414 protein-coding genes, 2 tRNA genes and 9 pseudogenes (2 of these 425 only partly in view) are annotated in these 461373 nt (G+C 61.3%); 260 read left to right on the top strand and 165 right to left on the bottom strand.

Annotation, left to right across the window (positions count from 1 at the left end; all coding sequences use genetic code 11):
* The 4 genes in view from ACQY1K_RS15565 to ACQY1K_RS15550 are tightly spaced (at most 20 nt apart) and all read left to right on the top strand, a layout consistent with a single transcriptional unit that may run on beyond the window.
* Positions 1-832: the 3' portion of an NAD(P)H-dependent glycerol-3-phosphate dehydrogenase gene (locus tag ACQY1K_RS15565; protein WP_371816207.1), read on the top strand. 170 nt of this gene lie to the left of the window's left edge; 832 of the gene's 1002 nt are visible here — the last part of the coding sequence; its start codon lies beyond the left edge, outside the window; its stop codon occupies positions 830-832.
* Between the two features lie 20 nt (positions 833-852).
* Positions 853-1146 carry a YciI-like protein gene (locus ACQY1K_RS15560; protein ID WP_430257800.1) on the top strand — a complete coding sequence of 98 codons (294 nt, stop codon included), beginning with the start codon at positions 853-855 and terminating at the stop codon, positions 1144-1146.
* 7 nt (positions 1147-1153) lie between these two features.
* Positions 1154-1594, top strand: coding sequence for an EVE domain-containing protein (locus ACQY1K_RS15555; protein ID WP_062462467.1), 441 nt, complete (start codon positions 1154-1156; stop codon positions 1592-1594).
* Between the two features lie 7 nt (positions 1595-1601).
* Positions 1602-2246, top strand: coding sequence for a class I SAM-dependent methyltransferase (locus ACQY1K_RS15550; RefSeq protein ID WP_430257799.1), 645 nt, complete (start codon positions 1602-1604; stop codon positions 2244-2246).
* A gap of 5 nt (positions 2247-2251) precedes the next feature.
* Here ACQY1K_RS15550 and ACQY1K_RS15545 read toward each other — a convergent pair whose 3' ends face one another.
* Positions 2252-2746, bottom strand: coding sequence for a hypothetical protein (locus ACQY1K_RS15545; protein ID WP_430257798.1), 495 nt, complete (start codon positions 2744-2746; stop codon positions 2252-2254).
* 285 nt (positions 2747-3031) lie between these two features.
* Between ACQY1K_RS15545 and sdhC the strand changes: the two genes are divergently transcribed.
* The 13 genes from sdhC (at position 3032) to lpdA (ending at position 18110) form a co-directional block, all read left to right on the top strand.
* Entirely contained in the window at positions 3032-3424 is a 393-nt protein-coding gene (sdhC, locus tag ACQY1K_RS15540; protein ID WP_430257797.1) for a succinate dehydrogenase, cytochrome b556 subunit, read from the top strand.
* 12 nt (positions 3425-3436) lie between these two features.
* Positions 3437-3817, top strand: coding sequence for a succinate dehydrogenase, hydrophobic membrane anchor protein (gene sdhD, locus ACQY1K_RS15535; protein WP_062462477.1), 381 nt, complete (start codon positions 3437-3439; stop codon positions 3815-3817).
* 6 nt (positions 3818-3823) lie between these two features.
* Positions 3824-5677 carry a succinate dehydrogenase flavoprotein subunit gene (gene sdhA / locus ACQY1K_RS15530; protein ID WP_092659318.1) on the top strand — a complete coding sequence of 618 codons (1854 nt, stop codon included), beginning with the start codon at positions 3824-3826 and terminating at the stop codon, positions 5675-5677.
* Positions 5678-5694: 17 nt separating this feature from the next.
* Positions 5695-6474: a succinate dehydrogenase iron-sulfur subunit gene (locus tag ACQY1K_RS15525; protein ID WP_062462483.1), complete on the top strand. Its 780-nt coding sequence runs from the start codon at positions 5695-5697 to the stop codon at positions 6472-6474.
* Between the two features lie 201 nt (positions 6475-6675).
* On the top strand, positions 6676-7215 hold the full coding sequence (locus ACQY1K_RS15520) for a protease inhibitor Inh/omp19 family protein (protein WP_062462486.1): 540 nt from the start codon (positions 6676-6678) through the stop codon (positions 7213-7215).
* Between the two features lie 21 nt (positions 7216-7236).
* Entirely contained in the window at positions 7237-8400 is a 1164-nt protein-coding gene (gene zapE, locus ACQY1K_RS15515) for a cell division protein ZapE (RefSeq protein ID WP_430257796.1), read from the top strand.
* A 173-nt stretch (positions 8401-8573) separates the two neighbouring features.
* On the top strand, positions 8574-9536 hold the full coding sequence (gene mdh / locus ACQY1K_RS15510) for a malate dehydrogenase (RefSeq protein ID WP_062462492.1): 963 nt from the start codon (positions 8574-8576) through the stop codon (positions 9534-9536).
* A 34-nt stretch (positions 9537-9570) separates the two neighbouring features.
* Positions 9571-10764, top strand: a complete 1194-nt coding sequence (gene sucC, locus ACQY1K_RS15505) for an ADP-forming succinate--CoA ligase subunit beta (RefSeq protein ID WP_113111732.1) — start codon at positions 9571-9573, stop codon at positions 10762-10764.
* 15 nt (positions 10765-10779) lie between these two features.
* Positions 10780-11682: a succinate--CoA ligase subunit alpha gene (gene sucD / locus ACQY1K_RS15500; RefSeq protein ID WP_062581687.1), complete on the top strand. Its 903-nt coding sequence runs from the start codon at positions 10780-10782 to the stop codon at positions 11680-11682.
* A 243-nt stretch (positions 11683-11925) separates the two neighbouring features.
* On the top strand, positions 11926-14925 hold the full coding sequence (locus ACQY1K_RS15495) for a 2-oxoglutarate dehydrogenase E1 component (protein WP_062581691.1): 3000 nt from the start codon (positions 11926-11928) through the stop codon (positions 14923-14925).
* 61 nt (positions 14926-14986) lie between these two features.
* Positions 14987-16243, top strand: coding sequence for a 2-oxoglutarate dehydrogenase complex dihydrolipoyllysine-residue succinyltransferase (gene odhB, locus ACQY1K_RS15490; RefSeq protein WP_430257795.1), 1257 nt, complete (start codon positions 14987-14989; stop codon positions 16241-16243).
* A 15-nt stretch (positions 16244-16258) separates the two neighbouring features.
* Entirely contained in the window at positions 16259-16672 is a 414-nt protein-coding gene (locus ACQY1K_RS15485; protein WP_192077832.1) for an MAPEG family protein, read from the top strand.
* Positions 16673-16703: 31 nt separating this feature from the next.
* Positions 16704-18110: a dihydrolipoyl dehydrogenase gene (gene lpdA, locus ACQY1K_RS15480; RefSeq protein WP_430257794.1), complete on the top strand. Its 1407-nt coding sequence runs from the start codon at positions 16704-16706 to the stop codon at positions 18108-18110.
* Between the two features lie 90 nt (positions 18111-18200).
* Here lpdA and ACQY1K_RS15475 read toward each other — a convergent pair whose 3' ends face one another.
* Positions 18201-19271 carry a TraB/GumN family protein gene (locus ACQY1K_RS15475; RefSeq protein WP_430257793.1) on the bottom strand — a complete coding sequence of 357 codons (1071 nt, stop codon included), beginning with the start codon at positions 19269-19271 and terminating at the stop codon, positions 18201-18203.
* A gap of 78 nt (positions 19272-19349) precedes the next feature.
* Positions 19350-20285, bottom strand: coding sequence for a tyrosine recombinase XerC (locus ACQY1K_RS15470; protein ID WP_430257792.1), 936 nt, complete (start codon positions 20283-20285; stop codon positions 19350-19352).
* Positions 20286-20423: 138 nt separating this feature from the next.
* Between ACQY1K_RS15470 and ACQY1K_RS15465 the strand changes: the two genes are divergently transcribed.
* Positions 20424-21368, top strand: coding sequence for a GNAT family N-acetyltransferase (locus tag ACQY1K_RS15465; RefSeq protein ID WP_430257790.1), 945 nt, complete (start codon positions 20424-20426; stop codon positions 21366-21368).
* Here ACQY1K_RS15465 and ACQY1K_RS15460 read toward each other — a convergent pair.
* Positions 21324-22307, bottom strand: a complete 984-nt coding sequence (locus ACQY1K_RS15460; protein WP_430257789.1) for a hypothetical protein — start codon at positions 22305-22307, stop codon at positions 21324-21326. The two genes, ACQY1K_RS15465 and ACQY1K_RS15460, sit on opposite strands and share 45 nt — an antisense overlap.
* A gap of 163 nt (positions 22308-22470) precedes the next feature.
* Between ACQY1K_RS15460 and ACQY1K_RS15455 the strand changes: the two are divergent.
* From ACQY1K_RS15455 to ACQY1K_RS15425, 7 genes and pseudogenes are all read left to right on the top strand, one after another.
* Positions 22471-24689, top strand: a pseudogene (locus ACQY1K_RS15455) (primosomal protein N').
* 66 nt (positions 24690-24755) lie between these two features.
* Entirely contained in the window at positions 24756-25139 is a 384-nt protein-coding gene (locus tag ACQY1K_RS15450; RefSeq protein ID WP_062462528.1) for a hypothetical protein, read from the top strand.
* A 261-nt stretch (positions 25140-25400) separates the two neighbouring features.
* Positions 25401-25967: a F0F1 ATP synthase subunit delta gene (locus ACQY1K_RS15445; RefSeq protein WP_062581709.1), complete on the top strand. Its 567-nt coding sequence runs from the start codon at positions 25401-25403 to the stop codon at positions 25965-25967.
* A complete protein-coding gene (gene atpA / locus ACQY1K_RS15440) occupies positions 25967-27496 on the top strand; it encodes a F0F1 ATP synthase subunit alpha (protein WP_062581711.1) in 1530 nt (509 codons plus the stop codon). The genes ACQY1K_RS15445 and atpA overlap by 1 nt, the downstream gene beginning before the upstream one ends.
* 29 nt (positions 27497-27525) lie before the next feature.
* Positions 27526-28413 carry a F0F1 ATP synthase subunit gamma gene (locus tag ACQY1K_RS15435; protein ID WP_062581712.1) on the top strand — a complete coding sequence of 296 codons (888 nt, stop codon included), beginning with the start codon at positions 27526-27528 and terminating at the stop codon, positions 28411-28413.
* A gap of 23 nt (positions 28414-28436) precedes the next feature.
* Positions 28437-29867 carry a F0F1 ATP synthase subunit beta gene (gene atpD, locus ACQY1K_RS15430; RefSeq protein ID WP_062581713.1) on the top strand — a complete coding sequence of 477 codons (1431 nt, stop codon included), beginning with the start codon at positions 28437-28439 and terminating at the stop codon, positions 29865-29867.
* A gap of 74 nt (positions 29868-29941) precedes the next feature.
* Complete coding sequence (locus tag ACQY1K_RS15425) at positions 29942-30349, top strand: F0F1 ATP synthase subunit epsilon (protein ID WP_062462547.1); 408 nt, start codon at positions 29942-29944, stop codon at positions 30347-30349.
* Between the two features lie 73 nt (positions 30350-30422).
* On the opposite strand, the gene ACQY1K_RS15420 is transcribed toward ACQY1K_RS15425, so the two are convergent.
* The gene (locus ACQY1K_RS15420) at positions 30423-31319 is read right to left on the bottom strand and encodes a LysR substrate-binding domain-containing protein (RefSeq protein ID WP_430257788.1); all 897 of its coding nucleotides are present in this window, start codon (positions 31317-31319) and stop codon (positions 30423-30425) included.
* A 111-nt stretch (positions 31320-31430) separates the two neighbouring features.
* On the opposite strand from ACQY1K_RS15420, the gene ACQY1K_RS15415 reads away from it, so the two are divergent.
* The 5 genes from ACQY1K_RS15415 to fdhD all read left to right on the top strand — a co-directional run bounded on the left by ACQY1K_RS15415 (position 31431) and on the right by fdhD (position 37339).
* A complete protein-coding gene (locus tag ACQY1K_RS15415; protein WP_430257787.1) occupies positions 31431-32576 on the top strand; it encodes an iron-containing alcohol dehydrogenase in 1146 nt (381 codons plus the stop codon).
* Positions 32577-32592: 16 nt separating this feature from the next.
* Positions 32593-34092 (top strand): aldehyde dehydrogenase family protein, encoded by a 1500-nt coding sequence (locus tag ACQY1K_RS15410; RefSeq protein ID WP_430257786.1) that lies wholly within the window; start codon positions 32593-32595, stop codon positions 34090-34092.
* Positions 34093-34301: 209 nt separating this feature from the next.
* Positions 34302-35426 (top strand): mandelate racemase/muconate lactonizing enzyme family protein, encoded by a 1125-nt coding sequence (locus ACQY1K_RS15405; RefSeq protein ID WP_430257784.1) that lies wholly within the window; start codon positions 34302-34304, stop codon positions 35424-35426.
* Between the two features lie 195 nt (positions 35427-35621).
* The gene (locus tag ACQY1K_RS15400; protein ID WP_062462554.1) at positions 35622-36506 is read left to right on the top strand and encodes a LysR family transcriptional regulator; all 885 of its coding nucleotides are present in this window, start codon (positions 35622-35624) and stop codon (positions 36504-36506) included.
* A complete protein-coding gene (gene fdhD / locus ACQY1K_RS15395; protein WP_062581723.1) occupies positions 36506-37339 on the top strand; it encodes a formate dehydrogenase accessory sulfurtransferase FdhD in 834 nt (277 codons plus the stop codon). Before ACQY1K_RS15400 ends, fdhD begins: the two co-directional genes overlap by 1 nt.
* Positions 37340-37385: 46 nt before the next feature.
* Here fdhD and ACQY1K_RS15390 read toward each other — a convergent pair whose 3' ends face one another.
* The 5 genes from ACQY1K_RS15390 to ACQY1K_RS15370 form a co-directional block, all read right to left on the bottom strand.
* Positions 37386-39143, bottom strand: a complete 1758-nt coding sequence (locus ACQY1K_RS15390; RefSeq protein WP_430257783.1) for a methyl-accepting chemotaxis protein — start codon at positions 39141-39143, stop codon at positions 37386-37388.
* A 213-nt stretch (positions 39144-39356) separates the two neighbouring features.
* On the bottom strand, positions 39357-39836 hold the full coding sequence (locus tag ACQY1K_RS15385; protein WP_062462566.1) for a chemotaxis protein CheW: 480 nt from the start codon (positions 39834-39836) through the stop codon (positions 39357-39359).
* A gap of 295 nt (positions 39837-40131) precedes the next feature.
* Positions 40132-44622, bottom strand: coding sequence for a translocation/assembly module TamB domain-containing protein (locus ACQY1K_RS15380; RefSeq protein WP_192077820.1), 4491 nt, complete (start codon positions 44620-44622; stop codon positions 40132-40134).
* Between the two features lie 17 nt (positions 44623-44639).
* A complete protein-coding gene (locus tag ACQY1K_RS15375) occupies positions 44640-46565 on the bottom strand; it encodes an autotransporter assembly complex protein TamA (protein WP_092659354.1) in 1926 nt (641 codons plus the stop codon).
* 183 nt (positions 46566-46748) lie between these two features.
* Positions 46749-47012 carry a glycine zipper domain-containing protein gene (locus tag ACQY1K_RS15370; protein WP_062462576.1) on the bottom strand — a complete coding sequence of 88 codons (264 nt, stop codon included), beginning with the start codon at positions 47010-47012 and terminating at the stop codon, positions 46749-46751.
* Positions 47013-47478: 466 nt separating this feature from the next.
* Between ACQY1K_RS15370 and hemA the strand changes: the two genes are divergently transcribed.
* Positions 47479-48693: a 5-aminolevulinate synthase gene (gene hemA / locus ACQY1K_RS15365; RefSeq protein ID WP_062581729.1), complete on the top strand. Its 1215-nt coding sequence runs from the start codon at positions 47479-47481 to the stop codon at positions 48691-48693.
* A 129-nt stretch (positions 48694-48822) separates the two neighbouring features.
* Here the strand turns inward: hemA and dxr are convergent, their stop codons facing one another.
* Positions 48823-50007 carry a 1-deoxy-D-xylulose-5-phosphate reductoisomerase gene (gene dxr, locus ACQY1K_RS15360; protein WP_430257782.1) on the bottom strand — a complete coding sequence of 395 codons (1185 nt, stop codon included), beginning with the start codon at positions 50005-50007 and terminating at the stop codon, positions 48823-48825.
* A gap of 100 nt (positions 50008-50107) precedes the next feature.
* Here dxr and ACQY1K_RS15355 point away from each other — a divergent pair, with 100 nt between their 5' ends.
* The 3 genes from ACQY1K_RS15355 (at position 50108) to ACQY1K_RS15345 (ending at position 52795) form a co-directional block, all read left to right on the top strand.
* Positions 50108-51355 carry an FAD-dependent oxidoreductase gene (locus ACQY1K_RS15355; protein WP_430257781.1) on the top strand — a complete coding sequence of 416 codons (1248 nt, stop codon included), beginning with the start codon at positions 50108-50110 and terminating at the stop codon, positions 51353-51355.
* Positions 51356-51503: 148 nt separating this feature from the next.
* Positions 51504-52040 carry a DUF2937 family protein gene (locus ACQY1K_RS15350; RefSeq protein ID WP_062462586.1) on the top strand — a complete coding sequence of 179 codons (537 nt, stop codon included), beginning with the start codon at positions 51504-51506 and terminating at the stop codon, positions 52038-52040.
* 377 nt (positions 52041-52417) lie between these two features.
* The gene (locus tag ACQY1K_RS15345; protein ID WP_062461818.1) at positions 52418-52795 is read left to right on the top strand and encodes a DUF982 domain-containing protein; all 378 of its coding nucleotides are present in this window, start codon (positions 52418-52420) and stop codon (positions 52793-52795) included.
* Positions 52796-53136: 341 nt separating this feature from the next.
* On the opposite strand, the gene ACQY1K_RS15340 is transcribed toward ACQY1K_RS15345, so the two are convergent.
* Positions 53137-53213, bottom strand: a tRNA-Arg gene (locus tag ACQY1K_RS15340).
* 55 nt (positions 53214-53268) lie between these two features.
* Complete coding sequence (locus ACQY1K_RS15335; protein ID WP_430257780.1) at positions 53269-54459, bottom strand: M20 aminoacylase family protein; 1191 nt, start codon at positions 54457-54459, stop codon at positions 53269-53271.
* Between the two features lie 178 nt (positions 54460-54637).
* Between ACQY1K_RS15335 and ACQY1K_RS15330 the strand changes: the two genes are divergently transcribed.
* The gene (locus tag ACQY1K_RS15330; protein ID WP_244476246.1) at positions 54638-55723 is read left to right on the top strand and encodes a D-alanyl-D-alanine carboxypeptidase family protein; all 1086 of its coding nucleotides are present in this window, start codon (positions 54638-54640) and stop codon (positions 55721-55723) included.
* A gap of 30 nt (positions 55724-55753) precedes the next feature.
* Positions 55754-56923 carry a CobW family GTP-binding protein gene (locus ACQY1K_RS15325; protein ID WP_430257779.1) on the top strand — a complete coding sequence of 390 codons (1170 nt, stop codon included), beginning with the start codon at positions 55754-55756 and terminating at the stop codon, positions 56921-56923.
* Positions 56924-56968: 45 nt separating this feature from the next.
* Here the strand turns inward: ACQY1K_RS15325 and ACQY1K_RS15320 are convergent, their stop codons facing one another.
* From ACQY1K_RS15320 to ACQY1K_RS15300, 5 genes are all read right to left on the bottom strand, one after another.
* Positions 56969-57205: a sulfurtransferase TusA family protein gene (locus ACQY1K_RS15320; protein WP_062461809.1), complete on the bottom strand. Its 237-nt coding sequence runs from the start codon at positions 57203-57205 to the stop codon at positions 56969-56971.
* A 5-nt stretch (positions 57206-57210) separates the two neighbouring features.
* Positions 57211-58569 carry a L,D-transpeptidase family protein gene (locus ACQY1K_RS15315; RefSeq protein WP_062462017.1) on the bottom strand — a complete coding sequence of 453 codons (1359 nt, stop codon included), beginning with the start codon at positions 58567-58569 and terminating at the stop codon, positions 57211-57213.
* A gap of 204 nt (positions 58570-58773) precedes the next feature.
* Positions 58774-59727 carry an acetyl-CoA carboxylase carboxyltransferase subunit alpha gene (locus ACQY1K_RS15310; RefSeq protein WP_092659372.1) on the bottom strand — a complete coding sequence of 318 codons (954 nt, stop codon included), beginning with the start codon at positions 59725-59727 and terminating at the stop codon, positions 58774-58776.
* A 64-nt stretch (positions 59728-59791) separates the two neighbouring features.
* Positions 59792-60733, bottom strand: coding sequence for a site-specific tyrosine recombinase XerD (xerD, locus tag ACQY1K_RS15305; protein ID WP_430257778.1), 942 nt, complete (start codon positions 60731-60733; stop codon positions 59792-59794).
* Between the two features lie 26 nt (positions 60734-60759).
* Positions 60760-60918, bottom strand: coding sequence for a hypothetical protein (locus ACQY1K_RS15300; RefSeq protein ID WP_092660944.1), 159 nt, complete (start codon positions 60916-60918; stop codon positions 60760-60762).
* A gap of 145 nt (positions 60919-61063) precedes the next feature.
* Between ACQY1K_RS15300 and ACQY1K_RS15295 the strand changes: the two genes are divergently transcribed.
* The 3 genes and pseudogenes from ACQY1K_RS15295 to ACQY1K_RS15285 form a co-directional block, all read left to right on the top strand.
* Positions 61064-61669: a shikimate kinase gene (locus ACQY1K_RS15295; protein ID WP_430257777.1), complete on the top strand. Its 606-nt coding sequence runs from the start codon at positions 61064-61066 to the stop codon at positions 61667-61669.
* The gene (gene aroB, locus ACQY1K_RS15290) at positions 61666-62796 is read left to right on the top strand and encodes a 3-dehydroquinate synthase (RefSeq protein ID WP_113111773.1); all 1131 of its coding nucleotides are present in this window, start codon (positions 61666-61668) and stop codon (positions 62794-62796) included. The genes ACQY1K_RS15295 and aroB overlap by 4 nt, the downstream gene beginning before the upstream one ends.
* A gap of 20 nt (positions 62797-62816) precedes the next feature.
* A pseudogene (locus ACQY1K_RS15285) lies at positions 62817-63680 on the top strand (transporter associated domain-containing protein); the annotation flags it as partial.
* 7 nt (positions 63681-63687) lie between these two features.
* Here the strand turns inward: ACQY1K_RS15285 and ACQY1K_RS15280 are convergent.
* A complete protein-coding gene (locus tag ACQY1K_RS15280) occupies positions 63688-63969 on the bottom strand; it encodes a BolA family protein (protein ID WP_430257776.1) in 282 nt (93 codons plus the stop codon).
* 116 nt (positions 63970-64085) lie between these two features.
* Here ACQY1K_RS15280 and ACQY1K_RS15275 point away from each other — a divergent pair, with 116 nt between their 5' ends.
* The 4 genes from ACQY1K_RS15275 (at position 64086) to ACQY1K_RS15260 (ending at position 68761) form a co-directional block, all read left to right on the top strand.
* Complete coding sequence (locus tag ACQY1K_RS15275) at positions 64086-64733, top strand: J domain-containing protein (RefSeq protein WP_062461786.1); 648 nt, start codon at positions 64086-64088, stop codon at positions 64731-64733.
* A gap of 62 nt (positions 64734-64795) precedes the next feature.
* Complete coding sequence (gene cobS, locus ACQY1K_RS15270; RefSeq protein ID WP_092660946.1) at positions 64796-65788, top strand: cobaltochelatase subunit CobS; 993 nt, start codon at positions 64796-64798, stop codon at positions 65786-65788.
* A gap of 52 nt (positions 65789-65840) precedes the next feature.
* Positions 65841-67757: a cobaltochelatase subunit CobT gene (cobT, locus tag ACQY1K_RS15265; RefSeq protein WP_430257775.1), complete on the top strand. Its 1917-nt coding sequence runs from the start codon at positions 65841-65843 to the stop codon at positions 67755-67757.
* Between the two features lie 44 nt (positions 67758-67801).
* Positions 67802-68761 (top strand): esterase-like activity of phytase family protein, encoded by a 960-nt coding sequence (locus ACQY1K_RS15260; protein WP_430259037.1) that lies wholly within the window; start codon positions 67802-67804, stop codon positions 68759-68761.
* A 32-nt stretch (positions 68762-68793) separates the two neighbouring features.
* Here the strand turns inward: ACQY1K_RS15260 and ACQY1K_RS15255 are convergent, their stop codons facing one another.
* Positions 68794-69435, bottom strand: coding sequence for a queuosine precursor transporter (locus ACQY1K_RS15255; RefSeq protein ID WP_430257774.1), 642 nt, complete (start codon positions 69433-69435; stop codon positions 68794-68796).
* Between the two features lie 107 nt (positions 69436-69542).
* Positions 69543-69845 carry a 50S ribosomal protein L28 gene (gene rpmB / locus ACQY1K_RS15250; RefSeq protein ID WP_062461777.1) on the bottom strand — a complete coding sequence of 101 codons (303 nt, stop codon included), beginning with the start codon at positions 69843-69845 and terminating at the stop codon, positions 69543-69545.
* Positions 69846-70101: 256 nt separating this feature from the next.
* Here rpmB and ACQY1K_RS15245 point away from each other — a divergent pair, with 256 nt between their 5' ends.
* The 3 genes from ACQY1K_RS15245 to ACQY1K_RS15235 all read left to right on the top strand — a co-directional run bounded on the left by ACQY1K_RS15245 (position 70102) and on the right by ACQY1K_RS15235 (position 72147).
* The gene (locus tag ACQY1K_RS15245; RefSeq protein WP_430257773.1) at positions 70102-70878 is read left to right on the top strand and encodes a DUF3108 domain-containing protein; all 777 of its coding nucleotides are present in this window, start codon (positions 70102-70104) and stop codon (positions 70876-70878) included.
* Between the two features lie 28 nt (positions 70879-70906).
* Positions 70907-71794: an aromatic amino acid exporter YddG gene (yddG, locus tag ACQY1K_RS15240; protein WP_430257772.1), complete on the top strand. Its 888-nt coding sequence runs from the start codon at positions 70907-70909 to the stop codon at positions 71792-71794.
* Positions 71795-72021: 227 nt separating this feature from the next.
* On the top strand, positions 72022-72147 hold the full coding sequence (locus ACQY1K_RS15235; RefSeq protein ID WP_280141276.1) for a hypothetical protein: 126 nt from the start codon (positions 72022-72024) through the stop codon (positions 72145-72147).
* A gap of 21 nt (positions 72148-72168) precedes the next feature.
* Here the strand turns inward: ACQY1K_RS15235 and ACQY1K_RS15230 are convergent, their stop codons facing one another.
* The gene (locus ACQY1K_RS15230; RefSeq protein WP_430257771.1) at positions 72169-72585 is read right to left on the bottom strand and encodes a cupin domain-containing protein; all 417 of its coding nucleotides are present in this window, start codon (positions 72583-72585) and stop codon (positions 72169-72171) included.
* A 4-nt stretch (positions 72586-72589) separates the two neighbouring features.
* Entirely contained in the window at positions 72590-73360 is a 771-nt protein-coding gene (gloB, locus tag ACQY1K_RS15225) for a hydroxyacylglutathione hydrolase (RefSeq protein ID WP_430257770.1), read from the bottom strand.
* An 88-nt stretch (positions 73361-73448) separates the two neighbouring features.
* Here gloB and ACQY1K_RS15220 point away from each other — a divergent pair, with 88 nt between their 5' ends.
* The 3 genes and pseudogenes from ACQY1K_RS15220 to ACQY1K_RS15210 all read left to right on the top strand — a co-directional run.
* A complete protein-coding gene (locus ACQY1K_RS15220; protein WP_062461762.1) occupies positions 73449-74210 on the top strand; it encodes a class I SAM-dependent methyltransferase in 762 nt (253 codons plus the stop codon).
* A gap of 80 nt (positions 74211-74290) precedes the next feature.
* The gene (hisC, locus tag ACQY1K_RS15215) at positions 74291-75394 is read left to right on the top strand and encodes a histidinol-phosphate transaminase (RefSeq protein WP_062461759.1); all 1104 of its coding nucleotides are present in this window, start codon (positions 74291-74293) and stop codon (positions 75392-75394) included.
* Positions 75395-75413: 19 nt separating this feature from the next.
* Positions 75414-76340: pseudogene (locus ACQY1K_RS15210) on the top strand (prephenate/arogenate dehydrogenase family protein); the annotation flags it as partial.
* An 18-nt stretch (positions 76341-76358) separates the two neighbouring features.
* Here the strand turns inward: ACQY1K_RS15210 and ACQY1K_RS15205 are convergent.
* Positions 76359-77364 (bottom strand): annotated as a pseudogene (locus ACQY1K_RS15205) (DUF2125 domain-containing protein).
* A gap of 53 nt (positions 77365-77417) precedes the next feature.
* On the opposite strand from ACQY1K_RS15205, the gene ACQY1K_RS15200 reads away from it, so the two are divergent.
* Positions 77418-77936 carry a gamma-glutamylcyclotransferase gene (locus tag ACQY1K_RS15200; RefSeq protein ID WP_430257769.1) on the top strand — a complete coding sequence of 173 codons (519 nt, stop codon included), beginning with the start codon at positions 77418-77420 and terminating at the stop codon, positions 77934-77936.
* A 10-nt stretch (positions 77937-77946) separates the two neighbouring features.
* Here the strand turns inward: ACQY1K_RS15200 and ACQY1K_RS15195 are convergent, their stop codons facing one another.
* The 4 genes from ACQY1K_RS15195 to ftsE all read right to left on the bottom strand — a co-directional run bounded on the left by ACQY1K_RS15195 (position 77947) and on the right by ftsE (position 81372).
* Complete coding sequence (locus tag ACQY1K_RS15195; protein ID WP_184654565.1) at positions 77947-78753, bottom strand: lysophospholipid acyltransferase family protein; 807 nt, start codon at positions 78751-78753, stop codon at positions 77947-77949.
* Positions 78754-78835: 82 nt separating this feature from the next.
* Entirely contained in the window at positions 78836-79570 is a 735-nt protein-coding gene (locus tag ACQY1K_RS15190; protein ID WP_062581780.1) for a YdcF family protein, read from the bottom strand.
* Between the two features lie 73 nt (positions 79571-79643).
* Complete coding sequence (locus ACQY1K_RS15185) at positions 79644-80720, bottom strand: cell division protein FtsX (protein ID WP_430257767.1); 1077 nt, start codon at positions 80718-80720, stop codon at positions 79644-79646.
* Positions 80713-81372, bottom strand: coding sequence for a cell division ATP-binding protein FtsE (gene ftsE, locus ACQY1K_RS15180; RefSeq protein ID WP_062461741.1), 660 nt, complete (start codon positions 81370-81372; stop codon positions 80713-80715). Before ftsE ends, ACQY1K_RS15185 begins: the two co-directional genes overlap by 8 nt.
* Before the next feature lie 207 nt (positions 81373-81579).
* Here ftsE and ACQY1K_RS15175 point away from each other — a divergent pair, with 207 nt between their 5' ends.
* The 3 genes from ACQY1K_RS15175 to ACQY1K_RS15165 all read left to right on the top strand — a co-directional run bounded on the left by ACQY1K_RS15175 (position 81580) and on the right by ACQY1K_RS15165 (position 83398).
* Positions 81580-82281: a hypothetical protein gene (locus tag ACQY1K_RS15175; protein ID WP_430257766.1), complete on the top strand. Its 702-nt coding sequence runs from the start codon at positions 81580-81582 to the stop codon at positions 82279-82281.
* Between the two features lie 41 nt (positions 82282-82322).
* Positions 82323-82865 carry a hypoxanthine phosphoribosyltransferase gene (gene hpt / locus ACQY1K_RS15170; RefSeq protein ID WP_062461735.1) on the top strand — a complete coding sequence of 181 codons (543 nt, stop codon included), beginning with the start codon at positions 82323-82325 and terminating at the stop codon, positions 82863-82865.
* Positions 82866-83020: 155 nt separating this feature from the next.
* Complete coding sequence (locus ACQY1K_RS15165) at positions 83021-83398, top strand: response regulator (protein ID WP_062462002.1); 378 nt, start codon at positions 83021-83023, stop codon at positions 83396-83398.
* Positions 83399-83414: 16 nt separating this feature from the next.
* Here the strand turns inward: ACQY1K_RS15165 and ACQY1K_RS15160 are convergent, their stop codons facing one another.
* From ACQY1K_RS15160 to argH (ACQY1K_RS15145), 4 genes are all read right to left on the bottom strand, one after another.
* Positions 83415-86225 carry a TIGR02302 family protein gene (locus ACQY1K_RS15160; RefSeq protein WP_430257765.1) on the bottom strand — a complete coding sequence of 937 codons (2811 nt, stop codon included), beginning with the start codon at positions 86223-86225 and terminating at the stop codon, positions 83415-83417.
* Positions 86226-86361: 136 nt separating this feature from the next.
* Positions 86362-87630, bottom strand: coding sequence for a diaminopimelate decarboxylase (lysA, locus tag ACQY1K_RS15155; protein WP_430257764.1), 1269 nt, complete (start codon positions 87628-87630; stop codon positions 86362-86364).
* A 33-nt stretch (positions 87631-87663) separates the two neighbouring features.
* Entirely contained in the window at positions 87664-87870 is a 207-nt protein-coding gene (lptM, locus tag ACQY1K_RS15150) for an LPS translocon maturation chaperone LptM (protein ID WP_062581790.1), read from the bottom strand.
* Positions 87871-87962: 92 nt separating this feature from the next.
* Positions 87963-89363, bottom strand: a complete 1401-nt coding sequence (argH, locus tag ACQY1K_RS15145; RefSeq protein WP_430257763.1) for an argininosuccinate lyase — start codon at positions 89361-89363, stop codon at positions 87963-87965.
* 22 nt (positions 89364-89385) lie between these two features.
* Between argH (ACQY1K_RS15145) and tlpA the strand changes: the two genes are divergently transcribed.
* Complete coding sequence (tlpA, locus tag ACQY1K_RS15140) at positions 89386-90078, top strand: thiol:disulfide interchange protein TlpA (RefSeq protein WP_430257762.1); 693 nt, start codon at positions 89386-89388, stop codon at positions 90076-90078.
* Positions 90079-90171: 93 nt separating this feature from the next.
* Here tlpA and ACQY1K_RS15135 read toward each other — a convergent pair whose 3' ends face one another.
* The 7 genes from ACQY1K_RS15135 to ACQY1K_RS15105 all read right to left on the bottom strand — a co-directional run bounded on the left by ACQY1K_RS15135 (position 90172) and on the right by ACQY1K_RS15105 (position 95523).
* Positions 90172-91041, bottom strand: coding sequence for a 3-hydroxybutyryl-CoA dehydrogenase (locus tag ACQY1K_RS15135; protein WP_430257761.1), 870 nt, complete (start codon positions 91039-91041; stop codon positions 90172-90174).
* A 180-nt stretch (positions 91042-91221) separates the two neighbouring features.
* Positions 91222-92151, bottom strand: coding sequence for an electron transfer flavoprotein subunit alpha/FixB family protein (locus ACQY1K_RS15130; protein ID WP_430257760.1), 930 nt, complete (start codon positions 92149-92151; stop codon positions 91222-91224).
* An 18-nt stretch (positions 92152-92169) separates the two neighbouring features.
* Positions 92170-92916: an electron transfer flavoprotein subunit beta/FixA family protein gene (locus tag ACQY1K_RS15125; RefSeq protein ID WP_062461709.1), complete on the bottom strand. Its 747-nt coding sequence runs from the start codon at positions 92914-92916 to the stop codon at positions 92170-92172.
* A gap of 140 nt (positions 92917-93056) precedes the next feature.
* Positions 93057-93803: a rhomboid family intramembrane serine protease gene (locus ACQY1K_RS15120; protein ID WP_430257759.1), complete on the bottom strand. Its 747-nt coding sequence runs from the start codon at positions 93801-93803 to the stop codon at positions 93057-93059.
* Between the two features lie 48 nt (positions 93804-93851).
* The gene (locus ACQY1K_RS15115) at positions 93852-94424 is read right to left on the bottom strand and encodes a cob(I)yrinic acid a,c-diamide adenosyltransferase (RefSeq protein ID WP_062461703.1); all 573 of its coding nucleotides are present in this window, start codon (positions 94422-94424) and stop codon (positions 93852-93854) included.
* 33 nt (positions 94425-94457) lie between these two features.
* The gene (locus ACQY1K_RS15110) at positions 94458-94661 is read right to left on the bottom strand and encodes a twin transmembrane helix small protein (RefSeq protein WP_062461700.1); all 204 of its coding nucleotides are present in this window, start codon (positions 94659-94661) and stop codon (positions 94458-94460) included.
* A gap of 28 nt (positions 94662-94689) precedes the next feature.
* A complete protein-coding gene (locus tag ACQY1K_RS15105; protein WP_430257758.1) occupies positions 94690-95523 on the bottom strand; it encodes an SDR family oxidoreductase in 834 nt (277 codons plus the stop codon).
* 100 nt (positions 95524-95623) lie between these two features.
* On the opposite strand from ACQY1K_RS15105, the gene ACQY1K_RS15100 reads away from it, so the two are divergent.
* Positions 95624-96613, top strand: coding sequence for a YihY/virulence factor BrkB family protein (locus ACQY1K_RS15100; RefSeq protein WP_430257757.1), 990 nt, complete (start codon positions 95624-95626; stop codon positions 96611-96613).
* On the opposite strand, the gene gluQRS is transcribed toward ACQY1K_RS15100, so the two are convergent.
* Positions 96536-97450 (bottom strand): tRNA glutamyl-Q(34) synthetase GluQRS, encoded by a 915-nt coding sequence (gluQRS, locus tag ACQY1K_RS15095; protein WP_430257756.1) that lies wholly within the window; start codon positions 97448-97450, stop codon positions 96536-96538. The two genes, ACQY1K_RS15100 and gluQRS, sit on opposite strands and share 78 nt — an antisense overlap.
* 18 nt (positions 97451-97468) lie before the next feature.
* On the opposite strand from gluQRS, the gene ACQY1K_RS15090 reads away from it, so the two are divergent.
* Positions 97469-98122, top strand: coding sequence for a DNA-3-methyladenine glycosylase family protein (locus ACQY1K_RS15090; RefSeq protein WP_430257755.1), 654 nt, complete (start codon positions 97469-97471; stop codon positions 98120-98122).
* Positions 98123-98223: 101 nt separating this feature from the next.
* Positions 98224-98781, top strand: a complete 558-nt coding sequence (locus tag ACQY1K_RS15085) for an HNH endonuclease (protein ID WP_062461688.1) — start codon at positions 98224-98226, stop codon at positions 98779-98781.
* A gap of 10 nt (positions 98782-98791) precedes the next feature.
* On the opposite strand, the gene ACQY1K_RS15080 is transcribed toward ACQY1K_RS15085, so the two are convergent.
* A complete protein-coding gene (locus ACQY1K_RS15080; protein WP_430259035.1) occupies positions 98792-99301 on the bottom strand; it encodes a disulfide bond formation protein B in 510 nt (169 codons plus the stop codon).
* A 219-nt stretch (positions 99302-99520) separates the two neighbouring features.
* Between ACQY1K_RS15080 and ACQY1K_RS15075 the strand changes: the two genes are divergently transcribed.
* On the top strand, positions 99521-100270 hold the full coding sequence (locus ACQY1K_RS15075) for an SDR family oxidoreductase (RefSeq protein ID WP_430257754.1): 750 nt from the start codon (positions 99521-99523) through the stop codon (positions 100268-100270).
* Positions 100271-100309: 39 nt separating this feature from the next.
* On the opposite strand, the gene ACQY1K_RS15070 is transcribed toward ACQY1K_RS15075, so the two are convergent.
* A complete protein-coding gene (locus ACQY1K_RS15070; RefSeq protein WP_113111803.1) occupies positions 100310-100744 on the bottom strand; it encodes a winged helix-turn-helix transcriptional regulator in 435 nt (144 codons plus the stop codon).
* 153 nt (positions 100745-100897) lie between these two features.
* Between ACQY1K_RS15070 and ligD the strand changes: the two genes are divergently transcribed.
* Complete coding sequence (gene ligD, locus ACQY1K_RS15065) at positions 100898-103576, top strand: DNA ligase D (RefSeq protein WP_430257753.1); 2679 nt, start codon at positions 100898-100900, stop codon at positions 103574-103576.
* Positions 103577-103942: 366 nt separating this feature from the next.
* On the opposite strand, the gene ACQY1K_RS15060 is transcribed toward ligD, so the two are convergent.
* Together ACQY1K_RS15060 and ACQY1K_RS15055 are read right to left on the bottom strand one after the other, a co-directional pair.
* A complete protein-coding gene (locus tag ACQY1K_RS15060) occupies positions 103943-104749 on the bottom strand; it encodes a Ku protein (RefSeq protein ID WP_184654548.1) in 807 nt (268 codons plus the stop codon).
* 14 nt (positions 104750-104763) lie between these two features.
* Complete coding sequence (locus ACQY1K_RS15055) at positions 104764-105681, bottom strand: Ku protein (protein ID WP_430257752.1); 918 nt, start codon at positions 105679-105681, stop codon at positions 104764-104766.
* 218 nt (positions 105682-105899) lie between these two features.
* Here ACQY1K_RS15055 and coxB point away from each other — a divergent pair, with 218 nt between their 5' ends.
* The 5 genes from coxB to ACQY1K_RS15030 are packed head-to-tail and all read left to right on the top strand — an operon-like array spanning position 105900 to position 111547.
* Positions 105900-106967, top strand: a complete 1068-nt coding sequence (gene coxB / locus ACQY1K_RS15050) for a cytochrome c oxidase subunit II (RefSeq protein WP_209902199.1) — start codon at positions 105900-105902, stop codon at positions 106965-106967.
* Positions 106964-109480: a cytochrome c oxidase subunit I gene (gene ctaD, locus ACQY1K_RS15045; protein ID WP_430257751.1), complete on the top strand. Its 2517-nt coding sequence runs from the start codon at positions 106964-106966 to the stop codon at positions 109478-109480. The genes coxB and ctaD overlap by 4 nt, the downstream gene beginning before the upstream one ends.
* Positions 109477-109860, top strand: coding sequence for a hypothetical protein (locus tag ACQY1K_RS15040; RefSeq protein ID WP_062461668.1), 384 nt, complete (start codon positions 109477-109479; stop codon positions 109858-109860). Before ctaD ends, ACQY1K_RS15040 begins: the two co-directional genes overlap by 4 nt.
* Positions 109857-110498, top strand: a complete 642-nt coding sequence (locus ACQY1K_RS15035) for a cytochrome c oxidase assembly protein (RefSeq protein ID WP_430257750.1) — start codon at positions 109857-109859, stop codon at positions 110496-110498. Before ACQY1K_RS15040 ends, ACQY1K_RS15035 begins: the two co-directional genes overlap by 4 nt.
* Positions 110495-111547 (top strand): c-type cytochrome, encoded by a 1053-nt coding sequence (locus tag ACQY1K_RS15030; protein WP_430257749.1) that lies wholly within the window; start codon positions 110495-110497, stop codon positions 111545-111547. The genes ACQY1K_RS15035 and ACQY1K_RS15030 overlap by 4 nt, the downstream gene beginning before the upstream one ends.
* Before the next feature lie 55 nt (positions 111548-111602).
* Here ACQY1K_RS15030 and katG read toward each other — a convergent pair whose 3' ends face one another.
* Positions 111603-113807, bottom strand: a complete 2205-nt coding sequence (katG, locus tag ACQY1K_RS15025) for a catalase/peroxidase HPI (RefSeq protein WP_430257748.1) — start codon at positions 113805-113807, stop codon at positions 111603-111605.
* Between the two features lie 138 nt (positions 113808-113945).
* On the opposite strand from katG, the gene ACQY1K_RS15020 reads away from it, so the two are divergent.
* Positions 113946-114938, top strand: coding sequence for a hydrogen peroxide-inducible genes activator (locus tag ACQY1K_RS15020; RefSeq protein ID WP_209902189.1), 993 nt, complete (start codon positions 113946-113948; stop codon positions 114936-114938).
* Here the strand turns inward: ACQY1K_RS15020 and ACQY1K_RS15015 are convergent.
* On the bottom strand, positions 114869-116302 hold the full coding sequence (locus tag ACQY1K_RS15015) for a family 16 glycosylhydrolase (RefSeq protein ID WP_430257747.1): 1434 nt from the start codon (positions 116300-116302) through the stop codon (positions 114869-114871). The genes ACQY1K_RS15020 and ACQY1K_RS15015 overlap by 70 nt on opposite strands.
* 227 nt (positions 116303-116529) lie before the next feature.
* Entirely contained in the window at positions 116530-117441 is a 912-nt protein-coding gene (locus ACQY1K_RS15010) for a LysR substrate-binding domain-containing protein (protein WP_430257746.1), read from the bottom strand.
* Positions 117442-117600: 159 nt separating this feature from the next.
* Between ACQY1K_RS15010 and argH (ACQY1K_RS15005) the strand changes: the two genes are divergently transcribed.
* The 6 genes from argH (ACQY1K_RS15005) to speB all read left to right on the top strand — a co-directional run bounded on the left by argH (ACQY1K_RS15005) (position 117601) and on the right by speB (position 123691).
* A complete protein-coding gene (argH, locus tag ACQY1K_RS15005; RefSeq protein WP_430257745.1) occupies positions 117601-119061 on the top strand; it encodes an argininosuccinate lyase in 1461 nt (486 codons plus the stop codon).
* The gene (locus tag ACQY1K_RS15000) at positions 119058-119930 is read left to right on the top strand and encodes an amino acid ABC transporter permease (RefSeq protein ID WP_184654538.1); all 873 of its coding nucleotides are present in this window, start codon (positions 119058-119060) and stop codon (positions 119928-119930) included. Before argH (ACQY1K_RS15005) ends, ACQY1K_RS15000 begins: the two co-directional genes overlap by 4 nt.
* 8 nt (positions 119931-119938) lie before the next feature.
* Positions 119939-120709: an amino acid ABC transporter ATP-binding protein gene (locus tag ACQY1K_RS14995; protein WP_092659446.1), complete on the top strand. Its 771-nt coding sequence runs from the start codon at positions 119939-119941 to the stop codon at positions 120707-120709.
* Positions 120710-120759: 50 nt separating this feature from the next.
* Positions 120760-121593 (top strand): ABC transporter substrate-binding protein, encoded by an 834-nt coding sequence (locus ACQY1K_RS14990; RefSeq protein ID WP_430257744.1) that lies wholly within the window; start codon positions 120760-120762, stop codon positions 121591-121593.
* 145 nt (positions 121594-121738) lie between these two features.
* Entirely contained in the window at positions 121739-122617 is an 879-nt protein-coding gene (locus ACQY1K_RS14985) for a polysaccharide deacetylase family protein (protein ID WP_062581842.1), read from the top strand.
* A 21-nt stretch (positions 122618-122638) separates the two neighbouring features.
* Positions 122639-123691, top strand: a complete 1053-nt coding sequence (gene speB, locus ACQY1K_RS14980) for an agmatinase (protein WP_430257742.1) — start codon at positions 122639-122641, stop codon at positions 123689-123691.
* 4 nt (positions 123692-123695) lie between these two features.
* Here speB and tsaA read toward each other — a convergent pair whose 3' ends face one another.
* Positions 123696-124223, bottom strand: coding sequence for a tRNA (N6-threonylcarbamoyladenosine(37)-N6)-methyltransferase TrmO (gene tsaA / locus ACQY1K_RS14975; protein WP_430257741.1), 528 nt, complete (start codon positions 124221-124223; stop codon positions 123696-123698).
* A gap of 222 nt (positions 124224-124445) precedes the next feature.
* Between tsaA and ACQY1K_RS14970 the strand changes: the two genes are divergently transcribed.
* A complete protein-coding gene (locus tag ACQY1K_RS14970; protein WP_062581848.1) occupies positions 124446-125765 on the top strand; it encodes an Nramp family divalent metal transporter in 1320 nt (439 codons plus the stop codon).
* Here the strand turns inward: ACQY1K_RS14970 and ACQY1K_RS14965 are convergent.
* A complete protein-coding gene (locus ACQY1K_RS14965; RefSeq protein WP_430257740.1) occupies positions 125737-126951 on the bottom strand; it encodes a LysR family transcriptional regulator in 1215 nt (404 codons plus the stop codon). The genes ACQY1K_RS14970 and ACQY1K_RS14965 overlap by 29 nt on opposite strands.
* Positions 126952-127115: 164 nt before the next feature.
* Here ACQY1K_RS14965 and ACQY1K_RS14960 point away from each other — a divergent pair, with 164 nt between their 5' ends.
* The 7 genes and pseudogenes from ACQY1K_RS14960 (at position 127116) to minE (ending at position 134978) form a co-directional block, all read left to right on the top strand.
* Positions 127116-128492, top strand: coding sequence for a dihydroorotase (locus tag ACQY1K_RS14960; protein WP_430257739.1), 1377 nt, complete (start codon positions 127116-127118; stop codon positions 128490-128492).
* A 4-nt stretch (positions 128493-128496) separates the two neighbouring features.
* Complete coding sequence (locus tag ACQY1K_RS14955; RefSeq protein ID WP_430257738.1) at positions 128497-129735, top strand: Zn-dependent hydrolase; 1239 nt, start codon at positions 128497-128499, stop codon at positions 129733-129735.
* 10 nt (positions 129736-129745) lie between these two features.
* On the top strand, positions 129746-130834 hold the full coding sequence (locus ACQY1K_RS14950) for a DUF917 domain-containing protein (RefSeq protein ID WP_430257737.1): 1089 nt from the start codon (positions 129746-129748) through the stop codon (positions 130832-130834).
* A gap of 468 nt (positions 130835-131302) precedes the next feature.
* A complete protein-coding gene (locus ACQY1K_RS14945) occupies positions 131303-132955 on the top strand; it encodes a urocanate hydratase (protein WP_430257736.1) in 1653 nt (550 codons plus the stop codon).
* Positions 132956-133046: 91 nt separating this feature from the next.
* Positions 133047-133849 (top strand): annotated as a pseudogene (gene minC, locus ACQY1K_RS14940) (septum site-determining protein MinC).
* Positions 133850-133902: 53 nt separating this feature from the next.
* Positions 133903-134718 carry a septum site-determining protein MinD gene (gene minD, locus ACQY1K_RS14935; RefSeq protein WP_062581861.1) on the top strand — a complete coding sequence of 272 codons (816 nt, stop codon included), beginning with the start codon at positions 133903-133905 and terminating at the stop codon, positions 134716-134718.
* Positions 134715-134978: a cell division topological specificity factor MinE gene (gene minE / locus ACQY1K_RS14930; RefSeq protein WP_430257735.1), complete on the top strand. Its 264-nt coding sequence runs from the start codon at positions 134715-134717 to the stop codon at positions 134976-134978. The genes minD and minE overlap by 4 nt, the downstream gene beginning before the upstream one ends.
* A gap of 6 nt (positions 134979-134984) precedes the next feature.
* On the opposite strand, the gene ACQY1K_RS14925 is transcribed toward minE, so the two are convergent.
* Positions 134985-135635 (bottom strand): hypothetical protein, encoded by a 651-nt coding sequence (locus tag ACQY1K_RS14925; RefSeq protein WP_430257734.1) that lies wholly within the window; start codon positions 135633-135635, stop codon positions 134985-134987.
* 24 nt (positions 135636-135659) lie between these two features.
* Positions 135660-135878, bottom strand: coding sequence for a hypothetical protein (locus ACQY1K_RS14920; protein ID WP_062461605.1), 219 nt, complete (start codon positions 135876-135878; stop codon positions 135660-135662).
* A gap of 275 nt (positions 135879-136153) precedes the next feature.
* Here ACQY1K_RS14920 and ACQY1K_RS14915 point away from each other — a divergent pair, with 275 nt between their 5' ends.
* The 3 genes from ACQY1K_RS14915 to ACQY1K_RS14905 all read left to right on the top strand — a co-directional run bounded on the left by ACQY1K_RS14915 (position 136154) and on the right by ACQY1K_RS14905 (position 139194).
* On the top strand, positions 136154-138199 hold the full coding sequence (locus ACQY1K_RS14915; protein WP_430257733.1) for an NAD(+) synthase: 2046 nt from the start codon (positions 136154-136156) through the stop codon (positions 138197-138199).
* A 102-nt stretch (positions 138200-138301) separates the two neighbouring features.
* Positions 138302-138997 carry a superoxide dismutase gene (locus ACQY1K_RS14910; RefSeq protein WP_062581865.1) on the top strand — a complete coding sequence of 232 codons (696 nt, stop codon included), beginning with the start codon at positions 138302-138304 and terminating at the stop codon, positions 138995-138997.
* Between the two features lie 41 nt (positions 138998-139038).
* Complete coding sequence (locus tag ACQY1K_RS14905; RefSeq protein WP_092659468.1) at positions 139039-139194, top strand: hypothetical protein; 156 nt, start codon at positions 139039-139041, stop codon at positions 139192-139194.
* A gap of 33 nt (positions 139195-139227) precedes the next feature.
* On the opposite strand, the gene ACQY1K_RS14900 is transcribed toward ACQY1K_RS14905, so the two are convergent.
* The 4 genes from ACQY1K_RS14900 to ACQY1K_RS14885 all read right to left on the bottom strand — a co-directional run bounded on the left by ACQY1K_RS14900 (position 139228) and on the right by ACQY1K_RS14885 (position 143811).
* Positions 139228-140253 (bottom strand): acyltransferase family protein, encoded by a 1026-nt coding sequence (locus ACQY1K_RS14900; protein ID WP_430257732.1) that lies wholly within the window; start codon positions 140251-140253, stop codon positions 139228-139230.
* A gap of 34 nt (positions 140254-140287) precedes the next feature.
* Positions 140288-141601 carry an O-antigen ligase family protein gene (locus ACQY1K_RS14895; RefSeq protein WP_430257731.1) on the bottom strand — a complete coding sequence of 438 codons (1314 nt, stop codon included), beginning with the start codon at positions 141599-141601 and terminating at the stop codon, positions 140288-140290.
* Between the two features lie 10 nt (positions 141602-141611).
* Positions 141612-142979, bottom strand: coding sequence for a polysaccharide biosynthesis/export family protein (locus ACQY1K_RS14890; RefSeq protein ID WP_430257730.1), 1368 nt, complete (start codon positions 142977-142979; stop codon positions 141612-141614).
* A gap of 151 nt (positions 142980-143130) precedes the next feature.
* A complete protein-coding gene (locus tag ACQY1K_RS14885) occupies positions 143131-143811 on the bottom strand; it encodes a sugar transferase (protein WP_062461596.1) in 681 nt (226 codons plus the stop codon).
* A gap of 742 nt (positions 143812-144553) precedes the next feature.
* Between ACQY1K_RS14885 and ACQY1K_RS14880 the strand changes: the two genes are divergently transcribed.
* Together ACQY1K_RS14880 and ACQY1K_RS14875 are read left to right on the top strand one after the other, a co-directional pair.
* Positions 144554-144835: an exopolysaccharide production repressor protein gene (locus ACQY1K_RS14880; protein WP_082472025.1), complete on the top strand. Its 282-nt coding sequence runs from the start codon at positions 144554-144556 to the stop codon at positions 144833-144835.
* Positions 144836-144937: 102 nt separating this feature from the next.
* Positions 144938-145969, top strand: a complete 1032-nt coding sequence (locus tag ACQY1K_RS14875; RefSeq protein ID WP_430257729.1) for a glycosyltransferase family 2 protein — start codon at positions 144938-144940, stop codon at positions 145967-145969.
* On the opposite strand, the gene ACQY1K_RS14870 is transcribed toward ACQY1K_RS14875, so the two are convergent.
* Positions 145960-146919, bottom strand: a complete 960-nt coding sequence (locus tag ACQY1K_RS14870) for a polysaccharide pyruvyl transferase family protein (protein ID WP_430257728.1) — start codon at positions 146917-146919, stop codon at positions 145960-145962. The two genes, ACQY1K_RS14875 and ACQY1K_RS14870, sit on opposite strands and share 10 nt — an antisense overlap.
* Positions 146920-146964: 45 nt before the next feature.
* A complete protein-coding gene (locus ACQY1K_RS14865) occupies positions 146965-147948 on the bottom strand; it encodes a glycosyltransferase family 2 protein (protein ID WP_430257727.1) in 984 nt (327 codons plus the stop codon).
* 109 nt (positions 147949-148057) lie between these two features.
* Between ACQY1K_RS14865 and ACQY1K_RS14860 the strand changes: the two genes are divergently transcribed.
* From ACQY1K_RS14860 to ACQY1K_RS14805, 12 genes are all read left to right on the top strand, one after another.
* Complete coding sequence (locus tag ACQY1K_RS14860) at positions 148058-149542, top strand: lipopolysaccharide biosynthesis protein (RefSeq protein WP_184654520.1); 1485 nt, start codon at positions 148058-148060, stop codon at positions 149540-149542.
* A 389-nt stretch (positions 149543-149931) separates the two neighbouring features.
* Positions 149932-151086, top strand: a complete 1155-nt coding sequence (locus ACQY1K_RS14855; RefSeq protein WP_244476238.1) for an acyltransferase family protein — start codon at positions 149932-149934, stop codon at positions 151084-151086.
* Entirely contained in the window at positions 151083-151988 is a 906-nt protein-coding gene (locus ACQY1K_RS14850; RefSeq protein WP_430257726.1) for a family 16 glycosylhydrolase, read from the top strand. Before ACQY1K_RS14855 ends, ACQY1K_RS14850 begins: the two co-directional genes overlap by 4 nt.
* Before the next feature lie 23 nt (positions 151989-152011).
* A complete protein-coding gene (locus tag ACQY1K_RS14845; RefSeq protein ID WP_430257725.1) occupies positions 152012-153205 on the top strand; it encodes a glycosyltransferase in 1194 nt (397 codons plus the stop codon).
* 13 nt (positions 153206-153218) lie between these two features.
* Positions 153219-154238, top strand: a complete 1020-nt coding sequence (locus ACQY1K_RS14840; protein ID WP_430257724.1) for a glycosyltransferase family 2 protein — start codon at positions 153219-153221, stop codon at positions 154236-154238.
* A complete protein-coding gene (locus ACQY1K_RS14835) occupies positions 154235-155167 on the top strand; it encodes a glycosyltransferase family 2 protein (RefSeq protein WP_430257723.1) in 933 nt (310 codons plus the stop codon). Before ACQY1K_RS14840 ends, ACQY1K_RS14835 begins: the two co-directional genes overlap by 4 nt.
* Entirely contained in the window at positions 155164-156126 is a 963-nt protein-coding gene (locus ACQY1K_RS14830; RefSeq protein WP_430257722.1) for a glycosyltransferase family 2 protein, read from the top strand. The genes ACQY1K_RS14835 and ACQY1K_RS14830 overlap by 4 nt, the downstream gene beginning before the upstream one ends.
* Positions 156127-156173: 47 nt before the next feature.
* A complete protein-coding gene (locus ACQY1K_RS14825; RefSeq protein ID WP_430257721.1) occupies positions 156174-157076 on the top strand; it encodes a UTP--glucose-1-phosphate uridylyltransferase in 903 nt (300 codons plus the stop codon).
* 93 nt (positions 157077-157169) lie between these two features.
* Positions 157170-159509 carry a Wzz/FepE/Etk N-terminal domain-containing protein gene (locus tag ACQY1K_RS14820; protein WP_062581882.1) on the top strand — a complete coding sequence of 780 codons (2340 nt, stop codon included), beginning with the start codon at positions 157170-157172 and terminating at the stop codon, positions 159507-159509.
* 168 nt (positions 159510-159677) lie between these two features.
* Positions 159678-161480, top strand: a complete 1803-nt coding sequence (locus ACQY1K_RS14815) for an adenine deaminase (RefSeq protein ID WP_430257720.1) — start codon at positions 159678-159680, stop codon at positions 161478-161480.
* A 10-nt stretch (positions 161481-161490) separates the two neighbouring features.
* The gene (locus tag ACQY1K_RS14810) at positions 161491-162864 is read left to right on the top strand and encodes a M20/M25/M40 family metallo-hydrolase (protein WP_430257719.1); all 1374 of its coding nucleotides are present in this window, start codon (positions 161491-161493) and stop codon (positions 162862-162864) included.
* Between the two features lie 202 nt (positions 162865-163066).
* Positions 163067-163669 (top strand): DUF2026 family protein, encoded by a 603-nt coding sequence (locus ACQY1K_RS14805; RefSeq protein ID WP_430257718.1) that lies wholly within the window; start codon positions 163067-163069, stop codon positions 163667-163669.
* A gap of 41 nt (positions 163670-163710) precedes the next feature.
* Here the strand turns inward: ACQY1K_RS14805 and ACQY1K_RS14800 are convergent, their stop codons facing one another.
* The 3 genes from ACQY1K_RS14800 to ACQY1K_RS14790 form a co-directional block, all read right to left on the bottom strand.
* Entirely contained in the window at positions 163711-164634 is a 924-nt protein-coding gene (locus ACQY1K_RS14800; RefSeq protein ID WP_430257717.1) for a pseudouridine-5'-phosphate glycosidase, read from the bottom strand.
* Between the two features lie 93 nt (positions 164635-164727).
* A complete protein-coding gene (locus tag ACQY1K_RS14795) occupies positions 164728-165834 on the bottom strand; it encodes a carbohydrate kinase (RefSeq protein WP_430257716.1) in 1107 nt (368 codons plus the stop codon).
* 79 nt (positions 165835-165913) lie between these two features.
* Positions 165914-166501, bottom strand: a complete 588-nt coding sequence (locus ACQY1K_RS14790) for a TetR/AcrR family transcriptional regulator (RefSeq protein ID WP_430257715.1) — start codon at positions 166499-166501, stop codon at positions 165914-165916.
* A gap of 322 nt (positions 166502-166823) precedes the next feature.
* Between ACQY1K_RS14790 and ACQY1K_RS14785 the strand changes: the two genes are divergently transcribed.
* From ACQY1K_RS14785 to ACQY1K_RS14775, 3 genes are read left to right on the top strand one after another with little or no spacing between them, the layout of a single operon-like run.
* Entirely contained in the window at positions 166824-167327 is a 504-nt protein-coding gene (locus tag ACQY1K_RS14785; protein WP_430257714.1) for a (2Fe-2S)-binding protein, read from the top strand.
* The gene (locus ACQY1K_RS14780; RefSeq protein WP_430257713.1) at positions 167320-168318 is read left to right on the top strand and encodes an FAD binding domain-containing protein; all 999 of its coding nucleotides are present in this window, start codon (positions 167320-167322) and stop codon (positions 168316-168318) included. The genes ACQY1K_RS14785 and ACQY1K_RS14780 overlap by 8 nt, the downstream gene beginning before the upstream one ends.
* Complete coding sequence (locus ACQY1K_RS14775; RefSeq protein ID WP_430257712.1) at positions 168315-170606, top strand: xanthine dehydrogenase family protein molybdopterin-binding subunit; 2292 nt, start codon at positions 168315-168317, stop codon at positions 170604-170606. The genes ACQY1K_RS14780 and ACQY1K_RS14775 overlap by 4 nt, the downstream gene beginning before the upstream one ends.
* Before the next feature lie 181 nt (positions 170607-170787).
* On the opposite strand, the gene ACQY1K_RS14770 is transcribed toward ACQY1K_RS14775, so the two are convergent.
* Positions 170788-171447 carry a sulfite oxidase-like oxidoreductase gene (locus ACQY1K_RS14770; protein ID WP_092659511.1) on the bottom strand — a complete coding sequence of 220 codons (660 nt, stop codon included), beginning with the start codon at positions 171445-171447 and terminating at the stop codon, positions 170788-170790.
* A gap of 90 nt (positions 171448-171537) precedes the next feature.
* On the opposite strand from ACQY1K_RS14770, the gene ACQY1K_RS14765 reads away from it, so the two are divergent.
* The 3 genes from ACQY1K_RS14765 to alaE all read left to right on the top strand — a co-directional run bounded on the left by ACQY1K_RS14765 (position 171538) and on the right by alaE (position 174566).
* Positions 171538-172734, top strand: a complete 1197-nt coding sequence (locus ACQY1K_RS14765; RefSeq protein WP_430257711.1) for an aminotransferase — start codon at positions 171538-171540, stop codon at positions 172732-172734.
* 26 nt (positions 172735-172760) lie between these two features.
* Positions 172761-174017 carry a DUF763 domain-containing protein gene (locus ACQY1K_RS14760; protein ID WP_430257710.1) on the top strand — a complete coding sequence of 419 codons (1257 nt, stop codon included), beginning with the start codon at positions 172761-172763 and terminating at the stop codon, positions 174015-174017.
* A gap of 84 nt (positions 174018-174101) precedes the next feature.
* Complete coding sequence (alaE, locus tag ACQY1K_RS14755; protein ID WP_430257709.1) at positions 174102-174566, top strand: L-alanine exporter AlaE; 465 nt, start codon at positions 174102-174104, stop codon at positions 174564-174566.
* Positions 174567-174884: 318 nt separating this feature from the next.
* Here the strand turns inward: alaE and ACQY1K_RS14750 are convergent, their stop codons facing one another.
* Positions 174885-175946 carry an SDR family oxidoreductase gene (locus tag ACQY1K_RS14750; protein WP_062581917.1) on the bottom strand — a complete coding sequence of 354 codons (1062 nt, stop codon included), beginning with the start codon at positions 175944-175946 and terminating at the stop codon, positions 174885-174887.
* Positions 175947-176054: 108 nt separating this feature from the next.
* Here ACQY1K_RS14750 and ACQY1K_RS14745 point away from each other — a divergent pair, with 108 nt between their 5' ends.
* Entirely contained in the window at positions 176055-176432 is a 378-nt protein-coding gene (locus tag ACQY1K_RS14745; RefSeq protein ID WP_062581919.1) for a winged helix-turn-helix transcriptional regulator, read from the top strand.
* A gap of 79 nt (positions 176433-176511) precedes the next feature.
* Positions 176512-176817 carry a hypothetical protein gene (locus ACQY1K_RS14740; protein WP_430257708.1) on the top strand — a complete coding sequence of 102 codons (306 nt, stop codon included), beginning with the start codon at positions 176512-176514 and terminating at the stop codon, positions 176815-176817.
* Between the two features lie 32 nt (positions 176818-176849).
* Here ACQY1K_RS14740 and ACQY1K_RS14735 read toward each other — a convergent pair whose 3' ends face one another.
* Both ACQY1K_RS14735 and ACQY1K_RS14730 read right to left on the bottom strand, forming a co-directional pair.
* A complete protein-coding gene (locus ACQY1K_RS14735; protein WP_430257707.1) occupies positions 176850-178052 on the bottom strand; it encodes a pyridoxal phosphate-dependent aminotransferase in 1203 nt (400 codons plus the stop codon).
* An 89-nt stretch (positions 178053-178141) separates the two neighbouring features.
* Positions 178142-179506, bottom strand: a complete 1365-nt coding sequence (locus tag ACQY1K_RS14730; RefSeq protein ID WP_430257705.1) for an LLM class flavin-dependent oxidoreductase — start codon at positions 179504-179506, stop codon at positions 178142-178144.
* Positions 179507-179601: 95 nt separating this feature from the next.
* Here ACQY1K_RS14730 and ACQY1K_RS14725 point away from each other — a divergent pair, with 95 nt between their 5' ends.
* A complete protein-coding gene (locus ACQY1K_RS14725; protein ID WP_430257704.1) occupies positions 179602-180156 on the top strand; it encodes a helix-turn-helix domain-containing protein in 555 nt (184 codons plus the stop codon).
* 142 nt (positions 180157-180298) lie between these two features.
* Entirely contained in the window at positions 180299-181123 is an 825-nt protein-coding gene (locus ACQY1K_RS14720; RefSeq protein ID WP_430257703.1) for a phosphoribosyltransferase, read from the top strand.
* On the opposite strand, the gene ACQY1K_RS14715 is transcribed toward ACQY1K_RS14720, so the two are convergent.
* Complete coding sequence (locus ACQY1K_RS14715) at positions 181120-181893, bottom strand: endonuclease/exonuclease/phosphatase family protein (protein WP_430257702.1); 774 nt, start codon at positions 181891-181893, stop codon at positions 181120-181122. The genes ACQY1K_RS14720 and ACQY1K_RS14715 overlap by 4 nt on opposite strands.
* A 61-nt stretch (positions 181894-181954) precedes the next feature.
* Here ACQY1K_RS14715 and ACQY1K_RS14710 point away from each other — a divergent pair, with 61 nt between their 5' ends.
* Positions 181955-182905 carry a UPF0104 family protein gene (locus ACQY1K_RS14710; protein ID WP_430257701.1) on the top strand — a complete coding sequence of 317 codons (951 nt, stop codon included), beginning with the start codon at positions 181955-181957 and terminating at the stop codon, positions 182903-182905.
* Here ACQY1K_RS14710 and ACQY1K_RS14705 read toward each other — a convergent pair.
* Positions 182876-184414, bottom strand: coding sequence for a phospholipase D-like domain-containing protein (locus ACQY1K_RS14705; RefSeq protein WP_062583051.1), 1539 nt, complete (start codon positions 184412-184414; stop codon positions 182876-182878). The genes ACQY1K_RS14710 and ACQY1K_RS14705 overlap by 30 nt on opposite strands.
* Positions 184415-184567: 153 nt before the next feature.
* Between ACQY1K_RS14705 and ACQY1K_RS14700 the strand changes: the two genes are divergently transcribed.
* Positions 184568-185074, top strand: coding sequence for a ferritin-like domain-containing protein (locus tag ACQY1K_RS14700; RefSeq protein ID WP_062461507.1), 507 nt, complete (start codon positions 184568-184570; stop codon positions 185072-185074).
* 14 nt (positions 185075-185088) lie between these two features.
* On the opposite strand, the gene ACQY1K_RS14695 is transcribed toward ACQY1K_RS14700, so the two are convergent.
* The 3 genes from ACQY1K_RS14695 to ACQY1K_RS14685 form a co-directional block, all read right to left on the bottom strand.
* Positions 185089-185310: a hypothetical protein gene (locus ACQY1K_RS14695; protein WP_062461504.1), complete on the bottom strand. Its 222-nt coding sequence runs from the start codon at positions 185308-185310 to the stop codon at positions 185089-185091.
* A 209-nt stretch (positions 185311-185519) separates the two neighbouring features.
* The gene (locus tag ACQY1K_RS14690) at positions 185520-186899 is read right to left on the bottom strand and encodes an FAD-containing oxidoreductase (protein WP_430259033.1); all 1380 of its coding nucleotides are present in this window, start codon (positions 186897-186899) and stop codon (positions 185520-185522) included.
* Positions 186900-186912: 13 nt separating this feature from the next.
* Entirely contained in the window at positions 186913-187389 is a 477-nt protein-coding gene (locus ACQY1K_RS14685) for a DUF4126 family protein (RefSeq protein ID WP_062461499.1), read from the bottom strand.
* A gap of 129 nt (positions 187390-187518) precedes the next feature.
* On the opposite strand from ACQY1K_RS14685, the gene ACQY1K_RS14680 reads away from it, so the two are divergent.
* The 5 genes from ACQY1K_RS14680 (at position 187519) to ACQY1K_RS14660 (ending at position 194210) form a co-directional block, all read left to right on the top strand.
* Positions 187519-189360 (top strand): sensor histidine kinase, encoded by a 1842-nt coding sequence (locus ACQY1K_RS14680; RefSeq protein WP_430257700.1) that lies wholly within the window; start codon positions 187519-187521, stop codon positions 189358-189360.
* The gene (locus ACQY1K_RS14675; RefSeq protein ID WP_062581936.1) at positions 189357-190736 is read left to right on the top strand and encodes a sigma-54-dependent transcriptional regulator; all 1380 of its coding nucleotides are present in this window, start codon (positions 189357-189359) and stop codon (positions 190734-190736) included. The genes ACQY1K_RS14680 and ACQY1K_RS14675 overlap by 4 nt, the downstream gene beginning before the upstream one ends.
* A 237-nt stretch (positions 190737-190973) precedes the next feature.
* The gene (locus ACQY1K_RS14670; protein ID WP_062461492.1) at positions 190974-191957 is read left to right on the top strand and encodes a tripartite tricarboxylate transporter substrate-binding protein; all 984 of its coding nucleotides are present in this window, start codon (positions 190974-190976) and stop codon (positions 191955-191957) included.
* A 273-nt stretch (positions 191958-192230) separates the two neighbouring features.
* The gene (locus ACQY1K_RS14665; protein WP_062461489.1) at positions 192231-192692 is read left to right on the top strand and encodes a tripartite tricarboxylate transporter TctB family protein; all 462 of its coding nucleotides are present in this window, start codon (positions 192231-192233) and stop codon (positions 192690-192692) included.
* 12 nt (positions 192693-192704) lie between these two features.
* Positions 192705-194210, top strand: coding sequence for a tripartite tricarboxylate transporter permease (locus ACQY1K_RS14660; protein ID WP_062461487.1), 1506 nt, complete (start codon positions 192705-192707; stop codon positions 194208-194210).
* A gap of 192 nt (positions 194211-194402) precedes the next feature.
* Here the strand turns inward: ACQY1K_RS14660 and ACQY1K_RS14655 are convergent, their stop codons facing one another.
* Positions 194403-195491 carry a LacI family transcriptional regulator gene (locus ACQY1K_RS14655; protein ID WP_113111850.1) on the bottom strand — a complete coding sequence of 363 codons (1089 nt, stop codon included), beginning with the start codon at positions 195489-195491 and terminating at the stop codon, positions 194403-194405.
* Between the two features lie 248 nt (positions 195492-195739).
* Here ACQY1K_RS14655 and ACQY1K_RS14650 point away from each other — a divergent pair, with 248 nt between their 5' ends.
* The 7 genes from ACQY1K_RS14650 (at position 195740) to ACQY1K_RS14620 (ending at position 205117) form a co-directional block, all read left to right on the top strand.
* Complete coding sequence (locus ACQY1K_RS14650) at positions 195740-196996, top strand: ABC transporter substrate-binding protein (protein WP_062581941.1); 1257 nt, start codon at positions 195740-195742, stop codon at positions 196994-196996.
* A 192-nt stretch (positions 196997-197188) separates the two neighbouring features.
* Positions 197189-198115 (top strand): carbohydrate ABC transporter permease, encoded by a 927-nt coding sequence (locus ACQY1K_RS14645; RefSeq protein WP_430257699.1) that lies wholly within the window; start codon positions 197189-197191, stop codon positions 198113-198115.
* Positions 198112-198993: a carbohydrate ABC transporter permease gene (locus ACQY1K_RS14640; protein ID WP_062461481.1), complete on the top strand. Its 882-nt coding sequence runs from the start codon at positions 198112-198114 to the stop codon at positions 198991-198993. Before ACQY1K_RS14645 ends, ACQY1K_RS14640 begins: the two co-directional genes overlap by 4 nt.
* Positions 198994-198999: 6 nt before the next feature.
* Positions 199000-200091, top strand: a complete 1092-nt coding sequence (locus ACQY1K_RS14635; protein WP_184654496.1) for an ABC transporter ATP-binding protein — start codon at positions 199000-199002, stop codon at positions 200089-200091.
* 134 nt (positions 200092-200225) lie between these two features.
* Complete coding sequence (gene treZ / locus ACQY1K_RS14630; RefSeq protein ID WP_430257698.1) at positions 200226-202109, top strand: malto-oligosyltrehalose trehalohydrolase; 1884 nt, start codon at positions 200226-200228, stop codon at positions 202107-202109.
* Between the two features lie 175 nt (positions 202110-202284).
* Positions 202285-204006 carry an HWE histidine kinase domain-containing protein gene (locus tag ACQY1K_RS14625; protein WP_430257697.1) on the top strand — a complete coding sequence of 574 codons (1722 nt, stop codon included), beginning with the start codon at positions 202285-202287 and terminating at the stop codon, positions 204004-204006.
* A gap of 85 nt (positions 204007-204091) precedes the next feature.
* Positions 204092-205117, top strand: a complete 1026-nt coding sequence (locus ACQY1K_RS14620) for a DNA topoisomerase IB (RefSeq protein ID WP_062461960.1) — start codon at positions 204092-204094, stop codon at positions 205115-205117.
* A 110-nt stretch (positions 205118-205227) separates the two neighbouring features.
* Here ACQY1K_RS14620 and ACQY1K_RS14615 read toward each other — a convergent pair whose 3' ends face one another.
* Together ACQY1K_RS14615 and ACQY1K_RS14610 are read right to left on the bottom strand one after the other, a co-directional pair.
* Positions 205228-205788 (bottom strand): type 1 glutamine amidotransferase domain-containing protein, encoded by a 561-nt coding sequence (locus ACQY1K_RS14615; RefSeq protein WP_062461469.1) that lies wholly within the window; start codon positions 205786-205788, stop codon positions 205228-205230.
* Between the two features lie 664 nt (positions 205789-206452).
* Entirely contained in the window at positions 206453-206719 is a 267-nt protein-coding gene (locus ACQY1K_RS14610; RefSeq protein ID WP_430257696.1) for a hypothetical protein, read from the bottom strand.
* 188 nt (positions 206720-206907) lie between these two features.
* On the opposite strand from ACQY1K_RS14610, the gene glgX (ACQY1K_RS14605) reads away from it, so the two are divergent.
* Together glgX (ACQY1K_RS14605) and ACQY1K_RS14600 are read left to right on the top strand one after the other, a co-directional pair.
* Positions 206908-208983 carry a glycogen debranching protein GlgX gene (glgX, locus tag ACQY1K_RS14605; RefSeq protein WP_062461460.1) on the top strand — a complete coding sequence of 692 codons (2076 nt, stop codon included), beginning with the start codon at positions 206908-206910 and terminating at the stop codon, positions 208981-208983.
* Positions 208984-209157: 174 nt separating this feature from the next.
* Positions 209158-209862, top strand: coding sequence for an SDR family oxidoreductase (locus ACQY1K_RS14600; RefSeq protein ID WP_430257695.1), 705 nt, complete (start codon positions 209158-209160; stop codon positions 209860-209862).
* A 96-nt stretch (positions 209863-209958) separates the two neighbouring features.
* Here ACQY1K_RS14600 and glgA (ACQY1K_RS14595) read toward each other — a convergent pair whose 3' ends face one another.
* Together glgA (ACQY1K_RS14595) and ACQY1K_RS14590 are read right to left on the bottom strand one after the other, a co-directional pair.
* Complete coding sequence (glgA, locus tag ACQY1K_RS14595) at positions 209959-211434, bottom strand: glycogen synthase GlgA (protein WP_430257694.1); 1476 nt, start codon at positions 211432-211434, stop codon at positions 209959-209961.
* Positions 211435-211813: 379 nt separating this feature from the next.
* Positions 211814-212179, bottom strand: a complete 366-nt coding sequence (locus ACQY1K_RS14590; RefSeq protein ID WP_062461451.1) for a DUF2934 domain-containing protein — start codon at positions 212177-212179, stop codon at positions 211814-211816.
* 165 nt (positions 212180-212344) lie between these two features.
* On the opposite strand from ACQY1K_RS14590, the gene ACQY1K_RS14585 reads away from it, so the two are divergent.
* Positions 212345-212584, top strand: coding sequence for a hypothetical protein (locus ACQY1K_RS14585; RefSeq protein WP_139283771.1), 240 nt, complete (start codon positions 212345-212347; stop codon positions 212582-212584).
* Positions 212585-212799: 215 nt separating this feature from the next.
* Here ACQY1K_RS14585 and ACQY1K_RS14580 read toward each other — a convergent pair whose 3' ends face one another.
* From ACQY1K_RS14580 to ACQY1K_RS14570, 3 genes are all read right to left on the bottom strand, one after another.
* Positions 212800-213300, bottom strand: coding sequence for a ferritin-like domain-containing protein (locus tag ACQY1K_RS14580; RefSeq protein WP_062461448.1), 501 nt, complete (start codon positions 213298-213300; stop codon positions 212800-212802).
* 166 nt (positions 213301-213466) lie between these two features.
* A complete protein-coding gene (locus ACQY1K_RS14575) occupies positions 213467-213646 on the bottom strand; it encodes a hypothetical protein (protein WP_062461446.1) in 180 nt (59 codons plus the stop codon).
* 194 nt (positions 213647-213840) lie between these two features.
* Positions 213841-214062 carry a hypothetical protein gene (locus tag ACQY1K_RS14570; protein WP_062581961.1) on the bottom strand — a complete coding sequence of 74 codons (222 nt, stop codon included), beginning with the start codon at positions 214060-214062 and terminating at the stop codon, positions 213841-213843.
* Between the two features lie 246 nt (positions 214063-214308).
* Here ACQY1K_RS14570 and ACQY1K_RS14565 point away from each other — a divergent pair, with 246 nt between their 5' ends.
* Positions 214309-214773 (top strand): sigma-70 family RNA polymerase sigma factor, encoded by a 465-nt coding sequence (locus ACQY1K_RS14565; RefSeq protein WP_430251871.1) that lies wholly within the window; start codon positions 214309-214311, stop codon positions 214771-214773.
* Positions 214774-214933: 160 nt separating this feature from the next.
* Here the strand turns inward: ACQY1K_RS14565 and ACQY1K_RS14560 are convergent, their stop codons facing one another.
* Positions 214934-215662, bottom strand: coding sequence for a glutathione S-transferase (locus ACQY1K_RS14560; protein WP_430257693.1), 729 nt, complete (start codon positions 215660-215662; stop codon positions 214934-214936).
* 221 nt (positions 215663-215883) lie between these two features.
* On the opposite strand from ACQY1K_RS14560, the gene ACQY1K_RS14555 reads away from it, so the two are divergent.
* Complete coding sequence (locus ACQY1K_RS14555; protein WP_092659556.1) at positions 215884-218226, top strand: glucose/quinate/shikimate family membrane-bound PQQ-dependent dehydrogenase; 2343 nt, start codon at positions 215884-215886, stop codon at positions 218224-218226.
* Between the two features lie 91 nt (positions 218227-218317).
* Here the strand turns inward: ACQY1K_RS14555 and ACQY1K_RS14550 are convergent, their stop codons facing one another.
* Positions 218318-218602 (bottom strand): BON domain-containing protein, encoded by a 285-nt coding sequence (locus ACQY1K_RS14550; RefSeq protein WP_062461431.1) that lies wholly within the window; start codon positions 218600-218602, stop codon positions 218318-218320.
* A 109-nt stretch (positions 218603-218711) separates the two neighbouring features.
* Positions 218712-220670, bottom strand: a complete 1959-nt coding sequence (locus ACQY1K_RS14545) for a PAS domain S-box protein (protein WP_430257692.1) — start codon at positions 220668-220670, stop codon at positions 218712-218714.
* A gap of 167 nt (positions 220671-220837) precedes the next feature.
* Here ACQY1K_RS14545 and ACQY1K_RS14540 point away from each other — a divergent pair, with 167 nt between their 5' ends.
* From ACQY1K_RS14540 to ACQY1K_RS14500, 9 genes are all read left to right on the top strand, one after another.
* Entirely contained in the window at positions 220838-221440 is a 603-nt protein-coding gene (locus ACQY1K_RS14540) for a TetR/AcrR family transcriptional regulator (protein WP_113167110.1), read from the top strand.
* A gap of 49 nt (positions 221441-221489) precedes the next feature.
* On the top strand, positions 221490-222659 hold the full coding sequence (locus ACQY1K_RS14535) for an efflux RND transporter periplasmic adaptor subunit (RefSeq protein ID WP_430257691.1): 1170 nt from the start codon (positions 221490-221492) through the stop codon (positions 222657-222659).
* Between the two features lie 25 nt (positions 222660-222684).
* Complete coding sequence (locus tag ACQY1K_RS14530; RefSeq protein ID WP_430257690.1) at positions 222685-225864, top strand: efflux RND transporter permease subunit; 3180 nt, start codon at positions 222685-222687, stop codon at positions 225862-225864.
* A gap of 178 nt (positions 225865-226042) precedes the next feature.
* Entirely contained in the window at positions 226043-227128 is a 1086-nt protein-coding gene (locus ACQY1K_RS14525; RefSeq protein ID WP_430257689.1) for an enoyl-CoA hydratase/isomerase family protein, read from the top strand.
* Between the two features lie 555 nt (positions 227129-227683).
* Positions 227684-228667 carry a thiosulfate ABC transporter substrate-binding protein CysP gene (cysP, locus tag ACQY1K_RS14520; protein ID WP_430242198.1) on the top strand — a complete coding sequence of 328 codons (984 nt, stop codon included), beginning with the start codon at positions 227684-227686 and terminating at the stop codon, positions 228665-228667.
* Between the two features lie 261 nt (positions 228668-228928).
* The gene (gene cysT, locus ACQY1K_RS14515; RefSeq protein ID WP_174197031.1) at positions 228929-229753 is read left to right on the top strand and encodes a sulfate ABC transporter permease subunit CysT; all 825 of its coding nucleotides are present in this window, start codon (positions 228929-228931) and stop codon (positions 229751-229753) included.
* 4 nt (positions 229754-229757) lie between these two features.
* Complete coding sequence (cysW, locus tag ACQY1K_RS14510) at positions 229758-230636, top strand: sulfate ABC transporter permease subunit CysW (RefSeq protein ID WP_430257688.1); 879 nt, start codon at positions 229758-229760, stop codon at positions 230634-230636.
* Entirely contained in the window at positions 230633-231652 is a 1020-nt protein-coding gene (locus tag ACQY1K_RS14505; protein WP_430255055.1) for a sulfate/molybdate ABC transporter ATP-binding protein, read from the top strand. The genes cysW and ACQY1K_RS14505 overlap by 4 nt, the downstream gene beginning before the upstream one ends.
* Before the next feature lie 225 nt (positions 231653-231877).
* A complete protein-coding gene (locus ACQY1K_RS14500) occupies positions 231878-232354 on the top strand; it encodes a hypothetical protein (RefSeq protein WP_430257686.1) in 477 nt (158 codons plus the stop codon).
* Positions 232355-232366: 12 nt separating this feature from the next.
* Here the strand turns inward: ACQY1K_RS14500 and ACQY1K_RS14495 are convergent, their stop codons facing one another.
* Entirely contained in the window at positions 232367-232948 is a 582-nt protein-coding gene (locus ACQY1K_RS14495) for a DUF1349 domain-containing protein (RefSeq protein ID WP_430257685.1), read from the bottom strand.
* A gap of 422 nt (positions 232949-233370) precedes the next feature.
* Here ACQY1K_RS14495 and ACQY1K_RS14490 point away from each other — a divergent pair, with 422 nt between their 5' ends.
* Positions 233371-235392: a DEAD/DEAH box helicase gene (locus ACQY1K_RS14490; protein ID WP_430257684.1), complete on the top strand. Its 2022-nt coding sequence runs from the start codon at positions 233371-233373 to the stop codon at positions 235390-235392.
* Between the two features lie 69 nt (positions 235393-235461).
* Here ACQY1K_RS14490 and ACQY1K_RS14485 read toward each other — a convergent pair whose 3' ends face one another.
* Positions 235462-236196, bottom strand: a complete 735-nt coding sequence (locus tag ACQY1K_RS14485; RefSeq protein WP_062583069.1) for an SDR family oxidoreductase — start codon at positions 236194-236196, stop codon at positions 235462-235464.
* 187 nt (positions 236197-236383) lie between these two features.
* On the opposite strand from ACQY1K_RS14485, the gene ACQY1K_RS14480 reads away from it, so the two are divergent.
* Positions 236384-237283 carry an AraC family transcriptional regulator gene (locus tag ACQY1K_RS14480; RefSeq protein ID WP_430257683.1) on the top strand — a complete coding sequence of 300 codons (900 nt, stop codon included), beginning with the start codon at positions 236384-236386 and terminating at the stop codon, positions 237281-237283.
* 71 nt (positions 237284-237354) lie between these two features.
* Here the strand turns inward: ACQY1K_RS14480 and ACQY1K_RS14475 are convergent, their stop codons facing one another.
* On the bottom strand, positions 237355-237801 hold the full coding sequence (locus tag ACQY1K_RS14475; RefSeq protein WP_430257682.1) for a MarR family winged helix-turn-helix transcriptional regulator: 447 nt from the start codon (positions 237799-237801) through the stop codon (positions 237355-237357).
* Positions 237802-237873: 72 nt separating this feature from the next.
* On the opposite strand from ACQY1K_RS14475, the gene ACQY1K_RS14470 reads away from it, so the two are divergent.
* Together ACQY1K_RS14470 and ACQY1K_RS14465 are read left to right on the top strand one after the other, a co-directional pair.
* Positions 237874-238245: a VOC family protein gene (locus ACQY1K_RS14470; protein ID WP_430257681.1), complete on the top strand. Its 372-nt coding sequence runs from the start codon at positions 237874-237876 to the stop codon at positions 238243-238245.
* 344 nt (positions 238246-238589) lie between these two features.
* The gene (locus tag ACQY1K_RS14465) at positions 238590-239054 is read left to right on the top strand and encodes a hypothetical protein (protein ID WP_430257680.1); all 465 of its coding nucleotides are present in this window, start codon (positions 238590-238592) and stop codon (positions 239052-239054) included.
* 105 nt (positions 239055-239159) lie between these two features.
* Here ACQY1K_RS14465 and ACQY1K_RS14460 read toward each other — a convergent pair whose 3' ends face one another.
* From ACQY1K_RS14460 to ACQY1K_RS14450, 3 genes are all read right to left on the bottom strand, one after another.
* Complete coding sequence (locus ACQY1K_RS14460; protein ID WP_430257679.1) at positions 239160-240596, bottom strand: NAD-dependent succinate-semialdehyde dehydrogenase; 1437 nt, start codon at positions 240594-240596, stop codon at positions 239160-239162.
* Positions 240597-240792: 196 nt separating this feature from the next.
* The gene (locus ACQY1K_RS14455) at positions 240793-241389 is read right to left on the bottom strand and encodes a cupin domain-containing protein (RefSeq protein ID WP_430257678.1); all 597 of its coding nucleotides are present in this window, start codon (positions 241387-241389) and stop codon (positions 240793-240795) included.
* 496 nt (positions 241390-241885) lie between these two features.
* Positions 241886-242296, bottom strand: coding sequence for a jacalin-like lectin (locus ACQY1K_RS14450; RefSeq protein WP_430257677.1), 411 nt, complete (start codon positions 242294-242296; stop codon positions 241886-241888).
* A 314-nt stretch (positions 242297-242610) separates the two neighbouring features.
* Here ACQY1K_RS14450 and ACQY1K_RS14445 point away from each other — a divergent pair, with 314 nt between their 5' ends.
* Complete coding sequence (locus ACQY1K_RS14445; protein WP_430257676.1) at positions 242611-243639, top strand: AbiJ-NTD4 domain-containing protein; 1029 nt, start codon at positions 242611-242613, stop codon at positions 243637-243639.
* Positions 243640-244055: 416 nt separating this feature from the next.
* Here the strand turns inward: ACQY1K_RS14445 and ACQY1K_RS14440 are convergent, their stop codons facing one another.
* Positions 244056-245231: an acyl-CoA dehydrogenase gene (locus tag ACQY1K_RS14440; protein WP_062461376.1), complete on the bottom strand. Its 1176-nt coding sequence runs from the start codon at positions 245229-245231 to the stop codon at positions 244056-244058.
* 110 nt (positions 245232-245341) lie between these two features.
* Between ACQY1K_RS14440 and ACQY1K_RS14435 the strand changes: the two genes are divergently transcribed.
* Complete coding sequence (locus tag ACQY1K_RS14435) at positions 245342-246259, top strand: LysR family transcriptional regulator (RefSeq protein ID WP_430257675.1); 918 nt, start codon at positions 245342-245344, stop codon at positions 246257-246259.
* A 59-nt stretch (positions 246260-246318) separates the two neighbouring features.
* On the opposite strand, the gene ACQY1K_RS14430 is transcribed toward ACQY1K_RS14435, so the two are convergent.
* The gene (locus ACQY1K_RS14430) at positions 246319-247242 is read right to left on the bottom strand and encodes an NAD(P)/FAD-dependent oxidoreductase (RefSeq protein ID WP_430257674.1); all 924 of its coding nucleotides are present in this window, start codon (positions 247240-247242) and stop codon (positions 246319-246321) included.
* 129 nt (positions 247243-247371) lie between these two features.
* On the opposite strand from ACQY1K_RS14430, the gene ACQY1K_RS14425 reads away from it, so the two are divergent.
* The 21 genes from ACQY1K_RS14425 to ACQY1K_RS14325 all read left to right on the top strand — a co-directional run bounded on the left by ACQY1K_RS14425 (position 247372) and on the right by ACQY1K_RS14325 (position 269608).
* Entirely contained in the window at positions 247372-247821 is a 450-nt protein-coding gene (locus ACQY1K_RS14425) for an Rrf2 family transcriptional regulator (RefSeq protein ID WP_062461367.1), read from the top strand.
* A 212-nt stretch (positions 247822-248033) separates the two neighbouring features.
* Entirely contained in the window at positions 248034-249113 is a 1080-nt protein-coding gene (locus tag ACQY1K_RS14420; protein WP_430257673.1) for a LacI family DNA-binding transcriptional regulator, read from the top strand.
* Positions 249110-250132: an ABC transporter substrate-binding protein gene (locus ACQY1K_RS14415; protein ID WP_113112330.1), complete on the top strand. Its 1023-nt coding sequence runs from the start codon at positions 249110-249112 to the stop codon at positions 250130-250132. Before ACQY1K_RS14420 ends, ACQY1K_RS14415 begins: the two co-directional genes overlap by 4 nt.
* 131 nt (positions 250133-250263) lie before the next feature.
* Complete coding sequence (locus ACQY1K_RS14410; protein ID WP_430257672.1) at positions 250264-251109, top strand: ABC transporter permease; 846 nt, start codon at positions 250264-250266, stop codon at positions 251107-251109.
* Positions 251106-251888 (top strand): ABC transporter permease, encoded by a 783-nt coding sequence (locus ACQY1K_RS14405; RefSeq protein WP_092659627.1) that lies wholly within the window; start codon positions 251106-251108, stop codon positions 251886-251888. The genes ACQY1K_RS14410 and ACQY1K_RS14405 overlap by 4 nt, the downstream gene beginning before the upstream one ends.
* Positions 251881-252918: an ABC transporter ATP-binding protein gene (locus ACQY1K_RS14400; protein WP_430257671.1), complete on the top strand. Its 1038-nt coding sequence runs from the start codon at positions 251881-251883 to the stop codon at positions 252916-252918. The genes ACQY1K_RS14405 and ACQY1K_RS14400 overlap by 8 nt, the downstream gene beginning before the upstream one ends.
* A 12-nt stretch (positions 252919-252930) precedes the next feature.
* Entirely contained in the window at positions 252931-253860 is a 930-nt protein-coding gene (locus ACQY1K_RS14395; protein WP_430257670.1) for a nucleoside hydrolase, read from the top strand.
* The gene (locus tag ACQY1K_RS14390) at positions 253860-255659 is read left to right on the top strand and encodes an adenine deaminase (protein WP_430257669.1); all 1800 of its coding nucleotides are present in this window, start codon (positions 253860-253862) and stop codon (positions 255657-255659) included. The genes ACQY1K_RS14395 and ACQY1K_RS14390 overlap by 1 nt, the downstream gene beginning before the upstream one ends.
* Positions 255660-255668: 9 nt before the next feature.
* Positions 255669-256337 carry a phosphoribosyltransferase gene (locus ACQY1K_RS14385; RefSeq protein ID WP_430257668.1) on the top strand — a complete coding sequence of 223 codons (669 nt, stop codon included), beginning with the start codon at positions 255669-255671 and terminating at the stop codon, positions 256335-256337.
* 331 nt (positions 256338-256668) lie between these two features.
* The gene (locus ACQY1K_RS14380) at positions 256669-257718 is read left to right on the top strand and encodes a dipeptidase (protein WP_430257667.1); all 1050 of its coding nucleotides are present in this window, start codon (positions 256669-256671) and stop codon (positions 257716-257718) included.
* A gap of 67 nt (positions 257719-257785) precedes the next feature.
* Complete coding sequence (locus ACQY1K_RS14375) at positions 257786-259444, top strand: ABC transporter substrate-binding protein (RefSeq protein WP_430257666.1); 1659 nt, start codon at positions 257786-257788, stop codon at positions 259442-259444.
* A 43-nt stretch (positions 259445-259487) separates the two neighbouring features.
* The gene (locus tag ACQY1K_RS14370; RefSeq protein WP_430259030.1) at positions 259488-260528 is read left to right on the top strand and encodes an ABC transporter permease; all 1041 of its coding nucleotides are present in this window, start codon (positions 259488-259490) and stop codon (positions 260526-260528) included.
* A complete protein-coding gene (locus ACQY1K_RS14365; protein WP_062582012.1) occupies positions 260525-261454 on the top strand; it encodes an ABC transporter permease in 930 nt (309 codons plus the stop codon). The genes ACQY1K_RS14370 and ACQY1K_RS14365 overlap by 4 nt, the downstream gene beginning before the upstream one ends.
* Positions 261455-261473: 19 nt before the next feature.
* Complete coding sequence (locus ACQY1K_RS14360; RefSeq protein ID WP_430259028.1) at positions 261474-262343, top strand: ABC transporter ATP-binding protein; 870 nt, start codon at positions 261474-261476, stop codon at positions 262341-262343.
* Positions 262340-263089: an ABC transporter ATP-binding protein gene (locus ACQY1K_RS14355; protein WP_325263304.1), complete on the top strand. Its 750-nt coding sequence runs from the start codon at positions 262340-262342 to the stop codon at positions 263087-263089. Before ACQY1K_RS14360 ends, ACQY1K_RS14355 begins: the two co-directional genes overlap by 4 nt.
* Positions 263090-263179: 90 nt before the next feature.
* Positions 263180-264706: an ABC transporter substrate-binding protein gene (locus ACQY1K_RS14350; protein WP_430257665.1), complete on the top strand. Its 1527-nt coding sequence runs from the start codon at positions 263180-263182 to the stop codon at positions 264704-264706.
* A 647-nt stretch (positions 264707-265353) separates the two neighbouring features.
* On the top strand, positions 265354-266304 hold the full coding sequence (locus ACQY1K_RS14345; RefSeq protein ID WP_430257664.1) for an ABC transporter permease: 951 nt from the start codon (positions 265354-265356) through the stop codon (positions 266302-266304).
* A complete protein-coding gene (locus tag ACQY1K_RS14340) occupies positions 266301-267119 on the top strand; it encodes an ABC transporter permease (protein WP_430257663.1) in 819 nt (272 codons plus the stop codon). Before ACQY1K_RS14345 ends, ACQY1K_RS14340 begins: the two co-directional genes overlap by 4 nt.
* 32 nt (positions 267120-267151) lie before the next feature.
* Positions 267152-268549, top strand: a complete 1398-nt coding sequence (locus tag ACQY1K_RS14335; protein ID WP_430257662.1) for an amidase — start codon at positions 267152-267154, stop codon at positions 268547-268549.
* A gap of 256 nt (positions 268550-268805) precedes the next feature.
* Positions 268806-269156, top strand: a complete 351-nt coding sequence (locus ACQY1K_RS14330) for a DUF883 family protein (protein ID WP_062461311.1) — start codon at positions 268806-268808, stop codon at positions 269154-269156.
* Positions 269157-269158: 2 nt separating this feature from the next.
* Entirely contained in the window at positions 269159-269608 is a 450-nt protein-coding gene (locus tag ACQY1K_RS14325) for a hypothetical protein (protein WP_062461309.1), read from the top strand.
* 237 nt (positions 269609-269845) lie between these two features.
* On the opposite strand, the gene ACQY1K_RS14320 is transcribed toward ACQY1K_RS14325, so the two are convergent.
* Positions 269846-270412 (bottom strand): RNA polymerase sigma factor, encoded by a 567-nt coding sequence (locus ACQY1K_RS14320; RefSeq protein ID WP_062461307.1) that lies wholly within the window; start codon positions 270410-270412, stop codon positions 269846-269848.
* Entirely contained in the window at positions 270409-270591 is a 183-nt protein-coding gene (locus ACQY1K_RS14315) for a NepR family anti-sigma factor (RefSeq protein WP_062461941.1), read from the bottom strand. The genes ACQY1K_RS14320 and ACQY1K_RS14315 overlap by 4 nt, the downstream gene beginning before the upstream one ends.
* 168 nt (positions 270592-270759) lie before the next feature.
* Here ACQY1K_RS14315 and ACQY1K_RS14310 point away from each other — a divergent pair, with 168 nt between their 5' ends.
* Entirely contained in the window at positions 270760-271554 is a 795-nt protein-coding gene (locus tag ACQY1K_RS14310) for a response regulator (RefSeq protein WP_062461304.1), read from the top strand.
* A 381-nt stretch (positions 271555-271935) separates the two neighbouring features.
* Positions 271936-272877, top strand: coding sequence for an HWE histidine kinase domain-containing protein (locus ACQY1K_RS14305; protein WP_244474087.1), 942 nt, complete (start codon positions 271936-271938; stop codon positions 272875-272877).
* 414 nt (positions 272878-273291) lie between these two features.
* On the opposite strand, the gene ACQY1K_RS14300 is transcribed toward ACQY1K_RS14305, so the two are convergent.
* From ACQY1K_RS14300 to ACQY1K_RS14290, 3 genes are all read right to left on the bottom strand, one after another.
* Positions 273292-274218 (bottom strand): ABC transporter permease, encoded by a 927-nt coding sequence (locus ACQY1K_RS14300; RefSeq protein ID WP_430257661.1) that lies wholly within the window; start codon positions 274216-274218, stop codon positions 273292-273294.
* Positions 274211-275221 (bottom strand): ABC transporter permease, encoded by a 1011-nt coding sequence (locus tag ACQY1K_RS14295; RefSeq protein WP_430257660.1) that lies wholly within the window; start codon positions 275219-275221, stop codon positions 274211-274213. The genes ACQY1K_RS14300 and ACQY1K_RS14295 overlap by 8 nt, the downstream gene beginning before the upstream one ends.
* 170 nt (positions 275222-275391) lie before the next feature.
* Positions 275392-277101 (bottom strand): peptide ABC transporter substrate-binding protein, encoded by a 1710-nt coding sequence (locus ACQY1K_RS14290; protein WP_092660974.1) that lies wholly within the window; start codon positions 277099-277101, stop codon positions 275392-275394.
* A gap of 321 nt (positions 277102-277422) precedes the next feature.
* Between ACQY1K_RS14290 and ACQY1K_RS14285 the strand changes: the two genes are divergently transcribed.
* The 12 genes from ACQY1K_RS14285 to ACQY1K_RS14230 all read left to right on the top strand — a co-directional run bounded on the left by ACQY1K_RS14285 (position 277423) and on the right by ACQY1K_RS14230 (position 290746).
* A complete protein-coding gene (locus tag ACQY1K_RS14285; RefSeq protein WP_430251032.1) occupies positions 277423-278586 on the top strand; it encodes a M20 aminoacylase family protein in 1164 nt (387 codons plus the stop codon).
* A 76-nt stretch (positions 278587-278662) separates the two neighbouring features.
* Positions 278663-280510 (top strand): ABC transporter ATP-binding protein, encoded by a 1848-nt coding sequence (locus ACQY1K_RS14280; RefSeq protein ID WP_192077696.1) that lies wholly within the window; start codon positions 278663-278665, stop codon positions 280508-280510.
* 100 nt (positions 280511-280610) lie between these two features.
* Positions 280611-280829 (top strand): hypothetical protein, encoded by a 219-nt coding sequence (locus ACQY1K_RS14275; RefSeq protein WP_430251033.1) that lies wholly within the window; start codon positions 280611-280613, stop codon positions 280827-280829.
* Positions 280830-280841: 12 nt separating this feature from the next.
* The gene (locus ACQY1K_RS14270) at positions 280842-281417 is read left to right on the top strand and encodes a Fic/DOC family protein (protein ID WP_430257659.1); all 576 of its coding nucleotides are present in this window, start codon (positions 280842-280844) and stop codon (positions 281415-281417) included.
* Between the two features lie 77 nt (positions 281418-281494).
* A complete protein-coding gene (locus tag ACQY1K_RS14265) occupies positions 281495-282448 on the top strand; it encodes a sugar-binding transcriptional regulator (protein WP_113167285.1) in 954 nt (317 codons plus the stop codon).
* 153 nt (positions 282449-282601) lie between these two features.
* Complete coding sequence (locus ACQY1K_RS14260) at positions 282602-283918, top strand: ABC transporter substrate-binding protein (RefSeq protein ID WP_092659665.1); 1317 nt, start codon at positions 282602-282604, stop codon at positions 283916-283918.
* A 177-nt stretch (positions 283919-284095) separates the two neighbouring features.
* Positions 284096-284968 carry a carbohydrate ABC transporter permease gene (locus tag ACQY1K_RS14255; RefSeq protein WP_062461269.1) on the top strand — a complete coding sequence of 291 codons (873 nt, stop codon included), beginning with the start codon at positions 284096-284098 and terminating at the stop codon, positions 284966-284968.
* A gap of 11 nt (positions 284969-284979) precedes the next feature.
* Positions 284980-285804 carry a carbohydrate ABC transporter permease gene (locus tag ACQY1K_RS14250; RefSeq protein WP_062461266.1) on the top strand — a complete coding sequence of 275 codons (825 nt, stop codon included), beginning with the start codon at positions 284980-284982 and terminating at the stop codon, positions 285802-285804.
* 11 nt (positions 285805-285815) lie between these two features.
* Complete coding sequence (locus ACQY1K_RS14245) at positions 285816-286820, top strand: ABC transporter ATP-binding protein (protein ID WP_113111924.1); 1005 nt, start codon at positions 285816-285818, stop codon at positions 286818-286820.
* Between the two features lie 45 nt (positions 286821-286865).
* Positions 286866-288350, top strand: coding sequence for a mannitol dehydrogenase family protein (locus ACQY1K_RS14240; RefSeq protein ID WP_113111923.1), 1485 nt, complete (start codon positions 286866-286868; stop codon positions 288348-288350).
* A 10-nt stretch (positions 288351-288360) separates the two neighbouring features.
* Complete coding sequence (locus ACQY1K_RS14235; RefSeq protein WP_430257658.1) at positions 288361-289080, top strand: HAD family hydrolase; 720 nt, start codon at positions 288361-288363, stop codon at positions 289078-289080.
* A 73-nt stretch (positions 289081-289153) separates the two neighbouring features.
* Positions 289154-290746, top strand: coding sequence for an FGGY-family carbohydrate kinase (locus ACQY1K_RS14230; protein WP_430257657.1), 1593 nt, complete (start codon positions 289154-289156; stop codon positions 290744-290746).
* Positions 290747-290754: 8 nt separating this feature from the next.
* Here the strand turns inward: ACQY1K_RS14230 and ACQY1K_RS14225 are convergent, their stop codons facing one another.
* Entirely contained in the window at positions 290755-291405 is a 651-nt protein-coding gene (locus ACQY1K_RS14225) for an NAD(P)H-binding protein (protein WP_430257656.1), read from the bottom strand.
* Positions 291406-291546: 141 nt separating this feature from the next.
* Between ACQY1K_RS14225 and ACQY1K_RS14220 the strand changes: the two genes are divergently transcribed.
* Entirely contained in the window at positions 291547-292275 is a 729-nt protein-coding gene (locus ACQY1K_RS14220; protein ID WP_430257655.1) for a sulfate transporter family protein, read from the top strand.
* On the opposite strand, the gene nth is transcribed toward ACQY1K_RS14220, so the two are convergent.
* Positions 292257-293027, bottom strand: coding sequence for an endonuclease III (nth, locus tag ACQY1K_RS14215; protein WP_430257654.1), 771 nt, complete (start codon positions 293025-293027; stop codon positions 292257-292259). The genes ACQY1K_RS14220 and nth overlap by 19 nt on opposite strands.
* A 21-nt stretch (positions 293028-293048) precedes the next feature.
* Between nth and ACQY1K_RS14210 the strand changes: the two genes are divergently transcribed.
* The 4 genes from ACQY1K_RS14210 to ACQY1K_RS14195 all read left to right on the top strand — a co-directional run bounded on the left by ACQY1K_RS14210 (position 293049) and on the right by ACQY1K_RS14195 (position 295578).
* On the top strand, positions 293049-293546 hold the full coding sequence (locus ACQY1K_RS14210; RefSeq protein WP_062582056.1) for a DUF2244 domain-containing protein: 498 nt from the start codon (positions 293049-293051) through the stop codon (positions 293544-293546).
* Between the two features lie 66 nt (positions 293547-293612).
* A complete protein-coding gene (locus tag ACQY1K_RS14205; protein WP_430257653.1) occupies positions 293613-294509 on the top strand; it encodes a methylated-DNA--[protein]-cysteine S-methyltransferase in 897 nt (298 codons plus the stop codon).
* A 94-nt stretch (positions 294510-294603) separates the two neighbouring features.
* Entirely contained in the window at positions 294604-295212 is a 609-nt protein-coding gene (locus ACQY1K_RS14200; protein ID WP_430257652.1) for a dual specificity protein phosphatase family protein, read from the top strand.
* 90 nt (positions 295213-295302) lie between these two features.
* Positions 295303-295578 carry a ribbon-helix-helix domain-containing protein gene (locus ACQY1K_RS14195; RefSeq protein ID WP_430257651.1) on the top strand — a complete coding sequence of 92 codons (276 nt, stop codon included), beginning with the start codon at positions 295303-295305 and terminating at the stop codon, positions 295576-295578.
* Positions 295579-295956: 378 nt separating this feature from the next.
* Here ACQY1K_RS14195 and ACQY1K_RS14190 read toward each other — a convergent pair whose 3' ends face one another.
* A complete protein-coding gene (locus ACQY1K_RS14190; protein ID WP_092659685.1) occupies positions 295957-296940 on the bottom strand; it encodes a sugar-binding transcriptional regulator in 984 nt (327 codons plus the stop codon).
* Positions 296941-297113: 173 nt separating this feature from the next.
* On the opposite strand from ACQY1K_RS14190, the gene tal reads away from it, so the two are divergent.
* The 3 genes from tal to ACQY1K_RS14175 all read left to right on the top strand — a co-directional run bounded on the left by tal (position 297114) and on the right by ACQY1K_RS14175 (position 301635).
* Entirely contained in the window at positions 297114-298079 is a 966-nt protein-coding gene (gene tal, locus ACQY1K_RS14185) for a transaldolase (RefSeq protein ID WP_430254981.1), read from the top strand.
* Between the two features lie 152 nt (positions 298080-298231).
* Entirely contained in the window at positions 298232-299938 is a 1707-nt protein-coding gene (locus ACQY1K_RS14180; protein ID WP_430257650.1) for a methyl-accepting chemotaxis protein, read from the top strand.
* 248 nt (positions 299939-300186) lie between these two features.
* Entirely contained in the window at positions 300187-301635 is a 1449-nt protein-coding gene (locus ACQY1K_RS14175) for a hypothetical protein (RefSeq protein WP_430257649.1), read from the top strand.
* Between the two features lie 442 nt (positions 301636-302077).
* Here ACQY1K_RS14175 and lysS read toward each other — a convergent pair whose 3' ends face one another.
* The 3 genes from lysS to ACQY1K_RS14160 form a co-directional block, all read right to left on the bottom strand.
* The gene (gene lysS / locus ACQY1K_RS14170; protein WP_430257648.1) at positions 302078-303577 is read right to left on the bottom strand and encodes a lysine--tRNA ligase; all 1500 of its coding nucleotides are present in this window, start codon (positions 303575-303577) and stop codon (positions 302078-302080) included.
* Positions 303578-303752: 175 nt separating this feature from the next.
* A complete protein-coding gene (gltX, locus tag ACQY1K_RS14165; protein ID WP_113167020.1) occupies positions 303753-305210 on the bottom strand; it encodes a glutamate--tRNA ligase in 1458 nt (485 codons plus the stop codon).
* 177 nt (positions 305211-305387) lie between these two features.
* Positions 305388-307160 carry an SLC13 family permease gene (locus tag ACQY1K_RS14160; RefSeq protein ID WP_062461221.1) on the bottom strand — a complete coding sequence of 591 codons (1773 nt, stop codon included), beginning with the start codon at positions 307158-307160 and terminating at the stop codon, positions 305388-305390.
* Positions 307161-307400: 240 nt separating this feature from the next.
* Here ACQY1K_RS14160 and ACQY1K_RS14155 point away from each other — a divergent pair, with 240 nt between their 5' ends.
* Entirely contained in the window at positions 307401-307943 is a 543-nt protein-coding gene (locus tag ACQY1K_RS14155) for a glutathione peroxidase (protein ID WP_430242293.1), read from the top strand.
* Between the two features lie 82 nt (positions 307944-308025).
* On the opposite strand, the gene ACQY1K_RS14150 is transcribed toward ACQY1K_RS14155, so the two are convergent.
* Together ACQY1K_RS14150 and ACQY1K_RS14145 are read right to left on the bottom strand one after the other, a co-directional pair.
* Positions 308026-308787, bottom strand: a complete 762-nt coding sequence (locus ACQY1K_RS14150; RefSeq protein WP_062461215.1) for a TerC family protein — start codon at positions 308785-308787, stop codon at positions 308026-308028.
* 98 nt (positions 308788-308885) lie between these two features.
* Positions 308886-309590 (bottom strand): TetR/AcrR family transcriptional regulator, encoded by a 705-nt coding sequence (locus ACQY1K_RS14145; protein ID WP_062461212.1) that lies wholly within the window; start codon positions 309588-309590, stop codon positions 308886-308888.
* Between the two features lie 134 nt (positions 309591-309724).
* On the opposite strand from ACQY1K_RS14145, the gene ACQY1K_RS14140 reads away from it, so the two are divergent.
* The 22 genes from ACQY1K_RS14140 to ACQY1K_RS14035 all read left to right on the top strand — a co-directional run bounded on the left by ACQY1K_RS14140 (position 309725) and on the right by ACQY1K_RS14035 (position 334313).
* The gene (locus tag ACQY1K_RS14140; protein WP_062582076.1) at positions 309725-310924 is read left to right on the top strand and encodes an HlyD family secretion protein; all 1200 of its coding nucleotides are present in this window, start codon (positions 309725-309727) and stop codon (positions 310922-310924) included.
* 43 nt (positions 310925-310967) lie between these two features.
* A complete protein-coding gene (locus tag ACQY1K_RS14135; RefSeq protein WP_430257647.1) occupies positions 310968-312587 on the top strand; it encodes a DHA2 family efflux MFS transporter permease subunit in 1620 nt (539 codons plus the stop codon).
* 156 nt (positions 312588-312743) lie between these two features.
* A complete protein-coding gene (locus ACQY1K_RS14130; protein ID WP_430257646.1) occupies positions 312744-313769 on the top strand; it encodes a LacI family DNA-binding transcriptional regulator in 1026 nt (341 codons plus the stop codon).
* Positions 313770-313867: 98 nt separating this feature from the next.
* A complete protein-coding gene (gene xylB, locus ACQY1K_RS14125; protein ID WP_430259026.1) occupies positions 313868-315322 on the top strand; it encodes a xylulokinase in 1455 nt (484 codons plus the stop codon).
* A gap of 132 nt (positions 315323-315454) precedes the next feature.
* Complete coding sequence (gene xylA / locus ACQY1K_RS14120) at positions 315455-316765, top strand: xylose isomerase (RefSeq protein WP_184654438.1); 1311 nt, start codon at positions 315455-315457, stop codon at positions 316763-316765.
* A 216-nt stretch (positions 316766-316981) separates the two neighbouring features.
* Entirely contained in the window at positions 316982-317077 is a 96-nt protein-coding gene (gene pqqA, locus ACQY1K_RS14115) for a pyrroloquinoline quinone precursor peptide PqqA (RefSeq protein ID WP_062461193.1), read from the top strand.
* A gap of 20 nt (positions 317078-317097) precedes the next feature.
* Complete coding sequence (pqqB, locus tag ACQY1K_RS14110; protein ID WP_430257645.1) at positions 317098-318012, top strand: pyrroloquinoline quinone biosynthesis protein PqqB; 915 nt, start codon at positions 317098-317100, stop codon at positions 318010-318012.
* On the top strand, positions 317984-318808 hold the full coding sequence (pqqC, locus tag ACQY1K_RS14105) for a pyrroloquinoline-quinone synthase PqqC (RefSeq protein WP_430257644.1): 825 nt from the start codon (positions 317984-317986) through the stop codon (positions 318806-318808). The genes pqqB and pqqC overlap by 29 nt, the downstream gene beginning before the upstream one ends.
* Positions 318805-319104 (top strand): pyrroloquinoline quinone biosynthesis peptide chaperone PqqD, encoded by a 300-nt coding sequence (gene pqqD / locus ACQY1K_RS14100; RefSeq protein ID WP_113111905.1) that lies wholly within the window; start codon positions 318805-318807, stop codon positions 319102-319104. Before pqqC ends, pqqD begins: the two co-directional genes overlap by 4 nt.
* 74 nt (positions 319105-319178) lie before the next feature.
* A complete protein-coding gene (gene pqqE / locus ACQY1K_RS14095) occupies positions 319179-320270 on the top strand; it encodes a pyrroloquinoline quinone biosynthesis protein PqqE (protein ID WP_062461928.1) in 1092 nt (363 codons plus the stop codon).
* 191 nt (positions 320271-320461) lie between these two features.
* The gene (locus ACQY1K_RS14090; RefSeq protein ID WP_430257643.1) at positions 320462-321997 is read left to right on the top strand and encodes a sugar ABC transporter ATP-binding protein; all 1536 of its coding nucleotides are present in this window, start codon (positions 320462-320464) and stop codon (positions 321995-321997) included.
* A complete protein-coding gene (locus ACQY1K_RS14085; protein WP_062461179.1) occupies positions 321994-322992 on the top strand; it encodes an ABC transporter permease in 999 nt (332 codons plus the stop codon). Before ACQY1K_RS14090 ends, ACQY1K_RS14085 begins: the two co-directional genes overlap by 4 nt.
* Positions 322993-323225: 233 nt before the next feature.
* Complete coding sequence (locus tag ACQY1K_RS14080) at positions 323226-324191, top strand: substrate-binding domain-containing protein (protein WP_062582095.1); 966 nt, start codon at positions 323226-323228, stop codon at positions 324189-324191.
* Between the two features lie 229 nt (positions 324192-324420).
* Positions 324421-325476, top strand: coding sequence for a sugar phosphate isomerase/epimerase family protein (locus ACQY1K_RS14075; RefSeq protein ID WP_062461174.1), 1056 nt, complete (start codon positions 324421-324423; stop codon positions 325474-325476).
* A gap of 150 nt (positions 325477-325626) precedes the next feature.
* Complete coding sequence (locus ACQY1K_RS14070) at positions 325627-326814, top strand: Gfo/Idh/MocA family protein (RefSeq protein WP_430257642.1); 1188 nt, start codon at positions 325627-325629, stop codon at positions 326812-326814.
* Between the two features lie 290 nt (positions 326815-327104).
* Positions 327105-327356, top strand: coding sequence for a type II toxin-antitoxin system Phd/YefM family antitoxin (locus ACQY1K_RS14065; RefSeq protein ID WP_430257641.1), 252 nt, complete (start codon positions 327105-327107; stop codon positions 327354-327356).
* Between the two features lies 1 nt (position 327357).
* On the top strand, positions 327358-327630 hold the full coding sequence (locus tag ACQY1K_RS14060; protein WP_430257640.1) for a Txe/YoeB family addiction module toxin: 273 nt from the start codon (positions 327358-327360) through the stop codon (positions 327628-327630).
* Between the two features lie 159 nt (positions 327631-327789).
* Positions 327790-329166 (top strand): GH1 family beta-glucosidase, encoded by a 1377-nt coding sequence (locus ACQY1K_RS14055; RefSeq protein ID WP_430257639.1) that lies wholly within the window; start codon positions 327790-327792, stop codon positions 329164-329166.
* Between the two features lie 295 nt (positions 329167-329461).
* Complete coding sequence (locus ACQY1K_RS14050) at positions 329462-330496, top strand: methionine ABC transporter ATP-binding protein (protein ID WP_062583085.1); 1035 nt, start codon at positions 329462-329464, stop codon at positions 330494-330496.
* Positions 330486-331154, top strand: coding sequence for a methionine ABC transporter permease (locus ACQY1K_RS14045; RefSeq protein WP_062461169.1), 669 nt, complete (start codon positions 330486-330488; stop codon positions 331152-331154). Before ACQY1K_RS14050 ends, ACQY1K_RS14045 begins: the two co-directional genes overlap by 11 nt.
* A 43-nt stretch (positions 331155-331197) precedes the next feature.
* Positions 331198-331974 carry a MetQ/NlpA family ABC transporter substrate-binding protein gene (locus ACQY1K_RS14040; protein ID WP_062461166.1) on the top strand — a complete coding sequence of 259 codons (777 nt, stop codon included), beginning with the start codon at positions 331198-331200 and terminating at the stop codon, positions 331972-331974.
* Between the two features lie 203 nt (positions 331975-332177).
* Positions 332178-334313, top strand: coding sequence for a bifunctional diguanylate cyclase/phosphodiesterase (locus ACQY1K_RS14035; RefSeq protein ID WP_430259023.1), 2136 nt, complete (start codon positions 332178-332180; stop codon positions 334311-334313).
* Between the two features lie 12 nt (positions 334314-334325).
* Here ACQY1K_RS14035 and ACQY1K_RS14030 read toward each other — a convergent pair whose 3' ends face one another.
* Genes ACQY1K_RS14030 through ACQY1K_RS14015 form a run of 4 tightly spaced genes read right to left on the bottom strand, consistent with a single transcriptional unit; the run spans position 334326 to position 337052 of the window.
* Positions 334326-334646, bottom strand: coding sequence for a low molecular weight protein tyrosine phosphatase family protein (locus tag ACQY1K_RS14030; RefSeq protein ID WP_430259021.1), 321 nt, complete (start codon positions 334644-334646; stop codon positions 334326-334328).
* Positions 334647-334671: 25 nt separating this feature from the next.
* Positions 334672-335616 carry a rhodanese-related sulfurtransferase gene (locus ACQY1K_RS14025; protein WP_430251062.1) on the bottom strand — a complete coding sequence of 315 codons (945 nt, stop codon included), beginning with the start codon at positions 335614-335616 and terminating at the stop codon, positions 334672-334674.
* 55 nt (positions 335617-335671) lie between these two features.
* Complete coding sequence (locus ACQY1K_RS14020; RefSeq protein WP_430257638.1) at positions 335672-336580, bottom strand: CHAD domain-containing protein; 909 nt, start codon at positions 336578-336580, stop codon at positions 335672-335674.
* On the bottom strand, positions 336555-337052 hold the full coding sequence (locus ACQY1K_RS14015) for a CYTH domain-containing protein (RefSeq protein ID WP_430257637.1): 498 nt from the start codon (positions 337050-337052) through the stop codon (positions 336555-336557). The genes ACQY1K_RS14020 and ACQY1K_RS14015 overlap by 26 nt, the downstream gene beginning before the upstream one ends.
* 217 nt (positions 337053-337269) lie before the next feature.
* On the opposite strand from ACQY1K_RS14015, the gene ACQY1K_RS14010 reads away from it, so the two are divergent.
* From ACQY1K_RS14010 to ACQY1K_RS13985, 6 genes are all read left to right on the top strand, one after another.
* Complete coding sequence (locus ACQY1K_RS14010) at positions 337270-337932, top strand: 2-dehydro-3-deoxy-phosphogluconate aldolase (protein WP_430257636.1); 663 nt, start codon at positions 337270-337272, stop codon at positions 337930-337932.
* A 43-nt stretch (positions 337933-337975) separates the two neighbouring features.
* A complete protein-coding gene (locus tag ACQY1K_RS14005; protein WP_430257635.1) occupies positions 337976-338386 on the top strand; it encodes a GFA family protein in 411 nt (136 codons plus the stop codon).
* A gap of 113 nt (positions 338387-338499) precedes the next feature.
* The gene (locus ACQY1K_RS14000; protein WP_430257634.1) at positions 338500-339213 is read left to right on the top strand and encodes a tellurite resistance TerB family protein; all 714 of its coding nucleotides are present in this window, start codon (positions 338500-338502) and stop codon (positions 339211-339213) included.
* Positions 339214-339224: 11 nt separating this feature from the next.
* Entirely contained in the window at positions 339225-339608 is a 384-nt protein-coding gene (locus tag ACQY1K_RS13995) for an ester cyclase (protein WP_430257633.1), read from the top strand.
* A gap of 113 nt (positions 339609-339721) precedes the next feature.
* A complete protein-coding gene (locus ACQY1K_RS13990; RefSeq protein WP_430257632.1) occupies positions 339722-340417 on the top strand; it encodes a GNAT family N-acetyltransferase in 696 nt (231 codons plus the stop codon).
* Entirely contained in the window at positions 340414-340614 is a 201-nt protein-coding gene (locus tag ACQY1K_RS13985; protein ID WP_062461139.1) for a hypothetical protein, read from the top strand. The genes ACQY1K_RS13990 and ACQY1K_RS13985 overlap by 4 nt, the downstream gene beginning before the upstream one ends.
* Positions 340615-340702: 88 nt before the next feature.
* Here ACQY1K_RS13985 and ACQY1K_RS13980 read toward each other — a convergent pair whose 3' ends face one another.
* Positions 340703-341578 carry an aldo/keto reductase family oxidoreductase gene (locus ACQY1K_RS13980; protein WP_430257631.1) on the bottom strand — a complete coding sequence of 292 codons (876 nt, stop codon included), beginning with the start codon at positions 341576-341578 and terminating at the stop codon, positions 340703-340705.
* A 93-nt stretch (positions 341579-341671) separates the two neighbouring features.
* Between ACQY1K_RS13980 and ACQY1K_RS13975 the strand changes: the two genes are divergently transcribed.
* Positions 341672-342580, top strand: coding sequence for a LysR family transcriptional regulator (locus ACQY1K_RS13975; protein WP_430257630.1), 909 nt, complete (start codon positions 341672-341674; stop codon positions 342578-342580).
* A gap of 4 nt (positions 342581-342584) precedes the next feature.
* On the opposite strand, the gene ACQY1K_RS13970 is transcribed toward ACQY1K_RS13975, so the two are convergent.
* The 5 genes from ACQY1K_RS13970 to ACQY1K_RS13950 form a co-directional block, all read right to left on the bottom strand.
* Entirely contained in the window at positions 342585-343670 is a 1086-nt protein-coding gene (locus ACQY1K_RS13970) for a nickel/cobalt transporter (protein ID WP_430257629.1), read from the bottom strand.
* Positions 343664-344320 carry a DUF1007 family protein gene (locus tag ACQY1K_RS13965; RefSeq protein WP_430257628.1) on the bottom strand — a complete coding sequence of 219 codons (657 nt, stop codon included), beginning with the start codon at positions 344318-344320 and terminating at the stop codon, positions 343664-343666. Before ACQY1K_RS13965 ends, ACQY1K_RS13970 begins: the two co-directional genes overlap by 7 nt.
* 144 nt (positions 344321-344464) lie before the next feature.
* Positions 344465-345358 carry a LysR family transcriptional regulator gene (locus ACQY1K_RS13960; protein WP_062461123.1) on the bottom strand — a complete coding sequence of 298 codons (894 nt, stop codon included), beginning with the start codon at positions 345356-345358 and terminating at the stop codon, positions 344465-344467.
* Positions 345359-345384: 26 nt separating this feature from the next.
* Positions 345385-345717: a type II toxin-antitoxin system PemK/MazF family toxin gene (locus tag ACQY1K_RS13955; protein WP_192086006.1), complete on the bottom strand. Its 333-nt coding sequence runs from the start codon at positions 345715-345717 to the stop codon at positions 345385-345387.
* Positions 345714-345929 carry a hypothetical protein gene (locus ACQY1K_RS13950; protein ID WP_192086007.1) on the bottom strand — a complete coding sequence of 72 codons (216 nt, stop codon included), beginning with the start codon at positions 345927-345929 and terminating at the stop codon, positions 345714-345716. The genes ACQY1K_RS13955 and ACQY1K_RS13950 overlap by 4 nt, the downstream gene beginning before the upstream one ends.
* Positions 345930-346483: 554 nt before the next feature.
* Between ACQY1K_RS13950 and odc2 the strand changes: the two genes are divergently transcribed.
* From odc2 to ACQY1K_RS13935, 3 genes are all read left to right on the top strand, one after another.
* On the top strand, positions 346484-347617 hold the full coding sequence (gene odc2 / locus ACQY1K_RS13945) for an ornithine/lysine decarboxylase (protein WP_062461910.1): 1134 nt from the start codon (positions 346484-346486) through the stop codon (positions 347615-347617).
* A gap of 110 nt (positions 347618-347727) precedes the next feature.
* The gene (locus ACQY1K_RS13940) at positions 347728-348297 is read left to right on the top strand and encodes a GNAT family N-acetyltransferase (protein WP_062461118.1); all 570 of its coding nucleotides are present in this window, start codon (positions 347728-347730) and stop codon (positions 348295-348297) included.
* A gap of 172 nt (positions 348298-348469) precedes the next feature.
* A complete protein-coding gene (locus tag ACQY1K_RS13935) occupies positions 348470-349501 on the top strand; it encodes a serine hydrolase domain-containing protein (protein ID WP_430257627.1) in 1032 nt (343 codons plus the stop codon).
* An 80-nt stretch (positions 349502-349581) separates the two neighbouring features.
* On the opposite strand, the gene ACQY1K_RS13930 is transcribed toward ACQY1K_RS13935, so the two are convergent.
* The 5 genes from ACQY1K_RS13930 to ACQY1K_RS13910 all read right to left on the bottom strand — a co-directional run bounded on the left by ACQY1K_RS13930 (position 349582) and on the right by ACQY1K_RS13910 (position 353334).
* Entirely contained in the window at positions 349582-350568 is a 987-nt protein-coding gene (locus tag ACQY1K_RS13930; protein ID WP_430257626.1) for a WD40 repeat domain-containing protein, read from the bottom strand.
* Entirely contained in the window at positions 350568-351716 is a 1149-nt protein-coding gene (locus tag ACQY1K_RS13925) for a CobW family GTP-binding protein (protein WP_430257625.1), read from the bottom strand. The genes ACQY1K_RS13930 and ACQY1K_RS13925 overlap by 1 nt, the downstream gene beginning before the upstream one ends.
* Before the next feature lie 111 nt (positions 351717-351827).
* Positions 351828-352232, bottom strand: a complete 405-nt coding sequence (locus tag ACQY1K_RS13920) for a type II toxin-antitoxin system VapC family toxin (protein ID WP_430257624.1) — start codon at positions 352230-352232, stop codon at positions 351828-351830.
* 6 nt (positions 352233-352238) lie between these two features.
* The gene (locus ACQY1K_RS13915) at positions 352239-352484 is read right to left on the bottom strand and encodes a type II toxin-antitoxin system VapB family antitoxin (RefSeq protein ID WP_430257623.1); all 246 of its coding nucleotides are present in this window, start codon (positions 352482-352484) and stop codon (positions 352239-352241) included.
* A 49-nt stretch (positions 352485-352533) separates the two neighbouring features.
* Positions 352534-353334 (bottom strand): creatininase family protein, encoded by an 801-nt coding sequence (locus ACQY1K_RS13910; protein ID WP_430257622.1) that lies wholly within the window; start codon positions 353332-353334, stop codon positions 352534-352536.
* An 83-nt stretch (positions 353335-353417) separates the two neighbouring features.
* Between ACQY1K_RS13910 and ACQY1K_RS13905 the strand changes: the two genes are divergently transcribed.
* The 3 genes from ACQY1K_RS13905 (at position 353418) to ACQY1K_RS13895 (ending at position 356055) form a co-directional block, all read left to right on the top strand.
* Positions 353418-353915, top strand: coding sequence for a MarR family winged helix-turn-helix transcriptional regulator (locus ACQY1K_RS13905; protein WP_062461102.1), 498 nt, complete (start codon positions 353418-353420; stop codon positions 353913-353915).
* 132 nt (positions 353916-354047) lie between these two features.
* Positions 354048-355067, top strand: coding sequence for a LacI family DNA-binding transcriptional regulator (locus ACQY1K_RS13900; protein ID WP_062582147.1), 1020 nt, complete (start codon positions 354048-354050; stop codon positions 355065-355067).
* 25 nt (positions 355068-355092) lie between these two features.
* Complete coding sequence (locus ACQY1K_RS13895; protein ID WP_062461092.1) at positions 355093-356055, top strand: 2-hydroxyacid dehydrogenase; 963 nt, start codon at positions 355093-355095, stop codon at positions 356053-356055.
* Positions 356056-356082: 27 nt separating this feature from the next.
* Here ACQY1K_RS13895 and ACQY1K_RS13890 read toward each other — a convergent pair whose 3' ends face one another.
* Positions 356083-356883, bottom strand: a complete 801-nt coding sequence (locus ACQY1K_RS13890) for a gamma-glutamyl-gamma-aminobutyrate hydrolase family protein (RefSeq protein WP_430257621.1) — start codon at positions 356881-356883, stop codon at positions 356083-356085.
* 258 nt (positions 356884-357141) lie between these two features.
* Here ACQY1K_RS13890 and ACQY1K_RS13885 point away from each other — a divergent pair, with 258 nt between their 5' ends.
* Positions 357142-358260, top strand: coding sequence for a TRAP transporter substrate-binding protein (locus ACQY1K_RS13885; protein ID WP_062461086.1), 1119 nt, complete (start codon positions 357142-357144; stop codon positions 358258-358260).
* A 434-nt stretch (positions 358261-358694) separates the two neighbouring features.
* On the opposite strand, the gene ACQY1K_RS13880 is transcribed toward ACQY1K_RS13885, so the two are convergent.
* Positions 358695-360212 (bottom strand): TRAP transporter large permease, encoded by a 1518-nt coding sequence (locus ACQY1K_RS13880; RefSeq protein ID WP_430257620.1) that lies wholly within the window; start codon positions 360210-360212, stop codon positions 358695-358697.
* Positions 360213-360243: 31 nt separating this feature from the next.
* Entirely contained in the window at positions 360244-360783 is a 540-nt protein-coding gene (locus ACQY1K_RS13875; RefSeq protein WP_430257619.1) for a TRAP transporter small permease subunit, read from the bottom strand.
* A gap of 302 nt (positions 360784-361085) precedes the next feature.
* On the opposite strand from ACQY1K_RS13875, the gene ACQY1K_RS13870 reads away from it, so the two are divergent.
* The 4 genes from ACQY1K_RS13870 (at position 361086) to ACQY1K_RS13855 (ending at position 365975) form a co-directional block, all read left to right on the top strand.
* On the top strand, positions 361086-363410 hold the full coding sequence (locus ACQY1K_RS13870) for a putative bifunctional diguanylate cyclase/phosphodiesterase (RefSeq protein ID WP_430257618.1): 2325 nt from the start codon (positions 361086-361088) through the stop codon (positions 363408-363410).
* Positions 363411-363575: 165 nt separating this feature from the next.
* On the top strand, positions 363576-364334 hold the full coding sequence (locus ACQY1K_RS13865) for an N-acyl amino acid synthase FeeM domain-containing protein (RefSeq protein ID WP_180215465.1): 759 nt from the start codon (positions 363576-363578) through the stop codon (positions 364332-364334).
* Between the two features lie 171 nt (positions 364335-364505).
* Positions 364506-364730, top strand: coding sequence for an aa3-type cytochrome c oxidase subunit IV (locus ACQY1K_RS13860; RefSeq protein WP_062461074.1), 225 nt, complete (start codon positions 364506-364508; stop codon positions 364728-364730).
* A 222-nt stretch (positions 364731-364952) separates the two neighbouring features.
* Positions 364953-365975, top strand: a complete 1023-nt coding sequence (locus tag ACQY1K_RS13855) for an LLM class flavin-dependent oxidoreductase (RefSeq protein WP_113109729.1) — start codon at positions 364953-364955, stop codon at positions 365973-365975.
* Between the two features lie 6 nt (positions 365976-365981).
* On the opposite strand, the gene ACQY1K_RS13850 is transcribed toward ACQY1K_RS13855, so the two are convergent.
* From ACQY1K_RS13850 to rpsU, 3 genes are all read right to left on the bottom strand, one after another.
* Entirely contained in the window at positions 365982-367076 is a 1095-nt protein-coding gene (locus ACQY1K_RS13850) for an NAD(P)/FAD-dependent oxidoreductase (protein ID WP_430257617.1), read from the bottom strand.
* 14 nt (positions 367077-367090) lie between these two features.
* On the bottom strand, positions 367091-367987 hold the full coding sequence (locus tag ACQY1K_RS13845) for a tetratricopeptide repeat protein (RefSeq protein WP_430254921.1): 897 nt from the start codon (positions 367985-367987) through the stop codon (positions 367091-367093).
* A 127-nt stretch (positions 367988-368114) separates the two neighbouring features.
* Positions 368115-368363, bottom strand: a complete 249-nt coding sequence (rpsU, locus tag ACQY1K_RS13840) for a 30S ribosomal protein S21 (protein WP_062461068.1) — start codon at positions 368361-368363, stop codon at positions 368115-368117.
* 310 nt (positions 368364-368673) lie between these two features.
* On the opposite strand from rpsU, the gene ACQY1K_RS13835 reads away from it, so the two are divergent.
* From ACQY1K_RS13835 to ACQY1K_RS13810, 6 genes are all read left to right on the top strand, one after another.
* On the top strand, positions 368674-369648 hold the full coding sequence (locus ACQY1K_RS13835; protein ID WP_184654413.1) for a zinc-binding dehydrogenase: 975 nt from the start codon (positions 368674-368676) through the stop codon (positions 369646-369648).
* Between the two features lie 299 nt (positions 369649-369947).
* The gene (locus ACQY1K_RS13830) at positions 369948-371201 is read left to right on the top strand and encodes a sarcosine oxidase subunit beta family protein (RefSeq protein ID WP_430257616.1); all 1254 of its coding nucleotides are present in this window, start codon (positions 369948-369950) and stop codon (positions 371199-371201) included.
* A gap of 19 nt (positions 371202-371220) precedes the next feature.
* Complete coding sequence (locus ACQY1K_RS13825) at positions 371221-371577, top strand: sarcosine oxidase subunit delta (protein WP_062582165.1); 357 nt, start codon at positions 371221-371223, stop codon at positions 371575-371577.
* Positions 371574-374549 carry a sarcosine oxidase subunit alpha gene (locus ACQY1K_RS13820; RefSeq protein WP_430257615.1) on the top strand — a complete coding sequence of 992 codons (2976 nt, stop codon included), beginning with the start codon at positions 371574-371576 and terminating at the stop codon, positions 374547-374549. Before ACQY1K_RS13825 ends, ACQY1K_RS13820 begins: the two co-directional genes overlap by 4 nt.
* Positions 374542-375096 (top strand): sarcosine oxidase subunit gamma, encoded by a 555-nt coding sequence (locus ACQY1K_RS13815; protein ID WP_430257614.1) that lies wholly within the window; start codon positions 374542-374544, stop codon positions 375094-375096. Before ACQY1K_RS13820 ends, ACQY1K_RS13815 begins: the two co-directional genes overlap by 8 nt.
* Positions 375097-375171: 75 nt before the next feature.
* Positions 375172-375492, top strand: coding sequence for a hypothetical protein (locus ACQY1K_RS13810; protein ID WP_113109735.1), 321 nt, complete (start codon positions 375172-375174; stop codon positions 375490-375492).
* 27 nt (positions 375493-375519) lie between these two features.
* Here ACQY1K_RS13810 and ACQY1K_RS13805 read toward each other — a convergent pair whose 3' ends face one another.
* From ACQY1K_RS13805 to ACQY1K_RS13740, 14 genes are all read right to left on the bottom strand, one after another.
* A complete protein-coding gene (locus ACQY1K_RS13805; RefSeq protein ID WP_062461045.1) occupies positions 375520-376005 on the bottom strand; it encodes a MaoC family dehydratase in 486 nt (161 codons plus the stop codon).
* Positions 376006-376081: 76 nt separating this feature from the next.
* Complete coding sequence (gene glgX / locus ACQY1K_RS13800) at positions 376082-378025, bottom strand: glycogen debranching protein GlgX (RefSeq protein WP_430257613.1); 1944 nt, start codon at positions 378023-378025, stop codon at positions 376082-376084.
* A gap of 204 nt (positions 378026-378229) precedes the next feature.
* Positions 378230-379858: an alpha-D-glucose phosphate-specific phosphoglucomutase gene (locus ACQY1K_RS13795; protein ID WP_430257612.1), complete on the bottom strand. Its 1629-nt coding sequence runs from the start codon at positions 379856-379858 to the stop codon at positions 378230-378232.
* A 1-nt stretch (position 379859) separates the two neighbouring features.
* Positions 379860-381305: a glycogen synthase GlgA gene (gene glgA, locus ACQY1K_RS13790; protein ID WP_430257611.1), complete on the bottom strand. Its 1446-nt coding sequence runs from the start codon at positions 381303-381305 to the stop codon at positions 379860-379862.
* Positions 381306-381318: 13 nt separating this feature from the next.
* Positions 381319-382581 (bottom strand): glucose-1-phosphate adenylyltransferase, encoded by a 1263-nt coding sequence (gene glgC, locus ACQY1K_RS13785; RefSeq protein ID WP_430257610.1) that lies wholly within the window; start codon positions 382579-382581, stop codon positions 381319-381321.
* Between the two features lie 18 nt (positions 382582-382599).
* Positions 382600-384807, bottom strand: coding sequence for a 1,4-alpha-glucan branching protein GlgB (gene glgB, locus ACQY1K_RS13780; protein ID WP_113167161.1), 2208 nt, complete (start codon positions 384805-384807; stop codon positions 382600-382602).
* Positions 384807-387269, bottom strand: coding sequence for a glycogen/starch/alpha-glucan phosphorylase (locus ACQY1K_RS13775; RefSeq protein WP_062461031.1), 2463 nt, complete (start codon positions 387267-387269; stop codon positions 384807-384809). The genes glgB and ACQY1K_RS13775 overlap by 1 nt, the downstream gene beginning before the upstream one ends.
* Before the next feature lie 221 nt (positions 387270-387490).
* Complete coding sequence (locus tag ACQY1K_RS13770) at positions 387491-388711, bottom strand: vWA domain-containing protein (protein ID WP_062461028.1); 1221 nt, start codon at positions 388709-388711, stop codon at positions 387491-387493.
* 136 nt (positions 388712-388847) lie between these two features.
* On the bottom strand, positions 388848-389726 hold the full coding sequence (locus ACQY1K_RS13765; RefSeq protein ID WP_430257609.1) for a transglutaminase family protein: 879 nt from the start codon (positions 389724-389726) through the stop codon (positions 388848-388850).
* A 19-nt stretch (positions 389727-389745) separates the two neighbouring features.
* Positions 389746-392187: a circularly permuted type 2 ATP-grasp protein gene (locus tag ACQY1K_RS13760; RefSeq protein ID WP_430257608.1), complete on the bottom strand. Its 2442-nt coding sequence runs from the start codon at positions 392185-392187 to the stop codon at positions 389746-389748.
* A gap of 39 nt (positions 392188-392226) precedes the next feature.
* A complete protein-coding gene (locus ACQY1K_RS13755; protein ID WP_430257607.1) occupies positions 392227-395586 on the bottom strand; it encodes a DUF2126 domain-containing protein in 3360 nt (1119 codons plus the stop codon).
* 302 nt (positions 395587-395888) lie between these two features.
* Positions 395889-396680 (bottom strand): ATP-binding cassette domain-containing protein, encoded by a 792-nt coding sequence (locus ACQY1K_RS13750; RefSeq protein WP_062461891.1) that lies wholly within the window; start codon positions 396678-396680, stop codon positions 395889-395891.
* Entirely contained in the window at positions 396680-397759 is a 1080-nt protein-coding gene (locus tag ACQY1K_RS13745) for an ABC transporter permease (protein ID WP_113109742.1), read from the bottom strand. The genes ACQY1K_RS13750 and ACQY1K_RS13745 overlap by 1 nt, the downstream gene beginning before the upstream one ends.
* Positions 397760-397949: 190 nt before the next feature.
* Positions 397950-398975 carry a sugar ABC transporter substrate-binding protein gene (locus ACQY1K_RS13740; protein ID WP_062461015.1) on the bottom strand — a complete coding sequence of 342 codons (1026 nt, stop codon included), beginning with the start codon at positions 398973-398975 and terminating at the stop codon, positions 397950-397952.
* 244 nt (positions 398976-399219) lie between these two features.
* Between ACQY1K_RS13740 and ACQY1K_RS13735 the strand changes: the two genes are divergently transcribed.
* The 5 genes from ACQY1K_RS13735 (at position 399220) to ACQY1K_RS13715 (ending at position 403559) form a co-directional block, all read left to right on the top strand.
* Positions 399220-400443 (top strand): ROK family transcriptional regulator, encoded by a 1224-nt coding sequence (locus ACQY1K_RS13735; protein WP_430257606.1) that lies wholly within the window; start codon positions 399220-399222, stop codon positions 400441-400443.
* A 137-nt stretch (positions 400444-400580) separates the two neighbouring features.
* Positions 400581-402374: an ABC transporter ATP-binding protein/permease gene (locus ACQY1K_RS13730; RefSeq protein ID WP_430257605.1), complete on the top strand. Its 1794-nt coding sequence runs from the start codon at positions 400581-400583 to the stop codon at positions 402372-402374.
* Positions 402375-402378: 4 nt separating this feature from the next.
* On the top strand, positions 402379-403086 hold the full coding sequence (locus ACQY1K_RS13725; protein WP_092659788.1) for a DUF1003 domain-containing protein: 708 nt from the start codon (positions 402379-402381) through the stop codon (positions 403084-403086).
* A gap of 83 nt (positions 403087-403169) precedes the next feature.
* Complete coding sequence (locus ACQY1K_RS13720; RefSeq protein ID WP_430259019.1) at positions 403170-403424, top strand: type II toxin-antitoxin system ParD family antitoxin; 255 nt, start codon at positions 403170-403172, stop codon at positions 403422-403424.
* A 21-nt stretch (positions 403425-403445) separates the two neighbouring features.
* Positions 403446-403559 carry a type II toxin-antitoxin system RelE/ParE family toxin gene (locus ACQY1K_RS13715; protein ID WP_280136960.1) on the top strand — a complete coding sequence of 38 codons (114 nt, stop codon included), beginning with the start codon at positions 403446-403448 and terminating at the stop codon, positions 403557-403559.
* A gap of 7 nt (positions 403560-403566) precedes the next feature.
* Here ACQY1K_RS13715 and ACQY1K_RS13710 read toward each other — a convergent pair whose 3' ends face one another.
* From ACQY1K_RS13710 to ACQY1K_RS13700, 3 genes are all read right to left on the bottom strand, one after another.
* Positions 403567-404409: a DMT family transporter gene (locus ACQY1K_RS13710; RefSeq protein WP_062461885.1), complete on the bottom strand. Its 843-nt coding sequence runs from the start codon at positions 404407-404409 to the stop codon at positions 403567-403569.
* Between the two features lie 171 nt (positions 404410-404580).
* Positions 404581-405321 (bottom strand): pentapeptide repeat-containing protein, encoded by a 741-nt coding sequence (locus ACQY1K_RS13705; RefSeq protein ID WP_430257604.1) that lies wholly within the window; start codon positions 405319-405321, stop codon positions 404581-404583.
* A gap of 51 nt (positions 405322-405372) precedes the next feature.
* Positions 405373-407442, bottom strand: a complete 2070-nt coding sequence (locus ACQY1K_RS13700) for an ATP-dependent helicase (RefSeq protein WP_430257603.1) — start codon at positions 407440-407442, stop codon at positions 405373-405375.
* A 221-nt stretch (positions 407443-407663) separates the two neighbouring features.
* On the opposite strand from ACQY1K_RS13700, the gene ACQY1K_RS13695 reads away from it, so the two are divergent.
* From ACQY1K_RS13695 to ACQY1K_RS13680, 4 genes are all read left to right on the top strand, one after another.
* Positions 407664-408614, top strand: coding sequence for an iron ABC transporter substrate-binding protein (locus ACQY1K_RS13695; RefSeq protein ID WP_162238006.1), 951 nt, complete (start codon positions 407664-407666; stop codon positions 408612-408614).
* 72 nt (positions 408615-408686) lie between these two features.
* Positions 408687-410267, top strand: coding sequence for an ABC transporter permease (locus tag ACQY1K_RS13690; protein ID WP_430257602.1), 1581 nt, complete (start codon positions 408687-408689; stop codon positions 410265-410267).
* Entirely contained in the window at positions 410264-411325 is a 1062-nt protein-coding gene (locus tag ACQY1K_RS13685) for an ABC transporter ATP-binding protein (RefSeq protein ID WP_430257601.1), read from the top strand. The genes ACQY1K_RS13690 and ACQY1K_RS13685 overlap by 4 nt, the downstream gene beginning before the upstream one ends.
* Positions 411326-411425: 100 nt before the next feature.
* Positions 411426-411599, top strand: coding sequence for a DUF1328 domain-containing protein (locus ACQY1K_RS13680; protein ID WP_082471987.1), 174 nt, complete (start codon positions 411426-411428; stop codon positions 411597-411599).
* A gap of 314 nt (positions 411600-411913) precedes the next feature.
* Here the strand turns inward: ACQY1K_RS13680 and ACQY1K_RS13675 are convergent.
* Both ACQY1K_RS13675 and cpdR1 read right to left on the bottom strand, forming a co-directional pair.
* Positions 411914-411988, bottom strand: a tRNA-Val gene (locus ACQY1K_RS13675).
* Between the two features lie 97 nt (positions 411989-412085).
* Positions 412086-412448, bottom strand: a complete 363-nt coding sequence (gene cpdR1, locus ACQY1K_RS13670) for a response regulator CpdR1 (protein WP_062460988.1) — start codon at positions 412446-412448, stop codon at positions 412086-412088.
* Between the two features lie 180 nt (positions 412449-412628).
* Between cpdR1 and ACQY1K_RS13665 the strand changes: the two genes are divergently transcribed.
* Positions 412629-413516: an N-formylglutamate amidohydrolase gene (locus ACQY1K_RS13665; RefSeq protein WP_092659802.1), complete on the top strand. Its 888-nt coding sequence runs from the start codon at positions 412629-412631 to the stop codon at positions 413514-413516.
* 377 nt (positions 413517-413893) lie between these two features.
* Positions 413894-414670 (top strand): histidinol-phosphatase, encoded by a 777-nt coding sequence (gene hisN / locus ACQY1K_RS13660; RefSeq protein WP_430257600.1) that lies wholly within the window; start codon positions 413894-413896, stop codon positions 414668-414670.
* Positions 414671-414676: 6 nt separating this feature from the next.
* On the opposite strand, the gene ACQY1K_RS13655 is transcribed toward hisN, so the two are convergent.
* Positions 414677-415666, bottom strand: a complete 990-nt coding sequence (locus tag ACQY1K_RS13655) for an alpha/beta fold hydrolase (protein WP_430257599.1) — start codon at positions 415664-415666, stop codon at positions 414677-414679.
* A 291-nt stretch (positions 415667-415957) separates the two neighbouring features.
* Here ACQY1K_RS13655 and ACQY1K_RS13650 point away from each other — a divergent pair, with 291 nt between their 5' ends.
* From ACQY1K_RS13650 to mazF, 3 genes are all read left to right on the top strand, one after another.
* The gene (locus ACQY1K_RS13650; protein WP_062460976.1) at positions 415958-416440 is read left to right on the top strand and encodes an Hsp20 family protein; all 483 of its coding nucleotides are present in this window, start codon (positions 415958-415960) and stop codon (positions 416438-416440) included.
* 168 nt (positions 416441-416608) lie between these two features.
* Positions 416609-416851, top strand: coding sequence for an AbrB/MazE/SpoVT family DNA-binding domain-containing protein (locus ACQY1K_RS13645; RefSeq protein WP_113165485.1), 243 nt, complete (start codon positions 416609-416611; stop codon positions 416849-416851).
* The gene (gene mazF / locus ACQY1K_RS13640; protein ID WP_113165486.1) at positions 416848-417183 is read left to right on the top strand and encodes an endoribonuclease MazF; all 336 of its coding nucleotides are present in this window, start codon (positions 416848-416850) and stop codon (positions 417181-417183) included. The genes ACQY1K_RS13645 and mazF overlap by 4 nt, the downstream gene beginning before the upstream one ends.
* A gap of 16 nt (positions 417184-417199) precedes the next feature.
* On the opposite strand, the gene ACQY1K_RS13635 is transcribed toward mazF, so the two are convergent.
* Positions 417200-418201: a bile acid:sodium symporter family protein gene (locus ACQY1K_RS13635; RefSeq protein WP_062582327.1), complete on the bottom strand. Its 1002-nt coding sequence runs from the start codon at positions 418199-418201 to the stop codon at positions 417200-417202.
* Positions 418202-418298: 97 nt separating this feature from the next.
* Between ACQY1K_RS13635 and ACQY1K_RS13630 the strand changes: the two genes are divergently transcribed.
* Positions 418299-419156 carry a LysR family transcriptional regulator gene (locus ACQY1K_RS13630; protein WP_430257598.1) on the top strand — a complete coding sequence of 286 codons (858 nt, stop codon included), beginning with the start codon at positions 418299-418301 and terminating at the stop codon, positions 419154-419156.
* A gap of 3 nt (positions 419157-419159) precedes the next feature.
* On the opposite strand, the gene ACQY1K_RS13625 is transcribed toward ACQY1K_RS13630, so the two are convergent.
* Positions 419160-420212: a threonine aldolase family protein gene (locus ACQY1K_RS13625; RefSeq protein ID WP_430257597.1), complete on the bottom strand. Its 1053-nt coding sequence runs from the start codon at positions 420210-420212 to the stop codon at positions 419160-419162.
* Between the two features lie 477 nt (positions 420213-420689).
* Between ACQY1K_RS13625 and gltB the strand changes: the two genes are divergently transcribed.
* From gltB to ACQY1K_RS13605, 4 genes are read left to right on the top strand one after another with little or no spacing between them, the layout of a single operon-like run.
* Positions 420690-425426, top strand: a complete 4737-nt coding sequence (gene gltB / locus ACQY1K_RS13620; RefSeq protein ID WP_430257596.1) for a glutamate synthase large subunit — start codon at positions 420690-420692, stop codon at positions 425424-425426.
* A complete protein-coding gene (locus ACQY1K_RS13615; protein WP_207105886.1) occupies positions 425423-425593 on the top strand; it encodes a hypothetical protein in 171 nt (56 codons plus the stop codon). Before gltB ends, ACQY1K_RS13615 begins: the two co-directional genes overlap by 4 nt.
* A gap of 15 nt (positions 425594-425608) precedes the next feature.
* A complete protein-coding gene (locus ACQY1K_RS13610) occupies positions 425609-427063 on the top strand; it encodes a glutamate synthase subunit beta (protein ID WP_062582335.1) in 1455 nt (484 codons plus the stop codon).
* 52 nt (positions 427064-427115) lie between these two features.
* A complete protein-coding gene (locus tag ACQY1K_RS13605; RefSeq protein WP_430257595.1) occupies positions 427116-427274 on the top strand; it encodes a hypothetical protein in 159 nt (52 codons plus the stop codon).
* A 40-nt stretch (positions 427275-427314) separates the two neighbouring features.
* On the opposite strand, the gene ACQY1K_RS13600 is transcribed toward ACQY1K_RS13605, so the two are convergent.
* The 3 genes from ACQY1K_RS13600 to ACQY1K_RS13590 form a co-directional block, all read right to left on the bottom strand.
* A complete protein-coding gene (locus tag ACQY1K_RS13600; protein WP_430257594.1) occupies positions 427315-428235 on the bottom strand; it encodes an alpha/beta fold hydrolase in 921 nt (306 codons plus the stop codon).
* Between the two features lie 118 nt (positions 428236-428353).
* Positions 428354-429520, bottom strand: coding sequence for an SGNH/GDSL hydrolase family protein (locus ACQY1K_RS13595; protein WP_430257593.1), 1167 nt, complete (start codon positions 429518-429520; stop codon positions 428354-428356).
* A gap of 109 nt (positions 429521-429629) precedes the next feature.
* Complete coding sequence (locus tag ACQY1K_RS13590) at positions 429630-430850, bottom strand: lytic murein transglycosylase (protein ID WP_082472037.1); 1221 nt, start codon at positions 430848-430850, stop codon at positions 429630-429632.
* 198 nt (positions 430851-431048) lie between these two features.
* Between ACQY1K_RS13590 and galU the strand changes: the two genes are divergently transcribed.
* Complete coding sequence (gene galU, locus ACQY1K_RS13585) at positions 431049-431936, top strand: UTP--glucose-1-phosphate uridylyltransferase GalU (protein ID WP_062460958.1); 888 nt, start codon at positions 431049-431051, stop codon at positions 431934-431936.
* Positions 431937-432017: 81 nt separating this feature from the next.
* On the opposite strand, the gene fucP is transcribed toward galU, so the two are convergent.
* Entirely contained in the window at positions 432018-433295 is a 1278-nt protein-coding gene (fucP, locus tag ACQY1K_RS13580; RefSeq protein ID WP_430259017.1) for an L-fucose:H+ symporter permease, read from the bottom strand.
* Positions 433296-433688: 393 nt separating this feature from the next.
* Positions 433689-435212, bottom strand: coding sequence for an outer membrane beta-barrel protein (locus tag ACQY1K_RS13575; protein WP_430257592.1), 1524 nt, complete (start codon positions 435210-435212; stop codon positions 433689-433691).
* 459 nt (positions 435213-435671) lie between these two features.
* Here ACQY1K_RS13575 and ACQY1K_RS13570 point away from each other — a divergent pair, with 459 nt between their 5' ends.
* Entirely contained in the window at positions 435672-435857 is a 186-nt protein-coding gene (locus ACQY1K_RS13570; RefSeq protein WP_062460949.1) for a Flp family type IVb pilin, read from the top strand.
* A gap of 307 nt (positions 435858-436164) precedes the next feature.
* Positions 436165-437160 (top strand): KpsF/GutQ family sugar-phosphate isomerase, encoded by a 996-nt coding sequence (locus tag ACQY1K_RS13565; RefSeq protein WP_062582344.1) that lies wholly within the window; start codon positions 436165-436167, stop codon positions 437158-437160.
* 14 nt (positions 437161-437174) lie between these two features.
* Here ACQY1K_RS13565 and ACQY1K_RS13560 read toward each other — a convergent pair whose 3' ends face one another.
* Together ACQY1K_RS13560 and ACQY1K_RS13555 are read right to left on the bottom strand one after the other, a co-directional pair.
* A complete protein-coding gene (locus ACQY1K_RS13560; RefSeq protein WP_430257591.1) occupies positions 437175-437654 on the bottom strand; it encodes an NfeD family protein in 480 nt (159 codons plus the stop codon).
* 7 nt (positions 437655-437661) lie between these two features.
* The gene (locus tag ACQY1K_RS13555; RefSeq protein WP_430242420.1) at positions 437662-438699 is read right to left on the bottom strand and encodes an SPFH domain-containing protein; all 1038 of its coding nucleotides are present in this window, start codon (positions 438697-438699) and stop codon (positions 437662-437664) included.
* A gap of 148 nt (positions 438700-438847) precedes the next feature.
* On the opposite strand from ACQY1K_RS13555, the gene queC reads away from it, so the two are divergent.
* Positions 438848-439558, top strand: coding sequence for a 7-cyano-7-deazaguanine synthase QueC (gene queC / locus ACQY1K_RS13550; protein ID WP_430257590.1), 711 nt, complete (start codon positions 438848-438850; stop codon positions 439556-439558).
* A 3-nt stretch (positions 439559-439561) separates the two neighbouring features.
* Here queC and ACQY1K_RS13545 read toward each other — a convergent pair whose 3' ends face one another.
* From ACQY1K_RS13545 to ACQY1K_RS13520, 6 genes are all read right to left on the bottom strand, one after another.
* Positions 439562-440248, bottom strand: coding sequence for an SDR family NAD(P)-dependent oxidoreductase (locus tag ACQY1K_RS13545; protein WP_430257589.1), 687 nt, complete (start codon positions 440246-440248; stop codon positions 439562-439564).
* Between the two features lie 17 nt (positions 440249-440265).
* Complete coding sequence (hemH, locus tag ACQY1K_RS13540) at positions 440266-441300, bottom strand: ferrochelatase (protein ID WP_113109760.1); 1035 nt, start codon at positions 441298-441300, stop codon at positions 440266-440268.
* A gap of 132 nt (positions 441301-441432) precedes the next feature.
* A complete protein-coding gene (locus tag ACQY1K_RS13535; RefSeq protein WP_430259015.1) occupies positions 441433-443598 on the bottom strand; it encodes a 5'-nucleotidase C-terminal domain-containing protein in 2166 nt (721 codons plus the stop codon).
* A gap of 222 nt (positions 443599-443820) precedes the next feature.
* Entirely contained in the window at positions 443821-444183 is a 363-nt protein-coding gene (omp10, locus tag ACQY1K_RS13530; RefSeq protein WP_062460929.1) for an outer membrane lipoprotein Omp10, read from the bottom strand.
* A gap of 344 nt (positions 444184-444527) precedes the next feature.
* Positions 444528-445976 (bottom strand): homospermidine synthase, encoded by a 1449-nt coding sequence (locus ACQY1K_RS13525; protein WP_430257588.1) that lies wholly within the window; start codon positions 445974-445976, stop codon positions 444528-444530.
* A gap of 529 nt (positions 445977-446505) precedes the next feature.
* Positions 446506-447396: a LysR family transcriptional regulator gene (locus ACQY1K_RS13520; protein ID WP_430257587.1), complete on the bottom strand. Its 891-nt coding sequence runs from the start codon at positions 447394-447396 to the stop codon at positions 446506-446508.
* 112 nt (positions 447397-447508) lie between these two features.
* Between ACQY1K_RS13520 and ACQY1K_RS13515 the strand changes: the two genes are divergently transcribed.
* A complete protein-coding gene (locus ACQY1K_RS13515; RefSeq protein ID WP_062582362.1) occupies positions 447509-448228 on the top strand; it encodes an SDR family oxidoreductase in 720 nt (239 codons plus the stop codon).
* A gap of 14 nt (positions 448229-448242) precedes the next feature.
* Positions 448243-448575: an Atu4866 domain-containing protein gene (locus ACQY1K_RS13510; RefSeq protein ID WP_092659841.1), complete on the top strand. Its 333-nt coding sequence runs from the start codon at positions 448243-448245 to the stop codon at positions 448573-448575.
* 10 nt (positions 448576-448585) lie between these two features.
* Here ACQY1K_RS13510 and ACQY1K_RS13505 read toward each other — a convergent pair whose 3' ends face one another.
* The gene (locus ACQY1K_RS13505) at positions 448586-449239 is read right to left on the bottom strand and encodes an aminotransferase class IV family protein (protein ID WP_430257586.1); all 654 of its coding nucleotides are present in this window, start codon (positions 449237-449239) and stop codon (positions 448586-448588) included.
* 36 nt (positions 449240-449275) lie between these two features.
* Complete coding sequence (locus tag ACQY1K_RS13500; RefSeq protein WP_430259013.1) at positions 449276-451120, bottom strand: M3 family oligoendopeptidase; 1845 nt, start codon at positions 451118-451120, stop codon at positions 449276-449278.
* A 190-nt stretch (positions 451121-451310) separates the two neighbouring features.
* On the opposite strand from ACQY1K_RS13500, the pseudogene ACQY1K_RS13495 reads away from it, so the two are divergent.
* From ACQY1K_RS13495 to ACQY1K_RS13485, 3 genes and pseudogenes are all read left to right on the top strand, one after another.
* Positions 451311-452499: pseudogene (locus ACQY1K_RS13495) on the top strand (sigma-54-dependent transcriptional regulator); the annotation flags it as partial.
* 182 nt (positions 452500-452681) lie between these two features.
* Positions 452682-452894: pseudogene (locus ACQY1K_RS13490) on the top strand (helix-turn-helix domain-containing protein); the annotation flags it as partial.
* Between the two features lie 231 nt (positions 452895-453125).
* Positions 453126-455069 (top strand): DUF882 domain-containing protein, encoded by a 1944-nt coding sequence (locus ACQY1K_RS13485; RefSeq protein WP_430257585.1) that lies wholly within the window; start codon positions 453126-453128, stop codon positions 455067-455069.
* On the opposite strand, the pseudogene ACQY1K_RS13480 reads toward ACQY1K_RS13485, so the two are convergent.
* The 4 genes and pseudogenes from ACQY1K_RS13480 to ACQY1K_RS13465 all read right to left on the bottom strand — a co-directional run.
* A pseudogene (locus ACQY1K_RS13480) lies at positions 455053-456342 on the bottom strand (flavin monoamine oxidase family protein); the annotation flags it as partial. The gene ACQY1K_RS13485 and the pseudogene ACQY1K_RS13480 sit on opposite strands and share 17 nt — an antisense overlap.
* A 73-nt stretch (positions 456343-456415) precedes the next feature.
* The gene (locus ACQY1K_RS13475; protein ID WP_062460899.1) at positions 456416-456688 is read right to left on the bottom strand and encodes a DUF2312 domain-containing protein; all 273 of its coding nucleotides are present in this window, start codon (positions 456686-456688) and stop codon (positions 456416-456418) included.
* A gap of 97 nt (positions 456689-456785) precedes the next feature.
* On the bottom strand, positions 456786-457094 hold the full coding sequence (locus tag ACQY1K_RS13470) for a DUF1244 domain-containing protein (protein WP_113109767.1): 309 nt from the start codon (positions 457092-457094) through the stop codon (positions 456786-456788).
* A 23-nt stretch (positions 457095-457117) separates the two neighbouring features.
* Positions 457118-457915, bottom strand: coding sequence for an N-formylglutamate amidohydrolase (locus ACQY1K_RS13465; protein ID WP_246453970.1), 798 nt, complete (start codon positions 457913-457915; stop codon positions 457118-457120).
* A 290-nt stretch (positions 457916-458205) separates the two neighbouring features.
* On the opposite strand from ACQY1K_RS13465, the pseudogene ACQY1K_RS13460 reads away from it, so the two are divergent.
* Positions 458206-458580 (top strand): annotated as a pseudogene (locus ACQY1K_RS13460) (DUF1036 domain-containing protein); the annotation flags it as partial.
* The gene (gene pyk / locus ACQY1K_RS13455; RefSeq protein WP_062460890.1) at positions 458580-460019 is read left to right on the top strand and encodes a pyruvate kinase; all 1440 of its coding nucleotides are present in this window, start codon (positions 458580-458582) and stop codon (positions 460017-460019) included. The pseudogene ACQY1K_RS13460 and the gene pyk, both read left to right, overlap by 1 nt.
* Before the next feature lie 62 nt (positions 460020-460081).
* Here the strand turns inward: pyk and ACQY1K_RS13450 are convergent, their stop codons facing one another.
* Entirely contained in the window at positions 460082-461119 is a 1038-nt protein-coding gene (locus ACQY1K_RS13450) for an alpha/beta fold hydrolase (protein WP_174196138.1), read from the bottom strand.
* Positions 461120-461128: 9 nt separating this feature from the next.
* A protein-coding gene (locus ACQY1K_RS13445) for a tetratricopeptide repeat protein (protein ID WP_430257584.1) crosses the window boundary here: on the bottom strand, positions 461129-461373 show its end. The gene runs 409 nt beyond the window's last position; 245 of the gene's 654 nt are visible here — the last part of the coding sequence; its start codon lies off the right edge, out of view; its stop codon occupies positions 461129-461131.

Below are 461373 nucleotides of genomic sequence, written 5' to 3'. Positions count from 1 at the left end.
ACTGCCCGGCGTGACGTTGCCGGATGCGCTCGAATTCTCCGCTGAACCCGACGCCATCTCGGATGCGAGCATTGTGCTGTTTGCCATGCCTTCGCAGGCGCAGAGCGATGCGGCGCGGTATTACGGTCCGTATCTCGCAAAGGATGCGGCGGTCGTTACCTGTGCCAAAGGCATAGACCGCGTGTCAGGGCTTTTGCTGACGGACGTTCTGGAGGCATCGCTTCCGAGCCACCCGATCGCGGTTCTCTCCGGCCCCGGTTTTGCATTCGACATTGCGCGCGGGCTTCCGACGGCGATGGCGCTTGCGGCGGAGGACCAACTGCTCGCGGAGCGTCTGGCGACCGTGCTGTCCAGCCGGACCTTCCGGCTTTACGCCTCGTCCGACCGGATCGGCGTGCAGCTCGGCGGCGCGATGAAGAACGTGCTGGCGATTGCTTGCGGCATCGTCGAGGGCGCAGGCCTGGGTGATTCGGCCCGTGCCGCATTGATTTCGCGCGGACTTGCGGAAATGTCGCGTCTCGTTGAAGCGATGGGCGGCAAGGCGGATACGGTTCGGGGCCTGTCCGGTCTCGGCGATCTGGTGCTGACCGGAACCAGCCACCAGTCCCGCAATCTGCGCTTCGGTATTTCGCTCGGGCGAGGGGAACCGGCATCGGCTTCCGGCGGGCCGCTGGTCGAAGGCGCCTTTGCCGCGTCGGTCGCTGCCCAGCTCGCGCAGACCCACTCCGTCGATCTGCCGGTGACGGAGGCCGTTGCCGCAATCATCGACGGACGGCTTGGCGTGGCCGACGCGATGGAACGCCTGATGACCCGCCCGATCACGACGGAATAGATCAACCCAAGGAGAGAACGATGCTGTTTGCCTTCCTCTGCACCGACAAGCCCGGCCATCTCAACGTCCGGATGGAAACCCGTCCGGTCCATCTCGAACATCTCAACAAGCTGAATGCCGACGGCACGCTGAAGTTTGCCGGTCCTTTCCTGGACGATGAAGGCAAGCCGAATGGCAGCCTGGTCGTGGTTGAATCCGCCGATATGGCGGCTGCCCGCACGCTTGCCGAGGCCGATCCCTATTACCTCGCCGGCCTGTTCGAGACGGTCGATGTGAAGCCGTGGAACTGGACGATCAACAAGCCTGCGGAGTGAGATAACCATGGCCTATTGGCTCTATAAATCCGAACCGGATGTCTGGTCTTGGGAGCAGCAGAAGGCCAAGGGAAAAGCTGGCGAGGAATGGACCGGCGTGCGCAACTATCAGGCCCGCAACAACATGCGGGCCATGAAGATTGGCGACAAGGGGTTCTTCTACCACTCCAACGAGGGGCTGGAGATCGTCGGCATCGTCGAGGTCTGCGCGCTGTCGCATCCGGATTCCTCGGCCAAGGGCGATCCGAAGTGGGACTGCGTCGATATTCGCGCCGTCGAGGATGTGCCGAAGCCGATCACGCTGAAGGACATCAAGGCAAATCCGCAGTTCGAGAAGATGGCACTTGTCACCTCGATGCGGCTTTCCGTACAGCCGGTGACGGAAGAGGAATATCTCGAGATCTGCCGCTTGGGTGGTGTCAAGAACCCGCCCCGCTCGCCGGACTGACGCGTCCTTGAAAACCGACCCTGCGACCTTCATCCTCGCCAACACGGATGTCACCGCGCCGCCACATGTTCCGGAGATCCGGCTTCATCTGGCGACAGAGGCGCATGACCTCTGGCTGAAGACCGAGGAAGAGTTGCAGGCGATCGGTCTGCCGCCGCCGTTCTGGGCCTTTGCCTGGGCCGGCGGGCAGGGGCTCGCCCGCTATATTCTCGATCATCCCGATACGGTTGCGGGCAAGCGGGTGCTGGATTTCGCCTCAGGATCCGGGCTGGTGGCGATTGCGGCGAAACAGGCTGACGCAGCGCATGTGTTGGCCGCCGATATCGATCCCTGGACGGAAGCGGCGGTGAGGCTCAACGCTGCAGAGAACGACGTCTCTATATCCTTCACGTCGCAAGATCTGATCGGGCGAGAGATCGAGGCGGATGTGCTGCTCGCCGGCGACGTGTTCTACGATCGCGGCATGGCCGATCTGTTGATACCGTGGTTTACCCGGTTATCGGAAGCGGGAAAGGTCGTTCTGGTCGGTGATCCCGGCAGGAGCTACTGCCCCAAGGATCGGCTTACCGAGATGGCCGTCTACCAGGTACCCGTCACCCGGGCACTTGAAGACAGCGAGGTCAAAAAGACGACCGTGTGGCAGTTCGCCTGAGACGACTATCGGCCGCCGCGAATGACGCAGACGCCGGCTTCAAACGAGCAGGATTTGTTCGAGGCCACCGCGTTGCCGCCCATCTCCTGCGCTACATCGATCACCTTGGCTTTCGGGGCGAGTGCCGGACTGCGGCGTTCCTGCTGCGGCCAGTAGATATCGTCGCGCACAAAATAGGTCCCATTGCCAGGGACCGAGTAGGCCTGGATCGAACCTGCATAGGTATCAATCCCGCGCGTGAAGGATGACGAGCCCCGATCAAAGCGACCCGATGCATAAGTACGGGTCATCCGGTTGATCTCGGCAGGACGGTTGCGTCGTCCGTCACCCTGGCGATCCCAGCGATTGTTTTCGACGAACTGGTGGCGATGGCCTCTGTCGTATCCACGGTCGGCATAGCCCTGATGGTGATGCCTGCGATCTGCCGCAGAAGCGACTGATGCGAAGGCTGCAAGCACTGCTGCGGCGATGACAAGGGGCTTGATCCGGTGACTGATCATGACGAACTCCGCGACACACAGGTTAACGAAACATTAACATGGAGCGAAAGCGGGTTTCTGGCAAGAAACCAATTGTTCGGGTTTGCGAGATATCGTGCCGCGATCTGGCAAACCCGAGACCTTGAGAAAAACACAATCGATTAAATTCTCGATCGTTTAGAATTGTTCTTGTCGTTGGGGAATTCCAAGATTAAACCACGCGAATGATGCAATGCACATTTTCTCGGCAGCGTGCATTGCCAAGGGCTCCCGCTCTTTGACGCATTACGACGCCGCGAGGTTCTGATGGCGAATGTGACTAACAACCGGCCTCTGTCGCCGCATCTCTCAATCTACAAGCCAATCCCCACAATGGTCATGTCGATCGTTCACCGTATCACCGGTGGCGCTCTGTATTTCGGCACGATCCTTATCGCGTGGTGGCTGATCGCTGCAGCAAGCGGCCCGGCTTACTACGACTGGGCCAACTGGGCGCTTGGCAGCATTCCCGGCAAGCTGGTTCTTCTCGGCTATACATGGGCGCTGATCCACCACATGCTCGGCGGCTTCCGCCACTTCATGTGGGACTTGGGCCGTGGCTTCGAGAAGGAATTTTCGACCAAGCTCGCCATCGCCAACATCATCGCATCGCTCTGTCTGACCGTGCTGGTCTGGGTGGTCGGCTTCATCGTTCGCTAAGGAACAGCTTCCATGGATATGCGCACCCCGCTCGGTAAGGTCCGCGGACTGGGCTCCGCCAAAGACGGCACCGAACATTTCTGGCGTCAGCGGATGACCGCCGTCGCCAACGTGCCGTTGATGACCTTTTTCGTGATCTTCATGATCATCTATGCCGGCAAGCCGTTTGCCGAAGTGGTCGAGGCGCTGTCGAACCCGTTCGTCGCTGTTGTCATGGGCCTTGTCGTGATCTCGGGCATCATCCACATGAAGCTCGGCATGCAGGTCATCATCGAGGACTACGTGCACAGCGAGTTCGCGAAGGTCCTGTTCGTCATGCTCAACACATTCTTCTCGATCCTGATCGCCGGGCTTTGTCTGTTCGCCGTTCTGAAGATCGCTTTCGTAGGATAATCCGTCATGGCATCCGTCACCCCCATCGCTTCAGGCGCCTCTCAGACCGGCAAGGCCTATACCTATGTCGACCATTCCTACGACGTGATCGTCGTGGGTGCCGGCGGTGCAGGATTGCGCGCCACGCTCGGCATGGCCGAACAGGGCTTCAAGACGGCCTGCATCACCAAGGTCTTCCCGACCCGTTCGCACACCGTCGCCGCACAGGGCGGCATTGCCGCCTCGCTGCAGAACATGACGCCCGATTCATGGCAGTGGCATCTCTATGACACCGTCAAGGGTTCCGACTGGCTTGGCGACGTTGACGCCATGCAGTACATGGTCATGGAAGCACCCAAGGCCGTTTACGAACTCGAACATTACGGCGTGCCTTTCTCGCGCAACGAAGAAGGCAAGATCTACCAGCGCCCGTTCGGCGGCCACATGCAGAATTTCGGTGCAGGCCCGCCGGTGCAGCGCACCTGCGCTGCCGCTGACCGCACCGGCCACGCCATCCTGCACACGCTCTACGGCCAGTCGCTGAAGCACAACGCGGAATTCTTCATCGAGTATTTCGCGCTCGACCTGATCATGTCGGATGATGGTCGCTGCACAGGCGTCGTTGCCTGGAACCTCGACGACGGCACGATCCATCGCTTTACCGCCAAGATGGTGGTTCTGGCGACCGGCGGTTACGGCCGCGCCTATTTCTCGGCAACCTCCGCCCATACCTGCACCGGCGACGGCGGCGGCATGGTGGCGCGTGCCGGCATGCCTCTTCAGGACATGGAATTCGTCCAGTTCCACCCGACCGGCATCTATGGTTCGGGCTGTCTCATCACCGAGGGTGCACGCGGCGAAGGCGGCTACCTCGTGAATTCCGAGGGCGAGCGCTTCATGGAGCGCTATGCGCCATCCGCGAAGGATCTGGCCTCCCGTGACGTGGTCTCGCGTTGCATGACGCTGGAAATCCGCGAAGGCCGCGGCGTCGGCAAGAACAAGGACCACATCTTCCTCCATCTCGACCATCTCGATCCAGCCGTGCTGCACGAACGCCTTCCCGGCATTTCCGAAAGCGCCAAGATCTTTGCGGGCGTCGACGTGACGCGCGAACCGATTCCGGTTCTGCCGACCGTGCATTACAACATGGGCGGCATTCCCACCAATTACTGGGGCGAGGTGCTCAACGCAGATGCCAACAATCCGGAACGCATCCTGCCCGGCCTTATGGCCGTCGGTGAAGCGGGTTGCGCCTCGGTGCACGGTGCCAACCGTCTCGGCTCCAACTCGCTGATCGATCTCGTCGTGTTCGGCCGTGCTGCCGCCATCCGCGCCGGCCAGGTGATCGACCGCGAAGGACCGATCCCGGCACTGAACACGGCCGCCTGCGACAAGATCATGGACCGCTTTGACAGCCTGCGCCACGCCAGCGGCTCGACGCCGACGGCGATCCTGCGCGACAAGATGCAGCGCACCATGCAGGACGATGCCGCCGTGTTCCGCACCCAGGAATCGCTCGAATCCGGTTGCAAGCGCATGTCGGCGATCTGGGGCGAAATGCGCGACGTGAAGGTCACCGACCATTCGATGATCTGGAACTCGGATCTCGTCGAGACGCTCGAACTGCATAACCTGATGGCGAACGCGATCACCACGGTCTACGGTGCCGAAGCGCGCAAGGAGAGCCGCGGCTCTCATGCACGCGAGGACTATACGGACGGCGCGTTTTCCGGCCGCGACGATGTGACCTGGCGCAAGCACACGCTTGCCTGGGTCAACGACGCGGGCGACGTGAAGCTCGACTATCGCCCGGTCCACACGGACCTGATCGCCGACGGCATCGATCCTTACAAGATCGAGCCGAAAGCGCGCGTGTATTGATCTGAGGAAACTGGAACATGGTTGAACTCGCTCTGCCCAAGAATTCCCAGATGACCGAAGGCAAGGTCTGGCCAAAGCCGGACGGTGCCACGAACGTTCGGGAATACCGCGTCTACCGCTGGAGCCCGGATGACGGCCAGAACCCGCGCATCGATACGTTCTACATCGATATCGACGATTGCGGGCCGATGGTTCTCGATGGTCTTCTCTACATCAAGAACAATATCGACCCGACGCTGACACTGCGCCGTTCGTGCCGCGAAGGCATTTGCGGCTCCTGCGCGATGAACATCGACGGCACCAACACGCTTGCCTGCACCAAGGGCATGGACGACGTGAAGGGGACGGTCAAAGTCTATCCGCTGCCGCATATGCCCGTGGTCAAGGATCTGGTTCCGGATCTGACGAACTTCTACGCCCAGCACCGCTCCATCGAGCCCTGGCTGAAGACCGTCTCGCCGACACCTGCCAAGGAATGGAAGCAGAGCCACGACGACCGCCAGAAACTCGATGGCCTCTACGAGTGCATTCTCTGCGCCTGCTGCTCGGCATCCTGTCCCAGCTACTGGTGGAACGGCGACCGCTATCTCGGTCCAGCTGTTCTGCTGCAGGCCTATCGCTGGCTGATCGACTCCAGAGACGAAGCCAAGGGCGAACGCCTTGACAATCTCGAGGATCCGTTCCGGCTCTATCGCTGCCACACGATCATGAACTGTGCGCAGACCTGCCCGAAGGGTCTGAACCCTGCCAAGGCGATTGCCGAAATCAAGAAAATGATGGTCGAGCGCCGCGTCTAGTAAAACCTTACAGTATCCCGACCCTGCAGACGCACGGTCGGGATTTTTCGATTAAAACAGCTCGCGTAATCGTGACAGTTGTCGGGCCCTCGCCAAATAGCGCCGGTATGACTTGATTAACTAAGTCCTTTTACGGTAATTCCGTCTCAATTGAATGGATCAGTTCCATGCAGAGATGCGGCTGAAAGCAGGAGTTTTGTGATGCAGTTCAGATATGTGGCGACAGGCGTTGTTCTTGCGCTGGCTCTTGCCGGTTGCCAGAGGACGTCCAATACCTCCCCTTATGCTGATCTGCCAGCACAGCCCTCCCGGCCCGCGCCGCTTCAGGCACAGCCTGTTCAGGGTGTGCAGGGCGGCCAGCTTCCACCTCCGGGTGGTGCAGCCCAATATCCGACGGCGCCTCAGGGAGGCCAGCAGATGGCATCAGTCGATCCGAATGCTGCGGCGCCTGCCAATGCTCTCGATATTACCAAGCAGCAGATGGTCGGCAACTGGCGCGTTGCCAATGGCGGCTCGTCCTGCGACATGTTCCTGACGCTCACCAATCTCGGCAGCGGATCGCGCGGCGGCACTCGTGGCTGCTCCGGCGAACTGACGACGATGGGTTCGTGGGAAGTGTCGGGCAAGATGGTTCAGTTCAAGAACCGCGCCGGCGACGTCATCGGCCGCGTCTACAAGAGCGGCGATACCCGTTTCGACGGCACCACCAATTCGGGCCAGCCTCTCGGTCTCAGCCGGTAAACGGTCTGCGGAGGCGGCAGGGTGGAGCCGATCCCGGACTACACATCGAGCGTCGGTGAAGAGCTCAAGGCACTGGCGGCGTCCGCGGTGCTGACTCCGGACACTGCGCAGATGCAGGTGGCCGCCAAGCTCGACCACATTCTCAAATGCTTCAGAGACACGAAGCCAGCCAAGAAGACGAGTGCACTCGGCTGGCTGTTTGCCCGCGGTGGCGGCAAGCCGCGGGAAATCCGCGGACTTTATGTGCATGGCAGCGTCGGTCGCGGCAAGACCATGCTGATGGACATGTTCTTCAAGAAGGCATCCATCGCAAAAAAGCGGCGTCTGCACTTTCACGAATTCATGGCCGACGTGCATGGACGTATCCACGAGCACCGTCAAAAGCTGAAACGCGGCGAGACGAAACAGGCAGATCCGGTGCCGCCGATCGCTGCGGCCCTGTTCGCAGAAGCGGAACTTCTCTGCTTCGACGAATTCTCGGTGACCGATATCACTGATGCTATGATCCTTGCACGTCTGTTCACGGAATTGTTCGGCCTTGGATGCGTTCTCGTCGCGACCTCGAACGTAGCCCCCGACGATCTCTACAGGGATGGCCTCAACCGCGGTCTGTTCACGCCGTTCATCGCGCTGCTCGGCCGCTACGTGGATGTCGTCACGCTGGACTCGCCAACAGACTACCGGATGCAGAAGCTGGCGAGCCTGCCCGTCTATGTGACGCCTCTCAGCCCCCAGGCGGATCTCGCGATCGAAAACACCTGGCATCAGGTGATCGACGGCGAGAAGGCGAGCCCTGTCGAGTTGCCGATGAAAGGTCGCACCATCAAGGTGCCGCTGGCGTCCGGCCGGGCTGCACGGTTCAGCTTCTCGGACTTGTGTGAAAAACCGCTAGGCGCGTCGGACTATCTGGCGATCGCCGATCGCTTTGACGCTGTCTTCATCGAGCACGTCCCTCAGCTCGGACCCGAAAAGCGCAACGCAACCAAGCGCTTCATCAATCTCGTCGATGCGTTCTACGACCATTCGGTCAGACTCTATGTCTCCGCCGCGAGCGAACCGGATCAGCTTTTGTTGGAGAAGCGCGGCACCGAGGGGTTCGAGTTCGATCGAACAATCTCCCGTCTCTGGGAGATGCGGAGCACCGATTACCTCGCTCTGCACAACGCAAAGCGTCAAGAAGCCTGACACTTTCATGACAGAAGTTCTTACGTTTACGTAAGGTAATTGATATCTAACCGATTGAAAAATATCACTCCGAAATAATCGATTGCGATTTTTCCGATATGGCGCTATCGGTGGCGCCGCACGTGAACCTGCTATGACTTGACGCAGGTAAAGTCTTGAGAGGAAGCTTTTCGATGGCGCGCAAGAAAATTGCACTTATTGGTTCGGGCATGATCGGTGGCACGCTGGCACATCTTGCCAGCCTGAAGGAGCTGGGCGACATCGTCCTCTTCGACATTGCTGACGGCATCCCGCAGGGCAAGGGCCTCGATATTGCCCAGTCCGGTCCCGTCGAAGGCTTCAACGCCAAGCTTTCCGGTGCCAGCGACTATTCCGCCATCGAAGGCGCTGATGTCTGCATCGTCACTGCCGGCGTTGCCCGCAAGCCCGGCATGAGCCGCGACGATCTGCTCGGCATCAACCTGAAGGTGATGGAACAGGTCGGCGCCGGCATCAAGAAATATGCCCCGAACGCATTCGTCATCTGCATCACCAACCCGCTCGATGCGATGGTCTGGGCTCTGCAGAAGTTCTCCGGCCTGCCGAAGAACATGGTCGTCGGCATGGCCGGCGTTCTCGACTCGGCTCGCTTCCGCCTGTTCCTGTCGGAAGAGTTCAACGTTTCCGTCCAGGACGTCACGGCCTTCGTTCTTGGCGGCCATGGCGACACGATGGTGCCGCTCGCCCGCTACTCGACCGTCGGCGGCGTTCCGCTGACCGATCTCGTCAAGATGGGCTGGGTCACCGCCGAGCGTCTCGAAGAAATCATCCAGCGCACCCGTGACGGTGGCGCTGAAATCGTCGGCCTGCTGAAGACCGGTTCTGCCTACTACGCTCCGGCTGCTTCGGCGATCGAGATGGCCGAATCCTTCCTCAAGGACAAGAAGCGCGTTCTGCCTGCCGCTGCTTACCTGTCCGGCCAGTACGGCGTGAAGGACATGTATGTCGGCGTTCCCACGATCATCGGTGCCGGTGGTATCGAGCGGATCATCGAAGTTGAATTCAACAAGGACGAAGAAGCTGCCTTCCAGAAGTCGGTCGGCGCTGTTTCGGCTCTCTGCGAAGCCTGCATCAATATCGCGCCTGCGCTGAAGTAATCGCCTTCGGGCGCACGGATTTAAGGATACCTCGATGAACATTCATGAATATCAGGCCAAAGCCCTCCTGAAGGGTTATGGCGCACCGGTTGCGGAAGGTGTTGCAATCTTCTCCGCAGAAGAAGCCGAAGCTGCTGCAAAGCAGCTGCCGGGTCCGCTTTACGTGGTCAAGAGCCAGATCCACGCTGGTGGCCGCGGCAAGGGCAAGTTCAAGGAACTCGGACCGGACGCCAAGGGCGGCGTTCGCCTGGCTTTCTCGATCGATGAAGCCAAGAGCCACGCCAAGGAAATGTTCGGCAACACGCTGGTAACCGCGCAGACCGGCGACGCCGGCAAGCAGGTCAACCGCCTCTATATCGAAGATGGCGCCGACATTGCCCGCGAACTCTACTGCTCGCTGCTCGTCGACCGCTCGGTTGGTCGCGTTGCCTTCGTCGTTTCGACCGAAGGCGGCATGGACATCGAAGCTGTCGCTCACGACACGCCCGAGAAGATCCACACGATCGCGATCGATCCGGAAGCCGGCGTGACTGAAGCAGACATCGCTGCGATCTCTTCGGCGCTTGAACTGTCGGGTGCTGCTGCGGAAGATGCAAAGTCGCTGTTCCCGCTGCTCTACAAGGCCTTCAACGAGAAGGACATGGCGCTCCTCGAGATCAACCCGCTGATCGTCATGAAGGACGATCATCTGCGCGTTCTCGATGCCAAGATGTCGTTCGACGGCAACGCGATCTTCCGCCATGACGACGTCAAGGCGCTGCGCGACGAGTCGGAAGAAGACGCCAAGGAAATCGAAGCGTCCAAGTGGGACCTCGCTTACGTGGCGCTCGACGGCAACATCGGCTGCATGGTCAACGGTGCCGGTCTCGCGATGGCGACGATGGACATCATCAAGCTGTACGGCAAAGAGCCTGCAAACTTCTGCGACGTTGGCGGTGGCGCCGGCAAGGAGAAGGTCGCGGCTGCCTTCAAGATCATCACGGCTGACCCGAAGGTCGAGGGCATCCTCGTCAACATCTTCGGCGGCATCATGAAGTGCGACGTCATCGCCGAAGGCGTTGTCGCAGCGGTTCAGGAAGTCGGCCTCAAGGTTCCGCTCGTCGTGCGCCTCGAAGGCACCAATGTCGAGCTGGGCAAGAAGATCCTCAACGAATCGGGTCTTGCGATCACGGCTGCTGACGATCTCGACGACGCTGCCAAGAAGATCGTCGCGGCGATCAAAGCCTAATTTGGGGACCTGATAATGTCTATTCTCGTTAACAAGAATACCAAGGTCCTGGTTCAGGGCCTGACCGGCAAGACCGGCACGTTCCACACCGAACAGGCGCTTGCCTACTACGGCACGCAGATGGTCGGCGGTATCCATCCGAAGAAGGGTGGCGAAACCTGGACCGGTTCGAAGGGCGAAAGCCTGCCGATCTATGCGACCGTTGCCGAAGCCAAGGAAAAGACCGGCGCCGATGCGTCCGTGATCTACGTTCCGCCAGCCGGTGCAGCTGATGCGATCATCGAGGCGATCGAAGCCGAGATCCCCTTCATCACCTGCATCACCGAAGGCATTCCGGTCATGGACATGGTTCGCGTCAAGGCTCGCCTCGACCGTTCCAGCTCGCGCCTGCTCGGCCCGAACTGCCCGGGCGTTCTGACGCCGGAAGAATGCAAGATCGGCATCATGCCGGGCTCGATCTTCCGCAAGGGTTCGGTCGGTATCGTCTCGCGCTCCGGCACGCTGACCTATGAAGCCGTGTTCCAGACATCCAACGAAGGCCTCGGCCAGACGACGGCTGTCGGCATCGGTGGTGACCCGGTCAAGGGCACCGAGTTCATCGACATCCTGGAAATGTTCCTCGCAGACGAAGCCACGCAGTCGATCATCATGATCGGCGAAATCGGCGGCTCGGCTGAAGAAGAAGCGGCACAGTTCCTGATCGACGAAGCCAAGAAGGGCCGCAAGAAGCCGATGGCAGGCTTCATCGCCGGCCGGACCGCTCCGAAGGGTCGCACCATGGGCCATGCCGGTGCTGTCGTTTCCGGCGGCAAGGGCGATGCGGAATCCAAGATCGCTGCCATGGAAGCAGCCGGTATCAAGGTTTCGCCTTCACCGGCACGTCTCGGCACGACGCTGGTTGAAGTCCTCAAGGGCTAACGCCACATAAAGGTCACCCATCGCCGATAGATAGACGGCGATGGACCAGACATCAAATGACCCGCGGGTTGCTGCATGCGACCTGCGGGTAAGTCGCTCCAGGGTAGGTCTACCCCAGGTAGGTCTATAAAAGAGCGGCGCCGCTCGCAGCGGTATCGAGCCATACGTCAGAGAATGCGGTTTCCGGTCAATTCATCCGGTGCCGATCAGGTCAGGAGGCGGGCGCGGCGCCCGCGGGAAGCAATGGCACGGCAAGAAGCCAACGAACAGTTCCTCATCACGTCTTTCCTCGATGGTGCGAACGCTGCCTATATCGAGCAGCTCTATGGGCGCTACGAAAGTGATCCAACGTCGCTTTCCGAGGAATGGCAGGCCTTCTTCAAGGCGCTGGCAGACAGCCCCGAAGATGTCAGGAAGGCCGCGCAGGGCGCCTCCTGGAAACGTTCGAACTGGCCGATCCCCGCCAATGGCGATCTGATCTCGGCACTCGACGGCAACTGGCCGATCGTCGAAAAGGCGATCGAGACCAAGGTCAAGGCGAAGGCGGAAGCATCCGCTGCAGTGACCGGCCAGCCGGTGCAGCAGACCGACGTTCTGCAGGCGACCCGCGACAGCGTTCGCGCCATCATGATGATCCGCGCCTACCGCATGCGCGGCCACCTTCATGCCAAGCTCGATCCGCTCGGGATCGCGAGCCCGGTCGACGATTACAACGAGCTGTCGCCGAAGTCCTACGGCTTCGAAGAGAGCGATTACGATCGCAAGATCTTCATCGACAACGTTCTCGGCCTTGAATACGCGTCCGTTCGCGAAATGATCGAGATCCTCGAGCGCACCTATTGCTCGACCATCGGCGTCGAATTCATGCACATGTCCAACCCCGAGGAAAAGGGCTGGATCCAGGAGCGTATCGAAGGTCCTGCCAAGGGCGTCACGTTCACGCCTGAAGGCAAGAAGGCGATCCTTTCGAAGCTGGTCGAAGCCGAAGGCTACGAGCAGTTCCTCGACGTGCGCTTCAAGGGCACCAAGCGTTTCGGCTTGGATGGCGGTGAATCGCTCATCCCGGCGCTGGAGCAGATCATCAAGCGCGGCGGTCAGGAAGGCCTTGAGGAAGTCATCCTCGGCATGGCCCACCGCGGTCGTCTTAACGTCTTGACCAACGTCCTCGGCAAGCCACATCGCGCCGTGTTCCACGAGTTCAAGGGCGGTTCGTTCAAGCCCGACGAAGTCGAGGGTTCGGGCGACGTGAAGTACCATCTGGGTGCCTCGTCGGACCGTGAATTTGACGGCAACAAGGTTCACTTGTCGCTGACCGCCAACCCGTCTCACCTCGAAATCGTCAACCCTGTCGTCATGGGCAAGGCCCGCGCCAAGCAGGACATGCTGACCAAGGTCTGGGACAAGGACAACATCATTCCGCTGTCCGAGCGCGCCAAGGTCCTGCCGCTGCTTCTGCACGGCGATGCGGCCTTTGCCGGCCAGGGCGTGACGGCTGAAATTCTCGGCCTGTCGGGTCTGCGCGGCCACCGCGTGGCCGGCACGATGCATGTCATCATCAACAACCAGATCGGCTTTACCACCAACCCTGGATTCTCGCGTTCGTCGCCTTATCCGTCGGACGTTGCCAAGATGATCGAGGCACCGATCTTCCACGTCAACGGCGACGATCCGGAAGCGGTCGTCTACGCGGCCAAGATCGCCATCGAATACCGGATGAAGTTCCACAAGCCGGTCGTGGTCGACATGTTCTGCTACCGCCGGTTCGGCCATAACGAAGGCGACGAGCCTGCGTTCACGCAGCCGAAGATGTACAAGGTCATCCGCGCGCACAAGGCCGTGGCGGAGATCTATGCCGAACGTCTGATCGGCGAAGGTGTCATCACCGAAGGCGAATTCGAGAAGATGAAGGCCGACTGGCGAGCCAATCTCGAAACCGAATTCGAGGCCGGCCAGAGCTACAAGCCCAACAAGGCCGACTGGCTTGACGGCCAGTGGTCCGGCCTGCGTTCCGCCGACAATGCCGACGAGCAGCGTCGTGGCAAGACCGCGATGCCGATCAAGGATCTGAGAGAGATCGGTCGCAAGCTTTCGACCATTCCGGAAGGTTTTAACGCCCACCGCACGATCAAGCGTTTCATGGATAACCGTGCGCAGATGATCGAGACCGGTGAGGGGATCGACTGGGCCATGGCGGAAGCGCTGGCGTTCGGTTCGCTGACCGTCGAAGGCACGAAGATCCGTCTTTCGGGTCAGGATTGCGAACGCGGCACGTTCTCCCAGCGTCACTCGGTTCTCTACGATCAGGAAACCGAAGAGCGCTACATCCCGCTTTCCAATCTTCAGGCTGGCCAGGGCAAGTACGAAGTCATCAACTCGATGCTGTCGGAAGAGGCAGTGCTCGGGTTCGAATACGGCTACTCGCTGGCGCGTCCAAACGCGCTGACGCTCTGGGAAGCCCAGTTCGGCGACTTCGCCAACGGCGCGCAGGTCGTGTTCGACCAGTTCATCTCATCGGGCGAACGCAAGTGGCTGCGCATGTCGGGTCTCGTCTGCCTTCTGCCGCATGGCTATGAAGGGCAGGGCCCGGAGCATTCCTCCGCCCGCCTGGAACGCTGGCTGCAGATGTGCGCCGAAGACAACATGCAGGTCGCAAACGTCACGACGCCATCCAACTACTTCCACATCCTGCGCCGTCAGGTGAAGCGCGATTTCCGCAAGCCGCTGATCCTGATGACGCCGAAGTCGCTGCTGCGCCACAAGCGCGCGACCTCGACGCTGGCGGAAATGGCGGGCGAAAGCTCGTTCCACCGCCTGCTGTGGGACGACGCGGAGATGATCAAGGACGGTCCGATCAAGCTGCAGAAGGATGCGAAGATCCGTCGCGTCGTGATGTGCTCGGGCAAGGTCTATTACGATCTGCTGGAAGAGCGCGAAAAGCGCGGCATCGACGACATCTACCTGCTGCGCATCGAACAGCTCTATCCGTTCCCGGCCAAGGCGCTCATCAACGAGCTCAGCCGCTTCCGCAATGCGGAAATGGTCTGGTGCCAGGAAGAGCCGAAGAACATGGGTTCGTGGTCGTTCATCGATCCGTATCTGGAATGGGTTCTGGCGCATATCGATGCCAAGTATCAGCGCGTCCGTTACACGGGCCGTCCGGCAGCAGCATCGCCTGCAACCGGCCTGATGTCCAAGCATCTGGCACAGCTGGAAGCCTTCCTCGAAGACGCTCTCGGCGGCTGATTTTTCAGCCGTCTCCACCAATTGCTCCGAAACGATATCTGACAAACACGGAAAATAGATCATGGCCACCGAAATCCGCGTCCCTACCCTCGGCGAGTCCGTCAGCGAGGCAACCGTCGGCACCTGGTTCAAGAAGGTCGGCGACACGGTCAAGGCCGATGAGCCGCTGGTCGAACTGGAAACCGACAAGGTTACCGTCGAAGTCCCAGCTCCAGCCTCCGGCGTTCTGACAGAGATCGTCGCCCAGAACGGCGAGACTGTCGGACTCGACGCGCTGCTCGGCCAGATCTCGGCCGGCGGTGCTGCTGCCGGCACTGCAGCTCCTGCTGCACAGCCGGCCGAAGCTGCTCCGGCAAAGGCTGCCGAACCCGCTGCTGCTGCTCAGGCACCTGCTGCTGCCGCAGCGCCTGCCGGCGGATCGTCCATGCCGCCTGCACCGGCTGCTGCCAAGGTTGCTGCCGACAACAACATCTCCACTTCGGATGTCGACGGTTCCGGCAAGCGCGGCCAGGTGCTGAAGGGCGATGTGATCGCCGCCATTTCCAAGGGCTCGGCTGCGCCTGCCGCACCGGCTTCGGTTCCGGCAGCTCCCCGCCCTGTCTCGTCGGCTGACGATGCATCGCGCGAAGAGCGCGTAAAGATGACGCGTCTGCGCCAGACGATTGCCAAGCGCCTCAAGGACGCCCAGAACACCGCCGCCATGCTCACCACCTATAACGAGGTGGACATGAAGGCCGTGATGGATCTTCGCAACCGCTACAAGGACGTGTTCGAGAAGAAGCACGGCGTGAAGCTGGGCTTCATGGGCTTCTTCACCAAGGCAGTCACGCACGCGCTCAAGGAACTCCCTGCCGTCAACGCCGAGATCGACGGCACAGACCTCATCTACAAGAACTACTGCCACGTCGGCATGGCCGTCGGTACCGACAAGGGCCTCGTCGTTCCTGTCATCCGCGATGCCGACCAGCGTTCGATCGCCGGCGTCGAAAAGGAACTCGGTCGTCTCGCCAAGGCTGCCCGCGATGGTACGCTGTCGATGGCAGACATGCAGGGCGGCACGTTCACCATCACCAATGGTGGCGTCTACGGTTCGCTGATGTCGTCGCCGATCCTCAATGCGCCGCAGTCGGGCATTCTCGGCATGCACAAGATCCAGGAGCGTCCGGTTGCGATCGGCGGTCAGGTCGTGATCCGTCCGATGATGTATCTGGCGCTATCCTACGATCACCGCATCGTCGACGGCAAGGAAGCGGTCACCTTCCTCGTGCGCGTCAAGGAAAGCCTGGAAGATCCGGAACGTCTGGTTCTTGATCTGTAATTTGCGGAGAGCAAAATGGACGCCGCTTCAGCCAATGCGACCTATCTTCTGGTACTTCTGTGCCTGAGTGTCGTCCTGCTTCTCGTGCATGTTCTTCTGCAGGGGAATTTCGCCACCAAGGATCGCGGCACGGCATGGAATGCCGGACCGCGGGACGGCGATAACGAACCCCAGAGCGTGATGGCCGGTCGTGCGGCCCGCGCTTCGCGAAACTACCAGGAAACCTATCCCGCCTTTATCGGCCTGCTGCTGGCGATGATCCTCACCGGGGATTCGTCGGGCTTTGGTTTGTTCGGGGCTGCGGTCTGGCTGGTGGCGCGGATCGTCTACATTCCACTTTATCTCAAGGGCATTCCCTATGTCCGCTCGCTTGTATGGCTGGTCAGCCTCGTCGGCCTGGCGCTGATGATGATCGCACTGTTCGTGTGACCGCCTCCTGCTCAATCAAAAGGATAGTCTGATGGCTTATGATGTTGTCGTAATCGGATCCGGCCCGGGCGGCTATGTCTGCGCAATCAAGGCGGCCCAGCTTGGCCTCAAGGTCGCTGTCGTCGAAAAGCGCTCCACCTACGGCGGTACCTGCCTCAACATCGGCTGCATTCCGTCCAAGGCGCTGCTGCATGCTTCGGAAATGTTTGCGCATGTGGCGCATGGCGTGGAAGAACTCGGCGTCGAGGTTCCGGCACCGACGCTTAACCTTTCGAAGATGATGGCCCACAAGGATGCGACGGTAAAGTCGAACACCGACGGCGTCGCCTTCCTGTTCAAGAAGAACAAGATCGACGGTTTCATCGGCACCGGCAAGATCGTTTCGGCCGGCAAGGTTTCGGTCACCGGTGAAGACGGCAAGGTCCAGGAAATCGAGACGAAGAACATCGTCATCGCCACCGGCTCCGATATTGCAGGCATCCCGGGCGTCAATGTCGACATCGACGAGAAGGTCATTGTCTCCTCGACGGGCGGTCTCACACTCGAAAAGGTCCCGGCCAACATGATCGTCGTCGGCGGCGGTGTGATCGGCATGGAACTCGGTTCGGTCTGGTCGCGTCTTGGCGCGAAGGTTACCGTGATCGAATATCTCGACAAGCTGCTCGGCTCGATGGATGCAGACGTTTCCAAGCAGTTCCAGCGCATGATGGCCAAGCAGGGCATGGACATCCGCACCGAAGCCAAGGTCACGGGCGTCGAGAAGACGGAAACAGGCGCCAAGGTCACCTATGAGCCGGTCAAGGGTGGCGATGCCGTCAGCCTCGAAGCCGATGTCGTGCTGATCTCGACGGGCCGCAAACCCTACACCGCAGGCCTTGGCCTCGAAGAAGCGGGCGTTGTGCTCGACAATCGCGGCCGCGTCGAAATCGACGGCGGCTACAAGACCAATGTTGCCGGCATCTACGCGATCGGCGACGTGGTGAAGGGCCCGATGCTGGCCCACAAGGCCGAAGACGAGGGCGTGGCGCTTGCCGAAATCCTCTCCGGCCAGCACGGCCACGTGAACTACGACGTCATTCCGTCTGTCGTCTATACGCAGCCGGAAGTCGCATCGGTCGGCCGCACGGAAGAAGAGCTGAAGGCTGCAGGCATCGCCTACAAGGTCGGCAAGTTCCCGTTCACGGCGAACGGTCGGGCCCGCGCGATGCTCGCCACCGACGGCTTCGTCAAGATTCTCGCCGACAAGGAAACCGATCGCGTTCTCGGCGGCCATATCGTCAGCTTCGGCGCCGGCGACATGATCCACGAGATTGCGGTGCTGATGGAATTCAGCGGTTCGTCCGAAGATCTCGGCCGCACCTGCCACGCTCACCCGACCCTGTCGGAAGCCGTGAAGGAAGCCGCACTCGCGACCTTTGCCAAGCCGATCCATATGTGATCGGCGACAATATCGCATCGGAAAACCGGCCCCGTAACAGGGCCGGTTTTTAGTGTCCGGTTGACAGGTGTACGTCCCTCGCCAGAGGGCTCAGTTCACAGCGGTGACTGTGAAACCCTGTTTGCGCAAAAGCTCGACCAGGCCGTCATCGCCCGGCAGGTGCAGTGCGCCGACGGCGATGAAGGTGCTGCCTTCGTTGAGGATGGGTGCTGCGCGTTCGGCCATCAGCAGGTTGCGCTTGCGCACCACCAGTTCCTCGAATTCGGCATAGCCGCTATCATCGTCCTCGCCCTCAGGCACGACGGTCTTCAGGAAGGGGATGGTCATGCCTACGTCGCCGGAGAGATAAAGGCCGGTCATCGTCTCGAACACGTCGTCCAGCTTGGGACCGAGTTTGATCGCTTCGATCAGCGATTTCATGTGGATATCGACCGGAATGGCAGCCAACGTCGAAAGCTGCTCGGCAAAGGTTTCGAGCCCCTTCACCGACTTGCCGGCTTTCGCCGCATCCAGCGCCAGCTGCTTGTCGAGGAAAGGGGTGTTCTGGGTCTTGCGGGCCATCTCGCAGGCGGGCATCGAGACGAGGCCCATCAGTAGCCAGGGCTTCATTCTCGAAACGGCGGCCAGCGGCACGCCGCGCTGTTTCAGGGCATCGCTGAGAAGTGCGAGGTCATCCTTCGTCAGCAGGCTCTCGATCGAGCTGCCATCGGTAAACATCGTCAGCTCCGGCTTGGACAGCATGCCCGCCATCGCCTTCTGCTCGTCGAGCACTTCGTCCGATTCGACGACGATGGTCTTTGCTTCCTTGCCCGCGGCATGGGCGCCCTCAGGCATTTTCAGAACGCGTGGATCGGTCACATGCATGGTGCCGAGAAGGTAGGACGGGGGGAGGCCGGCTTTCACGATTTTCCAGAAGATGCCGCGGCCGTTGGGGATTTTTTCGCCCTCTGCGACAACCTGCCGATAGGCGGCCGGATCGTTGGCCTTCATCTCCGCGATCAGGTCCCGCCCGGTGCAGGCCGGCGTCTCCGCGCGTGCGGCAAGCGAGGTGATCACGAGGCAGACCGAGGCCAGCAGCAGAACGTGCAGGGCGGCAAGCAACCAAAGCGCAGCCGTCTGGGCGCGTTGAAGGATTGTGCCGGCGAAAATACTGCGGATCATGTCATCAGTCCCAATTGTAGGGCTCACCCTAGCGGGACTGCTCGAACAGCGGCTTAACCGATGTGGTTAAGGATGGGTTCATGCCCTTGGATGGGCGCGGTCGTAGACTTCGAGCAGTCTCGACGTATCGACGCCCGTATAGACCTGCGTGGTGGAAAGGCTGGCATGTCCCAGCAGTTCCTGGATCGTGCGCAGATCGCCGCCTCCGGCCAGAAGATGGGTCGCGAAGGAATGGCGCAGCGCATGCGGGGTGGCGCTGTCGGGCAGGTCGAACGCGCTTCTGAGCTTCTGCATCTCGCGCTGGATGATCGCCGGCTGCAGTGTCTTGCCGCGCGCACCGCGGAACATCGGCGCATCGGCGTCCAGATGGTAGGGGCAGAGTTTCCGATAGGTTTCGACAGCTTCGAGGATGACCGGAAGAAGCGGCACAATCCGCATCTTGCCACCTTTGCCGAGAATGCGAAGCGAGGTTGCGCCTGCATCGACATCGGCGGGCGTCAGGCCCAGCGCTTCCGAAATGCGCAGGCCGCAGCCATAAAGCAGCGTCAGGATGGCGGCATCCCGCGCCGCGATCCACGGCTCCTCGTGCAGTTGCGCCTCTGCGGTGACGACGTTGAGGGCCTGGGTGTCTGTCAGCGGCTTCGGCAGCGATTTCGGTTGACGCGGGGCACGGATAGCGCCGGCGGCGACGGCATTCACCAGTCCCTTGCGCTCCAGATACCGCAGAAACGAGCGCAGTCCGGCCAGATGACGGCCGAGAGAGCGCGCACCGGAGCCTTCGCGCCGCCGGGCTGCCAGAAAACTTCTCAAGTCTGCCGGACGCAGCGTATGGATGTCCGCAATCGTCGGCGGTCCGGCGAGGTGCGTGGTCAGAAAAGTCAGGAATTGTCGGGTGTCGCGCTCATAGGCGTCGAGCGTGTTGGGCGAGAGCCGGCGCTCGCCACTCAGGCTTTCCAGCCATTCACGGCGCCTCTCGAGGAGATCGGGGGCAGCGATGATGAGCAGTTCGTTCATGAGGGCGACGTTGATTTCCGTGGCATGCCGCCCCAGATTGCACCCAGCATCGTTACGGAATCCCTAAAGGCGCGGTAACCCTGCCATCGTAATATCATGCGGGCCTGCTCCAGTGGGGACCCGCTTCAAGGAGTTTTAATGGACCGCCGTGATTCCATGACGAGCTTCGGCCAGGTCGCCGAAGCCATCGCACGCGTATCTCAAGGGCGTCCGGGCCACATCGTCGATACCCTCATCGCCGAGCGGGGCAAGCGGATTGTCGGCAGTCCGTTCTGGCCGGTCATGCGTCCGTTTCTCTACACGCTGCTGCGCTACGGCCGGGCGATCGAGTTCGCTGACGATATCGCGCCGAAATCCGGTTACCAGTGTTTCGAATATCTGAGCGAGCATCTGAAGCTGAAGCTTTCGGTCAAAAACGAGGAGCGGATCCCCGAAAAGGGCGGTTTCATCCTCGTCAGCAACCATCCGACCGGCATTGCCGACGGCGTCGCCGTGTTCGACCTGTTGAAGTCGCGCCGTCCGGACCTGATGGTGTTTGCCAACCGCGATGCGGTGCGGGTCAATCCGCGTTTTGCCGAAATGATCATTCCCGTCGAATGGCGCGACGATCACAAGAGCAAGCTCAAGACCCGCGAGACGCTGGTTCTCACCAACAAGGCGGTCGAGGAGGGCAAGGTGATGATCCTGTTCCCATCCGGCCGCATCGCCTACTGGGAAAATGGCCGGCTGAACGAGCGTCCGTGGAAGACCTCAGCCGTCGGACTTGCCCGCAAATACAATCTGCCGATCCTGCCGATCCACATGACGGCGCGCAATTCCGGGCTGTTCTACTGGCTTGCCAAATGGTCGACCGAGCTGCGCGACATGACGGTGTTCCATGAGCTGCTGAACAAGAAGGGCAACCAGTTCGATTTCACCATCGGACACATGATCCAACCGGACCAGCTGGAGGGTGACGTCGTCGAGGTCACCAAGGCGCTGGAGCGGCATACGGTGTTCGGACTTGCCGCCGACGGCGACGCGCAGTTTGCGCCACAATCAGTAGTCCTCGAGGAAGCGCTCCAGGCCCCGGTTCAGGCGTAGATACTGCTGGCGATCGAGCTCTTTGATCGCCCGCTCTTCGGTCGCAGACACTGCCGATGTCGCAGGCTGTTGCCTCGGCCGCGCGGGCGCCGTCGGCGTCATCTTCTGCGGCTTCGGTTTTTGTCTCAATTTCTCTTTCTCTTCCGTCAGCGTCGGCATGGAGAGTGCAAACAGCAGCCGGTGCTTGTGGATGCGCGACGCGGAATTCGTCATGCCGAGGCTCGATATCGTGACACCTGAGGTCACCGGGTTGAGCTCGATCTTCGGATCGATATTTCCCTTCAGCGTGGTCGTGAATTCCAGCGTATCAGCCATGGTGATCACGTCGGTGCCGCTCGGGGCTTTGAGATTGCCTTTCTCGTTGAGCCACACGAATGTCTCGAGCGTTTCCTTCAAGCCGATCCGTCCGACGATCGGGTAGATGAGGTTGCCGCCTCTCGCTTTCGGGGCACAGTATAGGTCGTTGACCTCAGTCGCCAGCTTCGCGAATTCATCCGTGACGCGAAAGCTGCGGTTGTTCTGGCGGGACAGATCGACGCTGCTGCCCAGTCCGAGACTGCGGGTGCCGTTCGAGAACGGGTTGAGCAGGCCCAACGAAAACCCGTGGCTGTCCATTTCCGTCATGTTGAGCTGAAAGTCGTACGCGATGAACGACTTGGCATAGCGGTCGAAATAGAGACTGATGTCCGGGCTGTAGCGGCGTGTGAAAGCATCGGCATAGGTTACCGTCCCGGCTAGAAGCTCTGCGGAGAGCTGCTTCTCCGCCGGGGATCCGTATTCGCGCAGTAGCCCCGTGGCGATCTCGCGGATGGCATCGCGCGCCTCGCAGCGCACCTTGGCGACAATCTGGTAGGTCGTATCCGGCTTGGAGAAATCCTCTGGCAGAGGATGAATATTGCAGCCGGCCAGCAGAATAGCAGGCACGACAAGCGTCGTCATCGACTTGCAGAACATCCGTAGCCCCCACTCCGGTTAGGACTCTACCTATAGTTAATTTCTATTTACGATACAACCTAAATTTCACGCCGCGATGTGTGTCGTCAACGGCGGGGAGCGCCAAACAGCGGTTCCCTTTCGTTGCGGTTTTGGGCATGGTCCCGCCATGGACACAGATTCGTCCGACCTGTTCGGTCCGCTCCTCGATAAGCCCGTCGCGGCCGTCGTGCCGGTCCTGGTGCCTTTGCCGGTGCCGGGTCCGTATAGCTATGCCGTGCCCGAGGGACTGACTGTTGTGCCCGGTTCGGTCGTGCAGGTGCCGGTCGGCCCACGCCAGATGATCGGCGTCGTGTGGGATGGCGCAGACGACAGCACGCTCGACCCGAAGAAGCTTCGACCGATCACGCTCGCTTTCGATTGCCCGCCGCTCTCCAAGGAGATGCGCGATTTCGTCGACTGGGTCTCGGCCTATACGCTGTCGCCGCCGGGTTTCGTGGCCCGCATGGCGATCCGGGCTCCGGCAGCGCTCGATCCGGAACCGATGGTGGAGGGGCTGCGCTTTATCGGCGGCGAGCCGTCGCGACTGACGCCGGCCAGAACCCGGGTGCTCGACCTCGCGAAAGAGCAGGAAGCGCCCTGGACCCGCAGCGGCCTTGCGCATGCGGCCGGCGTGTCCCTGAGTGTCGTCGACGGATTGATCAAGCAGGGTGTGTTCGACACGATTTTCCTGCCGCCGCCGCCTGTCGTGGCAAGGCCTCATCCGGATTACACCGCGCCCCGCATCGAGGGACCTCAGAAAGGGGCGGCTGAAGAGATCGTCGCTTCTGTCCGCGCCGGCGGGTTTGCCGCTTCCCTGATTGATGGCGTTACGGGGTCCGGCAAGACGGAAGTGTATTTCGAGGCGATCGCCCAGGCGCTCCGACAAGACAAGCAGGTTCTGATCCTGTTGCCGGAAATCGCACTCACGTCGAGCTTTCTCGATCGGTTCGAGCAGCGGTTCGGAGCAAAGCCTGCCGAATGGCATTCGGATCTTTCCCCCGTATCCGCGAAAAGGTCTGGCGCGGCGTCGTGACGGGCGAGGTGAGGGTGGTTGCCGGGGCCCGTTCGGCTCTGTTCCTGCCGTTCGAGGATCTGGGGCTGATCGTCATCGACGAAGAACACGACCCTGCCTACAAGCAGGAGGACCGCGTCTTCTACAATGCCCGCGACATGGCGGTGGTGCGGGCCCGCATCGGCGATTTCCCGATCGTGCTGGTGTCGGCAACGCCTTCCGTGGAAAGCCAGGTCAACGGGCTCTCCGGGCGCTACACGACGGTCCACCTGCCGACCCGCTTTGGTGATGCAGCACTGCCGGACCTGCATCTCGTCGACATGCGCCGCCATCCGCCGGAACGCGGTGGGTTCCTCTCGCCCATTCTCCTGCGCGGCATGAAGAAGGCGCTGGAGCGCGGCGAGCAGTCGCTGCTGTTTCTGAACCGTCGCGGCTATGCGCCGCTGACGCTCTGCCGTGTCTGCGGCCACCGCTTCCAGTGCCCGCAATGTTCGAGCTGGCTGGTCGAGCATCGCTTCAGAAACCAGATCCAGTGCCATCAGTGCGGCTATCACGAACATACGCCGGAAGCCTGCCCGGAATGCGGGACGTTCGACCACCTCGTCGCCTGCGGGCCGGGCGTGGAGCGGATCGCGGAAGAGGTGGAGAAGCATTTCCCGGAAGCCCGCACCATCGTCATGTCGTCGGACCTGCTCGGCGGCGTGAAGCGGTTGCGGATGGAGCTCGACGCGATCGCCAAGGGCGATGTGGATATCGTGATCGGCACACAGCTGGTGGCGAAGGGCCATAACTTTCCGCTGATGACGCTGGTCGGCATCGTCGATGCGGATCTCGGTCTGTCGAACGGAGACCCGCGGGCGGCCGAGAGGACTTTCCAGCTGCTCAGCCAGGTAACGGGCCGCGCCGGGCGAACGGGGTTGAAGAGCCACGGCCTGATCCAGACCTTCCAGCCGCAGCATCCCGTCATGCAGGCGATCGTCTCCGGTGACGCGGGCGCCTTCTACGAGCGTGAGATCGCTGAGCGCGAGAAGGCGATCCTGCCGCCGTTCGGGCGGCTTGCGTCGCTGATCGTCTCGGCCGATACGCGCGCCGATGCGGAAACCCATGCACGGGGATTGCGCGCGGCCGCACCAAGGGTGACCGGGATTTCCGTGCTTGGTCCAGCTGAAGCGCCGCTCGCGCTGGTACGCGGCCGCCATCGATTCCGGCTTTTGGTGCACGGACGGCGCAATTCCGACATGCAGGCTTTCCTGAAGGCGATGATGTCTGCCGGCCCGAAGGTCCGTGGTACGGTGCAGATCCAGCTCGATATCGATCCTCAGAGTTTTCTCTGATCCTATCTTTGCGAGTTGTTTACCGCTTCCGATAAAATCGCCGCACAAGAACGATTCGAGGATTCCATGGAACTGTATTTCCCCACCGAGACCGGCGAGCAGCTGGCGTTTGTCTGCGCTGCCGCGACGGCTCTCATCGGGCTCCTCATCCTCCTGTTTCCCGGCCCCTGCCTGCGGCTTTCGGCGTTCCGTGTCGGCGATGTCCGGCCGGAGGGTTACGGATCGGTGCGGGCCGCCGGCGCTCAATATGTCGGCCTCGGTGTCGTGCCGATCATCTTTGCCCAGGATTGGTTCTATATGGTGCTCGGCATCGTGCTTGGTCTGGGGGCATTCGGAAGGCTGGTCTCGTTTGCTTTCGATCGTGGCGCAACTGTGAAAAACACGCTGATTTTCCTACTACAAGTTGTCCTTTCAGCCGGCCCGCTCGCCTATGTCTTCGGCTATCTCTGAGCTTTCCAATCAAGAGTGTTCATCTCAGACGCGGTCAATTCCAGCGGTGTCCGACATAAAAACGACTCAAGCTCTAGTCCCAGGGGCGTTTTCCCGCCTCTCCCGTGTTGCGAGTCCCTACATCCTATGCTAGACGGACCGCGAAAGTCGGAAAGGGTGGGGTGGAGGCCTCGCTGGTTCTGATTAAAAATCAAATATTTTCAAGGTCTTGCTGATCCTCTAACATAGGGCACAGCGCTTGGATGGCAATTCAGGGAAACTGTGCCCGTGGCTGACACGTCCCCGCTTATTTCCGGTGTCGCAGAGCGTTACGCTTCTTCGCTTTTTGAGCTCGCGCTCGAAACCGGTTCCATCGATAAAGTCAGCGCCGATCTCGATCGGTTTCAGGCGTTGCTGGATGAGAGCGAAGACCTTCGGCGTCTGGTTGCAAGCCCGGTGTTTTCCGCCCACGATCAGCAGAACGCGGTGACAGCCGTTGCCGAAAAGGCTGGCATCACCGGTGCCGTTCTCAACTTCATCAAGGTCGTTGCCGGAAATCGCCGTCTTTTTGCGCTTCCGGGCATGATCCGTAGCTTCCGTCAAATCGCTGCCGAGCATCGTGGCGAGGTTACCGCAGAGGTAACGTCTGCCCACGCGCTCACCCCAGCGCAGGAAACTGAACTTAAGTCGGCGCTGAAGGGCGTCACCGGCAAGGATGTGACAATCGCCGTTACGATCGATCCGTCGATCCTCGGTGGCCTGATCGTCAAGGTCGGGTCGCGTCAGATCGATACGTCCCTTCGCACCAAACTTTCCACCCTTAAGCTTGCATTGAAAGAGGTCGGCTGATGGATATCCGTGCAGCGGAAATTTCCGCAATTCTCAAGGACCAGATCAAGAACTTCGGCCAGGAAGCCGAAGTCTCTGAAGTCGGCCAGGTTCTGTCCGTCGGTGACGGTATCGCTCGCGTTTACGGCCTCGACAATGTCCAGGCTGGTGAAATGGTCGAGTTCCCGGGCGGTGTCCGCGGTATGGCGCTGAACCTCGAATCCGACAATGTCGGCGTGGTTATCTTCGGCTCCGACCGTAACATCAAGGAAGGCGACACCGTCAAGCGGACCGGCGCCATCGTTGACGTTCCTGTCGGTCCGGAACTGCTCGGCCGCGTCGTTGACGCGCTCGGCAACCCGATCGACGGCAAGGGCCCGATCAACGCGACCCGCCGTTCGCGCGTCGACGTCAAGGCTCCAGGTATCATCCCGCGCAAGTCGGTTCATGAGCCGATGTCGACCGGCCTCAAGGCCATCGATGCTCTGATCCCGGTTGGCCGCGGCCAGCGCGAGCTCGTCATCGGCGACCGTCAGACCGGCAAGACCGCGATCATTCTCGACGCGTTCCTGAACCAGAAGGCCATTCACGAGAACGGCCCGGAAAACGACAAGCTGTTCTGCGTGTACGTGGCCATCGGCCAGAAGCGCTCGACGGTTGCCCAGTTCGTCAAGGTTCTCGAAGAACGCGGCGCACTGCCATACTCGATCATCGTCGCTGCGACGGCTTCCGACGCTGCTCCTATGCAGTATCTTGCTCCGTTCGCCGGTTGCGCGATGGGCGAATACTTCCGCGACAACGGTCAGCACGCGCTGATCGCTTATGACGACCTTTCCAAGCAGGCCGTCGCTTATCGTCAGATGTCCCTGCTGCTGCGTCGTCCTCCGGGCCGCGAAGCTTACCCGGGCGACGTCTTCTATCTGCACTCGCGTCTTCTCGAGCGCGCTGCCAAGCTCTCCGACGAGCGTGGCGCCGGTTCGCTGACGGCTCTGCCTGTCATCGAAACCCAGGGTAACGACGTTTCGGCGTTTATTCCGACCAACGTGATCTCGATCACCGACGGTCAGATCTTCCTTGAAACCGACCTGTTCTACCAGGGTATCCGTCCGGCCGTGAACGTCGGTCTGTCGGTGTCCCGCGTTGGCTCGGCCGCGCAGATCAAGGCGATGAAGCAGGTTGCCGGCTCGATCAAGGGCGAGCTTGCCCAGTATCGTGAAATGGCTGCGTTCGCGCAGTTCGGCTCCGACCTCGACGCCTCGACACAGCGCCTGCTGAACCGCGGTGCACGCCTGACCGAACTTCTGAAGCAGCCGCAGTTCTCGCCGCTGAAGACCGAAGAACAGGTTGCGGTGATCTTTGCTGGCGTCAACGGCTACCTCGACAAGATCGCGGTTTCCGATGTCGGCAAGTTCGAGCAGGGTCTGCTTTCCTACCTTCGTTCCGAAGGCAAGGCGGTTCTCGAAACGATCCGCAGCGAGAAGCAGGTTTCCGACGACACGAAGGCAAAGCTCAAGGCAGCTCTCGACAGCTTCGCCAAGTCTTTCGCCTAAAACGGATCTAGATCGAGGACCGATAACGGATGCCTTCACTTAAGGATCTGAAAAACCGGATCGCCTCCGTCAAGGCGACGCAGAAGATCACCAGGGCGATGAAAATGGTCGCCGCTGCGAAACTGCGCCGTGCACAGGAGGCGGCCGAGGCTGCCCGTCCTTATGCGGAGCGTATGACCAAAGTATTGGCCAGCCTTACGGCTGCCAATGCCGGCAATGCCGAAGCACCGCTTCTCTTGTCCGGGACTGGCAAGGATCAGGTTCATCTCCTGATCGTTGCGACCGGCGAGCGTGGTCTGGCGGGGGGCTTCAACTCCTCGATCGTCCGTCTGGCACGCGAACATGCGCTGAAGCTGATTGCACAGGGCAAGACGGTGAAGATCCTGACCGTCGGCCGCAAGGGCAACGACGTGCTTCGCCGTACGTTCAAGGACAACATCGTCCACTATGTGACCTTCCGCGAAGTCAAGCAGCTTGGTTTCGTCCAGGCCGACGAAGTGGCCCACAAGGTGCTCGAGCTGTTCAACGCCGGTGAATTCGACGTTGCGACGCTGTTCTTTGCGCGCTTCCAGTCGGTTATCGCACAGGTGGCAACTGCCCAGCAGATCATCCCCGCAAAGTTCGACGTTCGGGATGCAGCACAGCCGGATGCCGGTTCTGCCGCACTCTACGAATACGAGCCGAGTGAACAGGAAATCCTGGAAGACCTGCTGCCGAAGAACATCGCAGTGCAGATCTTCCGTGCACTTCTTGAAAACAACGCTTCCTTCTATGGCGCGCAGATGTCTGCAATGGACAACGCGACGCGCAATGCCGGTGACATGATCAACAAGCTGACGCTCTCCTACAACCGTCAGCGCCAGGCACAGATCACCAAGGAACTCATCGAAATCATTTCGGGCGCGGAAGCGCTCTGAGGTAAAGAAAGAGGGTAATAATCATGGCTACCGCAACGGGCACGTCCCTCGGCAAAGTGACCCAGGTTATCGGCGCTGTCGTCGACGTGGCGTTCGACGGCGAACTGCCGGCGATCCTCAACGCGCTTGAAACAGAGAACAACGGCAACCGCCTCGTTCTCGAAGTCGCGCAGCATCTTGGTGAAAACCAGGTTCGCACCATCGCCATGGACTCGACCGAAGGTCTTGTTCGCGGTCAGCGCGTTACCGATACCGGCGCTCCGATCACCGTTCCGGTTGGTCCTGAGACGCTCGGCCGCATCATGAACGTCATCGGCGAGCCGGTCGACGAAGCTGGTCCGCTGATCACGTCGGGCAAGCGCTCCATCCACCAGGAAGCACCGTCCTACGTCGAGCAGTCGACCGAAGGCCAGATCCTGGTAACCGGCATCAAGGTCGTCGATCTGCTGGCTCCCTATTCCAAGGGCGGTAAGGTCGGCCTGTTCGGCGGCGCCGGCGTTGGCAAGACCGTTCTCATCATGGAACTGATCAACAACGTCGCCAAGGCGCATGGTGGTTACTCGGTATTTGCTGGCGTGGGTGAACGCACCCGCGAAGGCAACGACCTTTACCACGAAATGATCGAATCCGGCGTGAACAAGCACGGCGGCGGCGAAGGCTCGAAGGCAGCTCTCGTTTACGGCCAGATGAACGAACCGCCGGGCGCCCGCGCTCGCGTCGCTCTGACGGGTCTGACGATCGCTGAAGACTTCCGCGACAAGGGCCAGGACGTTCTGTTCTTCGTCGACAACATCTTCCGCTTTACCCAGGCAGGTTCCGAAGTGTCGGCTCTTCTCGGCCGTATTCCTTCGGCCGTTGGTTATCAGCCGACGCTTGCGACCGACATGGGTCAGATGCAGGAACGCATCACCACCACGACCAAGGGTTCGATCACCTCGGTTCAGGCCATCTACGTTCCCGCCGACGACTTGACCGACCCGGCTCCTGCAACCTCGTTCGCCCACTTGGACGCAACGACGGTTCTGTCGCGCTCGATCGCTGAAAAGGGTATCTACCCGGCTGTGGATCCGCTCGACTCGACCTCGCGCATGCTCGACCCGCTGGTTGTCGGCGAAGAGCACTACGAGATCGCTCGTAAGGTTCAGACGACGCTTCAGCGCTACAAGGCTCTGCAGGACATCATCGCCATCCTCGGCATGGACGAACTGTCCGAAGAGGACAAGATGACCGTTCAGCGCGCCCGCAAGATCGAGCGCTTCCTGTCGCAGCCATTCTTCGTCGCCGAAGTCTTCACCGGTGCGCCGGGCAAGCTGGTCGCTCTCGAAGACACGATCAAGGGCTTCAAGGGCCTCGTTGCCGGCGAATACGATCACCTGCCGGAAGCTGCCTTCTACATGGTCGGCTCGATCGAAGAAGCGATTGAAAAGGCCAAGAAGCTTTCCGAAGCTGCTTGATCCTATAAGACGGCGCGCGGGACATGATCCGGCGCGCCATTCCTGCTTGAAACACTCGAGGGAAGTGGACCTTGATGGCCGACGCTTTCAAATTTGAACTGGTATCGCCCGAGCGCCTGCTCGTGTCGGAGAATGTCTCCGAAGTGGTGATCCCGGCAACGCTTGGCGAAATGACGGTGCTTGCCAACCATGCGCCGACGATGACGACGATCAAGCCGGGCGTCGTGTCCGTGAAGCTTGCCTCGGGTCAGGTCACCAAATACGTCGTTTTCGGTGGTTTTGCCGATATCGTTCAGGACAGTTGCACGCTGCTCGCGGAATCCGCTGTGCCGGTCACCGAACTGAACCAGGACACGCTGCAGAAGCGCATCGATGCAACCCAGGCTGCCATCGACAACGCCAACAGCGACGAGCACAAGACGAAGCTCGAACAGTTCCTGTCCGAACTGACGCATCTGAACGGCATCGTCGTTCCGGCCTGATTTTTCAGAGTTAGCTATAATTTACGAAGGGCGGTCCATCGGGCCGCCTTTCGCGTTTTAGCGCTTTCGGTGCCTATGGGTTTCCGAGGAGGTGCTGGTGGAGGCGAGCGGCGCCCGGTGTGAGCGAGCGGTAGCGCGGCATGCCGAGATAGTAGCCGTAGCCCGTATCGAGCTGAGCCGTGCCAAGTTCCACCAGTGATCCGGATGCGAGCTCCTCGGCAATCAATCCCCTGCTGCCAAGCGTCACGCCCTCGCCGCGCAGGGCTGCATCGATCGCCAGCGAATAGGTCGAGAAGGACAGGCGCGGCTTGATCGCGGCCTTCGGTGGCTTCGGCAATCGCGCGAACCATTGCCTGAGCGAGATCCAGTGGGCGTTGGCCCGCTCGTAATCGATCAGGTCGAGCTGGGTCATGGCGTCTGCGGTGAGCGAGGCTGCATCCAGCGCACGTCTTTCCACATAGGCGAGGGAGGCGACGGGGACGAGGCTTTCCCGGATCAACAAAGTGAGGTTCCACCGCGGGTGTTCGCCGGCGGCATAGAGGATGACGAGGTCGTTCGCCTCCGAGGCCAGTTCCGACGGCACGTCGGTTGTGAGCAAACGCACGGAAACAGAAGGGCTCTCATTGTCGAAATCCTTCAGGCGCTTGCCGAGCCACAGATGCGAGACCGAGCTGCTGGCGGCGATCGAGATGGTTTCGCGGCCTCCGCCCCGGAACGGCTCCAGACTTTCCTCCAGATATTCCAGCGTGGCGCGCACCCTTTGGGCAAGCCGGTCTCCCTCCGATGTCAGGCTGAGATTGCGGCCGCGCCGCGTGAAGAGTTTTGCGCCGAGTTGGTCTTCCAGCCCCTGGATACGCCGGCTGACGGCGGCCTGGGTGATATGAAGCTCACGACCGGCGCGGGAGAAATTCATGAGCCGGCAGGCGGCATCGAAGACGCGGAAGGCTTCCAGCGGAATTCTGTCCAGCATCGACGTCTCCATGATCTGAAGTCATCATTAAGCCTGAAAAACCGATGGATTTGAAGATGTGAAATTGTGTTGCACACTCACGGCTAGCGATCCTGTCAGGGTGTTTCCGTCATGCAGTTTCAGACGTCATCAGTACCAGATATCCGCTTCGGCTCCGGCCTGTTTGGCGATCTCGCCTCCGCGGCCAAGGGCTTCGAAGACGTGGCGATCGCAACCGTGGTCATGGACGGGTTTCTGGCGTCGACAGGTCTCGCCGCAGCACTTGCGGATGAGTTGGTCGCCGCCGGGATCGAGCCGCGACTCTATTGCGATTTCTCGGGCGAACCCAAACTCGCGCATCTTCGCGCGGCAAGTGAACTCGCAAAGGGTTCCGATCTTGTCATCGGTATCGGCGGTGGATCGGCGCTGGATATCGCCAAGATTGCTGCCTGCTGCGCCGCGTCCGGCGAGGACCCGATGCATTATGCGCTGGCCGCCAATCCGCTTCCACGCAACCCCCTGAAGAAGATCATGGTGCCGACGACGGCGGGCACCGGCTCGGAAACGTCTGCGACCAATATCTTTGCTGGGCCGGAAGGCAAGAAGCTGTGGATCTGGGGAGGGGAGACCAAGGCTGATCTCGTCATCCTCGACCCGGAGCTCACCATTTCGCTTCCGCCGCACCTGACGGCGTGGTGCGGCCTGGATGCCTTTATTCACGCTTTCGAGGCGGCAACGAACCGCAACACCCATGCCGGCGCGAAACTCTATGCCCATGAGGCCATGCGGCTTGTGGCAGGCTCGCTGGAAACGGCCGTCAAGGCTCCTGATAATCTCGATGCGCGCGGCAAGGTGCTGCTGGGCTCCTGCTATGCCGGTATCGCGATCGACAACTGCGGCACGGCTATCGCCCACAATATCAGTCATGCGCTGGCCGGGCTTGCGCCGGTTCATCACGGGCTTGCCACAGCGCTCGGCTTCGAGGCGACGCTTTCTTGGCTGTGCGATGTCGACACGCCGGACCTGAACGACGCGTCCCGTGCGCTGGGTCTTGCCGATGCGCAGGCGCTGCCCGGGTTCGTTTCCGACCTCATGGATCGCTGCGGAGTGCAGCGCTCGCTGCCGAAGGCGTTCGAGGCCTTTTCGGGTGCAGACCTTGCCGCCGAAATGCGGGCGGCGGAAAACCAGCCGATGCGGCGCTCGACCGTTCGCGACGTTTCCGATGCCGACATCGATACCTTCGCGGACACGATCATGGCGTTGCCGAAGACGCTTTAGGAACAGGGACACTCCGATGACCACGACCTATACCCGCGACTATTGGGAAAGCGCGCTTTCTACGCTCAAAACAGAAGGCCGTCTCTTCATCGAGGGCGATTACCGGCCGGCGCTATCAGGCGAGACGTTCACCCGTCCGCGCCCGATGGATGGCAAGCCGGGCGTGGCACTCGCGCGCGGCGTCGGCGCGGATATCGATGCGGCGGTCGCTTCGGCCCGCGCTGCCTTCGAAAGCGGTGTGTGGCGCAAACGAGAGCCGCTTGAGAAAAAGAAGATCATGCTTCGATGGGCGGACCTCATTCGGGCCCATGCCGAAGAGCTTGCGATGCTGGAAACGCTCGATGTCGGCAAGCCGGTGCTCGCTTCGCTCAATGTCGATGTGCGGCTGTGCGCCGATGGCATCCAGTATTACGGCGAAATGATCGACAAGCAGTATGACGAGATCGCACCGACCGGGCCGAATGCCCGGGCACTGGTGCGAAAGGTGCCGCTTGGTGTCATCGGGGTCATCACGCCTTGGAACTACCCGATGATCATCGATGCCTGGAAGCTCGGCCCTGCGATTGCGGCCGGCAATAGCGTCGTCCTCAAGCCGGCCGAACAGTCGTCGCTCTCGGCGCTTAGGCTTGCGGCACTGGCGGTGGAAGCCGGTCTTCCGGCCGGCGTGTTCAACGTCGTCACCGGTTACGGCGAAGAGGCGGGCAAGCCGCTGGCGCTGCATATGGATGTGGACATGATTGCCTTCACCGGTTCGACGGAAGTCGGCAAGCTGATCATGGGCTATGCCGCCCAATCCAACGTCAAGCGCGTGGCCCTGGAGCTTGGCGGCAAGTCCCCCATCGTCGTGTTCGAGGATGCAGACCTTGATGCCGCCGCCTCTGCCGCCGCCTGGGGCTGCTTCTACAATGCCGGCGAAACCTGCCATGCCTCGACCCGCCTTCTGGTGCAGCGCTCGGTTCAGGAGAAGCTGATTGCCAAGATCGAGGCGGTGACGGCAAGCGACATCGCGCTCGCGCATCCGTTCGAGCCTTCCTCCCAGATCGGCGCCCTGATCGACGAAGCGCATATGGAAAAAGTACTCGGCATGATCGCTGCCGGCAAGACGGAGGGTGCCAAACGTGTCTTCGGAGCCGAGCGGGTGCTTTCCGAAACGGGGGGCTTCTACATCTCGCCCGGCGTCTTTATCGACATGACCAACGACATGAGCCTGGCGCGGCAGGAAATATTCGGCCCGGTGCTTGCCGTCATCCCCTTCGATACGGAGGAGGAGGCGCTGCGGCTTGCCAATGATACGATCTATGGTCTGGCTGGCGCGGTGTTTACCAAAGACATGGACCGCGCCCACCGCGTTTCGGAAGCGATCCATGCGGGCACCGTGTGGATCAACACCTATGACATGGCGAATTTCTCGACGCCGTTCGGTGGGTTCAAGCAATCCGGTTTCGGACGCGACCGTTCGGTGCATGCGATCGACAAATACTGCGACTACAAGACCATCTGGCAGCAGTTCGGGTGAAAATCTCGCCTCCTGATGACGGGAGGCCGTTCATACATAGCAAAGGCCCCTCTGGCCTGCCGGCCATCTCCCCCACAAGGGGGAGATACAGTGCGGCACTCGCTCACTTGGAATTGATCCTCGGGGGTGCCGCGGGGTTAAAGCCCTCCTTTTGTGGGGAGGGTGGGGAGGGGTCTTCGTCAGTCCGGCAACATCAGCGGAGGAAAGCCATGAGCCGTATCGCATCGATCGAGATCACCCATCATCGCCTGCCGCTCGATCCAGCCTTCAAGGCGAGCTGGGATGGCAGGCCGCGGCATCATTTCGACGCCACGATCGTGCGCGTCAGGGACGATGAGGGCCGGGAGGGGATCGGCTCGGGCGACCTGATGAAGGGTTTCAAGGGTCACGAGGACCTGTTCATCGGCCAGGACCCACGTCATCTGGAGCGGCACTACGAGGTGCTCTCACATATCAACTTTCACTATGGCCGATGCTGGCCGCTGGATCTGGCGCTTTGGGATCTGTCGGGCAAGATCAATGGAGAGCCCGTCTGGCGCATGCTCGGAGGCCGCTCGGACAAGGTGCGTCTCTACGCATCCTCGGGCGTGCTGCGCGATCCCCAGGCGATGGCGGATCAGGCGGAGCGTTATGTCGAGGAAGGCTTCCCGGCCATGAAGGTGCGCTTCTCGTCCTCTGCCGGCGGACGGTCGAGCTGGCGGGATGACATCAAGGCGCTGGGAGCGATCCGTGCCCGCGTCGGCGATCGCCTGGAACTGATGGTCGACTGCAATCAGGGCTGGCGCATGCCCTGGGATACGACACTGCCATGGACGTTCAAGGATGCACTTGCGGTTGCGAAGGAACTGGAAAGGCTCGACATCTACTGGATGGAAGAACCGCTGTTCCGGTCCGACCGCAAGGGCATGCGAGCGTTGAAGGAGGCGACGTCGGTGAGGATCGCGGGCGGCGAGATGACCCGCGAGCTCTCGGAATTCCGCGATATCATCGAGGAGCGTGCGTTCGACGTGATCCAGCCGGATGTTGCGCTGGTGGGCGGCATTACCGGCTGCCGGCGGCTCGTCTATCAGGCGCGGGAGGCGGGGGTGACGTTTACGCCGCACAGCTGGACCAACGGAATCGGCGTGCTTGCCAACGCGCATCTGACTGCCGGCGTGGGGGATGCGCCTTTCCTCGAATACCCTTACGACAATCCGGAATGGAGCGAGGCGCGGCGGGATTATCCGATGGCTTCGCCTCTCAAGCACAGCCGCGGCTGGCTGGAACTGGGCGACGCGCCGGGTCTCGGCATCTTGCTGGAAGAGGATCGTCTCGCGTCAACCCGGATTGCCTGATCCCAGGCCGTCTGCACCCTGAGTTCGCAGAGCCTGCGGTCTACCAGCGTCGACCAACGAAGAGGTGATTGACGACGCCGAAATCTCCTGCGCATTCGATTTCTTTTGCCGCTATAAGTTGCCGGCAGAGTGATTTGATAGGATGTGGCGCCGGAAGTTCCGGCAATTCAGAGCCATATCGTGTGGGAGCGGGCTTTGATCGACAAGCTGGAATTCTTCATTGCGCTGGCACGGGAAGGCCATTTCGGTCGCGCGGCCGAGGAATGCGGCATTGCCCAGCCTTCCCTGTCGGCGGCGATCCGGCACCTCGAAGACAGTCTCGGCGTCCAGCTCGTGGTGCGCGGGTCGCGCTATCAGGGCCTGACGCCCGAGGGACAGCGCGTGCTGGAATGGGCAAAACGCATTGTAGGCGACGCCCGCACGATGCGCGAGGAAATGCGCGCCGCGCGCAAGGGGCTTGCGGGCCACATCCGTCTTGCCGTCATCCCGACGGCGCTTGCCATGGTGCCCAGCCTGACGGGGCCTTTCCAGACCCGGTATCCGGATGTGACGTTCTCGGTCGTGTCTCGCACATCGCTGCAGATCCTGACGCAGCTCGACAATTTCGAGATCGATGCGGGCATTACCTATCTCGACAACGAGCCGCTCGGTCGTGTCGTCAGCATTCCGCTCTATTCAGAAAGCTACAATCTCGTCACGGCCGACGGCACGCCTCTTTCCGACCGTAAACAGGTGACCTGGACCGAAATGGCCGGGTTGCAGCTCTGCCTTTTGACGCCGGATATGCAGAACCGCCGGATTATAAGCCAGCACCTCGCGGAAGCCGGCGTGACGGCGAGGCCGATGCTTGAATCCAATTCGATGGTCACGCTGCTGGCGCATGTCGGTACCGGTCGCTGGGCCAGCATCATGCCGCAGAACGTGGCCGAGTCCTTCGGTTTCTCGCAGAATATCCGCACCATTCCGATCGTGGAGCCGCATGTCAGCCATACGGTTGGTCTTGTCGCTCCGCATCGCGAACCCAATACGCCACTGGTTTCAGCGCTGCTCCACGAGGCGCGCCTGCTCGGAAAGTCCTGATGTCCACGTTGAATGATGAACACAAGGGCGGCATCGCGCCGACCGTTTCGCTGGCTGAAACGTCCTATCGCGATGGGCTCGTCAAGGAAACGAGCCGGTTCGTACCCGAAGAGGTGCCGATCGCCTTTTCCTACGGTGGCTCAACCCAGGCGGTGATGATGGGCACGCCTGCCGATCTCGAGGACTTCGCGGCCGGTTTCACGCTGACGGAAGGCATCATTGCTTCCATCGCCGAGATTGAAGGGATCGAGGTGCTCCAGGAGGGCGACGGTCTCGATGTTCAGGTCACGCTTGCCGAAGACAAGGAAGATGCTCTGCGCGCCAGACGACGCCATATGGCAGGACCCGTCGGCTGCGGCCTTTGCGGCATCGAATCGATCGAGCAGGCGATGCGTCCGGTGCCTGATGTCTCCGGTGTCGACATGCTTCTGTCAGCCGCTGACATTGCGCGTGCCAGCAACGCGCTCAATTCCGCCCAGCCGTTGCATGCCCAGACTCGCGCGGTTCACGGAGCCGGTTTCTACGTCCTCGGCGAGGGACTGGTTGCGGTGCGCGAGGATGTCGGTCGGCACAATGCGCTCGACAAGCTTGCGGGCGCCGTGATGCGCGCAGGCCGCACGGGCGCCGAAGGCGTCGTCGTCGTTACCAGCCGCATCTCGGTAGAAATGGTGCAGAAGGCCGCCATTCTCGGTGCCCCAGTCTTGATCGCCATATCGGCGCCGACGGCACTGGCCATCCGCACGGCGGACGCCGCAGGCATGACCCTTGTCGCACTCTCACGCGGCGAGGATTTTGAGATCTTCACGCATCCGCACCGGATCCGTTTCGAGTAAGCCGAGGTTGCCTGAACGCCGCCCCGGCTGCTCTTGAGGGTGTGTCTCAGAAATCTTCCCAGCCACCGGCGGTTTTCAGATTGCCTTGAACCATGCGCAGCGGCGCCACGTTGGCTGCTGCCGGCGTATAGTTCGACTCCGGCCTGCGGACCTGTGAGGTGACGGAGCCGATATCGAATTGGCTGAGCAGAGCCTTCAGGCTATCGGCCTCGTTGGCCAGTGAATAGCTGGCAGCGGTGGTTTCCTCCACCATCGCGGCGTTCTTCTGGGTCGCCTGGTCCATGTGATTGACCGCGCTGCTGATCTCTCGCAGGCTGGTTGCCTGTTCGCGGGATGCCTCGACGATCGCGCCGACATTTTCATGGATGCTTGCCACCTGCACGAGGATTTCCTGCAGTGATCGGCCGGTACGCCCGACCAGTTCGACACCGCTGGAGACCTGATGTGCCGAGGTGTTGATCAGAGTCTTGATTTCCTTGGCGGCCTTGGCCGAACGCTGAGCGAGTTCGCGCACTTCCTGAGCAACCACGGCAAATCCCTTGCCCGCTTCACCCGCGCGCGCCGCCTCGACACCGGCGTTCAGGGCTAGGAGGTTGGTCTGGAAGGCGATGTCGTCGATTACACCGATAATGTTGTTGATCTCGTTCGACGATGCGGCGATCTCGTCCATCGCCGAAATGGCACTGCGCACGACAAGGCCGGATTGCTCGGCATTTTCCTTGGTGGCCCTGACCTGCTTGCCGGCCTCGTCGGCGCGGCTGCTGGAATCGGTGACGGTGCGCGTCACTTCCTCAAGGGCTGCTGCGGCCTGCTCAAGTGCGGCTGCCGCCTGCTCGGTGCGCTTTGCGAGCTCTCCAGATGCGTCACGGACTTCGGTTGAAGCCGCGGCAATACCGGCTGCATTCTGCGCCACGGTGCGCATGGCATCGGTCAGCTTGGCGGCGACCTCGTTGAAGTCGCTTCGGGTGGTTTCCATGCTCGGCACGAAGGGCGTATCGAGTGCCTGGTCAAGCTTGCCGTCCGCGAGATTGCGCAGGCCTTTGCTCAGCATGCCGATTGCGTTCATGCGCGGCGTCACGTCGGTTGCAAACTTGACGACCTTCGTGACCTTACCGTTGAGATCGCGGATCGGGTTATAGGCGGCCTGGATCCAGATCTCGCGGCCACCCCTTCCGTAGCGGACAAACTCGTCGGCGACGAACTCGCCTTCCGACAGCTTCTTCCAGAATTCCGCATAGGCAGGTGACGCCGCATAGCCGGGCTCGCAGAACATCCGGTGGTGGCGTCCCTTGATCTCGGCCAGATCGTAGCCGACAGCGTTGCAGAGGTTTTCGTTGGCGTCGAGGATTTCGCCCTGTGGTGTGAATTCGATGACTGCCTGCGACCGGCTGATTGCCGAAAGCTTGCTCGCGTCGTCGGCTGCCTTCAGCTTCGTGGCCGTGATGTCGGTCGCGAACTTGATGACCTTGTATGGTTTGCCGTTGCGCATGACCGGGTTGTAGGAGGCCTGGATCCAGATTTCCCCGCCTGATTTGGTGATACGCTTGTACTCCCGCGCCTCGAACTTGCCGGCAGCGAGGTCTTTCCAGAAAGAGCGGTATTCGTCGGACGCAACGAAAGCGGGCTCGCAGAACATGCGGTGATGCTTGCCTTTTATTTCTGCGAGCGTGTACCCCAGCGCCTGGCAGAAATTCTCGTTGGCATCCAGGATGGTGCCGGTCAGATCAAATTCAATAACGGCCTGCGAACGCGATATGGCGTCGAAGATCCGCGCCACATCCCCGGCTTTACCCAATCCCAGCATGATGATCCCCTTGCCGCGCCGCGTCGGACACTTGGCTGCGTACTTTTGACGCCTTTTCCCAACAGCGGGATGGTCGTCGCCCCGGGATAATATTAGAAAGCATAAATATTAAAAAGTGATGGATGAAAACGGATTGTGAGCAAGTATTACGAAGCAAACGACAAAGGCCGCATGACTTAGTCATGCGGCCTTTGTTCAAATCGCGGAGATGGTTTAGGCAGCGAGTTCTTCTACTTCGGTGCCCTTGAACATCTTTGACAGGTTGAGGAAGCAGATCATGCCGTTTTCGTTGGCGATGATGCCTTCCGAGAACGACTTGTCGAACGAAGCGGAGACTTCCGGAACCGGCTGAACCGTGTTTGCGGGAATGGTCAGGATGTCGGACACGCGATCGACCAGCATGCCGATGACCATGTTATGCACCTCGGCGACCACAATCGCGCTCCGCTCGTTTGCGACAGTGCTCTTCATGCCCAGCTTGAAGGCCAGATCGATGATCGGGATGACGGATCCGCGCAGGTTCATGACGCCGATGACGTCGGCCGGTGCATGCGGGAGCGGTGTCGACGGGGCCCAACCGCGGATTTCGCGGATGGTGGTGGTCTTCACGCAGAACTCCTGATCGTGAAGGCGGAAGGCGATGATCTCAAGCGTATCGCCACTGTAAGTCTTCGAGTTGATCGTCGCGGACATCAAAGTTCTTCCCGGTTCGTGCAGGCCTTTACGGCGACAGCGGCAGGTCCGGTTCAAGGCTTTCAGCTGGCGCTGCTGACCTTTCCGCAACGGTGCTGCAAACCGTATGGCAAGTTTCAATTCGCTAACTGTATGCGAAGAGTATTTCGCAATTCTAAACTTGCTCACCAGTTCGCTAATGTTCTGGCATGTCTCCGCAGGCAGGGCAGCTCTTGCTGCGCCCGGTTGCCGGCCACGTTCAGGGCAGTCGGATGTTTCCCGTCTGGTGGGCTGTGGGTGGCTCTACGTCACCTGGTCAGTATTCTTTTTCGTAGAATACGCCTGCGGTGCCGCCTTCGCTGCCGGCGCCGGCCTTCAGCTTGACGCCACGCCCGACATCCAGATTGATGGTGGCCTGAGCGCCGTTCTGGCCGCCCTGCTCGACCTGGAAGTAGGTGCGCTTGTTGATGTAGCGCCCCACCGATACCGTCGTCTGGCCCGTATCGTCTGTGCTGATGTCGAGGTCATCGACGCCGAGGTTGCTGCGCAGCTTTTCGAGCAGCGACGTCGAGCCCCCGCCGGCAAGCTGGGTCACGGCATCGGCCAGCTGTGCAATCTGCAGCGGCGACAGACGCGACATCGATTGGTTGAAGATCAGTCGTGCCAGAACCTCGTCCTGCGGCAGGGCAGGGGCGGAGGAGAAGGAAATCGTCGGATCGTTGGCAACGCCGGTAATGTTCACCGTGATCGTCGTCTGGCCGGAGCTCGTGTTGGCTTCCATGTCGAGGATCGGTACCAGACCGCCGCCGAAGGTGATCTTGCCTTCGGTAAAGTCCAGCCGCTTTGAGAGGATGACAATGCGGCCTCTACGCATGTCGAAGCCACCGGAAATGACAGGGGTGACTGCGTCGCCCCTGATCGTCAGGTCGCCGCCGAGCTCGGCGTCGATACCGCGGCCTCGCACGAAGATACCGTTTGGTGCCAGGATCTGCAGGTCGAGTGCGATCGGCTCGCTGGCACCCTTTGCGCTTTTCGGCCGGATTTCCTCCATCTGGCGCACAACGTCGCGTGGGGCGTTGCGGTGGCGGATATCGATCGATGACAGTGATGACGGAAGCCGGGCCGGCACGGTGATTGCAGCCTTGGTCAGCGACACCTTGCCCTTCAGCGCCGGGCCCGACAGCAGCGGGCCGTTGATCGTGAGATCTCCGTCAGCGGTGACCGCAAACAGGTTTCCGTCCGCATAGCTCGCCTTGTTGAGGACGATGCGCAGATCGGCCGGAAAGCCCTCGGTCGTCTCTACAGAGCCTGTCACGGCGACGGTGCCGCCGCTTGCAAGCGTTCCGCCCAGCCGCTCGATCGTGGCGCGGGTGCCGTCGAGCCGAACGTTGAGAGCGAGATTGTTGATGGCGAGATTGCGCCTGGCATCGACGAACTTCGCCCCTGAGGAGGTGACGCTGCCCGAGAGAAGCGGTGCCTTGGCCGTTCCGCGAATGCCGAGATCGACATTGCCGGTGCCTGTCAGCACGAAGCCCTGGGCGGCAAGTTGGCCCGCGAGTATGGAAAACGGAAAGCGCCCATCGAATTTAAGGTTCAGCGCCTTGTCGCCTTCGAGCGAGACAGCGCCGCCACCGGTGAGCGAAATACCGCCGCCGCCGGTGAGACCGAGGTCGACGGTTACGCGCGTACCCTCATAGGTACCCTTGGCAGTCACATCCACCGAAGCAACGCCTGCGGATGTCGACTGGCTGACGGAGGCGTTCGCCCAACGCAGATCGTAACGAACGGCCGGCGCCTGGGGACTTCCGGTTGCCACCACGGTCCCGGAGATCGCGCCTTTTGCGCCGAGGCCCGGTACGAAGGCATTTGCGAGACTGGCCGGGACAGATCTGGCCCTGGCATTGATGTCGAGCGCCGGCGCGCCGTCGGCGTTGAGGATCACGCGTCCGTCGGCGGTCAGTTCCAGACCATCGGATCCCGTGAGACGGGTGCGGTCTAGTGTGACTGTACGGTCGGCGAAGCTTCCGGCAGCCTGGAGTCGAAAGGGTGCGATGCCAGCGTCGCGCATCTGGCGAAGCTGTGCATCACTCCATTCCAAATCATATTTGATCGCCGGGGCAGAGGTCGTGCCCGTTGCATTGATCGTGCCGGAAATGACGCCGGCTGCATTGATCGAAGGTACGAACGTGTTGATCAGGCTGGCCGGCAGGGACGTGATCTTGGCGGAAAGATCAAGCGCCGTGCCGGCGGTCCCGTTCAGAGACAGACGGCCGTTGCCGGTGGCAATGGTAAAGTCGGTAAACCGCGCGTTGCCGTTCTCGACGACGATCCGGGTTGGGGCAGCGAGGCGCACGGGGATCTTGCGTGGCGTCGCATTGAAGCTGTTGATCTCGACAGCAAGCCCGTCCGCGGTCTGGATCGCGCCGGCACCCTCGAGTGGCGCATTGTCGTAGGTCGCGGACAGCTTGAAGTCCGTCGTCGTACCACCGTGGGTGATACCCAACTGCATGTTATCGATGACGTTGGTGCCGCTGCCGATGCGCGCCGCACTGATCGAACCGGCAGCCGCAATCGCCTTCAGGTCCGGGATCGTCAGGTCGACCTTGGGTTGGGCGATCTCGATAGCACCTCGCTTCAGCAAGGAACCTTCGGCCTTCACGACAGCGCTCGCCTTGCCGTCGACATTGGCAAAGGTCGCCGAACCGCGCAGGTCGCCTTGCGCCTGCTGGGCTGCGAGTGCGGCAAGAAGTGCCACATCGGGGAAGTTGAAGGTGACTTCGCCGGTGGGAAGGAATTCCGGCGAGAAGGTCAGTGCGCCGTTCAGGCGGTTCGGGCCGATTTCGGCGACGATATTGGGGGCAGACGTCTGGCCGTTCGCCGACTGCACATCGGCATTGATGCGGATCGGCTGGCTGTCCAGAGTGCCCTTGGCGACGATCGTGCCCTGCGGCGCCTGTGGATTGGCGGTGCCATTGATCGTGAAGCTCAGATCTTCGAGCTTGCGGCCTACGAGCCTTGCCTCGGCGGAGTTGACGACGGCCTTGACGGCCAGTGCCGTGGTGGGGCCGCTGGTGGTGATGTCAAAGCCTGCGGCGCCTTCGGCGTCCGGCAGCCAGCGCTTGATGTCCGGAAGGCGTCCGGCAAGGTGGCTGACCAGCGTGCCGTTCTCATAGAGCACGTTGCCGCGGGCTTCGAGTGCGTTCGATTTCAGCGTGACGTTTTCCAGGCTGATGCGGTTTGCCGAGGAGGCGTCGACATAGCCTTCGGCGGCAATTGCGCCCTCAAACTTCGGTGCCAGCGACGGCGGCAGGACCGAGGCATTGGTCGAAATGCGGAAATTGCCGGTGACTGTCTGCTTCGACGTATCGAATGCGCCGCTGACCGTACCGCTGATGCCGGCGCTTTCGAGCGTCGCTGCATCCAGGCCGATGGCCGGTGGTGCCAGCCGAAGTGGTGCGTCGAGCGTCAGCGGCCCGCGGATCACACGGTTGAGGTCGGGATTGACGAAGCTCATCTGACCAATCGTGAGGCGGCTGCGGATGCTGCCGGCCCGTTGGATGAGGTCGAGATCCTCGCTTTCAGCCTGTAGCCGCACCTGGCCGAACCGGCCTTGCGGAAGCTCTGCGGAATTCAGCGCTGCCGTCGCATTGAAACGAGCAGAGGCTGCGGCGCCGGTTAGGGTGAAATTGATCGTATCAATGGAGAAGCGGCTCTCCTGGCCGTTGATCGGCCACGCGATCGAGACCGGGCCCTTGGTGCCGGAAACGCCGGCCGTCAGGCTGTTGTCGCCGTTCGGGTCCCATGCGCCCTTGGCGGTAATCTTAACGGCGCCGGAGGTTAGGTCGCCGCGCTGGATGTCGACGCGACCCGAAGGCGCGTAGATGGCGGCGACATTGATGTCCGTTGTACCTTCGACCAGCGACCGGAAGGCTGGCGGCATCAGCGTTGCAAGCTGGCCACCACCGATGATTTCCACGCGGTGGGCGCCGTTGTCGACCAGGACATGTTTGCCGTCCACGGAGATGACAGGTGCGCCATCGACATTGCCGACGAGACGGCCGGCCCAGTTCGAGAGAGGTCCTTCGCCATCCAGCCCCAATGCGACGGCAGGAGCGCCGGGAAGGCGCAACAGGCGGGCGAGCAGTCCGCCCTGCGGTTCGGAGACCGAGGCCTTCAGCTGCAGGCGGTTTTCCGACGGTGCGTAGACGATATCTGCGGATGCCTTCGCATCCATCTCGTCCTTGCGGGTTGCTTCCAGCTTGAGCGAGATGTTGGGCCCGGTCGCATCGATCGAGCCCTTCACCGACAGCGCAAAATCGCGTCCGGAGAGAGCCTGCGACAGGTTGATATCCGGCAGATCTATCTGCGCGACCCGAATGCCGACCGGCAGCGGCGAGCCGGACGACTTTGTCGTGCTCTGCGTCGTTATGGTCGCATCGGGCTGCGGCGGACGAATGAAGTTCACGGTCGTTGCGGAAACCCGGTCTGCGCGGAAGACGCCCGAGACCAGCGCCGATGGCGACCAGTCGACCTCGATGCCGCCGATTTCGGCATAGGCACCGTCCTTGTCCGACAGCGTCAGGCTGTCGATGCGCAGATCACCCGACAGCAGACCTTCCGGTCGAGAGAAACTGACCTTGCGGTCCGGGGTGGACACCAGCGCCGAGATCCGCTCTGCCGCAATGTTTCCGCCGAACGGCGTCAATGCAACGAACAGGACGACGCCGAGCGCCATGACGAAAAGGACCCCGACCGCGGCAATCGCGGCCTTGAAGACCCATCTCAGCAGGCGAACGAAAAGCGTCATGCTGGCAACTTTACCTTTCAGAATGCCTGGCCAATGCCGGCATAAATTCCATACTGGCTACCGTCGTCATAGCGTCGCAACGGAAGCGCGACGTCCAGCCTGATCGGCCCGAAAGGAGTGGCGTAACGCAACCCGATCCCCGCTCCAGCTCTTATATCAGAAAAATCAGGCACGATTTCGGTCGAAACCGTACCGACGTCGAGAAACGGTACGATGCCGATGCTATCTGACACTTTTACGCGCATTTCAAAAGAGGCCACAGTGTAGGATCGTCCGCCCAGCGCTTCGTCATCGCCGTTATAAGGCGAAATTTCGCGATAGGAATAGCCGCGCACCGATCCGCCGCCGCCGGCATAAAAGCGCCTGGTGGCTGGGATGTCCTGCAGCTCGTCGGCGCCGACCAGCGTCCCCGCACTCAGCTTGCCTGCAAACACCACCCGATCCTCTGCACCCAATCCGAGATACCCGGAAATCGAGCCCTCGAAAGACGAGAAAATGCTTTGATTGAAGAACTCATAACTAGGCTTGGCGGAAAGCGTTGCGCGGTAACCTTCGGTTGGGTCCAGTTTGTTGTCACGCGCGTCGCGTTCGAAGCCGACAGGCACGCTGAACGTCAGGTACTCATTCTTTCCGAAGGCATCGTCGGCGAGAATATACGCGACTTCGCCGCCGGCGGTGAGCTTGTCGGTGTCGTTGAGTTCGTAGGAAAAGCCGGCCGAATAGGCGATCGACTGCGCGTCGTAGATATCGTCTGGATTTTCGCTCTTGGCTTCCAGGCGCGATTCGAACGTTGCCTCAGGCACGGGAAAGCCCGGCTTGGTAAAGACGATACCGGCGGAATAGTCGAATGTGGTGACGTCGGTCGTTGCGCCGATGCCGGAGACCTTGCCTTCCACGCGCAGCGATTCGGCCTGGCCAAACAGATTGCGATGCCCCCAGTAACCCGAGAGACCCGCTCCATCGAGCGAAGAGTATTCGGCACCAAAGCCGAAATACCGCTGCTTGCCGTCCGAAACCTCGATCATCAGCGGCAGCGATCCATCCGGCGCAAGTGCATCGGATTCCTGAATCGTGACGCTCGAAAACACACCGAGCTCGCGCAGCCGGTCATTGGCCTTTTTCAGCTGCACCGGTGAATAGCGGCCACCCTTGTCGAGGCGGGAATAGCGTTTGATGAAGGCTGGGTCGACTGTGCGCGAGCCTTTGACCGTGACCATGCCAAACGGTGCGATCGGGCCCGAGATGGCGCCGAGCACGACATCGACCGTGTTGGTGCGATGGTCGGCGGTCACCTGCCGTTCGGTCAGCTTGGCAAGCGGTCGACCTTCCGCCTTGACGTCGACCAGCAGCTTTTCGCCGGCTTTCAGAATCACGCGCGAGCCGGCTTCGCCGCCAGGCTCCAGATCGTAGTCCGCGGGGTTACGACCGGCCGCATCCTTGTCGAACCGCACCGAGCCAAGTTTGAAAACCGGTCCGGGTTCGATCTGAACCGTCACGGGAACGGGTGATGAGTGGTCGAAGGTGGGGTTGGGTGGCAGCGCGTCGATATCCGTTCCGGCAACAGAGATACGGACGACCCCACCATACCGGGCTTCTTCGTAGAGAACAGCAACCAGGCGGTCCCGGTCTTCGCGGGCCTTGATGACGATGCCAAGATCACCGGATACAGGCTCGTCCTTGTCGGCGATCAGCGATGCCGCGGTTTCCAGGCGATCCTTGAGTTTCTTGTCCGCATCACCGGCTTCCAGAGTCGCGTCGTAGCGGACCGGGTCGATCACCTCGACCTTGTCCTCGTCGTCGCCAAACAGTGTAATGCCGAAAAGCTTGAAAGCGTAGGCGCTCTCGATGAGCGCAGGCGAACAAAGAAGGGCGGCCGCAATCGCTGCGACGGAACCGGTCCTCCGGTAATTCATCTTCTTCCGCCCGCTGCTTACGTTCTGCATACGCTAACTTATTGCCGACTTATCACCGCCCCGGCCATCATGACCAGCTCCTGGTCTTGTGTAGCCGCAAATTGTTTAACGGGGTACCCCCGTCTCGTCGATAAGTATGTCTTCATAAATGAAAAAGCCCTGGAGCATGCTCCAGGGCCACAGTCTTGCGGAGCTCGTCGAGCGCCGCTCCGATTAGTAACGGCGCGGGCAATCGTCGATGTAGCGACGGCCGTAGCGATCGCGATAATAGCACTGGCCCGGCTGTTCCGACACGTTGCCGATGACCGCACCGGAAACGCCGCCGATGGCTGCGCCAACGGCTGCGCCGCGGACGTTACCGGTGACTGCGCCGCCAATGATGGCGCCGGATGCAGCGCCGATACCGGCACCCTTTTCAGTCGCGGTGCAGCTCGCGAGAGATGCGCCGAGCACGAGAAGCATCAAAGCCTTTTTCATGAATTCCTCCTGAGTAGTTCCTGCCGGTTGATTGTGTCCGGCGAAACCCTTGCAGGTGCGCACGCCGGGCTTTTGTGCATCCGATGAACAATAGGCCGGCTCTTCAAATAGTCCATATAAGCAAGACACATTCTGATCTCATTCTTCGATGGCTGTGGCAAAAATCCGCTTTCAGTCAGGTTTCGCCGGTATGAAATGGGGATTGATCGGCTGGCCGACTTGGGGAATGATGAGAAGGTGGGGGAAGTCGCATCACGCCAGATCGAGCCGATTGTTCGGAAAGTCTTTCGTCTTTTCGGGGTCGCCTGACTCGTAACGATTTTGGCAGATTTCAATGGTAGTTTCGCTTCATTGGAATCATTCCAAAAAATCGGGCTTTTCGCCGCAGGTCGATGCAATTTGGCCTATACGGGCTTGACGCATGGCGAAACCGGACCCAAAACCGGGGTAGGTTCTGGAGTGTGACATGGATTTCGAGGCATTTTTCAAAAGCGAACTGGACGGACTTCATTCTGAAGGCCGCTATCGTGTGTTCGCTGATCTCGAGCGGCATCGCGGAAGCTTTCCGCGCGCGACGCGTCATACGCCCGAGGGACCGAGAGAGGTTACCGTCTGGTGTTCCAACGATTATCTCGGCATGGGCCAGAACCCGGCCGTGATCGAGGCCATGCACGAGGCCATTGATCACTGTGGCGCGGGTGCGGGAGGCACCCGGAATATTTCTGGCACCACCCACTACCATGTTCTTCTGGAGCAGGAGCTCGCTGACCTTCACGGCAAGGAATCCTCGCTCGTGTTCACGTCCGGATATATCTCCAACTGGGCGACGCTGGGTACGCTTGGCCAGAAGATCCCCGGTCTGATCATTTTTTCCGACGCGTTGAACCATGCCTCGATGATCGAGGGCATCCGCTATGCCAAATGCGACCGGGTGATCTGGAAGCATAACGATCTGAACGATCTGGAAGCAAAGCTTGCGGCAGCCGATCCGAAGGCGCCCAAGATGATCGCGTTCGAGAGCGTCTACTCGATGGACGGCGATATCTCGCCGATCAAGGAGATCTGCGATCTTGCCGACAAATACGGTGCGATGACCTATCTCGACGAAGTTCATGCGGTCGGGATGTACGGCCCGCGCGGCGGCGGCATTGCCGAACGCGAAGGCCTCATGGACCGTCTGACGATCATCGAAGGTACGCTTGGCAAGGCTTTCGGCGTCATGGGCGGCTATATCGCGGCATCAACGGCGCTGTGCGACTTCATTCGTTCGTTCGCATCCGGTTTCATCTTCACCACGGCTTTGCCACCGACACTTGCGGCCGGCGCGATCGCTTCGATCCGCCACCTCAAGGCAAGTCCGTTCGAGCGCGTGCGTCACCAGGACCGCGTCAAGAAGCTGCGGATGATGCTTGATCAGCAGGGCATCCCCCATATGCACAACCCAAGCCATATCGTGCCTGTCATGGTCGGCGATGCGGCCAAGTGCAAGTGGATCTCCGACATCCTGCTCGACACCTGCGACGTCTATGTCCAGCCGATCAACTATCCGACGGTTGCGAAAAAGACCGAGCGCCTGCGCATCACACCGACGCCGCTGCATACGGATGCGGATCTGGAACATCTGGTCAGCTCGCTGCATCAGCTGTGGTCGCGCTGCGCATTGGCACGCCAGGTCGCCTGACACGACGTCTGCCTCATCCCCGTGCGTGTCACGGGGATGCCGGGCGCTCCAAGTCGCCCCGTCTTCCCATCACCCAATGAACTTGTCTTATCACGCGGCCGTCCCGCCGTAGCCGATGGCTTTCGGCGCTTAGGCGGCCAGTTCCCGTTTGTCGATGATTTCGTCGGCACGGCGGCGTGCTTCAGCATCTGCTGCAAACACGGCATCCATCGTTGTGGCAGCGTGACCCATCATCGCGTCCATCACGTCTTCGACCACATCCGCCATGGTGAGGAAGCCGATCCTGCCGGCGCAGAAGGCATGAAATGCCATCTCTTCCGCGGCATTCATGATCGCGCCCTGCGCGCCGCCGCGCTCCAGCGCAGTGCGGGCGAGCCTGAGTGCCGGAAACCGAACCTCGTCCGGCGCCTCGAAATCCAGCCGTGCGAGCTTGGCGAAATCGAGCCTCTCTACATTCAGCTTCGGCCGTTCGGGATAGGTCAGCGCATAGCCGATCGCGGTGCGCATATCCGGACTGCCGAGCTGTGCAATGACGGATCCATCCTGGTAACCCACCATGGAATGAATGATGGATTGCGGATGCACGATCACCTCGATCTGGTCGGGCCTGATATCAAACAGGTGCTTCGCCTCGATGATTTCAAGCGCCTTGTTGAACATCGAGGCGCTGCCGATCGAGATCTTTAGTCCCATGGACCAATTGGGATGGGCGCGGGCAACCTCTGCCGTGACGCCGGCCATCTCCTCGCGGCTCCATGTCCGGAACGGTCCGCCGGACGCGGTCAGAACAATGCGTTCGACTGCATGGTGCTGGTCGTCTTCCAGCGACTGGAAGATCGCGCTGTGCTCACTGTCGACCGGGATCAGCCGACCGCCGCCCTCGGCCACCGCCCGAACGAAGAGTTCGCCGGCGGAAACCAGGCACTCCTTGTTGGCAAGGGCGATGTCTGCTCCGCGCTCCGCAGCAGCAAGCGTCGGCGCAAGGCCGGCAGTCCCGACGATTGCCGCCATCACCAGGTCGGATGGTCGTGCACCCGCTTCGATCAGCGCCGCGCGTCCTGCCGCGACCTCGATCCCGGTGCCTGACAGTGCCGATTTCAGCGCGTCGTAATGGGCATCATCGGCGGTTACGGCCAGCGCTGCACCGCAGGCTATCGCCTGCTCGGCCAGCAATGTGACATTGGCGTTGCCGGTAATTGCCACGACATCGAATGCGTCGCGCCCGCCAAGCTGGCTCACGACATCGAGCGTGTTGACGCCGATCGAGCCGGTGGAACCAAGAATGCTGATGCGACGCTTGCCGGTTTCGGCCATGGTATGTCCTGTCTTTACGGTGACCGCTGGTCTAAAAGAGAAAGCAGCGGCTCACAAGTGTAAGCGCTCAACTCCGAACTTTCGAAGAGCCCGATAGGTCATGACGGATATGCAGACGATCGAGACCCAGACGATCGAAACCCAGACGATCGAAACCCAGTGTGTCATCGCCGGGGCAGGGCCGGCGGGCCTGATGCTGGGTTTTCTTCTGGCGCGGGCCGGCGTCGATGTGGTCGTGCTCGAAAAGCACGCGGATTTCCTGCGCGATTTCCGTGGCGATACCATCCATCCCTCGACGCTGGAAGTGATCACGGAGCTCGGCCTGATCGACGACTTTCTGGCACTGCCGCACACAAGGGCGCCAAAGCTTTCCGCGCAGATGGGGGGCGAGACGATCACCATGGCGGATTTCTCCCGCCTGCCGGTCAAGAACCGTTTCATCGCCTTCATGCCGCAATGGGATTTTTTGAATTTCATGGCAAGGCAGGCGCAAAGCTATCCCAATTTCAAGCTGATCATGGATGCCAAGGTAACCGGGCTCATCGAGGAGAAGGACGCAATTGCCGGCCTCTGCGTCGAAACGCCGGATGGTCCGCTGACCATCCACTCGCAACTCGTCGTCGGGGCCGATGGCCGCAATTCCATCATCCGGGACAAGGCCGGCCTCACCGTCGAAAGCTTTGGAGAGCCGAGCGAAGTCCTGTGGATGAAGCTTTCCAAGCAGAAGGATGACCCGAACGAGGTGATGGGGCATGCCGGTCCAAGCCAGGGTCTGGTGCTGATCGACCGGGGTGACTACTGGCAATGCGGCTATGTGGTCCGTCGCACGACCTATGCAGACATCCGCGAAAAAGGCATCGAGGCTTTTCGTCAGCGAGTGGTGGACGTTTCGCCGCTTCCGGCCGCGCGGATGGCGGAGATCTCCTCCTTCGACGACGTCAGCCTTTTGACCGTACGGATCGACCGGCTGACACAATGGTGGCGCAGCGGCCTGATCTGCATCGGCGATGCGGCGCATGCGATGTCGCCGATCGGCGGCGTTGGCGTCAACCTTGCCATCCAGGATGCGGTGGCGACGGCAAACATTCTGGCAAAGCCGCTGCGCGAAAACAGGCTCTCGGATGCGGATCTCGCGGCCGTGGAAAAGCGCCGCAGCTTTCCGACGCGCGCCACGCAGAAACTGCAGCTGATGATGCGCTCGAGCCGCCGCAGCGATGAGGTCGATGCGCAAAAACGCAAAGGCCCGCCAGCTTTTATCCGCGGCATCGCCCGCTTTCCGCTTCTCGCCCATCTCTCGGGACGACTGATGGGCCTCGGCTTCCGTATGGAGCATGTCCGCAAGACCTGAACCGTTTGCCGTGGGTTTTCAGATCGACGAGGTCGGCGCAGCGGGTAAAGCGCAACTTTGAGGCGCCTCAAAATGCCACCAGTATTCCTGCCCGCAACCTTTCCAGGTATCTCCCGTTGTGAAAGGGGTCCACGAACGGGGTGATGCGATGCTGATGTTCGGACGAATGCTGACGATGGCTGCAGCGATACTGGGCGGCCTCTTTTTCTCTCAGGCGCCCGAGTTTGCCCAGCAATACCGCCAGCGCATCGGCGGCGCGCTCGATGAGCTGAAGGTGATGATTACCCAGTTCGACACCCAGGCCAACCACCACGGTCTTGGCCGACAAGAAGCGCTCAACGTCTATTCGAGCTCGCCGGAAACCTTCCTGCGCGACCAAGGCGACACGATGCGCGGCATCTTTCAGCGTTACGAGACTTTGCTGACGCAGCAGGATGAACTGATCAAGGCCTCGCTGCCGATCAAGCCATTCGTGGTGATGCGCAACGCCGACCCAATGACCTTCACCAATACCTGGCGCGACTACGTGCCGGCGGTGCCGATCGACGCCGCAGGCCTCATCTGGGCCGGCGGCGGCTTCTTCGCCGGCTGGCTGCTCGCCGGCATTCTCGGTTTTGTGCTCAAGGGGGCGACCCGCCCATTTCGCACAAACCGCGGCAGCAAGCAGGCCACGCCGCAAGTATAGACGAGGAGGGTGCGGAATTGCTGATTCCGAATGGACGGCGAAATCTCCGAGAACGTAATCCCGGGAACACGGAATTTTCGTAGGGAGAAACGCGACATCCTTCCGACAGCGCGCGTTCTCAGCTACGGGAGCGGCCTTCGGGAAATGAAAGGCGTGGCGCAATATGTAGACATCGTACACTGGTATAAGAGTTTGACCTGTTGGCGCTACACGTTGGCCAATTACCCGCTTTCTATAGGTATCGACCTCAAGTCTATCTCGTACGGTGGCGCCGATCTACTACATCGCCAGGTCCTCTTTTCCACACGACAGTCACCAGCCCCGCTCAAGTATTGCCCGCTAAATTAGCTCTACTTGCGGATTGGGCGAACATAGCCATGGCTGAATGGGACAACGTCGTCACCATCGAGTTGCGGGGGGAAACCAAGACCTTTGTGCGTATCAAAAGCACGAAGGAGGCGGCGAAGTATTTGATCGAAGCGTGGCCGGGTTCCCGGGACGCAGCTTACCATGATGCCGTGGTCGCCTGCGCCGGAGCATTGAGGGGCCTCACGAACGAAAGACGCGTTGTCGAAGTGCTGTGTAAGGCGGCTTCGTCGTCCAACCTGATCGCTTACGACAGCATCGATGCTTTCGAGGCAGAGATGATCAGCGCAATCAGAATGGCCTTGGACACCGATCTTCAATCTTGTCTCGAGGCAACGTTAAATAAATTCGAGCTAAACAGTATAAATTTCGTCGAGGTCGGGATTTAGTTGATCCGCTGTTTGATGAATTTTGCAGGCGCTCTATTGTGTGTTGAAAGAGCCATGCGAAAATTCAAGCCTGCCCAAAATCGAGACGTTGAGCATGGCCGCAGCAAAGCAGTTACGATGGCTTGGGTCGAAGCAAATCCTTTGCAACTACGAGTTCTCGCCGCGGTTCTGAGTTTGCGTATTTCGACGGTAGCGGATGGTTGTGGTGCTGAGCAGTTCTTACTGTGCAGCAACGCATCACGTCGCGGGTAACGGTTGAGCGAACTCGGCCGTAATCAGCCAGCGAATGATCGGGTTGTGGGAACGCGGGAACGCGGACGTCCCATAAGTCCTGCAAATAATGGTGATCCCAATTGGATTCGAACCAATGGCCTCAAGATTAGGAATCTTGCGCTCTATCCTGCTGAGCTATGGGACCACTCGGCAAAACCCATACAAAAGGTGATGCGTTTAGCCAAGTGTTTTTCTGCGGGTTATGGTGACAGGCGCTGCTCCGTGAGCTTGACCCAGTAGGAGATGCCGTAGGCGAGGGCTTCGTCGTCGAAGTCGTAGTTGGGGTTGTGCAGCGCTGCCGTATCGCCGTTGCCGATGAAGATGAAGGCGCCGGGGCGGCGTTTGAGCATGAAGGCGAAGTCCTCGCCGGCCATGGTCGGTTCGACGTTGGCATCCACATTGGCGGCGCCGACGATCGATGAGGCGACGCCGATTGCGTGGTCGGTCTCGCTGTCGTGGTTGGAGGTGACAGGGCATTTGCGCTCATAGTCGATCGACCAGCCGGCGCCGTGGGCGCTTGCCAAGCCTTCGACGATCTGGCGGATGCGGTTTTCGGCGAGATCGCGGGTGTCCTCGTTCAGCGTGCGCACGGTGCCCATGATGATCGCGTTGTCGGGGATGATATTGTGTGTCGTTCCGGCATCGAAGCGGGTCACTGATATCACCACCGACTGGACGGGGTCCGCATTGCGGGCGGCGATTGCCTGCAGGCTGCCCACCAGCTGCGAGCCGATGAAGATCGGGTCGATCGTCTTGTGAGGCTGGGCCGCGTGGCCGCCGCGACCCTTGATGGTGATGGTGAAGCGGTCGGGTGCTGCCATGATGCCGCCCTTGCGGATCGCGAACTGGCCGACCGGAATGCCCGGCATATTGTGCATGCCGTAGACTTCGTCGATGCCGAAGCGCTCCATCATGCCGTCTTCGATCATTGCCAGCGCGCCGGCGCCACCTTCTTCGGCGGGCTGGAAGATCAGCGCGACGGAGCCTTCGAAATTGCGGGTTTCGGCGAGGTACTTTGCGGCACCCAGCAGCATGGACGTGTGGCCGTCATGGCCGCAGGCATGCATCTTCCCAGGTGTTTTCGAGGCCCATGGCTTGCCCGTGAGCTCGGTCAGCGGCAGCGCATCCATGTCGGCGCGCAGACCGATCGTGCGTCCGCTGGCGTTTGCGCCTGTACCCGCGTCTGCGCCGCCCTTGCCCCTGATGATGCCGACGACGCCGGTGCGGCCGATGCCGGTCGCGACCTCGTCGACGCCGAATTCCTTCAGCTTGGCCGAAACGAAAGCTGCGGTCTCAACGACGTCATAGAGAATCTCGGGGTTTTCGTGGAGATGTCGTCGCCATTCGCTGACTTCGCCTTGAAGTTCGGCGGCGCGGTTCAAGATGGGCATTCGGATTTCCTGTGCTGCTGCTCATAAGGTTGTGACCCATCCTCCCGAAGGGAGTGTGCCTCGCCTGATTGACGTAATCAATCATCTTTGCCATTGCTTGGCCACAGTGGCCACATATGCGCCAAACGTTTCGGGCCTCCATTCCCGGCTCCAGCGACGAGGAACGCTCTTGTCATTCTTGCATCTGAAATCCGCGACCGCCGTTCGGGTGGTCTCCGCCATTGCGGCACTAGGCCTCCTCGTTTCCGCCGGCAGCGCTGCGGCCAATCCACGGCTGATCGTTGATGTGAAGAGCGGGCGGGTCATCGCCCATCAGGATGCGTTCCTGAAATGGTATCCGGCTTCGCTGACCAAGCTGATGACGGCCTATGTCACCTTCAAGGCGATCAAAAGCGGCCGTCTTTCGCTCGAAACCCAGGTGGTGATGAGCAAGAAGGCGACGGACCAGCCGGCCAGCAAGATGTATTTCAAACCGGGCACGCGGCTGACGCTCGACAATGCGATGAAGATCCTTCTCGTCAAGTCTGCCAACGATATCGCCGTGGCCGTCGCCGAAACGGTGGGTGGCTCGCTCGACCAGTTCGTGGAAATGATGAATTCCGAAGCGCAGGGGCTCGGCATGGCATCGAGCCATTTCATCAATCCGCATGGCTTGCCGGGCAAGGGCCAGTTTACCACGGCGCGCGATCTCGCCGTGCTGACGCTGGCGCTGAAGCGGGAATTTCCGCAGTACCAGAGCTATTTCTCGCTGGAAGGCATCGATACCGGCAAGAAGCAGTATCCGAACTTCAACACGCTGATCGGCCGCTTTGATGGGGCCGACGGCATGAAGACCGGCTTCATCTGTGCCGCCGGCTTCAACCAGATCGGCTCGGCCACCCGCAACGGCCGCACGGTGATTTCGGTCGTGCTCGGGTCCGACAGTCTCGCCGGCCGGGCGGATGATACTGCGAACCTTCTGCAGCAGGGGCTCACCTCCCAGGCAAACGAAGGCGTGCCGCTCGCCTCGCTGCCGCCCTATGGAAACACGGCCGAGGTGAATGATGTCAGCGCCGAGATCTGCAATCCGAAGGCTGCCAAAGTCCGCAGTGAAAATCGCGACGATGCCGGGCGAACCGTTCTGCATTCGCCCTTTATCCACGAGATGACGCGGCCACCGCAATATGCGGTGACAAGCCTCATCCTCGGCGGCGAAGACGTGCCGGATGCCAATACGGGCACAAAGTCCGTGCCGATCCCGCAGCCGCGCCCAGCCAATCTCTAAAGAGCGGGCTGAACTTTAAGGTACTAAAACATGTCCTTTAGCGGTCGCATTCCGGTTTCCATCCTCACCGGCTTTCTGGGGGCGGGCAAGTCCACGCTTCTCAACCGGATCCTGAAGGATCCGGCCGCCAGCAACACGGCCGTCATCATCAACGAATTCGGCGATGTGAGCATCGACAATTTCCTGGTCGAAAGCTCCGGCGATGCGCTGCTTGAACTTTCCAACGGCTGCCTGTGCTGCACCGTGCGCGGAGAGCTGATCGATACGCTCGCCACGCTGATGGACGGCGTGCAGACCGGGCGGCTGAAGCCGATCCACCGGGTGGTCATCGAAACGACAGGCCTTGCCGATCCGGCGCCGGTCATGCAGTCGGTCATGGGAAACCCGGTCATCGCGCAGAATTTCGAGCTCGACGGCGTCGTCACCGTTGTCGATGCGGTCAACGGTATCTCGACGCTCGATCGTCATCCGGAAGCGGTCAAGCAGGCTGCGGTCGCCGACCGGCTGGTTCTCTCCAAGCTTTCCATGTCCACACCGGAGGAGAGCGACGCGCTGCGGGCCCGGCTGCGCGCGCTCAACCCGCGGGCACCCATCGTCGATGGCGATGACGAAAGCACCGGTGCCGCCGCGATCCTCGTCAACGGGCTCTACGATCCGGAAACAAAGATCGCCGATGTCGGCCGCTGGCTGCGGGAAGAAGTGGCGCACGATCACGCGCATGAGGCTCATGGGCACGGGCACGATGGGCACGGGCACGACCATCACGACCATAAGCACGATCCCCATGATCACGGCCACCATCATCACGATGTAAACCGGCACGGCGCCAACATTCGCTCCTTCTCGATCATCCACGACAAGCCGATCGAGCCGATGGCGCTCAGCATGTTCGTGGATCTGCTGCGCTCGGCGCATGGCGAAAAGCTTCTGCGCATGAAGGCGATCGTGGCGATGTCCGATAATCTCGAGCGTCCGCTGGTGCTGCACGGCGTGCAGAGCATTTTCCATCCGCCGGAACGGCTGGCGAAATGGCCTGAAGGCTCCGATCGTCTGACGCGCATGGTGCTGATCACCCAGGATCTGCCGGAGGCGTTCGTGCAGGATCTTTTCGCGGCCTTCACGGGCAAGCCGCAGATCGATCGTCCGGATCGTGCGGCGCTCGAAGACAATCCGCTGGCCGTGCCGGGCATGCAGTTCTAAGGCTGCATCGCCAGTTCCAATTTTCGATTTGATGCTGTTGCGCAATCAACCCTTGCGGATCACGAACCTGTGGCCCGTCTCGGTCCGCTCGGACGAGAGCAGGACGTGGCCGTCCTGGCTGCAGAAATGCGGGATATCGATGCCTGCAAGCGGATCGGTGGTTTCCAGGGTAAGAGACGCGCCCGTCTCCATGGACTTCAGACGCTTGCGGGTCTTCAGCACGGGCAGGGGGCATTTCAGCCCGCGAAGATCATAGGTCTCTCCGAGGGCTTCCCCAGGCACTGGCGTCAGTCCTTGGACCAGAACTTCCAGGCGGGCTTCTTGGCGGTCTCGGTCACCGGCTGCGTTGCCGTGTAGGCAAGCGGGTTCTGTTCGGGCACTGGCACGGCAACGGTCGTTCCCTGCGCCGTCTGAACGGTCGGCGTTGCAGCCTGTGGTGCCGGCGCCGATGGAACGCTGGCGGTCTGGGCGCCACGCAACTGCGTATTGGCAATCGAGCCGGTCGTCGTTGCAGGCAGGCGGTCCTGCTTTACCATCATGCGCTCGTTGATCGAGGCTGTACGGGCAGACGTCGGGCCGGCGGAGGCAAGCACGGTGGTCGCCGGCTTCTCGCCGCCCGAGGCCATGCGCTTTTCCATCATCTGCTTGAATTCCGACTGGCTCAGCAGCTTGCCGGCTTCCAGCGACGTGCCTGTTGGTGCATAGGCGAGTTCACGGCCCTTGCGCTTGCCGGCAACGACGGCCTTGCGCTCGGCTTCCGTCGGCTCGTACCAGACCTTGCCGTCATACTTGTCCATCGCCTTCTGATAGGCGAGTTCGTAGGTCTTGGAATAGGACGACAGTGCGGATACCAGCGTCGGCGGCGTCGACATGGTCGGGCAGGCGGCGGCCGGTGCGAACTTGCCGTTGCTGTCCGCCTGCTGGTTGAAGACGTATTTCTTTTCGCAGACGTTCACTTCCGGCGGGCGCTTCGTCACTTCGAAATTGTCGTAGCCGGTCTTGATCATCTTCCAGAAGTCATAGTTCTGGTTGTCGCGGTGGCGCACCATGTTTTCCGCGCTCATGCGGAAGGGAAGCGCCTGCAGCTGGATCGAGGTCTGGCCGCCCTTGAAGGCGTCGCGTGCAAAGGCGTAGATTTCCAGAACCTGTTCGTCGGTCATGGAGTAGCAACCCGACGACGAGCAGGCGCCGTGGATCATCAGATTGGTGCCGCTGCGGCCGTTGGCAGCGTCATAGCGGTTCGGGAAGCCGGTGTTGATGGCGAGATAATACTGCGAATTGGGGTTCAGGTGCGCAGGGGTCAGGCTGTAGAAGCCTTCCGGCGCCTGACGGTCGCCTTCCTTCACCTTTGGTCCGAGCTTGCCGGACCAGGCGCAGATATCATAGCTCTTGATGACGTCGAAGCGGTTGTCGGCCTTCGCCTTCCAGATCTCGAGCTTACCCTCTTCCTTGAGGATACGGATCATGATCGGCGACTGGCGCGGCATGTTCCTCTTTTGCATCTCGGCAACGATGCTGGAAGGAAGAGGCTGCTCCTTCTTGTTCTTGACGGTCGAGAGATCGATCTTTGCAGAGTCCAGCGTATCGTTACAGCCGGTCAGGGCCGTTGCGACAAGAAGGGCGAAGGCGATGTGTTTCAGGCGCATCGAGACAAACCACATATCAGGAATGGCGAACAAAACCGTACGAGACACGATCAATAAGACGGTAAGCTTTACATCTTCTTAAACGCTTGCACGCGGCTGTCTAGCGAAACCGCCGCGGTTTTCACCGCACACCGGCAATTGCCAAAGTCCTATACCGACGATTTTGGCAATTTCAGGGGCAGACGATCGGTTTTACGCCTGATCCTACAGGTTGCGGCCGATATCGAGGAATTTCTGCCGGCGCTGGTTGCGCAACTCGATGCCGGAGAGCTTCCCAAGTTCTTCCAGAGCCGAAGCAATCACCTTGCCGGTGGCAGCAATAACGGTTTCCGGGTCGCGATGCGCGCCGCCGATCGGCTCCGGAATGATCTCGTCGATGATGCCGAGACCCTTCAGGTCGTCGGAGGTGATCTTCATGTTAGTCGCAGCTTCACGGGCGCGGGTCGAATCGCGCCACAGGATGGAGGCGGCGCCTTCCGGCGAGATGACCGAATAGATCGAGTGCTCGAGCATATAGACCCGGTTGCCGGTGGCGATGGCAATCGCACCGCCGGAGCCGCCTTCGCCGATGACGATGGAGATCAACGGGACTTTCACGCCAAGGCACATTTCCGTCGAGCGGGCGATGGCTTCCGCCTGGCCGCGCTCTTCCGCGCCGACGCCCGGATAGGCGCCTGCCGTATCAATCAGGGAGATGATCGGAAGACCGAAGCGGTCGGCCATTTCCATGATGCGGATCGCCTTGCGATAGCCTTCGGGACGCGGGCTGCCGAAATTGTGCTTCAGGCGGCTCTTGGTGTCGTGACCCTTTTCCTGGCCCATCAGCGCGACAGGCATACCGTTGAAACGGGCAAGGCCTGCCTGGATCGCCGCGTCTTCACCGAAATTGCGGTCGCCGGCAAGCGGCGTGAAATCGGTAAACAGCTTTGCGGCATAATCGACGAAATGCGGGCGCTGCGGATGGCGGGCAACCTGCGTCTTCTCCCAGGCGCCGAGCTTGGAATAGATGTCCTTGACCGCTTCCTTCACCCGGCCTTCAAGGCGGGTAATCTCGTCGGTCGTGTCTATGCCTTCATTCTCGTCCGTGAGCTTCTTGAGCTCGTGGATCTTGCCCTCGAGGTCAGAGATTGGCTTTTCGAAGTCGAGATACGTTTGCATGAGATCCGGTTTCCGGTTGTTTTTCTCTTGAGGAACGTAGCGTTCCAATTTTCGATCGGGGCTTCTAATCCCGGTTTTTGGCCTGTTTTGCAAGAGGGTGATGTGTTTGCACCGTCTGGCGAAGCCGTTCTTCCAGGACATGAGTGTATATTTGAGTGGTGGAAATGTCTGAATGTCCAAGCAGTTCCTGTACCACTCGAAGGTCGGCGCCGTTTGCCAAAAGATGGCTTGCAAAGGCGTGACGCATCACATGCGGCGAGATCGCAGCGGTTTTTAAGCCCGCCCGCGCCGCCAGTCCCTTGAGGTCGCGGGCGAAAACCTGGCGGGGAAGATAACCTTCCTTGCTGCTGGAAGGGAAGAGCCAGATGCTCTCCGCATCTTTTTCGCGGCTGCTCCGCATTTCGCCATAAACTTTCATCGCGGCGATGGCCGAGCGGGAGAGCGGCACCAGCCGTTCTTTGTTGCCCTTGCCGCGCACCATCAGGAACCGGCCTTCCTGGTCCAGCACCTTTGCCGGCAGTGAGACGAGTTCGCTCACCCGCATCCCCGTTGCATACAGAAGCTCGAGCAGCGCCAGCATGCGGGCGCGGGAAATCTGGTCGGGTCCCGGTTGTGCCGCTTCCTCCATGGCAAGACTTAAGAGACGGGTCACGTCTGCCTCGGTCATGATCTTTGGCAGAGGCCGCCCTTTCTTCGGGGCGTCCAGAATGGATGTCGGATCGTCGGTGCGCAGGCCTTCGGCATAGAGGAACTTGTAGAACTGCCGCATGGCAGAGAGCCGCCGCGCCTGCGAGGACGCCGCAAAGCCCTGCTTGCCGAGATGGCTAAGATACGCCGACAGATCGGCACTTTGCGCAGACGACGGCGTCGATTTGTGGGTCGCGAGGAAGGAATGCATGTCCTCCAGATCGCGTTCATAGGAGGAGAGCGTGTTCATCGCCGCACCGCGTTCGGCGCTCATCATTTCCAGAAAGGCTTCGATGTGAGCGCGAGACAGGTCGGCCATTGGTTCGTCCTAGTCTTTTCAGGCGGTCAGGGCTTCTGGGCGGGCGGGTTCAGCCGCTCGGAGGGCACGCGCACCGTGACATCGCGTTCGCGCGGCTCCACCAGAAAGACCAGTGCCACCATGCTTCCGTAGATGATGCCAGCGATCACCGCGAGCACGAATAGAAACCGGAACAGGGTAGGCATCGAGAACTCCGCTTCGTTGCGCTGCACTATATCCGTAAATGTTTATAGATCGACAAGAAGAAACGGTGACGGCAGTGTTTCAGGCGCCGCGCGGCTTGACGCCCATCCCGCATTTGTCGATACCGTTTCGCAAACGGACGAGACGATGAACGAAGTTGCATCCATTGCGGAACAGTCGCTCAAGCAGCGGGCGAGCGCGGCACTCGATGGCCGCAACCTGACCCTTGTCGGCCTGATGGGAGCGGGCAAGTCGGTGATCGGAAAGCTGGTCGCCCAGGCGCTCAACGTGCCCTTCGTCGATACCGACGCGGAAATCGAAAAAGTTTCCCGCATGACGATCTCGGAGCTTTTCGCATCATACGGCGAAACGGAGTTCCGGGCACTGGAAACGCGGGTTATCGAGCGGTTGCTGAAGCAGGGGCCGCGGGTGGTCTCCACCGGCGGCGGTGCCTTCATCAACGAGGCGACCCGCGCGCAGATCAAGGCCGGCGGCGTTTCGCTGTGGCTGAAGGCGGATCTGGATGTTCTGTGGGAGCGCGTCAACCGACGCGATCACCGCCCGCTTCTGAAAACCGAAAACCCGAAGCAGACGCTGGAGAACCTGATGATCCAGCGCTACCCGATCTATGCCGAAGCCGATCTCACCGTGCTGTCGCATAATGTCCGCAAGGACGTGATGGTCAACGAGGTGCTAAAAGCGCTGGCCGGGCTTCCCAAGGCCGGCCTTGCAAAGACAGGTAACATGCCATGAACGAAACCTCCCGTGCTTCCGAACGCCTGGTGCATGTGCCGCTCCAAGGGCGCGCCTACGATATTCTGATCGGCCCCGGCCTCATCGAGCGCGCCGGCGGCGAGATCACCTCGCGGCTGAAAGGTCGCCGTGCAGCCATCGTCACGGACGAAAATGTGGCGCCGCTCTATCTCGAAGCGCTGATGGACAGTCTGCAGACCGACGGTATCGAAGCCGTGTCGCTGACGCTGCCGGCCGGCGAAAAGACCAAGAGCCTCGAACACCTGTCAACCGTCTGCGACATGGTTCTGTCGGCGCGGATCGAACGTAACGATGCGGTGATCGCGCTTGGCGGCGGCGTGATCGGCGATCTCGCGGGTTTTGCGGCAGGCATCGTGCGGCGCGGCGTGCGCTTCGTGCAGATCCCGACCTCGCTTCTGGCGCAGGTGGATTCGTCCGTCGGCGGCAAGACGGGCATCAACACCCGTCACGGCAAGAACCTGCTCGGCGTCTTCCACCAGCCGGATCTGGTTCTCGCCGATACCGCAGCACTCGACACGCTGTCCGAGCGAGAGTTTCGCGCAGGTTATGCCGAGGTCGCCAAATACGGGCTGATCGACCAGCCGGATTTCTTCGAATGGCTGGAAAAGAACTGGAAAGCGGTGTTTTCAGGCGCGCCGGAGCGGATCGAGGCGATTGCCAGAAGCTGCCAGTCGAAATCCGATGTGGTGGTCGAAGACGAGCGCGAGACCGGCCGTCGCGCGCTTCTCAATCTCGGTCACACATTTGGCCATGCGCTGGAAGCCGCCGTCGAATATGACGGCAAGCGCCTCGTTCATGGCGAAGGCGTCGCGATCGGCATGGTGCTGGCCTACCAGTTTTCGGCGCGCATGAACCTTGCAAGCCCTGATGATGCCAGCCGCGTCGAGGCGCATCTGAAAGCGGTCGGCCTGCCGACCAGGATCAGCGACATTCCGGGCGAACTGCCGCCGACGCAAAGGCTTCTCGATGCGATTGCGCAGGACAAGAAGGTGAAGAGCGGCAAGCTCACCTTCATCCTCACCCACGGGATCGGCCAGTCCTTCGTCGCTGATGATGTGCCGTCTTCCGAAGTGCTGAGCTTCCTTGACGAAAAGCGGAGCCGATGAGCGCCAAACGCAGCCTGCCATCGCGCCTGCTGAACGCGGTCATCCGCCGCCTGCTTCGCATGTCCGGCCTGACGCTGTCGCCGGAAACGCTGGTCTTTGCGGACCGGGACGATCTGCATTCGGCACTCGAGGCCAGGCACCGCGAGCGCGATCCGGTGCAGCGGGACCGCAACCGGCTGAGCGGTCTGTTCGAGCTTCAGGAGCTCGAAGTCTCCGACGTGATGCGGCACCGCACCGTCATGCGCGCCTTGAACGCCGACGATCCGCCTGAGGTTCTGGTGCGCACCGTGCTCGAAAGCCCCTATACCCGCATGCCGGTGTGGCGCAATTCGACCGAAAACATTATCGGTGTGCTGCATGCCAAGGACCTGTTGCGCACACTTGCCGACGTGGAGGCCGACGGGGCCCCTGTCGATGTCGTAAAGATCGCCCAGCGGCCGTGGTTTGTGCCCGATAGTACCAGCCTCAAGGACCAGCTTGCCGCATTCCTGAAGCGAAAGGTGCATTTCGCCGTCGTGGTCGACGAATATGGCGAGGTGCAGGGCATCGTCACGCTGGAGGATATTCTCGAGGAAATCGTCGGCGATATCGCAGACGAGCATGATATCGAGGTCCGTGGCGTGCGCCAGGAAGCCGACGGCTCGATCCTGGTCGATGGCTCGGTGCCGATCCGAGATCTCAACCGGGCGCTCGGCTGGAGCCTGCCGGATCAGGAAGCGACGACCATCGCCGGTCTCGTCATCCACGAATCAAAGCTGATCCCCGAAGAGCGTCAGGCCTTCACCTTCCACGGCAAGCGCTTCATCGTCCTGAAGCGCGAGAAGAACCGCATCACGCGGCTCAGAATCCGCCCGGCAGTCGAGACAGCGCTGCCCGGCGAATAGGTCTCCGCTACCAGCGCGTCGCTTCGCCCGGTGCTGCGGCTTCCACCGCCAGCGCGTGGAGACCTGCGTCAAGTTCGGGCTTCAGCAGCGCATTCACCGCCCGGTGCCGGTCGAGACGGCTCTTTCCCGCAAATGCCGGAGACACGATCCGCACCCGCATATGGGTCTCGCCGGTTCCTGTAATATCCGGCTGATGTCCGGCGTGATGCTGGCTCTCGTCGATCACCTCGAGCCGATCGGGGGAAAGGTTGTCGCAAAGCGTAGCTTCGATGCGGGCTCTTACGGTCATGTTCGGCTTCCTTTGATGGCAGACAGGGCGACGCAGAAGGGCATCTCAGAAACCAGCAACAAACCGGTTTGTCAATTCTTGTCCCGACTTCTCGGCGGCCCCATAATAGGAGCCTTATGAAACTCGATTCCAAATATTTCGACCGTATCCGGACGCGCCGGAACAGGCAGCAGGAAACGGCTGCGCAGGCTCCGACCTGCCAGTGGGACGGGTGCGACAAGCCCGGCGCCCACCGCGCGCCCGTGGGTCGAAATGCCGAGGGACAGTTCTTCCTGTTCTGCTTCGAGCACGTGAAGGAATACAACAAGGGTTACAACTATTTCTCCGGCCTGTCGGATGGCGAGATTGCGCGCTACCAGAAGGAAGCGATCACCGGTCATCGCCCCACATGGACGGTTGGCGTCAATAAGGCGGCGAAAGACGGCCCATTGCATTCGAGCGCGCGCTCCAGTGCAGGCGGTGCCAGCGGAACCGCTTACGCGCAGCAGCGTTTCAAGGATCCGTTCGGTTTCGTTTCTCAGGCCCGGGCGGGCACCGGTGGACGGTTCGAAACGCAGGGACGAAAGCTGAAAACGCTGGAAGCCAAGGCTTTCGATACGCTGGAACTGGCGGCAAACTCGAATTCGACCGATATCAAGCGGCGCTACAAGGAACTGGTCAAGAAGCACCACCCGGATGCCAATGGCGGAGACCGCGGTTCTGAAGACCGTTTTCGCGCTGTCATTCAAGCATACCAGTTGTTGAAGCAGGCGGGTTTCTGCTAAGCCGTAAAAACATATGGCAGCGAGGATGAAGGCCGGGCATTTGCCCGTGCCCTGGAGTTATGATGAGCAAGATCGACTTAGACATTTCCAACCTTCCCGACACCACAGTATCTGTCCGGGATGTTTTCGGCATTGATACCGATTTGAGGGTTCCGGCCTACAGCCACGGCGACCCTTACGTTCCGGACCTTGATCCGGACTACCTGTTCGACCGCGACACGACGCTCGCCATCCTCGCAGGGTTTGCCCATAACCGCCGCGTCATGGTGTCCGGTTTCCACGGAACCGGCAAATCGACCCATATCGAGCAGGTTGCCGCCCGCCTCAACTGGCCTTGCGTGCGCGTCAACCTCGACAGCCACGTCAGCCGTATCGATCTCGTCGGCAAGGACGCGATCGTGCTGAAGGACGGCAAGCAGGTTACCGAATTCAAGGACGGCATTCTGCCCTGGGCCTACCAGCACAATGTCGCGCTGGTGTTCGACGAATACGATGCGGGCCGCCCGGATGTGATGTTCGTCATTCAGCGCGTGCTGGAATCGTCGGGCCGCCTGACGCTTCTCGACCAGAGCCGCGTCATTCGCCCGCACCCTGCGTTCCGCATCTTCTCGACCGCCAACACGGTTGGCCTCGGAGATACGACCGGCCTTTATCACGGCACCCAGCAGATCAACCAGGCACAGATGGACCGCTGGTCGATCGTGACAACGTTGAACTACCTGCCGCACCAGAAGGAAGTCGATATCGTTGCCGCCAAGGTGAAGTCGTTCGGCAAGACGGCCGAAGGTCGCGAAACCGTATCGAAGATGGTGCGCGTCGCCGATCTGACCCGGTCGGCCTTTATCAACGGCGACCTCTCGACAGTGATGAGCCCGCGTACGGTTATCACCTGGGCCGAGAATGCCGAGATCTTCGGTGATGTCGCCTTTGCCTTCCGCATCACCTTCCTTAACAAGTGCGACGAGCTTGAGCGCACGCTGGTGGCCGAACAGTATCAGCGCGCCTTCGGTGTCGAGCTCAAGGAAAGTGCAGCGAACATGGTTCTCGGCGCTTAACGAACGTCGGCAGGGGCGTGACCTAACGCGCCAAGCGAAGGAAATGCAGGCCATGTCAGGTCGTGGAGACAATCTAAAGCCCAAGTCCAGCGGCATGGTCGATACCGAGCCGTTGCGCCGGGCGATCACCGGCTGCGTGCGGTCGATTGCCGCCAATGGCGAGGTCGAGGTGTCGTTCGCCAACGAGCGCCCCGGCCTTGCGGGCGATCGCATTCGTCTGCCGGAGATCTCCAGGCGTCCAACGGCCCATGAACTGGCTGTCACCCGCGGCCTCGGCGATTCCATGGCGCTCCGGATCGCCTGCCACGATACGGCCATGCATGCCAATCTGGCGCCGCAGGGATCGGATGCGCGCACCGTGTTTGATGCGGTCGAACAGGCCCGGATCGAATCGATCGGCGCGCTGCGGATGACCGGCGTTGCCTCCAACCTCAACTCGATGCATCAGGAAAAATACGCCAAGGCGAATTTCACTGGCATCGAGCGTCAGGAAGACGCACCGATCGGCGAAGCGATCGCCATGCTGGTGCGCGAAAAGCTGACCGGCGTGAAGCCGCCCGAAAGCGCCGGCAAGGTGCTCGACCTCTGGCGTCCGTTTATCGAGGACAAGGCGTCCGGCGATCTCGACAATCTGAGAAATGTCATCGAGGACCAGCAGGCCTTCTCCAAGGTCGTGCGCCGCATGCTTTCATCCATGCAGATGGCCGAGGATCTCGCCAGCGACGACAGCGAGCCTGAGGAAATCGACAACCAGAACGACGAGGAACAGCCGAGCAGCGGCGAGACTGAGAACGAGGAAGTCGAGGAAGAAGCCGGATCGGACGCCGCGCCCGCCGAACAGAGCGACGTTGCCGACGACGACATGGACGAAGGCGAGATGGACGGCGCCGAAATGTCGGACGAGGAGATGTCCGACGAGAGCGACGATCACTCCGAGACCCCAGGCGAGACCCGCCGCCCGAACAGCCCGTTCGACGATTTCAACGAGAAGGTGGATTATCACATCTTCACGCAGGAATTCGACGAGGAGATCACTGCCGAAGAGCTTTGCGACGAAGCGGAACTCGACCGGCTGCGCGCATTCCTCGACAAGCAGCTCGCCCACTTGCAGGGCGCCGTTGGCCGTCTCGCCAACCGGCTGCAGCGGCGCCTGATGGCGCAGCAGAACCGCTCGTGGGATTTCGACCTGGAGGAAGGCTATCTTGATCCGGCCCGTCTCGTGCGCCTGATCATCGATCCGATGCAGCCGCTGTCCTTCAAGAAGGAACGCGATACGCAGTTCCGCGATACGGTCGTGACGCTGGTGATCGATAATTCCGGTTCGATGCGCGGCCGTCCGATTACGGTTGCGGCAACATGCGCCGACATTCTCGCGCGCACGCTGGAACGCTGCGGCGTGAAGGTGGAGATCCTCGGCTTTACCACCAAGGCCTGGAAGGGCGGTCAGAGCCGCGAGAACTGGCTTGCGAACGGCAAGCCCGCGACGCCCGGCCGTCTGAACGACCTGCGCCACATCGTCTACAAGTCAGCCGATGCACCGTGGCGCCGGTCGCGCCGCAATCTCGGCCTGATGATGCGCGAAGGCCTGCTCAAGGAAAACATCGACGGCGAAGCGCTAATGTGGGCGCATAACCGTCTCATCGCGCGGCCGGAACAGCGCAAGATCCTGATGATGATCTCCGATGGCGCGCCGGTCGACGATTCGACGCTTTCGGTCAATCCGGGCAATTATCTGGAACGGCATCTGCGCGCCGTCATCGAACAGGTCGAGACCAAGTCGCCTGTCGAGCTTCTGGCGATCGGCATTGGCCATGATGTGACGCGCTACTATCGCAATGCCGTGACCATCGTCGACGCAGACGAGTTGGCAGGTGCGATGACCGAGCAGTTGGCCGAACTCTTTGCCGATAAGTCGTCGGCACAGGGCGCCCGTGGCGCCCGCGGTGGCCGTATGCGACGGGCAGGCTGAGGGCTTCGGTGAAGTCCTTCCGCGTCGCCGTAGCTGCGGCTCTGATGTCGACTGCACTGGCCGCTCTGCCGGCCGGTGCCGCAGGTCCTGATGTAGAGGCGAGTGTCCATACCATTTCCCGTTTCAAGACGGGCTCTGACGCCACCCGTTTCGGCAAGCTCGAATTTCTGGGCGGGCTGCAGGTCTCGTCAAACGACAGCAAGCTGCAATCGCTTTCGGCGATCCGATTCCGGCCGGACGGTAAGAGTTTTGTTTCGGTGCTTGATACCGGTCACTGGATGACCGGGCAGATCGAACGGGATGCGGAGGGCCGTCTCTCGGGTCTCAGCCGCCTGCAGGTGTCGCCACTGCTCTACAGAGGCGGGCGGCCGAGGTCGAAGTTCCATTCGGATGCGGAGGGTCTTGCCCTGCGTAAGGGCGAGGCGGTGGTGAGCTTCGAGCAGCTGCACCGCATCGAAACCTATCCGGATCCCGGTTTCGAGGCTTCAGGCCCGACGCGCACCGTAGACTTCGTCTTTCCCCGTAGGGAATTGCGGATGAATGCCGGCATGGAAACGCTGGCACTCTCGCCTGAAGACAGCCCGCTGAAGGGCTCGCTCGTGACGGTCACGGAACACAGCCTCGATCAGAACGGCAACATGTTTGCGGCAATTCTCGAGGGACCGCTGAAGGGCGTTTTCAAGATCGTCCGTCACGACCCCTATGACGCGACCGATGGCGCATTTCTGCCTGACGGCGACTTTCTGCTGCTGGAGCGCCGTTTCAGCTTCCTCGGCGGCCTCGGCATGCGCATCCGCCGCTTCGATGCTGCAGCGATCCGTCCGGGTGCCGAGATCGACGGCGAAGTCCTGCTCGAAGCGGACATGACCTACGCGATCGACAATATGGAAGGTCTCGACGTGATCGAGGCGCCCGACGGCCGCCCCCATCTCATCCTCGTCTCCGACGACAACGGCAACTTCCTGCAGCGCAATCTGATGCTGGAATTTCGGCTCGCGGAATAATCAAGGGGAGCTTCAGGCTCCCCTTGATTATGTCACACGGTCTTTGCAGTGACCTGCGGCATCGGCCGCAACACGTTCATCAGGGCGCCATAGGGCAGAAGCAGCACGATTCCGACGAGGATCTTGACCACGAGGTCGCCGAGCGCCCAGGAGACCCAGCGCGGGGCTTCGGTCGAGAGTGCGCCAAGAATCGGAGACCAGCCGACGGCGAAGTCGTCATTGGCGCCGAGGAAGGCGAAAACAGGGGCAAAGGCCAGCGAGAAGAACAGCAGCGTATCGAGCGCCGAGCCAAGCAGCGAACCTGCCAGCGGCGCCTGCCACCAGGACTGGCGACGCAGGCGGTTGAACACCGAGATATCCAGCAGCTGGCCGACCAGATAGGCGGTGCCCGACGCGATCGCGATACGTGGAGCCGACGCCCAGAGCGACAGCGTCACGCCGAAGATGAAGCCGACCAGAACCACACGGCGTGCGATTGTCGTCCCGAACTGGCGATTGGTAAGGTCAGTGACGAGGAAGGCGAAGGGATAGGTGAAAGCGCCCCAGGTCAGGAGATCGCCAAGGGCTACTCCGAAAAGGCTTCCTGTGACAGGGAACTGTACGAGGAAGTTCGAGGCGACGACGACCGCTGCCATCAGCAGGGCATAGATAAGGGTATAGCGTTTCGCTTGCATTTTTTTATCCTGGGGTATGCCACCAGTTGCGGATATGACCATGAGAAAGGGCTTGTCCGGTTATCCGGTCAAGCCCTCTTCAAAGCCGGTGATGTCGAAGGTGCTGATTAAGCAGCAGCAGTCGCTGCTTCTGCAGTCTTCTTGGCAATCTGGCGACGCAGGAGACGAGCGCGCATGGACAGCTCAGTCTCGCTGGACTTCAGAAGGAAAGCGTCGAGACCGCCGCGATGCTCAACGGAGCGAAGCGCGTGAGCGGAAACCCGCAGACGGAAGCGCTGGCCGAGCGAATCGGAGATCAGAGTGACCTGGCACAGGTTCGGCAGGAACCGACGACGGGTCTTGTTGTTGGCATGGCTGACGTTATTGCCGGTCATTACGCCCTTGCCGGTCAGTTCGCATACACGAGACATGGGATACACCTTTGTTCTATTCTGCAATCGGAAGCAATTTCCGGGCAATGCCCGACATGCCGATCCAATTGGTCCTGATTGGAAAGTTGCGGTTCTATAGTCAGTGAGGTCCGGCGCGTCAAGCCAAAACCTTGCGTTTCGGACTCTCAAGGCGTCGCTTGGCGCTTTTGCTGCTGGCGCGTCGCTGTTTTCTTGCCATTATGGTCAGTCACTATCGCCAGGCAAGTCGCTTCCATCTCATCCGTCAGGGCCGTTCATGCTTTCTCGCACATATTTCGCCGTCGCCCTGTCCTCTCTTGTGAGTTTCGGTGCAGCAACGCCTTCGATGGCGGCCGAAACGCGGCAGGTCAGCCATTACAGTATCACGCTCGGGATATTGCCGATCGCGACGGCGAGCTTTTCGAGCGAATTCGACGGCGGCCAGTACAAGATCAACGGAACGTTCAAATCGTCAGGTATCGCCGATATCATCAGCAAGGTTTCGGCGGAAACCAGCGTGACGGGGCGCATCCAGGGCGAAAAGCTGCAGGCTGACCGCTATAATCTTGTCTACAATGTCGGAAAGAGGAAGCGCGTCTACGATATCTCCTACAGCAACGGTAATGTGACCGATACGAAGGTCACCCCGCCGCCGCGTCGCAACCGGGAAAACTGGGTGCCCGTGACGGACAAGGATCTTCGCGCCGTGCTCGACCCGTTGAGCGGCCTGATCTTTCCGGCGGATGCCAAGATCTGCCCGAACCGGTTGCCGATCTATGACGGTGAATCGCGCATGGATCTGGTGCTGTCACCGATGGGCACCAAGCCGTTTGCGGCGGAAGGGTTCAAGGGAGAGGCCATCGTCTGCTCGATCCGCTACACGCCCAAATCCGGGTTCCGTCGCGGGCGCACCGATATCGAGTATCTTCGCAAGACGCCGATGGAAATCTGGTTTGCCAAGGCCGATGGCGCAAATGTATACGCTCCTGTCTATGCCCGTATCCCGACCAGGATGGGGCCGCTCTACGTGACGGCCGTGAAGATCGGCGATTAGAAGATCGGCTTATGCCGAAGGAGGCATAGTGAAGATCCGGGGGACGCTGATCGGTTTTACGGCCATTCTGATGTGGTCGCTTTTGGCGCTGATGACGGCAGCATCCGGCAAGGTTCCGCCCTTCCAGATGAACGCGATGACGTTTGCGATCGGCAGCCTGCCGGGGCTGATCCTGTTCGCCTTCAGGCCGCAGCGCATCCGGTTGCTCAAACAGCCCGCCAAGGTGTGGATCATCGGGATCGGCGGATTATTCGGCTACCACTTCCTGTACTTCACGGCGCTGCGCAATGCGCCGGCCGTCGAGGCGGGACTGATCGCCTATCTCTGGCCGCTGCTCATCGTCGTTGGCTCGGCGCTTCTGCCGGGCGAGCGGCTGCGCTGGTACCATGTCGCCGGTGCGGTTGCCGGGCTTTGCGGCACGATCGCCATCGTCTCGCGCAACGGCCTGTCGTTCGACGGTGCCTATACGCTGGGTTATGGCACAGCCTTCATCTGCGCCTTCACCTGGGCGGGGTACTCGCTGCTGACCCGCAGCTTCGACCGTGTCTCGACCGACGTGGTGACCGGGTTCTGCCTCGCCACATCGCTATTGTCGCTTGTGTGTCATCTGGCGCTGGAGACCACGATTTGGCCGGCGGACGCCAGCCAGTGGGCGGCGGTCGTCGGCCTCGGCCTGCTGCCGGTTGGCGCCGCCTTCTACGCCTGGGATTACGGCGTCAAGAACGGTGATATCCAGGTGATCGGCGCCGCAAGCTATGCCGCGCCGCTGCTTTCGACCCTGATCCTGGTGCTTTCCGGCTTTGCCGAACCGGACTGGCGCATTCTCGCGGCCTGCGTACTGATCACCGGTGGAGCGGTGCTTGCTGCACGTGATATGCTGCGGCCGAGGAAACCAGTTCGGCTTCCGGTGGAGTAAGGTATGTCGGCGGCAGACAACGAACGCGTGAAGTATGTCGCCAACGCATTTGATCGTGCGTCAACGTCCTCCCTGACAGTCGGCGTCTTCGCGCCTATCGCTGCGGCGATCTATGCGCCGGCAAGCTCGGTCGGGAACTTATGGGTGCTTTCAATCGCCGGCCCCTGTTGGCTTTTCACGGCAGGCATACTACATTTCGTAGGAAGGTTCATTTTACGGAGGCTGCTATGACTGGCTTGCAGATCTATGCATTCATCGTTTTGCCGCTCTCGATCGCGGCGGTTGGATCTGCCTACGCGTATTTTTTCGTGAAGAGTGAAGAGCGCAAACGCAAGATTCCTCCTGCTGAATAAGCCGATCCTTTCCCGGCGCCCTTAACCCGGCTCCCAGCCAAGCGCTGCCATCTCGAAGCTCGCAAACTCGAATCCGGGCGCCACGGTGCAGCCCACCAGCGTGTAGGCTCCAAGCGGTTCTGCCGACTGCCACGCATCGGCCGGCACCACGGCCTGTGGCCGCTCGCCGTTGGCCAGATCCACACCGAGCCGGATTTCCTCGACGGTCGTTCCATCCGAGATCTTCAGAAGCAGCGGATCGCCGGCATAATAGTGCCAGACTTCCGCTGCATCGCGCACCCGATGCCAGTGCGATTTCTCGCCGGCCTGCAGCAGATAGTAGATCGCCGTCGAGGCACCGCGCCCGGTGCCGTCTCCATCGCGAAACGTCTCCGCATACCAGCCGCCTTCCGGGTGGCGCTGCATGCCGAGAGTAGTGATGATCTCTTGCGCAGTCATCGTTTTAGAAATTGTCCTTGCGCTTGCGGATTTCGGCAAACACTTCTTCGTTGGTCTTGCCTTCCATGATCAGGTTGCGCCGGATCGCGGGATCGGCGGGGCGCAGGAAGGGGTTGGTTTCCTTCTCGAGGCCCATCATCGTCGGAATGGTGAAATTCCCGTCGGCGCGCAGGGCCTCGATCTCGGCAGCGCGGGTCTTCAGCCGCTCGTTGTCCGGATCGATCGTCAGCGCGAAACGGGCGTTGGACAGCGTGTATTCATGGCCGAAATAGATCGCCGTCTCATCGGGCAGAACCGCGAGCTTCTGTAGCGAAGACCACATGTCGGAAGCGGAGCGTTCGAACAGTCGACCGCAGCCGAGCGCGAAAAGGGTATCGGCGGCAAACAGGATCTTGTCGTCCGGAAAATGGAAGCAGATATGGCCGGCCGTGTGGCCTGGCGTCTCGATGACGCGAACGAGATGGTCGCCGAAATGGAACTCGTCGCCATCTGCGACTGTCCGGTCGAGGCCGGGGATCGCGACCGCCTCGTTGACGGGGCCGATGATCTCCAGGCCGAACTTCTCCTTCAGCGCGAGGTTTGCCTCCACATGATCGGTGTGGTGATGGGTGGTGAAGATGTGGGTGATCGTCCAGCCGCGACGGGCGGCGGCATCTATGATCGGCTGTTCTTCCGGCGCATCGATCGAAGCGGTCAGTCCGCTTTCAGGATCGTGCACAAGAACGCCGAAATTGTCGCTCCGGCAGGGAAAAACTTCGAGTTCCAACGGCTTCATTCTGCCTCACCTCTTGCTCAATTCCACTTGGCAGACAATGTAGAGACTGGTGCCTTGAAGTCCAACCACCTTCAGCGAGCAATTTATCTTGTCCGTCGATATCGTCGATCTGCGTGAGTTCTATCATTCTGCTCTTGGCCGGTTCGCCGAGCAGTCGATCGTCGTGGCGTTGTCGTCGCTCTGGGCGCGCCTGCCGGAGGAGCGTCTGGTCGGGCTCGGCTATGCGGTGCCCTATCTCGATCACTTCCGGGCCGATACCGAGCGCACCTTTGCCTTCATGCCGGCCGGGCAGGGGGCCGTGAACTGGCCGCCGGGCGAGCTTTCGAGCACGGCTTTGGTGTTCGATGAGGAATTGCCGCTGCCGGACAGTTCGGTCGATCGCGTGCTGCTTGTGCATTCGCTGGAATTTGCCGAAAACCCGCGCGAGACTCTGAAGGAGATCTGGCGGGTGCTGGCGCCCGGCGGGCGGCTGGTGATCGTCGTTCCAAACCGTCGCGGCGTCTGGGCACGGATGGAGCATACGCCTTTCGGCTCCGGCCGCCCCTATTCGCGGGGACAGTTGACCACGCTGATGCGTGAGACGAACTTCACGCCAGGCGCCAGCGCCGAGGCACTGTTTTTCCCGCCGTCGAAGGCGCGAACGATCATGAAGATGCGGCAGGTGTTCGATCGTATCGGTCGTCGCTTCTGGCCGGTGTTTTCCGGCGTCATCGTGCTGGAAGCGCAAAAGCGGCTGTATCAGGGGCTGCCGGTTGCAGCCCGCGCGTCGAGGCGCGTGTTCGTGCCGGTCATGGCACCGCGCGGCGTGCCGACGACGCGGACGCAACCCGACACGCCCAAAGGCTCTTAAAACCGGCTCGACATTGGGCCTTTTGAGCTTTAATGCCTGAGCATACCCTGCCCACAGACATTACCGAGAAGGTCCAATCGATGAGCATCGTTGCGAGTGAGCCCGTTCCGCGTCCAGGCATTCTGGATATCGCCGCCTATGTGCCCGGCAAGGATCATGCTCCCGGCGTTGCGCGGGTGTTCAAGCTCTCGTCCAACGAAACGCCGCTTGGTGCGAGCCCTGCTGCGATCGAAGCCTTTCGCGAGGCGGCAGGTCACCTCGAGCTCTATCCCGATGGCCAGGCCCTGGCGCTGCGCGAAGCGATCGGCTCGGTGCATGGCTTGAACGCTGCCAACATCATCTGCGGCAATGGATCGGATGAACTGCTCGGCCTGCTCTGCCACGTCTATCTCGGTGCCGGCGACGAGGCGATCATCACCCAGCACGGGTTCCTGGTCTACAAGATCCAGATCACGGGTGCCGGCGCCAAGGCGATCGAAGTGCCTGAGAAGGACTGCACCGTCGATGTCGACGCGATCCTCGCCGCGGTCACGGACAAGACGAAGATGGTGTTCATCGCCAATCCGGGCAATCCGACCGGTACCTATGTCCCGGTTTCCGACATCCGTCGCCTGCATGCCGGTCTGCCGAAAAGCGTCATCCTGGTTCTCGACGCGGCCTATGCGGAATACGTGAAGAAGAACGATTACGAGGCCGGTCTTGAGCTGGTCTCGAACAGCAAGAACGTCGTGATGTGCCGGACCTTCTCGAAGGCCTACGGTCTTGCCGCGTTGCGGATCGGCTGGATGTACGGTCCGGCCGCGATCCTCGATGCGCTCAACCGCGTCCGCGGACCGTTCAACCTGAATGCGCCGGCGATTGCCGCAGGTGCTGCGGCCATCCGCGATCGGGCGTTCGTCGAGAAGGCTGTCGAGCACAACACGCTCTGGCTCGACAAGCTGACCCATGCGTTCGAAACGCTCGGGCTCAAGGTCACGCCGTCGGTCACCAATTTCGTGCTGATCCATTTCCCCGATGTGGACGGCAAGCGTGCGCCGGATGCCGATGCCTTCCTCACCAGCCGCGGCTATATCCTGCGGGTCGTCAAGGGCTATGGCCTGCCGAACGCGCTGCGCATGACGATCGGCTCGGAAGAGGCCAATCGCGGCGTTATCGAAACGCTCGGCGAATTTCTGGCACGCTGACAGCAATGGGACGGATATCATGACCCATCCGCAGTTCGATCGGATCGCTCTGATCGGCATCGGCCTGATCGGCTCATCTATTGCGCGCGACGTGAAGGAGCTCGGGCTCGCCAATCACGTCGTCATCTCGACACGCAGTAGCGAGACGTTGAAGCGGGCGGAAGATCTGGAGCTTGGCACGGAATACACAGCCTCTGCAGCCGATGCGGTGAAGGATGCCGACCTCGTCATCGTCTCCGTTCCTGTCGGTGCGTCTGAAGCGGTCGCCAAGCAGATCGCGGGCAGCCTCAAGCCGGGCGCGATCGTCACCGATGTTGGCTCGACCAAGGCGTCTGTCATCGCGCAGATGGCGCCGCATATGCCTGACGGCGTGCATTTCATTCCCGGTCACCCGCTGGCCGGTACCGAGAAGTCCGGTCCGGATGCGGGCTTTCCGGGTCTGTTTCGCGATCGCTGGTGCATCTTCACGCCGCTGCCGGAAACGGATCAGGCGGCGCTCGAGCAGTTGAAGGCCTTCTGGGTGGCGCTCGGTTCGCGCATCGACGAGATGGATCCCGAACACCACGACAAGGTGCTCGCGATCGTTTCCCACCTGCCGCATATCATCGCCTATAATATCGTCGGCACGGCGGATGATCTGGAAACGGTCACCGAATCGGAAGTCATCAAGTATTCCGCCTCCGGTTTCCGCGATTTCACGCGTCTTGCAGCCTCCGATCCCACCATGTGGCGGGACGTCTGCCTGCACAACAAGGATGCGATCCTGGAAATGCTGGCCCGGTTTTCGGAAGATCTTGCCTACCTGCAGCGGGCAATCCGCTGGGGCGAGGGCGACAAGCTGTTCGAACTCTTCAGCCGCACCCGCACCATCCGCCGCTCCATCGTTCAGGCCGGCCAGGATGTGGACGCGCCGGACTTTGGCCGGCACGCACTGGATGTGAAGAAAGAAGCAGGCCTCTCGGCCTCAGATCCGCGGAATTTCGCCGATCTGGATCAGCCCGCCCGCCAGAACCTTGCCGCGCCGGATGGTGATGTCGAGTGAGGCATTTTCACCACCGCCGAGCGCTGCCAGCATGTTTGCCGCGGTCTTGATGGTCGATGCGAGATCCGGAAACACTTCGCCGAGGCTCTGCTGCCACGCGTCGATCTTTTCCACGCGCAGTTTGAGCTTGCCTGACATGCGCCCTTCGTCATCGAAGGAGAAGGGGCCGGAGATAGTGGCAACCCGTCCCTCGCCGAGATCGGCCTTCAGGGAACGAAGCTCGCCCTTGGTATTGTAGAGTGCGGTGCCGTTCGGATCGCTGCCGTCGATCATGCCGGCGCGACCGGCAAGCGTCACGTCCACGAGAGCGTTGAGCTTGGGCAGAAGCTCTGCCATGCCCTCGGCTGTCGTCGAGGTGCCGTCGAGCGAGATCGCGGCATCGAGATCGTCGCCGTTCTGGCGCAGATGGATTTCCGTCCGGTCGGTGGTGATGTCGAAGGGCTGGGTGTTTGCCGCGGACACGACGCTTGCGCGCGAGCCCTCGATGACCATCGACGCCCGCTCGAACGCCCTTCAGCTTGGCAGCGATACTGGATTGCAGCGATTTCCAGGTGGTGGATACGGAGAAGCCATGGCTGGTGCGGACTTCAGAGGGTGCGTCGAGTTCCCAGACGATATGGCCGGGCGCATAGACCTGCGCTGCCGAGCGCAAAGCGCCGAACGTGCCCGAGATGCCGTTTTCACGGTCATCCACCGTCACCTTGGAGCAGAACAGGCCGATTCGGAAAGGATAGCCGCGATATTCGGCGTCGGTGCATTCGGCGACGATGCCGCGCTTCTGCTGGCTGCCCAGGAGCGCCAGCGTGTTCTGCTTCAGGACCGAAGCGGCATAGAACCAGCCTGCCGTATAAAGGGCTATCGCCAGAATGACGGCACTCGCCAGGATCCATAGTTTTCTGCTGACGCCGCTTCGGCTTGACGCTGCCATGTTGTTCTCCCAAAGGTCTTTTCGCAAATCTCGATGACGGCATGGCGTGCGATATGGACGAATTTTGGGTGTTTGGCTACGGATCGCTGATGTGGAACCCGGGCTTTCCGTTCGAAGAGAAGGCGCAGGCCCGCGTTTACGGCTTTCGCCGGTCGCTGTGCATCTGGTCGACAGTGCACCGTGGAACGCCGGATCGTCCGGGTCTGGTCATGGGGCTCGATCGTGGCGGATCGTGCAGGGGTGCGGCCTTCCGGGTGGCAGGTGACGCATGGGACGATGCGATCGAGTATCTGCGTCGTCGCGAACTTGTCACCAATGTCTATCTCGAAAAGATCGTGCCGATCACGCTGATGGACGGGCGGCAGGTGAAGGCCGTCACCTATGTCGTCGATCGCGCCCACCCGCAATATGCCGGTGCGATGGGCGTCGAACAGGCGGCCGGCATCGTGCGCCACTCGGCCGGCAAGTCCGGTCCCAACGATGCCTATGTGTTCAACACCGTCGAGCATCTTGCGCAGATCGGCATTCGCGACCTGTGGCTGGAAGGGGTCGCCGCGGCGCTAGCCGCGTAAGGCTACCCGCTCAAACCGTCGTCTGCTCTCTCTTCTGTTCGGCCTTCAGTTCCGCCAGACGTTTCAATGCTGTCGCAGGCAGCGGCAGATGCGGGTTTGCCGCCACGGTTTCGACCAGCAGCTGGTCGCTTGCCGTTTCCAGCGTTTCGATCAGGTGCTTGTAGAAGGCATCCGGCTGCATTCCCGGCTGGATGGGCGGAAGGATGCGGACCTTGAAATGACCGGGGTATTTCACCAGCTTGCGGCGTCCCCAGAACAGGCCCCAATGGGCGACGACCGGGACGACCGGAACCTTCGCATCGCGATAGATGCGGGCGATGCCGTAGCGATAGTCCGGCTCGGCGCCAGGCGAGCGACGGGTTCCCTCGGGGTAGATGATCAGCTGGCGGCCGCTCGCCATCTCTTCCTTGGTGCGCTTCATCACCTCGACCATGACCTTGCCGCGGGCACCGCGGTTGACCGGGATCATCCGCTGCCTGGCCAGGTACCATCCGAACAGCGGGATCCACAGAAGCTCGCGCTTCAGGATATAGACCGGGTCGGGATAGTGGGGCATCAGCGCAAAGGTGTCCCACACAGACTGGTGCTTGGGCGTAAAGATGCAGCCGCCTTCCGGAATATTCTCCAGCCCCTCGATTTCGAAGGTCGCACCGACAATCTTGCCCATCAACCAGTTGCTGGATGAAGCCCAGCCCTTGGGGACGCTGAAGGCGGCCTTCCGCGAAGCCAGGAAGTAGTAGGGAGCAAACACGATCATCCGCAGGATCATGTTGGCGTAGAAGGCGGTATTGAACACGACGGAGCGGATGAGAAGCATGGAACGGGCTTTCTTGCAGACTGCCCGTTGCCTACACGAGAACTCGAGCGGACAAAAGCGCGAGATCGACGGCCTGCTCAGATCAGGGAGATTTTTTCGGCACCGACCCGGTCGGATCGCCGTCGGTTCGAAGCCCGCTGCCCTTCTGCATGCCCACCCAGTCGCGAATGGTTGCCAGCACCACCTTGACGTATTCCGACAGCATCGTGCGCAGCGTATCCGGCTCGGCGAACCAGGCGCGGCGAGCGAGATCTGCATTGATGACCGGATAGGGAATGAATTCCGTCGCGGGATCTGCGCGGCGCAGTTCGTGCAGACTGCGTAGCATGTGGTAGTTGTTGGTCACGACGAGCACGGATTTGTAGTCGTTGTCGTGGATCCAGCGGGAGATCTCGTTGGCATTGCCGATCGTATCGATCGCATCATAGCCGATATCGACGCAGCACTTGAAAAGGTCGGGCGAGGCCTGCGTGACCTTGCGGATCTGGGTCGGCGTGGTGGATGGATGCGCGCCGGAAATCAGAAGCCGCCTGCCGGCCCCGTCGCGCAGCAGACCGAGCGCCTGTTCTATGCGCAGATATCCACCTGTCAGAACAACGATTGCATCGGCCTTGACGCCATCGGGCGCTCGCAACGATGTGACCGCGTCCGCGAACCAGAGGAAACCGCCGACGACGATCGCAACGCAGATGAACGCCACCATGACGATCCGTCTTGCTATTCGTCTAAACGTGCTCCGGCGCGAGAGCAAAGCCCTTCGTCTCCGGTCCGAAGTCCGGTCGTCCGTCACATCGGGAGGGGTCTGGCCGAGTGTCATGATTTCGTTGATAGACCTAGATTTCGTTGTCGCCTAGTCCCACAACGGGTTCACTTCAAAAAACACGTGCGGGTTATGATTTCGGCGCGCCATCCGCCCGTGCCGGATCGGAGCGGATCAGGTCGATCTCGTCGATCGTTTTCATCACAGTCAGGCGGGCGGTCAGCGTCGTCAGAAGGGCGATCACCAGGATCGTCGCAAAGATCCCGAGATAGCCGCCGAATCCGATCGTGAAGGAACCGAACAAGGCTGTCGCCTGCTCGCTCTGGGGCGTCGCGCGGGAATTCGACTGCCACAGATTGGCGGCCGCAAACAGCAGTGCGGCCAGCGCGCCGCCGGCTGCCGATCCCTTGATGCTGATCTTTAGGAAATGCTTCTGGAATTCGCGGGCGACGAAACCGCTTTCGGCGCCGACGAAATGCAGGACTTCGATGATATGCCGGTTGCCGGAGAGGGCGCCGCGGGTGGCAAAGACGACGGTCAGGATCATCGCGGTAAAGACCAGGATCAGCACGCCCATGCCGATCAGCACGGTGGTGCGGGCCATCGACACAAGCCGATCGACCCAGGTGCGGTGGTCATCGAGGAAGGCCTGCGGCACTTCGGTCTTCAGGAGGTCACGCATGGCCCCGAAATCCGGCGGGTTCTGCTCGTCGATTGTGATGATGACCAGCCTCGGCACGGGCAGGTCGGCAAGATCGAGGCCGGTGCCGAGCCACGGTTCCAGCAGCCGGGCGGTGGCGCTGTCGTCCATGATCGTGCCGTCGCGGGTGCCGACGAAGGTGAGTGCGACATCGCGCGCCTTCTTCAGCGCCGCATCCATGTCTAGGCCATCGTCCGGCTTGATCTGGATGGTGATTTCGCGGGCGATCTCGCTCTGCCAGCCGGCCGCGGTGGCGCGAACCATGCTGACCCCGCCGAGCGTCAGGCATGCGAGGAAGGCCATGATGGCGATCACCACCATCAGCGCATTGCCCTGGATATTGGAGGGAGGCAGGATCGGGGCTGTCGGGCGCACGCGCATCGAGGCGCGGCGCGGACCCTGGTCGGTCGCTGTCTCGGCGCCTTTCTCCTGCCAAGCGTTTGCCGGTGCCGGTGCTTTCTCCGTCTTAGCCGGTTTGGTCTTCTTGGGAGGGCGCGGCTCATTCATAGATATCGAGCCGCCCTTCGGTGAGGATCATCCGCCGTGCATCGACCTGATCCATCAGCGCCAGATCGTGCGTCGCGATGACGACGGCGGTGCCGAGCCGGTTGAGCTCGAGGAACAGGCTGAGCAGCCGGCGGGCCATGGGCGGGTCGACATTGCCGGTGGGTTCGTCGGCGAGCAGGATTTCCGGACGGTCCATCAGCGCACGGGCAATCGCCGCACGCTGCTTTTCGCCGCCTGAAAGCACCGCGGGAAGCACATTGATGCGCTCGCCGAGGCCGACCCATTTGAGGAGCTCGATCACGTCATTGCGATAGGACGCCTCGTCCTTGCCGCGCACCCGAAGCGGCAGGGCGACGTTCTCATAGGTGGTCAGATGGTCGAGCAGGCGAAAGTCTTGGTAGACGATGCCGATTCGCCGGCGCAGCATCGGCAGCTCGCTCCGCGGGATCTGCGACAGCTCGCGGCCGAACATGCGGATGATGCCGCGGGTGGGGTAGAGTGAGGTGAAAAGCAGGCGCAGAAGCGTCGTCTTGCCGGCACCCGATGGGCCGGTCAGGAACTGAAATGACCGTTTCGGGATGTCGAACGTCATGTCCCGGAGAATCTCCGGGCCCATGCCGTATCGCAATCCAACATTTTCGAAATGAATCAACGGAAGACCAAATCCCTGAACCCTTCAGATTCGCACCTGACCATCTCTTAACGATGAAGGTAAACGAAAGGTAAAACGCCGGCCGAAAAGGGCTTATTTCGGGCGCTGTTTGCAAATGGTTAACCAATCGAATTTACGACTAGGGGGGATTCGTTTCAATGGCCGCCTCTTTCGATATCGGGGGACAAGCGGCGCCGAAGAGGTCCGATGAACACGTTCAGCAGCCGCGCCGGCAAGACGATTGTCCGCATGGACATCCTGCCGCCCGAAATCACAACAGGCCCCAAGGGCCGGGTGAAGGCGCGTGGTCCCGTGGTGGATGCGCAGTTCGTGCCCGTGACTGATGGCGGGTGGCAGCGGTCCAGACCGCGTTCGCACAACGACAATTCAGACAACAGGACCAAGAACCGGGCGACCGGTAAGCCTGCAGAGAGGGTGAGGTCCGGTGCTCCGGCCCCGGTGCCGAATGGCTTCGTCGGCAAGGTCGAGCGCGTGCTGAATACGCTTTCGGCCGATCTGTTCTGCGCTCTTGTGGCTGCCGCTTTCGTGCTGGTCTTTGCGAGTGCCGGCGGCTTCTCGTTCCTGTTCAACGACAGCGGAGAAGCCCAAGCCGAGCCATCGCTCGATATCACTCACATCACCATGACGCCACGCGATGCGGATGGCATGCGGGTTCTACTGATCAACGGAATCGTCGAGAACCGGACCAGTAACGCAAAGACCATGCCCGCGATCCGGGCCGAACTGATGGCCGGCGACACGCTGGTCGCCTCGACGTTGATTGCCCCGCCGGCTTCCGCCATTGCTGCCGGCCACAGCCGCGGGTTTTCTGCGCGCGTGCCGCATCCCGGCGGAAAACTCCCGGATTTGCGCCTGACCTTTGCGGAACGGGATGCGTCCCGCCTCTGATTGTGCTATCGCGGCGCTTCCGATCTATCAGGAGTATCCGTATGCCCGTCGTCCGCGGCAAAAACATCGAGCCGCTTTTCACTGCCGAACAGATCGCCGAGCGCAATCACCAAATCGCAGCGCAGATCGCGACCGGTCCCACGAAGGATCTGCTCGTCATCGCCGTCCTCAAGGGCTCGTTCATTTTCGCAGCGGATCTTCTGCGCGCGCTGCATGAGACGGGCCTTGCACCGGAAGTGGAGTTCATCACACTTTCGAGCTACGGCACCGGCACGGTCTCGCAGGGCGTTCGCATCGTCAAGGATATCGACAGCGACGTGAAGGACCGCGATGTTCTTCTGATCGACGACATCCTGGAATCCGGCCGCACGCTGAAATTCGCCAAGGAACTGCTCTATGAGCGCGGCGCCCGCCATGTTTCGCTGGCCGTTCTTCTCGACAAGAAGGTGAAGCGCAAGGAAGAGCTTGAGGCGGATTACGTCGGCTTCGAATGCCCCGACTACTTCGTCGTCGGCTACGGCATGGACGTCGCCTACGCGTTCCGCGAACTGCCTTTCGTCGGCGTCGTGACTGGCGACGCGTGAGTTGATTTTGGTTTGGATGGGGGCAGAAATCTGCCGCCATCCGGTCGCAAGGTGTTAACCATGGCGCGGTTTGAGCCTCGCCTGTTTACTCCTCGACAACCAAACTCTGGTGAATTGCTCCCGGATTGATACACAAAACGGGAGCGATGATCGCTATGGCCAAGATCCTTATTACCGAGGATGAACACACGTTGCGCATGTTTGTTGCGCGCGCTCTCCGGATGGATGGCCATGAGACGCATGAGGCCGGCGATGGCGCCGAAGGCCTCGAAAAGCTCGAGCAGGGCGCGTTCGATCTTCTGCTTTCCGACATACGCATGCCTGTCATGGATGGCATTGCGCTGGCGCACGAAGCCGCCGCCCAGTATCCCGACATGAAGATCCTGCTGATGACCGGCTATGCCGAACAGCGCGAACGCGCCGATGACCTGTCGTCGAAGATCGTCGATGTGGTGCAGAAGCCTTTCGCATTGCCAGAAATCCGCAAGGCTGTCGCCATGGCGCTTGCCGTGCAGACTTCCTGCGCGGCCTGATCTCTCGCAGGTGGATTTAGCGGATCTCGAGCAGCCGCTCGAGATACTGCCGCTCGGCATCGCCTGATAGGGCGTTGCCCAGCTTCTCGCGGATCGCATCGAGGATCTCGCGGGCGCGCTGCACGTCGATTTCATCCGGCACCTTCACCTGATCGCCGAAGTCCGGGCCTGACGTTGCGCGGGGGCGACCTAGGGGATCGCGACCGTTCTGGCCGCCCTGGTTGGCCATGCCCTGTCCCTGGCCGTCCTGCTGGCCTTCGCCTTGGCCCTGACCCTGCTGCATCGCCTGCATCATCTGCTGCATCATGCTCTGGGCGCCTTGGCGAAGCGCGTTAAGTGCGTTGCCCTGGCCTTCGACGGCCTGTTCGCCCTGGCCGTCACCGAGCGCCTTACCGGCGCTGCCCATTTCACTCTGGGCCTCCCCGAAGCCTTGGCCTGGTTCCATGCCCATGCCCTTCAGCGCCTGCTGCAGCTCGCCAAGCTGTTTTCCGAGGCCTTCCTGCTGGGCACGCAGGTTCTTCAGCGCCTCACGCAGCTGTTCGGCTGTCATCTGGTCGGTATTCTGTTCGCCGCCCTGGCCGTTCTGGCCCTGACCTTGCTGGCCCTGCTGCCCGCGCTGTGCCTGCTGGCCTTGCTGACCCGGTTGGCCCTGCTGACCCGGTTGGCCGTTCTGGCCCTGCTGCTGCTCGCCCTGTTCGCCGCTCTGCGGATCGGGGTCGCCGCGCTGCATGCGATCACGCAATGCCTGGTCCAGCTTGAATGTCTGGTCCATCAGCCGCTGCTGTTCCTGCATGATCTGGCCGAGCTTGTCGATCTGCTGGCGCATCTGGCTGTTTTGCTGCTGCTGCTGGCCCTGCTGACCGCGCTGCGGGCGTCCGGCCTGCAGGTTGTTCATCATCCGCTGCATCTGCGACAGCATTTCCTTGGCAGCGTCACGATTGCCGGATCGAGCGAGGTTTTCGATCTGGTCCATCATGTTCTGCAGGTCGCGCTGGCGAATGACATTCTGCGCCTGCATGTTCTGCTGGCCCGGCGGTGCGTTTTGCATGCGCTGCGCGAGCTCGTTCATAAACTGCTGCATCGCCTCGCGCAGTTCCTTCATGAGGGCAGCGATTTCCTGATCCCCGGCACCTTTCTCGAGCGTGTCCGACAGATTGCGCTGGGCATCGCGCAAACGGCGTTCGGCGGCGGAAAGATCGCCGTCCTCGATGCCGAGCGCGATTTCCCACAGGTAGTCTGCTGCGTCCTTCAGCTGTTCCTCGTTGCGGGCAATCTTCATGCGCTCACGGGCCGAGCGGATTGCCAGGAAGTGGCCAAGGTTCGGAATGGTCTCGTCGGGACGGATCGCCAGCGCGTCGTTGAGCTCGATCGCGCGCGGCACCTGGCGGGTGTCGAGCGCGAAAACCTGGCGCTGTTCGGCAACGGCGGCCGCCAGCGGTTCCGAGAAGCCGCGGCCCGGCATTACCATTTCATGGGCGGGGCTGCGGCCGGTCTGGCCCGCGCCGTCCTTGGCAATCAACGTAATCCTGACGCGCTTTCCGGCCAGCGGATGCTCGATCAGGCTGCGGCTGGTCAGGGCCTTCACCTCCTGGCCGCGGTTCTGGCGCGGCAGGTCGAGGCGGTATTCCGGCGCCGGGTAAAGCGGCGTGGCCGCCGGGTCGACAGGGCCGACGGGTTCGATCAGCGCATGGGCTTCCCGAATGCCGTAATCGTCCTTGCCGCGGAAACCGATTTCCAGCGCGCCATTGACGGACCGCTTCGGCTGGCCGTCGAAGGCGATCTCCGGGGGGCGGTCGGGAATGACGTCGAAGGTCCATGTCTGGCCATTGACGGTGAGTTCGCCGCTTTCGTCCACATTGAACGCATAGCTGCGCGGCGGCACCGTCTGTGCGGTGTGCGGCTGACTGACGGGTGGCTGCGGCTTTGCCTGCTGGCCCTCGGGCAATGGCGTGCCTGGTGCGTTACCTTGTGCCTGCTTGCTTGCGTCTTCAGCCGCCTTGCGCGCTTCCTCGGTGATCAGCGTCAGCGGCTCTCCGCCGGATTTCGGCGTGAAGACGACCGCTTCCTCGCCCTCGCCACCGGTTACGCGCACGGTCAGGCCGGAATTCTGCGGCACAGATGCCGTGTTGCCGGCCGTATCGCCCGCGGCTGCGGGCGCCGTGTCGCGGCCGGTCAGGAATATCGGGGCGCGGCCGGTGTAGGATGGTGGTGTCAGCCAGGCGTCGATGCGAAGGTCCGGGTTGGTACTTGCAGCCAGTGGTGCCGGACGGAAGGCGTCTGCGGGCGAACCGCCGCCGTTCGAGAAGGAATAGCCGAGCGCCACGGCAAACATGAGCGCCGGTACGGCGCGGAGCGCGAACCGGTCATGGCTGGCAATATCCGGGCGCGGCATGCCCGTATCGAGCGCCGCGATCCGCTCGGCCATGCGGATCTGGTGTTCTTTCCAGAGCGCGCGGGCAAACGGCGTCTCGAACGCCGGCTGGTCTTCCTGCACGGCGACGGGCTGGTGCGGCAGGCCGTTGCGATCTTCCAGCAACCGGTCCGCATCGGCAGCATCGGGCCAGCGAAGCCTCGCCAAGGGAAGGAGAGAGGTCAGGAACGCGAAGGTGAAAAAGCCGAGCAGTATCCAGCGCAGCAGATCAGGCGTGACGCGGAAAAGGCCGAACCAGGAGACGGAGAAGAACAGGGCAACGACCGCGAGCGGGGCCAGAAGCTTCGGCAGAAGGCGTTCGGAAAACAGCACGAAACGGGCAAACGACCGTTTCAGCGCAACGCGTCTTGCGAGCGCCGGATGTGTTTCGAATGCACCTTTGCGGATCAAGCTCATGCGGTCCGTCTCCGATCGTGGCGGCCCAAATCAAGCTATCAACATAACAATGTTTGTGGCGAAGACGAGGGCGGCGACATGCCGGCCCCGATTTTTACAGGCGGTTTGCCGCAAAAGTGAACGTTTCTGCGCAGGCCTAGCTAAGCCAGGCCGGCACGGAATCCAGGCCGATCAGGTCATCATAGGAGCCGCGCGGGCGGATCACATGGAACTCCGAGCCCTTCACCAGCACTTCCGGCACCAGCAGGCGGGAATTGTAGGTTCCGGCCTGCACGGCGCCATAGGCACCGGCAGAACCGACGGCGATCAGGTCGCCGGGCTTCGGTTCGGCCATCTCGCGGTCGAGCGCCAGATAGTCTCCGGTCTCGCAGACGGGGCCGACGACATCGCCCTTGATCCGCGGCGCATCGGCCGGCGGTACCACGACGGGGCGGATCGAATGATAGGCTTCGTAGAGTGTCGGGCGGATCAGATCGTTCATCGCGCCATCGACGATCACGAAGGTCTTTTCGCCGCCATCCTTCACATAGATGACCTCGGTCACCAGAATGCCGGCATTGCCGACGATCAGGCGGCCGGGTTCGGTGACGATCTTGCAGTCGAGCGTGCGCAGCTGCTTCTTGATCGTTTCCGCATAGGCGTCTGGCAGCGGCGGCGGAGTGTTGTCGTCCTTGTAGGGAATGCCGAGACCGCCGCCGACATCGACGTGGCTGATCGTGTGGCCATCGCCGCGCAGCAGATCCACCAGCGCCCGCAACAGCCGGTAGGCATCCTCGAACGGCTGGAGCTCAGTGATCTGGCTGCCGATATGCATGTCGATGCCGGTGACTTCGATGCCGGGAAGCGTTGCCGCATGGGCATAGACGTCACGGGCCCGGTCGTAAGCGATGCCGAACTTGTTTTCCTTCTTCCCCGTCGAAATCTTGGCATGGGTGCCCGCATCGACATCCGGGTTGATGCGGAAGGAGACATGCGCACGCTTGCCGACTTTGAGAGCGCGCAGGTTCAGCACTTCCAGTTCAGGCTCGGATTCGACGTTGAAGCAGTAGATCCCGGCCTCGAGCGCCAGATCCATTTCGGCAACGGTCTTGCCGACGCCCGAAAACATGATGCGGGATGCGGGAATGCCGGCCGCCAGCGCGCGCCGCAACTCGCCGCCCGAGACGACATCGACGCCGGCGCCGAGCTTTGCCAGGGTTTTGAGGACTGCCTGGTTGGAGTTCGCCTTCATGGCGTAGCAGACCATCGCATCCACATCGGAAAACGCCTGCGCGAACACCTTGTAATGGCGCTCCAGCGTGGCTGTCGAATAGACGTAGAATGGCGTGCCGACGGCTTTTGCGATTTCCGGGATGGCGACGTTTTCGGCGTGAAGGACGCCGTCGATGTAGTGGAAATGATTCACGTCAAAACTCGGAAAACTGAAGGGGTCTGGGAACTACAGAAGCGGGTCGAGGACGAACGGCCGCTCGGCAACCGGTTCCTTGTTGGCGTCACCGGGTTTGCTGCTCTTGCGGATGTTCTGCTGTTCGACGGGCGTGCTGGGGCGGTCGAGGTCGCCCTTGCGGCCGCAGCCGGCGACAACGAGGCTGACGACGCCCAGGATCAGGCTGACATGGGCGATTTTCACCAGGGATTTCGACATTCTCTTCCTTCTCCGGCACGGTCACGCAGACTTCATAGCGAAGTTCCGCGCGCTTGTGCAGTATCCTTGCCGCTTCATTCGTCGCGCAGGCGTCAGTTTCTCTCGCGCCACCAGGCGATCTGCTTGCGCACCTCGGAGGGAGCCGTGCCGCCGAAGCTGACGCGACTTGCGACCGATGCATCCACCGAGAGAACGTCGAAGACCTTGTCAGTGATGGCAGGGTTGATCGCCTGCAGTTCTTCAAGCGTGAGTTCGGAGAGGTCGCAGCCCTTTTTCTCCGCCAGCGCCACGGCATGGCCGGTGGCATGGTGCGCTTCGCGGAAGGGCAGGCCGACTTCGCGAACCAGCCAGTCGGCAAGGTCGGTCGCGGTGGAGAAGCCGGCGCCGGCCGCGGCGCGCATCTTGTCGGCGCGGATTGTCATGTCGCGCATCATGCCGGTCATGGCGGCAATCGCCAGTTCCAGGTTTTCGGCGCAGTCGAACACCTGTTCCTTGTCTTCCTGCATGTCCTTGGAATAGGCGAGCGGAAGACCCTTCATGACCGTCAGCAGCGCGACCAGCGAACCGTTGATGCGGCCGGTCTTGGCGCGCACCAGTTCGGCGGCATCCGGGTTCTTCTTCTGCGGCATGATCGAGGAACCGGTCGAAAACGCGTCGGACAGGCGCACGAAGCCGAATTGCGGCGTCGACCAGATGACGATTTCTTCCGCAAGACGCGACAGATGCACGGCGCAGATGGCAGCGACCGACAGAAATTCCAGCGCGAAATCGCGGTCGGAGACGGTGTCGATCGAGTTGCGGGTCGGTTCGCGGAAACCGAGGGCCTTCGCCGTCATGTGGCGGTCGATCGGGTAGGGCGTGCCGGCAAGCGCTGCGGCACCGATCGGGCTTTCGTCCAGGTGTTCGATCGCATGGCGAACGCGGGCGCGGTCACGGCCGAACATTTCCACATAGGCCATGCAGTGATGGCCGAAGGTAACCGGCTGTGCCGTCTGCAGATGGGTAAAGCCGGGCATCACCGTATCTGCATGCTCTTCGGCGCGGTCGAGAAACGCGGCGATCAGGGCCGTCAGCATCTTCTCGGTCTTGACGAGCTCTTCCTTGACCCAGAGGCGGAAATCGAGCGCGACCTGGTCGTTGCGGGAACGGGCGGTGTGGAGGCGACCGGCGGCTGGACCGATCAGGTCTGCCAGCCGCGCCTCGATGTTCATGTGAATGTCCTCGAGCTTGCGCGAGAACTGGAACTGTCCGCTTTCGATCTCTGACATGATCGTGTTCAGGCCGGAAACGATCTTGTCTTTATCTTCGTGCGAAATAATGCCTTGTTCCGCCAGCATCGTCGCATGGGCGATCGAACCGCGGATATCCTGGGCGAACAGCTTCTTGTCGAAACCGATCGAGGCATTTATCTCCTCCATGATCGCATCCGGCCCGGAAGCGAAGCGTCCGCCCCACATCTGGTTGGAAGATGTCGCGTCCTTCGTGTCGGCCATGAATTCAGTCCTGGAGTAGTTGATGACGTCCAAAAGACCGCTTGGCCTTCCGTCTGTCCGATTGATCCTGATTGCCGCCGTCCTCGGGATCGTCGCCGGCACCGTCGCCGTATACGTGACGAACATGGGGTCTGGCAATGGTTCGGGTGGGGGTTTGGATGGGGCGGCAAAGGCCTCACTCTCCCCGTCGGCCGGCCAATGCGAGGGCTCCGCGGACCTGGCGAAGTCCGTCAGCGCCTTTTCAAAGGGCCAGGTTGCCGCCATGGTCGAGGCACAGCCGCCGCGTCCGCTCTCTCTGTCCTTCAAGGGACCGGCGGGACAGGACATGACGACGGCCGATCTCGCCGGCAAAACCGTGCTTCTCAATCTCTGGGCCACCTGGTGTGTGCCCTGCCGCGAAGAGATGCCGGCGCTGAACGGGTTGCAGGCGGCGATGGGCGGCGGTGACTTCGAAGTCGTCGCCATCAACATCGATACCGGCAGCGATGAGAAGCCGAAAACCTTCCTTGAAGAGTACAAGATCGACAAGCTCGGCTTCTACCGCGACAGTTCAATGGGCACGTTCAACGCCCTGAAAAAGGAAGGCCTCGCCTTCGGCCTGCCTGCAACGCTGATCCTCGACAAGAAGGGCTGCCTGATCGGCGCCATGAACGGCCCCGCGGCCTGGGATAGCGACGATGCAAAGGCGCTGGTGACGGCCGCCAAGGGCGCTTGAGGGCTGCGGATGAAGGGCTTGCCCTTCACCTCAGTCGACCCCTTCTAGCGTCCAGTCAAGCGGGTGAGGAGCGAACCGCCACAAGGCTGATCCTTACCGGGTTGGGACTGGAACCTCGCCGCGGTAGTCGTAGAAGCCGCGGCCGGATTTGCGGCCGAGCCAGCCGGCTTCGACGTATTTGACGAGAAGCGGGCAGGGGCGGTATTTGCTGTCGGCGAGACCGTCATGCAGCACCTGCATGATCGACAGACAGGTGTCGAGGCCGATGAAATCGGCAAGCTGCAGCGGTCCCATCGGATGGTTGGCGCCAAGCCTCATCGCGGTATCGATCGCCTCGACCGAGCCAACGCCTTCGTACAGCGTATAGATCGCCTCGTTAATCATCGGCAGCAGGATGCGGTTGACGATGAAGGCGGGGAAGTCCTCGGCAACGGTCGCGGTCTTTTCGAGTGCGACCACATAGTCCTTGGCAGCCCGGAAGGTCGGCTCGTCGGTGGCGATACCGCGCACCAGTTCCACCAGCTTCATCAGCGGCACCGGGTTCATGAAATGGATACCCATGAAGCGCTCGGGCCGGTCGGTCGCGGCGGCAAGCCTGGTAATGGACAGCGACGAGGTGTTGGTGGCGAGAAGCGCCTCGGGTTTGAGAACCGGACAGACCTGCGCATAGATCTTGCGCTTGACGCTTTCGTCTTCGGTCGCGGCTTCGATGACCATGTCCATCGGTGCGAGGTCGTTGACATCGGCGGAGCCGGTGATGCGGGACAGGGCTGAGTTGCGATCCTCGTCGGAAAGCTTGTTGCTGGAAACCTGGCGGGCCAGGTTGCCGTTGATGGTTGCAAGTGCGCCTTCGATCCGGTCCTTGGAGAGATCATAGATATGCACGTGATAGCCGGCGAGCGCCGAAACATGTGCAATTCCGCAGCCCATCTGGCCTGCGCCGATGACGCCGATATTCTTCATGATCTCACTCGCTCCCTGGGTGCGGTTTTCGCCCGCGTCTCGCATTCATCATAACCAACCGGCGTCTCACAGCAAAATGCCGGGTTGCGTGAGACAGCCCGGCATTTTTCTAGTCTGCTAGCGTGTTTTTTGCCAGCATTTTCGCGTCGCCGAACTGCGGTGCGAGAAAGCCGGTCGCCCTCACAGGGCCTTTTCGAGCTGCGGCAGGATCTCGAAGAGATCGCCGACGAGACCGAAGTCGGCCACCTGGAAGATCGGTGCCTCCTCGTCCTTGTTGATCGCAACGATGACCTTGGAATCCTTCATGCCGGCCAGATGCTGGATGGCACCGGAAATGCCGACCGCGATGTAGAGCTGCGGTGCAACCACCTTGCCGGTCTGGCCGACCTGCCAGTCGTTCGGCGCATAGCCTGCGTCGACCGCTGCGCGCGAAGCGCCAACGGCCGCACCCAGCTTGTCGGCGACGGGCAGGATGACTTCCTGGAATTTTTCCGAGGAACCGAGTGCACGGCCACCGGAGATGATGATCTTGGCGGATGCGAGTTCAGGACGGTCCGAGGAGGCAAGCGCATCGGATACGAAGGACGAGACGTCAGGGTTTGCTGCGGCGGCCACGGTTTCCACGGAAGCAGAACCACCTTCGTCGGCTGCCGCGAAGGATGCCGTGCGCACGGTGATCACCTTCTTGGCATCGGTCGCCTGGACGGTCTGGATGGCGTTGCCGGCATAGATCGGGCGACGGAACGTATCGGGCGAAATCACCTCGATGATCTCGGAAACCTGCGCCACATCAAGCAGCGCAGCAACGCGCGGCATGACGTTCTTGGCGGACGCTGTCGCCGAAGACATGATGACGTCGTAGGATCCGGCCAGCGACACGATCAGTGCTGCAAGCGGTTCGGCAAGGCTGTTGGCAAGGCTTGCGTCGTCGGCAAGCAGAACCTTCGAGACGCCGGAGAGTTTCGCTGCCGCATCGGCTGCGGCCTGCGCGCCGGAACCGGCGACCAGCACGTGGACCTCGCCACCGATCTGGGTTGCGGCCGTCAGCGCCTTGGCGGTCTGGTCGTTGAGGCTGGCATTGTCGTGTTCTGCCAGAAGAAGAATGGCCATGAGTTTATCTCCCTAAAATCAGATCACGCCGGCGGTCTTCAAGGCGCCGACCAGTTCCTCGACGGACTTTACCTTGATGCCTGCTTTGCGGCCGCCCGGCTCCTCGGTCTTCAGAACCTTGAGGCGAGGGGCGATGTCGACGCCGAAATCCGCTGCCGTCTTCTTGTCGAGCGGCTTCTTCTTCGCCTTCATGATGTTCGGCAAGGACGCGTAGCGCGGCTCGTTGAGGCGCAGGTCGGTGGTGACGACGGCTGGAAGCTTGACCTCGACGGTCTGCAGGCCACCATCGACTTCGCGGGTAACCACAGCCTTGTCGGCGGAAAGTTCGATCTTCGAGGCAAAGGTTGCCTGCCCGGTTCCCAGCAATGCCGCCAGCATCTGGCCGGTCTGGTTTGAATCGTCGTCGATCGCCTGCTTGCCGACGATGATGAGGCCCGGCTGTTCGGCGTCGACGACGCCCTTCAACAGCTTCGCAACGGCAAGCGGTTCGACCGTCTCGTCGGTCTCGATCAGGATCGCCCGATCGGCGCCCATAGCAAGCGCCGTGCGCAGCGTTTCTTCAGCCTTTGCCGGACCGATCGAAACGACGATGACTTCCTCGGCCTTGCCGGCCTCTTTCAGGCGCAGGGCTTCCTCGACGGAAATCTCGTCGAACGGGTTCATCGACATCTTGACGTTGGCAAGCTCGACACCGGATCCATCCGGCTTGACGCGGATCTTCACGTTGTAGTCGACGACGCGCTTTACAGGCACCAGGATCTTCATGGGGTCCTTCCTTGACTTTTCTCCAGCCGCAGATTGCGACATTTGCGGCTTATCCATTTGTCAGTGGGCGACATGGATACCCATTTTTGCCCTGATGACAACGTGGATTATCCCATCTGGGTTGCGGTTTTCTCATAGGCCTATTCGGCCGGTCGCGTCTCTTGCGATATGCTCTGCTTGTGCAGCACGGCCTTCGGCGTGACGATCTCGCGGTCGAACAGGGGAACGCCCCGGCGCCGCATCACGATGACGAGTGCGGCGCCCGCCAGAATTCCGCCGACATGCGCGCCCCAGGACACCGCACTATCGGCTTCGAGCCAAAGCATCACGAATTGCTGAACGATCCAGAGCGTCAGCGGAATGAAGGCCGGCAGCGGCAGCGGAATTCGAAACAGAACGAGCACCCATACCCGAACGCGCGGATGCAAAAGGAAGTAGGCGGCGACGACACCGGAGATCGCGCCCGATGCGCCGATCAGCGGCCCCTCGGACATCGGGCCGACGAGGCCGTGCACAAGCGCGCCGGCTGCGGCACAAAGCAGGTAGAATATCAGGAAGCGTACATGACCCAGAGCGTCCTCGACATTGTCGCCGAACACCCAGAGAAACAGCATGTTCGATGCAAGGTGCCAGAAATCCAGATGCAGGAAGGCGTAGGTGACGAAGGTTGCGTCTTCCGGGACAAGGATGACCGAGGGATCGAGCACCGCATAGTCGAAGATGATCGCCGGAATGAAGCCGAGACCCAGCGAGGCGATCTCTGTCGTTTCCGATGGAGCAAGGCTCGTGAACAGCCACATGAGTATGTTGGCGGCGATCAGCGAGAACGTCACCCACTGCACGCGGATGTATTTCAGCGCGACGGCATCATGCAGGGGAATGAACATGCGTCGCTTCCTCTCCTCCCGTCCGTCGCGCCTTGGTCGCGTTTTCGCCTATCGGTTCTTGCCGGGCACCCACAGAATGTCGGTCCTGCCATTCTCGTTGGCGACGCGGGCCGCGACAAACAGGAAATCCGACAGGCGGTTGATATATTTGAGCGCAGCCGGGCCGATCGCCTCATGCCTCGAAAGCTCGACCATCAGCCGTTCGGCACGCCGCGATACGGTGCGGGCGAGATGCAGATAGGCGGAAGCCGGCGAACCACCGGGCAGGACGAAGGATTTCAGCGGTTCGAGATCGGCGTTCAGCGTGTCGATTTCGGTTTCCAGACGTGTCGCCTGCGCTTCGATGATCCGCAGAGGCTCGTATTCGGGCTTTTCGCCGGTATCTGGCGTTGCAAGATCGGCACCGAGATCGAACAGGTCGTTCTGGATGCGAAACAGCATCTGGTCGACCTCGCCCATGCCGGCCGTATGAAGCCTTGCCATGCCGATTGTCGAGTTGACCTCGTCGACCGTGCCATAGGCCTCGACCCTGATGTCGTGCTTGTCGCGCCGCGGGCCGGACACCAGTGCGGTGGTGCCGTCGTCGCCGGTGCGCGTGTAGATCTTGTTGAGCTTGACCATGAAGACTGTAATTTCCTTAGTTCGGCATTTGCTCTAGCTCGGCCGGCCGCCGCCGGTCAGCCAGAGCGTGAACATGATGAGGATGACGGCCACGGCCTGGAGCAGCAGACGCAACTGCATCAGCTTGTTCGACCGGTTGGCATCGGTGCCCTTCACCATGTTGAACAGGCCCTTGATCAGCACGAGCACGACCAGGCCGATGACGATCACGGTCAGAACGGTGGTAAAGGTGGCCATCGAGATTTTGCTTTCCGCTTGCGGGCGATCAGTCGATCCGTTGCATCAATTTGTAGAAGAGCGCTGCCGGCAGGATACGTTTCAGAAACGCGCCCTGCTTGGCCGGCTTCGTCACCAGATAATGTGGCTTCGGGTTGTCGGCGGTCAAGGCATGCTTCAGTACCGTGTGAACGGCGTCCGGATCCAGCTTGTGGCGGTTGACCGGCCCGCTCCCGTCCAGCCGCTGCAATTGCCGCTTGTATTGTTCGGCATGCGGCGAATTGACCAGGTCGATATTCTCTTTGACCTTGGCGAGCGCGTTGGCCGTGAACTGCGTGTCGATCGGTCCGGGCTCGATCAGGCTCACATGGATGCCGCTTCCGTAAAGCTCCATCCGCATCGTCACGGTCAGACCTTCCAGCGCGAATTTCGAGGCGGTGTAGGCGCCTCGGTAGCGATAGGGAACGATGCCGAGAATGGAGGAGCAGTTGACGATGCGTCCATGACCCTGTCGCCGCATGACAGGGATGATGCGGGTCGTGAGGTCATGCCAGCCGAACAGATTGGTCTCGAACTGGAGACGCAGCACGTCGGTCGAAAGGTCTTCGACAGCGCCGGGCTGACCATAGGCGCCGTTGTTGAAAAGCGCGTCGATGCGGCCGCCGGTACGGGCGAGAACGGTGTCGACGAGAGCCTCGATCGTTTCAGGCCTGGTGTAGTCCATCACCAGGGCTTCGATGCCGTCCTCATCCAGCGCGGCCTGATCGGCTTCTTTGCGCACGGTCGCGAACACCCGCCATCCCTCGGATTTCAGCGCGCGGGCACAATGAGCGCCGATCCCTGAGGAACAGCCTGTCACGATAATCGTTCTTCCGTCTGTCATGCCGATTGCATACCGTTAAGGTCTCTCTGTACAAGTTGCCGCCTACCTTCCATATTTTGCCACAAGCCTCAACTCATCCTCCACCGAAGCCCTCAGGGAGATGCCGCCTTTGGAAGAAAACTCCCCGGTCAGGTGGCCGAGACTGGCGTTCAAGGTGCTCTGGGATGCCTATTGGCATTTCTCGGAGGACGATGGATGGGCGATGGCGAGCCACGTGGCGCTGTCGGGGCTACTGGCGCTGTTTCCATTCCTGATCTTCGGCACGGCGCTTGCCGGTTTCCTCGGTGCCGGCGGGTTTTCGCAGACGACCGTGCATCTCCTGTTCGATACATGGCCGGCCGATGTGGCCGATCCGATCGCGTCTGAACTGCAGCGGGTGCTGGAGATACCGCGCGGCGGGTTGCTGACCGTATCGGTGCTGGCCGCTGCATACTTCGCGTCGAACGGCGTCGAGGCGCTGCGCATCTCGCTCAACCGCGCCTACCGGGTGACCGAAACGCGGCCGTGGTATGTGACGCGTCTCGCCAGTCTGGGCTATGTCATCCTGGCGGTGGTGATCTTTGCGGTCATCAGCATTCTTCTGCTGGCGGTCCCCGTCGCATCGCGGTTTGCCCAGACCCGCTTTCCGTGGCTGATCAGCGATCTCAACGCGGCTGCCAACTGGGGTCTCGTCGGCACGGCGTTTCTCCTGATGATCGGCCTGCTCGGGTCGCACAAATACCTTCCGGCTGGAGATCGCCGGCTGATCGACATCATGCCGGGTGTGGCGCTGACGGTGCTTTTGTGGACATGCTTCGGCTTCGGCTTCGCGGCCTATCTTTCCACCTTCGCCAATTATGCAGCGACCTATGCGGGTTTGGCGTCGATCATGATCGTGCTGATCTTCCTCTATATGGTGGGCGTGATCTTCATGCTGGGCGCCGAGTTCAATGCCGCGCTGATGAAGTACCGGATCTATTCCGTCTTCTCCCGCGTCCGGAAAGAGCGTCGCCGCCGGGGCGATGCTTCGGCTTTAGCTCTGCAGGCCGAGGAGGCGGCGAATGTCGAGCGGGCTGAGGCCCGCGTCGCGCAGAGCCGCAAGCCCGGTTGATCCCTCGCTTTTCGAGAGCTTCCGACCGTCTGTGCCAAGGATCAGCCGGTGATGGTGGTAGAGCGGCTGCGGCAGACCGAGCAGATCCTGCAGAAGCCGGTGAACCGACGTTGCGTGATAGAGATCCATGCCGCGCACCACGTGGGTAATGCCCTGCGCCGCATCGTCCACGGTGACGGAGAAATGGTAGCTCGACGGAGCATCGGAGCGCGACAGGACGACATCGCCCCAGGCTGCCGGATCGGCCGGAACGAGCTTTTCGGCGCCGTCGCTTATCTCCCGCCATGTCAAAGCGTCCGAAACTCTCGCCAGCGCCTTGTCCATGTCGAGCCGCCAGCTGTGGCGGATGCCGCTTTCGATCAGCGTCTTTCGTTTGGTCTCGCTCAGGTACCGGTCATGATTAGGATAGAGCGCTGACCCATCCGGGTCGCGCGGCCATGTCGCGCCATCGGCCTCGAAATCTGCGACCCTTGCCTTCACCTCGCCGCGCGTCATGAAGGCCGGATAGACGAGCCCCATCTCCATCAATTCAGCAAGTGCTTCACGGTAGGTCTCGAAATGCTCGGACTGGCGGCGCGGCGGTTCTTCCCAGGAAAGGCCAAGCCAGTGAAGGTCGCGGTAGATGGCGTCCTCGTAGTTAGGCGTCGAGCGAGCAAGATCGATATCCTCGATCCGCAGCAGGAAGCGGCCATTCATGTCCCGGGCCATGTCGTGGTTGAGGATGGCCGACAGCGCGTGCCCGAGATGCAGCAGTCCGTTCGGGCTTGGCGCGAAACGCAAGATTGGTCTATCAGGGTCGGTGGCGATTTGGGCGGCTGGCATGCCTCCTTCTGCCATGATTTGTGATGCGCAACCATGGAGAAAACCGTGCGGATCATCCGCGACCGATCGGATATCGACGAGGGACTTGCCGAACTGGTGATCGCCGATCCGCGCCTTGCCCCCATCATCGAGATGTCCGGCGAACTGCCACTGCGGCTGATCGAACCGGGTTTCGCCGGCCTTGCCTCCATCATCGTCTCGCAGGTCGTATCGCGGGCAAGCGCCGACGCGATCTGGAAGCGCATGGCAGCTGTCGGTGCCACCGAAGCTGAGGCTTTTGCAGCGCTCGATCCCGAGGTCGTCGCGAGCTTCGGGCTCTCGCGGGCAAAGGCTGCGACGCTCACGCATCTTGCGACAGCGATTGCGCAGAAGGGCTTCGATCTCGATGCGATCGCGGGACTGGAGGCTTCCGAGGCGACACGACAGCTGATCGCACTTCCCGGCATCGGTCCCTGGACGGCAGAGTGCTACATGATGTTTTCCGCGGGCCACCCGGATTTCTTTCCGGTAGGCGACGTGGCGCTGCAGGCAGCGGTTGCCGATGGGCTTGGCATGGAAGCGCGCCCGACAGAAAAGCAGCTCGCCGCCATCGCGCTCATCTGGCGGCCGTGGCGCTCGGTCGCGACGAGGCTTTTCTGGTCCTATTACGGGGTCCGGACGAAGCGCGACGTCTCTCCGATTTTGTGAAGTTTGAGTGACGAAGCCGCCTGTATTTAAAGGGCTTCACAATCCTGTAACAACGGTCCTAATATAGAGGAGATAGATGCCGAATCCGTTAGGAGCGTCATTTGACGATTGCAGTCTCCCCGCAGGCCTTACCGGCGCTCGTGTTGAACGCTGACTATCGGCCACTGAGCTATTATCCCTTGTCGTTGTGGTCCTGGCAGGACGCGATCAAGGCGGTATTCCTCGACCGTGTGAACATCATTGCCGAATATGATCATTCGGTATGTTCGCCCAGCTTCTCGATGAAACTGCCAAGCGTCGTCAGCCTGAAGACCTATATCCAGCCGACCCGCAATCCCGCCTTTACCCGCTTCAACGTGTTCCTGCGCGACAAGTTCGAGTGCCAGTATTGCGGCGATCACGACGATCTGACCTTCGATCACGTGATCCCGCGTGCCCATGGCGGCGAAACGACCTGGCAGAATGTCGTGGCGGCGTGCTCGCCCTGCAATTTGCGCAAGGGCAGTAAGCTTCCCAAGCAGGCCGGCATGTTCCCGCACCAGAAGCCCTATGCGCCGACCGTGCAGGACCTGCATAACAACGGCCGGCTGTTTCCGCCCAACTATCTGCACGAAAGCTGGATGGACTATCTCTACTGGGATTCCGAGCTGCAGCCGTAAGGGTTACGTCTCACGCGGCCTTCTTGGCGCCGATGAAGGCGATGGCCGCGAGGATGACGCTGGCGATCACGTTCCAGCCTGCAAAGGACAGACCGAGCACGCGGAGTGCTGCTTCCGTGCAGGACGGACCATGCACCGTGTTGAGGTCGGAGAGAAGGCTGCCGGCATTGGTGGTGACGCCCGCGCCGCCGCCGCAGCTTGCGGGACCTTCCCATAAGGCCCATTCGACGCCCGCGTGATAAACGCCCATGCCGGCGCCAACCAGCATCATCAGGCCGACAAGGATCAGAAGCGTGCGGCCGATCCAGGCGGGCATGCCGAATGCCAGGGCGCCCATGGCAAGAATGCCGACCGGAATTGCATAGTAATAGGGTTCGCGCTGCAGCAGGCACATCGCACAGGGAATATAGCCGCCGAGATACTGGAAACCGAGCGCTGTGCCGACGGTTGCCACCATGCCGAGCGTGACGATGACCGCATGGCCGAGACCCTTGCGGGCATGGGTGGTGGAAGCTGTCAGCGCCATCGGCTTATCCTTGTATTCCCGACGAGATTTCGGGCGCAGCTGTAAATCAGAACCGGCCATCCTGTAAACCGTGTGCCCCTTGTCAGGCAGGGCGTGTGCGGCACATTGCCGTGATGGCCCCATCCGATTTCCCATTTCTTACGAAAAGGTGCCTTCTTACTAAAAGTTACTATGGATGATATTGAAGCGCATCAGCAGCATTGGAGAATGCAAATGGATTTCACGAAAGCAACAATCCTGATCACCGGCGGCAATTCCGGCATCGGCCGCGGTCTCGCCATCGCCCTTTCCGAACGCGGCGCGAAGGTCATCGTTACGGGGCGCAACGAGGCGAGCCTGAATGAAACGCTGAAGGACAATCCGGCGCTTTCCGGATACCAGCTCGATGTCACGGACAAGGACGGCCTGAACGCATTTGCCGCATCGGTCGTGAAGGATCATCCGGATCTCAACGTCGTCATCCACAATGCGGGCATCATGGAGCGTGAGAACGTGCTCGCTGACGTTTACGACGTCGATGTCGCCGAGCGCACCATCACCACCAACCTTCTCGCACCGATCTGGCTGACCTCGGCCCTGCTTCCGCATCTGCGCCAGAAGCCGCAAGCTGCGATCGTCACCGTCTCCTCCGGCCTCGCCTTCGTGCCGCGCACCGATTCCATGACCTATAGCGCCACCAAGGCAGCCATTCATTCCTGGACAATGAGCCTGCGGCACGAATTGCGCAGCACCAAGATCGCCGTGGTGGAGCTTGCCCCGCCGCAGGTGGCAACGGAGCTGACACCCGGCCAGTCGAAATTCGCGACGGCCATGCCGCTTGCCGATTTCGTGTCTGAATCCGTCGGTCTGCTCTGCGCCGATCAGACGCCGTCGGAAGTGATGGTTCAGCGTGTGATGCGGCAGCGCACGGCCGAAGCCACAGGCAATTTCGACCAGGTCTTTTCGATGATCAACCCGAGCTGACGGCTGCAATTTCTGGAGGCGGCGGTATCGCCGCCGTTTTCAATCTTCGTCGTCGAATGCTGTCCGGGCCTTTGCCACCGCATCGTGGTTTTCGACCGCCCAGATCCACACATTGCAGAAGGCTGCCCCCAGCGTCAGGCCGAGCGGCGAGAGGCTGTATTCCACCTTGGGCGGCACGCAGGCATAGGTCTTGCGGATGACCAGACCGTCGCGTTCCATGCGCCGGAGCGTCTGGGTCAGCATTTTCTGGCTGATGCCGGTAACGCGGCGGGCGAGGTCGGAAAACCTTAAAACACCTTCGTCCCACAGCGTATCGAGGATGACCACCGTCCACTTGTCGGCGAAGCCCGAGATCATCTGGCGGACGAGGTCTTCCACCTTGGGATCGACATTGTCAGGATAATCGCGGGCCTTGTAGCTCTCTGCCCGCGCCACGTCGTCGGCCGTGAAGACCGGCTTCTGCTGGATGCTCATGGTGGCGTTTTCCTTGGGCTCGAACCTTGAGTGCGTTTGTATCGAAAAGAGAGTTAGGCAGCAAGACGAGCGCCTTCGATCCATCCACCGTGCGTTGTGGAACTATTGCGCCGGTGGGACATTCGGACTCCCTAGCCGTGCCGGGAGCGTTCCATGTCCGATACTCTTTCAACCTACCGCAGCAAGCGTGATTTCAAGAAGACCAAGGAGCCGAGCGGCGCCGCTAAAGTGCGGCCGTCCAAGCGCGGCCGCTTCGTCATTCAGAAGCACGATGCGACGCGGCTGCATTACGATCTGCGGCTGGAAATGGATGGCGTGTTCAAGTCCTGGGCGGTGACCCGCGGCCCGTCGCTCGATCCTCAGGACAAGCGCCTTGCGGTCGAGGTCGAGGACCATCCGCTCGATTACGGCGATTTCGAAGGGACCATTCCGAAAGGCGAGTATGGCGGCGGCACGGTCATGCTGTGGGACCGGGGTTACTGGGAAGTCGATGGCGCGCTCCCACTCGAAAAGGCGCTCGCCAATGGCGATTTCAAGTTCATCCTCGATGGCGAACGGCTGCAGGGCGGCTTCGTGCTGGTGCGGATGAAAAAGGACCGCGATGGCGGCAAGCGCACCAACTGGCTGCTGATCAAGCATCACGACGATCACTCGGTCGACAAGGACGGCGATGCCATCCTGAAGGAGACCGAAACCTCGGTCGCTTCCGGTCGCGACATGGCGACGATTGCTGCGGGCAAGGGACGCAAGCCGAAACCTTTCATGCTGACCAGCAGCGCGGTCGATGCGGATGCTGTGTGGGACAGCAGCGAAGGGCTGGCGGCTGACGAACGGAAGGCTGGGAGCAAGAGTGCAAGTAAGGGCAAGAGCGCAGATAAGGCGAATCCGGCCTCGGAAAAAATGCCGGATTTCATCGCACCGCAACTCTGCCAGATCCGCGACCGGCCACCGTCGGCAGAAGGCTGGTTGCATGAGATCAAATTCGATGGATATCGGGTTCAGATGCGCGTGCAGGATGGCAAGACCATCTTGAGAACCCGCAAGGGGCTCGACTGGACGGAGCGGTTTTCGCAGATCGCCGAAGATGCTGCGGTCCTGCCAGATACGGTCATCGACGGGGAGATCTGCGCGCTCGATCATGACGGTGCGCCAGATTTCGCCGCGCTGCAGGCAGCACTTTCCGAGGACAAGACAGACGACCTCGTCTATTTCGCCTTCGATCTCCTCTTCCACGAGGGGCAGGACCTGCGCGGCATGCCGCTGGACGAGCGCAAATCGCGGCTGTCGCAGGTGATTGCCGAGGCGGAAGCCGGCACACGGATCCGCTATGTGGACCATTTCGAAACCGGTGGCGATGCGGTTCTTCGTTCCGCCTGCCGTCTCTCGCTCGAAGGCATCGTCTCGAAACAGGCGGACGCGCCCTATCGGTCGGGCCGAAGCGACACCTGGGTCAAGGCCAAGTGCCGCGCAGGCCACGAGGTGGTGATCGGCGGCTATGCGACGACCTCAGGCAAGTTCCGCTCGCTACTGGCCGGCGTCTATCGCGACAACCATTTCGTCTATGTCGGACGCGTCGGAACCGGTTTTGGCGCGGGCAGGGCGGCGGATCTGATGTCCAAGCTCGATCCGCTTTCTGCCGACAAAAGTCCGTTTACCGGTATCGGAGCGCCGAAGAAGACCAAGGACATGCATTGGGTGAAACCGGAGCTGGTTGCCGAGATCCAGTTCGCGGGCTGGACCAATGATGGTCAGGTGCGCCAGGCGGCATTCAAGGGCCTGCGCGAAGACAAGCCGGCTGATGAGGTCGAGGCCGAGAAGCCGGCTTCACCGGATCAGGAGACGCCGCAGCCAAAGGCGGAAAAGACCGCCAGCGGCGCGAAACCCACGAAGGTGCCGCGCGGCAGGGGCGGCAAGGCGGAAGTGATGGGCGTGATGCTCTCCAATCCCGACAAGCCGCTCTGGCCAAGCGATGCCCAGAACGGTGACACGCCTGTTACCAAGGAGGATCTCGGCCATTACTACGAATCGGTCGCGGGCTGGATGATAGAGCACATCAAGGGTCGGCCCTGCTCGGTCATCCGCGCGCCAGACGGGATCGGCGGCGAGCAGTTCTTCCAGCGGCATGCCATGCAGGGCACATCGAACCTTCTGGAACTGGTCAAGGTCCATGGCGACAAGAAGGCCTATCTGCAGGTCGATCGCATCGAGGGACTGGCAGCTCTCGCGCAGGTCGGATCGCTGGAACTGCATCCATGGAACTGCCAGCCGAACAAGCCCGAGGTTCCGGGCCGGCTTGTTTTCGACCTCGACCCGGCTCCCGATGTCGCCTTCCCGAGGGTGGTCGAGGCGGCGCGAGAAATCCGCGATCGGCTCGACGAACTGGGGCTGATGAGCTTTTGCAAGACGACCGGCGGCAAGGGCCTGCATGTGGTCGTGCCGCTGAAGACGGGCGGCCGCAAGGAGTTGACGTGGGATGAGGCCAAGGATTTCGCGCACCGGGTTTCCAACCTGATGGCGCAGGACGATCCCGATCTCTATCTCACCAAGATGTCGAAGAAGCTGCGTGAAGGCCGCATCTTCATCGACTATCTGCGAAACGACCGCATGGCGACAGCCGTCGCGCCGCTTTCGCCGCGTGCGCGCGAGGGTGCGACGGTCTCCATGCCGCTCACCTGGACCCAGGTCAAAGCCGACCTCGACCCGCACCGCTTCACCATTCATACGGTGCCGGCGCTGATTGCGAAAAGCGAAGCGTGGAAGGACTATTGCGATGCCGAACGGCCGCTTGCCGAGGCGATCAAGCGGTTGAAGAAGGTTGAGGCTCGAGGTTGAGTGGTGAGGACAGTAGGCCGGCGTTCGGCCTACTCACGCAGCTGACAATGCTGTTATTGAACAACTCTACAGTCAATTGGAAAAGTGAGCCTAGTCCCAAACGCCCCTCATCCTCGCCCTTGTGGCGTGGATCCAGTCAGCTCAAGTCCTTGAGCTGACAAGAGTCTTCGACCCGGCAGGCGTCGTGTCGCTGGATCCCCGCCACAAGGGTGAGGATGAGGGAAGTGGGGCGTCGCTCTCGTCAAGCAACGCGCGGCTGGGGGACTTTCAAGGCCTGCGCGACCGAGGTATCGCCTGCATCCTGAGCAGTAGCTTCTTCAGTGGTTGTCAGCAGCCTGAGGCCACCGTTCCCCAAAAGCCGTTAGCCTACTTGCTTTTCCGCTTGTCTGCCGCCAGCGAGCGTTTCAGCGCATCCATGATGTCGATGACGTTGCTGGGCTTGTCCGACTCTTCCTTCTCGGCCTTTTTCGGTGTCGGGCGGCGTTGTTTCTTTTTCGACTTGATGATGTCGAGCAGATTGTCCTGCACCGGATCGGTCACGAATTTCGCGTCCCAGGGGCGGGTCTGCTGTTCGATCAGCTTGCGGATCAGCGGCAATGTCTCTTTCTCGGGCTCGGCCTTGTCCAGTCCGTCAAAATAGTCCTTGGCTTCGCGCACCTCGTCGCCGAAGCGCAGCGTCCAGAGAACGATGCCCTTGCCGCGGGGCTCGATCATAACGGCCCGTTCGCGCCGGCCGAGCACCAGTCGCGAAATGCCGACCATCTCCTGGCTGTCCATGGCGGCGCGGATCACCGAGAATGCCTCTTCGCTGACCTTTTCGTTCGGCGTCAGATAGTAGGGGGTATCGAGCCAGATCCAGTCGATGTCGGAACGCGGCGTGAAGGTCGAGATATCGATCGTCTTGGTGCTTTCGAGCGCGACATTGTCGAGCTCCTCGTCTTCTAGCATCACGTAGTCGTCTTCGCCTCGCTGATAGCCTTTGACTTCATCGTCATCGCGCACGGGCTTGCCGGTCACCGAATCCACGTAGTGGCTCTGCACCCGGTTGCCGGTTTCGCGGTTGAGCGTGTGAAAGCGCACCTTCTCGCTTTCCGAGGTCGCCGGTGTCATCTCGACGGAGCAGGTGACGAGCGAAAGCTTCAGATAGCCTTTCCAGTAGGGACGTATCGCCATGGCTGTCGTTTCCCTTAACCGGCCTTGCGGCGCGTGCTTGTCGAGGATGATGGTGCTGACTTGGCAGTCTTGCGCGGCGTCTTGTTGGTGTTGGCGGATTTCGGCTTGGCGCTCGCCTTGGTCTTTGCCTTCGGCTTGTCCGTTGATCCGGACTTGCCGCCCATGCCGGCGCTTTCACGCAGGGCCTGCAGAAGATCGGATGGTTTGGAGGCTGTCGGGGCCTTCCGCTTCGGGATCTTCTTGCCCTCGAGCTTCGCCTTCACCAGTTCGGCCAGCGCTTCTTCATACCGGTCGTCGAACTTGGTCGGGTCGTAGCTACCCTTCTTGGTGCCGATGATATGGGAGGCGAGTTCGAGCATCTCCTTGTCGATCTTGACCTCTGTCACGTCTTCGAAGGCCTTGTCCGTCGAGCGGACCTCGTAATCGAAATTGAGCGTGGTGCCGATCAGCCCGTCGCCGTGGGGACGGATCAGCACGGTGCGCAGCCGCCGGAAAAGCACGGTGCTGGCGATCGCTGCGACGCCCGCCTCCTTCATGCCGTCGCGCAGAAGCGCAAAGGCTTCCTCGCCGAGCTTCTGGGGCGCGAGATAGTAGGGCTTGTCGAAATAGATGTCGTCGATCTCCGCGCAGGAGATGAACGCGTCGATATCGAGCGTCTTGTCGCTCTCGGGGATAGCGGCGGCGATTTCCTCGGGTTCCAGCACCACGTATTTGCCGCTGCCGGTCTCATAGCCCTTCACCTGGTCGTCGTGCTCGACGGTGTTCCCCGTTTCGCTGTCCACGAACTCGCGGCGCACGCGATTTCCGGTCTTGCGATTGAGGATGTTGAAGCTGATCCGGTCCGACGATGAAACCGCCGTATAGAGCGCGACGGGGCAACTCACCTCGCCGAACTTGATATGACCTTTCCAGTTGGCACGTGGTGCACTCATATCAACCTGCTCCCTTGCTTGACGGCGAGATCGTCAACGAACGTGACGTAACGGAGCCAGAGGGCGATAGTTCCTTTTCGCGAGCGGTTGTCATGAAGTTCGATGAGACGCGGCCCTTAACGCTCATCGTTTTCACCGGGTAAAAAAATTTCGTTTGGGGTGGGAACAAAATTAGAAGTCATACATTGCGCCTGTTCGAGCCGGGGGTGAAGAGCAGAATGAACGATGACCGCGTGACCGGCGACAGCCGGCCAACCCGATCTCAAACCTATTTCGACGATGTCATCGTCCGCGCCCTTCTGCCTGCGGCGAAAGCAGTCCTTTCCCTAATTCTCCTCTGTCCGCTGATGGTTTCCTGCTCCGGCGTCCAGTCGGTGCTTGATCCCGCGGGACGGGAAGCCGCGGGTGTCGCGACACTGTTCTTCGCGATGCTGATCGGCGGCGCGGTAATCTGGGTCGGCGTCGTGGCGCTTCTGTTTTATGCGGCGCGCAAGAAGAACGCCCATTCCGAACAGGGGGCGGGAAAGCTGATCCTCTGGGGCGGCGCCGTGATGCCCTGCATCGTTCTCGGCGCGCTGTTATCCTACGCCATGTGGCTGATGCCGAATGTCCGTCCGTTTTTCTCGGGAGGCGGTGAGGGGCTGCAACAGATCGATGTTACCGGCGAGCAGTACTGGTGGCGGGTCCGTTATCTCGATCCGGACGGCTCTGTCGCCTTCGAGACCGCCAACGAGATCCGCATGCCTGTCGGCGAGCGGGTGGCGTTTCAGCTGACCTCGCCCGATGTCATCCATTCGTTCTGGATCCCGGTGCTCGGCGGCAAGATGGACATGATCCCCGGCCGTCGCAACGTGTTGACGCTGGAGGGCAACAAGCCCGGCTCCTATCGCGGTGTCTGCGCCGAATTCTGCGGCACCTCGCATGCGCTGATGGGCTTTACCGTGGAGGTAATGGAAAAGCCGGCCTATGACGCCTGGCTCGCCTCCCGCCGCAGCGCTTCGGGTGGCGGCGATGCCGAGGGGCTGGCGCTGTTTTTGAAAAACGGCTGTTCCGCCTGCCATGCGATCTCAGGCACCGAGGCGCGCGGCGTCATCGGTCCGGATCTGACCGCATTCGGCGAGCGCGGTTCTGTCGGTGCCGGAACGCTCGGCAATTCCACCGCCGATATCGCCCGCTTCCTGCGCGATCCCGCCGGCGTCAAGCCGGGCGTGCGGATGCCGCATTACAATATGTTGCCCGAAGCCGAAACCGATCGCATTGCACAGTATCTGAAGGGGCTTCGATGAGCGTTGAACTCGGAAATTTCTCGCCCGAGGAGCGCGCCGCCCAGGAAAAGAGGCTGCGCGACACCTGGGAAACGCCCAAAGGCTGGCGCTACTGGACGTCGGTCAACAACAGCGAGATCGGGCTCTGGTACGGCGTCACCGCATTCGTTTTCATGCTGTTTGCCGGCGTTCTCGGACTGCTGATTCGGATGCAGCTCGTCGTCCCCAACAACGATTTCATGTCGGCCGAGCTGTTCAACCAGGTCTTCACCCTGCACGGCACGGTCATGATGTTCCTGTTCGCGGTGCCGATCTTTGAGGCGATCGCGATTTTTCTTCTGCCGTCCATGCTCGGCGCACGCGAACTGCCGTTCCCGCGGCTATCGGCCTTCGGCTACTGGAGCTTCCTGCTTGGTGGCATCTTCGTCTGCGGCTCGATCTTCTTCAACGCGGCACCCAATGCCGGCTGGTTCATGTATCCGCCGCTTGCGACCGACAAGGAATATGCCGGCATCGGCGCCGACATCTGGCTGCTCGGCCTCTCCTTCATCGAGGTGGCATCGATTGCCGCAGCCGTCGAGATCATCGTCGGCATCATGAAATGCCGCGCCCCCGGCATGCGCATCAACATGATGCCGATGTTTGCCTGGTATCTCCTGATCGTCGCGGGCATGATCCTGTTTGCCTTCCCGCCGCTGATTGCCGGCGACATCCTGTTCGAGATGGAGCGGATGTTCAACTGGCCGTTCTTCGATCCATCGCGCGGCGGCGATCCCTTGCTCTGGCAGCATCTGTTCTGGATCTTTGGCCACCCGGAAGTCTACATCGTCTTCCTGCCGGCCATCGCGCTGATGGCGATGATCGTGCCGACATTTTCGCAGCGTCCGATCGTTGGCTATTCCTGGATCGTGTTGGCGGCTGTCGGTACGGGTTTCCTGAGTTTCGGGCTGTGGGTCCACCACATGTTCGCGACCGGCCTGCCGCAGATTTCGCTCGCCTTCTTCTCGGCGGCATCGGAAGCGGTGGCAATCCCGACCGGGGTGCAGATCTTCGTGTTCATCGCCACCATGCTTGCGGGCCGGGTGATCTTTTCCGTGCCGATGCTGTTTGGCGCCGGCGGTCTGATCATCTTCGTGATCGGCGGGCTGACCGGCGTCATGGTGGCGCTCGTTCCGTTCGACTGGCAGGCGCATGACACCTATTTCATCGTGGCGCACCTGCATTACGTGCTGATCGGCGGCATGTTCTTCCCGATCGTCGCCGGCATCTACTATTACTTCCCCTTCGTGACCGGCAAAAAGCTGTCGGATACCTGGGGCAAGGTAGCCTTCTGGCTGATGTTTACGGGTTTCAACACCGCGTTCTTCCCGATGCATTTTTCCGGGCTGCGGGGCATGCCGCGGCGCGTCTTTACCTACCCGGAAGAATTCGGCTGGGATATTTTCAACCTTATCTCGACCATCGGCGCCTTCATCTTTGCGGCCGGTGTCGCCACCTTCGTGATCGACATCTTCCGCCCGAAACCCAAGCCCGCGGAACGCAATCTCAACCCGTGGAATTCCGGCACGCTGGAATGGACCAACGATCCGGACGAGAGCTGGGGCATGCGCTCCGTGCCGATCATCACCAGCCGTTACCCGCTGTGGGACCAGCCGAACCTGCAGGCCGATATCGAGGCTGGCCGGTTCTATCTGCCGGATGCGAAATCCGGCAGGCGCGAGACGCTGGTCACGTCGGTGCTCGATGCCAAGCCGCTCCAGTGCCTGCGCGTCGGCGGTGTGTCCTATGTCACCATCATAGCCGCCCTGTCGCTGGGTGGCGTGTTTATCGCGCTCACCTTCCACTGGTGGATCCCCACCATCATCTGCGCCATCATCACCTTTATCGCAATCATCTACTGGCTGTGGACGGGCACGGCACAGATTCCGGAGACGGCTGAAACCGATGTCGGGCTGGGCCTCAGCCTGCCGGTCTATGTTTCAGGCCCCGCGTCCGTCGGATGGTGGGCGATGTTCATCACTATGGTCGGTGACGGTACCGCCTTTGCCAGCCTGATCTTCGGCTATTTCTTCTACTGGACGGTGCATGACGATTATACCGGCGTCAGTGCCGGGCCGGGTGTGTTCTGGCCGATGGTGGCGCTGGTGCTCTATCTTGTCGCCTGGGGCCTGACGATGCTGGCCCGGCAGCTGAACGAAAAGGGCCCGGTCGGTTGCCGCTTGGCCCTCGTTGCAGCCGCAGCCGTTACCATCGCCGCCTCGCTTGCTGGTCTCGCCGGTCCTTATCTTACCGGCATGGATCCGACTTCCAACGTCTATCCGGCCACCGTCTGGGTCATCGCGCTCTGGACCGTTATCCACGGCGTGGTCGGCGTCGTGATGCAGCTCTATTGCCTTGCCCGCAGCCTCACCGGCAACATGACCGGCGAATACGATCAGGATATCCGCAACGTCACGCTCTACTGGCATTTCATGGCGTTTACCGCCGTCGTCACGTTCGGCGTGCTCGGTCTCTTTCCGCTGGTGGCATCATGAAGAGCGTCATCCCCCGCGAGGTCGAAACTCTCTGGACCCTTTTTACGGCGCCCGTGGTCTGGGCGCTGCATTTCATCATCTGCTATGCGACGGTCGCGGTTTTCTGCGCCAAGCGTCTGCCGGCGTCGTTCAGCTTCGACACGGTCCGGATCGTGCTTGTCGTCGTGACACTCGCCGCGCTCGCGATGATCGTGCTTTCTGCCTATCTCGCCTGGCGCCAGTGGGGGTTCGGTGCCAAGGACGCGCCGCATGACGAACCGACGCGCTCGTCGCGCACGCTGTTCCAAGGGTTTGCAACGCTGCTGCTGTCGGGCCTGAGCTTCGTGTCGGTCGTCTATGCGGCCATTCCGCTGATCTTCATTGCGGAGTGCCAGCCATGAAACGCCTTGCGCTGATCGCGGGGGCGCTGGTCCTCGGTCTGCTCTGGTTAGGCATCCTGCCGTTTTCCGATCGCGGCTCGTTCTCGGTGCATATGGTCGCCCATATGGGTGTCGTTGCCATCGCGTCGCCGCTGATCGCGTTTGGCATGTCCGGAAGCCGCTTCGATTTCACGGCCGGTCATCTCTGGCTCACACCGATGCTCGCCTCGGTGCTGGAACTGTTTGCCGTCTGGGGCTGGCATATTCCGGCCATGCGCGAGCTATCGGAAGGGTCGGTCCCGTTCGCCGCTCTCGAGCAGATGGTATTTCTCACGGCCGGGCTGACGCTGTGGCTCTCCTGTCTCGGCGGTGCGGCATCGGGACGCGAGGCGCGTCGACTTGCCGGCACGTTCGGCCTCTTGTTTACCTCGATGCATATGACGCTGCTCGGCGCGCTCCTGTCGCTTTCGCCGCGGCCGCTTTACGGCGCGGGCGATGTGAGCTGTTTCGGTATACCGCTCACCGCACTCGCCGATCAGCAGACAGGCGGTGTGGTGATGCTGCTGGTTGGTGCTATCGTCTATCTTGCAGGCGGCGTGGCGCTGCTCGCCGGCATGCTGAGGCATGATCCGGCTCCTGAGCTTGAGGGGAACGCATGATGACGATCCGCTGGAAGCATCTGATCATTCTTGCCATCCTTGCGCCGATCCTCGGCTTCGGCGTCGCCTGGTCGGGCCTGATCAGCGTGCGCGCCTCGTCGGGACACTGGGCAGCGACCGACTGGTTCCTGCATTGGGTGATGCGCAATTCGGTCAGCACCGCGTCGATGTCCGTTGATCCGCCACCGCTCGACAATCCGGCTTTGGTGCCGGCCGCTGCCGGCCATTTCGAAAGCGGATGCGCCACCTGTCACGGGTCGCCGGCGCAGGGCCGGAACGATGCCGTGCTGTCGATGCTGCCGCCGCCGCCGGATCTGAAAGCAGTCGTGCCGACCTGGACCGACGCGCAGCTGTTCGAGATCGTCAAGCACGGCGTTCGCTTTACCGGCATGCCGGCCTGGCCGGTGCAGACGCGTGACGACGAAGTCTGGGCGATGGTGGCGTTCCTGCGTAAACTGCCTGAGATGGACGGCAAGGCCTATATCGCCGCGTCAGGTCTGCACGGTATGGGAACCGCGGGCGAAGTATCGCCGCTGCCGATCACCTGCGAAAGCTGTCATGCGGAAGCAAAGCTCAACGATGGCAGCATAATCCCGCGTCTCGCGGGACAGACGGAGACCTATCTGCTGGAAAGCCTCAAGGCCTATCACGACAACCGGCGGCCAAGCGGCATCATGGGTGTCGCAGTCGGGACGCTCCCGGAGGAAAGCCTGCCGGAACTGGCGCGCTACTATGCCGGTCAGCAAAGTCCGAAACGCGATCTGCAGCCGAAGGACGAGGCGCTTGTGGAAAGAGGCCGCGAGCTTGCCGAGAAGGGACGGTCAGCGGACAAAATTCCCGTCTGTCTCAGCTGTCATGACAAGGATGGTGCGAACCCGGGATATCCGAAATTGTCGGGGCAGAATGCCGCCTATCTGAAGCAGCAGCTCGATCTGTTTCGAGGCGATGTTCGTGGCGGCACGTCGTCGAGCCATCTGATGGTGAATGCTGCGAAATATCTTCAGGATGACGATATCGACGCGCTGTCGGCTTTCTTCAGCCAGCGCTGAAGCCTGAAAGAGATCGGCCGGGCGCAACGGGTGTTGCGTCCGGCCGGTTTTGTTTTTAGGCGCGCAGGTCGAAACGGTCTGCGTTCATCACCTTCACCCATGCGGCAACGAAATCCTTGACGAACTTCGTCTTGGCATCGGCCTGGGCATAGATTTCGGCAATCGCGCGCAGCTGCGAATGCGAGCCGAAGATCAGGTCGGCGCGGGTGGCAGTCCACTTCTGCGCGCTGGTGCTGCGGTCGCGACCTTCATAGACGCCCCGCTCGCCGGCAACAGGTGCCCAGACGGTGCCCATGTCGAGGAGGTTGACGAAGAAGTCGTTCGTCAGCGTCTCCTTGGCAGTCGTGAACACGCCATGCTCAGGGGTGCCGACGTTCAGAACACGAAGGCCGCCGACCAGAACGGTCATTTCCGGTGCCGTCAGGGTCAGAAGCTGGGCACGGTCGACCAGTGCTTCTTCCGCCTGCATGAACTGCGTGCGCTTTTCGTTCACGTAGTTGCGGAAACCGTCGATGCGGGGCTCGAGCGCTGCAAACGACAGGGCGTCGGTCTGCGCCTCGGAGGCATCCATCCGGCCGGGCGAGAAGGGCACGACGACATCGTGACCAGCAGCCTTCGCCGCCTTTTCAACGCCGGCAGCGCCCGCCAGCACGATCAGGTCGGCAAGCGAGACCTTCTTTGCACCGGCATGGGCCGTGTTGAAGGCGGTCTGGATGTCTTCCAGCTGACGGAGAACCTTGGCAAGCTGGTCCGGCTGGTTGACTTCCCAGTCCTTCTGCGGGCTCAGACGGATGCGGGCACCGTTGGCACCGCCGCGCTTGTCGGAACCGCGGAAGCTCGAAGCCGAAGCCCAGGCGGTGGACACCAGTTCCTGCACCGAAAGACCCGTTGCCAGAACCTTTTCCTTGAGGTTGGCGATGTCAGCATCGTCGATCAGCGGATGATCGACCGGCGGAATGACGTCCTGCCAGATCAGGTCTTCGGCGGGCACTTCCGGGCCGAGGTAGCGAACCTTGGGTCCCATGTCGCGGTGCGTCAGCTTGAACCAGGCGCGGGCAAACGCGTCGGCAAATTCAGCCGGGTTTTCGAGGAAGCGGCGCGAGATCGGCTCGTAGATCGGGTCGAAACGCAGCGCCAGGTCAGACGTCAGCATCGTCGGCACATGCTTGCGGCCCGGGATATGGGCGTCCGGCACCGAAGCGTCGGCGTTCTTTGCCTGCCACTGGTGGGCACCGCCCGGGCTCTTCGTCAGTTCCCATTCAAAGCCGAACAGGTTTTCGAAGAAGTAGTTGCTCCACTGGGTCGGCGTCTGCGACCAGGTGACTTCGAGGCCGCTGCCGATCGTGTCGGCGCCCATGCCGGTGCCGTGCTTGCTTGCCCAGCCGAGGCCCTGCGATTCCAGTTCGCCGCCTTCCGGGTCGGTTCCGACCAGCGACGGATCACCGGCGCCATGGGTCTTTCCGAACGTGTGGCCGCCGGCGACCAGCGCCACGGTTTCCTCGTCGTTCATCGCCATGCGGGCAAAGGTGCTTCTGATGTCGCGGGCCGAGGCCAGCGGGTCCGGATTGCCGTTCGGGCCTTCCGGGTTGACGTAGATGAGGCCCATCTGCACCGCGCCGAGTGGTTCGGCCAGCTCGCGCTCGCCGCTATAGCGCTCGTCGCCCAGCCAGCTGCCTTCGGGACCCCAATAAAGTTCTTCCGGCTCCCACACGTCGGCACGGCCGCCGGCAAAACCGAAGGTCTTGAAGCCCATCGATTCCAGCGCGACGTTGCCGGTCAGGATCATCAGGTCGGCCCAGGAGATCTTGTTTCCGTATTTCTGCTTGATCGGCCACAGAAGGCGGCGAGCCTTGTCGAGGTTGACGTTGTCAGGCCAGCTGTTGAGCGGTGCGAAACGCTGCTGGCCCATGCCGGCGCCGCCGCGGCCGTCGGTGATGCGGTAGGTGCCGGCGCTGTGCCAGGCCATGCGGATGAAAAGACCGCCGTAATGACCGAAATCGGCCGGCCACCAGTCCTTGCTATCGGTCATCAGCGCATGAAGGTCCTGCTTCACGGCGTCGAGATCGAGCGTCTTGAATTCTTCGGCATAATCGAACGACTTGCCCAGTGGGTTGGCCAGTGCCGTGTGGGTATGCAAAATCTGAACGTTCAGCTGGCTTGGCCACCAGTCGCGGTTCGAGCGACCGCGGGGCGTATTGCCCTGGGGGTTCTGGCCATGTGCAACGGGACACTTGCCCGCAGTGTCAGTTTTCGTGTCCATGACATTCTCCTTAGATTGTCTGTCGTGCATTGCATGAAAAGGGGAGGATTGTGTGTCGCAACCCGGTGTCTCAAGTCCTACAGGAACATTTCGATAAATTTAAGTTGGATTTCCTGATGGTTGCGATAATTTCACCTTATGACCAATTTTACTCTCAAACAGCTCCGCTATTTCGAGGCTTTGGCGCGCGACGCGAGTTTCCGCAAGGCGGCTGAAGCCTGCGCCATCTCTCAGCCTGCGCTGTCGATGCAGATCAAGGAACTCGAGGATCAGGTCGGTCGGGCCCTGTTCGACCGGGGCACGCGCGACGTCCGGCTGACCGCGTTCGGCGAGCTTTTTGCTCTCAGGGCGCGAGATATCGTCCGAGCCGCCGACGAACTCGCCGATCTCTCGCGCGCCTCGCGCGACCGGTTTCTGTCGCGGCTTCGCATCGGTGTCATCCCGACCGTCGCACCCTATCTGCTGCCGTCGGTCATCAACGAGCTCAATCGCGCCTTCGACGGGATCCGGGTCGAGATCCGCGAAACCCAGACGACCAGACTGGTGCAGGAAGTGATGCAGGGCGGGCTCGATGTGGCGATCGTCGCGCTGCCCGTCTCCGAGCCTTCACTGACGGAGCTCAAACTGTTCGACGAGGAATTCGTGCTGGTGCGCAGCCGTGAGGATGGGGCGAAGCCGGTGCCGGAGCCGGATGCGCTCAAGGAAATGCGGCTTCTCCTTCTTGAGGAGGGACATTGTTTCCGCGATCAGGCGCTGTCCTTCTGCGGCATCGGGTCGAACCGCCCGCGCGAGATCCTGTCTCGGGAAATCATGGAGGGAAGCTCGCTGTCGACGCTGGTGCAGATGGTCGGTGCCGGCATCGGCGTCACGCTCATTCCGGAAATGGCGGTGCCGGTCGAGACCCGCTCCGCGCGGGTCTCCATTTCGCGGTTCGATTCACCGCCACCGGCCCGCAGCATCGGCATGATCTGGCGCAATTCGACGCCGCTTGCCAAGCAGTTGCTGCAGGTCGCAGACGTAGTGCTTGGTGCGGCCGCCATCATGCGGCAGCAGCAGACGGCCTATACGAGGCCGTCGTCCGAAGCGCTCGAGATCGACGACGTAGGCGCTGCGTCGTCGTCGATTTCGTAGGCATGGATATAGTCGATGACCATCTTGGCTCCGCCGGACAGATCGCCCGGCTTGCCGGCCGCGCCGCCGACGGCCAGATTGACCAGAAGGTACATCGGGTCATGCATGTCTGACGGTGTCTCGGCGCTGGCAATCGCCACATCGTCGAAATACCAGACGATTTCTTCCTCGGTCCACAGCATGCCGTAGGTGTGGAAGCCTTCGGTGCTGGGAACGCTGATTGCAGAGGTCTGGGTGGTCTGCTTGCCGGTCTCATTGGAATGCGCGGAAACATGCACCGTGTTCGGGTCCTGGCCGCGCATTTCCACCACGTCGATTTCCGGCGGCCATGAGCCATCCGCAGGCAGCAGCCAGAAGGCGGGCCATGTCGCCTGGTCGGTCGGCATGTCGGCGCGCATTTCGAAATAGCCGTAGGTCTGCGAGAATGTCGAATGGGTGTTCAACATTCCGGACACATAGTCGTAGCCGTTGACCGCGTCCGAGATCGCATCCGGCGTATTCTTGGCGGTGATCGTCAGCGCTCCGTTTGAGACCGAGAACGGGCTGTAGCCGGCGGTCGGCGCATAAAGCGGGTTCACGTACCATTGGCTTTCGCCATTCGTCGGCAGAGAACTGCCCTGGTCCGGCGCCCAGTGGAAGTTTGCGTCCCACGTGCCGCTCGTGCCGTTATTCAGGGAAAGCGCGTTGAACTCGTCGCCGAATGTCTTCGTCAGGACCGAGCGGTCGAGGCTGAGCGCAAACTGGTCGGCAGACAGGTCATCGGCTGTCGTGCCGGCGAATACGAGGCTGTCGCCGTCCCCGAGGTCAAGCCGCAGATTGGCGCCTTCCTGGGTCAGGCTGTTGCCCACCTGTTCGAAGGAGGTGAAGCTGTAGCCATCGAGGCGGATCTTGTCGTCGGCACTGAAATCGGTGATCAGGTCGCTGCCATTGCCCTTGGCGACGATGAATGTGTCGGCCCCGCCGCCACCGGTCAGCACGTCGTTCCCCGCACCGCCATCGAAGGTCTGGCGCGAGGACGAGCCCGAGATGATGTTGTCGAGATCGTTGCCGAAGGCGAAGCGGTTGTCACCGGTCACCCGCAGGTTTTCGATATTGGTCGGCAGCGTGTAGCTCATCCAGGTATCGACCGTGTCGATGCCCTGGCCTGCAGCTTCAGCGGCCCGGTTGATGCTGGAATAAAGGTAATAGACGTCGTCGCCTGCGCCGCCGCTCATGGTCACGTTGACGGAGCTGGCGCCGTACATGGAATCGTTGGCAGCCGTGCCTGCGAGTGCTGTGCCGGAACCTGTTGCTGAAATCCAGGCTTTGGATGCGCCACTGTAATACAAGTTTTCGCCGAGAGCGTTCAAAACGGTTTTGGTCATCAAAGTGTCTCCTGTTTGAAAAACGCGACCTTTGTTCTTCTCCTCCGTTTCGTTTGAGCTCCCTCTCACACGCTAACGCGTCGATGCTGCAGCGCACAGCGCCAACCATTGGCGGGCTGAACAAGCCGTTCCCGGTTTCGGACGCAAAGGTTCGTGCCGTCCGTTTTTGAAACGGAAGCGTGCCGGGATGGGGCAGGTGTGCCAGATCTGGCTGTGGATAGGCGCGGTTACGGGCGGTCGAGTTCCGGTCCCAGCTCCAGCTGCGCGGTCAGCCATGTCTTGAAGATCTGCATGGATTGGCTGGACTGGATATCGGGCGTGCTGAACCAGTAGCCAAAATCGCTGCGGTACCCGAGGCCGGCCGGATTGACGAGCCTGCCGCTGGCAATCTCGTCCAGGATCAGGCCGCGCGGGATCAGTGCCATGCCCTGGCCCGCAAGTGCGGCACGGATCACCATCGTGTAATAGCCGAAGCGGGTGATGTGGCGGACGGTGGCGCCGTCACGGTTGTGATGGGCCGCAAAATTCTGCCAGTGGAACGGCGTCTGCGGATGTTCGAGCATCACATGCTCGGCAAGGTCGTCGATATCAGAGGGCGTTCCGGCCTTGGCGAAATAGTTCGGTGCGCTCACCAGAAGCACGTCGTGACCGAAGAGATAGGTGCTGTTTTCGCCGTGCTGCGGTGCTGCGGCAAACTCGAAAATGCCGTCAGGGACTTCAGACTGCGACGGCGAGATGAAGGTGGTGAACTGCACCTCTATGTCGGGATGCTGTTCCGCAAACAGATGAAACTTCGGCAACAGCCAGCGATCGCCGAAAATCGGCAGGACCTGCAGGCGCAGCACGCCGGGGCCGGGTTTCAGCCGGGCCACCAGAAGCGCGGCGTCTTCCATGGCCTTCAGTGCTGTGCGCGCGTGATCGATATAGATGCGGCCGGCCTCGGTCGCCACCATGCCGCGCGGCGTGCGCAGGAAGGCGGGGCTGCCGATCAGTTCCTCAAGTGCCAGCAGCTGCTTGCTCACAGCACTCTGGGACAGCGCCGTCGTTTCCGCGGCAGCACTGGTCGATCCGCGTTCGGCCACCGCCAGCAGAACCTGAAGCGATGCGGTGGACGGCAGGCGCCTGCGACGTTGCTCCATCAGGGTCTCGCTGTTTTGTCGGGATGCGTTCGATCCATTATCGCCAGCGCGCCGTTGTGCGCTAGTCGTTTTTGTCATAGGGCCAAGGAAATAAGTTCGCTTGCCCATTCGTGGTGCACATGGGATCCCTGCCCATTATCTGAACAGAGGGGTTTGCTCATGTCGGCATCCGCACAGCTCTGGGGTGGACGTTTCAAGTCCGGTCCTTCCGAAGCTCTGGCCAATCTTTCACGGGCACCTGCCTCCTATTTCCGTCTCTATCGCGAAGACATCGCCGGCTCCCGGGCGCATGCGTCCGAGCTGAAGCGCGCCGGCGTGCTGGATGCAACCGAGTTTTCGGCCATCCGTTCGGCGCTCGATACGATCGAGGCCGATGTCGCGGCAGGCCGTGAAACGCCTGTTGCCGGCGATGAGGATGTGCATACGTTTCTGGAACGGTTGCTGATGGCCCGTCTCGGCGCTCTCGGCGGCAAGCTGCGCGCCGGTCGGTCGCGCAACGATCAGACCGCCAACAACACCCGTCTTTATCTCCGCCGCATGGCGCGCGAGCTTTCCGCCGGCCTGATCGAGGTCGAGGATGCGATCCGCGAGCAGGCGGCACGCCATGTCGAAACCGTCATGCCCGGTTTCACCCATCTGCAGCCGGCGCAGCCCGTCGTGCTCGGTCATCACCTGATGGCGCATGCGCAGTCGCTGTTGCGCGATCTGGAGCGCTTTGGCGATTTCGACCGCCGCTTCGACCGGTCGCCGCTCGGTGCGGCAGCACTTGCCGGTTCCGGCATCGTCAATCGGCCGGACCTGTCGGCACTTGAGCTCGGGTATTCGGCAGCTGCGGAAAACTCGATCGACTCGGTCGCTTCGCGCGATATCGTCGCCGAGTTCCTGTTCATCGCCTCGCTGATCGGCGTCAACCTGTCGCGTCTGGCCGAGGAAATCTGCATCTGGAGCTCCAAGCAGTTCTCCTGGGTCCGTCTGCATGACAGCTATTCCACCGGCTCGTCGATCATGCCGCAGAAGAAGAACCCTGACATCGCCGAGCTGACGCGCGGCATGTCCGGCACGCTGATCGGCAATGTTACGGGCTTTCTTGCCACGATGAAGGCGATGCCGCTCGCCTATAACCGCGATCTCGCCGAAGACAAGAAAGTCCTGTTCGAGACGATCGATACGCTTCAGCTCATCCTTCCCGCCTTTGCCGGCATGGTTGCGACGCTGGAGTTCGATGTCGAGAAGCTGAGGGCAGAAGCGCCGCGCGGCTTTACGCTCGCAACGGAAGTGGCCGACTGGCTGGTCAGCCAGAACGTCACCTTTGCCGAAGCCCACGAAATCACCGGCGCTGTGGTGCGCTACTGCGAAGAGGGCGGCCATGATCTTGAAGGGCTGACCGTCGAAGATCTGCCGAAGATCGATCCGCGCCTCGGCCCCGGCCTGCTCGAGGCGATCACGCTCGAACATGCGCTTGCCAGCCGCACCGGTTACGGCTGCACGGCACCCGATGCGGTGCGCGACCAGATCGGCCGGTTCGAGGCAGCAATCGACGCCCGCCGTCAGTTCGCGCTGGAAGAGATCGGCGCAAAGACGGCTGTTGCCGCAAACGCTGCGGAGGCTGGCACGCGATGAGTGCATCCACAACCGTTGCTGCAGACGACAGCACGAAATACGAAGTTGCCCATCTGAAGCTGGTGCCGAAGCGGCATATCGGCCGCAACGTGGCCGCCGGCATCGTCATTCTGCTGATGGCAGCGCTCGTGCGCGCCTTCAGCGTTGGCCAGATCGAATGGTCCTATGTGCGCGACTTCCTGTTTGCGCCCGTCATCCTGCAGGGCCTCGTCAACACGCTGGTCATGACGGTTGCTGCCATGGCGATCGGCATCGTGCTCGGCGTCGTGATCGCCATCATGCGGATCTCGGGCAATCCGGTCCTGTCGTGGATCGCGATCGGCTATCTGTGGATCTTCCGCGGCGCGCCGGCACTGCTGCAGCTGATGCTATGGTTCAATCTGGCGCTGATCTTCCCGACGCTCGGCATTCCCGGCCTGTTCGAATTCCGCACCGTCGATATCATGACGCCGTTTGTGGCGGCGATGCTCGGTCTTGGTATCCAGCAGGGCGCCTACACGTCGGAAGTGGTGCGAAGCGGTCTTCTGTCGGTCGATAGCGGCCAGTACGAGGCTGCCCGCACGATCGGCATGACGCAGATGAAGATGCTGCGCCGCATCGTTCTGCCGCAGGCCATGCGCGTCATGGTACCGCCTGTCGGCAACGAGGTGATCGGCATGGTCAAGCTCACCTCGCTTGCCAGCGTCATCCAGTTTTCCGAAATCCTACACAATGCGCAGGTCATCTACTACGCCAACACCCGCGTTCTCGAACTGCTGCTGGTGGCAAGCTTCTGGTACCTCGTCGTGGTGTCCGTTCTGTCCGTCATCCAGCAGCGCATCGAGCGCTATTACGGGCGCGGATCGAAGTCTATCAGAGCATCGATGTGAGGTTGGACATGACGAAAGATATTCTGGTCAAGGCAATCGACGTCACCAAGAGCTTCGATGCGTTCAAGGCGCTCGACAAGGTGAGCCTAGAAGTCCGGCGCGGCGAAGTCGCCTGCATCGTCGGACCCTCCGGTTCCGGCAAGAGCACGTTCCTGCGCTGCATCAACCTCCTGGAGCGGATGGACGAAGGTGCGATCTGGGTCAATGACGAGCTGATGGGCTATCGCCGCGAAGGCGACAACCTGCATGAACTCGCGGACAAGGAAATATCCCGCCAGCGTCGCCGCATCGGCATGGTGTTCCAGCGCTTCAACCTGTTTCCGCATCAGACGGCTGTCGAAAACGTCATGGAAGGACCGGTCCAGGTTCTCGGCCAGCCGGTCGCCAAGGCGCGCGAGGATGCGCTTGCGCTTCTCGCCCGCGTCGGCCTGTCCGACAAGGCGAACCATTACCCTTCCGAACTTTCCGGCGGCCAGCAGCAGCGCGTCGCGATCGCCCGTGCCATGGGCATGCAGCCCGATCTCATCCTGTTCGACGAGCCGACGTCTGCGCTCGATCCGGAACTGGTGTCTGAAGTGCTCGACGTGATGAGGGATCTGGCGGCGTCCGGCATGACCATGATCGTCGTCACCCATGAAATGGGGTTTGCACGCAACGTTGCGAACACCGTCACGTTCATGGAAGCGGGCAAGGTCGTCGAAACCGGCCCCGCTTCGGAAGTGTTGTCGGCGCCGAAAAGCGCGCGCACCGCGGAATTCATCCGGGCGGTCCATAACTGACCGCCTTCACGTTCAACCAGATGACCAAAAACAAGAGAACAGGGGATATCATGACCAAGACATTCGCAATCGTCGCCCTCGCAGCCGTTGCTGCGGCCAGCTCGGTTTCAGCTCAGGCCCTGCCGGAGCGTATCAAGACCGCCGGCAAGATCATCGTTGCCAACACGCCGAACTATCCGCCGATGGAATACAAGGACCCGGCCACCAACACGCTGATGGGCCTTGATATCGATCTTGGTCTCGCGCTTGCCAAGCAGCTCGGCGTGACTGTCGAGTGGTCGGATATCGGCTTTGAACAGATGGTGCCGTCGGTTGCCACCGGCCGCGTCGACATCATCCATTCGGGCATGAGCGATCTGCCGAAGCGCCGCGATGCTCTCGATTTCGTCGACTACATGAAGTCCGGCGCCCAGTTCTATACGACGGCGGCCCGCAAGGATGAACTGAAGTCCGAAACCGATCTTTGCGGCAAGAATGTCGGCATGAGCCGTCGCACGTCCTTCCCGGACGAAACGGCGAAGTGGAGCGCTGCCAACTGCGAAGCCAAGGGCCTGCCGGCCGTCAAGGTCGTCGGCACCGAAGGTTCGGCCGATGCCCGCACCCAGCTGAAGCAGGGCCGCGTCGATGCCGCCGTGCAGGGTTCGGAAACCGTTCCCTACCTGATGACGCTCGAAAAGGGCGCATACGTTTCGATCGGCGCGCCGTTCACCGCCATCTACCAGGGCATCGGTTTCTCCAAGAAGGATACCGAACTGCGCGACGCCTATATCGGTGCGATGAAGGCCCTGATGGCCAGCGGCGAATACAAGACGATCCTTGCCAAGTGGAACCTGGAATCGGCTGCCCTCGACGGCATCTACGTCAACAGCGAAGCCCAGAAGTAAGCTTTCACGTTTTGCAAAACGGGTGCCTCCGGCCTGATCTCCTTCAGGCCGGACGGTCGGCGGACCAGTCCGTTTTGCATCGGAAGCCGGGCTATCTGTTCAGCGGTGGCCCGGCTTTGCATTCTTCCCGACCGGAGGTTTTATAATGCCCTTCGACCTTTCTCCCCGTCCGCTCAATCCGGCGCCTGTCACACCCGCCATGGTTTGGCCGAACGGCGCGAAAAGCGCTCTCTTCATCGGCTTCGACGTGGACGCGGAAACCGCCTGGATCGGCAACAATCCTTCCAATGTCGATCGCATGGTTACGACGTCGCATGGCGGCTACGACGCCCGCGTCGGCATTTCGAAAATCGTGTCGCTGATGGATGAATTGTCGCTGCCGGCGACCTTCTTCATTCCCGGCTGGACGGCATTGGCGCATCCCGCCCAGTGCGAAGCGATCCTGAAAGCTGGCCACGAGATCGGCCATCACGGCTATCTCCATAAGCTGCCCGACCGCGACAAGCTGGATGAGGCTTTCGAGGAAATCGATCGCGGCTATGAGGCGTTGCAGCAGGTGCTAGGCGTGCGGCCGATCGGCTACCGCGCACCATCGGGTGAGAATTTCCCGGAACTGCTCGCCTATCTCTCGAAATCCGGCATGCGCTATTCCAGCTCCTTCCGCGACGATATCCTGCCTTACAGGCATGCGGATCATGGCGGCGAGCGCGGTCTCATTGAGATCCCGGTCAACTTCGCCTTCGACGACTGGAATTTCGGCATGACGAGCCGCACCAGTTCACGGCCGATCTTCGGACGCGACGCGGTGCTGCAGCTGTGGATTGACGAATTCGAGGCGACACATGCTTGGGGCGGCGTCACGACGCTGGTCCTCCATCCGCAGGTTTCGGGACGGCCGATGCGCTGGCATCTGCTGCGCGATTTCCTGATCCATGTGCAAAGCAGAACCGATGTCTGGATTGCCACGGGCGCCGAGATATCGGACCATTTCGACGCGCTGGAAGCGGCCCGCGCAGAGCTTTAAGAAAGACCTGGAGAAACCGACATGACGTTCGACACGAAAAAGCTGGAAGAGCTTCGAGCAAAATACGGCGAAGGCCACGGCGGCAGCATCCATGATCCGGAATTTCGCGCCGTCGCCGACCGGATCTTTTCCGCAAGCGGCACGCGCTCGGCCCCCTATGCGGGCGTTCCGACGCTTCTCGATGCGCCGCTGGTCCACATCGATGCGGACAATCCGGATTTCGGCGATCTTCAGGTAGCGCTGATCGGCGTGCCGATGGATCTCGGCGTCACCAACCGTCCGGGCTCCCGCTTTGGGCCGCGGGCACTGCGCACGATCGAGCGCGTCGGTCCCTATAATCACGTGCTGAAGACCGCGCCGACCTTCGAGATGAAGGTGGCCGATATCGGCGACGTGCCGTTTCGCAGCCGCTACCGGCTGGAGATGAGCCATGACGATATCGAGGCGCATTTCAACAAGGTGATCGATGCGGGCGTGATCCCGTTGTCGGTCGGCGGCGATCATTCGATCACGCATCCGATCCTCAAGGCGGTCGGCCGCGACCGACCGGTCGGGATGATCCATATCGACGCCCATTGCGATACGGGCGGCGCCTACGATCTCACCAAGTTCCACCATGGCGGCCCGTTCCGCAACGCGGTTCTCGACGGCGTGCTTGATCCGACACGGGTCATCCAGATCGGCATTCGCGGCGCGGCGGAGTATCTCTGGGAGTTCTCCTTCGAAAGCGGGATGACCGTCATTCATGCCGAAGAGATCGGCAAGATGGGCATCGACGCCGTCATCGCCAAGGCGCGCGAGATTGTCGGCGATGGCCCGACCTATCTCTCCTTCGATATCGACAGCCTCGATCCGGCCTATGCGCCGGGCACTGGCACGCCTGAGATCGGCGGGCTCACCAGCCGTCAGGCTCTCGATATCCTGCACGGGCTGAAGGGTCTGAATTTCGTCGGCGGCGACGTCGTCGAAGTGGCGCCGCAATACGATACGACCACCAACACGGCCCATGCGGGCGCTCAGATGCTGTTCGAAATCCTCAGCCTGATCCGTTTCAGCCCCGCTCTGAAGGACTGATCGCTCAAGCCTTCTGACAGTAATGCGCCGTCGGTGCGTTACTGTCAGGCTCGGCAACGCCTGGCTGCGGCGACACGATCGGCTTGAACAGGCTCCGGTCGGGCTTGAGATCAAGTAGTGGCGTGCCATCGAGGCAATCCATGCCGCGCACCAGAAGCATATTGCCCTCGACGCCTTCAAGAACCACGATCGACGTCCCGATCGGGTTCGGCCGCACCGGTGAGCGCAGCGAGAAGGTGCCGTGCACCTTGCCGCTGCTGGCGGGGCTCTGCAGAACCAAATCGCGGCGCGCCTGGTGCAGCCAGTAGAGGATTTCCAGCCTTTCGAAATTCTCAACGCCCTTCAGTGCCGCAACCCAGGGCTCGAAGATCTCGATCCGGCAGACCGGTCCGCTATGGCTGCCCTGACGCGGCGTTTCGCTGCGTGCGGTCCAGGGGGTCGAAATGCGTCCGATGAAGATCAGCCCCGCATCGTTCGCCTCCGGCGGCGTGACCTGAACCTCGTTCTCGCGGATGCCGTTATCCTGCGCCATGTCATTCTCCGATCAACTGGTTCTGCTCCACGTTTCGCGAAGCAACCAGATCTCCCCAGCATGGCCGAAATACTGCTGTTTCGCAAAATGTGAAGCTGCGCGGAACAGTTTCCCTGTTTCCGGATTTCTTATTGCGAATAATTTGCAACTACGATCTTTATGTGCGAATGAATTGCAATTGCAACAACGAGAGCACGATCGACGATGGATATCCGATCCCGAATGAATTCCAGCGGCTGGCTCAAAAGCGGCGGTGATGCCTCGCTGATGGATGTTCATCGCTCGATCCCGGTGCGCGGACAGGGATCGAAACTTCGGCGGGCCTTCGCGTTCTTCGGTCCGGGTTATCTCGTCGCCGTCGGCTACATGGATCCGGGCAACTGGGCGACGTCGCTCGCCGGCGGTTCGCAGTTCGGTTACCTGCTCCTGTCGGTCGCACTCTTGTCGAACATCATGGCGATCGTGCTGCAATCGCTCTGCGCCCGGCTGGCGGTCGCTTCCGGCCGCGATCTCGCCCAGGCCTGTCGCGATGCCTTCCCGCGTCCCGTCGCCTACATGCTCTGGCTGTTTGCCGAAATCGCCATCATCGCCACCGATATCGCCGAGGTGATCGGCACCGCGATCGGTCTCAACCTGATCTTCGGCATTCCGCTGGAAATCGGTGTTCTCATCACCGCGCTCGATGTCTTCCTCATTCTCTACCTGCAGAAGCTCGGATTCCGGTTCCTGGAAGCCTTCGTCATCGGTTTGCTGGGCGTCATTACCGCTTGTTTCGCCATCCAGATCGCCATGGCGGACCCGAACTGGGGCGAGGTCATTCGTGGCTTTGCGCCGACCACCGAGATCGTCACCAATCCCAACATGCTCTATCTGGCGCTGGGTATTCTCGGCGCCACCGTCATGCCGCATAACCTTTATCTGCATTCCGGCATCGTCCAGACCCGTAATTACGGGGACAGCGTCGAGGAGAAGCGGGAGGCGATCAAGTTCGCGACGATCGACAGCACCGTCGCCTTGATGTTCGCGCTTCTGATCAACGCATCGATCCTCATTCTGGCCGCCGCCGCCTTCCATGCCAACGGCCATACGGCGGTGGCGGAACTCGGCGATGCGCATAATCTTCTCTCACCGGTTCTCGGCTATGCCATCGCGCCGACGCTGTTCGGCATCGCGCTCCTGTGCTGCGGCCTGAACTCGACGGTGACGGCGACGCTTGCCGGCCAGATCGTCATGGAAGGGTTCCTGCATATCCGGCTGGCAGCCTGGGTGCGGCGGCTGATCACCCGCGGCATCGCCATCATTCCGGCAGCCGCGGTCACCATCCTCTACGGCGATGGCGGCACGGCGGAGCTACTGATCCTGACTCAGGTCGTGCTCAGCCTGCAGCTGTCCTTCGCGGTCTTCCCGCTGGTGATGTTCACGTCGGATAAGCGCAAGATGGGCGTGTTCGTCGCACCTCTCTGGCTGCGTGCCTTTGCCTGGCTGATCGCCATCGTCATCGGCGCCCTCAACATCAAGCTGCTGGTGGATTTCGTCCTGTAACCGGAAAAGCCATCGAGCCCAGAATGTGTTCGGCCGTGCGAGCGATCGTCTCGGCGGCCGCTCCCTTTTTCCAGGCAAGCGACAGATGCATGTCGTAGGCCTCGGGAAGCGCGATCGCCGCCATCCGCTCGTCCGGCTGTGGAATGGCCCAGAGCGGCAGAAGCGCGATATAGCCGTGATCGCTCACAAGATTGGCGATGACGGGAATGGAATCGATCTCGACGAAGGTGAGTGCCGCCCGTTCGTCCGGGGTCAGGATGTCCTCGGTCAGCAACCCGAATTTCTGCCGCAACCCGCTTTTGAGGCTCGGCAGCGCGATCGGATGGCGCAGCAGCAGTTGCCGCAGATCGCCGCGATGGTCGGCGATCACGTCGGCTGCTCCCACCATGGCAAGTGCGCTGCGCGAAATCACCCGGTGCTCGACGCCGGGCGGCATGTCGAGCGTGTCGACCAGCACGAGATCATACGTCCGGTCGGTGATACCGGACAGAAGCTCCTCGGCATTGGTGCTTGAGATGTAGAGCGGCCGTCGCGGCATGTGCTTCGGCCAGTCGGCGGCAAGTTTTGCGAGGATCCGGGCAATCAGGCTTTCGCGTCCAAGCGGCGTCACCGAGCCGACGCGGGTCGTCGATGCGGCACGCCGGAACCGGTCGCCGGCATGGTCGGAAATCTTCAGCCAGATCGCTTCGAGCTCTTCTCCGAGAGCGATCACCCGTTGCCCGCTTACATTCGGAACAGCGCCGGCGGCCGCCCGGTCGAGAAGGGGAAGACCCAGATCCCGCTCGAGACTGCGGATTTGCCGCGTCAGTTGCGGCTGGCCGATGCCGATCTCCTGTGCCGCCCGCCTTATGCTGCCGCTGCGCCCGACCACCAGGAAACGCTGCAAGGCCAGAAGCGGCACGGAAAGCCGGGCTCCGTCTGCGGGCGAGCCCTCCTGGTCGCCGAGACCCGAGAGCTCGCCGACCAGCATGGCCGCCCGCTGCAGATCGCGGCCGATCCGCACGCCCTCAAGCGTGGGCTGGATGCGGTTGCCTGATGTCGTCGTCAGCGGTGTGGCGATATGAAACTGCAGCCGTGCCAGCGCGGCGGAGACGCTGGAGACCGGTCGGTCCAGCACTTTCGCCGTTTCGCGGATGCCGCCCAAGGCCAGCACATGATGGGCGATCAGCAGCGAGGCAAGGTCCATGACGGCTTCCGGGTGAGCATATAAGAGGATGACAGCAATGATATCGTGCGTTCACGATATGGGATATCCCTCTGCCAATCAAATTCTCCTAGTCTGCCCCCAAGCGGTTCCGATCGAACGCGCGCCCCAAGGCTAAAGGGCTCAAGGCTGAAGGAGACAGGCCGATGTCGGATTTCGATCTTGTTCTGAAAGGCACGCTGGTTCTTGCCGACCGCATCGTTCCCGAAGGTTATGTGGCGGTCCGCGACGGTCTGGTTGCGGCTGTTGGTCAGGGCCAGATGCCGTCTGCCCACGATAGCCACGATCTCGGCGCGTCGCTGATCCTTCCGGGTGCGATTGATGCGCAGGTGCATTCGCTTTCGCAGAAGAACCAGGAGGATTTCATCTGGTCGACCCGCTCGGCAGCAGCCGGCGGCGTCACCACCATCGTCGACATGCCCTATGACGAGGGCAATCTCGTCTGCTCGGCGGATGCCGTGCGAAGCAAGGTCGCTCATGCAGAAAGCCAAGCGCGGGTCGATTTCGCGCTTTATGGCACGGTTGATCCGCAGGAGGGCGCCGTGCGCATTCGCGAACAAGTGGAAGCCGGTGTCGCGGCCTTCAAGTTCTCCACGTTCGGGACAGATCCGAAGCGCTTTCCGCGCATCTTCACGCCGCTGATGGCCGAGTGCTTTGCCGCCATCGCGCCAACCGGCCTGACGGCCGGCGTCCACAACGAGAACGACGAATATGTCCGCTCGGCGATGGCTGAGGTGAAGGCCTCCGGCATCACCGATTACCGTGCCCACGAAATGTCGCGTCCGCCGCTGACCGAGCTTCTGGCGATGACCGAGATCTACGAGATCGGTGCCGCCACAGGCTGTCCGGCCCATGTGGTGCACTGCTCGCTTGGTCGTGGTTACGAGATCGCCGCCGGATACCGCGCGCAGGGGCATCGCGCCACGGTCGAATGCCTGATTCATTACCTGACGCTCGACCAGGAAACCGATGCGAGAAGGCTCGGCGGCAAGTCGAAATGCAATCCGCCGATCCGGCCGCGGGCGGAGGTGGAAAAGCTCTGGCGACATCTGGCGGCCGGCAATGTCACGCTTCTTTCGACCGACCACGTCAGCTGGTCGCTCGACCGCAAGACCAATCCGGACATGCTCGCCAACGCCTCCGGCCTGCCGGGTCTCGAAGCCATGGTGCCGCTGTTTATCAAGGGTGCGCTGGAACGCGGTGTGTCGCTCACCTGGGCCGCGAGGCTGATGGCGCTCAATCCCGCCCGGCATTTCCGGATCGATCACGTCAAGGGCGCGCTGGAAGTCGGCAAGCATGCGGATATCGCGGTGCTGACGGCGGAAGAGCATGTGTTCGACGCGTCGAAGACCGGCAACAACGTCGTCGGATGGTCGCCCTATGACGGAATGACCTTGCCCTACAAGGTGGCCGGAACCTATCTTCGCGGCGCACTCGCCTATGACGGATCGACGGTGGTGGCCGAGCCCGGCACCGGCCGGTTCGTGCGGCCCCCGGCCAACCTTTCACTTCAGGATTTTTGATCGCATGACCTCCAATCTCTCAGTCAACGCCGATCGTATCGCAGCCGATATCGAGGCGCTGGCTGATATCACCGAGCCGGACAGGCCCTGGACGCGCCGGGCCTTCACGCCAATGTTTCTCGAGGGCCGCGCTTACGTCGAAAAGATCTTTCGCGAGGCCGGGCTCGAAACGAAGATCGATGCCGCCGGCAACATGACCGGGCGGCGCAAGGGAACGGTGGAAGGCAAGGGCACGATCATGCTCGGGTCGCATTCGGATACGGTGCCGAACGGCGGCCGGTTCGATGGCATTGCCGGGGTGATTGCTGGTCTCGAAGTGGCGCGTTCGCTCAAGGATGCCGGCATCGCGCTGGAACACGATCTGGAAATCGTCGATTTTCTCGCCGAGGAAGTCTCGATCTTCGGTGTGTCCTGCATCGGCAGCCGCGGCATGACCGGCGTTCGGCCGCCCGAATGGCTGGAGCGCAGCACCGATGGTGTCACGCTCGCAGACGGCATCCGTCAGGTCGGCGGCGATCCGGACACCGTATTCACGCGCACCGATATCAAAGCCTTCCTCGAACTGCATATCGAGCAGGGCACGGTGCTGGAGCGCGAAAACGTCGATATCGGCATCGTCGGCGCCATCACCGGCATTTCCCGTTTCGAAATCCTGGTGGAAGGCCGTGCCGATCATGCCGGCACCACCCCGATGAATGCACGCTATGATGCGCTGGGGGCCGCATCGATCATCGTGCTCGGCATCGAAGAGATCGCCCGGGAGCTTGCGTCGGGCAAAAGCTATTTTGCCGGCACCGTCGGCGAGTTCTCGATGGAGCCGAACGCCGCCAATGTCATCCCCTCGCATGTCCGCATGCTGATCGATGCGCGTGCCGTCGATGACGCGGTGATGGACGAATTCGTCGCTTCCGTCACCGCGCTTTGTGCACAGACGGCCTCGGAGCGCAGCGTGACGATCGCCGACCCGCGGCGGGTGTCGCATGCGGCGCCGACGCCGATGTCTGAGATGGTCACCGGTGTGCTTGCCGAAAGTGCGCAGCGGATCGGCGCGACCAGCCGGCCGATGGTGTCGGGCGCCGGTCACGATGCGGCGTTTCTGTCCAAGGTGGCGCCGGCTGCGATGATCTTTATCGCCAGCAAGGATGGCCGCAGTCACGCGGCGGAAGAATGGTCCGACAACGACGATATCGCGCTGGGCGCTGCCGTTCTCTACGAGGCGGTCTTGGCACTCGACAAACAATAGGGGCAAGGGCATGGGTCGCATACTGACGGAGAAGGATGTCGAGGCGGCGGTGCGCGGCGGCTCGGTCTATGCGGCGGGCGGCGGCGGCTGGTCGGATCACGGCCGCATGCTCGGCTATGCCGCCGTCTCGGTCGGCAGGCCCGAACTCGTGACCATCGACGAACTGTCCGACGACGACTGGGTAGCAACGGCTGCCGCGATCGGCGCACCGGCCTCGACCACCGCCTGGGAAATGCAGGGCATCGACTATGTGAAGGCGGTGCAGCTGCTGCAGGATGCGCTCGGCGAAAAGGTTGCGGCGCTGATGATCGGCCAGAACGGCAAGTCCTCGACGCTTAACGGCTGGCTGCCATCGGCCATCCTCGGCACCAAGGTGCTCGACGCTGTTGGAGACGTGCGCGCCCATCCGACCGGCGACATGGGCTCGATCGGCATGGCGAATTCGCCCGAACAGATGATCCAGACCGCAGTCGGCGGCAACCGGGCGGAAAACCGCTATATCGAACTCGTCGTGCGCGGCGCCACCGCCAAGGTCTCGCCGATCCTGCGCACCGCCTCGGACATGTCCGGCGGCTTCATCGCCTCGTGCCGCAATCCGCTGCGCGCCTCCTATGTGCGCAACAATGCAGCGCTCGGCGGCATCAGCCTGGCGCTGACGCTCGGCGAGGCGATCATCGAAGCCGATGCGAAAGGTGGATCTGCCGTCATCGACGCGATCGTCAGGACCACCGGCGGGACGATCCTGGTAGAGGCCGAGGTAACCGCCAAATCGGTCGTCTATACCAAGGAAGCCTTCGATGTCGGCACGATCACGGTCGGTTCAGGCGACGGGGCGATCACGCTGCATGTCATGAACGAATACATGGCGGTGGACGATGCCGGCGGCAACCGGCTCGCAACCTTCCCTGATATCATCACGACGCTCTCTCCGCAGGGCGAACCGATGAGCGTCGGTCAACTCGAGGTCGGCATGGCGGTGTTTCTGCTGCATGTGCCAAAGACGCTCATTCCGCTGTCGTCCAGCGTCAAGGATCCGTCGGTTTACCCGATCTGCGAGACGGCGCTGGGAATCAGCATTGCGGATTATGCGCTGGGATAGGGCGGAGCAGACCCCGCCCCAAACCCCTCCCCACAAGGGGGAGGGGCTTAACCTGCCGCACTGTCACAGCCTTTTTGGGACGCGACAGTGCCGCAGATTTTCTCCCCCCTTGTGGGGGAGATGGCCGGCAGGCCAGAGGGGGTCTGGCTGCCCCTCACCCTAACCCTCTCCCGCGAGCAGGGAGAGGCGACGTGCCTCGATTCGGGCAGGGAGCGTGCAGCAGGTTTTCTCCCCCCTTGTGGGGGAGATGGCCGGCAGGCCAGAGGGGGTTTTGGCTTGCCCCTCATCCGCCTGCCGGCACCTTCTCCCCGCGCGCGGGGAGAAGGACGCAAGCCGCTCGCTCCCTGCCCGAATCGGGGCACGTCCCCTCTCCCCGTGAGCGGGGAGAGGGTTAGGGTGAGGGGCAGCAACGCGACGAGAGAACAGGTGAGGGGCTAAGTCCCCGACATCAAAGAGGACACGATCCACATGCCAAAGCCCAACCCGCGCCATCCGAACTTCCCGATCCCCGGCGGGCCCGAACTGCGTGCCAAGGGCTGGCGGCAGGAGGCTCTGCTGCGGCTTCTGGAAAACGTGCTGGCAGTGGGCGAGGATCCGGACAATCTGATCGTCTATGCGGCGCTCGGCAAGGCGGCGCGCAATTGGGCGGCGCATGAGGCGATCGTGCGCACACTGAAGACGATGGACGAGGATCAGACGCTGATCATCCAGTCCGGCAAGCCGGTCGGGTTGCTCAAGACCCATGACAAGGCGCCGCTCGTCATCATGGCCAATTGCAACATCGTGGGGCAGTGGGCGAAGGCCGAGTATTTCTACGCGCTGCAGGAAAAGGGTCTGATCTGCTGGGGCGGGCTGACGGCCGGAGCGTGGCAGTATATCGGCAGCCAGGGCGTCATTCAGGGCACCTACGAGATCTTCATGCGGATCGCCGAGAAGCGCTTCGGCGGCACGCTTGCCGGTCGCTTCATCCTGACCGCCGGCCTCGGCGGCATGGGCGGCGCGCAACCGCTTGCCGGTCGCATGGCGGGCGCTGCGATCCTGGTGGTCGATATCGATCCGGAGCGGGTCGCCAAACGCCGTGAGATCGGGTTTCTCGATGAGGTCGCGCCGGATCTCGATACGGCGCTTGCGATGATCGATGCGGCGGTAGCCGACAAACGTGCCGTCTCGATCGGCCTCGTCGGCAATGCCGCCGACATCTACCCGCAGATCGTCAAACGCGGCATCGTGCCCGATATCGTCTCCGACCAGACCTCGGCGCATGATCTCGTCTATGGCTATGTCCCCAAGGGGATGAGCCTTGAGGAAGTCCGCCGGCTTCGCAAGGAGGGCCAGGGCCAGCTGATGGCGGCAAGCCGCGCCTCGATCGCCGATCATGTCCGCGCCATGCTAAGCCTGCAGGAAAAGGGTGCGGAAGTGTTCGACAACGGCAACCTGATCCGCACCCAGGCGCGCGAAGGCGGCGTTGCCAACGCCTTCGACATTCCGATCTTTACCGAAGCCTATCTGCGGCCGCTCTTCTGCAAGGCGATCGGACCGTTCCGCTGGATGGCGCTGTCGGGCGAGGAAAGCGATATCGCCCGCATCGACGATCTCGTGCTCGAGCTTTTCCCGGATAATTTCATCGTCACCAACTGGATCCGGCTGGCGCGCGAAAACGTGCCCTTCGAAGGCTTGCCAGCACGCATCGCCTGGCTCGGGCATGGCGAACGCACCAAGCTCGCGTTGGCCGTGAACGCGCTGGTCGCAAGCGGCGAACTTGCCGGGCCGATTGCCTTTTCGCGCGACCATCTCGATGCAGGCGCCATGGCGCATCCCAATATCATGACCGAGAACATGAAGGACGGATCGGACGCGATCGCCGACTGGCCGCTGATCAACGCGATGACGATGTGTGCGTCGATGGCCGATCTCGTCGTCATCCATTCGGGCGGCGGCGGATATGCGGGTTACATGACATCTGCCGGTGTCACCATCATTGCCGATGGCACCGAAAAGGGGGCGGAACGGCTTGAACATTCGATCACCAACGATACCTCGCTCGGCATTATCCGCTATGCGGATGCCGGCTATGACGAGGCGATCGAGGCTGCCGAAACGGCCGGTCTTAAATTGCCCTAGAACGGGTCTTCGTTAAAGCTTTGGAGGGGTGCGTTAACCTTTTGTTAACCACCCCGGCGCTACATCTAACGTCAACGATTTGTTTACGTAGATGACCAAAGTGCTAACAGACGCTCGCTCAATCCGTATCAAGGGCCGCTCGTTTTTGGCGGTCGTCTTGTCCCCCGATCTGCCGCTCGACAACTGGCTCTCGCGCCTTGACGATCTGGCGGCCCGCTCGGCCGGCTTCTTCTCGACCGGCCGGTCGTGCTCGATATTTCCGAGGTCTCGATCGACAAGATCGAGCTGAAGGACCTGCTCGAACAGCTGGCCGAACGCAATGTCCGGATCATGGGCATCGAGGGCGCTCGCCCGTCGATGCTTGGCCCCGGCATGCCGCCGGCGATGCGGGGCGGCAAGGCTGCATCCGATTTCGAAGTCCCGGAAAAGTCCGAGGATAAGTCGGCTCAAGAAAGCTCCGGACAAGTTGGCGCTGCTACCAAGCAAGGTGCCAAGCAGCCGGAAACGGATACCGACAGTCAGCTCCGCAACGAGCCGATCAAGGTTGCCGAAGTCCGGCCGGTCATCCAGTCGCTGGTGATCAACGAGCCGGTTCGCTCCGGTCAGTCGGTCATCTTCGCGGAAGGTGACGTGACCGTTATCGGTTCGGTTGCCTCCGGTGCCGAAGTGATCGCCGGCGGTTCGGTGCATGTCTACGGCGCAATACGCGGCCGGGTCATGGCTGGATCACTGGGGAATGCAACGGCTCGGATCTTTTGCCGCAAGCTCGAGGCCGAACTGGTCGCGATCGACGGCATCTACAAGATGGCCGAGGACATGGACGCAAGCCTTCGCGGGCAGCCGGTCCAGCTCTGGCTCGACGGCGACATCATCATGGCAGAAACGCTCAGTTAAGAAATGAAAAAAAGCAAATGATAACGGGCCGGCAGGACACAGGAGAGATTGGTATGGGGAAAGTCATAGTTGTGACTTCGGGCAAGGGAGGGGTCGGTAAGACAACCTCGACCGCGGCTCTCGGCGCAGCGCTTGCCAGCCGCGGCGACAAGGTCGTCGTCGTCGATTTTGATGTCGGGTTGCGTAACCTCGATCTCGTCATGGGTGCCGAGCGCCGGGTCGTCTACGACCTCGTCAACGTCATTCAGGGCGATGCGAAGCTTCCGCAGGCTCTGATCCGCGACAAGCGCCTCGACAACCTGTTCCTGCTGCCCGCCTCGCAGACACGCGACAAGGATGCCCTGACATCCGAAGGCGTCGAGCGCGTGATGGCCGATCTGAAGCGCTACTTCGACTGGATCATCTGCGACAGCCCTGCCGGCATCGAGCGCGGTGCGACACTTGCCATGCGCCATGCGGATATGGCCGTCGTGGTCACCAATCCGGAAGTCTCCTCGGTGCGCGACAGCGACCGCATCATCGGTCTTCTCGATTCCAAGACGCTCAAGGCCGAAAACGGCGAGCGGATGGAAAAGTATCTTTTGCTGACCCGCTACGACGTCAACCGTGCCGAGCGTGGCGACATGCTGAAGGTGGACGACGTTCTGGAAATCCTGTCGATCCCGCTGATCGGCATCATTCCGGAAAGCATGGATGTGCTGCGTGCCTCCAACATCGGTGCACCGGTGACGCTGGCCGACGCCAAGAGCGCTCCGGCCCAGGCTTATTTCGATGCCGCGCGGCGTCTCGCCGGCGAGGTCCTGCCAATGACCATCCCGGGCGAAAAGCGCGGTCTCTTCGGCAAGATCTTCGGAAGGAAGGCCGCATGAACATGTTCCGCCTTTTCAACAGGCCGAAATCGGCGCCCGCGGCCCGCGAGCGTCTCCAGGTACTGCTTGCTCATGAACGCATGGTTGTCGGCACCGATCTGGTCGCCGTGCTGCGCGAGGAAATTCTGGCCGTCATCGCCAAACACGTCCAGCTGGACGCCGACCGCGTAACGGTAAAGATGGATCGCGACGAGCACTGCACCATTCTGGAGATCGACGTCGAGATCCCGCTCAATGCGAGCGCCCAGGTCGCAGCCTGAACGACCCTAACGAGTTAGCCTCCCAAGGCTGGTTTGAAAGGCGGGTATGTCCGGCGGGACATGCCCGCCTTTTGCGTCGTCCCAGCGGACTTCCAGATGGCCGCCGAGCGCCCGGACACCCTTGTCGATGGCTTTGAAATCCGGGTAGCGGCTCTTGTATCCGCGGGTCTGGAAATACTGGCCGGTGCCGGCCTCTTCATCCATATCGCGCATGATCCACCGGCTGGCGTAGCAGCGGCTTCGCAGCTGATCGAGCGCCGGAATTCCGGTGAGCTTGTAGGGCTTCCGGCTGCGGCGAAAACCGTAATAGCGGGCCGCCGCCTGGATCCGGTCCCAGCTGACGCCCGGAAACGCGTCGCAGATCTCTTTCCGGTCTGCGGCGGGATAGAGCCTGCGCAATTTCTGCCGGGCCGACCATCCCCAGGCCTGCCGGCGTGGTGCAAGACCCAGTCTCTGGCAGCGTGTCTGTATGGCCTTTTTCGACCGGGCATGCAGAACCTGGCTTATGGCAAAGTAATCGGGATGAAAGATCCGGCAGATCAGGTCTTCCTCATCCGTCCAGAGCTTGTGTCCGCTGACGGTGAAGCCCGAACGCAGTATCTTCAGTCGTGTCCGCTCGGTGAGAGCTAAGTCTTTCGCAAGCTGCGCCAGGTCCATCGCAGGGTCCTCTGACGCTGGCGGCTATGGCTTCTTGACGTTCAGCGCCCGGAATGAGTTGAACGTTCCTCCCTTGTCGGTGAACAGGTCCACAAGCGGCTTCGGCAGACCGTTCAGCTCCCGCAGCTTGAGCGCGAGGAAGGCAAATTCGAGCTTGAGGCGATCGATTTCCTGCGCCCGGGCATCGAGAATGCGTGCCTCGATCTCAGCTTTCTGGCGAAGAAGATCATCCAGTACGGACATGACAACGCTCCAAAATATGACGTTTGAATTTGGCTTTCTTGAAAAATTGCATGCGGGAAAAACCGTGTGCGGTCACACGTTCGGACAAGCTGTCACGGAAATTCGATTTTGCCAATCGCCGTCGCCATTTCCAACGTCACCCGATTCTGATGTCGCTATGCTGGCGCGTGTTTACAGAGGTGCTATACAGGCCAATGATTTAGGTAGGCGTCTCGGGCAGTCGCAAATGCGAGACGTCACGATCGCGGCCAATGACCATGCCTTCGGAGTGCCAGATGAATTTCCATTCGCCCTATAGCCACGGCTTCATTCGCGGCGCCGCCTGCACGCCCGTCTGCGAACTCGGCGACCCGGACTTCAACGCGCGTGCGACGCTGGATCTGGCCCGTGAAGGTCACGCGCGCAGCGTTGCGCTGATGGTGTTTCCGGAACTTGGCATTTCCGGCTATTCGATCGACGATCTGCTCGGCCAGGACGTTCTACTCGATGCGGTCGAAAGCGCGCTTGCAACGGTCGTCGAGGAAAGCAAGGCGCTGCTTCCCGTGCTTCTTGTCGGCGCACCGCTGCGTCACGAAGGACGTCTGTTCAACTGCGCCGTCGTCATCCATGCAGGCCGCATTCTCGGTGTGGTGCCGAAGACCCATATCCCGAATTACCGCGAATTCTACGAGAAGCGCTGGTTCGCATCCGGCCGCAGCGTGCGCGACATGATGATTTCGGTTGCCGGACAATCGGTGCCCTTCGGCATCGATCTGCAGTTTGCCGCTGAAAATATCCGCGATTTCATCTTCCACGTGGAGATCTGCGAAGACGTCTGGCTGCCGGCGCCGCCGAGCGATTTCGGCGCGATGGCCGGTGCTCTGATCCTCACCAACCTGTCGGCCAGCAACATCACCGTCGGCAAGGCGGAGATGCGCAAGCTGCTTTGCGCCACCCAGTCGGCGCGCAACTTTGCGGCCTATCTCTATTCGGCGGCCGGCCCCGGCGAATCCACCACCGATCTCGCCTGGGACGGCCAGGCCTGCATCTACGAACTGGGCGATCTGTTGGGCGAGACCGAGCGTTTTCCGGCCGGCCCGCAGATGTGCGTCGCCGATATCGATGTCGAGCGGCTGCGTCTCGAGAGAATGCGCACCGGCACGTTCAACGATGCCGCAACGCTGCATCTGACGGCAGGCAAGACGTTCCGGCGCGTCCTGTTCGACTTCGAGCGGCCGCAAGAAACGCTTGATCTGGAGCGGGCCATCCAGCGCTATCCGTTCGTGCCTTCAGATCCGAAACGGCTCGATCAGGATTGCTACGAGACCTTCAACATCCAGGTCCAGGGCCTGATGAAGCGGTTGAAATCGACCGGCATAAAGCGGCTCTGCATCGGCATCTCAGGCGGCCTCGATTCGACCCATGCGCTGCTGGTCGCAGCCAAGGCCTATGATCAGCTCGGCTGGCCGCGCACCGATATTCTCGGCTTTACCATGCCGGGTTTTGCCACCGGCGACGACACGAAGTCGAATGCCTGGGCGCTGATGCGCGGCATGGGCATTACGGCCGAAGAGGTCGACATCAAGCCGCTTGCCACCCAGCTTCTGCACGATCTCAAACATCCGTTCAGCGGTGGCGAGCCGGTCTATGACGTGACGTTTGAAAATGTGCAGGCGGGTCTGCGAACCGATTTCCTGTTCCGCGCCGCCAACCAGCGCAACGCGCTTGTGCTCGGCACCGGCGACCTCTCGGAGATCGCACTTGGCTGGTCGACCTACGGTGTCGGCGACCAGATGAGCCATTACAACGTCAACGCTTCGGTACCGAAGACGCTGATCCAGCACCTCATCCGCTGGGTCATCGAGGCCGAGAGCTTTGATGACGAAACCAACGCGACGCTGCAGCGCATCCTCAATACGCTGATTTCGCCGGAACTGGTGCCGGCGGGCGCCGACGGGGCCATGCAGAGCACGGAAGACAAGATCGGTCCCTACGATCTGCATGATTTCACGCTCTACTATCTCACCCGTTTCGGCCTGAAGCCGTCGAAGATCGCCTATATGGCGCTGCAGGCCTGGAAGGATGTCGGCGCTGGCGCCTGGCCGTCGCATTTCCCGGAGGAGAAGAAGCGGCAGTTCGATCTGCCCGTCATCAAGCGCTGGATGGAGACGTTCCTGTTCCGGTTCTTCACAATCAGCCAGTTCAAGCGCTCCGCATCGCCGAACGGGCCGAAAGTGACGTCAGGTGGATCGCTCTCGCCGCGCGGCGACTGGCGGGCGCCGTCGGATGGCAATGGCCGGATCTGGATCAAGGAGCTCAAGGACAACGTGCCGGACGCATGACGTTCATCCTCCGCAACACGCAATTGTCAGGCGGATTCGGGAAACCGATCCACGCTTCAGGGGTTGTTCTTTCCTAGAGGTAACAGGGAAGGAGCTCAATTCATGGAACTCAACCGTCGAACCGTTCTCACCGCAACCGCTTTCACAGCGGCCGCTGCGGTGTTTCCAATTCCCAATATCGCACGGGCCGCCGCGCCGTTTGCACAGCCGAAGCTGCCATTCGGCGAGGGCGATCTGGCGCCGGTCATTTCCGCAAAGACCGTGGGCCTGCACTACGGCAAGCATCACAAGGCCTATTTCGACAAGCTGAACACGCTGTCGACCGGCACCAAATATGCCGACATGGATCTTGAGGCGATCGTTGTGGAATCAGCCAAGTCCGATGCCGATGCGGACAAGAAGATCTTCAACAACGCCGCCCAGGCCTGGAACCATGTGGCCTACTGGGATCAGTTCGTACCCGGTGGCCCGAACCGGCCGCAGGGCGAGGTTGCGACGACGATCAACGAGACGTTCGGCGACTATGATGGCTTCATCAAGCGCGCCGTCGATATCTCGGATACCGTGTTCGGCACCGGCTGGGTGTGGCTCACTCGGGATGACGCCGGCAAGCTGGCGCTGATCGGCTATGAGGACGGCAAGAACCCGATTGCTGTCGGACGTCCCGCCTATCTCGGCATCGATATATGGGAACATGCCTATTACGTCGATTACGAGAACCGAAAGCCGGAGCATATTCGCGCTGTCCTCGACAAGCTCGTGAACTGGCGTTCGGTCGAGGAACGCATGGCAGCCTGAGGCTGCGATGTTCCCTTTAGTCAACAGAGAGAGGAGTGCCCATGGCCCAGGATCCATTTGAACCCGTACCCGGCCCAATCCCGCCAACACCCGCTCCGCCGGTCCCTCCGATCGGTGAGCCGGAGCCCGACAGGTTGCCGGACGAAGATCCGGTGCCGAACCCGGATGAAAACGACGATCCGCCGCAATACGCCTGAGTTAGCGGCTCACCACGATGAACGGACGGCCGGTCAAGGGACCGGCTGTCTTTCTGTCTGCTTCGCCGGAAGGCGCCACAGGTTCGTCCGCTTTCCCCTCACCAGTGCCTGCATCGGCCGCTCCAGCGCTTCATAGGCGAGGACGCCGACCAGCGTGCCGGCGACTACGGCGATCGTGGTTGCCGCGACAGGCGGCAGGGATGCAGACGACAGGATCTTGACGGCGACCGAGACCGCAAACGTATGCCAGATGTAGATTGAGTATGACGCATCGCCAAGATAGGCGAGGGCAGGGATCTTTGGGACCGAGCGGCTCTTTTCAAGGCTGAGCGCGCCGGTCACCAGCATGATCGCAAGCGGTCCACAGGACCACGCATCGAATTCAAGCTTGAAAATCTGGATCGCCGCGAACCCGGCGATCGACAGGCAGATCAGCGCCAGCCCGATCGTGGCCGGCGGGACCGCGCCGCGCTGCCAGAGTTTCGCAAGTGCTGCACCTGCCACGAATTCCAGAATGACCGGGGCCGTGTAGAAGCCAACCGACGGATTTTCGGGCGGCATGACGAGGCCGATTGCGACAAGCGTTCCAAACACCAGTGCCAGCAACGGAAGCCGGGCCGATGGGCGCGCAAACAGGGTGAGCGCAAACACGGCGTAGAAGAAGATCTCGTAGTTCAGCGTCCAGCCCTGCACGAGGACAGGCCAGAGTGCGCCGGTGCTGGGCGAGGCAACGGGCAGGAACAGCAGCGAGCCCAGCACATGCGGCAGGCTCAGCACGAGGTTTGGAAACGCACCGGCGAGGGCGCCGGCGATCATCAGAAGCGTCGCCGCCCAGTAGATCGGCACGATGCGCAGCAGCCGGTTTTTGAAGAACTTGCCGGGACTTGCCGAGCGGGCGTCGCTGATCGCCATCATGATAAAGCCGCTGACGACGAAGAACACGTCGACACCCGCCGCACCGATGGTGAAGTGCAGGCCGCTTTTCTCGCCGGCATGAAACAGCACCACGGCCAGCGCCGCAAAGGCTCTCAGATACTGGATCGAATAGAGAGTAGGCATTGTCTTCACGTCCTTCGACGCCCGTTCGGGCGTGTCAGCCTGCCGGAATGCCCGGTTCGCCATTTTGCCCGCGCTCGGGCCCCGTGGGTGAATTCAGCATGAAACCGTATTGAGGGCGGTCCGCCTTTGCCTTGACCGGCTTCACCGCCAGCGTCAGACGACCGGCCATGAAGTAGAACAGGAAAGACCCGACCTGGTATGGGTTGAGGATGTCGATCTCCACAAAGGACCGAATCACAAGCAGGGTCGACAGGCCGACAAACAGCAGCGATTCCGGCGTGCGCGAGATGGTCAGCAGCCGTTTCAGATGGCCGGTGAGGCAGGCGATCAGGATGAAGACAAGCAGGCCCGTGCCGATGATTCCAGTCTCCACCATGCTTTCGATATAGGTGTTGTGGAAATGGAAACCGCTGCGGCCGGTGATGAAGAATTCCTGCCAGAGGCGTTCGGCCTCGGAGGCGCCTGGAACCCAGTATCCCTGGTAGCCCATGCCGATGATGGGAGACTGTGCAGCGGCGGCAATGCCCTGCTGCCATAGATAGGTGCGGCCCGTCAGGGTCGAGTCCTTGCCGAACACGCCGAGGATCGCATCCATCGCGCCGAACTGCAGCGCACCGACGATGCCGGCAAGCCCGAACACGAGCGCAATCGCAAAGAAGCCGCGTCGGTGCTTCGGCGAAAAGAACATGAACCCCTGCAGGCCGATGCAGAGCGCCACGACACCGGCCGTGGTGATGACAGAGGTCGCAGACTGCGAGGCGAGCAAGCAGTAGGCCGACAGGAGCGCGCCGCCGCCGGCACCGATCATCCAGATGCCGCGCATGCGAAACAGCATCACTGCCGCATAGGAGAAGATCACGCCGAGCGACGCGAAGAAACCCAGCTGGTTCTTGGAGGAAAATGCGCCGACGAAGCTGAACGTATTGTCCATCGCGTCCATCAGATAGGTGCCAAACAGGATCGAATAGACGAGCACGATCCCGGTTCCGATCAGGCCGCCGCGCAGCAGCGTCTTTGTGCTGAGCATCCGCATGGCAATCAATGCGCAGACGATATGCGTCAGATACTGGATGGCCGTGCGCAGCGACACGCCAAAGGCTGGCGACCAGAAAGCGGAGATGAAGCAGAAGATGCCGAACGAGAAGATCCAGAGAAACCGGGAATAGCGGCCCAGCACCCGTCGGTAGTCGGTCACGACCGGAAGGAACCATACGCCGTAATAGGCGAGGATCGAGATCTGCCCGAACCTGCTCGAATAGGCGAAGACGAAAAAGGACAGCGCGACAGCGGCAATCCCGTAAATCTCGTTCTTCTCCGGGTCGATCAGGGACGACTTGGCAATCTTCATCCGGTTACCCCTATTGCATCAGCAGTTCGGAGGTCACCTTCACCACGTCGCCCGGCATCAGACGGGCATTCTCGTCGACGGCCACTTCCTTGGGGCCGTCGCCTTCGTCGCGCACGACGGTGTATTTGATCGTCGCGGCTGTCTTGCTCGGGTCGAAGCGCAGCGCCTCGGCGGACTGTGCAACTGCCTCCGAGATCAGTTGGCGGCTGGTGGTCAGCTGCAGGCCGAGCTTTTCAAGTTCCGCTTCGGTATCCTGAAGCTCCTTTGCCCGGTCTGCTTCCCAGTCGTTGCGCAGGTTGATCTCGTCCTGGTTCGCCTGGCTGATATCCTGCTTTGCCTTCAAGGTCGACGTGTCGATGTCGAGCAGGGTCGACTGGATGCTGGCCGTGCGCTCCTCGATGGTCAGAAGGCGGCTGCTGGTAGCCAGACCCTGTTCGGTGAGCCGGGACATCTTGTCCCGGTTTTCCGACACGAGATCGAGCTGGCGCTGTTGCGTCTCTGTCTTTTGCGCGAGCGACTTCACTTCGCTTTCGAGAAGGCTGCGCAGCTCGTTGAGGGCCTGCAGCTGCAGCTCATAGCGGTCGCGGCGCGATTTCATCAGCGATGTCTCGCTGGCAATCAGCTGCGCGGCATTCGGCACGTCTTTCAGCTCCGCCGGGATCGGCAGATCGCGCGATCCGGAAACCTCGGCCACAAGCCGTGCCCGGCGGGCAATCAGGCGGCCGCGCTGGTTGTCGTAGACGGCAACGTCGCCCTGCGCGTTGATGAAGTCCTTGGCAAAGCGCTGACCCGCGTCGGAACGGCGCAAGCCGCCAGCAAGGCTTACCGCCTTCAGCACCGTCAGGTTCGGGGAATAGGGAAACTCTCCCGGGGTCGTGACGTCGCCTGCGAGATAGACCGGCCGGTACTGGCTGATTTCAACCGAGGCAGAGGGCAGGTTTCGAAGCGCAAACTTGTCGCGCAGCTGCTGGCCGATCAGACCGGCAACTTCAACGGTCGTCTTTCCGGCTGCGTCGAGATCGCCGATAAACGGAAGCGACAGCGCCCCGGACGGGCCGACCGTGTATTCGCCGCCGACCACGTCCCAGTCGCGCACGGTGCCATCGGCCGGCTGCCATTCGGCCACGCGGATGCGCAGCTTGTCCATGACGCCGAGCTTATAGCCGCCGCTGGCGGGACCGCTTGCGGCAGCCGCTGCAGGGGTCTTGGGTGCCGCAGCCTTGCCAGGTGTTGCGGTTTCGGCCTCAGTGGAGGTCTGTTGTGTGGTCTTCGGGGCTTTGTCCTGCGCCAGGACTGGCGCAACTGAACTCAGCAGCAGGGCGCCGGCTGCAAAAAGGAGCGCCGGCGAACCGCTTTTCGAATGATCGTTCTTCAACATCTACGGGTCCTTCAATCGCATTCAAACGCAAATCCGTGGGAGGTCGGCTTGCGCTTGTTTCGACTGTTGAGTTCGTCTGGTGACTTGTTCTTGGTTTTTCTTGCGGCCGGTGACCGACCAGGATTTCTCAGGCTATCAAAAGAAACTCAGATCAATAGCTGCCGCGGGCAAAGCAGACCGCAGGGATGGTCTTTGCAATGATGGCGATGTCGCGAACCAGCGACCAGTTCTGGACGTATTGCGTGTCGAAAGCGATGCGGGTCTCGTATGACACATCGTTGCGACCGCTGATCTGCCACAGGCCTGTGAGGCCAGGACGGGTGCGAAGGTAGTAGACGGCAAAGGCGTCATAGACTTTCAGTTCCTCGTCCACGACCGGACGCGGTCCCACCACGCTCATTTCGCCACGCACGATGTTGAGCAACTGCGGCAGCTCGTCGAGAGAGAGCTTGCGCAGGACTTTGCCAACCGAAGTCACGCGTGGGTCGTCTTTCAGCTTGCGCGTCAGACGCCATTCTTCCGCGGCATGCGGATTGTCACGCAGATAGTTGCGCAGCAATTCGTCGCCGTCGGTCGCCATGGTCCGGAACTTGAGGCATTTGAAAATGCGTCCGTTATGGCCAATACGGCTATGGCCATAAAAGGCCGGGCCCTTATCGGTGAGTTTCACCAGGGCCATGATCATCAGAAATAGCGGGCTGAACAGGATCAGCGCGCATGCAGCTGCGGTCATATCGAAGCTGCGTTTAGCGAGGCCACCGATCGGGAGGGTACCGAAGGCCTGGTCGGAGTCTACAAACGGCGAACTAGCCGAACGTGTCGCTGACTTCATAGAGGGTAACTCCATTTAGGTTTTGCGATAGTCGGTGATGCCTTTCGGCGGGTCTTTTCGTCGACAATTTGATAATAAGTCTGTGTTCGGAATTTGATGCCAGCCAATTTTTTCCGGGAGCGCTGTCCCGATGCGGGTCGATGCGCGCCAAAATCCGATCAGCACTCCGATTTTTTTACAATCGATTGAATAGCGACCCCAGGTCTACTGTTCTTTTCTGGCAACTATACCCGGAGTTAGAATAATACCCGTGCCATTAGCGTATTGGGGGGCTTCTGCGCAGGGCCAGTCCAGAGCTAAACCTGTGATTGCTTCTTTGAGCAGGGCCAGGAAGTAGCTTGCGTATAAGACCAAAGGCCTACGCATTTCGCACCGCAATACAATGATGCAGCGCAATATGGCTTCGTCGGGCCTCGTCACCTTTGTAACAAAAGTTGAACGCCGGTGACCCCGACTCTGCGACATCCAGGAGCGGAATGTTCCAGACGGCGAGCTTCACGTCCAAATTGTGGCGGAAATGCGATTGGGCGCTGTGGTACCAAGGTAAGAAACCATTCACGCTAATCGCAAGGAACTGCCGAGGCGGGTCGGGGAACCGGCAAACCTCACGAAAGTTTCATTAATACTCGGCATAGCAGATGCTGTATTGCTTGCATCCGACTACTGCCGGTCCTATCGTGACGGTGCAGGGAGGAGCCTGCGTCTAGAAGCCAAGAACTATAAGCTGCTCGGGAGGGCGATCATGTATGCGCCGCGCGTATTTATAAGTATCCTTTGCGTCCTGGTCGTTTTCGCGCTCGCGTCCTTTTTCATCAGCGGGTCCGTCTACACAGCATTTATACACACGCTCCTCTGCGCGGTTATTATCCAGGTGGGTTATTTCGTTGGCATCGTTTACCTCGTTCACCGCGAGAAGCTCGCGGGTAGCAGGGGTCGGACAGATACCGCCGTCGCTGCGCGCTCCAGAGAGGTTTCCAACCTTCCGTCCGACGTGACGTCACACCTGCCTGCCCGGGATATCTAGCCGGCGCTCTCAGTCCCATTTCGGTTTTTGTTGCAGTGCTTCCATATGGAGGCCATCTTCCTGCGTTCAGGTCCTCGCACGACGAACGATGGAGACAGTCTCATGGAGAGCGCAACGGCCCACCCCGATGTTCAGACGATTTGCGTCGTCATCGCAGCCAAGAACGCAGCAGACACGATCGCCACCGCCGTCCGGTCCGCGTTGCAGGAAGCGCTTGTCAGCGAAGTCGTCGTGGTCGATGACGGCTCGAGCGACGACACGGCCGGCGCTGCCCGCAGTGTGGATGATGGCAGCGGGCGGCTGCAGGTCATCTCGCTGGAGAAGAACCAGGGCCCGTCTGCTGCGAGAAACCGGGCGATCGCCGCTTCCAGTGCGCCGCTGATCGCCATTCTCGATGCGGACGATTTCTTCTTTCCCGGACGGTTCGAGCCAATGCTGGCGCTCGGCGACTGGGACATGCTGGCCGACAACATCGCCTTCATCTCCGATCCTGCCGCCGCAGTGCCGCCCCAAAAGTTCGAGTCGAGGGCGCGGACGATCTCGCTCATCGAATTCGTCGAGGGCAATATTTCCGAGCGCGGAAAGCCGCGCGGCGAGACCGGGTTTCTGAAGCCGATCATTCGTCGCTCGTTCCTCGATGCCCATCGTCTTCGGTACGACGAGGGCCTGAGGCTTGGCGAGGATTACGATCTCTATCTGCGGGCTCTGGCCAAGGGTGCGCGCTACAAGGTGATCGAGCATTGCGGCTACGGCGCCGTCGTCAGGGCCGATTCGCTCAGCAGCCGCCACCGGACCCATGACCTCAAGACGCTATACGAAGCGGATGAGGCGATCCTGTCGGATCCGCTCCTGCCGACGCAGGCAAGGGCGGTGATTACCCGTCACCGCGACCACATCCGGGAACGCTACGAGCATCGCGCCTTCCTCGATACCAAGTCGAATTCGGGGATTGTCGCGGCCGCTAGCTACATGTTCGGCCGGCCGCAGTTCCTGCCCTATGTCGCGCAGGCGATCCTGCTGGACAAGATGGAGGCAAGACGTGGCGGACCGGTTCCGGTCGCCACGCCGCATGCCATGCGCTATCTGCTTGCCGGGGTTCCGGCCGCAGCGGACCCTGCCGCCGTTCAGAAGTAGTCGCGACGGATCTCGTCCAGAACAGCGCGAAAACGCTGCTTCTTGTCTTGAAGCATCGCATCCGGGCTGAGCTGTGGCTCGGTCCGGCTGGCCTGCCAGAGCGCCAGGATCGACGGTGCCGCAAGGACCTGCTTCGCCATGCCGCGAAGGCCTGACTGAGCAGGAGCCGCAGGGGCAGCGGTCCGCGTCATCACCGATGCGTCTGCGCTTGCGGGTTCGTGATGGGCCGGCTGCTGGCCGCCGCCGCCGTCGAAGCTCATTCCCCAGAACTTGGTTTTCTTGGCCACTGCCTCGGCGCGCGTCGAAACCGGCACGAAGTGCGGATTGTAGGTCGCACCGACGGACTGTGCCCAGTCGTTCCACTTGAAATTGTTGATGGATCTGGATGTGCTCACCGCAATCCACGGCACCCGGAACGCATCGGCCAGGATCGCGCCGTGCATGGATTCGGCAACAATCATCTCGGACTGGGCAATCGCCCGGATGACCGATTTCGCCTCGCCGCGCGGGTCGAGCCAGGTCAGTCCGGCGGGCTCGCAGACCGATTGCCACATGCCGAATTCCGCCGATTCCCAATGGGGAACGAAGGTCTTCTTGTGGATCTTCGGCAGGTTCTGGAATTCCGGCATATCGGGGATGAGGGCCGCGGGGTCAGTGATCCCTCTGTCGAGGGGAAGACCGAGCTTCGCCGCCGTCAATGGTCCGCGCACGCAGCGCACGTCCCATTCGGGATCATTGATATCGGGTGCCTCGCCATAGCCATAGCCGCTGCCGATCACCAGTTTCTTCTGCCCGGGCGGAAGCAGGACGGGGTTGAGAACGGTACCGACGCCGACCAGCATCGTATCGGCGTGGACGTCGCGGAAGCCCGGAAGAAGATAATCCCAGAGCCACAGATTGAGGTCGTCGCCGAAATTGCCGTGGTGGGATGCCCAGTAATAAGGTTGCATGCAAGCCTCCTGATGGGAGTGAAGTCTTTGTAAAGAATGCGAAATTTACGTCGCCGAGCGCTCGCGCGCACCCATGCCGAGTTTCCCTGCGCCCAGTTCGAAGGCCGCGCGGATGAGTGCCGGATCACGCATCACCCACTTGGCCAGAAGGCCGAATTCCGGGCTCTGGCGCCGCTTCATCCGCCCGGCCTGGCTCCACAATGCCTGCCGTCTTGCGGTGTTCTTATACCCTGCAATCGAGGCGACGTCGCCCGGCCTGTTGCTGAAACGCTGTTCCAGCGTATCGAGCGCGACCCAGGTGTTGAACTGCTGGCGCAGGAATTCCGGCGACTGGTTGTCGATCGAGTGGAAAATGTTGATACCCATGCCGCGCGCAGCGCCCGGCTCGTCGCAGAGGATCGTCCGCTTCGATTTCAGGATGCAGTCGCAGAAGAACAGCACGTCTTCGGCAGCCAGTCTCAATTCAGGGTCGAAGCGGACAGCCTCGAAGACCGGGCGGGACATCACCATGCAGGTGAGATGCAGGAAACTCCAGTTGCGCAGCATGACGCTTGCCAGGTCCTGAAGCTCGATGATGAGCGGCTTTTCCGATAGCCGTGTGCCGGCTTCGGTCTTCTCCAGCTGCGCCATGCCGAAGTGGTAATAGAACTCTTCGCTCGCCTGCATCGAGGCCCAGTAGCACTCGGCGCCGAAGCGGCTCATGCTCTCGAATGCGTTGGTGAGATGATCCGGAAGCCACACGTCGTCGCTGTCGAGAAGCGCCACAAAACGCGTTTCGGCGGGCACCGCGTCCAGCCCGGTATTGCGCGCCGCCCCCGGCCCGCCATTCTTTTGTTCGATGATTCGGATGCGCTCGAGCCAGGTCGGATCGGCGTCCTGAAGTTCGATTTTTGCGTTATGGGGTGACTCGTCGTCCACGACGATGATATCAAAATCCACGAAGCTCTGGCTGAAAACAGATTGCAGGGCCCGGGTAAGGATACCCGGTTCCCGTTGATAAAATGGAATAATTACGGTGAATGTCGCCATGTTTCTGCCCCTGCTTTTTTCAAGAATTGCAAACCGCTAGCCGCCTCGACGGCTTGGATTGCGGCTTCACGCTGGCTCTCAATCAGTATCCAACAATAGGAATTCGAAGATGGCCCCAACCCAAGGCGTGAAGACGATCACGACAAATGTTGGTTGGAGTGTGCTGTCAAAGACCGCCACATTCGGGCTGAAATTTGTCACTGTACCGATATTGGCAAGACTGTTGACCCCGGAAGATTTCGGAACGGTGGCTGTCGCACTCACCGTTGTACAGTTTTTGGCGATGATCGGTGGTGCCGGTTTGACGTCGGCGCTGATCGTCGATCGGGACAGTGGCATGGATACGGTGCACACCGTTTTCTGGGCCAATCTCGCGATGTCTTTGATCATGTCGGTGATCCTTTTCCTCGGTGCAAACGGCATCGGCAGCTGGATGGGTGCGGCCCAGAGCGCCGATCTCCTGCGTATCATGGCCTTTCTCATTCCGCTGCAGCTGACGGCCGATGTCGCCTATTCGCTGCTCGCCCGTGAGATGAATTTCAGCAAGGACGCGATCCTCAGCACCGTATCGGAAACCACGGCGGCGCTGGTCGCCCTGGCGCTCGCCTTTATGGGGTTCGGCATCTGGGCGCTGGTCGTGCAGCTGTTTTCCTCGGCGGTGATCCGGCTTGTCGGCCTCTACTCGATCACGCGCTACGTGCCGCGTTTTGTCATCAAGCCGGATCGCATGGGGCCGCTGGTGCGCTATTCTTCAGGGCTGATGGGGTCCGAGATCGCCAATTTCGTGACCTTTCAGGCGCCGATGGTGGTGATCGCGCGAATGCTGACGCTTGCCGATGCGGGTGCCTATTCGGCCGCCAACCGGTTTGCCAGCATTCCGAACCAGGTCGTGCTGTCGGCGGTAATGGGCGTGCTGTTCCCCGCCTTTAGCCTGATGGGCGACGACCGCAAGCGCCGCACCGACGCCCTGATGCTGTCCACTCAGGTAATGACGGTGGTGCTGGCGCCGGCCATGTTCGGGCTTTGGGCGGTGGCGGAACCGGCCATGCTGGTGCTGTTCGGGCCGCAATGGGCCTATGCCTGGCCGGTGCTTGGCCTGCTCGCGCTGTCGAAGGCGATCGTGACGCCCTGCAGCACGTTCATCCCCTACCTCAAGGGCACCGGCCAAAGCCGTGTGCTGTTCTGGTCGGCGGTGCTGCGCGCCATTGCAACGACACTCGCCATCATGCTCGGCGCCACCTATGGCAGCCTTGTCGATGCCATGGTGGCGCTTTGCGTCGTCAACGCCATCACGCTGGTCGGTTATTCCTGGGCCGTGTTCCGGGTCGACGGCATTCCGTTCTTTTGGGGTCTGATGACCAGCAGCCGGTCGATGCTCACCTCGCTCGTCATGGGCGTCGGGGTCCGGTTGACCCTTTCCACCTTCGAAGCACAGCTCACCAGTCCCTATCTCCAGCTCCTCGTTGGCGCTGTCGTGGGCGGCGTGCTCTACGGCGCCATGTTCCTCGTGACGGAAAGGGCGCTCGTCAAAAAAATAATCGGCATGGTCAAGCGGCGTCGTGGTGGGTCGGTTGCGGACGCACCTCCTGCATAACGAAGGATGCCCTTGCCTCATCGTTGAGACGCATTTTCGCCTTAATCGCGCCGCAATCGGGCGAGGATGCGAACCGATTTGATTGAGTGTCGTCTGAGGTCGAAGTTATTTTCACGACGAATTGATTTTTTTCTCTGTTGTGCAGTGCAGCATAAGAAATCAGTGATCCCCCCGGAATCCATAGCGTTTCAGCACTCGCGAAAGTAGAACTCGCGAATGGAACGGGTAAGGGGATGCCGCTGCGGGCCGGGCGGATTCCGGCTTTTCGCTGCGCCGCCACATTTTGTGCCAAACTGCACCTGATCCTTGGCACTCGAAAATGCGGGCTCAAAGTCTGCTCTGATTGAAACGGTGGTGACGGGAGGCGCCGCCCAAAAAGGGTAGTTCGTTTGACTGTTGATCAAACCATTTCCTCCCGTATCAATTTGATGCGCATCCTTCTGATCTCGGGCATCGTGTTCGTCCACGTCCCGTTCGATCCGCAGACCAGCCCGTTCCTCGGCCAGAACGGTTTCTTCGATTGGCTCCGCGTGTTTTTTGGCGACAGCCTGTTTCGTATCGGCGTGCCGTGCCTCAGCGCGATTTCCGGCTATCTGCTGTTTCGCCGTGGCTGGGATGCTTTCGACTACGGCAAGGTGATGCAATCCAAGGCGCGGACCGTGCTTGTGCCGTTCCTGTTGTGGAACCTCGGCCTGTTCGCCGTCGTCCTTCTGGTGCAGCGCGCCGGCATGGGCATCGGGTATTTCCCGGACCTGTGGAATGCATCCTCCCGTGAACTGGCGAACTATGCGTTTGCGAGCGAGAATTTTCCCGTCGACATCCCGCTCTATTTCCTGCGTGATCTTGTCGTCTGCATCGCCCTGTCGCCAATCCTTGCCTTCTTCGTGCGCAAGGCTGCGGTGCCGACGTTGGTCATCCTGTTCGTGGTGGCGATCCTGCCGGATCTCACGCTCTTCATCGTTTTGAAGAAGTCGATCCTGTTCTCCTTTACCTTCGGCATCTTCCTCGCATTGAACCGCATCGATCTCTCGGCGCTCGACCGTTTCGCCATTCCTGGAACGGCACTGGTTGTCGCCGCCGCCGTCCTGTTGTCGATCGCGCTTTATCAGACGGGACCGGACTATTCCTGGTCGCTCGAGCTTCTGCGCAACGCGCTGTCGATCATCGGTGCGGGCGGATTCTGGCTGATGTCGGCACTTGCTATCCGCTCGACGCTCGGCAAACGGCTGGCCGCCACCGGCAGCCTCAGCTTCTGGATCTTCTGCGCCCATTACCCGCTGCTCGTGGTGATGTGGATGGTCTGGAACCGCATTGCGGGCGATCAGCTTTACCCGCTGTTCTATGTCGGCGCGATTTCCTCGGCCCTCGTGATTCTAGTGATTTCGAATGCGCTGGTGTCGCGCCTTATGCCCGGCCTTTATCAGACGCTGACGGGCAGTCGCGGCCGCAAGGCAAAGCTTGCGCAGACACAGAACTCCAATTCGTCCGGGCATTCCGCGCATGGCCGCGAGCCCGCCCTGACCCACAGAAGAGGTGAAACATGACGGCACCAGCCAGACAGATTCGACCCGCTTTCCGAGCCGCTGCAACGGCATTCGCCGCGTTGACGGTGCTCGCCTGCGCTCCAGCTTTTGCCCAGGCGCCTCAGCCTCCGGCGCCTCCCGGGACAGCCCCTAATGCTCCAGATCAGGCAGCCAGCAAGCATCCGGGTGGCAAACCCCACCCGGGTGGCAAGCCGCAGCCGGATGCCAAGGGCACGTCCTTCGTCGAGAATTTTGATCGGCTCGACCGGTCGTTCTGGTTCGTTTCGAACGGCTGGAACAACGGCGCCCATCAGAACTGCACCTGGTCGCAGCGCCAGGTGACGACGGATGGCGGCAATCTGAAGCTCACCTTCGAGGAGCGCCAGAACAAGGACCGCAAAAACGTCTGCGGCGAGATCCAGACCCGCGCCCGCTTCGGTTACGGTACCTATGAGGCGCGCTACAAGTCGGCGACCGGTCCTGGCCTCAACTCAGCCTTCTTCACCTATATCGGCCCGACCGACAAAAAGCCGTGGGACGAGATCGACTTCGAGGTGCTCGGCAAGAACGTCGATCAGGTTCAGCTCAACCAGTACATCAATGGCAAGGGCAAGAACGAGAAGATCGTTCCCGTCGCCGGTGGCGCGGACAAGGGCTTCAACGACTACGCCTTTATCTGGGAGCCGGAGCGGTTGCGCTACTTCCTCAACGGCAAGCTTGTGCAGGAAGTCACCGACCCGTCGAAGATCCCGCAGAACGCCCAGAAGATCTTTCTGAGCCTGTGGGGCAGCGATACGCTGAAATCCTGGATGGGCCCGTTCGCCTATTCCGGCCCCACCACGATGGAAATCGACCGCATCGCCTATACGGCGCTCGGCGAAGACTGTGCTTTCCCGCAATCCGTGCTTTGCACGCTCGACTGATCTTCGACACGGAGTTGAACGACTTGACACTGCAGGTTCTCTATCTGGCCCATGATCTTGCCGACCCGGCCATTCGCCGGCGGGTGCTGACGTTGAAAACCGGCGGCGCCAGCGTCACGGTCGCAGGCTTCAGGCGCGCGGGAAATCTGCTGGGTCAGGAGGAAGGCGTGCGCTCCATCGATCTCGGTTCAACGCAGGACGGACAGTTCAGCCAGCGCATCAAGGCCGTGATTGCTGCCCGGATGCAGTTGCAAAAGAGGCTTGTCGGCGTTCCGATGCCGGATGTCATCATCGCCCGCAATCTGGAAATGCTGGTTCTCGCCGAGGGGGCCGCGTCGCTGTTCGGCGGCGACGTGCCCGTCGTCTACGAATGTCTCGATATTCACCGCCTGCTGCTCGACGAGGGTGCCAAGGGCCGGGTGCTGCGTGCCGTGCAGCGGCATTTCGCAAAGTCGGCCCGGCTGCTGATCACCAGCTCGCCGGCCTTTGTCGAAAACTTCTTCAAGCCGAAATCGGGGCTCGATCTTCCGGTCCTTCTGCTCGAAAACAAGGTCCTGCAGTTGGGCGAAGCCTCCGTTGCAAAGCCGCAACCGCGTTTGCCGAAGCAGGGTGAACCCTGGAAGATCGGCTGGTTCGGTGCCATCCGCTGCCGCAAGTCGCTCGATATCCTGACGGCCTTTGCCGAAAAGATGAACGGCGGGGTCGAGGTCATCATCCGGGGACGGCCGGCCTATAGCGAGTTTGCCGATTTCGACGCGCAGGTGAAGAACGCGCCGTTCGTGCGTTTCGAGGGTCCCTACCGCAATCCGGAGGATCTGGCGGAGATCTACAACGAGGTGCAGTTCACCTGGGCGATCGATTTCTTCGAGGAAGGGCTGAATTCCGAGTGGCTTTTGCCGAACCGTCTCTATGAAGGCGGGCTGCATGGCGCGGTTCCGATCGCGCTTGCGCGCACCGAGACCGGCCGCTTTGTGGCTAAGCGCGATATCGGCATCCTTCTCGACAACGCGACGCCTACCGATCTGGAAACCCTGTTCTCGGGCATGACCGACGCACTCTACCTCGATCGGTTCGCCCGGCTTGCGGCCGTCGATCGCAGCCAGTGGGTTACTGATGCAGACGATTGCCGCGCCCTGGTCGACAGGCTTGCGGGCCTCAATCGCAATATTTCGCTGGCCGTACCGTCGGTACCGGCCATTTCAACCGTGCAGTCGTGAGGTGAGATAGGTCATGCGTGTGCCTTCGAATGCCGATGTTTCCAGTGGCGACCTGTCCTTGATCCGGACACTGATCGTCGTCCCGTGCCTTGATGAGGCAAAGACCATCGAGCCGCTTTTGCGCAAGCTCGACCAGCAGCGTAGCTCGGCCAGCGACATGATCGTCGTTGCCGATGGCGGCAGCAAGGACGGCACGCAGGAGATCGTCCTTCGCGTCGCTCAGGAACTGCCGAACGTGGCGCTGATGCACAATGCCAAGCGCATCCAGAGTGCGGCGATCAATCTAGCCGTCCAGCGGTTCGGCGCGGAGTTCGAATATCTCATCCGCATCGACGCCCATGGCGATTATCCCGACGATTACTGCCGGACGCTTCTGCAGGAGGCGGTATCGCTGGAGGCGGATTCCATCGTGGTCGGCATGGAAACGGTCGGCTTTGGCCTGTTCCAGCGGGCAACGGCTGCGGCGCAGAATTCCAAGCTCGGCAATGGCGGCTCCAAGCACCGGGCCGGCGGCGGCGGCGAGTGGGTTGATCACGGTCACCATGCGCTAATGCGCATCTTCGCGTTTCAGGCTGTCGGCGGCTACGACGAGAGCTTCAGCCATAACGAGGATGCGGAACTGGATTTCCGCCTTCGCCAATCCGGTTTCCGCATCTGGATGACCGGCAAGACCTACATGACCTACTATCCGCGCTCCAGTGCGTCGGCGCTGTTCCGGCAGTATCTCGGCTATGGCCGCGGCCGGGCGAAGAACCTTCTGAAGCATCGGTCGATCCCCAAGATCCGCCAGGCCATTCCGCTGGCGGTCGCACCGGTCGTGATCGGCGCGGTGCTTGCGGTCCTCTACTGGTGGGCGGCCATTCCGCTGGTTGTCTGGGCGGTCGCCTGCCTCGGCTACGGCGTCTGGATGGCTGTGGGCCAAAATAACCCGCTCGGTCCGCTTGCCGCGGTGTCGGCGATGATCATGCATTTCGCCTGGTCGGCAGGTTTCTGGCTGGAACTGATCGGCATCAAATCGAGGAGGCGTGCATGATCGTGGCTGGCAGCGGCAAGCTCCGCATCGATATCGGCATCTGCACCTATCGGCGCCCGGAACTGGAGGTCACGTTGCGGTCGCTGTTCGCTCTCGACGTGCCTGAACACACGCAGGTCCGGCTGATCGTCGCCGACAATGACGCAGAGCCGAGTGCGCAAGCCCTGGTGGAGAGACTGAAAGCTGTCTCGCCCTTCGAGATCACTTATGTCCATTGCCCGAAATCGAACATCTCGATTGCCCGCAACGCCTGCCTTGCCGCCTGCCAGGCGGATTATCTGGCGTTTATCGACGATGACGAGACGGCCGGTCCTGGCTGGCTCGCAGCGCTTGTCGATCGCGCCGAGGCGACGTCGGCCGATGCTGTCCTCGGCCCCGTCCGCGCCATCTATCCCGCCGATGTGCCGGCCTGGATGCGCAGCGGTGATTTCCACTCGACCAATCCCGTCTGGGTCGATGGGCGTATCGTCACCGGCTATACCTGCAACGTGCTGCTCGACATGCGCTCACCGAAGCTTGCGGCCCGCAAGTTCGCGCTGTCGCTCGGCCAGAGCGGTGGCGAGGATACGCACTATTTCACTCAGCTGACCGATGCCGGCGGACAAATCGAGTTTGCCCGCGAAGCTCTGCTGGAAGAGCCGGTGCCGCACAAGCGCGCCAGCTTCTCCTGGCTTGCCAAGCGCCGCTTCCGCTCCGGCCAGACCCATGGCCGCATCGTTGCCGCAAAGAGTGCCGGTCTGTCGCGGATCAAGAAGGCTGTAATCGCTGCGATGAAATTTGGCTATTGCGCCGTGGTGACGGTGGGAGCGGTCGCTGTTCCCGTCACCCGCACACGCTATGCCCTGCGCGCAGCACTTCACGCCGGTTCGGTCATGGGGACGCTCGGCATGCGCGAGATCCGCCAGTACGGCATGGTGGAGGCCACATGACTTCCGTTGTCACCGCACCCGATGTCAGCTTCGTCATCGCCGCCTACAATGCTGAGGAGACGCTGGAAAGCGCGATCGATAGCGCGCTCTCCCAGGTCGACGTGTCCCTGGAAGTAATCGTCGTCGACGACTGCTCCAGCGACGGCACGCGCGAGCTTGCGCTTCGCTGCCGCGATCGCGACGATCGCGTGAAGCTCATCGTCCAGCCCGCCAATGGCGGACCGGCGGCCGCGCGCAATGCCGGTTTCGACGCCGCAACCGGCCGCTGGATCGCCGTGCTCGATGCCGACGACACGATCCATCCGCAGCGCCTGAAGCGGATGATCGCACGCGCCGAAGCGATGGATGCACGGATCGTGGTCGACAATATCGACGTCGTCCCGCTCGAAGGCGGCGAGCCGACGGCGATGTTTTCGCGCGCCGATCTTGAAACGCGAAAGACGCTTGAGCTCGCCGATTTCATCGAATCCAACATCATCTTCGGCAGCACGTTCAATTTCGGTTACATGAAGCCGATTTTCCGCCGCGATTTCCTCAATCAGCACGGCTTGCGCTTTGATGAGAACCTGCGGATCGGCGAGGATTACATCCTGCTTGCATCTGCGATCGCGAGCGGCGGCGTCTGCGCCATCGAGCCCGAGGCCGGTTACGTCTACCATCTGCGCCACGGTTCGATCTCGCGGGTGCTCAAACCCGAACATCTCACGGCGATGCTTGCCGGCGACGAGAAGTTCCTTAAGCGCTTCTCTCTCGAGCCGCGGGCAATGACCGCCCAGCGCCGCCGCACGCAGAGCATTCGCGAAGCGGCCTCCTTCCTCACACTCGTCGACGAGATCAAGAAACGATCATTCGGCGGGATTCTGAAAACGGCAATCGACAACCCGCGGGCGCTCAAGCACCTGCGCATGCCGATTGCCGTCCGTATGCGCCGGTTCGCAAGAGCTGCCGGCGTTTCTTGACAATCCGATCGACGGGGCGGGGGCGTCCCGGAAAGGACAACGACACTATGGAAATGAGACCTGTTCGCAAGGCGGTCATTCCGGTTGCAGGCAATGGAACACGGTTCCTGCCGGCTACCAAGGCGATGCCAAAGGAAATGCTGACGATCGTCGACAGGCCCGTCGTGCAATATGCGGTGGATGAGGCCATGCAGGCCGGTATCGAGCACATCATCTTCGTGACCAGCCGCAACAAGACTGCGATCGAAGACTATTTCGACAGCAATCCTGAACTGATCGCCAGCCTCACCCGCGCCGGCAAGACCGTTCAGGTGACACAGCTCGAAAAGATGCTGCCGCTTGCCGGCACCGTCAGCTACACCCGCCAGCAGGTTCCGCTCGGTCTCGGCCACGCCGTCTGGTGCGCCCGCGAACTGGTGGGCAACGAGCCCTTCGCTCTGCTTTTGCCGGATATGGTGTCTTATGGCGCCCGCGGCTGCATGGCAGGCCTCGTCGATCTCTATGAGGAAGTCGGCGGCAACGTCTTTGGCGTCGAGCAGTGTGCGCCCGAGGAGACGTCCAGCTACGGCGTCGTCGCGATCGGCGAAAGCAAGCAGCATGGCTTCGAAGTGACCGGCATGGTCGAAAAGCCCGCACCTGCCGATGCACCGTCGAACTATTACCTTAATGGTCGCTATATCCTGCAGCCGCAGATCTTCGAACTGCTGGAAAGCCAGGAACGCGGAGCCGGCAACGAGATCCAGCTGACCGACAGCATGCAGAAACTGCTGCAGAAGCAGCCGTTCCACGCACAGCCCTATACCGGACGGACCTTCGACTGCGGTTCCAAGCGCGGTTTCATCGAAGCCAATGTGGCCTTCGCGATGTTGCGGAGCGATATGGGCGAGGAGATCTATCACTCCGTCAAGGAGCTTCTCGCCAACCACGAAACGAAGGTCAAAGCGGCTTAAGGGCCGCTCCAGCCTAGCAGTCAGACCAAAGCCCGAGGAACGGCAGCCCATTTCTGCCGTTCCTCTCGACAATTCCGGAAAGCGGACAAAGCCATGGACCAGGTTAATTATAGGCCGATGAACATCTTCCCAAACGAGCAAAAAGAAACTGACACGTTCATCGACCTCGACAAGCTGTGGTCGGCAGCCATGCGTCGGCTTGGCGTGATCATCATCTGCGTGGTCGCCATGGTCGCGCTTGCGGCAGCCTATCTGTTTACGGCGCAGCCGAAATACACGGCCGCGACGCAGATCCTGGTCGACGACAACCTGTCCCGCTATGCGGAAGAGGAAACCGAAGGCCAGACCGCGCAGCAGATCGATAACCGCATGTCGAGTTCGGTCGAGATCCTGAAATCGAAGGCGCTGGCGCTCAGCGTCGTCGACAAGGGCAAGTTTGCGGAAAACGATCTGATCGTCGATCCGCCCAAATCGCCGGTCGATCTTGCCAAGGACATGGTGAAAAGCGTTGTCTCGCTGGTGTCATCAGGCGGCCCGTTGCCGAGCGAAGACCAGGTGCGCGCCGGGCGCCGTGAAAAGGCTGCCGCCATCCTTCAGCAGTCGATCACCGTCGAGCGCGTCGGACGCAGCTCGGTCATCTCGCTCTCCGTCCGCTCGCCAGACCCGGTTCTTTCCGCCCAGCTTGCCAAGACCTATGCCAGTTCCTTCCTCACGGAAGAGCTTAACGCCAATTTCGACGCGACCGAGCGCGCTTCCGTATGGCTCCAGGAGCGTTTGAACGACCTCAATATCCGGGCACAGCAGGCATCGCTGACGGTCGAGCAGTATAAGCGCGACAACGGCCTCGTATCGCCACGCGGCGAGCTGATGTCCGCCCAGCAGCTGTCTGATCTCAATACCCAGCTGATCTCGGCACAGGCCGAAGTCGCCAGCGCCCAGGCCCGCTACAATCAGTACAAGGTGATCATCGACAAGGGCTCGGAAGCCGCGGTCGAAAACGCCGTCGTGGCCAACAGAGATACCGACAACACGGTGCTGCAGAACCTTCGCCAGCGCTATACGACGGTCAACGACCGCGAAAGAAGCGTGGTCGAGCAGTATGGCGCCGAGCATCCTCAGGCAATCGCACTCCGCTCCGAAAAGCAGGACCTGGCGCAACAGATCCTGCGCGAGTTGCAGCAGCTGACCGGTTCGTTCCGCAACGAGCTGGATGTCGCAAGCTCGCGCGAGCAGTCGCTGCGCGCCAGCATCGAAAGCGTCGCCGGCCGCAACCAGGATGCCAATGTCTCCATGGTACAGCTGCAGGAACTGCAGCAGCGCGCCGATGCTCTGAAGACGCTCTACCAGTCCTATCTGCAGCGGTTCGAACAGGCGTCGCAGCTGCAATCGCTGCCGATCGCCAAGGCCCGCGTCATCTCGGAAGCCGGCGTGCCGATCTCGCCGTCCAGCCCGCGCAAGACGCTCACCATGGCGCTATCCGTCGTGCTTGGACTGCTGCTCGGCGGCGCACTTGCAGCGCTTCTGGAATTCCGCGAGCGCTTCTTCCGCACCGGCGCCGACGTGCAGGACAAGCTCGGCGTCCGCTTCCTCGGTTACCTCCCGAAGATTGGCAGCGCCCAGACCGACGACAACGGCTCCGACAAGCCAGCCGACGCCATCGACGGCCAGATCCTGCCGGAGGGTGATCCGATCGCGCTTCGCCGCAAGATGCGTGTCGCCGTCGAAGCACCGCGCTCGCAGTTTGCCGAAACGCTGCGCAATGCCAAGCTTGCCGCCGATATCGTGCTGCAGGGTCGCAAATGCTCTGTCATCGGCGTCGTCTCCTGCCTTCCCGGCGAAGGCAAGTCGATGGTTGCAGCCAACCTTGCCGGCCTCATCTCATCCAACGGCGTTCGCACGCTGGTCATCGATGGCGATCTGCGCAATCCGGGTCTGTCCAAGATGCTGGCGAGCGAACCGGATGTCGGCCTGATCGACGTCGTGCTGCAGAAGGTTCCGTGGACGGCGGCTGCCCGCGTCGACCGCCGCTCGCGCCTGACGATCCTGCCGATGACCACCCGCAGCCGCCAGCTTGCCCATACATCGGAGCTTCTCGCCTCGACCGGCATGAGCCAGTTCCTCGAAAGCATCAAGGACACGTTTGACGTCATCATCGTCGACCTGGCACCGCTGATCCCTGTTATCGATGCGAAGGCCTTCGAGCCCTATGTCGACGGCTTCATCTTCGTCACCGAATGGGGTGTCACGCCGGTCAAGGCCGTGCAGAGCGTGCTTCAGTCGGAACCGCAGATTGCCGCAAAGACGATCGGCGTCATTCTCAACAAGACCGAGATGGGCGAGCTGCGCAAATATGCCGATCCGGGCGCGCCAGAGCGCCTGCATTCAAGCTATTCATCCTATTACAAGGATGCCATTCCCGGCGTGCCGCGCTAAGTTGCGGCACGTTCCGAAAGACTGATCGAAGGCCGCCGCTCCCTGAGGAACCGGCGGCCTTTCACGTTTCAGTGGTTGCCGTGTGCCTTTAGCGCCAATGCGTGCTTCCGTGCGGGAACAAAATTCCCTACCATGTCCCCAGTCCGATGATCCGCGAGGCCGAATTTCATGAGCACTCTCAACCGTTTCTCCGTTCACCCGCTGGCATCCATGACGCGATTGCTCGCCGACGTCGCGTCGGCACGGCGCGAGCCTGATCTGGTCATCCGGGATGCACGGATGCTGTCGACCTATTCGGAGCGCATCCTGCCCGGGCGGGAAATCTGGCTCTCCGGCGGCCGTATCGCCGCGGTAAAGCCCATCGGTTCCTACAAGGGAACATCGGCCAAGATTTACGACGCAAAGGGCGGCATTCTCGCGCCTGGCCTCGTCGATCCGCATATCCATATCGAATCCTCGATGGTGACGGCCTGCGCCTATGCGGAGGCTGCCCTTCTCAATGGCACCACCACGATCTTCTGCGACAGCCACGAGATCGGCAATGTCATGGATGTCGCCGGTGTCGAGGCGATGCTGGAAGACGCGCGCATGGCGCCGCTGTCGATCTTCCTGACGGTGCCGAGCACGGTTCCCGCCACCTCGCCGGAACTGGAAACCGCCGGCGGCGACCTGACGCCGGACAAGATTGCAGCCCTGTTCGATAAATGGCCGGAAGCGGTAGCGCTCGGCGAAAAGATGGATTTCGTACCCGTCGCCATGGGCGACGAACGCAGCCATGCGATCCTCGCTGCTGCTCTGTCGCGCAGCCGTCCGGTGTCTGGCCATGTCTATGGCCGAGAATTCGTCGCGGCCTATGCCGCCTCCGGCGTCACCGATACTCATGAGGCGATCGACCGCGATATCGCCGACGATCTGCTGGAGGCCGGGGTATGGCTGTTCCTGCGCGGTGGCCCGCCGACCACGCCCTGGCATTCGCTGCCGCAGGCAATCAAGACGATCACCGAGCTTGGCGCCTCGCACAAGCGCGTCGCCGTCTGCACCGACGACCGCGACGCCGAGGATCTGCTCGCCTTCGGCATGGACTGGGTCACCCGCGAGGCGGTCAAATACGGCATGACGCCGGAACAGGCCTGGGCGATGGGTTCGCTGCATGGCGCAACGCGCTTCGGCATGGAAAACGAGATCGGCGGTCTCGGCGGCGGACGGCGTGCAGATCTGGTGCTCCTCTCCGATAACCTGGAGCCGGTCAGCACCTGGTATGGCGGCGAACTGGTCGTGGACCAGAAGAAGATCACGCCTGTTCTCGATGAGGCTTTGTCCAAGCCCTATCGCTATCCGGAAGCCGCCTATCATACGGTGAAGCTGCCGAAGAACCTCAAGCTGACGCCTGAACTGCCGACCGAGACCGTCATTGCCCACACGATCAAGACGGAGCTGCCGGGCATCACGCTCGGCCATGTCACCGTCACGCTCGAGCCGGCCAACGACTGGCAGACCCAGTTCGATCGCCACGGGCTTTGCTTCGTCACGGTCGTGGAACGTCACGGCAAGTCGCCGGGCAATGTCGCGCATGGTCTGCTCAACGGTTTTGGTCTGAAGAAGGGCGCGGTCGCCTCGTCTGTCGGGCATGACAGCCACAACATCATCGTCGCCGGCACCAATGAACGCGACATGCAGGTGGCGCTCGATGCGATCGAGGCTACCCAGGGCGGCGTCTGCGTCGTGATGGATGGCAAGGTGACCGCCATGGTGCCGCTGCCGATTGCCGGGCTTTTGTCCGACAAGCGCGTCCACGCGGTCGCCGACGAGGTGAAGGCGCTGAAGCTCGAATGGGAAAAGGCCGAATGCACGATCGCCTATATGGGCTTCAACCTTATTCCGCTGTCGGTCATTCCGGATATCCGCATTACCGATAAGGGCCTGGTGCTGGTGCCGGAAATGCAGATCCAGACCCTGTTCGAACCGGCATGAGTTTTTGAGCATGACACCTGAAAACACCGATCTCGCCCGCGTTCTTGCCCATATCGATGCCAACAGCGACAGTTTCGTCGAACGGGTGATGGAGTATGTGAAGCACAAGTCGATCAGCGCCTCCAACGAGGGTATCACGGAGGCCGCAGATATCCTCGTCGGCATCCTCAATGGTCTCGGCATGCAGGCCCAGGCGATCACCACCCGCAACCACCCGATGGTGATCGGCCGCATGGAGAACCAGCCCGGCAAGCCCACCGTGCTTCTCTACGGCCATTACGACGTGCAGCCGCCAGAACCGCTCGACCTCTGGAAAAGCCCGCCCTTCGAGCCCGAGATCCGCGACGGCCGCATCTACGCGCGCGGCATCGGCGACAACAAGGGCCAGCATTTCGCCCAGTTGCTGGCGATTGAATCCTATCTCAAGGTGGTTGGCGAACTGCCCTGCAATGTGATCTTCCTGCTCGAAGGCGAGGAGGAGATCGGCAGTCCCCATATGGCGGAATTCGTCGCGGAGCATGCCGACAAGCTCAATGCCGATCTCGTCGTCACCTCGGATGGCTCGCTGCATGACAGCGGCCGCCCCGTCGTCACGTTCGGCGTGCGCGGAGTCGCTTCGTTCGAGCTGCGCGCAAAGACTGCCATTCGCGATGCCCATTCCGGCAATTTCGGCGGCGTCATGCCGAATGCGATCTGGAAGCTCGTGCATCTGCTCGCAACGATGAAGAACGACCGCGGCGAGATCACCATAGACGGTATATACGATCCCGTCGTGCCGCCGACCGATCTGGAACTGCAGGCGATGGCGGCCTTGCCGCTCGATATCGAGAAGATCAAGGCCGAGCTCGGAATGACGGCGATCGACGAGCCGGCGGATCGTCCCTATTACGAGCGGCTGATGTTCCAGCCGACGCTCACCATCAACGGGTTGCATGGCGGCTATGGCGGGCCGGGGCAGAAGACGGTTCTTCCGAGCGAAGCCTATGCCAAATGCGACATCCGCCTCGTCGAGAGCCTGACGCCGGACTACGTGTTCGAAAAGGTCCGGGCGCATGTGGAAAGATACGCACCCGATGTGGAGTTCGTGCCGCAAAACTCCATGCTGCCATCGAAAACGCCGATGGACAGCCCATTCGCATCCGTGATCCGCGAAGCGATCGTCGCTGCCCGCGGCGTCGAGCCACTGCTCTACCCAAGCCTCGGCGGCAGCCTCCCGGACTACGTCTTCACCAAAATCCTCGGCAAGCCTGCTTTCGTCGTGCCCTACGCCAATGCCGACCAGGCAAACCACGCCCCCAACGAAAACCTCAAGCTCGACCTCTTCCACGCCGGCATCCGCACCGGTGCTGCGCTGCTGGCGAAGCTGGGCGAGATGAAGGGGTGAATGGTAGGGCAGGGATGGTGGAGTGGGGCGCCGAGGCGCTATAATTTACCCTAATAAGGGTCAATCAGAAAATTGACCCAAAACCGGTTCAACGTCCCGGCACCTTCCCAACCGGTTGGGTCCTTCATCAACGCCGCAGTTTACATTGCTGCGCTGGCCGCCTAGGCAGGGTGCCACATCAGGATTGGGCAGGTTACGGATCATGTCGATCAAGCAGAGCGACTATCACCGCATTTACCGGGTCATCAACAGCCTGCTGGTCAACGAGAACGCCAACACCGCCGTTGCCGGGATGTATTTCAGCACGTTCGGCGCGTTCATCCTGCGGCAGCATTACGGGGTCACGGCCACGCCGAAAAGCGGGCTGGCTGCCTATAACCTCGGCGGCACCCGTATCCTCTTCGCAGACCAGCGTGAAGACGGGTATGTCACGGGGGCGGGCGAGAATTTTCATTGCTGGGTGGAGGCCGACGGCTGGGCGATCGATTTCATGGCGCCGGCGTTTTCGCAAAGCGCGTCCGAGCTTCGGGTGCCTTCGAAGATGTTCCAGCGGCCGCTTTCGTCCATGGCTTCGAGCATCAACGATCTCGGGCAGTCCGGCGATTTCTTCTATCAGTCGGAGCCGCAGGCGAGTGCTAGGCGGTTCGCGGATTGGCACAAGCACGCCATGATCGGTGATCTGGCATCCGTTGCCGCAAACTGGTTCCGGAAGTCGCCTAAGCAGATGCCGAAGTCACTGTCCATCGCGAGCGAGCCGGGCAAGAGCGTACCCTTGCTCGGGAATGCGCTTTCGGGCGCCTGGTGATCAGAGGGCGGGATGCTAGCGCACCCCGCCGCCCTTGGTGATCAGCCCTTCTTCAGCGCCGCGTAGGCCACGGCCATCTTGGCAGCGAGGCGGGCGTTGTTTCTGACCAGCTCGATATTGGCTTTCAGGCTTTCGCCCTTCGACAATTCGTTGATGCGGGCGAGCAGGAATGGGGTCAGTTCCTTGCGGCCGATGCCGCGCTCATCTGCTTCCCGCACCGCATCGGCAATCGTGCCGTCGATGAAGTCGGGGGTCAGTGCGGCCTCTTCCGGGATCGGGTTGGCGATCAGGAGGCCGGTGCCGGTGCCGAGCTGGTGGTGGAAATGCATGGCGCTCGCGATCTCTTCTGGCGTGTCCAGCCGGTGATCGGCCTTGTAGCCGCTCTGGCGGGTGAAGAAGGCCGGGAAGTCCTCGGTTCCATAAGCGATGACCGGTACGCGCTGGGTTTCCAGATATTCCAGTGTCTTCGCGATATCGAGGATCGATTTCACGCCGGCGCAGACGACGGCTGTCCTGGTGCGGCCAAGCTCGGTCAGGTCGGCTGAGATGTCAAATGTCTGTTCAGCACCGCGATGCACGCCGCCGACGCCGCCGGTTGCGAAGATCTCGATGCCGGCGAGGTCTGCCAGAAGCATCGTTGCGGACACTGTCGTACCCGCTGTCTGGCCGCGCACCATGGCAACGGCGAGATCGCGGCCGGAGGCCTTTACCACGCCCTTGGCCTGAGCCAGATTTTCCAGCTCGTCCCGTTCCAGACCGACGCGCAGTTCACCGTCGATGACGGCGATGGTAGCAGGCACGGCGCCGTTTTCACGCACGACTGCCTCGACCGATAGCGCCGTCTCCAGATTGGCCGGGTAGGGCATGCCATGGGTGATGATGGTCGATTCGAGCGCCACGATGGCACCGCCGTTTGCGAGAGCGTCTGCAACTTCCGGGCTGAGTTTCGGCTTCAGCAATGACATGGGATTTCCTTTCTGGAAGCAGTTCCGGCAAAGCCGTGAAGCGGTTTTGCGTCTGGACCTGCGTTGGGATTAAACTGGAAGCACTGGCGTACTTCAGGACAAACGGTGCATATGGGCCTGCAAAAAGGCCTCGGAGAGTTCGGGGTGGACGCTTGCAGCGCTTTCGGTGGTGAGCGTCGCCACCAGCGCGCCGATGCGGGCAGCGGTGTGGATGTCGTCGCCGGCGATTACCCGGTGCAGGGTTCCGGCAATCATCGCATCGCCTGCGCCGGTCATGTCGATCGCCTTGGCTTCGACTGCTTCGAAACTGCCCGAAGCGTCTATGCCGGCAACCGCAATGCCGGCAGCACCCATCGTCACCACCGCCTCGCGGGCGCCGGCCGCCTGCAGGCCACGTGCCGCCTTCAGCGCATCGTCGATCGTTTCGCGGGCCGACAGGCCGAGAATGGCGTTCGCCTCGTCGATATTCATGAACAGAAGGTCGATACCGGTGAGGTCTTTCGGCAGGCGCATGGCCTTGACGGTCGAGACGGCGTCGATCGCCAAGCGGAAGCGCGCGTCGCGCCTGCGCGTGATCAACGCTGCCAGCGTCTCTGTGGGCGGGTTGCAGTCGGAGAACACGAAGCTTGCGGAAGCCAGATGGGGCCAGACGCGGTCGAGATGTTCAGGGCGCAGCAGGTCGAATATGCCCATGTCGGCAATGCCGAGCGAAAGATCGCCGTGCGGATCGAGGATGGCCGCATATTCGGCGGTCGGTCGCTCGGTGCTGATGATCATCTGGCTGACGTCGATGCCGCGCTCGCGCATATAGGTCATCAGCGTGCGGCCGCCTTCGTCGTCGCCGACGATCGAGATGAAGCCGGTTTGCGTGCCGAGACGGGCGAGGTTCTCGGCGACGTTGCGGGCAACGCCACCCATCGAGCGGGTGCTGTCGACGGGGTTCGATGTGCCAGGCACGATCTCCTGCTTCGCGTGGTATTTCCGGTCGAGAACGGCGCCGCCGAGGCAGATGGCGCGCGACGGCTGCGGCATGACATAGCCGCGGCCGAGAACATGGCCCTTCTGCATCAGCTGCACGATATGCGCTGCCACCGTGGAGCGGGCGAGGCCCAGCATCTCGGCAATCTCCTGCTGTCCGGCAAAGGGATTGTCCCTGATAATGCCGAGAACGGCGGCTTCCTGGCTGGTCAGATCGTCCATCGTGGCTTCCCGTGAAGGTTCACGGTGTATAAACAACTGTTCCTCTCGTCAACAGTTGTTTTGTGGGCGCTTCACGCCGTCAGTTGCGCACCCGCAGGCCGTCCATCAGAAGCATGATCAGGCGATTGCCGCTGGCGCGCCATTCGGGGGAATCGGGGATGGAATAGATGCTCGACATGGCATGCATCAGATCCGCGTGGCCGATATCGCTGCGGATGAGATTTGCCTCGCGGCCGTTTGCAAGAAGTCTGTCGAGCGCCTGCCGAATAGTACCGAAGCCTTCGGAAAACAGTGTCGTGTTGGAGCTGGCGATGATTTTCAGGCTGTTGGCCATGCCACGCTTGGTTGCCATATAGCCGACGAAGCGCAGCATCCACAGCTCCAGTGCCTTGTCGGCGGGATGATTGGCGGCAAGTTCGTCTGCTGCTGCCGCCAGTGCCGTCAGCTCGCGGCGATAGACGAGTTCGACCAGATGTTCGCGGGTCGGGAAATGCCGATAGAGCGTGCCAATGCCGACGCCGGCCTGGCGGGCAATCTCTTCCAGCGAGGTCTCGACGCCCTTTTCCGCAAAGGCCTGGGCTGCCACCTCGACCAGCTTTTCGCGGTTGCGGCGAGCGTCCGCGCGAAGTTTCGGAGCCGGGGTCTGTGCATTTTTCGGCGTGGCCAAAGCCCGAAATCCTGTTCCAGTGGTTAGGCTCTCTGAGGGTCGCAATTCTGGTTTCCGGCATCCTGAAACGGATGTTTTCGAAATCCAGCCTTGACTGATCTCAGCGAGCGGCTAGTTTAAACGGAGTTGCCTCCGTTTGAGGCGGCGCATATGTCTTTTTAGATCAGAAGGCGGCCGGATGTCATGTCGAAAGATGTCGCTCCGCCTTATCGACCGCGATCGGCGGCGCGTTTAGACGATATCAGGGACCCATGCCCTCGCCAGACGGCCGGTCCAGCCTAATTCTTTGAAATTCTCTTCGTGAAGATTGCAGGAGCCTGTCATGACACGAACCATTCGCCTCAACCTCGATATCAACGGCAAGGGTTACGACCTCGATGTCGAGCCGCGCGTGACGCTGCTCGATGCGTTGCGCGACCATCTTGTTCTCACCGGCACCAAAAAGGGTTGCGACCAGGGCCAGTGCGGCGCCTGCACCTGCCATGTGGATGGCAGACGGGTGTTATCCTGTCTCACCCTGGCGGCCCAGGTCGAAGGCCGTCAGGTAGAAACGATCGAAGGACTGTCCGCTGCCGACGGAACGCTGCATGCGGTTCAGGCGGCCTTCCTGGAGCAGGACGCCTTCCAGTGCGGCTATTGCACGCCGGGTCAGATCATGTCGGCAGTCGCCTGCATCCGCGAGGGTCATGCGGGATCGGATGCGGAAATCCGCGAATACATGTCCGGCAACCTCTGTCGCTGCGGCGCCTATAACAGCATCGTCGCTGCAGTGCGCCAGGCCGCGCAGGCCGTCGTTCCTGCAACGAAGGAGATGGCCGATGCGTGATTTTTCCTATCTTCGCGCCGCGACCCTCGATGAGGCCCGCCAGGCGGTGCTGCAGGCAGGGGCATCCATTCTGGCCGGCGGCACGACCCTGATCGATCTTGCCAAATGCGGCGTCGCCGAACCGGAAACGGTCGTCGATATCTCCCATCTCGAAGGTCTCTCCGGCATCGAGGTCACGCCCAGCTCGGTCACCATCGGCGCGCTTTCGCGCATGTCTGACGTTGCCGATCATGCGGGCATCCAGGCGGAAATGCCGGCTGTCTCGGAATCGCTGCTGCTGGCGGCGTCGGCGCAGCTGCGCAACATGGCGACGATCGGCGGTAACGTGATGCAGCGTACGCGCTGTCCGTATTTCCGCGATCCCGGCACGTTCCCGGCCTGCAACAAGCGCAATCCCGGCTCCGGCTGTTCGGCACTTGGCGGCATCACCCGCAACCATGCGGTTCTCGGCACCAGCGAGCACTGTATCGCCTCCAATCCGGGCGATCTGGCTGTGGCGCTGGTCGCATTCGATGCGGTCGTCGATCTAGGGTCCCGCACGGTTCCGTTTGATGAGTTCTTCCTCCTGCCCGGCGATACCCCGGACAGGGAAACAGTGCTTCAGCACGGCGAGATGATCGTCGGCCTGTCGATCCCGAAAAGCGCTGCCGCGAAAAACTCCACCTATCTGAAGGTCCGCGATCGCCAGTCCTACGAGTTTGCAGCCGCAAGCGCTGCCGTCGGTCTGGAACTGGAAGACGATGGTCGCACGGTCAGGGATATCCGCGTTGGGCTCGGCGGCGTTGCCACCAAGCCATGGCGGGCGCGCGCCGTCGAACAGGCGCTGATCGGCAAAGTGCTCGACGATGCCACCATCAAGACGGCAAGCCTGCTTGCCATGGAGGGCGCCGTTGCCCAGGGCGACAATCAATACAAGATCGATCTTGTGCCGCGGGTCGTTGCCCGGGCGATCGAGACGGTCTCGACGGACAAATCTGGAGGTCTCGCATGACTATTATGCCCCCCCGCAAACACGGCGATGCCTCAGACGGCATGGTCGGCGGACGTCTGACCCGGTTCGAAGGCAGCCTCAAGCTCACAGGTGCTGCCACCTATGCGCTGGAATACCCGATCGACAACCTTGCCCACGCGGCCCTCGTGCAGAGCACGATCGCTGCAGGCCGCGTCGTCAACATCGATGCGACCCGCGCGCTCGCTTCGCCCGGCGTCCTGATGGTGCTGACACCGGAAGACGATCTCGGACTGCGTGTCTCCGCCGACTGGCAGGGCAACCGGCCGGAAGACAAGGCCTATCATCCGCTGCCGCGCGAGGTGCAGTTCAACGGCCAGTCGATTGCAGCCGTGATCGCCGAAAGCCGCGAACAGGCGACGGAAGCCGCAAAGCTTGTTATCGTCACCTATGAGGAAACGTCGCCGGTCATGAGCATCGACGATCCGGCGGCTGGCGAAGGCAAGCTGATGGACAATCTCACCATCGGCTGGGGAGATGCGGAAGCAGCCCTTGCGGCATCACCGGTGCGGATCGAAAGCGAATACAGCACGCCGCGCGAATACCATTGCGCCATGGAGCCGCACGGGCTGGCCGCCAAGTGGGACGGCGACGAGCTGACGATCTGGGAACCGAGCCAGTGGTCGCACGGCATGGCCCGCATGTATGCCGAATGGTTCGGCATGGACTATGAAAAGGTGCGGATCATTTCGCCCTATATCGGCGGTGGTTTCGGCTCCAAGGGCCAGCCGCTCGCCTATGGCGCGGTGGCGGTTGCGGCGGCAAGGAAGCTCGGACGACCGGTCCAGCTTGCCGTGACACGGCCGCAGAACTTCACCAGCTATGGTGGTCGGGCGGCAACCCGCCAGACGATTGCGCTCGGCGCTTCCGAAGACGGGGTGCTGCAGGCGATCGTCCACCGCGGCAGGACCGAGACATCAGTCTATATGGATTACCCAGAGCAGACGGGGGCGGCGACGCCTATCCTCTACAAGGTGGAAAACTTCTCCTCCCAGTCGCGCGTCGTGCCGGTCAACACCGTTACTCCAGGCGCGTTGCGGGGACCGGGCAAGAACCCCAGCGCCTACGGCATCGAAAGCGCCATGGAAGAGCTTGCCTACAAGCTCGATATGGATCCGCTGGAACTGCGGCTGAAAAACTATGCCGATCACGACTATCAGTCGGGCAAGCCGTGGTCGACGCGGATGCTGCGTGAAGCCCTGACGCAAGGGGCTGCCGCCTTCGGCTGGGAAAAGCGCAGCCATCAGCCCCGCTCGATGCGGGATGGCAAGACGCTGATCGGCTGGGGCATCGGTTGCGGGACGTTCCCGGTCATCCGGGCACCGTCGGAAGCGATGATCCGCGTGCTTGCGAACGGCCGCGTCGAGGTGGTCAGCGGCTCAATCGACATGGGGCAGGGCACCTATACGATCCTTGCCCAGACGGCCGCCGACGCGCTCGGCGTGCCGGTCTCAGAGGTCGACGTGCTCCTGGGTGACAGCCGCATGCCGGGTTCGTCGATCGCCGGCGGATCGATGCTGGCGGGATCCATCACCGGTGCCGTGCATAAGGCAGCGATTGCAGCCCGCGACGAACTGATCGGCCTTGCGCTCAACGAGACCGGTTCGCCGTTCCGCGATACCGGCGCCAACACGCTTTCGCTGGTTGGCGGGCGGATCGAGGCATCGCGCGGCGGTGGACCTTCGCTGTCGCTGCAGGAACTGATGCAGGCTGTCGGCCGCAATGAGCTCGAGATCCGCCGCAACACGCTTGCCGAAAACGCGCAGACGCCTGACGATCAGAAACAGGCCTGGACCACCATGTCGAAAGTGCAGGGGCCGACCTCGGGCGACCTCTCGATGCACAGCTGGGCTGCCCATTTCGTCGAAGTCCGGATCGACGAGGATTTCGGGACGATCCGGGTCTCGCGCATGGTCTCTGCCTTCGATTGCGGCCGCCTCTACAATCCGAAGCTGGTGGAAAGCCAGTGGAAGGGCGGCATCATCATGGGCATCGGCCAGGCACTGCTCGAAGAAGGTGTCGTCGATCCGCGCAACGGCCGCACCATCAACAGCAACATGGCCGACTATCTGGTGCCGACCAATGCCGACATTCCGGATATCGAGGTGATCTCGGTCGGCGTGCCGGATCTCGACGCGTCCACGCTTGGCGGCAAAGGGGTAGGCGAAGTCGGCATCGTCGGCGTCGCCCCGGCAATCGCCAACGCCGTCTTCCACGCGACCGGCAAACGCATCCGCGACCTGCCGATCACACTGGAAAAACTGATGTGATCTCTAGGGCTGTCGCCTTTGGCGGCAGCCTTAGACTGCTGTCTCCTCATCCTCGCCCTTGCGGCGAGGATCCAGTCAGCTCAAGTCCTTGAGCGCAAAAGACTGTTTGACCGGACGGACGTCGTGTCGCTGGATCCCCGCCACAAGGGCGAGGATGAGGGAGAGTGGGGTTTCCACTCCCTCAATCCTCCGAATACCGCTCCTCGGCCCAAGGGTCACCGCGCATGTGGTAGCCGTTCTTTTCCCAGAAGCCGGCATTGTCGATGCCGAGGAAGTCGATCCGTTTCAGCCATTTCGCGCTTTTCCAGAAGTAGAGATGCGGCACGACGAGGCGCACCGGTCCGCCATGCTCCTCGGTCAGCGGCTTGCCATCCCAGTGGGTGACGATGAGTGCGTCGGCCACGGCGAAATCGGAGAGGAGAACGTTGGTCGTGTAGCCGTCATAGGCGGTCAGCATCACTGCGGTCGCCTTGTCGGTCGGCTCAACGGCATCTAGCAGGTCGCGGGTGGAAACGCCTTTCCAGTCGTTGTCGTAGCGCGACCAGGTCGTCACGCAATGGATATCGGAGCGCATCTCGGTCTGCGGCAGTGCCTGGAAACTGTCCCAGTTGAAGGTCGTCGGCTTGTTGACGAGCCCGTAGATGTCGAGCTTCCACTGTGACGGCGAAATGCTGGGCTGCTGGCCGAGATCGAGCACCGGCCAGTTCTTGACCAGATGCTGGCCGGGCGGCAGGCGATCGGTATCGGGCCGCGCATGCCGGCCTGTCAGGAATTTCCCCTCATCGGCCCATTTGCGCTTGGTGCTGGTGAGCTTGGAATCCTGCGGAAGATTGTCGTCCATAAGTGGTTCTCCTTGCCTCCGAGGATAATCTGATAAACAACAAGGGCAATCAATTCCTGATGCCCCCGCCCGAGATTTCGTCGAGACCCCATGCCCGCCTCCCATCCGCGCCTGAATGCCCGCTTCAACCCATTGATCGAACAACTGTCCCTGCCACCGGTTCCCGCCGTCGCGGCCTGGGGTCGTGCCTATGACAAGGCTCTGGGGCCGTTGATCGACCTGTCGCAGGCGGTGCCCGGCTATCCTGCCCATCCGGACATGCTGCGGCTTCTGGGCGAGACGGCTTCGTCCAAGGCCTATACCGGCTACGGCCCGATAGAGGGCGAGGCGGTTCTGCGCACCGCCTATGCAAGCCACGTCTCCGAGGTCTATGGCGCAGCGCTTGCCGAGGAAAACATCCACATCACCTCCGGCTGCAACCAGGCTTTCGTCTGCGCGGCGATGACGGTTGCGGGTCCCGGCAGCACCATCCTGATGACCGAGCCGTTCTATTTCAACCATGAAACGACGCTTGCCATGATGGGCATCGGCACCGCCTTCGTGCCTTGTTCTGCCGAAAACGGGTTCCTGCCGGATCTGGTCTCGCTCGAAGCGGCGATGACGGATGGGGTGAAAGCGCTGGCGCTGGTGTCGCCCAACAATCCGACCGGCGCCATCTATCCGCCGTCGCTGCTCGAGGCGATCTTCAAGCTATGCCAGGAAAAGGGCATCTGGCTGATCCTCGACGAGACCTATCGCGATTTCCTGCCGCAAGCCGGAAGCCGGGCCCATAGCCTGTTTTCGCAGTCCGGCTGGGAAGAAACGCTGATCAGCCTCTACAGCTTTTCCAAATCCTTCTGCATTCCCGGCCATCGTCTCGGCGCCATCACGGCCGGCGAAGAGGCGATCGGTCAGATCGCCAAGATCATGGACAATCTGCAGATCTGCGCGCCGCGAGCCGCCCAGGCAGCCGTTGCCGAAGCACTGCCGCTGCTGACTGCCTGGCGCGAGGAAAACCGCCAGGAAATCGGCCGCCGCGCCGAAGCGCTGAAAACGGTCATGCGCAGCGTGTCCGGTTGGAAGCTCGATGCGATCGGCGCCTATTTCGCCTTCGTGCGGCATCCCTACCCGGGGAAGGGCTCGGCGGAAGTGGCCGAACAGCTCGCCAAACGCGCCGGCATCAGCTGCATTCCCGGCGTCTACTTTGGGCAAGGCCAGGATGGCTATCTGCGGTTTGCCTTCGCCAATGCGGATGTCGAAACCATCGGTCTTCTGGAAGAACGTTTGCGGAACTTTTCGCTGTCGTAAAGCGGCGGCCGGTTCTATAAGGAACCATGGTTCAAAGAGCAGGCAGCGCCGATCTTCCGCTTCATGGTGGCCGGGTTCCCCGGTGGCTTGGCGACCGCATGACAAAGCTCGGCGCCGTCATCACCGAAGCCATCGTTCTGCATTACGGCCGTGACGAGCTGCTCAGCCGGTTGGCGCATCCGTTCTGGTTTCAATCCTTCGGGGCGGTGATGGGCATGGACTGGCACTCGTCCGGCATCACCACCAGCGTCATCGGCGCGCTCAAACGCGGGCTGACGCCGATGTCTGGCGAACTCGGCATTCACGTCTGCGGTGGTCGCGGCCGCAATTCGCGGCAGACGCCGGATGAGTTGATTGCCATCGGCAACCGCGTCGGCATCGATGGTTTCGCCCTTGCCAAGACTAGCCGGCTCGTCGCCAAGGTGGACAGCGCCGCCGTTCAGGATGGTTTCGATCTCTATCTGCACGGCTTCATCGTCACAGACGATGGCAAATGGGTCGTCGTCCAGCAGGGCATGAACGGCGACCGGAAACAGGCGCGGCGCTATCACTGGCAGTCGCAGGGCCTGAAAAGCTTCGTGGATTCGCCGCATGCGGCGATCGAGGGCCGCGGTCAGGGCGATATCGTCAACCTCGCCGATCACCGGGCAGAGGCCTCGCGCCACGGCCAGCTCGATCTGCTCGCATCGCTCGGCCCCGACCGCATCGTGCGCGAGGTGATCGCGATCGATCCGGGCCGGCAGCGCAAGAAGGATCTCGCGCAGCCGATGCTGCCGCATCTGATCATGCCTGATCATCACGACGTCCGCCAGGAAGACGTCAACATGAAACGCCTGCACGGCACGCTTGCCGCCGCTGCCGATCGTGGACCTAAAGATTTTGAGGATCTGCTTCTGACGCCGGGCGTCGGCGCCCGTACGGTGTCGGCGCTCGCCATGGTCGCCGAGGTCGTGCACGGCGCGCCCTGCCGGTTTTCCGATCCGGCGCGGTTTTCGCTTGCCCATGGCGGCAAGGACCGGCATCCGTTCCCGGTGCCGATCAGGGTCTATGACGAGACGATCAGGGTGATGAAATCGGCCGTCGGCAAGGCAAGGCTTGGCCGCGACGAGGAAATGCAGGCGCTGCGCCGCCTCGATGACCAGGCCCGCCAGCTCGAAAAATACGTGACCGGCCCCGACCTCAAGGAAATCGTCGCCGGCGAATTTTCCCGCTCGCACGAATGGGGCGGCCGCAGTGTGTTCGGCTGGGAGCCTGAGGCGGAAGACGATAAACGGACGGGGTAAGTGCGCTTGCCGTCGACGGTGATTGTCCCATATCGACCTCAACAAGAAGGCGCTCGTTCCAGAGATGGCCGGGAGACCAGCAATTTGTCGCATGAAACGGAGACGCGAAGCGCCGGGTGGCGATCCTTCGCGGCCGATACGTTAGCCCTCATCCTGTTCTTCACCACGACCGGCATTATCAACGAGCGGTTCGTTGCGGGAATGAGCTGGGAGCAGGTGTTTGACGCGCGCCTTCTCGGCGCCGTGCTGATGGTTCCCTCGGGACGTCCATACGGTCTTTGGCGAGACTGGGTGATGCGGTTTGCCGGCCCCGGGCGACTGTCGCAGATCCTGTGGGATACGCTCGCGCTCGTCAGCTTCCAGGTCCCGCTCTATGCGGCGATCCTCGCCATCACCGGGGCTGACAGCGCCGAACTTTTGCGGGGAACACTGGGTGTGATCGTGATCATGCTGGCATCGGGTCGGCCCTACGGAGCCTTCCTCAACTTCATCAGGCGCCGCTTCGGCCTGTCGCCGGGCGGAACGAAGCCGATGTCGCTCAATACGTGAATGCGCCCGGCGGGAAATGCCCGGGCGCATCAGACTGCTGAGGAAGTATTTCCTCACAGCTCTGCAGGTTACTCGGGAAACTGAGCCTATCGCCAAACTCCCCTCATCCTCGCCCTTGTGGCGAGGATCCAGTCAGCTCAAGTCCTTGAGCTGAAAGAGTCTTTGACCCGACGGACGTCGGGTCGCTGGATCCCCGCCACAAGGGCGAGGATGAGGGAGAGTGGGGTATCGCTCTCCCCAAACAAGCTTCTTCAGAGTTCGTCAGCAGTCTGAGTGCCCGGGAAGAATCCCCGGGCACATGATTTTATCGGCGCTCCCTTACGGGATCAGCCGGTTTGCGCGCAGATCTTCAAACAGATCGAAGAAGGCATCGTCGGTCGGCTGGTATTCGAGGAAGCCGAGACGGCGGCTTTTCGACATGTCGGTGACGACTTCGATCGGGCGTCCGAGATCGGCATCCGTATGCCAGGGCGACACGAGGCGGTTCATGTCCGGTTCGGCCAGATTGTGGCGTTCTGCAATCTCGCGCCAGATCGCGGCATCCTCAGCCATCTGCTTCTCAAGCGGCTGTACGGTCCCGTCGAAGGTAGCGGGTTCCAGCTCGAACCAGGCGGCGATGCGGCTCCACATCCACTTCCAGCGGAAGACATCGCCATTGACGACGTTGAATTCGCCGTTGGCTGCTCCCGGTGTCGTGGAAGCCCACAGGAGATGGCGGGCGAGAAGGTTGGCGCTGGTCATATCGGTCAGCCCCTCCCACTGCATCTCGACGCCGGGGAAGCGGAACGGACGGCCGGTGTGCTTGCAGATGGCAGCGTAGACCGCAAGCGTCGTGCCCATGTTCATGGCATTGCCGACAGCCTTGCCGACGATCGTGTGCGGGCGATGGACGCTCCAGGTGAAGCCGTCGCGGGCGGCCGCGGCAAACACTTCGTCTTCCTGGGCGTAGTAGAAATTATCGACCTCGAGCCGGCCCTGTTCCTCGCGGAACGGCGTCTGCGGCAGGGCGCCCTTGCCGTAGTTCTCGAATGGTCCGAGATAATGCTTGAGGCCCGTCACCAGCGCCACATGCTTGACGGAGCCTGCCGGAGACAGCGCGTCGAGGACATTGCGCACCATCGACGAGTTGACGCGGATGTTTTCGGCTTCGGTCGACTGCCGCAGCCAGCTCGAGATGAACACATGCGAGGGATCGAGACCCGCCAGCGCTTTCGAAAGCGAGGCCGGATCGAGAAGATCCGCGGCCACCGGTGTCACGTTCGTCTGCTGCTGCGGTGTGCGCGACAGGCCGAGAACCTGCCAGCCGTCGTCGCCCAGAACCTTTGCTGTTGCGCTGCCGACAATGCCGCTTGCGCCCACGATCAATGCTTTTTTTGTCATCATTGCTCCTGTCGTTCTGAGCCTGATCTAGTGTCTTGCGGCAGACTGTGCCAGAAGGCACCCGAATGGGACATAGGCACCCTGACGTAACCAGATGGGGAACAGATCATGCAGCCAGGCTCACCTGACAACGAATGGCGCGAAGACTGCGCACCGCGCCGCGTCCTCGACCTTTTCTCCTCGAAATGGACGAGCATGATCCTGCATGTGCTCGATACGCGGCTGGAGGGCTGTGCGCGGACCGGCGTTCTGCTGCGCAGCCTGCCCGGCATTTCCAAGAAGATGCTGACCCAGACCCTGCGCGACATGGAAGCCTCGGGTCTTGTCATCAGGCGCGTCTATGGCACGGTGCCCCCGGCAGTCGATTATACGCTGACGCCGCTCGGCAAGCGTTTCGTCGAGCTGATCGATCTGCTCTACGGTTGGGGTCGAGACAATGCCGATGCGCTGGACGCGCTCAAAGCGAAGAAGGGCGAGGGAGCCTAGATCAGGGATTGGGCCTCCCAGTTCGGATGGAACGATGGTGGCCGGCCCGTGTTCTCCTTGGGAACAAGGGAGACTTGCTATGTCAGACCACAAAGACGTCGACCTCGCAGCCGATACGGCTTCCAAGGAAGCGACCCGGTTCGGCAGCAGCCAGCCCAAGGTTTCCGAACAGTCAAGGGATAGCATCCACCCGGCCGCCGATGCGGCTGAGGATGTACAGGCTGACCACAAGGTCGAGAAGAGCTTTGGTACCGGCGAGGATGGGTCAGTGCGCAAGACGGATGCGGCAACCGTCGAACTCAATCGCGCCCGCAAGGCGGCTGGAGCCGAAGGCTCCGGCGTCCCGAGCGATCATGAGGCCGACGCCGGCGACATCGGCGGCTGAGACTTCCACCCGCGGTCGCCGCGGGTGAGAGACTACTGGATATGCGGCGGCGCCTCTTCGCGCGCCGCGATCCGGCCGGCGAGTTCGCCGATGCGGCGGATCGCTCCCTCCAGCACATCATCAGGCACCGTGAGCGATATGCGCAGAAAGCCTGCCGCCTGATCGCCGAAGGATGTGCCGGGCATGACTGCCACCTTTTCCTCGCGCAGCAGTTCCCAAGCAAATTCCTCGCCACCGAGGCCTGTTGCCGTCACGTCGAGCAGGATGAACATCCCACCTTCCGGCATCATCGGCTTGACCAGATTATTGCCCTTCAGCACAGTTTCGACGATCGCGGCGCGCCTGTGATAATTGGCGCGCATCACGTCGGCTGTCGGGAAGTTTTCAGACAGCGCCATGGCGGTCATGTCGGCAATGAAGGGCTGTACGCCGAACAGCATGATTTCAGAAACCGGCAGCAGACGTTCGCAAAATTCCTCCGGGCCGGCTGCCCAGCCGGATCTGAATCCGGGTGCCGCGTGCGACTTGGAGATGGACGAGACCACGATCGTGCGCTCCGCCAGTTCCGCCATGTCAAAGGGTGAGGCAAAGCTGGTGCCGTCGAAGATCAGCTGTTCATAAACCTCGTCGCAGATGATCCAGAGATCGTGCTTGCGGCAGATCTCGCCGATCCTTGCGATTTCGGAGGCTGTCAGAACCGCACCGGTCGGGTTGTGCGGCGTGTTCAGAAGCAGCACGCGTGCTTCCGGCGTCACCGCCCGTTCCAGATCGTCCGGCTGCATGTGGAATTTCTTCTCCGGCCGCAGCGGCACCGGGATCATATGCGCGCCGGTGGAGGCGATGACGCCTTCATAGGTGGCGTAAAGCGGATCGCCGACCAGCACGCCATCGCCAGCGCCAACCAGCCCGGTCATGACGCAGTAGAGTGCGCTCTGGGTGCCTGGAAAACAGAGGAAGTTCTTTTCCGTCACGTTGCTGCGGCGTTTCGAATATTTCGCAACGAGCGCCTTCAGCGTCTCCGGCTCGCCGCGGCCGTTGGAATAGCGGGTGCGGCCGGCATACATGGCGCGCGCGGCTTCATCCAGCAGCGCCTTGTCGGGCACGACGTCAGGCTCGCCGATCGTCAGCTCGACCACGTCCTCCCCCTCGGCCTTCATGCGCCTTGCGGTCAGATGCAGCGCCCAGCGGCCTGAACCGAGATGGGCGAGACGGTCGGTGATCGTGGCATAGCGCATGAATAGGCCTCATGTTCGAGGATTAGGATGGGCCGCCTCTAGCAAATACGCCGCGCCGGGGCAAATGGCGCGGCATGGGTGATCGGCACTTAAACGTGGCTTCCCGTCCGGTAACGGCCACCGACGTGCCGGGCCGGCAATCTCGGTGCACCGAACAGCTTTTCGCGCAGCGTGCCCTCGCGATAGCCGGTCTTATAGACACCGCGTTCCTGCAGAATGGGGATCACCAGCTCGATCACGTCGTCGAAACATTCGGGCACGACGGTGCGCGACAGGTTGAAACCGTCGACATCGGCCTTTTCCATCCACTCCTGGAGACGGTCGGCGATCTGCTCGGCAGAGCCCACCATCGGCATCTGGCGGCTGCCGAGAATCATCTGGTCGAGCAGCTTGCGCTTCGTCCATTGCGGTCCCGCGCTGCGGGTCATCGCCTCGACATTGGAGACGATGGCATCGCTTTTGCCGGTCTGGATCGGTTCGTCGAGATCGTAGCGCGCAAAATCGATGCCGAGCGATGCGCTGGCATGGACAAGTGCTGCCTCGGAACTGGCATGGCTGCGATAATCCTCGAACTTCTCCTGCGCTTCCTTTTCCGTGCGGCCGGTGATGATCGTTGCACCGACAAAGACTTTCAGATCATCGGCGGTTCGGCCGCCGGCAAGCGCACGGGCGCGAATATCGTCGACGAGGTCGCGCACACTTTCCATCTTCTGGCCGTTGACGAAGACGCATTCGGCATGGGTTGCGGCAAACGCCCGGCCGCGGGTGGAAGAGCCAGCCTGATAGAGAACCGGCGTTCTCTGCGGGGAGGGGGCGGAAAGATGCATCGCGTCCAGCCGGTACTGCCGGCCTTCGTGGCTGATCTTTCGAACCTTGGCCGGGTCGGCGTAGACTCCGGCGGCGCGATCGAACACGACGGCATCGTCGTCCCAACTGCCTTCCAGCAGCTTGTAGATCACGTCCATGTATTCGTCGGCGAGATCGTAGCGATCGTCATGTGCCATTTGCGCGTCGAGGCCGATCGCTTTCGCCGCGCTGTCGAGATAGCCCGTCACGATATTCCAGCCGATCCGACCACCGGTCAGGTGATCGAGCGTCGACATGCGGCGGGCAAACAGGAAGGGTTGCTCGTAGGTGAGGTTCGCCGTCACACCGAAGGAGAGGTGCTTCGTCACCGCCGCCATGGCCGGCACCAGCAGCATGGGATCGTTGACCGGCACCTGGACGGCGCCCCTCAAGGCCGCATCCGGGCTTTCGCCATAGACGTCGTAGACGCCCACCACATCTGCCAGGAAAATCCCGTCGAACAGGCCGGCTTCCAGCCGTTTGGCGTAATCCGTCCAATAGGCGAGTTCGGTGTAACGGTTGGACTGGTCGCGCGGATGCGTCCACAATCCGTGCTGGATATGGCTGACACAGTTCATGTCGAAGGCGTTGAATCGGATTTGGCGCAAAGAGCATTCCCCCGCGTTGCAGATCTGGTGCGTCTCTTATAAGTTCCTATCGTCCACTATAGAAGACGATCGTTCGGAGGCAAGCGGATAAAGCCATGGAAGCAGATGTTGGAGATGCCATTGCATCGCGTCTCAGAACGGAACGCGAGACACGCAAATGGTCGCTTGCGGAACTCGCCGAACGCTCCGGCGTGTCGAAGGCGATGATCAGCAAGATCGAGCGCAGCGAGGCCAGTCCATCGGCCGCCGTGCTCGGCCGGCTCTCCGGCGCTTTCGGCCTGCCGCTGTCGGTGCTTCTGGCACTGGCGGAAGGCGGGGAGGAGCGGCTGCGCATCCAGTCGGGCCAGCCGGTCTGGACCGATCCCGAGACCGGCTATACCCGCCGGGCCCTGTCGCCGCCCAATGCGCCGCTCGAACTGATCGAGGTTCTGCTGCCGCCTGCCGTGCGCGTTCCCTATCCGGCCTCCGCCTTCGCCTTCCAGCATCAGCAGATCTGGCTTCTCGCGGGCGCGCTCGATTTCATCGAAGGCACGGTGCTGCATTCTTTGAAGGAGGGCGATTGTCTCATGCTGGGGCCGCCCGCCGACTGCGTCTTCTTCAATCCCGGTAAGGTCCCGGCGCGTTACGTTGTGGCGCTTTCCCGAAGGTAACGGAGCAGAACGGCAGACGTGAAAAAGGCGCTTCCCGAAGGAAGCGCCAGTTGGGGAGATTGTGACTTTGCCGGTCGCGCTGATGGATGCGACCTACAAGTCCGTGAACACGAACCCCTAGCGGTTTGTTCCCGCAGAAAGTGTGAAATCCTTTTCTTGCCCGGAACGATCCGATATCCTGTCGGTTACACCGCAAGAACGGATCGAGGCCTGGGAGGAGGATGCGATGCTGGGATTGGGTCATTTCTGGAAACGGGTGCAGGCCCGCAAGGCGGAAACGGCAACGCCCGAGTTTGCCGATCGCAGTGATGCCGGCCGGCAGCTGGCCGAGGCACTGCAAATCTCACAATCCTTGTCCTCTGTCGCCGGCGATCCCGTGGTGGTCGCCGTGCCGCGCGGCGGCGTGCCGGTTGCGTTCGAAGTGGCGCAGCGGCTTGGACTGCATCTCGATCTCTTGATCCTGCGCAGGATCGCAGCCCCCGGCCACCCGGAATTAAGCATCGGCACCGTTGTCGACGCTAAAGAACCAATTGTCCATATCGACGAGGGAAACGTGCGGCGCTTTCCCCTGCCTCCTGGCTATCTTAACGAGGAGCGGCAGCATCAGATCGCCGAGGTCGACCGCCATCACCGGATGTATTTCGGCGAGGATCACGCCGACGAGCACGATCTTGCCGGGCGTCACGTCATACTGATCGATGAGGGGCTTTCCGATGCCGGGTCGATGGAGGTCAGCATCCACGCGCTCAGGCAGCTGGGTGTCGCGATCATTACCCTTGCCTTACCGGTCGCCTCGCAGGACACGCTCGATGCAATCAGGGACAAGGTTGAAGACGTGGTCTGCCTGTCGATCCCGCCAACATTCGGCGATGTGGGTGACCACTACGAGGATTTCCCGGAAACCACCGATCAGGACGTCGTCCGGCTGCTCAAGGAAGCCAGACGGTCGGAGCGGTTGCTCAACTAGATTTCAATCGTCGCCAACAACGGCAGGTGGTCGGATGCCCGCCGCGTCAGCGGTGTCGAGACCACTTCGGCATCGATCACCTTGATGCTGTCGGAAACAAAGATGTGGTCGAGCCGAAGCAGCGGAAAGCGGGACGGAAACGTTGCCCGCCAAGGTTTGACAAGCGCCGTCTGCACATCGGTCAGGCGCTTGGCCGCATGCCGGTAGGTCCTCGTGATCGGTGTCGAGTTGAAGTCGCCGATCAGGATGCGCGCCGGGTTTTCCTTCTCGAGGCCGCCGAGCCAGTCCGGGCCCGTCAGCTCCGTCATCTGCGCCATCCGGTCTTTACCGCGGAGTCCGAGATGGGTGTTGAAGACCTGCAGCGGTTTGCCACCGACGTCGATTTCCACCCAGACTGCGCCGCGCTGCTCGCCGATCGAGGAAAGCATGTCGGCCTTGATCACTTTCAGCGGCAGGGATGTCAGAATGGCGTCGCCGTAGCGTTCCTCGGCCACATGCAGGGCTGCATGGAAATGATAGTCCATCTCCACCTCGCGGGCGATGATGTCGACCTGGTCGACGCCGCCGGTGCGCGAGCGGCCCACATCCAGTTCCTGCAGGCCGATAATATCCGGCTTCAACTCCGAGATCACGTCGGCGATCCTCGCCGGATCGAGCCGGCGGTCAGTGCCTCTGCAGCTATGGACATTATAGCTCAGGATCTTCAGACGGCGACGGGAGGGAGTTTCGGACGGGGTGTCGGAGGGCGATTTGGGGAGCGCATCGATCATAGCGCGGGAACACCTTGGACAGTCATTTCGTTCCACCCTGCACAGCATGAATGGAGATGGAATGAAGATCTGGCGGCCCCTCATCAAATGTCTTGTGGTTGCCGCGGTCTGCCTTGCCGCACTCCTCGTCTACCGCAGCCTGCAACGCTACACATGGGACGAAATCGAGGAGTCCGTGCTGTCCATCGCCGGCATTCGGTTGGTGGCCGCGTTCGGCTTCGTCATTCTCTCCTATGCCTGCCTTGGCATGTTCGATGCGCTTGGCGTGCGCTATGCGGGCAAGCCGCTTGCGTACCATAAGACGGCACTCGCATCCTTCACAAGCCTGTCGATCGGCCACAATGTCGGCATGGCAGCGCTCAGCAGCGGCGCGGTCCGTTACCGGTTCTACTCCCGCTGGGGCCTTCAGCCTCAGGACATCGCCAAGGTCATCGTATTTTGCGGCGCGACTGTTGGGTTGGGGCTTGCCACACTGGGCGGCATTGCCATGCTGCTCGATGTCAATGGATCGGACGACTTCTTCGGCCTTGGCAGGGGAGAGAGGGCCGCCATCGGCGTCGCCTGTCTGGCCGTGCCGGCTGCCTATCTACTGCTTTGCGCTTTCGTGCGCCGGCCGTTGCCCGTCCGCTCCTGGCGTTTCACGCCGCCGGATCTGTCGCTCGCGATCGGCCAGATCATCGTCGGCACACTGAATTTCCTCTGTGTCGCCTCCGCGATCCGCCAGCTGCTGCTTGCGTTTACCGATATCGGATTCCTGCAGGTCGCCAGCGCTTACGTGACCGCCAATCTCGGCGCGCTGGTCAGCCACGTGCCGGGCGGTCTCGGCGTGCTGGAAGCGGTCATGCTGAACCTGTTGCCGGGCACATCGGCGATCGGGGCACTGATCGCCTTCCGCGTCCTCTACTTCTTCGTGCCGCTCGCGATCGGCGTACCGGTGCTGATCGCAAGCGAGGCCTATTACCGGCGTCAGGGAAGTGCCTATTCAGGCCGCGCGGCGGAAGGAAAGGCGTGAAAACAGCTTCCTGATCCCGGACTTGATCTCCGGGATCGGCCAGAACGGCTGTTTCGGATCGACAATGCCGGTGCCGATGAGCGAGGTGATCTCGCCCTTCAGCGTATCCACCTCGAAAGGCCGCAGGCAACGTGGGTTGACGTTCAGAATGTCGATCGCCGCCAGCATCGATCCGGTCTGCTGAATGATGCGGGAGACGTCTTCCTTGTTGGCGCAGAGATGCTCGGCCAGAAGATCGTCGCGCAGATCAAGGATTGCCTTCTGCGACGCGGCCTCGACAGTCTCGAGCGCGATATCGCATTCCGTATCGAGCCCTTCCGACCGGTTGTTGAGGTTGGACGAGCCAACCCGCACGAAGCGGTCGTCGACGACGATCAGCTTGGAATGGACGATGATCTCGCGATCGTTGCCATCGGCATCCGGCGTCGTGGCGTAGTAGATCCGCAGCCGGCCGTAGCGATCGGCGCGCTTCAGGCGGCGAATCAGGCGGGTGCGGTTGTTGCCCATCATCAGCTTTTCGAGGAAGCCGTGGGATTCGCGCGTCACGATGATGACGATTTCCGGGCCCTGCGCCGCCTTGAGCTTGCGGGCAAGCGTGCGCGCCACGCCGAAGGACGCGAGATACTGCGTCTCGATATAGAGGTGCCGCTCGGCTGCCTTCAGCGCATCATGGGTAAGCTTGATCGCCTCGCGGTGGCCGCGGCGACCCTTCCATTTCCAGGGTTCGGTCAGCGCAAGTCCACTACGGCAATTGGTGAGATTGGGTTCGAGATCCTGCGGCCAGGCGGCTTCGCCTGCAACCGTGACCGGTTCGAGCTCGATCTTCGTCACCTTCTTCCAGCGCCGGCGCGTCACGTCGCCGATCAGCCGGGCGATATCGCCTGTCACGATCGTCTGCATGTCGTGAACGGGACCATAGGTCGTGCCGTCGGGGGAGGTGCGGGCCGGGTTGATGCAGGCATGCCCACGGTCGTCCCAGCGGCGCGCGGTCAGATCGATGCCGCCGACAAAGGCGGTCCTGTCGTCGACCACGACGATTTTCTGGTGATGGCTGGCGCGCAGCGGATGTTCGAAATCGAAGCGCAGTTCGATGCGCGGATGGTCATTCCAGTCCATCTTGCCGAACATCTTCAGGCTCTTGCCGGAATAAACCGGACCCATGCCCCAGACGAGAATGCGGATTTCCAGTTCCGGCTTTTCCTCGACCATGCGGCGCAGCGTGGCACCAAGCGTCGGGCAATCCGGGTCGCGCGGGCGCAGTTTGATACCAGGGTTGAAGTCCCAGCCGAGGATCATCACGGACCGTTCGGCCTGTTTCAACACGTCGTCCAGGCGCTGGTAGTATTCCTCGCCATCGATCAGGAAGCCGACCCGCTCGGCCTCGGCGCTGCGCCAGACGTTGCGGCCGGGGCGAATGATCGCACGGCCGGATGGCTCCGACCGGCGCCAGGACGAAAGTGCGGAAGAGCCTGTCTGGCTCGGCGAAGTTTTTGAAGAAAAATTAGACACGTCCACCTTTTGACCCCCGTCAATTGCGTGGCCCATCAACGCGCTAAGCTGCAAGATGTTCCAGGGACGCTGGAACATCGCGGACGTTGACGGGTTTACAGTCGTTGCGTACCAAATCGACCCGGGGGAAGACGTAACGAGGAGGACGTGAACATGACGCATGCGCGGGACAATTTCATTACTTGGCTACGCAATGCCCATGCGATGGAGGAACAGGCAGTCACGCTTCTGACAGCTCAGGCACGCCGGATCGAAAGCTACCCGGATCTCAAGGACCGCGTTCTGGAGCATCTCGAGGAAACCCGCGGCCACGTCGCGGCGCTGACCGAGATGCTGGAGAAGTTCGCCGTGACGACGCCGACCTTCAAGGACATGACCGCCAAGCTTGCCGCGACGGCCCAAGGTGTCGGCGGATTGCTGGTCAGCGACGAGGTCATCAAGACGATGACGACTGCCTTCGCATTCGAGCACACGGAAATCGCTACCTACAAGGTGCTGATTGCTGCCGCTGACGAACTGGACGAACCGGAAGCCGTCGCCGTCTTCGAACACATCCTGTCCGAGGAAGAAGACATGGCGGAATGGCTGAACGACAATATCGACAGCATCACGCGGATATTCCTGATGCGCGACGAGCGGGATCTCCAGGCGAAGCGGTAGTAGACGCCTCTGCTTCAGTCCTGACTTTTCAGAAGACCTGACAAGTCCAGCCGATGCTGCAGGGCGCCTTCGTCGCAGGCGCCGTGCTGGTAGAGATCGATGATCTCGGCCGCGAGGTTCTTTGCCGCCGTGCTTTCGCCAGACAAGCCGCGTTCGGCGCAGGCGGCATCGAAGACGTGCTGCAGGAAATCCAGTTCCCGCGGTTCCATTGCCGCATTGAATGCAGGTGTATTCATCTGTGGCCTCCCGTCGTGGAATGGATGTTGGGGGAGATCGCTCTAATGTCTTCCCGTCGCCGGCGGCCTTCGATTGTGCCGACGATGGGTGAAGTCTAAGCAAACTCCCCCTCGTTGCAAAGGGAGGGAGAAGGTTAAATTCCTGTAATGACGGGATTGTCAGTGAGCGCGCCGCAGCGCGTGAACACCCGTCATTCCGGATGGTTTCGTCAGCCTGCCGGCTTCATCGACTGGACCACGGTCGGCCACAGTTCCGAAACGGTGGGGTGGATAGGCACGGCCCAGCGCAGGGCATCATAAGTCGCGCCGGCATTCATCATGTCCAGCACGCCGTGGATCGCCTCGTCGCCGCCGGTGCCGAGAAGGGCGGCGCCCAGGATCTTTTTCGTCTCCGCATCGGCCACGATCTTCATCAGGCCGATCGTCTCGCCCTTTTCCACCGCGCGTCCCACCTGGCTCATCGGCCGCGTGCCGACGAGAACCTTGTGGCCAGCCTTCACCGCCTGGTGTTCGGTCATCCCGACCCGGCCGAGCGGCGGGTCGGTATAGAGCGCATACCCGAGCAGGCGGTCGGAGACCTTGCGGCTCTCGCCATCGAACAGATTGGCCGCAACGATCTCGAAATCGTTGTAGGCGGTGTGGGTAAACGCTCCGCGGCCGTTGCAGTCGCCCATCGCCCAGATGCCCGCGACATTGGTCGACAGATCGTCTCCTACCTGGATATAGCCGCGCTCGTCGAGCGTCACACCCACCTTGTCGAGCCCGAGATCGTCGGTATTGGGACGGCGTCCGACCGCGAGTAGCACATCGGAGCCGATGACTTCAGGCGCGCCTTCGTCGCAGCTGATGCCGACTGCGATACCGTCGTTGGTCTTCCTGAAACGGATACATTCGGCGCCGGTCCTGATAACGATCCCTTCGGCTTCCAGCATCTCCTGGATGGATTGCGAGATCTCCGCATCCTCGCGGCTGACGATACGTTCGCTGCGCTCCACCACGGTCACCTTTGCGCCGAAGCGGCGATACATCTGCGCATATTCCAGCCCGATATAGCTGCCGCCGATGATCACCAGATGGTCCGGCACCCGGTCCAGCCCGACGATGTCGCTGTTGGTCATGTAGGGGATGTCGTTGACGCCCTCGAAATCGGGAATGGTGGCGCGCGCGCCGACATTGAGAAAGATCTGCGGCGCCGTCAGCAACTCGTCGCCGACGCGGATCGTGTTAGCGCTCTCAAAGCGGGCATGGCCGCGGATCAGCGTGCAATGGGGCATCTTCTCCAGCCAGCTTTCATTGCTGCCGCGGCTGTCCATCGTCACTTTCAGCGCCCGCCGCATGACAGCCGGCATGTCGATCGTCACCTCGCCGCCGATGCCGATGCCGTAATCGGCGCTGCGGCGGGCAAGATGTGCCGCGTAGGCGCTTGCCACCAGCGTCTTGGTCGGCTTGCAGCCGGTGTTGACGCAGGTGCCGCCCACATGCTTGCGCTCGATGATGGCAACTGTCTTGCCCGCGTCGTTGAAGCGTCCGGCAAGCGATGGCCCCGCCTGTCCGGCACCGATGATGATCGCGTCGAATGTCTGCATGATGCTCAGATCTCCGTTAGGCGGCCGGCGTTCCCGGCAAAAGCAGGATGACAATCAGGGCTGCGACGACGGCCACGCCGTCCTCGATAAAGGCTGCCGGTGCATCCTTGCCGAAATGGGCGGCAAGCTTTGCCCGCACTGCGGCGCCACCCAGCGTTCCGATCACGGCGCCGATAATGCCGGAGACGAGGCCGGCCAGCCAGTAGCCGTAGGGCATTCCAATCGCAGCACCCGAGAGCGCCCCGGTCAAGATACGTGCACCGAATTGCTGCGGCACCTTGCGGCTTGGCGTCGATGGCAACTGGTCGGTGATGAATTCGACGATGGCGATCAGCGTCAGGATCAGCACGGCCCATTTGGAGCCCATGAAGGCGAGCCAGGTGCCGGAGAGATCGAGCCAGCCGAGACCGGCCGCCCAGCTGACGATCGCCGGTGCCGTCATGGCGCGAAGTCCGGCCACCGCGCCGATGACGAGTGCAAGCATGTAACTCATGATGATTCCCTTTGCCGCCGCCGACGGATGCCGGTGAAATCAAGTCTTCGCAAGTTTTAGTGGAATTCGCCAGTGCCGGATTTTAAGGTGACGACCGAGGACGAGTTGGGAGGAGGAGCCCGGCATCTGGTGAGATACGCAATTCTTGCAGCGGCGGGCGTGGCGGTCATGATCGGTCTGGGCATCTATGTCCAGGGCGCCGGCATGATCGCGAGCGGCTACATGGAGGAGGCGAAGGCGCAGGCCAACACCACGCTGAGGCTTGCCGTTTCCGGTCTCGACGGGCACCTGAAGCGCTACGAGGCGCTGCCGGCCCTGATCGCCGACCAGCAGAATGTCGAGGCTTTCGTGCTCGATCCGTCCAACACAACCCTGCAGGCCGCCACCAACGCCTATTTGAAAGACACCAACGCGCTCCTCAAATCCTCCGACATCTATCTGATGACGATGGACGGGCAGACCATTGCCGCCAGCAACCATGACAGCGACGTCAGTTTCATCGGCGAGAACTTTTCCTACCGTCCGTATTTCCAGGAGGCTGCTAAGGGCCGCCAGTCGCGCTTTTATGCGCTCGGCACGACGTCGCTCAAACGCGGCTACTACTTCTCGTCGCCGATCGAGATCGCCGGAGTGATCCGTGGCGTCATCGTCTTCAAGGTGGATATCGATCTGGTCGAAGACAGCTGGGGGAAGGGGACCGACCAGGGAACCGAAGACCGCATCTTCGTTGCCGACCCCGAGGGCATAATCTTCATGACCAGCCGGCCGGAATGGCTCTATGCCACGACCCTGCCGCTGTCGCCGGGCCGGATCGCCCGCACCCAGACCTCGCGGCGCTATGCGGATGCGAAACTGCGCGAATTGCCGGTCCGCCGTGGCGAATTCGCCGGCCACGAGGTGATGACGATTGCCGATAATGATGGCGACCGGGAATATCTCGTCGTGTCGCAACCGATGCCCGATGCCGGATGGACCGTCAGCGTGCTGATGGATACCGGGTCCGTGCATGCCCAGGCAAAGACCACCGTCGCCGCCCTGCTGCTTTCCCTCTGTCTCGCCGTCCTCGGCCTTGCCGTCATCCTGCAGCGCCGGGCGCGGCTTGCCGAGCGCATGCATCTCCAGGCAGAAGCGCAGAATGCGCTCGAGCACCGGGTTGCCGAGCGCACCGCCGATCTTGCCCGCGTCAACGCCCAGATCGAGGAGGAGGTGGCCGAGCGCCGGGCCACCGAACAGCGACTGCGCCAGACCCAGGCCGACCTCATCCAGGCCGGCAAGCTTGCCGGCCTCGGTCAGATGTCGGCGGCACTGTCGCACGAGCTCAACCAGCCGCTTGCGGCCGCGAAAACCTATGCGGAGACGGCCGGCGTGCTGATGGACCTCGACCGCACGGACGAGGCGCGCGACAACGTTAGACGCATTTCGGCGCTGATCGATCGCATGGCCTCGATCAGCAAGCATCTGCGCAATTTTGCCCGCAAGCCGAACGAGAAGCTCGGCGCCGTCTCGCTGCAGGAGGTGATGGACGACACGCTGGAAATCGTCGCGGCGCGGCTGAAGGCGGCCGATGCCGATCTCGTCGTCGACATCCCCGCCAACCTGCCGAAGGTGCGGGCCGGCTCTATCCGTCTGCAGCAGGTTCTGGTCAACGTGATCGGCAATGCGGCAGATGCGGTCGAGGGACTTGCCGACCGGCGCATCGCCGTCTCGGCGTCACGGACCCACGATACCGTGACGGTGCATGTGCGCGATGGCGGGCCGGGTGTGCCGGCATCGATTCGCGAGCGCATCTTTGATCCCTTCTTTACCACCAAGGGCATCGGCAAGGGGCTCGGCCTCGGGTTGTCGATCTCCTACAACATCGTCAAGGATTTCGGTGGTAGCCTTTCCGTCACCGATGATCCCGATGGGGGTGCCGTGTTCACCATCGAGCTCGACATTGCCGATGAAAACCTGATGGAGGCTGCCGAGTGAGCGAAGCAAGGGATGCGGCGCAAAGGGTTTTGCTGGTTGACGACGAAGAGGAGCTGCGCCGATCCACCGCCCAGGCGCTGGAGCTGTTCGGGCTCTCAGTGCAGACCTTTTCCAATGCCGATCATGTTCTCGAACTCGCCGGTTTCGGCTTCGAGGGCGTTATCGTCAGCGATATCCGCATGCCCGGAACAGACGGCATGACGCTTCTGCAGCGGGTGCGCGAACTCGATGCGGAAATCCCGATCATTCTCGTCACCGGCCACGGCGATGTGCAGCTGGCGGTCAAGGCGATGCGCGAGGGCGCCTATGATTTCCTCGAAAAGCCGTTCACGCCGCAGCATCTGGCCGGCGTTATCCGCAGGGCGCTCGATCGCCGCGCGCTGGTCATGGAAAACCGCCGGCTGAAGGCGGTGGCCGGCAAGCGCGACGATCTGGAAACCCGCATGCCCGGCCGCACCCAGGTGATGGTCGACCTGCGCTACCGGATCCGCGCGATCGGCGCCACCGATGCCGATACGCTGATCATCGGCGAGACCGGCGCCGGCAAGGAAGTGGTGGCGCGGGCGCTGCACGATGTCAGCCCGCGCGCCAACCGGCCGTTTATCGCCATCAATTGCGCGGCACTTCCGGAAACGCTGATCGAAAGCGAGTTGTTCGGCCACGAGGCGGGCGCTTTTCCGGGCGCGATCAGGCCGCGATACGGCAAGTTCGAACATGGCCGCGGTGGTACGATCCTGCTCGACGAGATCGGCTCGATGCCGTTCGACCTGCAGGCGAAATTCCTGCGCGTCCTGCAGGAGCGGGTCATCACAAGGCTCGGCTCGAACGAAACCGTGGCGCTCGACGTCCGCTTTATCGCCACCAGCAAGGTGGATCTGGAAGCGGAGGTCGCAGCCGGCCGGTTCCGGGCCGATCTACTCTACCGTCTCAACGTCGCAACCATCCATGTGCCGTCACTTCGGGAGCGTCGGGCCGATATCGCGCTCCTGTTTCTGCAGCTGGTCCGCGAAGCTTCCGCCCGCTATGGCCGTGACGATCTCGACGTTCCCGTCGATGTGATCGCGACGATCGGCGACCAGGCCTGGCCCGGCAACGTCCGCGAATTGCGCAACGCCGCCGATCGGCTGGTGCTGGGTCTCGATCTTCCGTCGACGGATTCCAACGGCAGGCTTCGTGATCCGGCCGGGCGATTGGCCGACAAGGTGGCAGCCTTCGAGCGCAACCTGATCGCCGGCGAAATTGCTGCCCATGGCGGTGCCCTGCGCCCCGTCTACGAATCGCTCGGCATTTCGCGCAAGACGCTCTACGAAAAGATGCAGAAACACGGGCTCGACAAGCGCCTTATCTCGGCCGACCAGATGCTGCAGGACGATTGAACGGGTGACGAAACACCTGCGAAACCCCGTGCTGGGTGGATTTCCACCCAGGCTTTGGCGCGATTGTTCCCTAATCCACCCATGCTGCATTGCACGCCAGCGATAAACTTAGCGGTGCTGCCTCCCGCCCGATTGCGGCCAGCGAAATCACCACTGCAAATGGCACCACGCTGGCGAGGGAGGACTGTCGCCAGCACTCAGTTTGCATGCTGATTTTCACGCTCGGGAGGACAATCCATGAAAATCGTCAACGCCATGATCGGCGCAACGGCTCTTGCCGCCATGTCGCTGTTTTCGGCTTCTGCCAATGCGCAGAGCTATCCGGAACGCCAGATCACGATGATCGTACCGTTTGCGGCCGGTGGCCCGACCGATACGGTTGCGCGTCTTGTGGCTGAATCCATGTCGCGCGATCTCGGCCAGCAGATCGTCGTCGAAAATGTCGGCGGTGCCGGCGGTTCGCTCGGTGCCGGCCGCGTCGCCAATGCGGAAGCAGACGGTTATACCGTCCTCCTGCACCATATCGGCATGGCGACCAGCGCCACGCTCTATCGCAAGCTCGCCTATGACACGCTGAACGCGTTCGAATATGTCGGTCTCGTCACGGAAGTGCCGATGACCCTTCTCGCCCGCAAGGACATGGAAGCCACCGATTTCAAGGGCCTGATCGAATACGCCAAGGCGAACAAGGACAAGGTGACGGTCGCCAATGCCGGCATCGGCGCTGCGTCGCATCTCTGCGGCATGCTGTTCATGAGCTCGATCGAAACGCCGCTCGTGACCGTTCCCTACAAGGGAACCGGCCCGGCCATGACCGATCTCCTCGGCGGACAGGTCGATATCATGTGCGACCAGACCACCAATACGACAAAGCAGATCCAGGGCGGCACGGTAAAGGCCTACGCCGTCACCTCCGCTGACCGCCTCGACATCCTGAAGGACCTGCCGACCGTCAAGGAAGCCGGTTATCCGCAGATGGAAGTGGGCATCTGGCACGGCATCTACACGCCGAAGGGCACGCCGAAGGAAGCCAACGACAAGCTGTCGGCGGCACTCAAGGTGGCACTCAAAGACCCGAACGTCGTTGCCCGTTTCGGCGAACTCGGCACCAAGCCTTCGCCTGAAGCCGACGCCACGCCTGAGGCGCTGAAGACCAAGCTGGAAAGCGAAATCGCCCGCTGGAAGCCGGTCATCGAGGCAGCCGGCCAGTACGCCGACTGATCTCTCGTCACGGCACTGCCCCTCACCCTGGCCCCTCTCTGGGCAGGGTGAGGGGTTCTGCTCGATCGGCCTTGGAGCCCGCAACCTTTCGTCCTTCTCCCCCGCGGGGGAGAAATTGCCGGCAAGCTGATCGCTCAGATCGACCGCTGATCGGCGCGAACGTCTGCAAGGACCCCACCGGCAAGCGACACTCCTGCAAGCGACACTCCTGCTAGCGACCATGCCGACCCGCGGCGCAGATCCACAGAGCTCTTCCAATATTTCGGAGCCATCATGAATTCACTCAATATCGACAGGACCAATCTGGTCTGCGGGCTGGCGCTCATGCTGACCGGCCTGTTCTTTGCCTATCAATCGATCGAACTGGAACTCGGCACGGCGCTTCGCATGGGGCCGGGCTATTTTCCGTTCATCCTCGCCTGCGTTCTCGTGCTCTTGGGCGGCGTGATCGTCTTCCAGGCCATTCGCGTTCACGGCGAACCGGTGGGTGCGCTTGCCTGGCGCGGGATGGCCTTCATCCTGCCGGCACCGATCTTCTTTGGTCTCACCGTGCGCGGTTTAGGCTTCGTGCCGGCGATCTTCTTTACGGCGCTGATCGCGGCATTCGCCTCGCACAAGATGAAGCCGTTGATGGCCGTCATCCTGGCGGCTCTGCTCACGGTCTTTTCGGTTCTCGTCTTCAGCTATGGTCTTGGTCTGCCGTTCCGGCGGTTCGGGCCGTGGCTGGGCATGTAAGGGGCTCGGTTCATGGAATTATTCAACAATCTCGCCCTCGGTTTCTCCACCGCCACGTCGATCGAGAACCTGTTCTTCTGCCTCATCGGGGTGCTGCTTGGCACGCTGATCGGCGTCCTGCCCGGCATCGGCGCAACGGCGACGATCGCCATGCTGTTGCCGATCACCTTCCAGCTCGAACCCGTGTCGTCGCTGATCATGCTCGCCGGCATCTACTACGGCGCGCAGTATGGCGGCTCCACCACGGCCATCCTCATCAATATGCCCGGCGAATCTTCGTCCGCGGTCACCGCCATCGACGGTTACCAGATGGCGCGCAAGGGCAAGGCGGGACCGGCGCTTGCCATCGCTGCCATCGGATCGTTCTTTGCCGGCACGGTTTCCACCTTTCTTGTGGCGATCTTCGCGCCGCCGCTGACCTCGATCGCCCTGCAGTTCGGTGCGGCGGAATATTTCTCGCTGATGGTCGTCGGTCTCGTCTCGTCGATCGCGCTTGCTCACGGGTCGATCATCAAGGCGCTCGCCATGGTCTGCCTTGGCCTGCTGCTTGGCCTCGTCGGCACCGATATCTACACCGGCACGCCGCGCTTCACGCTCGGAATCCGGGAATATGCCGACGGCCTGAACTTCGTCGCGGTCGCGGTCGGCGTCTTCGGTATCGCTGAAATCCTGCGCAATCTCGAAAGCGAAAAGACCCGCACCGTGCTGATGGCGAAGGTGTCCAACCTGATGCCGTCGCGCGAGGACTTCAAGGCGATGGTCGGCCCCGTTCTGCGCGGCACGGCGATCGGCTCCATCCTCGGCATCCTGCCGGGCGGCGGCGCGATCCTTGCGGCATTTGCGTCCTATACGGTCGAGAAGAAGGTATCGAAACATCCGGAAGAATTCGGCCACGGCGCGGTCGCCGGCGTTGCCGGGCCGGAATCGGCCAACAATGCGGGTGCACAGACCTCGTTCATCCCGCTCCTGACGCTCGGCATTCCGGCCAACCCGGTCATGGCGCTGATGGTCGGCGCGATGATCATCCAGGGCATCGTTCCAGGTCCGAACGTTGCCGTCGAACAGCCGGCGCTGTTCTGGGGCATCATCGCGTCCATGTGGATCGGCAACCTGATGCTTGTGATCCTCAACCTGCCGCTGATCGGGTTGTGGGTAAAGCTTCTGACGATCCCCTATTACGTGCTCTTCCCGATCATCATGGCGTTCTGCGCCATCGGGGTCTACAGCGTCAATTCCAACGTCTTCGATCTCTATGCCGTCGCCTTCTTCGGTCTGCTCGGGTACGTGCTTTTGAAGCTGCGCTGCGAGCCGGCACCGCTTCTGCTCGGTTTCGTTCTTGGCCCGCTCCTGGAAGAAAACCTGCGTCGCGCAATGATCCTCTCGCGCGGCGACGCCACCACCTTCATCACCCGCCCCATCAGCGCCGGCCTGCTCGCGCTTGCCGCACTCGTGCTCATCGTCGTCTTCCTGCCCAGCGTCAGGAAGAAGCGCGAAGAGGTGTTCGTTGAGGAGGATTGAGGGGTAGCAACTTTTGGAGGAGGAGAGGGGGACGGCTCCCTTTCCTCATCATTTCTGTGCTTGCCACAGGGATCCCGACAGCCCAGGTCCCTGGGGTGTAAAGACTCCTTTCGCCACGCGGACGCGTGGCGGCTGGGTTCCTGTGGCGAGCACAAAAATGAGGGGAGGTTGGGGCTGCCGAAGTCCCCTTCATTACACCGTCTGCAGCGCCTGCAGTTCCTCGACCGGCACCTCTCCACCCATCTGCTTCAGAAGCAGCGCGGCCATAAGACGACCCGCCTCCGCGAGGTCCTCGTAGATCGTTTCGATACGCGGGCGGACCTGGTCGAACAGGCCGGACGTCTGTTTGGCGACCAGGCGCACATCTTGGCCGATGATGCGGCCGGTGTCGTAGGCTGCCGACATCACCGCCATGGCGGAGACCTCGCCGCCGCAGATGAAGCCGTCGGGCGCGTCGTCGGCCGCCAGTCGTTCCGCCACATGGTCGCGGATCGCGTCGGACTTGCTGTCGAGCGAGACACGGTCGGAAATCTCGAAGGCGACGCCTTCCTCGCGCACCGCCGTCATGAAGCCGTGGCGCATGTGATGGGCGAAGGTGAACTGGGCGGGCGGCAGGATGATGAACAGCCGCCGACAGCCAGCATTGATCAGGCTTTTCGCGGCCCGGTAGCTAAAGGCGTAATTGTCGTAATCCACGTAAGGATGCGGCGTCGCAAGCTCGGTGCGGCCGTGGCACACGAAGGGAAAGCCCTGTTCCATCAGGAATTTCACGCGCTCGTCGGCGGCTTCGGTGCGGCTGAACAGGATGCCGTCGGCCATCCGGTTGCGGACGATATGCTTGACCGGATCGATCTGCGGCGTGTCTGAAAAATGCGGCGTGATCACCAAGTGGTACCTGGTGCCGCGCAGTGCCGCACTCATGCCGCGGATCATCGATGTGCCGTAGCCGAGGATTTCCTCGTGCGGATCAAGGACGAGGCTGATCACGTTGGTGCGTCCGGTGCGCAACCGCTGCGCCGCGCGATCCGGCAGATAGCCGACATCTTCGGCCGCTTGGCGCACGCGGATGCGGGTTTCGAGCGCAATCTGGGGATCGTCGGAGAGCGCCCTCGACACGGTCGTGACCGCAAGCTCGGTCAGTTCGGCGACGGTCTTCAGCGTCGGTTTCTTCTGGGCTGTATCGCGGGGCAAGCGGTTCGCGTGCGGCCGCGCCGGGCGTCCCTGCTGCAGCGTATCCGGGTCGATGTCCTCACCCCGGTCATCCCGGTCGTCAAGCGGCATTCCTGTCTCCTCCAGCTCCCCTCCAGGCGCCCTGTTTGTATCGTTGCAAAACGCCGCAAATTCGGCAAGTGCAAATCAACTCTTCACCGTCGCAAACGGGAAATATCGCTTTTATCGTTTTATAACAGGGTGATACCGGATCTTTGACATCACTGAAATTCTGTCCGCTACGGGGTTGACACTTACATCAGTTATATCGTTATAAATCGATGTCCGGAGAGGAGCCCGGCTTTGAGGGAGATATTTCAATGACTATTCGTTTGATCGGCAAACTGGCCGCCGGTGCGGCTATGATTGCGCTGACCGCTGGCGCCGCAAAGGCAGCCGAACAGGTTGAAGTTCTGCACTGGTGGACGTCCGGCGGCGAAGCCGCGGCGCTCAACGTGCTCAAGGAAAACCTGGCCAAGCAGGGTATCGGCTGGAAAGACATGCCGGTTGCCGGTGGTGCCGGTTCTGCCGCGATGACGGCGCTGCGCGCCCGTGTGACCGCCGGCGATCCGCCGACCGCCGTCCAGCTGCTCGGCTTCGACCTGCGCGACTGGTCCGAGATGGGCGTTGCCGCCAATCTTGACGATCTCGCCGCCAAGGAAGGCTGGGACAAGGTCATTCCTGAAGCGCTGCAGGCGTTTTCCAAGTATGATGGCCACTGGGTTGCTGCCCCCGTCAACATTCACTCCACCAACTGGCTGTGGCTGAACAAGGCTGCCTTCGACAAGGCCGGCGGCAAGCAGCCGACGAATATGGACGAGCTGTTCACCATGCTCGACGCCTTCAAGGCGCAAGGCATCACCGCGCTCGCCCATGGCGGCGTTCCGTGGCAGGACGGCACCCTCTGGGAAGCCGTGGTTCTCTCCGTCGGCGGTCCTGATTTCTACAAGAAGGCCGTGCTCGACGCCGATCCGACGGCGCTGTCGGGTGATACGATGAAGAAGGTGTTCGACGATATGTCGAAGCTTCGCACCTATTTCGATCCCAACTTCTCCGGCCGCGAATGGAACCTCTCCACCGCGCTCGTCATCGAAGGCAAGGCCGGCGCTCAGGAAATGGGCGACTGGTCGAAGGGCGAATGGCTGCGCGCCAAGAAGACCCCCGGCACCGATTTTGTCTGCATGCGCTTCCCCGGCACACAGGGCTCCGTCCTGTTCAACGCTGACCAGTTCATGATGTTCGACGTGGGTGAAGAGCAGAAGGACGCACAGATGAAGATGGCATCCGCCGTCGAAGATCCCGCGTTCCAGATCGCCTTCAACACGGTCAAGGGTTCCGTGCCTGCCCGTACCGACGTCTCGGACGAAAAGTTCGACGATTGCGCCAAGAAGGGCATGAAGGATCTGGCGGAAGCCTCGTCCAAGGGCACGCTGATGGGCTCGCTTGCTCATGGTTATGCGCAGCCGGCCGCTGTCAAGGAAGCCATGCTTGACGTCATCACCCAGCATCTGAATGGCCAGCTGACCACGGATGCCGCGCTGAAGCGTCTGCCGGAAGCGGTTGCTGCCGCGAAGTAGTCAAAAAAACCCCGCCTCAAACCCCTCCCCACAAGGGGGAGGGACTTAACCCAGCCGCACTGTCTGGGCCCGATTTGGTCGGTGGGTGCCCACAGGTTTTCTCCCCCTTGTGGGGGAGATGGCCGGCAGGCCAGAGGGGGCTTTTTTGTTGGCGCACCTTCAAACGTCTCTATTCGCATCCGGAGATCCCCCATGACGACAATCGAACCGGCTCCGATGGTGACGCCGACCAGGCCGCGGCGGTCCATGGCCGATGGCTTGCGCAATGGCTTGCCGAAGCTCGTTCTGGCGCCGTCCTTTGCCATCATTCTGGTGTTCGTCTACGGCTTCATTCTGTGGACAGTCTATCTGTCGTTCACCACGTCGAAGATGATGCCGATCTACAAGTGGGGCGGGTTCGATGCCTATTACCGGCTCTGGTCGCAGCCCAACTGGTATGTGGCGATGCAGAACCTCGCCATATTCGGCGTGCTCTATATCGTGCTCTGCACCGCGATCGGGCTTTTCATCGCGATCCTGATGGATCAGCGCATCCGCGCCGAAGGCGTCCTTCGGCCGATCTTTCTCTATCCGATGGCGCTGTCCTTCGTCGTGACAGGCACGGCCTGGAAGTGGTTCCTCAACCCGGGCCTCGGGCTTGAGAACACAATGCACAATCTCGGCTGGGAAAGCTTCAAGTTCGACTGGCTGGTGAACCCCAAGATGGCGATCTACACCGTCGTCATCGCCGGCGTCTGGCAGGCCTCGGGCTTTATCATGGCGATGTTTCTGGCGGGTCTTCGCGGTATCGACGGCGAGATCGTCAAGGCCGCCCAGATCGATGGCGCGTCAACCGTGTCGATCTATCGCCGCATCATCATTCCCATGCTGAGTCCGGTCTTCCTGTCGGCCTTCATCGTGCTCGCTCATATGGCGATCAAGTCCTATGACCTTGTCATCGCGCTCACGGGCGGCGGGCCGGGCAATGCCACCGAACTTCCGTCCACCTTCATGTATTCCTACACGTTTACCCGCAACCAGATGAATGTGGGCTCGGCCAGCGCCGTAATGATGCTGATGGGCATTACCGCGATCATCGTCCCCTATCTCTATTCCGAGCTTCGGGAGAAGAACCATTGAGCGCGATCCCTGAAAATGTCAGCGCCGGCTCGGTCCGCACCGTCCGCTATTTCATCTATGGCGCACTGATCATCCTTGCCGCCGTCTATCTGCTGCCGCTCTATGTGATGCTCACCACGTCGCTGAAGTCTCTTGATGAAATCCGCGGCGGCGACATGCTGGCGCTGCCGTCAGATCCGTCGATCGCCGCATGGGTCAAGGCATGGGGCGAGGCCTGCATCGGCGTCTCCTGCGTCGGCATCAAGGGCTATTTCTGGAACTCGCTGAAGATGGTGGTTCCGGCTGTGGCCATCTCAACGCTGCTCGGCGCGCTCAATGGCTATGTTCTCACCAAGTGGCGCTTTCCCGGCCACAAGCTGGTGTTCGGCATGATGCTGTTTGCCTGCTTCATCCCGTTCCAGGCGGTGCTGATCCCGATGGCGCGTCTGCTGGGTGCGATGGGTATGTCGAATTCCACCGCCGGCCTCGTGTTCGTCCATGTGGTCTACGGCCTCGGCTTCACCACGCTGTTTTTCCGCAACTATTACGAGGCGTTTCCGGACGAGCTGGTCAAGGCTGCGATGATGGATGGCGCCGGCTTCTTCAAGATCTTCTGGCGCATTCTTCTGCCAAGCTCCGGCCCGATCATCGTCGTCACGGTCATCTACCAGTTCACCAATATCTGGAACGACTTCCTGTTCGGCGTCTCCTTCTCGTCGGGCGAGGCATCGCCGATGACGGTGGCGCTCAACAACCTCGTTTCGTCTTCCACCGGCGTCAAGGAATACAATGTCGACATGGCCGCCGCCGTGTTCGCGGCATTGCCGACGCTGTTCGTCTATGTCGTCGCCGGACGTTATTTCGTGCGTGGCCTGATGGCCGGCGCAGTCAAGGGTTGATCCAACATGAGCTTTCTCGAGATCAAGAATATCCGCAAGAAGATCGGCAATGTCGAGATCCTCAAGGGCATCGACATCGATCTGGAAAAGGGCGGCTTTCTCGTGCTGGTCGGCCCGTCCGGCTGCGGCAAGTCCACGCTGCTCAACGCCATTGCCGGCCTGCTGCCACCGACATCGGGTGACATCGTCATTGATGGCGAGGTGGTGACGGACCTGCATCCGTCCAAGCGCGACATCGCCATGGTGTTCCAGTCCTACGCGCTCTATCCGAACATGACGGTGGAGGAGAACATCGCGTTTGCGCTGGAGATGCGCGGCATCGACAAGGCGGAGCGGGAAACGGCCGTCGCAAGCGTGGCAAAGACCCTGCAGATCGAGCATCTTCTGAAGCGCCGCCCGAGCCAGCTTTCCGGCGGCCAGCGTCAGCGCGTCGCCATGGGCCGGGCGCTGGTGCGCAAGCCGCGCGTGTTCCTGTTCGACGAACCGCTCTCCAACCTCGATGCAAAGCTGCGCGTCGAGGTGCGGGCCGAGATCAAGGCGCTGCACCAGAACACCAACGCCACGATCGTCTATGTCACCCACGACCAGATCGAGGCGATGACGCTTGCGACCAAGATCGTCGTCCTGAAGGAAGGCATCGTGCAGCAGGTCGGAACGCCTGCCGAAATCTACAATCTGCCGGCCAACCTGTTCGTTGCCGATTTCATGGGCTCGCCCGCGATGAACATGTTGAAGGGCAAGGTCGTCGCTGGCGGCGTCGCCCTGTTCGGCGGTTCGACGACGGTTGCCGTGCCGCCAACAGTGACGTCTGCTTTGCCCGCGGGCAAGGATGTCATTCTCGGCCTGCGCCCCGAAGCGATCACAGATTCCGGCCTTGCCGATCCGACGGCACATGCGATTGCCTTCGTTGATGCGCAGGTAACGATGGTCGAGCCGACCGGCTCCGACACGTTCGTGACCGGTCGGATGGACGGGGTGAATTTCACGGGACGCGCTCGCGCCGAAGTACCGGTCACGCTTGGCCAGACATTCCGCTTCGCCTTCAATCTCGACAAGGCCGTCGTGTTTGATCCGGAAAGCGGCAACCGCATCGGCTAAGTCCATGATCGGGCCAGAAAATTGACTTGACAAAAGACAATTTTCCTATCCCGAATCCGGTCGTTACGGGGCAATAGGGAACTATTCCTGTCCGCCCCGTGTTTCCCTTGTGACTGAAACAAGGGAGAGATGCCATGTCGCTGACCCGCGATTTCACGCCCTACGATTCGCGCCGGACCGCTTCCGGCCACGTCTCGTCCGGCGCGCCCGTGCGCCGATCCTTCCCCAAATCCTGGGGTGCCGAACATGTCGGCGAAAACAGCGTTCTGTTCCGCCTCTGGGCGCCGGACATCGAGCGCCTGCGCCTCCGCATCGCCGGCCGCAACCGCGAAATGCTGCCGGCCGGGCAGGGCTGGTTCACGCTGACCGTCGAAGGCGTCGAGCCCGGCACGCCCTACCAGTTCGTCATGCCCGACGGTAAAGCGTTCGCCGATCCCGCATCGCGAGCGCAGGACGGTGGCGTCGATGGCCACTCGATGATCGTCGATCCGGCCTTCTACCGCTGGAACATGCCGGCCTGGAAGGGGCATGCCTGGGAAGAGGCTGTGATTTACGAGATGCATATCGGCACCTTCACGGCCGAGGGTACGTTTCGCGCCGCAGCGTCTCGTCTCGCCGATCTTGCCGATCTCGGCTTCACTGTCATTCAGCTGATGCCGGTCAGCGAATTTCCGGGCGATCGCGGCTGGGGCTATGACAGCGCGCTTCCCTATGCCCCGCACCACGCCTACGGTTCGCCTGATGACATGAAGGCTTTCGTCGATGCCGCCCACCGGGTCGGCCTGTCGGTCATGCTGGATGTCGTCTACAACCACTTCGGCCCGGCTGGAAACCTGATCGTCTCGAACATCCCGTCTTTCTTCGATCCGCAGTTTATCACGCCGTGGGGTCCGTCGATCAACTTTGCCCAACCAGCCGTGCGTGCTTTCTTCATCGAAAACGCGCTCTACTGGCTGGAAGAGTTCAATCTCGATGGCCTTCGCATCGATGCGGTGGACGAGATCCTGGATGAAACGTCAGAGAAGCACATTCTCGTCGAACTTGCAGAGCGCGTTCATTCCGAAACGACGGGTCGGCGGCGCCATCTCGTGATGGAGGACCATCGCGCCATCCTGCGCAACCCGGAGCGTGGCGGGACGCCGGATGCGTTTGTGGCCGGATGGAACAACGACGCCTACCACGCCGCACATGTGATCGCGACAGGCGAGGCCGTGGGCCATGCCGCACCTTTTGCCGCGCAGCCGGTCGCCAAGCTCGCCGCTTGCCTCGCGCATGGCGGCATGCCGTCGCAGGACGATGACGAGCAAGATGCGAGGTCAGACGCGGACGCGGGCGGATCTTCGCCGCTTACCTCGTATATCCACTTCCTGCAGAACCACGATCATGTGGGCAATCGCGCCCATGGGGAACGATTGATCTCCCTGTCGGAGCCGGGGCTTCTCGACGTCATGACGTCAATGCTGCTTCTGTCGCCGCAGGTGCCGATGATGTTCATGGGCGAGGAATATGGGGAAGTGCAGCCGTTCGCGTTCTTTGCCGAATACGAGGGCGACATCGCCATGACCACCTGGGCCAACCGGTTGATTGAGGCGGAAAAATTCGGCGGCCTGCCGGAAGGCGTCACAGAACCTTGGCAGTTGGACAATCCGAACGCGCCGGAAGCGTTCGAGAAATCGAAACTGCGCTGGGAGCGTCGCGACACGGCGGAGGGCTCTGTCGCCTACGGGAAGATCCGGGATCTGATCGGAAAGCGGCGCGAGCACGTGGTCCCGGGGCTTTCCGGCATGCCTCACAGCGTCGGTCGCGTTCTTGCCTCCGCGCCGGAGACGATTGCAATCGACTGGCAGCTGTCGGATCGTCTCGTGCAACTGCGTGCCAATCTGAGCGCGTCTGAGGTCGAAGCACCTGGCATTTCCGGGTTTGTGATCCACCGGGTGCCGGAAACCGTCGTTGCCGATGGAACTGGGCCGCTCGTCATGCCGGCAACGTCGCTGCTTGCCGCGATTTCGCGGCACTGAATATTCGAATATTCATCGGAAAGGTGACGGCCGCATCACCAAGTCCTTGGCCAGTGTTCCAAAAGCCGCTAGAACTCATGGCGTTGCTTTCAAAGCCAAGGGACGGGGCTAAGAATGGATCACCAGCGCGGCGGCTCTGCTGCCTGCCAACCTTCCCGCGCAACGGTCGTGCGGGATGGCTAGGTTTGCGCGGCTCTTCCCGACGGCACCGATCGGGGCTTATCTGATCGCGCTCGTCGTGGGCGTGGCTTTACCGCTGCTTGTCTTCGGCGCCTTTCTCATGCTGCAGCTGGAAGAGCACGAACGGGACATGCTCTCCTCGAATACGGCAGAAGACGCCCAGATGATCGCTCGTGCGGTCGACCGCGAGCTGCAGGACATGGCAACGACGCTGCGCCTGCTGGTCAGTTCTCCCGAGCTGGAGTCCGGTGACCTTCGCGCCTTCCACGAGCGGACCCGGTCGAGCCTGCGTTCCACCAAGCTTTTCGTGATCGTCGCAGACCGGGACGGACAGCTTCGGCTGAATACCCGCGTCCCCTTCGATACGCCGCTCGGCAAGACCGCCAACATGCCAGCGCTCGAATCCATGCTGCGCAGCGGCTTGACGGAAGCCTCCAGCATGTTTCGCGGCACGACCAGCGGAAAGTGGGTCTTCAACGTCGCGATGCCGCTGTCTGAGAAGACAAACGCCTCGGGCGCTGCGATGATCATCACGCAGAATGCCGAGGATCTGCAAAAGCTACTGTCCGTCGATGGCCTGCCGGATGGCTGGTCTGCCGCGGTCCTCGATGGCAGCGGTCAGGTCGTCACCTCGGTCGGTGCCGCAAAGATGGCGGAGGGCGCCAGGTTTCCCAGCGAAACTCTGCGGCTGATGACCGGTTTTCGCGGCACGATCGAAGATGTCGATGGTGCGGGCAAACAGATGTACGGCTATGCGCAGATTACCGGCTGGGCCTGGAAGACCGTCGTCTGGGGGCCGATCGCGTCCGCGCAGGAAAACATTATCTCCACCTGGCGGCAGCTCGTTGCGGGCGGCATCGTCTTTCTCGCCATAGCCATGGTCGTCGCCTACCTCGTCGCCTGGCAGCTGCGGATCCCGATTAGGCAGATCGCCGACATGGCTGAACGGATCGGCAAGGGCGAAATCGTCTCGCCGGTGGAGACCAAGATCACCGAGGCGAACCAGATCGCCGTCGCGCTTTCGAACGCCTCGTTCGACCGGAGCCAGGCGGAAGACCGTATTCATCTCATCCTGCACGAGCTGGTTCACCGGACAAAGAACATCCTCACGCTTGTCCAGGCTATGATGCGCCAGCTGGCACGCAAGGATACGCCGATGGACGAGTTCCAGAGGGCAATCAGCACCCGCCTCCAGGGGCTGGGGAAATCGATCGAGGCTCTCGCCGAAGAGCAATGGGGCGGTGTTCCGATGCAGCGGGTCGTCGAGATCCACATGAGCACGTTTGCGGAAGCGGCGGACCGCGTCCAGATCCAGGGCGAGGATTTCGTGCTGAAGGCGGGTGCAGTTCAGAATCTCGGCTTGGTGCTGCATGAACTCGCCACCAATTCCGTCAAATACGGCGCATTGTCTGTACCCCATGGTACGGTACGGATCTCATGGAGCGATATCGCCGAGGAGACGGTCTCGGATGGAGACGGCGAGAGCCGTGGTGTGAACCTGCTTCTGGTCTGGGAAGAAAGCGGCGGCCCGACGGTAAAGCCGCCCACCCGCACCGGGTTCGGCACGACCATCATCAAGCGCCACGCGACCGCTGCATTCAGCGGCACTGTCGATATTGATTTCCGGCCCGGCGGCCTGGTCTGGCGGATGACGGTACCGCGTGCCAACCTGGAGCGCCCGGACGCTTCGGAAGGCTTGCGCGACGTTCCTCTTTAAGTTCTCTGGGTGTTTCAATGCCTGGGAACGAAGCGATATCCATCTCAGTTTAGCGGTTATGGATACGTTAGTCAGCACCATTGAAATTGACGTCGAGTCTCTCAAGACGATCGGCCTCACCTATGTCAACGATACCGAACCCGGCATTCGGCGGGAACGACGCGGCAAGGGGTTCAGTTATCGGTTGCCGGATGGTGGCTTGCTGGTTGAGGATGACCACCATACCCGCATCTCCGCACTCGGCCTGCCCCCAGCCTACGAAAACGTCTGGATCTGCCTTGATGCCAGCGGCCATCTCCAGGCAACCGGCTATGACAGCCGCGGCCGCAAGCAGTATCGCTATCACACGGACTGGCAGAATTTCCGCAGCGAGCGCAAGTTCGACCAGCTTGCCCAGTTTGGCGAGGCCTTGCCGCGCATCCGGTCCAGAGCTGCCCGCGATCTGTCGCATGGTCTCGACAAGTCCGAGGCGGTGATCGCCGCACTTGTGGCGCTGATGGACATGACGCATCTGAGGGTCGGCAACCGCGCCTATGCCAAGGAAAACCGCACCTACGGCGCAACGACGCTTCTGAAGCGGCACATGGTTTTGTCCGGCGACGGTATCCTTTTGAAATTCACCGCCAAGGGTGGCAAGCGGGTGCAGCACACGCTGAAACATCCGCGTCTGCAACGTATCCTGGAAGACGTCGCCGACCTCCCGGGACGCCAGCTGTTTTCGTTTCCCGATGAACACGGTACGCCGCGACCGATCGATTCTGGCCGGCTTAACGCGTATCTTGCCAAGGCCGCCGGTTTTCCGGTCACGGCAAAGACGTTCCGCACCTGGGGCGGAAGCCTCGCAGCCTTCATGTCAGCCTGGAATACAATGGCTGAGGACGGCCACCGTCCCAAGATCAAGGCATTGTGCAACGCAGCTTCTGAAGCGCTGCACAACACGCCAGCCGTCTGCCGCACCAGCTATATCCATCCGCAGATCCTGAGCCTTGCCGAGGATGTCTCGCCGCTCGAAAAGATCATGAACGCGAAGACCCTGCCGACGGACGGCCGCCGTGGTCTGCGCATGAACGAGCGCCGGCTTCTGGCATTCCTGAAGCAGGAACAGACCTGACCGGACCGGTTCTCGCTCCATCAGCCAGCGTATGATCTCATGGCACGCAGACAAGAGAAAGCCCGCACCGACCATGGCGGAGCGGGCTTTCGTTACCAGTCATTCTGCAATCAAGCGGCCTGTCTGTTGTGACGGCCCTCGTTGACTTCCTCGACGATCTTGTCGACGAACTGCTGCAGGTCGTCGGGTGACCGCGATGTGATGATGCCGTTATCGCAGACCACGGCTTCGTCCTGCCAGGACGCGCCTGCATTGCGAACGTCGGTCCGGATCGACGGGTAGGATGTCGCCTTGCGGCCACGCAGGGCATCCGCCTCGATCAGCAGCCATGGACCATGGCAGATGGCAGCAACAGGCTTGCCGCTCGCCACAAAATCTCGCACGACGCTGATCGCCGTTTCATCCTTGCGCAGCACATCGGGATTGATCTGTCCGCCGGGCAGAACCAGCGCATCGAAATCGCTTGCCTTGACGTCCTTCGCTTCAAGGTCGACCGCGACAGAGTCACCCCAGTCGGTCTCGTCCCAGCTTCTGATCTCTCCAGACTTGATCGAAGCGATCTTCACGTCGGCACCACGTTTGCGCAGTTCATCGAGCGGAAACCGGAGCTCCGAGCGCTCGTAGCCGTCGGTTGCAAGAATCAGGATGGAAGCGGACTTCATGTCAGCCATGTTTCACTCCTTTTTATTGTCATGGACTGTTGTCGTGGGCCGGCCCGGTTAAAGGCGGCCAGTCGAGAGATCCCTGCCATTGATAGACGCGGGGACACTGATCTCCTCTCGCGCTGTTCTGGGAAGCGGCAGTACGACGGCATCGGGCACAAGGACCATAAGCTCTTGCGGGCTTTTGGCCGCAAGATGCTTTGGATGGCCGAAGCTGCGATGCGAAAGGAACCGGTTCTTCAGCATTGTCAGAACGTGATGCATGATGGATCTCCCGTCGTGAACACAAGGTTTTTCGCCCGGTCACTGGATGTCCAACCCGACCGGTGTCATTTCGTTCCAGATCTTACACGATGTAATAGTACGTTACTGAACGACTCGAACGCGCCAAGCTCACAGGAAGTCTCGCCGATAAAAAGTTGGCGTCAGCGAAGAGGCCAGCCACAGTCATGTGTCGCTGGTGTCAGTCAATGGGATGACCGGTCGATCGCTAGATCGGAACGACCATCATGTAACAGGCCGCGATGACCATCACGAAACCTGCAGCCTCGATCCATTCCTTGACCATGATTGCCTCCCGCCACACTCCTAAAGCCTATCAACTGCGATACGGAATCATGGTTCCACGAAATGGCCACAAATGCGGCGACACAGCCTTATTCATAAAATTTGATTAACTCTTGTCGGCTTCTGCCCGTGCACGTGCCGCTTCCAGCACCGAGCGCACTTCGCGGGCCATGGCGTTTTCGATCGCGAAGGTACCATCGGGGGAGAAACCAGGATCTTCCTCGTTGTCCTTGAATGTAGCGTCGTCACGCAGCCGCTGCACGAAACGGGTGGTCGTCAGCTCGCCGCCAATCATTGCAGCGATCAAATCGATCATCAGTTCGCGATGCGCGTTCAGCCGGCCTTCGAGCTCTTCCGGGGGCATGGTCGTCATGGTCTTCTCCCTGTTGTTATGGGTACCAACAGAGAGATAGAGGAGGCGGCCCATCCGGAAACGCGTGCCGCCCTAAAAATTTCGCGGGCAACTTGCGAAACCTCCTAAATTACAGGGCCTCTGGAACGAATTGCAGCCTCGCACCTTCTATAGGCGAAAGTTTCAATTGGTATGACCAGCGGGGAAATATGGATACGAAATCGAGCCACTTTGTCGTTCACCCGGGTTCCTGGCTGCAGCTGGGCGCAAATTACGACGGCGATGGCGTCAACTTCGCGATTTTCTCGGCGCATGCCGAGCGCGTCGAACTTTGCCTGTACGACCCGAGCGGCAAGGTGGAAATCGCCCGCCTCGAACTGCCGGAATACACCCACGAGATCTGGCACGGCTATATCCCCGGCCTGAAGCCCGGCGCCCTCTACGGCTACCGCGTCCATGGCCCCTATGACCCGGAAAACGGCCATCGCTTCAACCCCAACAAGCTGCTGATCGACCCCTATGCACGCGAACTGTTCGGCGACGTTGAGTGGAACGAGGCACATTTTGCCTATGATCTCCTTGCCGAAGACAAGGACCTGACCTTCGACGAACGCGACAGCGGTCCCTACACGCCGAAGGGCGTTGTCATCGACCCGAATTTCGACTGGCACGACAACAACCGTCCGAAGATCAGCTGGCCACAGACAGTCCTCTACGAAACGCATGTGAAGGGCTTCACCCAGCTCAATCCCGGCGTTCCGATCGATCTGCGCGGCACGTATGAAGGCATGGGCCACAAGGCGACCGTCGATTACATCAAGAACCTCGGCATCACCTCGGTGGAGCTGCTGCCGGTCCACTCCTTCCCGGACGATCAGCACCTGCTCGATCGTGGCCTGAAGAATTTCTGGGGCTACAACACCCTCAACTTCTTCTCGCCCGCCTCGCGCTACTTCGGACCGAAGGGCATCCAGGGTTTCCGCGAGATGGTGCGGAACTTCCACGATGCCGGCGTCGAGGTCATTCTCGACGTGGTCTACAACCACACCGCCGAAGGCAACGAGCTTGGACCGACCCTGTCGTTCAAGGGCATCGACAACTTTTCCTACTACCGCACCATGCCGGACCAGCATCGTTACTACATCAACGACACCGGCACCGGTAACACCGTCAACACTTCGCATCCGCGCGTACTGCAGATGGTCACCGACTCCCTGCGCTACTGGGCCGAAGCGATGCATATCGACGGCTTCCGCTTCGATCTTGGCACCATTCTCGGTCGCGAGCCGGAAGGCTTCAACGAGCGCGGTGGCTTCTTCGATGCCATCACGCAGGATCCGGTCCTTTCCAAGGTCAAGCTGATCGGCGAGCCCTGGGATATCGGTCCGGGCGGCTACCAGGTCGGCGGCTTTCCGCCAGGCTGGGCCGAATGGAACGACAAGTACCGCGATACGGTGCGCGAATACTGGAAGGGCGACAACGTCTCGACGGACTTTGCGGCGCGCCTTCTCGGTTCCGGCGATCTCTACGATCAGCGCGGTCGTCGTCCCTGGGCATCGGTCAACTTCATCACCGCCCATGACGGCTTCACCTTGAACGACATGGTTTCGTACAACGAGAAGCACAACGACGAGAACGGCGAGGACAATAACGACGGCCATAACGACAACCGTAGCTACAATTACGGTGAGGAAGGCCCGACGGAAGACGAGGGCATCAACGCGGTGCGTGAGCGCCAGAAGCGCAACTTCCTCGCCACGCTCATGTTCTCGCACGGCACGCCGATGCTGCTGGCCGGTGACGAGTTCGGTCGCAGCCAGCTCGGCAACAACAACGGCTACTGCCAGGACAGCGAGATCTCCTGGGTCGCCTGGGAAAACCTGCCGGAAAGCAATGAGCAGCTGCGCGAGTTTACCCGCCAGATCATCAAGCTCCGTCATGAACAGCCGCTGCTGCGCCGCGAGAACTGGCGCGATGGCATGGACATCAAGTGGTTCAATGCCGGCGGTGGTTTCCAGACGTCCGAACAGTGGGACGAAGGCTCGACGATCGGTCTCTATATTGGCCGGGGCGACCTGAAGGAAGAAGAAGGCATCTGGCACGACGTGCTGCTGCTGTTCAACCCGTTCGAAGGCAACGTGCCGTTCCAGATCCCGCAGTTCGGCGAAGGTGGCTGGGTGCTGGAGATGACCACGTCGGATTATTCCAAGAAGGGTCTCGTGATCACCAAGGAACGGGACTTCGAACTCGAAGGCCGCAGCCTGGCACTGTTCCGCCGTCCGTGATGGCAGCCTGAATACTCCGATCTCCAAGCCCCGCCGGTCTCCGGCGGGGTTTTTCGTTTGGGTGGTATGCCCCAAGGGCAGAACTCACCAGCCTTCAGCCGAACTCATTCGATGACAGCTTTTCCTCATGCTATGTCCTTGTTCACACCACGATGCAGGGAAGGGAAGCACAGTATGTCGGCAGAAAAGGTAGCGATCGTCACAGCGGGCGGAAGCGGTATGGGAGCGGCGTCTGCGAAGAAGCTCGCGGCCGATGGGTTCAAGGTAGCGATCCTATCCTCTTCAGGTAAGGGCGAGGCCTTGGCGCAGGAACTCGGGGGGCTCGGCATCACCGGCTCCAACCAGTCGAACGACGATCTGAAGCGGCTCGTTGATGCGACTATGGAGACATGGGGACGGATCGACGTGCTGGTCAACAGCGCCGGCCATGGACCGCGTGCACAGATCGTCGAGATCACCGACGACCAGTGGCATACCGGCCTCGATGTCTATCTGCTCAACGTCATCCGTCCGGTGCGGCTGGTGGCGCCGATCATGCAGGCTCAGAAATCGGGCTCTATCGTCAATATCTCGACCGCCTGGGCCTTCGAGCCGTCCGCGATGTTCCCGACATCGGCGGTGTTTCGCGCCGGGCTCGCCGCTTATACGAAAATCTTTGCAGATACCTACGCGGCCGACAATGTGCGCATCAACAACGTTTTGCCCGGATGGATCAACAGCCTGCCGGCAACCGATGATCGGCGCGACAGCGTGCCGATGAAGCGCTACGGCACAAGCAAGGAAATCGCCGCAACCGTGGCATTCCTGGCATCCGAAGGTGCCGGGTACATCACCGGGCAGAACCTGAAGGTGGACGGTGGTTTGACGCGGTCGGTCTGAGACCTGCGGTTTTCGTTAGCCGAATGCTGTGTGCGCCGTGCGCCGTGTTCGTCAAGGAATCAAACGACGCAGGTGCCGATCACGGCACCTGCCGGATCAGTAGCTCGCTCGTCGGTCCGCGGAGGAGTTGCCGGCCTTGCGCACCAGGTTGGTGTAGACGGTGGCGTATTGCTGGGCGCTGCGCTCCCAGGAGAATTTCGCCTTCATCGCCTGGTTCTGCAGCCGGGCCCACATTTTCGGTTCCTGGTAGGCGTGCATGGCCCGGCGCAGCGCGAGACGCAGTCCGTCGGTCGTCACAGGGTGGAACTGGAAGCCGGTCGCAACCCGTGCCGACATCGCTGCATCATTGGCATCGATGATGGTTTCCGACAGCCCGCCGGTGCGCGAGACGACGGGCACGGTGCCGTAGCGAAGCGCGTAGAGTTGCGTCAGGCCGCACGGCTCGAACCGCGATGGCTGCACGATCGCGTCCGAACCGGCATGGATGAGATGCGCGGTCGGTTCGTCGTAGCCGATGTGGACGGCCATCTTGCCGGGATAGCGCGCAGCCGTATCCAGCAGCGCCTGTTCGATATCCTTGTCGCCCTGGCCGAACACGATGATACGACCGCCATTGTGGATGACCTCGTCCGCCGTATCGGCGAACATGTCGAAACCCTTCTGCCAGGTGAGGCGGCTGACGGCGGAAAAGATCGGTCCGTTGCCTTCAGGGTCGAGCCCGAACTTTTCCATCAATACGGTCTTGTTGTCGCGCTTGCGCTTCAGCGAGGAGACATCGTAATTGCGCGGAATATGCGGATCCGTTGCCGGGTCCCAGATGTCGAGGTCTGTGCCGTTGACGATGCCGCGCAACACGGTCACGCGCTCGTTCAGGACACCGTCAAGGCCCATGCCGAAACGCGGCGTGAGGATCTCCCGGGCATAGGTGGGGCTGACCGTGGTGATGGCGTCGGCGGTCAGAAGGCCGCCCTTCAGGTAGCTGATGCCCCCGAAATATTCGATCCCGTTGATTGAAAACAGCGAGCTGGGAAGGCCGATCGCGGGAAGGATGTCTGCGGAATACTGGCCCTGGAACGCGATATTGTGGATGGTGATCACGCTCGGAATGGCGCAGCCCATTTCGCGCATGTAGACCGACGTCATCGCCGATTGCCAGTCATGGGTATGAACGACATCGGGTACGAAACCCGGGAGAAGCCCACCGGCGATTTCCGCCGCAGCCTTCGACAGAGCTGCGAAGCGCCGCCAGTTGTCGTGGTGGTCGTTGCCATGCTCGTCGACATAAGGTCCGCCAAGCCGGTCATAGAGTTCCGGCGCGTCGAGCACGAACAGGTTCAGGCCTTCGATTTTCACATGCAGCAGCGACGCGCGGGTACCGAGCAGGTCGTCGAACAGAGCAAGCGGCGTCACGCCGGAGCTTATCTGGGCCATCACTTTCGGATAACCCGGAATGAGCGTTATGGTATCGATCCCGAGGGCAGCAAGCGCCTTCGGCAGGGATCCTGTCACATCGGCCAATCCGCCGGTCTTGACCAGCGGGAAGATTTCCGAGGTGACCGACAATACTTTCATCGCGAAATTTTCCCCACTGCGTCCCCCAAGGCTCCGCTGCGTGCTACGCCCGGGAACGGCGTCCGACGAGTGCGAACGGTCAGTACTCTGACTGGCAACCGGGTCATCAACTGATGCTATTTCGATGGGGCCATCCAAGGGGCCGTACGCGTCCATCATGCCAACTCCCACCCTTGTCCATGCCATTTCACATCAGTGCCGGAGGGGAGACCTGTGTCAGCGACCGCCGAAATGGGAAAACCAGTCAGAGAAATACACGAATACGCAAAAGCCATTGCCGTCTTTCAGATGTAATGATTACCCCGCGGCAGAGACTGCCGCGGCCCGTCATGTCCGCTCTTGTCTGCGTGACCCGGCTGGCGTCAAAGGCCAGCCCGGCCTATCGGGACCGCTTCTTGGCAGGCTGTTTGCCCGCGGGAACCGGGGCCGGAGAAACCGGCACGGACTTCTTTTCGCTTGAGGCCTCGGAGGCGAGCGCTTTTTTCGATTTTTCGGACCCCGCCGCCGCTGACTTGGCAGGCTTAGCTGCTTTGGCGGTGGAATCCTTGGCATTTGCGGTGGGCAGTTTCGGCGCGGATGCTGCAGGCTGTTCGTGGGCGGCCGGTGCCGACGCAGTCGGCTTCAACGTCGCAAACTCCAGTTTTGCGCGCTCCCAGTGCTCCGTATCTTTGCCTGAAGGATACCCCTCTTCCTCCCAGAGCGCATACGCGCGGTGCTTGATCCAGTCTTGTTCGGAATCAGCCATCTTTGTCTCCATTCACCCAAAAGCCGAAACGACCTTGTTGGGAATAAGTTCCATGGATTTCACGACAGAAATTCGATTGATTCAAATCGTGTTGGCACAAACAACCGACCGGACGGAACTATTCGAGGAGTTACGCGTTCGAGACCGCCGGGAGGAGACGCTGCAATGCAAAACTACTGCGATATTGTTCCAGACGCAACGGGCTGGGTCTATGTAATTGACGGGGTACATTCAACTTCGTACTTCCATACAGTGGAACTTGCCGTGGAGGCGGCGAAGGTCCAACTGCTGCGGCGTGGACGATTCCATGCCGGAGTTTTCCGCAGGCTTGGTGTGGATGGAAAGATGGCTCCGATCGAAATGCTGCCGAAATCCGGCATTCCGAAAGCCGCTTACCATAGCTGATTGACACCATTTTCTAGCTGCCACGTCATCCATACGTCTTCGCAATCCTGTGGGACTGCGGAGCGTTTTTGTTTTGGCGATAGTCCGGGCGCCGATGTCGCTGATCGCAACTCAATCCAAAAAAGTCCGGCATGTGCCGGACGTTTTCGTTTTTCTGGCGTCACGTTCGCGAAGAAACGCCCGATCTGGTGACCGGGCGTCTGTCGCTGTGGCGATCAGGCTGCCTTCTTGGCAGCGGCGTTGACGGTGGACTGTGCCAGTGCAGACAGCGCTTCGTCGGTCTTGCTTTCTTCGGCAAGCGTCTCGTCGAGAAGCTTTGCCACGTCCTTCAGGCCGAGTTCGGTCGCCCATGTGCGCAGCGTGCCGTAACGGCTGATCTCATAGTGTTCGACTGCCTGTGCAGCGGCCAGAAGGCCGGCGTCGAGAGCCGATGTGCCCTTGAATTCTTCGAGGATTTCCTCGCCTTCGGACAGGATGCCTTCGATCGCGTCGCAGGTCTTGCCCTGAGCGCGCTTGCCGATCAGTTCGAAAACCTGCTTCAGGCGTTCGATCTGGCCTTCGGTCTCTTCCTTATGGGTCTCGAAAGCGGCCTTCAGCTTCGGATCCTGGGCACCGCGGGCCATTTTCGGCAGCGCTTTCACGATCTGGCGCTCGGCGTAGTAGATGTCCTTCAGCGTTTCGTAGAACAGGTCTTCGAGGGTTTTGTCTTTAGCCATGGTGGATCTCCTTGAGAGTCGAATTCGCACCCAATGAACCAAAGCAGAAGCTGAAAGTTCCTCACATATTTGTGAAAAAGGTCGAGATGGGGCGACAGCTTGCGGTTGGTCCGCAGATCAGATGGTCGCGCATGCGCCGGCGGGCGCTCATCTCGAGGTCAGGCGGTCAGCTGCCTTTACCGTCGAGCTTTTCGGACAATTCCTTCTGAAGCTGCAGGGCAAGACCGAGCAGGCGATCGGGCACGTCTTCCTTCTCGATCTCCGCCAACAGAACGGAAACCTTGCGGTTGACGCTGCGTCCGAAACTCGCGTCTTTTTCTTCCACCGGCTTGCTCTGCTTCTTCATTCCGACCTCTGACGTCACCGCCACCGAAAACACCCTCTGCCGGACGCGTTCGCCCGCATTCCCTAAGCCCTTTAGAAACCTCTTATACCAATAAGATTAATTTCGGATATCCCGAAAAAGTCACAGCGAAGAACGAAAAAGGGCGACCTCCTATTCGGAGGCCGCCCACTTTGTTCCAATGGTCCGGGTCGGTATCAGTTCTTCGGCGGCTCCGGGGTGCCGGCCGGAATGGACGTTATTGTTGCGGCGACCGGATCGCTCGCCGGAAACGTATCTTCCAGGCCCTCGTCGAGCTGCTGTTCGAGGTCAGCGTCGCTGCCCTTTTCGCGCGCCGACTGCTCAGCCTTCTTGGCCTTCCACTCGTCGCTCTGTGCGCTGTTCTGGTCGTTGTCGTTGGTTTTGTCGGTAAAGCTCATGACATTCCCTCCTTGGTGTTGCCGATGATGCGGAAAAAACGGCTTGCTGCTTCAGTTTGTTCCGGCAGGCCGGCAAGAGCCCCATATTTTCAAGGTGATCTGCCGGCAATCTCCGGGTGGGGTTGAGAGGGCGGAACCAAAATGAAGGGGCACGCGTTTGCAGAAGTCAATCCGGCCGTCGAGACTTGGGAGAGGTAGGCAACGGTGTCTGAATCACAGTTGAATGGCGATCCTGCGCGGGCAGATATCGTGAAGCTTATACCGGCGCTTCGTGCCTTCGCGCGTACGTTCTGCCGCAATACGACGGATGCCGACGATCTCGTGCAGGAAACGCTGATGAAGGCGCTGGCCAACCTCGACAAGTTCGAGCGCGGCACGCGGCTGAAGTCCTGGCTCTTCACCATCATGCGCAACACGTTCTATACCCGATCCAAGATTTTAGGCCGCGAGGCTCCAGGGCTCGAAGAAAACGTGTCGGGCGATACGCCGATAGCTGCTTCGCAGGAAATGGCAATCAGGGCGAAGGAAGTTCGCGACGCTCTCGTAAAGCTGCCTCCCCATTACCGCGAGGTATTAACGCTGGTTGCAATCCTCGGCGAGAGCTACGAGGCAACGGCCGAAATCTGCGGCTGCGCTGTTGGAACGGTCAAGAGCCGTCTCAATCGCGCACGGCACCAGATCCTTCAGGAACTGGGGGAGGAAGCAAGATAACCCCGCTCGTCATCCAAACGCGGCTGCCCGAAGAGGCAGCCATCAATGCTCAGGAGCGCAAGGACATGAAGTTCGTACTGATCGCGACCGCGATCATGATAGCCACGGTCGCTCCGGTCTTCGCATTTATCTAGCCAGAAACGTCAAGGCGCCGAAGCGCCTACGCCGGATCCTCGTCGAGTTCGGGATAGTGGCGAAAGATACCGCTCTCGTTGAAAGCGATGCGGCGCTCCGATTTGAGATAGGCAGAGATCCTCGGCCTTTTCCCGACGGCGTCCCGAAGTCTGGCCACATTCGGATACCGGCTGTCCAGCGATGCCATCGCCCGCGGGAAAGCGTAGGTCAACCCTTCGGCGATATGGAAGAGCGACAGGTCCACATAGGTGATCGCGCCGCCGACAGCCCAGCCTTCGCCGGTCGGGTTTGATCCGATCACGCCGTCGAAATAACCGAGAAACTTTGGCACCCGCTGCGCAAGAAACGCCTTTGTGCGCGCCTTGGCCTCCGGCTTCTGATCCTCGTAATAGTCCCCGGTGCTGATCGGATGGTGGGTGTCGTGAACCTCGGCCACGAAGTCGGTGATCGTCAGCTGCAGACCCTGCGCAAAAACACGCAACCGTTCGTCATCGGGAGCAAGCCCGAGCTTCGGGCCGAGATAGTGCAGGATGTTGGCGACATGCGAGACGACGATCTCGCCGTCTCTCAGAAACGGCGGAGCGAATGGCAGGTCGGGATAGGCTTGGCTGCCCTTCAGGTAATTCATCATCTTTTCGGACCCGTCCGTGGTTCTCGCCACGTCGAGATAGTCCGCACCGGCGTCTTCCAGCGCCAGTCTGACGAATTCGCCGCGACCCTGCAGGCCGTCCCTGTAGTAGAGTTCATATGCCATGGCTGTGCTTGCAATCCCTGTTTGAGTGGGTCGCCGTCGATCGCTGCGGCGTTCTCTTTCCGAACGAGCAGAGCGCCCGTTTGTTCTCGCACTTCTGCACGGCTGGCATTCCGTATCGTATCTTGAACATCTCCGGAGAGCGCTAGATTACCACGCGACACCGGCTGAATGTCCGGCTTGCCACCTATAATGCCCGTCTTCAGTTCGGAACGGAAACCACCATGGCTCTCAAGATCACCGCCATCATCTTCACCCTGCTCGGGCTCGCTCTCGCCATCGGCGGCGGACAGCTCGTCATGCTGGGGGGTAGTGTTTATTATCTCATCTGCGGCCTTGCCTTTGTGCTGACCGCCATTCTGCTTTTCCTTAAGAAACGCGCGGCACTGCATGTCTATGCCGGTATTGTCATCGTTTCGCTCGTCTGGGCGCTTTGGGAAGTCGGTTTCGACTGGTGGCAGCTCGGCCCGCGCGGCGGTCTCATCATCGTCCTCGGCTTCTGGCTGCTGACACCGTGGATCCGCAAGCCGCTCGGCTTTCTCAGCCCATCCGGCATGCAATACAGCGCCAGTGCCGTACCGCTGGCCATCGCCTCGGTCATTGCCGTGGTCGTCGCCGTCGCCTCGATGTTCTTCGACCCCTACGACCAGAGCGGCGAGCTGCCGGACCAGTCGGTCGCAGCCGCCCCAAAGCTCGGTGGTGATGTGCCTGACGGCGAATGGCACCAGTATGGCCGCACGCCCTATGGCCAGCGCTATTCGCCGCTCGACCAGGTCAATGTGGACAACGTTGCCAACCTCACGGAAGTCTGGCGCTACCAGACCGGTGACGTGAAGCGGCCGGACGACGTGGGCGAGACGACCTATCAGGTCACGCCGCTCAAGGTCGGCAGCTCGCTTTATCTCTGCACGCCGCACAATCTCGCCATCGCGCTCGATGCGACGACCGGCAAGGAGAAGTGGCGCTACGACCCGAATTCCGGCATGAACCCGGACCGCCAGCACCAGACCTGCCGCGGCGTCAGTTATTACAAGGACCAGGCGGCCGCTGCCGGTTCCGCATGCGCCGAGCGCGTCTATCTTCCGACATCCGATGCCCGTTTGATCGCGCTTGATGCGGCCAACGGTCAGGTCTGCCCGGCCTTTGCGCAGAACGGCACGCTGCGTCTGGAAACCGGCATGCAGCACAATCCGGCCGGCTACTACTATTCCACATCGCCGCCTGCGATCGTCGGCAACAAGATCATCATCGGCGGCGCCGTCAACGACAACTACTCGACGCAGGAACAGTCCGGCGTCATCCGCGCCTTCGACGTCAACACCGGCGCACTGATCTGGAACTGGGATTCGGGCAATCCGAGCCAGACCCAGCCGATTGCCGAGGGCCAGACCTACACGACCAATTCGCCCAACAGCTGGTCGGTGTTCTCGGTCGATGAGGAACTCGGCCTCGTCTACATTCCGCTCGGCAACCAGGTGCCCGACCAGCTCGGCATGAACCGTTCGGAAAGCGTCGAGAAATACTCGTCCTCGATCGTCGCACTCGACATCAACACCGGTGCCGACCGTTGGGTCCGCCAGACGGTGCATCACGATCTCTGGGACATGGACGTGCCGGCCCAGCCGGTGCTGATCGACCTGTCGCGCCCGGATAATTCCGTGGTGCCGGCGCTGGTTGGCCCCACCAAGCAGGGCGACATCTACGTTCTCGACCGTCGCACCGGCGAGCCGATTTTCCCGATCACCGAAGAGCCTGCTCCGAAGGGTGCCATTCCGGAAGACTTTTCCGCACCGACCCAGCCCACCTCGGCCGTCTCCTTCAAGCCGGAGCCGCTGAAGGAAAGCGACATGTGGGGCGTTTCGATGCTCGACCAGATGGTGTGCCGCATCTGGTACCACCAGTATAACTACGAGGGTCGCTATACCCCGCCGTCGCTCAACGGTTCGATCATCTATCCCGGCAATTTCGGCACGTTCAACTGGGGCTCCGTCGCAGTCGATCCCGAACGCCAGGTGATGTTCGGCATGCCGACCTATCTCGCCTTTACCTCCAAGCTGGTTCCGCGTGCGGATATCCCGGCGAAGGGTCAGGACGAAAAGGGTTCGGAACAGGGTCTCAACCGCAATGATGGCGCTCCTTACGGCGTGTTGATGGGTCCGTTCCTCGGTCCGTTGAACATTCCTTGCCAGGCACCGCCATGGGGTTATGTCGCCGGCGTCGATCTTCGCACCGGCAAGACCGCCTACAAGCATCGCAACGGTACTGTCCACGACATGACCCCGCTGCCGCTGCCGTTCAAGGTCGGCGTTCCCGGCATCGGTGGCCCGATGATCACCAAGGGTGGCGTTGCCTTCCTCGGTGCCGCCGTCGACAACTACCTGCGTGCCTATGACCTGAAGAACGGCAAGACGCTGTGGGAAGCCCGGCTTCCGGCCGGCGGTCAGGCGACGCCGATGACCTACGCGGTCGAGGACGGACGCCAGTTCGTCGTCATGGTCGCCGGCGGCCACGGCTCGGTCGGCACCACACCTGGCGACTACGTCATCGCCTACGCGCTGCCGCGTTAAGCGGCGGTCGCTCAGGCGGCCTGCTCTCAGCCAACAAAAAAGCCCGGAAGCGTCTGCTTCCGGGCTTTTTGCATTGAAGGCTTTCGAACCCTCAGGTGAGATGGCTGCCGGCTTCGGCGGTGATGCTGTTGCGCACCTCGGTCACGCCTTCAACGCTGCGGACCACTTCCTCGGCGCGGGCGATCTCGCGGGCGTCGGCGACCCGGCCTGCGAGAGCAATGGAGGTTCCGGTGACGGTGACGGTCACTTCGCTTGCATCAATGCCGCCGGCCGAGGCAAGCGCGTCGGCGACCTTGCCTTCCAGCTGGGCGTAAGCCGGGAACTCGACTTCGATCTCCGGCGCGGTTTCGTTAAACTGCGGATGTTTGAATACCATGTGACGTTCTCCCTGATGTCGTCGCGTCCGGCAGGAGATGAGGGCGAAACGACCCTCGCGCGTCACCTGCGGATCATCAGGAAATACAACGCGGCGCACAGCCGTTGGTTCAGCTCGCGCTTCCGAGCATGGTGGCGATCACGTCCGCCAGCTGGTTCTGGGAGAACGGCTTCGGCAATCGCGGCAGTTGCAGGCGGTCGTCCTCGCCGGGCGGCAGTTCGGCATAGCCGGTGGCCAGCACCACCGGCAGGCCCGGCCACTGGCGGTTGATCTCCGACGCGAGTTCGCTTCCGGTCATTCCCGGCATGGAATGGTCCGTGACGACGAGATCGATCGTATCCGTGCGGGCTAGCGCATCCAGCGCTTCGCGGCCGTTATGGGCTTCGATCACCGTGTGGCCGAGATCCTCCAGCATCAGAGATGTGTTCATCAGCACCAGGGCGTCGTCGTCGACGGCGAGCACCGTCAGCCTCTCCTTTGGTCGCGCCGCAGAGAGATCCAAGGCGGGCTTCTTCTCCTCCGGGCAGTCTTCAAGACGGGCAACGGGCAGAAACAGGGAAACCGTGGTCCCCTTGCCCTCTTCGCTGTCGATCGAAAGCCGGCCGCCCGACTGCTCGGTCAGACCCTGCACCATCGGAAGGCCGAGCCCCGTTCCCTTGCCGACGCCCTTGGTGGTGAAGAATGGTGTGGTGGCGCGGGCAAGCGTTTCCGGATCCATGCCTTCGCCCGTATCGGAAACGCTGATCTTGACGTAGTGACCCGGCTGGAGCTTGTCATCGCCTTGCGCGAAGTGCACATCAATGGCGGTGATCGTCACGGTTCCGCCTGTTATCATCGCGTCACGGGCATTGACGACGAGGTTCAGAAGCGCGCTCTCGAGCTGCACCGCGTCACTTAGAACCGGGGGCAGGCTGTCGGGAATGTCGGTTCTGATTGTGAGGTCCGATCTCAGCGAACGCTCGAAGAAATTCATCATGCCATCGATCAGACCGGCGACACCGATCGGGGCCATGTGGAGTTCCTGCCGCCTCGAAAAGGCCAGCATGCGCTGCGTCAACGCTGCACCGCGCTCGGCGCCCTGAATGGCGTTTTGCAGAAGCGGCATTAGCGACGGGTCGTCCGGCAATCTCTTCTTGAGGATTTCGAGGCTTCCCAGCACCGCCATCAGCAGGTTGTTGAAGTCATGGGCGATGCCGCCAGTCAGTTGGCCGATCGCTTCCAGTTTCTGCGCCTGGAACAGATCCTCACGGGCGACGGTCAGCGCCTTCTGCGCCTCGACCCTTTCCGTGATGTCGCGGGTGATCTTGGCGAACCCTTTCAGCTCTCCGGTCTCGTCGCGGATCGCGTCAATGATCACATGCGCCCAGAAACGGGTGCCGTCCTTGCGGTGGCGCCAACCCTCGCCCTCGAAGCGGCCGTCCCGCAGGGCCGTTGCAAGATTTTTTGTCGGTTCGCCGGCGGCGCGGTCGTCCACCGTGTAGAAGGTCGAAAAATGCTCGCCGACGATCTCCTCGGCGCGGTAGCCCTTGATGCGTTCGGCACCGTGGTTCCAGTTGCTGACATTGCCCTTGCCATCGAGCATGTAGAGCGCGTAGTCGCTGACCCCTTGCACCAGGACTTCGAACTGCCGCTCGCTGCGTTTCAGGTCTGCTTCGGCATTCCTGCGCTCGGTGAGATCGCGGGTGACCTTGGCAAAGCCGAGGAGCTGGCCATCGCCGTCGCGGATAGGATCGATGATGACATGCGCCCAGAAACGGCTGCCGTCCTTGCGAACCCTCCAGCCTTCGTTCTCGAACCGGCCTTCCGCCGCGGCAATCCTCAGTGCGCGTTCCGGCAGATGGTCAAGCCGATCTTCTTCCGTATAGAATCTGGAGAAATGCTGGCCGAGGATTTCGGATTCCTCGAACCCCTTGAAGCGCCGGGCGCCCGGATTCCAGCTGGCGATGTGGCCTTTCGGATCCAGCATGTAGATCGCGTAATCCGTGATGGAATCAATCAGAAGCCGATACCGCTCCTCGTTAAACGGGGATACCTGATGGCCTTCCTGCACGGTCTTCAACTTTCCCACCGCCCAAACTCAATATGCGATGTACCCCGAGCTTACGTCTCGAGGCGCCAGTGGGTCCACCATGCCTTGCATTGCAGAAAAATACGAGTGCCTTGACACAATGAGGTTAAAGATGAATAGTGACGAAAAATGAAATTCGTCAGTCGTTAATTGAAAGCCATTCCGTTATGGACGTTCCCGTCAGCACTCCCGAGGATACACGCCAGGAAAACGTGGTCCGCATCCTCGAAGCGGCCGAGCGACTGTTCAAGCATTACGGTTACGCCAAGACGACAGTGGCCGACATCGCCAAGGATCTCGGCATGTCGCCGGCCAATATCTACCGGTTCTTCGGGTCGAAATCCGAGATCCACAAGGCGCTTGCCAACCGCATGCTCGAGGCGAGCCGAGCCGTTGCCTGGGAGAATGCCAAACGCGCCGTCAGCGCCAGTGAACGGTTGCGCGACCATTTTCTTCAGCAGCACCGCATCACGGTCGAGACGCTGCTGCACGAAAACAAGGTCCACGAGATGGTTGTCGTGGCGATCGAGGAACAGTGGTCGGTGATCGAAGACCATATCATGCAGCTTCGAGCGATCGTCGCAGGTCTCGTCGAGGAGGGGATTGCAATGGGAGAGTTCCGCGCACAGGACGCTGAGCTTGCCGCAGAATGCCTCTGTGATTGCACGGTTACGCTGTGTCACCCGCAGATCATTGCCGAATGTCTGTTTGAAACCCGGCGCGCCACGCCGGCCGATGTCGTCGATTTCGCCCTCAGGGCGCTGAAATAAGAACCTGCGCTTGTCGCGCTCACCGTAACCCGCCTTATGGAGTGGGATCATGTCTTTCCGAGGAAAGTCCTTCGTCGCAGCCCGTCAATTTTCTTCCGCCTTGAAAGGCGTTGCAGTCGCTGCGGCGCTTCTTTCGCTCGCGGCATGTTCCGAAGAGAAAAAGGCCGAGGCGCCGGAGATCGTGCGGCCGGTCAAGGTGACGCAGATCGGTGCGCCGGATGAGGGCCGCAAGCTCGTCTATTCCGGTTCCGTGCGTGCCCGCACCGAAATGAATCTCGGCTTCAGGGTCGCGGGCAAGATCACCGAGCGGCTTGTGGATGTAGGCGACCGCGTCACGCCGGGCGAAGTGCTCGCTCGGATCGATTCCACCGATTACAAGCTTGATCTCGGCAGCGCCGAAGCCGATCTCGCATCGGCCACCAAGCAGGTCGAGATCTCCGGTCTTGCGCTTCGCCGCGCGGAAACGCTTGCGGCCAAGGACGTCACGTCGAAATCGCAGCTGGAACAGGCACAGCTCAGCAGCGAGCAGGCCCTGGCACAGCGGGATTCAGCGCAGTCTGCGCTCGAAAAGGCCCGCAATCAGGTTGCCTATTCCGAACTCAAATCCGACCGCGACGGTATCGTCACGGCCGTCAGCGCCGATCGCGGCCAGGTGGTGAGCACCGGCACCTCCGTCGTCACCGTCGCTGTGGATGGCGAGAAGGAAGTCCAGATCGCGGTTCCGGAAATGGATGTCTCGCATTTCAAGCCGGGCGACGGGGTCAAGGCGCGGATCTGGTCGTCTGCCGATCTCGTGATCGACGGCAAGGTGCGTGAAGTCGCGCAGAGCGCCGATGCCCAGTCGCGCACGTTCGCGGTGCGGGTGAGCCTTCCCGCCGACCCGAAGATCCTGCTCGGCATGACCGCATCGATCGAGACTTTCGCCGGAAACGCGGTCAAGGCCTTTGCCATTCCGCTTGCAGCGCTTTCCAAGAAGGGTGACCAGCCGATCGTCTGGGTGGTCGATCGCGGCAAGGGAATTGTCGCGTCGCGTCCGGTCAAGGTGGCGGATTTTTCCGATGACGGCGTGCGCATTTCGGAAGGCCTTGCCGAAGGCGATCTCATCGTCTCGGCCGGCACCCAGTTCATGAAGGACGATATGAAGGTGAAGCTGCCGGAAACGGTCGCGACACGCTTCGGCTCGGTGTCGAGCCAGTCCACCGCTTCCGTCCAGCCCTGATATTTCCGGTTAGAGGATCAAGATCATGAGTTCCGATCATCAGGCCAATCCGCTGGAAAAGCAGAAGGAAAAGGGCAGTTTCAACCTGTCCCGCTGGGCCATCGGCCATCCCAGCATCGCGCGTTTTCTGTTCGGTCTCATCATCGTCATGGGTGCGCTTGGCATCATGAACATGGGCCAGAAGGAAGATCCGGACTTTACCTTCCGCGTCATGGTCGTGCAGGCCCAGTGGCCGGGTGCCTCGATCGAGGACATGCAGAACCAGGTGGTCAACAAGATCGAGCGCAAGCTGCAGGAAACCCCGCATCTCGACTGGGTCAAATCCTACACCCGCGCCGGCATCTCGATCACCACGATCCAGGTGAAGGGCGACACGAATGCGCAGGACGTTGCAGATGCCTTCTACCAGGTGCGCAAGAAGATCGGCGACATTCGCCAGGATCTCCCGTCCGGTATCTACGGGCCCTATTTCAACGACGAGTTCGGCGATACCTATATCACCCTCAACGCCATTACCGGCGAGGGCTACAGCTATCCGGAGCTGAAGCAATACGCCATCCAGGCCCGCGACATGCTGCTGGCCACGCCCGGCGTCGAAAAGGCAACGATCCTCGGCGACCAGCCGCAGAAGATCTTCATCGACGTGTCGTCGCAGGCACTTGCCGAGCGCGGCCTCACCGTCAATGACATCAGCACCGCGCTGGCCGGCCAGAACGATGTCGATGCGTCCGGCTCGGTGGAAACCGCGGACCGCTCGGTGCGGATCTCGGTCGAGGGTGGGGTGACAACGCCAGATGATATCAAGGCGCTGCGGCTGCGCGCCGGCGACCAGGTCTTCCGTCTTGGCGATATCGCCACGGTGAAGGAAGGTCTCGAGGACCCGTATCAGCGCAAGTTCCGCTTCAACGGCCATGACAGCGTGCAGCTCGGCGTGGTGATGGCGAACGGCTACAAAGTGACCGACGTCGGTCATGCGGTGGAGGAAACCTACAAGCGCTTCGAGGAGACGCTGCCGGTCGGCGTCCAGGTAGAGCAGATCTCCAACCAGCCTGAGGTCGTCACCGAAGCCGTCGGCGAGTTCACGCAGGCGCTTCTCGAAGCGCTGGTCATCGTGCTGGTCGTGTCGCTGATCTCGATCGGCTGGCGCTCGGGCATCGTGATTGCGATCGCCATTCCGCTGGTTCTGTCGGCAACGCTTGCCATCATGTTCTATCTCGGCATCGAGCTGCAGCGTATCTCGCTCGGCGCGCTGATCATCGCGCTTGGACTGCTCGTCGACGATGCGATGATCGTCGTCGAGTTGATGGAAAGAAAGCTGGAGGAGGGGTTCGAGCGGCTCGATGCGGCAAGCTTTGCCTATTCCTCCACCGCCTTCCCGATGCTGACCGGGACGCTGATCACCACCGCCGGCTTTATCCCCGTCGGCTTCGCGGATTCGACCGCCGGCGAATACGTACGGTCGCTGTTCTACGTCGTCGGCATCGCGCTCGTCGTATCCTGGTTCGTGGCCGTCTATTTCACCCCGTGGCTCGGCTACATGATCCTCAAGCAGCGCAGCCATGCGGGCAGCGGCGATCATCACGATGCCTATGACACCCGTATGTATCGCGGCGTGCGCCATGCGGTTGGCTGGTCCGTGCGCCACAAGGCGATCGTGCTCATCGCCACGCTCGGCGCGTTTGCAGCCAGCCTCTGGTCATTCCAGTTCATTCCGCAGAGCTTCTTCCCGCAGTCGTCGCGACCAGAAATTCTGGTCGACATGTGGCTGCCGGAGGGCACCGCGATCAAGGAAGTGGAACGTCAGGCCAAGGCGCTCGAAGACCGGATCCTCGACGACCCCGACAAGAGCTTTGTCGCCACCTATATCGGCGAGGGCGCGCCGCGGTTCTTCCTGCCGCTCGACCAGCAGCTGCGCAACCCGAACTACGCCCAGCTCCTGATCATGTCGAACGGTCTCGAAGAACGCGAGCGGATGATCGTCAAGCTGCGCAAGATTCTCGCCGAAGAATTCCCGACGGTGCGCGGCAAGGTCGACCGTCTCTTCCTCGGCCCGCCCACGGGCTGGGCCGTGCAGATGCGCGTCGTTGGCCCGGACAAGGCGGAAGTCCGCCGCATCGCCGACCAGGTCAAGGCACGTTACGAAAGCCAACCGGATTTCGGCGCCATTCACGACGACTGGATGGAGCCGGTCGCGGGCATGAAGCTCGTCATCGATCAGGACCGCGCGCGTGCGCTCGGCGTCTCGTCGCAGCGGGTTCGGCAGATGCTGCAGGCGGCAACGTCGGGCGCTCCGATCAGCGATTTCCGCGATGGCGAGGAGACCGTTTCGATCGTGGTGCGCGAGCCGGATGCCACCCGCAACCTGCTGGCCGCCGTCCAGTCGGTCTATATTCCGACAGATCTCGGCACTTTTGTGCCAGCTTCGCAGGTGGCCCGTGTCGAGCCTGTCCTCGAACAGGGTATCGAGTGGCGTCGCGACCGTCTGCCGACGATTACCGTCAAGGCGACCCTGCCTGACGGCGTCGAGCCGACGCAGGCCTCGGTGAACCTCTATAACTCGATGGCCGACCTGCGCGCGGCCCTGCCGGCCGGCTATTCCGTGGACATCCAGGGCGGCGCCGAAGATGCGGCCGAAAGCCAGGCCTCGATCGCGGCAAAGGCCCCGATCATGCTGCTTGTCATCATGCTGCTCTTGATGATGCAGCTCAAGCATTTCGGCAAGGCGATGCTGGTTCTGTCGACCGGTCCGCTCGGCATCATCGGTGCTGCGATGGCGCTTCTGATCACCGGTGCACCGTTCGGCTTCGTCGCCATCCTCGGTGTCATCGCGCTGCTCGGCATCATCATCCGCAACTCGATCATCCTGATCGACCAGATCGACCAGGATATCGCGGCGGGCATGCATCGCCAGGAAGCGATCGTAGGTGCCGCCGTCAGGCGTTTCCGGCCGATCATGCTGACCGCGCTCACGGCGGTGCTGGCACTGATCCCGATCTCGCGCGGCCTGTTCTGGGGACCGCTCGCCTATGCCATGATGGGCGGCATCCTCGTCGCTACCGTCCTCACCATCATCGTGTTGCCTGCCGGCTACTCCCTCTTCTTCGGCCGCGAGCCGAAGGCGAAGAAAGACGACAAGTCCGAGACGCCCGCCAACCAGGGCGAGCTGTTCGAGGACAAGCATGATATGCCGATGGCGGCGGAGTGAGGGGCCTTCCCGGTGGGACAGCGCCATAATCTCCCTCATCCCTGTGCTTGTCACAGGGATCCAGCTGCCCCAAGTCCTTGGGGCTGCAAACCCTCTTTCGCCACGCAGATGCGTGTCGGCTGGATTCCTGTGACAAGCACAGGAATGAGGGTGGGTGGGGTAGAGGATGGAGGACACAATGGCCAATCCAGTGCAACCTGCAACTGAAGCCGAGGTGCTGTTCAGTCGCCGCGGGTCTGCCGCGGTGATCTCGCTCAACCGGCCGAGGGCGCTGAACAGTCTCAACCTTTCCATGGTGCGGGCGCTGGACGACATACTCGATCGCTGTGCTGCCGATACCGATATTTCCTGCGTGATCATCAGGGGCGAGGGCGAGCGTGGCCTGTGTGCTGGTGGCGATATCCGGGCCATTCATCAGGCAGGGCGGGCGTCCGACCCCGAGGTGACGCGGTTCTGGCGGGAGGAGATGCCGTTTAATTATCGCATCTCGCGCTATGAGAAGCCCTATGTGGCGCTGATGGACGGGATTGTGATGGGCGGCGGTGTCGGCATTTCGGCGCATGGGAGCCACCGCATCGTTACCGAGCGCACGAAACTCGCCATGCCTGAAACCGGGATCGGCTATGTGCCAGATGTGGGCGCGACGTGGCTTTTGCCCCGGGCGCCCGGCGAGGCGGGAACCTGGATGGGGCTGACCGGTGACGTGGTTGACGGTGCCGATGCGATCCATGCCGGGTTGGCGGATTCGTTCGTGCCATCAGAGAAGTTGGATGATCTCGTCGCCGCAATTGGACAGCTTCCCGGAGGCTCAGAGGCTGAGGCAGTGCAGGCCGTGATCGATGCTTTTGCCGTGTCTGGCGAAGGTGGCACGCTTGCGCAGAACCGTGACGTAATCGACCGAACCTTCGCCCATGATACGGTCGAGGAGATCCTTGCAGCGCTCAGCCGGGAGACAGGCGAGTTCGCCGCCCGAACCCTCGAGACTCTGTCGAAACGCTCGCCGACCAGCCTCAAGCTGACGCTGAAACTTCTGCGTCTCGGCCGTGACAGTTCAAGCCTCGTCGAATGCCTGGAGCGGGAATTTACCGCCGCTTGCGAACTGCTGAAACACCATGATTTCTACGAGGGCGTGCGGGCCGCCGTGATCGACAAGGACCGCAACCCGCGCTGGCAACCGGCAAGCCTTGCCGAGGTGACAGAAGCCGATCTTGCTCCCTACCTTGCGGCGGGCCACCCGGTCCTGTTTGCCGATCATCGGATGTAGCAGCAAAACCATCCACACCGGCGAAACCGGCGTGGTTGAAACGGGAATGGGGCAGGCAGCGGTATCGTGGGTATGAGGGAGATGATGATCTGCCTGCCCCGATCGAGTTTCCTGCGATATTTTCGGGAGATGTCAGTTCCCGAGAGACCGCATGTCGTTCGACCATCACCGGAAACCGAGCTTCGTCCTCAGAAGCGCTGAACCGTCGGGGACCGGTTCGCGAAAACGGTTTCCCATCCGATGACGACGCCATTATCGCGTGGCTTTCAGGCGTGAGGATGAAAAAGGCTACGACGAATTTTTCTTCGCTTGTCTTTCAGGGGCTTAACAAAAACATGCTGCCCGTTTCGTCCTCACGGCCCAAAACGGCCGTATCCTCTTTGCCCCGGATCGGGGCGATCCACTGCGCTTTGGCGCCTTCCGGCAAAACCATCGCCGAATGCTGCGATAAATGGATGAAATTTCTCCGTGTATCACCTGCAGGAGAGGGCAGTTCCTCGCGGTCTACCGATACTCCCGGTAGTGTCGCCTCAACTTCCCATTCCGGAGACACTGATGAACCGCCTTCTTATTCTCGGCACGGCACTTGCCGCCCTCTTCGTGCAGCCGGCGTTTGCGCAGGAGCAGAAACTGCTCAACGCTTCCTATGACGTCGCCCGCGAGCTGTTTGTGGCCGAGAACGAGGCCTTCGTGAAGGCGCATCCCGGCGTCACGATCGATCAGTCGCATGCGGGTACGTCCAAGCAGGCACGCTCGATCGTCGAGGGTCTCGAGGCTGACGTCGTCACCTTCAACCAGTCGACCGACGTCGATTTCCTGGCAAAGCAGGGTTTTGTTGCCGCGGACTGGAACAAGGCGTTCCCGAACAACGCCTCGCCCTTCTATTCCTTCCCGGCCTTCCTGGTGCGCGCCGGCAATCCAAAAAATATCAAGGACTGGGGTGATCTCGCCCGTGACGACGTCCACGCGATCTTCCCGAATCCGAAAACATCCGGCAACGCCCGCTACACCTATCTCGCGGCAACAGCCTGGGCGAAGGAAGAGTTCAAGGACGACCAGGAGAAGATCGAAGCCTATATCACCAAGATCTTCGACAACGTTCCGGTGTTTGATACCGGTGGCCGCGCCGCCACGACGACCTTCGTCGAACGCGGCCAGGGCGACGTGCTGATCACCTTTGAGGCCGAAACCCGCGGCATCGAAAAGCAGTTCGGCAAGGACAAGGTCGAAAACGTCATTCCGTCGGTCTCGCTGCTTGCCGAATTCCCGGTCGCAGTCGTCGACAAGGTCGCCAAGAAGCATGGCACGGAAGCGCTGGCAAAGACCTATCTGGAATTCCTCTACACCGAGGAAGGCCAGAAGATCGCCGCCGAATTCGGCCACCGCGTCCATAACGAAAAGGTCGCGGCCGAGTTCAAGAGCCAGTTCCCCGAAATCCGCCTCTTCAAGGTCGACGATGTGTTCGGCGGCTGGGCCAAGATCCAATCCGAACACTTCGCCTCCGGCGGCACGCTCGACAAGCTCTACGGCAGCCGCTGATTGGACTGGGGTTGATTGGCTGAGGTGAGTTGTCTCTCAAGGATTGCTACCCATTCACCCTCATTCCTGTGCTTGTCACAGGAATCCAGCCAGCCTAAGTCCTTAGGCTGAAAAAACCCTTCAACCCGGCACGCGTCGGGTCCTGTGGCCGCCACAAGAATGGGGGACGCTAAAGAACTGCGAAACCAGACCGGTGGATATTCGTCCGCCGGTTCTTGCTGTTGAAGACTTTGTTGCAGTTGAAAACGAGGAACTGATCATTTGAGACGACGCAATGTCCTGCCTGGCTTGCCGCTATCGCTGGGCGTGACCCTGTTTTATGTCGGCCTGATCGTCGTGCTGCCGCTGGCGGCGCTTGTCATCAAGGCCGCGAGCCTGGGGCCTGAAGACTATTGGCGGATCGTCTCCTCGTCGCGGGCGCTTGCCAGTTACCGGGTGACCGTGCTGTCGGCGCTTGGTGCCACCGTGTTCAACCTGTTTTTCGGGCTGTCACTTGCCTGGGTCATTACCCGCTACCGGTTTCCCGGCCGCCGCATCATCGATGCGATGGTCGATCTGCCGTTTGCGCTGCCAACGGCGGTTGCCGGCATTGCGCTAACGGCGCTGTTTGCCAACAATGGCTGGTTCGGTTCGGTGCTGGAAGGTTACGGCATCAAGGTCGCCTATACGCCGCTCGGCATCATGATCGCCATGTGTTTCACTTCGCTGCCGTTTATCGTGCGCACGGTGCAGCCGGTGCTGGAAGATCTTGATCCGGCGCTGGAAGAAGCGGCGCAATCGCTCGGCGGGTCCGACTGGACGATCTTTACCAAGGTCATCCTGCCGCTGCTGGCGCCGGCATTGCTGGCGGGCCTCTCGCTGTCGTTTGCCCGTTGCCTTGGCGAATTCGGGGCGATCATCTTCATCGCCGGCAACCAGCCGATGTCGACGGAAATCACAGCGCTGCTGATCTTTATCCGGCTCGAAGAATACGATTACCAGGCGGCCGCCGCCATTGCCTCGGTGCTGCTGCTCGCCGCCTTTACGATGCTGGCCGTTACCAACTGGCTGCAGTCGCGGGCGCTGCGTTACACGGTGAAGGGATAAGACCATGAGCGCCGTTTCCTCCCATCGCAAACCGCCGCGGGTCGGCGACAACACGGTGTTCCGCCGCACGCTGATCGGCATCGTGCTGGTGCTCGTCGCCTTCGTCATCGTCGCGCCGCTGATCATCATCGGCGTCGAGGCATTCTCGAAGGGCTGGGCGGTCTATCGCGATACGATCCTCCATCCGGATACCCGACACGCGATCATGCTCACGGTTGTGGCGGCGCTGATCGCCGTTCCCGTCAACACCGCCTTCGGCATCGCCGCCGCCTGGGCAATCACCAAGTTCGATTTCTGGGGGCGGCGGTTTCTGCTGGTGGTGATCGAGATCCCGTTTTCGGTCTCGCCCATCGTTGCCGGCGTCGCCTATCTGTTCGTCTATGGCCTGCAGGGCCTGTTCGGGCCTGTTCTCGATGCCTACGGGATCAAGATCCTGTTTGCGGTGCCGGGCATCATCATCGCCTCGATGTTCGTGACCGCACCCTTCGTTGCCCGCGAACTCATTCCGCTGATGCAGGCGCAGGGCCGCGATCTCGAGGAGGCCTCGACCTCGCTTGGCGCATCCGGCTTCCGCACCTTCTTTTCGGTGACGCTGCCGAATGTCAAATGGGCACTGCTTTACGGTGTCATTCTCTGCAATGCGCGCGTGATGGGCGAGTTCGGCGCCGTCTCGGTCGTGTCAGGCAATATCCGCGGCCAGACCAATACGCTGCCTTTGCATATCGAGCTGCTCTATCACGACTATCAGGCGGCGGGCGCCTTCGCGTCGGCTTCCATCCTGGCGTTGATCGCCGTCCTTACCATCATCGCCAAGGTCGCGCTCGAGCGCCAGGGTGCGGGCCGCGTCCGCAAAACCGCCAGTCCGGCAGAGAAAACAGCATGAAGATCCGTCTCGAAAACGTCGTCAAAACCTTCGACACCTTCCGTGCCGTGAAGGGCGTGTCGCTCGATATCGAAAGCGGCGAACTGGTGGCGCTGCTCGGCCCCTCCGGCTCCGGCAAGACGACCATTCTGCGCATGGTGGCCGGGCTCGAATATGCCGATGGCGGCGCCATCTATTTCGGCGATCAGGATGCGACCGACATTCCGGTGCGCGACCGCGGCGTCGGCTTCGTGTTCCAGCATTACGCGCTGTTCCCGCATATGACGGTGGCGCAGAACATCGCCTTCGGCATGAAGGTTTCCAAGGTGAAGCGCGACAAGGCGGCGATCGATGCCCGCGTCACGGACCTGCTGCGGCTGGTGCGGCTCGACGGTCTCGGCGACCGTTTTCCGGCCCAGATCTCCGGCGGTCAGCGGCAGCGCGTGGCGCTCGCACGGGCGCTCTCGGTCGATCCGAAGGTGCTGCTGCTCGACGAACCGTTCGGTGCGCTCGATGCGAATGTCCGGCACGACCTGCGCCGCTGGCTGCGCGAGATCCATTCCGAACTCGGCATCACCACGATCTTCGTCACCCACGATCAGGAAGAGGCGCTCGATCTCGCCGACCGGGTGGTGATCCTGAAGGACGGGCAGATCGTTCAGCAAGGCACGCCGCAGCAAGTCTGCCGCGATCCACAATCGGCCTTCGTGATGAAGTTCCTGGGCGATGCCAACGTGCTCTCAGCCCAGGTCCGCGACGGCCGCGCCCATGCCGGCGGCCTTTCGGTGGATGCACTGGGGATACCAGACGGCAAGGCCGAGCTCTACGCCCGCCCCGCAGATCTCGACTGGTCGGCGCAGGCACCCGGCATTGCCGCAACGATCTCCCGCGTCCTCGACCGCCCCGACAGCCGACGCGTGCTGGCGGTAACGGGAACCGGCGAACAGCTGGAATTCGACGTTGAACCGGAACGCCAGGTTTCAGCCGGTGAGGGCGGGTTTGTGACGCTGCGGCGGGCGAAGGTGTTTGCGGTTTAGGGGGTAACGTTTCCCATCCACACCCCTCATTCCTGTGCTCGTCACAGGAATCCAGTCACGCGAAGTCCTTCGCGTGAAAAGGCCCTCCCGTGCCGCAGACGCGACGCTGCTAGATTCCTGTGACGAGCACAGGTATGAGGGAAGTCAGACGTCTGCCATCGCAAGACGCGGTCATTGCGGATGATCACGACGCATCATCATCTGCCGGACGCATGACCGTCGTCAGTGAACGTGAAGCGTCAGTTTTCAAACGTTGAGATTGGCGACTTCTCTAATCCGCCATTTGCGGTCATCGCAGCGCTCCTGTCGCAAATCGGTGGTAGCGTCGACAAACTGCGTCTCTCTACGATTGCCGAGGACAGAATGAGTGCGACCTTCAAGGAGCTGAGTGACCGGATTGGTCACGTCGGGGACCTCTATGCCAGGGTGCATGCCATTGAACGGAGCGCCGACTGGTATCTTTTGAAGCTGACCGAGGAACTTGGCGAACTGACCGCTGAGCATCTCCTGATGGCCGGTCGGGCGAAGCCAAATGCTGATGGTTCAGGCGGCACTCGCGAAGCCCTGGAAAACGAAGCGGCCGACTTGTTCGGGCAGCTCATTTTGTATCTTCGCGCGAACGAAATCGACATCGAGGCTGCCATCGAGCGCAAATGGCTCAGGCATCTCGATCAGTATGTTGCTCTCGGCGCGGAAATTTAAGCGTTCTGGCGGCTACGACAGGTCGTGGAGGTCCTTGCCCAAGGCCGGCCCCAATTGCCACTCACTGAATCTTACCTCTAAGCCTGCTCTTTCGGGCGTACAGCACATCGGGCCAACGAAATAATGATCCGCTTTTTGGAATGGGCAAAGGCGGACGAGTGGCCAAGTCTTTCCATCGCCTGACGCCTGTATTCTCAGAACGCCGCTCTGGACGGTCACCCTTATCCAAAAATCTGATGGGTCGCCGTCGTATCGTCCCGTGGCCCAGTCTGAGGCTTCATCCGTCAGCACACTGCCGAGCAAGCCATAGCCGTCCGAGAACTCGATCCCGGTCTTGACCCAACGTCTTTCGTCAAGCCTGACCATGAGGCCAGCCTGGTCGTAAAGATGCTCAAAATGGGCCTGGACTCGAACCTGGGCGGTGAAGTCGCCGTCGGCCTGGAATGCGTAGAAGTGGCCGTTGTCGCGGACAAAGCCGTAATGGGTCTCTCGCCAGAAATCCGTGCTGGCGTCCGTCGTGACAGAGAGTGCGATATCCGAAGCATCTGAATTTGCGGGCTGATTTAGCCACCGTCCATTCTTAAGGCTCTGCAATAGTGGCTCCTATGACAACTGGCGGATTTGCTTTGCCGCATATTTCGTCGAGAGATTATTGCTAGAGCGCATGAACTGCCAACAAAAAAGGACTGACAGAAAAATTCTGCGTTGTGCCAAGAGCTGCCGAGAGAATGCGGAGCGAGAGCGCACGACGATAGCTCTTCCTTCAGCCGGCAGCAGAGCGCCTCGTGGTGGGATGTAAAAAGACAGGGCATTCTTCTCTCATTCGGGCCAAACTCAGCTCCGCGTCGTGACACCTATCGGGGTGAGGGACAGATCTACTCGCGACCAAACGCGACGCCGCGGCCACCCATCCTTTGACTTTTCGCGCCGAAGCCTATAGGGACGGCGCAAACGTTCGGCTGCGATCGTTGCAGCCATGGGGCCTTTGAGCCCGACATATCCGAAAGACAGATTTGATGACCGATATCAACGGCGCCGCTCCGGCGATCGCGAAGGCTTTGCAAAAGCGCGGCTATGAGACGCTAACCCCCGTCCAGCTGGCCATGCTCGATCCTGCGCTCGAAACCGCCGATGCGCTCGTTTCCGCCCAGACAGGCTCCGGCAAGACGGTTGCCTTCGGCATGGCCATGGCGCGCACGCTGCTCGACGATGGTGAGAAATTCGGCCGGGCTGCTGCACCTCTCGCACTTGTCATCGCGCCGACCCGCGAGCTTGCCATGCAGGTGAAGCGCGAACTTGACTGGCTCTACGCCGAAGCGGACGCCGTGATCACCTCCTGCGTCGGCGGCATGGATATCCGCGCCGAGCGTCGTTCGCTGGAACGCGGCGCCCATATCGTCGTTGGCACGCCTGGCCGTATCTGCGACCATATCCGCCGCAACGCGCTCGACATGACGGAAATCCGCGTGGCCGTGCTCGACGAAGCCGACGAGATGCTCGATCTCGGTTTCCGCGAAGATCTCGAATACATTCTTGAGGCAGCCCCTGCCGAACGCCGCACGCTGATGTTTTCGGCAACCGTTCCGTCGGCCATTGCCAAGCTTGCCAAGAGCTACCAGCGCAATGCCGTGCGCATCGCCACCGCGTCCGAACAGAAGCAGCATGTGGATATCGAATATCGCGCGCTGGTCGTCACTCCGTCGGACCGCGAGCATGCGATCGTCAATGCGCTTCGCTTTTACGAGGCGCCGAACGCAATCGTGTTCTGCTCGACGCGTGCTGCCGTCAACCATCTGCATGCCCGTCTTGCCAATCGCAATTTCTCCGTTGTGGCCCTTTCGGGCGAGCTGACGCAGACCGAGCGCACCCATGCGCTGCAGGCCATGCGTGATGGCCGCGCCCGCGTCTGCATCGCAACCGACGTCGCTGCCCGCGGTATCGACCTGCCGGGTCTCGAACTCGTCATCCATGCGGATCTGCCGACCAATTCGGAAACGCTGCTGCACCGTTCGGGCCGCACCGGCCGTGCGGGGCGCAAGGGCGTCAGCGCCCTGATCGTTCCGGTCAGCCAGCGCCGCAAGGCCGAGCGTCTTCTCGCCGGCGCGCAGGTCGAGCCCACCTGGGCCCGCCCGCCATCGGCCGAAGAGGTGACCGCGCGCGACGAGGAACGTCTGTTTGCCGATCCGATCTTTGAAGAGATCGCCAAGGACGAGGAAGAACAGGGCCTGATCGACAAGCTGGTGGCGCGTTTTGACGCGACGAAGCTGGCGTCCGCCTTCGTCAGCCTCTATCGCGGCAAGAATTCGGCGCCGGAAGACATTACCGAAGTGTCGCTGGAAACCCGCAAGCCCCGCGAAGGCGGCAATGATTCGGCACCGCGGCCGCTGACGCCGCGTGGCGATTTCGGCGCAGCCGTGTGGTTCTCGCTGTCGGTTGGTCGCAAGCAGCGCGCCGAACCGCGCTGGCTGATCCCCACCATCTGCCGCGCCGGTGATCTCACCAAGCAGGAGATCGGCGCGATCAAGATGCAGGCCGAAGAGACCTTCGTGGAAATTGCCGCAGCCCATGCCGACAAGTTCATGGCCAAGCTCGGCAAGGACGGAATGATGGAACGCGGCGTACGCGTGACGCGCCTCGATGGCGTTCCGGATTTCAGCAAGTTCTCGCGCGGCGATGACGAAGGCTTCGTCAAGCGCGAAGGCCCGCGTCTGGACAAGCCCTACAAGGACAACAAGCCGTTCAGCAAGGATGGCCCGCGCAGCGACAAGCCGTTCAACAAAGACAAGCCCTACGGCGACAAGCCTTTCAACAAGGATAAGCCGGCCGGTGCCAAGCCTTACGGCGATGCGCCGCGCAAGGACTGGAAAGCCAAGCCCGCCGGCGCCAATGCCGATCGCCGCGTCGATGACGAAGTCTGGGGCGAAAAGCCGAAGTCCAGCTTCGCAAAGAAGCCGGGCGACAAGCCGTTCAACAAGGCTGGCGGCGACAAGCCGTTCAAGAAGCCGGCCCCCAAGGGCGGGTTCGACAAGCGCAAGTAGTTGATAGCGGGGGGCGAGGTTTCGTCCCCCGTTTGTTTATTGGCAGATCGGGCGGGCAGGTTACATCCCCTAGCCCTCGAAGCTGCCGCCATAGTCCTTCGGGACGAGGTCGGCCTGCGCATTGCCACTCCGCACAAGTTCAAGGATCATGTCTGCCACACGTTCGGGCGGGTGTGCGAAGGATGCGGTTTGGATCTCCTGTGTCTTTGCCGATTCCAGCCCAGACCTGACGGCGCCGTAAAACTCGGTCGCGGTGATGAACGGATGCATGATCGAGACGGCAATGCCGGCATCGGCAAGCTCCAGGCGAGCGACACTTGAAAGCATGTTCAGCGCTGCCTTGGAGCTGGTATAGGCAGCCGAGCCCGGATAGGTGGCAAGCGTTGCGCCTGAGCTGACATTGACGATGCTGCCGGCACCTTGGCTGCGCATATGGGGAATGACCGCCTGCATCATGACCAACGGCGCTACGCAGTTGAGATCGAGCACATCTTTGAAATCCTCAATGCCGATCTCTTCGATCGTGGCATGCAGGCCCTGTCCGGCGTTGTTGACCAGAACATCGATGCGACCGTATTTCTGAGCGGCGGCCTGGACGGCTTGTTTAACCTGCTCCGGGTGCGTGACATCACAAACCACCGCCAGCGCCTCATTGCCAATCTCCCGTGCCAGCGCTTCGATGCGATCTTTCCTGCGGGCCAGCAAAACGACCCGCGCGCCGGACAAGGCCGCAGCGCGCGCCGTTGCTTCGCCGATACCCGAGGAAGCGCCGGTGACAATCACAACCGCGTCTTTGATTTCCATCTGGAATGTTCCTTCATAAAATGGTGTCCCGCGCAGCATCGCAACAAGGCTGCGCGGGTGAGTATCCGTAGACCGGAGGCGATCCCGTCGCGCGTCCGATCCGGTCTGAAATTTGCACATTCCTGCTTATGCGTTGCTCTGGACGGAAAGCCGTGCCACATCTCTGCTCATGAGCGATGCCATCAGGATGTTGAAGGAGTTTGTGGAAGAACGCGCTGCAGGCGTGCTCACGACCACGGGCATTCCCCGCGTTGACATCCTCAAGGTGACCGAACCGACCGAGCTGTTTCCCGAAATCTATCAGCCTCTGGTTAGCCTGATCCTGCAGGGAGAAAAGCGCCTGCTGATCGGGAGCGAGGTGATCAGTTACACCGCAGGGCAGACATTCATCGCGTCCGTGGCGCTGCCTGTCATCGGCGAGATCGTTCATGCGAGTGTGAAGGGCCCCTATCTCGCGGTCAGGCTCACCTTCGATCGCGCGATGATCGCCGATTTGCTGCTGGACGATCCCGGCCCGGCTGTGTCGTCTGACACGCCCAGCTTTTGCGTCAGTCACGCAAGCGACAGACTTATCGACGCCTGGCTGAGGATGCTGCGCCTGATGGAGGAGCCGGATGAGATTGCGGTGATGGCACCCTTGCTGGAACGGGAAATTCTGTTCCGACTGCTGCGCGGCCCGCAAGGCGCCGTGCTGCGGCAAGTCGCCAGCATCGACGATCGGTTCGCGCAGATCAGGAACGCGCTGGTCCGGCTGCGCAAGGACTATGCCACCACCTTCCACGTGGACGAGCTTGCCTCCGCTTCAAACATGAGCCCGTCCGCCTTTCAGCGGCGCTTCAAGACGAGCACCGGCCTGTCGCCGATCCAGTATCAAAAGCGGATCAGGCTCTACGAGGCGCGCGGCATGCTGTTTGCACGGCCCGGCGATGTGGCAGCCGTCGCACTTGCCGTCGGCTATGAAAGCCTGTCCCAGTTCACCCGGGAATACGCAAGAATGTTCGGATCGCCACCCGCCCGCGACATCAGGAATTTGCGGGCGACCTCGCCGGTGGGGCCACCGGGGTATGGTGGGGCCGCGGCGGGGTAGGTGGGTGGCTCTCTGGCTGCGGTAGTGAGCGGCAGGGAGCTATGGCCGGGCGTTAGGTTCGACCAAGGAGTTTAACGCATTGCCTCTGCTATACGGAGCAGGGCCGCGTATATGATCTCCGGGTTGTCAGGTGCTACGGCATTTCGGGCAGTGGTTTCGGCGTCAGCGGCGATTTTATGGGCCGCACACAATGCGGTCCGGCCCTCCGGTGTCAGTTCGGTTGTGAGAACCCGGCCGCGTACCGGATGAGCCATGCGCTTGATAAGGCCGTCCCGTTCGAGTGTGGCTATGATGGACTGCATCGTCTGCGGTGTCACGAAGGCGCGCCGGGCCAAGTCCGCACTTGATAAGCCCGCGCTGAACTCCAATCCCGCCAGTACCGAATATTGTGGGGTCGTCAGTCCGATATCTCTCAGCTTGTTGTCGAGATGGCCCCGCAGCGCTTGCTGCGCTCGCTTCAGCGCGTATCCGAGCGAACGGTATGTGTCATCGACCGGTGGATCCATGAGAGTAGACATATCAGGGCCCTTATACTATTAGATGTCAGTACCCTGATAATACCGGGTCTCATTGAAAAGGATAGGCAGCCTATGGCTCGATTAATTGGACCGGATTTCATCGGCATCCAGACGAAGGATCTGGACGCCGCACTCACCTTCTATCGGGATGTCGTCGGGCTCACGCCTTCGGCGAAAGCACCTCCCGGCGCGATTGTTTTCGAAACCCACCCTATTCCATTCGCCGTTCGCACGCCGATCGAGGACTTTGATGAAACGGGGAAGCTCGGAACTGGCGTTGCAATCTGGTTTGGTTGTGACGATGCTGACGAACTGCACGCGCATCTGTCCGAGAGGGATGTGCAGATAGTATTCCCGCCCAAAGACGGGCCGTTCGGGCGCTACTTCGCATTCGTCGATCCATTTGGATATACGATAACGGCGCATAACGTCTCAACGCTGTGATCAGAGCATTTGGCTTCAGGTGACGGCAGCCTGAGGCGGATCAAATGCTTTCGCGTCATAAGACTAGAGCGAAGTGCGTTCGATGAAAGCACTTCGCTCTAAAACAGCGCCCGAAAATCCCGACACCTGCCATTTCGTGTTTTCCGCCAGAAGGAAGCGGAAGAAATATGAACACGTTGAGCTAAGTTCAGAGAAACTCTTCTAATTTTCATATCATTATTATGAAATATTCGAAAATATTGTCGATTTAGGTCTCTTTTTCCAAGGCCGATATGCCAAAATGCTTGGCGCAAGCTTTGCATTCGATAGTGCAGTACCATTTCTATACTCAAGGTATTGCTACAATGAAAATCGACACATCAACAAGTCGCCTCTACGCGAGCCAAAGCGCGCAGCTATCTACTGCTTCCGACGACACCTCGGCCTCGTTTTTGGCCGCGCTGAGCACTGCCACGGCAGGTGCGTCCACGTCGGATGCAGAGGGTGCCGAGCAGACCGACTTTACCAGCATGACCCGCCAGGAAATGCAGGACTGGTGCAATGACCAGATCCACAGCGGGAATATGTCGCTTGATGAAGGCCTTCCCTTTATGGCGATGACGATGAAAATTCCGGTGGATGGCGGCACTGCCGGCGAGTTGCAGGCTTCCGATGATGGCGAACGCGTTGATTTTACGGAAAAGGTTCGCGCAGGTATCGAGGGAGCGATTTCGCGCAACGACGAGGACACGCTCACGATGCTCGAGAAGGCCATGGAGACTATGCAGCAGTATCGGGCCGAAACTTCCGGCGCCGAGGCCCAGGCTTAAAAGCCCTCAGCCCAATACGCCTGCCTGAACCGGCACCACCGCCACGACACAAAAAAACGGCCGGAGTTCTCACCCCGGCCGTTTCGCATTTCACCAATCAGCCGATCAGTTCATCTGGCTGACATACTTCGTTTCCAGATAGGCCGCGACGGCTTCGGAGCCGCCTTCGGTGCCGTAGCCGGAATCCTTGACGCCGCCGAAGGGGACTTCGGGCAGCGCGAGGCCGTTGTGGTTGATGGTCAGCATGCCGGCTTCGACTTCACGGCCGAGTGCGTGGGCGGTCTTGACCGAGCCGGTGAAGGCGTAGGATGCGAGGCCGAAGGGCAGGCGGTTCGCTTCGGTGATGGCCTCTTCATAAGTCGAGAAGCGGTTGACGATGGCGATCGGGCCGAAGGGCTCGTCGTTCATGATCTTGGCAGAGGTCGGCACGTTGGCAAGAACCGTCGGTTCGAAGAAGTTGCCCTTGTTGCCGATGCGCTTGCCGCCGGTCTTCAGTTCGGCGCCGGACGAGACGGCGTCCTGGATCAGCGCTTCCATGGCCGGAATGCGGCGTTCGTTGGCAAGCGGGCCCATCGTGGTGCCGGCGTCCATGCCGTTGCCGACCTTGAGAGCTTCGGCAGCCTTGACGAAGCCTTCCATGAACTTGTCGGCGACGCCATCCTGGATCAGGAAGCGGGTCGGCGCGACGCAGACCTGGCCGGCGTTGCGGAATTTCGACATGGCAGTCACTTCGATCGCCTTGTCGAGATCGGCGTCATTGAAGATCAGGACCGGTGCGTGGCCGCCGAGTTCCATCGTGGCGCGCTTCATGTGCTTGCCGGCGAGCGCTGCGAGATGCTTGCCGATCGGCGTCGAGCCGGTAAACGAGATCTTGCGGATGACCGGATGCGGAATGAGATATTCCGAAACTTCCGACGGAATGCCGTAGACGAGGCCGATGACGCCTGCAGGCACGCCGGCGTCTGCAAAGGCGCGGATCAGTTCGGCAGGCGATGCGGGAGTTTCCTCAGGCGCCTTGACGATGATCGAGCAGCCGGTGGCAACCGCTGCGGAGAGCTTGCGGACGATCTGGTTGATCGGGAAGTTCCACGGCGTAAAGGCTGCAACCGGGCCGACCGGCAGCTTGATCGTCATCTGGTTGACGCCGGAAAAACGGGCCGGAATGATCTGGCCGTAGGTGCGGCGGGCTTCTTCGGCAAACCAGTCGATCGTATCGGCGGCGCCCATGATTTCCATCTTCGACTGGGCAAGCGGCTTGCCCTGTTCGCGGGTCATCATGAAGGCGATGCTATCGGCGCGCTCACGCAGCAGATCGGCTGCCTTGCGCATCATCTTGGAACGGTCGAAGGGCGCGGTGTCGCGCCAGATCTTGAAACCCTTGTCGGCCGCTTCAAGCGCGAGATCGAGATCCGCCTTACGAGCATGGGCAATCTTGCCGATCACTTCGTCGGTCGCGGGATCGGTGACTTCGATCGTCTCGCCGGCGATCGCATCGCGCCATTCGCCGTTGATGAAGAGCTTTACGTCGGGATAGGTCTGCATAGGGTCCACTTTCGTTCGTGAAATTCGCGCAAGGGCAAGCGGTAAGGAGGTGCATCCGGCCGCCGGCAGAGGTGTCAAATGTTCCGGTGCCTGAGTTAAGACAAAGACGGGAGACAATCAACGGCGGGCATCGAATAAGTCATACTTATATCGATTAAACCGGGCAGCGTTTTCAGCTGCCGTGCCCCCGCGTGCTCTATAGATAGGGAGGCGTGACGGCGCTGACCACCTCGCAGCGCACAGTTCCGACATTTCGGTAGCGATGCGGCAGGCGGCTGTCGAACAGATAGGCATCGCCGCGCTTCAGAATACGGGTCTGGTTTCCGACGGTGACTTCCAGTTCGCCGGCGACAACGACGCCGCCTTCCTCCGCCTCGTGGCTGAGCATGGTTTCGCCGGTATCGGCGCCCGGCTCATAGAATTCGTGAAACACCTGCACGCTGTGGGATTTGGCATCGCCCACCTGCAACAGTGTCAGCGCGCCTGTCGACAAGGGCGTTAGTTCGTCGGCGCGGTAAAAGATCTGGTCGACGGGCGGCAGCGTCAGCGCGAAGAAATCGGTCATCGGATAGTTGATCGCTTCCAGGATCTTCTTCAGCGAGGCGACCGAGGGGCTGACCTTATTCTTTTCAATCAGCGACACCAGCGAATGGGTAACGCCGGCCTTGACCGCCAGAGCCCGCTGCGACAGCCCGTGGGCCTGGCGCACCAGCCGGAGCCGATCGCCGACATCGAACGCCGCTTCGGGTTCGATGTGCGAGTTATCGGCTTCCGCTTTTTCCGTTCCGTGCATTCTTCGTGCGCGCCTTCATGCATCGCCAGCGCCTCAAGCGGCGGCAGCGATTTGTGATACACCGAAGGGTGGGGGATGGCCAATGACGAAAACTGGCGTGGGTGGTGAGGGGGGGGGGCGGGTCGCGATGGGGGGCTGAGGGCAAGGCGGGCGTTGGCGAAATATGCTGCCGGGATTCGGCTTAATTTCGGACGCAGATCTACATTCCCTGAATTTCCTAAAGCGGTCATCTGCTCAGTAGCAGTCTACGTCAGCAGCAGACTACCCTTACAAAACGGTAGCTAGCATCCAAAAGCAGACTGTAAGCGATCACGCATACGTAACGTAAGTAATCCTGCAGAGGACGTCGCTAACATGGGCGAAGAGATCAGGCGCCACTGTCGATCTGCCTTGTGGAGCGAGAGGTGGAGCTTCGCGTCTGAGTTATCCTGGGCCTTGCCTGGATGCGCATACCTCCCATCCCCATTTCCGCTTAACAACGTCAAGCGGAAGCATACTAGAAGGACGGCTTTGGGTGTATAGTCGAGTCGATCAACATGCGTAACTCGATCCTGTCTAGGTAGACTGCGGATCTCCCTGCTATCCCAAGCAATCGGATATCCCGAAATGGGGGATGAGCCGTCCCGCCGTTCCCGCCGCCTTCGATCCAGCGGCCCTTATTGGTAGAGAAGCGAAGGTAATCTATACGGCTCCCGTAACGGATGTCGATGCTATCGATGAATTCATCACTTTCAAGAACAAGCCGCGGCGTATCTCGGCCATGATGACCGCCGTATCGATGCCCATTCAGGTAAAGCGCGTCGATCCAATCCCCAGCAGATAGACCAATTTCTCTGATTTGCTGATCTTGAAATGGCTGGCCACCCAGTGCGCCAAAAGTATATATTTTCTCGAGCTTTTCCAACATATCCACCCCTAGGATTTATTTGGAAGCGAATTTACTGCAAGTATAGTATCATTGTAGTGTGGAATGTCTAGCAGTGATATATTTGCCGTCTGATACCGCAGTGATGATTTTTTGTTTGCCGTAATTTCCTTGTTGGCCGCGTCGCGCTGACTAAAAATTATTGATCCAGCGAAATTTGCCTCCTGTCCGTTCCGACTACGAAATTCTTCCCAATTTTTTTTGGGGGGCGATCATCCCCGGCAGGACGACACCCGCGTAAACGAAGTATGCTACGGAGTTGATGAAACGCCCGGTCGCATTGACGGATAAATACCATGCTTGTCGATATTTTTGCTCGCCGATACGAAGGAAGCCAGCTTCGAGAACTGTTTGAGCAGCGGGACGTTCGCCTGCTTGTCCAGTCGTTCCGTATCTTAGCGGAGGACCTGTCGCCTTATTACATTAATGGCAAGGAAGACCTAACATCGGTCAGCTTCTGGACGACGCTTGAAAGCAGCCTGTCACGCGAGCTTGGCGTAAAAGAACTTTCCCAACACTGGTCATCCTATACAAGCAACGGACGATATCAGACGTTCAAAAACACCCTGCTGAAGGTCTGCGAAGAGTGGCTGACCCAGGTCCCTGCAGGCTCACCGGATACCTACATAAAGGAACGCTTGAGCCTCATCGAACTTGGCTTCCGCGCCAAGGAAACCGAAATTGCAGCAATGAATGCGAGGGACATATCGGACGGCGAGAAGCTACTTGCCCCGCTCACCCGCCCGGGACTTAGATTACCTGGAAATCCAGAAGACGGTGCCCGCGCTCGACGCGCTATGCGAACAAAGGTATTTGAGACCGCTGTAGACGAATTGAACACTCGCTTCCGCCAAGCCAAATATCCGTTAAATTACCATAGCGGCTTCATTCAGATAGTGACCGACGATCTCGTGCAGATCGAGGTTGAGACCCCCTTCTGGTCACTCCTGGCGCCCCCGCAATGGAAGAACGTAGATCTTGACATGAAAGAGGCGCTAGACCTACGCGATGGTGACGGCAAAGACCCTGCATTTTATGCGGCGCGAGCGCTGGAAAGCACCATCAAGGTCATCTCCGACAGCAAGGGGTGGACGCGTGGGAAAGAGAAGGGTGCTCACAACTATATTGACAACCTCGGCTCGAAGACAAATGCCTTCATAGCTCCTTGGGAAAGTGCCCTGATTAAAGACTACTTCACCCACGTTCGTAATCCATTCGGGCACGGAGCGGGTAGCGCAACCATGCCCTCGTTGACAAGACCACAGACAGAATGGGCAATCGAGTTCAGTATGAGCTGGATAAAGAACCTCATACGGCGCATGTAGGTGACAGCCTACGTACACTAAGAAGGATGCGCTCGAAAGAGCCGCCAGACCTCCGCTTCCGCCCCAACCCAGTCAGCCCCATCCGCATTTCGCGCAAGAAGCCCGGCACGCAGTGGCGGGCCCAGACTGCTGACAAATTCTGAAGATGCTTGTTTGACGAGAGCGATACCGCACTCTCCCTCATCCTCGCCCTTGTGGCGGGGATCCAGCGACCCGACGTCTGTCGGGTCAAAGACCCTCTTTAGCTCAAGGACTTGAGCTGGCTGGATCCCCGCCACAAGGGCGAGGATGAGGGGAGTTTGCCAGCCGGCTCAATTTCCCAAGTGACCTGCGAAGTTGTTAGGAAAGGACTTTGTCGGCAGTTTAAGCCCGGCACACAACAGCGCGCCGGGCTAGGTTCACACCAAAAATCCGTCTCAGAAAAACGCCTGTATCCCCGTCTGCGCACGGCCCAATATCAGCGCATGCACATCATGCGTGCCTTCATACGTGTTGACCGTTTCGAGGTTCTGGGCGTGGCGCATGACGTGGTATTCGATCTGGATGCCGTTGCCGCCGTGCATGTCGCGGGCTTGGCGGGCGATGTCGAGTGCCTTGCCGCAATTGTTGCGCTTGACGATGGAGATCATTTCCGGGGCCATCTTGTGCTGGTCCATCAGCTGGCCGACGCGAAGCGATGCCTGCAGGCCGAGTGTGATTTCGGTCTGCATGTCGGCGAGCTTCTTCTGGTAGAGCTGGGTGCCGGCGAGCGGCTTGCCGAACTGCTTGCGATCAAGGCCATACTGGCGGGCGCGGAACCAGCAGTCTTCGGCAGCGCCCATCACGCCCCAGGAAATGCCGTAGCGGGCGCGGTTGAGGCAGCCGAACGGGCCTTTCAGGCCCGACACGTTGGGCAGGATGGCATCTTCGGTCACCTCGACGCCGTCCATGACGATTTCGCCTGTGATCGAGGCGCGCAGCGAAAGCTTGCCGCCGATCTTCGGGGCGGAAAGACCCTTCATGCCCTTTTCGAGCACAAAGCCGCGGATCTCGTTGTTATGGGCTTCCGATTTCGCCCAGACGACGAAGACGTCGGCGATCGGCGCGTTGGAGATCCAGGTTTTTGCGCCGCGCAGGCGATAACCGCCTTCGATCTTTTCGGCGCGGGTCTTCATGCCGCCGGGGTCGGAGCCGGCATCCGGTTCGGTCAGGCCGAAACAGCCGATCAGATCGCCGGAGACGAGGCCGGGCAGGTACTTTTGTTTCTGCTCGTCGGAGCCGTAGGTGAAGATCGGATAGATGACCAGCGACGACTGGACGCTCATCATCGAGCGATAGCCACTGTCGATGCGCTCGATCTCGCGCGCGACGAGGCCGTAGGCGACGTAGGAGGCGTTGGCGGCACCATATTCCTCAGGCAGGGTCACGCCGAGAAGGCCGGTCTGGCCCATCAGCTTGAACAGGTCCTTGTCGGTGGTCTCATCGAGATAGGCATCGTTGATGCGGGGCGCGAGTTCGGCCTTGGCAAAGCTTGCGGCCGCATCGCGGATCATCCGCTCTTCGTCGCTCAGTTGGTCTTCGATGAGAAAGGGATCGTTCCAGTTAAACGCCATGCTTCTGAGGCCTCCGGATTTCAGCAATTCTGTTGATGGCGATTATCGCCGTGGGGCGCGCAAGGGCAAGACCCGTTTACTCAAACGGTCATGATCTATAGTCATAGGGCATGCTCACCCTGTCGCGAAAGCTTCTGCCGTCCACCTCGGCGCTTGCCGCCTTCGATTCCGTTGCCAGGCTCGGCAGCTTTTCGGCGGCTGCCGAAGAGCTGTCCTTGACGCAAGGCGCCATCAGCCGGCAGGTTTCCGGGCTTGAGGAGCAGCTGGGCATGCCGCTGTTCGAGCGCACCAGCCGTGGCGTGGTGCTGACGGAGACCGGGGCGGACTATGCCAAATCGATCAGCGTGGCGCTTTCCCAGATCCGCTCCGCCTCGCTTGCTGCCATGAGCAAACGGCATGGCGACCAGCTGAACCTTGCGATCTTGCCGACCTTCGGCACCCGCTGGCTGATGCCGCGCATTCCGCAATTCGTCGCCCGCCATCCGCAGGTGACGCTGAATTTCGCGACCCGCATCGGCGTGTTCGATTTCGACCGCGAAGGTATCGACATGGCGATCCATGTGGGCACGCCCGACTGGCCGGGGGCCGAGTGCACCTATCTGATGAGCGAAATGGTAGCCCCCGTCTGCTCGCCGGAGTTTCTGGCCGGCCATCCGATCCGCGCGGGCGAAGACCTGCTGCGGCTGCCGCTTCTGCACATGGCATCGCGCCCCGGCGCCTGGAGCCACTGGTTCGCAAGCCTTGGCATCGACACGGCACCCTCCCAGGCAATGCGCTTTGAACAGTTCTCAAGCGTTGCGCAGGCGGCGATTGCGGGGCTGGGCGTGGCGCTGATGCCGCTGTTCCTGATCGATTCCGAACTGGCGAGTGGCCAGCTCGTCGAAGCCTTCCCGCATGAAGTTACGAGCCCCAGCGCCTATTACGCGGTCGCACCCATCAGCAAACGCGATTTTAGGCCGGTGGTGGCGTTTCGGGAGTGGCTGCTGGAGGAGGTGGCGCGGTATGGGCAGGAGGTGGTGGGGTGGTGAAGGGTGACGGAACGGCGCGTCCCGCCCCTTCACCATGATCCATCCATCGCTCCTTGAGCCTATTCATCGTTGATGGTCGCAAACAGCAACGACCGGTGAACAGCCACACCCGCCAGGCTTCCATCGCCGACCGCGAGTGCAACAGAGGCCATGGGCCGCGCGGCGTCGCCGCAGGCGAAGATGCCGGGCAGGCTGGTTTCCTTCATCGCATCAGTCTTGATGGTGGCGCCAAGGGGGCCTGGTTCCATGTCGAGGCCGAGCTGCTGCGCGATCGAGGTGGAGACCTCGAAGGGAGCAAGCGCGAACAGGCCGGAGAAAGACAGGGTCCTTCCATCTACAAGCTGCACATCGGCGTGATCGGTGAGGGCCTTCACGGGGGAGCGCTCGATGACGACGCCGCGCGCTGCGAGGGATTGAAGCTGATCTCTATCCGGCTCGAATGCCTGGTTGAGAAGCAGGGTTGTCGGTCCCCAATCGGGAAGCATCAGCGCATGGTGCATCGAGAGCGCCGAGCCGGCGATGACGCCGATCTTGCCCTGGTTGAGTTCGTAGCCGTGGCAGTAGGGGCAGTGGAACACGCTTTTGCCCCAACGCTCCTTCAACCCCGCGATGTCGGGAAGAATGTCGCGTACGCCCAGCGCCAGGATCAGCCGGCGCGAACGGTAACGGGTGTCTCTCACCAAAACGGTGACATGAGCCGCTCCGGAGCCTTTCTCACCGTTGCGCTGAACGGTATCTGCACGACCTGAGACCCAATCCACCGTTGGGTACTCCATGACCTGTGACCGGGCCTCGGCTGCAATTTCCGCGGGATCGACGTGGTCCTGGGTGAGGAAGCCATGCGAGTGGGATGCGAACCGATTGCGCCTGAGGCCTTCGTCGATCATCAGAACCTTTCGACGCGCGCGGCCGAGTTGAAGCGCTGCCGACAGGCCGGCGTAGCTGCCTCCGATGATGATGACGTCGTAGATCGTGTCGCTCATGACTTTCTCCTCTATCTCGCAACAACATAAGTGTCATGAAAAGACGGGTCAAGCCTCATGGCACTTCGATTGTATCGTGAATGACGATTGTGCTAGTGTCGGTGGGGAAAGAACGCGAGGGAGTAGAACATGAGGCAGGACAGTCGGCTATCGCGCATGCTGCATGTGTTGATCCATATGGGACGACATGACGGGGCGATGACATCCGAGATGATCGCCCAGATGCTCGACGCCAACCCTGTCGTCATCCGGCGCACCATGGCGGGACTGCGCGACGAAGGGTATGTCAGCTCCGTAAAAGGGCATGGTGGCGGCTGGACGCTGGCGCGTCCTCTCGAGGAACTGACGCTTCTCGATATCTACCGGGCGGTCGGAGAACCGTCGATCTTTGCGGTTGGACCCGCTTACGACATGCCGGGATGTCCGATCGAACAGGCGGTCAACGGGACTTTGACGGACGTCTTCAACGAAGCCGAGGACCTGCTGCGCAAGAGGTTTGCCGGGGTAACGCTTGCCGATATCGCCAACGGGTTTCAAGGCTCGAGCGAACAGGACGGCGGTCAACGATGCACGCCATGACCGCAGGCGACACCCCAGCCATGTCTTCGGCCGCGGATTGACCCCTCTGTAGACCAAGCCCTCTGCTTCACGCTGGGTGTGCCCCAAGCCCATGCTGTGGTGCCGGATTTTCGCTCTGGCCGCCCAGGGCGTGAGTTTGCAACCATCCGGCAGGACTCGACTCCTCATCCGTTTTCTGCTTTTCTGATTAAACGATTAATCAGAGCGCCTCGATGGCTCCCATCCGCCCCGGTTCGAACATGACTGCGATAGCGAGCGCCCTTGGCGTGTCGGCGGCCACCGTGTCGAATGCGTTGTCGGGCAAGGGGCGGGTTTCGCCGGAGCTTGGGGCGAAGATACGGGCGAAGGCCGAGGAGCTTGGGTATGTGCCGAGCGTGACGGCGCGGGCGCTTCGCACGGGGCGCAGCCGCGTCATCGGGCTGGTGCTTCCCGATATTGCCAATCCGCTTTTCCCGCAGATTGCCCAGGCGATCGAGAATGCTGCAGCCGATGCCGGTTACGGCGTTTTGATCGCCGACAGCCGTGGCGACAGTTCGATGCAGACGCTTGCGATCCAGCGGCTGGTCGAGCGCCAGGTCGACGGGATCGTCATCGTGCCGCGGCTCGGTACCCGCATTGCCGACCTCGGTTGCCCGGTCGCCGTCATCGACAGCCCGTCGACTCCAGGCAACACGGTTTCTTCCGATCATTGGCAGGGTGGCCAGGTGGTTGCCGATCATCTGGTCGGGCTCGGCCACACGAATTTCGTGCTGATCGGCGCCAATCCGCTTTCGAACGTTCAGAACGACCGCATCGGCGGCATGAAATCGCGCCTGCCGAAGGGTTCCCGCTTCGAGACGATCTGGATCGAGAAGCTTGAGGCACTGGCGGGAGCCGGTTGTTCGCTCGGTTTGAAGCAGAAGGTCGAGCTCGGCTTTACCGCCTTTGCCGCCACGAGCGATCTGCATGCGCTGCGTGCGCTGACCGAATTGCAGCAATCCGGCATCCGCATTCCGCAGCAGGCAAGCGTCACCGGCTTCGACGATCTCGTCTGGTCGTCGGTGGTTTCGCCGGGCCTTACCACCGTGCGCCAGGATATGGCGGCGATTGCCGAGATTGCCGTCGGCGCGCTGGTCGGCGTGATCGGCGATGATGCGGCCGAGCCTGATGCCGCGACCATAACGGTCGGCGTCACAGCCGTTGCAAAGACCGATCGCGTGCCGATGACACTCGTTGCCCGCCAGACCACCGCATCCGTTTCCAGCCCCGATTTTTCACCCGCATCCCCAGCCTTGGAAGGGAATGACCCATGAAGACCCTGATTACCTTATCCGCCACGCTTTTGCTTGCCACGACGGGCCTTGCCCAGGCACAGGAAAAGACGCTGACCATTTCCGTCTATGCGCTGGCGCAGGACGAGTACAAGCAGATCGTCTATGATCCCTTCCAGGCGATCTGCGGCTGCAAGCTGGTGGTCGAGACCGGCAACAGTGTCGAGCGGGTTGCCAAGATGGAGGCCAACAAGGCCAATCCGGTCATCGACATGGCCGTCGTCTCCATGGCCGATGCGCTATCTGCGTCCCGCAAGGATCTGACCGACACGATCGATACGGCCAAGCTCAAGAGCTTCAACGCGCTTTACGACATCGCCAAGGACCCGAACCAGGACGGCAAGAGCGTCGGCTACACGTTCTACGCCAACTCGATCGTCTACCGCTCTGACAAGATGAAGATCGAAAGCTGGGCGGATCTGTTCAAGCCGGAATATGTCGGCCATATCGCGTTCCCGAACATCACCACCAATGGCGCGGCACCAACGCTCTATATGCTCGGCCAGGCGCTGGGGAAGGATACGCCTGACCTTGCAGCCCCGATCGCGACGATCGGCGAGAACAAGGACGAGATCGTCACCTTCTACGAGAAATCCTCGCAGCTGGTGCAACTGATGAAGCAGGAAGAGATCTGGGCAGCGCCCGCCGGTCGTTTCGCCTGGGCGCCGTTTACCAAGCTCGGCCTGCCGATGGCATGGGCGACGCCTAAGGAAGGCCAAGCCGGCGGCATGAATGTCATGGTCGTCACCAAGGGCTCCAAGAACCGTGACCTGGCGCTGCAGTTCATGGATTTCTGGCTCTCGACCGAGATCCAGACCAAACTTGCCGAAAAGCTGGTGGATAGCCCTGCCAACAGCGAGGTGAAGGTGTCCGACGAAGTCGCCGGCAATCTCACCTTCGGCAAGGCAACCGCCGAAAGCCTCAAGTTCATCCCCTCGGCCATCGCTCTCGATAACCGCGCCGGCTGGATCAAGACCTGGAACGACAAGGTCGGGCAGTAAGCTTCAGCAAACCGCGTGTCTTGCGGCGTCGCATACCTTTCGGCCCAGGTTGTGGGCTGAAAGGGCGCGGCCTGCGAAGCGCGCGGGAATGATGACGAGACACAGTTCGACGATACTACCGGAGACCACGCATGTTTCAAAACCGGGCCGAGGCGTTTGCACTGGCGCTGCCTGCCGCAATTTTTGCGGCGGCGGTGTTTATTGTGCCCGTGCTGATCCTGCTGTCTGACGGGTTCAGGAGCCTTGATGGCGGCTGGACGCTTGCGGCTTACGGCGAGTTCTTCTCCTCGCCGCTCAATCAGGCGGTGTTTCTGCGCACGCTGAAGCTTGGCGCGCTGGTGACGGTGGTTGCGGCGGTGATCGGTTATGCCGCGGCGTTTTCCATCGTCAGCCTGTCGCCCGCTGCAAAGGGCCGGATGACCGGGCTGGTCGTGCTGCCGCTGATGATTTCGCCGGTGGCGCGCACCTATGCCTGGATCGTCATTCTCGGCCGGACCGGCATCGTCAACCAGGCTTTCCAGGCGCTGGGGCTGAGCGAGGCGCCGCTGCGCATCCTGTTTTCCGAAACGGCAATCTTTATCGGCCTGCTGCAGCTGTTTCTGCCGCTGATGATCATCTCGCTGATCTCGGCGCTCGAGAATATGCCGAAGGATGCGGTTCCAGCAGCAAGGGTGCTCGGCGCCAACTGGTTCCAGGTGTTCTGGAAGGTGATCCTGCCGCTTACCAAGGAAGGGCTGGTGATCGGCGGCACGCTGGTCTTCACCGGTTGCCTCACCGCCTATATCACGCCGGCCATCCTTGGCGGCTCCAAGGTTCTGATGCTGGAAACGCTGATGTACCAGCAGGTTGCCGTCAGCAACAATTTCGTCGCCGCAAGCGTCATCGCCTGCATCCTGATTGTCATGAGCTTTGCCGCCAACCTTCTCCTGAAGCGGGTGGCAACGGCGCGCAACACGCAGAGAAAGGCCGCCCGATGACCGCTCGCAGCCTGTTCGTCCCCGCCACGCTGTTTCTGCTGGCGACCTTTCTGATCGGGCCATTTCTGATCATCGTCGCGGCGTCGTTTTCGGCTGGCGAGACATTGGCGTTTCCGCCGCAGGGCTTTTCGCTGCAGTGGATCCTCAAGGTCTTCACGGTCGAAAGCTTTCGTGCCTCGTTCGCGATGTCGATGTTTCTGGCCATCGGCGGCACGGCGGCAGCGCTGGTGCTGGGCATTCCCGCATCCTACGCGCTGTCGCGCTACCGGCTGCCGGGGGCAGAAATCATCCGCACCATCGTTTCGGCGCCGATCATCGTACCCGGCATCATCGTCGGCCTTTCGCTGCTGCGCTATGTGGTCGTGCCGTTCGGCGTCGGCATCACGCTTGCGCTGTTTCTCGCCCATACCGCGCTGATCCTGCCCTATGCGGTGCGGGTCGTTTCGGCGAGCCTCGACAACCTGCGCTCGGATATCGAGGAGGCTGCAGTGCTTTTGGGCTCGTCCCGGCTTGGTGCCTTCTTCCGGGTGGTCATGCCCAACATCAAGGGCGGCATTCTTTCGGCCTTCATCCTCGGCTTCGTCACCTCGTTCAACCAGGTGCCCGTATCGCTGTTCCTGTCCGGTCCCGGTGTGCGCACGCTGCCGATCGACATGATGGCCTATATGGAAATCGTCTTCGATCCGTCGGTTGCGGCGCTCTCGTCGCTGCTCGCCTTCCTGTCCATCGGCATCGTTTTTGCTGCTGAACGCTTTCTCGGATTTTCCCGCTATGTCTGATCAATCCTATCTCTCGCTTGAAAAGCTGACGCTTGCCTATGGCGACAGCGTGGCAGTTGCCGATCTCGACCTGTCGGTCCGGCGTGGCGAACTCATCGCGCTGCTCGGCCCCTCCGGCTGCGGCAAGACGACGACCATGCGGGCAATCGCCGGGCTGTTGCCTGTGAAATCCGGCAAGGTCATCCTCGACGGCGAGGACATGACGCGCACGGCGCCGAACAAGCGTGCCGTGGGGCTGGTGTTCCAGTCCTATGCACTGTTCCCGCATCTCTCCGTCTACGAAAACGTTGCCTTCGGGTTGCGGCTGAAGGGCATGAAAGGCGCCGAACTGGATGCCAAGGTGCAGTCCGGCATCACCTCCGTCGGTCTGGCAAAATTTGCCGACCGCAAGCCGGCCGAGCTTTCCGGCGGCCAGCAGCAGCGCGTGGCGCTTGCCCGCTCGATGGTGATGGAGCCGAAGGTTCTGCTGCTCGACGAGCCGCTGTCCAACCTCGATGCCCGGCTTCGGCTGGAAATGCGCACCGAATTGCAGCGCGTCCAGCGCGAAACCGGCGTGACGATGATCTTCGTCACCCACGACCAGGCGGAAGCCCTGTCGCTTGCCGACCGGATCGTCGTCATGAAGAACGGCGCGATCGAGCAGATCGGCACGCCTGAAGATATCTACAATCGGCCGACCTCCTCCTTCGTGGCGGATTTCGTCGGGTTCGAGAACATCTTTGCGCTGGAAGGCGGCGCGCTGAAGACCGCCAATGGCAGCGTGCCGCTCTCGGTCGCACCGGGCCTGGAGGCACCTTCGGCTGCGGGTCTCGCCTGGCGTCCGCGCATGGTGACGCTTGGAGCCGGCCCGTTTCGCGGAACCGTGCGCGGCACATCGTTTGCCGGCCATTCCCGCGAATATTTGCTGGACAGCGCGCTCGGTCCGATCAAGGCTGAGGTGGATGCTTCCGAACCGGTGCATGTGTCCGGCTCGGACCTGTCTTTCGACCTGCCGGTACACAAGGCCGCGCAACTTTCGCGCATTGCCTGAGGAGATATAGCCATGGGCATCTGGATCGACACAGATATGGGGTTCGACGACATCGCGGCGATCATGGTCGCAGCGCATGCGGGCCTCGGCGTGGACGGGGTTTCGCTTGTGTTCGGCAATGCACCGATTGAACGGGTGCGCGGCAATGCGGCTGGCGCCTGTGCGGCCTTCGTCTGGCCGTTCCCGGTTCATGCGGGCCGCGCCTTTCCGGTGATGGGCAGGCTTGAGACGGCGCAGGACGTGCTGGGCGATGAAGGCATGCCAAGCGCCGGTCTGTACCTGCCGGACATGCCCGACACGATTACCGACGATGCTTTCGAGGCCCTGTGCCGGTGGCTGGAAACGAGCGACGGCGACGCGCGCCGGATCCTGGCAATGGGGCCGCTCACCAATATCGCAGCCGTTGCGCTGGCACGGCCGGATCTTGCCGCCAAGATCACCGATCTCACCTGGATGGGCGGAAGCCTGACCGCCGGCAATCACACCGCATCTGCCGAATTCAACGCCTATGCCGATCCGGAAGCGGTGGCCATCGTGCTTGCGCATCAGATCCCGCTCAGGATGGTCGATCTCGATATCTGCCGCAAGGTTCTGTGCTTTCCGGATGACGTGGCGCCGATCCGCGCTGCCGGCGGACGCAATGCGACGCTGGTGGCCGATCTTCTGGCCGGCTTCGTCGAGATCGCCACCAGCCGCGGCCGGCCGGCGATGGCGCTTTACGATGCGGTTGCCGCCTTCGCCTTCGCCTATCCGGATCACGTCACCTGGCGCGAGGCGCGCATCGACATGGAAACCGCCGGTACCGTGACGCGTGGGCGGACCGTGGTGGAGACCCGGGCGGCCAAGGTTAGCGGTTTCAACGGATCCTATGCGGCCGAGATAGACGTCGAAAAGGCGCGCGATACGATCCTTGAAACCCTCAAGGCGGAGGCAACGTGGTGATGAGCGGCGAGATGAAGACCATCGTGACTGACATCTACGGGTTTACCGATGCGGGCTTGCGCGACCGGGCCGTGATCGCTGCCCGCGGCGATGCGCCTTTCGATATCCTGATCACCGGCGGCACCCTCGTCGACATGGTGACGGGCGAACTCCGCGCGGCCGATATCGGCATTGTCGGGCCGCTGATCGCCAGCGTCCACGCGCCTGCTAGCCGCAGCGATGCCGACCGGGTGATCGATGCCGGCGGTGCCTTTGTGTCGCCGGGGCTGATCGATACGCATATGCATATCGAAAGCTCGATGGTGACGCCGGCCACCTACGCACAAACCGTGCTGCCGCGCGGCGTCACAACCGTCGTGTGGGATCCGCACGAATTCGGCAACGTCAACGGTGTCGATGGCGTGCGCTGGGCGGTCGAGGCAGTGAAGTGCCTGCCGCTGCGGTGCCTGGTTCTTGCGCCGTCCTGCGTACCGTCTGCACCGGGGCTCGAAATGGCGGGCGCCAGTTTCGAAGCTGATGCGATCGAGGAAATGCTTTACTGGCCGAAGATCGCCGGTCTGGCCGAAGTGATGAACATGCGCGGCGTGATCGATCGCGACCCGCGCATGAGCGAGATCGTCCAAGTGGCGCTGGCTGCGGAAAAGCTGGTCTGCGGCCATGCCCGCGGCCTTGCCGATGCGGATCTCAATGCCTTCATGGCATCCGGCATCACCTCCGACCACGAGCTTGTTTCGGGCGCAGACCTGATCGCCAAGCTGCGCGCCGGACTGACGGTGGAGCTGCGCGGCAGCCATGACCATCTTCTGCCGGAGTTCGTCGCAGCGCTTGGCGAACTCGGCCGTCTGCCGCAGACGCTGACGCTCTGCACCGACGACGTGTTTCCCGACGATCTCGTCGATGGCGGCGGGCTGGACGATGTGGTGCGCAGGCTGGTGCGCTACGGCATGAAGCCGGAATGGGCGCTTCAGGCCGCAACGCTGAACGCGGCCCAGCGCATCGGACGCGCCGATCTCGGCCTGATTGCCGCCGGGCGTCGTGCCGATATCGCCATCTTCGAGGATCTCACGGAATTTCGCGCCCGGCATGTGCTGGCCAGCGGTACGGAAGTTGGCTGCCGCGGAGCGATTTCGGTCGTGATCAAACCGACCGATCCGGCCCCGCTGACGGCTTCGGTCAAGCTCAAGCCTTTGCAGGCAGACGATTTCCGGGTTCGGTCGGAGGGCACGAAGGTGCGCCTTGCCACGATCGACCGGCCACGGTTTACCCGCTGGGGAAGCGCGGATGCCGATGTCGTCGATGGTTTCGTGGTGCCGCCTGAGGGTGCGACGCTGATTGCCGTGACCCACCGCCACGGCCGGGCGGACTGCCGCACCCGGGTCGGTTTCCTCACCGGCTGGGGCACATGGCGCGGCGCCTTTGCCACCACTCTTGCGCATGACAGCCATAACCTGACCGTGTTCGGCGCCGATCCAGTCGATATGGCCGTTGCCGCCAATGCGGTGATTTCCGCCGGTGGCGGCATGGCGGTGGCGATCAACGGCAAGGTGGAGGTGCTGCTGCCGCTGCCGCTCTCGGGTCTCGTTTCGGAAGCGCCGATGGAAGAGGTAGCAGACGGCTTTCGTGCCATCCGCGCCGCGATGGACGGCATCGTCGACTGGACGCCGCCCTATCTTGTGTTCAAGGCCTGCTTTGGCGCGACGCTTGCCTGCAATCCCGGTCCGCACCAGACCGACAGGGGCATCGCCGATGTCGCAACAGGCAAGGTGCTGGAAAGCCCCGTTCTCGAAATTCTCGGATAAGGGGCGTTCATGCAGCCGCACGACTTCTGGCAGGATATCCATCCGGCGGGCACGTTTTCGGGCGAGGCGCCGTTTTCAGGGTTCTTTCCCGTCAGTCTCGATGACGGGCAACAGCTGCGCCTGCCGATCCGACCGCTTTCCGACGGCAAACACGCACTCGCCTCGCTGATCATCAACCAGGCGAGTTTCGAGGTGCAGGATGCGCTGGCGGCGGATCTCGCAAAGAAACTCGAACCCTACCGCCCCGAGGTGATCGTCGGCCTGCCGACGCTTGGCCTGACGCTCGCCTCAGCCGTCGCCCGCGCGCTGGGATTGCCGCGCTACGTTCCGCTGGGGACCTCCAGGAAATTCTGGTACGACGAGGCGATGTCGGTGCCGCTATCGTCGATCACCACGCCCGACCAGGTGAAGCGCCTCTATGTCGATCCGCGCATGCTGCCTCTCACCACGGGCAAGCGCGTGGTGCTGGTGGACGACGTCATTTCCTCCGGTACCTCGATCGTCGCAGGTCTGACGTTGCTGGCGTCGCAGGGCATCGAGCCTGTCGCCATCGGGGCGGCGATGCTGCAATCGGTGCGCTGGCATGAGAGGCTCGGACCGCAATGGCGGCAGAAGGTCGTTGGGGTGTTCGGGACGCCGATGCTGGTGAAAGCGGGCGAGGGGTTGTGGGGGGTGTGACGTCTGTCGTCTGTCCAAAAAGTGTTCTCTCACGCGAAGGACTTCGCGTGGCTGGATTCCTGTGACGAGCACAGGAATGAGGGAGCGAGTGGGGACGTCTTCGCAAAATCACCGGCGCCTACTACTTGGCGCTGACTGTAACCAAAAACTCCTCATTCCTGTGCTCGTCACAGGAATCCAGCAGCATCGCGTCTGCGATGCGGGGAGCTCTTGATCGGGCTATGACTTCACGAGGCTATCGGAGCGCATTTCCGCCTTGCGAAACACTGCCGGCTGGATAGGATCGCTGTCACCCACCGCTTCTGCCAATCACCATATCGGGAATGAAATCATGCAATTGGTGTTCGACGGCCATAATGACGTGCTTTTGCGGCTCTGGCGGACCCTGAAGGCTGGTGGGGATCCGGTGGCGGAGTTTTCCGGGGGGACGACGGATGGGCATATCGATGTGCCGCGCGCCAAGGCTGGCGGGCTTGGCGGTGGGCTTTGTGCCATCTACATTCCCTCGGGCGATCTGGTTCTGTCGGATCCGGATGCGGATGGACACTACGTGACACCGCTGGCGGCGCCGCTTGACTATGCGCCGTCGCTCGATATCGCACTGGAAATGGCCTCCATCGCGCTGCGGCTCGACCGGGCCGGAGCTTGGCGGCTGTGCCGGTCCGTCGGCCAGATCCGCAAGGCGATGGCGGATGGCGTGTTTGCGGCGGTGATGCATATGGAGGGCTGCGAGGCGATCGATGCGGATCTCGTCAATCTCGACGTGTTCTATGCGGCGGGCCTGCGGTCGCTCGGTCCCGTCTGGAGCCGCCACAACATCTTTGGCCATGGCGTGCCCTTCGCGTTTCCGATGACGACCGATACGGGGCCGGGGCTGACCGAGGCGGGATTCCGGCTGGTGAAGGAATGCAACCGGCTCGGCATCGCGATCGATCTTTCGCATATCACCGAAAAGGGGTTCTGGGATGTGGCAAAAACCACCGACCAGCCGCTGATCGCCAGCCATTCCAACGCGCATGCGCTGACGCCGGTTGCCCGCAACCTGACGGACAAGCAGATGGACGCCATCAAGGAAAGTGGCGGTCTGGCCGGGCTGAACTATGCGGTGACCATGCTGCGGCCCGACGGGCGCGACGATGCGGCGACCCCGATTTCCGACATGGTGCGGCACATCAACTACATGGTGGAGCGGATGGGGATCGACTGCGTGGCGCTCGGATCGGACTTCGACGGCGCCACGATACCGCAGCAGATCAGCGATGCTGCAGGCAATCAAAATCTGGTTGCGGCCCTCAAAACCGAGGGATACGCTGACGAGGATCTCGCAAAGCTTTGCCGTGAAAACTGGTTGAGGGTTCTGGGCAAGGCCTGGCACGAATAGGCTCGAGAAACGGACTTCGAACGGATTAGAAACAAGCTTCCGCAACGTACGGAACAGGGGAAATTACATGCTTCATCTTCGCTCCCACACTCTTCGAATGCTGTCGGCAACCGCCGCGCTGTCGCTGCTTTCGTTTGCCGTGCCCTATGGTCTTTCCGGGGAGGCGATGGCCGCGACGCCGGCCGATACGCTGGTCGAGGGCTTTGCGATCGACGACATCATCACCATCGATCCGGGCGAAGCCTTCGAGCTTTCGGCGGCGGAAGTGACCGCCAACAGCTACAGCAAGCTGGTGACGCTTGATCCTTCCGATACGTCGAAGGTGATCGGCGATCTCGCCGACAGCTGGACCGTGTCCGACGATGGCATGACCTATACGTTCAAGCTGAAGCCCAACCTCAAATTCGCCTCCGGCAACCCGATCACCGCAGAAGACGTCGCTTTCTCGTTCGAGCGCGCCGTGAAGCTCGACAAGTCGCCGGCTTTCCTTCTGACCCAGTTCGGGTTGAGCGCCGACAATGTGACCGAAAAGGCGAAGGCATCCGGCGCCGACACGTTTACCTTTGTCGTCGACAAGGCCTACGCGCCGAGCTTCGTGCTCAACGTCCTGACTGCCACGGTGACCGCCGTGGTCGACAAGAAGGTGGTGATGGAGCATGCGAAATCCGTGACCCCGACTGCCGAATACAAGTTCGATACCGATTTCGGCAATGAATGGATGAAGACCGGCTATGCGGGTTCCGGCCCGTTCAAGGTTCTCGCCTGGCGCGCCAACGAGGCCGTCGTGATGGAAGCCAACCCCAACTATTACGGCGAAAAGCCGAAGCTGAAGCGGGTCATCTACCGCCATATGAAGGAGAGCTCGGGCCAGCGCCTGGCGCTGGAGAACGGCGATATCGACGTTGCCCGCAATCTCGAGCCGAACGACATGGATGCCGTGTCGAAGAAAGAGGGCATCTCGCTCACGTCTGCGCCGAAGGGCACTGTCTACTATTTCAGCCTCAACCAGAAGAACAAGAACCTCGCCAAGCCGGAAGTGGTCGAGGCGATGAAGTATCTGGTCGACTACGATGCGATCGGCGCAACGCTGATCAAGGGTATCGGCGAAATCCACCAGACCTTCCTGCCGAAGGGCCAGCTCGGCGCTCTCTCGGAAAACCCGTACAAGCTGGATGTGGCCAAGGCGAAGGAACTGCTGGCCAAGGCCGGTCTGGCTGACGGCTTTACCGTGACCATGGACGTGCGCAACACGCAGCCGGTGACTGGCATTGCCGAAAGCGTGCAGCAGACGTTGGCCGAGGCCAATATCAAGCTGGAAATCATTCCGGGCGATGGCAAGCAGACCCTGACCAAGTACCGCGCCCGTACCCACGACATCTATATCGGCCAGTGGGGTTCGGACTATTTCGATCCGAACTCGAATGCCGAGACGTTTACAGTCAATCCTGACAATGCCGATACCGGCACGACCAAGACGCTCGCATGGCGCAATGCCTGGGACGTGCCGAAGGAACTGTCTGACGCCAGCAAGGGTGCGCTTCTCGAAAAGGATGCCGCCAAGCGCGCGGCCACCTACGAGGACCTGCAGAAAAAGGTTCTGGCCACCAGCCCGTTCGTGATCGTCTTCCAGCAGACGGAAGTGGCCGGCTATTCGTCCAAGGTGAAGAATTACAAGCTCGGCCCGAGCTTCGACACCAACTTCGTTGCTCCGGTCTCAAAGGAATAGCAGATAGGGGACGATTTCCTTGACGCTTCCTGATGTAACGACTGTGACACGGCGCAACCGGCGCCGTGCTCCCTCCATTGTCAAAGGTACGCTGCGGTTTCTGATCACCGCGGCGACCACTTTTCTCGGCCTGTTGGCCGTCACCTTCTTCATCGGCCGCGTCGTGCCGATCGATCCGGCACTGGCGATCGTTGGTGACCGGGCGCCGGCGCATGTGGTGGAGCGGGTGCGCGAGCAACTGGGCCTCAACCTGCCGCTCTATCATCAGTTCTGGATCTACATAAAACAGGCGCTGACCGGTGATTTCGGCACCTCGGTGCTGACGACGAACCCTGTGATGACCGATATCGCGCGGGTGTTTCCGGCAACGATCGAGCTTGCCACGATCGGCACGCTGATCGGTGCCGTCATCGGCGTGCCGCTCGGCGTGTTGGCGGCCGTCAAGCGCGGCTCGATCGCCGACCAGATCGTGCGCATCATCGGCCTGATCGGCTATTCGGTGCCGATCTTCTGGCTGGGACTGCTGTCGCTTGTCGTGTTCTACGCGAAGCTTCGCTGGGTCGCCTATCCCGGCCGCATCGATATCGCCTACGAATACACGTTCACGTCCGTGACCGGCTTCTTTCTCGTCGATGCCATATGGCAGCGGGAGTGGGAGGTGGTGTGGGACCTGTTCCGTCACATCATCCTGCCCGGATGCCTGCTCGGCTATTTCTCGCTCGCCTATATCAGCCGCATGACGCGCTCGTTCATGCTGACCGAGCTTGCGCAGGAATACGTGGTTGCGGCGCGTGCCAAGGGCCTTTCGGAAACGCGGATCATCTGGTTCCACGCGCTGCGTAATGCGGCCGTGCCGTTGATCACCGTCATCGCGCTTTCCTATGCGGGGTTGCTTGAAGGCTCGGTTTTGACCGAAACCATCTTCTCCTGGCCGGGGCTTGGCCTCTACATCACCAACTCGCTGCAAAATGCCGACATGAACGCGGTGCTCGGGGGCACACTTGTGATCGGCATGGTGTTCGTCGCCATCAACCTGTTTTCCGATCTTCTCTATCGGACGCTCGACCCGAGGACGCGCCGATGAGTGTCGTTGAACCGTTGAAACCCTATAGCCGGGCGTGGCTTTTGTCCGACCGGCCGACCTCCCGGCATCAGGCGCGCGTCGGCCGCGCCTATGTGGTATGGCGGCAGTTTTCCGAAAACCGGCTGGCACTGCTTGGCCTGTTCATCATTCTAGGCCTGATTTTCATCGCCATCTTCGCCAACGTTCTTGCGCCGCATAACCCGGTGCAGGGCGACCTGCGCAATTCGCGGCTGCTGCCGCCGGGTTCGGCCGGCTTCCTGCTCGGCACCGACGACCAGGGCCGCGATATCCTTTCGCGGCTGCTCTACGGATCGCGGCTGACGCTGTTCGTGGTGGTGCTGGTCGCGGTCATCGCCGCGCCGGTCGGGCTGATCGTCGGCACTGTCTCCGGTTACGCCGGTGGCTGGGTGGATGCGGTCCTGATGCGGATCACCGACATCTTTCTCGCCTTTCCGAAGCTCGTTCTGGCGCTGGCGCTGGTCGCGGCATTGGGACCCGGCATCGAGAACGCGGTGCTTGCCATCGCCGTCACGTCCTGGCCGCCCTATGCGCGTATTGCCCGCGCCGAAACGATGACGTTCCGCAACTCGGAATTCATTTCGGCCGTGAAGCTGATGGGTGCTTCGCCATTCCGCATTGTGCTGCGCCATGTCATGCCGCTCTGCATGTCGTCGCTGATCGTGCGTGTCACGCTCGATATGGCAGGCATCATCCTGACCGCCGCCGGCCTCGGCTTCCTTGGTCTCGGCGCACAGCCGCCGCTGCCGGAATGGGGCGCGATGATCGCATCCGGTCGCCGTTTCATTCTCGACCAGTGGTGGGTGGCGGCCATGCCCGGTATCGCCATCCTGATCGTCAGCCTCGGCTTCAACCTTCTCGGCGATGGATTGCGCGATGCGCTGGATCCGAAGGAGGCCGGACAATGACGGAGAAAGGCCAATGATGATGGGCAATCCTTCCGTCAACATGACTGCTACCACCGAAGTGCCGCTGCTTGCGGTCGACGACCTGCGCGTGACGTTTCCGACCCGCACCGGCGAGGTAACCGCTGTGCGCGGCGTCTCGTTCACGCTCGGCAAGGAACGTCTCGGCATTGTCGGCGAATCCGGTTCCGGCAAATCGCAGACCGGTCGCGCCATCATGGGGCTGACGGCCGGCCACGCGAAGATCACCGCGAACAAGCTGGAATTTCGAGGTCGCGATTTGCTGTCGATGCCGAAATCGGAGCGGCGGCACATTCGCGGCAAGCAGATCGCGATGATCCTGCAGGACCCGAAATATTCGCTCAATCCGGTCATGACCATCGGCCGGCAGATCGTCGAAACGCTGAAGACCCATGAAAAGCTCTCGGGATCGCAGGCCAAGGACCGCGTGATTGCGATGCTCGAAGCGGTGCAGATCCGCGATCCGGGCCGCGTCTACGATCTCTATCCGCACGAGGTTTCCGGCGGCATGGGGCAGCGGGTGATGATCGCAATGATGCTGATCTGCGGGCCGGAGCTTCTGATCGCTGACGAACCGACGTCCGCGCTCGACGTGACCGTGCAGCTCGACGTTCTCGACATTCTCGACAAGCTGGTGTCCGAACGCGGCATGGGGCTAATCTTCGTGTCCCACGATCTGCGTCTGGTCTCCTCCTTCTGCGACCGGGTACTGGTGATGTATGCCGGACGGGTGGTGGAGGAACTGGCGTCTGCCGATCTTTCCAAGGCGAGCCATCCCTATACGCTCGGGCTTCTCAATTGCCTGCCGACGATAGGCTCGAACCGGCATCCGCTGCCGGTGCTCGACCGCAAGCCGGAGTGGTCGCTATGAGTGCCATCATCTCCATCAGGGACATGCTCGTCACCTATGACGATTTTGCAGCACTTGATCATGTCAGCATGGATGTGGAAGAGGGCGAAAGTTTCGGGATCGTCGGTGAATCGGGGTCTGGGAAATCGACGCTGTTGCGCGCGGTGTCTGGGCTGGCAGGGTTCGACAGCGGGACGCTGACGGTCGCGGGGAAAACCTATTCGGGGCAGAGTAGGACCAAGGAATTCTACCGCACCGTCCAGATGGTGTTCCAGGATCCTTACGGATCGCTGCATCCGCGCCAGACGGTGGACCGGCTGCTGTTGGAGCCTCTGGCGATCCATGGCTTTACCGATGTCGATGTGCGGATTGCCCGCGCGCTTGATGAGGTCGGGCTGGGGGCGGGTTTCCGGTTCCGCTATTCGCACCAGCTTTCCGGCGGCCAGCGCCAGCGGATCGCGATTGCCCGGGCACTCATCCTCGAGCCGAAGATCCTGCTGCTGGATGAGCCGACCTCGGCGCTCGATGCGTCGATCCAGGCGGAAATCCTCAATTTGCTGGAGCAGGCAAAGCGCGACCGCGGATTGACCTTTGTGATGGTCAGCCATGATCTCGGTGTGATCAGCCATATGTGCGGCCGTCTTGCGGTGATGAAGAGCGGCAAGGTCGTGGAAACCGTGCCGGCGCAGGCGCTTGAAAACCGCGAGTTCTCGGCGGATTACACCCGACAGCTGCTGGTGGCGAGCGAAGGCTTCAGCCGCGGCTAATCCTTGTGGCGGGCGGCAGAAGACTATTGTGCACCTGCGAAATGCCCGTAAGATCGCGGTTAAGAGATCAATAAGCAGGGGAACAATGCCATGAAGACGGTTGCTGGTTGGGGTGTGTTTTCGCGCCGGAGCGTGATTGCGGCGTCTGTTGCGCTTGGCCTTGCCGCCTCGATGGGAAGCGGGGCGTTTGCCGCGGCAAAGACGTCGGTCACGATCGGCATGACGATCGAACCCATTGGTCTCGATCCGACGATTGCCGCCCCTGTCGCGATCGGGCAGGTGAGCTGGCAGAATATCTTTGAGGGCCTGACGACGGTCGACAGCGCCGGCAAGGTGCAGCCGCAGCTTGCGGAAAGCTGGGAGATTTCCTCGGATGGGAAGACCTATACGTTCAAGCTGCGCCAGGGCGTGACCTTCCACAACGGCGTCGCCTTCGACTCGTCCGTTGCGAAATTTGCGATCGACCGGGCTCGCGGCGCCGACAGCGTCAATCCGCAGAAGCGCTATTTCGCCTCGATCGAGACAGTGGAGACGCCCGATGCCGCAACGCTGGTGCTGAAGCTGAAGCAGCCGGCGGGCAGCCTGCTCTACTGGCTCGGCTGGCCGGCATCTGTCATGGTCGAGCCGAAATCCGCTGCCGACAACAAGACCACGCCGGTCGGCACCGGTCCGTTCAAGTTCGTGTCCTGGCAGAAGGGCTCGAAGGTCGATCTGGCGAAGAACACTGACTACTGGAACAAGTCCGTTTCGGTGAGGCTCGAGACAGCGGTTTTCCGGTTCATCGCCGATCCGCAGGCGCAGGCAGCGGCCCTGAAGGCCGGCGATGTCGACGCGTTTCCGGAGTTCGGCGCGCCGGAACTGGTCTCCTCCTTCGAGGGCGACACGAAGCTCACGACCGTGATCGGCAATACCGAGCTCAAGGTCGTGGCTGGCATGAACAATTCGCGCAAGCCATTCGACGACAAGAAGGTTCGCCAAGCGCTGATGATGGCGGTGGATCGTGCGACCGTTGTCGAAGGTGCATGGTCGGGTTACGGCACGCCGATCGGCAGCCACTACACGCCGAACGACCGCGGCTTCAAGGACTTAACCGGCGTCTACCCCTACGACGCCGAAAAGGCGAAGGCGCTTTTGAGCGAGGCCGGATATCCGAACGGGTTCTCCTTCACCATGAAGGCGCCGCAGATGGCTTATGCGCAGCGCTCGTCGCAGATCCTGCAGGCGATGTTTGCCGAAATCGGCGTCACGATGAACATCGAGACGACCGAGTTTCCCGCAAAATGGGTATCGGACGTGCTTAAAGCCGGCGACTACGACATGACCATCGTTGCCCATGCGGAGCCGATGGACATCGATATCTACGCCCGCGACCCCTATTACTTCCACTACAAGAACCCCGCCTTCAACGAGATCCTCGCCAAGGTCGAGGCGACGGCCGATCCTGCGGAACAGGACAAGCTCTACGGCGAGGCGCAGACGATCCTGGCAGAGGACGTCCCGGCCTTGTTCCTGTTCGTGATGCCGAAGCTCGGGATCTGGGACGCGAAGCTGAAAGGGCTGTGGGAGAACGAGCCGATCCCTTCGAACGTGCTGTCCGAGGTGTATTGGCAAGAATGACGATGCGTCTCGCCGTAATCTGCGCCGGTGACGTTTCCGACAACGGGAGAGGCGTCAAGCATTGCGATGAGCGGGCCTTGCGAAAGATGGGGCTCATTCGCGGATGACTGAAATCCCCCTCTGGCCTGCCCGCCATCTCCCCCACAAGGGGGGAGAAGATATGCGGCACCCGGTGACCTCGATCGTGGGCCTTCGGTTCGGCCGGGTGATATTCCGAGGGGAAACCGCAGGAGTGATCCAGATGTGGCCGCGCACTTTTTGGGAGTGGGTTCTCGTTATCTTCGTGCTCGGAACGGCAGCTGTTTTCATTCTCGTCCCAGCCTACGCAATGATTTTCATCACCATTCATGGCTACTGATGATGATTCTATTAGCAGTAGGGGAGCAGGGACGTGCCTCAAGTGAGCAATATGCCTGGATCGAGGGAGGTGCTTCAGCAGAGGCGTCGGGAGGGTACGGCATTGGTCCTTCTCCCCGCGCGGGGAGAAACTGCCGGCGAGCGGATGAGGGGTGGGATGCAGCAGGAACGTGCGGAATGTGGATCCAAGCCACCCAGGCGGAACTCGGGGACTGTCTGCCTCGCATCTGTGAGCTCTCCCTCATTCCTGTGCACGTCACAGGAATGAGGGATCTTGGAGGGTGTGCCCCATGATCTCCATCCTTATCCGGCGCATCCTGTCGCTCGTCGTCACGCTTCTCGTCGTGTCGTTGCTGATCTTCGTCGTCATGGGTCTCTTGCCGGGGGATCCGGCGGCGATTGTGCTCGGGACGTCCGCGAGCCCGGAAACGCTGGCGGCGCTTCGAACCCAGATGGGGCTCGATCAGCCGCTGCCGGTGCGTTATCTCGCTTGGCTCTGGGGTGTTCTTCAGGGCGATCTCGGGCAGTCCTTTACCTATGGCGTGCCGGTTGCGGGGCTGATTGCGGAGCGGTTGACGGTTACGCTGCCGTTGGCGTTGATGGCGGTTCTACTCTCGGTCGGAATTGCCGTTCCTCTCGGCGTGCAGGCGGCGAAGAAGCATAATGGCATGTTCGATGCCTTCGTCGGCGCGGTGTCCTATGTCAGTATCGCGGTACCGGCCTTCTGGGTGGGGCTGCTGTCGATCATCCTGTTTTCGACGCTGCTCGGCTGGATGCCGGCGGGTGGATTTCCGGGCTGGGACGCGGGACTGCTTGCCGGGCTGCAGGCGCTGCTGCTGCCGGCGATCGCGCTGGCGCTGCCGCAGGCGGGCGTGTTGACGCGGGTTGCGCGGGCCGCGGTGCTGGACGTGATGAACGAGGATTACGTGCGCACCGCCCGTGCCAAGGGACTGGGCGAGGGGGCAGCCCTCTGGCGCCATGCGGTGCCGAATGCGCTTGTGCCCGTGGTGACGATGATCGGCATGCAGTTCACCTTCCTGATCGCCGGTGCAGTGCTGGTCGAAAACGTCTTCAACCTGCCGGGTCTGGGAAGGCTTGCCTACCAGTCGCTGGCGCAGCGTGACATCGTGGTCATGCAGGACGTCGTCCTGTTTTTCTCAGCCCTTGTCATCGTCGTCAATTTCCTCGTCGACCTTCTTTACCTGGTGATCGATCCGCGGCTGAGGGTGGGGGTGAGATGAGGCAACTTCTGCGCCGTCCCGTTCTTCTTGCCGGACTTGTCGTGACGTTGTTCCTGTTTCTGGTGGCGCTTCTGTCGCTGGTCTGGACGCCCTATCCGCCGTCGAAGATGAATATCGTCAACAAGCTGAAGCCGCCATTCGAGTTCGGCCTGCTCGGGACCGACCAGTTTGGTCGCGATGTCGCTTCTGCACTGATGGTCGGGGCGTGGAATTCGCTGTCGACGGCGCTGCTTGCGGTGGCGATCGGTGCCACGATCGGCACGGCTGTCGGCACGGTTGTGGCGATGCGGCGCGGCTGGGTCGAACAGATCGTGATGCGCGGCTGCGACATCATCTTCGCGGTTCCGCCGATCCTGTCGGCGATGATGCTCGGCGCCTTTATCGGATCCGGCCGGTTCACGGCGGTCATCGCTATTGCCACGTTCATGGTGCCCGTCTTCGCACGCCTCACGCTGGCCGCGGCCCGGCAGATCTGGACGCGCGACTATGTGGCGGCGGCTGTCGGCATGGGGCGTTCGAAGCTGAAGATCACGTTCGTCCACATCCTGCCCAATATTTCGAACCAGATCATCGTGCAGGTGACGATCCAGCTCGGTCTCGCGATCCTGACCGAGGCGGGGCTTTCCTATCTCGGGCTCGGCATGCCGCCGCCGAACCCGACCTGGGGGCGGATGCTTGCGGATTCGCAGACGTTCCTTGGGCAGGCGCCTTGGCTCGCCTTGATGCCGGGGCTGGCGATCGCGATCGCGGTGCTGGGCCTCAACATGCTCGGCGATGGTCTGCGCGACCTTCTCGATCCGCGCTCGACACCCTGATTTTAAACGACGACCTGAGTGAAAGACTTTTCATGAACGCCCTTTTGAAACTGACGATCCGGGACATTCTTTCTCTTTATGCGCAGAAGAAGCTTTCGCCGCTGGAATACTGGGAGGTGGTCGAGGCACGGGTTGCGGCGTTCGAACACCAAGTTCAGGCGCTCTACCTCTACGATCCGGAAAGCGCACGGCAACAGGCGAAAGCGTCCACCGAGCGCTGGGCGAAGGGCGAGACGCTTGGGATGCTCGACGGCATTCCGGTGACGATCAAGGAACTGATCGCCACGAAAGGGCATCCGGTGCCGCTCGGGTCCGCCGCGACGGAGCTGACGGCGGCGGCCAGCGATGCGCCCGCCGCTGCACGGCTGCGCGAGGACGGCGCGGTGATCTTCGCAAAGACCACATGTCCCGATTACGGCATGCTGTCGTCAGGGCTTTCCAGCTTTCACCCCTTAAGCCGCAATCCCTGGGACCTGACGCAGAACCCCGGCGGATCCAGCGCCGGCGCCGCGTCTGCTGCGGCTTCGAGCTTCGGACCCCTGCATATCGGCACCGATATCGGCGGTTCGATCCGGCTGCCGGCCGGCTGGACGGGGCTTTTCGGCTTCAAGCCCAGCCAGGGCCGCATTCCGGTCGATCCGTTCTTTGTCGGGCGCTGTGCCGGCCCGATGACGCGGACGGTGGAAGACAGTGCGATCGCCATGGCGACCCTGTCGCGCCCCGACTGGCGCGACGCGACATCGCTGCCGCCCAACGCCTTCGACTGGGTGGATCTCGACATCGACGTCAAGGGGATGAAGATCGGGCTTATGCTGGATGCGGGCATCGGGATCTCTCTCGACGACGAGGTCCGCGCGGCGGTGACGGCTGCGGCAAAGCGGTTCGAGGCGGCGGGGGCCGAGATCGTGGAGGTTGCGCCCGTCATGACGCGGACGATGCTGGACGGGCTCGACAGTTTCTGGCGGGCGCGGTTCTGGGGCGATATCGAGACGATGCCGGACGAGCGCAAGGCGCAGATCCTGCCCTACATCTTCGAATGGGCAAAGGGCGGGGCTTCGGTTTCCGGCGTCGAGGCGGTGCGCGGTTTCAACCAGACGAACGAGATGCGCAAGGCCTGTGCGAGACTCTTCTCCGGCGTCGATGCGGTTTTGTCGCCGACCAACCCGATCGTCTCCTATCCGGCCGACTGGGCATCGCCGACCAACGATCCTCTGAAACCGTTCGAGCATATCGGCTACACGGTGCCGTGGAACATGTCGGAGCAGCCGGCCGCCTCGATCAACTGCGGTTTCTCCCGCAGCGGAATGCCAATCGGGCTGCAGATCGTCGGGCCCCGGTTCGCAGACTTGCTCGTTCTGAAGCTGTCGCATGCGTTTGAGCAGTGGACCGGCGGCGTGACCAACTGGCCAGAGCCGAGACTTACGCCCTGATCTGCCCGTCCAGTGAAGGTCCGAGCGCAAAAATCGGCGATGGAACCTTCACGGTTTCGCCGCGTTTCATTTTGGCAGACGAATGCGTGCACTTTGCGTCTGGTGGAGTATGATGTGCGAGAGGCATCCTTTCGAACACGACCGGGCCTGATATCCCGATCTTCGCCTAGCCTCACAGTTTGCATGTCGTTTGAACCTTTCCGCAAAGCCCGCGCCTTCCGCGCGGCGCCAAGATCCGTAGAAACAGGAGATCTCCATGGCCGCAGCTACTTCCACGAATGCCGAAATTGCCCGCGCTCGCACCGCTGCCGGTGCTGCTACGACGTCTGACATCGAAGCGCAGCTGCAGCAGCTCCGCGAAGATATCTCGTCGCTTGCCAAGACCGTCGGCGCCGTCGGCAGCAGCACGGCGAGTGAAGTGAAGGGCAAGGCCCGTCGCGCCGCATCCGATGCGACCGATGCGTCCATGCAGATGGTTGAAGCTGCCCGCGAGCAGGCGATCTCGTTCGAGCGCGACCTGGAAGCGAAGATCCGCAAGGCACCGATCCAGTCGATCGCGATCGCAGCCGGCGTTGGCTTCGTCTTCGCTCTTCTGTCGCGTCGCTAAAGATGATGGGCCTTGGTCCCCTTATCGCTTCGTTTGCCGCGATGGATATCGCGGCATTTACGGAGCGGCTGAAGCGCAACATCATGCTGTATGGGCTCGCTGCACTTTTCGTGCTGACGGCCTATGTGCTGGGCGTTGCGGCACTTGCCGTTCATCTGTCGCAGTTCTGGGGCCTTCCCATAGCGCTTCTGGTGGTTGCAGGCGGCGCATTGCTGCTGGCCGTGATTTTCTACCTTTCGGTGACGCTCACGGCGAGAGCGGAAGTCAAGCGCAAGAAGCAGGCAGTTGCCGCCAATAGCGGCAAGACGCTGGCTTTGACGGCAGCACTCACAGCGGTTCCGCTTCTTCTGAAGTCGAAGCCGCTGATGTTTGCATCGATCGCGGGGGGCCTCGGCTTCCTCGCCCTGAGCGGTGGCAGGACGCGTCGTCGCTTTACAAATCCTGGAGAGTAACACCAGCCGTTACTCGTCTTTCGATCATCGAGCTGCCGGACAAATTCCGGCAGCTTTTTTTGTGTCTTGTCGGATTGTCATCAGGCTCTGGTCGACGCTCGCGCGGAGCGAATGGATCTGTGCTATGCAAAATACTGCAAACACAAGGGAGGGCAGTTGTCTGGTGCTACGCGAAACACACAAAAACGCCGCCCGTGAAGGCGGCGTCTATGAGTTTACATGTACTTCGCTGAACGTTCAGCCGCCGAAGGCGCGGGACGTGATGGCCGCGTCACCGGCATCCGGGCCATAATCGACCTCGCCGGATACGCCAAGCAGCTCCTGCAAGCGGGTACGAGCGCGCGAGACACGGCTCTTGATCGTGCCGACGGCGCAACCGCAGATCTCTGCCGCTTCCTCATAGGCAAAGCCTGCTGCGCCGACGAGAACAATCGCTTCACGCTGATCGTCCGGAAGCTTGTCGAGCGCTGCACGAAAGTCCTGCAGATCGAGGCGACCATACTGTTCGGGGTGCACGGAAAAGCGTTCGGAAAACAGGCCGTCGCTGTCTTGCACTTCGCGGCCACGCTTGCGCATCTGGCTGTAGAATTCGTTGCGCAGGATCGTGAACAGCCAGGCCCGCATGTTGGTGCCGGCCGTAAAGCTCTTCTGGTTCGCCCACGCCTTCATGATCGTGTCCTGGACAAGGTCATCGGCCTTGTCGTGACGACCGGTCAGCGAGACGGCAAAAGCGCGCAGGTTCGGCAGCGATGCCAAAAGGTCGCGCTTAAAAATGCGATCGTCGTTGTCTTCTTCCTTGCTCATTTCGCATCCACCGACTTGGCGTTGCGCTCGGCATGGTCGAGCCGTTCGAGCAGATCGAGGAAGCGATCAGGGATACCCTCCTCCTGGACTGCGTCATAAAATTCACGCAGTTTGCGAGAGATCGAGGCGTTGGGAGACACTGACCCAGGCCTTGCTTCTTGAGATTGGCTTGTTGTCATGTCATCTTTTTTTGTGTTGTCGTCACTCATCACTCAAATGGCCTGTTCGATATCGTCACCTCAAAATTCGCGGATCGAAAAAAAGTTCCACCCTTGCGGAACTTTTTTTAAGTACCCACGTTATTAGTCCGTCAATTGCCCTCATTGGGTCCCGGGGAGTATTTTTTTATGTCACTGACCTCACGCGTTGCGTCTCATCTTCCATATCTGCGCCGCTATGCGCGGGCCGTTACCGGATCGCAGACATCGGGAGACGCCTATGTCGCGGCGGTCCTCGAGGCCCTGATCGCGGACGTCTCCATCTTTCCGGAGTCGTCTAAGGATCGTGTATCGCTTTACAAACTGTTTGTCGCAATTTTTGGTTCCACTTCAATCGAGATCCGGCCGATCGACTCGCCGTTTGCTTGGGAACAGCGCGCAGCGGCTAACCTTTCGAACCTTCCGTCGCAGTCCCGTCATGCCTTCCTTCTGATTTCGGTCGAAGGCTTCACGATTGAGGAAGCGGCTGAAGTTCTCGATATCAGCGTTGGTGAAGTGAACAAGCTTCTCGACGAAGCCTCGCGCGAAATCTCCCGCCAGGTCGCGACCGATATCATGATCATCGAAGACGAGCCGCTGATCGCGCTCGACATCGAGCAGATGGTGCAGGACCTTGGTCACCGCGTCACGGGTATCGCGCGTACCCACAAGGAAGCGGTATCGCTGTTCCAGACATCGCAGCCGAAGATGGTTCTCGCCGATATCCAGCTGGCGGACGGAAGCTCTGGCATCGACGCGGTCAACGAGATCCTGAAGTCCTCCAATGTCCCTGTGATCTTCATCACGGCATTCCCGGAGCGTCTGCTGACCGGCGAGCGGCCTGAGCCTGCTTTCCTCGTCACCAAGCCTTTCAATCCGGATATGGTGAAGGCTCTGATCAGCCAGGCCTTGTTCTTCAATGACGCGGTTAAGGCTGCTGCCTGATCTATCTGCCATCGATCGATTTTAGGCAGGAACAAACCCCAAAGAGAGGCGTTCTGGGATATCGGAACGCCCCGCTTGCTTTCCCGCTATGATGCCGAGCGATGTCTTCCCTTGATTTAAAGCGTCCGTGGGATACTTACCTGCGGATATTGAAAAAGAGATTTGGCCTGGTTGGTACGTCTCGTTAGAGCTAAGGATTACCAAAGGGTTGGGTTGTTTCGACAAGGCCGACACTTTATAAGATTTTGAACTTGAATGAGTTGCGGAAGTCTATATTCAGACTTCCGTTCGCCTGGAAGTCGCAACGGAGTTTACCAAGTGACGCATCCGCTGACATGGCAGCAAGCTGGTCAGAGTGATGACAAGTTGCGTGAGTTTTTCATGCCAGCGCTGATTGATCTCGGCGCATGCATCATTATCCAGGACACCCAGCAGAATTACCTTCTCGTTGCCAACCTGCCTCAGGTCTGGTCGCTTCAAGGCGTGGATGCGCCAAGCGATGCAAGCCTGTTCGGCGACGACGTGGCTGCGAAACTCCACACGCTGAAATCGGAAATGACCGAGCTTGGCCGCAAAGGCCATATCGAGGTCACGGCGGGTTCGGACCAGGTCTTCGAATTCCGCGTCCAGGCCGTCGGCGTCGAAGGCGGGAACCTGCATCTGGTCACCACGATCAATGACCGGTCGGAAGAGCGGCATCGTGAGCGGTTGCTCCGGGCCTTGCTGCGCGAAGTCAGTCACCGCTCCAAGAACCTGCTTGCGATCATCCAGAGCATCGCGCTGCAGACGGCGCGCTATTCGGGGTCGCTCGATCTTTTCCTGCACAAGTTCCGGGGGCGGCTCTATTCGCTGTCGCAGAGTCAGGACCTGATCACCGATTCGAGTTGGCGCGGCGCCTATCTTTTCGATCTGGTTCAGCAACAGACCGAAAAGTATCTTCCCGACAACAAGCATCTCGTCCGCATGGGAGGTGACAACGTTCTGCTGACGCCCAATGCATCGCTGCATGTGGGGCTTGCACTGCACGAGCTGGTGGTCAACGCCGTCAGTCACGGCTCCGTCATGCGCAGCCGCCTGCCGATCGAAGTGGCGGCCAACCGGGTGCACGTGGATGGGCATGACGTTCTTGAGATCGTCTGGGACGAGGCGTTGATAGAAAACGACAGTGTCGACGTCAGCGAGGATGGGATGCGATCGCATTTCGGCAGCACCGTTCTCGAACGGGTGGTACCTGCGTCCGTCAACGGCAAGGCACGATATGTGATCTCCAACGATCGCATTCAGTACCGCCTGAGCTTTCCGCTCGAAGGCGCCAGCGACTGAAGGTCGGGCCTACCAATTCCTCACATGACGCGAAGGCCCGATGATCGAAGCATCGGGCTGTTCGCGAACGTGGAGCCACCGGGATAGCCCCATGCGGGGCTCGTTGCTCGGCGCAATGTTTTCACGTCACAAGGGAATAAGTCGTGCCGGCGATAGCGGCTGCCCAAAACGGAGCTGGCTCGGTTCCACTAGGGAGCCGAGCCAGTTCTTCTCTTCGAGGGGGATTGAAGAGTATGTCCGAAGGCTCTTTGTAGGGCGGGGGACGGGGGGTCGCCTTCAGACATCAGTAGAACGGGCGTCCGGGAATTAGGTTCCGGCAGATTTTCAAAAAATCGAAGAAAAAATGAGAGCGGACGACGCAACGGGAAACGGCGGCTTTCGCCGCCGTTCCGGGTCGTATCTGGAGCGTTGAAATCAGCGCTTCAGGGTTCTTGGATCGAGCGCATCGCGGATTGCATCGCCCATGTAGTTGACGCTCAGAACCGTTGCAGAAATCGCAAGGCCTGGCCATAGCACGCGTGATGGCGTCAGCTGCAGGAAGTTGGCGCCGTCAAACAGCAATCGTCCCCAGGTCGGGAAATCCGACGGGAAGCCGAGGCCGAGGAAGGACAGCGACGATTCCGTGATGATGGCCGAGGCAATGCCGAGCGTCGCAGACACCATGATCGAGGACAGGACGTTGGGCAGAATATGCCGAAGCACGATCCGGTATTCCCGCATGCCGCTCGATTTCGCCGCCAGGATGAATTCCTGGCTTTTGACCGCAAGCACATCGCCACGCACGATACGTGCCGTGTGCATCCAGCTCGTGACGCCGATGACGACCACGATCAGGATGAAGATGCCGGTCTCCGGTCCGAGGGCTGCGCGCAGCGTATCGCGGAACAGAAGCAGGATCACGAGCAGAAGCGGCAGAAGCGGCAGGGCCAGGAACAGGTCCGTCAACCGCATCAACGGCCCATCCAGCCTGCGGAAGTAGCCCGAGAGGACCCCCACCAGCGTGCCAAGGAAGAGCGCGAGCAGCATGGCGGTGATGCCGACCGCAAGCGAGATGCGGCCGCCGGCCAGAACCTGGGCCAGCATGTCCTTGCCGAGATTATCGGTTCCGAACGGATGCGCCAGCGACGGCCACTGGTTCTTCTCGCGGATGTTCAGCTGGTTGGGCGCGACCCTGTGGATATAGGGGCCGACATAGACAGCCAGAACGATGAAGGTGAAGACGATGAGGCCGGCAACGCCGCCCTTATGCGCCCGGAACTGCCGCCACATGTCAGCCATTGCGGAGCGTGTCGGGGACGACGCCCTGGCGGGTGCGGGGTTTGCGATTGTCGCGTCAGTCATACCGGATCCTCGGGTCAAGAATGCCGTAGAGAACGTCGGCGATCAGGTTGAAGAGTACGATCAGCACCGCGAAGATGAAGGTCAGTGTCTGAACGAGAGGAATATCGGCGCCCTGGACGGCGACGATCAGCAATTGGCCCAGCCCATTCACGCGGAAGATCTGCTCGGTGATGATGGCGCCGGAGAAGATGGTGGGTACGCCGAGCGCAATCACCGTCACGACCGGGATCAGGCTGTTGCGCAGCACGTGGACGAGCAGCACGACGTTTTCCTTGACGCCCTTGGCCCGGGCGGTGCGGACATAGTCCTGATGCAGGTTGTCGAGCATGGAGGCGCGCACGAAGCGGGTGATCTGGGACGCATTGTAGAGCGCCAGAACCGCGACCGGCATTGCCATCTGCTTTGCCTGCGCGACGAAGGTGGCAAAGCTCGTGACCTGCAGATTGGTGTCGTAGACCGACGGGAACCACTGCAGGTAGGACGAGAAGATGACGATCAGGAGCACGCCGGTGAAGAAGGTCGGCACCGAATAGCCGACCATCGAGACGAAGGTGCCGACCTGGTCGAAGATCGAATACTGCTTGTAGGCGGAGATGACGCCGATCGGAACGGCGATCAGAATGCCGAACAGATAGGCGAGGCCGACGACCCACAGCGTCTGCGGCAGGCGCTGGACGATGAGATCAACGACAGGGCTGCGGGTAGCCCAGGAGAGGACACGCATGCGCTGACCATCGCCGAACTGCCAGCCTGTGAGGCGTTCGAGAATATTCAGCGGCTCGTTGATGAAGAACTGCTGCAGCCAGTAGAGATAGCGCAGGAAGAAGGGCTCATTCATGCCGAGTGAGGCGCGAATCTGTTCGCGGACTTCCGGCGGGATCGTCAGCGGCAGGTCGCCGGTCGGATCGTTTGGTGCCAGATCGAGCAACGCGAAAATGACGAAGCTGATGACCAGCAGCGTCGGTATTGCGAAGAACAATCGTCGCAACGTGTATGTGAACATGTACGAATTACTCCAGACGACGCCGGATCATGCCGCATAATGCGGTGATAGGGCGCGAAGTCCTGATGTGCCGCATCAGATTTTCCCGGGCCGATGAGCCCCGGGAAGATCATGCCATACGAAGCGTGAGACAGAGCGCCGGCAACCGCTGAGGGCTGCCGGCTGTCTCCTTACTTCTTGCGCGACCAGTCTGCGATGTTCCACACCTGGCTGTCCCAAGAGTTCATCTTGATGCCGTCGAGCGTGAGCGCGAAGGACGACTGGTCACCGCGGTGGACGAGCGCGATATGTGCGCCTTCCTCGGTCAGCATGTCGTTGAGCTGCTTGGCGATTGCTGCGCGCTTATCGAGATCTGCGGTTCTGGACAGTTCGCTGACCAGCTTGTCGTAGTCAGGGTTGCAGTAGCGCGGGATGTTCTGCCCCTGCCAGCCGTTTGCCGGACCGGGGATCTTGTCGCACAGCCATTCCGCCATGTACTTTTCAGGATCGGTGCCATCGAAGTTGTTGGTGTACATTTCAACGTCGGCATAGAACTTCTGGAACGTGTCCGGGCTTGCCGGGTCGCCACCGAAGAAGACGGAGGCAGACGCGTTGCGGAGTTCCGCATCAACGCCGATTTCCGCCCACATCGCCTTGACCAGTTCCTGGGTCGCCTGGCGAACCGAGTTGGTCGAGGTGGAGTAAAGGTAGGAAAGGCGTACGCCATCCTTGGCGCGGATGCCATCGGAACCCTTCTTCCAGCCGGCATCTTCGAGCAGCTTGTTGGCGCCCTCGATATCCTGCTTCAGGCACCAGCTGTCGTTCTTGGTGGAAGCAACGACTTCCGGAGCGGGCAGGATGTTGCAGGTGGCCCTGCCGGACTGGCCGTAGCCGGCCTCGACGATGATGTCGCGGTCGATGGCAAGCGACAGTGCACGGCGAACGGCCGGATCCTTGAGCGACGGATGCGGGCCGGCTTCCTTGGTGGAGCGCTTGGCGCCCAGCGAAGGATCTGCATTGAAGTGGTTGAGGTTGATACGCTCGACCTGGGTGCCGAACGAAATTTCAAGACGGCCCTTGCCGGCAGCGAGCATGGTCTGCAGCACTTCAGGCTCGACCTGGGCATTCCAGGCGTAATCGTATTCGCCGGTTTCAAGCACGGCGCGGGCAGCAGACGCAGCGTCGCCACCGCCCTTCAGCGTGATCGAGGCGAAGGCTGGCTTTGCCGGATCGCGGTAGTTCGGGTTGGCCTTGAAGGTGATGACGTCGTTCGGCTTGAAATCGGCGACCATGAAGGCGCCGGTGCCGATCGGACCGAAGTTGGCGGCCGTGCAGCCGGGAGCCTTGGCGCCGACGCAATCCTTGAACTGCTTGGCCTGGATGACCGGCGACTGGGCGCCCACAAAAGCCGAATAGGGGTAGGGCTTGGGCTCGGTAAAGGTGATCTTGACGGTGTTCGGGTCGATCGCCTCGACGTTCTTGACGCCTTCGTACTGAGCCGCCTGGGCGCAGCCGCCATCCGGCGCCGTGCAGTATTTCCAGGTGAAGATCACGTCTTCAGCGGTAAACGCCGTGCCGTCGGACCATTTGACGCCCGGCTTGATCTTCCAGGTCATGCTGAGAAGGTCTTTTGCCACGCCGCCGTTTTCGACGGTCGGGATCTCGGTCACCAGCCACGGAACCAGTTCACCCTTCTCGTCGTAGCGGGCAAGGGGCTCAATCACGATCGAGGACGCATAGACTTCCTTCGTTCCGGCGGAAAGATACGGATTCAGCGTGGAAACCGCCTGCCAGAACAGGGCCTTCAGGTCTCCGTCAGTGCCGCGCTCGGCGTGGGCTGCGGTGCCACCCAGGGCGAGCACGGCCACCGTGCCGACCAATAGGTGCTTCAACTTCTTCATGCTGCTATTCCCCTTGATGTTGATTTGTCTCGATTTTAGTGCCCGGATCGCCCGTTTGCCGGTGTCGATGCCGTCGAGCTGCATGGCGCCCTGTCTTCCCTGGCGCGTCGCAGATTAGAATTCCCGCATCCTCCTGAAAAGTAGGTCGTATATTACATTTGATACCCGCAATATGCTGAGGTGATCAAAATTTGAGCCATCTAAGCATAGGCCTATTTTGTGTTCAAGGGCGAAAATTGACGCTTGCAAATTCCAACGAAGCCGTCGCAATATCGCAGCCTTCGAGACTGGAAATACCAATAAATCTAGAGGATTGCCCAAATGCCTGTCATCAATCGCGTCGCCGAAATGCAGGATCAGGTTGCAGAATGGAGACGCCATCTGCACGAGAATCCGGAGCTTCTCTACGACGTTCACTACACATCCGCCTTTGTTGCCGAGAAGCTGAAAGCCTTTGGTTGCGACGTGGTTGAGAGCGGCATCGGCAAGACGGGCGTCGTCGGCATCATCAAGGGCAGCCAGGGCGATGGCCCGGTTATCGGCTTCCGCGCCGACATGGATGCGCTGCCGATCCTTGAGACATCGGGCGTGCCGTGGGCTTCGAAAACGCCGGGCAAGGCGCATTCCTGCGGCCATGACGGACATACCGCAATGCTTCTGGGTGCGGCCCAGTATCTCGCCGAGACCCGCAATTTCAAGGGTTCCGTCGCTGTGATTTTCCAGCCGGCCGAAGAAGGCGGCGCGGGCGCGCTTGCCATGATCGAGGACGGCATGATGGACAAGTTTTCCATCAAGGAAGTCTACGGCATGCACAATGCACCGGCGCTCCCGGTCGGCAGTTTCTCGATCCGCAAGGGCGGCATCATGGCGGCGGCCGATACGTTCGAGATCACCATTTCCGGCCGTGGCAGCCATGCCGCCCAGCCGCATCTTTCGATCGACCCGGTACTGACCGCGTCGCACGTGGTGATCGCGCTACAGTCGGTCGTTTCGCGCGAGACGGATCCGCTCAAATCCCTCGTCGTCACCGTCGCTTCCATCCATGGCGGCCAGGCGAGCAACGTCATCCCGGCCTTCGTGACGCTGGCCGGCACCGTGCGCACGCTGCTGCCGGAAACGCGCGACTTTGCCCAAAAACGCCTGAAGGAAGTGGCCGAGGCGACCGCGATTGCACACGGCGCAACGGCCGAGGTCGTCTATAATCGCGGCTATCCGGTCACCTTCAACCACGACAACGAAACCGATTTTGCTGTAGGCATCGCCTCGAAAGTGGCGGGTCAGGGCAAGGTCGACGCCAATGCGGCACCGCATATGGGGGCTGAAGACTTTTCCTACATGCTGGAGCAGCGGCCGGGTGCCTTCATCTTCCTCGGCAATGGCGATACCGCCAATCTTCACAATGCGGCCTACGACTTTAACGACGAGGCCATTCCCTATGGCGTGAGCTACTGGGTTTCGCTTGCCGAAACGGCGCTCGCCGCCTGATCGTATCCTCTTCCGACCGGCCCCTCGCGATGCCGCCACCAGTCGCGACGGGGCCGCCCAAATCAAGGAAACATGCATGCTGCTTTCCGGACCTGCGATGGAACAGTCTGGCGGATCGGTCACTCCGGTCCTGTCTGTGAAGAACCTGACGACGTCGTTCAAGGTGAACGACGAATGGAAGACGGTTGTGCGCAACATCTCGTTCGATGTGGCACCGCGCGAGACGGTTGCGATCGTGGGCGAAAGCGGCTCCGGCAAATCGGTGACGTCGCTGTCGATCATGCGGCTGTTGCAGAAGAATTCGAGCCGGATCGAGGGGCAGGTCTTTCTTCAGGGCAAGGAGCTTCTGGCCCTGCCGGAGGAGGAGATGCGGCGCGTGCGCGGCAACGACATCTCGATGATCTTCCAGGAGCCAATGACCTCGCTCAATCCGATCTTCCCGATCGGAAAGCAGATCGCCGAGGCGCTGACGGTTCACACCAACATCTCCAAGGCCGAGGCAAAGGCGGAGGTGATACGGCTTCTCGAAAAAGTCCGCATCCCCAATGCCAAGAGCCGGTTCGACGAATATCCGCACCAGTTTTCCGGCGGCATGCGCCAGCGCGTAATGATCGCCATGGCGCTTGCGGCCAAGCCGAAGCTTCTGATTGCCGACGAGCCGACGACGGCGCTGGACGTGACGATCCAGGGGCAGATCCTCGATCTCATCAAGATGCTGCAGGAAGAAGAGGGCATGTCGGTCCTGTTCATCACCCATGACATGGGCGTGGTGGCGGAAGTGGCCGACCGGACGATCGTGATGTTCCGCGGCGATGCGGTGGAAACCGGGCAGACCGGCGACATCTTCCATCGCGGCCAGCATGCCTATACGCGCGCACTTCTGTCGGCGGTGCCGAGGCTCGGTTCGATGGGTCAGAGCAAGCTGCCGATGCGGTTTCCGCTGATCGACGTCAATACGGGCGAACAGCAGGTTCTCGGCGAAGTGTTCGACACGGTCGCCAAGGGCAAGACGCCGATCCTCGACGTGAAGGATCTGACGACGCGGTTCGACATCCATTCCGGCCTTCTCGGGCGGAAGTCCGGGGCCGTGCATGCGGTGGAAAAGGTCTCGTTCGATCTCTATGCCGGCGAAACGCTTGCGCTGGTGGGTGAATCCGGTTGCGGCAAGTCGACCACCGGACGGTCCGTGACGCGGCTGATCACGCCGACCAGCGGCACCGTGCAGGTGGACGGCTACGACGTGATGAGCCTCGATCAGCATGCGCTTCGAACCATGCGCCGGTCGATCCAGATGGTGTTCCAGGATCCGTTCGCTTCCTTGAACCCGCGCATGAGCGTGGGGTCTGCCGTCGCCGAACCGTTTATCGAGCACAAGCTCGGCACCAAGGCGCAGGCGCGCGAAAAGGCGGCGAACCTTCTCGAAAAGGTTGGACTTTCGGCCGACATGATGCGGCGCTTCCCGCACGAGTTTTCCGGCGGCCAGCGGCAGCGCATCGCGATCGCCAGGGCTTTGATGCTCGATCCGAAGGTGATCGTTGCCGACGAAGCGGTGTCGGCGCTCGACGTGTCGATCAAGGCGCAGGTCTGCAACCTGCTGCTCGACCTGCAGCAGTCTCTGAACCTCGCCTTCCTGTTCATCTCCCACGACATGGCCGTGGTGGAACGGGTAAGCCACCGGGTGGCGGTGATGTATCTGGGCGAAATCGTCGAGATCGGCCCGCGGGCGGCGGTGTTTGAAAATCCGCAGCATCCCTACACGAAGAAGCTGATGTCGGCAGTGCCGGTGCCGGATCCCTCGCGGCGCAGGATCAAGCGCAACCTTTCTACCGAAGAGATCAAGAGCCCGATCCGGTCTGTCGATTTCGTGCCGCCGGTGCGGGAATATCGCGAAGTCGGCGCAGGCCACGTCGTGCAGGTGGCCTGACGGCGGACGGCCCGGAACGAACGCGAATGCGGCGCCAACCGGGGCGCCGCATTCGCATCTATCATTTGTCGGATTTCGCGATCTGAAGTATGATGGCTGCATGAGCGACAGGGATGATATCCGCCAGCGCACACTGGAAGCAGCGCATCTGCAGACGATCGAGGGCAACCCTCTCGACGCTGACGATATAGCCATGTTCGAGATGTTCGATCGGGAGGGGTTTTCCGTCGAACAGCAGCTCGATTATGTGCGCCGAGACTTGAGGCGGCGAGCAGACTTGGACGCTCAAGAACAGGCGCCAGCGGCGTCCAGCCGATGATCCGCACCCCCGATGAGTGACGATCCTTACGTCTATCCGGGGACCAGGCTGCTACGAAACAAGTTCGATATTCGTGATGCAGCCGAGCTGGACTTTGCAGAACGTCGATTTTCCACCATCCGCAGCCGCCAAAACATTCCCGTGGGTGATTTCGACCTGAAGCATCTACGGGCCATCCACCGTCATCTCTTTCAGGATATGTACGACTGGGCGGGCGAGATCCGGACGGTGGAGATTTCCAAAGGGTCGAGCCAGTTCCAGTTCCTGCAGTATATCGAGACCGGCATGGCCGATGTGCATCGACGCATCAAGGCGGGCAGGTATCTGCGTGGTCTCCAGAGATCGGAATTTGCCGCAAAAGTCGCGCCGATCATTGGTGATGTGAACTATGTCCATCCGTTCCGCGAGGGCAATGGGCGCACGCAGGCACATTATCTGAAACAGCTTTGCGGACAGGCCGGACATTGGCTCGATCTGACGAAAATCGATCCCGCAGGTTGGATCGAGGCTTCGAAACAGGCGCAGATTAGCAATTATCAAATGATGGAGACCGTCCTCTCCGAGGCTTTGGGCAAAAGCTCTCCCTAAGGGCATGGTTTCCCCATCGCCATTTGACAGCCCCTCAAAAAACATGTCAGCAAATCGACCAGAGGAGATTTACTGCCATGGCTAAGCGGAGTGACACCCAAGGCCGGCTCGACGATGCTGCGCGCGCGGGCTGGCTCTATTACGTCGCGGGGAGGACCCAGGACGAGATCGCCAATGCCATGGGCATTTCCCGCCAGTCGGCCCAGCGGCTCGTGTCGCTTGCGGTTGCCGAGCGGTTGATCAAGGTCCGGCTCGATCATCCGATCTCCGCTTGTCTCGAACTCGCTGAAGGGCTGCGCAAGAAATACGATCTCAAGCATGCGGAAATCGTGCCGAGCGATCCGGGGGGCAGTTCATCCACGGTCGGTATCGCCGAAGCGGGCGCGGGCGAGATCGAGCGCTGGCTGAAACGGCCGGATCCGATCATCATTGCGGTTGGGACAGGTCGGACGCTGAAAGCCGCTGTCGATCAGCTGCCGCCGATGGAATGCCCGCAGCACCGTATCGTGTCGCTGACCGGCAATATCGGGCCGGACGGGTCGGCCGCCTATTACAACGTCATCTTCTCGATGGCCGATGCCATCAAGGCGCGGCACTTTCCGATGCCGCTGCCGGTCCTTTGTGCCTCCATCGAGGAGCGCGACACGCTGCATGACCAGGCGCTCGTGCGCTCGACACTTGCGCTCGGGGCACAAGCCGACGTCACCTTTGTCGGGATCGGCGAACTCGGCGTCGATGCGCCGCTCTGCGTCGACGGATTTCTGGAGCGCGACGAAATGGTGTCGCTGGTCGATCGCGGTGCCGCGGGCGAAATTTGCGGCTGGATCTACGATCAGCAGGGTGAGTTGCTCGACAATGCCGTCAACGGCCGGGTGGCCTCCGTGCCGATCCCGTCGCGCGAGACCTGCTGTGTCATTGGCATTGCCCAAGGCAAGAAGAAGTGGGTCGCCATGCGCGCAGCCCTGAAAGGCGGACTGCTCAACGGCATCATCACCGACGAGGCCGCAGCGCGGTATCTGCTTACTGCCTAAGCGCGGCAGATAGAATTCTGCCTGAAATTTCAGTGAATTGTCGCTTTCGGTTGCATCGCAGCGATGAATTCCCATTGACTTGCGCTAGCTTTATGTGGGTAATTGCCCATGAGCAAAGCGAATGCTCGCATTCCATCTTCTCGGGAGGAAGATATGACTATGAAAACTATTCTGCTGGGCGCCTGCTCAGCTCTGGCCTTTGTGGCCACGACTGCATCTGCCGAAACCCTCACCATTGCGACAGTCAACAACGGCGACATGGTCCGCATGCAGGGCCTGACGTCCGAGTTCACCAAGGCGAACCCGGACATCCAGGTCGAGTGGGTCACGCTCGAAGAAAACGTCCTGCGCGAACGCGTGACGACGGATATCGCGGCCGGTGGCGGCCAGTACGATATCGTCACGATCGGCAACTACGAAGTTCCGATCTGGGCCAAGCAGAAGTGGCTTCTGCCGCTCGAAGGTCTCGGCGACAAGTACGACATGGACGACCTGCTGCCGGCGATCCGCGGTGGTCTTTCGGTTGAAAACAAGCTCTATGCGGCACCGTTCTACGGCGAATCCGCCATGATCATGTACCGCAAGGACCTGTTCGAAAAAGCCGGCCTGAAAATGCCGGAAACCCCGACCTGGGAATTCATCGCTGACGCTGCCAAGAAGATGACCGACCGCAAGGCCGACATCAGCGGCATGTGCCTTCGTGGCAAGGCCGGCTGGGGCGAGAACATGGCCTTCGTTTCGGCGCTGACCAACTCGTTCGGCGGACGCTGGTTCGACGAAAACTGGAAGCCGCAGTTCGATCAGCCGGAATGGAAGGCAGCACTTACCTTCTACGCCGACATGATGAAGAATTCCGGCCCGTCGGGCGCTTCTTCCAACGGCTTCAACGAAAACCTGACGCTGTTCCAGCAGGGCAAGTGCGGCATGTGGATCGACGCGACCGTCGCTGCATCGTTCGTATCGAACCCGAAGGACTCCAAGGTTGCCGACAAGGTCGGTTATGCGCTCTTCCCAAGCAAGGAAGGCGTTGCCAACCACGGCAACTGGCTGTGGTCCTGGAACCTTGCCGTTCCGGCATCGTCCAAGAAGGCTGAATCGGCTCAGAAGTTCATCTCCTGGGCAACCAGCAAGGAATACACGACGCTTGTTGCTGCCAAGGAAGGCTGGGCCAACGTTCCTCCGGGCACGCGCACCTCGCTCTACAAGAACGCGGACTATCAGAAGGCCGCTGCCTTCGCAGCTCCGACGCTTGCTGCCATGGACGCTGCCGACATCACCAAGCCAACGGTCAAGCCGGTTCCTTATACCGGTGGCCAGTTCGTCGCGATCCCTGAATTCCAGGCTCTCGGCACCACTGTCGGTCAGTTGTTCTCGGCTGTCATCGCCGGCCAGTCCACGGTCGATGACGCTCTTGCCGCCGCTCAGGCAACGGCAACCCGCGACATGACCCGCGCCGGTTACATCAAGTAAGCTTAGTCAAGACACTGCTGTCCGGCATCCGTGCCGGGCAGCAGATCACAGGATGACGATTGGATGCTGAACTGCATCTCGCTGTTCCAGCACGCTACCCTATAAAAACAAGATCATGCCTTCGCGTCCTCCTCTGGCCGCGTGCGGCGCGCTTACCTCCGGGGAGGGGCCTCAAAGATGGCAACGCAAAATACCAAGACGTTGGCACGCCTGATGATGGCGCCCTCCGTCATCGTTCTTTTGGTCTGGATGGCCGTACCGCTCGCAATGACGCTGTACTACTCGTTCCAGAACTACAACCTGCTGACGCCGCAGAACGTGAGCTTCGCAGGCTTCTTCAATTATCAGTATTTCTACACCGATCCGGCCTTCTTCCAGTCGATCTGGAACACGATGCTGCTGGTGCTCGGCGTGCTCGGCATTACCGTCATCGGCGGTGTCGCGATCGCGCTTCTGCTCGACCAGCCGATCTTCGGCCAGGGTATCGTGCGCATCCTGGTGATCTCGCCGTTCTTCGTGATGCCGCCGGTGGCCGCGCTGATCTGGAAGAACATGATCATGCATCCGGGCTACGGCGTGTTGGCGGATCTTGCCCGGTTCTTCGGGGTTCAGCCGATCGACTGGTTTGCCCAGTATCCGCTGTTTGCGGTCATCATCATCGTTGCCTGGCAATGGTTGCCGTTTGCGACGCTCATCCTTTTGACGGCGCTTCAGTCGCTCGACAGCGAGCAGCGCGAAGCCGCCGAAATGGATGGCGCCAACTTCTTCAACCGCTTCATCTACCTGACGCTGCCGCATCTTTCGCGCGCGATCACGGTCGTCATCCTGATCCAGACGATCTTCCTGCTCGGCATCTACGCTGAAATCCTGGTCACCACCAATGGCGGCCCGGGCTATGCGTCCACCAACCTCACCTTCCTCATCTACCGCACCGCACGTCTCGGCTATGACGTCGGCGGGGGTGCAGCGGGTGGTATCATCGCCGTCGTCCTTGCCAATATCGTCGCCTTCTTCCTGATGCGCGCCGTCGGCAAGAACCTGGACAAGTAGGAGGAACGATCATGGCTCGCAAAGTAACAACCGGAGCGAAGATCGGCTGGACAATCCTGGCCTGGGTCGTCGCACTCCTGATCTTCTTCCCGATCCTCTACGCGCTGATCACCAGCCTGAAGACGGAGCAGGAAGCGATCGCCGGCTTCAGCCTGATCCCATCGGGCACGCTTGAGAACTACATCACGGTGCAGACGCAGCGCGACTATTTCAAGCCGTTCATGAACTCGGTGATCCTGTCGGTCGGCTCCACCATCCTCGCGCTGATCATCGCGATCCCCGGGGCCTGGGCGATGGCGTTCGCGCCCGGCAAGCGTACCAAGGACATCCTGATGTGGATGCTGTCGACCAAGATGATGCCGGCCGTGGCGGTGCTGCTGCCAATCTTCATCCTGTTCCGCAACTTCGGCCTGCTCGACAGCCGCATCGGCCTCACCATCATGCTGACGCTGATCAACCTGCCGATCGTGGTGTGGATGCTCTACACATACTTCCGCGAAATTCCGGGCGAAATCCTGGAAGCGGCACGGATGGACGGCGCCAACCTGTGGAAGGAAATCGTCTACGTGCTGACGCCGATGGCGGTTCCCGGCATCGCCTCGACGCTGCTCCTCAACATCATCCTTGCCTGGAACGAAGCGTTCTGGACGATCCAGCTGACCACGACAAACGCGGCTCCGCTCACGGCCTTTATCGCCTCCTTCTCCTCGCCGCAGGGTCTGTTCTGGGCAAAGCTTTCGGCGGCCTCGACCATGGCCATCGCGCCGATCCTCATCCTCGGCTGGTTCAGCCAGAAGCAACTCGTTCGCGGCCTCACGTTTGGCGCGGTTAAGTAAGGATCACTCTTATGGGCAGCATTACTCTTTCCAAAGTCTCGAAGACGTTCGGCGAAGCCAAGGTCATCCCGTCGATCGATCTCGAAATCAACGACGGCGAGTTCGTCGTGTTCGTCGGACCTTCGGGTTGCGGCAAGTCCACGCTTCTGCGTCTCATTGCGGGGCTTGAAGACGTGACCGGCGGCCAGATCAAGATCGATGGTCGCGACGTGACGGACGCGGCTCCGGCCGAGCGCGGGCTTGCGATGGTGTTCCAGTCCTACGCGCTCTATCCGCATATGAGCGTGCGCAAGAACATCGCCTTCCCGCTGAAGATGGCGAAGATGGAACAGTCGGCGATCGACAAGAAGGTCGCCGATGCGGCGCACATCCTCAACCTCACCGATTATCTCGAGCGTCGCCCCGGTCAGCTGTCGGGCGGCCAGCGCCAGCGCGTGGCGATCGGCCGTGCGATCGTGCGCGAACCTTCGGCCTTCCTGTTCGACGAGCCGCTCTCCAACCTCGATGCGGCGCTGCGCGGCACGATGCGTCTGGAGATCAGCGACCTGCACAACCAGCTGAAGACCACGATGGTCTACGTTACGCACGACCAGATCGAAGCCATGACCATGGCCGACAAGATCGTGGTGCTCAACCGCGGCAATATCGAGCAGGTCGGTTCGCCGCTCGAGCTCTACAAGTCGCCGCGCAATCTGTTTGTCGCAGGCTTTATCGGTTCGCCGAAGATGAACCTGCTCGAAGGCGATTACGCCAAGGCAAAGAACGGCAAGACCGTGGGCGTTCGTCCCGAACATATCGGGCTTTCCAAGGACAGCGGTCTGTGGACCGGCCGGGTTTCGGTTGCCGAACATCTGGGCGCCGACACGTTCCTGCATCTCGACGTTGATGGTATCGGCCCGATCACGGCGCGTGCCGGCGGCGAGTTCGGCGCGAGCTACGGCGACACGGTCTACCTGACGCCGGATGAAACCAAACTGCATCGCTTCGACGACAAGGGTCTTGCGATCCGGGCCTGAATGATCCCAAAGGCCTGAACAGCAGGCCAATCGGAGTATGAGAAAATGACTGTGAAGCTTTCGTTGGCAACTCTCAAGGATGCCGCAGCGACCGCTGGCGTGCCCGCCTACGATCCGAAGACGCTCTCCCCCGGCATCGTGCATTTCGGCGTCGGCAACTTCCACCGCGCCCACCAGGCGATCTACCTGGACGACCTGTTCAACATCGGCAAGGGCCATGACTGGGCCATCATCGGTGCCGGCGTGATGCCGTCCGATGCGGCCATGCGCGACAAGCTGAAGGCGCAGGATTTCCTCACCACCGTCGTGGAGCAGGACAACAACAAGACCGGTGCCCGTGTGACCGCGCCGATGATCGACATCATTGCGCCTGACGACAAGCAGGCGCTGATCGAGAAGCTGGCCGATCCGACCATCCGCATCGTCTCCATGACGATCACCGAGGGCGGCTATTTCATCGACGCGTCCGGCCATTTCAACCCGGCCCATCCGGCTATGGTCGAAGACGGCAGCAACCCGGATGCGCCGAAGTCGGTGTTCGGGCTGATCCTTGCCGGCCTCAAGCTTCGCCGTTCGCGCGGCCTTGCGCCGTTCACGATCATGTCCTGCGACAACATTCCGGGCAACGGCCACGTGACGGAAAACACCGTCGTTGGTCTCGCCAAGCTGTCGGATCCGGATTTTGCGACCTGGATCCACGACAATGTCGCCTTCCCGAATTCGATGGTCGACCGCATCACGCCGGCCACCGGTCCGCGCGAAGTCGATATCCTCAAGAATGACTACAATATCGACGATAACTGGCCGGTATTCTGCGAAGAGTTCAAGCAGTGGGTGATGGAAGATCATTTCCCGCTCGGCCGTCCGGCGCTTGAAGAAGTCGGCGTTCAGTTCGTGCCCGACGTCGCGCCCTACGAGCTGATGAAGCTGCGCATCCTCAACGGCGGCCATGCGACGATCGCTTATCCCGGCGAGTTGCTGGACATCCATTTCGTGCACGAGGCAATGGAGCATCCGCTGATCCGGGCCTTCCTTGCAAAGCTCGAGAAGGAAGAGATCATCCCGATCGTGCCGCCGGTTCCAGATACGAGCCTCGACGACTATTTCGACCTGATCGAGCACCGCTTCCTCAACCCGAAGATTGGCGACACCATTCCGCGCCTGGCGCAGGACGGTTCCAACCGCCAGCCGAAGTTCATCCTGCCATCGACCCGCGACCGGCTGGACCAGGGTCTCGACATCGTCGGCCTTTCGCTTGTGTCGGCGCTGTGGTGCCGTTATTTTGCGGGCACGTCGGATAGCGGTCGCCAGATCGTGTTCAACGATACGAGTGCCGAGAAACTGCAGGCGGCCGCGATCAAGGCCAAGGACGATCCGGATGCGTTTCTCGTGTTCGACGAGATCTTCGGCGAAGTCTCGACGTCGGACCTGTTCCGCAAGCGGTTCGCGCATGCGCTGAAGACGCTCTGGACGGAGGGCACGGCCAAGACGCTGCAGCTCTATCTCGACGACCAGCTCGTCAAGGATTGAGGTGGACACCGTGACGGGAATTAGCGCAATCAAACCACGCCATCTCGTGATCTTCGATTGCGACGGCGTCCTCGTCGACAGCGAGCCGCTGTCGGTGCGGGTTCTGGTGGCTGCGCTCAACCGCCACGGTATCGAAATGGCCGAGGAGGAAGCCTATGAGCGCTTCCTCGGCCGCAGCCTGGCGACCATGCGCCAGGTCATGGACGAGGAATACGGTTTCCACACCGGGCCGGAATTTCTGGACGGCATGCGCACCGATCTCTACAGCCTGTTCAAGGCCGAGCTGAAGCCGATCCCCGGCATTGCCGAAACGCTCGAGGCGCTCGGGCTTCAAGCCTGCGTCGCATCCTCCAGCAATCCCGACCGCATCCGGCTGTCGCTGACGATCACCGGCCTGATCGACAAGCTCGATCCCCATATCTTTAGCGCCACAATGGTGAAGAACGGCAAGCCCGCGCCGGACCTCTTCCTGCTGGCAGCAAGCGAAATGGGGTTCGCGCCGGAAGATTGCATCGTCATTGAAGACAGCCCCGCGGGCATCGAGGCGGCCCAGCGGGCGGGCATGGCGTCATTCGCCTTTACCGGCGGATCGCACACCCACACTTCCGGATACCGTGACCGGATCGAGGCGCTATCGCCCGACGTCGTGTTTGACGCGATGCCGGATTTGCTCCACCTTGTCCAAAAATATATCGAGGATCGCAACGGTTCGGTTTCCGCAAACACCTGAAGCTCGGCTTTCAGGCTGGCGGGACGCGACGGGGACAGTCTGCGCGACTTACAGGGACAGGAAACAAATCGGGATGCGTGATTTTCTCGTTGCGGTCGATATCGGCACGGCAAGCGCCCGTGCCGGCGTGTTCGGCCGCGACGGAACGCTGATTGCGAAATCCAAACATCCGATCCTGATGTTCCGCCCGCGGGATAAGCACGCCGAACATTCCTCCGAAGACATCTGGTCCGCAACCTGCATCTCCGTGAAAGCGGCGTTGGCCGAGGCTGGGATTTCTGCATCCCAGGTGGCGGCCATCGGCTTTGACGCGACTTGCTCGCTTGTGGCGCGGGACCGCGACGGCGCACCGCTGAGCGTATCTGTCAGCGGCAACGCGCATCAGGATACGATTGTCTGGCACGACCACCGGGCGATCAGTCAGGCGGAGACGCTGTCAAGAAGCGGCCATGCGGTGCTCGATTTCGCCGGGGGATCGATCTCGCCGGAAATGGAAATGCCCAAGCTGATGTGGCTGAAGCAGAACCTTCCAGACAGCTGGAGCCGGGCCGGTTATTTCTTCGATCTTGCCGATTTCCTGACCTGGAAAGCCACAGGTTCCGCGTCGCGTTCGCGCTGCACGCTGACGGCCAAATGGAATTACCTGGCGCATGAGACGCCGGGCTGGAGCGCGGATTATCTGGCGCTTGCCGGGCTCGACGACCTTATTGAGAAGGGCGGTCTGCCGGACGATACGATCGGTGTCGGCGGCTCGATCGGACCGCTCAGCGAAAAGGCGGCGGCCGAACTTGGCCTCGATACCGGCGTTCAGGTCGCGCCGGGAATGATCGACGCTTACGCGGGTGCCTATGGCGTGCTTGGCGGTGTTGGGGCGAAAAGCTTTCCAGGCTCGTCGCTGGAGACGAGCGTTGCCCTGATCGGGGGTACATCGAGCTGCATCGTCGCCTTCACCAGGGAGCCGAAACCCGGTCGCAGCCTTTGGGGCCCATATTACGAGGCGGTACTGCCCGACCATTGGCTGGTCGAAGGCGGACAGTCGGCGGCGGGCGCGCTGCTCGATCATATCGTCATGATGCACGCAGCCGGCGGCGAGCCGACCACCGATCTGCATGAGAGAATCATTGCCCGAGTCGGCGAGATGCGTGCGGCGGCGGGCGGCGAGGAGATCGCGCCGGATCTGCACATTCTGCCGGATTTTCACGGCAACCGGTCGCCGCTTGCGGACCCGCATGCGACCGGCGTCATCAGCGGATTGACGCTCGATACGTCCTTCGACGGGCTTTGCCGCCGCTATTGGCGGACCTGCGTGTCGATCGCGCTCGGCATCCGTCATATTCTCGATGCGATGGCTGACTTTGGTTACCGGTTCGAGACGCTGCACGTGACCGGCGGGCATGTGAACAACCCGCTGCTGGTGGAACTCTATGCGGATGTCACGGGCTGCAAGGTGGTCATCCCGCACAACCGCGATGCGGTTCTGCTCGGAACGGCCATGGCTGCCGCGGTTGCGGGCGGTCTGCATGGCTCGTTGCTTGATGCCGGACATGCGATGAACAGCGGTGGCAGCGAGCGGCTACCCAGCACGGGACGAGACCTTTATGAGCGCGACTACCGGCGGTTCCTCGCGATGATCCGTCACCGCGAAGAGCTGCGGTCGCTGGACTAAGCTGCAACTCATCCCGAAAGCTGATCCGCCTCGACGATGCGCTCTCCCTTTTCACCGCCGATTGCCGCATCCAGCAGAACTTTTGCCACCACATGGGCCGGGCTGATGCGCAGCCGTCGCGGCAGGATGGGATGGGCGATCTTCAGCGCCATGCTTGCAAGCCGTTCGCCGAGCCGGAATTCGCTGCGATCGCCATCCAGAAGGCCGGGCCTGACGATGGTGAGCGTGGAAAAGCCGATGGCGCGGATGGCAGCTTCAAGCTCGCCCTTGGTACGCAGGTAAAGCAGGCTGGACTTCGAATTGGCGCCGGTGGACGAGACGAGCGAGAAACGGGTTGCACCTCGTTCATGCGCGCGCCGGGCCGCACCGAGCGGCGTGGCATAATCCACCAGACGGAAGGCCTCGTCCGATCCCGCCTTTGCCCGCGTGGTGCCGAGCGCCGAAATGACCGCGTCGACGGTCCACCAGTCCGCCTCGGGCAGACCGCTGCTGAGATCGGTGATGGGATTTTCGAGCTTCGGATGGGCCGGCAAGGCGGTCGGAGGCAGCGGCCGGCGGGTGGGCGCGACGACGCGGGTGACCCGGTCGTCCTTGAGCGCCAGTTCGAGGACGTGGCCGCCGACTAATCCGGTCGCGCCAAGGAGCAGCAGGCTTGTCATGCGGATCTCCGTCACTACCACGCCCGGTGCGGGTGTCTGCCGGTGAGTATACGATTCTCGCGGCCAGATTCCTATATCCACCGGCGCTTGTTCCAGGGCGATGGTTGACCTACATGCTGCGGGCCTAACCTGGAGACGCCGATGATCCTCGACGCCGCACGCCTATCGCTGGTCAACCTGTTTGCGCCCGAGACGAGATCGGCCTTCTGGAAGACGCTGGGGCTGACATTCCTGATCCTGATCGGGTTGTGGTTCGGCTTGCGCGAGCTTTTCGCGCTCTATCTCTGGCCCTGGTTTGCCGCCTTCTTTCCGGATGTGCCGGATTGGACGGGATGGCTGACGCTGTTTGCGGCGATCGCGGCCGGGATCGGGCTGGCGCTCGTGCTTGCCTTGCTGATCGCGCCGATCACCGCGCTGATTGCGGGCCTGTTTCTCGACGACGTGGCGGCGGTGATCGAGAAGCGCGACTATCCCGGTGATGTGCCGGGCCGGGAAATGCCGCTCGGTCAGGCGATCCTCGGGTCGATCCAGTTTCTCGGCATCGTCATCATCGGCAATGTCATCGCGTTGCTGCTGCTGTTCATTCCCGGCGTCAACCTGATCGCCTTCTTCCTGGTGAACGGGTATCTGCTGGGGCGCGAGTTCTTCGAGTTCGCCGCGATGCGGTTCCGGCCGCCGGCAGAGGCGCGGGCTTTCCGCTCGAAGCATTCCTCTACCGTGTTCGTGGCGGGCCTGCTGATCGCCGGCTTCCTGGCGATCCCCTTCATCAACCTGCTGACGCCGCTGTTTGCGGCCGGGCTGATGGTGCATCTGCACAAGAAGGTATCGAAGCGCGACCCGTCCTTCCGGCTTCAGACGCCGATCACCTGAGGCGGTAGCTCGACCAGCGGTGCTGGGATGGGACAGGTCTTTTCGGGCGACCGACAAAGGTCGGCGATGACGCAGTGCTCGCATTCGGGCTTGCGCGCCTTGCAGGTGTAGCGACCGTGCAGGATCAGCCAGTGATGGGCGTGGAACAGATACTGGTCGGGAATGACCTTCAGGAACTGCTCCTCGACCTCATCCGGCGTTTTACCGGGCGCCATCAGGCAGCGGTTGCCGATGCGAAACACGTGGGTATCGACGGCAAGCGTCGGGATGCCGAAGGCCATGGACATCACCACATTGGCCGTCTTGCGGCCGACGCCCGGCAGGCGCACCAGGTCCTCGCGTGTGCTTGGCACCTCGGATCCGAACTCGTCGATCAGCATGCGACAGAGCGCGATGACGTTCTTGGCCTTGTTGCGGTAGAGCCCGATCGTCCTGATATGGGCGATGACGCCGTCCTCGCCGAGCGCCAGCATCTTTTCCGGCGTGTCGGCAATCTTGAACAGTTCGCGGGTCGCCTTGTTGACGCCTGCGTCGGTTGCCTGCGCCGACAGCGCCACGGCGACCACGAGCGTAAACGGATTGACGTGCTCGAGCTCGCCCTTCGGCTCCGGCCGCTGCACCGAGAAGCGGCGGAAGATCTCCACCATTTCGTCAGGCGTATAGGCCGGCTTGAAGCGTTTCGGCTTCCGGCCTTTGGTGGTGCTGCTTTTTGTCGCCGGGGTTTTCGTGGATTTGATTTTCGCAAGGGCCATGACACTGTATAGTCTCGCCCCATGACGGAAATCAACGCGCAGCCGATGGATGAGAAACCGGTCTTTGCGGCCGAACTGACGCCCTATCGGTCGCTCGGCCGACGCGGGTTTTTCGTCGTGCTGTCGATATCGGGTGCCGTCTGCCTGTTCTACGGCCTTTTCTTCCTGGCGACCGGCGCTTGGCCGATCGGGCTGTTTCTCGGTTTTGATTTCCTGCTTCTCTATGGCGCGCTGAAACTCAGCTACCGTTCCGGCCGGCAGCGCGAGGAAGTCACGGTGTCGAGGACCAATCTGTCGATCCGGAAATTTTCTCCAACGGGGCGGATGGTGGAGCATCGCTACAACCCGTTTTGGGCGCGATTCAATGTCAGCAGGCACGAGGAATTCGGGATTACGGCGATGCAGGTCTCGGGTGAGGGACGGCAGACCGAAATCGGTTCGTTTCTGAACCCGGACGATCGTGAGAGCTTTGCGAGGGCATTTCGCGGAGCGCTTGCGACCGTCACGAGACGGTTGTGATCCTGTCAAGAAACGGGTGGCTCTGATGGGATCGAGCGTGCATCTATAGGGCACAGGGAGATTGCCATGAACGCTCTTGCTTCGCTTTCCAGGCCCGACATGTCCGCACCCGGCATCGACGTGACGCCTGATGGCTTCGACTACGAGACGGTGCGGCGTGTCATCGAGATGCTGACGCTCGATTATCGCGCGCAGCCTTCGCTCGAAACGATCGCGGCCGAACTTGGCCAGTCGCCGACGCAGCTGCAAAAGGTGTTCACCCGTTGGGCGGGCCTATCGCCCAAGGCGTTCCTGCAGGCGGTGACGCTCGATCATGCCAAGCGGCTGCTCGGCCAGGAAGGTCTGCCGCTTCTGGAGACGTCCTATGAACTCGGACTGTCGGGACCCGGCCGGCTGCACGATCTGTTCGTGACCCATGAGGCGATGTCGCCGGGCGAATGGAAGGGAAGGGGCGCGGGTCTGACGATCCGCTACGGGTTCCACCCGTCGCCATTCGGCATGGCGCTGGTCATGGCGACGGAGCGTGGGCTTTCGGGCCTGGCGTTTTCCGATCTCGGCGGTGAAAAGCCGGCCTTCGAGGACATGGTGCGGCGCTGGCCGAATGCGGCCTATGTCGAGGACAGTGAAGCGACTGCCCCCTATATCGGCCGCATCTTCGACCGGGGCCAATGGACGGCCGACCGGCCGCTCAATGTCGTTCTGATCGGCACTGATTTTCAGCTGAAAGTGTGGCAAAGCCTGTTGAAGATCCCGTTCGGCAAGGCGGTCACCTATTCCGCCGTCGCCTCGGACATCGGCCAGCCGACGGCAAGCCGGGCAGTGGGTGCCGCAATCGGCGCCAACCCGATCTCCTTCGTCGTGCCCTGCCACCGGGCTGTGGCGAAGAACGGGGCTTTGACCGGGTATCACTGGGGTCTGACCCGCAAGCGGGCGATCCTGGGCTGGGAGACAGGCAACGCCTGAGCCGCACAGTCCGCCCGACAACTTGCCGTCCTTCAGGTGCGTGTCAGCAAACAGGCCGAAATGATTGCCATCCTGCACTTAAACGGACGGCAGCATGGAACAGTCACGCGTCAGAAGCTGGTTTCGCATGGGAGTCTCGGCGATTTTCGCTGCCGCTCTGGGTTTGGGGGGCTATCTCGGGTATCTGCAGCTCAGCGGCAATTTCCATACGGTGATCGACGGCGAGCTCTACCGGTCTGCCCAGCCGGGTGCCGCCGATATCGAGACCTATGCAAAGACCTACGGCATCCGCACCATCGTCAACTTGCGCGGTGAGGACGACAAGGCCGAATGGTATGCCGAGGAGGTCTCCGCCGCAAAAAGGCTTGGCCTGACGCATCTCGATTTCCGGATGTCGGCTTCCAGGCAGTTGAGCGAAGCTGAGGCGGACCGGCTTGTCACGATGATGCGGGACGCACCGAAGCCGATCCTGATCCATTGCCGCTCGGGTTCCGACCGCACCGGCCTTGCCGCCGGACTTTACAGCAGCGAGATCGCCGGCATGTCCGAAGAGATCGCCGAGCGCCAGCTTTCCCTCTACTTCGGCCATATCGGCATTCCGGTCATCTCGTCGGCCTATGCCATGGACAGGACATGGGAGCGGCTCGAGCACCATTCCTGGCGCGACAGGATTGCATTGCTGACAACGGATATCGACCTCTGACGTCGTTGCGGCCGAGGCTGGGAAACTCTGCCGGCAGTTGGCGGGTCGTGCCCAATGCGCTAGGATCTAGGCCAGTTCCAAGGAGCCATCATGCCACCATGCAACGTCGTTCTGACAGAGCACCACCAGCAGGTGATCGCGCGGCTTCTGGAAACGGGACGCTATCAGAACGCCAGCGAAATCGTGGGCGATGCACTGCGGCTTATCGAGCAGCGTGAAGCGCTGGATGGGGCAAAACTCGCGCTATTGCAGAGCGCCGCAGCGACCGGTTTCGACGACCTAGAAAACGGCCGTTTTGCCGATGTGCCGGTGACCGGGCTGGAGCAATTCATTGCCGGTCTTGGCGACACGCCGAACCAACGTTAGTGGGTATGGCGACAGTCCGCTTTTCCGCGACTGCCCAGGCCGACATCACCAAGATCATTGCCTATACGGATGAGAACTTCGGACGCGGCGCAAGGCGCCGTGACGAACAGCTTCTCGTGACTGCCTTTCGCGATTTGTCGCAAGACCGGACCCGGGTTCAATCGATAGGGCGGAGCTTGGGTTAGGCATACGCAGCTTCCATCTCAGGCGTAGCCGGACGAGGGCTAAGCACGCAAGCGGACTGGTCGTGCAGCCCCGCCACTTCATTCTCTATCGGTATCTTGAATTGTCGCTTATCGGGATCGGTCGCGTGCTTCATGACGCTGTCGATCTCGAAAGGCACCTCCCGTCAGCATTCGACGATGAAAGCAGGCGGTCCTAATCCACCTCCGCCAGCCGCAGCAGCTCCACTGCGGCGGTTTCGTCGGTGATGAGGGTGTTGCAGCCGATGCGGCGGATGGTGGCGCGGATGGCGATGGCGCGGTGTGTGCCGCCGGAGGAGAGGACGATGTGTTTTGCCTTGGCGAGCGTATCGAGGTCGACAGACATCACCCGCTCGTTGAGCTTCTGATCGACGGACCGGCCTTCCTCGTCGAGGAAATTGAACATCGTGTCGCAGACGCAGCCGGCGGCGATCAGCCGCTCGAGTTCGGTGGCTGAAATGAACCCCTCCGACAGCGAGGTCGAATGCGGGCCGATATCACCGCAGCTGACGACGGCGAGATCGAGGTTCTCGGCGAGGTCATAGACGGCGTCTAGGCCGCATTTGTCGATCAGAGCCCGTTTGGTGGCGACGCTGTCGACCAGAAGCGGGGCGAGGAACATGAAGCATTCGGCGCCCAGCTGGCCGGCAAAGCGCCAGGTGAAGTCGATCGGGTTGGTCTGGTGGACAGCGACGATGCCGCCCAGCAGCGAGACGACCTTGCAGCGTTCGCGACGGGGCGGGCGGAAGCTCGAAAGCGCTGCCGTCATCGTGCGGCCCCAGCCAACGCCGATCGTCATGTCGTTCTGGATTGCTTCCGACAGGAACTGGCCGAGCGCCAGACCGACGGCGCCGGCCAGCGCATCGGCGCTGTTGTCGCGCGGGGCGGGCACCACGACCGCCTCATCCAGTCCGTAGGCGCGTTCCAGCTTGGTCGCCAGCTCGACGCAGGTGTCGATGCCTTCCGAGATCCAGATCTGCACTTCGGAGCGTTTCATTGCCTCGTCGAGCAGGCGGATGACGGTCGAGCGACTGATGCCGAGCCGCTCGGCTACCTCCTTCTGAGTCAGGCCCTGGTTGTAGTAGAGCCAGGCAGCGCGAAGCCGCAGGGAGGACGCTTCCGAATATGCGGTGTGGGTATCGCGTCTCAGCTTGGCCAAATTCTGATGTCCTTTTTCATTCAGGACCATAGGGCTGACGTGAAACATATGTCAATTGTGAAGGACAAATGTCTTGACTTCTTTACCCTGAAGGGTTGTTATCCGGTCAACAGCGATCCAGAAACCATACGACGCCCCGAGCGTTTGTATTCGCTCAACAAGGATTTATTCGGATGACGTCGAAACTAGAGCAGCTTCGTTCCATGACAACGGTCGTCGCCGACACGGGCGACATCGAGGCGGTGACCCGCCTCAAGCCGGTCGATTGCACCACCAACCCGTCGATCGTTCTAAAGGCGATCGGTTCGCCGGCATTTGCCGACACGTTCCAGGAAACGGTTGCCTGGGGCCGCAAACAGGGCGGCAGCGACGACGCGATCACGGTTGCCGTGGCTGACAAGCTGGCGATCGACGTGGGCGCGGCACTTGCGGGGATTGTCCCCGGCCGTGTTTCGACCGAAGTCGACGCCGACCTTTCCTTCGACACCGAAGGTTCGATCACCAAGGCGCACAAGATCATCGCAGCCTACAGGGATCGCGGCATCGAGCGCGAACGCATCCTGATCAAGCTGGCATCGACCTGGGAAGGCATCAAGGCCGCCGAAGTTCTGCAGGCCGAAGGGATCGACTGCAACCTGACGCTTCTGTTCAGCCACGCCCAGGCCGTTGCCTGCGCGGACGCCAAGGCGTTCCTGATCTCGCCCTTTGTCGGGCGCATTCTCGATTGGTACAAGAAGTCGACCGGTGAAGACTACACGTCCGAGACCGATCCGGGCGTCGTCTCGGTGCGTTCGATCTACAATTACTACAAGGCGAACGGCATCTCGACGATCGTCATGGGCGCCTCGTTCCGCAATGTCGGCGAGATCGAAGCTCTTGCCGGTTGCGACCGCCTGACGATTTCGCCGAACCTGCTCGACGAGCTCGACAAGGCTGAAGGCACGCTGGAGCGCAAGCTTTCGCCTGAAAAGTTCGAGCCGGCCGCGCCGATCAAGATGGACGAAAAGACCTTCCGCTGGATGCTCAACGAAGACCAGATGGCGACCGAAAAGCTTTCGGACGGTATCCGGGCGTTCAACAAGGATCTCGGCGCGCTTCGCGAGCTCGTGAAGAAGGAACTGGTCCGCGCCGCGGCCTGATTTCCTCAACGTTTTCCAATGACAAGGCCCGCCTCGTGCGGGTCTTTTTCGTTTTCCTAATGTGCACGGCCGAGGCACAGGGTTAACCGAACGTTTAGCCGGAACTCCTAGATCTTTCAGCCTACAAATCACTTTGAAGCTGGAGCGCATCGATGGCTGGGATTCCTTTTGGCCGTATCTTGTCCAACGCCGCCGTGATCAAGGCCCTCAACCGGTCGCAGGCGATCATCGAATTCGACCTGAAGGGCATCATACTCGATGCCAACGAAAACTTCTGCAATGCGCTCGGCTACCGCCTGGACGAGATCGTCGGCAGGCATCACAGCATGTTCGTCGATCCGGCCGATGCAGCTTCCTCAGATTACGCGGCGTTCTGGGCACGGCTTTCCACAGGCGCGTTCGATCAGGGCAAATACAAACGCGTGGGCAAAGGCGGCCGCGAGATCTGGATCGAAGCCACCTACAATCCGATTCTGAAAGGCGGCAAGCCTTACAAGGTCGTGAAGTTTGCGACCGACATCACGGAAGCGCGCAAGCGGGCGCTCGAGGACCGGGGCAAGCTTGAGGCACTGTCGCGGGCGCAGGCGATCATCGAATTTTCGCCGACAGGCAAGATTCTCAACGCCAACGACAATTTCTGTGCCGCCGTCGGCTACCGTCTCGATGAGATCGTCGGCAAGCACCATTCTATCTTCTGCGAACCCGACTATGCGCGCTCGCCGGACTATCAGGAGTTCTGGAAGAAGCTCGGACGCGGCACCTTTTCGGCCGATCAGTTCACCCGCATCACCAAGACCGGCGAGAAGATCTATATCCAGGCATCCTACAACCCGATCATCGACGACAGCGGACGGGTGTTCAAGGTCGTCAAGTTCGCAACGGATGTGAGCGAACGGGTAAGGGTGGTCAACGATCTCGGCACCGGACTTGCACGTCTCGCCGATTGCAATATCCAGCAGACGCTGGATACGCCCTTCATCGTGGAATTCGAGCCGCTGCGCCGGGACTTCAACGCCTCGATCGGGGCGTTCCAGAAGACGCTGATGGGGGTCCTGCAGCAGACTTCCAGCCTCAACGACAGCAGCCAGGACATGCAGGTGGCGGCCGACCAGCTGTCCGCCCGCACCAAGGAGCAGGCAGCGTCGCTTCGAGAAACGACGGCGGCGCTGGAGCAGGTGACGGAGACGGTAAGGTCCTCCAACACCAATGCGGAGGAAACCCGCAAGCTGGTCAAGGGGGCGCTGCAATCTGCGACCACGTCCTCCTGCGTGGTGCAGGAAACCATCACGGCGATGAAGCGGATCGAAGGCGCATCGTCCGAGATTACCAAGATCATCAGCGTGATCGACGAGATCGCGTTCCAGACCAATCTTCTGGCGCTCAATGCCGGCGTCGAGGCGGCCCGTGCGGGCGAGGCGGGCAAGGGCTTTGCGGTTGTGGCACAGGAGGTGCGTGAACTGGCGCAGCGTTCCGCCAAAGCCGCCAAGGAGATCAAGGGACTGATCGAGAATTCCGGCCGGCAGGTCACGGAGGGCGTGCGCCTTGTCGACGCGACGGGCGCCGCGCTGCACGAGATCGAACGGTTTGTCGCCTCGATCGACCAGAATGTCCAGTCGCTGGCCACTGCGGCGCAGGAACAGTCGGGTGGCCTGTCCGACATCAACCAGACGGTTTCGCAGCTCGACCGGATGACGCAGCAGAACGCGGCGATGGTGGAGCACACGACCGGCATCAGCCGCCAGCTTGCAAGCGGCGCGGCTCTGTTGTCGGAACTGGTCGGACATTTCAAGCTCAACAGGCGCGGCGAAATGCGCGAAACGGGTTCACCGCGTGCCGGCGGCGGACGCAGGGCCGCTTGACGCAACAGCGAGCGACGACCGGTGGAGAGGCCCGCGTCATGCGGGCCTTTTGTCGTCTGAAGGTCAGGCATGATGGGCGATGTGCCGGCCGGAGCGTGGATGCGCTTCGGGAGCCTCATTCCGGGACAGGCGTTGGGCGAAGGAAAAGCCCAGGCTTAAAGCTTCTTCAATCAGAGTAGCGCAGACTGCGGCTTGAGTATTCCATGTCTTGTTGTGCGTGATGGGGTGATGATGCCGGAGTTCGGCGCGTGAAGATCCGGCTATCGAAGAAGCTGCTCGCGGTCGTCGGCGGTGTTTCCGTGCTCTGCGCCGGCAGCGGCGCGGCGGCCGTGTTCGTGGGCAAAGAAAAGTTTTTCGGCCCGTCCTACGCCGATCTCAACGGCCTGACCTGTTCGGTGTTGCAGACGTTCACGACCAAGCGCGACGGACGCACCTGGGTGCGCCGCTATGTGAATGCCGACGAGGTTGCCTCGGCGGATGGCGTTGGTGACGGCATGGCCCGCATCCGCACCGCATTGCGCGTGGCAAAATCCATCCAGGAGAAGGAAAAGGCCGACATCGTCCAGGTGGCGATGGTCTCCAAGGCAGGTCCGAAGGACCGTGCCGAAATGCGCGGCCGCATGATTGGCGCGCAGGTCGTCTACATTCCAGATGTTTCCAAGGCACCTGATGGCGCAGCGCGGGAACCCTATTCCGCATTCTATGTCGAGGGTGCTGCGACGTCCAAGGGCGAGTATTACGGCCAGCGCATCGACATGCCGCTCGCCGATATCGAGCATCTCGAAGCAAGTCTCACCGACAAGACCGATTGTATCGACCCCGTGGCGATTGCCGCGGCCGAGGCTGCTGCCGCAGAAGGACACGGCGCGGCCAAGGGGCATGACAAGAAGCCTGCCAAGGGGCATGAACCTACCGGACATGGCGAAGCCTCCGGTGGGCATGACGCGCCAGCCGCTGACGGAGCGGCGCCGGCAGCCGAGCACGGCAGCGCGCCTGCGGAAGGACATGGCGAGGCAGCGGCCTCGGGCCATGGCGAGGGCGGGGAACCTGCCGCCAAGGAAAGCGGCGGTCTCCTGAGTTCGGTGACCGGCCTGATCTTCGGTTCGAAAGAGGAAGCAGCGCCTGCCGCCGCCGCGCATGCGCCGGACGGCGAGGGGCACGCTGCACCGCAAGGCGGCGAGCATCCAATCGACTCGAAGCAGGATGGTCATGCACCAGCTCCAGCCGCAGCGGGGGATGACACAGCCGAGGGTTCGAAAGAGCATGCCGCAAAGGGTGAGCCTATCTCTGCGCCGGCAGAAACACCTGCACCGACCGAAGAGAAGAGTTTTGTCTCTTCCATGAAGGAGATGCTCTTCGGTTCCAGTGACAAGGCTCCGGACGCGGCGCCGGATGCCACACATGACGAAGTCTCGGCAGAGCCGGCTTCGCCAAAGACCGAGCCCGCGCCAGAGCCCCGCACCTCTGCCGAGGGCGGCAAGCGCTGGTCGAAGCAGGATGGCAGCGACGAGATCCGTTCCGGCGGGCCTTCAGCAAGCGACGCCGCACATGACGACAAGGCCGCTGAACCAGCCGCTACGGTCGCGTCGGATCAGCCGGGCGCGGCAGCAGGCGGGTCCAATGCCGCGGATGCGGCCGGTGCTGCGTGGCTTGAGAAGCTGCGGGCGCAACAGGCTGGTTCGGCCAGCAAGCCCTAGTCAAAAAACAACCTATCGGTTGCTCCATCGTCCAGAGAGGCCCTTGCCATCGAGCCCCGTTGGCGCGGCGGGGCGGGGACAGCATGTTGGCTGTTGCTGCGTATGGTCGGAACTTGCGAGAAGATCCACTAATCCTCTGCCCGTTTCAGGGAGAGGAGTCAGGCTGCTGACAAAGGTTTTATCAAACAACTCTTGATGTCACTTTGGAACCGATGCGGTTCGCAACCTCCCCTCATCCTCGCACTTTTGGCGGGGATCCCGTCAGCTCAAGTCCTTGAGCTGAGAGAGTCTTTGACCCGACGGACGTCGTGTCGCTGGCTCCCCGCCACAAGGGCGGGGATGAGGGAGAGTGTGGTGTCCCTCTCGCCAAACAAGCTTATTCAGCGTTTGTCGGCAGTCTGACCCTCTCCCTGTTTCAGGGGAGAGGAGCAGGTCTGGCTGATCAATCCGCCTTGGCGCGGCGGGCCGGGAAGAGGATGACGTCGCGGATCGATGGGGCGTTGGTGAGCAGCATGATCAGGCGGTCGACACCGATGCCGAGGCCGCCGGCGGGGGGCATGCCCTGGTCGATGGCGTCGAGGAATTCGTCGTCGAGCTGCTTGTCCTTTTCACCGCGGGCATGGGCCTGTTCGAGCTGCTCGACCATGCGCTTGCGCTGCTCTTCCGGATCGTTCAGTTCGGAGAAGGCATTGCCCAGTTCCCAGGCGTTGCAATAGGTCTCGAAACGTTCGACGAGGCGCGGTTCGCCCGGGACTTCCTTGGCGAAGGGCGAGATGTCCTTCGGGAAGTGGGTGACGTGGCTTGGCTGGATCAGCGTCGCCTCGACCTTTTCCTCGAAGATGAAGGCGAGGCATTCGCCCCAGGTCCAGTCCTTCTCGACTTCGAAGCCGGCGTCTAGTGCCGCGGTGCGGGCTTCCTCGTCGGTCTTCATGGCGAGGAAGTCGATGCCGGTGACTTCCTTGACGGCGTCTGGCATGGGCACGCGCTTGAACGGACCCTTGAACGACAGTTCCTTGTCGCCGTAGGCGAATTCGGTCGAGCCGTGGATCTTCATGGCAAGGTCGGCGAACAGGCGTTCGACGAGGTCCATGATGTCTTCGTAGTCGGCATAGGCCCAGTAGCATTCCATCATGGTGAATTCAGGATTGTGCCGGGTGGAGACGCCTTCGTTGCGGAAGTTGCGGTTGATCTCGAACACCTTGTCGGTGAGGCCCGACACCAGCGTGCGCTTCAAGAACAGTTCCGGCGCGATGCGCAGGTACATGTCGAGCTTCAGCGTGTTGTGGTGGGTCTTGAAGGGTTCGGCCGTGGCGCCGCCATAGACGGAATGCAGCATCGGCGTTTCGACTTCCATGAAGCCGTCGTCTTCCATGAAGCGGCGGATGCCCGACACGATCTTCGAGCGCTGCTGGAAGCGCAGCTTGCTTTCCTCGTTGCTGAGGATGTCGAGGTGGCGCTTGCGGTAGCGGATCTCGACATCGGCAATGCCGTTCCACTTTTCCGGCATCGGCAAAAGCGACTTGGTCAGCATGGTGATTTCGCGGGCGCTGATCGACAGTTCGCCGCGCTTGGTGCGGCGCACGATGCCGGTGACGCCGATGATGTCGCCAAGATCGATCATCGACAGCATCGACCTTGCTTCCTCGGGCGTCACGTCCTTGTGGGAGAAGATCTGGATCTTGCCGCCGGCGTCATGGATATCCATGAACATGCCTGAATTGCGCGAGGAAAAGACGCGGCCGGCAACCGTGACGACATCGGTGGTTTCGACGTCAGCCTCGAGATCCTTGTACTTTTCCGCCAGTTCCGCATTGGTCATCGTGCGGTGGAAATGGGCCGGATAGACGTCGCCGACGGTTTCGCGCAGCTTTGCCAGTTTCTGGGCGCGCACTTCTGTCGCGTCGGAGGAGAGGGCGGTTTCGGTCTTGGTGTTCTCGGTCATGGTTTTTGCCTTCGAGGCTGGTTGTTCTGGTTCGCCGATGCGGCGGGCTCGGCTAACCCTCCCCCTTGTGGGGAGGGTCGGAGCGCAGCGACGGGGAGGGGTATCCCGGATTGCGAAAGAAAAGGCCCCTCCCTAACCCTCCCCACACGGGGGAGGGAAGCTGTCGCCGCAGGTATTACTTCTGCGCACCCACCATGGACGACACCACGGCGGCGGCGATCTTCAGGCGCTGGCGCACGACCGAGCGGCCGAGGATTGCCATGCTGTCGAACAGCGGCAGCGAACGCTGCGAGCCGGACATGGCGATGAACAGCGGCGGGGTGACGACGCGCAGCTTCTTTTCGAGCTTGTCGGCAACCGAGCGCAGTTCGGCATCGATCGCCTCGACGTTCCATTCGATCATCTTCTCGATGTCGGCCTGGACCATGGTGATGATCGCGAGCGTGTCTTCCGGCGAGGTCTTCAGACCGGCAAACGAGGCAGGGGTCAGGTTGACGTCGGCGGCGAGCAGGAAGCCGGCGAGGTTCGGCAGGTCGCCGAGCTTGGAAACGCGGCTCTGCGAGTGCTTCAAACCCTCGATCAGGCGCTGGTTTTCCATCGCCCATTCCAGCGTGCGTGACACGAACTCTTCCGGCGACAGCTTTTCGCGCAGCCAGCGGCCGTTCAACCAGTCCAGCTTCTGCAGATCGAAGATGGCGCCGGCCTTGGACAGGGCTTCCGGATCGAAGCTGCTGATCATCTCATCCATGGTCAGAAGCTCTTCGCCTTCTGCGATCTGCACGAAGAACAGACCGAGGAAGTTCATCAGGGCTTCCGGCAGGTAGCCGAGCGCCGAGTAATAGCTGATCGAGGTCGGGTTCTTGCGCTTGGACAGTTTCGACTTGTCGGCATTTCTCATGAGGGAGAGATGCATGAAGACAGGCGCTTCCCAGCCGAAATAGCGATAGAGAAGGATGTGCTTGGGCACCGATGCCAGCCACTCTTCGCCGCGCGCCACATGGGTGATCTTCATCAGATGGTCGTCGATGACGTTGGCCATGTGATAGGTTGGCATGCCGTCGCCCTTGATCAGGACCTGCATGTCGACCGAATCCCACGGGATCGAGACATCGCCATAGACGCCGTCGGTAAAATCGCACGAGCCTTCGGTCGGGATTTTCATGCGCACGACGGACTGTTCGCCGGCCGCCATCTTTTCGGTAACTTCCTCGGCCGAGTATTTCAGGCAGAGACCGTCATACTTCGGCGGCTTGCCGGCAGCGCGCTGGCCTTCGCGCATCTGCTCCAGACGCTCCGGCGTGCAGAAGCAGCGGAAGGCGTGGCCCTTGTCGAGCAGATCCTGGGCGTGCGGCCAGTACATGTCCTTGCGGTCCGACTGGCGGTAGGGGCCGTAGGGACCGCCGATATCTGGACCTTCCGCCCAGGTAAGCCCGGTCCATTTCAGCGCGTCCAGCACCTTCTGCTCGTATTCGAGCGTCGAGCGGGTCGCGTCGGTATCTTCGATGCGCAGGATGAATTCGCCGCCGTGCTTTTTCGCGAAGAGGTAGTTGAAGAGGGCGATGTAAGCGGTGCCGACATGGGGCTCGCCGGTGGGCGATGGAGCGATGCGGACGCGAGGGGTCGGATTGATCATGGATGCTGCTCTTTCCACGGCGCGCATGGCTGCGCAAAGCCTGTGCCTTTGAATAGGGATTGGCGCAGGCTTAGGCCATATTCAGGCGGGAGCGTCAAGGTTTTTGGCGAAAACGGCTGCCCCGATCCCCTCGTTGAAGGGACGGGGTCAGCCTGGGTGGGTCGAGCTCGGGGAGGACTAGTTTACCGGCCAGATATAGAGGAGGGCCGGGACGCTGACGACGATGATCAGGAACGACAAGGGCAGGCCTAGCCGCGGATAATCGGAGAACTTGTAGCCGCCGGGGCCGAACACCAGTGTGTTGCACTGGTGGCCGACGGGGGTGAGGAAATCGCAGCCTGCGCCGATTGCCACCGCCATCAGGAAGGGCTCGGGGCGAAAGCCGAGATTGGTGGCAAAGCTTGCGGCGATCGGCCCCATGACCAGCACGGTTGCTGCGTTGTTGAGGAAGGGCGTGACGGCCATGGCGGTGATGAGGATCAGACCGATCGCGCCCCAGGCAGGCAAGGTCGCCGCGGCTTGGCCAAGCCAGCCGGCGATCAGTTCACTGCCACCGGAGGTTCGCAGAGAATCCGAAACCGGGATGAGCGCCGCCAGCATGACGAGGATCGGGCCATCAACGGATTTGTAGAAATCGGTCAACGGAATGGCGCGGAAAACCACCATGCCGAGAGCGGCCGCGAAGAAAGCGACCGGCACAGGGGCAAGCCCGACGGCCGTTGTGCCCATCGCCAGTGCCAGGATGATCAGTGGAATGAAGGCCTGCCTCCGCGTGCCGAGCAGCACTTCGCGCTGAGCGAGCGGCAAGAGCGAGAAGTCCTGCATCACCGTCGGCATGTTCTTGCGGCTGCCCTGCAACACGATCACGTCGCCGGCCATCAGGGTGATGGTGCCAAGACGCTGCTTGAGGCGTTCGCCATGCCGACTGATTGCCAGAAGATTGACGCCACGGGTGTAGGAGAGCGCCAGTTCCTTGGCGGAAAGCCCCTTGAGCGGGGAATCCTGGGTGATGATCGCCTCGATGGAGATGACATCGGCCTGGGCCTGTCCGTTTTCCATCAGCGGCTTGCCGGAGAGCTGCAGCCTGCCGCCGGAGACCATCCGGTCGAGCGCCTTTGACGGGCCTTCGAGCAGCACGACATCGTTTTCACGCAGGATGAGGTCCGGGAACGGCGCCATGCGCGATGGACCGCGCAGGACGGCATTGGCAATCACCTCGCCGTCACCGATCTTCAACAGCTCGGCGACCGTCTTTTCAAGAACAGTCGACAGCGGAGTAATCATCACCTCGGACGTATAGTTGGTGATCTCGACCGCTTCCTCGAGGGAATCGTTCTGCTTTGTGCGGCTGGGCACCAGCCAGTGGAAGAACAGAAGAAAAGTAATGCCGACAAAGGCGAGGATCGCACCCATCGGGGTGAAGTCGAACATCGTGAAGGATTCGCCGGTCAGTTCCTGGCGGATCCGCGACACGACGATATTGGGCGAGGTGCCGATCTGCGTCATCAGGCCACCGAGCAGAGCGGCGAAAGCCATCGGCATCAGGTATTTCGACGGCGAGGCGCCGGATTTGCGGGCGAACTGGAACGCTACCGGCATCATGATGGCAAGCGCGCCGATATTCTTGATGAAGGCCGACAGCACGGCGACGACGATCATCAGCAAGGCCAGCTGGGTGTGCAGCGTGTTGAGGTTGGGGAAGAACTTCTTGATCGCCATGTCGACGATGCCGGAGCGGGCAACGCCTGCCGAAACGACCAGCGCGCTGCCGACGATGATGACGATATCATCCGAGAAGCCGGAAAACGCCTGGTCGACCGGAACGATCCCCACCGTCACCGCCACGACGAGCGCACAGCAGGCGACCACATCGTAGCGGAAGCGATCCCAGATGAAGACGGCCATCATCACGGCGATGACGGAAAAGGCAAGGATCTGCTGGGTTGTCATGTGGCTCCGGGGGCGCTGGAAATGGGATGCAGCGAGAGGCGATGATCGGCGTGGTGATAAGATCGTGCCCTAGAATGCCCCAGTGCCACAAATGTTGCAAAGTCTGATGACGTTTCGCAAAACGCGTCTATCGCCGCTCATGGCGTGTCTGCTGGACAAACCGTGGTGGACGCATAAGTAGACGATATCAACTGCAGTTGTTTGCGCCAATTCCCCTGCGCCAAAGCCCCCGGAGCCGTCATGACCGATATCCTTGCCATCCCCGTCAAGCTTGCCGACGGCCGGAACACGACGCTTGCCGAATACCGTGGAAAAGTCATGCTGGTGGTCAACGTCGCGTCCAAATGCGGCCTCACCACGCAGTATGAAGGGTTGGAAAAACTCTACGAGCAAAAGCGGGACAGGGGCTTTGTCATCGCAGCCTTTCCGGCCAACGACTTCATGGGGCAGGAGCCCGGCTCGGATACGGAAATCGTCGAATTCTGCCAGCTGACCTATGACGTGAAATTTCCGATCTTCTCAAAGATTTCCGTCAAGGGCGATGCCAAGCATCCGCTCTACAAGGCGCTGACCGCAGATCCGGTGTCCACCACCGGCGACGGTCCGATGAAGGCGCGCCTGCGCGGCCGCGGCATGGAGGTCAAGGATGGCGAGATCGTCTGGAATTTCGAAAAGTTTCTGATCGGACGCGATGGTCGGATCAAGGCACGCTTCGCGCCTGACGTGACCGCAGACGATAACCGGCTGCTCGAAGCGCTGGACCGGGAACTGTCCGAGCGGTGATCCGCCGGGACCAGGCGTTTGGACTGAACACAAAAAAGGGCGCCTCGCGGGCGCCCTTTGCGTGTCGATGTTTGTGGCAACGTCAATGCAGCGTGCCGGAGGCCTTTTTCTTGGCGCGGGCGCCCTTCGCGAACATGTTGAGGGCCTCGACGCCGGCCGAGAAGGCCATGGCGGCGTAGATATAGCCCTTCGGAACGTGCACGCCGAAACCTTCGACGATCAAGGTGCCGCCGATCATCAGCAGGAAGGCGAGAGCCAGCATGACGATGGTCGGGTTTCTCTCGATGAAGTTGGCGAGCGGGGTTGCTGCCAGAAGCATCACGGTGACAGCGGCGACGACGGCCACGATCATGATCGGCAGATGCGGCGTCATGCCGACTGCGGTGATGATGCTGTCGATCGAGAAAACCAGGTCGAGGATCAGGATCTGCACGATGGCGGCGCTGAAGCTCATCTGCACGACTTCCTTGCCGGCGCCGACCATGTCTTCCTTGTTGTCGACCACATCCACGGAATGGTGGATTTCCTTGGTCGCCTTGTAAACGAGGAACAGACCACCGGCGATCAGGATCATGTCCTTCCAGGAGAAGGGGTGACCGAAGGCTTCAAAGACCGGATTGGTAAGCTGTACAATCCAGGCAACGGTGCCGAGCAGACCAAGACGCATGACCAGCGCCAGGCCGATACCGATCTTGCGTGCCTTTTCCCGATGTTCAGGTGGCAGCTTGTTGGTGAGGATGGAGATGAAGATCAGGTTGTCGATGCCAAGCACCACTTCCATGACCACAAGTGTAACGAGCGCTACCCAGGCCGTCGGGTCTGCTACCAGCGCTGCAATGTCCATCCATCTCTCCTGTTTTCAATCAAAGGGCGCAATTTCCCGCCGCATTTGGGGATCGACCCATTAAAAACAAGAGTAGGTTGAATATGGACCGACCAGAATCAGGCGGAATCAGCCCCATTATCGATCACGGGTTTGTTATGACAACCATAGGCCGCCATGAAAACGCGGACTGCACCTTGGATGGTCCGGTGGATTTCCTCGTCTGACGGGGCGTCTTCCATGGACCCGAACAGACGAACCTTGAAATAGCCGCCGCTGACGAGGTCGATATACTGGCCTGCGGCAAGTTCGATATCGTCGATATTCAGCCTGCCGGCCTCGACGTGGAGGGCGAGAAAGTCGCGCATCACGGTGCGCAGATTTTCGGGTCCGCGGAAAAAGCGCCGACACAGGTCCGGCATACGCTCGCGGACGCCAAGCACGGTGCGCATCGCGGTGATGATTTTCTCTTCCGTCATGTGGCTGAGGAACGAGACGCCAAAATCGTAGAGGCTCTTTTCCACGTTGCCGTTGGTCGACAGAACGGACCGAACAGTGGCGAGGAAAGCGGCGCGCTCCTGTTCCACCATGGCGACGAACAAATCTTCCTTGTTCTGGAAGTAGACGTAGATCGTTCCCTTCGAAACGCCGGCCTCGCGCGTGATGTCGTTCATGCTTGCGGCTTCGAAACCAAGCTTCATAAAAACCCGCGTCGCGCCTTCCATGATCTGGCTGCGCTTGGCCGGATCCTCGCCCGCAGCAAAACGCCCTGCAGTGCGGGGGGACGTGTCTCGCGGCGCGGATCTCTTTAACGGTTTCGGCATTATAATTCAGCATTCCGGTTTTTTTCGAACCGATTGGTTCGATGTGGTCTTGATATGTGTGATCGAAGGCTTTATGTCAACGCTCCGAACTGATCGGTTCGATCGGTTTTCGCTTTTCAAAGATGGTTACGACAATGACGGCCTCCAAGAATGCCGGCGCGCTGCGCACCGTAAAAAACGAAGATGTGAATGCCGATGACACGGCGCGCGACGACGCGTCGCCGGCTGCCGAGAAACCTGCGGCACCTGTTGCAACGCCATCGCCCGAAGCCAAGGCCGACGCACCCGCAAAGAAGGGCAAGCGCGGCCTTATCCTGCCGATCATCGTGCTGGCGCTGCTCGCCGGTGGCGGCTGGTATGGATATCAGTGGTGGACGACGGGCCGGTTCATGGTGTCGACGGACGATGCCTATATCGAAGGCGATATTGCCACGATTTCCCCAAAGGTCACGGCTTTCGTTTCGAAAGTGAATGTCGCCGCCAACCAGCAGGTCAAGGCCGGCGATGTGCTGGCGACGCTCGACAATGGCGATTACCAGAACGCGCTTGATCAGGCCAATGCCGCCATCGAAACCGGCAAGCTGTCGCTGACCCGCATCGACGCACAGGTCGAAGGTGCGCAGGCAACCCTTGCCCAGGCGCAGGCCTCCAAGGTTGCACTGCAGGCAGCGGTCCGCGGTGCTGAGATCACGCTCAAGCGCCAGACCGAGCTTGCCGCCAAGTCGGTCGGCACGACCGCCGATCTCGACAGCGCCACGATTGCGCTCGATCAGGCCAAGGCCAACCTTGTCGGCGGCGATGCGTCGATCAAGTCGGCAGAAGCCAACATCACCATTCTTGAAGCGCAGCGCAAGGAAGCCGAAGGCCAAGTCCGGACGCTGGAACTGCAGCGCGACAAAGCGGCCCGCGACCTGTCCTTTACCGTTCTGAAGGCGCCCTATGACGGGATTGTCGGCAATCGCTCGGTGCAGGAAGGCGATCTCGTTTCGCCGGGACAGCGGCTGATGGCGCTGGTGCCGACGCGCCAGCTCTATATCGACGCCAATTTCAAGGAAACGCAGATCCAGCATCTGGAGATCGGCTCCAAGGTGGAAGTGCATGTGGATGCCTATAGCGAGGAGCCGATCATCGGGACGGTAGAATCGCTTGCGCCGGCTTCCGGCTCGGTATTCTCGCTGCTGCCGCCGGAAAACGCGACGGGCAACTTCACCAAGATCATCCAGCGCGTTCCGGTCAGGATTGCCCTCCCGCAGGATGCGCTCGACAGCGGCCGCCTGCGCGCGGGCCTCAGCGTCGTCGTCGACGTGGATATCCGCACCGCACCCAAAAAGTAACTGGGCTTTGGCCTAACAGCCCCATCGGGGCGGAGGTGGTCCCATGGCTGGGAGCGCAACGACAACTGCAGGATCGATATCGTCCGCGGCACAGGCATCGTCTGCTCCCAAGGTGGACGAGAAGATGCCGACCGGCCGGCTGATCGCGTTTTTCGCGATGGTGGTCGGCATGTTCATGTCGATCCTCGACATCCAGATCGTGTCTGCCTCGCTGTCTGAAATCCAGGCGGGCCTTTCGGCAGGTTCCGACGAGATCGGCTGGGTGCAGACGTCGTATCTGATCGCCGAAGTCATCATGATCCCGCTTTCTGGCACCTTGGCGCGTATCGTCTCGACGCGCTATCTGTTTGCGTTCTCGGCTGCCGGCTTTACGGCTGCGAGCGCGCTTGCGGCGACGGCATCCAATATCGACCAGATGATCGTCTACCGCGCGATCCAGGGTTTTATCGGCGGCGGCATGATTCCGTCTGTGTTTGCGGCAGCCTTCACCATTTTCCCGCCGTCGAAGCGGGCGTTCGTCTCCCCAATCATCGGGCTGATCGCGACGCTTGCGCCAACCATCGGGCCGACGGTCGGCGGCTATCTCTCGAATGCGTTTTCGTGGCACTGGCTGTTTCTGGTCAACATCATTCCCGGCATCTTCGTGACGATCCTGACTTGGCGGTTCATCGACTTCGACAAGCCGGAACTGTCGCTGTTCAAGAAGTTTGACTGGTGGGGTCTTGCCGCGATGGGCGTGTTCCTCGGCGGTCTTGAGTATGTGCTGGAAGAGGGCAATTCCAACGATTGGTTCAACGACCATATGATCGTCATCGGTGCCATCGCATCGGGGCTTGGCTGCCTGGTCTTCTTCTATCGCGCCTTTACCTCGGAATTTCCCGTCGTGGACCTGACGGCGTTTACGAACCGGAACTTCGCGTTCGGCTCGATCTTCTCCTTCGTGATGGGTATCGGGCTCTACGGGCTCACCTATATCTACCCGGTCTATCTCAGCCGCATCCGCGGTTACGACAGCCAGATGATCGGCGAGACCATGTTCGTCTCGGGCCTTGCCATGTTCGTCACGGCGCCGATCGCAGGCAAGCTGTCGACCAAGATGGACCTGAGAGCGATGATGGTGATCGGTTTCATCAGCTTTGCCTCCGGCACCTATATCATGACCGGCATCACCGCCGATTGGGACTTCTACGAGCTTCTGATCCCGCAGATCCTGCGCGGTTTTGGCCTGATGATGTGCATGGTGCCGATCAATAATATCGCGCTTGGCACTTTGTCTCCGGCCCGCATCCGGGGGGCGTCCGGCCTGTTCAACCTGACCCGCAACCTTGGCGGCGCGGTGGGGCTTGCGATCATCAGCACGCTTTTGTCCAACCGCCAGGACGTGCATTACGAGCGGCTGCGCGAGCATCTCGACTGGGGCAACCGGATCGCTTCCGACCAGCTCGACTCGATGGCATCCAATCTGAATACCTACGGGCTCGATGGTGCGACCGGCGCGATCCGGCAGATGGTGCAGCTGGTGACCAAGCAGGCCGTGGTGATGTCGTTCTCGGACGTGTTCCTGATCCTGACCGTGCTGTTTGCGATGATGATCCTCGGCGTTGCCGCCATCGAAAAGCCAGCCCCCCAGGGCGGTGGCGGTGGCGGTGGTAGCGGCCACTGATCGCGGACTTCGCGCTGAAGATTTCTAAGAACCACCGCCTGCAGAGGGGTCGTCGCAAACCGCGGCGGCCCCTTTGCGATTCATCCAGCGCGTTGTTCGAATAAATTTGATTTACGTACCTCAAATTCTCCGTTACGAAGATCGGCGGAGGACCGCATGAAGCCAACCGTACACGATATCGCGCGTAGCGCCGGCGTCAGCCTGGCGACCGTCGACCGTGTGCTGAACGGTCGGCCGGGCGTGCGGCGCATCACCCAGGAGAAGGTCGAGGAGGCGATCGCCGTCCTCGGCTACGTGCGGGACGTGGCGGCTGCGAACCTTGCCAAGGGACGGACTTACGCCTTCACCTTCGTGCTGCCTGAGAACGACAACTCGTTTATGATCGGCTTGCGCGAAGAGGTGGAGCAGGCGGTTGGTCGCTCCGGCGCCGAACGAACCCGTATCCGCGTCGTCGACGTGCCGCCTTTCGACGGGCAGGCCTTGTCGACCATGCTGGACGGCGTGCTTGCCGAGAGGCCTGACGGTGTCGCGTTCGTGGCGGTGGAAAGCAGCGACGTGCAGGCAGCGGTCGCAAGGCTGCGGGAGGCGGGCATTGCCGTCGTGACGCTGGTGTCGGACCTGCCGGGCTCGCAGCGGCACCATTTCGCCGGGATCGACAACCACGCGGCCGGGCGCACCGCTGCCAATCTCCTCGGAAGGTTTCTCAGCGGTCGCGACGGGCGGGTGGCGATGGTTGCCGGATCGATGCTGGTGCGCGATCACCGCGAGCGGCTGGAAGGGTTTCTGTCCGTGCTATCGGAGGATTTTCCGCGGCTTGCCATCCTGCCGGTGATCGAAGCGCGCGACGATCCTGCTATTGCCGAGGAATTGGTGACGGGCCTGTTTCGCCGCTATCCGGATGTCATCGGACTCTACAGCCTCGGCGCCGGCAATCGCGGGATCCTGAAGGCTGTGCGCAGCCTGCCGGAAGCACGCAGACCTGTGATTATCGCGCATGAGCTGACGCGATCGACGCGGGTAGCGCTGGCCGACGGTGTCGTCGATGCGGTGCTGAACCAGGATGCGGGCCATGAAGTGCGCAGCGCCATAAGGGTTCTGAAGGCGAAGGCGGACGGGCTTCCCGTGATCGCCGCACAGGAGCGCATTCGTATCGACATATTCTTGAAGGATAACCTGCCCTGACGGGCAAATCGCGCTCCGGAACGTGTTAAGCGGCTCGGACACGACGCGTGGCGAAACAAAGATCTGCCGAAACGCGGCAGCAACAGGAGAAGGCAAGCATGTATCTCGGTCTCGATCTGGGCACTTCCGGCGTCAAGGCGATGCTGATCGACGGCGATCAGACGATCATCGGCTCGGGGAACGGGACGCTCGACGTATCGCGCCCGCATTCCGGTTGGTCGGAACAGGAGCCGGCTCACTGGATCCGCGCCTGCGAAGAGGCGATCGACGGGCTGAAGGCGAAGTTTCCCAAGGAGCTTGCCGCAGTAAAGGGTATCGGCCTTTCCGGCCAGATGCATGGTGCGACCTTGCTCGATGCCGACGACAAGGTGCTGCGGCCCTGCATCCTGTGGAACGACACACGCTCGTTTAAGGAGGCAGCGGCGCTCGATGCGGATCCGCGGTTCCGTGCCATCACCGGCAATATCGTGTTTCCGGGCTTTACTGCGCCGAAGCTTGCCTGGGTGAAGAACAACGAGCCCGAGATTTTTGCGAAGGTCGCCAAGGTTCTGCTGCCCAAGGATTACCTGCGGCTGTGGCTGACGGGTGAGCACATTTCCGAAATGTCCGATTCGGCCGGCACGTCCTGGCTCGATACGGGCGCGCGCAAGTGGTCATCGGAACTCCTGGCGGCGACCGATCTTACCGAGGATCAGATGCCGACGCTGGTCGAGGGCACCGAGGAAGCCGGGCGCCTGCGGGGCGAGCTGAAGTCGAAATGGGGAATTGCCGGCGATGTCGTCGTTGCCGGCGGTGCCGGCGACAATGCGGCGTCTGCCTGCGGCATGGGCACCGTCGCCGAAGGGCATGCGTTCGTCTCGCTTGGCACATCCGGCGTGCTGTTTGCCGCCAACGCCTCCTATCTGCCGAAGCCGGAAAGTGCCGTGCATGCGTTCTGCCACGCGCTGCCGAAGACCTGGCACCAGATGGGCGTCATCCTGTCGGCGACCGATGCCCTGAACTGGCATTCGAAAGTGTCCGGCAAGCCTGCCGCCGATCTGGTCGCCGAGCTTGGCGAAGGCCTGAAGGCGCCGACCGGCGTGACTTTCCTTCCCTACCTTTCCGGCGAGCGCACACCGCATAACGATGCCGTCATCCGCGGCGCGTTCCTCGGGCTTGAGCATGAGAGCAGCCGTGCGGTGCTGACCCAGGCGGTGCTGGAAGGCGTGACCTTTGCGATCCGCGACAATCTCGAAGCGCTGAAATCGGCGGGAACCTCGATCTCCCGCGTCACCGCGATCGGCGGCGGTTCGCGCTCGCGCTACTGGCTTTCGTCGATTGCAACTTCGCTCGGCGTGCCCGTTGATATTCCAGCCGACGGCGATTTCGGTGCGGCGTTTGGCGCGGCCCGGCTCGGGCTGATCGCGGCAACCGGGGCCGACCCGGTTGCCGTCTGCGCCGCTCCCAAAACGGAAGCGGTGATCGAACCTGAAGCCGGCCTTCACGACGCCTATGAGGCGGCATACCAGCGCTACCGGGCTGCCTATCCAGCAATTCGCGGCTTGATGAACTAACCGGCAAAGGGGAGGAGACATCTCCTCCCCCAAGGCGGGCAACTCGAACCACGCTTTACCCGCTACAGTGAGGTACGTACCTCACCTTGGCGCACTTACCAGAACCAAGTTTTTACCAAGGAGGAAAGCACCATGAGCACAGGCTTTTTCGGCGATATCACCAAGATCAAGTACGAAGGTCCTGACAGCACCAATCCGCTGGCATTCCGGCACTATAACCCGGACGAGATGGTCGGCGGCAAGCGGATGGAAGAACATCTGCGGTTTGCCGTTGCCTATTGGCACACGTTCACATGGCCGGGCGGCGATCCCTTCGGCGGCCAGACATTCGAGCGTCCGTGGTTCGACGACAGCATGCAGGCGGCCAAGCTGAAGGCCGACGTGGCGTTCGAATTCTTCGATCTGCTTGGGTCGCCTTACTACTGCTTCCACGACGCGGATGTGCGTCCTGAAGGCGCAAATTTTGCGGAAAACACGAAGAACCTCAACGAGATCGTCGACTATTTCGAGAAGAAGCAGGCCGAGACCGGCGTGAAGCTTCTGTGGGGCACGGCGAACCTGTTTTCGCATCGCCGCTATATGTCCGGCGCTGCCACCAATCCCGATCCCGACGTGTTTGCCTTTTCGGCGGCGACCGTCAAAACCTGCCTCGACGCCACCAAGCGTCTCGGTGGTGCGAACTATGTCCTGTGGGGCGGCCGCGAAGGTTACGAGACGATCCTCAACACCGATTTCACCCGCGAACTCGACCAGATGGGCCGCTTCCTCAACCTCGTCGTCGAATACAAGTACAAGATCGGCTTTGAAGGCACGATCCTGATCGAGCCGAAGCCGCAGGAGCCGACCAAGCATCAGTACGACTACGACGTTTCCACCGTGTATGCCTTCCTGCAGAAGCACGGGCTGGACAAGGAAGTGAAGGTCAATATCGAGCAGGGCCACGCGGTTCTTGCCGGCCATTCCTTCGAGCACGAGATCGCCATGGCGAACACGTTCGGCATTTTCGGCTCGATCGACATGAACCGCAACGACTACCAGTCGGGCTGGGATACGGACCAGTTCCCGAACAACGTGCCGGAAATGGCGCTGGCCTACTATCATGTTCTCGCCGGCGGCGGGTTCAAGAACGGCGGCACCAACTTCGATTCCAAGCTGCGTCGCCAGTCGCTCGATCCGGCAGATCTGCTGATCGGTCATATCGGCGGCATGGATTGCTGCGCCCGTGGCCTGAAGGCTGCTGCGAAGATGATCGATGACGGTGCCCTGAAGACGCCGCTCGATGCACGCTATGAGAAGTGGGACAGCCCTGAGGCTCAAAAGATGCTGCGCGGCGAGTACAAGCTCGACGAAATCGCTGCTCGCGTGGAGAAGGAAGGGATCAATCCCGAGCCGAAGTCCGGACGCCAGGAATATCTCGAAAACGTGATAAACCGCTACGTCTGAGACAAGCAGCCTCGTCCCCCTGTGACAAAGGCGTGAACGGCCCCGGAATGGCGAGAAATCGCGCAACATTTCGGGGCTGGAAACGTTTGATCCTGTGCTTATGTTATGGCTTGGCGAACGGGATTATCCTGCGACCCTTTCAAACGTGAGTTCTGCCGGGGCCTCGGTCGCGAAAGCGGCTGGCTTAAGGCCTCCAACGACACGAAGGAGAATGACATGAAGTGGACTGCACCTAAGTTTGTCGAAGTAAGCTGCGGCATGGAAATCAACCGTTACGCACCTGCAGACGGCAGCGAGCCGGTTCTGTTTTAATTATGAAGAGCACGGGACCCATGACCGGTCTCCGGTTTCTGGTGCTCGGCTCTGCAGCCGGCGGCGGATTACCGCAGTGGAACTGCAATTGTTCCAACTGCGCCGCCGCCCGCGATCCGTCTTCGGGACTTTCGCCGCAGACACAGTCGTCGCTCGCCGTCAATGTGGACGGTGAAAACTGGGCGATCTTCAACGCTTCGCCGGACATTCGCCAGCAAATCCAGCAGACGCCGCAGCTTCATCCGAAAGCCCTCCGCCACAGCCCGATCCAAAGCGTCGTCATCACCAATGCCGATGTGGATCATATCGGCGGTCTCCTGACGATCCGCGAGAAGCAGGCGTTTTCGCTTTTCTCGACCGCCGCGATTGGCTCGGTGCTCGACGCCAGCCCCGTGTTTCGGGTGCTCGATCCTCATTTTGTGGCGCGCAAGACGATCCGTCTCGACGAGGATTTTTCACCGCTCGACGGGCTTGAGGCGCGCATCTTTGCAGTGCCCGGCAAGGTCGCCTTGTTTCTCGAGGATGGCGAGCCAGAGCTTGGTCTCGAAGGCGAGCAGACAATCGGCGTCGAATTCGTGGCAAACGGCAAGCGAGCCTACTATATTCCGGGCTGTGCGACGCTGCCGGACTGGCTTTGCGACCGCATCCGCGGCGCCGACCTCGTGTTCTTCGACGGCACCGTGTTTACCGATGACGAGATGATCCGCGTCGGTACCGGCATCAAGACCGGGCAGCGCATGGGGCACATGCCGATTACTGGCGACGACGCCGGGGGCGGCAGCCTCGAAGCGCTGTCGAAACTTGGCATAGGCCGCATGGTCTATGTCCATATCAACAATACGAACCCGATCTGGCGCCAAGGCCCGGAGCGGGACGCGGTCACAGATGCCGGCTTCGAAGTCGGCCATGACGGCATGGAGATCGAACTTGCCTGACGCCCTGAAGCTTGCCCTGAACAGAACCGATTTTGAAGCCCGGCTGCGCGCCATCGGTGCTGCGCGCTATCACGACAAGCATCCGTTTCACGGCATGCTGCATGGTGGCGGTTGCTCGATGACGCAGGTGCGCGCCTGGGTGATCAACCGCTTCTACTACCAGAGCCGCATTCCGCTGAAGGATGCCGCTTTCATGTCTCGCTGCGAGGACATCTCGATCCGGCGGGCCTGGCGCAAGCGGATCGAGGATCATGACGGCGGCCGGGAAGAGGGCGGCGGTATCCGGCGCTGGCTGAAGCTTGCCGAAGCGGTCGGGCTTGATCCGGATTACGTCGAATCAACCCGGGGCGTTCTGCCGGGCACGCGGTTTGCCTGCGACGCCTATGTGCGTTTCGTGCGTGATATGCCGATGCTCGATGCGGTTGCCGCTTCCCTGACGGAGCTTTTCGCGCCGACGATCCACAAGAACCGCATTGCCGGACTGCTCGAGCACTACGCCTTCGCCAATGAGGACGCGCTCTCCTATTTCCGCAAGCGTCTGGACGAGGCGCCGGTCGATGTCGCCTTCGGGCTGAACTACGTGCTCGACCATGCCGACACGCTGGAAAAGCAGGATGCGGCTGCCGCTGCGCTGACCTTCAAGACGGATGTGCTTTGGGCGCAGCTCGATGCGTTGCAGAGCGCTTACGTATCGCCGGCACTTCTGCCGCCGGGTGGATGGGACGGCAAGGAGGGCGTGATCGGCGCTCTCGACCAGCCGGCTCTGAGAGAGCCTGTGCGGGGAGCGGCGGAATGAGCGAACCTTCCGCAGTCACCGTGACGGCGCAGACGATTGCGAAGCTTGCCCGCGGTGTGCGGCTTCGGGAAGATCCGGTGCGCGGCCAGACGGTGCTGCTTGCGCCGGAACGGGCGCTGGCGCTCGACGAGATCGCCGTGATGATCGTCAACGCGCTCGACGGCGAGCGTGATCTCGATGCGATCGCGCAGGAGTTCTCCGTGAAATTCGAAGCGCCCAAGGAGCAGATCCTGGTCGACGTGATTGCCTTCGTCGACGAGTTTTCCAAGCGGCGCATGCTGGAGTTGAAATCGTGAACGAGCATGTCAGCATTGCGCGGACAAGTGCCAAGACCACCGACAGAACGAGCGAATGGACCGACCGGGACGGGGTGACGGGTCGTATCCGCATTCCCGCACCGATCGCCATGCTCGCGGAGCTGACGCATCGCTGTCCGCTGGCTTGCCCCTATTGCTCCAATCCGCTGGAGCTGGAAGGCATCAGCACCGAGCTTTCCACGCAGGAATGGATCCGGGTGTTTCAGGAGGCGGCAGCGCTCGGCGTGCTGCACCTGCATCTCTCCGGCGGCGAACCGGCGTCGCGGCGCGATCTGGTGGAGCTGACGGCGGCTGCCGCCAAGGCCGGGCTTTATACCAATCTGATCACGTCGGGCATCGGCCTCAACGAGAGACGCATCGCCGAGCTATCCGCAGCAGGCCTCGACCATCTGCAGCTTTCGATCCAGGGCGCGACGCCTGTTCTGGCGGACAAGGTGGGTGGTTACAAAGGCGGTTACGATCGCAAGATCGCGGTGGCCGAGTGGACACATGCGGCCGGCATTCCGCTCACCGTCAACGCCGTCTGCCACAAGCAGAACATGGACGAGCTGGGCGCCATGCTGGATCTTGCCGTTGAACTCGGTGCGCGCCGCATCGAGATCGCCACCGTGCAGTTTCACGGCTGGGCCGAGAAGAACCGCAAGGCGCTGATGCCCACCAAGGAACAGGTGCTGCACGCCAATGCCTTTGTCGAGGAAGCGCGCAAACGGCTGGAAGGCATCATCGTCATCGATTACGTGCCGGCCGACCACCATTCGACCTTTCCGAAGGCCTGCATGGGCGGCTGGGGACGCACGGGCCTCAATGTGACGCCATCAGGCAAGGTTCTGCCTTGTCATGCGGCGGAAAGCATTCCGTCGCTCAACTTCGAGACCGTGCGCGACATGTCGCTGACCGACATCTGGTATGACAGCCAGGCGTTCAACGCCTACAGAGGCGATAGCTGGATGCCGGATCTCTGCCGGTCCTGCGATCGCAAGGGCGTGGATTTTGGCGGTTGCCGTTGCCAGGCGATGGCGCTGGCCGGCGACGCTGCGACCACCGACCCGGTCTGCATCCTGTCGCCGATGCGCCACCTCCTGGTCGAGCAAGCGGAGATCGACAGCCGCGCCGAGCCGCCTGAATTCGTCTATCGCGGCCGCTAACGCCACTTCCGGTGGTGTCGCGAATGTGAACGAAGCTCATGAGCTGAAACTGCTTTACGTACCTCAAAATCTTCGCTAGCCTGAAATTCAGGGAGGAATTTCAGTGCATCACACCACTTGCGAGGAGGCGGGTGTTGTGGGCGTGCCGCGTTGCGGCTGCTTCACGACGCTTCTGATTTTGAGGCCGGTGCATGGTTGATGCGCCCGGGCAAACGGCTGCGCCTCTGCTCAATGCACGCGGCCTCTCCAAGACGTTCGGCATTGTCGAAGTCCTCAAGGATATCGCGCTCACTGTTCGTGCCGGAGAGGTCCACGCGATCATCGGCGAAAACGGCGCCGGCAAATCCACCCTGATGAAGATTCTTGCCGGCAACCATCAGCCGACAAGCGGCGAACTTGCGATCGACGGACAGGTCGTGAGTTTCGCGGGCCCAGTCGATGCGGAAAAGCATGGCATCGTGCTGGTACACCAGGAAATCCTGCTGGCACCGGATCTGACGGTGGCGCAGAACATCTATCTTGGACGCGAGGTTCGAAAGGGCATCGCGCTGGACGACCGTGCGATGAACACGGGCGCCGCAGAGGCGATCCGCGATCTGGGCGCCGATATCGATCCCGAGACCATCGTGTCGCGGCTTTCGATCGCGCAGCGCCAGCTGGTGCAGATCGCGCGGGTCCTGCTGGTGCCGCATCGCATCGTCATCTTCGACGAACCGACGGCTTCGCTGACGCCGCACGAAACCGAAGCGCTGTTGAAGGTCATCACCGATATCCGCGCCAAGGGCGTGGGCGTTCTCTACATCTCGCACCGGTTGCCGGAGGTAAAGGAGATCGCCGACCGCGTGACGGTGCTGCGCGACGGGCGGCTGGTTGCTTCGCACCCGACAAGCGAGCTGGAACCGGCCGACATGGCGCGGCTGATGGTGGGTCGCGACGTCGCAAAGCTTTACCCGGACCGGCAGGCGGCCATTGAGCCAGAAACGGTGCTTCAGGTGGAAGGTTTCGATGTGCCGGGCTATGCCCGCGATGCCGGTTTCACCCTGCACAAGGGCGAAATCCTCGGCTTTGCCGGACTGATCGGCGCCGGTCGCACGGAGCTCATGGAAGGGCTCGTCGGGCTCCGACCGGCCAAGGGCAAGGCGACGCTGCGGGGCCGGCCGGTTCAGTTCACCGACGTGCATTCCAGCCTCAAGGCGGGCGTCGCCTATCTTTCCGAAGACCGCAAGGGCAAGGGCCTGCTTCTTACCAAGGACCTCACCGTCAATCTCACGCTTGCTTCGCTCGGCAAATTCATCCGCGGCTTGCAGATCGATCGCAAGCGGGAGGCGCAGGCGCTCGACAAGGCGATTGAGGATTTCGACATCCGGACCGGCACGAAGACGATCCTCGCAGGACAGCTTTCCGGCGGCAACCAGCAGAAGTTGCTGCTTGCCAAGATGATGCTACTCGACCCTCAGGTCGTCATCATCGACGAGCCGACGCGCGGCATCGATATCGGCAACAAGGAACAGATCTACAAATTCATCGCTGCTCTGGCCGCGGAAGGGCGTTCGATCATCGTCGTCTCGTCCGAAATGCCGGAGCTGATCGGCATCTGCGACCGCATTCTGGTGATGCGCGGCGGCCGGATCGTCGGCGAAGTTCAGGGAGACCACATGACGGAAAACGAGATCGTCCAGCTTGCAACCGGGGTCAATGTCGGCCGTGATGCGGGGGAGGCGGCATGAGTGCGGTCGTAACCGAGACGAAGGCGCCGAAGACTTCGCGCGACTGGGACATGGCGGCCATCGCGCCGTTTGTGGCGCTGGCGCTGCTTCTGGTGCTCGGCTATTTCGCCAACCCGAATTTCGTGTCGCTGGCCAACCTCACCAATGTCATCACCCGCAGCGCCTTTATCGCGGTGATCGCGCTTGGGGCGACTTACGTGATCTCGGCGGGAGGGCTGGATCTCTCGGTCGGGGCGATGGTCGCCTTTGTCGCGAGCCTGATGATCCTGTTTATGAATTCCGGCGTGATTGCCGATCCGATGCTCATGCTGATGGCCGGCATGGCGGTGGCGCTGGTTCTGGGAGCTGCCTGCGGGCTGGCGAACGGGCTGATCACGACGCTCGGGCGGATCGAGCCGTTTATTGCGACGCTCGGCACGATGGGCATCTATCGCGGCCTGACGACCTGGCTTTCCCAGGGCGGCGCGATCACGCTCAAGGACCGGCAGCTGCAGCAGCTCTACCGGCCGGTCTATTTCGGCGACGTGTTCGGCGTGCCGATCCCAATCATCGTGATCTTCGTGACGGCGGCGCTCGCTGCCTTCGTGCTCTACCGCACCCGCTACGGCCGGCACGTCATTGCCGTCGGGTCGAACGAGGAAGTGGCGCGCTATTCGGGCATTTCGGTCAACAAGGTGCGCACCATCGCCTATGTGGTGCAGGGGCTCTGCGTGGCTGTTGCTGTCATGATCTACGTGCCGCGGCTGGGATCGACGTCTGCGACGACAGGCATCCTGTGGGAATTGCAGGCGATCACGGCGGTCGTTGTTGGCGGGACGGCACTTCGGGGCGGGGTGGGTCGCATCTGGGGCACGATCTGCGGCGCTTTCATTCTGGAAATCGTCGGCAACATCATGATCCTGTCGAACTTCGTGTCGGAATATCTGATCGGAGCGATCCAGGGCGCGATCATCATCATCGCCATGCTGGTGCAGAGGTCGCTGATGCGAAAGTAAGAGGTTGTTACGGGACCCCTCCGGCCTGCCGGCCATCTCCTCCACAAGGGGGGAGAAGACTCGCCGCAATCGCCTGCCTCGATCGAGTGTTGGCGTTAGCTGCCGGGTTAAGCCCGCCCCCTTGTGGGCAGGGCGGGGAGGGGTTTCGGGTCGCTGAGACCAATGGTTTGGCCGGGCCTCTGGGGCGGGTCCGGTTTCGGGAGGATGACCCCTTAAACTCTGGGAGAGAGAACATGCATAGAAGAACATTCGGTCTCGGCGTTGCAGGACTTGCAGCGTCGGTTGCCGCCGCACCAAGCCTCGGGCTTGCACAGGAGGCGAAGAAGGTCACGATCGGCGTGTCCATTCCGGCAGCCGACCATGGCTGGACGGCGGGCGTGGTGTTCCATGCCGAACGCGTCGCGAAACTTCTGATGGCCGAGCACAAGGGCCTCAATGTCATCGTGAAGACCTCGGCGGATCCGGCGAGCCAGGCAAACGCGGTGCAGGATCTGGCGGTGCAGGGCATCGATGCGCTCGTCATCCTGCCGAGCGATCCGGATCAGCTGGTCACCGCGATCCAGCAGGTGAAGGACGACGGCAAGTTCGTGGCGCTGGTCGACCGTGCACCATCGGTCAACGACAACACGATCCGTAATCTCTACGTGGCCGGCAACAACCCGGCGCTTGGCGAAGTGGCTGGAAAGTACATCGCCGAGAAGACGCCGGAAGCGCAGGTCGTCGTGATCCGCGGCCTGCCGATCCCGATCGACCAGCAGCGTCAGGACGGGTTCGACAAGGGGATCGCCGGTTCCAAGGTGAAGGTGCTGGAGCGCCAGTACGGCAACTGGAGCCGCGACGACGCCTTCAAGGTGATGCAGGATTTTCTGACCAAGCATCAGAAGATCGATGTGGTCTGGTGCCAGGACGACGACATGGCCGTCGGCGTGCTGGAGGCGATCGAGCAGGCGAAGCGCACCGACATTCAGTATGTCGTTGGTGGTGCCGGCTCCAAGGACATGATCAAGCGCGTCATGGACGGCGATAAGATGATGCCGGTCGACGTGCTCTATCCGCCGGCGATGGTGGCAACCGCCATGCAGCTGACGGCGGCCAACTTCTACGATCAGGTCCCGGTCAGCGGCAACTATATCCTCGACGCCACGCTGGTGACGAAGGAGAATGCGCAGAACTTCTACTTCGCCGACTCGCCGTTCTGAGATCACCAAGGCGAGAGGGGGCGTTTGTCGCAAGACGCCCTCTTTCCTCGCGTCGTCCCTGTGCTCGTGACAGGGATTCAAGCCAGCCCAAGTCGCTGGGCTGAAGAAAATTGCTCTGACCCGACGGAAATCGGGTCACTGGATTCCTGTGACAAGCACAGGAATGCCGGAGAGTTTGCGGAACGCACCGAGCCCGACATCGAGGGCGGCATATCGGAAAGGAAACACCATGAAGACGATCAAGGGTCCGGGCATTTTTCTCGGTCAGTTTGCCGGAGACAAGGCGCCGTTTGACAGCTGGGACGGCATCACCAAATGGGCGGCCGACAAGGGTTATCTCGGTGTGCAGGTGCCGACCTGGGCTGGCCAGCTGATCGACCTCAGACAAGCTGCCTCGTCGAAGGATTACTGCGACGAGTTCGCCGGTGTCGCCCGCCAGAACGGTGTCGAAGTGACCGAATTGTCCACCCATCTTCAGGGGCAGCTGGTCGCCGTGCATCCGGCCTATGATGACGCCTTCGACGGCTTCGCTGCGCCGGAAGTGCGCGGCAATCCGAAGGCACGTCAGGAATGGGCGGTCGAGCAGGTGAAGATGGCGATCACAGCCTCGAAGCATCTCGGCATCACGGCGCATGCCACCTTTTCCGGCGCGCTCGCCTGGCCCTACATCTATCCGTGGCCGCAGCGCCCGGCCGGTCTGGTCGAGACCGCCTTTGACGAGCTTGCCCGCCGCTGGACGCCGATCCTCGATCATGCGGACGAAAACGGCGTCGACGTGTGTTACGAGATCCATCCCGGTGAGGACCTGCATGACGGCGTCACGTTCGAGATGTTCCTGGAGCGGGTGAAGAACCATCCGCGCGCCAACATGCTCTACGATCCGTCGCATTACGTGCTGCAATGCCTGGATTATCTCGATAATATCGACATCTACAAAGACCGGATCAAGATGTTCCACGTCAAGGACGCGGAGTTCAATCCGACCGGGCGGCAGGGCGTCTATGGCGGCTTCCAGAGCTGGGTGAACCGGGCCGGACGGTTCCGTTCGCCGGGCGATGGTCAGGTGGATTTCGGGGCGATCTTTTCCAAGATGGCGGCCAACGATTTCGACGGCTGGGCCGTGGTCGAATGGGAATGCGCCCTGAAGCATCCCGAAGACGGAGCCCGCGAAGGCGCGGAATTCGTCAAGCACCACATCATCCGCGTGACGGAACATGCATTCGACGACTTTGCCGCCGGCGGCACGGACGAGGCGGCCAACAGGCGGATGCTGGGGCTTTCATAGAAACCCCTCCCCACAAGGGGAGGGCTTAACCTGCCGCACCCTTCGGTCATGACCCGAGACGGTGCGGAGGGGTCTCTCCCCCTTGTGGGGGAGATGGCCTGCAGGCCAGAGGGGACTTTCCCCGCAATGAATTTCCAAGGAGACATCATCGTGACCATCGAAGCCAAGGACGAACAGACACGCGCACCCCGTATCCGGCTCGGCATGGTCGGCGGCGGATCAGGTGCCTTTATCGGCGCGGTGCACCGGATGGCGGCGCGGCTGGATGACCGGTTCGAGCTTGTCGCCGGCGCGCTTTCCTCGACGGCGGAGAAATCGGCGGCATCGGGGCGGGAACTCGGGCTTGATACGGAGCGGACCTACGGCTCCTATGAGGAGATGGCGAGCCGCGAGGCGGAGCGCGAGGATGGCATCGAGGCGGTGTCGATCGTCACGCCGAACCATGTTCATTTCGATGCCGCCAAAGCTTTTCTCAAGCGCGGTATCCACGTCATCTGCGACAAGCCGCTGACCTCCAACCTTGCCGACGCGAAGGCGCTGAAGCAGGTAGCCGACGAGAGCGGCGCACTGTTCATCCTCACCCACAACTACACCGGCTATCCGATGGTGCGCCAGGCCCGCGAGATGGTCGAGAGCGGCGCGCTCGGCGATATCCGCATCGTCCAGGCGGAATATCCGCAGGACTGGCTGACCGAGGCGGTCGAACAGACCGGCGCCAAGCAGGCGGTTTGGCGCACCGATCCGGCCCAGTCGGGTGCCGGCGGCTCGACCGGCGATATCGGCACGCATGCCTATAACCTCGCCTGCTTCATCACCGGCTTGACGCTCGATAGCCTTGCCGCGGATCTAGACAGTTTCGTTGAGGGCCGCCGGCTCGACGACAATGCCCATGTCATGCTGCGCTTCGCGGCAAGACACGGCGAGAAGCCGGCCAAGGGCATGCTCTGGTGCAGCCAGGTGGCGCCGGGCCACGAGAACGGCCTGAAAATCCGCGTCTACGGCACCAAGGGCGGCATCGAATGGGTGCAGGCCGATCCGAACTACCTGTGGTTCACGCCGTTCGGGCAAGAAAAGCGGCTGATCACCCGCAATGGCGCCGGTTCCGGCGCCGCTGCTGCGCGTGTCTCCCGCATTCCATCGGGTCATCCGGAAGGTTATCTCGAAGCCTTTGCAACGATCTACACGGAGGCGGCACTGGCAATTCACGCCCACCGGACGGGCGCGAAACTGGACGAGGCGGTGATCTATCCAACCGTCGACGACGGCGTGAAGGGCGTCGCCTTTGTCGAGGCCTGCGTGGAGTCGTCTCGGAACAATGGTGCTTGGGTGAAGGTGTAAAGACTTGGTGGGCAGCGTCTGCCCCTCACCCTAACCCTCTCCCCGTAGACGGGGAGAGGGGACGTGGCTCGATCGGGGCAAGGCGCGTGCGGCAAAGGACCTTCTCCCCAACTGCGGAGACAAGGGTCCGCAGGACGCAGCCGGATGAGGGGCCTGGGGAAGAGGTGGCGGCAGCCGGATAGGCGTTGGAACCCTCGCCGCGGCCGGATTTGCCCTCAGTGTCAGGAGCCCAATATTGACATTTCCATTCAATCTGTACAGATATATGTACATTCTGAGAGGAGAGCATTGTGGCCCACGTTCGTTTGACCGAGTTTAGGCAGAACATTGCGACCCACTTCGACAACGTGCTCGCCTCTCGCGCTCCTTTGCTGGTCACGCGTCAGGGGTCAGAGGCGTTGGTTCTGATTGCTGAGGGCGAATACGAGAGCATGCAGGAAACTCTGCACCTTCTTTCCACTCCAGCGAATTCTGATCGGCTGCGCGAGAGTATTGCGCAGCTTCGCGGAGAAGAGCTGATCGAAAAAGACCCGACTCTCTGACATGAACCTTCTCTGGACGGGAAACGCCTGGGAAGAGTACCAATACTGGCAAAGCGTCGATCAATCGATGGTCGAGAAAATCAACGAGCTGATCAGGGATACGAAGAGATCGCCCTTCAAGGGGCTTGGAAAACCGGAACCGCTGAAGGGCAGTCTCTCCGGGTTTTGGTCGAGGCGCATTCATGGGGAACACCGACTGGTGTATTGTGTGTCGGGCAAAGGAAGCACCCAGCAACTCGAAATCATCCAGTGCCGTTTTCACTATGAGAGATAGTATAGAGCGCACCCAAGACGATAATCGCGAACGAGCTCGTCGCGCTGAACGGGTTTTCGCGCTCCAAAACCTGTACAACGGGCGGGCATTTGGGTACACGTCGCTGCTATGACGGCCGGGGTCATTGTCTCGGTCGCACCTCCATATGGCGGCATCCTGATGACTGATCCAAAGACCCTCGCAGCCCGTTTCCCTGGTGACTTCACCTTTGGTGTTGCGACCGCCGCCTACCAGATCGAGGGGTCGACCAAGGCGGATGGCAGGAAGCCTTCCATCTGGGATGCGTTTTCCAACATGCCGGGGCGCGTCCATAACCGCGACAATGGCGATATCGCATGCGATCACTACAATCGGTGGGAAGCGGATCTCGACCTGATCGCGGACATGGGTGTTTCCGCCTACCGGTTCTCGCTGGCCTGGCCGCGGATCATTCCTGAGGGCACCGGCCGGATCAACGAGCAGGGGCTCGATTTCTACGACAAGCTGATCGACGGATTGAAGGCGCGCGGCATCAAGGCATTTGCAACGCTCTATCACTGGGACCTGCCGCTTTCGCTGATGGGCGACGGCGGATGGGCCGCGCGCTCGACGGCTTACGCGTTCCAGCGCTATGCCAAGGTGGTGATGGCGCGTCTTGGGGACCGGCTGGATTCGGTTGCGACATTCAACGAACCCTGGTGCTCGGTGTGGCTGAGCCATCTCTACGGCGAGCATGCGCCGGGCGAGCGCAACATGGAGGCGGCCCTTGCCGCCATGCACCACACCAACCTCGCGCATGGACTGGCGGTCGAAGCGATCCGGCATGTGACGCCGAATGTGCCTGTTGGTCTCGTCCTCAACGCCCATTCCGTCATTGCCGGATCCGATAGCGCCGAAGACGGTGCTGCTGCCGAGCGTGCCTTCGACTTCCACAACGGCGCCTTTTTCGGCCCGGTGTTCAAGGGCGAATATCCGGCGTCGGTGATGTCGGCGCTCGGCGATCGCATGCCGAAAGTGGAAGAGGGCGATCTTGCCGTCATCAGTCAGAAACTCGACTGGTGGGGCCTCAATTATTACACGCCGATGCGCGTTCTTGCCGATACCGCTGAGGGTGCGGAATTCCCGGCGACGCAGCCTGCGCCCTTCGTCGAAACAGCGGTGACCGATATCGGCTGGGAGATCTATGCGCCCGCCATGAAATTGCTGGTCGAGGATCTCTACCGTCGCTACGACCTGCCGGAATGCTACGTCACGGAAAACGGTGCCTGCGACAATACCGATCTTGGCGCCGACGGCACAATCGATGACACGATGCGGCTTGACTACTATGTCGAACATCTCGGCGTCGTCGCGGATCTCGCCCGCGACGGTTATCCGATGAAGGGCTATTTCGCGTGGAGCCTGATGGACAATTTCGAGTGGGCCAAGGGCTATCAGATGCGGTTCGGCCTCGTCCATGTCGACTATCAGACGCAGGTTCGCACGATCAAGCAGAGCGGCAAATGGTATCGGGATCTGGCTGCAGAGTTCCCCAAGGGTAACCACGCACCGGCTTAATTTTGCGCTGCGTAGAAGATTTTTTCTCGTTTTCGCCGAATTTGAAATCTCATCCCTGTAAAACGTGGCGCAGGCGGGGCATTGATGCGCCATCAATAACGAGGCCTCCCGGCTTCATTGAAAGCCGATCGAATGCTCCGCAAAGTCACCTGTCATCGAATGTGCCGCTTGGCTGCATGAATTGAGACGGCGACCCTTGTCGCCGGGATGACCTGACTGAACGTGTGAGCTTATCATGACACTTGTTACTGCCGTGGCCGATGCCGCTTCGCCTGACGTGGCGAATGCTGCGCCCATGGTGTCGTTCGAAAAGGTGGTGAAGCGGTTCGGCGGTGCGTCCGGGCAGCCCGAATTCACCGCGCTCGACGGTATCGATTTTTCGGTCGCCCGCGGCTCCATCGCCGGTATCATCGGCCGATCCGGAGCCGGAAAGTCGACGCTGATCCGGCTTGTGAACGGGCTTGAAAAGGCGACGTCCGGCACGGTCGTGGTCGATGGCGTCGAAGTGGGCGGGCTCAGCGAAGACGGTTTGCGTTCGCTGCGCCGCCAGGTTGGCATGATCTTCCAGCATTTCAATCTGCTGTCCTCGCGAACGGCCTTCGACAACGTGGCGCTGCCGCTCGAGATTGCCGGTGTGGACAAGGCGGCGATCAAGGCCAAGGTTGGCCCGCTGCTCGATCTCGTCGGTCTCGGCGACAAGGCCGGGCGCTACCCGTCCGAACTCTCCGGTGGGCAAAAGCAGCGCGTCGGCATTGCCCGCGCGCTGGCAACCGATCCGAAACTGCTGCTGTCCGACGAAGCCACCTCGGCGCTCGATCCGGAGACCACGCATTCGATCCTTGATCTTCTGAAGCGCATCAATGCCGAACTCGGGCTGACCGTGCTCTTGATCACCCACGAAATGGAAGTGGTCAAGACGGTTGCCAGCCATGTAGCGGTGATCGATGCCGGGCGCATCGTGGAGGCCGGGCGGACGTTCGAAGTCTATGCCGATCCCAGGCACGAGACGACGCGCACGTTGCTTGCCTCCTCGCTCAACCTGCCGGAATGGCTGCGCAACGGCATCAAACGGCAACCATCGGCGGGGGACAGGGCGCTGGTGCGGCTGGTGTTCTTCGGCGACACGGCTTTCAAGCCTTTGACGGGACGTCTGGTTGCCGAACTTGGCGCCGACGTCAACATTCTCGCGGGCGCGATCGAGGAGATCGCCGGCGAGCCGTTCGGATCGCTGGTCGTTTCCTATTCCGCGGACCCGGCCGTGATGGCGAGGGCGCAACAATTCTATGCCGAGACCGGCCTGAAGACGGAGGTGCTCGGCTATGTCGCTTGAGATGCTCATCAACCTTCTCACCAAGGCGCTGACCCAGACGCTGCAGATGGTGGCGATCGCCGGCCTGATCGGCTCGGCCATTGGGCTGCCGATCGGCATTTTTCTTGCCACCAGCGGCCGTGGCGAGCTGTTTCCGGCACCGGCGGCCAACCGCGTCATCGGCCTCATCGTCAACGCCGCGCGCTCGACGCCGTTTATTATTCTGGTCGTTGCGATCATACCGTTTACCCGGTTGATCACGGGAACCTCGATCGGCACCAATGCGGCGATCGTGCCTTTGACGATCGCCACCATTCCGTTCTTTGCGCGGCTCGTGGAGGCGGCGATCCGCGAGATCGACAGCGGTCTCATCGAGGCGGCCCGCGCCATGGGGGCTTCGCCGATGCAGATCGTCTTCAAGGTGCTGCTCGCGGAAGCCCGGCCCGGCCTGATCCTCGCGCTCACCATGACCATGGTCAGCCTGATCGGCTATTCGGCGATGGTCGGTGCGGTCGGCGGCGGTGGTCTCGGCGATCTCGGGATCCGCTACGGTTACCAGCGCTTCATGCCGGAAGTCATGCTTGCCGTCGTCGTGGTGCTGATCGTTCTGGTTCAGCTGGTCCAGAGCGCCGGCGACAGTCTGGCCCGACGGTTCGACAGGCGCAACCGCAAGACCTGATCAACAACAAGCCATTCATTCTTTCAAATCCAAGGAGACAGACATGAAGAACATCATTCTCGCGGCCGCCTTCAGTGCGCTCACTGCCGCATCGGCCTTTGCCGAAGACATCAAGATCGGCGTGACGCCCGGTCCGCACGCGCAGATCATGGAAAAGGTCAAGGAAATCGCAGCCCCCAAGGGCCTCAACATCGATATCCTCGAATTCTCCGACTATGTCGTCCCGAACCAGGCGCTGGCTGATGGCGAGCTTCAGGCCAATTCCTTCCAGCACAAGCCGTATCTCGACAATCAGGTAACCGACCGCAAGTTCGACCTGATCGCCGTCGGCACAACCGTCAACTTCCCGATGGGTGTCTATTCCAAGAAGGTGAAGAGCCTCGACGAACTGAAGGAAGGTGCTACGGTTTCGATCCCCAACGACCCGACCAATGGCGGCCGCGCGCTGCTGATCCTGGCCGACAAGGGTCTCATCAAGCTCAATGCCGACAAGGGCCTCAAGGTCACGCCGGCCGACGTCACCGAAAACCCGAAGAAGATCGAGTTTGCCGAGCTCGACGCAGCTCAGCTTCCGCGTTCGCTCGATGACGTCGATGCGGCAGTGATCAACACCAACTTCGCAGTCGAGGGCGGTCTCAACCCGGCCAAGGACACGATCGCCAAGGAAGGCGAAAAGGCACCTTACATCAACATCATCGCGATCAACGCGAAGGACAAGGATGCAGCCTGGGTCAAGACGCTGGTCGACAGCTATCACAGCCCTGAGGTGAAGCAGTTCGTGCTCGACACGTTCAAGGGCGTCGTCATTCCGTCCTGGTAACACGTCGAAAGACGGTAGGATCTCAGAGTGAAGTGATCTAATCGAGCCGGTCTCCGCGGAGACCGGCTTTTCTTATTGAAGTTAACGATATCTGAAGAGATCGCCGTCCAATGTGGCCCCCTTAATGAAGGGGCGGGCTATTGTTGTTCATGCCGTCACATTTCCGGCGTTCCGTTCCGGCCGGCCGTCGGTCTGTCGTGGCGATGCAACTTGTCCTGTTCGCAGTTGTCGTCACGCTCGTGACCGTCTTCATTCTGACGGCCGTCGGCCGCATTGCAGATTATGCCAACCGGTATGACGACAGCCGCTCGATGCAGACCACCGAAGGCGCGCTGCAGACCTTCCGATCCCAGCTTCAGGCCACCCTCAACGATTATTCGGCATGGGATGATGCTGCCCAGTTCGTCTATGCCCAGGACGGCCAGGATTGGGTTGTCAGCAATTACGGCGATATGACGTCCAACAGCGGCCTGTTCGATATCGCGATCGTGATGGACACCGAGCGCAACGTGCTGATGTCCTATCAGGAGGGACGTCCGGCGGAATGGAACCCGCGCGAGTATTTCGATACGTCGCTCTGGACCTTGTTCGATCGGGTCCTGTCCACGGGTCGCGACGGTCTGCCGGAAGCCACGGGCTTTGTTCAGACACGCGACGGCGTTGCGGCTGTCGGCGTCGCCCTGGTGCGCGAAAAATCCGGCGCGCTCGACAAGCCGCTCTCGGAGAGACGGTTTCTCGTCTTTGCCCGCCAGCTGGACGAAAAGAAGGTGGCGGAACTTGCAAGGACCTATGTTGTCGAGGGTTTGCGGTTCATCGACAAGACAGATCAGACGAGCAACAGCGTCGAACTTCGCAACCTGCACGGCAAGCTTTTGGTCAAGCTTTCGTGGCAGCCGCGGCGTCCGGGCGACCTCGGCTTCTCCCAGGTGCAGCCTCTGGTCTACGGCGCGCTTGCCATGGTCGGGCTGTTTTTCCTGCTGCTCGTGGTCAGTGGCAGCATCACCCTAAACCAGCTCAAGCGCGACGAAGCCGATGCGAGACGGCTCGCGATGTGCGACCGGTTGAGCGGGCTTTTGAACCGGTCAGGTTTCTTTACCGCTCTCGACGCCCTTGTTCTCGAAAGCCGGGCGCAGGGCGCGCATGTTTTGCTTCTCTATCTGGATCTCGATGGCTTCAAGGAAGTCAACGATGCCTATGGTCACGGGACCGGCGACAAGCTGATCCGCGGCGTGGCGGCCGGGTTGAAGACGCTTGTTGGCAGCGAGGCGATCCTGGCGCGCGTTGGCGGCGACGAATTCGCTATCGCTCTTCCGGTGATGGGGGCATCTCCGGTGGCACCTATTCTCTGCGACCGCATTCTCGGCTTCTTCGGCGAGCCCTTCGTCATCGGCGAACGGGTGGCTGTGATCGGAACCAGTATCGGTGTCGCCATCTCGCCGCGCGGCAACGTGCCGGGAGAAGAGCTTGTCCGTCGGGCCGACATGGCGATGTACCGTGCCAAGGAAACCGGCCGCGGCCGCTATGAGAATTACCGGCCGGAAATGGATGCCGAGCGCGAGGAGCGCAACCGGCTGGAAGTGGACCTGCGGATCGCCATCGAGCGGCGCGAAATCAACATCGTCTACCAGCCCGTGGTGGATGCAACGAACTGGCGGCTGATCGGCGTCGAGGCGCTGGCCCGCTGGACCCGCAAGGGTTACGGACCGGTGCCGCCGGACGTTTTCATTCCGATTGCGGAATCAAGCGGATTGATCGACCAGCTGGGTCTGTTCGTCATGCACCGGGCCTGCGAGCGCATCGCCGACTGGCCCGGCATCAAGCTTGCCGTCAATATCTCGCCCGGTCAGTTCCGCGACCCTGAGTTTTCGCAGCATGTGGCCTCGATGTTCCGCAAGACCGGCACCGATCCGTCGCGCATCACGCTGGAAATGACCGAGGGGTATTTCATTCAGAACCCAGACCGCGCTCGCGCAGCGATTGCCAGGCTGAAAAAGCTCGGTGTCGAAATTGCTCTGGACGATTTCGGCGCTGGTTTTTCGAGCGTCGGATATCTGCGGCAGTTCGGTTTCGACCGGATGAAGATCGATCGCTCGCTGGTGCATGCGATGTCCGAGGGTGACCACGCGGTTCAGACGTTGCAGGCGACCGTGGCGCTTGCCCGTTCGCTCGGCATGCCGGTGACGGCGGAAGGCGTCGAGAGCGAGGACCAGGCGCTGAAGTTGCGGATGACGGGCTGTGATGAATTGCAGGGCTATTTCTTCGGTCGGCCGATGGAATCCCATGAGATCGACGTCATCTACCGCACCGACCGGGGACGGGACGGAAAGCGGATTGCCTGAAAACGTCTCAGGCTAAAGATGCCGCGGCACCTTTGTCTTCAGGATTGCAATCAGGCCCGCATCCATGAACCCGTAGTCGTCGGGGATATCGAGACAGATCAGCCGCTTGTTTTTGAGCTGCGAGCGATATTTCTGCTGGATCTTTGCCCGGTGGGTCCGTTCCATGACGAACAGGATGTCGGCCCATTCGATCAATTCGGCTGAGAGAGGGTTTTCGGCATCATTGTTGGTGCCGGCGGACGACACCTCGATGCCGGGCCATTCTGCAAAAACCTGCTCGGCCGTCGGGCTGCGCAGCTTGTTCTGGCTGCAGACGAAAAGGATGTTTTTCAGTTCAGGCCATCCTTCTCGGGGACGCTCAGCTACCGATATGCTTGACGCCGCGCTGTTTGGCGAGGGCGATCTGCAACTGGCGCTGACGGTAGCGTAACCGGTCTTCCTCGGTGCGGCTGTCGTAGCAATGGGAACAGGAGACGCCTTCCTCATACTTGGGCGAGGTGATCTCTTCGGCGGTGATCGGATTGCGGCAGGCGTGGCAGAGCTTGTGGTTGCCTTCCTTCAGGCCGTGCTCAACGGAGACGCGCTCGTCGAACACGAAACACGCGCCTTCCCAGAGGCTTTCTTCTTCCGGCACCTGTTCCAGATATTTCAGGATGCCGCCCTTCAGGTGGTAGACGTCCTCGAAACCCTGCTGCTTCATGAAGGCTGTCGCCTTTTCGCAGCGGATGCCGCCGGTGCAGTACATGGCGATCTTCGGCTTGTTGTGCAGGCCGGTATTGTTCTTCACCCAGTCCGGGAATTCGCGAAACGTCTTGGTGTTGGGGTCGACTGCGCCCTTGAAAATCCCGATCGCGGTCTCGTAGTCGTTGCGGGTATCGATGACGATGGTCTCGGGATCCGAGATCAGCGCGTTCCAGTCCTTGGCCTCGACGTAGGTGCCAACGATTCTGTTAGGATCGATATCCTCGACCCCCATCGTGACGATTTCCTTCTTGAGCTTAACCTTCATGCGCACGAAGGGCATTTTCGACGCGCGGCTTTCCTTGTGCTCCAGACTGGTGAATTCCGGCTGGGCGCGTAGGAACGTCAGAAGCTCCGCGATATCAGTGTCGGAGCCCGCCACAGTTCCATTGATGCCTTCGCGCGCGATCAGCAGCGTGCCCTTGATGCCGCGCGCGTCGCAGAAGGCCTGCAGCGGCGTCTGGAAATCCGCAAAACGTTCGAACCGCGCAAAGTGATAGAGCGCGGCAACGAGAAATGCGCCCGTGGCTTCGGGGCGGGGGAGAAGGTGGCTTTCGGTCATGCCGGTCCCATACAACCAGATGCGCTGTTGCGCAATGGATTGGGCGCTGTCGTCTTCACGACGCCGCGTGTTTCCAGAGGAGCGCGATCATCCTGCTTTCGGTGGCGGCACTATCGGAAAACACCGATTGGGCGATCGGCAGTGCTTCTTTCCGGAGTGCCTGCTGGCGGGCGATGATGGCGGCGAGTAGCCGCGCCAGCGTGTCGCTGTCGCCGAAAAGGTCGGGGCTTTCGTTGACGAGGCCCGAGAGAACGGAAAGATCGTGCTCGTGACCTAAAAGATCGACCAGTGATTTCGCCTCGGCCTGTTTGGCGCGCATCGCCGACGGCCAGATGTCGCGCAGGAGGGCAAGATGCATCCAGTAGGTCTGGCCGCTCTTGCGCAATTCGTGGAATGCCTCGGCATGGGCGTTGCCTTCGCATTCCTTGATCGCCGCCAGCGCCTGCAGGCGCTGTTTCTTCCAGACCTTGGCAAGCCGGTGGGCGGTCTTTTCCGGCTTGTCGTCCAGCGACAGGCCGTGCAGCGCGTCGATTGCCTCGTGACAGATGATCACCGCCGTCGCCATGCGGGCGGGCAGGTCTTCCTGGCTCTCGGCAATCTCGTCGCGGCGTTTGGAAAGCGCGTCGCGGGCGAATTCAAGCGCTGCCTTTTCCTCCGGCAGCGTGGACTGGCCGGCAAGATAATCGACCGTTTCGACGAGCGCCGTTGCATCGCGCACGGCAGAGAGGCTGCGGGCCATGTCGCCGATCCGGGTGTTTTCCCGGCTTCTGAATTCCTTGGCGTCCGGCTGGATCAGGCGGTACAGCGCCCGCACGCGCTTGAAACGCTTGCGCGCATCGTGGATCGCCGTGTGCGCCCCATCAGGCTTGTCGGCGAGATATCGGACCGCCTTCGACAGCTGCTGCTCGGCAACCGCGACGAACTCGGCGGTAAACGGCTTATCGGGTCGCAGGTGGTAGGCCATCGAGAAGCTCCTGGCTCAGATCCTGGTTGGCCATGACGGCGTTGGAATAGCGGCGATCGCCGGTGACGTCGTCACCGATCCAGTCCGGTATCGGCGGACTATCGGTTTCGTTTTCAAGTTCGACCTCGGCGACGACGAGCCCATCGTATACGCCCGCGTAGACATCGACTTCCCAGGTATAGCCCTGATGCTCGACATTGAAGCGCGTCTTGTCGAGGACGATGCCGGTGGCACCTGCGGCCATGTCCTTCGCATCGGCCAGCGGGATTTCGTATTCGAACTCCGAGCGCGAGAACAGTTCCGAGCCGATCTTGATGGTCAGCTTGGCCTTCTCGTCATCCATGATACGGACGCGAACCGAGCGATCGTCCGCGACAGCGATATAGGCCTGAAGGAACCGCGAGGAGGATGCGATCTCGTCCCGCCAGGCATCGTTCTTGACCAGATACTTGCGCTCGATTTCCTGTCCCATAAGTCCCGTCTTGGTTGTTGAGATGTACCGTAGCGCAAAGATGCACAAGGGCAAGAGTATCGGCAAGAGCATGGTAAAGCGGTGCTTCGGCCGGGTGCTTAAGAGAAGTCGGCAAGGGGCCCGAGGTTGCGTCGATCGGGGGATTTGTTCTCGACAATGACGTGATCGACCGTTATTTCCGGGCAAGGGATTTCAATCGTTTTAGGGAGTGTTCTTCATGGCTGACCAGAATCCGGGCCAGAACCCAAGCAAGACTGAAAAGCTGCTGACCATCCTGAAATTGCAGCCCGTCGTTCCGGTGCTGATCGTTGACGATGCGAAGTCTGCTGTCGGGCTTGCGCGGGCGCTGGTCGCCGGCGGGCTCCGGGCGATCGAGATCACCATGCGCACGCCGGCAGCACTCGACGCCGTGAAGGCGGTTGCAGCCGAAGTCGAAGGCGCCAATGTCGGTGCCGGCACGATCCTCAACGCGAAAGACTGGGAAGCCGCCGTGAAGGCGGGCTCGACCTTTATCGTGTCGCCGGGCGTTTCTCCGGGCGTGCTGTCGGCCGCCAAGGATTCGCCGGTTCCGCTTTTGCCGGGTGCAGCGACTGCCAGCGAAGTGATGACGCTCCGGGAAGCCGGTTACAACGTGATGAAGTTCTTTCCTGCCGAACAGGCCGGTGGCGCCGCCTATCTGAAGGCCCTGTCGTCGCCACTCGCAGGCACGCTGTTTTGCCCGACCGGCGGCATTTCGCTGAAGAATGCCAACGATTACCTGTCGCTCCCCAACGTCATCTGCGTCGGCGGTTCCTGGGTAGCCCCGAAGGAACTCGTCGCAGCCGGCGACTGGGCCGCCATCACCAAGCTCGCCTCCGAGGCCTTCGCGCTCAGGAGTTGACGGTAAAAGGTGGAATGACCAGCATGGGACCATGGAGGTCCCCATGCAGAATGGCTCATACGAACATGAACTGCGCCATAGGGGATCATGCCTCTGCGGCGCAGTGACGTTCACCGTAGAAGGTGACATTGCCGCGCCCGATGCGTGCCACTGCTCGGCGTGCCGAAAGCAATCCGGCCACTATTTCGCATCCGTCGATGTCGCCCGGGACAAGCTGGCCGTCGAGGGTGGTGAGAATGTTTGCTGGTATCAATCCTCCGAAAACGTGCGGCGCGGATTCTGCGGGACCTGTGGGTCCTCGCTGTTCTGGGATCCGACGCAGCGCGACTGGATCGCGGTCGCGATGGGTGCGTTCGATGCCTCGACCGGTGCACGGTTGAAGAAATACATCTTCGTGGCCGATAAGGGCGACTATTACGACATCGCCGATGGACTGCCGCAGAACCTGCGATAGGGCGTGGGGCCAGACGCCGTTTCTGACATTTTCGTTATCGGCAGCGCGGGAAAATTGTTTTCCTGTGTTGCCGTTCCTATCTCCGTGTTCGAATTCAACAGTAGGAGATACGGATGTTCGACGCAAAGAAGCTTCTTGACCAGTTCCTGGGCTCGCAGGTTCCCGGTCTTTCGGGAAGCGTGAAGGGCCGGGCTGGGCAGTTCGGCGATATGGCGAAGAACAATCCGTTGAAGTCTGCCGGCATTGCCGCCGCACTTCTCGGCACCAAGACCGGCCGCAAGATTGCCGGCAATGTGGTGACGGTGGGTGGCATCGCAGCTGTCGCGGGTCTCGGTTATCTCGCCTACAAGAATTACAAGTCCGGCCAGTCGCCGCAGGCAGCGCTGCAGCCGGCTCCGTCTGCTGCCGAGCCTATCGCGCTGCCGCCGCCGGACAGCCCGTTTTCGCTGCAGTCGCCTGAGCTAACCAACGATTTCGCCCTGACCCTGGTGCGCGCCATGATCGCTGCCGCCAAGGCGGACGGCCATATCGATGCGGCCGAGCGGGCCAACATCATGAACAAGGTGCATGAGGTCGATCTCGGCGACGAGGCGGAAGCCTTTATCCGCGACGAGCTTGCGAACCCTGTCGATATCGACGATCTGGTCGCCGCTGCCCGCACCGAGGAGCAGAAGGTGGAGCTTTACACCGCGACCCGCATGACGATCGATCCGGATACGCGTGCCGAGCGCGGTTACCTCGATCTTCTCGCGGGACGCCTGGGCCTGCCCGATGCCTTGATCGAGCATATCGATGCGACGGTCACCGCGGCAAAAGTGCCCGCTTAAAGGGCGAGAACATGGGTAACGATCTCGGTGACGTCTACCGCGATTACATCCATTGCCTGAACCGGCAGGACTGGGGGCGGCTCGGGCAGTTTGTGGATGACGATGTCATCCATAACGACCGGCTGCTCGGGCTGTTCGGCTACCGCGACATGCTCGTCGGGAATTTTAGCGATATTCCCGACCTTCGCTTCAGCATTGATCTGCTGGTCGTCGATCCGCCGCATGTGGTCAGCCGGTTGCTGTTCGAATGTTCGCCTCGGGCCGAGTTTCTGGGGCTTCCGGTCAACGGGCGCCGGGTGTCGTTTAGTGAAAACGTCTTTTATCGGTTCCGCGACGGCAAGATCGTGCAGGTCTGGTCGATTGTCGACAAAGCCGCCATCGAAGCGCAGCTGTGAGCTCCATCGATCGTCTCCGCCGGTTGCCTTTCGACAGGTGCTGGCCTAAGCCTTGATGCCTCATCTGCAGCGGTTGCGACGCAGCCGCTGCGCATCTTGCTGGACCTGCCCGAATGCGCGATCTTTCCAATTACAAAGTTGCCGCCCCCAGCCCCGTCACCCTGACCGGACGGTTCTTGACGCTCGAGCCCTATGACCGTGAAAAGCATCTGGCTGATCTCTGGGAGGCGCTGGGCGGTGCCGAGGGGATCAACGAGCTGATCCGCTATTTTCCGAACGATCAATATTCGACCGCCGAAGAGTTTGGCGCGTGGCTGGACAATGTGAATGCGAATCTCGGCTTCGTAACGCTGGTTGCGCGTGAAAACGCCTCTGGCGCGGTTGTCGGCATGGCGAGCTATATGCGGCCGGACCCGAAGAACGGTGTGATCGAGGTGGGGTCCGTGGCGCATGGGCTTGCCATGAAGCGGTCGCCGATGTCGACAGAGCTGCATTACCTGATGGCTCGCCACGTGTTCGAGACGCTGGATTATCGTCGCTACGAATGGAAATGCCACAACGAGAACGAGCCTTCCAAGGTGACCGCGCTGCGTTACGGCTTTACCTTCGAAGGCGTGTTCCGGCAGCACATCATCTCGCGCGGTGCCAACCGCGATACGGCCTGGTTTTCGATGATCGACAGCGAGTGGCCGGTGATCAAGGCCGGGTTCGAGGCCTGGCTCTCGCCCGATAATTTCGATGAAGACGGCCGGCAGAAAAAGCGGCTGGAAGATCTCAGGGCCGAATTTGCCGGCGGGAAAACCACATGACGCCAGAAGCGAAATCACAGGCGATCGCGGCTGCCGCCATTCTCTTCGGCGCGGCGCTGGTCATCTATCTCATGCCGACCATCGTGTTGTGGATCGGCAATTACTCGCCGCTGCTGGCGTTTTTCGTCGGCGCGCTGCTGGTTCTCGGCTTCTTCCTGATCTTCTGGCTGCGAGCCCGGCATCAGCGGCGGAAGTAATCGTGAGATAGGGTCGGGCGGAAGCCCGAAAACGTCTTCATCCCTGCGCTTTGCACAGGGATGAGCGTGGAGAGCTAGCCGCTCGCCCTTAAGCCGGCTTGGCGCCGATCGCTTCCAGCTCCGCCATCACATCCGCCGACAGTTCGATATCGGCGACGGCGAGGTTTTCGCGCAGGTGTCCGCGCGACGACGTGCCCGGGATGAGCAGGATGTTCGGCGAGCGCTTCAGCAGCCAGGCCAGTGCCACCTGCATCGGCGTTGCGTCGAGCATTGCTGCGACATCCGACAGCGTCGAGGATTGCAGGGGCGAGAAGCCGCCGAGTGGGAAGAAGGGGACGTAGGCCGTGCCTTCTGCCGCCAGATGATCGATAAGGTCATCGTCGTCGCGGTGCGCGAGATTGTACTGGTTCTGGACGCAGACGATCTCGGTGATCTTGCGGCCATCCTCGACCTGCTTTCGCGTCACGTTCGACAGGCCGATATGCTTGATAAGGCCCTCGTGCTGGAGTTCGGCAAGGACCGTCAGCGGTTCTTCCAGCGAGCCTTCGGCCGGGCCATGGACGTCCAGCATGGAGCGCAGGTTGACCACCTCCATCGCATCGAGACCGAGATTCCTGAGGTTATCGTGGACGGCCTTCGTGAGTGCTTTTTTCGAAAAGGCCGGGTTCCAGGATGCGTCCTCGCCTCTGAGGGCGCCGACCTTGGTGACGATGACGAGATCGTCGCCATAGGGATGCAGCGCTTCGCGGATGATCTCGTTGGTAATATGCGGACCGTAGAAGTCGCTGGTGTCGATATGGTCGACGCCGGCTTCGATGGCTTCGCGCAGCACCGCAACCGCTTCCGCGCGGTCCTTCGGCGGGCCGAACACGCCCTTGCCGGCTAGCTGCATGGCGCCGTAGCCGAGACGTTTTACGTGTCGGTCGCCGAGTTTATAGGTGCCGGCTTTTTCAAGATTGGTCATGGTTTTACTCCCTATCGGTGAGGCAGAGATAGCGCTATCCAGGCCGCGCGATAATTGGTTACAATTCGGACGGGCTGTACGGCAGGGCGGACAATGAAATACGACGCTGGTGATCTCGGGGCATTCGTCGCGGTGGCGAGGACTAAAGGGTTTCGCGATGCGGCCCGGCTGACCGGCGGAAGCGCTTCCGGATCGAGCGATGCGGTCAGGCGCCTGGAAGAGAAGATCGGGGTCCGGCTTCTCAACCGCACGACCCGCAGCGTGACGCCGACGGAGGCGGGCAGGGCACTGCTCGACCGGCTGGGGCCGGCGCTTTCGGAAATGGAAGCGGCGCTCGACATGGCGGCCGGGTTTCGGGGCCGGCCGGCCGGGCTGTTGACGCTGAATGTGCCGGCCAGTGCGGCGCGGATCGTCCTGCCGCAGATCGTGCCGGCGTTTCTGGCGGCCTATCCGGATATCCGTCTCGACATCATGACTGACGAGAGCTTCGTCGATATCATCGCTGCCGGCTGTGACGCCGGCATTCGCTATGACGAGCGGCTGGAGCAGGACATGATCGCCGTGCCGATCGGACCGCGCGTGCAGCGTTTCGCATTGGGCGCGTCGCCCGCCTATCTGGCAGCACGGGGGCGGCCGGACCATCCGCGCGATCTGTTGGCGCATTCCTGCATCAGGAGCCGGTTCAGGGACCGTCCGGTCACGCCCTGGGAATTCGAACGCGATGGCGAGGAGGTGGTGGTGGATCCGCCGGCGCAGCTGATCGTGCAGGCGGGTGGCGGGTCTGATCTGGGCGTTGCCGCGGCAATCGCGGGCACCGGTATCGTGGCGCTGTTCGAGGACTGGCTGAAGCCGCATTTTGACAGTGGTGCGCTGGAACCGGTGCTCGAGCCGTGGTGGCCCTCATTCTCAGGGCCGTTTCTCTATTATCCCGGGCGACGACTGGTACCGGCTCCGCTGCGCACCTTCATCGATTTTATCAAGGCGATGCCGCAGACGCGCTGAGCGTTCAGCCCTGCAGCGAGGCGCCGAGCAGGGAAAGGCCGATTAGCAGGATGAACAGGGCGCCGCCGATCTCGATCGCATGGCCGATGCGTCGTCCGCTGCGCGAGCCGGGGCCTGCGAATTTCAGCGCGATATCCTTGGCGCCGACGGCAAGGGTTGCAAGGATCGTCACCGTGATCGCCGTACCGATCGACATGGCGAGAACGGACAGCACGCCGCCGAGGTAAAGCCCGTTCAGAAGCGAGAAGCTCATGACGAGGATGGCGCCGGAGCAGGGGCGCAGTCCGACAGCGATGATCGCCGACCAGGCTTCCTTCAGGTTGAAATTCTTGGCACCGAGCGTCGACGGATCCGGCATGTGACTGATGCCGCAGGCCTCGCAGGTGTCGCTGTCTCCCTGGAATGCGTGGTCGTCGATTTCGACTGCCTGGAATTTGAGGCCGGTCGAGCGTTGGCCCGTGGAAGAGCCGTCGAACAGCATGGCGGTCGATCCGCCGGCTGCGGTCGCGCCTGCCGCCGTGCGGCCGCGGTCGGGAGCGCGCACGACCTGCATCCGGAGTGCCCGGATCTTCTTGACCAGCAGCCAGGCGCCGAACAGGGAGACCATCGCAAAGCTTGCGACTTCCATGGTCCAGGTGGCCTGGGTCATGGTGATGCCGGTGCCGCGGAGCAGGACGAAGGCAGCGCCGACCACGAGGATCGCGACGAGGCCCTGAAGAAGCGCTGAGATGAAGGAGATCGTGACGCCGCGGCGCAGTTCGACTTCGTTGGCGATCATGTAGGAGGAAATCACCGCCTTGCCGTGGCCGGGGCCGGCGGCGTGGAAGACGCCATAGGCAAAGGACAGGCCGATGAGCCCGACAAGCGCGGACGGATCCTCACGCATCGCCCGCAGCGCGCCGGTCAGAGAGCGGTAGAAGCCCTGCTGGTAGGCATTGATCCACTGGAAGAAGGGGGCGAGCGGCCCGCCTACCGAGAAGGAGGGTTCTGCTGCACCGACGCCGAGCGGAGACTGGGCGTGGGCGGCGGTGGCGACCAGCGCCGCCGCGAGAGCGGCAAACAGCAGGCCGGTCGACGCTTTCCTCAGCATGTCACTTCCATGCGGGTGGCAAAGAGCTTGGTCATGTCGGTCCCCGTCGGATCGTTGAAGAAAGCATCTGTCAGAGACGCGCTGTTTTGCGAAATCACGTCGTCTGGATCGGGCCGTACGACCTTGTGCTGGCACTTCTCGAAGCCCGCACCCTTCAGCACCAGATCCTTGTCGGTGGGGAAGTCGATCGCCGTGTACATGGTGGGGTCGTAGATGCCGAAGGTGAGCTTGCCCTTGAGAGGGACCGGCTTTTCAGGCTTCACCGCAAAGATCAGCATCAACTGCTTGTCCTGCATCGTGGTGTGAAAGACTTCCGGCTTCTTTATGCCGATCTGGGCGCCGTCCAGCGTCACGGTCGAGAAGTAATGGTAGTCCGCAAGCGACGTGCGGATGGTTTCGCCGAGTTCGGCCAGCTCATGCGGATCGAGCTTGAGATCGCCGTTCTTGTCGAAATCGAGGATCACGCTCGACGAGAACACCTCGTCGAAGCGCCAGACATTGCGCAGTTCCTGCACGGTGCCATCGGCGCCTGCGACAATCTCCAGCCGGGCCTCGGCAAAGATATGCGGATGCGCAAGTGCCGGCGCTGGAACGGCGAAGGGTGCAGCCATGGCCGCTGCCGTCAGAATTGTCGCAAGTCTGTTTCGCATATCCGAGCAGGTCCAGCATATTGCGCAGCGGCATTGCGTCCGGACCTGCGCCAAATCAAAAGGGGTGTCGTTCGTCCGTCCGCAAGCTGTGGTCTGGCCCCGAAATGGGACGGAATTTCGACTGCGGCGTTACAGCATTACATGTCAGCGCGGCTGGCGGAACCAGTTGGCGAGAAAATCGACGAAGCTTCTCACCTTGGCCGGGAGGTAGCGGCGATGCGGATAGACCGCATAGATGCCGCGTTCACGGGTGATGTATTCGTCGAACAGGTTGACCAGTTCGCCCGACTGGATCGAGGCCATGGCGACGAAGTCGGGGATGATCGCGACGCCGAGACCGGCACGGGCCGCGCGCAAGGTTGCCTGCGGACTGTTGACCTCGATCGGGCCGGAGACCGCAACTGAAATCATCGAGCCATCAGGATCGACGAAGCGGATATTGTTGTGCCAGCGCGAATTGGTGTCGATAATGAACGGCACCTTGTTCAGCTGCTGCGGATGCGTGAGGGGCCCGTATTGCGCCACGACATCGGGCGTCGCGACCGCATGGACCCGGAAATCGGCAAGCTTCTTGGCGATCAGGCCGGAATCCTCCAGCCGGGTGATTCGGATCGCCAGGTCGAAATTTTCCTCGATCAGGTCGACAAACCGGTCATCGGCGACGATTTCCAACTGGACGTCCGGATGCGCCTTGGCGAAATCGATGAACGACTGGCCGACATCCGCATCGATGAAGGTGCGCGGCACGGAGATCCGCAGGCGGCCCTTGAGATCGGCATTGTTCTCGCGCACGAGGTCGGCAAGATTGTCGATCTCCTTCAGGATATCGGCAGCGGTGCGATAATAGGTGTGGCCCGCCTCCGTCATCGAGAACTGGCGGGTGGTGCGGTTGAGAAGAAGCGCGCCGAGATCGTCTTCCAGTTCGCGGACATATTTCGACAGCAGCGCCTTGGAACGGCCGGTGCGACGGGCGGCGGCCGAAAAGCCCTCGGCCTCGACCACGTCGATGAAGGCGCGCATGCGGGTGAGTGTGTCCATGTGGCGAATCTGCTCCGGGAAATCGATCAGCCTTGAAGGCCTAGCGCATAGGTTAGCGCCACATTCAGGCGTAATATATCTTGTTGGCTTAGGCAGCCGATGACGGCACCGATTTTATGGCGAACCACCGTTGCCGGTTTGTCTGCCATAATATCGGACCTGACACGCAGCCCATTTTCTGGAGTTGGATCAACCGTCACACGAAAGTCGGCCAGTTCGTTGATGGTTGAAGTTAGTTGGCAGACTGCAACAGCTTGATGGCCATCTTCCAGGAGAGCATTTTGCGTGACGATGACCGCAGGGCGCGGCTTTCCAAAATCTCCCGCCGTGGCCACCGTTACGACATCGCCGCGCTTCATTCCAGATCGCGGTCCTCATTGTGGAACATCGACACAGCCTCTATCCAGCGCATCACATCCGCTTCCTCTTCGGGGTCCATAGCGGCAATGGCTGCCTTGAGACGAGCGCGGAAGACCGGATCGTTTGCATCCGGGACCGACACCAGTCTTTCAGGGTGCAAGACCTCCCTCAACGGCGTCTCGACGGCTTCTGGCTTTCTTGCTGTAGGCATCTGATTTCTCCAGTCGTGCCTCTATTTCCGTAATGTAAACCGACGCGTGCCCGTGCGCAAATTCTACCGGGGGCTGCCTTCCCATTATTTTCCCCCCGGCCCAAAATACCGCTTGATTATGACCGCGAATATTCTTATCTCCCGTGCAGCCCAAAGTCGCACGTGCCCGTGGGTGTCCGCCGACCCTCTATTTGGTGAGGTCATCGGTAAGGTACCTGGAACTAACCCCTCCAGTCGCTATTCCGGCCATCCGGGAAATGCGAGGACATCTAAAGCAACGACGGTGCGGGCCTTTTTGTTCTCTCCCGGCTTTCCAACAGCCGGGGTTACTGAAGAGGCACACCATCATTGCCGGAAGTGCGGTAGGGACCTCCCTCCAATCCATGGCAGACAAAGCCGGATTTTCGTTCTTGGCAGAACGTTGATCCACTTACCGCGCGTTTGAGCGTGTCAGGGAACCGGTGTCTCCACCGACTGGATCCTGGCGCATGTTCATCCGTCCTTTGTCCTCCGGTTCGCAAGCCGGAGCCTTTGAGATTTGGAAGGGATTGACCATGACCACTGCCCGCATCCTCGACTTCATCAAGACCCAGCGTCCCGATGGTCCCTACCTCGTGGTCGATCTCGATGTCGTGCGCGACAATTTCAACGCCTTCCGTCATGCCCTGCCGGATAGCGCGATCTACTACGCCGTGAAGGCCAATCCCGAGCCGGCAATCCTCAAGCTCCTCGCTTCGATGGGTTCCAACTTCGACTGCGCCTCCGTCGCCGAAATCCAGATGGCACTCGATGCCGGTGCAAACGCATCGCGCATCTCGTTCGGCAACACGATCAAGAAGGAACGCGACATTGCGCGTGCTTTCGCGCTCGGCGTTGGCCTCTACGCCGTCGACAGCCATGAGGAAGTCGAAAAGATTTCCCGTGCAGCTCCCGGTGCAAAGGTGTTCTGCCGCGTGCTGACCGATGGCGAAGGCGCCGAATGGCCGCTGTCGCGCAAGTTCGGCTGCGTGCCGCAGATGGCCGTCGACGTTCTCGTCTACGCACACCAGCTTGGTCTCGAAAGCTACGGCGTCTCGTTCCATGTCGGTTCGCAGATGACGAAGGTCGATGCCTGGGATGCGGCTCTGGCCGATGCCAAGCGCGTGTTCAGCCAGCTCGCAAAGCAGGGTATCGTTCTGCAAATGGTCAACATGGGCGGCGGTTTCCCGACCAAGTACTTGCGCGACGTGCCGAAGGCAGAAGAATACGGCCAGGCGATCTTTGCTTCGCTGCGCAAGCATTTCGGCAATAACCTGCCGAAGACGATCATCGAGCCCGGTCGCGGCATGGTCGGCAATGCAGGCGTCATCAAGGCTGAAGTCGTTCTCGTGTCGAAGAAGTCCGACAACGACAACCACCGTTGGGTCTTCCTCGACATCGGCAAGTTCGGTGGTCTCGCCGAAACCATGGACGAGGCTATCCGTTACCCGATCCGCACCGAGCGCGACGGCGACGCGATGGAGCCTTGCGTTCTGGCCGGTCCGACCTGCGATTCGGCCGACGTGATGTACGAGAAGAACATGTACCCGCTGCCGATCTCGCTTTCGATCGGCGACGAGGTTCTGATCGAGGGCACCGGCGCCTACACGACCACCTATTCGGCGGTTGCGTTCAACGGCTTCGATCCGCTCAAGGCCTACGTCATCTAAGGCGTTACAAGCGTCACTACTTTCGCGGTTCCCGACCTCCAGACGGGAGCCGCAAATTCACAATGATCGTCCGATACCGTTTGAAACGGTTTTAAGTGCGGGAGGCCAAGATGGCCACTGTTCTTGATTCTGTCCGTGCGCTGTTTGCGCCCGCGTCCACATTCACCATCACTGCCGAAACTCCGGCCGACGTGGTGGCTCGTGAAACTCTGCTCGATCGCGCCATGGGCGCCGACCGACGCTTGAAGTCGTCCGAAAAGATCCGCCAGAACCGCGTGCCGGCCGAAGGCCTGGCGCTGGTTGCGCGCGACGAGGACGGCCACGTCATCGGCACGGTGCGCTTGTGGAACATCGAGGCCGGCATTTCGCCAGAAGGCAACGCCATCGACGCGCTTCTGCTCGGACCGCTTGCCGTCTGCTCGTCGCATGAGGGCAAGGGCATCGGGGCGGCTCTGATGCGTGCGGCGATCGGCCAGGCGCATGATCGTGGCCATGGCGCCGTGCTTCTGGTCGGTGACGCCGCCTATTACGAGCGCTTCGGCTTCTTCGGTGGCAAGACCCAGCATCTGGTGATGCCCGGCCCCTGCGACCGTGCGCGCTTCCTGGCGCTGGAGCTGAAAGCCGGTTGGCTCGAAGGTGCAGCCGGCATGATCGTTGCGAGTGGGCGCAAGCTCGCCTGAACGGCTGCTGCAATTGAGAGATCCATAGGACCCCGTCTCCCCGAAAGGGGGGCGGGGTCTTTCGTTTTTCGACGGGAGAGAGCTGACGCAATGGTCTCACGCTCCGTCACCTTCGCGTGAATCGTTGGGCTCGGCCATAGTCGCGTGCTGGTCTCGACCTAGATTGGCATCCATGATCACACGCCGCACAGCCCTTCTTGCCACTCCCTTCGTCCTCACATCCATGCGGGCCTTCGCGCAGCAAACCGGCGGGACTGGCGTGGCGCAGGCGCCGCAGACGCTGAAGGCCGTGCTCGGCCGGGCGGCTGACCTCGAGCCGTTGAAGGTCGTGATGGTGTCGCGCAAGGGCGAGACGATTGCCAGGGAAGCGTTCAACGGCAGCGGCCTCAACGCCTCGACCAACATCAAGTCGGCGTCGAAATCGATCATCTCCTGCCTTGTCGGCATCGCGATCGATCGTAATCTGCTCGAAGGGCCGGACCAGAAGATTGCCTCGATCCTGAAGGCCGATCTGCCACGCAATGCCGATCCGCGGCTCGCCGAGGTCACCATCGGCAATCTTCTCTCCATGCAGGCCGGTCTGTCTCGCATGTCGGGGCCGAATTACGGGCGCTGGGTGGCCAGTTCCAACTGGGTGCGGTTTGCACTGTCGGAGCCGTTCGACGGCGAGCCGGGCGGTCAGATGCTGTATTCGACGGCCTCGACGCATCTTCTGTCGGCCATCCTCACCCGCGTCGGCAAACGGCCGACGCTTGCGCTGGCGCGCGACTGGCTGGAGCCGGTCGACGGGTTTCGCATCGGCGCCTGGGAGCGCGATCCGCAGGGCATCTATCTCGGCGGCAACCAGATGGCGATGACGGCGGCGTCCCTGCTGGCATTCGGGGAGCTCTATCGCAATGGCGGGAAAACCAAGAGCGGCCGTCAGGTGGTCTCTCAGAGCTGGATCGACCAGTCCTGGACCCAGCGCACGAACTCGCGCTTTTCCGGCGATGGCTATGGCTACGGATGGTTTCTGCGTGAGATGGGCGGACACGATGTGAAGTTCGGTTGGGGTTATGGCGGGCAGATGGTCTACGTGGTTCCGTCGCTCGATATGACCGTGGTGATGACATCAAGGGAAAGCGGTCCGTCTGCCCGAAACGGCTACCGCGACCAGTTGCACGACCTTCTCGCCGAGATTATCGGCGCTGTCGCGTCGGCGTAAGCGCCAAGCTCCGCCGTGATATGGGGGACTAGCATGCGGGGCAGACCCCGCATGTTTCACTGGGAATTTAGACAGTCGGCTCAGCCGGAAATGTCGATCACGCCGCAGTCGCCGGCTTCAGACGAGAATGCGAGCAGCTTACCGCTGGCACTCCAGCTCAAGCCCGTGATGGCGCCCTTACCGGGCCGGCGCAGCAGCGCTTCCTTGCCGTCGGCAATGCGCACACCGAGGACCATGCCGTCGATAAAGCCGATGGCGAGTACTTCCTCTAGCGGATGAAACCCCACCTGCGTTACCATGATATTGGCGCGCGTGCCGAGTTCCATCGGTGCCTTGCCCATGGGGCCGTCCTTGGCCGAAAACGGCCAAACGATCGCGGCCGGCGCGCCTGAGGAGGCGAGCCATTTGCCCTTGACCGACCAGGACAAAGATTTCACCTTGGCCGGATAGCCGGTCATCCGCATATGGCGGCTTTCGCCCGACTTGCTGTCGAGCTTCCAGCCGTGCAGGGCGTTTTCCTGCATCATGGTCACGAGGAAGCGGCCGTCAGGCGAGAAGGTGACGCCGGTATGGGCACCCTTCCAGTCGAGATCCTGCATCGGACTGTTGGTGCCGACCCAATGCAAGGATACGCCGTTATAACGTGCGGCCGCAATCCGCAGGCCCTTGGGTGCGAAGGCGATCGCTTCGACGCTGCGCTCTTCCTTCACTTCCTTGAGGGTGCCGTCGGAGAGCTTCACGAAACTGGACTTGCCTTGCGCCCAGGCGACCGCACCCTGAGGGCCACCGGCGACGACGGAGATCCACTTACGCGGCGTTTCCGAAATCGTGCTGACCGTGCCGTCATGGGAAATGCGCTGCACCCGGCCGTCTTCGCCGCCACTCAATAGCGTGGCGCTGAAGGGGTCGCGGATGCAGGTCAACAGGCCGTGATGCGCGTCCGTTACCTTCTCACCGCCGTCAAGGCGGTGAATGGTGCCGGCTGCAGTGGCAAAGATCGGGATGTCGCCGAGAAAGTGAGCCGCGACGACATGACCGTCGATATCAAGAGGTGCAACGGTTGGCATCAGGCGACAGCAACCTCAGCCTGGCAAGCCATGAAGCTCTTCTGGATCTTGTCGAAGTCGAGGTCGCGGCCGATGAAGACGAGGCGGCTTTCACGCTTCTCGCCATCATTCCACGGACGCTGGTGATCGCCTTCGACGATCATGTGGACGCCCTGGATGACGTAACGCTCCTCGTCGCCCTTGAAGGCGATGATGCCCTTGAGGCGCAGGATGTTGGGACCTTCTGCCTGGGTGATCTTCTGGATCCATGGGAAGAAACGATCCGGGTTCATCTCGCCGCCGCGCAGGGAGACCGATTTGACCGTGATATCGTGGATCGGCGACATCGCATCGTGATGCGCATGATGGCCGTGGTCATGATGCTTGTGATCGTGCCCGTGATCATGATGATCGTGGTCGTGCGCGTGATGGTCATGCCCATGGTGATCGTGGCTATGGTCGTGACCGCAATCGGGGCCGCAGACATGGTCTTCGTGGTCGTGGTCGAGGAAATGCGGATCGTTTTCCAGCGCCCGTTCCAGATTGAAGGCACCCTGATCCAGCACGCGGGCGAGATCGATGCCCGAACGGCTGGTGTTGTAGATGCGGGCTGTCGGGTTGATGGCGCGAACCACGTCTTCGACGATCGCCAGCTCTTCCGGGGTCACGAGATCGGTCTTGTTGATCAGAACGACGTCGGCAAACGCGATCTGGTCTTCGGCCTCGCGGGAATCCTTGAGGCGCAGCGGCAGATGCTTGGCATCGACCAGAGCGATGACGGCGTCGAGTTCGGTCTTTGCGCGAACATCGTCGTCCATGAAGAAGGTCTGGGCAACAGGAACCGGATCGGCCAGGCCCGTCGTCTCAACGATAATGCCGTCGAAGCGGCCCGGGCGGCGCATCAGGCCCTCGACGACACGGATCAGGTCGCCACGAACCGTGCAGCAGACGCAGCCGTTGTTCATCTCGTAGATCTCTTCGTCGGACTCGACGATCAGATCGTTGTCGATGCCGATTTCGCCAAATTCGTTGACGATCACGGCGTATTTCTTGCCGTGGCTCTCCGAAAGGATCCGGTTGAGCAGGGTCGTCTTGCCGGCGCCGAGATATCCGGTCAGCACGGTCACAGGAATTGGCTTTGCAGCGACGGGAGCGGTGTTTTCAGTCATGGGAAACCTCTAAGGGTTCTGGAGCGCTCGGGGGAGCGCGGAAGCGTGTTGGCCTCATATAAGGGCAAGGCCGCGCGAGTTCAAAGGGGTTTTGAATGTTATATGATCACATCAGGGCAATGTAACCGCGTCGGTTTGCCGAAGAAGCTGGTCGAGCGTGAGAAGCGGCTCGCCGGCCACTTTCGCATGCGCGTAATGGAAACAGTCGAAGTTGCTCAAGTGCCGCTTACCGATGCCATGTTTCTGAGCCACCGCGACAGCAAAGCTTAAGAGCGCACGCGGCGAGCCCGCCTCACGGATATCAATGCCGCGCGCGTCGAGCCATTCCACGACAGCGCTTTCTGCCTGGCCGTATGCGCAGTCTAGCTGGTCGGGCCGGGAGAGAACAATGACAGCCTCCCAGGCAGCGAGAGGAGACGTGAATGGCAGTGTCGATTTTGCCAACGCCCTTTCATAGGCTTCCGCGGTATCTTCGCCAGCCATCAACGATACGATCGCACAAGCATCGACAAACATGTGCGATCAATCCAGGTCGTGGTCGAGATCGTGATAGGCGGAAGCTGGGGGCACGGGTCGGGTCTGTTTGAAGGAAAGTCCGTGCTTTGCCAGGATGCGGCTGGCCGTCTCGCTCGCCGTCTCCTGCTGCGCGCGCTTGTCGATGGTCTCCCGCAGTGCGGTGACCACCGCTTGCGTGATTGTCGTTCCGTCTATTTGCGCAAGCTCTCTCGCAAGTGCCTGAGCTTCTTCGTTACGGATATTGAGGGTCATGAGACATCACCTTCGTGTAGCCAAGTCTCGCACACTATGCGGCTCTGCGCTACTTCAACGCGTCAATATCGAAGCGCTGCACATCCCGTAGCAACTCGATGATGCCGTTGACCGCATGCTTCACCAGCTGCTCGCCCCGTTCTGCGGTGGCAGCGGTTGCGTTGCCGGCGGCGCCCTTGGCGTTGAGGTCAGACATCTTCCACCCGAACGCATGTGGGCCGTAGGCGCGCAGGTGACGAAAGTCTTTCGCGAAATCTGTCTGGCGCGATGGGAAGTTTTCGGCCCTTTCCATGCTCACACAGTCCGGCCACAGTGCCAGCATGACGGAGGTCTCGATATCGCCGCCGTGGATATCGATTGCCTTGTCCTCCGGAGCGATCCAGCCTTCGGGCTGGCCGAAGCGGGTCCAGCTTGTTGCGACCGCCAGCATGTTGAAACGGACGCGGGCCTCTGTCGTGACGATCGTCAGCAGCGGCGCGTTGCCGCCATGGGCGTTCAGCATCACCAGTTTGCGGATGCCTTGCTTGTGAAGTTCCTCGGCGATGCCGAGCCAGCGGCGGACAGCCTCGTCGAAGGCCAACGTCTTCGTTCCTGCCACATCCATATGCTCGATCGAGTAGCCGACCGGCTCCACCGGGAGGAAGGTGACCGGAAGATCAGCCGGAAGGGCAGGGATGATGCGGTCGACAAGGCCCTGTGCGATCAGCGTATCGGTCTCGAAAGGCAGGTGCGGACCGTGCTGTTCGTGGGCGCCGAGCGGCAGAACGGCGATCCAGTCGCCGCTTTTAGCGCTTTCTGTGGACGGGGGCGTAACATCGTTGTCATGATAGCGCGGCAAGGGATGCGGCATCTGGCGGTCAATTCCGGGTTTCGATAAGGGTGGCGTGGTATAGTTATAGCGCCGACTTCCATGACGCAAAACGGGCGGAGCCTATGAGCAAGAAAAAAGGCGACAAGAAATCCAAGTCGGGCAAGAAGAAAGACGGCGCTGGTCTTTCTGCAACCGACCTTGCGCCTGTCATTACGCAGACCGCCCGGTCGATGCGCACCGCGTTGTCCCGCAGTCTGGTCGAAAGCGGCCTTTATGCCGGGCAGGACGGGGTGATCCTGGCGCTTTCCGAGGAAGACGGCATGACGCCGGGTCATCTTGCCAACCGCATGGGCGTCAAGGCGCCGACCATGACCCGCACGATCGGCCGCATGGAGGCGCAGGGGTTTCTCGAGCGCCGATCCGACGGAACGGATGGTCGGTTGACCAAGGTGCATCTGACGGAGACCGGCCTGAAGAGCGTGGAACAAATCGGCCGCGCGGTGGCCGAGTGCGGCGAGCTTGCGGTCAAAGGCCTGTCCGACAAGGAAGTGCGTACGCTTTTGAAGCTTCTCAAAGCCGTCGAGCACAATCTTCAGTCGGATGAGGGCGATCGCGACTGAGGGTTGCGTTTGCCAACCTGCTCGTCCGAAAAATCCCGTCACAGGATTGTCGCATGGAATTAAATTGTTTATTTAAACTTTAATTCGGGTGCTCTGCGTAAGAATGCAGGCTGCATGAGAACGCGGGGCTAGATGGCGCAGAAAATCAAACTGTCGACGATTGCCGAAAGTCTCGGTCTTTCTACAGCTACGATTTCGCTTGCTCTCCGGGACAGTCCGCTTGTCGCCGCTGATACCCGCGAGAAGATCAAGGAACAAGCGCGGGCGCTTGGCTATATCTACAATCGCCGTGCCGCCAGCCTTCGCACCTCGCGGTCCGGCATTATCGGTGTCGTCGTGCATGACGTGATGAACCCGTTTTACGGTGAAATCCTGAAAGCCATCGAGAGCGAGCTCGACCGCAGCCGTCATACGTTCATCCTCTCCAACCATTACGACTCGGTCGAAAAGCAGCGCACGTTCATCGAGACGCTGCTGCAGCTGGGTGGCGACGGCGTGATCATGTCGCCGGCGATCGGGACGCCGATCGAGGATATGAAGCTTGCCGAAGAAAACGGCATGCCGGCCATTCTTGTTGCCCGCTCGATGGAAGGCCTCGACCTGCCGACCTATCGTGGCGACGATGCTTATGGCATTTCGCTGGCCACCAACCATCTGATTGGCCTCGGCCACCGGGCGATCGCCATGATCGGCGGCACCGACCAGACATCGACCGGTCGCGACCGTTACCAGGGCTACGTCAACGCGCTGCTGAAAGCCAATATCGAGGTCGATCCGAACCTGCGCATTCCGGGACCCCGTTCGATGCAGGGCGGGTTCGAGGCGGCGGTGCATTTCCTGTCCCTACCGCAAAAGCCGACGGCTGCGGTCTGCTGGAACGATCTGGTGGCGATCGGTTTGATGAACGGCATTGCGCGCGCCGGGCTGACGCCGGGCGTCGATATCTCCGTCACCGGCTATGACGATCTGGAACAGGCGTCGATCTCGACGCCGTCTCTGACCACCGTTTCCAACGGACAGGCCGATGTCGGGCGCTTAGCGGCGCGGGCACTGCTCGATCGTCTTGCCGGGAGCCATGAGCCTGACGGTCTCCATCTGATCAAGCCGGAAATGCGTCTGCGCCAGTCGACCGGCGTCTTTCGTCCACGCTGATTATTCTTCATAAAGAGGTTGCTGCATGTCTGAGAATCCTGCCACCATCTTCGTGCCGGGCCGTATTCATCCGCGCGTTCTGGAGCGTCTGAACGACAGTTTCGAGGTCATCTCGGCTCCGCATGCCGAACTGGCATCCGTCGACGCCGAGACGAGGGCGCGCGTGCGTGGCATCGCGGTTTCCGGCAAATGCGATGCTGCCGTCATCGACGCGTTTCCCAATCTCGAAGTCATCTCCAGCTTCGGCGTCGGTTACGACGGGACCGATACGAAGAAAGCTGCCGAGCGCGGCATCATCGTTACCAACACGCCTGACGTTCTGAACGACGAAGTGGCTGATACTGCCATTGCGCTGCTCCTCAACACGCTGCGCCAGTTTCCGAAGGCGGAAACCTATCTGCGCGAGGGACGCTGGGCGAGCGAAGGCCCGTTTCCGCTGTCGCCGTTTTCACTAAAGGGCCGCAGCATTGGCATTCTCGGCCTTGGCCGCATCGGTCTCGAGATCGCAAAGCGGCTTGAGCCGTTCAAGGTGACGATCGGCTATTACAGCCGCAGCCAGCGCTCGGATGTCGGCTATATCTACTATCCGTCCCTGAAGGAGATGGCTGAGGCCGTCGATACGCTCATCTGCATCGCGCCCGGGACGCCGGATACGTTCAAGATCATCAATGCGGAGATCTTCGAAGCGCTTGGCCCGGGTGGCGTGTTCATCAATGTCGGCCGTGGATCGAGCGTTGACGAGGAAGCAATGATTGCCGCCCTCAGCGACAAGACGATTGCCGCAGCCGGCCTCGACGTCTTCTTCGACGAGCCGAACGTGCCGGCGGAGCTGATCGCTCTCGACAATACCTGCCTTCTGCCGCATGTCGCCTCCGCGTCTGTTCAGACCCGCAATGCGATGGCCGATCTCGTCGTCGACAACCTGATCGGCTGGTTCAAGGACGGCCGCGTGCTGACGCCGGTTCCGGAAACCCCCGTCAAGGGATAACCGGCAAACACGGCGAGGGTGTTTGATTCACGCGGTGCGGGCAACCGGTGTGCTGGTATCACCGCTCGCCGATGCCGCGTAGGCGCGGACCGCATCGCCGAACGCCTTGAACAGGGCGGCCGAGGGCGCATCGGTTTCGGCCCAGTATTCCGGATGCCACTGGACGCCAACGGCGAAATTCTTCGCGTCGATCACCGACACCGCCTCGATCGTGCCGTCTGCGGCCGTCGCCTCCACCTTCAGGCGGGGAGCGGTCTTTGCAATCGCCTGGCGGTGGAGCGAATTCACCTGGACTTCGCCGGAAAATCCGAGGAAATCCGCGATGCAGGATCCTTCCTTGACGAAGACCGGCTGGCGGATCGCGTACATCGCGTCGCGGTCTGGCACGTCGGGCTTGCGGTGGTCCCAGTTGCCCGGCTGATCCTGGATCTCGCTTGCCAGCGTGCCACCCAGCGCGACATTCAGCTCCTGGATGCCGCGACAGATGGCGAGAAGCGGAATGCCGCGCTCGATCGCGCGGCGGATCATCGGCAGCGAGGTGGCGTCGCGGCCGTGATCGAAGGGGCCGTCTCCCTCGGTCGCTTCGCGGCCGTAGAGCGACGGGTGGACGTTGCTGACGGCGCCGGAAACCAGCACGCCGTCGACCCGGTCGAGGATCGTGTCGACATCGTTGCCCTCCTCGAAGGCGGGAACGATGAAGCTCATGACGTCCGCCACTTTCAGCGCCGCATTGACATACTGGTTGGGTGTGGCGTGCCAGAGGGCGCCTTCGAATTGCCTGAGATCGGCGGGAACGGCGACGATGGGCTTACGGCACGAGACGGGCATGAACAATCTCCAGGCGGGGCAGTGGTTCTTATCCCGTATTGCTGCCGGAGGCGGGGTGAAGTCAAGCCGTAGCGACGCCGTGCAGCGTGAACCACGACGATCGCGGAAGACGAAAGTATAATGCGGTTTAACCTTGGTCCGCCGTCATTGTTACATGGTCTGCTTGCAAGCATTCAAGCAACATGATTACCTCATCTAGGACTGGCGAGGTATGGGAGGAGACATCTTCGCGGTCTGTTCAACCCGGGAGGATTTTTGATGGATCGTCGTTCATTCCTGAAAAAGACGGCAGTCGGCGGCGCGGGAGCCGCTGCAGCCACAGTGCTTGCTGTTCCGCTTTCGACACCTGCCATTGCCCAGCAGAACCCGAAGATCAACTGGCGCCTGACATCGTCATTTCCGAAATCGCTGGACACGATTTATGGCGGCGCCGACGATATCGCGAAGCATGTTGCAGCCGCCACCGACGGCAATTTCACGATCCAGCCGTTTGCAGGTGGTGAGATCGTCCCGGGTCTGCAGGCGGCCGATGCGGTCTCCGCTGGCACGGTCGAGATGTGCCATACCTGCTCCTACTATTTTGTCGGCAAGGACCCGACCTTTGCGATCGGCACGGCGATCCCCTTCGGCATGAATGCGCGCCTGACGAACTCGTGGTTCTACCAGGGCAACGGCAATACGCTGATGAACGAGTTCTATGCCAAGCATCAGATCTACGGCATGCCCGCCGGCAATACCGGGGCCCAGATGGGCGGCTGGTTCCGCAAGGAAATCAACACCGTCGACGACTTCAAGGGCGTGAAGATGCGCATTGCCGGCATTGCCGGGAAGGTGCTTGAAAAGCTCGGTGCCGTACCGCAGCAGATTGCCGGCGGCGATATCTATCCGGCGCTGGAAAAGGGCACGATCGATGCGGCGGAGTGGGTCGGTCCCTATGACGACCACAAGCTCGGCTTCTACAAGGTGGCCAAGTATTACTACTATCCGGCTTTCTGGGAAGGCGGCCCGACAATCCATGCCTTCATCAACCTCGACAAGTGGAACAGCCTGCCAAAGCATTATCAGTCGGCGCTGACCGATGCCTGCGCTTTCGCCAATACCAACATGATGGCGAAATACGATCTGAAGAACCCGATGGCGATCAAGCAGATCGTATCGCAGGGGACGACGTTGCGGCCATTCAGCCAGGATATCCTCGAGGCCTGCTACACGGCGGCAATGGACGTCTACAAGGGTATCTCCGCAACCAACGCGGATTTCAAGAAGGTCTACGACGACCAGGTCGCATTCAAGAAGGAAGGTTACCTCTGGATGCAGCTTTCGGAGTACACGTTCGACACGTTCATGATGATCCAGCAGCGCAACGGCAAGATCTGAACGTCTACAGCGTTGCTTAGACACGTACCCCGGATCGCAAGGTCCGGGGTTTTCTTTTGCAGCTGAGGGATGGCGCCGGACTGGATTCACGCAATAGACGCGCTGCACGTATGCCCGGTTGTGTCGGCTCGACAATCACACGCTGGTATCTATGATGGTGGCGTTCGAAGGCAAAAGCAGAGCACTCCGTGGCCAGCCGGAGTATCGGTGAAGACGGGCTTCACCGACTTAAGGCAAAAGCCTTGCCGTCGAACAGGAGGTGATGCGATGTGGTTTCCACTGAGCATTACGTTGCTGGTTAGGAAATACCGGACGGGCTGGTCAGTGTCCGTCCGGTTCATTTTCTACATCAGATAACAAAGGGAGAGCAGAGTTCGCGCTTTGCTCTCCACTCCAATGTACTACTGCGCCGGTTTTCTGGCAAGACGAAGCCGTTAAGGGTTGATCCTCGGTGGCTCGCCGAAGTTGGGCATGCCGGGTAGTCCGGGGGCAGGTTGCGCGCCGCCGCCCTGGCCGGGTGCACCATCCATCGGCGGCAGGCCGAAATTGGGCATCTGGTTGTTGCCGCTATCATTGCCGAAGCCGGGGATTTCGATCTTGATCGTGTTGAGATCGACGTCCGGCGCCTTGTCCAGCCAGTAGGTGACGGATTCCGGCCAGAAGATGATGATGGCGACGAGGATCAACTGCATCCCGAGCCACGGAATGGCGCCGAGATAGATGTCCTTCGTCTTCACAGTCTTCGGCGCGATCGATCGCAGGTAGAAGAGTGCGAAGCCGAATGGCGGGTGCATGAACGAGGTCTGCATGTTGACGCAGAGCAGCACGCCGAACCAGATCAGGTCGATGCCGAGCGCCGTTGCGACCGGCGCCAGCATCGGCAGGACGATAAAGGCGATCTCGAAGAAATCCAGGAAGAACGCCAGGAAGAAAATGAAGATGTTTACGAAGATCAGGAAGCCGAGGGCGCCGCCCGGAATATGAGACAGCAGGAATTCGATCCAAAGCCCACCGTTCATGCCCTGGAACACAAGGCTGAAGCAGGTGGCGCCGACCAGGATGAAGACGACCATCGAGGTGATCGTCATTGTCGAATGCATGGCCTGCTTGACGAGGTCCCAAGTCAGGCGGCGGTGCATGGCAGCAAGCGCCATGGCGCCGACGACGCCGAGCGCGCCGGCTTCCGTCGGTGTGGCAAGTCCCATGAACAGGGTGCCGAGGACAAGGAAGATCAGCACGACCGAAGGGACCATGCCCCACAGCACTCTCAACACCAGCGCGGCATTGAGTTCGCCGCGGGCCTCCGGCGGCAGCGCCGGAACATCCTGGGGCCGGACGATCGAGGTGAAGAGAATGAACAGCAGGAAGATCACGACCTGCAGGATCGAAGGACCGATGGCGCCGAGATACATGTCGCCGACCGAACGGCCGAGCTGATCGGCCAGAACGATGAGGACGAGCGACGGCGGAATGACCTGGGTGATCGTGCCGGAGGCTGCAATCACGCCGGTTGCGAGACGCGGACTGTAGCCGTATTTCAGCATGATCGGCAGCGAGATCACACCCATGGTGATGACGGAGGCGGCAACCGTGCCGGTGATGGCGCCGAGAATTGCGCCGACGATGATCACCGCATAGGCAAGGCCGCCGGGAATGGCGCCGAACAGTTTTCCGGTGCCTTCGAGCAGGTCCTCGGCAAGGCCGCAGCGTTCAAGAATGGCACCCATGAAGGTGAAGAAGGGAATGGCGAGAAGCAGGTCGTTGGAGACGATGCCGAAAATGCGCAGCGGCAGGGCCTGCATGAACGCATATTCGAAATGACCGGTGTAGATACCGAGGAAGCCGAAAAACAGCCCGACCGCCGAAAGGGAAAAGGCGACCGGAAAGCCGTAGAGCATGAAAATGATCATGCCCAGAAACATGGCCGGTGGCATTACGCCGTATTCAAACATGAGCTTGGTTTCCCCCCGGAATGGCGCGGTCTTATTGCAGTGGCTTTTCGTAGGTCGTGTCGACCTGGAGGGTGCCTGTGAGGCCGGCGATGCGCTTGATCAGCTCGGACAGGCCCTGAAAGGCAAGGAGCACGAACCCCGAGACGATGATGAATTTGACGGGCCAGCGGATCAGGCCGCCGGCATTCGAAGACACTTCGCCTTGCATGAAAGACAGGGAGAAGAACGGCCAGGACAGCCATGCCAGAAAGAGGCATGCCGGGATCAGAAAGATCACCAGGCCGATCGCATCGATCCACAACCGCTTGCGATCCGAGACGGCGCCGTAGATCAGATCGACGCGGACGTGTTCGTTGAGACGAAGCGTATGGGATGCGCCCAAGAGAACTATAAACGCGAACAGATACCACTGGATTTCCAGCCAGCCATTCGAGCTGTAGTTGAACGCATAGCGGATGCAGGCATTACCGGCACTGATCAGGCAGCAGGCCAGAACGAGATAACCCGCAAATTTTCCGACGATTTCGCTGACACGGTCAATTAACACGCTGAATTTCAACAGGCCCGCCATACTCACTCGCTCCCCAGCAGGTCTTTACCTCTGCCCGAATGAGGCGATGTAAACGAACGCTTATTAAAAGAAAAGACCCCCATAGGTCGCATAAATGCCGTTTCCAGGCATTGCGCGAAATATTATTGCGAAGGTGGTCGCGAGAGCGCATAATTGAGTTTGGAGAGTTTTAGCAATCCCTGTTACCGTTCATTGATCGCTTTTCGACGAACCCCCACAATCCAAGGGGTCGCACTCCGACAACAATCAATTTTTAAAACGTTTTCTCCATTGTCGGTCTGATGGCAAGGGAATGTGCCCCTATGAAGAATGCGGAAGCGCAAACGCTGCCGACAGAAGTGTATCTGTCGTTCGTCGAATCGCTGTTTAGAAATCGTGGAACGCTGTGGACTGGCATGGTGGTCCATATCCTGTCGTGCGCAGTGATTTTTGCGACGACGGGCTCTACCTTCTATATCATGCTGATTGCGGTGTTCTTGGCCGTCTTCACGTTCCGGGTCATCTCGTTCCGTCGCTTCGACAGTCTCGACCGTGCGGTTCTTTCCCGCGACGAGATCGAAAGCTGGGAAACACGCTATGTCTACGGCGCCGCGGCGACTGCTTTCCTTCTCGGTATCAGCAGCGCCTATGCGGTTCTTGTCCTGCGGGACATGATGGCCGCCTTCATGTGCATCGCGGTCACCATGGCGTCGATGGTGTCGATCGTCGGCCGCAACTACGGGTCTGCTCGCGCGGTTGCGCTGCAGACGACCGGCTGCTGCTTGCCGCTGATCATTGCCTGCGTGCTGACCGGCGAAATCAATCTTGCGCTGATGGCGCTCTTTCTCGTGCCGTTCGGGTTGACCACCCAGTCGATGGCGACGGGGGTGCGGGAATTTCTCTACAAGAACGTCATCGTTTCGCGCGAGATGAAGACGGTTGCCGACCAGCTCGACAGTGCGCTCAGCACCATGACGCATGCGCTGATCATGCTGGACGCCGATGGCCGGGTGCAGGTCGTCAACCGGCGCGCGCACGAATTGCTGGGACTGGGCGATGCCGAAGACCTGATGGGCGCGAGTTTCATCGCCGCCCTTCGCGACCGCGAAAATGCGTTTCCGGACGAGATCCTGACGCAGATCGGCGGCTTGCTGGAAGGGCAGGCGGGCAAGACGCTGCTGCGTCTCAATGACGACACCTATCTGGAATTCTCGCTCAGCCGCCGTTCCGAGGGCGGTCTCGTGATGATCTTCGAGGATGTCAGCGCAAGGGTCGCTGCCGAAGAGAAAATCCTTCACCTTGTTCGTTTCGACACGCTGACCGGCCTGCCGACACGGGGACATTTCACCGAACAGGTCAAACGTCGGCTGGCAAATGCAGGTCCGGAGATGTGGGCCGGGCTTGCTATTCTTGATGTCGACGGGTTCAAGCATGTCAACGACATGCGCGGCCATGTGGTGGGCGACAAGCTTCTTGCAGCAATTGCCGAACGGGCAGCGGCGTTTGCGAGCGACGAGGTTCTGATCGGCCGGCTGGTGGGCGACGAGTTCGTTCTGCTGGTGACCGGCAAAGACGGTTCTTGCGCGATCGAGGCGCGTATCCGCGAGATTCATCGGACATTCGAGGGGGATTACCGGGTCGACGGGCTTAGTCTTTCGGTATCGCTCAACAGCGGTTGCGTCATTCTGCCCGCTGAAGATTTCGACATGGAATCCTGGCAGATCAAGGCCGACCTTGCCCTCAACGAGGCAAAGTCGACCGGCAACGGCACGGTTCGAACCTTCAGGCCGGAAATGGATGGTCGGTATGTGGCCGAGCAGCGTCTGCGGACCGATCTGCGCCATGCCATCGAAAACGGCCATCTGTCCGTCGTCTACCAGCCGATGTACCGGCCGGACGGGTCCGAGATGGAATGCTGCGAGGCACTGGTGAGATGGTCGCATCCCGAGCGCGGCTGGATCGGCCCCAACATTTTCATCCCGCTTGCCGAAAGCATGGGCCTGATTTCGGACGTCACCCGGTTCGTGCTGGACAAGGCATGCGCCGACTGCGCCGAATGGTCGGGCGGCATGGCGGTCTCCGTCAATCTCTCGGTCAAGGATCTTCGTGGCGGTGCGATCACGGCAATGGTGGCCGAGACTTTGGCGCGCTACAGTCTGCCTGCCGCACGGCTGCATCTGGAAGTAACCGAAAGCTGCTTCATGGAGGAGCCTGTCGCCGTGAGTGCGACGCTCAGCCGATTGCGCGCCAACGGCGTGACGATCGCAATCGACGATTTCGGCACCGGGTTCTCGAGCCTCAGCTATCTGGATTCCCTGCCGATCGATATCGTCAAGATCGACCGCGCCTTCGTGCGCGACATCGGTACCGATCCGCGCCGCATGAAGCTTTTGAGCGGCATCGTGCATCTTTCACGCGAACTCGATCTCCGCATCGTTCTCGAAGGCGTCGAAACCCAGGAACAGCTGGATCTCGTGCGCAAGCACAATTTTGCGGACCTGGTTCAGGGCTACATCTTCTCGCCGCCGGTGCCGGTCGATGCGTTGGAGAGTCTGCGCGTTAACGGCGTTGCTCTCAGCAAGGCGGGTAGTCGTGCCGTATCGAGCCGCAAGAACGACGCGCCGCGGTCATTGAGCGCGGCTGGCTAAGAGCGCTTCCCCATATCTTCACGGGCTATTTTTTGCACCCGCGGCATAAGGTTACCGCTGGCGGTTAACTATTTCTGTTTAAAATTTGTTAAACATAATTTCGGCGATTGCGATCAAGGCTCAGTTCACGGTTAATCCTGGGTTAACGTCCCATGGATAATTCACATGCCGATAAAGCAATCTGTTCCTGAAGCACCATTTTCCGAAAAGCTCCTCGCATCTCTCGACCACATCGAATACCGCCGCATTCAGAGCGCCGAAGATTTCGAAGATATCGCCAGATTAAGATACAAAGCCTACAAGGCGCAGGATGTTCTCCCCGTCGGTGCGGTGGACATGCTCGATGAGATCGATTTCGACCGCAACGCCTATGTCTTCGGCATTCATCATTACGAAGAACTCATCGCGACGATCCGCGTCCATTACGTGACGCCGGACCATCGTGTGTGCCAGTCGACTGGCGTGTTTCCCGATGCGGTCCACGCTTTCCTCGATGCCGGGATGACGTTGATCGATCCGGCCCGGTTTGCGGTCGATCCGGCTGTCGTCGCCGAATTGCCGACGATCCCTTATATCACGCTGCGGCCCAGCATCATGGCTGCGATCCATTTCGATGCCGACCGGGTGTTGCAGCATATCCGCCCGCCGCATGCCTCGTTCTACAAGCGCATCTTCCTGGCGGATATCGTCGTGCCGCCAACGATGGCCGGCATCTACGGCTTCGAGCTCACGCTTCTTGCGTCACGAGTCAAGGAGGTAAGGCCGCAGTTGATGAGGCGGTTCCCGTTGTTCCGGTCGGAGGCCTATGAACGGCGGATGATGTTCGGCAACGAAGCGCAGTTCGACAGTCCGCCACTCACCGTTCTGCCGACCGCGAGGATCGCGGGAAGGCCGACCTCTCAGGAAATGGCGTTCGCCGAGTAGGTGTTAAAGCACCAGCCGCGGCGTGGCGCGATTGCGCTTTGAAGCGGTGTGTGTAATCTGGATCGAGAGGCGCTTTTCGGTGATCTGCCAAGGATTCGAAGAGCGAGGAGGAGGCTACCGCGCCACCCCGCCGTGATCGGCTCGTGGGCGCGGCGTTGAAGGAGATCGATGATGGACAAACACCAGAGCGGACCTATGGAGACCGGTGCTCCCATGGATTATCGCGAGCACGAGAAAACCTACGAGGGTTTTCTGGCCGCTGCAAAATGGGGCACGATGTCCACCGTCGTTCTGATGATCGCCATGGCGGCCGGCTTTTTCGGCGGCGCTGGACTTCTCGGCGGCCTCATCGTTTTCATCATCCTGAATATCGCTGGCGTCTTCCTGCTGCGCTAAGCCGGATCTGTTTCTGTCGGAGCGCGGGTGTGACGTTGCACCCGCGCGACCCTGCCGACAGGTACTCCAGACGTTATTTCATTCCATCTTCACAACACTCGTTCGCAATCTGCGAACAATCCGTCTGCGCCCAATTCGCGGCAGGGCCCTAACGGATGCTGCTCCGGCATGCCATGTAGGGGGCAACACCTCTTCTCATGCGCATATTGCCGGAGCCCTATTATGAAGAAAATCGGTTTCCTATCATTCGGCCACTGGACGCCGTCGCCACAATCGCAGACGCGCTCTGCGGGCGACGTGCTGTTGCAGTCGATCGATCTTGCCGTCGCTGCCGAAGAACTCGGTGCCGACGGCGCCTATTTCCGCGTTCACCATTTCGCCCGCCAGTTGGCTTCGCCGTTTCCGCTTCTGGCCGCCGTCGGTGCGCGCACGTCGAAGATCGAGATCGGCACTGGCGTCATCGACATGCGCTATGAAAACCCGCTCTACATGGCGGAAGATGCGGGATCGGCGGATCTGATTTCGCAAGGGCGCCTGCAGCTTGGCATCAGCCGCGGTTCGCCGGAACAGGTGATCGAGGGCTGGCGCTATTTTGGCTACGAGCCGGGCGAGGGGATGACGGATGCCGATATGGGCCGCCGCCACGCCGAAGTCTTTCTCGACGTGCTAAAGGGCGAGGGGTTTGCCAAACCCAACCCGCGCCCGATGTTTCCGAACCCGCCGGGCATGCTGCGTCTGGAGCCGCATTCGGAAGGGTTGCGAGACCGCATCTGGTGGGGCGCAAGCTCCGATGCAACGGCAGTCTGGGCGGCTGGGAAGGGCATGCACCTGCAGAGCTCGACCCTGAAGAACGACGAGACGGGCGAGCCTTTCCACATCCAGCAGGCAAAGCAGATCCGCGCCTATCGCGACGCCTGGAAGGCGGCCGGCCATCAGCGCGAACCGCGGGTATCGGTCAGCCGCTCAATCTTCGCGCTGACGGACGATCGCGACCGGGCCTATTTCGGTCGGGGTGGCAAGGAGCAGGACTCGGTCGGATATATCGACGACAGCACGCGGGCGATCTTTGGTCGTTCCTATGCGGCAGAACCGGAAGCCCTGATCGAGGAGCTGCGCCAGGATGAGGGCATTGCCGAGGCCGATACGCTGCTTCTGACCGTGCCGAACCAGCTTGGCGTCGACTACAACGCCCATGTCATCGAGTCGATCCTGAAGCATGTGGCGCCGGCGCTCGGCTGGCGCTGAGGGCTGTCAGCTAAAGCGCGACAGACGGTAGGGGGCGAGAAGCGGTTCTTGCGCCCCTTCCAGGATTTCGGTGGCGGCGAACAGGCCGATCGCCGGAGCGAGCGTGATGCCCGAATGGGTGACGGCAATGTAGAGGCCGGTGAGGGTTTGACCGGTCTGATCTTCGGCACGTCCGATGATCGGAAAGCCGTCCTTTGGCGTGGGGCGATAACCGACGGTGTAGAAGTCCATGACCAGGCTGTCGCCGCCTTTGACGAACCGCTTCAGTTTGCAGAACAGCTCTTCCGCCGCGCCATCCGGATCGGTACCCGGATCCATGCCGCCGAAATCGGTGCCGGCGACGAGCCGACCCTCCGCGGTTTGCCGCACATGCAGTTCCGGCGCAATGACGAGGCCGTTAAGAATCGGCGCGACCGGCGTCGAGTGGACGAGGAGGCCGGGTGGTGTTTCGACCGGAACGTCTATTCCGACAGAAGCGGCAAGGGTCGCGCTGCCGGCGCCGGCGGCGAGTACGATCTCACCGGCTGCGAATTCGCCGCTATCGGTGACCACAGTTGCGACATTGCCTTCGCCATTGCGCCTGAGGGCAGTGACCCGGACGCCTTCGATGAGGAGCATGCCGCGTCTTTGGGCGTCTGCGATGAGGATCTCGGCGCTCGCCTGCGGCTCGGCTACACCCTCCATCGCGGCGTAAAGCGCGGTGTTAGGCACGTCGTTCAAGGCCGGTTCGATGGCGGCAATCCTGACGGCATCGACCTCAGCAATGTCGTAGCCCCAGCCGGAATGCTGGCTGGCGTAGGTCGTCAGGTCAGCCTGCGACATGTCCCAGCATAGGCCGCCCGCGAAAGATAGGGGCAGGGTGGGGACGTCCTTCGCAAGGCGCTTCCATTCGGCGATGGCGCGCATGCGCAGGTCGAAATAGGCGCGCGGATTGCCCCAGCTGGCGTTGATCCAGGCGAAGGAATTCGGCGTCGCTATGCCGCCCGGTTTCTCAGAAAGAAGATGAACTTTGGCGCCTGACACCGTGAGGTGCCAGGCAATCGAGGCGCCGACAATCCCGCCGCCGATGACGATGATATCATGGCGACCGGACTGCTGCATCGTCATGGCTCCGCTTAGCTATTGCCGCCGCGCGTACGTGCCGCGCCGTCCTGGGCCGGCTTGTAGTTCGGGTCCAGACGGACGGCATGCGAGAACGAACGGTTGGCGCGGGCACGGTCGCCGCGATGCTCATACACCAGTGCCTGGTTGGCCCAGGATTCGGCGAGCTTGTCGTTCAGCTCGATAGCGCGGTTGAAGTCGGCAAACGCATTCTCGTCGTCGTTCATGGCGAGATAGGAAATACCGCGACCGTTATAAGGCTCGGCCGAGCTGGAGGAGAGCGAGATCGCCTTGGAGAAGTCGTCGATCGCCTGCGCGTGCTGATTGCGGGCCTGATAGATCAGGCCGCGGTTGTGATAAGCGCGACCATCGGTCGTATCGAGATCGATGGCCTTGTTGAAGTCACTGAAGGCTTCGTTGAGGCGGCCGGCCTGGCGATAGATATTGCCGCGGCCGATCAGGGCGACGTCGTAATTGGCATTGATCTGGAGCGCGCGGTTGTAGTCGTTCGCGGCTTCGACAGGCTTGCCCATGTTGCGATAGACGAGCGCCCTGTTCGCATAGGCCTGGTAGAACTGCGGATTGATCTGGAGCGCGCGGTTGAAGTCTTCCAGTGCCCGCTTGAATTCGCCGGCGCGACCATAGGCCGACCCGCGAATGTTGTAGCCTTCCGGATCAGACGGGTTCGAGCTGATGACGGAGGACAGGGACGAGATGTTCTGTTCCGACCCCTGGGCGCGATCGACGCTGATCATGTCCGTCGACGTGGTCGTCGAGCAGCCGGCCAGCGCGAGCACTGCCACGATACCGATCGGAGCGAGGGCCTTGCGAATTGGGGCGACGGTCAAGGAATGGCCGGAGTTTCGGGTTCCATCGGAAAAAACGGCAGTCTTGGCGGCCATCAGGCGCATGTCCTCGTATCGGGCTGTCGGGATCGGCAGAACGGTGTCGGAATGTCGTCCGTTCCGAATCAAAAAAGCGGCGGCGCCCATGTCGCCACCGCTCATAATCACATGAAAACGTCGAAAAAACGACCGATCAACGAGCAGCCGGACGGGCGGTTGCCGGGCGCGGCGTTGCCGGAAGAAGACCTTCGCGCTGCATGCGCTTGCGGGCCAGCTTGCGGACGCGGCGAACGGCTTCAGCCTTTTCGCGGGCGCGCTTTTCCGAAGGCTTTTCGTAGTAATCACGCATCTTCATTTCACGGAAAATGCCTTCGCGCTGCATCTTCTTCTTGAGAGCGCGGAGAGCCTGATCAACGTTGTTGTCGCGGACAAGTACCTGCACGTGAAATCCCGTTCCTTTGGTTTGTTATCGCCAGGGAATCTGCAGGATTCGAGGCGAAAGAATGTCGGAGCCCGGCGGATAGCCGAAGCGATTGGTGAAGGCACTTAACAGAGGAGATGTCAAAAGTCTACCCGCGGCTGCGGGCTTCTCAAGAATTTTACAGCCGCTGCTCCGCGCGGGGTTATATCAGCCCAGCGATGTCCTATATCCGCCACCAAGCCATAGTCGATTTGCGCCCATGCGGGAACCTGTTCCCAACCGGCCCAAGCCTTGTCCTGCCGAGCCACGCGGGACCGAACGGAGAAATCTCATGCGTAGTGCCATTCATTCCAGTTTCGGCGATCCGTCTTCCGTCCTGTCGATCGAGGATCGCCCAATTCCGCAGCCCGGCCCCGGCCAGATCCGGATCCGCATGTCGATGGCGGCGATCCACAATCACGATCTTCTGACGGTTTCCGGCGATTACGGCTACAAGCCCGACCTGCCCGCCGTCGCCGGCACCGAAGGAACCGGTATCGTTGATGCGCTGGGCGAGGGTGTCTCGCACCTGAAGGTCGGGCAGCGTGTGGCGGCCTCAGGGCAGGGCACCTGGGCGGAGTATTATATCGCGTCGGCCATGGCGGCCGTGCCGCTTCCCGATTCGATTTCCGATGAGGCCGGCGCGCAGCTGATCTCGATGCCGCTCAGCGCCCTGACACTGCTCGATTTTGCGGGTGTCGAAAAAGGTGACTGGATCATCCAGAACGCGGCCAATGGTGCGGTCGGCAAGACGCTCGCGATGTTTGCCAAGCCGCGTCAGATCAATGTCATCAACCTCGTCCGACGTGACGAGGCGGTTCGCGAACTGGCGGATCTCGGCATCCAGAATGTCGTCTCGACGTCGCAGACCGGATGGCGCGAGACGGTCAATGCGCTCTCGGGCGGAGCCGCGATCAAGGCGGGGGTTGATGGCGTCGGCGGCCCGGCCTCCGGAGACCTGCTGTCGGTGCTTGGCGAAAACGGACTGCTGATCTCGTTCGGATTGATGTCGGGAACGCCGATGCAGCTTTCTGCCAGCGACATGATTTTCAAGCAGGCTGTGGTCAAGGGTTTCTGGCTCGCCAAGATCGCGCCCAAGCTTCCTGCGGAAAAGATGAAGAGCCATATCAGCGAGATCGTCGAAGCCGTCGCCAACGGCACCGTGACCCTCACCGTCTCCGAGGTCTTTGGTCTCGATGACATCGCCAAGGCGGCCAAGGCAGCCGGCGAGCACGGCCGCACCGGCAAGGTGCTGCTCCGGGCCTGATTTTGCCTCTCGATGACAAACCGGGGAAACTTTCCCCGGTTTCTGTCTGTCCAAATTTCAAAGGAGGCCTGCGGCCGCGTCAACGGCCGGTCGCTCTAAAGTCACGACCCCATCTTCCCTCCGCCGTCGTCACATGAACGTCGGCCGGGCCTTTCGTCCGAGGTTCCCGGGCCTGTTTTCCGCGTGTGTCGAAACAATCCTCTGAGGCGTCGCAAAACGGCCATTGCGGCGCATATTGATTTGCGATGGGTATGGTTCTACCCAAGAGCCTTACCGGCGGATCAAGGAGAAGCGGCCTCATGCGCAAATATTCGGTTTTCGCCATAGCCCGCGAGGCACTGCGCGCCCACAAGGGATGGGAGGCGCAGTGGACCTCTCCCGAGCCGCGCAGCTCTTACGACGTCATCATCGTCGGTGCCGGCGGTCATGGTCTGGGTGCCGCCTATTATCTCGCCAAGGAACACGGCATCACCAATGTCGCGGTGATCGAGAAGGGCTGGCTCGGCGGCGGCAATACCGGCCGCAACACGACCATCATCCGCTCGAACTATCTCTATGAAGAGAGCATGGACATCTACGAGCATTCCCTCAAGCTGTGGGAAGGCCTGAGCCAGGAGCTCAACTACAACGTCATGTATTCGCCGCGCGGCGTGATGATGCTGTCGCACAACATCCATGACCAGCAGTCGTTCAAACGCCATATCAATGCCAACAGGCTTTATGGCATCGACAACGAGTGGCTGACGCCGGAACAGGCCAAGGCCTTCGTTCCGGTTCTCGATATTTCGAAGACGGCGCGCTACGCCATCAATGGTGCTGCCCTGCAGCGCCGCGGCGGCACAGCCCGCCACGATGCCGTCGCCTGGGGCTATGCGCGCGCGGCGGCCGATCGCGGCGTCCATATCATTCAGAACTGCGAAGTCACCGGCATCCGCCGCGGACCGGGTGGCGAAGTTCAGGGCGTCGAGACTTCCAAAGGCTTTATCGGTGCCAACAAGGTCGGCGTATCGGCGGCCGGCCATTCGTCGGTCGTCATGGAAATGGCAGGTGTTCGCGTGCCCCTGCATTCCAACCCGCTGCAGGCGCTGGTGTCGGAACCGCTGAAACCCATCTTCCCTTGCGTCGTCATGTCGAACACGGTCCATGCCTATATCTCGCAGTCCGACAAGGGCGAGCTGGTGATCGGCGCCGGTACCGACCAGTATAATTCATACTCGCAGACCGGCGGCCTGCAGATCATCACCCATACGCTTGATGCGATCTGCGAACTGTTTCCGATCTTCCGCAGGGTCAAGATGATGCGGCAGTGGGGCGGCATTACCGACAACACGCCGGATAGGTCGCCGATCCAGGGTGTCACGCCGGTTCCGGGACTGTTCGTCAATTGCGGCTGGGGAACCGGCGGCTTTAAGGCGACGCCCGGCTCGGCCAACCTGTTTGCGCATCTGATCGCCAAGGGCGAAGCGCATAAGCTGGCGTCGGGTCTCAATCTCGACCGGTTCCGCACGGGCCGCCTGATCGACGAGGCAGCTGCTGCTGCCGTCGCGCACTGATAGTGAGGGGATAGACCAGATGCTTTTGATCCACTGCCCCTATTGCGAAGAAGATCGCTCGGAACTGGAATTTCGCTGGGCCGGCGAGGCGCATATTGCCCGGCCGGAGAATATCGCGGCAATATCCGACGAGGAGTTCGCGGAGTTCTTCTTCCTGCGCAACAACGAGAAGGGTCTCACCTATGAACGGTGGAGGCATATTCACGGCTGCGGCCGCTTCTTCAACGCGGCCCGCGATACGGTGAGCGACAGGTTCCTGATGACCTACAAGGCGGGTCTGCCGAAACAGCCGATCCCGGTCGCAAGCCATGCTGCGGCGGTTGCCGAGGAAAAGACCGTCGAAACCTGGGAAGCTACGGAAGGAGACGCGAGATGAGTTCTTCTTCCAACTCGGGCGAATTCCGCATCAAGGGCGCCGGCCGTCATACGCCGGCCCGCACGGCGCGCTTCACATTCGACGGCAAAAGCTACACGGCGCTGGAGGGCGATACGGTCGCGTCAGCGCTTCTGGCGCATGGCGTGCATCTGCTCGGCCGCTCGTTCAAATACCACCGCCCGCGCGGCATCCTGACATCAGGTCCGGAAGAGCCGAATGCGCTGCTCGACGTGTCTCGCGATGCCGCTCGCCGTCAGCCGAACGTGCGCGCCACGGTGCAGGAAGTGTTCGATGGCGCAAAGATCGCCTCGCAGAACCGCTGGCCGTCGCTGAAATACGATATCGGCGCGTTCAACGACATGCTGTCGCCGTTCTTCGCCGCCGGTTTCTACTACAAGACCTTCATGTGGCCGCGGGAAGCCTGGCACAAACTCTATGAGCCGATCATCCGTCGCGCTGCGGGTCTGGGCGAAGCGCCGAAGGAAGCGGATCCCGATCATTACGCCAGCCGCTACGTGCATTGCGACGTGCTGATCGCCGGCGCCGGTGTCGCCGGCCTGACGGCGGCACTTTCGGCGGCGGCAACGGGCAAAAAGGTCATTCTCGTTGACGAACAGCCGGAAGTCGGCGGTGCGCTGCATTTCGACAGTTCCACGGTGATCGACGGCCAGAACGGTTTCGACTGGGCGCAGGCCATGGCTGCAAAGCTGAAGGCGATGCCCAACGTCACCGTGCTCACCCGCACCACTGTGTTTGGCTATTACAATCACGGTTTCCTAGGCCTTGTGGAACGGGTGACCGACCATGTCGCGCTTCCGGGCAGGGACCTGCCGCGTGAGCGTCTCTGGCAGGTGCGTGCGAAAAAGGTCGTGCTGGCGACCGGCTCGATCGAACGGCATATGGTGTTTGCCAACAATGACCGGCCGGGCATCATGCTGGCGTCTGCCGCGCGCAGTTTCCTCAACCATCACGGCGTTGCCGTCGGCCGCAATGTCGGCGTCTATACCGCCCATGACAGCGCCTATGAGGCGGCGTTCGACCTGAAGCGGGCGGGTGTCTCGATCGCTGCGATCGTCGACAGCCGCAGCCATCCGGGTGATGGTGTGCTTGCCGAGGCCCGTGCGCTCGGGATCGACGTGCTGACAGGCCATGCCGTGACCGACACGTCCGGCCGGCTGCGGATCAACTCCATCACCGTCACCCGCAATGGCGGCGCCAATGCGCGCAAGATCAAGGTTGACGCGCTGCTCATCTCGGCAGGCTGGACTCCGTCAGTGCATCTGTTCTCGCAGTCTCGCGGAAAACTGCGCTTCGACGAGGCAAACCAGCGGTTCCTGCCGGATATCTACGCCCAGAACTGCATCTCGGTCGGGGCCTGCAACGGAACCGACGATCTGGCGGACCTGATCGACGAGGCGATTGCCGCAGGCGGCGGTGCAGCTGTGGTCTCGGGCGAAAACCGGTTCGAATGGACCGGCGGCATGATCGGTGCGGCCGAAGGGGCGGGACCGGAGGATGCGGTCAAGGCGTTCGTCGATTTCCAGCATGACGTGACCGCCAAGGACATCCGTCTTGCGGTGCGCGAAGGCATGCATTCGATCGAGCATATAAAGCGCTTTACGACCAATGGCATGGCGTCCGACCAGGGCAAGCTTTCCAACATGCATGGTCTCGCCATCGCGTCGGAAATGCTCGACCGGCCAATCCCGCAGGTGGGGCTCACCACGTTCCGTGCGCCATACACGCCTGTCACCTACGGCACGCTGATTGCCCATTCGCGCGGCGACCTGTTCGATCCGGCCCGCAAGACGCCGATGCATGCGCTCGAAGCGGCTGAGGGCGCCGAGTTCGAGGATGTCGGCAACTGGAAGCGCGCCTGGTATTTTCCAAAGCGCGGCGAAGACATGCACGCAGCCGTCAACCGCGAGTGCAGAACCGTGCGTGAGGTCGGCGGCGTGTTCGATGCCTCGACGCTCGGCAAGATCGAGGTGGTTGGCCCGGATGCGGCGAAATTCCTCAATCTTCTCTACACCAATGCCTGGGATACGCTGAAACCCGGCAAGAGCCGTTATGGGATCATGACGCGGGAAGACGGGTTCATCTATGACGACGGTGTCGTCGGGCGCCTGGCGGAAGATCGTTTCCATGTGACGACCACGACCGGCGGCGCGCCGCGGGTGCTGCAGCATATGGAAGACTATCTGCAGACGGAATTTCCTCATCTCAACGTCTGGCTGACATCGACCACCGAACAATGGGCTGTCATCGCAGTTCAGGGTCCGAAAGCGCGCGAGATCATCGCGCCGTTCATCGACGGGCTCGACATTGCCAACGAAGCCTTCCCGCATATGAGCGTTGCGGAGTGCACGATCATGGGCGTGCCCGGGCGGCTGTTCCGCATGTCGTTTACCGGCGAACTCGGGTTCGAGGTCAATGTCCCCGCCGATTTCGGAGCGGCGGTGTGGAAGGCGATCTGGGAACGGGCGCAATCGATGGGGGCCTGCCTCTACGGCACGGAAACCATGCACGTTCTTCGCGCCGAAAAGGGCTATATCATCGTCGGCCAGGATACGGACGGCACGGTCACCCCTGACGATTCCGGTTATGGCTGGGCTGTCTCGAAGAAGAAGACCGATTTCGTCGGCATCAGAGGGCTGAAGCGTCCGGACCTTGTGCGCGAGGGACGCAAGCAGCTGGTCGGCCTGTTCACCAAGGATCCGAAGGATGTGCTGGAAGAGGGCGCGCAGATGGTTGCCGATCCGAACCAGCCGAAGCCGATGACCATGCTCGGCCATGTGACCTCGTCCTACTGGTCGGAAACTCTCGGCCGATCGATCGCGATCGCGCTGGTTGCCGGCGGACGCGCAAAGATGGGCAGCACGCTCTACGTGCCGATGGCCGACAGGACGATTTCGGTGGAAGTGACCGACATGGTGTTCTTCGACAAGGAAGGAGGCCGCATCAATGGCTGATTTTGCAATGGCTCAGCGCGTAGTCCCGATGACCGGTTTTCACGGCGGATCTTCCGTCGTCCGGCTCGAACCGGCAGCTCCGGCCGGCCGCATTTCGCTGCGGGCGAAGGCGCAGGATGTATCCGCACTTTCAGGCTCGCTCGGCGTCGATCTGCCGGTCAGGCCGAAGACGTCCGCATCCGCCAATGGCCGCACCGCGCTATGGCTCGGACCGGACGAGTGGCTGGTGATCGACGAAAGCGAAAGCGGCCTGATGACCGCTGCCGCCAATTCCGGTGTGCTGCATTCCGCGACCGACGTGTCTCACCGCAACACCGCGATCCTGATTTCGGGTCCGGGTGCGGAGGCCGCGATCAACACGGGTTGCCCGCAGGATCTGTCGCTTTCAGTCTTTCCGGTCGGTGCCTGCTCGCGCACGCTGTTTGGCAAGGTGGAAGTGGTGCTTCTGCGCACGGGCGAGGAGGCGTTCCGGATGGAAGTATGGCGGTCGTTTTCCGACTACGCCTTCGGCCTTCTTTCGGAGGGCGCGAAAGACGCTGCGCTCTAGCTCTTCGACCATCGCCTGACTTGAATTGGGTTCGACAATACCGCACCCTCCCATTGCAGAATGGGAGGGTTTTTTATGGTGGACGCTGGTTGGCCGGATATTCAGTGGGTCTTGCTCGGGATCGCTGCCGCCATTGCCGGGGGCGCGGTGGCTGCGAAGTTGTCCGGTGTCGAACTGTGGAAGGGCATTCTGGTCGGCGGAGTAGCGGTCATTGCGGCGCTACTGGCTTCGCTCGTGCCGGGGATCGACCGCAGTCTGTCGATGCCGATCGCCGGGTTGATCGCGGCCGGGATTTCCGGTTCTGCGCTGGGGCTGACGGCATCCCGGACGGCGCCCCTTCTGATCGGTGCCGCCTTGCCGCCACTCATCGGGTTGCTGATGATGGAATTGGGATGACGCGACAGGAGATGAACGGGAGGTAACTCAGGCGTCTTCCGGCCGATCCTTCGGGTCGAACTGGACGATAGTGATCCAGGTGGCGGTCAGTGCCGGCTTTTTCTCGTTCTCGATCTCGATCGAAACCTCGTATGTGGTCATCAGCATGCCGGCGCCGCGGAAGCGGCTGTCGGCCAGCGTGAAGTGGCCGCGGACCCGCGCGCCACTCTTGACGGGCGACATGAAGCGGACCTTGTCGAACCCGTAGTTGATCCCCATCGTCTGTTCGCGGATTTTCGGCATGGTCTCGTAGTTCATGGCCGACAGCAGCGACAGCGACAGAAAGCCGTGAGCGATGGTGCCGCCGAATGGGCTTTCGGCCTTGGCGCGCTCTGGATCCACGTGGATAAACTGATGATCGAGCGTCGCATCGGCGAACTGGTCGATCATTGTCTGGTTGACGGTAATCCAGTCGGAAACACCCAGTTCCTGACCGACCAGTCCTGCAACATCGGCGAGGGAAATTTCACGCATGCGCTGCTCTTTCCGTTGGTTGTGATGCGGACTCTTACAGGCTTTGAAGGACTTGGCGACAGGTTTTTGCAGTGCATCAATTTTCGATGCAAAAGCTGACCGACCGGGGGGCAAGTGCCGTATCCCACGGCTGGTTATCAGGATAACAACGCCAGTTCGGGCCGGGAAGGGCGAAGGTTTGCGGGGTGTGGCCGCGGTTGACGATGATGGCGAGCCGCGTGGCCTTTTCGGTCGTTGCATCGTCGGTTTTCAGCATGAAACCGAGGACCGGATTGGCGGGGTTTTCCCAGTCGGAGACCTGCATCGGCTGGCCGCTTGGCGAGATCCATTCGATATCGCCATCGCCCGTGAGCAGGCTGGTTTCGGAGAATACGGAGAACCGTTTGCGGAGGGCTGAAAGCATTGCCGTGTGCTCGACCAGCGCCTCGTCGAGCGTTGCCCAGTCCATCCAGGTGATCTCGTTATCCTGCGCATAGGCGTTGTTGTTGCCGAGCTGGGAGCGACCGGCCTCGTCGCCCATCGTCAGCATGATCGTGCCTCGGCTGGCAAACAGCGTCGAGAGCAGGGCTTCGGCGTCCCTTCGACGGTCGGCGAGGATATCGCGGTCGCGGGTCACGCCTTCGGCGCCATTGTTCCAGGACATGTTGTCGCCGTGACCGTCGCGGTTGTCTTCGCCGTTCGCCTCATTGTGCTTGTGCTCGTTGGACACGAGATCCATCAGCGTGAAGCCGTCATGGGCGGCGAGGAAATTGACCGTGCGCGTGTGTCCGGAGAAAAGGTCAGACGAGCCGGCAAGCCGGGTGGCGAGCGCGCCTGTCGTCCACTCGTCGCCGCGCCAGTAACGGCGGATGTCGTCGCGGGCGCGGTCGTTCCACTCGAGGAATTTTTCCGGAAAATTGCCGAGCTGATAGCCGCCGGGGCCGATATCCCAGGGTTCGGCGATCATGACGCGGTCTTTCAGGACCTCGTCTTCGAGCATCGTGGTCAGCGTTTCGCTATCGGCATCGAAACCGTTCGAGGTGCGACCGAGGATCGGTGCAAGATCGAAGCGGAAGCCGTCGACGCCTGCATGAATGACGAAATGGCGCAACGTATCGACGATCAGGCGCCGGACTTCGGGATGGTCGCAGGCGAGCGTGTTGCCGGTACCGGTGTCGTTGATGAGAAGGCCGGGCTCACCCTGCGCGTGACGATAATAGGCGAGGTTGTCGATCCCGCGCATCGACAGCGTGGCACCGTAGCGATCGCTTTCGCCCGAATGGTTGAACACGAGATCGAGGATGACGCCGATGCCGGCCTCGTGCAGGGTGGCGACGGTGTCGCGCAGTTCCTCAACCCCGCCCGGGCAAAGGCGCGGGTCGAGCGCCATGAAGGCGATGGGATTGTAGCCCCAGCCATTGGTGAGACCCAGCGACGGGAGGTGCCGTTCGTCGATCCAGGCGGTGATTGGCATCAGCTCGATCGCGTCGACGCCGATCCTTTTGAGATGGGCGATGATCGCTGGATGCGCGAGCGCCGCGACCGTGCCGCGGATATCTTCCGGCACGTCGGGGTGGAGAATGGTGAAGGGTTTTACGGCGACTTCGTAGATCAGTCCGCCGGCGTTAAACCGCGGCGCCTCGATCTTGGCTGCGACGTGCTCCGTGACGATTGCCTTGGGCACCAGGCCGGCCGTGTCGAAGTTGAACTGCGAGAGGTTCGGATCGTAGACGAAGGGGCGGTCGAGTTCTTTGGCGTAGGGGTCGACAAGCAGTTTCGACGGGTCGAACCAGAGGCCTTTATCCGGATCGTAGATGCCATGGGCACGAAAACCGTAGCGCTGGCCGGGTCTGATCGAGGGAAGGTCGATGCGGTAAAGGTTGTCGTCGCCGCGCGTCATCGGGTGGCGGGCGGTTTCCGTCTCGCCATCGGCATCGAACAGGCAGAGTTCGATCTTTTCCGCATGCTGCGACCAGACCGAGAATTCCGCCATCTTATCCAGGAGAACAGCGCCGCGTCTTTGAGCGTGTGCGTGAGACATATCGGGTTCCTTATCGCTCATCCATTTCGCCAGCGACCGTGCGTTCGCGGCTGACAATCAGCCTGCCTTCTCTCGGCTTGGTGGGAAGAAGAGACATGTCCTATGGAAGTAGGGTCCCGTGTCGCTGCGGCAAATCCTTCTCCCCGATTGCGGGGAGAAGGTTGCTGTCGCCGGATGAGGGGCAATGTCACCCGGCAGCCTCGATCAGGTGATCACCGTCGGGGCATCCCGGCCGGAGCGCTTCTTGAGATCCGAAATCTCGTCTGCCACTGCGATCAGGTCGGCGAGCGCCGTCTGGGTCTCGATGTCGTGGCGGCTGGCATCGGGTTCGTAGCGCTCGACATAGACGCGGATCGTCGCACCCGACGTGCCGGTGCCCGACAGGCGGAACACGACGCGGGAGCCACCTTCGAACAGGATGCGGATGCCCTGGTTCTTCGAAACGGAGCCGTCGATCGGGTCGAGATAGGCGAAATCGTCAGCAAATTCGACCTTGAGTGCGCCGAAGGTCTGGCCGGGGAGCGTCGGGAGCTTTTCGCGCAGGGCCGCCACGAGAGCGTTCGCTGCATCCGAATCCACTTCCTCGTAGTCGTGGCGGGAATAGTAGTTGCGGCCGTATTCGGCCCAATGCGACTTGACGATTTCAGCGACGCTCTCGTTTCTGGCTGCCATGATATTCAGCCAGAACAGAACCGCCCAGAGGCCGTCCTTTTCGCGCACGTGGTCGGAACCGGTGCCGAAGCTTTCCTCGCCGCAGACGGTGGCCTTGCCGGCATCGAGCAGATTGCCGAAGAACTTCCAGCCGGTCGGCGTTTCGTACATGCCGATCTTCAGCTTTTCGGCCACGCGGTCGGCTGCCGCACTTGTCGGCATCGAACGGGCAATGCCTGCAATACCCTTGGCGTAGCCCGGTGCGAGCGTCGCGTTTGCTGCGATGATCGCCAGGCTGTCCGACGGTGTCACGAACATGCCCTTGCCGACGACCATGTTGCGGTCGCCGTCGCCATCGGAGGCGGCACCGAAATGCGGGCCGCTCTTGCTCATCACGTCGTCATAGAGTTCCTTGGCATGGACAAGGTTCGGGTCCGGATGATGACCGCCGAAATCGGGAAGCGGGGTCGCGTTGCGTACCGAGCCCTCGGGCGCACCAAGCCGGTTCTCGAAGATTTCCACGGCATAGGGGCCTGTGACGGCGCCCATCGAATTGATCGCAATGCGGACGCCGCTCGCAAGCAGGGCACGGATTGCCACGAAATCGAACAGCTGCTCCATCAGTTCGGCATAGTCAGCGACCGGATCGATGACCTGGACTTCCATTCCGGAGATCTTGAACGTTCCGACGTCATCGAGGTCGATATCGGCCGCATCAGCGATCTTGTAGGTGTCGATGACCTTGGTACGGGCATAGATCGCATCGGTGATCTTTTCAGGCGCCGGGCCGCCGTTGCCGGTGTTGTACTTGATGCCGAAATCTTCGTTCGGGCCGCCGGGATTGTGGCTGGCCGACAGGATCAGGCCGCCGAAGGCGTGGTATTTGCGAATGATGTTGGAGGCGGCCGGCGTCGACAGGATACCGCCCTGGCCGACCATGACCTTGCCGAAGCCGGAGGCCGCGGCCATCTTGATCGCCTTCTGGATGACTTCGCGGTTGTAATAGCGGCCGTCGCCGCCGATCACCAGCGTCTTGCCGGCAAATCCCTCGAGACTGTCGAAGATCGCCTGGATGAAGTTTTCGGCGTAGTTTTCCTGGGCGAAGACGGGCACCTTCTTGCGCAGGCCGGAGGTTCCAGGCTTCTGATCCTGATAGGGCGTGGTCGATACGGTTTTGATCATCTCAAATGCCTTTTCTTGCAAGTAGGTCGGAATAGAGCGCGGCATAGAGGCCAGCACTCCTGTCCCAGGAAACGTCGGATTTCATGCCCTGCTTCTGCATTTCCGTCCAGACATCAGGGTCTTTGTAGAGACGGATGGCGCGGCGCAGGGCGCGGCCAAGATTGTCGGCTGTTGCCGGGCCGAAGGAGACACCGGTTGCGGCCTTCGCAGCGAGTGCGGCGGGGCTAGCGTCGATGACCGTGTCGTTGAGGCCACCGGTGCGGGCAACGACCGGGATGCAGCCGTAACGCAGACCGTAAAGCTGGGTGAGGCCACACGGCTCGAACCGGGAGGGGATGATGATGGCATCGGAGCCGCCCTGAAGCAGGTGCGACAGCGGCTCGTCATAGGTGGTCAGAACCGAAACGCTGCCCGGATGGCGGCCTGCAGCGGCGTGAAATGCGGTTTCGAGCGCCTGATCGCCGGAGCCGAGCACCGCCAGCCTGCCGCCGGCTTCGACAAGGTTGTCGATCTCCTGCGCCAGCAGATCCATGCCCTTCTGCGAGGTGAGGCGGGAGATGACGCAAAACAGCGGACCGTCGCTTTCGACGAGGCCGAACCGCTCCTCGATCGCCCGCTTGTTGCCGGCGCGGCTTGCAAGGCTTTCGGCACCGTAGCGGGTGTGCAGGTTGATGTCGGTTTCCGGGTCCCAGATTTCAGCGTCGATGCCGTTGACGATACCCGTCAGATCCACGGAGCGGCGGGAGAGCAGACCCTCGAGCCCCATGCCGTATTCGCCGCTCAGAATTTCCTCGGCATAGGAGGGAGAAACGGTAGAGATTGCCCAGCTCGTCTCCAGCCCGGCTTTCAAATAGCTGATGCCGCCGAAATATTCGATCCCGTCCATCGCAAAGGCATGGTCCGGCAGACCGAGAAAGGGGAAGATATCGGCGCCGAACATGCCCTGGAACGCGATGTTGTGAATGGTGATCAGCGTCGGGATTTCGGGCGTTTCCGAGTAGCGCATAAAGGCCGGAAGCATGGCCGCCTGCCAGTCATGGACATGTGCGATGTCGGGCCGCCAGCCCGCGATACCGTCCTGCGCGATGATCGCACCCGCCTTGGACAGTGCCGCGAAGCGTCTCCAGTTGTCGGGATGGTCCTTGCCCGTCTGATCGAGATAGGGGCCGCCCGGCCTGTCGAAGAACATGGGGCAGTCGAGCACCAGGAGGTCTAGCCCCTGGTGCGTGACTTCGAGGATATCGGCACTGGCACCGAGAAGGTCGTCGAAACTCATGACGAGTTTTGCATCCTTCAGCACCCGCATGACAGCCGGATAGCCCGGCATCAGGGTCTTCATCGAGACGCCCTGGCTCTTGAGTGCCAGCGGCAGTGCGCCGGCCACATCGGCGAGGCCGCCGGTTTTTACCAGCGGAAAGACTTCGGACGCGACCGACAGAACATTCATCGGAGGATCCCGTTCACAGCTCGAGCTTGTCGATCATCGCCTGGGTGATCAGGCAGATACCGCTCTCGGTGCGGCGGAAGCGCTTGGCATCGAGTTCCGGATCCTCCCCGACGATCAGGCCTTCCGGAATGGTCACGCCGTGGTCGATGATGACGTCGCGAAGCTGGGCGCGCCGTCCGATCCGCACGTTCGGCAGCACAACCGCGCCTTCGAGCTTGGAATAGGAATTGGCGCGCACGCCGGTAAACAGCAGGCTTCGGTTGAGCGACGAGCCTGAAATGATGCAGTCGCCGGAAATGACCGAGGACGTCGCGGAACCGCGGCGGTTTTCGTCGTCATGCACGAACTTTGCGGGCGGCGTGATTTCGCCGAAGGTCCAGATCGGCCAGGACTTGTCGTAGAGATCGAGACCGGGGACGATTTCTGTCAGGTCGATATTGGCCTGCCAGTATGCGTCCACCGTCCCTGCATCGCGCCAGTAGGGCTCGCGCTCGAAATCGGACCGGACGCAGCTATCGGCAAAGCGGTGCGCGACGGCCTTACCGTGCTCGACGATATAGGGAATGATATCCTTGCCGAAGTCCCGGCTGGAGCCTTCGGCTTCCGCGTCGCGCTTCAGCGCTTCGATCAGAAATTTGGTGTGGAAGACGTAGATGCCCATCGAGGCCAGCGCGAAATCGGGATTGCCGGGAATTCCCGGCGGGTCGGCCGGCTTTTCGACGAAATCGATGATCTCGTCCTTCTCGTTGACATGCATGACGCCGAAGCCCGTGGCTTCCATGCGCGGAACCTCGAGGCAACCGACGGTGACGTCGGCGCCGGAGTTCACGTGCTGCTGCAGCATGTACTCGTAGTCCATCTTGTAGACGTGGTCGCCGGCAAGGATTACCATGTATTCCGGCGCGTAGCCTTCGATGATGTCGATGTTCTGGAACACTGCGTCGGCCGTGCCTTCATACCATTGCGTTTCCGAAACGCGCTGGGAGGCGGGCAGGATGTCGAAGCTTTCATTGCGCTCTGAACGCAGGAAGTTCCAGCCGCGCTGCATGTGGCGGATCAGCGAATGCGCCTTGTACTGGGTCGCAACGCCGATGCGGCGGATGCCGGAATTCAGCGCGTTCGACAGCGCGAAATCGATGATGCGCGCCTTGCCGCCGAAGTAGACCGCTGGCTTGGCGCGGCGATTCGTCAGTTCCTTCAGGCGACTGCCGCGGCCGCCGGCCAGGACATAGGCCATCGCGTCGCGTGAGAGTGGCTGTATGCGTTTGTCGTTCATGGTTCTCCCTCCCGGTCGTTATTGCAATTCCAGCATGATCGTCGCCAGAGGCGGCAACGTGATGTCGGCGGTGATCGTTCCTCCCGCATTCACCGCCTGCACGCGTCCGCCATTCCCCTTGCCGGTGCCGCCATAGATCTCGGCATCGGTGTTGAGGATTTCCCGCCATCTGCCCTCGCTTGGCAAGGGAATACGGTAATTTTCCCGGTAGACCGGGGTGAAATTCGTGATCACCGCCACCGGCTTTTCCCCCGGCGCCATACGCAGCCAGGCAAACACGGAGTTTTCGGCATCATCGGCAATCAGCCAGCGGAACCCTTCGCTCTCGCAATCGCGGGCATGCAGGGCGGGCTTGGAGCGGTAGCAGAAGTTCAGATCGCGGACGAGACGGCGCATGCCTTCGTGCGGGCTGTATTGCAGCAGATTCCAGTCCAGCGACCGCTCCTCGCTCCATTCGCTCCACTGGGCAAATTCCTGGCCCATGAACAGCAGCTTCTTGCCCGGATAACCCCACATGAACCCGTAATAGGCGCGCAGATTGGCGAATTTCTGCCAGTCGTCGCCGGCCATCTTGGCGATCAGCGACCCCTTGCCGTGCACGACTTCGTCATGGCTGAGGGGCAGGACAAAGTTTTCGGAATAGGCGTAGACCATGCCGAAGGTGATGGCGCTGTGGTGATGCTTGCGGTGAACAGGCTCGCGCGCGAGATAGCTCAGCGTGTCGTGCATGAAACCCATGTTCCACTTGAACCCGAAGCCGAGACCGCCTTCGTGGACCGGCGCCGAGACTTTGGGCCAGGATGTGGATTCTTCGGCAATGGTCATCACACCGGGATGATTGCCGTAGGAAAGCGAGTTCATCTTCTGCAGGAAGCGGACAGATTCCAGGTTCTCGCGGCCGCCATATTCGTTCGGTACCCATTCGCCCTCGCGGCGGGAATAGTCGAGATAGAGCATCGAGGCAACCGCATCGACACGCAGGCCATCGAGGTGGAATTTCTCCGACCAGTAGAGCGCGTTGTTGACGAGGTAGGACAGGACTTCCAGTCGGCCGAAATTGTAGATCGCCGTGTTCCAGTCGGGGTGGAAACCCTGGCGCGGATCTTCATGCTCGTAGAGTGCGGTACCGTCGAAATGGCGAAGCCCGTGCGCATCGACCGGAAAGTGGGCGGGCACCCAGTCGAGGATGACGCCGATGCCGACCTTGTGGCAGCCGTTGACGAAGCGGGCAAAGCCTTCCGGCTCGCCGAAACGGGCCGACGGAGCATAGAGGCCGGTGGTCTGGTAGCCCCAGGACGGATCATAGGGATGTTCGGTAATCGGAAGGAATTCGATATGGGTAAAGCCCATGTCGGTGCAGTAGGGGATTAGTTCGGCGGCAAGCTCGTCCCACGAGAGGAACGAACCATCCTGCTTGCGGCGCCATGACCCGGCGTGCACTTCGTAGATCGAGATCGCCTGCCGGCGGTGATCGGCCTTTTCCCAGAATTCGCGGTGCGCCTCGTCATCCCACTTCTGCACCAGTTCCGGCGTGGTGACGGACGCCGTCTTCGGGCGCATTTCGGCGCGCCGGGCGTAAGGGTCGGCCTTGAGGGGCAGAACTTCGCCGTTGCTGCCGACGATCTCGAACTTGTAGGGGGTGCCAGCCAGGATATCGGGCGCGAAGATTTCCCAGATGCCGGTGTCTTGACGCAGCCGCATGATGTGGCGGCGGCCATCCCAGGTGTTGAAATCGCCAACGACAGAGACGCGCTTGGCATTCGGTGCCCAGACGGCGAAGTGATATCCCTCTACGCCCTCGTGCTTCATCGGATGGGCGCCCATCTTGTCGAACAGGCGCAGATGCGATCCCTCGCGGACGAAATAATCGTCCATCGGTCCCAGAACCGGGCCGAACGAGTAGGGGTCCGTCACCGCCCACTCGTCATCACCGCGGCGGGCGCGGTAACGGACGGGCTGGCGTTGCGAGGCGGAGACGATGCCTTCGAAATAACCGGCTTCGTGGCGGCAGGTGAGTTCCCCCAGTTCCGTGCCGTTCAGCGCCGTGGCCGTGACGGCCTCGGCGCCGGGGATGAAACAGCGGACCCTGTAGACGTCCCCGACCTTGTGCAGGCCGAGAACGGCAAAGAGGTTTGTATGCCTGCCTTCCAAAATCGCCTCGATCTCGGATAACGGGATTTCTCCAGGAGCTCTCCCGTCATCGAGCGTACGCGGCGCTTTTGTCATCAGGCTCTCCAGATTTCCGACGCGTATTGGCGAATGGTTCTATCGGAGGAGAACCAACCCATGCGGGCGGTGTTGAGAATAGTCTTCGAATACCATGATTTAGGGTCCGACCAGATTTGGTCAACGCTGCGCTGCGCTGCTGCGTAAGCATCGAAGTCGGCGGCAACCATGAACCAGTCGTGATTGTAGATCCCGTCCATCAGGACCGTGAAACGCGACCGGTCATCCGGAGAGAACACGCCTGTCGCGATGGCATTCAGGGCCTGTGCAAGTTCCGGAGACTGGTCGATAACGGCGCGGGGATCGTGGCCCTCGTCGCGGACCTTCTGCACCTCGTCGGCCTTCAGGCCGAAAATGACGATGTTGTCTTCCCCGACATGGTCACGCATTTCGACATTGGCGCCGTCGAGCGTGCCGATCGTCAGTGCCCCGTTCAGGGCAAACTTCATGTTGCCGGTTCCCGACGCTTCCATGCCGGCCGTCGAGATCTGCTCGGAAAGATCGGCCGCGGGGACCATGATCTCGGCGAGAGACACGTTGTAGTTCGGTATGAAGACGATCTTCAGGAGACCGCGCACCGATGGGTCGTTGTTGATGACGCGAGCGACGTCGTTGGCCAGCTTGATGATCAGCTTGGCGTTGTGGTAGCTCGGCGCCGCCTTGCCGGCGAACAGTTTGACACGCGGCACCCAGTCGAGTTCCGGATGCGAGCGGATCTGGTCGTAGAGCGCTACCGCCTCGATGATGTTGAGGAGCTGGCGCTTGTATTCGTGGATGCGCTTGATCTGGATGTCGAACATGGCCGACGGATCGAGCCTGATGCCCATGCGGCTGCCGACCAGATTGGCAAGTGCGATCTTGTTGGTGCGTTTGATCGCCGCAAACTTGTCCTGGAACGAGCTGTCGCTTGAGAATTTCTCAAGATCTGTCAGCGCCTCGGTGTCATCAAGGAATTTGTCGCCGATGGCGTCCTGGATCAGCGAAGTGAGGCCCGGATTGCACTGCATCAGCCAGCGGCGAGGGGTGATGCCGTTGGTCTTGTTGTTGATGCGTGTGGGATAGAGCGTGTGCAGGTCCTGGAACACAGTGACCTTCATCAGGTCGGTATGCAGGGCCGAGACGCCGTTGATCGAATGCGAGCCGACAAAGGCAAGGTTGCCCATGCGCACGCGGCGCTCGCCACCCTCGTCGATCAGCGAGATCGAACGGATCTGGGTTTCGGAGAAGTTCTTCAGCTTGCGCGCTTCCAGCAAGATCTTGGTGTTGATCGCATAGACGAGCTGCATGTGGCGCGGCAGCAGGCGCTCGAACAACGGTACCGGCCAGCTTTCCAACGCCTCGGGCAGAAGCGTGTGGTTGGTGTAGGAGAAGGTCTTGCGGACAATTTCCCAGCTCTCGTCGAAATCCACGCCGTGGATGTCGACCAGAAGGCGCATCAGTTCGCCGATCGAAATCGCCGGATGGGTGTCGTTGAGCTGGATCGCGACCTTGTCGGGAAGATTGGTGAAGTCCGGATACTGCTGCAGGTGGCGGCGCAGGATGTCCTGAAGCGAGGCCGAGGAGAAGAAGAATTCCTGGCGCAGGCGCAGTTCCTGGCCGGCCGGGTTGGCATCGGCCGGGTAGAGGACGCGGGTCAGGCTTTCGGCCTTGTTGCTTTCGCGCAGCGCGCCGATGTGGTCACCGGCATTGAAGGCATCGAGCAGGATCGGATCGATCGGCTGGGCCGACCAGAGGCGCAGCGTGTTGACGCGCTTGCCGCGCCAGCCGACGATCGGGGTGTCGTAGGCCATGGCGATGACGCGTTCGGCCGGCTTCCAGACGTAGCGCGGCGCATCGTCGTAACCGCCGACGGTATCGACCGTGCCGCCGAAGCCGATTTCGTAGGAGCTTTCGCGGCGCTCGAATTCCCAGGGGTTGCCGTGGGCAAGCCAGGTTTCCGGCAGTTCCACCTGCCAGCCGTCGGCCATCTGCTGACGGAACAGGCCGTGGACATAGCGGATACCGTAGCCGTAGGCCGGGATCTCGACGGTTGCCATGCTTTCCATGAAACAGGCGGCGAGACGGCCGAGGCCGCCGTTGCCGAGGGCGGCATCGGGTTCGAGGCCGGCAATGACAGCCACATCGACGCCGAGCGATGTCAGCGCGTCGCGAATTTCCGACATCAGGCCGAGATTGCTGACGGCATCGCGCATCAGGCGGCCGATCAGGAATTCCAGCGATAGATAGTAAACGCGCTTCTCGCCGGTCTTGTAGACCTTGCGGGTCGAATCCATCCACCGGTCGATAATGCGGTCGCGCACCACGAGGATCGTTGCGGTCAGCCAGTCATGCGGCTTGGCGACCTGCGCATCCTTGCCGATCCGGTAGGTCAGGCGCTCGATGATCTCCTCTGCCATGATTTCAGGCCGGGAGCTGCGTGGTGCCGGAAAGGGGAGTTCGACGTTAGAAGAGGTCTTGTCCATGTCGCGCTAACTTTCTGGTTAAGCGTGAGAATTGCGTCCGATTCGGACCCTCGTTGAAGATCTGGGAAACCAGTTATGCACCGTTACGAAACGCTTGCAACGGGCAATGATATTGGTCTTGAAATATGTCATGGGCATGTAAAATCGCAAAAAAGCAAAACCCCGCCGGTTGGACGGGGTTCTGCAAATAATCAAACGTTCCGAGAGACTTAGACTGCCGTCTAGTTGGTGAGGCGAACCGCGGATTTTGCCGCCTTGTTGGCGATATCGCCGAACGCGTTGACGAGATCGGTCATGTCTTCAGGCTCGTAATAGTAGTCGCTGGCGCTTGCGCAGGTGCTCAGCAGCGACTTGCCCTTGTCCGGCGCCATGAAGGCAACGGTGAAGATCTTGATGCCATCGGCCTTGGCGGTTTCGCACTGGCTGCGCACTGTTCTGTCCAGCGCCGGATTCCAGTTGGCGCTTTTGCCGGTCATCTCGCCATCCGTCATCAGCACAATGTAGCGGTTGAAGGTGGCATTGCCCTTGGCCGTATGCGCCGTTGCCTCGGTCGTGTTGCTCGATTTCAGCGCATTCAGTGCGAGGGTCATCGCGCCGCTGGCATCGGTGCCGCCGGTCGGAACGCTTGGAAGCGCCGCCACGTACTTGGCAGCCTCGGTCGTACCCCATGTCATCGGTGTCGGAGACTGCGTCTCATCGGTGTAGGAAACCGCACCGACACGGATCAGCGTATTTTTCGGGTCGGACGTCTTCAGCGACGTGAACAGCCCCGTCGCCGCCGTCTGCAGGGCCTCGATCTTGCGGATGTAGCAGGGCCAGTAGAAGGCGACCGACGGCCAGTCAGCGTTGGTGTAGTTGTCACAGTAGGACCGCAGTGTATTCCTGTCGCTGGTGACAAAGGACATCGAGCCGGACCGGTCAAGCGCCAGGTACATCGAGATGCCGTTGGTCGTTTCCGAACTGCTGGATGCCGTGGCCGCGATATTCAGCGTGATGGACTGGCCGCCGATCATGCTGGTGATCGGGTTCAGCTTCATCGTGTACTTGGTGTTGAGCGCCACCGTATAGCCCTTGCTGGAAGCGCTGTTGTTGGTGGTTTTGGCGCTGACGGCGGTGGCCTTGCGGATCGCCTCCTGCTGCGCTGCCTTTTCTTCAGGTGTGGCGTTCGCGTCTATGCCATTGGCAAGGATCTGGCCGGCAAGGTAGTCGGTCGCCAGTTCCTGGGCGTCCTTCTCGTTCATGCCTTTCTGGGCCATCGATGAGGCAGCTGCCAGTGCCGCGGAATCCGCCAGACCCTGCATCTTGCTCTTGATCTGCATGGCATTGGTGAAATCAAGCGCGACGCCCGCCGAACCCAGGAGGATGGGCAGGAGCACCGCTGTCATAAGGCCGAAATTTCCGTCGCGGTTCTTGGCAAACCGCGTCCAAATTGATGCTGTCATCGCACTTACCCCCGTGCCGAAACCGCGCAACTCATTTGCACTAACACGTGGTCTTGATAGCGCGGAGCGGGTGGAGGAACCGCTAAATCAACCCTTAAAAATTGAACCAACACGACGATTCAGCGCCAAAACGGGTCTATCTGACCGGTATCACATCAACCCCCTGGATGATCTTTCGATTTCCGTAACCTTTGAGCACGCCGATGACAGGTGCGATATCGGAATAGTCACGGCCGTAGGCGACAACGATATGGTCGGTGCCGGCCATGATGTCGTTGGTGGGGTCCAGTTCGACATAGCCGACCGCCTCGCCGCACCAGACCTTGACCCAGGCATGCATCGCGTCGGCGCCTTCCAAACGCTCCTTGCCCGGGGGCGGCAGAGTGCGCAGGAAGCCCGAAACATAACCTGCGGGGATGCCGAGGCTGCGCAGCGCCGTGATCATGATATGGGCAAAGTCCTGGCAGACGCCGCGCTTCAGCTTGAAGGCCTCGCGCGGGGTTGTGTCGACCTTGGTCGCCTTGGAGTCATACTTAAAGTCGTCGTAGATGCGGGTGCAGAGCTCCTTTGCGATCTCCAGCACCGTCTGGTCCGGCTTGACGACGTCGCGGGCATAGGCGGCAATCTGCGGATCTTCGGGCAGGCGAGGGCTTGCGCCCGTCAGGTTGTGCGGCGAGCCGCCGTCGACGCTAAGATACGCTGCAAGCTCCCGCCTCAAGCCATCGAGCCGTGGCGACAGATCCGCGGAGATCGTCGGAGTCTCGACCATGACGCGCGCCTGCATACGGATGTCGAACCGCTCATGCGGCGCGCGCAGCAGGATTGAGGTCGCCTGCTGGCCGAAGAAATCGATGAAGGTGGCCTTCTCCTCGGCGTTCGGCGTAACGGTGATGGTGCCGGCGATCAGTCGCTGGCGATCGGGCAGCGACAAAGGCAGGACGCGGATCACATGCCGTGCGACCGAGGCCGGCTGGTCATAGACATAGCCCATGTGCATGGAGAGGTCGTAGAGCATGGCGTTTCCTCTCTCCCGCTCAGTTGAAATAGGTTCGGGCGAGAATATCGGAAAGCCGTTCAAGCTCCTGCTCGAGCTTGCGATAAACCTCCACATCCATGCCCTCGGGGGTCATGACCGCAAGGCCCGAATGCAACCGCATCGCTTCCCTGTAGAAAGGCGACATCTGGCCGTTGAGGACGGCATTCGGCAGCTGCTCGACTTCAGTGCGGATCTCGGCCAGCTGGAACAGGATCGAACGCGGGTTGAGCGGATCGAGCGCCAGGAGGTCGGCGACTGTCAGCCGCGCGGTGTTGACGTTGTAGCGGCGACGATGGGTCATGACGCTGTCGCCGATTTCAAGCAGCATGTCGAGCGAACCATCCGGTGCGTCCGGGCCGGACATATGGGCGAGCAGCCGCGTCATATGCAGGCCGCGCTCAAGGTAACGACCGATGGAAAGAAAACGCCAGCCGGTGAAGCGATACATGTTTTCGTGCACGAGACCGGCAAAACCCGCCAGTTTGCGCAGAAGGATGGTGCTGGCATGGGCGGCATCGTCGCCCGGTTGTGCGGTCTCATGAAAGCGCTTGGTGGTCTTGGCAAGGTCCGTCAGGGCCAGCCAGCCATCCGGCGAAAAGCGGTCGCGGATGTTGCTGGCCGAATAGATGGCGCTGTTGAGGTGGGACAGAAGCGGCGCCGGCACGGCCTTTGCCATGTCCATATCGATCGACTTCAGATAGCCGGCGACGTCGACCAGAAGCGGCGCGTCGGGATCTGCTGACTCCGCGTAGCGCAGGTGCCAGGAGCGCAGGATGCGCAACGCACCTTCCGAGCGCTCGATATAGCGACCAAGCCAGAACAGATTGTCGGCGGCGCGCGAAGGCAGCGACCCCGGCATGTTGCGGGTAAAGCTTTCTTCGGGCGGCAGCAGGGTCGGCTTGTCGACGGGCTTGTCGGAAACGATCCAGACATCGGCCGCGGTGCCGCCGGCCTGCATGGCGATTGCGGCCACGTCGTCGCCGGAGCCGATACGGGCAAAACCGCCGGGCATAAGCTGCCAGCCATCTTCGGTGCGGGCGGCAAAGACGCGCAGCGACATCGGACGCGGCACCAGCTTGCCTTCGACATAGGCAGGCGTGGTCGACAGTGTCACGACTTCCTGTCCGACGAGCTTGGCGCCTTCGCTCGACAGCCATTCGCCGATCGATTCCTTTGCGGTCTCCCTCAGGGCTGATCCGAGGACGGACTGGCCGTTGTCGTCGAAGAAGGGCAGGCCGGAATAGGCCGGGCCGATCACCATCCGCCCGATATTCTTGGCCACATGGTCCCGCTCGGCCTTCTGGCCGCACCACCAGGTCGCGATCGATGGCATGATCGGCGCTTCGCCGAGAAGGCGGCGGCAGATGGCGGGCATGAAGGCGAGCAGCGCCCGGGTTTCGAGGATACCGGAGCCGAGCGCATTGACGAGTGTCAGCGACCCGGACCGCAGCGCCTGCACCATGCCGGGCGTGCCGATATGGGAGCTCTGGTTCAATTCCATCGGATCGGCATAGGAGGCGTCGAGGCGGCGCCAGAGAACGCCGATGGGTTTCAGACCCGCAGCAGTGCGGACCATGACGCGGTTGTTGAGAACGGTCAGGTCCTCGCCTTCCAGCAGCATGAAACCGAGATAGCGGGCGATATAGGCGTGTTCGAAATAGGTTTCGTTGGCGGGGCCGGGGGAAAGAACCGCGATCCGGTCGTCGGGATATTGCTTGTGGCTCTGCAGCGCATCGCGGAAGGCGCCGAAGAAGGAGGCGAGGCGGTGGACATGGCTTTCGGCATAGATATCCGACAGCGCGCGCGTGGTGGCGACGCGGTTTTCCAGCGCAAAGCCTGCGCCGGATGGAGCCTGCGTGCGGTCGGCGAGAACCCACCAGTCGCCATCCGGACCGCGGCCGATTTCGAACGAACAGAAATGAAGGTAATGGCCGCTGACCGGCTTTACGCCCACCAGCGGGCGCAGGAATTCCGGGTTGCCGGCGACCAGCTGCGGCGGCAGGAAGCCTTCCTCGACCAGCTTGTTGTCGCCGTAGATATCGGCAAGCATCGCTTCGAGAAGGTCGGCGCGCTGCTTGAGGCCGCGGGAGATCTCTTCCCATTCCTTTTCTGCGATCAGAACCGGAATATGGCTGATCGGCCACGCCCGTTCGCCGCTGCCGCTGCCGGCCGTGCTGCCGGGTGCGGCATAGGTGCGGTAGAACACGCCGGCATCGCGAAGATAGCGGTTGGCGCGGGCAAACCGTTCGTGCAGCTCGGCTTCCGAGAGACGGCTCAGATGCGCGATCAGGTTCTCCCACACCGGCTTGATACGGCCTTCGGCGTCTAGCATCTCGTCGGTGACGCCGGCCAAGGCGGCGTAGCCGAGGATCGGGTCAATGCCGATCTCGCCAACGCCTGCTTCCGCCTTGGCGCTCTCTGTTGCCGGTCCGTTGGACATGGCTTGCTGTCAACTCCAGTTAAAACCCAGGTGGTCCGTTCAAATCCCGGGTGGCCGGCGCAGATCGAGTGTCAGCGGAAATTCGGGCGATGGCATTTCCTGCATCAAAGCATAACTGCCGGCCGTGTGTCCCCACGGTTCGAACCGTGCGAGCCTTCGCGCTTCCGCTTCGTTGCCATTGACCGGAAAGGTCTCATAGTTGCGACCGCCCGGATGGGCAACATGATAAATGCAGCCACCGATCGAGCGGCTGGACCATGTATCATAGATATCGAATGTCAGCGGTGTATTGACTGGCAGAACCGGATGCAGGCCGGAGGACGGCTGCCAGGCCTTGAAGCGGACGCCGGCGACCGAAACCCCGGACACGCCCGTCGGCGTCAGCGGGACGGCGCGACCGTTGCAGGCGACGGTATAGCGCTGCGGGTTGCTGGTCTCGAGCCGCACCTGCAGGCGCTCCACGGAACTGTCGACATAGCGCACCGTGCCGCCGATCGCGCCCTGTTCGCCCATCACATGCCAGGGTTCCAGCGCCTGGCGCAGTTCGAGCTTTGCGCCCTCGTACTCGACTTCGCCGAAGAACGGGAAGCGGAACTCGAGCTGTGCCTCGAACCATTCGGGCCTAAGGTCGAAGCCGTTTTCGCGAAGGTCCGCCAGCACGTCCATGAAATCGGCCCAGATGTAATGGGACAGCATGAACCGGTCCGCCAGCGCCGTGCCCCAGCGGGTAAACCTGCCCTGAACCGGGTTTTTCCAGAAGCGGGCGATCAGTGCCCGCACAAGAAGCTGCTGAGCGAGCGACATGCGCGCATTCGGCGGCATTTCGAAGCCGCGGAATTCGACAAGGCCGAGGCGACCGGTGGGTCCATCGGGGGAAAACAGTTTGTCGATGCAGATTTCCGAACGGTGGGTATTGCCGGTGACGTCGGTCAAGAGGTTGCGGAACAGCCGGTCCACGAGCCATGGCAGCGGTGCGGCACCCTGGCCCGGCATCGGCACCTGTGCCATCGCGATTTCAAGCTCGTACATCGAATCGTGGCGGGCTTCGTCGAGGCGCGGTGCCTGGCTGGTCGGGCCGATGAACAGGCCGGAGAACAGGTAGGACAGCGACGGATGGCGCTGCCAGTGCAGCACGAGGCTTTTGAGCAGGTCCGGGCGACGCAGGAACGGGCTGTCGTTCGGGTTGGCGCCGCCGACCACGACGTGGTTGCCGCCGCCGGTGCCGGTGTGGCGGCCGTCGATCATGAACTTGTCGGCGCCGAGACGGCTCTGGCGGGCCTCTTCATAGATCGCCGTTGTGGTCTCGACCGTCTCCTTCCAGCTTGTGGCCGGATGGATGTTGACCTCGATGACGCCAGGATCGGGCGCGACGCGGATGACGTTGATGCGCTCGTCATGCGGCGGCGCGTAGCCTTCGATATGGACGGCAAGACCGAGCTTCGTCGCAGCGTTTTCGGCAGCGGCGATCAGTTCGAGATAGTCCTCGATCTTTTCGACCGGCGGCATGAAAACGCAGAGCCGGCCGTCGCGCGGCTCGACGGAAACCGCCGTGCGCACCGCGCCGCCGATTTCACCGAGCGTCTGCTCGACGCGGCCGGGATTGACCGGGTCGCCTGCCGTGAACGACTGCTCCGGCATCGCGCGGCCTTCCGTCGCCTCGTGACCGGGCGGGACGATCATGTCGGGCAGGGCGGTGCGGGGGATCGAGGGATCGGCCTCGTGGATATAGGGGAACTGCGATGGCGGGATATAGGGAAGCGTGCCGAGCGGCAGGCGGTAGCCGACCGGGCTGTCGCCGGGCACAAGAAAGATCTTGCCGCGACGGGTGCTCCATTTTTCGCTGATCCAGCGCTTTGCGCCCATGCTGCCGCCTCTCGCATGCGACTGCCAGGCCTGCACAGGCAGGATATAACCGGACGGGTTGGTCAGGCCGCGTTCGAAGACGCGGGCGATGCGGTTGCGCTCTTCCGGGTCCTTGATTTTCGAATTGGATGGATCGACATTATCAGGCAGCGAGCCCTCCTTGATGATCCACTCGGCCGGATCCTCATAAGCGGGCACAACCATCTCTGCGCCGATATCGAGTTCCGCTGCGAGTGCCGTCAGGAATTGCTGCGAGTCCTGTTCGCCGCTGCCATAGTCGCGGCCTTCCTCGGCCACCAAATCCGGATTGCTCCAGATCGGCTTGCCGTCCTTGCGCCAGTAGAGCGAGAACGTCCAGCGCGGCAGGCTTTCGCCCGGATACCATTTACCCTGGCCGTAATGCAGGAAGCCGCCAGGCGCGAATTTTTCGCGCAGCTTGCGGATGAGGACGTCGGCCTTTTCGCGCTTGGTAGGGCCGACGGCGCCGGTGTTCCATTCGTCGGATTCGAAGTCGTCGATCGACACGAAGGTCGGTTCGCCGCCCATGGTGAGGCGCACGTCCTGGGCTTCCAGCACGCGGTCCACCTGTTCGCCGAGATCGTTCAGGGCATCCCAGCTGTCATCCGAGAAGGGCTTGGTGATGCGCGGATGTTCGGCAACGCGCGTGACGTTCATGGCGAAGTCGAAAGAAGTGTTCGCCTCGCCGAAGTAACCGCCTGAAATCGGCGCGGCGTTGCGGTAATGGGGCGTGGCGGCCAGCGGAATGTGGCTTTCGCCGGTCAGCAGGCCCGATGTCGGATCAAGGCCGATCCAGCCCGCGCCTGGCAGATAGACTTCGCACCAGGCATGCAGATCGGTGAAATCGACTTCGGTGCCGGAGGGGCCGTCGAGCGCCTTCAGGTCCGGCGTCAGCTGGATGAGGTAGCCGGAGACGAAACGGGCGGCAAAGCCGAGATGGCGCAGGATCTGCACCAGCAGCCAGCTCGAATCGCGGCAGGAGCCCATTGCCGAGGTCAGCGTCTGCTCGGGCGTCTGGACGCCGGGTTCCATGCGGATGACATAGCCGATCGCCTGCTGCAGGCGGGCGTTGATGCCGACGACCATGTCCACGGTCGGCTGGCCGGGCGACACGTCCAGCGTCTTCAGGTATTCGACGAGGGCAGGTTCCGGCGGCTCGGGCGTGCGGTAGATCGACAGGTCTTCGATGAGATCGGCCGGGTAGGTGAACGGCCAGGCCTGCGCCTCTTCCTCGACGAAGAAGTCGAAGGGATTGTAGACCGTCATGTCGGCGACGAGGTCGACCTCGATCTTGAATTCGGTCACCGGTTCGGGAAACACGAAGCGGGCGAGGTAGTTGCCGTAGGGGTCCTGCTGCAGGTTGACGAAGTGATTCTCCGGCGTGACCTTCAGCGAATGCGACAGCACTTTTGTGCGGGAATGGGCGGCGGGCTTCAGCCGGATGATCTGCGGCCCCATGCGGACCGGCCTGTCATAGCTGTAATGGGTGAGGTGGTAGATGCTCGCCTTGATCGACATTATGCCCCTTGCCGGCCTTGTTGAATGGGCCGTTACGTCATCGTTGCCGCGAGTTTGTGCAATGCATGAAAAGAATGCAAGGCGGGGCAGGCTGTTTTCCCGCTCACTTCGAAAGGTGAGCTTCGTTCGGTTTTCGATCGTTGTGCCGGGTAAGGGTCATCCGGCTGAGATTGCCCCTCATCCGCCTACCGGCACCTTCTCCCCGCGGGCGGGGAGAAGGACGCAGGCTGCGCGCTCAGAGTCAGATCAGGGTACGTGCCCACTCCCCGCGAGCGGGGAGTGGGCATTCCCAGGTATTTCCGTTAGGCCGCGACGGCTTCCGTCGGGACCTTGGCGCCGGTCATGAAGGCGACCGCGTCGGACATCGTGTAGTCTTTCGGGTTGATGACGGTCAGTCGTTTTCCGAGCCGGTGGATGTGGATACGGTCGGCCACTTCAAAGACATGCGGCATGTTGTGGCTGATCAGCACGATCGGAATGCCGCGCGAGCGCACGTCGAGGATCAGTTCCAGCACCTTGCGGCTTTCCTTGACGCCAAGCGCCGCCGTCGGTTCGTCGAGGATGATCACCTTGGAACCGAAGGCCGCAGCGCGCGCCACAGCCACACCCTGGCGCTGACCGCCCGAGAGTGTCTCGACCGCCTGGTTGATGTTCTGGATGGTCATCAGGCCGAGTTCGGAAAGCTTGCCGCGGGCAAATTTTTCCATGGCGCCATGATCGAGCTTGCGCAGGTATTTGCCCATGAAACCCTTGCTGCGGATCTCGCGGCCGAGGAACATGTTGTCTGCGATCGACAGTGCCGGCGACAGCGCGAGGTTCTGGTAGACGGTCTCGATGCCCGCATCGCGGGCCTCGATCGGCGAACGGAACTGGACCGGCTTGCCTTCGAGCGTGATCTCGCCCTCGTCGGGACGGATCGCGCCTGAGATCGCCTTGATCAGCGACGACTTGCCGGCGCCGTTGTCGCCGATGACGGCGAGGATTTCACCCGGGTAGAGGTCGAAATCCGCGTTGTCGAGGGCGGTCACGCGACCGTAGCGCTTGACGAGGCCGCGGGCGGCCAGGATGGGTTGAGTGTTCGGATCGCGTGCCATCAGCCGGCTGCCTTTCTGATCCATTGATCGATTGCGACGGCGGCGATGATCAGCACGCCGATCAGGAGGTAGGTCCACTGGACGTCGGTGCCGAGCATTCGAAGGCCGAACGAGAACACGCCGACGATGAGGGCGCCGAACACCATGCCGAGGATCGAGCCGCGGCCGCCGAACAGCGATATGCCGCCGATAACCACGGCGGTGATGGATTCGATGTTGGCGAACTGGCCGACTGTCGGGGAAACCGAGCCATTGCGGCCGATCGAGACCCAGCCTGCAAGCGCGCAGATGGTGCCTGCCAGAACGTAGACCGAAATCAGCATGCGCTTGACGTTGACACCGGAAAGCTCTGCCGCTTCGGGATCGTCACCGACTGCGTAAAGATGTCTGCCCCAGGCGGTCTGGTTGAGGACGTACCAGAGTGCCGCGACAAGAAGCACCATCGCGACGACGCCAAAGGTGAACACCGCACCGCCGACCTTGAACGTCGTGCCGAGGAACTGCAGAAGCGGAGCCGTCGCCTCGATTTCCTGCGAGCGGATCGTCTCGTTGGAGGAATAGAGGAAGTTGGTGGCAAGCACGATCTGCCACATGCCGAGCGTGACGATGAAGGGCGGCAGTTTCACGCGGGCGATCAGGAAGCCGTTGATGAAGCCGCAAATCGCGCCGACCGCGAAGCCGCAGGGAATGGCGATTTCAACAGGAACCCCGTAGCGGAAGACCATCTGGCCCATGACCACAGAGGAGAGGACCATGATGGCGCCGACCGAAAGATCGATGCCGGCGGTCATGATGACAAGCGTCTGTGCCGCGCCGATAATGCCGGTGATTGCCACCTGCTGCAGGATCAGCGTCAGGGAGAAGGCGTTGAAGAATTTTCCGCCGAGAAGGATTCCGAACACCAGCAGGGCTGCGACGAGGACGATCAGCGAAACCGCCGACGGACTGGTGTGCAGGAAGTGCTGGAATTTCTGGACTGGCGTTTTCTTGTCGCCGTCGAAGGACGCGACGTCGGTCGAACTGTCCTTCAGAACCTTTTCGTAGTCATGATGCGGCGATGCCGCCGTTGGCTCGGTCATGGATGTTCCTCCGAGAAATTCCGTTGTCGCTCGACAGTGAGAGACCCTCTCCGGCCTGCCGGCCATCTCTCCCACCCCGGTGGGAGAAGACTTGCGGCAAACGCAGGGATTGTCTGAGCGGTTGCCGCCGGATCAAGCCCTCCCCGCTGCGGGGAGGGTAGTGGTTTGATCTTTCAAATGCAGGTGGGGATCAGCCCCAGCACTTGTTCAGACCTTCCTTAGTGTCGATCGACTTGATCGCGGGAACCGGCTTGTCGGTCACGAGCGTCACGCCTGTATCGAAGAAGTCCTTGCCGGCAGTCGGCTTCGGCTTTTCACCGGTATCGGCGAACTTCTTGATCGCCTCGATGCCGAGCGATGCCATCTGCAGCGGATACTGCTGCGAGGTCGCGCCGATGACGCCGCCGGCGACGTTCTTGACGCCCGGGCAACCGCCGTCGACGGAGACCAGAAGCACGTCCTTCTCGCGACCGACGGCCTTCAGCGCTTCATAGGCGCCGGCTGCTGCCGGTTCGTTGATCGTGTGAACGACGTTGATGGTCGGATCCTTCTGGAGAAGGTTTTCCATCGCGGTGCGGCCGCCTTCTTCATTGCCGTTGGTCACGTCATGGCCGACGATGCGCGGATCGTCTTCGTCGCCGATCTTGTTCGGATCCTTCGGATCGATGCCGAAACCGATCATGAAGCCCTGGTCGCGCAGGATGTCGACGGAAGGCTGCGACGGGGTAAGGTCGAGGAAGGCCACCTTGGCTTCCTTGGCCTTGTCGCCGAGCGTTTCCTTGGCCCACTGGCCAATCAGCTTGCCGGCCAGAAGGTTGTCGGTCGCAAACGTCATATCGGCCGCATTGATCGGCTCCAGCGGCGTGTCGAGCGCGATGATCAGCATGCCGGCGTCGCGGGCCTTCTTGAGGTTCGGCACGATGCCCTTGGTGTCGGACGCGGTGATCAGAATACCTTTGGCGCCATCGGCGATGCAGGTTTCGATCGCGGCAACCTGGCTTTCGGAATCGCCATCGATCTTGCCGGCATAGGATTTCAGCGTGACGCCGAGTTCCTTGGCTTTCGCAGTCGCACCGTCCTTCATCTTCACGAAGAACGGATTGGTATCTGTCTTGGTGATGAGGCAGGCGGAGACGCCGGCTGCGTGCGCCGGAGCGGAAAACGCAACGCCGAGGACAAGCGCCGCAAAGGCGCCAGAAAGCACAGTCTTTTTCATGATATCTCCTCCCGAGAGATCTTTTCCCCAAGCTTGGGGCGATTGATGCAAATGTTCAGAAACACCGGGTGCCATCGAATTCGACGAGCGCCGTCTCCAAGCCTCCCATGTCCTCTGCAGCCAGGATTAAGACCAGTTTTCCATGAGCTGTCAATAATTAATTCCGATTGAATTATTTATCCACGGTGGCATATTCGGCATGCGTGGAGATGACGATCCACGGCGAGTTTCGGGAGGAGTTCCAATGTCGATCGCGGGAAGTACCGCGACAGGGTCGATGCCGCTCGGCAGTTTCTCGGGTGGATCGAACCAGGTCCGCGTGCGCGCCTATAACGAAAGGCTGGTCCTTTCGCTTGTGCGCATGCACGGCGAGATGTCGAAGGCGGACATTACCCGCGCCAGCGGACTTTCGGCACAGACCGTATCTGTGATCATGCGATCGCTCGAAAAGGATGGGCTTCTGCTGCGCGGCGAACCGATCCGCGGCCGGGTGGGGCAGCCGTCGGTCCCGATGCGGCTCAATCCGGATGCCGTGTTTTCCTTCGGGGTGAAAATCGGCCGACGCAGCGCCGATCTGGTGCTGATGGATTTCGTCGGGAAGATCCGGATGCATCATCACGAAACCTATGCCTACCCAGTGCCGCAGAAGATCATCGAGATCATCGGCAAGGGGATCGGCAGGCTCGAAGGCCAGCTCAGCATGGTCGAGCGTGAGCGGATCGCCGGCATCGGTATTTCGGCGCCGTTCGAACTGTGGAACTGGGCGGACGAAGTCGGCGCGCCCGAGGGCGCGATGGATCTCTGGCGCGATTTCGACCTGCAGCAGGAGGTCTCCGCCTCGACCAAGCATGCCGTCTACCTGCAGAACGACGCGACCAGCGCCTGCGGTGCGGAGCTGGTGTTCGGGATCGGTCCGTCCTACCCGGACTTTGTCTATTTCTTCATCGGGTCATTTATCGGCGGCGGCATCGTTCTGAACTCCGCGGTGTTTTCCGGCCGAACCGGGACTGCAGGCGCTGTCGCGCCACTTCCGGTGCGCGGCAGGGACGGTTCAACCCGGCAGTTGCTCGACGTCGCTTCAATTTTCGTTCTCGAAAATATGCTGAAGGAAAAGGGTATCGATCCGGAACCGCTCTGGTATTCGGCCGACGAATGGATCGATTTCGGCGCGCCGCTCGATCTGTGGATCGGCGAGACGGCGGCAGCGCTTGCCCAGGCCATCATTGCCAGCGCCTCGATCATCGATTTCGGGGCTGCCGTGATCGATGGCGGATTTCCGTCCTGGGTGCGCAAGCGGATCGTCACCGAGACGATCGAGGCCGTCAAGCGGCTGGACCTGCAAGGTGTCATCATCCCCGATATCATCGAGGGCAAGGTCGGCAGCCACGCCCGCGCCATCGGCGGCGCCAGCCTGCCGATCTTTGCGAAATACCTCACCGATCCGAGTGTGCTGTTCAAGGCGATGTGACGAGGGGACGTCCGCATTCGATCGTGGGACGCTCGACGCTGTTCCCGGTCAGCCGTGAACGGCACGCCTTTCTCGCACCTTCGCAATTCCCTTGTGGTAGTTAGGACTCGACACAGACAGGCAGGAGCCGGCGGCAGATGGTGAATTCGCAAGATAAGGCGGAGCCCTATGAACTTCCTCTGTCTGGCCAGCTCAAAATGATGACAGGGGCGTTCTGGGCGTCCCCGGTGCGCAATCCCGTTCTCGCGCTCACGGCCGCGCTGCTCTGCGTCATCTTTGCGACCACCTACGCCACCTATCGGCTGAACGAGTGGAACGGACCGTTCTACGATGCCTTGGCGCGGCGCGACATGCCCGAATTCCTCCACCAGCTTGTGGTGTTCGGAGTCCTCGCCTCGCTCCTGACACTGCTCAACGTCATCCAGCAATGGCTGAACCAGATCGCCGCGATGCGGATGCGAGAAGGGCTGGCCCGCGATCTCGCCGATGTCTGGCTGACGCCGGGGCGGGCCCTGAAGCTTGCCGGTGCCGGCGCGATCGCCGACAATCCGGACCAGAGACTGCACGAGGACACCCGCATCCTGGCCGAGAACACGACGTCACTGTCGATCGGCCTCGTCAATTCGACCATTCTTCTTGCAAGTTTCATCGGCGTGCTATGGGCGATCTCGACTGCTTTTGGCCTGCAGATCGGCGGTCGTACCATCGTCATTCCCGGCTATATGCTGTGGGCGACGATCCTCTACGCCCTTTTCGGATCCGTCATTAGCAACGTCGTCGGCAGCCGGCTGGCGCGACTGAATGCGCAGCGCTATGCCCGCGAGGCTGATCTGCGCGCGACCCTTGTCCGGGCGAACGAGAACATGAAGCCGATCACGCTTGCGCGCGGCGAGGAAAGCGAGCTTTTTCGCGTTCACGCCGCAATCGATGGTGTGCTCGGCATGCTGCGCAAGCTTGCCTGGGCGCTCACTAACCTGACCTGGGTGTCGGCCGGTTTCGGTTGGCTGGCGTTGGTGGCGCCGATCATCATTGCCTCGCCGATGTATTTTTCCGGCAATCTTTCGTTCGGCGGTCTGATGATGGCGGTCGGCGCCTTCAACCAGGTCAACCAGGCGCTGCGCTGGTATGTGGCGAATTTCAGCGTCATCGCCGACTGGCGGGCGACGCTCGGCCGTGTCTCCTCGTTCCGCAATGCCCTGGTTTCGATGGATACGCCGGCGATGGAAGGCTCCGTCCTCACCTACCGGAAAAGCGATGGGGAGGACGTGCTGTCCGTCACCGACCTTGCGGTCTTCGGCGAACCCGACAAGGGTGGGGACGGCCATGGCATCAGGGTCGCGGAAGGCGCCTTCACCATCCGACCCGGCGAGCGCGTGCTGATCAACGGCAATCCGGGGACAGACCGGCATCTTCTGTTCCAGGCACTGTCCGGTATCTGGCCCTGGGGCAAGGGCGAGATCCGACTGCCGGCCGCAGATCGGATGATCATGATGCCGCAGGAAGGTTATCTGCCGACCGCATCACTGCGCGAGGTCATGACCTATCCGGCGACTGGGCCTGCTGGCATGCGCGATGGCATTCCCGACATGACCGACGCGGCGCTGGCGCAAGCGTTGGAGAAAGTCGGTCTGCATCGGCTCGTCGATAAACTCGACGAGGTGGAGCGATGGGACCGGCTGCTCGACAAGGACGAGGAAGTGGCGCTGCAGATCGCCAATGCCGTGCTTCGAAAGCCGGACTGGCTGATCATGGACGACGTCCTGGAAGGGCTCGAACCGGAGACGCAGGCGCTGTTGCTCGACGTGCTGGCCGGGCTTACCGGCTCGACACTGATCTATATCGGCCGCTCCGACGTGTTTTCGGACAGATTTTCACCAAAGGTATTTCATCTGGCGCCGCTCCTGGCTGTCGATACGAAGAACGAGGCTTGAGACAATGGGTAAGCATGCTTCTCAAACGACAGGGAGAACCGGGCAATGCCTCATCTGCGGTCGCACGTTTGCGGTATCGAAGCTTCACAAGGCGGGCACTCTAAGGCCGCATCTCTTCGAGATGATCGCGGAGGAGGTAAAGACCTGTAGCGCCGACAGTCTGATCTGCGACGAGGATCTGGCGCGCTTCAGGCGGCGCTACGTGGAGGCACTGCTGGAAGAGGAGCGGGGCGAGATCACCGAGCTTGACGCCCGCGTGCTCGACAGTTTCGAAAAGGGAACGCTGACGGTTCAGGCGGGCGCGCCCGCCGCAATCGACCAGGCGGAAACGTTCGGGGAAAGGGTCGCCGACAGGGTCGCCGCCTTCGGAGGCTCCTGGACCTTCATCCTGTCCTTTTTAGCCGTGCTGGTTTTGTGGATGGCGCTTAACGTGGTCGGTTTGTCCGCCGATCCGTTCGACCCCTATCCGTTCATCCTGCTCAATCTCGTCCTGTCCTCGCTTGCCGCCCTGCAGGCACCCGTCATCATGATGAGTCAGAGGCGGCAGGAGGACAAGGACCGGCTGCGCAGCGAAAACGACTACATGGTCAACCTTCGAGCCGAACTCGAAATCCGCCAGCTGCATGAAAAGATCGATCACCAGATGGCCAAGCAGTGGGAACGGCTCGCGGAACTGCAGCAGATCCAGATCGAGTTGCTGGAGAAACGATGATCAGTCGGCGTGAGGGATGAGAGGGGACACGCTTTACGTGGATCTCGGAGATTGATAATTTCGAGGAAACAAGCGTGGATCTTATGCCTTCCAGTTATGAACTCGGCCCCCATTACGAAAGCTTCGTGCGCAGGCTGGTGGAAAGCGGACGCTATGCGAGCGAAAGCGAGGTCATGCGCGATAGCCTTCGCCTGCTCGAAGAGATGGAGGAGCACGGCAAGGCTGGGCTCGATGCACTGAAGGCGGATATCCGCACCGGGATCGAGAGTGGGCCGGGCATTCCGGCGGATGACGTCTTCCATCGGCTTGAAGCCAGATATGGCGGACGCCGCTCCTGATGCGCGACCGGGCTTCGTTGCATCCACTTCAAACGGTACGTGATGTTCTACACCGTGTCCCAGGATGGTGTGAGAATTGAGCGCATCCTGCACGGCGCGCGCGATATCCCCGCAGCATTCAAGGAACAAGACTAAACCGATCTCACGGCGGCGTCTGTTGGATTCTTCCGGCGTTCGGGCGTCGCAGGTTGAAGAGGTTGCCGGCGAGGATGAGGATTGCGCCGGCGGCGGTCAGGCCGTCGATGGCTTCGGCGTAGAGAAGGTAGCCGATGAGGGCCGAGGCCGGCACGCGGAGATAATCCATCGGCATCGCCACCGTCGCATCGGCATAAGACAGCGCCTTTGCCATGCAGTAATGCGCGAATGTCCCGGTGAACGCGATCAGGAAGATCCACGGCCAGATCCCCGCGGACGGCCAGGTCCATACCCGGAGCGCCGGGATCAGCCCGATGATCGACTGGATGATCAGCATCCAGAAGATGATCTTGGTGGCGCTGTCGGTGCGCGTCAAAAGCTTGGTGGTGATGAAGGAAATGGCGAAGAAGAAGGCAGCGCCGAGCACGATCAGGTGGCCTGGGTTGAGCGGGGCGGCGCCTGGCCGCAGGATCAGAAGCACGCCGGCGAGCCCGAAGCCGATCGCCGCACCCTTGCGCCATGTCAGCTTCTCCCCGAGGAAAGCCGCTGCCATCAGCGCCGCCCAGATCGGGGCGGTGAATTCGATGGCGATCACCTGCGCGAGCGGGATCAGCGTCAGGCCCATCAGCCATGCGAACTGGCCGATATAGTGGGCGACGTTGCGGCCGATATGGGCCGGCAGGATGGTGGTGCGCATGGCTTTGAAGCCACCCTCGCGAAACACCAGCGGCAAAAGCATGAAGAAGGCGATGATCGAGCGCATTTCCATCACCTGGAAGACGTCGATCTCGCGGGTGATGATCCGGCCGGAAATCGCCATCAGCAGCAGCAGGCTGATCGACGTCAGCATCCAGGCTGCAGCCTTCTTCGTCGACGGGGCCGGCTGGGCTGACGACGTCGCCCGCGAGGCCCTTGCCGATTGATTGCTGTCCACTTCAGTCTCCTTTGACGCAGAACGGTCGCTCTAATGCTTTTTCGGTTTGAAAGGAAAGCCTTTCCGCCCACCGGTTGTGTCTGCCGCTTATCCCGAGGTCAGGATTCCCATCGAGCGGAGCAGGTTTTCGTGCTGGTCGCGGCTGACGGTCATGCCCCTGAACGATGCGATGGCGGCAAGATCCATCTCATCGAAGGTCGCCTGCGACAGGTTGGCGAAATCAAGCGTCGCGCCGGTGAAATCGATATTGTTGAGGCTCGATCCCATCAGGCTGACGCGGCTGAGATTGCTTTCGACAAACGAGCAGTCTCTGAGATCGCAGCTCTCGAACCGGCTCTCTTCGTAGCTTGAGGCCGCAAACACCGCGTACTGCAGCTTGCAACGCTGTAAGACGACGCCGCCAAACATCATGCGCTTGCTGATCTTGCGATGAACCTCGGCGTCGAACTGCAGACCGACGGCCGACGAATCGGTGATCTCGAGCAGGAAGGCTTCGCATTTGACGATGCGGTTGTTGGAAAGGTTGCAGGCCTTAAACTTCGCCTCGTTGAGGTCGCAGTAATTCCACGCAGATCCTGCCTGCGTTTCGCGATCGACGAAGATGCAGTTGAAAAACTCGGCTTCCTTGAAGGAGCAGTTGGAAAAGCTGCAGCCGATGAATTCGCATTCCCTGATCTTCGCGCCGTCGAAGACGCAGTCGTTGAACCGGCAATCTGCGAATTTCGACTCGGACGTGATGAAATCGGTCAGGTCTTCGGATGCAAATCGGAGGCCGATGACGGGTACCTTCATCGAGAATGCGGCTTCCAGCGACGATTTCTCCACCACGCAATCTCCAATGTCAGGCAGCGGCCTATACGTTCGCGCAACTTGTGGCGGTCACCGCCACATCCCGCGCATTCTTGCGGTTACGTCGATGCGGATCTGGTGGCGGGCCTGGCGTTCGGCTTCGGTCATCTGCGCCACCACCGGCCAGGCGGTGCTTTCGAAGAACTGCAGGAGCGTTGCCGGGATAAAGCGGGAGCGTGAGGCGTAGACGTGCCGGTCGCCCTGGGAATGCTGGCCGTGGGTAAAGAAGCGCTGCGGCGTGATCAGATGTAGATGATCCTTCGCCCGCGTCATCGCCACATAGAGAAGCCGCCGTTCCTCCTCGATCTCGGCCGTCGTGCCGGTGCCGAGATCGGATGGAATGCAGCCGTCCACGCAGTTGAGCAGAAAGACCGAGCGCCATTCCTGGCCCTTGGCGGAATGGATGGTCGAGAGGATTAGGTAATCCTCGTCCAGCAGCGGCACACCGGCCTGATCGCTCGTCGCATCCGGCGGATCGAGCGTCAGTTCGGTGAGGAAGCGTTCGCGCGACGCGTAGCCGGAAGCGATCTGCTCCAGTTGCAGAAGGTCGGCCTTGCGGGTGTCGGCATCTTCGTGGATGCGGCTAAGATGCGGTTCGTACCATCGGCGGGCGAGCCCGATTTCGGAAGGCCAGCCTTCGCTTTTCCTGACGGCGCCGAGCATCTCGACAAAGGCCGGCCAGTCTTCTCCGGACCTCGGAGGCGAGGGGATTTCCTGGAGTGCCGCCAGCGGTTCCGGATCGGCGGCGATCGCATCGAGGATCTTCGCCGCCGTTTGCGGGCCGATGCCCGGAATGAGCTGCAGAAGCCTGAACCCCGCAACCCGGTCACGCGGGTTCTGGGCAAAGCGCAGAGCCGCCAGCATGTCCTTCACATGGGCGCTATCGAGGAATTTCAGGCCGCCGAACTTGACGAAGGGAATGTTGCGGCGGGTCAGTTCCACTTCCAGCGGGCCGGAGTGGTGCGAGGCGCGAAACAGGACGGCCTGCTGCTTCAGCAGCATGCCGGTTTCGCGGTTCTCGAGGATCTTTTCCACGATATAGTTCGCCTGTTCGGTCTCGTCCTTGACGGTGACCAGACGGGGCCGCTCCTCCGACTGGCGGTCGGTCCAGAGGTTTTTCGTAAACCGCTCGCGGGCAAGTTCGATGACGCCATTGGCGGCTGCCAGAATGGTGGTGGTCGAGCGGTAGTTGCGGTCGAGCGTGACGATGTTGGCCGGCGGGTCGAAGGTCGCGGGAAAATCGAGGATGTTGCGGATCGTGGCGGCGCGGAACGAATAGATCGACTGGGCGTCGTCGCCCACCACCGTCAGCCCGCGGCCGCCGGGCTTCATCGCCATCAGGATCGAGGCTTGCAGCCGGTTCGTGTCCTGGTATTCGTCGACCATGACGTGATCGAACCGTTCGCCGACATCCTGCGCAATCAGCGGCTCGCTCATCATCTGCGCCCAGTAGAGCAGAAGATCGTCGTAATCGAGAACGTTCTGCGCCTGCTTGGCGTCCACATAGGAGGCGAACAGGTCGCGCAGCTGCGGTTCCCAGGCAAGGCACCATGGGAAGGAGGTCTTCAGCACCTCGTCCAGCGGCGTCTCGGAATTGACGGCGCGCGAATAGATCGCAAGGCAGGTGCCCTTGGTCGGAAACCGGCTCTCCGTCTTGGAGAAGCCGAGCTCGTGGCGAACGAGGTTCATCAGATCGGCGGAATCCTCACGGTCGTGGATGGTGAATTCCTGGTCGAGGCCGATCTGTTCGGCATAGATCCGCAACAGCCTTGCGCCGATGCCGTGAAACGTGCCGGCCCAGGCGAGCGCATCGGTCATGACGCCGGACTTCGCCCCCATCACTTCGCGGCAGATGCGCTGGACGCGGCGGCCCATTTCGGAGGCCGCACGGCGGGAAAACGTCATCAGCAGCAGGCGGCGCGGATCGGCGCCTGACACGATCAGATGGGCGACGCGATGGGCAAGCGTGTTGGTCTTGCCCGAGCCTGCGCCTGCAATGACCAGAAGCGGTCCGGCAGCGCCGCCATCCGGCACGTCCGAACCATGTTCGACCGCGCGGCGCTGGGCCTCATTCAATTTTTCCAGATAAGCAACCGACATTCAGCTTCCGCGGCTTGTTCTTGATGTGTTCGTTTCAGCTCTACCTGATTCGCCGGCATTTGCCGCAATCGGTCTCCATCCCCGTTCGATTCTTAAACTTGACTGCGCAGGTCGGCTTTGGCTATCGATGCGATGACGCTTATAAATTGGAGGCAAACTTGAAAATTCTGTCTGCTCTTTCGGCCGGAGCTTCGCTCGCCGTTTCGCTACTCGCTCTGTCCATGCCGGCCAACGCGCAGGTCGCCGACAGCCTGACGATCTACAACGCCCAGCACGAGGGCCTGACCAAGGAATGGGTCGAGGCCTTCAAGGAAGAGACCGGCATCGTCATTACGGTGCGCAACGGATCCGACCTCGAAATGGCAAACCAGATTGTGCAGGAAGGCGCCAACTCGCCGGCCGACCTGTTTCTGACGGAAAATTCGCCGGCCATGGCGCTTGTCGATGGCAAGGGGCTGTTTGAGCCTGTCGACAAGGCAACGCTTGATCTCGTTCCCGAGCAGTTCCGCCCGGCCAACGGTCACTGGACCGGAATTGCCGCGCGCTCCACCGTGTTTGCCTATGACAAGACCAAGCTCACCGAGGACAAGCTGCCGAAATCGATGCTCGATCTCGCCAAGCCCGAATGGAAGGGCCGTTGGGCCGCATCTCCGTCGGGTGCCGATTTCCAGGCGATCGTCGGCGCGTTTCTGCAGCTGAAGGGTGAGCCGGAAACCGCTGCCTGGCTGAAGGGCATGAAGGAGAACTTCACGGCCGTGCGTGGCAATTCCACCGCCATGAAGGCCGTCAATGCGGGCCAGTTCGAAGGCGCGCTGATCTATCACTACTACTATTTCGGCGATCAGGCGAAGACCGGCGAAAACAGCAAGAACGTTGCGCTGCATTACTTCAAGAACCAGGATCCGGGCGCCTTCGTGTCGATCTCCGGCGGTGGCATTCTGGCCTCTTCCAAGCACAAGGAGCAGGCGCAGGCATTTCTGAAATGGCTTGCCGGCAAGGGCGGCCAGAAGATTCTGCGTGACGGCACCTCGTTCGAATACGCCGTCGGCAAGGACGAGGCTTCCAACAAGGCGCTCGTTCCGATTGCCGACCTTCAGGCGCCAAAGGTCGAGCCCTCGAGCCTCAACAATGCCAAGGTCACCGACATGATGACAGCCGCCGGCATTCTCTAAACACCATCGAATCCTGTTGCGCACGGACATCGCAGGGCGTACCTGCGATGTCTCTTCTTTCTTGAGCACGCGATGACGTTTACCACCGAGAGCATGGTTGCCAGCCGGCCGCGCCGGAAGCCTGCGGGGAAACCCCTTGCCGGATCGTCATGGACGCTGGCAATTGCGGTGGCGATTGCCGCCCTGACACTGACGCCGCTCGGGTTCGTGTTCTGGGCAACGGTTGCGACCGGCTGGGAAACGGCATCGCAGCTGATCTTCCGTTCCCGTGTCGGCGAACTCCTGTTCAATACCGTTGCGCTGATCGTCTTCACGGTGCCGGTCGCCACGGTTCTGGCAACGGCGCTTGCCTGGCTGACGGAGCGTACTGACCTGCCAGGTGCAAAGCTGTGGGCCTGGCTTGCCATCGTGCCGCTCGCCATTCCCGCTTTCGTGCAGTCCTATGCCTGGATCGGTATGTGGCCGCGGCTGAACGGGCTTGGAGCGGGCGTCGCGATCTCGGTCGTGACCTACTTTCCCTTCGTCTACCTTCCCGTGTCGGCGGCCCTTCGGCTGATCGATCCGGCACTGGAGGATCAGGCGGCCTCTCTCGGTCTTTCGCCCGCTGCTGTCTTGCGGCGTGTTGTGTTGCCGCAACTCAGACTGTCACTGTGTGGCGGGGCGCTGCTGATCAGCCTGCATCTCCTGTCGGAATACGGGCTTTATGCGATGATCCGGTTCGATACATTCACGACGGCAATCCTTGACCAGTTCCAGTCCACCTACAACGGCGTTGCAGCGCATATGCTGGCGCTGGTGCTGGTGGCCTGCTGCTTCGTGCTGATCGGCGTCGATGCCGCCGTGCGGGGCCGCCGTCGCTATGCCCGGCTGGGCTCGGGCGTTGCCCGCCATCCGGTGCGCGCCTCGCTTGGCGTCTGGCGATATCCCTGCCTGCTGCTGCCGGTCGTGACTACTGCGGTTTCGCTTGGCGTGCCGGTGCTGACGCTCGGGCGCTGGCTGATCGCCGGTGGTGCTGATATCTGGCAATTCAGCGAGATCGGGTTGGCCCTTTCCCAGACGCTGACGATCTGCGTGATCGGCGGTGTGGCGACGGCTGCTGCCGCCGTGCCGATCGCCTGGCTTTCGGTGCGCCGCCCGACGCGTTCCAGTCGGTTTCTCGAAGGCTGCTATTATCTCGCAAGCTCGATGCCGGGCGTGGTTGTAGCGCTCGCTCTGGTGACGATCTCGATCCGGGTGATGCTGCCGCTTTACCAGACGGTGGCGACGATCGTCATCGCCTACGTCATCATGTTTCTGCCGCGGGCGCTGGTCAGCCTGCGCGCCAGCATCGCGCAGGTGCCGGCAGAGCTGGAACAGGCGGCCGAAAGTCTCGGACGTTCGCCCGCGCGGGCGCTCTGGTCCACCACAGTGCGGCTGGCGGCGCCCGGCGCTGCATCTGCCATGGCGCTTTCCTCGCTCGGCATCATGAACGAGCTGACCGCGACCCAGATGCTTGCGCCCAACGGCACGCGCACGCTTGCCATGGCATTCTGGGCGCTGACCAGCGAGATCGACTATGCGGGAGCCGCACCGTATGCGCTGCTGATGATCCTGTTTTCGCTTCCGCTCACCCTTCTCCTTCACCACCAGTCAAAAAAGATCGCCGGGCGATGACGCTGCTTACCCTTTCCTCCGTTGCCAAGAGCTACGGTTCCGTCGCAGCCGTTGCCGGTGTCGACCTTGCAGCCCAAAGCGGAAGCCGCACGGCCATCGTCGGCCCTTCCGGCTGCGGCAAGACCACGATTTTGCGGCTGATTGCCGGGTTCGAGGTTCCTGACGCCGGCTCGATCACGCTTGGCGGCGAGATCATGTCCAATGCGGACGCGCATGTTGCTGCCTACCGACGTAATATCGGCATCGTGGCGCAGGACGGCTGCCTGTTTCCGCATCTCTCGGTGCTCGACAATATCGGTTTCGGCATGGATGCGGATCGCACTGCCAAACAGGCAAGGGCTGCGGAACTGATGGAAATGGTCGGACTTGACGGGGCGATGCTTGCCCGCAAGCCGGATCAGCTTTCCGGCGGCCAGCAGCAGCGCGTGGCGCTGGCAAGGGCGCTTGCCCGCAGGCCGCGGCTGATGCTGCTGGACGAACCCTTCTCGGCGCTCGACATGGGCCTGAGGACCGCCACCCGCAAGGCTGTGGCAGACGTGCTGTCTGCTGCCGGCGTCACCACCATTCTCGTGACCCATGACCAGGCGGAAGCGCTTGCCTTCGCCGATGAGCTGGTCGTGATGCGGGCGGGAAAATTCGCCCAGGTCGGCACGCCGCGCGAGGTCTATCTGAAACCCGTCGACCGGGCGACGGCCACCTTCCTCGGAGAAGCGGTCGTGCTGCCGGCCATGGTGAGCGACGGGATAGCCGACAGCCCGATCGGCCGGCTAGAGGTTGCGGACGTCACCTATCGCGGCCGGGCGCAGATCATGATCCGGCCTGAGCAGTTTACCGTCAGCCGGATCGAATACGCGCCGGACAACGGGGTCTCGGCTGTGGTCAGCGACGTGGTTTTCTGCGGGCCATCGCTTGATGCGAGGATAACACTCGCCGGAGACGGTATCGCCGAGGGCGAGATTTCCTTCCGCCTGGATATCCCCGGCCGCGAGCTGCTTGCGTCAGGCGACCGGGTGTCGATCGGCATCTCGGGACGAGTGCATCTGCTTGCCGACGCGTAGTTCACATTTTTGCCGGAATATTTCTTCGCGGCCACCACGGCGCTGGAACCTGGAACCTTTTGTCACGTTGTTCCCGCATCAAATATGAAGGAATAATACCATGCTGAAATGGGCTCTCATCTTTCTCGTCATCTCCGTGATTTCAGGCTTCCTCGGCTTCTCCGGCGTCTCCTCTGCCACCGCGGGCATCGCGAAAATCCTGTTCTTTATCGCTATCGTGATCTTCCTGATCTTCCTGGTTCTGGCACTGACGGCAGGCGCCGTGGTCTTCTAAGAAAGACCCCAAGGATCAACACAGCAAAGCCGCCCTGGAGCTTCCACGGGCGGCTTTTGTTTGCGGTAAATTCGGGAAGTGAAGCGCTATTGAAGCGGCCGGAGCCCCACACGACCCCGGCCGCCTGAGTGCCACTGGCCGAGAGGCCAGCCACAAACTCAGACCCACAAGCTCCCGCATCCGCAAGCCTCGCGCTATTGGTATTGTTACGGATGGAAGAATGGTGACGGGACGTTATGCGGTCGGTTAACGGCTTGAAACGAAAAAGGCTTCCGGTTTCCCGGAAGCCTTTCGTGCCTTGCGGCTAATCAGGATGGTGGGCGTAACAGGGATTGAACCTGTGACCCCTACGATGTCAACGTAGTGCTCTCCCGCTGAGCTATACGCCCATCCGATGGGCGGCTTAAGACCACAGAAACCGATGTGCCGTCAATAGGCTTTTTCCGGTTTTGTGAAGTCTTTTTGACAGCCGCCGGAAAACCGGGCTTACGCGGCCAGAAGCTTGTTCACTTCGTCCACAAGATCGCGCAGGTGGAAGGGCTTGGAGAGAACCTTTGCATCCTTCGGGGCCTTCGAATCAGAATTCAGAGCGACTGCGGCAAACCCTGTGATGAACATGACCTTGAGATCGGGGTCGAGTTCGGTCGCGCGGCGGGCGAGCTCGATGCCGTCCATCTCGGGCATGACGATGTCGGTCAGGAGCAGCGAGAAAGGCTCTTCGCGGAGCCGGTCGTAGGCGCTGGCGCCGTTGTCGAAGGAAATGACCTTGTAGCCCGCCTTTTCCAACGCTTTCACCAGGAACCGGCGCATGTCGTTGTCATCTTCGGCGAGAAGGATTTTTGGAAGCATCTCGGGGACCGCTATCTGTCTATGAGTCGTGGCTGTATGGCCGTCTACACTCTCAATTGACGGTAAACATCCGTTTAATAAGAGCCGAAGCAGCCTTGGTGGGATTACATAGTATGGACTTCCCGCCGGGCAACTGGCAACATACCTCATCCGACTTGTTCATGACATGGTAAAAACGGAATGGATTTCAACGCCGGCGATCCTGAGCATTTCGAGGTAAGGGAACCCGCCAGGCAAACCATTCCCTTCGTGTACAACTCTCCCCATAGCGGCCGGTGCTACCCGGAAAGCTTTCTTGCCGACAGCAATCTCGACTCGATGTCGATTCGCCGTTCGGCAGATCATTATGTCGACGATCTCTTTGCCGATGCGCCGGAACTTGGCGCGCCCTTGCTGGCCGCCCATTTCCCCAGGGCCTATCTCGACGTCAATCGCGAGCCGTTCGAACTCGATCCGCGTATGTTCGATGGTCCGTTGCCGCCTTACGCCAATATCGGATCGATGCGCGTTGCCGGTGGCCTCGGCACCATTCCGCGCATCGTCGCCGAGAACATGGATATCTACCGGCGCAAGCTTTCGGTGGCGGAGGGCCTGTCCCGGATCGAGGCAATCTACAAGCCATACCATGCCTGCCTGCGCCGGCTGATCGCGGCCACGCATGCCCGGTTCGGCATCTGCGTGTTGATTGATTGTCATTCGATGCCTGGCAATATCCGGCTTTCGGGTTCGAACGTGAAGCCCGACTTCATCATCGGCGATCGCTACGGCACAAGCGCGTCTGCCGAGCTTTCCCGCGCAGCGCTCAGCTTCCTGAGCGAGATGGGTTTTGCCGCCGTGCGCAACAAGCCTTACGCGGGCGGTTTCATCACCGAACACTACGGCCGGCCCGTGCGCGGCCTGCACGCGCTGCAGATCGAGATCAACCGCGGGCTTTACGTGGATGAGGGGACGCTTTCGAAGCGGCCGGAATTTGATGCGATCGCCGCCGCACTCTCGCTCTTCATGCGCCAGATGGCGGACTTCGTCGCTGATTTCTCGGCCGGCGATACCGCGCTCGCCGCGGAATAGTATCCCCGCATCAGGCTGACTTCGATCGCCGAGGTAGCCGACTTCCCTGACAGAACGCATTCGATGCCGCTGGACGCAGAAATCTGCGTGCTCATCGCGATACCCTTCCACCCCTGTATTTTGGACAAAAAAAACCGCGCTTACAGCGCGGCTAAGTCTAGGGAGGAAACACCCAAGGAGGGTATTTACAGTCAAAGACTGTATGAAGACGCTACGTCCGTTATGCACATTTGTCAATCAATTATTTTGTGTGATGAAAATTGCATCATTATTTGGCGATGTGACCGCGTTTTGGTCACTCGAAGAACGGTTCAGGCCTTTCTAAGCGTCAAGACCTGCTTTAGAACGGGGGCAGCTTTTCTGGGACGGAGTTGTTGATGCTGCCTGATCGCGCCTTTTTCGATACGCTCGCCGATGCCGCCCGCGAGCAGACGCTGCCGCGCTTCCGCACCGGTGTCTCCGTCGTCAACAAGCTGGCCGGCGGTTTCGATCCGGTGACCGAGGGCGACAGGGCGGCGGAAACCGCGATCCGGACCCTGATCGAGGCGCGTTTCCCCGAACACGGCATCCTGGGCGAAGAGCATGGCAATGTCGGGCTCGACCGCGAGCATGTCTGGGTCATCGATCCGATCAACGGGACTCGGGCCTTTATCTCAGGCGTGCCGCTGTGGGGCACGCTGATCGGCTTGCAGTGGAATGGTCGCGCCACGATGGGCATGATGGACCAGCCGTTTACCGGCGAACGCTATTTTGCCGATGGCAAGGTTGCGACCTATCGCGGGCCGGGCGGCGAGGCCGTGCTTTCGGTGCGTGACTGCGGACAGCTGTCCGACGCCGTTCTCTTCACCACGTCACCGCATATTTTCGAGGGCGAGGATCTGGCCCTTTACCGCTCGATCGAAGAAAAGGTGCGGTTGTTCCGCTATGGCTGCGATTGCTACGCCTATTGCCTTCTGGCGGGCGGGCATATCGATCTCGTGGTCGAGAATAATCTGCAGCCCTATGATGTCGGTGCGCTGATCCCGATCATCGAGCAGGCGGGCGGCATCATCACCGATTGGGATGGTGGCCGGCCGGAGAACGGCGGCAATATCATCGCCGCCGGTTCGCGTAGCGTGCACGCCGAAGCGCTTGCGCTGCTGGCGCGCCGATAAGACGGGTCAGGCCGCGGTTTCGGTGAGGTCTATGCCGCCATCGAGCCCAGGCATGAAGGCCTCGAGCGCCGCCATCACCTGGGCCCGGTAGATATTCTTTTCCTGCAGCAGCTCATGGCGGCCGCCGGTGATGGTGATGAGCTGTGCCGCCCGGAAATTGCGCGAGAGTTCCTCCTGGGCCGAATAGGGCACGACGCCATCGAGGACAGGCGCGATGATCAACGTCGGAATGGTGATCCGTGTCAGATGCGCCTGCGACGAGACGCGCCGGCCTGCGCGAAGGGTCTCGTGAACCCAGCCGGCCGTCGGTGCGCCGACCGTCAGTTCCGGATAGGCGGCGTAGAGGCCGAGATTTCGCTCGAAGCGGGTGCGATCGCCGGTCAGGCCGTTGCGCTCAAAGGGTATGAAACGCTTGTCTCCGCCCAGCTGAACCTTGCCAAACCCGGTCCAGCGCATGACGGTCGAGAGCGGCCAGACGATGCGTTCCGGCAGGGCCTGTCCTTGGAACCCGATATAGGGCGACAGCAGCGCCATGCGGCTGATCCGGTTGGCGAGTTTCGGCGCCGACGACAGGGCGATCAGCGCGCCGGTGGAATGGGCGACCAGGAAAAAGGGCAGGCGCGCATCCGGCAGCACGATCTGCTCGAGAAAGATGTCGAGGTCTTTCTGGTAGTCGGAGAAATGTCTGACATGGCCTTTTTTCGGGTGCCGTGTCTCGCGGTCGGAACCGCCCTGGCCGCGCAAATCGTAGGTCGCAACCCATAGGCCCATGGCGTTGAGCTCGCGGATCGTCTCGAAATATTTCTCGATGAACTCATTGCGCCCCTGCAACAGCACGATCGTGCCGCGGGCTGGCGATACCGGTGAGCGGAAAAGCGCATAACGCAGCTTCGTACCGCGGTGACCGGTGAAATGGCCAGCGGTGTAATCGTCCGGCGCCGGGTTTTCCGGTGTCGATCGCAACAGGGTCTGTGAGGCGTGTGGCGTGTCAGTCATGCCGACAGGGTCAAGCGATCCGGGTCGCCACGTCAAGTGAAATCATCTGAAATGGTGGATGCGGATAGAGGCGAGGCCGGAGCGGAGAACTCTGACCTGTCGGCCTATAACCAGGAAGCCGAGCCCGTCACCGGATGAATTCCCCCAATGAAAAAACCTCTTGAATGACGGAAAATCAATTCCCATCTTTCCTCTGCAGGCGCCGAAAGGGCCTGCAGAACGGGGTCTTCATCGCCAGAACGGGGTGAGACGCCAAACCTAAACCGCAACGTCGCTTCAATGGAGGACTTTATGCGTCACGTCGATTTTTCCCCCCTTTACCGCTCCACCGTCGGTTTCGACCGTCTCTTCAATCTGCTCGACAATCGCAATCTTGGCGATCAGGCGCAGAGCTATCCGCCCTACAATATCGAGCGGACCGGCGACAACACCTATCGCATCACGATGGCTGTCGCGGGATTTGACGAGAAGGAACTCTCGATCGAATTCCAGGCCCATTCGCTGACCGTGAAGGGCGAGAAGAGCGATGACGAAGCCGGTGCCGAGACCGAATATCTCTACCGCGGCATCGCCAAGCGCGCCTTCGAGCGCCGCTTCCAGCTCGCCGATCACGTGGAAGTCGAAACCGCTTCGCTGAAGAATGGTCTCTTGCACATCGATCTGGTGCGCAACATTCCGGAAGCGCTCAAGCCACGCCGTATCTCGATTGCGGCCGATGCGTCCGACAGCGTCAAGACGATCGAAGCACAGATCGCTCCGCAGCAGGTCAACTGACCCGCCACGGAGAGTAATGACAGCCCAATGACCTCCAGTCACGGGTAGCATACAGACGCCTCTTCCCACGCCGGGAGGGGGCGTTTTTGGTTGGCATTGACCGGGTTTGCCGGGCGGCCTACCGTATCGACATTATCTCAGCCTGATCTTCAACGTGAGGGAGTGCCGATGCGTGTTACTGTCAAGAAATCGGGCGACAGCGCTTCTGTTCGCATTCCGGCAGCCGTCATGGAAGCGGCAAACCTCAAGCCGGATTCCGTCGTCGAAGTATCCGAAGAAAACGGCCGTATCGTTATCCAGGCTGTTACCGAACTGGACACAACGCTAGACCACCTTGTTGCCGGTATGAACGCCAACAATCTGCATGACGAGGCCGACTTTGGTGCGCCGGTCGGCAGAGAAGCGTTGTGAACGCTCAGTCCAACGTTCCCGATGCCGGCGACATCCTCTGGCTTGATTTCTCGCCTCAGTCCGGACACGAGCAAGCGGGGCGGCGGCCTGCAGTCGTCCTTAGTCCCGCAAGCTACAATCGTTTCGGACTGATGCTCTGCTGCCCGATGACGACGAAGGTGAAAGGGTATCCATTCGAGGTCGTTCTGAAGGACGACAAAGGATGCGTCCTTGCAGATCAGGTAAAAAGCCTCGACTGGCGCTCACGCCGCGCCGAACGCAAGAGCCGTGTTTCAGCCTCTGAGCTTCAGGAAATCAGGACCAAAGCTTCGGCCCTGATTGGCAGACCTTAAGGTCTGTACGCCGGCTTCAGGCTGCGGCGACCTTGGCGAGGGCTTCTTCCTTGGCCCTGGCGCGATCGGCGTATTTCTGGGCGATCGCGGCGCAGGCCATCAGCTGGATCTGATGGAACAGCATGATCGGCAGGACGATGGCGCCGATCGAGGCCGACTGGCCGGAGAAGATGGCGTTGGCCATCGGTACGCCGCTTGCCAGCGATTTTTTCGAGCCGCAGAAGGTGATGGTGATCTCGTCTTCCTTTTTGAAGCCGAGCAGTCTGCTGCCGAACATGGTGATGCAGATGACGACGGTCAGAAGCAGCATGTCGATGACGACGACTGCCGCGATGTCGCTCACCGAAAATCGGCTCCAGATTCCTTCGATGACCGCTTCCGAGAAGGCGAGGTACACGACCATCAGGATCGAGCCGCGGTCGACGGGCGAGAGGATCTTCTTCTTGGAGCGGATCCAGTTGCCGATCCACGGCTGCAGGATCTGGCCGGCGATGAACGGTGCCAGAAGCTGAAGACCGATCTTCTGGATGGCATCGGTCGAAACGCCGGCGTCGCCAGTCGTCGACAGAAGCAGGCCGACCAGAAGCGGGGTCAGGAACATGCCGAGGATGTTGGAGCCGGATGCCGCGACGATCGCCGCCGGCACGTTGCCGCCCGCCATCGAGGTAAAGGCGATCGACGACTGCACGGTGGACGGCAGCACACAGAGGAAGAGGATGCCCATGTAAAGCGGTGCCGGCAGGATGTCTTCTGGAACGAACCCGATCATGAGCCCAAGGATCGGGAAGATCGCGAACGTCGTCAAAAGGATCGTCAGATGCAGGCGCCAGTGCAGGACGCCTGCGACCACCACATCCCGCGACAGGCGCGCGCCATGCAGAAAGAAGAGCAGGCCGATGGCGATGTCGGTCGCCACCCCGAACCATTCCGCCCATACGCCCTGGATCGGCAGGAAGGAGGCGAGGATGACGGTGCAGACGAGCATGACGGTGAAGCGATCCGGCAGGTAGCGGCGCATGGAAAATCCTTCGACGATTTCATTGTTTGTCGAGGCTGTCTTCGCTTATCATGAATTTGAATGCAAACACTAACAGCTATCGTGAAGTCGGATAACCATGCTCAACCTGCATCACCTGAACAGTTTTCTCGTGCTGGAGCAGACGGGAAGTTTTACCGATACGGCAGCGCGGCTGGGGCTCGGGCAGTCGACCGTTACCCAGCATATCCAGCGGTTGGAAAAGTCGCTCGGGCGTCAACTCGTTTCGCGGGATACGCACCACGTGCGGCTGACGACGGAAGGGGAGGCGCTGCTGGGCTATGCGCGCGGAATGCTGGATCTCAACAGCAAGGTGTCCTCGCTGTTCGGCGAAAGCCGGCTGCGTGGCAGATTGCGGCTCGGCGTTTCCGAGGATGTGGTTGCGAGCCGGCTGACGGGCATTCTCGAAGATTTTATTCGTTTGCATCCACTCGTCGATCTGGAGCTGACCGTGGCGCTGTCGGCCGTGCTCAATCAGATGCAGGACGCGGGCGATCTCGATCTGGTTCTCGCCAAACGGCATGTGGGGGAAACCCATGGGCGTCTGCTCTACCGCGAGCCGCTTGTGTGGCTGGCGCGGGATCCGGAGCGCATGATCGACCGGACCGATGCTCTGCCGCTGATCGCCTTCCCGTCGCCCTCGATCACGCGGCGGGTGGCGCAGGAGGCGCTGGATGGAGCCGGTATGTCCTGGCGGATCGTCTGCACCTGCGGCAGTCTCAGCGGTCTGACGGCTGCGGCGCGGGCGGGAATGGGCGTGCTCGTGCAGCCGCGCAGCATGGCGCCCGAAGGCCTCAAGAAGATCACCGGGGACCGTTTGCCAACGCTGCAGGATGTCGAGTTCGTGCTGATTTCCAGGCGCGGCGCAGATGCCGCGCTGGTCGAGGCCCTGTCCAGCCTTATTACGGCGCAGATTGCGCCGCAAAAGCAGGGCTGACGATCAGGCGGAAGCGCAGATCGACAGGAACTGGTCGACGTCTTCTTCCGTGGTCGCAAACGATGTGACCATGCGGATGAGCACTTCGTCTGCCTTGACCTTTTCCGGAATGTCGCGGGGTGCCGGCCAGTTGTAGAAGCGTGCGCCCTGTTCTTCGGCGGCCTTGGCGGAGGCTTTCGGCAGGACCGCGAACACTTCGTTCGATGTCGTCGGCCAGGCAAGCCTTGCGCTGTTGAGCGCGCCGAAGCCAGTGCGCAGGCGATCGGCCATGGTGTTGGCATGGCCGGCGAGACCCATCCACAGGTCGTCCTTCAGATAGGCGTCGAACTGGGCTGCGATAAAGCGCGATTTCGAAAACAGCTGTGCGCTGCGCTTGCGCAGGAATGCAAAATCCTTGGCGAGATCAGGATTGAAGAACACGATCGCCTCGGCGCACCAGCAGCCGTTCTTGGTGCCGCCGAAGGACAGCACGTCGACGCCGCGCTTCCAGGTCATCTCGGCGGGCGAGCAATCGAGCGCCACGAGTGCGTTGGCGAAGCGGGCGCCGTCCATATGCAGCGGCAGACCGTTGTCCTTGGCGATCTTTGCGATCGCGTCGATTTCATCGAGCGTATAGATCGTGCCGACTTCTGTTGCCTGCGTCATGGTGATGGCGGCGGCGCGGCCGTGGTGAATGGCGTCCTGCGGGTAGCGTGAAATACGCTCCACGAGGTTTCCCGGCAGCATCTTGCCGGCCGGGCCCTCGACCGCGACCATGCGCATGCCCGAGAAGAAGTCGGGTGCTCCGCATTCGTCCTCGATCACATGCGCTTCGGAATGACAAAAGGTGAGGCCACCGGGGCGGGCGACGCTGGCAAGCGCTAGCGAATTGGCTGCCGTGCCGGTCGCGACAAAGAAGACGGCGACGTCGCGTTCAAACATCTCGTTGAAGCGAGCCTCGATCGAGCGGTCGAGCTCGCTGTTGCCGTAGGCCGCGGCAAAGCGGGTGGATTCCTTCGACAAGCGTTCATTGATTGCGGGATGGGCGCCAGCCCAGTTGTCCGAGGCGAAGAACATGACGTTACCTTGCAAGCGATGTGGGATAAGATGCGGGGCTTTGAGCGAGGCGGACCATAAGCCTTTTGGACCGTTGATCAATCCGGAAACATGCCGAATGAGCGGTGTCTGCTCGTGCCGCGTAATCAAAGCCGAGTTTTGTCATTTGCGGCGCAAGATTGTTTCAAGCTGGCATCGCAACCAGTAATCAACTGTCGTTTAGCCTCAACTTTTTCGTGGGCCGGGGATTGAAGACAGGCGGCACATATGTCATAAAATTCGTGAATTAGGACAGAATTGTTGTCCTAATTTCTGAAGTGAAGGCGGTTTTTCGTTTCCGAGCGGTGACCGTCGACGTGTTCAAGGGTATGCTTCGTGCTCTCAAGGGCTTCCTGCTTCCGCAGCCTGCCGCCTGAAAGGACGAGGCATTTCTTCGGGTGAAATGAAGAATACGCCGTTTGCAAGCTCGATCGTGAGTGGCCAACAGGAGGAATAGCAATGACGAAGAATGTTCCTGAAGTGCACTGTCTGCCCGCCACCGCGACCGCGGCGGAAGCTGGCCCGGGCGTCGAACAGCGTCTGCCATTCATTGCCTCCGGTATTCCGGCAGCGCAGGGGCTTTACAACCCGCGCAACGAGCACGATGCCTGCGGCGTCGGCTTCATCGCCCATATGAAGGGCCAGAAGTCGCACCAGATCATCAAGGACGGCTTGTTCATTCTGGAAAACCTCACCCATCGCGGCGCCGTCGGCGCTGATCCGCTGATGGGCGATGGTGCCGGCATTCTGCTGCAGATCCCCGACAAGTTCTTCCGCGAGGAAATGGCAAAGCAGGGCATCACCCTGCCCAAGGCTGGCGAGTATGCCGTCGGTCACTTCTTCCTGCCGCGTGACCCGGATCAGATCGAGCACTTCAAGAAGGTCATCGTCGATGTGACGGCCGAAGAGGGCCAGCAGTTCATCGGCTTCCGCGAAGTGCCCGTCGACAACTCCTCGCTGTCCAAGGCGCCGGATATTGCCGGTACCGAGCCCTATCACCTCCAGGTGTTCATTGGCGCCGGCCGCGATGCCGCGACCAATCAGGATTTCGAGCGCAAGCTCTTCCTCATTCGCAAGGTCATCTCCAACCGTATCTACGATCAGTTCGGCGGTCAGGAAACCGGCTTCTATCCGGTATCGCTGTCATCGACGACGATCGTCTACAAGGGCATGTTCCTCGCCTATCAGGTCGGCGCCTATTACAAGGATCTGGCCGACCCGCGGTTTGAAAGTGCTGTCGCCCTCGTGCACCAGCGGTTCTCGACCAACACGTTTCCGTCCTGGAAGCTCGCGCATCCATACCGCATGGTTGCCCATAACGGCGAAATCAACACGCTGCGCTCCAATGTCAACTGGATGGCGGCGCGTCAGGCGTCGGTGTCATCGCCGCTGTTCGGCGACGACATTTCCAAGCTCTGGCCGATCTCCTACGAGGGCCAGTCGGATACGGCCTGCTTCGACAACGCGCTCGAATTCCTGCTGCGCGGCGGCTATTCGCTGGCGCATGCGATGATGATGCTGATCCCCGAAGCATGGGCCGGCAACCAGTCGATGTCGAAGGAGCGCAAGGCTTTCTACGAATACCATGCGGCTCTGATGGAGCCATGGGATGGTCCGGCTGCCGTGTGCTTTACCGATGGCCGCCAGATCGGCGCGACGCTCGACCGCAACGGTCTGCGTCCGGCCCGTTACCTCGTCACCGACGACGATCGCATCATTCTTGCATCCGAAGCCGGCACGCTGCCGGTTCCGGAAGAAAGCATCATCAAGAAGTGGCGTCTGCAGCCGGGCAAGATGCTGCTGATCGACATGGAAAAGGGTCAGATCATCTCCGACGAGGAGTTGAAGACCACGCTTGCAACCCGTCATCCTTACGAAAAGTGGCTGGATCGCACGCAGCTGATCCTCGAGGACCTGAAGCCGGTCGAACCGCGGGCGCTGCGTCGCGACGTGTCGCTGCTCGATCGCCAGCAAGCGTTCGGCTACACATCCGAAGACACCAAGATCCTGATGTCGCCGATGGCGACGACCGGTCAGGAAGCGGTTGGTTCGATGGGCACCGACACGCCGATTTCGGCGATGTCGCAAAAGTCGAAGCTGCTCTACACCTATTTCAAGCAGAATTTCGCGCAGGTGACGAATCCGCCGATCGATCCGATCCGCGAAGAGCTCGTCATGAGCCTCGTCTCCTTCATCGGGCCGAGGCCGAACATTCTCGACCATGAAGGTGCCGCCAACGCCAAGCGTCTGGAAGTGCGCCAGCCGATCCTCACCAACGGCGATCTGGAAAAAATCCGCTCGATCGGTCACACGGAAGACCGTTTCGACACCAAGACGCTCGATTTCACCTACGATATCGAGCGCGGCGCCGAAGGCATGCCGGAAATGCTCGATCGCCTCTGCGAGCGTGCGGAAGCGGCGGTCAAGGGCGGCTATAACATCATCGTTCTCTCCGACCGCCAGATCGGTCCGGACCGGATTGCCATCCCGGCGCTTCTCGCGACTGCTGCCGTGCATCACCACCTGATCCGCAAGGGTCTTCGCACCTCGGTCGGTCTCGTCGTCGAATCGGGCGAGCCGCGCGAGATCCACCATTTCTGCCTTCTCGCCGGCTACGGCGCCGAAGCGATCAACCCCTATCTTGCCTTCGACACGCTGACCGACATGCATATGCGGGGCGAGTTTCCGAAGGAAGTGGACAGTTCCGAGATCGTCTCGCGCTATATCAAGGCGGTCGGCAAGGGCATTCTCAAGGTCATGTCCAAAATGGGCATCTCGACCTACCAGTCCTATTGCGGCGGCCAGATCTTCGACGCCGTCGGTCTGAACACCGAGCTGGTCAACCAGTATTTCTTCGGCACTGCGACGTCGATCGAAGGCATTGGCCTCGATCACATCGCCGAGGAAACCGTCACCCGCCACCGTGCAGCCTTCGGCAAGGATCCGGTTCTCGCCTCCTCGCTCGACATCGGCGGCGAATATGCCTACCGCATGCGTGGTGAAAGCCATGCCTGGACGCCCGATGTGGTCGCCACCTTGCAGCATGCCGTGCGCGGCAACAGCCAGGATCGCTACCGCGAGTTTGCCGAAATGGTGAACGAGAGCGCGGTGCGGATGAACACCATTCGCGGCCTGTTCAAGATCAAGTCGGCGGAAAGGTCGGGCCGCAAGCCTGTGTCGCTCGACGAGGTCGAACCGGCAGTCGATATCGTCAAGCGCTTCTCGACCGGCGCCATGTCGTTCGGCTCGATCTCCCGTGAGGCGCATACGACGCTTGCAATCGCCATGAACCGCATCGGCGGCAAGTCGAACACCGGTGAAGGCGGCGAGGAAAGCGATCGCTATCTGCCGCTGGCCGACGGTTCGATGAACCCCGAACGCTCGGCGATCAAGCAGATCGCATCCGGCCGGTTTGGCGTGACGACCGAGTATCTGGTCAATGCCGACATGCTGCAGATCAAGGTGGCGCAGGGCGCAAAGCCCGGCGAGGGCGGTCAGCTGCCCGGCCACAAGGTGGATGCGACCGTGGCCAAGACCCGTCACTCGACGCCGGGTGTCGGCCTCATCTCGCCGCCGCCGCATCACGACATCTATTCGATCGAAGATCTGGCGCAGCTGATCTACGACCTGAAGAACGTCAACCCGACCTCCGACATCTCCGTCAAGCTGGTCTCGGAAGTGGGCGTCGGCACGGTTGCGGCAGGCGTTGCCAAGGCCCGCGCCGACCATATCACGGTTGCAGGCTTCGACGGTGGCACGGGCGCTTCGCCGCTGACATCGCTGAAGCATGCAGGTTCGCCTTGGGAAATCGGCCTTGCCGAGACCCAGCAGACGCTGGTGCTGAACGGTCTGCGGTCGCGGATCGCGCTGCAGGTCGATGGTGGCCTGAAGACCGGCCGCGACGTCATCATCGGTGCCCTTCTCGGAGCAGACGAGTTCGGCTTTGCGACGGCGCCTGTCATTGCCGCCGGCTGCATCATGATGCGCAAGTGCCATCTCAACACCTGCCCCGTTGGTGTCGCGACGCAGGATCCGGTCCTGCGCAAGCGCTTCAAGGGCACGCCGGAACACGTCATCAACTACTTCTTCTTCGTGGCTGAGGAAGTGCGCGAGATCCTCGCATCGCTGGGCTTCACCAAGTTCGACGAGATCATCGGCCTTTCCGAACTGCTCGAGAAGGACGACATGCTGGCGCATTGGAAGTCGCAGGGTCTCGACTTCACAAAACTGTTCCACAAGGTTGAGGCTCCGAAGTCTGCGACCTACTGGACCGAGCGGCAAAAGCATCCGATCGACGATATTCTCGACCGCAAGCTGATCGAGAAGTCGCAGGCAGCCCTTGAAAGCAAGGAGCCTGTCGTCTTCGAAGTGCCGATCAAGAACGTCGACCGGTCCGTCGGCGCCATGCTGTCGGGTGCGCTGGTCAAGCGCTGGGGCCAGAAGGGTCTTAAGGACGATACGATCCATGTGACGCTGCGCGGCACGGCCGGTCAGTCGTTCGCGGCCTTCCTCGCACGCGGCATCACGTTCGATCTGATCGGTGACGGCAACGACTATGTCGGCAAGGGTCTGTCGGGTGGGCGCATCATCGTGCGGCCTCCGGAAAACTCCAGCATCGTCGCTGAGAACTCGATCATCGTCGGAAACACCGTGCTTTACGGCGCAACGACCGGCGAGTGCTACTTCCGCGGCGTTGCCGGCGAGCGTTTCTCGGTGCGCAACTCGGGCGCCATCGCGGTGGTCGAGGGCGTGGGCGACCACGGCTGCGAATACATGACCGGCGGCATCGTCGTCGTGCTCGGCGAAACCGGCCGCAACTTCGCAGCCGGCATGTCGGGCGGCGTGGCTTACGTGCTGGATGAGACGGGCGATTTCGCCAAGCGCTGCAACATGGCGATGGTGGAACTGGAGCCGGTTCCGGAAGAAGACGACATGCTGGAAAAGCTGCACCACCACGGCGGCGACATCATGCACAAGGGACGCGTGGACGTTTCCGAAGACATGACGCGTCACGACGAGGAACGGCTCTACCAGCTGATTTCCAACCACATGCATTATACCGGCTCGACCCGCGCCAAGGACATTCTCGACCGCTGGAGCGAGTTCCGTCCAAAATTCCGCAAGGTCATGCCGGTCGAATATCGCCGTGCGCTGGTGGAGATGGAACGGATGCGGATGGGCGTGGCTGCGGAGTGAACCGAAAGGGACGCATCGTTCATGCCGGAGTGGCCGTGGCAATCGCCGCGGCCGTTCCAACGGTCGCCGCACTGGTCAATGGTGCGCTAGTTTTGGAATTTGTGGTGCTGGGGGCGGTGATCGGTTTCGCCTACTGGTACTGGGGGCCGCAATGGCCGCCTCTGTGAACTGAGGGGAAGACTATGGGCAAAGTTACGGGATTCATGGAAATCGACCGGCAGGTTGGCAAGTACCAGCCGGCGTCCGATCGTATCCGCCATTTCCGCGAATTCACCATTCCGATGTCGGATGCGGAAGTGACGAAACAGGCGGCCCGCTGCATGGACTGTGGCATTCCCTATTGCCACGGCCCGACCGGCTGCCCTGTTCATAACCAGATTCCCGACTGGAACGACCTCGTCTACAACAACAAGTGGGAGGAGGCGATCCGCAACCTTCATTCCACCAACAACTTCCCGGAATTCACCGGTCGCGTTTGTCCCGCGCCGTGCGAGGAAGCCTGTACGCTCAACCTCGAAGATGCGCCGGTCGCGATCAAGACCGTCGAGCAGGCGATTGCCGACAAGGCCTATGAGCTCGGCTATATCGTGCCGCAGCCGGCGACGGTGAAGAGTGGCCGCAAGGTTGCCGTGATCGGTTCCGGTCCGGCCGGCATGGCGGCGGCCCAGCAGCTTTCGCGCGCCGGTCACGACGTGCATCTGTTCGAGCGGGAATCGAAGGCCGGCGGTCTGCTGCGCTACGGCATTCCTGATTTCAAGATGGAGAAGAACTTCATCGACCGTCGCGTCGAGCAGATGACCGGCGAAGGCGTGACCTTCCATTACGGCGTCAATATCGGCGTCGACAAGAAGGTGGAGGAACTGACCGCGGAATTCGACGCCGTGCTTTATTGCGGCGGTTCGGAAACTCCGCGTCCGGCCGGCATTCCCGGCACGGAACTGCACGGCGTCTATGATGCGATGCCGTATCTGGTGCAGCAGAACCGCCGCATCGGCCGCGAAAATATCGACAGCGTCGCCTGGGCCGCCGAGCCGATCCTTGCCGGTGGCAAGCATATCGTCGTCGTCGGCGGTGGCGATACCGCTTCCGACTGCGTCGGGACCGCGTTCCGCCAGGGCGCCGTCAAGGTGACCCAGCTCGACATCCGCCCGCAGCCGCCGGAAAAGGAAGACAAGCTCGCGGTGTGGCCATTCTGGGCCACCAAGATGCGCACGTCGTCCAGCCAGGCCGAAGGCGCGATCCGCGAGTTCCAGGTGGCAACGCTGGAATTCGTCGGCGAAGACGGCCAGCTGACCGGCGTTCGCTGCTGCGAAGTGGATGATCGCCGCCAGCCGATCGCGGGCACCGACTTCATCATCAAGGCCGATCTCGCCTTCATCGCCATCGGCTTCTCGGGCCCTGCAACGGATAGCGTGCTGTCCGAACTCGATGGCAAGCTGGCGCTCAATGTCGACCGCCGCGGCTCCACCAACGTCATTGCCAACGAGCGCGACTACAAGACCTCGGTCGACAAGCTGTGGACCGCCGGCGACGTTCGCCGCGGCCAGTCGTTGGTGGTGTGGGCGATCCGCGAAGGCCGTCAGGCAGCAAGAGCCATCGACGAAGCGCTGATGGGATCGAGCGTCCTGCCGCGCTAACTGATATGTCAAAATGAACGGCCTCTCTCCGTTTCGCGGGGAGGGGACGTTTTTGTTTCGGCAGAATCAGGTCATGCTTGCCCATGACCATCCCGCAATCGATCTTGGCCTGCTCGATACGCTGTGCATCGCCCGGATCAGTAATTTCACGATCCGATTCCTGCGCGCAGACGGTCATCACAAGGATCGACCCGAATTGCTGCTTGGGTGACACTTGCGTTCCACGATAAGCGTCTGGTTTAACGATCGTATCACTCGCTGCTGGAGAGAAACGCGTCGATCATCTTGACGGTGGCATCCGGCTGTTCTTCCATCAGCCAGTGGCCGGCATCGGCGATTACGCCTTCGCTGACCTGCGTGGCTGCCGTGCGCATCACCGCCGCCATGCCCGGCCCGAAGGACTTTTCACCGCCAACGGCCAGAATGGGCATTTCCAGTTTTGCGCCTGTGGCTGCCCAGGCGCGGTTGTCGATCGCATCCTGGTCGAAGGCCGCGAACTGGGCGAAGCCGGAATGCATGGCGCCTGGCAAGGCATAGAGGGCGGCATAGTGTTTGCGGGATGCTTCGTCGAACCGCTTTGGGTCGGCGGAAAATTCGTTCCAGAACCGGTCCAGATAGATCCGCTCGCGCCCGGCGACGAGACGCTCCATGTCCGGCCCCCCGAAGCGGAAATGCCAGAGAAGCGGGTTTTTCAGGATCTCGTCCCATGGGCCGATGCCGGGAACGGGCGCATCGAGCAGCGCGAAGCGGGTCACGCGGGCGGGTTGCTGCGTCGCGAAGGCGAAGCCCACCATGTTGCCGATATCGTGCGTAACCAGCGCGAAACGATCGATGTGCAGTCCGTCGAGAATGGTCGCCAAGTCGCGGGCCTGGCTCGCCTTGTCGAAGCCGCCTTCGGGGTGTGATGACAGACCCATGCCGCGAAGATCGGGAACGATGACCAGATGATCCATCTCGAGCTTTGCAGCCAGCGGCGCCCACATGTCGCCGGTTTCGCCGTAGCCATGTAGCAGAACGACGGCAGGTCCCCTGCCGCCAATCCGGAGATGGATGTCTACGTTGCCGACATGGACAGTTTGGGTCCTGAAGGTGGATGGAAACGGCGGAACCTCTGCAAGGACCGGCGTCGCAAGCAGGATCGTGGATACGATAACGCGAAAAAGCAGGTTCATGCGGGCACTCCGATAAAAGAGATCAGCTAGGCCATGCACGTCTGAACTGGGAATTTATGACTATGTAGCACGTTTTTTCACGAAGCTACAGGCGAGAGCTCGCGCTCGTGTCAAAGACCTACTGGGTCGTGAGCCGGTAGTCGTCGATCCGACCGGCCGGGGCGGGCTCGAGTTCGCCGCGTTTGACCAGTTTGTCGCGCGGCGTTTCCGTCAGACGGGCCGGTGGCGCATTGCCGCCCAGAAGCTCCTGGCCGCCGTCCAGCTCCGGGTCAACCAGGCTGATCGGCCGTACGGGCACTTCGGGGTTGGCAGGAGATTCGAGCGTCTGGAGCGGCGGGAGGGTGCTGCTGTCGAATTTGGCGAGATCGGGGCTTGCCATGTCGCCCAGATGCCGGCGCAGGACCTTGTCGACATAGAAGGCGAGCTTTTCCTTGCCGGGCTTGGTGAGCGTGATGCCGTCGGAATTGCGCAGGCGTACCTGCTGTCCGTTGACGTCCGAGCCAGTCAGGACGAACCTGCCGTCCTCGTCGACGAAGCCGTCCCAGATGTCGACGAATTCGCCGCCGACCTTCTCCACCTGTCCCCGATAAAGCGTGTTGAGCGTGACCGCGTCCGCCATCATCGATGGCGACTGGAACGCCGGCAGGCCGACCCAAAGCAGCGTCAGCTTGCGCTGCGCGATCATGCCTGCAAGCTCCGCGACACGGGTTTCATATTGTTTGAACCAGGCATCCGTGCGGAATTTCTCGCGGCCGCTGGCGGTGTCCATTTGCTGGCGGTCGTTGGCACCCAGCATGACGACCACGATCGCGGGTTTGGCCTCGTCGAGAATAGCCGGCAGTTGGCCAAGCCAGTCGTAATGGTCGTCGCGCACCAGGCCGGAGGATCCGTCGCTGCGGCTGATGATCGAAACCCCCGGGGAGGTCGCAAACGTCGCTTCCAGCTCACCCCCGATATTGCCGGCGAGAAAATCGCCGATAACGAGGATCTTTTTGGCGGTTTCCAGTTTGGCGACGGGTTCGGCCTGGGGCTGAGAGGGTATCGGCGCCGTCCTCGTGCGGGGAGCCGCAGCCTGCGGAGTGGCACGGCTTCTCTGCCGGCGTGGCGCCATCTCGATGATCGATCCATCCTGCCGGTCATATCGCCGGGTCGGACGTTCGTAGCGTTCATATCGCTCTGTGCGGGGCGCACCGAACAGCATGTTGAACAGGTTGCGCCGATCGCCGCCGTCCTGGGCAAACGAAACGGTTGATGGCAGCGACAGCACGAGGCTGGTCGCTACCATGAATACCGTCCGGACCAGGCGTCGGTTTGGCCTGTTGTGGCGCAAGAGCTTCATCGTTTTCATGCCTTTTGGCCGCACCGTTCACGATGCGGCGCATCGCATGCTAGCCTCAACGGATCGCCTTGAGAAGAGAATGCGACGGCTCGCCATCCGGCTGCATGCCAAGGCGCTTCTGAATGGCGGAGATCGCGGCCTTCGAGCCGGAGCCGAAATTGCCGTCCACTTCGCCTTCGTAATAGCCGAGTTCCTTCATGCGGCTCTGCAGCTCGAACTTCTCCTTGATGTCGAGCGTGCCGTTGGGGCGCGGCCAGGACTGCTGTACACCGCCGAAACCTGCGATCTCGTCGGCGAGAAGACCGACCGCGAGCGCGTAGCTGTCGGCTGCGTTGTAGCGCTTGATGGTGAAGAAGTTGGAGAGCATCAGGTAGGCTGGACCGTTCGCGCCGGCCATCAGCTTCAATGTCGCGCGGTCTGCTCCGCGCGGAAAACCCTTGCCGTTCGGACGCTGGAAGCCCAGCGCTGCCCACTGTGCCAGGGTCTTGCTCTGGCCTTCGTATTTTGCGGCGCCGGCGGGAAGCACGGATTCGTAGCCCCAGGTCTTGCCGGCAGTCCAGCCGTTCTTGGCCAGGAGGTTGGCGGAGGTCGCCAGCGCATCGGGAACCGAATGCCAGATGTCGCGCTTGCCGTTGCCATCAGCGTCGACCGCATAGAGCAGGTAGCTCGTCGGGATGAACTGGGTATGGCCCATCGCGCCTGCCCAGGAACCGGTCAGCTGCTTGGGGGATACGTCGCCAGCCTGGAGAATCTTCAAGGCGGCGATCAGCTGGTTGCGCGCGAACTTGCCGCGCTTCGGATCGCCCCAGCCGAGCGTCGCCAGTGCCTGCGGCACGTGGTGCAGACGTTCGGGATTTTCCAGAGCTGCGCCATAGTTGGATTCCATCGACCAAATGGCGAGGAGAATGTTTCTGTCGACACCGAAATGCCGCTCCACGGCGTTCAGCGTCGCGCCATGGCGGGCAGCCATTTCGCGGCCGATCTTGACCGTGTAGGGATTGACGCGGCTGTCGAGATAATCCCAGATTTTCGACTTGAATTCCGGCTGGTACTCGGCCTTGCGCAGGACTTCCTGATCGGGACCGCTGATGCCTGCAAAGGCGCGATCATAGGTCGAGCGACTGATTCCGCTTTTGGCAGCAGTCGAATAGAAATTTGCAACCCACGTCTTGAAACCGGCATCGGCGCGGGCATCTATCGCGCAGGTCGATATGGCAAGGCCGGCGACAAGCGAGAAGATCGTTGCGCGGAAGCGATTGGGGCTGATTTTTTTCATCGGCAGTCGGTCCATTTTTATTCTGGCCATCATGGCGAGATCGGGATGCGGCTCAACGATGTGATAACAGGATAGGGTCAACAAATTCTTTACCATGAAACGCGCGGCCGGGGCAGATCTTTGCTAAAAGGTAGCAAATGTTTATTACAGCCGACAAAAGACCCGAAACCGCACAGCGAAATGCATCAGGAGGCATGAGTGTCACAAGAACGGAAAATTCGTAAAGCAGTCTTCCCTGTTGCGGGCCTCGGCACCCGCTTCCTGCCGGCCACAAAGGCTGTGCCAAAAGAAATGCTGACGGTCGTCGACAAGCCGGTCATCCAGTATGTGGTCGATGAAGCGGCGGAAGCCGGCATCGAACATTTCGTATTCGTGACCGGCCGTGGCAAAGGTGTGATCGAAGACTATTTCGATATTCAGTTCGAACTCGAGCAGATGCTGCGCGAGCGGAACAAGAATGCCGAACTGACGCTGCTCTCGCATATCCTGCCAAAGGCCGGTACGGCGAGCTTCACCCGCCAGCAGGTTCCGCTCGGTCTCGGTCACGCCGTATGGTGTGCGCGCGACATCGTCGGCAACGAACCCTTCGCGGTCCTGTTGCCGGACATGATCATGTCGTCGGAAAAGAGCTGCCTCAAGGGCATGGTCGAACTCTACGATCAGACCGGCGGCAACGTTCTCGCGGTCGAGGAATGCGATCCGGATCAGGCCCACAAGTACGGTATCGTCGGCAAGGGTGAGACCGTCGGCGACGGTTTCAAGATCACCGAGATGGTCGAAAAGCCTGCCAAGGGCACAGCTCCTTCGAACTTCTTCATCAACGGCCGCTACATCCTGCAGCCGGAAATCTTCAAGATCCTGGAAACCCAGGAACGTGGCGCCGGCAACGAGATCCAGTTGACCGACGGCATGCTGGCGCTGGCCAAGAGCCAGGAATTTGCCGGCTACCACTTCAAGGGCGAGACCTACGACTGCGGCGCCAAGGACGGCTTCATCATGGCCAATATCGCCTTTGCCCTGCAGCGCCCGGACATTCGCCCGGCGATCGAAGAGCCGCTGAAGGCGCTCGTCTCGAAGCTGATGTAAGCCTATCCTTTACTGCAAAAGAAAACGCCCCCGCGAGATGATCGCGGGGGCGTTTCTCGTTTCAGGGATCGATGCCTTCGATCAGGCGGCCCTGTGGCCCTTGAGGCCGTAATAGGCGATGTAGAGGTAGCAGATCGCCGGCATCAGGAAGGCGAGGTGGATGCCGACCGTATCGGCCAGCATGCCCTGCACGACCGGCAGGATGGCACCGCCGACGATCGCCAGGCAGAGGATGCCCGATCCCTGGCTGGTGTGGCGACCAAGACCCTTGAGTGCCAGGCTGAAGATGGTCGGGAACATGATCGAGTTGAACAGGCCAATGGCGAGCACCGACCACATCGCCAGCGAGCCGCCGGCAAACACCGTGAGCAGGATGAGCAGGATCGCAACACCGGCATTGAACGCCAGCGCCTTGCCGTCGTCGACGAAGCGCATGACATAGGCGCCGACGAAACGACCGATCATGGCGCCGCCCCAGAAATAGGCGACGTAATGGGCGGCTTCCGATTCCGGCATGCCGGCGATGCTTGGTTCTGCCAGGTAATTGACCAGGAACGAGCCGATCGACACTTCGGCGCCGACATAGACGAACAGGCCGATCGCGCCGAGAACGAGGTGACGGTAGGCCCACGCGGAGCTACGTTCGCCGCCTTCAGCGACCGTCGTGTCTTCCGTTTCGACATGCGGCAGCTTCAGGGCTGCAAAGACGGCGGCCAGCACGAGGAAGGCGATTGCCAGAAGCATGTAAGGGAAGCGGACGGCATCAGCCTCTGCGAGGCGCAAGGCTTCGAGTTGTTCGCCGCTGGCGCTCTGGATGTCGCCGGTCGCGGCCGACAGGATGAGGAAGGCGCCGAAGAGCGGTGCGATCGTGGTTCCGAGCGAGTTGAAGGCCTGGGTCAGCGTCAGCCGGCTCGAGGCAGTTTCAGGGGCGCCCAGCTCCGTCACATAGGGATTGGCGGCAACCTGCAGAATGGTGACACCGCTTGCCAGCACGAACAGCGCACCGAGAAACAGCGCATAGACGCGGTAGCTGGCAGCCGGGATGAACAGCGCACAGCCGATCGCTGCAATCAGCAGGCCGACGACAATGCCCCATTTGTAGCTGATGCGCTTCACAAGCGCGCCGGCCGGCAGCGACACGATGAAATAGGCGCCGAAGAAGCACAGCTGGATCATCATCGACTGGGTGTAGTTGAGCTGGAAGACGTTCTTCAGGTGTGGGATCAGAATGTCGTTCAGGCAGGTGATAAAGCCCCACATGAAAAACAGGGAAGTCAGGGCAACGAGAGCGAAGCGGTAATTGTTACCTGCCGTCGAACTCGTTGCTGTGCGCGGTGTGGTCGCGCTGTCTGTTGGAATTCCAGCCACGTTGAGCCTCTAATCTATCAGGATGTATCGATGGAGTGCATTAATGCTGCACTGCGACAATTCGTCGTGAGCGCTTATATGTTGCGGACAGTCCTGAGGGGAAGTGGGCGGAAGCCCGGGCGCAAGCTTTGTACAACGTGCATGGACGGCGTGATCGGCTGGAGAAGCCATGCGCTGGAGGAGTAGCTGGAGCAACGATTGCTGCAGTGCGGAAATTATTGTTCGCCGAAAGGTATGTTGGAGACAGAACCCATTCCGATCCCGGGCCGTTTAGGGCGACTTCGTACTTTATGCCTATTGTGAAGGCACACATGTCGAAGCATTGGCGCCGAGTGGCGGCAGTACCGGGATAGATATCACGGAAACGTGATTGCCTGATGGGCGCTATCGCTTCAGAGTCAGGCCCATGCCCGCGCGGACGATGTTCTGTTCGGTGCCGCCCGTGGTTTTCTCGTATTCAACGTCGCTCGTGAGATCGAGATAGCGGTTGATCGCCCATGTTATCCCCGCGCCGGCAAGCCAGGTGACCTCGTCTTCGCTACCGGAATCAAAGTTGCGGAACACGGTGCTGCCGCTCAGGCGTGCCACGACGCTGTCGCGCATCTCGTGCGCAAGCGCTGCGGTGAGTTCATACTCCACCCATCCGCCTTCGCCGGGCGTTGTGGAATCCTGGACTGTCGTGCGCAGACCGAGATTGACGTCGGTGCCGCGCTGAGGTGACCAGGTCGCATCGCCATCAAAGCTGATGCCACCGACATTCTTGAGGCGGTTATCCTCGTAGTCGACGACCTCATAGCCCGTTCCCAACTCGCCGCGCAGTTTCTCGCCGAAATCGAACTCGACGCCGGTGCGCGCGGCATAGGTCTGCGATGAGCGCTGATAGCCAGAAGCATCGCGCTTGCGATCGTAGAATGTGTGGCCCGATGCGATTTCCCCAAACGGGATGAGGGCAGGCGAAAGTTCATAGCCGAGGCGCAGTCGTCCATCGATGCCGCTGCGATTGCGGTCTTTCATGTTGAGCGTGCCGCCGTCCGCAAGCTTTGCCTCGGTATAGACATATCGAGAGCCGTTGACGGCGGCGAGTGCTCTGATCTTGCCGATGTCGCGACCGATTGAGGCCCCGGTCTGGAACAGATGCACGCCGGACTGGACGTCGGCGCCACCGACGGCGTTCGGGTCGTCATTGTCCTCACGGGTAAAGCTGTAGCCGCTGGTCAGATGCGCAATGGTATCGTCTGCAAGATCGAGACGCAGATCCGCGCTGATCTTGCCCTCCGGATCCTCGCCTTCCTTGCTCTTGGTGAAATTGTGCTCGATCGTGGTTTCGCCGGTAACTGTCAGCGCATGCCGTGACCAGTCGGAGGTCAGCGTTCCGCGAATCCCGGTTGCCGCGTAGTTGCGCGTTTCCTTCGATCCGTTCTCGCGGGTGATTTCTGTGTTGATGCTCTGATTGATGGACGGGCGCAGCATGAACGTGCCGAGCCGGATGCCGGTCGGATCCACCTCTTGACGCGGAGCCTCCTGCGGATCGATTGCCTCGGGACCATCATCGAGCGGCTCGAGATCGGACGGACCGATCGGCTGGTTGAGGTCGACTTCCTGCTCCTGAACACGCGCGGCCGCACTCTGTTGCGCCGTCGTATCGGCGGCCCGTTCGTCTCCGGCAACGGCGACTATGCCGGGAATCGTCCCGCCGACCGGTGCAGTCGGGGTATTGCGGGTAATCGTCGATGTTCCGGCTGTTCCGACCTGGCTGCTGGGAATGGCTGGAAGCGCGCTGCCACTGTCTGGAAAAAGGCTCTGCGAAACGGCAGCCGACGGGAGGATCAGTGCCGAGCCGGCCAGCAGCAGTCCATACGCACGGCCGCGCAACGAAAGCGTCGTGGCTTTTGTCCTGCTGATAATCATCGGACTGCCCGGAAATCGGAAATGCTGATCCAAAGGCAAAGTCCAGCGTCGCTCCGCATCCACAGGTCCGTCCTGGCTAAGTGTATGCTTTGAAACACGAATGTCACCTTGTCGGATTTATCGCGAAGTATGCCTCGAAAGGGTTAGTTTATGGTTAACAGTTGGTGAAACCGGCCGCGTGGGGCTGCGCGACTGCCCTTCACGCTATCCGTCCACTCGCCAGGAGATGCCACTACATTTGCATGAACATTCACAACGCGCATGAATGGTCGCAGGGCACAAACGCCGGTTGCCCAGGCAAGTGAATTCGCGCGTTTACGGTGATTTAACCAAGTGAAACGTGACATTTACACACATTGGATTTGTTGAAGCGCATTAAGAAAATGTATCTACAGTTCAAGTATAGAAACTTGATATCGGAGCAATTCCGTTCCGAGGGGCGAGTCAGGGAAGAGTTATATGTCAATTCTTGCACGCATGATGAAGGATGAGTCGGGCGCGACTGCCATCGAATATGGCCTCATTGCCGCACTTATTTCCGTTGCTTTGATTGCCGGCGCAACAACGCTCGGCGGCGCTTTGAATAACCAGTTCAGCAACATAGCAGGAAAGCTCACCTGCGACGGAAGTGCCACCACTTGCTGATTGCAGTCTGCGAAATGCCGTAGAAGGAGCCGTCTCGACATTCGAGGGGGCTCCGTTCGTCATCAGGCTGCAGTGTGCTGGGGGCCGTTGGACGTATTTATTCCGCGAATATCTTGGAACGCTGAGCGCGTCAGTGATGTACGCAAACAGCTGTGCGATTTCCCGTTGCCCGGTTCTTTCCTTGCTCAGCGACACTCTAGCCAGCGACCGGTTTCGAAGATCGACGCATTGTTTTCTCGAAGTCCGCAATACTTGCTCAGCGGCTAATGCGATGGACTTGACCAGGAAAAAGCGCTAAGCCTGCGACATGATAAAGAGAGCGTTGCAGGCCGCAGAGGTCGATGTCATTGATTCCGCCCTGCGGACGATTGCCTTTGGAAAACAGGGCCTTGTAGCCCTTGATCATGCCCTTCAGAATGGCTTGGGCGGCCCGTTCCGCGCAGCGGCCGAGCTGATCGGCGGCATCAGCGGTCGTGTCATCGTGACCGGCATCGGCAAGAGCGGCCATATCGGCAAAAAGATTGCTGCAAGCTTTGCCTCGACAGGAACGCCGGCCTTCTTCGTGCATCCGGTCGAAGCAAACCACGGCGATCTCGGCATGATTGCGCCCGGCGATGTCGTGCTGGCGCTGTCCTGGAGCGGCGAGACCGCCGAGTTGCAGGGGATCGTATCGTTCACCCGTCGCTTTTCTATTCCTTTGATCGCACTCACGTCTGGTGAGGTCTCAGCGCTCGGCAGAGCGGCAGATGTCGTTCTGCTTCTGCCGAAGGAACAGGAAGCCTGTCCGCACGGGCTGGCTCCAACCACCTCCACGCTGATGCAGCTTGCGATGGGCGACGCGCTCGCTGTGGCGCTTCTGGAAGCGCGCGGTTTTTCGGCAACCGATTTCCGCGTCTATCATCCTGGCGGCAAGCTCGGCGCCATGCTGTCGCATGTCAGCGACCTCATGCATGTCGGCGACAGCATTCCGTTGGTGCGCCAGGGCGTGCTGATGCCGGAAGCGGTGCAGGAATTGTCGCGCAAGCGGTTCGGTTGCGTCGGTGTTACCGATGACGAAGGCCGGCTCGTCGGCGTCGTCACCGATGGCGACATTGCGCGCCATCTCGACGTCGACCTGACGAAGATGCCCGTGGACGAGGTCATGACCGTGCGCCCGAAGACTGTCGGCAAGGATACGCTGGCGACGGCGGCTCTCGCGCTGCTCAACCAGTACAGTATCGGCGCGCTTCTCGTCGTCGGCGAAGATCAGCGCCCGATCGGCATCGTCCATTTCCACGATCTGCTGCGCGTCGGCGTCGCCTGAAACCCATCTTAGTTTCAGGTGGGACGCAAGACTGTCGCCGTTGCTTCGACGCGAAGATCGCGGCCATTTGATTCGATGATCACCACCTGAGTGCCGGCTGGCAGGTCCGGCCCGATGATCGACCACCACGTATCATCAAGCCTGATCCGTCCGCGACCTTCCGCAATCGGCTCGTGCAGCGTTGCGGTGCGCCCGACGAGGCTTTCGCCGCGCCGGTTGAGGTTCGGCTGATCGCTGATGCCGCCGCGGCCCGAATAGAAGCGACGCCCAACCACCGCCAATCCGACCGCTAGCACGGCAAACAGCAGAAGCTGCACCTGCCAGGTCCAGATGCCGGTATCCCAGAGTGCCAGAGACAGCGCACCGATGATGATGGCAGCAAGCCCGATCCAGATCAGGAAGGCACCGGGAACGGCAAGTTCTGCTGCGAGCAGGACGAGGCCGAGGAGCCACCAGCTCCACGAGCCGAGGCTGCGTACCAAGTCGATGATCATTGCAGCCTCATTTGTCGGAGGAGGGCGTATAGGGCGGGATGACGGCGGTCACGCTCGGCGTGCTGCGGGTGGTGCGCGAAGGCTGGCCGGGTTGCGTGCGGGGCGCTGCCGGGGCAGGGCCGTCGCCATCTCCGAAGACTTCCTTGGCGATGGCGCCGATGCCGCCGAGCGAACCGATCAGCGACGAGGCTTCAAGCGGCATCAGCACGATCTTGGAATTGTTCGCCTTGCCGATCTCGACCAGCGCTTCGGTATATTTCTGCGCCACGAAGTAGTTGATCGCCTGAACGTTGCCGGAGGCGATTGCTTCGGAAACGACCTGCGTTGCGCGCGCTTCGGCTTCTGCCAGACGCTCGCGCGCCTCTGCATCGCGGAAGGCGGCTTCGCGTTCGCCTTCGGCCTGCAGCACGGCTGCCTGTTTCGCGCCCTCGGCCCGCAGGATCTGCGCGTTGCGTGAGCCTTCGGCCTCGAGGATCTGGGCGCGCTTCTCGCGCTCCGCCTTCATCTGGCGGCCCATCGATTGCACGAGGTCTGCCGGCGGCTGGATGTCCTTGATCTCGACGCGGGTGACCTTGATGCCCCAGGGATGAACCGCCTGGTCGACGACGCGCAGCAGCCGTTCGTTGATGACTTCGCGGTTGGACAACAGCTCGTCGAGGTCCATCGAACCCATGACCGAGCGAATATTGGTCATCGTGAGGTTCTGGATGGCGAGCTGGAGATTGGTGATCTGGTAGGCGGCCTGCGCGGCGTTGAGCACCTGATAGAAGGCGACGGCATCGGCCGAAACGCTGGCATTGTCCCGGGTGATGACTTCCTGGGTGGGAATGTCGAGCACCTGTTCCATGACGTTCATCCGCGCGCCGATGCGCTCGATGAACGGTGTCAGGATATTGAGGCCCGGCTCCAGCGTGCGCGTGTAGCGGCCGAACCGCTCGACGGTGTAGTTATAGCCCTGCGGCACGGTCTTCACGAGGGCAAAGAGCAGGAGTATCGCGAGGATTACGATACCGATGACAAAATAGTCGAAACCGTCCAGGCTCATGAAGAGTCCTCCTGCCCAATAAATTGCGTTCGTTTCATACCCGACAACCCTAGAGATGTGCGGAGGTGTTCACAAGCGCATGTTCTTGCACTAGAAACCGCCGGACACACGGGTCGCAGCCTACCCCGACAAAACAAGGACCAAAACCATGAAGACCATCGTCGTCTGTTCCGGCGGACTGGATTCCGTTTCGCTTGCCCACAAGATTGATGCCGAGCAGGATTTGATCGGGCTCGTCTCGTTCGATTACGGCCAGCGACACAGGAAGGAACTCGACTATGCCGCGGCCTGTGCGCTGCGGCTGGGCGTATCCCACCAGATCATCGATATGCGCTCGATCGGTGCCCAGCTGACGGGATCGGCGCTGACGGACGATCTGGACGTGCCTGACGGTCATTACGCTGAGGAAACGATGCGCGTCACCGTCGTGCCGAACCGCAATGCGATCATGCTCGCGGTCGCGTTCGGCGTGGCGGCAGCCCAGAGCGCGGATGCGGTGGCGATCGCCGTCCATGGCGGCGACCATTTCATCTATCCCGATTGCCGACCGGGCTTTATCGACGCATTCCAGACGATGCAGTATCATGCGCTCGATGGTTACGCCTCCGTGCGGCTGCTGGCACCCTATGTGAACGGATCGAAGGCCGATATCGTCACCGACGGCGCAAAACACGGGACACCGTTTGGCGACACCTGGTCCTGCTACAAGGGCGGCGAAACGCATTGCGGCCGCTGCGGCACCTGTGTCGAGCGTCGCGAAGCGTTTCATCTCGCTGGCGTCGCGGATCCGACCGAGTATGAGGATGCCGATTTCTGGAAGGCTGCAACGGACGGGTTTCGCGCCGACGAAGTGCGGTAAGCGCTATTCGGCGTAGATCATCTTCTTGGTCATGCCGCCGTCGAGCGTCAGGACCTGGCCGGTCATGAAGCCGGCACTCGACAGATAGAGAACGGCGTCGGCAATGTCCTTCGGGCGACCGACGCGGCCGACAGGGTGCTGTGCGTGATCCTCGTCGCTCAGCTTCGTCTCATTGGTGATCCAGCCCGGCGCGATGGCATTGACCCTGATGTTCGGGCCAAGGCTGATCGCAAGTGCATGGGTGAAGGCGACCAGTGCGCCCTTGGAGGCGGCATAGGCTTCGGTATCCGGTTCCGACATGAACGCCCGCGTCGATACCATGTTGACGATGGACCCACCTGTTGACATCAGCGGCACCGCAGCGCGGGTCATCAGGAAGGCGCCGGTCAGGTGGCTGTCGGTCACGCGGCGCCAGTCGGCCAGCGACAGCTGCTCAATCGGGCCATGGTTCGGGCTGGCGATGCCGGCATTTTTGACGAGCAGGTCGAGACTGTCCCAGCCGAGTAGCGCAAACGCCGCTTCGACCGAGGCTTCGTCGGAGACATCGCAGAGAACGGGCTGAACGCCCTTCGGAACATCAGCCGTTTCGCTGAAGTCGAACGAGGCGACCTCGAAACCGTGGTCGGCCAGATCAGTGCAGATCCCGCTTCCGATCAGGCCGGCACCGCCGGTAACGATGGCTCGCTTCATCGCGATCTCCCTAAAGCTCAGACCCAGCCCTGCAACTCGCGACGAACCACCGTCTCAAGCACGTTGATGCCGTCGACGCTGTCGTTGAGGCAGGGAATATGGACGAAATTCTCGCCGCCATGGTGCATGAAGATCTCGCCAGCCTCGCCGGCAATTTCCTCAAGCGTTTCCAGGCAGTCGGAGACGAAGCCGGGGTTCATGATGGCGACGCGCTTGATGCCTTCGGCGGCAAGCGTTTCCATCGTCTTGTCGGTATAGGGCTGCAGCCATTCCTCGGGCCCGAAGCGCGACTGGAAGGTCAGGCGCAACTGCTTCTCGGTATAGCCGAGCTCTTCGCGCAGCAACCGTGCGGTCTTGTAGCAGAAACAGTGATAGGGGTCGCCGGCCTTGAAGTAGGACTGCGGAATGCCGTGGAAAGAGGTGATCAGCAGCTGCGGTTCCCACTCGAGCGTCGACAGCGTCTGGCGAACGGAATTGGCCAGCGCCACGATATAGGCGGGGTCATCGTGATAGGTTGGCACCGTGCGCAAGGCCGGCTGCCAGCGCTGCTTCATCAGGTATTCGAACGCCTTGTCGTTGACGGTCGCCGTCGTTGCAGCCGCGTATTGCGGGTAAAGAGGAAACAGCAGGATCCGGTCGCAGCCCTGCGCCTTCAGCGCGTCCATGCGCTCGGCGATGGAGGGCTTTCCGTAGCGCATGCCCCAGTCGACCACGACGTTCGGCAGATCGGCCAGCCGCTCGGCCATTTTCTCGCCTTGGCTGCGGGTGTAGGTGCGCAGATAGCTCTCGTCGAGATCCTTGTTCCAGATCTCCTCATAGGCCTTGCCGACCTTCTGCGGGCGCTTGTTGAGGACGATGCCGTAGAGGATCGGATACCAGAACAGCCGCGACCATTCGATCACGCGCTTGTCGGACAGGAATTCGGCGAGATAACGCCGCATCGACCAGTAGTCCGTGCCGTCGGGCGTGCCGAGGTTGACGAGCAGGACGCCAACTTTGCCGAAGGTAACCTTCGGATGACCGGTGGGCAGTTTTGAGGGCACGATATTCATGCGGTCACTTCCGATCGGGTTCGACCGCAGGATGCGGCCGGAGGATTGTCTGGCTATATTTAGAAACAATCAACGGCCCGGGGAAGCCCCGAGCCGTCGCTTGCGTCAGGACAAATTGTCCCGCTTTCGTTTTTATCTGGCCGGCAGTTCCAGCTCCTTGCCGATCTGGATGACATCCGGGTTGCGAAGGCTATTGGCCTTGGAGATGTCCATCCACTTCTCGCCGTCGCCATAGGTGCTTTCGGCGATCTTCCACAGCGAGTCACCCTTGACCACAGTGTATTTGCTCGGGCCGGCAGGAGCCGGGGACGCCGTTGTAGCTGCCGGTGCCGGTGCGGCTGGTGCAGGTGCTGCCGGTTCCGTTGTCATGGGCACGGGAGCGGTTGGAGCGGCTGGTGCAGGAGCCGGTGCTGCTGGTGCGGGGGTCGCAGGTGCCGGGGTTGCCGGTGCCGCTGGCGCCGGTGTGGCCGGAGCAGGAGTAGCCGGAGTGGCCGGGGCGGGGGTAGCCGGGGCAGAGGGGGCAGGAGTGGCAGGAGCCTGGGCCGTCGTTGCCGGTGCAGCCGGTGCGGGAGTTGTAGCAGGCGCCGGAGCAGGAGTTGCGGCAGGCGCCGGAGCAGGCGTTGCAGCCGGTGCCGGTGCCGGTGCCGGTGCCGGGGCGGCAGCTGCCTTCGGTAACGGCTTGTAGTCTGCCGGTGTCAGGTCGGTGATGCGGCCATCGGTATAGGGCTTGTAGGGGCTGTTGGCCGAGATGTAGTCGGCAACGGCGTTTTCGAGGTTGGGTCCGAAGTCGTAGGCGTTGACGGCCGCGGTGTTGAAGATCTTGTAGCCGTCGCCGCCGGTGCGGACGTAGTTGTTGGTAACGACGCCGTATGTCTTGTTCGGGTCGATCGGAACGAAGGCCTCGCCTTCCTTGACCTGAACGTCGCTGATGCGGCTGCCGCTCGACTTCGACCGGTCGAAGGAGAACTTCATGCCTGCCACCTGCGGGAAGCGACCGGCGCCGTCGTCGATCTGGCTGACGCCGTTTTCAAGGGCGGTGACAACATCCGAGCCTTTCAGCTGGAAGGTGGCGATCGTGTTCTGGAACGGCAGCACGGTCAGGATTTCGCCCATCGTCACTTCGCCGGAATCGATCGAGGCACGCAGGCCGCCGCCGTTCTGGATGGAAAGCGTGATGCCCTGATCCTTGACGCGGTCAAGCTGCGCGTCGGCAAGCAGGTTGCCCATCGTGCATTCCTTGGCGCGGCAATTCAGGCGGTCGCCATCGATGACGCCTTCGGAAGAACCGACGACCTTTTTCTTGATCTCTTCGAGCGGGCCGCCGAGTTCCTTGACCTTGGCGACAAACGCCGCGTCCTGCGGAACGCTGGAATCGAGCAGCTTCGGTGCCCCCGCGGAAGACCTCACGACGCCGTTGTCATCGAAAACGACCGAGAGATCACCGAGATATTTGGAATAGGCGTAGGACGTCACGATCGGAATATCGACGCCAGCAGGGCTTTTGACGATGGTCGGGTAGGGGCCGGATGCCTTGGGATCGGTGCTGGACAGGTAGGTATGGCTGTGGCCGCCGACGATCACGTCGATGCCGGCAACGGCTGCCGCGATTTCCTTGTCCTTGACGTAGCCGACATGGGAGAGGAGCACGATCTTGTTGATGCCCTGCGACTGAAGGTCCGCTACGGCATTCTTCACATAGGTGATCTCGTCCTCGAAGGTGATGTCGGGACCAGGCGAAGAGGTTTCGCTCGTATCTTTCGCGAGAACGGAGACGATGGCAACACGCTGGCCGCCGAAATCCTTGATCACGTAACCCTTGTACTTGTCGGCCAGCGGTGTTCCAGCCTTGGCGATGGTATTGCCGGAAATGATCGGAAACTTCAGCGCGGTAATGAACTTCAGCAGTTCCTGCGGGCCGTCGTCGAACTCGTGGTTGCCGATCGCCATCGCATCGAAGCCGATGCCGTTCATGAATTCGGCAACGGGTGCGCTCTTGTAGGTGCTGTAAAACAGCGAACCCTGAAACTGGTCACCGGCGTCGAGAACGAGAACGTTCTTGCCCTGCAACTCGCTGCGGCGGGCGTCGATGGCCGACTTCATGCGCGCGATGCCACCGAAGCATTCGTTCTTTTCGGTCTCGGCCGGCGTGCAGGTGGAATCGTATTTGTTGATCGGCTCGATACGGGAATGCAGGTCGTTGATGTGGAGAATGTTGAGTTCGAAGTCGGCCATCGCGACGCCGCTCGAAAGGGCAATGACCGATGCGGTCACGATCCCCAATCCGATAGTTCTCATCATCATCTCTCTCCTTTTATGATTGCGCGCGTGTGGGCGTGCATGTTCCCGATTTTTGTATCACGCCATGGTGACGATCGTTGTGCAGCGCATGTTTTCACCAAGCAAAACTGGTTTCAAGGTAAATGTGACAAGGCCGGAGCTATTCGCCCTCGCGCACAACGCGAAAGGCCCCGCATCAAGCGAGGCCCTCCCTAACTCTGGAATGACTGTGAAGCTGGGCGATCAGCTGCGGCGGGCGAGCGAAAACTGCGCGCCGCTATCCTGCGTGCAGTTCAGCTGGCTCTGCGTGACCAACGAGCAGTTGACGCGCGACTGCGTCTTGCGCACCAGCGAGGTCATGTTGATCTCGACCAGCGTCGGCGAGAGCTTGTTATAGGTGCCGGAGGCGAGAAGCGCGTTGCTGTCGCTTGCACGGGTGTTGAACGTGCCCGCCTGGAAGGTGGAGACGATACCGTTCGGATCGACCCATGCACCCTCGACGCCCTGCGGCTGCACTGGTGCTGATACCATGCGTGGCGGCGGAGAAGAGACGCAGGCCGTGAGGCTGGCTGCCGCAATGAGCACGAGGCCCGTTTTGAAGTTCATGATCTGTCTCCCGCGATTCGGTCCGGCTTGTGGTCTGCAACCATGCCTTCTGGAGCCTATGTAAAGCAAGACTGCGGATTGGGAAGACTGGGGACAGGCAGGAGTTTTCGCTTTGTGAAGAACGGGCGCGGGTGTGGCTTTTATACGCTCCAGCCGGTTCTTCCCGTCATGGCCTGGAAGAGGCCGCAAGTTGCCGCCGCATTCGTCGTGACCGAGAATGGAATTGGGATCTGTCCCGGCGAACAGAGGCAAGAGTGCTGAGGCGCGATCGAGGCGGGGTTCCGCTCCGCGCAAGCGGGAGAGGGGGTGGGGCCCGCGGCTGACGCGAGCCCCCTCATTGATTCCTAGCGAACCAGGATGTTCTTGAACTGCCAGGCGTCCTTTTCGTCGATGTCTTCCGGGAACAGACCCGGGCGACCTTCGAGCGGGGTCCAGTCGGTGTAGTGGCCTTCGACCGGGCCGAGATACGGCATCTGCACTTCGAGGCAGCGCTTGTAATCCACCTCGTCGGCTTCGACGATGCCGGCCTTCGGGTTTTCGAGCGCCCAGACCATGCCAGCGAGAACCGCCGAAGTTACCTGCAAACCGGTTGCGTTTTGGTAAGGCGCGATGCGGCGGGTTTCTTCCAGCGACAGGCGCGAGCCGAACCAGTAGGCATTCTTCTCGTGACCGTAGAGCAGCACACCGAGTTCATCGACACCGTCTTCCAGTTCATGCTCGTCGAGCACGTGCAGGACGGGCTGCTGAGTGCCGCCATTGCCGAACATTTCGTGCAGCGACAGAACCGCGTCATTGGCCGGGTGGTAGGCATAGTGGCAGGTCGGACGGTAGATGACTTCGCCGTCTTTCTCGACGGTGAAATAGTCGGCGATCGAGATCGACTCGTTGTGCGTGACGAGGAAACCGTATTGCGGACCCGGCGTCGGGCACCAGGTGCGAACGCGGGTGTTGGCGCCCGGCTGTTCGAGGTAGATCGCGGCCTGGCAGCCCTTCTTGTGCTTCTTGGCGTTCTTCGGCATCCAGTTTTCGTGGGTGCCCCAACCGAGTTCGGCCGGCTGCAGACCTTCCGAGATGAAGCCTTCGACCGACCAGGTGTTCCAGAACACGTTGAGCGGCTTGGGGTTCTTGGTGCGCTGGGTGTCGCGCTCGGCAATGTGAACGCCCTTGACGCCCAGCTTCTTCATCAGCTTAGCCCAGCCTTCGCGGTCGTGTTGGTCCGGCTCATCGAATTTGAGGCCGGTGTCGTTGGCAAGGTTGACCAGCGCCTGCTTGACGAACCAGGAGACCATGCCCGGGTTTGCGCCGCAGGTGGAAACGGCCGTGGTGCCGCCCGGGTTCTTCTTCTTCTCATGGCGCACGGTCTCGCGCAGCGCATAGTTGGTGCGCTCGGAGTTCTTCATGCTCTTGTCGAAATAGAAGCCGAGCCAGGGTTCGACGACGGTGTCGATATAAAGGACGTCGAGCTTGCGGCACATCTTCATCAGGTCGAGCGAGCCGGTGTCGACCGACAGGTTGACGCAGAAGCCCTGGCCTTCGCCTTCGGTCAGAAGCGGCTTCAGCAGCTCCTTGTAGTTTTCCTTGGTGACATGGTCCTTGATGTGACGGATGCCGTGCTTCTTGAGGATCTCCATGTCGGAGGGCTCTTCGCGCGGGTCGATAACCACCATCCGGCTCTTGTCGAACTTGAAATGGCGTTCGATCAACGGCAGCGTGCCGCGGCCGATCGATCCGAAACCGATCATCACGATCGGACCGGTGATTTCGCCATATACCGGATAGGTCTCGTCTTTCATCGTATTCTCCCTATGGGTCGACTGCTCTTCCACCGCCGCAGCCTGCGTTTTGCAGGCGTAACGGACCCGTGTGACATGCATCTGATGCCCGGCCTAGATCACAAAATTTCGTCACAATAAAGGGGTCGCGTTTGAGGCGTACGCTGGAATAACGGTCCCGAGGTTGTTTTCGCCCGACCGGCGCGCCGGGCGCCCAAAATGTGGTTTCCGCTCGGTTGGTCCGTTTTGCGTGGATAATGCTAAATCTAGCACCTGTCCCTTGGAACCGTTTTCGCGCACCCTAAAATCTGCTGGGAACGACCAGGGGAATGTCATGTTGAAATTCGGTTTGCGTTTGTCGCCGAATAGGTCAGGGCGCGGGGGCATCGGGGCGATCGTGGTGCCGTCGAAGCTTAGCAGGATCCGTCGCGGCAATGTGTCGATGGGACGTGCTTTTCCGGCGTGGGGATTGTGGGTCGTGTTCTGGTTGGTGCTGGCGCTTGGGTGCACCATGGCGGTGGCTGTCGCCCGGTCGCCCGCCTGACATCACTCATCTGGTCCCTTGCAGGTGATCCACCAGAGCGCGCAGTTTTGGCGCCATGTTCCGCCTGCTCGGATAGTAGAGATAGAAGCCCGGAAACCACGGGCTGAATTCTTCGAGCACCGGCACCAGCTCGCCCGTGGCGATCGCCGGGCGGAAGCTCTCTTCCATGCCGAAGCTGATGCCCGCGCCGGCAATGGCCAGGCGAACCATCAGCGCCATGTCGGTCGTGGTGATCGTGTCAGAAACGGCGACCGAGAATTCCTTGCCGTCTTGCGAAAACTCCCAGCGATAGGGCGCCTGATGGACGGAGGCCCGCCACCCGATGCAACGGTGAACGCCAAGTTCGCGTGGGTGAGCCGGGGTGCCGTAGCCTTTGAGGTAGCCCGGCGAGGCGACGGCGATCTGGCGCTGGTTTCCGGAAACCGGCACGGCGATCATGTCCTGCGCGATGACTTCGCCGAGCCTCACGCCCGCATCATAGCCCTCCGCAACGATATCGAATTCTTCGTCGGTCACAGTGATATGCCATGTCACCTCCGGATGTTCCTCGGCGAAGGACGCGAGCACGGGGCCGGATAGAAAGCTCTCGGCAATCGAGGAGACCGCAAGGTTCAGGCGGCCGCGCGGACGTCCGTGCAGGTTTGCTGCCGCCTCGGTGGCGCCGCGCATCTCCGACAGCGCTGGCGCAACCTCGGAATAGAGCCGCTCGCCCGCCTCCGTCAGGGCAACGCTGCGGGTGGTGCGTGCAACGAGCGCGATGCCGAGCGTCTCTTCCAACCGGCGGATCGTCTGGCTGACGGCCGAGCGGGTGACGCCGAGGCGGTCGGCGGCGGCACGAAAGCTTTTTTCTTCTGCGACCAGCGTGAAGACCGCGAGCGCATTGTAATCCGTCAGCATTGGTTAGAATTCCTTGCCACTGTGGAAACAGCTGGGCGGCTTATCGCGACAATGGAGGAGGAATAGGGTCCTTGCAATCCGCAGGCAAGCGGAGAGCGAAGGAGCTAATCACATGGACAAGGTTGTTCTCATCACCGGCGCATCGAGCGGGATCGGTGCAGGTATCGCCCGCGAACTGGCAAAAGCCGGGGCGGCACTGATGCTGGGCGCCCGCCGCACCGACCGGCTGGAGGAGCTCGCCCGGGAACTCCGGGACTTGGGCGCCAAGGTCGCGATCCGCAGGCTTGACGTCACCGATCGCGCCGATGTCGCGGCATTTGCGCAGGCGGCGGTGGCGGAATTCGGCCGGGTCGACGTGATCGTCAACAATGCGGGCGTCATGCCGCTATCGCTGATGTCTTCGCTCAAGGTCGACGAGTGGGACCGGATGATCGACGTGAATATCAAGGGCGTGCTCTACGGCATAGCTGCCGTGCTGCCTCTGATGACGGCGCAGGGCTCAGGCCAGATCATCAATATCGCATCGGTCGGCGCTCTCAGTGTTTCACCCACGGCTGCGGTCTATTGCGCCACCAAATATGCGGTGCGGGCGATTTCCGACGGCTTGCGGCAGGAGCATGACAACCTGCGCGTCACCTGCATCCATCCGGGTGTGGTGGAAAGCGAGCTTGCCGATACCATCACCGATGCCGTGGCTGCCGAGGCCATGAAGACCTACCGCGCCATTGCCCTGAAGCCGGATGCGATCGGTCGCGCCGTGCGCTTCGCGATCGAGCAGCCCGACGATGTCGATGTGAACGAGATTGTCGTTCGCCCGACGCGGGCGCAGTGAAGGGTACGGCTGCCATGAACCGCCGCCATCTCCTCCTCGTTGCCGCCGCGTCTTTCGGCGCGGCGCTTCCTTCCCATGCAGAGGACATCATGGACAACAAGATCCAACCCGCGAGTCATCCCTACGTCGGAATGTGGGTAACGGCAGACGGACATATCCGCCACGAGCTGCAGCAAGATAACCGCTATGATGAAGCACGCGGCTCTCGCAAAAGCGCGTATCAGGGCCGGTATCTCGTCACCGGCGATCACATCGATTATTGGGACGATACCGGGTTCACCGCCGATGGCGACTTCATCGACGGCGTGCTGCATCATGCGGGGATGGTGCTCTACCGGGAACAGTAGGGGCTTCGCGTCAGACCAGTTCGGCCCGGATCAGGCCGCGCAGGGAATTGCCGACGAAGAGGCGTTTCCCGGCAAGGTCGGTCTGTTTCACAAGGCCAGACTTCGCGCGGCCCTCGCGGATCAGATCGCCGCGCAGGATCCCCGCAAGCAGACCGGATGAGATCGGCGGTGTCGTCAGCGTGCCGTCGGCCTGCTCCACGAAGAGATTGGTGCGCGTGCCTTCGCAGACCTCTGCGCGTTCGTTGAGCAGGATCACCTCGTCCACATCTTCAGAGAATTCGGCGCGGGCGGCGTCATAGACTTCGCGGCGCGATGTCTTGTGGCGATACATCGGATCATCCGAGGGCAGGCGCGTCTGCGCGATCCCGATCCGCCAGATCGCGTCCTTGACAACGGGCGCGAACGGCGTGGCGACGATCTCGACCTTGCCGCGGAACGTCATTTCCAGCCGCACGCGAAGCGGCGTCTCTCCTTCGACCGAGGCCTGGAGCTGTTTCATCAGGTCTGGCGGGGCCGGGCGAAAGCCCAGGGCATCGGCCGAACGGTTCAGCCGACGCAAATGCTGGTCGATCCGGGTAAAACCGGAACCCGGCTCCCAGCGCATGGTTTCGATCAGCGAAAGATCCACCGGTTTTGCACCGCGACCCTTGGCCTTCACAGACATCGCAACCCCTCCGACCTGCGTTTGACCGTCCGTTGATCAGACAGCCTTGTCCAAAGCTTCCAACTCGTCGATCAGACCTTCGATCATCGACAGGCCCTTCGACCAGAAGGACGGATCGGTGGCATCTAGGCCGAATGGCTTGAGCAATTCCGAATGATGCTTGGTGCCGCCTGCCTTCAGAAGGTCGAAATACTTGTCCTGGAAGCCGGGGGCGGCGTTCTGGTAGACCGCGTAGAGCGAGTTCACCAGGCAGTCGCCGAAGGCATAGGCATAGACGTAGAAAGGCGAATGGATGAAGTGGGGGATGTAGGTCCACCACGTCTCGTAGCCTTCCGAGATCCGGATTGCCGGGCCGAGGCTCTCGTTCTGGACGGACAGCCACAGTTCCCCGATCTGCTCCGACGTCAGTTCGCCCTGCTTGCGGGCCGTGTGGATCTTGCGCTCGAACTGGTAGAAGGCGATCTGGCGGACGACCGTGTTGATCATATCCTCCACCTTCTGGGCGAGCATCGCCTTGCGTTCGCGCTTGTCCTTGGTCTTCTCCAGGAGGGCGCGGAACGTCAGCATTTCGCCGAACACGGAGGCGGTTTCGGCAAGCGTCAGCGGTGTCTGGCACATCAGCGCGCCCTGGCCGCCGGCGAGAACCTGATGCACGCCATGGCCAAGTTCATGGGCGAGCGTCATCACGTCGCGCGGCTTGCCCATATAGTTGACGAGAACATAAGGGTGGGCAGACGGCACGACCGGATGCGCAAACGCGCCCGGTGCCTTGCCGGGTCTTGCCGGCGCGTCGATCCATTGCTCGTCGAAGAAGCGGCTGGCGATGGCGGCCATCTCAGGCGAGAAGGCGCCATAGGCGGATAGTACGGTGTCCTTTGCTTCCGGCCATGAAATCAGGCCTTTCGGCGTTTCCGGCAGCGGCGCATTGCGGTCCCAGTAGTTCAGCTGGTCGACGCCGAGCCATTTCGCCTTCATCGCGTAATAGCGGTGCGACAGGCGCGGATAGGCCTGCGTGACAGCTTCCGAGAGCGCGTCGACGACTTCGCGTTCGACACGGTTCGCCAGGTGACGGCTGTCGGCGATATCCTCAAAGCCGCGCCAGCGGTCGGAAATTTCCTTGTCCTTGGCGAGCGTGTTGGTGATCAGCGTGAAGACGCGCAGGTTCTCGCCAAAGGTTTTTGACAGTGCTACGGCCGCCTTGGCGCGGGTTTCCGGCTCGGGCTCTACCAGCATGTTGAGCGTGATTTCGAGCGGTTGTTTTTCGCCATCCACCTCGAAGCGAAGTTCCGACATGGTTTCGTCGAACAGGCGGTTGAAGGCTGCGGCCGACGTCATCGACTTCTCGAGAAAGAGCTGCTCCAGCTTGTCGTCCAGCTGGAAGGGCTTGTCCATTCTCAAGTCCACCAGCCAGGGGCGGAAATGGCCGGTTGCGGGATCGCGGTCCATCGCCGCATTGATGACCGCATCGTCGATCCGGTTCAGTTCGAGCGCGAAAAACAGGAGATGCGAGGAGAGATCCGTCAGCTTTGTCTGGATGTCGCCGTAGAACTTGCCGTTTGCCGGGTTGGACGTGTCCGAAAAATAGGTGAGGCCGGCGAACGAGCCGATCTTGCCGAGGAGGTCGTCGAGCGCGTCATATTCCGACAAGGCCTCGCCAAGTCCGCCGGCACCGGTCTTTGCGGCAGCGTCTGCAAGCTTGCCTTTCCACTTTTCCTCGAAAGCCAGCGACAGCGTGCGCGCTTTCTCCAGATCGGCCACAAATTCCGGGGCATCCTTGGCAGCGTAGAGATCGGACAATTTCCAGACTGGCAGGACACCGAGCGCGGGGTCGGCGGGCGAAGCAGCGGGGGACGCGCCGGAAAAAGCAGGAGAGGCGGTCATGGTGTGCCAGTTACGGAAATTTCTCACGGTTTTCTCCTGTCGACGGCGATCCTGTGCCAGAACCGACTGTTTTCCCCCTCGGCCGTTAAAATGCAAGCTTTTCTCAAAAGGGGATGTTCAAGCCTCTCTGACACAACTTGCAGCATAAGAGCCCATCAAGGGTGCACGATGAACGTTGCAGGAGCCGAGCATGATTGCCCATGTCCTAGTCGTAGATGACGATCCGATCCAGCGCCGCCTCTTGAAGAATGCCGTCGAACGGTTCGGACATGTCGCCCATCTCGCCGAGAACGGCCTCGTTGCTCTCGACTTTCTTCAGAACCTCAGCGGACCGGTCAATGTCATCGTGCTTGACCTGATGATGCCGGAAATGGACGGGCTGAGCTTTCTTTCAACCATCCGCAGCATGGGCATCGATACGCCCGTCATCGTGCAGACCGGCCAGGGCGGCATCGAAACGGTGGTGGAAGCCATGCGCGCCGGTGCCTTCGATTTCGTCGTCAAACCGGTGTCACCGGAGCGGATCGGTGCGTCGATCGGCAATGCCTTGAAGGTTGGCCAGAAGGAAACCAAGTCGCGCACCGGTCGACGTCGCGCCGGCATCGTCGGTTTCAACGATATCGTTTCGGCAAGCCCGGACATGCTGCGCGTCATCGATCTGGCCCAGCGCGCCGCGCATTCCAACATTCCGGTGGTGCTCGAAGGCGAATCGGGCGTCGGCAAGGAAATGGTGGCCCGCGCAATCCAGTCCGCGAGCGACCGCGCAGGAAAGCCGTTCATCACCGTCAATTGCGGTGCCATCCCCCACAATCTTGTCGAGAGCATCCTGTTTGGTCACGAGAAGGGCGCGTTTACCGGCGCCTCCGAGCGTCATACCGGCAAGTTCGTCGAGGCTGATGGCGGCACGCTGTTTCTGGACGAGATCGGTGATCTTCCGCTCGAAGTTCAGGTGAAGCTTCTGCGCGCCGTGCAGCAGGGCGAAATCGAGACTGTCGGGGCCGGCAAGGTCCAGAAGGTCAACGTGCGGCTGATTTCGGCGACCAACAAGGACCTGATCGAGGAAGTCCGGGCAGGGCGGTTCCGCGAGGACCTCTATTACCGTCTCAACGTCTTCCCCATCACCATCCCGGCGCTGCGTCGCCGCAAGGAAGACATTCCGCATCTGGTCCGGGTTTTCGCCGAGCGCTTTTCGGCGGAACAGAAACTCGAACGCAGTGTCGGGATCAGCGCCAGCGCGATGGCACTTCTGACCGCCTACGACTGGCCGGGCAATATCCGCCAGCTGGAAAACGCGATCTTCCGCGCCGTGGTTCTGACCCAGGGCGACAAGCTGACGGACGAAGATTTCCCGCAGATTGCAGCTCAGCTGCCGGAATTCCGCAGCGAAGAATTGGCCGCGACCGGCGCTGCTGTGCAGCCTTCATCGCTCGAGATGGATCCGCGTCCGCGTCTGCGGCACGAGGCCGTTGTCGATGGTGGCTTCCCGATCCCGGTACGGTCCGCCATGCATACCCAGCCGATGCGGCCCGATCCGCGCGCGCTGCTGGCGGCCGCCTATCCGGCTTCCGACAACGTCATCGTCAGCACGGACGACACCGGCGAGGTGCGTAAACTGGCCGACGTGGAAGAAGAGCTGATCCGTTTTGCACTGAAATTTTATCGCGGACAGATGAGCCAGGTGGCGCGCAAACTCGGCATCGGGCGCTCGACCCTCTACAGAAAACTCAAGGATTATGGCATCGATCCCGACGATCCGCTGAAGGAAGCGGCCTGAATCGGCGCGAAATCGGGATTTTAATGACGATAATCTTCGCGCAAGCCTCTTCCCCTAACCTTGTCAATCTCTCATTAGCAATTCATTGACTATACGAGAGGTGCTTGTGCTTGTGTGACACATTTGCCATGCTGTCACCGCATTTAGCAGTCAGATGAGACGACGAGGGTAGTTGTCGACAGGACGGGGAACGCTTTGCCGTATTTCAAAGTTCAGAAAACGCCTTCGGGTGTGCGCTCTGACGATGACCGTGCGGCGCGCGTTGGCGCCGGATCTGGTCGTCTTGCAGGGATCAGATCGTCGATCTTCAAGCGGATCGCCAAGCGTTTCGTCGTGGCGTCGACCCTTGCTGCAATCGCATTTACGATTCTTCCAGCTTCGGTGCACGAGGCAGAGGCCGCTGGCGATACCCGCAGCCTGAAGCTCTATTTCGTCCACACCGGCGAGAAGGCCACCATCACCTACAAGCGCAATGGCCGATTCGATCCGCGCGGTCTGGCACAGCTCAACCAGTTCCTCCGCGACTGGCGCCAGAACCAGCCGACGAAGATGGATCCGCGCCTGTTCGACCTGGTTTGGGAAGTCTACCAGCGCTCCGGCGCCACCGATTCCATCCACATCGTCTCCGCTTTCCGTTCGCCGACCACAAACGGCATGCTGCGCGGTCGCTCGCGCAAGACGGGCGTCGCGAAGAACAGCCAGCACATGCTCGGCAAGGCGATGGACTTTTACATTCCGGGCGTGAAGCTCTCGACCCTGCGGGCGCTCGCCATGCAGATGCAGGTGGGCGGCGTCGGCTTCTACCCGACTTCCGGTTCCCCTTTCGTGCATCTCGATGTTGGCGGCGTTCGTGCCTGGCCGCGCATGACCCGCAAGGAACTGGTTCAGATCTTCCCGAAGGGCAACACGCTGCATCTTCCGGCTGACGGCAATCCGTTGCCGGGCTACGAGGTCGCTCTCGCCGATTACAAGAAGCGCGTTGGTTCTGATTCAATTGCGATCGCCAGCACAGCCGGCGGCTCGATCCGCGGCGAAGCACCCAAGCGTCGCGGGTTCCTTGCCGCACTGTTTGGCGGCGGTGGTGCCGACGAGGTCGAAGACAACGAAGACATGAAGGCACCAATGGTCGCCAGCCGTGGAGCACCGCGTTCCGCTCCGGCTGCCGACGATGGCGAAGAGGCACCGGTCGCGACTGCACGGGTTGCGCCGACGCCAACTGCCCCGACGCCGACTGCGCCGACACTCGTTGCTGCTGCTGAGCCGGTCGAGCCGGCGATTGCAGCGCCTGTGCCGCTGTCACGGCCGGCCTTCCGTTCTGACTCCAGCACCGCGGGTCCGGGTGGGCTTGCCACGGCGCTCTATCAGCCGACCCGCAATGCCGCGCAGGACGCGCTTGCCATGCAGACGGCTGCTGCAGCCGATGTGCAGCGGGCTGAAAATTTCGCCGATCTGTCCGGTTACGCCATTCCGGTTCCGACCCTCCTTGGTCCTCGCGGGCTGAAGGGTGATTCGGAAACCAGCGTCTTGACTGCCTCCATAGAGCCGGCGCCATTCGAAAACCTTGGCTCCGTGCCAGTTCCGATCCACCGCCCGGGTGCTCCCTCAGCGCCGCTCGTTGCATCGCGCCCGCAGAGCGATCAGCAGAGCCTTACGCCGGAACTGGTGGCAGCGCTGTCGCGAAGCGTCGAAGCGCCTGTTGTTCCTGCACCGCAGGCGGCTCCTGCAAGAGCGCCAGCCCAGGCCGTCGCCGTGTCGGCACCGGTGCCGATGGCCGCGCCTGCGCAGCGCCAGATGGCGGCTCTTTCGCCCAAGGTGATCCAGCCGTCCGCCAAGCAGATGCAGTTCGGCGACGGGTTTGACGCGCCGCGTCCTGCAACGGCGTCGCTGGGTACCATGCCGAGCTACGGCACCGCCAAGAGCGGCCGCGCTGGCAAGCCTGCGACTGCACAGGGGCAGGCCAAAGCTGGCAAGAACGGCTTGACCGGTGACATGGTGGCGAAATGGGCGGTGAACAACAATCGCGCCGAAGGTCAGAACCCGGTTTCGATGAAGGCGCCTCGCGTGGTCAGCCGGACGCTCGATCGTGATTATTCGGCCGGTTACACCAGCAGCGGCTTCAAGCCTGTGAGTGCTGCCGTCGCCATCGATCCCAACCGGTTCAGCGGCCAGGACTGAGTTTCAGGACTTTGGCCGCCACCTGTTTGCCGGCGACGATTGCCCCCTCGACATAGCCCGGGAAAGACGGCGACAGTTCCGACGATGCGAAATGTACCGGCGGCATGCCGGTTGTCAGGGTCGCTTCCGCGTCGGTGGCGTCGAGACTGGTGATCACGTCACTATAGGCGCCGTCGCTCCAGCGGTCGTCGACCCAGTCACGCATGCGAATGTCCAGACTGTGTCTGGCCTCGTCGCCCAACGCCTCCGCCAGTTTCTCAATCACGAACGTTTCAAGCTCACGGGCGGGCTTGTCGTGCCACGTCGCCGCCAAAGGTCCGCTAACGAAGACGATCAGTCCGGCGTAACCGTCGCGACTGGCGTCGCAGGCAAACAGGCCTTGCGGATCATTCCACATGGTCATGCCGCTGAGATCCCGGTCTCGCCAGAAGGGTCGCTCAAAGCGGATGTTGAGCTTGATGACCATGCCGGGGATCCACGCATCCAGTGCTCTTGTCAGATGCGGCGGGAGTGCTGGGGCGTAGGACAGGCGGCGCGCCATGATGGGCGGCACGGCGAGCACGACCTGCGCGGCCGTCATTTTTCCCGTGCCGGTCATCAACGTGACGCCGTCACCGGAAATGGCAAGCTCAGTGACAGGCATGCCAAGCCTTAGCCGATCGCCGAGAGTTGCCGCCAGATCGTCGGCCAGCGCATGCATCGTTCCGGCGAGAAACAGCTCGAGCTCGGACGTGGTGTTGGTGATGCGTCTGTCATTTGCCGCGAGATAGGTGAAGGCAATCTCCTCCGGCGCGCGGCACCAGAGGCCGGTCACCATGCGCAAAAACCCCTGCCGTATATCGTCCTCGACCGGCTGTCTCTGCGCCCAGTCGTAAGCCGTCAGCGTTCTGAGCGCCGGATCGGAAAGATCGCTCGCGATCATCGTCTCGCGCAGTGCATCGACGCCGTTCCAGATCGCTTCTGCCCGCCCGCGGGGGACTTCGGGAAGGTATGTGGTGTCGCCCTCGGCATAGGTCTTCACAAAGGTCCTGCCGAACTCTCTTGCCAATGAGACCACTTCCGGCATGTCGCGGCAAAAGAACTGTCCGCCTGCATCGACGGCCGTGCCATCCTCAAAAACCTGCGCCTCGACGCGGCCGCCGACGCGCTCCTGCGCTTCGAGCAGAACAACGTTCACGCCCGCTTTCATCAGCTGCGTTGCAGCAGTCAGACCCGTAAAGCCGGCGCCGACGACGATGACATCATAATCCATGACCGATTCCGAGCGTCTCTGAGGAAGATGCGATGCTTGCGCCCATGAAAAAACCCGCCGTGGCCGGCGGGTTCCTTGTCGTCTTCGAAATTGTTTAAGCGGCGTCCTGTTCGGCCGGGCTTTCGATCATGCCGAGGGCGGCCAGATAGGTGTCGAGGATGAGGTCCTCTTCCATCCGCTCCTGATCGTCCTTCTTGCGAAGGGCGATGACCTTTTTCATGATCTTGGTATCGTAGCCCATGCCCTTTGCCTCGCCATAGACATCCTTGATGTCGTCGGCGATGGTCTTCTTCTCTTCTTCCAGTCGCTCGATACGCTCGATAAATGCGCGGAGCTGGTCGCGGGCGACGCCATGAGCATCAGACATCGGGGCCTCCTGATCTTGATCTGTGTTGATTGGCTGTCACCTGCCGAAAAGCGGCGGCAAGGTCAAGGCCCAAATACGCGGGCCTTGTCCGTGGGCGTCAGCCATGGGTCGGCTTGTTGCCCTCGAATGCGGCTTTTTGAGCGCCTGTGGATTCTCCCTGGTGCAGATTTTTCCAGTCCTCGTAGGGCATGCCATAGACGATCTCGCGGGATGCATCCTTCGTGAGCGCAAGGCCTGCCTCGTCGGCTGCGTCCTTGTACCAGTTGGACAGGCAGTTTCGGCAGAAGCCGGCCATGTTCATCAGATCTATGTTCTGAACGTCGGTCCGCTCGCGCAGATGTGACACGAGGCGACGGAAGGCTGCAGCCTCGAGCTCGGTCTGCTGTTCCTTGGAAAGTTCGGTCATCGTGACCTCCTTTGTCTGAACGCTCACGCGGGGTAGGGGCCGGTGCGCGACGGAAAGATTTTGTACTCGTGCAATGTGGGGTCTGCATTGAGCGTCGTGAAGATCGGCGCCAGTCTTTGTGCCCAGTCCTCGATGCCTTGCTCGTCGCCGATCAGGTCCTGGCGCACTTCCAGCAGGGTGTGGGGAATGCCCGGGATCATGCAGTGCCGGTACATGGTGTCGCCCCTGAGTGCGCCGTCATAGGGTTCGTTGTCGCCGACGACGATATCGCCGGGAAGGCGAAGCTGCTCGATCAGCGGCACCACGACCCGATCGTCGGTATCCCACAGTACGCCCGCATGCCAGGGCCGCGGCGTTTCGCGCCAGAACGGCGTGAAGGAATGCAGCGACAGAACAAGCGGTGCCCGGCCGGACGCGCTGGCCCTTGAAATCGTCTGTTCGACGGCGCGGTGATAGGGCCGGTGGTAGGTGGTAAGCCTGAAATCCCATTCTTCCTGGGTGATCGGGTGGTTGCCGGAAACGATGGCGCCGTCGGAGATCTTCATGATCAGCGTCGGATCATCTTCGCCGCGGTTCGGATCGATCAGCAGGCGGGAAAAGCAACCGAGCACGGCCGGCACGTTCAGAATGTCGGCCAGCCGGCGGGTCAATCCCTCGATGCCGATATCGAAGGCGATGTGGCGCCGGAATGCGTCTTCTGGCAGGCCAAGATCGCCGTAGCGGGCGGGCAGGCGGTTCATCGCGTGGTCGGCGAGAAGAACCATCCCGCCGTCATAATCGCCGTCTATGATTTCGAACGGTTGGAAGTCGTCTGTGTCCATCGGGGCTTGTACCATTGTTTTGCGCAGCCTGTCCCGGTGATATCTCGGCCGTTTCCTGCCATGGTCGCCGCGGACAAGGCAAGCGGCCCCCGGCGGGCGTTCAGAATATAATCGATTAGATTGCGTTGACTTTCAAACCCTGCCGCGCGAGAAAGTGCATCACGAATAACCATGGAGTCCTGACGGAAACCGTGTCGAAAAAATCCCTTAGAACATATCTTTCCGCCCTGTTTTCTGTGCCTGCCGTGGCATCCGCGCTCTGCGTCAGTGCGCCGCTGTTGATGGCGTCTCCGGCACTTGCGGATTTCCGCGTCTGCAACGGAACCCAGAACCTCGTCGGCGTGGCGATCGGCTACCGTGCCAAGGATGGCTGGAACACCGAAGGCTGGTGGCAGGTACCCGCATCAACCTGCGCGACGCTGATCGAGGGCGAGCTGCAGTCCCGCTATTATTATCTCTATGCCGAGGACGCGGCCCGCGGCGGCCGCTGGACCGGCGGCGTCAACATGTGCGTCGCCGAGAACGAGTTCAAGGTCGTCGGCGTCGACGACTGCTTCACCCGTGGCTTCCAGCGCATGGGTTTCAAGGAATATGACACGGGCCGTCAGGGCAGCTGGATGGTCCAGCTTTCAGACACGTCCGGATCCCAGGAAGGCCAGAATTGATGAGGCGATACCGCAAAGTTAAGATCCTTGCCACACTCGGCCCGGCATCCTCCGACGAGGAGATGATTGCCAAGCTGCACGAGGCAGGCGCGGATCTTTTCCGCATCAACATGAGCCATTCGAGCCATGAGATGATGCGGACGCTGATCGAGCGTATTCGCTCGGTGGAAAAGAAATCCGGTCGCCCGATCGGCATCCTCGCCGACCTACAGGGTCCGAAACTGCGCGTTGGCAAGTTTGCCGATACCAAGGTGACGCTGGTCCCAGGCCAGACGTTTACACTCGACAATAACGAGGCTCCCGGTGACGAGAACCGTGTGTTCCTGCCGCATCCGGAAATTCTCGAATCGGTGAAGGTCGGCGATCGCCTGCTGATCGATGACGGCAAGCTGGCGCTCAGGGCCGAAAAGGTTGACGGCACGTCGATCACCTGCACCGTCGTGGCCGGCACCGGCATTTCCGACCGCAAGGGTGTGAGCCTTCCCGATACGCTGCTCGCCGTTGGCGTGCTCACCGACAAGGACCGAGCCGATCTCGACGCCGTGCTTGAGACCGACGATGTCGACTGGGTCGCTTTGTCCTTTGTTCAGCGGCCGGAAGATCTCGCAGAAGTTCGCAAGATTGCCCGCGGCCGCGTCGGCATCATGTCGAAGATCGAAAAGCCGCAGGCGCTTGAGCGGATCGATGAGATCATCGATCTCTCCGACGCCGTCATGGTGGCCCGTGGCGATCTTGGCGTCGAAATGCCGATCGAGGCGGTCCCCGGCATCCAGAAGCAGCTGACACGCGCATGTCGCCGTGCCGGCAAGCCGGTCGTGGTCGCGACCCAGATGCTGGAATCGATGATCAGCGCGCCGGTTCCGACCCGCGCCGAAGTTTCCGACGTCTCGATCGCCGTGTTCGAAGGTGCCGATGCGATCATGCTGTCGGCCGAATCGGCGTCCGGTCAGTATCCGGTCGAAGCCGTTTCGATGATGGCGTCGATTGCCCGCAAGGTGGAAGATGATCCGCTTTATCCAAGCATCATCTACGCGCAGCGCGCCACACCGGAAGCAACCGGTGCCGATGCGATCTCGCTTGCTGCCCGCCAGATTGCAGAGACGCTGCGGCTCGCCGTGATCGTCACCTACACATCGTCGGGCACAACAGGCCTTCGCGCCTCGCGCGAGCGTCCGAACGTTCCGATCCTGGCACTGTCGCCGAGCGTCAAGACCGCGCGTCGACTGTCGATCGGCTGGGGCATGCACTGCGTCGTCACCCACGACGCGACTGACCTCGACGACATGGTCAACAACGCCTGCCGCATCGTCGCCTCCGAAGGTTTTGGTAAGCCGGGCGACCGGATCATCATCTCGGCCGGCGTGCCACTGGGCACACCTGGCGCCACCAACATGCTGCGCATCGCCTATATCGGTGCAGATGGGCAGAGTGGGGTTTAAACCCGCTATCAACAGCGTGAAATGAAAACGGCCGTCGGAGTGATCCGGCGGCCGTTGTCGTTTCAGGTCTTTTCGATCGAGAAATCCATGTCCGGCATCGGCTCGTCGACCACTTTCGCCAGTCGCGCCTCGACCCTGCGGGCAACGGACTGCAGGTCGCGGTGGTGACCCGCAAGCTTCTCGATCCCGGCGATGGCGAGATCGGTCGCGAGGTAATCCGGCTTGTGGCCGAGGCCGCGGATGACGACCAGTTCGGCGCCGGCGACGGCGGCCGTCAGCGCCTTCGCATGGATATCCATCGAGACGATCTTGTCGCTGTCGCCGTTGATGATCAGCGTCGGTGCGGTGATCTCGCTGTAGCGCGGTGCGACCCTGGTGACGTAGTCGTTGAGATTGGCGACGTCGATCGCGTTGTTGCGGAAGTTCTCAGGCCGCAACACCAGTGCGGTGGCGCCGCCGTCGAGGTAGCGGTCCGGACGGGGGTTGGGATGGAAGACGGCATGGGTTGCCTTCTCCATCAGCACCAGCCCGGCAGGCAGCGCCAGGAAGCGGGTAAACAGGCGTCCGAGATAAGGGCGGGCTGCGAGATTGTAGTACCAGTCGACGCCGCCCGGCCAGGGATGGGTGGCGGGCGCGAGAAGAAGCAGGCCTGCCGTCTTTTCCGGATGGTAGAGCGCGAAGGATGTGGCGATCGCACCCCCGAAGGAATGGCCGACGATGATCGCCTTCTCGATGCCGTAGCGATCCATGAGGCGAGCGATCGTTTCGGCCTGGCCATCCGGAAAGCCGTTCTCTTCGCCGCCACGCTCGGAATAGCCGTGACCGGGACGGTCGACGAACAGCATTTCGGCGCGCCCTTCTAGCGGTCTGCGGAACGCTGCTTCCTGGTCCTTCAGATTGCCGCTGGCGCCGTGGATGAAGACGATCGGGGGAAGGTCGCCCTCGGCTGGTGCTGCGACATGAAGGGCGTTGATACGGATATCGCCGAGATCGGTGAGTTCACCGTCGTTCGGCAGGTTGGCCTCGATCGCTTTCGCCTTCCAGGCCGTGAAGCCGAAGCCGAATGCGATGAGAGACAAGATAAGAGGTACAATCCCCATGGCGGCCCATCAGGTTCGGTTGCCGGCGATCTTTTCGGATAGCTTGGTCACAGCCTCCTGCGCCTCGCGATCGGCGGGGTAGATGTCGAGATAACGCTCCCACGCATTCAGCGCCTGGCTGTCCCGTCCGGCTTCGGTGAGGATTCCGGCAAGACCGGCCAGCGCGCCGAAATGGCGAGGCTCACGCTTCAGCACTTCGGCAATATCGGCCATCGCCTTGCGCTGGTCGCCCATCGCGTAATGCATTGTGGCGC

The organism is Neorhizobium sp. IRS_2294, from assembly GCF_050500145.1.
Classification (GTDB): domain Bacteria; phylum Pseudomonadota; class Alphaproteobacteria; order Rhizobiales; family Rhizobiaceae; genus Neorhizobium; species Neorhizobium soli.
The sequence above is the reverse complement of the archived record's forward strand: the minus strand, read 5'-3'. Positions and strand labels throughout refer to the sequence as shown.

Coding starts and splice junctions, on each gene's coding strand:
- ACQY1K_RS15560 (WP_430257800.1), top strand. CDS start 853: ATGCTGTTTGCCTTCCTCTGCACCGACAAGCCCGGCCATCTCAACGTC.
- ACQY1K_RS15555 (WP_062462467.1), top strand. CDS start 1,154: ATGGCCTATTGGCTCTATAAATCCGAACCGGATGTCTGGTCTTGGGAG.
- ACQY1K_RS15545 (WP_430257798.1), bottom strand. CDS start 2,746: ATGATCAGTCACCGGATCAAGCCCCTTGTCATCGCCGCAGCAGTGCTT.
- sdhC (WP_430257797.1), top strand. CDS start 3,032: ATGGCGAATGTGACTAACAACCGGCCTCTGTCGCCGCATCTCTCAATC.
- sdhD (WP_062462477.1), top strand. CDS start 3,437: ATGGATATGCGCACCCCGCTCGGTAAGGTCCGCGGACTGGGCTCCGCC.
- sdhA (WP_092659318.1), top strand. CDS start 3,824: ATGGCATCCGTCACCCCCATCGCTTCAGGCGCCTCTCAGACCGGCAAG.
- ACQY1K_RS15525 (WP_062462483.1), top strand. CDS start 5,695: ATGGTTGAACTCGCTCTGCCCAAGAATTCCCAGATGACCGAAGGCAAG.
- ACQY1K_RS15520 (WP_062462486.1), top strand. CDS start 6,676: ATGCAGTTCAGATATGTGGCGACAGGCGTTGTTCTTGCGCTGGCTCTT.
- mdh (WP_062462492.1), top strand. CDS start 8,574: ATGGCGCGCAAGAAAATTGCACTTATTGGTTCGGGCATGATCGGTGGC.
- sucC (WP_113111732.1), top strand. CDS start 9,571: ATGAACATTCATGAATATCAGGCCAAAGCCCTCCTGAAGGGTTATGGC.
- sucD (WP_062581687.1), top strand. CDS start 10,780: ATGTCTATTCTCGTTAACAAGAATACCAAGGTCCTGGTTCAGGGCCTG.
- ACQY1K_RS15495 (WP_062581691.1), top strand. CDS start 11,926: ATGGCACGGCAAGAAGCCAACGAACAGTTCCTCATCACGTCTTTCCTC.
- odhB (WP_430257795.1), top strand. CDS start 14,987: ATGGCCACCGAAATCCGCGTCCCTACCCTCGGCGAGTCCGTCAGCGAG.
- ACQY1K_RS15485 (WP_192077832.1), top strand. CDS start 16,259: ATGGACGCCGCTTCAGCCAATGCGACCTATCTTCTGGTACTTCTGTGC.
- lpdA (WP_430257794.1), top strand. CDS start 16,704: ATGGCTTATGATGTTGTCGTAATCGGATCCGGCCCGGGCGGCTATGTC.
- ACQY1K_RS15475 (WP_430257793.1), bottom strand. CDS start 19,271: ATGATCCGCAGTATTTTCGCCGGCACAATCCTTCAACGCGCCCAGACG.
- ACQY1K_RS15470 (WP_430257792.1), bottom strand. CDS start 20,285: ATGAACGAACTGCTCATCATCGCTGCCCCCGATCTCCTCGAGAGGCGC.
- ACQY1K_RS15465 (WP_430257790.1), top strand. CDS start 20,424: ATGGACCGCCGTGATTCCATGACGAGCTTCGGCCAGGTCGCCGAAGCC.
- ACQY1K_RS15460 (WP_430257789.1), bottom strand. CDS start 22,307: ATGACGACGCTTGTCGTGCCTGCTATTCTGCTGGCCGGCTGCAATATT.
- ACQY1K_RS15450 (WP_062462528.1), top strand. CDS start 24,756: ATGGAACTGTATTTCCCCACCGAGACCGGCGAGCAGCTGGCGTTTGTC.
- atpA (WP_062581711.1), top strand. CDS start 25,967: ATGGATATCCGTGCAGCGGAAATTTCCGCAATTCTCAAGGACCAGATC.
- ACQY1K_RS15435 (WP_062581712.1), top strand. CDS start 27,526: ATGCCTTCACTTAAGGATCTGAAAAACCGGATCGCCTCCGTCAAGGCG.
- atpD (WP_062581713.1), top strand. CDS start 28,437: ATGGCTACCGCAACGGGCACGTCCCTCGGCAAAGTGACCCAGGTTATC.
- ACQY1K_RS15425 (WP_062462547.1), top strand. CDS start 29,942: ATGGCCGACGCTTTCAAATTTGAACTGGTATCGCCCGAGCGCCTGCTC.
- ACQY1K_RS15420 (WP_430257788.1), bottom strand. CDS start 31,319: ATGCTGGACAGAATTCCGCTGGAAGCCTTCCGCGTCTTCGATGCCGCC.
- ACQY1K_RS15415 (WP_430257787.1), top strand. CDS start 31,431: ATGCAGTTTCAGACGTCATCAGTACCAGATATCCGCTTCGGCTCCGGC.
- ACQY1K_RS15410 (WP_430257786.1), top strand. CDS start 32,593: ATGACCACGACCTATACCCGCGACTATTGGGAAAGCGCGCTTTCTACG.
- ACQY1K_RS15405 (WP_430257784.1), top strand. CDS start 34,302: ATGAGCCGTATCGCATCGATCGAGATCACCCATCATCGCCTGCCGCTC.
- fdhD (WP_062581723.1), top strand. CDS start 36,506: ATGTCCACGTTGAATGATGAACACAAGGGCGGCATCGCGCCGACCGTT.
- ACQY1K_RS15390 (WP_430257783.1), bottom strand. CDS start 39,143: ATGCTGGGATTGGGTAAAGCCGGGGATGTGGCGCGGATCTTCGACGCC.
- ACQY1K_RS15385 (WP_062462566.1), bottom strand. CDS start 39,836: ATGTCCGCGACGATCAACTCGAAGACTTACAGTGGCGATACGCTTGAG.
- ACQY1K_RS15380 (WP_192077820.1), bottom strand. CDS start 44,622: ATGACGCTTTTCGTTCGCCTGCTGAGATGGGTCTTCAAGGCCGCGATT.
- ACQY1K_RS15375 (WP_092659354.1), bottom strand. CDS start 46,565: ATGCAGAACGTAAGCAGCGGGCGGAAGAAGATGAATTACCGGAGGACC.
- ACQY1K_RS15370 (WP_062462576.1), bottom strand. CDS start 47,012: ATGAAAAAGGCTTTGATGCTTCTCGTGCTCGGCGCATCTCTCGCGAGC.
- hemA (WP_062581729.1), top strand. CDS start 47,479: ATGGATTTCGAGGCATTTTTCAAAAGCGAACTGGACGGACTTCATTCT.
- dxr (WP_430257782.1), bottom strand. CDS start 50,007: ATGGCCGAAACCGGCAAGCGTCGCATCAGCATTCTTGGTTCCACCGGC.
- ACQY1K_RS15355 (WP_430257781.1), top strand. CDS start 50,108: ATGACGGATATGCAGACGATCGAGACCCAGACGATCGAAACCCAGACG.
- ACQY1K_RS15350 (WP_062462586.1), top strand. CDS start 51,504: ATGCTGATGTTCGGACGAATGCTGACGATGGCTGCAGCGATACTGGGC.
- ACQY1K_RS15345 (WP_062461818.1), top strand. CDS start 52,418: ATGGCTGAATGGGACAACGTCGTCACCATCGAGTTGCGGGGGGAAACC.
- ACQY1K_RS15335 (WP_430257780.1), bottom strand. CDS start 54,459: ATGCCCATCTTGAACCGCGCCGCCGAACTTCAAGGCGAAGTCAGCGAA.
- ACQY1K_RS15325 (WP_430257779.1), top strand. CDS start 55,754: ATGTCCTTTAGCGGTCGCATTCCGGTTTCCATCCTCACCGGCTTTCTG.
- ACQY1K_RS15315 (WP_062462017.1), bottom strand. CDS start 58,569: ATGCGCCTGAAACACATCGCCTTCGCCCTTCTTGTCGCAACGGCCCTG.
- ACQY1K_RS15310 (WP_092659372.1), bottom strand. CDS start 59,727: ATGCAAACGTATCTCGACTTCGAAAAGCCAATCTCTGACCTCGAGGGC.
- xerD (WP_430257778.1), bottom strand. CDS start 60,733: ATGGCCGACCTGTCTCGCGCTCACATCGAAGCCTTTCTGGAAATGATG.
- ACQY1K_RS15300 (WP_092660944.1), bottom strand. CDS start 60,918: ATGCCTACCCTGTTCCGGTTTCTATTCGTGCTCGCGGTGATCGCTGGC.
- ACQY1K_RS15295 (WP_430257777.1), top strand. CDS start 61,064: ATGAACGAAGTTGCATCCATTGCGGAACAGTCGCTCAAGCAGCGGGCG.
- aroB (WP_113111773.1), top strand. CDS start 61,666: ATGAACGAAACCTCCCGTGCTTCCGAACGCCTGGTGCATGTGCCGCTC.
- ACQY1K_RS15280 (WP_430257776.1), bottom strand. CDS start 63,969: ATGACCGTAAGAGCCCGCATCGAAGCTACGCTTTGCGACAACCTTTCC.
- ACQY1K_RS15275 (WP_062461786.1), top strand. CDS start 64,086: ATGAAACTCGATTCCAAATATTTCGACCGTATCCGGACGCGCCGGAAC.
- cobS (WP_092660946.1), top strand. CDS start 64,796: ATGAGCAAGATCGACTTAGACATTTCCAACCTTCCCGACACCACAGTA.
- cobT (WP_430257775.1), top strand. CDS start 65,841: ATGTCAGGTCGTGGAGACAATCTAAAGCCCAAGTCCAGCGGCATGGTC.
- ACQY1K_RS15260 (WP_430259037.1), top strand. CDS start 67,802: ATGTCGACTGCACTGGCCGCTCTGCCGGCCGGTGCCGCAGGTCCTGAT.
- ACQY1K_RS15255 (WP_430257774.1), bottom strand. CDS start 69,435: ATGCAAGCGAAACGCTATACCCTTATCTATGCCCTGCTGATGGCAGCG.
- rpmB (WP_062461777.1), bottom strand. CDS start 69,845: ATGTCTCGTGTATGCGAACTGACCGGCAAGGGCGTAATGACCGGCAAT.
- ACQY1K_RS15245 (WP_430257773.1), top strand. CDS start 70,102: ATGCTTTCTCGCACATATTTCGCCGTCGCCCTGTCCTCTCTTGTGAGT.
- ACQY1K_RS15235 (WP_280141276.1), top strand. CDS start 72,022: ATGACTGGCTTGCAGATCTATGCATTCATCGTTTTGCCGCTCTCGATC.
- ACQY1K_RS15230 (WP_430257771.1), bottom strand. CDS start 72,585: ATGACTGCGCAAGAGATCATCACTACTCTCGGCATGCAGCGCCACCCG.
- gloB (WP_430257770.1), bottom strand. CDS start 73,360: ATGAAGCCGTTGGAACTCGAAGTTTTTCCCTGCCGGAGCGACAATTTC.
- hisC (WP_062461759.1), top strand. CDS start 74,291: ATGAGCATCGTTGCGAGTGAGCCCGTTCCGCGTCCAGGCATTCTGGAT.
- ACQY1K_RS15200 (WP_430257769.1), top strand. CDS start 77,418: ATGGACGAATTTTGGGTGTTTGGCTACGGATCGCTGATGTGGAACCCG.
- ACQY1K_RS15195 (WP_184654565.1), bottom strand. CDS start 78,753: ATGCTTCTCATCCGCTCCGTCGTGTTCAATACCGCCTTCTACGCCAAC.
- ACQY1K_RS15190 (WP_062581780.1), bottom strand. CDS start 79,570: ATGACACTCGGCCAGACCCCTCCCGATGTGACGGACGACCGGACTTCG.
- ACQY1K_RS15185 (WP_430257767.1), bottom strand. CDS start 80,720: ATGAATGAGCCGCGCCCTCCCAAGAAGACCAAACCGGCTAAGACGGAG.
- ACQY1K_RS15175 (WP_430257766.1), top strand. CDS start 81,580: ATGAACACGTTCAGCAGCCGCGCCGGCAAGACGATTGTCCGCATGGAC.
- hpt (WP_062461735.1), top strand. CDS start 82,323: ATGCCCGTCGTCCGCGGCAAAAACATCGAGCCGCTTTTCACTGCCGAA.
- ACQY1K_RS15165 (WP_062462002.1), top strand. CDS start 83,021: ATGGCCAAGATCCTTATTACCGAGGATGAACACACGTTGCGCATGTTT.
- ACQY1K_RS15160 (WP_430257765.1), bottom strand. CDS start 86,225: ATGAGCTTGATCCGCAAAGGTGCATTCGAAACACATCCGGCGCTCGCA.
- lptM (WP_062581790.1), bottom strand. CDS start 87,870: ATGTCGAAATCCCTGGTGAAAATCGCCCATGTCAGCCTGATCCTGGGC.
- argH (WP_430257763.1), bottom strand. CDS start 89,363: ATGGCCGACACGAAGGACGCGACATCTTCCAACCAGATGTGGGGCGGA.
- tlpA (WP_430257762.1), top strand. CDS start 89,386: ATGACGTCCAAAAGACCGCTTGGCCTTCCGTCTGTCCGATTGATCCTG.
- ACQY1K_RS15135 (WP_430257761.1), bottom strand. CDS start 91,041: ATGAAGAATATCGGCGTCATCGGCGCAGGCCAGATGGGCTGCGGAATT.
- ACQY1K_RS15130 (WP_430257760.1), bottom strand. CDS start 92,151: ATGGCCATTCTTCTTCTGGCAGAACACGACAATGCCAGCCTCAACGAC.
- ACQY1K_RS15125 (WP_062461709.1), bottom strand. CDS start 92,916: ATGAAGATCCTGGTGCCTGTAAAGCGCGTCGTCGACTACAACGTGAAG.
- ACQY1K_RS15120 (WP_430257759.1), bottom strand. CDS start 93,803: ATGTTCATTCCCCTGCATGATGCCGTCGCGCTGAAATACATCCGCGTG.
- ACQY1K_RS15115 (WP_062461703.1), bottom strand. CDS start 94,424: ATGGTCAAGCTCAACAAGATCTACACGCGCACCGGCGACGACGGCACC.
- ACQY1K_RS15110 (WP_062461700.1), bottom strand. CDS start 94,661: ATGGCCACCTTTACCACCGTTCTGACCGTGATCGTCATCGGCCTGGTC.
- ACQY1K_RS15105 (WP_430257758.1), bottom strand. CDS start 95,523: ATGACAGACGGAAGAACGATTATCGTGACAGGCTGTTCCTCAGGGATC.
- ACQY1K_RS15100 (WP_430257757.1), top strand. CDS start 95,624: ATGCCGCCTTTGGAAGAAAACTCCCCGGTCAGGTGGCCGAGACTGGCG.
- gluQRS (WP_430257756.1), bottom strand. CDS start 97,450: ATGGCAGAAGGAGGCATGCCAGCCGCCCAAATCGCCACCGACCCTGAT.
- ACQY1K_RS15090 (WP_430257755.1), top strand. CDS start 97,469: ATGGAGAAAACCGTGCGGATCATCCGCGACCGATCGGATATCGACGAG.
- ACQY1K_RS15075 (WP_430257754.1), top strand. CDS start 99,521: ATGGATTTCACGAAAGCAACAATCCTGATCACCGGCGGCAATTCCGGC.
- ACQY1K_RS15070 (WP_113111803.1), bottom strand. CDS start 100,744: ATGAGCATCCAGCAGAAGCCGGTCTTCACGGCCGACGACGTGGCGCGG.
- ligD (WP_430257753.1), top strand. CDS start 100,898: ATGTCCGATACTCTTTCAACCTACCGCAGCAAGCGTGATTTCAAGAAG.
- ACQY1K_RS15060 (WP_184654548.1), bottom strand. CDS start 104,749: ATGGCGATACGTCCCTACTGGAAAGGCTATCTGAAGCTTTCGCTCGTC.
- ACQY1K_RS15055 (WP_430257752.1), bottom strand. CDS start 105,681: ATGAGTGCACCACGTGCCAACTGGAAAGGTCATATCAAGTTCGGCGAG.
- coxB (WP_209902199.1), top strand. CDS start 105,900: ATGAACGATGACCGCGTGACCGGCGACAGCCGGCCAACCCGATCTCAA.
- ctaD (WP_430257751.1), top strand. CDS start 106,964: ATGAGCGTTGAACTCGGAAATTTCTCGCCCGAGGAGCGCGCCGCCCAG.
- ACQY1K_RS15040 (WP_062461668.1), top strand. CDS start 109,477: ATGAAGAGCGTCATCCCCCGCGAGGTCGAAACTCTCTGGACCCTTTTT.
- ACQY1K_RS15035 (WP_430257750.1), top strand. CDS start 109,857: ATGAAACGCCTTGCGCTGATCGCGGGGGCGCTGGTCCTCGGTCTGCTC.
- ACQY1K_RS15030 (WP_430257749.1), top strand. CDS start 110,495: ATGATGACGATCCGCTGGAAGCATCTGATCATTCTTGCCATCCTTGCG.
- katG (WP_430257748.1), bottom strand. CDS start 113,807: ATGGACACGAAAACTGACACTGCGGGCAAGTGTCCCGTTGCACATGGC.
- ACQY1K_RS15020 (WP_209902189.1), top strand. CDS start 113,946: ATGACCAATTTTACTCTCAAACAGCTCCGCTATTTCGAGGCTTTGGCG.
- ACQY1K_RS15015 (WP_430257747.1), bottom strand. CDS start 116,302: ATGACCAAAACCGTTTTGAACGCTCTCGGCGAAAACTTGTATTACAGT.
- ACQY1K_RS15010 (WP_430257746.1), bottom strand. CDS start 117,441: ATGGAGCAACGTCGCAGGCGCCTGCCGTCCACCGCATCGCTTCAGGTT.
- argH (WP_430257745.1), top strand. CDS start 117,601: ATGTCGGCATCCGCACAGCTCTGGGGTGGACGTTTCAAGTCCGGTCCT.
- ACQY1K_RS15000 (WP_184654538.1), top strand. CDS start 119,058: ATGAGTGCATCCACAACCGTTGCTGCAGACGACAGCACGAAATACGAA.
- ACQY1K_RS14995 (WP_092659446.1), top strand. CDS start 119,939: ATGACGAAAGATATTCTGGTCAAGGCAATCGACGTCACCAAGAGCTTC.
- ACQY1K_RS14990 (WP_430257744.1), top strand. CDS start 120,760: ATGACCAAGACATTCGCAATCGTCGCCCTCGCAGCCGTTGCTGCGGCC.
- ACQY1K_RS14985 (WP_062581842.1), top strand. CDS start 121,739: ATGCCCTTCGACCTTTCTCCCCGTCCGCTCAATCCGGCGCCTGTCACA.
- speB (WP_430257742.1), top strand. CDS start 122,639: ATGACGTTCGACACGAAAAAGCTGGAAGAGCTTCGAGCAAAATACGGC.
- tsaA (WP_430257741.1), bottom strand. CDS start 124,223: ATGGCGCAGGATAACGGCATCCGCGAGAACGAGGTTCAGGTCACGCCG.
- ACQY1K_RS14970 (WP_062581848.1), top strand. CDS start 124,446: ATGAATTCCAGCGGCTGGCTCAAAAGCGGCGGTGATGCCTCGCTGATG.
- ACQY1K_RS14965 (WP_430257740.1), bottom strand. CDS start 126,951: ATGGACCTTGCCTCGCTGCTGATCGCCCATCATGTGCTGGCCTTGGGC.
- ACQY1K_RS14960 (WP_430257739.1), top strand. CDS start 127,116: ATGTCGGATTTCGATCTTGTTCTGAAAGGCACGCTGGTTCTTGCCGAC.
- ACQY1K_RS14955 (WP_430257738.1), top strand. CDS start 128,497: ATGACCTCCAATCTCTCAGTCAACGCCGATCGTATCGCAGCCGATATC.
- ACQY1K_RS14950 (WP_430257737.1), top strand. CDS start 129,746: ATGGGTCGCATACTGACGGAGAAGGATGTCGAGGCGGCGGTGCGCGGC.
- ACQY1K_RS14945 (WP_430257736.1), top strand. CDS start 131,303: ATGCCAAAGCCCAACCCGCGCCATCCGAACTTCCCGATCCCCGGCGGG.
- minD (WP_062581861.1), top strand. CDS start 133,903: ATGGGGAAAGTCATAGTTGTGACTTCGGGCAAGGGAGGGGTCGGTAAG.
- minE (WP_430257735.1), top strand. CDS start 134,715: ATGAACATGTTCCGCCTTTTCAACAGGCCGAAATCGGCGCCCGCGGCC.
- ACQY1K_RS14925 (WP_430257734.1), bottom strand. CDS start 135,635: ATGGACCTGGCGCAGCTTGCGAAAGACTTAGCTCTCACCGAGCGGACA.
- ACQY1K_RS14920 (WP_062461605.1), bottom strand. CDS start 135,878: ATGTCCGTACTGGATGATCTTCTTCGCCAGAAAGCTGAGATCGAGGCA.
- ACQY1K_RS14915 (WP_430257733.1), top strand. CDS start 136,154: ATGAATTTCCATTCGCCCTATAGCCACGGCTTCATTCGCGGCGCCGCC.
- ACQY1K_RS14910 (WP_062581865.1), top strand. CDS start 138,302: ATGGAACTCAACCGTCGAACCGTTCTCACCGCAACCGCTTTCACAGCG.
- ACQY1K_RS14905 (WP_092659468.1), top strand. CDS start 139,039: ATGGCCCAGGATCCATTTGAACCCGTACCCGGCCCAATCCCGCCAACA.
- ACQY1K_RS14900 (WP_430257732.1), bottom strand. CDS start 140,253: ATGCCTACTCTCTATTCGATCCAGTATCTGAGAGCCTTTGCGGCGCTG.
- ACQY1K_RS14895 (WP_430257731.1), bottom strand. CDS start 141,601: ATGAAGATTGCCAAGTCGTCCCTGATCGACCCGGAGAAGAACGAGATT.
- ACQY1K_RS14890 (WP_430257730.1), bottom strand. CDS start 142,979: ATGTTGAAGAACGATCATTCGAAAAGCGGTTCGCCGGCGCTCCTTTTT.
- ACQY1K_RS14885 (WP_062461596.1), bottom strand. CDS start 143,811: ATGAAGTCAGCGACACGTTCGGCTAGTTCGCCGTTTGTAGACTCCGAC.
- ACQY1K_RS14880 (WP_082472025.1), top strand. CDS start 144,554: ATGTATGCGCCGCGCGTATTTATAAGTATCCTTTGCGTCCTGGTCGTT.
- ACQY1K_RS14875 (WP_430257729.1), top strand. CDS start 144,938: ATGGAGAGCGCAACGGCCCACCCCGATGTTCAGACGATTTGCGTCGTC.
- ACQY1K_RS14870 (WP_430257728.1), bottom strand. CDS start 146,919: ATGCAACCTTATTACTGGGCATCCCACCACGGCAATTTCGGCGACGAC.
- ACQY1K_RS14865 (WP_430257727.1), bottom strand. CDS start 147,948: ATGGCGACATTCACCGTAATTATTCCATTTTATCAACGGGAACCGGGT.
- ACQY1K_RS14860 (WP_184654520.1), top strand. CDS start 148,058: ATGGCCCCAACCCAAGGCGTGAAGACGATCACGACAAATGTTGGTTGG.
- ACQY1K_RS14850 (WP_430257726.1), top strand. CDS start 151,083: ATGACGGCACCAGCCAGACAGATTCGACCCGCTTTCCGAGCCGCTGCA.
- ACQY1K_RS14840 (WP_430257724.1), top strand. CDS start 153,219: ATGCGTGTGCCTTCGAATGCCGATGTTTCCAGTGGCGACCTGTCCTTG.
- ACQY1K_RS14835 (WP_430257723.1), top strand. CDS start 154,235: ATGATCGTGGCTGGCAGCGGCAAGCTCCGCATCGATATCGGCATCTGC.
- ACQY1K_RS14830 (WP_430257722.1), top strand. CDS start 155,164: ATGACTTCCGTTGTCACCGCACCCGATGTCAGCTTCGTCATCGCCGCC.
- ACQY1K_RS14825 (WP_430257721.1), top strand. CDS start 156,174: ATGGAAATGAGACCTGTTCGCAAGGCGGTCATTCCGGTTGCAGGCAAT.
- ACQY1K_RS14820 (WP_062581882.1), top strand. CDS start 157,170: ATGGACCAGGTTAATTATAGGCCGATGAACATCTTCCCAAACGAGCAA.
- ACQY1K_RS14815 (WP_430257720.1), top strand. CDS start 159,678: ATGAGCACTCTCAACCGTTTCTCCGTTCACCCGCTGGCATCCATGACG.
- ACQY1K_RS14810 (WP_430257719.1), top strand. CDS start 161,491: ATGACACCTGAAAACACCGATCTCGCCCGCGTTCTTGCCCATATCGAT.
- ACQY1K_RS14805 (WP_430257718.1), top strand. CDS start 163,067: ATGTCGATCAAGCAGAGCGACTATCACCGCATTTACCGGGTCATCAAC.
- ACQY1K_RS14800 (WP_430257717.1), bottom strand. CDS start 164,634: ATGTCATTGCTGAAGCCGAAACTCAGCCCGGAAGTTGCAGACGCTCTC.
- ACQY1K_RS14795 (WP_430257716.1), bottom strand. CDS start 165,834: ATGGACGATCTGACCAGCCAGGAAGCCGCCGTTCTCGGCATTATCAGG.
- ACQY1K_RS14785 (WP_430257714.1), top strand. CDS start 166,824: ATGACACGAACCATTCGCCTCAACCTCGATATCAACGGCAAGGGTTAC.
- ACQY1K_RS14780 (WP_430257713.1), top strand. CDS start 167,320: ATGCGTGATTTTTCCTATCTTCGCGCCGCGACCCTCGATGAGGCCCGC.
- ACQY1K_RS14775 (WP_430257712.1), top strand. CDS start 168,315: ATGACTATTATGCCCCCCCGCAAACACGGCGATGCCTCAGACGGCATG.
- ACQY1K_RS14770 (WP_092659511.1), bottom strand. CDS start 171,447: ATGGACGACAATCTTCCGCAGGATTCCAAGCTCACCAGCACCAAGCGC.
- ACQY1K_RS14765 (WP_430257711.1), top strand. CDS start 171,538: ATGCCCGCCTCCCATCCGCGCCTGAATGCCCGCTTCAACCCATTGATC.
- ACQY1K_RS14760 (WP_430257710.1), top strand. CDS start 172,761: ATGGTTCAAAGAGCAGGCAGCGCCGATCTTCCGCTTCATGGTGGCCGG.
- ACQY1K_RS14750 (WP_062581917.1), bottom strand. CDS start 175,946: ATGACAAAAAAAGCATTGATCGTGGGCGCAAGCGGCATTGTCGGCAGC.
- ACQY1K_RS14745 (WP_062581919.1), top strand. CDS start 176,055: ATGCAGCCAGGCTCACCTGACAACGAATGGCGCGAAGACTGCGCACCG.
- ACQY1K_RS14740 (WP_430257708.1), top strand. CDS start 176,512: ATGTCAGACCACAAAGACGTCGACCTCGCAGCCGATACGGCTTCCAAG.
- ACQY1K_RS14735 (WP_430257707.1), bottom strand. CDS start 178,052: ATGCGCTATGCCACGATCACCGACCGTCTCGCCCATCTCGGTTCAGGC.
- ACQY1K_RS14725 (WP_430257704.1), top strand. CDS start 179,602: ATGGAAGCAGATGTTGGAGATGCCATTGCATCGCGTCTCAGAACGGAA.
- ACQY1K_RS14715 (WP_430257702.1), bottom strand. CDS start 181,893: ATGATCGATGCGCTCCCCAAATCGCCCTCCGACACCCCGTCCGAAACT.
- ACQY1K_RS14710 (WP_430257701.1), top strand. CDS start 181,955: ATGAAGATCTGGCGGCCCCTCATCAAATGTCTTGTGGTTGCCGCGGTC.
- ACQY1K_RS14700 (WP_062461507.1), top strand. CDS start 184,568: ATGACGCATGCGCGGGACAATTTCATTACTTGGCTACGCAATGCCCAT.
- ACQY1K_RS14695 (WP_062461504.1), bottom strand. CDS start 185,310: ATGAATACACCTGCATTCAATGCGGCAATGGAACCGCGGGAACTGGAT.
- ACQY1K_RS14685 (WP_062461499.1), bottom strand. CDS start 187,389: ATGAGTTACATGCTTGCACTCGTCATCGGCGCGGTGGCCGGACTTCGC.
- ACQY1K_RS14670 (WP_062461492.1), top strand. CDS start 190,974: ATGAAAATCGTCAACGCCATGATCGGCGCAACGGCTCTTGCCGCCATG.
- ACQY1K_RS14665 (WP_062461489.1), top strand. CDS start 192,231: ATGAATTCACTCAATATCGACAGGACCAATCTGGTCTGCGGGCTGGCG.
- ACQY1K_RS14660 (WP_062461487.1), top strand. CDS start 192,705: ATGGAATTATTCAACAATCTCGCCCTCGGTTTCTCCACCGCCACGTCG.
- ACQY1K_RS14655 (WP_113111850.1), bottom strand. CDS start 195,491: ATGCCGCTTGACGACCGGGATGACCGGGGTGAGGACATCGACCCGGAT.
- ACQY1K_RS14650 (WP_062581941.1), top strand. CDS start 195,740: ATGACTATTCGTTTGATCGGCAAACTGGCCGCCGGTGCGGCTATGATT.
- ACQY1K_RS14645 (WP_430257699.1), top strand. CDS start 197,189: ATGACGACAATCGAACCGGCTCCGATGGTGACGCCGACCAGGCCGCGG.
- ACQY1K_RS14635 (WP_184654496.1), top strand. CDS start 199,000: ATGAGCTTTCTCGAGATCAAGAATATCCGCAAGAAGATCGGCAATGTC.
- treZ (WP_430257698.1), top strand. CDS start 200,226: ATGTCGCTGACCCGCGATTTCACGCCCTACGATTCGCGCCGGACCGCT.
- ACQY1K_RS14625 (WP_430257697.1), top strand. CDS start 202,285: ATGGCTAGGTTTGCGCGGCTCTTCCCGACGGCACCGATCGGGGCTTAT.
- ACQY1K_RS14615 (WP_062461469.1), bottom strand. CDS start 205,788: ATGGCTGACATGAAGTCCGCTTCCATCCTGATTCTTGCAACCGACGGC.
- ACQY1K_RS14610 (WP_430257696.1), bottom strand. CDS start 206,719: ATGACGACCATGCCCCCGGAAGAGCTCGAAGGCCGGCTGAACGCGCAT.
- glgX (WP_062461460.1), top strand. CDS start 206,908: ATGGATACGAAATCGAGCCACTTTGTCGTTCACCCGGGTTCCTGGCTG.
- ACQY1K_RS14600 (WP_430257695.1), top strand. CDS start 209,158: ATGTCGGCAGAAAAGGTAGCGATCGTCACAGCGGGCGGAAGCGGTATG.
- glgA (WP_430257694.1), bottom strand. CDS start 211,434: ATGAAAGTATTGTCGGTCACCTCGGAAATCTTCCCGCTGGTCAAGACC.
- ACQY1K_RS14590 (WP_062461451.1), bottom strand. CDS start 212,179: ATGGCTGATTCCGAACAAGACTGGATCAAGCACCGCGCGTATGCGCTC.
- ACQY1K_RS14585 (WP_139283771.1), top strand. CDS start 212,345: ATGCAAAACTACTGCGATATTGTTCCAGACGCAACGGGCTGGGTCTAT.
- ACQY1K_RS14580 (WP_062461448.1), bottom strand. CDS start 213,300: ATGGCTAAAGACAAAACCCTCGAAGACCTGTTCTACGAAACGCTGAAG.
- ACQY1K_RS14575 (WP_062461446.1), bottom strand. CDS start 213,646: ATGAAGAAGCAGAGCAAGCCGGTGGAAGAAAAAGACGCGAGTTTCGGA.
- ACQY1K_RS14570 (WP_062581961.1), bottom strand. CDS start 214,062: ATGAGCTTTACCGACAAAACCAACGACAACGACCAGAACAGCGCACAG.
- ACQY1K_RS14560 (WP_430257693.1), bottom strand. CDS start 215,662: ATGGCATATGAACTCTACTACAGGGACGGCCTGCAGGGTCGCGGCGAA.
- ACQY1K_RS14555 (WP_092659556.1), top strand. CDS start 215,884: ATGGCTCTCAAGATCACCGCCATCATCTTCACCCTGCTCGGGCTCGCT.
- ACQY1K_RS14550 (WP_062461431.1), bottom strand. CDS start 218,602: ATGGTATTCAAACATCCGCAGTTTAACGAAACCGCGCCGGAGATCGAA.
- ACQY1K_RS14540 (WP_113167110.1), top strand. CDS start 220,838: ATGGACGTTCCCGTCAGCACTCCCGAGGATACACGCCAGGAAAACGTG.
- ACQY1K_RS14535 (WP_430257691.1), top strand. CDS start 221,490: ATGTCTTTCCGAGGAAAGTCCTTCGTCGCAGCCCGTCAATTTTCTTCC.
- ACQY1K_RS14530 (WP_430257690.1), top strand. CDS start 222,685: ATGAGTTCCGATCATCAGGCCAATCCGCTGGAAAAGCAGAAGGAAAAG.
- ACQY1K_RS14525 (WP_430257689.1), top strand. CDS start 226,043: ATGGCCAATCCAGTGCAACCTGCAACTGAAGCCGAGGTGCTGTTCAGT.
- cysP (WP_430242198.1), top strand. CDS start 227,684: ATGAACCGCCTTCTTATTCTCGGCACGGCACTTGCCGCCCTCTTCGTG.
- cysW (WP_430257688.1), top strand. CDS start 229,758: ATGAGCGCCGTTTCCTCCCATCGCAAACCGCCGCGGGTCGGCGACAAC.
- ACQY1K_RS14505 (WP_430255055.1), top strand. CDS start 230,633: ATGAAGATCCGTCTCGAAAACGTCGTCAAAACCTTCGACACCTTCCGT.
- ACQY1K_RS14490 (WP_430257684.1), top strand. CDS start 233,371: ATGACCGATATCAACGGCGCCGCTCCGGCGATCGCGAAGGCTTTGCAA.
- ACQY1K_RS14485 (WP_062583069.1), bottom strand. CDS start 236,196: ATGGAAATCAAAGACGCGGTTGTGATTGTCACCGGCGCTTCCTCGGGT.
- ACQY1K_RS14480 (WP_430257683.1), top strand. CDS start 236,384: ATGTTGAAGGAGTTTGTGGAAGAACGCGCTGCAGGCGTGCTCACGACC.
- ACQY1K_RS14475 (WP_430257682.1), bottom strand. CDS start 237,801: ATGTCTACTCTCATGGATCCACCGGTCGATGACACATACCGTTCGCTC.
- ACQY1K_RS14470 (WP_430257681.1), top strand. CDS start 237,874: ATGGCTCGATTAATTGGACCGGATTTCATCGGCATCCAGACGAAGGAT.
- ACQY1K_RS14465 (WP_430257680.1), top strand. CDS start 238,590: ATGAAAATCGACACATCAACAAGTCGCCTCTACGCGAGCCAAAGCGCG.
- ACQY1K_RS14460 (WP_430257679.1), bottom strand. CDS start 240,596: ATGCAGACCTATCCCGACGTAAAGCTCTTCATCAACGGCGAATGGCGC.
- ACQY1K_RS14455 (WP_430257678.1), bottom strand. CDS start 241,389: ATGCACGGAACGGAAAAAGCGGAAGCCGATAACTCGCACATCGAACCC.
- ACQY1K_RS14450 (WP_430257677.1), bottom strand. CDS start 242,296: ATGTTGGAAAAGCTCGAGAAAATATATACTTTTGGCGCACTGGGTGGC.
- ACQY1K_RS14445 (WP_430257676.1), top strand. CDS start 242,611: ATGCTTGTCGATATTTTTGCTCGCCGATACGAAGGAAGCCAGCTTCGA.
- ACQY1K_RS14440 (WP_062461376.1), bottom strand. CDS start 245,231: ATGGCGTTTAACTGGAACGATCCCTTTCTCATCGAAGACCAACTGAGC.
- ACQY1K_RS14435 (WP_430257675.1), top strand. CDS start 245,342: ATGCTCACCCTGTCGCGAAAGCTTCTGCCGTCCACCTCGGCGCTTGCC.
- ACQY1K_RS14430 (WP_430257674.1), bottom strand. CDS start 247,242: ATGAGCGACACGATCTACGACGTCATCATCATCGGAGGCAGCTACGCC.
- ACQY1K_RS14425 (WP_062461367.1), top strand. CDS start 247,372: ATGAGGCAGGACAGTCGGCTATCGCGCATGCTGCATGTGTTGATCCAT.
- ACQY1K_RS14420 (WP_430257673.1), top strand. CDS start 248,034: ATGGCTCCCATCCGCCCCGGTTCGAACATGACTGCGATAGCGAGCGCC.
- ACQY1K_RS14415 (WP_113112330.1), top strand. CDS start 249,110: ATGAAGACCCTGATTACCTTATCCGCCACGCTTTTGCTTGCCACGACG.
- ACQY1K_RS14410 (WP_430257672.1), top strand. CDS start 250,264: ATGTTTCAAAACCGGGCCGAGGCGTTTGCACTGGCGCTGCCTGCCGCA.
- ACQY1K_RS14405 (WP_092659627.1), top strand. CDS start 251,106: ATGACCGCTCGCAGCCTGTTCGTCCCCGCCACGCTGTTTCTGCTGGCG.
- ACQY1K_RS14400 (WP_430257671.1), top strand. CDS start 251,881: ATGTCTGATCAATCCTATCTCTCGCTTGAAAAGCTGACGCTTGCCTAT.
- ACQY1K_RS14395 (WP_430257670.1), top strand. CDS start 252,931: ATGGGCATCTGGATCGACACAGATATGGGGTTCGACGACATCGCGGCG.
- ACQY1K_RS14390 (WP_430257669.1), top strand. CDS start 253,860: ATGAGCGGCGAGATGAAGACCATCGTGACTGACATCTACGGGTTTACC.
- ACQY1K_RS14385 (WP_430257668.1), top strand. CDS start 255,669: ATGCAGCCGCACGACTTCTGGCAGGATATCCATCCGGCGGGCACGTTT.
- ACQY1K_RS14380 (WP_430257667.1), top strand. CDS start 256,669: ATGCAATTGGTGTTCGACGGCCATAATGACGTGCTTTTGCGGCTCTGG.
- ACQY1K_RS14375 (WP_430257666.1), top strand. CDS start 257,786: ATGCTTCATCTTCGCTCCCACACTCTTCGAATGCTGTCGGCAACCGCC.
- ACQY1K_RS14365 (WP_062582012.1), top strand. CDS start 260,525: ATGAGTGTCGTTGAACCGTTGAAACCCTATAGCCGGGCGTGGCTTTTG.
- ACQY1K_RS14360 (WP_430259028.1), top strand. CDS start 261,474: ATGGGCAATCCTTCCGTCAACATGACTGCTACCACCGAAGTGCCGCTG.
- ACQY1K_RS14355 (WP_325263304.1), top strand. CDS start 262,340: ATGAGTGCCATCATCTCCATCAGGGACATGCTCGTCACCTATGACGAT.
- ACQY1K_RS14350 (WP_430257665.1), top strand. CDS start 263,180: ATGAAGACGGTTGCTGGTTGGGGTGTGTTTTCGCGCCGGAGCGTGATT.
- ACQY1K_RS14345 (WP_430257664.1), top strand. CDS start 265,354: ATGATCTCCATCCTTATCCGGCGCATCCTGTCGCTCGTCGTCACGCTT.
- ACQY1K_RS14340 (WP_430257663.1), top strand. CDS start 266,301: ATGAGGCAACTTCTGCGCCGTCCCGTTCTTCTTGCCGGACTTGTCGTG.
- ACQY1K_RS14335 (WP_430257662.1), top strand. CDS start 267,152: ATGAACGCCCTTTTGAAACTGACGATCCGGGACATTCTTTCTCTTTAT.
- ACQY1K_RS14330 (WP_062461311.1), top strand. CDS start 268,806: ATGGCCGCAGCTACTTCCACGAATGCCGAAATTGCCCGCGCTCGCACC.
- ACQY1K_RS14325 (WP_062461309.1), top strand. CDS start 269,159: ATGATGGGCCTTGGTCCCCTTATCGCTTCGTTTGCCGCGATGGATATC.
- ACQY1K_RS14320 (WP_062461307.1), bottom strand. CDS start 270,412: ATGAGCAAGGAAGAAGACAACGACGATCGCATTTTTAAGCGCGACCTT.
- ACQY1K_RS14315 (WP_062461941.1), bottom strand. CDS start 270,591: ATGACAACAAGCCAATCTCAAGAAGCAAGGCCTGGGTCAGTGTCTCCC.
- ACQY1K_RS14310 (WP_062461304.1), top strand. CDS start 270,760: ATGTCACTGACCTCACGCGTTGCGTCTCATCTTCCATATCTGCGCCGC.
- ACQY1K_RS14305 (WP_244474087.1), top strand. CDS start 271,936: ATGCCAGCGCTGATTGATCTCGGCGCATGCATCATTATCCAGGACACC.
- ACQY1K_RS14300 (WP_430257661.1), bottom strand. CDS start 274,218: ATGACTGACGCGACAATCGCAAACCCCGCACCCGCCAGGGCGTCGTCC.
- ACQY1K_RS14295 (WP_430257660.1), bottom strand. CDS start 275,221: ATGTTCACATACACGTTGCGACGATTGTTCTTCGCAATACCGACGCTG.
- ACQY1K_RS14290 (WP_092660974.1), bottom strand. CDS start 277,101: ATGAAGAAGTTGAAGCACCTATTGGTCGGCACGGTGGCCGTGCTCGCC.
- ACQY1K_RS14285 (WP_430251032.1), top strand. CDS start 277,423: ATGCCTGTCATCAATCGCGTCGCCGAAATGCAGGATCAGGTTGCAGAA.
- ACQY1K_RS14280 (WP_192077696.1), top strand. CDS start 278,663: ATGCTGCTTTCCGGACCTGCGATGGAACAGTCTGGCGGATCGGTCACT.
- ACQY1K_RS14275 (WP_430251033.1), top strand. CDS start 280,611: ATGAGCGACAGGGATGATATCCGCCAGCGCACACTGGAAGCAGCGCAT.
- ACQY1K_RS14270 (WP_430257659.1), top strand. CDS start 280,842: ATGAGTGACGATCCTTACGTCTATCCGGGGACCAGGCTGCTACGAAAC.
- ACQY1K_RS14265 (WP_113167285.1), top strand. CDS start 281,495: ATGGCTAAGCGGAGTGACACCCAAGGCCGGCTCGACGATGCTGCGCGC.
- ACQY1K_RS14260 (WP_092659665.1), top strand. CDS start 282,602: ATGACTATGAAAACTATTCTGCTGGGCGCCTGCTCAGCTCTGGCCTTT.
- ACQY1K_RS14255 (WP_062461269.1), top strand. CDS start 284,096: ATGGCAACGCAAAATACCAAGACGTTGGCACGCCTGATGATGGCGCCC.
- ACQY1K_RS14250 (WP_062461266.1), top strand. CDS start 284,980: ATGGCTCGCAAAGTAACAACCGGAGCGAAGATCGGCTGGACAATCCTG.
- ACQY1K_RS14245 (WP_113111924.1), top strand. CDS start 285,816: ATGGGCAGCATTACTCTTTCCAAAGTCTCGAAGACGTTCGGCGAAGCC.
- ACQY1K_RS14240 (WP_113111923.1), top strand. CDS start 286,866: ATGACTGTGAAGCTTTCGTTGGCAACTCTCAAGGATGCCGCAGCGACC.
- ACQY1K_RS14230 (WP_430257657.1), top strand. CDS start 289,154: ATGCGTGATTTTCTCGTTGCGGTCGATATCGGCACGGCAAGCGCCCGT.
- ACQY1K_RS14225 (WP_430257656.1), bottom strand. CDS start 291,405: ATGACAAGCCTGCTGCTCCTTGGCGCGACCGGATTAGTCGGCGGCCAC.
- ACQY1K_RS14220 (WP_430257655.1), top strand. CDS start 291,547: ATGATCCTCGACGCCGCACGCCTATCGCTGGTCAACCTGTTTGCGCCC.
- nth (WP_430257654.1), bottom strand. CDS start 293,027: ATGGCCCTTGCGAAAATCAAATCCACGAAAACCCCGGCGACAAAAAGC.
- ACQY1K_RS14210 (WP_062582056.1), top strand. CDS start 293,049: ATGACGGAAATCAACGCGCAGCCGATGGATGAGAAACCGGTCTTTGCG.
- ACQY1K_RS14205 (WP_430257653.1), top strand. CDS start 293,613: ATGAACGCTCTTGCTTCGCTTTCCAGGCCCGACATGTCCGCACCCGGC.
- ACQY1K_RS14200 (WP_430257652.1), top strand. CDS start 294,604: ATGGAACAGTCACGCGTCAGAAGCTGGTTTCGCATGGGAGTCTCGGCG.
- ACQY1K_RS14195 (WP_430257651.1), top strand. CDS start 295,303: ATGCCACCATGCAACGTCGTTCTGACAGAGCACCACCAGCAGGTGATC.
- tal (WP_430254981.1), top strand. CDS start 297,114: ATGACGTCGAAACTAGAGCAGCTTCGTTCCATGACAACGGTCGTCGCC.
- ACQY1K_RS14180 (WP_430257650.1), top strand. CDS start 298,232: ATGGCTGGGATTCCTTTTGGCCGTATCTTGTCCAACGCCGCCGTGATC.
- lysS (WP_430257648.1), bottom strand. CDS start 303,577: ATGACCGAGAACACCAAGACCGAAACCGCCCTCTCCTCCGACGCGACA.
- gltX (WP_113167020.1), bottom strand. CDS start 305,210: ATGATCAATCCGACCCCTCGCGTCCGCATCGCTCCATCGCCCACCGGC.
- ACQY1K_RS14160 (WP_062461221.1), bottom strand. CDS start 307,160: ATGACAACCCAGCAGATCCTTGCCTTTTCCGTCATCGCCGTGATGATG.
- ACQY1K_RS14155 (WP_430242293.1), top strand. CDS start 307,401: ATGACCGATATCCTTGCCATCCCCGTCAAGCTTGCCGACGGCCGGAAC.
- ACQY1K_RS14150 (WP_062461215.1), bottom strand. CDS start 308,787: ATGGACATTGCAGCGCTGGTAGCAGACCCGACGGCCTGGGTAGCGCTC.
- ACQY1K_RS14145 (WP_062461212.1), bottom strand. CDS start 309,590: ATGCCGAAACCGTTAAAGAGATCCGCGCCGCGAGACACGTCCCCCCGC.
- ACQY1K_RS14140 (WP_062582076.1), top strand. CDS start 309,725: ATGACGGCCTCCAAGAATGCCGGCGCGCTGCGCACCGTAAAAAACGAA.
- ACQY1K_RS14135 (WP_430257647.1), top strand. CDS start 310,968: ATGGCTGGGAGCGCAACGACAACTGCAGGATCGATATCGTCCGCGGCA.
- ACQY1K_RS14130 (WP_430257646.1), top strand. CDS start 312,744: ATGAAGCCAACCGTACACGATATCGCGCGTAGCGCCGGCGTCAGCCTG.
- xylB (WP_430259026.1), top strand. CDS start 313,868: ATGTATCTCGGTCTCGATCTGGGCACTTCCGGCGTCAAGGCGATGCTG.
- xylA (WP_184654438.1), top strand. CDS start 315,455: ATGAGCACAGGCTTTTTCGGCGATATCACCAAGATCAAGTACGAAGGT.
- pqqA (WP_062461193.1), top strand. CDS start 316,982: ATGAAGTGGACTGCACCTAAGTTTGTCGAAGTAAGCTGCGGCATGGAA.
- pqqB (WP_430257645.1), top strand. CDS start 317,098: ATGACCGGTCTCCGGTTTCTGGTGCTCGGCTCTGCAGCCGGCGGCGGA.
- pqqC (WP_430257644.1), top strand. CDS start 317,984: ATGACGGCATGGAGATCGAACTTGCCTGACGCCCTGAAGCTTGCCCTG.
- pqqD (WP_113111905.1), top strand. CDS start 318,805: ATGAGCGAACCTTCCGCAGTCACCGTGACGGCGCAGACGATTGCGAAG.
- ACQY1K_RS14090 (WP_430257643.1), top strand. CDS start 320,462: ATGGTTGATGCGCCCGGGCAAACGGCTGCGCCTCTGCTCAATGCACGC.
- ACQY1K_RS14085 (WP_062461179.1), top strand. CDS start 321,994: ATGAGTGCGGTCGTAACCGAGACGAAGGCGCCGAAGACTTCGCGCGAC.
- ACQY1K_RS14080 (WP_062582095.1), top strand. CDS start 323,226: ATGCATAGAAGAACATTCGGTCTCGGCGTTGCAGGACTTGCAGCGTCG.
- ACQY1K_RS14075 (WP_062461174.1), top strand. CDS start 324,421: ATGAAGACGATCAAGGGTCCGGGCATTTTTCTCGGTCAGTTTGCCGGA.
- ACQY1K_RS14060 (WP_430257640.1), top strand. CDS start 327,358: ATGAACCTTCTCTGGACGGGAAACGCCTGGGAAGAGTACCAATACTGG.
- ACQY1K_RS14055 (WP_430257639.1), top strand. CDS start 327,790: ATGACTGATCCAAAGACCCTCGCAGCCCGTTTCCCTGGTGACTTCACC.
- ACQY1K_RS14050 (WP_062583085.1), top strand. CDS start 329,462: ATGGTGTCGTTCGAAAAGGTGGTGAAGCGGTTCGGCGGTGCGTCCGGG.
- ACQY1K_RS14045 (WP_062461169.1), top strand. CDS start 330,486: ATGTCGCTTGAGATGCTCATCAACCTTCTCACCAAGGCGCTGACCCAG.
- ACQY1K_RS14040 (WP_062461166.1), top strand. CDS start 331,198: ATGAAGAACATCATTCTCGCGGCCGCCTTCAGTGCGCTCACTGCCGCA.
- ACQY1K_RS14035 (WP_430259023.1), top strand. CDS start 332,178: ATGCAACTTGTCCTGTTCGCAGTTGTCGTCACGCTCGTGACCGTCTTC.
- ACQY1K_RS14025 (WP_430251062.1), bottom strand. CDS start 335,616: ATGACCGAAAGCCACCTTCTCCCCCGCCCCGAAGCCACGGGCGCATTT.
- ACQY1K_RS14020 (WP_430257638.1), bottom strand. CDS start 336,580: ATGGCCTACCACCTGCGACCCGATAAGCCGTTTACCGCCGAGTTCGTC.
- ACQY1K_RS14015 (WP_430257637.1), bottom strand. CDS start 337,052: ATGGGACAGGAAATCGAGCGCAAGTATCTGGTCAAGAACGATGCCTGG.
- ACQY1K_RS14010 (WP_430257636.1), top strand. CDS start 337,270: ATGGCTGACCAGAATCCGGGCCAGAACCCAAGCAAGACTGAAAAGCTG.
- ACQY1K_RS14005 (WP_430257635.1), top strand. CDS start 337,976: ATGCAGAATGGCTCATACGAACATGAACTGCGCCATAGGGGATCATGC.
- ACQY1K_RS14000 (WP_430257634.1), top strand. CDS start 338,500: ATGTTCGACGCAAAGAAGCTTCTTGACCAGTTCCTGGGCTCGCAGGTT.
- ACQY1K_RS13995 (WP_430257633.1), top strand. CDS start 339,225: ATGGGTAACGATCTCGGTGACGTCTACCGCGATTACATCCATTGCCTG.
- ACQY1K_RS13990 (WP_430257632.1), top strand. CDS start 339,722: ATGCGCGATCTTTCCAATTACAAAGTTGCCGCCCCCAGCCCCGTCACC.
- ACQY1K_RS13985 (WP_062461139.1), top strand. CDS start 340,414: ATGACGCCAGAAGCGAAATCACAGGCGATCGCGGCTGCCGCCATTCTC.
- ACQY1K_RS13980 (WP_430257631.1), bottom strand. CDS start 341,578: ATGACCAATCTTGAAAAAGCCGGCACCTATAAACTCGGCGACCGACAC.
- ACQY1K_RS13975 (WP_430257630.1), top strand. CDS start 341,672: ATGAAATACGACGCTGGTGATCTCGGGGCATTCGTCGCGGTGGCGAGG.
- ACQY1K_RS13970 (WP_430257629.1), bottom strand. CDS start 343,670: ATGCTGAGGAAAGCGTCGACCGGCCTGCTGTTTGCCGCTCTCGCGGCG.
- ACQY1K_RS13965 (WP_430257628.1), bottom strand. CDS start 344,320: ATGCGAAACAGACTTGCGACAATTCTGACGGCAGCGGCCATGGCTGCA.
- ACQY1K_RS13960 (WP_062461123.1), bottom strand. CDS start 345,358: ATGGACACACTCACCCGCATGCGCGCCTTCATCGACGTGGTCGAGGCC.
- ACQY1K_RS13955 (WP_192086006.1), bottom strand. CDS start 345,717: ATGAAGCGCGGCGATGTCGTAACGGTGGCCACGGCGGGAGATTTTGGA.
- ACQY1K_RS13950 (WP_192086007.1), bottom strand. CDS start 345,929: ATGCCTACAGCAAGAAAGCCAGAAGCCGTCGAGACGCCGTTGAGGGAG.
- odc2 (WP_062461910.1), top strand. CDS start 346,484: ATGACCACTGCCCGCATCCTCGACTTCATCAAGACCCAGCGTCCCGAT.
- ACQY1K_RS13940 (WP_062461118.1), top strand. CDS start 347,728: ATGGCCACTGTTCTTGATTCTGTCCGTGCGCTGTTTGCGCCCGCGTCC.
- ACQY1K_RS13935 (WP_430257627.1), top strand. CDS start 348,470: ATGATCACACGCCGCACAGCCCTTCTTGCCACTCCCTTCGTCCTCACA.
- ACQY1K_RS13930 (WP_430257626.1), bottom strand. CDS start 350,568: ATGCCAACCGTTGCACCTCTTGATATCGACGGTCATGTCGTCGCGGCT.
- ACQY1K_RS13925 (WP_430257625.1), bottom strand. CDS start 351,716: ATGACTGAAAACACCGCTCCCGTCGCTGCAAAGCCAATTCCTGTGACC.
- ACQY1K_RS13920 (WP_430257624.1), bottom strand. CDS start 352,232: ATGTTTGTCGATGCTTGTGCGATCGTATCGTTGATGGCTGGCGAAGAT.
- ACQY1K_RS13915 (WP_430257623.1), bottom strand. CDS start 352,484: ATGACCCTCAATATCCGTAACGAAGAAGCTCAGGCACTTGCGAGAGAG.
- ACQY1K_RS13910 (WP_430257622.1), bottom strand. CDS start 353,334: ATGCCGCATCCCTTGCCGCGCTATCATGACAACGATGTTACGCCCCCG.
- ACQY1K_RS13905 (WP_062461102.1), top strand. CDS start 353,418: ATGAGCAAGAAAAAAGGCGACAAGAAATCCAAGTCGGGCAAGAAGAAA.
- ACQY1K_RS13900 (WP_062582147.1), top strand. CDS start 354,048: ATGGCGCAGAAAATCAAACTGTCGACGATTGCCGAAAGTCTCGGTCTT.
- ACQY1K_RS13895 (WP_062461092.1), top strand. CDS start 355,093: ATGTCTGAGAATCCTGCCACCATCTTCGTGCCGGGCCGTATTCATCCG.
- ACQY1K_RS13890 (WP_430257621.1), bottom strand. CDS start 356,883: ATGCCCGTCTCGTGCCGTAAGCCCATCGTCGCCGTTCCCGCCGATCTC.
- ACQY1K_RS13885 (WP_062461086.1), top strand. CDS start 357,142: ATGGATCGTCGTTCATTCCTGAAAAAGACGGCAGTCGGCGGCGCGGGA.
- ACQY1K_RS13880 (WP_430257620.1), bottom strand. CDS start 360,212: ATGTTTGAATACGGCGTAATGCCACCGGCCATGTTTCTGGGCATGATC.
- ACQY1K_RS13875 (WP_430257619.1), bottom strand. CDS start 360,783: ATGGCGGGCCTGTTGAAATTCAGCGTGTTAATTGACCGTGTCAGCGAA.
- ACQY1K_RS13870 (WP_430257618.1), top strand. CDS start 361,086: ATGAAGAATGCGGAAGCGCAAACGCTGCCGACAGAAGTGTATCTGTCG.
- ACQY1K_RS13865 (WP_180215465.1), top strand. CDS start 363,576: ATGCCGATAAAGCAATCTGTTCCTGAAGCACCATTTTCCGAAAAGCTC.
- ACQY1K_RS13860 (WP_062461074.1), top strand. CDS start 364,506: ATGGACAAACACCAGAGCGGACCTATGGAGACCGGTGCTCCCATGGAT.
- ACQY1K_RS13855 (WP_113109729.1), top strand. CDS start 364,953: ATGAAGAAAATCGGTTTCCTATCATTCGGCCACTGGACGCCGTCGCCA.
- ACQY1K_RS13850 (WP_430257617.1), bottom strand. CDS start 367,076: ATGCAGCAGTCCGGTCGCCATGATATCATCGTCATCGGCGGCGGGATT.
- ACQY1K_RS13845 (WP_430254921.1), bottom strand. CDS start 367,987: ATGCGCCTGATGGCCGCCAAGACTGCCGTTTTTTCCGATGGAACCCGA.
- ACQY1K_RS13835 (WP_184654413.1), top strand. CDS start 368,674: ATGCGTAGTGCCATTCATTCCAGTTTCGGCGATCCGTCTTCCGTCCTG.
- ACQY1K_RS13830 (WP_430257616.1), top strand. CDS start 369,948: ATGCGCAAATATTCGGTTTTCGCCATAGCCCGCGAGGCACTGCGCGCC.
- ACQY1K_RS13825 (WP_062582165.1), top strand. CDS start 371,221: ATGCTTTTGATCCACTGCCCCTATTGCGAAGAAGATCGCTCGGAACTG.
- ACQY1K_RS13820 (WP_430257615.1), top strand. CDS start 371,574: ATGAGTTCTTCTTCCAACTCGGGCGAATTCCGCATCAAGGGCGCCGGC.
- ACQY1K_RS13815 (WP_430257614.1), top strand. CDS start 374,542: ATGGCTGATTTTGCAATGGCTCAGCGCGTAGTCCCGATGACCGGTTTT.
- ACQY1K_RS13810 (WP_113109735.1), top strand. CDS start 375,172: ATGGTGGACGCTGGTTGGCCGGATATTCAGTGGGTCTTGCTCGGGATC.
- ACQY1K_RS13805 (WP_062461045.1), bottom strand. CDS start 376,005: ATGCGTGAAATTTCCCTCGCCGATGTTGCAGGACTGGTCGGTCAGGAA.
- glgX (WP_430257613.1), bottom strand. CDS start 378,025: ATGTCTCACGCACACGCTCAAAGACGCGGCGCTGTTCTCCTGGATAAG.
- ACQY1K_RS13795 (WP_430257612.1), bottom strand. CDS start 379,858: ATGATCAAAACCGTATCGACCACGCCCTATCAGGATCAGAAGCCTGGA.
- glgA (WP_430257611.1), bottom strand. CDS start 381,305: ATGAATGTTCTGTCGGTCGCGTCCGAAGTCTTTCCGCTGGTAAAAACC.
- glgC (WP_430257610.1), bottom strand. CDS start 382,581: ATGAACGACAAACGCATACAGCCACTCTCACGCGACGCGATGGCCTAT.
- glgB (WP_113167161.1), bottom strand. CDS start 384,807: ATGACAAAAGCGCCGCGTACGCTCGATGACGGGAGAGCTCCTGGAGAA.
- ACQY1K_RS13775 (WP_062461031.1), bottom strand. CDS start 387,269: ATGGACAAGACCTCTTCTAACGTCGAACTCCCCTTTCCGGCACCACGC.
- ACQY1K_RS13770 (WP_062461028.1), bottom strand. CDS start 388,711: ATGACAGCATCAATTTGGACGCGGTTTGCCAAGAACCGCGACGGAAAT.
- ACQY1K_RS13765 (WP_430257609.1), bottom strand. CDS start 389,726: ATGCTCTACGACCTCTCCATGCACATGGGCTATGTCTATGACCAGCCG.
- ACQY1K_RS13760 (WP_430257608.1), bottom strand. CDS start 392,187: ATGTCCAACGGACCGGCAACAGAGAGCGCCAAGGCGGAAGCAGGCGTT.
- ACQY1K_RS13755 (WP_430257607.1), bottom strand. CDS start 395,586: ATGTCGATCAAGGCGAGCATCTACCACCTCACCCATTACAGCTATGAC.
- ACQY1K_RS13750 (WP_062461891.1), bottom strand. CDS start 396,680: ATGGCACGCGATCCGAACACTCAACCCATCCTGGCCGCCCGCGGCCTC.
- ACQY1K_RS13745 (WP_113109742.1), bottom strand. CDS start 397,759: ATGACCGAGCCAACGGCGGCATCGCCGCATCATGACTACGAAAAGGTT.
- ACQY1K_RS13740 (WP_062461015.1), bottom strand. CDS start 398,975: ATGAAAAAGACTGTGCTTTCTGGCGCCTTTGCGGCGCTTGTCCTCGGC.
- ACQY1K_RS13735 (WP_430257606.1), top strand. CDS start 399,220: ATGTCGATCGCGGGAAGTACCGCGACAGGGTCGATGCCGCTCGGCAGT.
- ACQY1K_RS13730 (WP_430257605.1), top strand. CDS start 400,581: ATGGTGAATTCGCAAGATAAGGCGGAGCCCTATGAACTTCCTCTGTCT.
- ACQY1K_RS13725 (WP_092659788.1), top strand. CDS start 402,379: ATGGGTAAGCATGCTTCTCAAACGACAGGGAGAACCGGGCAATGCCTC.
- ACQY1K_RS13720 (WP_430259019.1), top strand. CDS start 403,170: ATGCCTTCCAGTTATGAACTCGGCCCCCATTACGAAAGCTTCGTGCGC.
- ACQY1K_RS13710 (WP_062461885.1), bottom strand. CDS start 404,409: ATGCTGACGTCGATCAGCCTGCTGCTGCTGATGGCGATTTCCGGCCGG.
- ACQY1K_RS13700 (WP_430257603.1), bottom strand. CDS start 407,442: ATGTCGGTTGCTTATCTGGAAAAATTGAATGAGGCCCAGCGCCGCGCG.
- ACQY1K_RS13695 (WP_162238006.1), top strand. CDS start 407,664: ATGCCGGCCAACGCGCAGGTCGCCGACAGCCTGACGATCTACAACGCC.
- ACQY1K_RS13690 (WP_430257602.1), top strand. CDS start 408,687: ATGACGTTTACCACCGAGAGCATGGTTGCCAGCCGGCCGCGCCGGAAG.
- ACQY1K_RS13685 (WP_430257601.1), top strand. CDS start 410,264: ATGACGCTGCTTACCCTTTCCTCCGTTGCCAAGAGCTACGGTTCCGTC.
- ACQY1K_RS13680 (WP_082471987.1), top strand. CDS start 411,426: ATGCTGAAATGGGCTCTCATCTTTCTCGTCATCTCCGTGATTTCAGGC.
- cpdR1 (WP_062460988.1), bottom strand. CDS start 412,448: ATGCTTCCAAAAATCCTTCTCGCCGAAGATGACAACGACATGCGCCGG.
- ACQY1K_RS13665 (WP_092659802.1), top strand. CDS start 412,629: ATGGATTTCAACGCCGGCGATCCTGAGCATTTCGAGGTAAGGGAACCC.
- hisN (WP_430257600.1), top strand. CDS start 413,894: ATGCTGCCTGATCGCGCCTTTTTCGATACGCTCGCCGATGCCGCCCGC.
- ACQY1K_RS13655 (WP_430257599.1), bottom strand. CDS start 415,666: ATGACTGACACGCCACACGCCTCACAGACCCTGTTGCGATCGACACCG.
- ACQY1K_RS13650 (WP_062460976.1), top strand. CDS start 415,958: ATGCGTCACGTCGATTTTTCCCCCCTTTACCGCTCCACCGTCGGTTTC.
- ACQY1K_RS13645 (WP_113165485.1), top strand. CDS start 416,609: ATGCGTGTTACTGTCAAGAAATCGGGCGACAGCGCTTCTGTTCGCATT.
- ACQY1K_RS13635 (WP_062582327.1), bottom strand. CDS start 418,201: ATGCGCCGCTACCTGCCGGATCGCTTCACCGTCATGCTCGTCTGCACC.
- ACQY1K_RS13630 (WP_430257598.1), top strand. CDS start 418,299: ATGCTCAACCTGCATCACCTGAACAGTTTTCTCGTGCTGGAGCAGACG.
- ACQY1K_RS13625 (WP_430257597.1), bottom strand. CDS start 420,212: ATGTTCTTCGCCTCGGACAACTGGGCTGGCGCCCATCCCGCAATCAAT.
- gltB (WP_430257596.1), top strand. CDS start 420,690: ATGACGAAGAATGTTCCTGAAGTGCACTGTCTGCCCGCCACCGCGACC.
- ACQY1K_RS13610 (WP_062582335.1), top strand. CDS start 425,609: ATGGGCAAAGTTACGGGATTCATGGAAATCGACCGGCAGGTTGGCAAG.
- ACQY1K_RS13600 (WP_430257594.1), bottom strand. CDS start 428,235: ATGAACCTGCTTTTTCGCGTTATCGTATCCACGATCCTGCTTGCGACG.
- ACQY1K_RS13595 (WP_430257593.1), bottom strand. CDS start 429,520: ATGGTAGCGACCAGCCTCGTGCTGTCGCTGCCATCAACCGTTTCGTTT.
- ACQY1K_RS13590 (WP_082472037.1), bottom strand. CDS start 430,850: ATGAAAAAAATCAGCCCCAATCGCTTCCGCGCAACGATCTTCTCGCTT.
- ACQY1K_RS13575 (WP_430257592.1), bottom strand. CDS start 435,212: ATGATTATCAGCAGGACAAAAGCCACGACGCTTTCGTTGCGCGGCCGT.
- ACQY1K_RS13570 (WP_062460949.1), top strand. CDS start 435,672: ATGTCAATTCTTGCACGCATGATGAAGGATGAGTCGGGCGCGACTGCC.
- ACQY1K_RS13565 (WP_062582344.1), top strand. CDS start 436,165: ATGATAAAGAGAGCGTTGCAGGCCGCAGAGGTCGATGTCATTGATTCC.
- ACQY1K_RS13560 (WP_430257591.1), bottom strand. CDS start 437,654: ATGATCATCGACTTGGTACGCAGCCTCGGCTCGTGGAGCTGGTGGCTC.
- ACQY1K_RS13555 (WP_430242420.1), bottom strand. CDS start 438,699: ATGAGCCTGGACGGTTTCGACTATTTTGTCATCGGTATCGTAATCCTC.
- queC (WP_430257590.1), top strand. CDS start 438,848: ATGAAGACCATCGTCGTCTGTTCCGGCGGACTGGATTCCGTTTCGCTT.
- ACQY1K_RS13545 (WP_430257589.1), bottom strand. CDS start 440,248: ATGAAGCGAGCCATCGTTACCGGCGGTGCCGGCCTGATCGGAAGCGGG.
- hemH (WP_113109760.1), bottom strand. CDS start 441,300: ATGAATATCGTGCCCTCAAAACTGCCCACCGGTCATCCGAAGGTTACC.
- ACQY1K_RS13535 (WP_430259015.1), bottom strand. CDS start 443,598: ATGATGAGAACTATCGGATTGGGGATCGTGACCGCATCGGTCATTGCC.
- omp10 (WP_062460929.1), bottom strand. CDS start 444,183: ATGAACTTCAAAACGGGCCTCGTGCTCATTGCGGCAGCCAGCCTCACG.
- ACQY1K_RS13525 (WP_430257588.1), bottom strand. CDS start 445,976: ATGAAAGACGAGACCTATCCGGTATATGGCGAAATCACCGGTCCGATC.
- ACQY1K_RS13520 (WP_430257587.1), bottom strand. CDS start 447,396: ATGCTGACGGATTACAATGCGCTCGCGGTCTTCACGCTGGTCGCAGAA.
- ACQY1K_RS13515 (WP_062582362.1), top strand. CDS start 447,509: ATGGACAAGGTTGTTCTCATCACCGGCGCATCGAGCGGGATCGGTGCA.
- ACQY1K_RS13510 (WP_092659841.1), top strand. CDS start 448,243: ATGAACCGCCGCCATCTCCTCCTCGTTGCCGCCGCGTCTTTCGGCGCG.
- ACQY1K_RS13505 (WP_430257586.1), bottom strand. CDS start 449,239: ATGTCTGTGAAGGCCAAGGGTCGCGGTGCAAAACCGGTGGATCTTTCG.
- ACQY1K_RS13500 (WP_430259013.1), bottom strand. CDS start 451,120: ATGACCGCCTCTCCTGCTTTTTCCGGCGCGTCCCCCGCTGCTTCGCCC.
- ACQY1K_RS13475 (WP_062460899.1), bottom strand. CDS start 456,688: ATGTCTGATGCTCATGGCGTCGCCCGCGACCAGCTCCGCGCATTTATC.
- ACQY1K_RS13470 (WP_113109767.1), bottom strand. CDS start 457,094: ATGACCGAACTTTCCAAGGAACAGCAGACCGAGCTCGAGGCTGCAGCC.
- ACQY1K_RS13465 (WP_246453970.1), bottom strand. CDS start 457,915: ATGGACACAGACGACTTCCAACCGTTCGAAATCATAGACGGCGATTAT.
- pyk (WP_062460890.1), top strand. CDS start 458,580: ATGAGGCGATACCGCAAAGTTAAGATCCTTGCCACACTCGGCCCGGCA.
- ACQY1K_RS13450 (WP_174196138.1), bottom strand. CDS start 461,119: ATGGGGATTGTACCTCTTATCTTGTCTCTCATCGCATTCGGCTTCGGC.